The following is a 461,373-nucleotide window of genomic DNA, read 5'->3' as shown; positions in this document are numbered from 1 at the left end:
CGGCTGGCTGCGCGAAGTGTTTCTCAGCTATGCGGGCCAGGTGGAAAGCCGCTCAGAGCAGGAACTGAACCAGGCGCTGCGCAATTTTGAATACCAGGCGCACTGGCTGAATCTGCTGGCGCTGCTCGGCGAGCAGCTTGCCGTGCCGGAAGTCAAACTGGTGACCGCCACTCTCAGCACGCCGGCCATTCCGGTCGACCTGATCCTTGACGTCGGCAATACCCATACCTGCGGCGTGCTGATCGAAGATCATGGCGACGCCAACGATGGCCTGCGCCAGACGGCGGAATTACAGGTGCGTTCGCTCAGCGAACCGCAGTATCTGAACGACCCGCTGTTCACCAGCCGCCTTGAGTTTTCAGAAGCCCGCTTCGGCAAACAGCACTTCTCCGTCGAAAGCGGACGCGACGATGCGTTTGTCTGGCCGTCGATTGTGCGGGTCGGCGATGAGGCGCGTAAGCTGGCGATGCAGCGCAGCGGAACCGACGGCAATAGCGGCATCTCCAGTCCGCGCCGCTATCTGTGGGATGAGACGCCAGCGCTGCACGACTGGCGTTTCAGCCAGATCAACAGTAAAACCCAGCGCGAACCGCTTGCCACCGCCTTTCCGCTGATGAACCTGATGAATGACGATGGACAGCCGCTGTACGCGCTGCCGCAGGATGAGCGTCTGCCGGTGTTTTCACCGCAGTACAGCCGCAGCACCCTGATGACCCACATGCTCTGCGAGATACTGGCTCAGGCGCTGGGGCAGATTAACAGCGTGGCGACCCGTTTACGGCTTGGCTTCCCGGCGTCGCCGCGACAGTTACGTTCGCTGATCCTCACGCTTCCCTCGGCGATGCCGAAACAGGAGCGGGAAATCTTCCGCCTGCGGATGTTTGAAGCCATCGCGCTGGTCTGGAAAGCGATGGGCTGGCACCCGCAGGATGAGGATTTCAGCACCCGCAAACAGCGGGAAAAAAGCGTGGTCCCGGTGCCGGAAATTCAGATGGAGTGGGACGAAGCCAGCTGTGGACAGCTGGTATGGCTGTATAACGAAGCGATCTCCCATTATGCCGGACGCAGCGAGGCGTTTTTTAATGCGCTGGCGCGTCCGGATCGCCTGCCGGAAGCGGGTGAAAACAAAGGTCGCGCGCTGCGCGTGGCCTCGATTGACATCGGCGGCGGCACCACCGACATGGCCGTGGTTCACTATCAACTGGACGACGGCGTCGGCGCTAATGTCAAAATTACCCCGCATCTACTGTTCCGCGAAGGGTTTAAAGTCGCGGGCGATGACATGCTGCTGGATGTGATCCAGAAATGTATTCTGCCTGCCCTGCAAACCCGCCTGCAGCAGGCCGGGGTGACGGACGCCGCCGCCCTGCTCGCCACGCTGTTCGGCGACTCCGGGCGAATCGATACCCAGGCGGTATTACGCCAGCAAACGGCGTTACAGCTCTTTATGCCGCTCGGTCATGCGGTACTGTCGGCGTGGGAAAAGAGCGACGTTAACGATCCGCTGGCAGGACTGCACGCCACCTTTGGCGATCTGCTGCCCCATCGCCCGACGCGCAACGTACTGAATTACGTCCAGCAGGCGATCGATCACGCCCTGCCGTCAGGCTCGCCCGCGTTCGATCTGTTTAGCGTCCCGCTGCAGGTCCAGTTCAGCCAGCTGCAGGAGGCGATGCTGGCCGGGCAGTTTACCCTGACCTCCCCGCTGCATGCGGTGTGCGAGGCCATTTCACACTACTGCTGCGACGTGCTGCTGGTCACCGGCAGACCGGCCTGTATTCCGGCGGTGCAGGCGCTGATCCGCCATCTGCAGCCGGTGCCGGTTAACCGGATGGTGTGGATGGACAATTACCGCGTGCATGAGTGGTATCCGTTCAGCCAGCAGGGACGGATTGGCAATCCGAAATCCACCGCCGCGGTGGGCGCGATGCTGTGCAGCCTGGCGCTGGATCTTCGCCTGCCGCGCTTTAACTTCAAAGCGGCCGATATTGGCGCCTACTCCACCGTTCGCTATCTCGGCGTACTCGACAACACGGTTAACACCCTGCGGGAAGAAAACGTCTGGTACCAGGATATCGATCTGGACAAGCCTGCCGAGAAGCTCGACGTCCGGGCGCACTTTCCGCTGCGCGGCAATGTCACTCTCGGTTTCCGCCAGCTGGCGAACAGCCGCTGGCCCGCCACGCCGCTGTATACGCTGAGTATTAATTCCGCCGACCTGGCCAAAACCATCGCTGGCGACGGCGTACTGAACGTACGACTGCAACTGCGCGGCGGCAGTAAAGAGAGCGGACCGGAAGCGTTTGTACTGAGCGACGCCTGGCTACAGGATGGCACCCCCGTCGCGCCGGATGCCCTGACCCTGAAATTAAATACGCTGGCTGACCGCCGACACAGCGGCAGTCATTACTGGATAGACAGCGGGAGCGTGTACCTGAAATGAGCAAGACGTTAAACACCACTCAGGCCGCCATCGCGTGGGTGAACCGCACCCGCCAGTATGCCGTCACGCTGGATGACGACGCGGACGCGCTGTTAACCCGCCTGCACGCCGCCGCGGCAACGGAATCCGCTCTCGATGCGGCGCAGCGCTCCAGCGCCACGATCGGTCTGTATGGCTATTCGCAGGCGGCTAAAGCGCATCTGCTCGCCGCGCTCTGCGGCGGCGAAAACGGCAAAATAACCGTTAATACGCCGGGGCGCAGTTTCGACTATTTCACCCATCTTAATCCCGGACACGCCGCCGCCAATATGGCGCTGCGCTTTACGCGTCGACAAAGCTGTCCCGATGACGACTGGCCGCTGCGTCTGCGCCTGCTTTCGGAAGCCGAACTGGCGCAGATTTTTATCGCCAGGGCCTGCGCGCAGCCAGATTACCGACAGACCGATAAAGCGATTATCACCTCCCGGCTTGAAAAGTGGCAGTCATTGCGCCAGCTGCATCCGGTCGCGGGCGTGACGGCGCAGGAGGTGGCGACGGTAGCCCGCTTCTGGCAGCGTCAGGTGCCTTCAGCGAAGCAGCAGATTGATGATGCGCTCTGGCATCAGTTCGTTCTGCTGTTGCCAATGGTCGATCTCACTACCCGCGCCAGCATCTGGTCGCTGCTGTGGGGAGAACAACCTGAACTGACGCAGCAGTGGCTGAGGCTGGCGCATATCCTGCAACAGATCGGTCATGCCGAAGAAGTCGCTGCGCCGCTCAGCCTGCTAGTCGATCGGTTCGGTTTGCCGGGCGAGAGCTTTTTGTCACAGGAGGCATTCAGCGCGCCACAAGCGCAAAGCGACGTGGTGGTGCACCCCATCGCTGGCGATCGGTTGCAGAACGCCGTGAGCCTGACGCAGGATGCGCTCGCGCTGCTCGCCCGTGAACTGGTGCTGAGCGTTGAGGATGGCGTGCTGGAGGATGTTGACCTGCTGGATATTCCCGTGGCGCCATTAGAGCCTGTTCAACCATTATGGCACTCCCGGCTCGGCTGGCTGCTTGAGCATTATCGCCAGCAGCTACAGCCTGACGTGCTGTTGATTTGTAACGCCACTGCCGCGCGCAGGCAAACCACCGCGACCGCCAGAACGTTGCTTCACTGGGTAAGCGACACCCAGCCTGCACTTGAAACCGCGCTGCCGGGGGTGGTGTGGGCGATTACGCCCCAGGATGCGCGTTTTACGATGCAGCAGAATCTGGACGAAGCCGTACAGCAGCTGATGGGGAAACCCGGACAGCGCTGGGGCACGTTGCAGGCGCTGGATAAAAACAGTCTGCAACGGCTGATCGAGTGGCTGGCGCAGGCCACCTCCTCGCCGCAGCGTCAGGCGCGTTTTCAGGCGCTGCGCAGCCAGCATCGACGCCAGCTTCGTGATTTACTGACCGCGCAGCCGGACGACGCCCCCGGCGCTGAAACGACGATCCGCCATCTGCAACAACAGGCGGCTTATCATGGCGATCTGCTGAATGGCCTGCTGCCCGACGTCCAGCAGTTTGAAGCCCTGCTCCGCGTGCAGCAGCCGCGCGAGGAACCGGTCAGCGGGTTGTTCAACGAGGCGATAGATCTGTTTGCCGGGACGCAGGATGCCCCGCAGCAAACGGAAAGCAAAGAGATCGGCTATCAGGCGCACAGAATGTGGCTCAACCATCTTCGCCAGTGGAGTCGCGATGACAGCCACGCCGGGCGCACAGGACTGACGCCCGCCACGCTCCGCGCCGTCGCGGATATTCTGATTGTCACCAGCTATCGGCTGGGACTCCCGCGCCAGCTACAGCAGATTATGCAACGCGACGAGGACTGCGGCGCGCAACTGCACGCCTGTATCGCCAACTTTATCGCCTGGCTTGGGTACGCGGAGGTGGCGGAAGCCGATCGCCCCGCCAGCCGAATCGCAAAGGGCGCGGCGATTTTCAGCGCCGAGCCGCGTCAGCCGATGGCGCGTCTGACACAGCTGGAAGAACAACCGGTGCACGCCGTCAGCCGCTATGTCTATGACTGGCTGGTCGCGTTATATACCCGCGCGAATGAAAATAAGGGCTATCGGCATCCGCAGGATGTCACCCGGGCGGACAGAGAGGCACTGGCGGCATTACTGATTGATGTCTGATTGCGCTTAAAACAGCGAAAACAGCAGCGCGACCGGCAGGCTCATCGGCCAGGTCGCGCCCACCAGAAAAGCGCTGAGAAAGCGGATGCGTTTTTTATCTCGCGAGAGAAACCAGGTGATGATAAACGCGACAGAAGCCATTACGGCATAAAAAACCAACATTTTTTGATACAGCGACATATGACGGGGCATCCGGCCAGAGGAATAAAACGCGCGCAATATGCTCTTTTTTTTGACGCAAATCAAGTTTTATCGCTATTGCAGAGGAACATTTCCCCTTTCATCACCCGCTTACGTTTAACCCCATCTTTGTTTTATTGCGGAATAGGCAAACCCGGTCTATACAAAAAGAGGCAATAACTTAAGGTGGCAAAAATGAATGTTTCCAGTAGAACCGTAGTCCTGATAAATCTCTTTGCTGCTGTCGGCCTTTTTGCTCTTATCTCATTGAGATTTGGCTGGTTTATTTAATTTTGAGTGCTTGCGGCGCAGACTGGCAGAGAGAACGTTTCTCTCTGCCATCGACTGCCGATCTTTTCACGAGCCGCCGTAGTGGTAAATGATCCTTAATGTTTAACCATTACGTGGCGGATAACGGTGTAATCCTCCAGCCCATAAAGTGACATATCCTTACCGTAACCCGACAGCTTTTGACCGCCGTGCGGCATTTCGCTTACCAGCATGAAATGGGTATTTACCCACGTGCAGCCGTATTGCAGTCTGGCGCTGATCCGGTGCGCGCGTCCGACATCCTGTGTCCACACCGATGACGCCAGCCCGTATTGCGAATCATTAGCCCACTCCAGTACCTGCGCTTCATCCTCAAACGGCGTCACGCTGACCACCGGGCCGAAGACTTCGCGCTGCACGATGGCATCCTCCTGTTTTGCCCCTGCCAGCAGCGTTGGCGCAAAATAGTAGCCCGGACCGTCAACTTTATGGCCGCCGGTCACCACGCTGATATGCTCAAGCGCCGCCGCCTCGGCAACCGCCTTCGCAACCCTTTCAAGATGCGCCTGCGAACTCAGCGGCCCCAGTTCAGTGGCTTCATCGTTCGGAGAGCCTGCTTTCAGGCTGGCGACCGCTGCGCCAAGCTTTTCAACCAGCGTGTCGTAAATGCCTTTTTGCGCGTAAATTCGGCAGGCGGCAGTGCAGTCCTGTCCGGCGTTATAGAATCCGAAGGTGCGTACCCCTTCCACAACGGCGTCAATATCGGCATCGTCAAACACAATCACCGGCGCTTTACCGCCCAGCTCCATATGCATACGCTTCACGGATGGCGCGGTGTGGCTAATAATATGCTCTCCGGTGGCAATCGAGCCGGTTAATGACACCATGCGGACTTTTTTATGTCCGGTCAGCGGATCGCCGACCGTTTTGCCTCTGCCGAACAGGATGTTGAGCACGCCCGGCGGGAAAATATCTTTCGCCAGCTCGCCCAGCTTCAGCGCCGTCAGTGGAGTAATTTCAGAAGGCTTAAGCACCACGCAGTTACCGGCGGCCAGCGCGGGCGCCAGCTTCCAGGCCGCCATCATCAGAGGATAGTTCCTGGGGGCGATCGAAGCGACCACCCCGACCGGGTCGCGGCGGATCATCGAGGTATGTCCTTCCAGATACTCTCCCGCCGCCAGGCCATTCAGACAGCGGGCAGCGCCGGCGAAAAAGCGGAACACATCGACAATCGCCGGGATCTCATCATTGAGCGCGCAGTGCAACGGTTTGCCGCAGTTGCGGGATTCCAGCGCGGCAAACGCCTGCGCATTCTGCTCTATCGCCTCCGCCAGTTTAAGCAGCATTTCACTGCGTGCTTTCGGTGTGGTTCGTCCCCATTCGTGAAACGCCCGGTCGGCGGCACAGACGGCGGCGTCCACCTGAGCCGCAGACGCTTCGGCAATTTCCAGCAGCACCTCGCCGGTCGCCGGGTTATAGACCGGCTGCTTTTCACCTTCGCCGCTGACCAGCTCGCCGTTAATCAGTAATCGTTGTTGCATAGCAATTTCCCGTATCTTGGTTTATTTACCGTTTCCGGCGACGCTGTCGCCTTCACGCGTTAGCCACCAGGCCCCTAAAATTGGCAGGGTTGTCACCAGCATCACCAGCAGCGCCACGACGTTCGTCACCGGCACGTCACGGGGACGGCCTAACTGGTTGAGCAACCACAGCGGCAGCGTCCGTTCATGACCTGCCGTAAACGTCGTCACGATGATCTCATCGAACGACAGCGCAAACGCCAGCATCCCACCGGCCAGCAGCGCCGATCCCAGATTGGGCAGCACCACATAGCGGAAGGTTTGCCAGCCGTTCGCGCCGAGATCCATCGAAGCCTCCACTAAGCTCCAGGCGGTACGCCGGAAGCGGGCAATGACGTTGTTAAACACCACCACCACGCAAAAGGTCGCGTGGCCGACCACGATGGTTAAAAATCCCGGCTCCAGCCCCACGCTTTTAAAGGCGGTAAGGAGCGCCAGCCCGGTGACAATGCCCGGTAAGGCAATCGGCAACAGCAGCAGCAGCGAGATGGCGTTTTTACCGAAGAAATCCCGCCGCCAGAGCGCCGCCGCGGCCAGCGTGCCGAGTACCAGCGCGATAGCCGTCGATAAAGCAGCGATTTTTAGTGACAACGTCACAGCTTCCAGAATATCGCTGCGCTGAGCGGCCACGCTGAACCAGCGCAGGGTCAGCCCCTGCGGCGGAAAGCTGAAGGCGGCCTCTTCGGTGTTAAACGCATAGGCGGCGATAATCAGGATGGGGAAATGCAGGAAAACTACCCCGCCCCATGCCGCCAGCCGGAGTAAAAACGGTGCGCGTTCAGAGTGCATTGAACGCTCCCAGGCGCTTCACGAACGCCAGATAAAGGGCTATCAGTACGATGGGAACCAGCGTGAACGCCGCCGCCATCGGCATATTGCCGATCGCCCCCTGCTGGGAGTAGACCATATTGCCGATAAAATAGCCCGGCGGCCCCACAAGCTGAGGGACGATAAAATCGCCCAGCGTCAGCGAAAAGGTAAAGATGGAACCGGCGGCGATCCCCGGAACGGCGAGCGGCAGCACCACATAGCGGAAGGTCTGCCGGGGTCGGGCGCCCAGGTCGGCGGAAGCCTGCAACAGTGACGGCGGCAGACGCTCCAGCGCCGCCTGTACCGGCAGGATCATAAACGGCAGCCAGATATAGACAAACACCAGAAAGCGCCCGATACCCGAGGTGGAAAGCGTGTTCCCGCCCACGCCAGGTAGCGACAGCAAGCTGAGCAATAGCGGTTCCAGCCCGAGATGGCTTAAAAACCACTGCGCCACGCCATCCTTCGCCAGCAGCAGCGTCCAGGCATAGGCTTTGACGATATAACTCGCCCACATCGGCAGCATCACCGCGATGTAGAAAAACGCTTTCAGCTTGCCGTGGGTATAGCGTGCCATATACCACGCCATCGGAAACGCCAGGATCGCGCAGGCGACCGTGACCGCCAGCGCCATTGTCAATGTGCGCAGAATAATGTCGTAGTTGGCCGGATTAAACAGCGCGCGCAGGTTAGCTAGCGTCAGATCCGGCGTGACCGACATGGTGAAGTCGTCAAAGGTGTAAAAGCCTTGCCACAGCAACGTCAACAGGGAGCCGAAGTAGACGATGCCAAACCACATCAGCGGGCCAAGCAACAGCAAAAACAGCCCCAGGCCGGAATGACGCCAGAAAAAGGCGGAGAGCTTATGCCAGCTGCCCGGCTGCGCAGGCGGAGAAAGAACGTTCATCGCCATTCACCTCTCCTCCGCCAGCGGCACCATTACCTCGCGCGGCCACGACGCCATCACCGGTTGGCCGGGGGACAGCGTCGCCGACAGCGCTTCGCCTGACTGGTTAGCCTGGCTGACCAGCAACCTTTCGCCGCCGGACAGTTTCAGTTCGAAACGGGTCGCCGCTCCCTGATACTGCACTGCCTGAATAATCCCCTGCGCCTGTATCTCGCCGGGAACGTTCAGCCGGATATGCTCAGGCCGCAGCGAATAGCTGCCCGTCATTCCGCACAGCCGGTCGGACATTGCCGGATCGAAGACGTTAGAAGTGCCGACGAAGCCCGCGACAAACGGGGTGCGCGGGCGTAAATAGAGCGCGTGCGGTGAATCGACCTGCTCAATGCGGCCGTTATTAAAGACCGCCACCCGATCGGACATCGACAGCGCCTCGCCCTGATCGTGCGTGACGAATATAAAGGTGATACCTAGCGACTGCTGAAGCTTTTTCAGCTCCAGTTGCATCTGCTCGCGCAGCTTGAGATCGAGCGCGCCGAGCGGTTCGTCGAGCAGCAGTACGCGCGGCTCATTGACCAGCGCTCGGGCAATCGCCACCCGCTGGCGCTGCCCGCCGGAGAGCTGGGACGGCTTACGCCCATGCACAAACCCCAGCGCGACTTTTTCCAGCGCCTCGCGGGCCTTCGCATGGCGCTGTTTCTTATCCATGCCTTTGACCATCAGGCCGTAAGCCACATTGTCGAGAATCGACATATGCGGGAACAGCGCATAGTCCTGAAAAACGGTGTTTACATCCCGTTCCCAGGGCGGCAGATCGCGCGCCTGGCGGCCAAACAGCGTGATGGAACCGCCGGAGAGCTGTTCGAATCCGGCGATCAGGCGCAGACAGGTGGTTTTACCTGAGCCGGAAGGACCGAGCATCGAGAAAAACTCCCCGTCTTTTATCGCCATATTAACGCCATCAACTGCCCGCACGTCGCCGTACAGGCGGGAAACGTTGTCGAACTCCACTGCGTACGTCATAAATCACCCCAGTGAATCAACGACCACCCATAATGGCGATGTAATCCTTCGTCCAGCGGCTGTATGGGACATATTTTCCGCCTTCGGCGATCGGCGTTTTCCAGAAGGCAATTTTATCAAAGTTGCCGTAGCCGTTCGTTTCGCACCCTTTTTCGCCGAGCAGCGTGCTGGCCTTGCAGCCCTCCGCCACCACCGGCAGCGATCCAAACCATGCCGCGACATCGCCCTGCACTTTCGGCGTCAGCGACCAGTTCATCCACTTATAGGCGCACACAGGATGTTTAGCCTCACTGTGCAGCATGGTGGTATCCGCCCAGCCGGTGACGCCTTCTTTCGGAAACACGGTGGCGACAGGCTGCCCTTCGCTTTTCAGCGCATTCGCCTGATAGGGCCAGGCGCTGGAGGCAACCACCCCTTCGTTTTTGAAATCGCTCATTTGCACGGTGGTGTCATGCCAGTAGCGGTGGATCAGGCTGTGCTGATCGCGCAGCACTTTCAGCACCGCCTGATACTGCTCTTCGGTAAGCTGATACGGATCGTCAATGCCCAGCTGCGGCTGGGTGGCTTTGACAAACAGCGCGGCGTCGGCAATATAGATCGGCCCGTCATAAGCCTGCACCCGGCCCTTATTGCTTTTACCGTCCGGCAGAGTCTGCTCGACGAACACCACCTGCCAGCTGTCCGGCGGCGTCGGGAACGTTTTGCTGTTGTACATCAGCAGGTTGGGTCCCCACTGATACGGCGTACCGTACACTTTGCCGTTAACGTTAAACCACTCGCCTTTCGCCACGCGCGGATCGATGCTCTGCCAGTTGGCGATAAGCGCGGTATTAATCGGCTGGACGCGTTTGCCCATAATCAGGCGCAGCGAGGCATCGCCAGAGGCCGTCACCAGATCGTAACCGCCCTTCGCCATCAGGCTGACCATCTCATCGGAGGTGGCGGCGGTTTTAACATTCACCGCGCAACCGGTCTCTTTTTCAAACTGCGTCACCCAGTCATATTGCTTATCGGTCTGCCCGCGTTCGATATAACCGGGCCAGGCGATAATATCGAGGCGACCTTCCGGTTTATCTGACGCTGTGGGCGGTTCGGCGGCATGGGCGGCTATCAGCGTCATACTGAGCGCGCACAGGCTGCTGCGGGCAAATGTCTTGCTCATAAGGTGTTACTCCTGTCGCAAAATATTGAGCGGCAGCCGTGCCGTAAATATATGTCCTTTCCTGAGAATAGTCGGCGCGCCGAAAGCGCACCTCTCAGGCTGTGGAAATTTAATCAGGATGTGACATAACGCGCATTACGCCGCAGGCCATCCTCGCGACCACGCATCTTCTGGAGTATAGACAAGGAGTTAGGCGACGAAAGGCAAAAAAGAAGGCTATTGTTATTTCCTATGATGACTCGCCAGAAATAACGTCGCAGATAAACAGAACATATTTTAAAAATAAGAACGCGCCGTTCTTAAATAATGAATAACGCGTCGCGGTTATTTCAGCCGCTGGCGAATAAGCTGCCCAAGCTGTTTCACCGCCTCCTCTTCACGCTCCCCCCAACTCCATGCGGTATTAAAGCGGAAGAAGTGTTTCCAGGTATCCGAGGTCGAGAACATTTTCCCCGGCGCAATGCTGATGTGATGCGCCAGCGCCTCCGCGGTCAACGCGCTGGCATCCATCGACGGCGGCAGCTCCAGCCAGAGAAAATAGCCGCTGTTGTTATGATGAATTTTGACTTCCGCAGGCAGGTGACGCAGCAGCGTTTGCCAGGCCTGCTGTTTACGCTCGGCAAGCTGGCGGCGCAGGCGACGAAGATGCGCGTCATAGCGGCGGGTTGCGAGATAATCCACCAGCGCCAGCTGCATCGGGGAACTGGTGGAGAGCGTACTCATCAACTGCAAACGCTGGATGAGCCGGGCATGGTGACCCGCCGCCACCCAGCCGATGCGAAAGCCCGGCACCAGACACTTCGAGAACGACGAACAGTGCAGGATCTTATCCTGCCGATCCCACGCTTTCGCCGGTAACGGTTTCTCGCGGCCAAAATAGAGCTCGCTGTAGACGTCATCTTCAATCAGCATCACATTATGCCTGGCAAGGATCGCCACCAGACGCGCTTTTTTCTGCGCACTCAGCGTAAAACCGAGTGGATTCTGGCTGTTGGTCATCAGCCAGCACGCTTTCACCGGGTACTCCTGTAGCGCCTGCTCCAGCGCCGTCAGATCGATTCCTTCTTTAACGTCGGTCGGCACCGACAGCGCTTTTAAGCGCAGACGTTCCAGCGCCTGCAGAGCGCCATAAAAACAGGGATTCTCCACGATCACCCAGTCGCCCGGCTCCGTCACCGCCTGCAAACTGAGGTTCAGCGCTTCCAGCGCCCCGGCGGTAATCACAATATCATCCGGCGAAACGGTGATCCCTTGCAGGGCATAGCGTCGGGCAATGGCGTGACGCAGTTGCGCATTGCCGGGCGGCAGATTTTCAATGACGCTCATGGCGGTCGCGGTTTTGCTCACCTGCGCCAGCGAACGGTTTAACTGTTGCAGGGGAAAGAGACGCGGATCGGGGAACGCCGAGGCAAAAGGCATTACCGACGCATCCCGGCTGGCCTGCAACATCTCAAAAATGTAGGTGTTGATATCCACCGCTTCATCACGGATCACCTGCGCAGGCTGCACGCCCGGCTGACCAACCGGGCGCGGCGCGACGTAATAACCGGACTGCGGACGCGCAATAATTCGCCCCTGGCTTTCCAGCAGCTGGTAGGCGTGCCCGACGGTCATAAAGCTCATCCCGCTGCTGGCGACCTGTTCACGCAGCGACGGAAGCTTGTCGCCGGGCTGCCAGACGCCAGAAGCAATCTGCTCAGCGATTTGTTCGGCCAGACGCTGATATTTTTTCACTGTTATTCTCCGGAAGCATCGCAGATGGCCCGCGCAGTGTATAACAGTGAGAAGAATATTCAACGTTTGGCAAACTGTTATGGCAATGCGGCTTACTTTATCGTCAACGACAGCTCTTTGCCCAGCGCTCTGGCCGCAGCCTGCACGGCATCGATTTTTGTCGCATGGCGTAAATCAAACAAACGGGTAATTTCCTGCTTCGGCCTGCCGATTCGCTTCGCCAGCTCCAGTTGGCTGATTCTGGCCTCAAGAAAGGCGTTTAATAAAAGCACCTTTGAGGCCACGCTGAGAGGAATTTCAACATAGTCATCTGTTTTACCTACCGGCGACGGCAACGGGATGGGGTCGTTATCTTCGAAATAAAATTCGAAAGCGCTAATCAGCGCCTCCTGCGCCGCCTCGAGTGTTTGATGACGGGTTTCACCCTGGGTGAGCGCTTCCGGAATATCAGGAAACGAAACCACATAGCCGCCTTCGGCGGCAGGAATAAGATTAACGGGATAACGCATAATTTGGGGTACACCTCTCATCTGATCCATCTCCTGTCAGCGATGATTAATTCAGGCCCAGCTGCTTAAGAATGGCTTTACGCAATTGCTTACTTTTTCTCTGCCCGATTAATAGCAAATAATTCTTTCTTTACAGAGGTCAAATGGGCAAATCAGGAATGTCGCTTCCAGAATTTCTGTCGCCTGAATACTGACAAATTCTTTGCGTTAATTTGAATTGTTGAATAATAACCAGAAGAAATTATTGGCATCATGGCCGCAGACAGCATTCCGTTGAGGGCAGGATGGTGATAAAAGCAATATCCGCAATGTTAGTGATTGGCGCGCTCTTTTCCGGCCAGACTCTGGCAGGCCATAAGGGACATCTGTATTTGTGGATTAAAACGGCGGATCAGCAGTTACGTCATGAAGCAGACAGCGATGAACTGCGCGCGGTGGCGGAAGAGTCTGCCGAAAGCCTGCGCGATCACCACTTCTGGCAAAAGTCACGCAGGCCGGAGATCCACTTTCGTTAAGCGTTATTACGCTTCGGCAGCGTTTTCATCAGCTCTTCCGGAGTGACAGAGCCCACAATGCTGCCGGGCAGCGGCATTTTGAGAATATGGTTTTTAATCCTGCCGATAACGTGCATCTCGCACGGACGACAGTCAAATTTCAGCGTCAGCACCTCATCGCCATTGACCAGCTGCATCGGCGTCGCTTTCCAGCTTTTGATGTTTCCTTTCGCCTGTTTCGGACACAGATTAAAGGCAAAGCGCAGGCAATGTTTGGTGATCATCACCGGCACGTCGCCCTTCTCCTCATGCGCTTCATAAGCAGCATCAATCAGCTGTACGCCATAGCGCTGATAAAATTCGCGCGCCTTATGGTTGTAGACATTCGCCAGGAAGCTGAGATGGGTCTGCGGATAAACCGGCGCCGGTTCAGCGACCGGCTTGCGCGCGCCGCGCTGATAGCTGGCAAGCCGCGCGTCATCGAGCATCTCAACCGCTTCCCGACGAAACGCATTGAGCTGGCTATTTGGCACAAACGGCGCGCCGGGCAGGTTAATCTGTATCTCACGAGGGTAGTAGAGCGTCTGACCGAGCTTCGCCAGCCCGTCTTGCAGATTACTCAGCGCTTTTTCGCCGTTATTGGCTTCCTCAAACTGTCCCTCCAGCGTATGGGTGACGCTAACCCCCTCCTCGCTGATTAACGTCAGGATCAGCTGTTCCTGCCAGCCGCCGAGTTCGATATCCACCGCCACCCGTCGTTCGCTTGAGGTTTTGCTGAGCGCCTGCTGCCAGTTGTGATCGAGATTGCGGTTCAGCGGATGGTGCGGACGCACTTTACGCAGGTCGGGCGGCATCTCATTTGGCCAGACGCGATAGCGGTTCTGTCCGGTTTTTTCAACGGTGTTGGCGCGAAAACCGACCACATCGCGTTTAATCAGCACGTTCAGGCCATCGCCGTTCGCCAGCGGCTCGCTGACCTCCACATCAAGATAATCTTTCGCGACGGTCAGCACTTCGCCAACCGGTAAGCCAATAAACTTCGGCGAATCAAAAGCGCCAATATCGCCCTTGCGGGCATTGACAAAGTAGTCGGTACTGCCGCGATGGAAGGTCTTGTCGGTAGAAGGAATAAAGAAATGTTCCGTACGCCCCGCAGAAGCGCGCGCCAGGTCGCCGCGTTCCTCAATGATGGCGTCCAGCATCTGGCGATAGTGCGCGGTGATGTTCTTCACGTAGCTCATGTCTTTGTAACGACCTTCAATCTTAAAGGAACGAACGCCGGCATCAATCAATGCGCCGAGGTTCGCGGTCTGGTCGTTATCTTTCATCGACAAGAGATGCTTTTCATAGGACACCACCCGCCCCCGATCGTCCTTCAGGGTATAGGGCAAACGACACGCCTGCGAACAGTCGCCGCGGTTGGCGCTGCGCCCGGTCTGGGCATGGGAGATATAGCACTGACCGGAATAGGCCACGCACAGCGCCCCATGAATGAAAAATTCAATTGTGGCGTCGGTCGCCTGATAAATGGCGCGGATCTGTTCAAGATTCAGTTCGCGCGCCAGCACGATCTGGCTGAAGCCAACGTCAGAGAGAAATTTGGCTTTTTCAACGCTGCGGATATCGCACTGGGTGCTGGCGTGCAGCTCAATGGGCGGAATATCCAGCTCCAGAATGCCCATATCCTGAACGATCAGCGCATCAACGCCGGTCTGATAGAGATCGGTAATCAGACGCCGGGCCGGTTCCAGTTCATCATCGTGCAGAATAGTATTCAGCGTAATGAACACTTTCGCGCCGTAGCGATGGGCAAAAGGCACCAGTCCGGCAATATCTTTCAGGCTGTTACTGGCGTTATGTCGCGCGCCAAATCCGGGGCCGCCAATGTAGACGGCGTCAGCGCCGTGTAAAATGGCTTCGCGGGCGATAGCGGTATCGCGTGCCGGGCTTAACAATTCAAGGCGATGTGGAGGCTGGCGCATAGCGTTGTTCTTATCCAGTAGCAGCAAAATGGCGGCTATTGTAGTCAGAAGCGCGGCATTGCGAAATAGTTTTCCCGCTTAACTGCGCGGGTAATGAATTAATGAATGGAAGTGGACGGGTTGCCCGCTGCTGTTGCGGTAAGCGTGCGGTTCATCGCCCGCAAAGCGGACGCCTTCTCCGGCGTGTATGCTGCGCCATTGCGCATTAATACGCATCTCCAGTTCGCCGTAGATCACCACCACATGTTCGATAACGCCCGCTTCGTGCGGCGTTGATTCACTGAGCGCGCCCGGCGCCAGCAGGATGGAAAAATGATCGAAGCAAAGTTCCGGGTCCCACGGAAACAGCGGCGTCACCACCATCGCCTGCTGCTGTGGGTCGAAGGTCGGCAAACGCGTCGATTCCGGTGGCGCAATAAACGTCGAAAACGGAACATTCAGTCCGGTGGCAATTTTCCACAGCGTCGCTACCGTCGGGCTGGATTCGTTACGCTCGATCTGGCCCAGCATCGCTTTTGAAACTCCGGTCGCTTCCGCCAGTCGGGACAGGCTCCAGCCACGCTGGCTGCGCAGCGTTTTCAGCGTGGTTGCCAGATAGTGGGTCAGATTGTCCATAACGATATCTCCTTGCAAAATGTCAGCTTACCACTTGTACGTTATAACGCTCAAATGCTAGATTAAATGACCGTTATAACGCACAGGAGTGCTCATGCGCGCGATTTCTCTTCCCGTACCTTCGCTACTGGCGGGGTTTGTCGCCGTCCTTGTCGGCTACGCCAGCTCTGCGGCCATTATCTGGCAGGCCGCGCTGGCGGCTGGCGCCAGCACCGTTCAGATCGCGGGCTGGATGACGGCACTCGGTTTAGCGATGGGGGCCAGTACGCTGATCCTGACGTTATACTATCGCGCTCCGGTACTGACCGCCTGGTCGACGCCCGGCGCGGCGCTGCTGGTCACCGGCCTGGAGGGACTGACGCTACCGGAAGCCATCGGCGTATTTATTATCGCGAACGCCCTGATCGTTTTGAGCGGCATAACCGGACTGTTCGCACGGATGATGAAGCTCATTCCGCCATCGCTGGCCGCCGCGATGCTGGCAGGCATCCTGTTGCGCTTCGGGCTCCAGGCTTTTGCCGATCTGGAGGGGAATGTCGTCCTCTGTGGCAGTATGCTGCTGGCCTGGCTGCTGCTGAAAATAACGGCGCCGCGTTATGCGGTCGTTGCCGCGCTGATAACTGGCGCGACTGTGGCGCCGATAAAAGGTGACGTTGTCACGCATTCGCTGGCGCTGTCTCCTGTTTTACCCACGTTTATTGCGCCCCACTTCTCGCTGGCGCACGCGCTGGGTATTGCGGTGCCGCTGTTTCTGGTGACGATGGCTTCCCAGAACGCGCCGGGGGTGGCGACGCTGAAAGCCAGCGGCTACGATCTGCCCGTCTCACCGCTGATTGTCGTTACCGGCCTGCTCGCCCTGCTGTTCTCTCCGTTTGGCGTCTATTCCGTCTGCATAGCCGCCATCACCGCAGCCATTTGCCAAAGCCCGGAGGCGCATCCCGATGCCTCAAAACGCTGGCTGGCCGCCGCCTCAGCCGGCGGGTTTTATCTGTTAGCGGGGATTTTTGGCAGTTCAATTACCGGGATGATGGCGGCGCTGCCGGTCAGCGGCGTACAGATGCTGGCCGGGTTAGCGCTGTTGGGCACCCTTTCCGGCAGTCTGTATCAGGCGTTGCATAATGACGCGGAACGTGACGCCGCTATCATTACTTTTCTGGTCACCGCCAGCGGCCTTACGCTCTGCGGTATCGGCCCGGCGTTCTGGGGACTGGTGGCGGGCGGGATCTGCTTTTGCGGTTTACATATCGCGCGCCGCGCGTAGCTGCGACGGCGTTTTTCCGGTCGCCTGCCTGAAGCGATTGCTGAAATGGCTCGGGGAGCTGAATCCGCAGACCAGCGCAATTTCGGTGAGCGGGCGCTGTGAATGACAGACCAGCTGCTTCGCCAGCGCCATTCGCCGCTGCATCACGTACTGATGCGGCGCTATCTTCATCGACTGGCGAAACATGCGGGCGAAATGAAATTCGCTGAGCGCCGCCTCGCGCGCCAGATCCGCCAGGGTCATCGACTCCGCCAGATGAGCGTCAATCCAGGCCAGCACGTTGCGCAGCGTGACCGGCGCAAGCCCGCCGGTGACCGTGGGTAAACGCCACTGAACGTTGCTGTAGTGCTGAATCAGATGGGTCATTAACAGCGACGAGGCGGCGCTGAGCGTCAGGTGATTGGCGGGCTGCTGCCAGTCATTACCGAGAAAAAACTGCCGGTAGACGGCGGTTATCCCTGGATCGTTGCCAAACAGCCGTTCATCGAGGGTAAAGCGATAGGGGCTTTTATCCCACACCTTCTCCCCAACTTCACGCAGGTGCGCATCGGTGCAGTACAGATGCACAAACGACAGGTCGTCGCGAATATCCCAGGTGGACTCACTCTCTTTCGGCATCAGGCAGAAGCGGTCCGGGCCGCCGCCGTTTTCCCAGCCGGTGGTTGTTTTGTGATAACTCTCGTAGCCGTCCGCGATATACAGGCTGAGGGTGTGATGATCGCAATACTGGGTGATGGTATCGCGCTTGTTTGACCATGCCGCCAGCTGGACGCCAGAGTGCAGCGCCACCGACTCATGCAGCACGGCGTTGTGTTTGCGCAGATTTTCAAAGGCATCATAGGTCTGAGTCATACCGATCTGTCTGGATCATTAAGCCGATCCTCAGTCTATCGCAGCTCGCGGCGGTTACGACGCCCGCTGATAAAAAAAGCGCAAGAATTTGCAAGTGCGACGCAAGGCGATGAAAGCGCATGGCGTGAAAACTTGCGACAGTCAGGCATCGTTTGCGAAGAGGTAACCGTAATGAATGCTGTGTTGTATTGCCTGGTGGTCGCGATCTGGGGCACGACGTGGATTGCTATTTATCTGCAACAGGGGCCGGTGTCCGCGCCGGTTTCTGTTTTCTGGCGCTTCGCGGTGGCGAGCGCGCTGATGATGTTGATTATGCGGCTACGCGGCAGGCTGCACCGGATGTCGTCGCGCGACCACCTGTTCTGTCTGATGCAGGGCGCCTGCGTTTTCTGCTTCAACTTCTGGTGTTTTTACACCGCCGCGGCCTGGATTAACACCGGTCTGGAATCGGTGATTTTTTCGATGGCGGTGCTGTTTAACGCGGTGAACAGCTTTATCTTCTTCGGCCAGAAGCCGCCTGTCCGCTTTTATGCTGCTGCGGCGCTCGGGCTGACGGGTATTGTCACCCTGTTCTGGCACGACCTGGTCAGTAGCGGTTTTAGCCGTGAACTGCTGTTGGGCATTAGCCTCAGCGCGTTGGGCACCTTCGGCTTTTCACTGGGCAATATGATCAGCCTGCGTCATCAAAAGCACGGACTGGAAGTGATGACCACCAACAGTTGGGCAATGCTGTACGGTACGCTGCTGATTGCCATGATTGCGCTGCTACGCGGCGACAGTTTTATCCCACAGTGGAGCTTCAGCTATCTTGCCGCGCTGCTGTATCTGGCGATCTTTGGCTCGGTAATTGCCTTTGGCGCCTATTTCACGCTGGCAGGACGTATTGGTGCGGGCAATGCCGCCTACAGCACCCTGCTTTCCCGCTGGTCGCGCTGTCGATTTCAACGGTCTGGGAGGGCTACGTCTGGCAGATGAATGCCGTCGCCGGACTGCTGCTGATCCTGCTGGGCAATCTGGTGATGTTCGCCAGAGCGCCTGCGCGGCTGCGTCGGCGGCTGGCGTAAAAAAAGCGCCACCTGACGGCGGCGCGAAATATCACGTTGAAATGCCTGAACAATAGCCGCAGTTATTTCTGCCGGACTTCAAACATGGTGACATCTGTCGCCATGTTATCAATGACCTGTTTCAGGTTATCGAACGCCATCGGCGTATTCTGGTTGCTCAGATCTTTACCTTCACCCTGGCGAACGACTTTCACTACCGGCTTGTTGGTCTTCGCGTCGATTAATTCGCCTTCAAAGTAGAGATGGGTATCCATTGTGCGATGACCGGTCGCCATTTGCGTACCCGCCACTAACAGCGCCACCGGAACGACTTCATAAAATTGCAACCCCTCTTTGCTGGCGTCAACCCCGGTGATTGCGCCGCGGAAAATCAGGCTGCGCGGACCCGGTGTGGTCACCAGCGGCTTACGCTGGGCAATAGCGCCTTTCAGTTTGGTGTTAGTGTAGTTCAGTACCTGGTCGAGCACCTTCTGGCCGATCTGAGTGTTCGGTTTGGGAACCGGATAGTAGGTCACAGGATTCCAGACAACGCTGTCATAGTTATCCGCATTGTAGTCAGGATCCACCCAACGCAGCACCGGCTGCCCTGACGCGGACGTTGTTTCTTTAAGACTGGAGTAGTCTTTAAGAAACCTGAGTATTTGTCAGGCTGCGTGATTTTCGACGCACAGCCGGTTAAGGCCAGTAACCCTGCAAGCACAGCAACGTTGAAAAAAGTACGAGTACGCATGAAACGATCCCTTAAAAAGTGCAGATATGCACGTGGAATAATAGCAAAGCGCAATCATTAGGGTTGCACTAAAAATGGTAAGCAAACCACATTTTACCCGTTGCTTTTTAACTTAAATTTCGCTGTGCGTTAAAAGGGTTGCCAGCCAATGGCTTTACGCCGTTTTGCGGGCTAACAGCGTGGCGAAACGCAGTTTGATGCGGTTGCCGTCAGCGTCTGTGCGATGCAGTTCGCCGACATCTTCGTTATATTTCAGCAGTTCCCAACCGGCGTAGTAACGGCGCAACTCCCCTTCTTTGAAGGCAAACGGAAAGCCGACGGTGCAGGGAAAATCGGCAGTATCCATCGCCGCGACAATCAGGTTATAACCGCCGGGCCTGGTGCAGCGCTGCATATTGTCGATCAGACCCGGAATGGTGTTGGCCTCAAGGAACATCAGCACCACAGTGGAGAGGATAAAATCGTACTCGCCCTCAAAGCGCAGCGCGTTAAGATCCACAACCTTCGTTTGCAGGTTCTCCAGTCCTTCCGCCGCTTTAATGCGCTCAACGTTGGCGATGCTCATCGGGTTTTTATCCCAGGCCGTCACCTCAAAGCCATTCGCCGCCAGATATAAACTGTTGCGGCCATTGCCGCAGCCTAAATCCAGCGTTTTGCCCGGCTTAATCACCCGGACCGCTTCCAGCACTTCTGAATGCGTGCGGGTTAAATCGTATTTTTCAGTGAAATAGTTTTCATCACGAAGGGTCATGTTTACTCCTCAGATTTCAGTAAAGCCGCGCGTGCTGTGCGGATGAGCAATTTCCCCTGCACCAGCAGAACAAAGGTGCGTACCAGCAGTAACGCAATAATAATATTGGTAAAGATAAACAATGGCACGGCAAGTGCGTGGAAAAAACCCGACCCGCTGGCGTGTCCAAGGTGTAGCCCCGTTGTCGCCAGCGCCGACACGCCGAACGAGAAGCTCCAGAACGAGGCGTTGAAAGGCTGTGAGAGATACCACGGCATCAGACGCAGCATAAACAGCAGTTGCAGCAGGCCGTAGCCAAACAGCATTTTCGCCAGCGTATCGCCTTCGCCGCCGTTGACGCTAAGCCAGGCGCTACAGGCTACCAGCGCCGGGGCCAACTGTATGCCGAGCGACGTTCTCATCGCCGCAGGTAATTCTCCGGCGCTGCGCAGGCGTTGCAGGATGACCGGCTCAAGGCTCAGCCAGGAAAAGACGCCCGCGCCCAGAAAAACCAGTCCGGCATCAGCGTAGCCCAGCGCGCCGCAGGCCATCGCGCTGATAAAGTTATTGGCCACGGTCGGCAGATAAAGACCGGGCGTGGTGGCCTCCTGCGGATGTGCGCCGCGCCACAGTCCCGCCGTCTGCCAGGCCGCATAGGTCAGTTGGATCACCACGCCGACGCCGAACAGCGCCATCGCCAGCGGTCGGCACCAGGGAACAAAGCCAATCGCTACCAGCATGGTGGTGGCCGGAAACAGGCTGACGAAACTGCTCATGATCGGATGGCGAACTTCCGCCAGTACGCTGTGCGGGAAGCGCAGCAGACGGCTGAAAAACGCCAGCGTCAGCAATCCCCAGATAACCATCGCGAGGATCACCAGACCATCGCCGACCCAGTGGCTTACGGGCCAGATCTGGCTGGCATAGCGCCAGGCAAAACCCATTCCAATCGTTCCCAGCACCATGCCGAAGTAGCCGGCAGGCAGGTTCAGGACATCATCGCTTCTTTTGCCATTACTCATTTTGTTTATTTTTTAAAGTATATTTGAAATGCATTTTATGAAATTTCATCTCTTTTAGCCAGCGGCGCAGAATTTGCTACGGTTATAGTAAACCAATAAAACGGAATGCCCCCATGCCTAAATACCGACTCAGCGACGCGCAACGCGCCTTCAGCTATCAGGATAATGGCACCAAAAAAAACGTTTTGCTCCGCCAGATTATTGCGCTCACAGACTTCAGTGATGTGAAGGCCGGTGACGTCGGCGGCTGGGTTGATGATGAAAGCGTACTGGCGCAGGAGGGCGACTGCTGGATTTACGATCAAAACTCGCTGGCCTTCGGCGGGACGGTCATCGCCGGTAATGCCCGCCTCACCCAACCGTGTCTTATCCGTGACCAGGTACAGATTGGCGATAACGTCTGGATTGACCAAGCTGAACTCAGCCACGGCGTCAGATTAAGTGACAACGTCACCGTACAGCATTCTGTTATCTGCGGCGAGTGTCGCATTTATGGCGATGCGCGCATTCTGCAACACAGTGAAATTATCGCGGCGCGCGGACTCACCGTGGAGCGTGACCAGCTGCTGCAAATTTATGACCGCGCGACGATCTCTCATTCACGCATTGCTCACCAGGCGCAAATTTACGGCGACGCCATTGTCACTCACGCCTTCATTGAGCACCGGGCTGAAGTGTTTGATTTCGCCATCATTGAGGGTAACAGCGAAAATAACGTCTGGATTTGTGACTGCGCGAAAGTCTATGGCCAGGCGCGGGTGAGCGCCGGAATGGAAGAAGATGCGATCCCCACCCTGCGCTACAGCTCGCAGGTGGCGGAACAGGCGACGGTGGAAGGCAACTGCGTCCTGAAACACCATGTGCTGGTTGGTGGGCGCGCCGTGCTGCGCGGCGGACCGATTTTACTCGACGATAATATTCTGATTGAGGGCGAGGCGCGTATTGTCGGTGAAGTGCTGATTGAAAATCACGTTGATATCTGCGGCCAGACCAGCGTAGAGGCCGCCCCCGGCGACGCCATTCACCTGCGCGGACCAAAAGTGTTCAACGGCGACCAGCACATCACTCGCACGCCGTTAGTCGGTTCGCTCTGAGGGCGTCGCAATAATCCGCGCGTAGAGGTTGACGTCGTCATAGCGGCCATTAAGAAATTCGGCTTCTTTCAGACAGCCTTCGAGCACAAAACCGTTGCGTTGCGCGACCTGATTACTGGCATGATTATCCACCCGGCATTTGATGACAAAGCGCCGTACTTCCCCACGTGCTGCGTAGTGATGAATCAGCCCCTGCAGCGCGCGCGACATGATGCCCTGCCCCTGATGCGACTCGTCCAGCCAGTAGCCGATATACGCCGCTTTGTTCAGCGGTTCAATCTGATTAAAGGACAAAACGCCCGCCAGCGCGTCATCGACAAAAATCATATACATTTTGGCGTAACCGCGCTGATGCAGCAGCATATTGCTCTGCACGCTTTTTCGCGTGTCCTCTTCAGAGTGGACAAACTGCGGCCAGTTTAAGGACTGCTGGAGCCAGATGCTGTTTTTACGCACCAGCTGATGCAACGGCGTGACGTGGCTTTCATTTACTGCCCGTAATTCCAGTCCGTCGCTTACCGTGATAATTTCCGCCATCTCCGCACCCTGTGATTGCATTACCTTTCGAGTACTCTGTGTAACAGAGTTTTTATTGCTTTTGCAAATGGTTACTTTGAAAACAAGAAGGGCCTCCCGGACAGGGGAAGCCCTTTTTTACCCATTCGCAGCCACGGTTACTGGCCTTCGTTGACGCTCTCTTTTTGCAATATTTTGAGCATATCGTCTTTTAACTGGAGTTTCTGTTTTTTCAGGCGAACGATATCGAGACTGTATCCCCGACCATCGGCACCTTCCAGCCTGGCAATTTCGTGATCAAGGTTATTGTGTTTTTCAAAAAGGGACAGAAAGCGAGGGTTCTCGGTTTTCAGTCGGGAAATCAGATCTCTGTATTCTGGAAACATACGCTCTCCCTGTTAGTGTTAAACCACGTGTATAAGAAATACACATCTTCAGCTTACTCATTTGCCTTAGGGAAAAATGCGAACAGGATCGTGTTTAGTTCGTGTACAGATATTTCGGGCTGGCTGGTGGACGCCCCCGCTGCGCAAAGGGCGTCCCGGCGATTAACGCATGACGCGATCGTCGACGTAATTGCGCTTATCCGGCGCGGGCGGGAAGTATTGATACAGCCAGGTTTCACTGATCGCATCCCCTTGACAGCGCAGGAACATGCGCATATCCACCGGGTCCGTGGAACCGGAGGTTGGATACCAGTCAAACTGAATGCGATAACCGTCGAACGGTTCGACATAGAGAATTTCAATCTGCTTCGCTTCGCCGCTGGAAAGCGTGATAACCGGCTCGATGCCTTTCGGCGCGGCCGCTTTAAGATCGCCGCCGACAAAATCGATAGCAAAACGACGCGCCCATTTTTGCGGATAGTGCTCGCCCGGCGCCCAGCCTTCCGGGAAACCGCCCATGCCGGTACGGGTCGCCATCACTCGCGCCAGCGGCGAACGAACCGGCGGCTGCGCGCTCCAGTACAAACGGTATTTGTACTCACGCTCCTCTCCCGCTCTGATGGCCTTTTCCGGCTGCCAGAAGCAGACCACGTTATCCAGCGTTTCGCCGGTCGTCGGGATCTCCATCAGGGCGATGGCGCCTTTCCCCCATTTGTTGCGCGGTTCCACCCACAGGCTGGGGCGCTTGTTATACCAGCCCATCACGTCCTGATAATGGCTGAAGTCGCGGTCCAGCTGAAGCAGGCCGAAGCCTTTCGGATTGTTATCAATGTAGGCGTTAAACTGCAGTTTCTGTGGATTGTTCAGCGAACGGCAGATCCATTCGCCGTTGCCGCGCCACATCGCCAGCCGGTCGGAGTCGTGGATCTGCGGATGGATGGTGTCGCACATGCGGCGTTCGTTATTACCGCAGCTGAACATGCTGGTCATCGGCGCAATGCCCAACTGTTTAATGTCTTTGCGGGCGTACAGACGGTTTTCGACGTCCATGACCACCTGGCTCTTTTCGCAGTGAATCACGAATTTATAGGCGCCGGTGATGCTGGGGCTATCCAGCAGCGCGTAAACGGTAAAGGTGGTGGCGCCCGGTTTTACCGTATCGAACCAGAAGGCGGTAAAGTCCGGAAACTCTTCCTGCGTGTCGGTGTAGGTATCAATCGCCAGACCACGGGCGGATAAACCGTACTGATAGGTATCGTCCACCGCGCGGAAATAGCTGGCGCCGAGGAATGACACCACATCGCGACGCGCCAGCTCAGGGGCTTTAAAGATGCGGAAACCGGCAAATCCGAGATCGGTTTGCCCTTCCAGTTGCTGAGTGTCGACACCGGCGTCGTTATATTTAAACAGCTCCGGGCGGAAGTGGATTTCACGCGCCATCTGGCTGGCGGAATCAACGGAGAACATGCGCACGCGGCGACGGAACCCCATCCCGACGTGGAAAAACTGGGCGTCCAGCTGGCGACCCTCAACGTTGTTCCACAGCGACTGCGCGGCGTCATACTGAATGCTGTTGTAAGCCTGCGGCGTCAGGTTCGCCAGCGTCTCCGGCAGCGCACGAGGCGCGCCGCCCCACGGTTTCTGCGCGAGATCGCGCGCCATTGATTGCAGTACAGAAAAATCAAACCGGACGGTTTTCCCGTCGGCGATATCCGACTCCGCGGCATACGCGGCGCGGGTGAAAAGTGAAGCGATACCGCTGGTGCCGCACACGGCGGCCATTGCCATTGAACCTTTAATAAATCGTCTGCGATTCATACCTGAAAATCAGTCCTTCCGGTCTCGTGAATGATCCCGCGCTGGAGCTCGACAGCAGCAAGAGGGTGCATAATTCTGACCGCTCACTCTAGACAAATTTCATTAATAATCCAATTGTTGGCCGCTGATTATCTGCACAAAACCGAAAATATTTTGTGTCGATCGGAACAGACTGATTCCGGTGTAAACTTCCGTCGGTTCGCTTCAGGTTTTGCAAAATTAATCCAGACTGACATGCTGCGTCATCACCCGTTTAAACAGCGCCAGCCGCGCGCGCATAAACCGGTTTTCCACTTTAAACCCTGCCCGCTTGTTCAGGCCAATACGCAACAGACGATCGCGCCCTTTGATACAGGCAGGCCAGCGCGTCGGGCCGTGGAGGATAGCGCAGGCGCGGCTGGCGTGACGGGCAAAGTTAACCCAGTAGTCGGCAACGTGGGCGGCGAAGGCCAAATCGTTTTCGTTGACGTAATTGCGCGCAGGTTCGGCGAGCGTCAGGGTGTCGAAGACATACGGAATCTCATTGCCGTGCCATGCGCCGTTGGCATAGGTGGCGTGTTCGGCTTCGGCCACGTAATCAAACCAGTAGCGCCAGCAGGGTTCGCCCACCCGCTGCTGCGCCTGCATCACGACGTAACCCAGCGCGGTAAAGGCCATATCGCGACAGACCTGGCGACCCAGCTCCTCGTCCCCTTTTACGCCGGGATAGAGCAGCTTAATCAGCCCCAGACCGAAACGCCGCTCGCGCCGCAGCTTCTGGATTTGTTCAGCCAGATCGACACCGAAAACGGCCATCACGCTTGCTTCGTCGCTGTTGGAACCGATCAGCACCGGCATCGGATGCTGCCTGGCGGCGAAAAAGACCTCCAGCATCGGTTCCGGTAACACCGCGTCGCCGGAGATGGGCGTCGGCGCGATTTTAAACGGCGCGCCCAGCGGCCAGAACGCCTCGGGCGGGATGGCGCGCAATTGTTCAGCCGTGGCGTTTTGTAAACCGAAGTGTTCCGCCAGCGCAACGCCGTTTTCAAGGGCGATTTCGCGCGGCGTATCCGGCAGCGTATAACCACTCTGCACGATAGCTTTGTGAAACAGCCCTTTACCTTTCGGCGACGCCAGCAGCGAGAGCACGCTGCGCGCGCCTGCGGATTCGCCGAACAGCGTCACGTTCTGCGGGTCGCCGCCAAACGCGGCAATATTTTCCCGCACCCAGCGCAGAGCGGCGATTTGATCAAGCAGAGCGAAGTTATTAACGCATTCGTCTTCTTCCCCCTCCAGCGCCGGATGGGCAAAAAAGCCAAGATGACCAAGACGATAATTGACGGTGACCACCACCACGTTACGCTTCGCCAGCGCAAGGCCGTCGTAGGGCGGCAGGCTACCGGCGCCGATGGTGTAACCGCCGCCGTGCAGCCAGACCATGACCGGCAGCGGTGTGGAGCGCCCGGCGGGGGACCAGACGTTGAGATACAGGCAGTCTTCCGAAAAAGCGCCGGGATCGCCGCCGCCCAGCTCTTTACAGTATTCAATATCCTGCCAACTGGCGGCGGAAAAGGAATCGGCCTGACGAATTCCGGACCACGGCGCGACCGGCTGCGGCGAACGCCAGCGGCGCTCTCCCGTCGGCGGCGCGGCATAAGGAATACCGCGCCAGATATGGATGTTTTCCTCTACAACGCCCATCCGTTTGCCCTGGGCGGTGTGAATCAGGGGAGTGCCGGGATTGACCATGTCCATGTTTATCCGTTAATTGCAAATCCCTACAGCATACCTTGATTAAAGCAGGCCGCAACGCCGTTTGCTACGCTCCTCCGCCTCCTGATACAGGGTAAATTCATCCAGCACCGGGCATCCGAGCGCCTGCTCAAACGCCTCGCGGCTGGCGTTACCGTGGCTGCGCGACTGGGTTTCATTGCCCAGATTGGACTGGAAAATCCCCGCCGCGCTGACGGGCAGAAAATCCTCGTAGATGATGGGCTGCGCAACTACCCACCCGCGCTCAATGTACGGCTGCGGATCGTCGCCCGGATGGATCGCCGTCCGGTGCGCCTCGCCCGTCGGCGTCAGCCGGTAGCGGAACCAGGCCAGCCCCTGCTGGCGCAGCAGGAATTCGCTGTCGGGGAAGTCTTTAAAAACCTCCTGCAAATGCAGCTGATGCATCAGATTGTCTTTCCCGGTGCCCGCCCGCTGCAACAATTCGTCATACAGCTGGCGCCCTTTTAGCGTCAGCGCCACGCCCCGCTGTTCAATCTCGCCGAAGCGCGCGCTGTGGGTGCCCTGCATTTCTCCGGCAAAGAGCACTGGCTCCTCCAGCGCTTTGAAGCTGGTCTGACGCAGCAGAATCGGCACGTCGCGGCGCGGCGGCCCCTCAATCAGAATTTTGGGTTCGATACCGCGCTCCGGCATCATCGCCTGCACCCGATCGATATCCAGCGTGCGCGGCGTGAGATGATTAATATGACAGCCGGGGAAACAGACTACGTCGGCTATCAGGCGGTGTTCATTGTGCAGCGCCTGATAAGTTTGTTCATCAACGGTGGCGTGGCGATGCCAGCGGAACGTCTCCAGCGCCTGGGCAACAAACTCCTGCGCCTGGGCGGCAGTGAAGCCCCCCTGCTCATCCCAGACGTCGAGTAGCTCCCGACAGCGCGGAGTGAATATATCGCGCCGGGCAAGGATCTCTGCGGCGCGCTGGCGCAGCGCCGGGTTTTCAATCAGTTCCGGGCGAAGCAATGAGGTGAACACCCGGAAAGGATTTCGCGACAGCGAAGCGTCGTCGACGGGACGAAACGCGGTTGAATGCACCGGCACCCCCGCCTGGGAAAGATCGTAATAGCTGACCGGCAACATCCCCATAATCGCAAACATCCGTCGCAGCGTGGCCAGTTCCTCTGGCGTGCCAACGCGGATTGCGCCGTGGCGCTCGAGGTTAAGCCGCGCCAGCTCATCCGCATTGACCAGCTTTTCATGCAGTGTGGGGTTGTTTTCCAGCACCGCCAGATTCACGTCAGCGACAAGCTCGAGCAGCGTGCCGTATTGCGGAACTTCCTGCTGGTACATTGCTGACATTGCCTGCGAAAAGTGTTCCCGAATCTCATCTGCCGTGATGGTGTTCGCCATAATGTCATTGTCTCCAGTGAATGTTACCTGGAGTGTAGGAAAGGCCGCTCGTTCCGGGGGGAAGAATTTACAAATTGTGATCGAACCGAAAATCACTCTGACAGGCCCCTGTGCGCAACTATAGCGATTGGTTATGAAATAATCGGCATAAATTCACTTTTAATTAACATTGTATTTACACAAACTCCTTCAGGCGACAGAAAAATAATAATTCTCTTACCTGTACCGGAGTTCATTATGCATAAGCACACGCCTGCTCGCGAGGTCATCCATCGCGACTATAACAGCCACCCGCCGGCTTTCGCCCCGGGGTACAAAACCAGCGTCCTGCGCTCACCGCGCAATGCCCTGATCTCTTTGCAAAACTCATTATCAGAAATAACCGGACCGGTGTTCAGCAGCGACGATCTCGGGCCGCTGGATAATGACCTGATCATGAATTACGCCAAAGACGGCCTGCCGATCGGTGAGCGCATCATTGTCCACGGCTATGTGCGCGACGGCTTTGGTCGTCCGATGAAAAATACGCTGGTCGAAGTCTGGCAGGCGAACGCGGGTGGCCGCTATCGCCATAAAAAAGATCAATACCTGGCGCCTATCGATCCCAACTTTGGCGGTTGCGGACGTGTGTTGACCGATGAGAACGGCTACTATTTTTTCCGCACCATCAAGCCCGGTCCCTACCCGTGGCGCAATCAGGCCAGCGACTGGCGGCCCTCGCATATCCATTTTTCGCTGTCAGGCGATGCCTTCGCTCAGCGACTGATCACCCAGATGTATTTTGAAGGCGATCCGCTGATTAAGCAGTGCCCTATCGTCAAGACCATCAATAACGACGACGCCATTCGCACGCTGATCGCCGAACTGGATACCCATGCCGCCATACCGCTGGACTGCCTGGCGTATCGCTTCGATCTGGTGCTGCGCGGACAACGCGCTACCTTATTTGAAAACCGCACTCAGGGGGCCGCACGATGAAAGACTATCTGCAGGAAACCGCTTCACAAACCGCGGGACCGTATGTGCATATCGGCCTTGCGCCGGATGCCGCAGGCTTCCACATTTTTGAGAAAAATTTCAGCTCCACGCTGACCAACAGCCACACCGAAGGTGAACGGATCGTGATTGAAGGTCGGGTCATTGACGGTTCCGGCACCCCGGTTCGCGACGTGCTGCTGGAGATCTGGCAGGCCAATGCCCACGGTCGCTATAACCATCCGGCGGACCGGCAGGAAGAGAAGAAGCTGGATGCGGATTTTCGCGGCTGGGGACGCACCTGTTCAGACTTCGACACGGGCGTGTGGCGTTTCGAAACCATCAAACCGGGATGCGTCGTCGGGCGCGACGGCAGAGTGATGGCGCCGCACGTTAACCTGTGGATTGTCGCCCGGGGAATCAATATCGGCCTTAACACCCGCCTCTATTTTGCCGATGAGCAGGAGGCTAACCAGCGCGACCCGGTGCTGAACCTGATCGAGTGGGAAGTCCGTCGTCAGACGCTGTTTGCCCGGCGCGAACAGCGTGGCGACGAAACGGTCTATCTCTTCGATATTCATCTGCAAGGGGAAAAAGAAACGGTCTTTTTTGACCTCTGAGCAAGGCGGGCTGAGGCTTCAGCCCTCGTTCATTCGCAGACTTCGCGGGCTGAATTGCGCTGCCCGCACGATGGACTCTCCCTCGATTGATCGAGAAAGTGCTGTTACTTAAATGAGTTAAATGTTAATTATATTTTGCAATCAAGTTATCAAAAACAAATAACATTACTTGTCACCGGCACGACTCTGTTTTTAACATCGCTTATGGAAAAAAATAGTCTGTTCAGTCAGCGCATTCGGTTGCGCCACCTTCATACTTTTGTCGCTGTCGCTCAGCAAGGAACCCTGGGGCGCGCAGCCGAAACCCTTAACCTCAGCCAGCCAGCGCTCTCCAAGACGCTGAATGAGCTGGAGCAGCTAACCGGTACGCGTCTTTTTGAACGCGGACGGCTTGGCGCGCAACTGACTCTCCCCGGCGAACAGTTTCTGACCCATGCGGTAAAGGTGCTGGATGCGCTGAATAACGCCGGTCAGGCGCTGAACCGCAAAGAGGGCCTCAGTAATGATGTGGTAAGAATCGGCGCGCTACCTACCGCCGCGCTCGGTATTCTTCCCGCGGTCATCGGCCAGTTTCATCAGCAGCAAAAAGAGACGACGCTACAGGTTGCCACCATGAATAACACCATGCTGCTGGCGGGGCTGAAGTCTGCGGAGATTGATATTGGCATAGGACGAATGTCTGACCCGGAGCTGATGAGCGGCCTGAACTATGAGCTGTTGTTTCTGGAATCATTAAAGCTGGTCGTTCGCCCCGGACACCCTTTGCTGCAGGAAAACGTCACCCTCAGTCGGGTGATGGAGTGGCCGGTCGTGGTGTCGCCAAAAGGGACCGTGCCCCGACAGAATGCCGAGGCGTTGCTACAGAGCCAGAGCTGCAAATTGCCCGCGGGCTGTATTGAAACACTTTCCGCGTCGCTGTCTCGTCAGCTCACCGTAGATTATGACTACGTCTGGTTTGTGCCGTCCGGCGCGGTAAAAGAGGATTTACGCCAGGCGACGCTGGTGTCGCTGCCCGTCCCCACCCAGGGCGCAGGCGAACCCATCGGCATTCTGACCCGCGTGGATGCGTCACTCTCTGTCGGCGCGCAAACGTTGATTGCCGCCATCCGCAAATCCATGCCGTTATAAAATGCAGGTTTGCATACAGGCCGGATAAGGCATTACATGCCGCCATCCGGCAAAATCGCCGGATGACGCAATCTGATTACTTTCAGAAGGTTTCCCAGCTATCGCCGCTGACGGCTACCGGCTTTACTTCAGGCTGTCGCGCCGTACGCTTCGCGGCGCTGCCGCCCTGCAAACGAAACGCGCCGACGGCCTCGGTCAGTCTCGCGGCCTGCTCTTCCAGCGATGCGGCGGCGGCTGACGCTTCCTGTACCAGCGAGGCGTTCTGCTGGGTCACTTTATCCATCTCGGATATGGCCTGGCTTACCTGTACAATGCCGCGACTCTGCTCATCCGAGGCCGCAGCGATTTCCAGCATAATATCGGTCACCCGTTTTACCGCATCGACAATATCGGTCATGGTGTTACCGGCTGCCACCACTTCGCCAGACCCCTGATCGATAAGGCGTACGGATTCGCTGATCAAACCTTCAATCTCTTTCGCCGCCTGGGCGCTGCGACTGGCCAGCGTGCGAACTTCGCTGGCGACCACGGCGAAGCCGCGTCCCTGCTCGCCTGCGCGCGCGGCTTCAACCGCGGCGTTCAGCGCCAGGATATTGGTCTGGAAAGCGATGCTGTTAATCACCGCCGTGATTTCAGAGATCTTCTTCGAACTGGCGGAAATATTGCCCATCGTCTGCACCACGCCGGAAACCATCTGCCCGCCGCGGCTGGCTTTGCCGGAGGCATCTTCCGCCAGTTTGCTGGCGTGATGCGCGTTATCGGCGTTCTGTTTCACCGTCGCGGTTAACTCTTCCATGCTGGCCGCCGTCTGTTCGATTGCCGCGGCCTGCTCTTCGGTACGGGAAGAGAGATCGGTGTTGCCAGCGGAAATTTCGCTGGTGCCGCGGTAAATCTCTTCCGCGCCCTGGCGCACGCTTCCTACGGTTTTCACCAGCGAATGCTGCATCTGTTGCAGATGGCGGCTCAGACGGCCAATCTCGCTGCGCCCGGTCGGCTCATCCGGCATGGTGAGGTCGCCTGCGGCGATTTGCTCAATGCGCAGGGCAGCGTGTTGCAGCGGACGAATAACGATGCGACGTATCACCATAAAGGTCATCAGCGTTAGCAGCAGAGCCAGTCCAAAGGCGCCGGTCATGAACATCATCCCCAGTTGTGTACGCTGATGCGCCTGTTCGCTTAGCTGGTTAGCGCGCGCCATGCGAATCTGAATGGCCTTCAGCAGCACGCTGTTGTAGCCGTTATCCAGTAGCCTGGCCTGCTCGCTTTCATGATTAATGATGGCCTCAAACATGCCGTTTTGGGCGTATTTCAGCATCGGCTGCAGGCCGGCAAGGTACGCTTTGTAACGCTGCTGCAGCTCGGCATCCAGCGCCTCATCAGCGGGCGTTTTTACCGCCCGCGCCATGTAGGCATTGAATCCCTCTTCGGATTGCTTCATACGCTTTTCCGCTGCGGCAATATTTGCTTTTACATCATTCATTTCCGCAATGCGGCTGGCGGCGCCCGCGTGGATCATATTGATTCGGGCAGTACGCAGATGGTTAGAACTATTCGATAACCCCATACGTATCTGGATTTCATCGGTGACGTCGCGCTGATCGCGATCGGCCTGCATAAGAAAATAGCCCGCCAGACCGGCGCTCAGTGCAAACAGCAAAAGGATGCCACCGAGAATGGAGAAAAACAGCGGAACCAGCCTGATATGATGCAAAAAGCCCAGCTTAGCTGGCGCCTGCATCGATGATGTGTTGTCCATGACCGTCGACTCTCTTATTGGATTTATGCGTATTCACGCCCGTGAGATAGTCATCGGCATAACGGGCGTTTTACTTACCGCTAAAAGCGCCGCCTTCATCACATTTTGACAACATTTAAGTTAAGGAAAGAAAAGCGCCAGCGGGATCGCCGCTGGCGGAGGGATCAGTTATCGCCGAAATGGATAACGGTGCGAATGGATTTCCCCTCATGCATCAGGTCAAACGCTTCGTTAATTTGTTCAAGCGGCAGACGATGGGTAATAAACGGGTCCAGTTGGATCTTACCGGTCATGGCCTCTTCCACCATCCCCGGCAGCTGGCTACGCCCTTTTACGCCGCCGAAAGCTGAACCACGCCAGACGCGGCCCGTCACCAGCTGGAACGGACGGGTCTTAATTTCCTGTCCCGCACCGGCCACGCCGATGATGATGCTCTCACCCCAGCCTTTATGGCAGCACTCCAGCGCGGCGCGCATGACGTTGACGTTACCGATACATTCGAAGCTAAAATCGACGCCCCCATCGGTCAGCTCAACAATCACATCCTGAATAGGCTTGTCGTGATCCTGCGGATTGATGAAATCCGTCGCGCCCATTTCGCCCGCCAGTTTAAACTTCTCCGGGTTGGTATCAACGGCGATGATACGTCCCGCCTTCGCCTGCACCGCTCCCTGGATTACCGCAAGGCCAATGCCGCCAAGTCCAAACACCGCAACCGTATCACCTTCTTTTACCTTCGCCGTGTTATGCACTGCGCCGATACCGGTAGTCACGCCGCAGCCCAGCAGGCAAACTTTATCCAGCGGCGCTTGCGGATTAACCTTCGCCAGAGAGATTTCGGCGCAAACGGTGTATTCGCTGAAGGTACTGGTGCCCATGTAGTGATAAACGGGTTCGCCGTTATAGGAAAAACGGGTGGTGCCATCCGGCATCAGACCTTTACCCTGAGTGGCGCGTACCGCCTGGCAGAGGTTGGTTTTGCCGGATTTACAGAATTTGCACTCGCCGCACTCGGCGGTATACAGCGGGATAACGTGATCGCCAGGCTGCAGGCTGGTGACGCCTTCGCCGACTTCAACCACGACGCCGCCGCCTTCATGTCCCAGCACCGCCGGAAATACCCCTTCCGGATCGTCGCCAGAGAGCGTAAAGGCATCGGTATGACACACGCCGGTATGGGTGATTTTGACCAGAACTTCGCCTTTTTTTGGCGGAGCGACGTCAATTTCAACAATTTTGAGCGGCTGGCCGGGGCCAAACGCAACTGCTGCACGTGATTTCATATCTCTCTTCCCTTTTATTGCGAGGTGATGGGGTTATTGTAGATAAGCGCGAAGAAGATGGCCGATTTCAGGGCCTCAACCTGCCCCCGGATACGCCGGACGCGGGTCAGTATACATTTTTCATCTTCGGGTGAATGTGGTATTACCCTCTACCGGAAACGCCGGAGGATATGCTATCAATTTTAATAACTCATTGTAAAAATAATATTTTTATTAAATTGATTAGAGCCGGGTCCGAACAACGTTAACCTCAAAGCTACTGTTCTGCTCGGGGCGGAAAACGATGAACCTTTGACTCCCCGCCTTAAAGGTTTTTGACAAGACAAGGCAGTTATCATAACGAGCCAGAACATAATACCCACTATTTTTATGAATAATCATTTCATATTCTTTTTTGAGTTGCGGTTTGTAATAGCCGGTCAGGAATGAAAAAAACCAAAAATACGCCACAAAAAAAGCCATGATCAGCTCAAGGTTATGCTTTCTGACAATGGGCTGTTGTGAAAAATAGAACACAGAAAAAAGATGCCCATAAAACCTTATTGCAACCGTAACGATCAAAGCAATCATCGCCGACAAAAGCAAAAGACGGGTCTGGAAGTGCTGTTTTAATATAGAAAACTCAATAATTATTGGTGCAAACAATAATAGAACCGCGAGATAAAGACGAAGTATATTTAAATCCTGCATTGTATTTTTTCTTTTTATTGCAAAGAAGAATGCCAGACCGATGCCCCAGCCAAAAAGGAATCCCCCCATCACCATAACCGCATAAAACAAACTCCTGGCAACATCATCCACTCCCGCACTGACCATCCACCAGGGGAAACCGTAGTAAAATGAAATGCCCCATCCGTAAAAATATGCGCTTCCCCACCCAAGACAACCCATATAGGCAATCAGTACAGAAGAGTTTTTCAAAAGCGAATGACTATTCATATCCATCCCTCTGTGAAAACGCTATTTTTACCACACATTAAACATCCATAATGATAAAAAAATAAAACAATCAACTTATTTCATTGCAAAATAAATGCTGTTTAATTTAAGTTAATCAATACGCTACGTCATATCTAATTGATGAATAATAGACTGTTAATTTTCAGGAGGATAATTATGCAGAGATCGTTAACCAGCATGGTTATGTGCGCTGCGGTTTTGATGATACCTGTTGCTCAGGCAGACAGCATAGCATTATCACTGGCTAATGATGATGCTGGTTTTTTTCAACCAGCACTGAATAAAATTTATAGTCATAAAGATGAAGTTCGCGATGATTATACTCAGGGGCTGTTCCTGGGTTACAGTCATGACGTCACAGATTCAAGTCAACTCTCGCTTCATGCCGCGCAAGATATTTACTCACCTTCAGGCGCTAATAAAAGGGGGGCAACAGCCGTAACGGGAGACAGAGCCTTTAGCGCATATCTGCACACAGGGGTTGAATGGAACTCTGTAGCCAATAACTGGGTTCGCTATCGCCTGGGTACTGACTTCGGAGTAATAGGGCCAGATGCAGGCGGCCAAAAGGTCCAGAATAAAGCCCATGAGATTATTCATGCTGAAAAGTATCAGGCATGGGATGATCAAATCGAAAACCGCTACGGCTACACGGTTAAAGGTACGCTTTCTTTCACATCCTAATGTGGATGTACTGGGAACAAATGTCGGTATTTATCCAGAAATATCTGCTGTGAGTGGAAATCTGTTCGAGTACATTGGATACGGTGCAACGGTTGCCATTGGGAATGATAAAATTTTTAATTCAGATAATGGATTTGGTCTGCTTGCAACTCGGGGATTAATCCACACGTCGAAGAAAGATGGTTTACTGTACAAAATCTTTGCCGGAATGGAACGACGTGAAGTCGATCGCAACTATACCTTGCAGGGTAAAACGTTGCAGACTAATAAGGAAACCGTCTCGATGAACCACACCGTCGATGAGTATCGTATCGGTGCTACCTTAGGTTACTCTCCTGTTGCCTTCACCTTGTCTCTTAACCGGGTATCGCCTGAGTTTAAAACAGGTAAAGATTATTCCTTCGTTAACGGCTCCGTGACGTTCATCTTCTGATTGTCACATCTGATTTAAAATAATTTGCAGCTGGACTGCCACGACGAAGTGGTGTCCAGCACATTGTGCATCCCACTAAATTGCACATTTAAACAATCGTTCTTAACAATAATTGCTAAAGAATTCGATAAATAAAGGTTCAAGCCAGCCAATAATATTAAAAATCATCCATCATGATTAAATAAACCAACATAGCCACCCCCAGGCAGCCTGTGTTAATCAATGCTATTGCAAGTATAAATACCTGTTGTATTGTTAATTTTACAGATGAAAGGTAGCGTAACACTTTATTTAACATACCGATGGTTTCCCTGAAATGCACTCAAAGTCCCTGCAAGCATCATGCTGGCGTCAGCAACAGACACTCTTTTTAAGTTATGGAACTTTTAAATTAGTACACCCTAAAAACCAGAGTCAATAGAAAAACACTAACAATAAAATTAAGTATTATTTAATTATCTAATAAGAGCATAAAAATAGATTATTGATAATTTATATGGCAAAGCATGAAAACAGACTTTTCCCCCTCAGACAGGGCCCACATTATCTCCCGCCGCAACCGGATGCGTGGAGAGCAATCCCCGCGCATCCGACTACTTGCGTCCTTCATTTAACGCTTACGCGGCATCATGCGCAGCAGCGTATTGTCTTTCCAGAAATAATGGTGCAACAAGGCTGCCGCCGCGTGTAAGGCAATGACAAAATAACCGAGATTGGCCAGCGTGATGTGCCAGGACTTCAGCGTATGCACAAGTCCGACGTTTGCTTCAGCGGCATGCGGCATTACTATGCCAAACGCTATCCACGGGTTGCCGCGGTTGTACATCATCACCAGGCCAATCACCGGCAGCGCAATAAATAACAGATAAATCACCAGATGCCCGAGATGCGCCAGGCCGGTCATCATCGGCTTAGGCTTCGGTACAATCGGCGGCGCCGGAAACTTCAGACGAACAACCAGCCGCGCCAGCATCAGCGCCAGTACGCCGATCCCGCATGACACATGGATCATATTAATCGCCGGACGATAGCTACGCGGGAATAGTCCCCTGAACTCCATCGCACAATAGGCCACAATCACCAGCAGAAACACCAACCAGTGAATGCTAATCTGCAGGCCCGAATACTTATTGCCCATAACTTTTCCTGATTAACAACGCTAAAACGCCAACATAGCGGGCTTTTGTTAAAAATTCATTAACTTTTGTTCATCAGTTTTCAGGGGGTTAGGTTTTGGGAGAGCGACGGTCATTGCTCACTCAGCCAGAGTGGACTATGCCTGGAAAGGAAAAATAAAACGCACTGCAACATCCTGACAGGAGTAAACCATGAGTAAAATTGGCATTAACGGTTTTGGTCGTATTGGTCGTCTGGTCCTGCGTCGTTTACTGGAAGTCAAAAGCGACGTCGATGTCGTCGCGATTAACGATCTTACCTCGCCGAAGATCCTCGCTTATTTGCTGAAGCATGATTCCAACTACGGTCCCTTCCCGTGGAGCGTCGACTTTACCGAAGATGCGCTTATTGTCGACGGCAAAGAGATCGCCGTGTACGCGGAAAAAGAGGCCAGAAATATTCCGTGGAAAGCCAAAGGGGCGGAAATCATTATTGAATGCACCGGCTTCTACACCTCGCAAGAGAAATCACAGGCGCATATCGATGCGGGGGCGAAAAAAGTGTTGATCTCCGCTCCGGCGGGCAAAATGAAAACCATCGTGTTTAACGTCAACGATGACACCCTTGACGCCAGCGACGTGATTGTCTCGGTAGCGTCCTGCACCACCAACTGCCTGGCGCCGATGGCGAAAGCGCTGCACGACAGCTTTGGTATTCAGGCAGGCACCATGACGACCATTCACGCCTACACCGGCACACAGTCTCTGATCGACGGCCCGCGCGGCAAGGATCTGCGGGCCTCGCGGGCGGCAGCGGAAAATATCATCCCGCATACCACCGGCGCGGCAAAAGCCATTGGTCTGGTGATCCCGGAACTCAGCGGCAAACTGAAAGGCCACGCCCAGCGCGTACCGGTGAAAACCGGCTCCGTCACTGAACTGGTCTCGATTCTGAATAAAAAAGTCACGGCCGAAGAGGTAAATAACGCGCTGAAGCAGGCCACCCGTGACAATGAATCTTTTGGTTATACCGACGAAGATATTGTCTCATCTGACGTTATCGGCTCTCACTTCGGCTCTGTGTTTGACGCCACGCAAACGGAAATCACTGAGGTCGGCGATCTGCAGCTGGTGAAAACCGTAGCCTGGTATGACAACGAGTACGGATTCGTCACCCAGCTCGTCCGGACGCTGGAAAAATTGGTTAAGCTTTAACTCTGCGGCGAGGATGAAAACAGGCCGGGCGAGCGCCGTCGCTACCCGGCCATTTTTTATGATTGCAGATAAACCACCTGCGTTTGCAGATACTCATTCAGGCCATGCTTACCGTCCGCCCCGCCGATGCCCGACTTACGCCAGCCCGCGTGGAAGCCCTGCATCGCTTCGAAGTTTTCGCGGTTGATGTAGGTCTCGCCAAACTTCAGCCCCTTGATCGCTTTCATGGCCACGTTAAGGTTCTGCGTGTAGATGGATGACGTCAGACCGTAGTCACTGTCGTTTGCCATCGCAATCGCCTCCTCCAGCGTGTCAAAGGCCACCACCGGCAGCACCGGGCCAAAGGTTTCTTCGTGCATAATCGCCATCTCCTGGCGGACATCCAGCAGCAGCGTCGGCGGGTAAAAATAGCCTTTCCCCTCTGCCGCTTTACCACCGAGCGCCACTCTGGCCCCCTCCTGTACCGCCCGCGCGACCTTCTGCTCAACGCGCTCCAGCGCTGCGGCGTTGATCAGCGGCCCCATCGCGATATCGCTGCGCTCCGCCGGATTACCGAATTCCACCGCTTTCATCGCTTCGCCAAGACGGTTCACAAAGCGATCGTAAATCCCTTTTTGCACGTATACGCGTTCGGCGCAGTTACAGACCTGTCCGCTGTTGATAACGCGGGAATCCACGATGGCTTTTACCGCCAGTTCGAGATCCGCATCATCCATGACAATGGCCGGCGCTTTGCCGCCCAGCTCCAGGCACACTTTGGTGATGTTTTTCGCCGCGGTAGCCATAATTTTTTCCCCCGCCGCCACGCTACCGGTCATGCTGACCATAGCGACTTTGGGGTTCCCCGCCAGCTCCTGGCCGACCGTCTCGCCGCGCCCGAGCACCAGGTTAAACACGCCGCGCGGTAAACCGATCTCATCGACGATTTTGGCAAAGGCAATGGCGTTATTCGGCGTGAATTCACTCGGCTTAATAACGATGGTATTGCCGGTCAGCAGTGCGGGCGCAAGTTTGCGGGCAATCAGGAAGAACGGGAAGTTCCACGGCAGGATGCCGGTAGTCACCCCCAGCGCGCGCTTAAACAGCAGAATGTTTTCACCGGGACGGTCGCTTTGCAGAATTTCGCCTTCGTAGCGGCGCGCCCATTCCGCCATATAGTCCATGTAATCGGCGGTAAATGAAACTTCGACCTCGGCCAGCTGCTGAATTTTGCCGCCCTCGGCAACGATTAACGCGCTGATTTCGCTGGCGCGTTCACGGATACCGGCAGCGATTTTGCGTAGCCACCCGGCCCGCTCGATTGCCGGCAGCGCTTCCCAGCCCGTCTGCGCGCGCTCTGCGGCCTCAATCGCCTTACGCGCATCCTCGGCGCGACCATCGGGAATACGGGATATCACCTCTTCGGTGGCCGGATTGATAACGTCAATCCAGTTCTCTCCGTGCCAGGTCACAAACTGTCCGTCGATATACATAGGATGTTGTACGGGTACTGACATGCGCTGCTCCTGTGACTGAAATGTTTTTAACAGGTGAAAATATTGTTAATTAAAAACAATCATATCGCAGGCAGCCCAACCCGGCTTGTAATTCTGTGAACTACTTCATAAAAGACCCGCAGCGAAGGCAGAGAACAGGTTTTTCCAGCAATGAGGTTTTGCCCGTTTGGGGAAAAAGCGCGCCAAACGGGCAGCGTTGATCATAACGAGCGATGGTTAATAACGGCATTCAGCGCGGCATCCTGTTGCAGTATCCGCCACGCGGCGTCCACTTCAGGGGGGAAATCCACATGCACAATGAAGTCGCGCCCGCAGGGGCCATACCCCGTTTCATCATTACGCAAACGCGGGATCTCACCCGCGACTAACGCCAGGTAGCGCTCAAGGCTCCACACCCCTTCTCCCGCATTCTCCAGCGCAGGTCCCTCTTCCTGCTGGCGCAGGCGCGGCGTGAAGCCGGGATGGCTCAGCCAGCGCGGGGCATCCGGGTCGTCACGAGTGACTCTTCGGAAAGTCGCCACGGTACGCCGTTGCATTGTCGGGTCCTGCACCACAATCGCCGTGTTAATCGGCTCCGCGGCCCCGGCGATGATTTTCGCGCTGAAGCGGGCATTCTCACCGCAGTTAGTCGAGTGCTCATCCAGCCAGATTTTATCCGCCGGAATCTGCCAGAACTGGCGAGCGATATCGCCGAGAATAGAAGCTTCAGCCCGCCCGGTGGTGCGAATGGTGTTATAGCGCGGGTGTTGCGCGATGGCGGCATACAGAAAGGTTGTCGAATGACCAATCCCACCGCTAATAAGCAGCGGGATGCGCTGTTCATGGGCTATCCGGCAGGCGGCGTCGATTGTCGGGATCACCGCATTGCCCGCCAGCACGACACAGTCAGCGGGATAAGCCGTCTCGCCGTGAAAATCATCCTGCGCCAGCCACTGCCCCACGGTGTTAATCGCCTCAACGGAGGCGTCAGAAAGTTTCAGGAAAGGTTGCATTGTTTGGCTCCTCCTCTTTTCCCAGCAGAGTACCGCACCAGCGCGAGATAAGTAGTGGATCTCTCTGAAAGGAAGACGATTCATATTTCGGCGCTTTTTTGTCATGTTTATGAAATAACCAGAAACGTCTAAAAAGTGGCCGGTTGCACCTGGGTATTATCCTGTTTTTAAGGGGTTTAATAAATCATTGACGTCATAAATTCTGTTTAAACAGAAAATTCGCCTGCCTTACGGCGCTCTTTTTCCTTTTTCTTTCTTGCGTGCCCCTTGTCAAATGTTACCAAAATACCTAGCCTGCTTAACAATTTCACAATTTATTAACTTTGCGGGTTGCACCTTTTTTTTGCTGTCGGGTGAAACCTTTTATGCTCTCTGGCCGAGGTTCTGAATCCTATGACAACCCATGAAAGTAGCGCCGTGATCCTGAAAAAAAATAAAAAGGTCCTCGTCGCCAGCCTGACCGGCAGTGCGATCGAGTGGTTCGATTACTTCCTGTACGGCACCGCCGCCGCCCTGGTTTTCAACAAAATTTTCTTTCCAATGGTCGACCCGGTTATCGGGCTTATCCTCTCGTATCTCTCTTTTTCTCTGACCTTTTTTATTCGCCCTATCGGCGGCGTGATTTTTGCTCACATTGGCGATCGGATTGGCCGGAAAAAAACGCTGGTATTAACCCTCTCGCTGATGGGCGGCGCGACGGTGATGATTGGCCTGCTGCCAACCTACGAGATGATCGGCATCTGGGCTCCGGTTTTGCTGATCCTGATGCGTATTATTCAGGGAATGGGCATTGGCGGCGAATGGGGCGGCGCGCTGCTGCTGGCCTATGAATACGCGCCGGAAAAACGTAAGGGCTTTTTTGGTAGCATTCCGCAGGCCGGAGTGACGATTGGTATGCTGATGGCGACCTTTATCGTGTCGCTGATGACGCTGTTCAGCGAAGAAGATTTTCTGTCATGGGGGTGGCGCATCCCGTTCCTGCTCAGTTCAGTACTGGTGCTACTGGGACTGTGGATCCGCCGCGATATTGACGAAACGCCCGATTTTCAGAAGGTGAAGCAGTCGGGTCAGGTCGCGAAAGCGCCGCTGCGCGATACGTTAACCCATCACTGGCGGGAAGTCCTGATCGCTGCCGGACTCAAAGTGGTCGAAACCGCGCCATTCTATATTTTCTCGACCTTTGTGGTCAGTTATGCCACCACCACCCTGACCTACCAGAAGTCGCAGGCGCTGGAGGCCGTCACCATCGGCGCGCTGGTGGCGACGGTGATGATCCCGCTGATGGGTCTGCTGTCCGATAAAGTGGGCCGCAAACGCATGTATGCCGTCAGTGTCTGCCTGCTCGGGCTATTTATCGTACCGTGGTTTCTGCTGCTCAATACCGGCACCACATGGGGAATTATGCTGGCGACAGTGGTGATGTTCGGTCTGCTGTGGGCCCCCGTCACGGCGGTACTGGGAACGCTCTGTTCGGAGATTTTCAGCGCCAACGTTCGCTACACCGGGATAACCCTGGGCTACCAGATTGGCGCGGCGCTGGCGGGCGGCACCGCTCCGCTGATAGCAACGGGTCTGCTGGCGAAATATGACGGCGACTGGGTGCCGGTCGCCGGGTATCTGATCGTCACCGTCGTTATCTCCCTGATCGCCATCTTCTTTGCGAGCCGCGTAAAGCGCGTCCCTGCCGTTAACGCGCAGCCAAACGAACTGTAAGTTTCAGTGCAAACCCACGAGCGCCGCCACTGCTTGCGCAGGTGAATTCCCCGGCGCCGTGGGTTTACTCCCTATACGATCGGCGGACCGCTACGCCAGCCTGGCAGTTAACCGCGGCATTTTACCAGGGTAAACGCGTCGTGACCGATATATCCCCCGCCATCATATATTCCCAGCTGTTGTTAGGCCTGAATACGTGACCGACAATCCCCTGATCGGTGGCGTCAGAAAGAGAGGCATATTTGGTCGGCGGCAGGTCAACGTCAGCCGGCTTCGTGCCCTGGTAAACCAGTTCAATGATCACTGCATGTCTCGCTGCCAGAATTTTCGCTGATGATTCAGCCAGTAACAGCGGATTTTCACTCTCTTCGACAGCTTTCAGCACAATACTTCCCAGCTGCGGCGCATACCAGAAAAAGGTCTGATTATAGCCAGCCAACGTACACTCTTTGACCTGACAGGTAAGTCCGCGCAGTGACGGATTTTGCGATACAGGGTGACTTTTCGTCCATTTCGTTACGCGCTGTATGACAAAGGCGTCATACTCCCCGGCGGCGACGGTAATTTTTTCCAGCCCGATCACCTTGCTGGTCGATTTTCCCTGGTAATGGTAGCGCCATGGCAGTTCGCCTTTCATCTCCACCGGCATTTCCCACTCATCTTTCCAGATTTTCCCCAGGGTGAGGGGAAAAAGCAGGTTTCTGACCTCTCCTAGCCGATCCGGATTCACTACCGATTGGGTGGAGAGCTGAACATTCACCTTTTGATCCGGTAAGTTATAGACAGCGACATCTTTATCGACGCTTTCTAACATCAGCGGCAGAAAATGATCTTTGCCGCCATAGCTGTACAGTGACATAACATCTGGCGTTAACGCTGGAGCGCTATGCGCGATCGCTTCATTTGCGAGTATAGGTTCACCGTTGTCATTCCAGCGAATATACTCTGCCCCCACGTTATAGTCGCTTATTAACTCAGATTGCTCATTGTATTCAAAAAAGTAGATATTTTTGATCTGCTCCGTGCTCCGGCTATCCGCCCCCGTAAAAAATATTGTGCGATACCCGTTACTCACCAACTTCCCTTGCTTAAAATATTGCATTGAAACAATGCGGCCTTTTCGCGTTATTGTTGAAAGACCGTCCAGTTTGCCGTCTTTATAATTATGTGCAATAGTTTCACCATCGAGTTCGAAAATATGCAATCCCTGTTGGCGACCGTCTTCATCAATATTATCACGCTTTATTAAATGACCGTCAGCGTCAAAGAATTCATGCAGTTTCATACGGTTATAATGAGAAAAGATGTGGCGTTCCAGAACCTGCTGATCTGCCCCATATGTTATTACAGATGCAGGTTCATGCTGATAATCAGCCACTTTTTGGGTTAGCAGATGGTTTTGTGCATCAAAACGCTCCGTGTAACCCCATAACGCCCCTTCCTTTTTAATATGATAATTTTTAATAATATTTTTCAGTTGACTATCTTCACCATACTCTTCGGAAATTTCATAATCAATGCCCTTGATTATTTTATGGTAGGTGTTTTTTTTAAGTTTATTATTCTTGTCATAATGGTTTGTTCCGATCACCTCGTCATTTTTGTCTCTCACAAACACTAACGAGGAACCATCAGAATTTATGATTTTGTCATCCACCGACTCGTATGCGCTGACGTAGTGATAAATCCTTGCTAACCGTTCAGTATATTTACCATCATATTCAGAATAAGCATATTCGTAAACGGCTCCATTTACCTTTCCGCTGTCGTCAAAATTTTTAACGACCTTAACCCTGCGTCCACTATCGTAATCGATAAATTCGCCGCGCAAATTTTTGGCTGCAAAGAGAAAATCCGCATGCAGATCAACAAGGTGGCCGGACGAAACGCGCGCGCCGTTTTTTCTTGTCAACGTAAACTTCCATCTCCCCCCTGACTCCTCTTTCACCGTCTCCATTTTATACCAGGCTGCTTCTGAATCGTTACTTAACTTCATGTCTTTATCCAGATACAACATTTCAGCCAGCGAGAAATGACTGAACAATAATGAGCACAACAACATCCTTTTAAACATAAATTTTTCCTTTATTCTGCTCTTGTAAATTATTATTCAGACCATGCGGATAGCGAAAAACTATCTTACCACAACTGCTTAACGGGTATTGCTGCCGGGGACATTTTAAAAAATGCCCCCGGGGCAAAAGCCTGGGAGACGTGGTCGGTTAACGTAAAGAGAAAAATTAACTGCTAATTTGCTCCATCGCCTGTAAAATACGCTTATCCGAAATCGGATACGGCGTACCAAGCTGCTGAGCAAAGTAGCTGACCCGCAGCTCCTCGATCATCCAGCGGATCTCTTTAACATCCTCATCTTCACGGCGCGCAGGCGGCAGCTTATTGATCCACTGCTGCCACGCCTGCTGCACGCTTTCGACTTTCAGCATCTGTGCGCGGTCGCGGTGCGGATCGACGGCCAGTTTCTCAAGGCGTTTTTCAATTGCCTGCAGGTAACGCAGCGTGTCGCCGAGACGTTTAAAACCGTTGCCGGTCACAAACCCCCGATACACCAGTCCGCCCATCTGCGCTTTAATATCCGACAGTCCCAGCGCCATGGTCATATCCACCCGCCCCTTCAGACGCTTGTTGATATTGAAGACGGCGGTGAGGATCTGCTCAACCTGCTTCGCAATATCCACCACCGTATCGTTCAGCTCAGCGCGCACCTTCTCATGCAGCGCCGCGAAGCCCTCTTCCGTCCAGACCGGGCCGCCGTTGGCGTCAATCAGTTTGTCGACGCCGCAGGAGATACAGTCGTCAATCAGCTCCAGCACCTTACCGTACGGGTTAAAGTACAGCCCCAGCTTGGCTTTGTTCGGCAACTTCTCATGCAGATACTTGATTGGCGATGGAATGTTCAGCAACAGCAAACGGCGTAAGCCCGACCACATCGCCTGCTGCTGCTCCAGCGGATTATCAAACAGTTTGATCGCCACGCTGTCGCGTTCATCCACCAGCGCGGGCCAGGCTTTCACCTTATAGTTGCCGCGTTTTTGCTCGTAGCTTTCCGGCAGTTGTCCAAAGCTCCAGATATGCAGCCCGCTCTGTTCGATGCCATCATCCGCCACTGCGGAGAGCGTTTCCTGCACTTTCCCCTTCAGCGCCTCTTTCAGCTCAGTTAATGAACGTCCTTCCTGTAGTTTCCTGTTCTTCTCGTCAACGATACGGAACGTCACTTTCAGGTGATCGGGCACCTGTTCCAAGTGCCAGTCTTCACGGTCCACCGTCACGCCGGTCATCCGGCGCAGTTCGCGCTCCAGCGCATCCAGCAGCGTTAGCTCAAGCGGCGTAACGCGGCCTAAAAACGCTTCGGCGTAGTTGGGCGCGGGCACAAAGTTGCGGCGCACCGGTTTTGGCAGCGACTTGATCAACGCGATCACCAGTTCCCGACGAAGTCCGGGTATCTGCCATTCAAAGCCGCTCTCGTCCACCTGGTTCAGCAACGGCAGCGGAATATGCACGGTCACCCCGTCGGCGTCCGCGCCCGGCTCAAACTGGTAGCTCAGGCGCAGCTTCAGGCTGCCCTGATGCCAGAAGTTGGGGTAATCCAGCTTGCTGATTTTTTCCGCGCCCTCTTTGATCAGCATACTTTTTTCAAAGTTGAGCAGATCCGGCGTCTCGCGGCTGACCTTCTTCCACCAGCTGTCGAAATGGCGCGCGGAGATGACGTCATGGCTGATACGCTGGTCGTAAAACTCAAACAGCGTCTCGTCATCCACCAGAATGTCGCGACGGCGTGATTTATGCTCCAGTTCTTCAACTTCAGCGCGCAGCTTCAGGTTTTCACGGAAGAAGGCATGACGGGTCTGCCAGTCCCCCTCCACCAGCGCATGGCGGATAAACAGCTCGCGACACAGCGCCGGGTCGATCTGGCTGTAATTGACCTTTCGCGCGGCGACAATCGGCAGACCGTAAAGCGTCACTTTCTCGGTCGCCATGACCGCGCCCTGCGCTCGCTCCCAGTGCGGTTCACTGTAAGAGCGCTTAATCAGGTGCTGAGCAACCGGCTCCACCCATTCCGGATCGATTCGCGCGGCAATCCGCCCCCACAGACGGCTGGTTTCCACCAGTTCTGCGACCATCGTCCATTTTGGTGGCTTTTTAAATAAACCGGAACCGGGAAAGATAGAGAAACGGGCGTTGCGCGCGCCGGTATATTCCTGCTTATCGGCGTCTTTCATCCCGATATGCGACAGTAGACCGGTCAGTAACGCGATATGAATTTCGCGATACTCCGCGGGTTCGCTGTTTACCGGAATACCCAGTTCTTTCACCACCTGACGCAGCTGGGTGTAGATATCCTGCCACTCGCGCACGCGCAGATAGTTGAGGTAATCCGTACGGCACAGGCGGCGGAACGCGTTCGAAGAGAGCGCTTTTTGCTGCTCGCCAAGGTAATTCCACAGGTTCACAAAGGCGAGGAAATCGGACTCTTTATCATGGAAGCGGCGATGCTTCTCATCCGAGGCCTGCTGCTTGTCCATCGGGCGCTCGCGCGGGTCCTGAATGGAGAGCGCGGAGGTGACGATCATCGCCTCACGCACGCAGCCATGCTTTTGCGCTTCCAGCACCATACGCGCCAGCCGCGGATCGACCGGCAGTTGTGAAAGCTGGCGGCCCAGCGGCGTCAGCTTATATGCGCTGGCCTGTTCATCGGTGGTAATGGCGCCCAGTTCTTCCAGCAGCCGCACGCCGTCCTGGATGTTGCGTTTATCCGGCGCTTCAACAAACGGAAACGCGGCGATATCGCCCAGCCCCAGCGCGGTCATCTGCAAAATGACGGAGGCCAGGTTGGTACGCAAAATTTCCGGATCGGTAAATTCCGGGCGCGACAGGAAATCATCTTCAGAATAGAGACGAATGCAGATACCTTCGGAGACGCGGCCACAGCGTCCTTTACGCTGGTTCGCCGAGGCCTGCGACACCGGCTCAATCGGCAGACGCTGCACTTTGGTGCGGTAGCTGTAACGGCTGATTCGCGCGGTGCCGGGGTCAATCACGTACTTGATGCCCGGTACGGTCAGCGAGGTTTCCGCGACGTTGGTCGCCAGCACGATGCGTCGCCCGCTGTGCGACTGGAACACCCGGTTCTGTTCACTATTGGAAAGGCGGGCATACAGCGGCAGCACTTCGGTATGGCGCAGATTGAGCTTGTTGAGCGCATCGGCGGTGTCGCGAATTTCACGCTCGCCGCTCATAAAGATCAGGATATCGCCGGGACTTTCCTGCCCCAGTTCTTCCACCGCATCGAAAATGGCCTGTAATTGATCGCGCTCGGTGTCATCCGCCTCTTCGACAATCGGGCGATAGCGCACTTCCACCGGATAGGTGCGGCCAGACACTTCGATAATCGGCGCATTGTTAAAGTGGCGCGAAAAACGCTGCGGATCGATAGTTGCCGAGGTGATGATGATTTTCAGATCCGGGCGACGCGGCAGTAGCTCTTTCAGGTAGCCAAGCAGAAAATCGATGTTCAGGCTGCGCTCGTGCGCCTCATCGATAATGATGGTGTCGTACTGCATCAGCAGGCGATCCTGCTGGATTTCCGCCAGCAGAATACCGTCGGTCATCAGCTTGACCATCGTATTGTCGCTGACGCGATCGCTGAAACGAACTTTATAGCCAATGCAGCCGCCCGGCTCCGTTTGCAGCTCTTCAGCAATACGGTTAGCCACCGTACGGGCCGCCAGACGACGCGGCTGGGTGTGGCCGATCAGCCCTTTTACCCCACGCCCCAGCTCCATACAGATTTTCGGCAACTGGGTCGTTTTCCCCGATCCGGTTTCCCCGGCGACGATCACCACCTGGTGATCGCGAACGGCTTCAAGAATCGCCTGTTTCTTCTGGCTGACGGGAAGGTTTTCCGGATAAGCGATCGCAGGCCGCGCCGCTTCGCGTAGCAAGACCTTGCCTGCTGCCTGTTCAATCTCTTTCGCCATCTCCTGGTAAATGGCCTGTTGTGCATCAGGATTTTTAACCTTTTTCACGCCGTGGAGGCGGCGGGAGAAGCGCTGCCGATCGCGCAGCATTAAGGTATCAAGCTGCTGCTGGAGGGCATGAAAGGTTAATTTTCGTTGTTCTGTCATAGCATTAGACGGCAGCGTTCTGCCCGGTTAAATCTCTTCAAAATGATCGGTATAGAGTACCACATCAGCGCATCTTGTGTGTTGTTCAATAAATTCGAACATAGGCTTCGATATATTGCGCTTTCTCTGTGGCAGGATTGTGAATAAAGTGTCAACAAGCAACGGGGCGAAGCCCATTCAAACATCTATACCCTGAATAGTTCGGATTGCAGGAAAGCCAGGGCGCATGCAACTCAAAGTATGATGGGTAATAAGGAAAAACTTATGAGCAAGGTATTAGTTCTCAAATCCAGTATTCTGGCAGGGTACTCTCAGTCTGGTCAGCTGTCTGATTATTTTGTTGAACAGTGGCGTGAAAAGCACTCCGCTGATGAAATTACCGTTCGTGACCTGGCTGCGAATCCGGTTCCGGTTCTGGACGGCGAACTGGTCGGCGCTCTGCGCCCGAGCGATGCGCCGCTGACGCCGCGTCAGCAGGAAGCGCTGGCGCTGTCTGATGAACTGATTGCAGAACTGAAAGCGCACGACATCATTGTTATTGCGGCGCCGATGTACAATTTCAACATCCCGACCCAGCTGAAAAACTATTTTGACCTGATTGCCCGCGCGGGCGTCACCTTCCGCTACACCGAGAAAGGGCCGGAAGGTCTGGTCACCGGCAAACGCGCGGTGGTTCTCTCCAGCCGCGGCGGCATTCATAAAGATACGCCGACCGATCTGATCGCGCCGTATTTAAAGATCTTCCTCGGCTTTATCGGCATCACCGACGTGAACTTTGTGTTTGCTGAAGGGATTGCCTACGGTCCGGAAGTGGCCTCCAAAGCGCAGTCCGACGCGAAAGCCGCTATCGACAGCGTGGTTGCCGCGTAAGCGCTTCTCCTCCCGCGACGGCGGGAGGATTTACTTGTTCTGATAAATCAAATACCCCACCACGCCCTGACTCTCTCCATCGCTGGGATGGTTCACGCCATCGGTGACCTCGACAGGTGAAAAGTCGAACGGCGACACGTTTTCGATGCAGGCAACGTTTACCCCATACTGGTCCGGGTCTGAACGGCGCTGATGAAAAGTATAAATTCCGCATACCGAACAAAAATAGTGTTTCGCCTTTCCGGTATTGAAACGGTATTCAGCCAGTTTATCGCTGCCGGAGACTATCTCTATCCCGTCGAGCGGCGCAGAAACCACCACTGCGCCGCGCATCCGACAAAATGAGCAATTGCAGCGCCGGACGGTATTAAAACCGTCGCTGAGCTGAACGGTAAATGACACCGCGCCGCAGTGGCATCTGGCAAAAAGTTTTTCAGTCATCATCGGCCTGCGCCATCGGCTTTCGTTACTGGAAAAGAGAGTATAGAAACGAATCCTGCCGCGGAGCAGAAAAGTTTTTCAGATACGGCAGGCGCTTCATCTGACGTACAGCAAAACCAGCCAGCTTCCCCACAGAATGACCAGCCAGTAGAGCGTACGGCGACACTGTTTCAGCGCTCCCTCCTGACGTTCGGTAAAGGCCAGGTCATGCAGTCTGTCTCGCTGCCAGATAAAGGCCAGCGCTTTACCTGCCCGAGCGTTATTGTCGGCAGCGATCAGGGAAAAATAGCCAGCGTCCAGCCAGAGCCGCCAGCAGCTAAACCAGACGATACCGCTCAGCAGCGTAATCATTACGCGGAGAATGCCCGGCGAGGCGACAAACAGGCACCATGCCAGCGGCGGCAGGGTAAAAAGTAAAAAGAAACGCCAGCTGTTGAGGGTGCGGATCAGTAAATCCGAGCGCAACGCCTCCTCATCAGTGACGTTGTCACTTATCGGTTCCATCTTTTTAATAACTCCAGATGATCTGCGCTAAAGACAACCTGCGGTCGCGCCTGGCGCACCTTCGCCACGGCATGTTCAACGGTTAGTTGCGGGTCGCGTTGCAACAGCCAGGCGGCCGCGACCAGCGCGCTGCGTGAAAGCCCAAGCGCGCAATGAATAAATACGCTGCCGTGCGCCGCGCGCAATTTTTCCACTTCATCGACCGCCGCGCGCAGTGTCGCCTCGTCAGGATTAACCAGATCCAGCATCGGAACACAACGGTAAGGCATATGCCGCAGGGTACCGGCACGTGGAAACTCGCAGGTTAAATCCACAACCGCTCCCTGCCGGGGACGCTGACGCGGCCAGCATCCGAGGCAGACGCCAGCCTCCAGCGGGCTGGCCGGACTCAACCGACGCGTATAGAGACGCATGGAAAGCCACATCCCCGCCCGCCAGGGCAACAGTAGCCACCCTGCGGCAAGGGACAGTCGCCCCGCTTCATCTTTTTGCAGCGCCCCGACGCCAGTGACGCCGTAAGCCAGCGCCACCATCAATAGCGACAGCGCGGGCCACCACAGCCAGCCAACAAAATAAGCCGCCGTCAGGCATACCAGTGCGCCGCACAGGTAGCGGCGGGCCAGCGTCTTACGCTTTCCCACCGCTCTGCGCCAGCGCCATTGGCCCTTTTCCGGAACGAGCCAGTCGATGACCATCCCCACCGCAAGCCCGCTAATCACGTCCACAAAATGGTGCTGCCAAGTGGTCAGTACCGACACCGCGATCAGGAGAAACCATGCCGTATTGAGCTTCTGCCACATGCCGGTCAGATGGCGATTAAAATGCCGCCACAGCAGCCAGCACAGGATAATGTGCAGCGATGGCGCCTGATTATACGGCAGATCGAACTGTTCAAGCTGACTGAACAACCACCCCGCCGGACCGCTGACTTCAGGTCTGGAGAAGCTGAATTGCAGCGGGAATAACAAAAACCCGACGCAGGCAATCAGCGAAGCGAGCACAAGCTGGCAGACCAGCCGTCGCTGCTCCTTTAGCGTGGTGCAGACAAACAGCGACAGCCCATACAGCAAATCCAGGCTCCAGTAGGGAACGATCGTCAGCGGCACAAACGGGATATGTTGCTCCCAGGCAAAAACCAGGCTGCCGATGCCTTCCCGCCCGGCAGTAAACTGGTTCACCTGACCATAGGTGAAAAAGAAAAACGGCGCGAGCAACAGCAGCCAGCCGAATCCCTGGCGGTATAACCTGGTCCGGGTTGTCATGATCTGCGACGCACCGCCATAGAAACGGTAAAAATACCCCACTCGTCAATCAACTGTGCGCATTTATCAAACCCGGCCTCCCGCACCAGCGCATCCATTTCGCCCTGCGTACGGACGCGCATGACCCACGCCTTACCGTCTTTATGGCTGGTGAGCGACCAGGCGATGGTTTTTAGCTGCGGATGCCAGGGCTGCCCGGTATAGATAAGAATCCCCCCTGGCGCGATAGCGTCGGCGAGCCCCGCAAGGGAGTTACGCACCAGCGCATTTTCCGGGAACAGTTCATACAGACCGGAAACAATACCCAGCGTCGGACGAAGCGACAGCGCGGCCAGCTCTTCGCGATTAAACGCGTCGCCACGCTCAAAGCGCGCCTTTTCCGCCATGCCGCACACGGCGATCATCTCCTCGCCTTTCGCCACATTGAGTTCGCTGTAGTCGCGCAGCAGGATCTCATCCACCGCCGGTTCGTCTTTCAGCGCGTCAAGCACATAGCGCCCATGCCCGGCGGCAATATCCACCACGCGCACCGCCTGCCCCTGCGCAACCAGTTCGCTGACGGCCCGCCGGATTAACGTTTCGAGGTGGATTTTTCGCTGGCGAATCCCTTTCCAGCCGACGCTGCTCAGGTAGTTTTTGTCGATCAGACGCCCCAGCGCGCTGCTCCCCTGCGGCTGATTGCGATAAACATAATCCAGCGTACTGCCTGAATCGAAGCCGGTGTCGAACCCCAGGCGCACGCCCGCAGACTGCGTCCCGAGCAGTTTCATGCCGAAGCGCAGGCTACGATACGCCATATCATCCAGCGAATACGGCGCGGGTCCGCCGTTTAATATCCGCCAGCTATCCGCCCCCGGACTCCAACGATCTTCGTTGCTGTAATCAAAACGCTGCGGCGCAGTGGCGTAAAGGGTATCGATAAACGTCCGCATTTTATCAAACGCCAGCTGCCTCTCTTTTTCACCCAGGGTATCGTGGTAAAAGCCCGGCAAGATATGCAGCTCTTTGCGAGAAGAGCGCAGCCTGTGGTAGAAGTCGAGTTGCGGCTGGCGGTGGACAACGTAATCTTCGCCGGAAACCAGCATCAGCACCGGCAGCGTAATCGCGCTGGCATCGCTGACAATCCGTTCGGAGGCTTTGTAGAGATCGAGAAGAATGTTAACGGCAATTGGCCGGGTAATCAGCGGGTCCTGATTGAAACTCGCCACCCGCCCGGGATCGTGCGTTAAATACTTCCCCTTCACATAGGAATTGACAAAAAACAGGCCGCGCAGTCGATGCAGTAGCGCCAGCCCCTGGCGGGCAAACGGTACGTACAGCTTCACCCTGAAGGCAGGCGACGCCAGCACCAGACCGCGAACAGGCGGAGCATAGTCATGCGCCCAGACCGCCGCAAGGACAGCGCCGACGCTTTGTCCCACCACAACCACATCCTCCAGCGCCGCCTGGCTGTCCGTGGCGGCAAAACGAACGAATTCATCGACATCCTGTACCGAACGGGCAAGCGACGGACTGTAGCCCCGTTGACCGGGCGAATGCCCGTGTCCGCGCGCATCCCAGGCGTAAAACGTGGTATCTGGTATCGCCAGCTCATCAACGATATGTTGCAGACGCCCCGAATGTTCATGCCCGCGATGAAACAAAACAATCACTTTTGGCGCGGCGCCTGGCGTTGTTGCCGGCCAGCGTCGATAAAATAAAGTCGCCCCGTCACTGGTCAAAAATTGTTGTTCTTCTGGCGTACGTCCGTTAATCATCAATATGACTTCCTGTTCCATGTGGTGAAAGCGCCAGCAGCTGGCGCCTGAGGTTATCCATAAAAATCTTCTTGTCGGGATGAAAACGCAGCGCTTCTCCGATATTGACATCAATAAACAGAGGTAGCGGTATACGGTTACCCTTCGCCATCACCCGTTCAGTCCCCGTTAACCAGACGGGAATAATCGGCACCTCCGGCAGGTTTTGCGATAAGTGCCACAATCCGGATTTCAGCGGGGCCAGCTCTCCCGGCTCGCCGCGCGTGCCTTCAGGAAAAAGAATCAGGGTTTTCCCGGCGCGTAACGCCTGTTCGCAGAGCGCCAGCGGATTAGCCGCCCCGCCTTTACGCATCACCGGGATAATGTTCAGGATATTGAGCGCAAACCAGGCCAGCCATTTATTGCGCAGAAAATAATCGGCGGCGGCAACCGGATGCACCGTCGCCTGACGGCGTAAGGTAAACAATGAGAGCAGCGCAAAGACATCCATATGGCTGTTGTGGTTCGCCACGATAATTGCCGGACCGTTTTCCGGCAGTCGTTGCCGATGCCGGACCCGCAGACCGAGCCATAGCCAGATAACGGGCCAGACAATGCACAGCGTGAACAAAGTACGAAGAAGGCGCGTCATGGCGATCAATAGTAAAAGTAACGGATGAAATGGAAGAAGACCGGCGCGGTGAAAATCAGAGAGTCCAGCCTGTCGAGGATGCCACCGTGACCCGGCAACAGGGTTCCGCTGTCTTTGACGCCAATATCGCGCTTGATAGCCGACATCACCACGTCACCACAAAACCCGGTGATGCCGATAATGGCGCCAGCGCATAGCGCCACCGGCCAGCTCATCGGCGTCAGCAACGGCCCGGACAGCCCGGCAACCAGCGCCGTTGTCGCCACGCCGCCCAGCAGTCCCGCCAGCGTTTTATTTGGGCTCACCTTTGGCGTCACCCTGATGCGGCCTAATGATTTCCCCCACAGGTATTGCGCAATATCGTTAAACTCCGTCAGCCCCACCAGGAACAGCACCAGCAATGCGCCCGTCTGTTTACCGTCGGCGGGTAAGACCAGCAGAAAGGCAACATGACTGAAGGCAAAAACGGTGGTCATCAGGCTCCAGTGCAACTGGGAAGCGGTGCGTAAAAAGCCCTGCGTATCGCCGACCAGCACCATCCGCGCGGGTAAGAATAAAAAAGCGTAGACCGGAATAAATACAGCAAACATGCCGTACCAGCCTGTGCCGATAAACCAGTAATTAACGGGAATGGCAATAAACATCCACAGCAGCGGCATCCGGTCCGCCTGTCGGGAGGGTGCCAGCGTCAAAAACTCTTTCAGCGCCAGAAAACTGACCAGCGCGAAAAAGGTTAACGCCAGCCACGCCGGACTCAAGATCGCCAGGGAAAACAGCACCACAATAATCCACCAGGTGCGGATACGCAGGCGTAACTCTTGCCAGTCTTTTTGCGGTCGTAACGCTATCAGCAGCGCCGTCACGGCAGTTGCCGCTATCAGCAGGGCAAACACAACCGCCAGTGATTTCTCCAGCAGCATCATTTGGCCTCCTCAGCGCCCAGCACGCTGCGACAGCGGTTTATGCTGGTCCAGAGCAGAAGGATGATGGCGATACTCCACACGGCGTTATTCCACGTCGCCAGCTGCGGCCAGATTGACAAAACCAGCCCCCACGCGCCGAATACCAGCGCCCGGTCGCTTTTGCCTAATGGCCCGGCGTAACTGCGCACCCCATTGATGGTTTGCGCCAGCATCCCATCCAGCGCATTGAGCGCCATTCGCACAAAGAGGACGACGGGCAGGAGGATCAGCAGTTCCGGACGAGGAAAAAACAGCAGCACGCCGCCCGTCAGAAAAGAGATACCGATAGCGGCAAGCGTAATATGATTAGCGGTGACGCGATGTTTGTGCAACCAGAACATGAGGGGGCGCAGAAGCGCCTGAAAAGCGGGCTTAATCCGATAGAGAGTCATTATCAATCCCTGATAATTAATACAGCCTGTAATAATGCCTCACTTTAAACGCCCTGTGCGTCAGCTCACACTCCCTCAGACAATATTTCGGAATTTACCACCTATTTCTTTAGCCACTTACCGTTGATACCCTGTACATACTCACCCGGTTTTGCGCGCCCGACGAGCTTTTGCCCGGCCAGTTTCGCCACTTCATCCACCGGAATATTGTGGCTTTTCGCCAGCTGTTGATAGCTGGCGTTGCGCGCGGCGTTGATTTCGCTTACCAGCGCCCGGGTTTCAGCATCCTGTTTCAGCGCCACCAGATAGCCATTGAGTGTTTCCCCGACTCGCCCCTGCGTCCTGGCTTCACTTAGCGTCAACGCCAGCGCATTTCCGCCCATCAGGCTCAGCATCAGCGTTGCCAAAATTAACGTTCTTTTCATTATCGCCTCAGAACAGGTCGCTGCGGGATTTAAGCAGGTTTTCCACATCTTTATCGACCTTGATATGGATTTCATGCTCAATTTTCACGTTCATATTGATGGTGATTGGCTCTTTTGGCGCAGCGACTTCAATACGCGGCGTGCAGCCTGTAATTAGCCACAGCGGGAGCATCCCCAGCAGGACTGTCGTGATTTTCATTGGTTTTCCTCACATTCCTTATTTGCCGGACAAGTGGGCATCGGCAGCGCCGCATTCTGTTCCAGCCATGCCTGGAGATTGTCGCCAAAGCGCAGGCTGCGCCACAGCGCGAACACGTTTTCTTCGTGGGTGTAGTTGAGATTGACCGTACCGACTTTTCCCTCCACCCGACTGTTGCCAGTGATTGCCGCCTGCATGGTTAACACGCCAAGATTATCCAGATTGATCCTGGTCCACGAATGGGCAATCTCCATATAGCGCAACCAGTTAATTGCCGCACCGGCAGCCATATGATCTCTCACCACCGCATCGGCGGTGTCTTTATCGATGCGCAGAGTCATGGGGCCGGGATTGGTGAGCCAGCCGTCTTTGATAATCCATTTCTCATTATTCAGCCACAGCGGCAGCGCGCCGCTAATCGGACCGGACAAGGCAAACTGTTTCGGATTGACCGCGCTTATCAGTTCGCTGGATGAGATATTTTCCACCCGGATCAGGGCCGGATCGCGCTGCGGCATGCGCAGCTGTTGCATTCTGACCTTTCCGCCTAAAACGTTAACGTTGACGTCGGTCAGCAACAGCGGGTTATCCTCGCGCCAGGGATAGCCGCCCTGCAGATCGGCGGTGATACCGGTTGCCGTCACCTGATTGACAACTTCGGCAATGCGCAACGTCACCGGCCCGCGCGTCCCCAGTTGCCACGTCCCCGCCGCAAAACGGAACGGCAGGACAAAATCGACGCCATTAATCTGATTATCCGGCATCCATGCACTGCCGCCTTTCAGCACACCGTGACCACCTGCTTCAAATCCCTGCCCGGCCGCGGCGGAAAAGGCCACCTGCGAATACAGCTGGCCGTCGCGTAAATTCATTTTCCAGTCAGGCGGCACCAGCGGCTGGAACACGGTGAGCGATTGTTTCGGCCACCAGGCCTGTCCGCGTAACCGCACGCCGTCCCAGCGCCCGTTAACCCATACCGGCCCTATCGCCCCGGCATGAAGATCGCCTTTGAACTGAAAAAAAGTTGGATCGCGACCGTCAACGCTGAATTTCAGGGTCGATGGCGGTAACACGCTGCCGCCGGAAAAGCGGGTTTCTTCCGCGTCAAGAGAGAGCGCGCCGCTGAAGCGAGGCCGTGTCTCATCGCGCACCCACTGCACGGGTTTATCAAGTACCAGTCGGGGAGAAGTTACCGTCATGACGCCGTACTGCAACTGATTAAAGCCCGTGGACAGGTCCGTCAGGGTAATCACCTTATCGTGCCATTCGCCTTTTCCTGCCACGTCCCAACGGGCATCCATCGGCGTAAAGCTGCCCTTCCCCCAGTAACGCCACTGCCAGCGCCCGGCGTCTGGCAGAAAGTCGTTTGCCAGCCCGTCGAGATGGAGAACAAAGTCTCCCATCTGGTTCTCATGGGCGCGCAGGATCGCCTGTAAGCGTCCGTCCACGCCGCGCCGGGTGACCGTCACGCCCGCCAGCGGCCAGCGGATTTCATCAATATCCAGTGAGTCAATCACCCGCCCGCGCGAACGCAGCAGCGCGCCGGGTTCAAAGGCCAGTAACGGATCGGCAAGGCTGCCGCGCAGCTGTGCGGGCAGCTTCGCATAGAAAATCAGATCGTTCTGCTTCGCTTCGCCGGTTAACTGCAAGGGCATGGCGCTGTTATCCATACTCAGCCTGCCAGGCCCGAACGTCAGCACCGCATTTCCCTTCCCGGCGTCCCCCTGGGTTAAGACGTTCAACCGCCCGCTAATCGTCGCTTTATCGATGCCCTCCTGCCAGTCGGCGACGCTAACCCCCAGCCGACCACTGAGCGGAAAACCAGCATAAGGCCATGTCCAGCGACCATCGCTGATCGTCAGCTTTTGCTGGCTGATAATCCACGGTAAATCGAGAAGCGGTTCGGCGTTGTCCCGCGCCATGACGATCAGCTGTCCTGCGTTTTCACGCCACTCCAGCTCCGCATCCACCAGCGAGGGTTCCTGCGGCAACGTCAGCGTCGCAACGGCACGCCCGTTCACCGGCAGCCCATCCGGCACCAGCGGCAGGGTAAATTCGCCAGCCAGGCGGATCGGCGGCTGCCCGTCAAATGCCTGAACCTCCAGCTCGTCGATGGTGAGCATCTGCCTTTGTATGCGCCCCTGAATGTTTATCTTTTCCCCCTGATAGCGCAACTGCTGTGCGGCTGGCGTTAGCGAGAGATTCAGCTTCCCTTGCCATACCTGCCACGGAGAAAGCACTACGGTATCGATATTAATCCAGGCATTGGGCAGTAAGGACTGCCATTCGGCAAGGGTTCGGGGCGCCGCGGGGGATTGTTCAGTCCGGGGAAGTTTTGCAAGGCAGGCGGAATCCAGTTCGAGGGTGCCGATATCCAGCTGCCAGCGGCTGGGATGGGTTAACGTCGCCTGCCTGACGCGCGCCAGCTGGCATTCATCAGCCAGATATTTCATCTCCGGAATATGTAGCCCCTGGCGCGTCAGGCGCGGGCTTTCATCAAAAGCGATGCGCGTCCCAACCGGAAGCCAGATACCGGCAAGCGTCGGCAGCCACAGCCCCAGCGTCATCACCAGGGTCAACGGTATGAGAACAATCAGCAATACAAGCGCCAGGAAGGCTTTATATTTACCCTTCATGGGCAATTAATGTCCTGATTTTGCGAAAATTAAGCCAGTCTGGCCGCTATTGTGTCATGTTTGCCAAAACATGCCCAGCTTAAGGATAGATCGCCTGAAAACAGACACAACATCCGCCGCTATCTTTTAAATTAAAAAAAACAGACGGATTACATCCTTTTACGGGAAAAACATCGCTGGCAATGAACATCTATACTTTCAGCATCAGGCGGCTGGAGAATTATCATGTGTGGACGCTTTACCCAGGCACAAACCCGTGAAGACTATCTGAGTTATATAGTCAGAGAAGCTGAACGTGATATCGCTTACGACCCGGCGCCAATAAGCCGGTACAACGTGGCGCCCGGGACGAAAGTTTTATTGCTAAGCGAACGCGATGAGCAGTTACATCTGGATCCGGTGTTCTGGGGATACGCGCCAGGATGGTGGGACAAACCGCCGCTGATTAACGCGCGCGTTGAAACAGCAGCCAGCAGCCGGATGTTTAAACCGCTCTGGCAGCATGGGCGCGCTATCTGTTTTGCGGACGGCTGGTTCGAATGGAAAAAGGAAAAAGATAAAAAACAGCCCTACTTCATCCATCGCGCTGACGGTCAGCCAATATTCATGGCCGCCATCGGCAGTACTCCGTTCGAGCGCGGAGATGATGCCGAGGGATTTTTGATTGTGACAGCGGCGGCCGATAGGGGGCTGGTCGATATTCATGACCGCAGGCCGCTGGTTCTGTCGCCGGAAGCGGCGCGGGAATGGATGAGGCAGGACATCGGCGGGAAAGAGGCTGAAGAGATAGCCGCCAGCGGCGCAGTGCCCGCCGACAAGTTTATCTGGCACGCGGTCACGCGCGCCGTGGGAAACGTAAAAAATCAGGGTCCGGCGTTAATTGAACCCGTCTGATGATGCACAGGAGACGGGAACACAGGGGTACTATTTTCTTTCATCAACACCGTTAAGAAATTAATCGCTAATAACCCCCCCTCCAGCAGATCCCGAACAACGCTTTCCCTTGGCGACCGGATGCCTGTCAAAGATTTACCAGCCAAATTTTTTGCCGCAAGAATCTTCTGATAAGACACATAAAAATCCAAAGGCCAACGGCAATTTCAGGAACAATTCATCATGAAAACGAAAAAACCTCTCCCATTCCACCCTAAGATGGCCATGATATAAATCAGATTAAGAATGTTCTGATCAAGGGGAAATACCTTTAGAAAATCACTGCCATCTCCGAACATTCACTGCCACTCTTTCTGCTACTGTTAGTATGCAAACACGCATCCCGTGTTTCAATTATGTTAAATAACACTCATTATGCCCAGACAAATAGCCATTAAGGCAAAATCACCAGATCAACCAAATCAGAACATAATGATTACATAAAATAAATATGATCGAGCACTGTGAGGGCGAACGATCAACTTTTAATACCGTTCTTTGTAACTACGCCTGGACACAATTGGCAATATTCTTATTTGGAGGTATTGAGTTTGTAACATCAACACTTTAAAATCCAATCGATGTTAATGGAGCGTGTACAGGATGTATATCAATATGAAATTTATTTCTGAAGTTTCTGCATTAATGCTATTGAGTTGGTCTACCTCGGCATCAACATTATATTTCAATTCAAGCGAAATAGTTGAAGACGGGACATGGGATTGGGAAAACAAAGGATATGTTATAGGCGGTGGAGAGGGTAATAACGGTAAGCTTATTTTAAAAGGTTCATCAAGTTACAACCATTTTTTTAATGTTGGGATGAATGGAGGGAACGGCTCGTTAACAATCTCGGAATACGCGAAAAACCTGAACGCCAACACTTCCTTTTCGGTTGGTACAGTTAGCAGCGATAATATATCAGTTAATAACACTATCGGTACGTTAAATATTAAAGGTTCAGATACAGGTGCAATAACCTCGCTTGATCTGAATGTTGGTAGCAGCGGGCTTTATGACTGGAATACAAAACGTAGCAGTCAAGTTACAGGTACATTGAATATTGTTGACGGCGCGATACTCAATGTCGGCGAACCCGTAAACTACTCCAAAAATAAAGCTTATGTCGGGGCGGGCAACACAAGCAACACCGGTATAATAAATGTATCCGGAGCGGGGAGCGAGCTGAATCTAATCAGTAATGCGCCATATCTCGGTGACCTCGCCGAGAATGGAACGCTGTATCTTGGTTATATTGGAAAAGGCATCCTTAATATAACGGATAGCGGAACATTTTCGGCAGGACAAATAAGCGCATCAACAACGCTTGCCAATAAGGATTCTTTTTCAGCTCTGGAAACGCCCTCTGCCATAATCAACGTTTCTGGCCCGGGAAGCCGACTCATCGTCAGAAGCATGATGTCTCTTGCGGCTGACGCCATTATTTCTCTACAGGCCATTGACGTCAGGTTAACGCAGAAAGGCGCTGGCAATGCGGTTCTCAATATTGATGATTATGCAGACGTAATATTTGAAGGCAAGGCGAATACTGATGAAGATGGCTTTGAAAATCTGGTCTCGGGACTTTTCATGGCCAGTAACGCGGCAACATCTGCAATTGTTAATCTTAATAAAAACGGTTACATGACCATATCAAACAGTAATCTGTCACCTGATGAAGACGCTATTATTGCAGGAGAGGGTTATTATGAATTTAATCTCAATGGCGGTACCCTGCGTGTTAATGATTGCAAATATTGCGACAATAAACTTACCACTAAAGTCAATATGAACGTGCTTTCGGAGTCAGTTCTTGAAGCAGATGAACATAAGGAAATGTATCTTAACGGCTCATTAACGGGTCAGGGGGGGATAGTTAAATCAGGAGAGGGGCTGGTTGCATTAGCCGGAAGTAATAATTATTCCGGCGGAACCCGGGTTGAAGGCGGAGAACTACGTTCCGATAGTAATAACGCATTCGTCAATAAAACATCCTATATCGTCAATTCCGGCAGGCTCAACCTTAACAACCACGATTTAATCATGTCGCATCTTTCTGGCGATGGCGGTATCGTTGATGTCACTGCGGCCAGCCTTAACATCGATCAAAACGCTGACAGCCTCTATGCAGGTTCATTTGCAGGAACCGGGCAGATCGAAAAAAATGGCCATTCGACGTTATACCTCAGCGGTAACAGTAAAGGTTACAAAGGTGACTTCTCTGTCACCGGTGGGAGCGTAGACTCTTCTGATGCTTTAGGCGGAAATATTTTCATCAATGATGGAACTATTTTATCTGCGGAAGGCTATCTGGGAAAAACGACGGTAAAGAAAGGTGGAACCCTCAGAGTTGGCAGCTATTTTTCTGAAAAAACAACGCCATCTCAACTCGTTGTCGATACCAGCCTTAGCAATGCGGGAAAAATATTTATCGCAAAAAATGGCCATATAACAAAAGAGTCCGTTGGTAACGAGCTACTGGTGAGGGGGAATTATGTCGGTAATGATGGGCATATCCATTTCAATACCGTGCTCGGTGATGATTCCTCTCTCACTGACCGAATGAAAATCACGGGAAACTCTTCAGGAACGACCTATGTGCATGTGAATAACGTAGGTGGCACTGGGGATTATACCGTTAAGGGAATTGAACTCGTTAGTGTTGACGGCCTGTCCGACGGTATATTCCGTCAAAAAGAGCGTATTGTCGGTGGCGCTTATGATTACTATTTAACCAGGGGTAAAGGCGCCGATTATAAAAACTGGTACCTTGTAAATACGAAACCCGATCCAGAACCTGGTCCTGAACCCTCCCCTGTTCAGCCACCAGTACCCACTCCCGTTCCCACCCCGGAGCCGGATACGAAGCCAGCATTCCGGCCTGAAGGAAGTGAATACGCAGCAAACCTGCAGGCCGCAAATACCTTATTTGTACACCGGTTACATGACCGCCTGGGAGAAACGCATTATGTTGACGCGCTGACGGGTGAAGAGAAAGTTACCAGCATGTGGTTACGAAATGTCGGCGGACACACCCGATTTAAAGACAGCAGCGGCCAACTGAAAACACAGGCGAACCGCTACGTTCTGCAACTGGGCGGCGACATCGCGCAGTGGAGCAGCAATGGTGAAAATCGCTTCCATTTAGGGGTCATGGGGGGTTATGGCAATCAGAAAAGCAATACGCGAAGCGGCTACAGCGGTTACCGAGCCGACGGGAGCGTAGCGGGTTATAGCGTTGGCCTCTACGGAACCTGGCTCGAGGATAATAACGAGAAAACCGGCGGTTATCTTGATACATGGATGCTCTATAGCTGGTTTAATAACGCCGTAAGCGGCCAGTCGCTTTCCTCTGAAAACTATAAGTCGAAAGGCGTAACTGCGTCTGTTGAAGCAGGTTATACCTGGAAGACGGGTGAGAAAAATAAGCGGGAAAGCTATTACATCCAGCCTGTAGCGCAACTGACATGGATGGGGGTTAACGCTGACGATCATCGGGAATCGAACGGAACGCTCGTACGCAGCCGCGGGGAGGGAAATATTCAGTCCCGCCTTGGCCTGAGAGCCTTTATTAAAGGGCACAGTCTGGTTGATGAAGGTAAAAATCGGTTATTTGAACCCTTTGTGGAAGTTAACTGGCTGCATAACACAAAAACGTTTACCACACTGATGAATGGTACAGAAGTGAAACAGGCCGGGGCCCGAAACCTGGGTGAACTGAAGGCCGGCGTTGAAAGCCAGCTTACACCCAATGTGAATCTGTGGGGCAATGTCGCGCAGCAGATTGGCGACAGAGGGTATAGCGATACGCAAGCCATACTGGGTGTGAAGTACCTCTTCTGACGAAGGGTTACGGGATATCCCCTTCTTATCCGTGTTACCAGGTCGCGATAAGGCGGTCATGGTGAAAGGAAAACGGTCATTAATAATGGCCGTTTTTTTATGGTCTGTCCCCAACAGGATTGTTACGCGGAGCAATCTTGTTTTTTCTGCATATGTTAAGAACCTGCATCTTTATGTCCCCTGCCCCAGACCACACTTTCTTGTAAAAATCATGTAAAATCAATTCCATGCGCAAATCAGCAAGAGATGCTCTAAAATTATTGTTAACAGTCATGACTTTCAATATTTTTATATTTTGTAAAATATTTTTAATTGCTTAAGCGTGATTCAACATCACTGGAGAAAGTCTTATGAAACTCGCCGTCTACAGCACCAAACAGTACGACAAGAAGTACCTGCAACAGGTCAACGAGGCTTTTGGCTTTGATCTTGAATTCTTTGACTTTTTACTCACCGAAAAGACCGCCAAAACCGCGCATGGCTGCGAAGCCGTCTGTATCTTTGTTAATGATGACGGCAGCCGCCCGGTACTGGAAGAGCTAAAAAAACAGGGCGTGCGGTATATCGCCCTGCGCTGCGCCGGGTTTAATAATGTCGATCTTGAGGCCGCGAAAGAACTGGAATTACAGGTCGTTCGCGTCCCTGCCTATTCGCCGGAAGCCGTAGCGGAACATGCCGTCGGGATGATGATGACGCTGAACCGCCGTATTCACCGCGCATATCAACGTACCCGTGATGCTAACTTCTCGTTGGAAGGCCTGACCGGCTTTACGATGCACGGCAAAACCGCAGGCATTATTGGCACCGGTAAGATTGGTATCGCGGCCCTGCGCATTCTGAAAGGGTTTGGTATGCGTCTGCTGGCGTTCGATCCGTATCCCAGCGCTGCGGCCCTCGATCTGGGCGTGGAGTATGTCGATCTCACCACGCTGTTTGCGGAATCCGATGTAATTTCACTGCACTGCCCGTTAACGCCGGAAAACTATCACCTGTTGAACCACGCCGCGTTCGATCAGATGAAAAACGGCGTGATGGTGATTAACACCAGCCGCGGGGCGTTAATCGACTCGCAGGCCGCCATTGACGCGCTGAAAAATCAGAAAATTGGTTCGCTGGGTATGGATGTTTATGAGAACGAGCGCGACCTGTTCTTTGAAGACAAGTCCAACGACGTCATTCAGGATGATGTGTTCCGTCGCCTCTCCGCCTGCCACAACGTCCTGTTTACCGGGCATCAGGCCTTCCTGACCGCAGAAGCGCTTACCAGCATTTCTGAAACCACTTTGCAAAATTTGCAGCAGTTAGCCAACGGCGAAAGCTGTCCAAACGCCCTGTTTTAACCTGTATCCCCTCCTGCCGCAGGAGGGGATTTCAGATTTTCCCCAAAGCCATCTCCGGTAAGATCGTTATCCTGATGCGGAGAAAAGGATTCAGAGAGTAAATATGAAGAACGTTGTCGCGCTGGCTGCGCTGAGCCTGCTGATGGCAGGTTGTGTAAGTAATGGGAAGATATCTGTCAGCCGTGAGCAGTTGCAGCATCACCGCTTCGTGCTGGAAAGCGTGGATGGTAAAGCCATTGCCACTACGGCAAATCCGCCCGAGCTCAGCTTCGGCGAGAAGATGACCCTTTCAGGCAAAATGTGCAATCGCTTTCACGGCCAGGCTACGCTGTCTGATGGCGCACTAAAGGTAAAAGAGCTGGCAATGACGCGCATGATGTGCGCCAGTCCGCAGCTGGCTGAACTGGATAACACGCTGAGTACCATGCTCAGACAAGGCGCGCAGGTTGATCTGACCGCAAACCAGCTGACCCTGGCGACAGCCGAACATACGCTGAGCTACAGGCTGGCTGACTTAGTACAGTAACGGGCGCTTAATAGCTGCCGCAACGTCCCGCGGCGAGTGATTGCTCGCTGCAACGTTTGCCGTTAGGAAGCGCGCACATGCCAATTGCAGAACCGTCTAATTGCCGGGCGACAGAGAGCGAACCGCCTATCATCGCGCAGTTGGCTTCACCGGAGCTGGACATCGCCGCCCGTAACCCTGGCGCGACATGCGCTGCCGTCGCCTGCTGAACCGGCTCATTATCACTGCTGCACGCCGACAATAATAACGCGGCACATCCTACCCAAAACGCTGCGCGCATTTTACTCCCCTTCTGATTTAAGCTAAACGAAACGCCCTAATAATAGGCATGCGAATCGATTGCGTCGAGGGCTAAAGCGCGCATTTATGCGCCACGGCCACATTTACTTGCCTTTTCCCACTCTGTTTTGATTCACATCACGCGCCGATCCGCCGGGCGGTGACGTAGCGCGCCTGCCAGTAATTGCTTGAAAGTTGTGACAACGTCACCCCCTGCGAACTTGAAGCATGAATAAACGCATCATTACCGATATAGACGCCTACGTGATGCACGCCGGGCTTGGTTTCAAAAAAGACCAGGTCGCCGACACTCAGCGCATCGCGTGGGATCCGTTGTCCCATGCGACGCTGTTCCAGTGCCGTCCGTGGTAAATGCTTATGAATCACCGAGGCGATAATTCTGCGGGTAAACGCCGAGCAGTCGATCCCCCTGTGACTGTCCCCTCCCCACCGGTAATTCGTACCACGCCACGCCGCGAATTCGTTCATAATACGGCGCTTCAGCTGCGTCCTGTTGCCCTGAGCAGGCGCAGGAGCATAGCGCATATCAGAAGAAGAAAATGACGTAATGGTATCGCGTCCCCACTCCAGTGCCTGAATTTTGACAAAAGCAAACGACGACGATGAGGCCGAAATAAAGAAAATAAACAAAATTAAACGCATCATAACTTAATTAAAACAGGTAATTACATTATCACTTCCAGACTTTTGCGCGCACCAAAGAGATTTATCTTTAACGATAGATTAAAAAAATGTTCTTCGCATGTATCTGCGAATTAATATTGTTATTGAAATGACTAAGTTGAAAATAACAGGATGCAAACTGTCCTGCTGTGGATGCAGTGTAGGGAGGAAGGTGGCACAGCCCAACTGAAATAGTCTTATTAAGGCGACTTAGTTGTATAAGATAGATTGAAGCTGTTCATTTTATTATCTATTTCCGCAAAACAGGCAACCTTCCATTTCTGGACCTTAACAATATTTATTGTCCTCCCTCTGTTAATCCCGGGTTAATAACGGGCCGATTCTTTATATTTTCGTTAAATGGCAATACGCGTTTTCCCGCGCTTACGACAAATCCGCAGGCACGTGTACGTTAACGAAATATTAATATATCGCTTCTGTTTCGCGATCCTTGTGTCAATTTGTGCACTCGAAAGCCGCATAACTTCAAGGGAATACAGGAAAGTCCTATACTGAAGGAATAACTATCAGGGCGCTAAGTGGTTTCCTGCGTCCCTCATTTTGCGCAATGTAAGGGTGTTCTATGATTACAACTGACGGTAATGGCGCAGTCGCCTCGGTGGCGTTCCGCACCAGTGAAGTTATCGCCATCTACCCCATTACGCCCAGTTCTACGATGGCCGAGCAGGCTGATGCCTGGTCCGGCAACGGGCTTAAAAACGTCTGGGGTGATACCCCTCGCGTTGTTGAAATGCAGTCAGAGGGCGGCGCAATCGCAGCCGTACACGGCGCGTTACAAACCGGCGCGCTTTCCACCTCCTTTACCTCTTCCCAGGGGCTTCTGCTGATGATCCCGACGCTGTACAAACTGGCGGGACAATTAACCCCCTTTGTACTGCACGTCGCCGCACGTACCGTCGCTACGCACGCGCTGTCCATTTTTGGCGACCATTCCGACGTAATGGCGGTACGCCAGACCGGCTGCGCCATGCTGAGCGCGGCCAGCGTTCAGGAAGCCCAGGACTTTGCGCTGATTTCGCAAATGGCGACGCTGAAAAGCCGGGTGCCTTTTATTCACTTTTTCGATGGGTTCCGTACCTCGCACGAAATAAACAAGATCGTACCGCTGGCGGACGATACCATCCTGAACCTGATGCCGCAGGCAGAGATTGACGCGCACCGCGCCAGGGCGCTGAATCCGGAGCATCCGGTGATTCGCGGCACGTCGGCGAACCCCGACACCTATTTCCAGTCCCGCGAAGCGACAAACCCGTGGTACAACGCCGTTTACCAGCATGTTGAACAGGCGATGAACGACTTCGCTGCAGCAACCGGCCGTCAGTATCAGCCATTCGAATATTACGGCCACCCGCAGGCGGAACGGGTAATTATCCTGATGGGTTCCGCCATCGGCACCTGCGAAGAGGTGGTTGACGAACTGCTGACCCACAGTGAGAAAGTGGGCGTGCTGAAAGTTCGTCTCTTCCGCCCCTTCTCCGCTAAGCATCTGCTGCAGGCCCTGCCGGAAACGGCGCGCTCCGTCGCCGTGCTCGACCGCACCAAAGAGCCGGGCGCGCAGGCGGAACCCTTATACCTTGACGTAATGACCGCGCTGGCGGAGGCGTTTAACGGCGGCGAGCGCGAAACGCTGCCGCGCGTCATCGGTGGTCGCTATGGCCTGTCATCGAAAGAGTTTGGCCCGGAATGTGTGCTGGCCGTCTTTAATGAGCTGAGCAGCGACAAGCCGAAATCCCGGTTTACGGTCGGGATCTATGATGATGTGACCAACCTGTCGCTAGCGCTGCCGGAAAACTCCCTGCCTGCAACGGCGAAACTGGAGGCGCTGTTTTACGGCCTGGGCAGCGACGGGAGCGTCTCGGCGACCAAGAACAACATCAAAATCATCGGCAACTCCACGCCCTGGTACGCGCAGGGTTATTTTGTCTACGACTCGAAGAAAGCTGGCGGTCTGACGGTGTCCCACTTACGGGTGAGCGAACAACCTGTCCGTTCCGCTTATCTTATCTCCCGGGCGGATTTTGTCGGCTGCCACCAGCTGCAGTTTATCGATAAATATCAGATGGCGGAACGCCTCAAGCCCGGCGGGATTTTTCTGCTCAACACGCCGTACAGCGCAGACGAAGTCTGGGCGCGTCTGCCGCAGGAAGTCCAGGCGGTACTGAACCAGAAGAAAGCGCGTTTTTACGCGATCAATGCGGCTAAAATCGCCCGCGAATGCGGACTGGCGGCGCGTATCAACACCGTCATGCAAATGGCCTTCTTCCATCTCACGCAAATCCTGCCTGGCGACAGCGCGTTGGCCGAGCTTCAGGGCGCCATCGCCAAAAGCTACAGCAGCAAAGGTCAGGATCTGGTGGAGCGTAACTGGCAGGCGCTGGCGCTGGCGCGCGAATCCGTCGCCGAAGTGCCGTTACAACCGGTGAATCCGCACAGCGCCAACCGTCCGCCGGTGGTTTCCGACGCCGCGCCTGACTTCGTCAAAACCGTTACCGCCGCCATGCTGGCAGGTCTTGGCGATGCGCTGCCGGTTTCCGCCCTTCCCCCTGACGGCACCTGGCCGCTGGGCACCACGCGCTGGGAAAAACGCAACATCGCCGAAGAAATTCCGATCTGGAAAGAGGAACTGTGCACCCAGTGTAACCATTGCGTGGCCGCCTGCCCGCACTCAGCGATTCGCGCGAAGGTGGTTTCACCGCAGGATATGGAAAACGCCCCTGCCACCCTGCATTCGCTGGATGTAAAATCACGCGATATGCGCGGACAAAAATACATGCTGCAGGTGGCGCCGGAAGACTGCACCGGCTGTAACCTGTGCGTGGAAGTTTGCCCGGCGAAAGATCGCCAGAACCCGGAAATCAAGGCCATCAATATGATGTCGCGCCTTGAACACGTCGAAGAAGAAAAAGTGAATTATGACTTCTTCCTCGATCTGCCGGAAATTGACCGCAGTAAGCTGGAGCGCATTGATATCCGCACCTCGCAGCTGATTACGCCGCTGTTTGAGTATTCCGGCGCCTGTTCCGGCTGCGGCGAAACGCCGTACATTAAGTTACTGACCCAGCTATATGGCGACCGTATGCTGATTGCCAACGCGACCGGCTGCTCCTCCATTTATGGCGGCAACCTGCCCTCCACGCCGTATACCACCGATGCGCACGGTCGCGGTCCGGCCTGGGCCAACTCGCTCTTTGAAGATAACGCCGAGTTCGGTCTCGGCTTCCGTCTCAGCGTCGACCAGCATCGCGTTCGCGTGCTGCGTCTGCTGACGCAGTTTGCCGATAAGATCCCGGCGGATCTGTATGAAGCGTTACATGCGCAGGCAACGCCGGAAGCGCGTCGCGAGCAGGTGGCGGCGCTGCGCCAACAGCTGAAAGAGGTCGACGGCGCGCAGGAGCTGCTGACCGACGCCGATGCGCTGGTGGAAAAATCAATCTGGCTGATTGGCGGCGACGGCTGGGCCTACGACATTGGCTTCGGCGGCCTGGATCACGTGCTCAGTCTGACCGAGAACGTCAATATCCTGGTGCTGGATACGCAGTGCTACTCCAACACCGGCGGACAGGCTTCAAAAGCGACGCCGCTGGGCGCCGTGACGAAGTTTGGCGAGCACGGCAAGCGCAAAGCGCGCAAAGATCTCGGCGTCAGCATGATGATGTATGGTCACGTTTACGTCGCACAGATCTCCCTCGGCGCGCAGCTTAACCAGACCGTGAAAGCGATTCAGGAAGCGGAAGCCTATCCGGGTCCGTCGCTAATCATCGCCTATAGCCCGTGCGAAGAACACGGTTACGATCTGGCGCTGAGTCACGATCAGATGCGTCAGCTGACGGCAACCGGCTTCTGGCCGCTGTATCGCTTTGATCCGCGTCGGGCGGAAGAAGGTAAATTACCGCTGGCGCTGGATTCCCGTCCGCCGTCAGATGCGCTGGCGGAAACGCTGCTGAATGAGCAACGCTTCCGCCGTCTGAACGCCCAGCAGCCGGACGTCGCGGAGCAATTATGGAGAGACGCCGCCGCAGATCTGCAAAAACGCTATGATTTCCTGGCGCAGCTGGCGGGAAAAGCGGAAACACCCCGTAGCGAATAACCGCTATGAGTCGATCAGGTAAAAAAAAGCCCGAACATTCGTTCGGGCTTGTCATTATGATTGTTGGCAAATCAGTACGCTTCGCAATGGGCCAACAAAAAGCAAACATTGACAATAAAGGCATATAACCTGCGCAGAATATCCTAATATAGTTATTTTGTATAATTTTTATTTTATATATTTCCCAGCAAATACATTCACGGTAATTATCACTATTTCCGCAGAATCATTTAATTAACGTTTTACTTAATACGTAACAATTCATATTTATCTCTTTACGGAACTTCTCCTTTAGCATGCTTTTGCTCCCCTAAGAGGGAGACACAGGTAAATAAAAAACTAAAGGATTATTTCGATGAAAAGAAAAGTACTGGCCCTTGTTATCCCTGCACTGTTAGCCGCTGGCGCAGCGCATGCCGCTGAAGTCTATAATAAAGACGGCAACAAATTAGATCTCTATGGCAAAGTAGACGGTCTGCATTATTTTTCAGACAATACTAACGCTGACGGCGATCAGTCCTACGCACGTATCGGCTTTAAAGGTGAAACCCAAATTAACGACCAGCTGACCGGCTTTGGTCAGTGGGAATATAACGTTCAGGCCAACACCACTGAAGGCGAAGGCGCTAACTCCTGGACCCGTCTGGCTTTCGCAGGCCTGAAATTCGGCGACTACGGTTCATTCGACTATGGTCGTAACTACGGCGTTCTGTACGACGTGGAAGGCTGGACCGATATGCTGCCGGAATTCGGCGGCGACTCCTACACCCAGGCCGATAACTTTATGACCGGTCGTGCGAACGGTGTGGCAACTTACCGTAATGCTGATTTCTTCGGTCTGGTTAACGGTCTGAATTTTGCGCTGCAGTACCAGGGCAATAACGAAAGCGCTAACTGCAACGAAGACGGTTACTGCTCTCAGGAAGGCACCAATAATGGCCGCGATGTTCGTCATCAGAACGGCGACGGCTTCGGTATCTCCACGACGTATGACTTCGGCATGGGCTTCAGCGCCGGCGCTGCTTATACCTCCTCCGACCGTACCAATGAACAGGTTACTGCGGGCGATAAAGTCGCTGGCGGTGAAAACGCTGACGCCTGGACCGCAGGCCTGAAATATGACGCCAACAATATCTACCTGGCGACCATGTATTCTGAAACCCGCAATATGACCCCGTATGGCGATGATGGCGTGGCGAACAAAACGCAGAACTTTGAAGTGACTGCCCAGTACCAGTTCGACTTCGGCCTGCGTCCGGCAATCTCTTTCCTGATGTCTAAAGGTAAAGATCTGAGCGGCCAGGGTAATGACACCAGCAAAGATCTGGTTAAATACGCTGACGTTGGCGCAACCTACTACTTCAATAAAAATATGTCCACCTACGTTGATTATAAAATCAACCTGCTGGACGAGGACGACAACTTCTACGCAAGCAACAGCATCAACACTGATGATGTTGTCGCGCTGGGTCTGGTTTACCAGTTCTAAGTTGTTCAGCCCGCCGGCAACGGCGGGCTATCTTTTTCCTGCCGCTCTTCACCTTATATCGCCCGCTGCTAATAATGCGCCCTTCTGTTCAGATAAATACTAAATCAGTAATCTCAAAATGTGACCGTCATCATTATACGCAACAAGCGATAAGGCGTTACACTTTATATGGATATTAAAACAGGAGGTTTTATGAGCAGAACGATTCTTGTCCCCATTGATATTTCCGACTCAGAATTAACTCAACGCGTTATTACCCATGTCGACGCAGAAGCCAAAATAGATGACGCACAGGTTCATTTTCTGACCGTTATTCCGTCGCTGCCCTATTACGCTTCCCTCGGTCTGGCCTATTCCGCAGAACTGCCCGCCATGGAAGATCTGAAAGCCGAAGCCAAATCGCAACTGGAAACGATAATCAACAAGTTCGCTATTCCCTCTGACCGGGTGCATGTCCACGTCGCCGAAGGCTCGCCAAAAGACAAAATTCTGGAAATGGCGAAAAAATTACCGGCCGATATGGTAATTATCGCCTCGCACCGTCCGGATATTACCACCTACCTGCTCGGTTCTAACGCCGCAGCCGTTGTACGCCACGCTGAATGCTCGGTGCTGGTCGTTCGTTAAGCTTTTCAGCCCGCACCCTGCAGCGGGCTTTTCCTTTCCCTTCGGGCGCTGCGTTTTGCCTTTTAAATGTGCTGACATTTTTCTCGCTAATCCGTGCCATACGTACCATACGTACCATACGTACCATCCGTGCCATACGTACCATACGTACCATACGTACCATACGTACCATACCTGCCACAGTTTTTTCGATCAGACAGCGTTGCCGGTTTTATTAGCGCGACGCACTCCTCTCTGATGCCACATAATGAATTGAGCCACTATTAAATTTAGCAGAATCAAGAAATTAGCAAGAAAGAGCAGTACAATATTAATAAACTGGATGCAAAAATGCAACCTCTGGATTTTAAATGATTTTCTTTATATTTCATATAAGATATGACCTCGCAACTACTCCAATAAGCTACAATAAACTACATTTTTATGCCCAAATTTTGCCCCTTTTGAACCGTTTTGCCCCATTCTTCTCTGCCTCAATCTGAACTAGCCTGTGACTTGATTCATTCAAAAAGTTAACCTAATTTGTCTGCCGCTTGAATCAATAAGTAAGTCGATATGATGCAGGTGAAATAATGAGCATTCTGAATCCGTGCATGACATGTGGAGCATGTTGTGCTTTTTTTCGAGTATCATTTTATTGGGCCAAAGCCGATGATGCTGGCGGTACCATTCCCGCCAGGCTCACTTACTACCGTAAAATTTGGTTTTTCGCCTTTACATACAAGGTTGCACGATTTTCCATCATCAACTCCGTTAAAATGCAAGAGTAGTAGCCTTGTGTCGCTGCAAAGACGCGTCAGCGCTGATTGTGTTTGTCCACATCCCCGAATGTAAAGATATAAGGTGCTCCATGATAGAGTTGGATCTGATTTGCATCCTGTAAATTATCGTCGATAGCCAACCCGGGAAAATCATGTTGCTGGATAAATCCATATTCTATGTTAGACACAGCGGAATACTCTGTGAAATCAGGACTCGCCTCATATCGATCACTGATCATACCCAGCCTTTCGAAGAAAGTCCTCTCATTATCTTCATGTCGCATGGCCGCCTGTCGAAGGGCATTCAGGTTACGTCCCCTAAGATGAGCTTCACGATCTGGCTCTGCATATCCTATGAAGTCGGGGACAGTCCATCCCAGCTCTTGAGCGACACGACGTGCGAGAATCTCCGTGGGTCCTAGCTCTATATTACTATCTCCAGACGGATCGCTAGCTCCAGTCACATGATGAATAATCTCGTGAATCAGCCCTTCCTGCCACGATGGCATCTCATAAGAGTCAGTATCTGGCGCAACACTAAAACTGACATAAGGCTCTTCGTTATCGTTTTCTCCTGCCTCGCAAATGGGTAAAATTGGTTCTTGCCCGACATCGTATTCATATAATTCGGTACAGGTTAGTGATTGAATATCATCAACTTTGACGGGGGATTCTCCGTTGAGCTCGTATTCGTTTCTGTATTTAATGCAACCAATGTGTACCTCCTTATTATGAATGCCATAGCTTACGGCATCACGAAAGGTTTGTGATCGGCTCAAAGCATCAAGTATAGTGTTACCAATCATATCGACCGTATGCTGATCTATGAGCTTGCTACGGCTGTCACGAACGGCGCGAATGACATTTTCATATAGGTTGCCTAAATCTTCCGCGGAAAGTGGTATTCGCTTGCCTATATCCAATACGTAATCAGCATAGGCATTGTCCGAACGATTAGGAGCAACGGCAGCAGAGTATCCTGCTGGGGCGAAAAAGTTGAAGCTGGGCTGGAGTGAGGGAATTTTCATGTTGATACCTAATACCATGCTAATCATTTATTACAACAGAATAAACTATGTAAAAACCATTTACCATGAACTGCCTGTATACTGACTTGTGTTCATAATAATATTTGGATGTTTAAACTCAATAAAGTCATAAAAATGATTGTAATCATGTAATTGAGTAAAATCAAAATATTTCTTTATCCCTTTACCTAAACCATCATAATATGGATGAGCATCTACTCTTCTGTGCATAAAAGACAATCCCTCAAGTAGAGCAGGATAATAGGCGTTTTTTCATCAATGACCTTTAACTCATATTCCTTTCCTGCAAAAAGAAGCCGTTTGACCGGATGAATTCTGCAATATATTAGCGGAGTTATGGTAAATGGTCCTTATCGATGAAAGCATTCGTCATCCTGTTTATCCATGTTTTCTTTACAATTATTACTTAATGGGGAATCGCAAGGAAAAGCCCTGTCTGCTAACTCTTTAAGCATTATATTGGCATACTCAACCACAAAGCCTCCAGCCGTTTTGCCCTCTTTATCCAAAGATATGTTAAGGCATGAACAACTTTATGTATAAATTATACGAGATGTTCTGTTGCCCACCTTTACTTTCCTAACAAACATCAGCCTGACATGACAACAAAAACCGGAGGTGTATTCCGGCTTTTGTGAACCTGTCGGCTATTTCATCCCGCCAATATTTTCCCATGTTCCGTCAGTTCGCCAGATTTGCAGGGGCCTCACCACGCATTGTATCTGCCTTTTATCCGCATCCAGTTTCACCACCTGCGTGATTACCATATCCAGCTCCGGAATAATGCCATGCTCGTCTGACTCCAGAATGTTTGCCGGGCTTGGTCGCAGTTGTGCTGTATGTGGCTGCCCGTTTTCACGGTCATTTTACAAATTACCGACAGCCAATATTATTTCAGAGAAAAATATTTTAACTATTTTTTATAACGAAGTTACCCTTGGCATTGTCATAAACACATTTATCAGAACTTACAATCATTGATGCCTTTATTGGCTCTCGTGTCAGTGGGTGAACTCCACCGTCACGGACCAAACGAGAAAAAGAACTCGAATCAAATAAGGTACAAACCGAAGAATCTCCCGAATTTTTAACAAATACCCCTTTTTCTGGAGTTTCTAATGTAACTGGACACCGCATCTCCTCTTCCGGGCATTGAAGCTTCTCCTGGCTAACACTAAAGGTACATTCTGATATTCTTGTCTGTAATGATGAGGGTGCATTTTCTTGTTGCTGTAGTATTCCTCTTACGCCAGAATGCGCCATTAACAATTCCCTCATAATATCGGCAGACGAACCAGGAAACAGGATATCCCCAATCATAACCCCACGTCCGACACCGAAAAAAACAACATCATTTGGTTCATAAGAAATGTCAACTATCTCACCAACTATTCGGATTCCTCCAAGCTGTCTTGGTGTTGTTTGATGACGTAATTCTGCTGTCTCATTCAATAATGAGCTAGCTGGCGTATTAGATAGTCCTACAGGCTGCATTGTTTACTCTCCATATAAATATTATCGCCGCTTCTTCTTAACAAACATCAACCTGACATGACAACAAAAACCGGAGATGTGAACTGCCCCCCAAAAGTTGGACACTCAACGAAGTAAGGTGGACTGACCCCGCCCCGGTAGACGATCCTGCCCTATAGTTGGACTGACCCCGCCCCGGTAGACGATCCTGCCCTATAGTTTGAGCATAGGAGGAGCGTATGGGCACACCACGATTTACACCTGAATTTAAGGAAGAAGCCGTCCGTCAGATAACGGAACGCGGTTATTCCGTCGCCGAAGTATCTGACCGTCTGGGCGTCTCTGCACACAGCCTCTACAAGTGGCTACGGGCTATCAAACCTGATAACAGCGAGCAGCATGCCCGGGATTTACTGGAAGCGAAAAGCGAGATCCTGAAACTCCGGGCGCAGCTAAAACGCACCGAAGAAGAACGGGATATCCTGAAAAAGGCCGCGCGGTACTTTGCAAGGGAGCCCGACTGAAGTACCGCTTTATCAATGAGCACCGCACTGTATGGGGTGTGATGACGATGTGTCGGGTACTGAATGTCGCCCGGGCCGGGTTCTATGCGTGGCTGCATAACCCTGTCTCGGCGCGTGATAAAGATAACCAGCGCCTGCTGATACTTATCCGCGACTCATATTCCCTGAGCGGAGGCGTATACGGTTACCGGCGGGTTCATGGCGATCTGAACGAAATCGGGGAAACCTGCGGTAAAAACCGGGTGGGTCGGATCATGCAACTGAACCGGATTAAAGCCGTGCGCGGCTATAAAGCGCCACGTCGTATCGCTGGCAGGCCTTCAATCGTTGCTCCTAATCGCGTGCAGCGGCAGTTCACCGTTGTCCGGGCCAACCAGGTCTGGGTCACCGATATTACTTATATCCGCACCTGGCAGGGCTGGCTGTATCTGGCGGTGGTTATCGATCTCTTTGCCCGTAATGTGGTCGGCTGGTCGATGAAACCCACTCTCTCGCGCGAACTGGCGCTCGACGCGCTGATGATGGCGGTCTGGCGCCGAAAACCGGACGGCGAGGTCATCGTACATAGCGATCAAGGTAGTCAGTACGGCAGTGACGACTGGCAGCGCTTCTGCCGGGCCAATCACCTGGCACCGAGCATGAGCCGGCGTGGCAACTGCTGGGATAATGCGGTGGCCGAATCGTTCTTCAGTTCACTGAAAAAAGAACGCATCAGGAAGAGAATATACAAAACCCGGGCTCTGGCCCGGGCGGATATCTTCGATTACATTGAAGTGTTCTACAACCGGGCCCGGCGCCACAGCCACCTCGGCGGCGTCAGTCCGGAGGCCTTTGAACAGGCCTCGTCGTGAGGACAGAATTTGTCTACAGGCGTGGGGTCAGTCCACACTGTTTGTCAGTGGGAACGGCTGTATGATGAAGGGGGTTCCGAAACCCTTACTGACAGCCGACGCAGGAAAAAAATGATGCCAGAACGCCCTGAAAATCACTCAGTCCCTCTTTTGCAGGCACTCCTGACCCGGATGAACGAGAGGAGCCTGAACAACTGCGTGCTGAAGTGACATATCTAAAAAAGCTGCAGGCTTTACTCAGGGAAAGAAGCACGTCAAAACGCGGGATAAAACGCAGGTCGTGAATGAGTTAAGGCCGGAGTTCCCTCTTGTACGCCTGTTAAAAGCGGCAGGGCTGGCGAGAAGCACATTCTACTGGCAACTGGCCAGCGGTAAAAAACCAGACCAATATGCCGGTGATAAGAGGCAGATTTTAACGCTGTTCCATAAACACAAAGGACGGTATGAATACAGGCGGATCACGCTGGCGAGCCGCCGGGAAGGAAGCTTACTGAACCATAAAACGGTTCAGAGATTAATGAAGGAGTCAGATTTAACCTGCTGTATCAGAAGGAAGAAATATAACTCTTACAGAGGCCGGTACGGGAAAGCTGCGGGTAATGTACTGAATCGGCAGTTCAGAGCGGATAAGCCCAACCAGAAGTGGGTAACAGATGTCACGGAATTTAAAATCAACGGAGAAAAACGGTATCTGTCTCCGGCTCTCGATCTGTATAACGGAGAAATTGTTGAGCGTTCCGGAGTTCGCATTCACACTGCCACTGATATCCGCATTTTTAGCGGTCAGCTTTCCGTCTAATGTCAGGGAAAATGCCGGAGGATTGCCACCGCTGATAATGGTGGGAGCAATAAGGGACTTAATCAGCGCCTCATTGATAAACGTCTGTCCGCCCTGTGTGACCAGAACCGGTGTGGTGTTACCGTTCGCCGGATTAATGAATGCCACACGATCTGCAGCAAGAAGCACCTGACTCTGCATGCCGTCCGGGGTATTCTCAGTACCGGCACCGATTACCGCGAGGTGTTGAGATCCGGGGTAACAAAATCTGCATCTGGTTTATGTTCAGAGGGAAAAGATGCAGGGAATCACTTTATGGATGGGAAATCACCCCCGCAAATATCAAAAAGGCAGGAAACCTGAGAGCACTTATTACTCACGAAATAAGTACAGGAGAATTTGAATACCACCGTCGATTCCCGAATTCACGCAACGGTGCAAAACTGGTGACAACTAAAAACATTAAGACTTTTAAAAAACTTTGTAAAATATGGTCTGAAATAAAAGAGACTGAGCTAACTGACAATACAATGCGTAAAACCCGGTCACAAATCCGAATTTTGAAAATCATTATTTCAGCAAGCACTCCGATTAATAGTATAAGATATAGCGACATAATGAGTTACAGGAATGAATTATTACATGGGGAAACAATGTATCATAATAATCCCAGAAGTAATAAAAAGGGACGCACTGTACGCACAGTAGATAATTATATCTCCCTGCTCTGTTCTTTGCTCAGATTCGCGTATCACTCCGGCTTTATCAAAGGTAAGCCGTTTGAAGGGGTAAAAAACTGCAGCGAGACAAAACAAAGCCGGATCCTCTTTCGAGGCATGAGTTTGACGCACTTATGCTAAGTGAAACAGGACAAAGTCAGAATTTATGGAAATTTACTATTTACTCCGGGCTGAGACATGGAGAACTGGCCGCACTGGCGTGGGAGGATGTGGATCTGGAGAAAGGAATTGTGTGTGTCAGAAGAAACCTGAATATTCTTGGTACGTTTGGTCCGCCCAAAACGAATGCAGGGGTAAGGACCGTCACCCTGTTGAAGCCTGCGCTCGAGGCGCTTAGAGCGCAACGGAAACTCACAGCACTGCAACCCAGGACGGCAATAACCTTCCACCACAGAGAATACGGGAAAACCGAGGTGCAGAAACTGCACTTTGTTTTCATGCCGAGAATGCGCAAAGGGGAACAAAAGCCCTACTACTCTTTGAGTAGCATTGGTGCAAGATGGAACGCAGCCGTAAAACGTGCTGGTATTCGTCGGCGTAATCCGTACCATACGCGGCATACTTTGCCTGCTGGATGTTATCAGCCGGAGCTAACCCGTCATTTATAGCCAGTCAGATGGGGCATGATAACGCGCAAATGGTTTATGAATTTATGGAAGATGGATCGAGGAACTTAATGGCGAGCAGATTGCAATGCTTAATGCCCGGCTGTCACTTTAACTTTTGCCCCAATTTTGCCCCTTTTGGTATCAGAGATACAAAACAATGATTGAAAATCAACAAGTTACAAAGAAAGAGCAGTACAATATCAACAAATTACAGAAACGTCTGCGTCGTAACGTGGGCGAAGCCATTGCCGATTTTAATATGATCGAAGACGGCGATCGCATTATGGTCTGTCTCTCCGGCGGTAAAGACAGCTATACCATGCTGGAGATTTTGCGCAATTTGCAGCAAAGCGCGCCGATTCGCTTTTCGCTGGTGGCGGTCAATCTCGATCAAAAGCAACCCGGCTTCCCGGAACACATCCTGCCGGAATACCTTGAGCAGCTTGGCGTCGAATATAAGATTGTCGAAGAAAATACCTACGGGATTGTGAAAGAGAAAATCCCGGAAGGGAAAACCACCTGCTCGCTGTGTTCGCGCCTGCGTCGCGGCATTCTGTATCGCACTGCAACCGAGCTGGGCGCAACCAAAATTGCGCTGGGCCATCATCGCGACGACATCCTGCAAACCCTGTTCCTCAATATGTTCTACGGCGGGAAAATGAAGGGGATGCCGCCGAAGCTGATGAGCGACGACGGTAAACACATCGTCATTCGCCCCCTGGCCTACTGCCGCGAAAAAGATATTGAGCGATTTGCCGAAGCCAAAGCGTTCCCGATTATTCCCTGCAACCTGTGCGGATCGCAGCCGAATCTGCAACGCCAGGTGATTGCCGATATGCTGCGCGACTGGGATAAACGCTATCCGGGTCGTATTGAAACCATGTTCAGCGCCATGCAGAACGTGGTGCCGTCGCACCTGAGCGATATCAATCTGTTTGATTTTAAAGGCATCAGGCATGGCGCTGAAGTTGTCGACGGCGGCGATCTGGCGTTCGATCGCCAGGAGATCCCGTTGCAACCGGCTGGCTGGCAGCCGGAAGATGATGAAAATCAGCTTGATGAGCTTCGCCTGAACGTCGTTGAGGTAAAGTAAGCGCCATCTGGCGCTTCTGTCCTGCCGGACGGCGCCCCCCTTATTTCAGCAGACGCACCCGGCAGGCTTTGCCTTTAATCTTACCGTTTTGCAGCTGTTTCCAGGCGTGATGCGCCACCGACTGGCGCACCGCAACATACACATGCGCCGGATGCACGGTAATTTTACCGATGTCGGCGCCATCCAGCCCCATATCGCCGGTCAGAGCGCCTAGCACGTCTCCCGGCCGCATTTTGGCTTTTTTCCCGCCGTCGATGCAAAGCGTCATCATTTCCGCCTCCAGAGGCTTGATCGCCATATTTGTCGGTGCGTCACACCAGTTCAGCGTCAGTTGCAGCATTTCGGCCAGAATATTCGCCCGCTGCGCTTCCGCTGGCGCGCAGAAGCTGATTGCCAGACCGCGATTACCGGCGCGCGCCGTACGTCCGATCCGGTGAACGTGTACTTCCGGATCCCACGCCAGCTCGAAATTCACCACCAGCTCCAGCGCTTTGATATCAAGGCCGCGCGCGGCGACGTCGGTCGCCACCAGCACGCGCGCACTGCCGTTAGCAAAACGCACCAGCGTCATATCACGCTCGCGTTGTTCCAGATCGCCGTGCAGCGCCAGCGCGCTTTGTCCTGACGCATTCAGTGCGTCACATACCGCCTGGCAATCTTTTTTGGTGTTACAGAACACCACGCAGGATGCAGGCTGATGCAGGCTGAGCAACGTTTGCAGCCGTGGGATCTTGCCCTGCGTGGATGTTTCAAAGAATTGTTGTTCAATTGCCGGCAGCGCATCCACGGCGTCAATTTCTATGGTAACGGGGTCGCGCTGAACGCGGGCGCTTATCGCCGCAATCGCCTCCGGCCAGGTCGCAGAAAACAGCAGCGTCTGGCGTGAGGCTGGCGCAAAGCGTATCACCTCATCAATAGCATCGCTGAATCCCATATCCAGCATCCGGTCCGCTTCGTCCATTACCAGCGTCGTAAGCCCTTCCAGGGAGACGGTGCCTTTTTGCAGGTGATCGAGTAAGCGTCCCGGCGTCGCTACAATAATATGCGGCGCATGTTGCAGGGAGTCACGTTGAGCGCCGAAAGGCTGCCCGCCGCACAACGTCAGGATCTTTGTGTTCGGCATTGAACGCGCCAGACGACGCAGCTCACCGGCCACCTGATCGGCCAGTTCGCGCGTCGGGCAAAGCACCAGCGACTGGGTTTTAAACAATGCGGCATCAATGTGCTGTAACAGCCCAAGCCCAAAAGCGGCGGTCTTACCGCTGCCGGTTTTTGCCTGGACCCTGACATCCTGCCCCGCCAGAATCGCCGGGAGCGCAGCGGCCTGCACGGGCGTCATTGATAAATATCCCAGCTCACGAAGATTAGCGAGCTGGGCGGCGGGCAGAACGTTCAGGATAGAAAAAGCGGTCACAATTTAATCTCGCGGTAAACGACTCACAGTCAGCAAGCGCGTATCCTCGCAGATCTGCGCCGCTGATGCGACAATTTAATCGGTTCTTCATTCGGCGGCGGGTCCGGCATTGGCTGCGGACTAGGCACCGGATCGGGAACCGGTACCGGATCAACAGGAACGGGATCGGAAAAACGGATGTCCGGCTGAAGTGGGGAAACAGAATGGGTCATTTTTGCCTCCGCTATATCAATGGCTACCCTTTCAGGGTAGTCGCTGATACGACCTGACAGGCAAAAAAAAGCCGACTTATTTAAGTCGGCGTCGTACGAATCAATTGTGCTATGCAGTAATTCAAAAAAGGAAGTAAGACAATATGGAGCGCAACGCCCATCGCTTGACGTTGCATTCACCTGCGAGAGTGATATTGCCGCGAACAGGCGTGACGTTTATTGACTTCGCTCAATTTAAAAGCCCTTTTTAACAGAGGAAAGGTCTTAAAAGGTCCATTTTTACAACCATTTACTACGATGCAACCATAAAGTAACACCACCAATCAGAACCACTAACAGAATACAGAATAGCGAAAAGCCAAAACGCCATTCTCCGCCCGGTATGCCGCCAAGATTGACGCCAAACAGCCCGGTGAGGAAGGTGCTGGGCAGAAACACCATCGCCATCAAAGACATGGTATAGGTACGCCGGGCAAGCGATTCCTGCATGACCTGCGCAATTTCATCAGCCATTACGCCGGTACGCGCGATGCAGGCGTCGATTTCGTCCAGCCCTCTCCCCAGCCGGTCGGCAATATCCTGCATTCTGCGCCGCTGGTCGTCGCTCATCCAGGAGAGACGCTCGCTGGACAATCGCGCGTAGACATCCCGCTGAGGCGCCATATAACGTCGCATCACAATCAACTGCTTACGCAGCAGCGCCAGAAATCCGCGCGGCGGAATTTGCTGATCGAGCAGATTATCTTCGAGATCGATGATTTTATCATGGAGCTGTTCGATAAATTCACTGGCGTGATCGGTCAGCGCATCGCAGACATCTACCAGCCAGCCGCCGCAGTCGGCGGGGCCGGTTCCCTCCTGCAGATCGCTGACCACATCGTCAAGCGCCAGCACTTTACGCTGACGGGTGGAAACAATCAGCCGTTCATCCATATACAAGCGCATCGCCACCAGCTGATCGGGACGCTCATCGGTACTGCCATTGATGCAGCGCAGGGTGATCAACGTCCCTTCCCCCATCCGACTGACGCGCGGACGAAGGCTTTCGCCCGCCAGCGCGTCCCGCACGTTATTCGGCAGCAGCGGCGTCGTCGCCAGCCATTGCGCGCTGTCCGGGTGGGTATAATTCAAATGCAGCCAGCACGGATGCGCTTTGTCGATTACATCGTCATCTTCGAGCGGCCTGACGCCGCCTTTGCCATCCAGCAACCAGGCGAACACCGCATCCGGCACACTGACTTCCGACCCTTTTATGGCTTCCATTTCGTCTCCCGTACCTCGCGCTTTTGTGGTTAGTCTAGCCGCCGATCCGGCTTAAGCAACTGCTTATTGTCCCATTACGCTGATAATGCTCATAAAAAGCCGGCGAATAATCACGTTACGAGCGGGCGGCCAGCTGAATCCCTGCTAGAGTTAAATTTTGCGCGTTTCAGGCTTATTGCCGCAACCACCAGCCATCCTGCTTTGCTCTTTTACGCGCATGAACGCAAGTTATCGAATAAAAACAGGATTAATGATGATTGCACACAACCTTAACGCTCTGGACTTGCTGTCTGTTCCTGTCTGGATCGTTTCTCCGCAAAGCGGGGAAATGATTTTTGCCAACGCCGTTGCCAGAGAGCTAATGCAGGAAAATACCTTCAGTCAGTTACGCGAAGGGATCTTCTCTACCCATGCGCAACGGCAGTTACCTGATTACATTGAGGATTTACGCAGTCGTCAGGATATTGTGGAGATACTGACGGTGACGCGCCTCAACGCCCACAGCGCGCTTACCTGCCGACTGTCGCTGCAACAGTTGCCCGAAGCGGGGGACGTGATACTTTTCGAAGGATTTGACACACCGGCGGCGCAGAGGCTGAAAGCAAGCCGTTCTGCCGCCTATCAGCGAAAAAAGCAGGGTTTCTATGCACGCTTTTTCCTCACCAACTCTGCGCCGATGCTGCTGATCGACCCCGCGCGCGATGGACTGATTGTGGATGCGAATCTGGCGGCGCTCAGCTTCTATGGCTATAGCCTGGAGGCGATGTGTCAGAAACATACGTGGCAAATAAATATGCTGGGCCGGCAGATATTACCCGTTATGCATGAAATTGCCCGGCTGCCGGGCGGCCATAAGCCCTTATATTTTGTCCACCGAATGGCCGACGGCTCTGCCCGTCACGTACAGACCTATACGGGCCCCATCGAAATCTACGGCGATCGGCTCATGTTGTGCATCATTCATGACATCACCGAGCAAAAACGTCTGGAACAGGCGCTTGCGCAGGCGGCTGCGCGCGATGCGCTCACCGGCCTGCTCAACCGACGACAGTTTTATCAGCTGATCGAGACGCATGATTATAGCCTGCTGCTGATCGATACCGACCGCTTCAGGAGCATTAACGATATGTACGGTCATTTAACCGGCGATGAAGTGCTCTGCGCGCTGGCGCGCAATCTTGAAACGCACGCGCGACAAGGCGACCATGTTTTTCGCTGGGGCGGCGAGGAGTTTATTCTGCTTTTGCCGCACACCTCGCTGGAGGCAGCGCTTCAGCTTGCGGAAGCCATTCGCGTATCGGTGTCCAGACTCACTCTCCCCGGCCTGCCGCGTTTTACGGTAAGCATTGGCGTCGCCCGACATGAGCCTGAAGAAAGCGTCGATGAACTGTTCAGACGCGTGGAGGCCGCGTTGTGTCGGGCCAAACAGGAAGGCCGCAACCGGGTTCTGGCGGCCTGAATACGAGCCATTTCCGGCGACACGTCGCGTCGCCGGTGGCTGTCGGGCTACCTGCCTTCAGCGTCGCGCTCGTCAAAGACCTGTTGCGCCAGATGCAGCGTCGCATTCGCTGCGGGCAAACCGCAGTACAGCGCGGAGTGCATAATCAGTTCCTTCAGCTCCTCGCGCGTTACGCCGTTGTTGAACGCCGCATTGAGATGCATTTTCAGCTCCGCTTCCCGGTTCAGGGCAATCAGCATCGCGATGGTGATCATACTGCGCGTATGCCTGCCCAGACCGGGACGGCTCCAGATATCGCCCCAGGCATAGCGGGTAATGAAATCCTGAAAATCGGTATTGAGCGGCGTCAGATTCTGTACCGTGCGATCGACATGCGCATCGCCCAGCACGCTGCGCCGTACCATCATTCCCTGCTCATAACGTTGTTCATCCTGCATGCTGTTCTCCCAGAAATGATAATAACGCCGCGTTTACCGCCTCCGGCGCTTCAATAGTGGATAAATGCGATGCGTTTACGGTAAGCATTGACGACCCGGCAATGCGCTGATGCATAAACTGCGCATCGGCAACGGTGGTGACCGGATCCTCTTTGCCGGCAATCAGCAATACCGGCAGCCGGATGCTGGCGATCTCAGCGCGCAGATCGGCGGTTGCTAACGCATCACAGCAGGCGGCATAGCCTTCCGCGGACGTTTCAGCCAGTTGCTGACACAGCGCGGCCACCGTCTCCGGCGAAGATCGACGAAATGCCGGGCTAAACCAGCGTTCAGGCGCGCTGGCGGCAATGGCGCGCATCCCTTCTGCGCGCACAGTTTGCGCGCGGGCGCGCCAGCCAGCTTCATCGCCAATACGCGCGGCGCTGTTTATCACCGCCACGCTCAGCATACGCTGAGGATGATGACAGGCCAGCCACAGGCCAGTAAGCCCGCCCATTGAGATCCCGCAAAAATGCGCCGCCGCAATATCAAGATGGTCCAGCAGCGCAATCACATCCCGTCCCAGCTGCGCGAGATCGACCTGGCCGCTTTTACGCGTGACGCCATGCCCGTGAGTGTCATAGCGAAGCACGCGGTAGCGGGCCGTCAGGGAAGCCATCTGCGGCTCCCACATCGCCAGCGTCGTCCCTAACGAACCGGACAACACCACAACCTGCGCATTGTCCGGCCCTTCAATCTGATAATTCAGTTGCATATTGTCGCGCCTTATAGCGTGTCAGCACACGCTGAATAAAGTGTTCCGCACTGCCGATCGCCCCGGCCGGATCGAGCAGCGAAGTCAGTTGTGATTCATCAAAATGCGCCGTTACCTGCGGCTCCTGCAACAGGAGCGATAAGAGTGAGCGCTGGCTTGTCGCCGCCTGATGACAGAGGTTTTCGATCAGATGATGCGCCTGCTGTTTGCCGGTAAACGTCGCCAGCGCCAGGGTGACGGATTCCGCCATCAGCAGACCATTGGTGATCGCCAGATTTTCGCGCATCTTTTGCGCAAAAACCTGCATATCCTGCACCAGCCGCTGCGTCTCCTGCATCACATGACCAACCAGCATCATAATTTCCGGCAGAACCTCCCATTCCGCCTGCCAGCCGCCCAGCGCGCGCTCGTGCTGCTGTAACTGGCAGTTATACAGCGTCGCCATCAGTCCCGGCGTCCGCTGCATGGCGGTGAGGATCGCGGCGCAACTGACCGGATTACGTTTGTGCGGCATCGTCGACGATCCGCCCCGGCCCGCCGCAACGGGCTCGCTGACCTCCGCCACCTCGGTTTGCATCAGCAACGCGAAGTCCTGAGCGAATTTGCCCAACGTCGCGCCGACACCGGCATACCAGGCGCCGACCTCCAGCAGCCGATCGCGCTGGGTATGCCAGGGCGTATCCGGTAGCGTCAGATCCAGCTCCTGCGCCAGCCGCTCCGCGACCGGCAGGGCATCCTGTTTCAGCGAGGCCAGCGTACCCGCCGCGCCGCCAAACTGCAGCACCAGCGACCGCGGCAGCAATTGCTCTAACCGCGATTCCCAGCGCAGCAGGGCATCAAGCGTACCGGCCAGCTTTAGTCCCCAGGTGACCGGCAGCGCCTGCTGCATCCATGTGCGCCCCGGCATTACCGTATGCTGATAGCGCAATGCCTGACGGGCAAAACTGTCAATCACCAGCCTTAACTGCGTCTGCGTGTCGCTGAGCGCGGCGCGCAGTTGCAGCACCAGCCCGGTATCAATGGCATCCTGACTGGTCGCTCCCCAGTGTACGTAACCCGCGGCAGCGGGATCTTCCGCCCTGACCAACGCGGTTAACTGCCTGACCATAGGGATCGCCAGATTGCCCGCCGCCTGCGCCGACTCCGCTAACGCGACCATATCAAAACGCCCGGCGCGACAGGCGCGGGAAATTGGCGCAACGGCGGAAGCGGGAATTACGCCGCAGGCAGCCTGCGCACGGGCCAGTGCGGCCTCAAAATCAAGCATTCCCTGCAGCCGCTGGTAGTCTGAAAATTCTGCCGTCAACGCCGTTCCGCGCATCAACGGGGTTAGCAAACTCATTCCTGCTCCTTACACTCGTTCTATAATCAGCGCGATCCCCTGGCCGACGCCGATACACATGGTACAGAGTCCATAGCGCCCGCCGGTACGCTGAAGCTGATACGCCGCCGCCATTGCCAGACGTCCGCCGGAAGCGCCCAGCGGATGCCCCAGCGCAATCGCCCCGCCGTTTGGATTCACCTGCGCCGCATCGTCGGGTAACCCTAAATCGCGCATCACCGCCAGCGCCTGGGCGGCAAACGCCTCATTAAGCTCAATCACATCCATCTGCGCAAGGGACAGCCCCGTCTGCGCCAGCACCTTACGCACCGCCGGCGCCGGACCAAAGCCCATAATACGCGGCGCTACGCCTGCCGTCGCCACGCCGACAATCCGCGCCAGCGGCTGTAAATCTTGCTGCGCCATCGCCCCTTCGCTGGCAATCAGCAGCGCGCAGGCGCCATCATTGACCCCTGAAGCATTCCCCGCCGTCACCGTACCGTCCGGACGTACCACGCCCTTCAGCGCCGCCAAAGCTTCGGCTGAAGTCGCCCGTGGGTGTTCGTCTGTTAACAGCACCCGCGGCTCGCCCTTCCGTTGTGACACCGTCACCGAAATCAATTCCTGACTAAACAGCCCCTGCTCCTGAGCGGCAGCTGTGCGCTGTTGGCTGCGTAACGCGAAAGCATCCTGATCGGCGCGGCTGATGGCAAATTCATTAGCGACGTTTTCCGCCGTTTCCGGCATCGAGTCAACGCCGTAACGCGCTTTCATCTGCGCATTAATAAAGCGCCAGCCAATGGTGGTATCTTCCATTTTCATGCTGCGGCTGTATGCACTTTCCGCCTTGCCCATCACAAACGGCGCGCGCGACATGCTCTCCACGCCGCCTGCAATCATCAGCTGCGTTTCACCGCTTTTGATCGCCCGCGCGGCGATACCTATCGCATCCAGACTGGAACCGCAAAGGCGGTTTACCGTACTGCCCGGCACGCTTTGCGGCAAACCCGCCAGCAGCAGCGCCATGCGCGCAACGTTGCGGTTATCTTCTCCCGCCTGATTGGCGCAGCCGTAGATCACATCGTCTATTGCCGCCGGGTCTAATCCGGGATGGCGCTCAAGCAGGGCTTTTAAGGGAATGGCGGCCAGATCGTCAGCCCTGACGCCTGCCAGCATGCCGCCAAAACGACCAAACGGAGTGCGCACTGCATCACAGATAAATGCCTGATTCATCATAGTTCCTTACGCGCTTTGCGCCAGTTGTTCAAACCGCAGCGTGACCGGCGTCAGCCGTTGCAGCTCCTCAAAAGAGATGCCGTTGAAGATCTCCCGCACCACCGGCCCTTTTTCGGTGATATCAATAACGGCCAGATCGGTATAGATACGGCTCACGCAGCCAATGCCGGTTAACGGATAGCTGCACTGCCCGACCAGCTTGCATTCACCGTCGCGGGTCAGGTAATCCATCATGACAAACACCTGGCGCGCGCCTATCGCCAGGTCCATTGCGCCGCCGACGGCGGGTATCGCGTCCGGCGCGCCGGTGCTCCAGTTCGCCAGATCGCCGGTGGCTGAAACCTGATACGCCCCCAGCACGCAGATATCCAGGTGGCCGCCGCGCATCATGGCGAACGAGTCGCCGTGGTGAAAATAGCAACCGCCTTTTAGCAGGGTCACATACTCTTTCCCGGCGTTAATAAGCTCCGGATCTTCAGCTCCCTCCGCCGGTTTCAGCCCCATGCCCAGCAGACCGTTTTCGCTGTGCAGGAAGATCTCTTTTTCCGCCGGCAGGTAGTTGGCGATACGGGTCGGTAAGCCGATACCGAGGTTCACGTACGCGCCTTCGGGAATATCCTGCGCGACGCGTCTGGCCATTTCATCTCGGGTCAGTTTCTTCATTATTTTCTCCTCAGGCGCTCAGCGCGGCGTCCGCCACGTTTTCCAGCGAAAAGACGCGTTGCACGAAAATCCCTGGCGTAACGATGTGTTCAGGATCAAGCTCTCCCAGCGGGACCAGCCGGTTCACTTCCACAACGGTGGTCGCTGCGGCGGTGGCCATAATCGGTCCGAAATTACGCGCGGCCTTGCGGTACACCAGGTTACCCCAGCGATCCGCAAGATGGGCTTTAATCAGGGCAAAATCCGCTTTGATGGGGTATTCAAGCACATAATGCTTCCCGTCAATGCAGCGGGTTTCTTTGCCTTCCGCCAGCGGCGTTCCAAAGCCCGTAGGGGTGTAGATCGCGCCCAGCCCGGCCCCTGCCGCTTGGATACGCGCCGCCAGATTGCCCTGCGGCACCAGCTCCAGCTCCACTTCGCCGCGCCGGTACAGATCATCAAAAATCTGTGAATCGACCTGACGCGGAAACGAGCAGATCATTTTGCGCACGCGTTTCGCCTTCAGCAGCGCCGCGAGGCCGACTTCGCCGTTGCCCGCATTGTTATTGATGATGGTGAGATCGCGGGCGTCCTGCGCAATCAGCGCCTCTATCAGCCAGGTGGGCTGCCCCGCCGTACCAAATCCCCCAATCATGATGGTGGCGCCATCCGGAATCCCGGCGATGGCTTCCTCCAGCGAAGGCACACTCTTGTCAATCATCTGCTCGCTCCTTGTGGTGCGTATTTCGCACATTTTTGCGTTGTTCGCACAAAATGTGACCCACTTAACGAAGCCAGGCAAGGGCGATAATCGAAATATGGTGCGATAATCGAACATCAATTATATTTGTGCGCAGAATGTGATCGCTGGCGGACAATGAGGAAAAAACGGTGGAAAAACATCCTGACGATCGTCTGAACAACGAGGCCGACCCGTTCAAGGGCGACCCTAATTTTATGGCTTCACTGGCGCGGGGACTGGAAGTGATTCAGGCCTTCACGCCGCAGCGGCGGGTGTTGTCGATCTCGCAGATTAGCCAAAAAACCGGTATTCCCCGCGCCGCGGTGAGACGCTGTCTGTATACGTTGAGTAAGCTAGGCTTTGTGTATGCGCAAGACGGCAAAAACTTTGAGTTACGTCCGCGGATCCTCGCGCTGGGGCATGCCTATCTCGCCTCCACCCCGCTGGCGCGCGCTACCCAGCCGGTACTGAAGCACCTGAGTGAAATGCTGAATGAATCCTGCTCTATCGCCACGCTCGACGGCGACGATATTTTATATATCGCCCGCGCCTCCAGCTCGCGCATCATGACTATCGATCTGGATATCGGCAGTCGTCTGCCCGCCTGGTCCACATCGATGGGGCGCGTGTTATTAAGCCATCTGTCTGAGGATAAACTGAACGATATGCTGGGCAGGATCACGATGATTCGCTACACCTCGCAGACCGTAAGTTCTGTGGCGGCGCTGCGCGCGGAGCTGAAAAAGGTGCGCCAGCAGGGCTATGCGTTAAACGATCAGGAGCTGGAGATGGGGCTGCGCTCAATTGCCGTTCCGCTGGCAAACGCGCAGGGCCAGGTGCAGGCGGCGCTGAACGTCGGCGTCCATGCCGGACAGGTTACCGCGGAAGAGCTGCGCACCCGCGTCCTGCCGGAGCTGCAAAAAGCCGCGCAGGAACTGTCGCTGTTGCTGGATTAACGGCTGCGTTTGGCGTGGCGCTCCCAGTTTTCCTGTTTCGCCTGCGCGCTTTTTCGCAACGCCACGTAGCACGCTCCACTGCCGCCATGCTGCGGCAGCGCCGTACAGTATGCCTGTACGTCGTCAAATTCGGTCAGCCAGCGCGCCAGATAGCTGCGCACAATATTGGCGTGCGAGCGATCTTCCCGCCCTTTGCCATGAATAATCAGCACGTTGCGCAGGCCATCCTGAAGTGACTGCATGATAAAACTGAACAGCTGCTTACGGCACTCCTCCACCGGCTGGCGCAACAGATTGAGGCTGGCCTGCTGGCTGTATTTACCCGTCCGCAACTTGTCGAGCACGCCCACTTGCAGCCCTTCGCGACGAAATTCCAGCGGCCGGGACAGCGGCACCACGTCCAGAAAGCCGGTGGTAAGAAAGTTATCAAGCTGAAGCGTATCGATACGCTGCGGTTTACGCGCATTCCGTACCGGCTGCCAGTGAACGTCGGTGCATCGTTTGAGAGGCCGGACATCCTCCATGGCGTCAAGGAACAGCGCTTTGTCGTCAAGGTTCATGTTACCTCCTCCCGTATTAAGCCAGCCTTTATCATAACCGCCCCCCGGCATACCGACAACGGTTTACAGATGTTTCCAGTAAACGCTCCTGCATCTGCGGTTTTACTCACGTATACAGGAATGCCAACGGGAACAATAAGGGAGATACGGTGTGTTTACGTAATGCCTGGCTGTCATCGACTGACTCTTTTTTATCCCAAATCAGGGGTATAGCAACCCGACAAGCCGCCGTGATAGATTGTTGTCGCCCGATCCGCTGTCTCTATAAAGGATAACGATGCTCACACTACTGGAAGATAAAATTGCGACCCCGCTCGGGCCGCTCTGGGTCATTTGCGATGAACAGTTTCGTCTGCGCGCCGTCGAGTGGGAACAGCACAGCGACCGGATGGAACAGTTGCTGGATATTCACTATCGCGCGGAAGGCTACATCCGCGTGGCGGCCAAAAATCCGGGCGGGCTGAGCGACAAGCTCAACGATTACTTTTCCGGCAATATTCAGGTTATCGATACGCTGCCGACCGCCACTGGCGGCACGCCATTTCAGCGTGAAGTCTGGCAGATGTTACGTTCTATTCCCTGTGGTCAGGTTATGCATTATGGTCAGATGGCCGAACAGTTGGGGCGACCAGGCGCGGCGCGCGCGGTTGGCGCAGCCAACGGTTCGAACCCGATCAGCATCGTAGTGCCCTGCCATCGCGTTATCGGGCGTAACGGCACGATGACCGGTTACGCAGGCGGCGTACAGCGAAAAGAGTGGCTATTGCGCCATGAAGGCTATCTGCTGCTCTAGAATCCAGGCAATTCGTGCCTTCTTACTCACACTTTTACGTAAAGTCCCCTTATTAAAATTGTGACTTTTCAGACAGATAGAAATAATTTATTCGCACTTTCCGGAATTATCCGCTATTGCTGTTCGCTCAGACTTACGTGCCCACTAAAAAGATGTTAAAATTGACTAATATCAATTACGGCTTGAGCAGACCTATGATCCCGGAAAAGCGAATTATACGGCGCATTCAGTCTGGCGGTTGTGCTATCCATTGCCAGGATTGCAGCATCAGCCAGCTTTGCATCCCGTTCACACTTAACGAGCATGAGCTTGATCAGCTTGATAATATCATCGAGCGTAAAAAGCCGATCCAGAAAGGGCAAACCCTGTTTAAAGCGGGTGACGAGCTGAAATCGCTCTATGCCATTCGTTCCGGCACCATCAAGAGCTACACTATTACCGAACAAGGCGATGAGCAGATCACCGGTTTCCATCTTGCTGGCGACCTGGTTGGCTTCGACGCCATCGGCAGCGGTCATCATCCGAGCTTTGCGCAGGCGCTGGAAACCTCAATGGTCTGCGAAATCCCGTTTGAAACGCTGGACGATCTGTCAGGTAAAATGCCGAATCTGCGTCAGCAGATGATGCGTCTGATGAGCGGCGAGATCAAAGGCGATCAGGATATGATCCTGTTGCTCTCCAAAAAGAACGCGGAAGAACGCCTGGCGGCGTTTATCTATAACCTGTCCCGTCGTTTTGCCCAGCGCGGCTTTTCCCCGCGTGAATTCCGCCTCACTATGACGCGCGGCGATATCGGCAACTATCTCGGTCTGACCGTCGAAACCATCAGCCGTCTGCTGGGACGTTTCCAGAAAAGCGGGATGCTGGCGGTAAAAGGCAAGTACATCACTATTGAAAACAGCGATGCGCTGGCGCTGCTCGCCGGTCATACGCGCAACGTCGCTTAATCTTTCCGCAATGCCTTCAGAAACCCTTCTGTCATATCTCTAAATTTTCCTGATTTATTGATCTGACAGAAGATTCTTTCCTGTTTCAATTTACATTATTGGGTTACTCTTTTAATTACAAACTGCGATGACAGTTGTAAGGAGACCCTGTATGGCTATGTATCAAAACATGCTGGTGGTTGTCGATCCGAATCAGGACGATCAACCTGCGTTACGGCGTGCGGTTTATTTGCATCAACGGATTGGTGGCAAAATTAAAGCCTTCCTGCCGATCTACGACTTTTCCTATGAGATGACGACCCTGCTGTCGCCGGATGAGCGCACGGCAATGCGACAGGGGGTGATCAGTCAGCGGACGGCGTGGATACGCGAACAAGCTAAATACTATCTTGAAGCAGGCGTTCCGATTGAAATCAAGGTGGTCTGGCACAACCGCCCCTTTGAAGCCATCATCCAGGAAGTCATCAGCGGCGGGCACGATCTGGTGCTGAAAATGGCGCACCAGCACGATAAGCTGGAAGCGGTGATCTTCACCCCTACCGACTGGCATTTACTACGTAAATGTCCGAGCCCGGTGTGGATGGTTAAAGATCAGCCCTGGCCCGAAGGCGGTAAAGCGCTGGTGGCGGTTAATCTGGCCAGCGAAGAGCCTTATCATAATGCGCTCAATGAAAAACTGGTCAAAGAGACGCTGCAACTTGCGGAGCAGGTCAACCACACCGAAGTCCATCTGGTCGGCGCCTATCCCGTTACGCCAATCAATATCGCCATTGAACTGCCGGAATTCGATCCCAGCGTTTACAACGATGCGATTCGCGGTCAGCACCTGCTGGCGATGAAAGCGCTGCGTCAGAAATTCAGCATCGACGAAAAAGTTACCCACGTTGAAAAAGGCTTGCCTGAGGAAGTCATCCCCGATTTAGCCGAACATTTGCAGGCAGGGATTGTCGTACTGGGCACTATCGGGCGCACCGGCATTTCCGCCGCTTTCCTGGGGAATACGGCTGAACAGGTTATCGATCATTTACGCTGCGACCTGCTGGTTATTAAACCCGATCAGTTCCAGACGCCGGTCGAAATAGACGACGAAGACGATTAACGCTGTCGTAAAAGAGATAAGGCCCGAATCATCGGGCCTTATCTTTTAGTGTTTATCATCTCCGCCGAGAAAATAGATCCCCAACGGTATCGCCAGCAGCACGGTGAAAACCAGGCTGTAGACACAAATCATTGAGGACTGAATGGCATACATCGATGCCGTCCAGTCAGACAGCGGAATATTGTACTGCTCAATCACGCCGCCGATCGTCGCGCGCGTTACCACGGTCGCGGCGATGATGAATACGCCAAGCAGGCACAACAGAAACTTTTTGCCCTTTGCTGACCTAAGCTTTGTCATGATCATAAATGTGTCCTTTTACTGCTGTATGCTTTTTACTTATGCATAACAATATCATGACAATACGCCGATGTCTGCCGACAAACCTGCATTAAACTCAATGCTTCACAATATACATTGTCCGGCTATAAGCGACATCTTCCGGGTTAGTAATAGGATACCCTTTCAGCCAGGGTTTAATCAGTCGGCCATTGGTATATTGATAAATTGGCGCGATCGGCGCCTGTTCCGCGAGGATTTTCTCTGCCGCATTATAATCTGCGTTACGCGCCTCAACGGTATTCTCCGTCGTCGCCTGGGCGAGCACTTTATCATACGCCGGGTTGTTAAAACGGGAGATATTGCCAGAATGGGTCGACGTCAGCAGCGACAGAAAAGTTGACGGCTCGTTGTAATCCCCTACCCATGAAGCGCGGATCACATCAAAGTTTCCGGTGTTGCGGCTGTCGATATAGGTTTTCCACTCCTGGTTTTGCAGTTTTACATCCACGCCCAGGTTTTTCTTCCACATAGAAGCCACCGCAATGGCGATCTTCTGGTGGTTTTCTGAGGTGTTGTACAAAAGCGTCAGCTTCAGCGGCTTCTGCGGACCGTAGCCTGCCGCACGAAGCAGCGTTTTCGCCTGCGCGTTCAGCTCTTCCTGACTCATCTGCTCAAAAGGAGACGGATCCGGCGTGAAGCCCGCCGTGACATCCGGCGTAAAACGCCAGGCCGGTTTTTCGCCGGTTCCCAGCACCTTTTCAGCCATAATCCGCCGGTCAATGGTCATGCTCAGCGCCAGACGCACGCGGGAATCCGCCGTCGGCCCTTTCTGCGTATTAAACGCGTAATAATAGGTTCCCAGTTGCGGCGGCGTGTAGACCTGGCCGGGAATGTCTTTCAGCAGTTTCTGGTACAGATTTTTCGGGAAAGATTCAGTGATATCGATATCGCCAGCCAGATAGCGTTTCGTCGCAGCGGACTCCTGATTGATCGGCAGGAAGGTCACTTTTTGCAGAATCGTCTTCGCGCTGTCCCAGTAATGGGTATTCGGCACCACGACCAGCTTTTCATTCACCACGCGATCGTTTAAAACGTAGGCGCCGTTACCCGTCAGTTTCCCGGGTCTGGTCCAGTCTTTACCGCTTTCCACATTGGCTTTTTGCACCGGGTAAAAGGCAAAATTCGCGGTCAGATTCGCAAACCACGGCAGCGGTTTGTCCAGCTGCACTTTCAGGGTGCGGGCGTCCGGCGCGCTGACGCCAAGCTTGTCCGGCGTCGCTTTGCCATCGATAATTGCCTGCGCGTTATTAATCCCCGCCAGCGCGGCGAACCACGCAAAGGGAGAGAGCGTTTTCGGGTCAACCAGCCGCTGCCAGCTGTAAACAAAATCCTGCGCGGTTACCGGCGTGCCGTCCGACCAGCGGGCATTATCACGCAGGGTAAACGTCCAGATGCGATTGTCGTTACTTTTCCACTGGGTAGCGACGCCGGGAACGATCTCCCCTTTTTCGTTCTGATTTACCAGCCCTTCGTAAAGATCGCGAATAACCTGGATTTCCGGTAGTCCGACCGCTTTAGCCGGGTCAAGCGTTGCCGGCTCATCTTTAATATGACGAACCAGCTCCTGCTTCTCTGCCAGTACCGTGCCTTTGGGAACCTCCGCAGCATATGACAGAGAAATGCTGCTCACCAACAGCGCACAACAGGTGACTGAAACAGAGTGCTTCATAAGATTCCCTCAAAACGGCTTATCAATGATGGCGTAATTATTTGTTTCGCCTTATAGAAATGCAAATAACTTCCGGCAAAAAATTGATGCGACAACGAAAAACACGAACACGTGAAAACGATTTGATTATCGGCGAATTTTGCACAACACTGCGAAACATCACTTCAGCATTCAGAGACGCCTATGACCGTTACCCGCCCTCGTGCCGAACGTGGCGCATTTCCGCCCGGAACTGAACATTATGGTCGCTCCCTGCTAGGCGCGCCGCTGATCTGGTTTCCGGCGCCCGCCGCCGATCGCGAAAGCGGTCTGATTATCGCAGGAACGCACGGCGACGAGAATTCATCCGTAGTTACGCTTTCCTGCGCGCTGCGCACGCTTACGCCGTCGCTGCGCTGCCATCATGCGATCCTCGCGGTCAATCCGGATGGCTGTCAGTTAGGGCTTCGCGCCAACGCCAATGGCGTCGATCTTAACCGTAATTTTCCCGCCGCAAACTGGAAGGCCGGAGAGACGGTGTATCGCTGGAACAGCGCCGCCGCAGAACGCGACGTCGTACTGTTGACGGGAGACCGTCCCGGTTCGGAACCTGAAACCCAGGCGTTGTGCCAGCTTATTCACCGTATTCACCCCGCATGGGTAGTCTCTTTTCACGATCCGCTGGCCTGTATTGAAGATCCCGCCAGCAGCGAGCTGGGGGATTGGCTGGCGCAGGCGTTTGCGCTGCCCCTGGTGACCAGCGTCGGTTATGAAACGCCCGGATCTTTCGGCAGCTGGTGCGCGGATCTGGGTTTGCACTGCATCACGGCCGAATTTCCGCCGATCTCCTCTGACGAAGCCAGCGAAAAATATTTGCAGGCGATGTCCAGCCTGCTGCGCTGGCATCCTACAGATGCAATTGCCCGGTCGTAAAACGTAGCGCAGGCTCCACGTCGACCGCCAGCCACGTGGGGCCATCGAGATCCGCATACGTCACCTGCGGAGTGAGCGGCAGCGCGGCGGCGATCGCCCGCGACGTGCACAGCATACAGCCCAGCATCAGCGCAAAACCCTGCGCCTGCGCTTCTGTCGCCAGCGCCAGCGCCTCGGTCAGGCCACCGGTTTTATCGAGCTTAATATTGATCATTTCATAACGTCCGCGCAGCGCCTTCAGGCTGCTGCGGGTATGGCAGCTCTCATCGGCGCAGATCGGTAACGGATGAATAAAATTCTCCAGCGCGACATCATCCTGGGCGGGCAGCGGCTGTTCCAGCATCGCCACGCCGAGATCGGCTAACAGCTGGCAACGCGCCGCTAAGCCTTCCGCGCGCCAGGACTCATTGGCATCAACGATAAGCGTCGCCTCCGGCGCCGCCGAACGAATCGCCACTATCCGCTCGCTGATAAGCCGGTCGTCCAGCTTTACCTTTAGCAGTCGCGCTCCGGCCTCCCATAGCGCCGCGGCGCTGGCAGCCATCTGTTCCGGCGTGCCTATCACCACGGTTTGCGCGGTAGTGACAGAAGCGTTCAGCGTCACGCCGGTATATTCCGCCAGCGTTTGCTGCTGCTGGCGGGCGCTCAGATCCCACAGCGCGCAGTCGACGGCGTTACGCGCAGCGCCAGCGGGAAGGAGTTGCTGCAGCTGCTGGCGGGTCAGCCCCTTCTCCAGCTGTGGGACGATACTCATAATCTGCGCCAGCACCGATGCGTCGCTTTCACCATAGCGCGGATAGGGAGTGCATTCGCCACTCCCTTTCACCCCGTCTTCTTCCAGTTCAACCACCACCACGCGCGCTTCGCTGCGACTGCCACGGGCAATCACAAAGGGAGTATGTAACGGCCAGGCTTCTTCGTATACCTTCACAGATCTCATCTTCTCTCCTCAAGCAATAACGTGGTCGTTTGTGCGTTACGCAGAAATAGCGTTTGCCGTGTGATTAAGTGTTGGCATAAACTAGCCGTGAAGTTAACTATATGTAAACAGGAAGATAACCATGTCACAAACCGTTCATTTCCAGGGCAACCCGGTTGCAGTCGCCAACGCCATTCCTCAGGCAGGTAGCAAGGCGCAGCCTTTTACCCTCGTGGCAAAAGATCTGTCTGACGTCGCGCTCAGCCAGTTCGCTGGCAAACGTAAAGTGCTGAACATTTTTCCAAGCATTGATACCGGCGTATGCGCAGCATCGGTACGTAAATTTAATCAACTGGCCACCGAACTGGAAAACACCGTGGTGCTGTGCGTTTCCGCGGATCTGCCGTTCGCGCAGTCCCGTTTCTGCGGCGCGGAAGGTCTGAGCAATGTGATTACGCTTTCCACCCTGCGTAACGCTGAGTTCCTGAAGAATTATGGCGTGGAAATCACCGAAGGCCCCCTGAAAGGCCTCGCCGCACGCGCCGTTGTGGTGATTGATGAAAACGACAACGTCATTTTCAGTCAGCTGGTTGATGAAATTACCACCGAACCCGATTATGCTGCGGCGCTGGACGTGCTGAAAGCGTAACCGACAACCCTCAATACATTTTTGCCGGATGGCGGCTGACGCCTTATCCGGCCTACGGTCCGAATCATTTCTCTGTGGCACATCGCCGGATGGCGGCTAGCGCCTTATCCGGCCTACAGGCTACCTACGCATTAGCCCGTAGGCCTGATAAGCGTAGCGCCATCAGGCATTCCAGACCAGATTCCCCTTCCCTTATTCTTCGCCTCTCTTCTGGCTCAGCCCATATTCACGCAGCTTGTTGGCAATCGCGGTGTGCGAGACGCCAAGCCGTTTTGCCAGTTTACGCGTGCTGGGATAACTACGATAAAGCTGCGTTAACACCGAACGTTCGAAGCGGCTGGTAATTTCATCCAGTGACCCTTCCATCGCATCTTCCCCTGGCGCCGCAGCCGAGGCGTCGTAATCAGGCAGTAAAATATCCTGCGGGCGCAGCTCGTAGCCATCAAGCTGCGTCAGCGCCCGGTAGATGGCGTTTTTCAGCTGCCGGACGTTGCCAGGCCAGCCGTAGCGGGTGAGCACCGTACTCAAATCAGCGGACAGTTTTGGTCGCGGTACGCCCTGCTCGTCGGCAAAGCGCGCCACGAACAGCTCGGTCAGCGGCATGATATCCTGCGGGCAGTCGCGCAGCGGCGGCAGATTCAGGGTCAGTACGTTAAGCCGGTAATAGAGGTCTTCGCGGAACAGGCCTTTTTGCACCAGTTCGACCAGATTCTTCTGGGTCGCGCAGATAACGCGCACATCCACATGCACTTCATGATCCTCTCCCACGCGGCGGAACGTACCGTCGTTCAGAAAACGCAGCAGCTTGGTCTGCATGCGCGGCGACATTTCGCCGATTTCATCCAACAGCACTGAACCGCCGTTCGCCTGCTCGAAAAAGCCTTTCTTGCCTTCCGGCGCATGGCCAAACAGTTCGCTTTCAACCGCATCTTCCGGTATGGAGGCGCAGTTGAGCGCCAGATAGGGCTTACCCGCGCGCGGGCTGGCCTGGTGACAGGCATGAGCGAACAAATCTTTGCCGGTGCCGGTATCGCCGGTGATTAGCAGCGGCGCGCTCAGCATCGCCAGCTTGCGCGCCTGCTCGACGACGTGCTTCATCTTCGCGCTGACCGCGACAATCTGGCTGAAAGCGCTCACGTCCTGCGTGGTCAGATTCTGCAGCTGGCGACCCATACGAATCGTTGAACGCAGCATCACCACCGCGCCGGTCAGCATCTGCTGCTCGTTTTCCCCTTGCAGATAGACCGGGGTAATTTCCATCAGGAAATTCTGTCCGTTAATCACCACATGCTCGTTATGCGACGTCTGCGGGTTGCCCTCCAGCCAGCGCTGAAAGTTAAAACCGTTGATCAGCTGCGCGGCGGTATGACTGCGCATCCGCTCAGGATTGAGCGTAAATAATTGACAGCTCGCCGGGTTCGCCATCTCGATTTTGCTTTTCAAATCCAGCGATAAAACAGGTTCCGGCATTGCCTCAAGCAGCGCGCTCAGCGCCAGATGCTCACGTTCAGAGGGCATCCACGGCACAGTGCGCACGTCCGTGACGCCCGAAATGCGGCGAATTTCCGCCATCAGGCTGCTGAAGCTGGTGAACTCCAGTTCGGCAAAATTAAGGTAAATCCGCCCAATCGGATCGATCTCAATACCGCGTAAATCAATGCTGCGCAGCACCAACAGGTCGAGTAATTCACGGGTAAGACCAAGACGATCTTCACAAAAGACTTCCAGACGCATGGGGAGAACCTTCACCTGAATAAAAAAACGATAGATATGATGATAAGCTATGAATGGAATAGCAGGAAGGATTCTGTCAACAAATATTGACAGCGTGCTGGAAAAACAGGCGTTTCGGCGTAAAGCTACGCGTTCAACGCCGGTACAGTCAGGATTTGTCGCGGGCGGCGGCGTTTTTCTGCAAGGTTTCTTTCAGCTGGCCTGTCAGCTGACGACGAAAATCGCCCAGCCGCGGTTTGTCGCCGTCGATCCACGGCAGCGGGCGGCAAAGCTCCATCGCCTTAATGCCCAGGCGCGCCGTTAACAGCCCAGCGCCGATACCCTGCGCGGCGCGGGTCGATAAGCGCGCGGCAAGGTCCTGCGAGATCCAGTCCATCCCCACCTCTCTTACCAGTTCGCTGGCACCGGCAAAGGCGATATTCAGCAACACCAGACGGAACAGGCGCAGGCGGCTGTAGTAGCCCAGTTCAATACCGTACAGGGCGGCGATACGGTTAATCAGACGCAGGTTGCGCCAGGCGATAAACGCCATATCCACCAGCGCCAGCGGGCTGACGGCGATCATTAACGTCGACTCCGCCGCCGAGCGGCTGATTTCACGCCTGGCCTGCGCATCCAGCACCGGCTGCACCAGATGAGCATACAGGCTGACAATTTCCCGATCGTTCTGCGTTTCATGTATTGAGGCATACCAGCGTTGCAGCGCCGGATGCGACTGATCAATTCCCGCCTGCCGCGCCAGTTTTTCACAGAAGGCGCGCGCCTTGCCGGTCCCGTGACTGTGCAGCAGCTCCCGCGCTTCATCGCGCTCATGGGCCCGCTGACGTAAGCGCCACAGACGCCGCCATTCCGTCACCACCGATCCGACGCCAGCGCCGATAATCAGCGCCCCGGCGGCACAGCCCCCCAGCGCCACCCAGTCCTGGGTTTGCCAGGCATTCATCGTCCATTGGACGCCCTGACCCACCACGCTTGCGCCAAACAGCGCCAGTCCGCCCAGTACCATTTTGCGCCACAGGCTGCGTTTGGGCCGCAATGCCGCGTCAATAACGGCTTCAGCCTGCCCTTCTTCTGCCGGTTCATCCACATTTACCGGCGCGAAGCTTTGCGCCTGGCTTTCGCTGAACGTCTGCTGCGCCTTAAACGTCGGGATCTGCTCGACCTCAAGCGGACCGGTGAAATCAATACGCGGTTTTAACGGTTCGCTCATCGCAATTTATCTCCTATTAAAAACTCCAGCGCGGCATCCAGACGGATATGCGGCAACGGCTGATCGACATCCATTTTTTGCGGGCGAAACGCCTCAAACTGGAAGCCCTGACTCTCCCAGAATGCCTGCCCCGGCAGACGTGAAGGGACTTCGCCGGGATAGACGGTCAGCGGCGCGCCGTCGCTCAGCCGATGCCCGCGCAGCGCCGGGATCTTTTCACCGTTCAGGTCAATCAGCCCGCCGGTGGTAGCCTGCACGGAGGCCAGCCCCAGACAGTCCATACTGATCCCCTCAAACGCCGCGTTCTGCCAGGCATCCTGAACTAACTGCTGTAACAGCGAAACCATGTTGGCGTGTTGGTCGATAGTGACATGATCGGCCTTCGTGGCGGCAAACAGCAGTTTGTCGATCACCGGCGAAAACAGCCTGCGGAACAGCGTGCGCTGTCCGTAGTGAAAACTTTGCATCAGCTGAGTCAGCGCCAGGCGCATATCGTTGAACGCCTGCGGCCCGCTGTTCAGCGGTTGCAGGCAGTCCACCAGCACGATCTGGCGATCGAAACGCAAAAAATGGTTTTTATAAAATCCTTTTACCACTTTTTCGCAGTAATAGTTGAAGCGTTCGCGCAGCATCCCGGCGTTGGTCTGCTTACCCGCCTGCGCCAGTTTTGCTTCTCCCCAGGCGTCGACGTCCGGCCACGGGAAAAACTGCAGCGCCGGAGCGCCGGCCATATCGCCGGGCAGGACAAAGCGTCCTGGCTGGATAAAATGCAGCCCCTGCTGTTTGCACTGATGCAGATAATCGGTCCATGCGGCGGCGATCTCCGCCAGCCGGTTTTCATCGGCAGACGCCAGCGGGTCTAATCCTTCACACAGCTGCCGCCATGTTGCCGACCACCCGGCACGTTGCCCCTGTAACAGACCGGTCATTTGCCGCGACCAGCTCAGGTAATCCTGCGCCAGCATCGGCAGGTCGAGCAGCCATTCCCCGGGATAATCGACAATTTCCAGATACAGAGTGGCGCTGTCCTTGAAATGACGCAGCAGGGAATCTTTGGATTTGTAGCGCAGCGCGAGACGCATTTCGCTTACGCCGCGGGTCGGCGTCGGCCAGTTCGGCGGATCGCCATACAGCTGGGCCAGCCCTTCATCATAGGTAAAGCGCGGAATACCAAAGTCACGCTGCGGTACGCGTTTTACCCCAGACAGACGTTCTTCACGCACGGCGCTCAGCAGCGGTAAACGCGCTCCGGCGTGAATATTCAGCAGCTGATTAACCATCGCGGTAATAAACGCCGTTTTCCCGCTCCGGCTCAGTCCGGTGACGGCCAGGCGTAAATGCCTGTCCACGCCGCGATTGACCAGCGCGTTGAGTTCATTGGTGAGTCTCTTCATCGCCATCCCGTTATGCCTGAAGGCCAGCAAAAATTATAACGTATAGGTTATAAGATGGGGACAGGCTGTTGATTATCAAGCGGGTATGGAGGTGTCGGCCTGACCTGTACGCAAGCAAGTTAATCAACAATAAAGAGCTTTGCGCCTGTACTTGTTCTTGACTGATGTCGCTCGGCGTTATCGCCAACCTGGTAACTCATTCCCGACTTCAGGACAAATTCACGTCCATCTTCCAGCACGGTTTGTAACTCGCCTTCCATGCAAAAAAGGATATGTCCTTTTTGACACCAATGGTCCGCCAGGTAGCCAGGAGTATACTCAACCATACGTACACGGATTTGGCTGGGCTTGTTACCAAAGAACTGTGTGCGCCAGTAAGCAATGCCAGTTTCTCCCGGATGCTCGGTCCTTTCGACTTCATTCCAGTTCGTTGTGCCAAAAGCAAACGTATCCATCTTCATTCTGTTGACCTCTGCGTGAATATGAGTTCTGACGTTCAATTTTGAACGCCTCACAAATTTTTAACATCATATATTCATTTGAGCCAGAGAATAGTCATTGATTAACGATTATTGCAGCCATGCGTACCGGTAAATGTAAACTCATATCCGGTCTGGGGGATCCGAATCAGGCTTGAACTGAAATCTGGCCCCGTTCAACATGCCTTTAGCCAGGCGCGGATACAATTATTCTCAAATGGTTATAAAGGTGGCGCTTTCACCCGGGGTTGTTTTTATTTTCCTGATAGCCGTTCCCTTAACTCTTCTGTTGTTATTACGGAAGCAAAATCAGCGGCCAGAAGCGCGAGCGTAATGTCCAGGATGGTTTTTGCCCCTGGTTCGCCGCCGTTAAGTGCAAAACTAATAACAGCATCCTGAATCACCGTCATGTTAAGACCTGCGTCAGCTCCGGCTCTGACCGTCGACGTGACGCAAAATCCGGCAACGGCGCCAATAACAATACACGTTGAGATCTGATGTTTTTTTAAATACGTTAATAATCCGGTTGAGCTGAATGCAGATGAGGTATTTTTTACAAATACAGGCTCGCCGTGTTTTTCTTCAAATCCTGTTACAGGCTGAGAAAAGGGGGAACTGTGGTGCAATAACGATCCTTCCTCAGTGGAGTGATGCCGTATGTGTATCACCGGGCGCATGCTGTTTCTGAAGATTTCCAGAATGTCACGCATGTTATCTGTCGCGTTAAGAGGGAACGTTTCCACCCCCTGATTCATCCTGTCGGTCACATAATTTTGCATATCAACAACCAGTAATGCAGTAGCCATTAGCTCTCCTGAAGACTATAAAGTATAAAAAATAATTCCCGCCGGGAATTTATCTCATTGTTAATTGCTCTGTCGTTCTTATCCAACCTGTTTCTGCACGTAATCCACGTAAAGCAGCCTGCCCGAAAGACTGATAGTGTTCAAGCCCTCCTCCAGATACTGCCCTGTATACCGTACAAAACATGAACGTTATGGCAGAAATTAAGGCGTAAGAGATGATATTCAGGTGAAAGAACTCTCAGCCGCGATAATGGGCTAGTGCACACCAGAAACCCTCTTGCTTAAAGTATTAATTCTGACATTTAAATCTATTATAAGCATTCTTTTCAGTATTAATTGCCTGATGCTGCGACATTCCACTGCATGATTAACTGTAGAAATATTCACTCCCCATTTATAACATATCTTCCTGCTCCAACTGTCAGCTAACAGAAATAGTTCGGTTGATCACACATTTCTCAATCTTCAGAAATAAACCTGTCCGGAATAAGATATTTCTACGGATTATCCCCCCATGGAGTGAAAAAAATAACACAATAAAAATCAAAGGATTAACAACTCTTGCCAACACAACAGATCTGTTGTTAATATTTATTTAGCGAATATAATATTTATCAGGAATGGAATCAGCAGTGAAAAGCTGAAATCTCCGCGCACAGGAAAAGGAAGACATATGCCACTGACGTTAATTCCAGCTATTTAGCTCAATCACCCCGCCTGTTATCGACTCTGATGGAGATCCGGTCCCCGAATCTCCAGGGTAGCCCTACGCCGTCAATCGGCTTATATGGAGCATTACTGAAAAGGATCGTCTATGAAAATTACTGCATTCAGAAAGTTCAGCGAAACACAGCGTGTATTTGGCCTGGGTATCTGCTGTCTTGGTCTTGCCGTCTATCCCGGCTATGCGCAGGCAGCAACAATTGGCAGCCAGACCGGTGTTCTGATTGAAGTCAGCGACGGAGACCACATCATTGCCGATACCGCTGATTACGGCTTTTTTGGCGTAAAGACCGATGCGGGCCAGCAGGCTACCGTCAGGCTCGGCAGCGGGGTCACCGTCACCGCGGACGATCCTGACAATAGCGCCAGAGGCGTTATGGTTCAGGGAGCAGACAGTGTTCTGACCGCCGATCGGCTGACAATAAACGTCAGTGGCAAGAACGCCAAAGGGCTCTGGCTCTCCTCAGACACCATTCAGGCCGATCTTGGCGCAGGAAGCGTTATTACTGCATCGGCTTCAGACGGTTCGGCAGAAGGCGTTATTGTCGAAAATGGCTCTGCCCTGACGGCTGACCAACTGACGGTAGAGGTGACCGGCGACAACAACAACAAGGGACTGAATATCAGTGATTATGGTAGCCGCGCTGACCTTGGGAGCGGGAGTGTTATCAGCACCAACGGCATTAACAGCACCGGCATTTTCGTCGCGGGCCTCAACGGTAACGCCGCCTTGGGAGCGGCACAACTGACCGCCACTGAACTTTCCATAAAGGCTGAAGGGTACGGCGCTTACGGGATAAACATTCAGAAGGATGCCGTGGTCGATATCGGCACGGGCAGCGTCATCACCGCAGCAGGCAAATACGCCATGGGGATCTGGAACTTAGGGCAGTTCAGCGCTGACGGTCTGACGATTGATGTGCAGGGAGACAACGCTAACGGCATCGAAGTGCGGAGCGGCAGCGCAACGGTGGGCGCAGACAGTCATATCAGTTCAGCGACAGGAAACGCACTGGTCGCATCCGATTCAGACGCCACAATAATTTTCAGAGGTTCAGACAGCGCACGCAATACGCTCTTTTCTGGCGGCTCCGCTGCTTCGGCCCAGACGCCGGAATCTTCCATCACACTCTCTGACACGGACATCACGGTTGATCGCGGTGGTAACCTAGCGCTGGGATTATGGGCGATGAATGGCGGGACCATCAGCGGGGAAAATCTGAGCGTGACCGGCGCTGCGGGTACGGTGGGTCTGTATGTCATGACCAGAGGCCATATCGACCTGACAGGCGATCTCTCTGTCTCGATGGCCTCAGCGGACGAGATAGCCTTTTACTCCGCGCATTATGAAGGCTATGCCCCGGGCAGCATCAGTGCGACAGGAAAAATGCTGATTGCCGGCAGCGTATATGCCCGTGGAGGGGAAATCGATATCGCTATGGCCCCCGGTTCGTTATGGACCGGGAAAGCCTTAAGCGATAACGTCAACGGCGGCTACCTGAATATCTCACTGAATGACAGCGTCTGGAATATCTCCGGCAGTTCAAATCTGGATAACCTCTCCCTGACCGGCTCGACGGTGGACTTCGCCAGCATGGCCAGCGATCCCGATGTTTTCAGTACGCTCACCGTCGCCAGCCTGAGCGGCAACGGGTCGTTCGTGATGCGTACAGACCTGGTCGGAGACGGTAACGGCGTTAACAATGGCGGCGATTTACTCAGGGTGACCGGCAGCAGTGCGGGAAGCCATCTGCTGACCTTCAAAAACCAGGGGAGTATGGCCACGACCGGCAATGAGGTGCTCACCGTGGTCGAAACCGCTGATGGCGGCGCATCATTTACCGCGGCTTCTGATATTGAACTGGGTGGATACCTGTACCGCGTGCGGCAGAACGGAACGGACTGGGAACTCTATTCTTCCGCACAGGCTCCCGATCCTGTACCGACTCCGGAGCCAGCGTCGATACCAGAACCAGCACCAACGCCGGTCCCTGCCCCCGCGCATGGCAGGCCGCAGCTGACCAGTGCAGCGGATGCCGGTGGAAACTATCTCAACGTGGGCTATGTGCTCAGCTATGTGGAAACCAGCACTCTGATGCAGCGGATGGGCGATCTGCGCCAGCAGGGCGGCCAGGGTGATATGTGGATCAGAGGCTACGGCGGTAAGGCGGACAGCTTTGCCGGTGGCAGTCTGGACGGGTTCAGCATGAACTACAGCGGGTTCCAGATCGGCGCGGATAAACGCGTGTCTGAAGACCTGCCGCTGTCAGTCGGTCTGTTTTTAGGTACCACCCGCGCCTCACCTGATTACCGGGGCGGTGATGGCTCCGTACGCTCAGACTATGCGGGGCTGTATGCCAGCTGGATTGCGGCAAATGGCTTCTACAGCGATCTGGTGCTCAAAGGCAGCCGGCAGAAAAACAGTTTTACGGTCCGCGACAGCCAGAATAACCGGGTGTCCGGCAATGGCAACTCGTCAGGCGTCAGCGTCTCGCTGGAAGCGGGACAGCGGTTTGCCCTGCCGGTGACAACAGCCGGTTTTTACGCCGAGCCTCAGCTGCAGTTCACCTGGAACCACCAGAACTCCACCGGAATGCGGGCCAGCAACGGGCTTGACACTGATCTGGGCAGCTACGAATCCCTTCTGGGACGGGCCAGCCTTCTGCTAGGGTATGAGAAGGAGACGGGCAACAGTCGGGTGAACGTCTACCTGAAAACGGGCGCCATCCGGGAATTTGCAGGCGACACATCGTTCACCCTCAATGGCTCGCGGGAGAGTCACAGCTTCAGGGGCAACGGCTGGAACAACGGGCTGGGCGTCAGCGCGCAGTTTAACAATGCTCACACGCTGTACCTGGAGGTCGACAGTACATCGGGGGAGACGTTTAACCAGCGTCAGGTAAATGCCGGATATCGCTTCAGCTTCTGATGGCGTGAAGCGCTGACTCTCCCCTCCTGTTCTAACCCGGTAGGCGATTGCCGGGTTTTTTAATACAGGGTCAGGCAACCAGGCGCCTAGACTTCAATCCCCTTCTGCTTCAGCTCTTTTCTGATTATCCGTTTAATCCATGCGGATACTGATGCGTCACCATCCATAGACAATGCTTTTTGGATGCCTGCTTCCAGTTCTGGCTCGACACGTAACGCAATTTGTTTATTTCCTTTCTTTTTGAATTCTACCGTTGACATGTGTCAGACACCTGCATTACATTGATAATCGTAAGACAAGTGTAAGTCAATTGTCATACAGAAACAACGAAACCCGGCAGTGCGCGAACACATACCGGGTTTCTCACCACAACATTATACGAGGTAATGCTATGGCTGATGCTAATAGTACCACTAACGCCTGCTCTGCGTCTTTTTCTCTTCCACCGGAAGCCAATCTGCTTCACTTTCCGCTGGCCGACGCCTTCCGCCATCTTGACTGCAGTCTGCTCACCGCCGAAGAAAATCTGGCGATCTCTTTTGGCTGCGAAGAAACGCTGGCCGGGCTTTACCATACGCTGAATTTTATCGGCGAAAGTCTGGTCACAATGGTGTGTGACAGGCGCGAACGTTTTGCCCCTGAGAGCGTATGCCAGTTGGGTCACAGCCTGATGAACATCAGCCAGCTGATCCCCGCGCTGGCGCTTCTCGAAGCCAAAGCCGATCGGCAGCTTTTTGCCGCGCCGCAAAACATTATCGCGTAGCGATGAATTATTTATGAGCGCCGTCTGGCGCTCTTTCGTACAATAGCGGCGTTTTTATATACGGCTCATTTTATGAATCTCAACCGGTTTTGCTATTTACTGCTGGCCTGCGCAGCGCCCGGCAGCGTTTTTACACCGCATCCCTTTGTTATATGGCTCCTGCTCGCCAGCCTCCTGACGCTGGTAATTTACGGCGTCGACAAACTGGCCGCGCGTAAAGCCTGGCGCAGAGTGCCGGAGTCCACGTTACTGACGTTCGGGCTTCTGGGCGGGTGGCCCGGCGCGATTGCAGGTCAGCAACTCTTTCGCCATAAAACGCAAAAGCAGCCCTTCAGAAGGTACTTTTTCGCCAGCGTGCTGCTGAACCTCCTGGCAATGACGGCGATTTATCTGTACTGCCCCTGGCCCCTTTTCTGAACGGCATTTACGCGCGAATGAATCTTCCGGCGCAGGCCGAGTATTCTATACTTTCAATGATTTTTTCCCTTAATCACAGGAGAACACCATGCTGGAACTTCGCCCTGATTGCGAATGCTGCGCTCGCGATCTGCCGCCAGAATCAACAGAGGCCTGGATCTGCTCGTTCGAATGTACTTTTTGCATTGATTGCGTAACGCAAACCCTTAACGGCCATTGCCCGAACTGCGGCGGTGAGCTGGTGCGGCGTCCGGTACGCCCCAAAGCCGCCCTGCAAAGATATCCGGCATCGACGGTGCGTCGCCATAAACTACAGACAAACGTTAACGCTTAGCCTTCGCTTTTTGGTCAGGTTGTTGATTATTCAATGTGTTCTGTTGTCAACGCCAGCCTAACTCCATAAGATGGGTGCCATTAACTCTCTGAAGGAGTTCCTGGATTATGTCCCCCACTATTTATGATATCGCTCGCGTGGCGGGCGTGTCGAAGTCGACGGTTTCGCGGGTGCTGAATAAGCAAACCAATATTTCACCCGAAGCGCGTGAGAAAGTGCTGCGCGCCATCGACGAATTACAGTATCAGCCCAACAAACTGGCGCGCGCCCTGACCTCCTCCGGCTTCGACGCCATTATGGTTATCTCCACCCGTTCCACCAAAACTACCGCCGGAAACCCCTTCTTCTCTGAAGTGCTGCACGCCATTACCGCCAAAGCGGAAGAAGAAGGTTTCGACGTGATCCTGCAAACGTCGCGCAGCAGTGAGGACGATTTACAGAAGTGTGAAAGCAAAATTAAGCAGAAGATGATTAAGGGCATTATTATGCTCAGCTCCCCTGCGGATGAATCCTTTTTTGCCCGGCTGGATAACTATGATATTCCGGTGGTGGTTATCGGCAAAGTGGAAGGTCAGTATGATCACGTTTATTCCGTCGATACCGATAATTACCGCGACAGCATTGCGCTTACTGATGCCTTAATTGACAGCGGTCACCGGCATATTGCCTGCCTGCACGCGCCGCTGGATTATCACGTTTCCGTCGATCGGGTGAATGGCTATAAAACCAGCCTCAGCGCACATCAGCTGACTATTCGCGACAAATGGATTATCGACGGCGGCTATACCCATGAAAGCGCGCTGTCCGCGGCAAGAGCATTACTGAGCGAGCGCACATTGCCGGATGCCGTCTTTGCTACGGACAGTCTGAAGCTGATGAGCCTATATCGCGCGGCGGCGGAGCTGAATATTGCGATTCCGCAACAGCTTGCCGTGGTGGGCTACAGTAATGAGATGCTGTCGTTTATTCTGACACCGCCGCCAGGCGGCATTGATGTGCCGACGCAGGAGCTGGGCGAAAAAAGCTGCGATCTGTTATTTCAGTTAATACGCGGAAAAAAAGAGCTGGAAAATATCATCGTCAGTACGCAGATGAGTTTTGCCGGGTCAATTTAATGTGTCTTGTCCAGTCAATTTAATGCCTGATGGCGCTTCGCTTATCAGGCCTACAGCACTTCGCTTATCTGGCGCGCAGTATAATGGAAATAACGGGGCACTATTATGCCCCGCCACCGTTAAAAGGCGTAATTCACGCCGACGCCCGCATAATGGAATTTATCGCTGTCGCCTTCATCGTGATCCTGCCATTCGAAGGCGTATTCCAGAGTCATAGATAAGCCATTCTGGAAGTCATAGGCGTAGAGCATTCCCAGACGGTTAAAATCATGACCTTCGCGCGCGATATCATCCTGCCAGTCCCAGTTGCTCCAGCGATCCAGGCCGATGCGGGTATAAGGCGTCAGCGTGGTATTGCCCAGCGCAATGGGCAAATAGGCGCGAATTTCCTGCGTCGAGAACTCGCCGTTATTACGCGATGAATCAAGGTTAAAACCGCGTTCGAGGTAATAATTGGTCACCACGGAGAAGGTGTCGTTAATACTCCACGTAAAGCCCGTCTCGGTCTCGACGCGGCTGTCCGCATAGCCGGTGGTCGACAGGTCATTGACGAACTGATACATCGACAGCCAGCCGCCGAAGCGGACATCGTCGCTGATTTTAATATCCCAGTCCGGCTGTACTTTCCAGCGCTGCATATTCGCGGTGTCTTTACCAGGCTCATTAACGTAGTGATAGCCATAATTACGAAAACCGCCGGTCAGACCAATGCTCACCGCGTCGCTTTCAAGGAACTGGTAGCGCACTTCCAGCTCCGGACGGTCAAACCAGCTGCCACGGGTGCCCGCGCTATAATCCACCGGCCCTTCCTGATAATACGTCAGCGAGATTTTCCACGGTCCGTTGGCGGCGTTGAAATAAATGGAAGGCTCTGCCAGCCCGTCCATATCTTCGCCCTGACCCTCCACGTTTTCTATTTCGTACATCGCGCCAACGTTAAAATGCCAGTCATTATTTTCAGCAGCCTGCGCGCAGGCCATTCCCGCGCACATCAGCAGCGCAGTAGAGGACAATAAGGTTTTCATTGTTATTCCTTGTTAAAGTACCAGTAAATAAAATGTGCTAAAGCCCGGGGAAACAGGTTCCCCGTTTTTTATTAAATCGAGTCTTCGCTTTCGGCATCAAAGAAATGGCATTTCGCCATATCAAAATGAATGGTGATATTATCTCCTGCGTAATAATCATTAACCGCACCGGCACGGACCACCAGCTCGTGCCCCCCGATGGTGGTGTACAGCATAAATTCCGCGCCGGTCAGCTCCGCGACGCTTATTTTTGCCGCCACGCTATTCTCTTGTTGTGATTCAGGATGTATGTCTTCCGGGCGGATGCCCATAATGACGGCTTTATGCTCGTATCCCTGCGCATTTAAAGCCTGTAATTTGTCCTGCGGAATGGTTAATTTCAGGGTTTCCGTCACGAACTAATTGCCGACGATCGCGCCGCGAATAAAATTCATGGCCGGAGAGCCAATAAATCCGGCGACGAACATATTTGCCGGATGGTTATAAACCTGCTTCGGCGCGCCAACCTGCTGCACGATGCCATCTTTCATAATGACGATTCGCGTCGCCATGGTCATCGCTTCGGTTTGATCGTGCGTGACGTAAATCATGGTGGTGTTCAGCTTCTGGTGCAGCTTGCTGATTTCCGCCCGCATCTGTACGCGCAGTTTGGCGTCGAGATTCGACAGGGGTTCATCCATCAAAAACACCCCGGCTTCCCGGACGATGGCGCGTCCTAACGCCACGCGCTGACGCTGTCCGCCGGAGAGCGCGCCGGGCTTACGCTTCAGATAGTCACGTAAACCGAGGATCTGCGCCGCCCAGTTAACGCGCTCATCAATAATCGCGGCGTCAATTTTCTGCATTTTCAGGCCGAAGGCCATGTTGTCGTAAACCGTCATATGCGGGTAAAGCGCATAGTTCTGAAAGACCATCGCAATATTGCGCGACTTCGCCGGAACGTCGTTCACCCGTTTACCGTCGATCAGCAGATCCCCGCCGCTGATCTCTTCCAGCCCGGCAATCATGCGCAGCGTGGTCGATTTACCGCAGCCCGACGGACCAACAAAAACAATGAACTCCTTGTCAGCTATCTCAAGATTAAAGTCCTTCACCACGTGAACATGGTTGTCGTAAATTTTCTGAATATGTTGCAACGAGAGCTGTGCCATAGTGATCCCTTTACTTGTCGTGTTGCCAGAAAGCCGATAAGCACGGCCACGTCAGAAATTCCGTTGCCGGAAGCAGTAAATCCGCCCCCGTTAAGCCCGTTCCGATGCCCACCGAACGCATACCGCTGGCGTTGATCGCCTCAATCCCCGCCTGCGCGTCCTCTATGCCGATACAGGCCTGCGGCGGTACGCCCAGCCCCTGACAGGCGGCGAGAAAAATCGCCGGGTCCGGTTTGGATCGCGCGACCTGCCCGGCATCGGCGCAGTAATCAAAAAAGCGCTCAAGCTCCAGCGCCTGTAAAATGGCCGGGGCATTCAGCGAGACGGACGCCAGGCCAGTCGCAATGCGGTTCGCGCGCAAATCACACAGCAATTCCCGGATGCCCGGCAGCACCGAATCCGCGGTTAAATCGCGCAGCGAATTGACGTACAGCGCATTCTTGCGCGCGGCCAGCGCGTCGCGCTCCTGCTCGCTGAACGCCGCCTCTTTGCCGCCGTGGCGCAAAATGCGCGCCAGCGATTCACCGCGACTGATCCCCTTCAGGCTGTGATTGAACGCTTCATCAATCTCAATCCCCACTTCTGCGGCAATCTGTCGCCAGGCAAGAAAATGCAGATGCGCGGTGTCGGTAATGACGCCGTCAAGGTCAAAGACAATAGCCTGCAGTTTCATTCACCCTCCCTGCATGTGGTAGCGGTCCCATTAACAGACAAAATAAAGTTACCCTCGCCGCAGACGGTCTGCATTGTGCCGTTCAGGCAGAGTGTGACCGGCCGGGAGCTGGCAATACGCACCTGCTGATGGCTCAATGAAATTTGCATTTCGCTGCCCTGCCAGCGCAGCGGAAAGGTCAGCTGTCGCCATGCTTCCGGTAGCGCAGGATTCAGATGCAGAATCCCCTCCCGCACGCTTAATCCGCCGAATCCCTGGATCGCCCCCAGCCAGATAGCGCCCGTCGCCGCTGCGTGAATGCCGTCGTCGCTGCTGTGCGGGTCGTCGCCGAGATCGATTAGCGTCCCTTCCCGCCAGAAGCGATAGCCCTGCCCGGCGTCGCCGCAGCGCGCCGCGACGATGCCGTGAATCGATTTACTCAGTGAGGAATCATGAATAGTGCGCGGTTCATAAAACCGCAGATTCGCCAGACATTCCGCGGCTGAAAAACGCTCCGGCAGCATATAGGTCAGCATCACCACGTCGGCCTGTTTAAGGATCTGCATCTCGTTGACCTCTGCCCGTGAGTAGTCGAGCAGAATCGTCTGCTTACCCGCCTTCGCCTTATAGGCGCTGAGATCGATGACGGGTTTAGTGAGGAAGGTATCATCCTGCGGCACAACGCCTTCCTCATCGGCCTGCGGTAGCCAGAGGTGTGCAAGAAAATGCGCCGCGCGGTGGAAAAACGCCTCGTCTGTACAGCCAAAACGACGGGCAAAATCCAGCGCCTGCGCGACGTTGTAATGCGCCATTGAGTTAGTGAAGGCGTTGTTATTGACATGCTCGGTGTATTCATCCGGTCCAATCACATCATGAATTTCCAGCCGCCCGTTCACTTCGGTAGCGCGGCTGATCCAGAAACGCGCCGTCTCCAGCAACAGGGCCAGCCCTTCGCGGGCCATAAACTGTTCATCCTTCGTCGCCTGCCAGTAAGCGACCACCGCCCAGGCGATATCGGCGACCAGATGATGCTCAGCCTGCGCGGAAGCCACTTTCTGACGCAGCCCGGTGCGAATGTTGATCGCCGCAAACTCCGGAGTCTCTTCTTCCCCGCTGCGGGCGCTCTCCCAGGGAAACAGCGCGCCGTGCCAGCCATTGCGCCGCGCTTTTTCACGCGCAGCCGGCAGATTGTGCCAGCGATAGCGTAACAAACTGCGGGCGATGGACGGTTCGGTAAACAAGTGGAACGGCAGCAAAAAGACTTCGGTATCCCAGAAAACGTGCCCTTTGTAGCCTTCGCCGGTCATGCCCTTCGCGCCAATGCTGCTGCGCTCATCGTGCGCAGGCGTCATGATACGCAGATGATAGAGGGCAAAATCCAGCGCGCGCTGATCGGCATCATCACTGCTGTCGACCGCCACCCGGCAACGCTGCCACCAGTCGCGCCAGTTGGCCGCAGATTGCGCCAGTAATGCGTCGTACCCCTGCGTCGCGCAGCGTTCCAGCTCGCGCTGTCCCTGCCTGGCCCAGGTTTCCAGCGACGTCTCTCTGCCGCATGTCCATTCGATCCAGCTCAGTTTTTCCAGCGTCAGACGCTGGCCCTGCTGTACCTGAGCGGTGCTGTGCTGCATCAGGCGCCGCTCTTTGGCGGTAAAACAGGGCGTGACTTCGCCCTGTACGCGACACCAGGTTGAAATGGCGATATCGCTGCGTCCGTCCTGGGTGGTGTAGATCCCTTGCAGCAGGTGCTGACCAAAAACGCGCACCTGCGTTTCATCCAGATGCTGACGGCCATGGTTGGTTAGCGTGGCGTCGATGCCGGTTGAAAGCGAAATGGTCGCCTCTGCGTCCAGCGGGGTGATCGACAGCGTCATCGCCAGCAGCGGCAGTTGCGTCACCGACGCGAAACGACGGCTTTCGATGGCGAAACGGGCGCCGCCCGGCGCGCGCCACACCAGCGTGCGCTTCAGTTCACCGCTGTTGAAATCCAGCTCACGCCGCCAGCTTTCGACGACGCCGCTGAGCAGAGTAAACATCTCCCCGTTCAGCTCAATGTCTGTGCCAATCACATCCGGCAGGTTCACCAGCTCATTGATCTCTTCTTTACCGGCCCGGTGATACAGCCCGGCAAGATACATGCCGCGCGTCTGCCGGGCGTAAGCTTCTTCATGACTGGCGCGGCAGCCCAGATAACCGTTGCCTGTCGCCAGTAACGAGGCGTATTTGTTCAGGCTGTGCGGGCAAAAGCCCGGATCGGATAACTTCACTGGCTCACTCATAGTTCAACACAGCTTCCTGTTTCGGCGGATTGATACAGCGCGGCAACCAGTTGCTGGATAATAAAGCCCTGTTCGGCGTCGGCAATGGCGACCGGTTCCCCCTGAACGTGATCGACGAAAGCCTCCATGCTGCGATAATGGCGCTTATCGTCCGCGCGATCGTGCTGCAAAAGGACCTCCAGCCTGCCGTGCTTGTCGGTATAGACCTGCGCCGGAAACAGCGTGGCGCCGGCTTTGTCGCCGCAAAAATTGACGTTCATAATGGATTGTTCGGGAATATTCAGCGCAAAAGCGGTTTCGAGACGCAGAATGCTGCCGTTATGAAATTCAATGGTGCCGAACAGCGAATCTTCCACGGTATAGCTCCTGGGATCCCATGAGCCAAACTGACCGCTGTTTTTCCGGGTGCCAATCTTCTGGAAGCTGTGGGCGGTCACCCTCTTCACCAGCGGAAATCCCAGCACGTACATCGCCGCATCCAGCATATGCACGCCTATATCGATCAGCGGCCCGCCGCCCTGGAGCGCTTTATTAGTAAAAACGCCCCAGCCGGGTATCCCGCAGCGGCGCAGCGCCCTGGCATTGGTCACGTAAATCTCTCCGAGAACGCCCTCCGTCACCTGTTCACGTAACAGCTGGGTATCCAGCGCGAAACGATGGTGGAAGTCATAGGCCAGCACCTTCCCCACCCGCCGCGCGGTGTTGCACATCTCCAGCGCCTGCTCCGGGGTCATGGCGGGCGGTTTTTCACACATCACGTGACATCCCGCCTGAAGCGCCATCATTGTGTGCTCATAGTGAAAACGGTTTGGCGAACAGATGCTGACGATATCCGGCTTAACGCTTTCCAGCATCCGTTGCGGATCGTCCCAGACCTGTGCATGTCCATATTTATCCGCCAGCCCCTGGGCCTGAGTCAGGCAGCTGTCGCAGACAGCCACCAGCCGCAGATCCTCGCGGGTGCAGTAGTACGAAGCATGAACCTTATCCGCCACCTGTCCCGCGCCGATAATGGCCACACGCAGCGGGGCCTTTGTCATTATACGTCTCACGGAAACCTCTTAGCAGGCGCGCAGCCAGGCCAAAGACTGACGGTAGGCTTCCGGCAGGTTTTCCGCCCGGACGCGTCCTTCATACACCACATAGCCCTGATAGTTATCCGCGCGCAGCTGATCGAATAGCGTCTTAAAGTTCAGGCTGCCGGTGCCCGGCTGATAGCGGTGGTTGTCGGCAATATGCACATGTCCCAGCAGATCGCGGTTGTCATGCAGCGCCTGCGCCATGTCGTCTTCTTCAATATTCATGTGATAGAAGTCGCCAATAATCCGCACATGCTTCAGGTCGTTTTCCACAATGTAACGACGCGCATCCGCCAGGGTGTTGATCATATGATCCTGATAGCGGTTGAGCGGCTCCAGATACACCACCGTGCCGGTGCGCTCCGCGACATTATCGAGATAGCGCAGCGAATCGCTGACCGCTTTGCGGTCGCCTTCCAGGCTGCGCGGCGAGGTCATCGGCGGCAGGCGGAAGGTGAACATTCCCCACGCGGCCGGAACGACAATCCCCTGCCCGCCCACCTCGGCCAGCGCCTCCAGAATGCGTTCAATCTGCTTTAAGCCGTTCAGGCGGCGCTCTTCGATAAAATCGCCGATCCAGCCGTCGTAGCCGCCGCAGGCGGTAGTGACCGGCAGTCCGGTTTCCTGGATAGCGGCTTTGACTTCGTCGAGATTGTCGACCAGCAGCTTGCCGTCTATCTCAAAACCATCGAAACCCATCGCTTTGATATAGCGAAATTTTTCCAGAATATTTTGCGGAAAAAATGCCTGATTCTGTGTGCCGATTTTCATCTGTTGTCTTCCTTTACAATTAGAACGTGACGCCCATTTTGATGCTCTTTTCCGGATGCCTGTCGACATACTGCATATAGCTTTCCGGGCTGTCGGCGAAGGTGACTACCGGGTCGATGAGATCTTCACAGTTCAGATAACCGTTCATCAGAAGCTCCCAGCAGGTTTCTTCGATACGTTTACGGCTCCAGCGCGGATAGTCCGGATTGGGTTCGCTGCAGGCGCGTGAAAAGACGATTCTGGCGTTGTTGAAGTGCGCTTCGCGACCAAGGTTAAACCCTTCGGCAAACGGCTTCGCAAAGGCAACATAGGAAAGGGTGCCGCCATAGGCCAGACCGCGCAGCGCGGACTGTAGCGCATCGGTATGGCCGCTGGTTTCGATGATGACGTCGGCGCCCTGCTTGCCGGTCAGTTTCTTGATCTCAAATCCAACGTCCGTCCCGATGGGGTTAAGGCAGAAATCAGCGCCGTGGCGACGGGCGATATCGCAACGATGGGCGATCGGATCCACGCCAATCACCACCGACGCGCCCGCTTTTTTCGCCAGCTGTACCGCAATCTGACCAATGGCGCCAAGACCGACAATCACCACAAAATCGCCGACGCGCACGTTGGCGTCGCGCACGCCGCTCATCGCGAACTGCGCCGGGTCGTAGCAGACGGCGTTTTTCCAGGAACTGCCCGCTGGCATTTTGCGCAGCTTATAGTTATTAACGGCATTAACGATCACCGTCTCGGACAGCGGGCCGTAGCCGCAGACGCTGTCGCCGACCGCATAATCGGTGACGCTGCCGCCGCATTCGATAATGTCGCCGACAATCATATTGCCCAGCTGGAACTTACCGAACTCAATGCCGCGCGGCGCGCCCGCCGGGCGCGGCATAAACATCTGCCACTCGGCGTTAAAATCTTCATCAATAAACGGGCTGGCGGCACGGAAATCGACCACCTCTGTGCCGTGTTTCGGCGCACCGAAGCGCACGCGTATGCGCACTTCATGGGCCTCAATGGCGCGATCTTCATACTCCACCAACGCCGCGACCCGCGGCGCCGTTGCGACTAACTTTTTCATTTACAACTCCTTGTTAAACTTCCCGCCTCAGCCCTTCACGCCGCCAGCGGTCAAACCACTCTTAATAAAACGTTCGGAAAGCGCATACATAATGACGACAGGTAATGCCGTCACCAGCGACGCCGCCATCATCCGGCCCCAGACGTAATCAGGCGTGCTGAACAGGGTGTTCAGCCCGACTGGCAGCGTAAAGTTGCTGGCGCTGGAGAGGAAAATGGAGGCAAACAGATAGTCATTCCACGCCACCATAAAGCAGTAAACGAAGACCGAGACCAGCCCCGACATCGCCAGCGGCACGGTAATGCGAAAGATAATTTGCAGACGGTTCAGCCCATCCATCATCGCCGCCTCCTCGATCTCATCCGGGATGGTGTCGAAGTAGCTTTTCAGCATGAAGATGGCGGTCGGCAGCGTCTGGGTCACCATCGTGACGATCAGCGCCATCTCCGTATCGTAAATGCCCAACGCGGTGGTGATTTTGAACAGCGGCACCACCAGCAGAATGCCCGAGAACATATACACGGTGTAAAAACTGGCGTTGATGGTCATTCGCCCTTTAAAGCGCAGGCGCGACAGCGCGTATGCTCCCAGGGTGCCAAGGAAGACGGCCACCACCGACGAGGCCACCGACACCACCAGGCTGTTGCGGAAATAATCGACAAACGGAAAAATCAGCGGATTAAAAATGTCGATATAGTGCTCCAGCGTCCACTGCTGCGGCAGCAGCGTGGGATGCAGCGAAATGGCCTCCTTCGCGCTCTTGAACGAGGTCATCAGCATCACGAAAAAGGGAAACAGCGTGATGACCAGAAAAACGATAAGCCCGCAGTAAAAAGCCACGCGTTCGAGTTTGCGTTTATTTGTTGCCATTGAGGTTCACCCGTTTTCTGGTCAGCAAAATGACGGCGAAAATAATGATGAAAAGCACGACGGAAATGGCCGCAGCCTTCCCTAAGTCATTAAAGGCAAAAGCCGTTTTGTAGAGATAGACGCCGAGAATATCGACTTTGGTGGTCAGCAGATAAACGTCGGCGAACATATAGAACATCCAGATCGTGCGCAGGGTCACCACCGTCGCCAGCACCGGCATAATCGCCGGCAGCGTGACGATGCGAAAACGCTGCCAGGCGTTAGCGCCGTCCATTTCCGCCGCTTCATACAGCGATTTATCGATGGTCTGCAAAATCGCCAGAAACGAGATAAACGCGTACGGGAAGTAGCGCCAGATGGCGAACAGCACCACCAGCACAAAGCTGCTGCCCGGATTGTCGAACCACAGCGGCGCCCGATCGTAGAGTTGCAGCAGATCCACGCCGAGGTAGTTCACAATGCCGTAGCCGTTGTTGAACATGTACTTCCAGGCAAATACCAGCGAGATAGACGGCGTGACGTAGGAGAGGATCACCAGTGAACGCGCCGTTTTACGCAGACGAAACTCGCGGTTAAAGAACATCGCCACGCCCAGCCCGAGCACGGTGCTGCCCGCCACCACCAGCGCGGTGTACCATATCGTCATCCACAGCGAATGCCAGAACCCCGGATCGGAAAGAATGCGAACGTAATTGCTCAGCCCCACAAAGGTGGCCTCAATGCGTGGATTGAGCGGCAGGCGCAGGAAACTGATTTCGATATTCGATATCATTGGCCAGGCCACAAGGCCGCCCAACAGCAACAGGCTGGGCGCCAGCAGCAACAGCGCAAACGGCATATCGGATCGACCAGAAAATACGCGGGTCATAACTGCGTTCCTCATCCCCGTTAACGCTGCTGGATCAGGTCGTCCAGTTTCTTCTGGCTTTCCTGAAGCGTTGAGGAGAGGTCGGCTTTGCCTACCGTCACGTTATGCACCATTGTGCTCACCACCCCGGAGCCGGTCACGTCGCCCATACGGGTGAAGTTTTTATCCCCTACCGCGCCGAAAACCTGAATATTCGGCAGTTCAGCAATCAGCTGCGCAGGCAGCTCGCCGAGCGCTTTAATCACGTCGTTGTCCTGCCAGATTTTTGTTCCGACGACGGCTTTATTGACCGGCAGCGCCGCGCCCGGCGACATCATTACCCAGTCGGCGATGTTGTCGGCCTGCTCCATAAAGGCGACAAATTTTTCTGCGGCTTCGGTTTCTTCCGTTTTCTGGCCGTTGGTAATGGTCAGCGAGGTCAACATGCCGTACACCGCCGACGTTTTCTCCGTTGGCACCACAAAGCCGATATTCTGCGGATTACCCTCTTTGATAATCGCCGGGAGTATATAAGTGGAGTAGATCGCCATCGGCGCGGTGCCGTTCATGAACGCGTCTTTCACCTCCATGATGTCATTGGAGCCCGGCATGGTGTTTGCCGCCAGCTCGCGGTAATAGCTCAGCGAACGGGCCATTTCCGGGGTGTTCAACGTAATCTGCCCCTGCGCGTCAAACACGTTGGCTTTGTTGGATAAAGCAAACTGCGAGAAGGACTGCTCAGTCAGCACGCTTTCCGCGGTCGGCAAGGCGATACCATATTTTTTATGCGCCGGATCGTTTAGCGTTCGCGCTGCGGTCAGCAGTTCCTGCCAGTTCCGCGGCTCGCTCAGACCGGCATTGGCCAGCACATCCTTGCGATACCAGATACCGCCGATCCAGGCGCTGACCGGTACGCCGGTCCAGGCGCTGCCGTCTTCGGTGCGCACAATACGCAGTACGCCGTCATAAAAGACGTTTTCACCCACGGACTGGATCACGTTCTTCACCGCATCGCGATCAATCAGCTGCTCTTTGTCCATCACTTTTGCATAGTCATGGCTGGTTTCGATCACTTCAGGCAGCGATCCGCTCCTCGCCAGGGTAATCACTTTAGTGTTATAGGCATCCTCTTCCACCGGCACCTGCTTAACGGTAATGCCCGGATTCGCTTTTTCAAAACGTGTAATCAGCGAAGAAATAACCGCCTGGCGCTCCTGTTCAACCGAGGAGTGCATAAATTCAATTGATACGTGGGCGGATTTATCCTCCTTGCAGCCTGAAACTAAGGCGCAGGAAACCAGTGCTGATAACAGCACCATTTTTGTTTTAATCATCAGATGTTCCTTTTTATTTTTTAATCCACATAACCTGCCAGGGTTGCAGCGTTAATGTTTCACCGGAAACATTATCTTCACTAATCAAATCCGTTCCGCAAAGCGTTACTGTATTAACTGTCTGACGGCGATCGCTGAAATTAAAGAAAGCGGTAATTAGCTCGTCTTCGTCTGCCCTGCGAATAATTCTCAACACCGCAGGCGTAATACTGTTTATCGTAAAGCCACTTTCCGGGTGAAACGCTTTAGTCTTTCGGCGAATCATTACCAGCCGGGATAATGTCTGGTATACGCGATGGCGAAGAGATCCGTCATTCATTAGCTCAGACTCAATCGATTGCAGCGAATATTTTTTGCGATTAATCGCACGGTTATAGCCCAGTTCCGCCACCCCTTCATTGTCATTTCGTGACCCCAGAATACTCTGGATATAAATCGCCGGAATACCCGGAAAGGTCAGCAGTAAGGCATGCGCGAGCATAAATTTCGCCAGCCGCTCGTCGTCGCTGCTGTCACCCGAACTGAGCGCATCCATATAAGTGACATTAATTTCATAGGGGCTACGACTGCCGTCCGGGTTATTTTTCCAGTTAACCAGCGCGCCCTCTTTTTGCAGCCCGGCAACCAGCGATAAAATATCCTCTTCCGCTAACAGACCGCGTAGCGGATTAAGACCAATGCCGTCGTGAGAAGCAAGAAAGTTAAACCAGGTGGTCTTCGGCGAAGGCAGCTTAAGCGACTGCGCCCACTGGCACAGCACGCGCGTATCCTGACGATGCACCGCATGCAGCACCAGCGGCGGCAGGGAGAACTGATACACCATGTGGGCTTCGTCGTAGCCATTTCCCAGATAGGAGATGTTGTCCTGATGCGGAACGTTGGTTTCGGTGATGATTGCCGTACCCGGCGCCACGTCGTCAGCAATGGCGCGGAACAGCTTGATCAGCTGATGGGTCTTTTCCAGATGGATACAGCGGGTCCCCGGCGTTTTCCACATAAAGCCGACCGCGTCGAGACGCACATAGTCAGCGCCCCGTTCAAGGTAGGTCAACAGTACGTCGACCATCGCCAGCAGCACGTCGGGGTTGGCGTAATTCAGGTCTATTTGATCTGCGCTGAAGGTTGTCCATAAATGGCGCACTGAATTATCCTGCAGCGTAAACGGCGTCAGCAAAGGTAACGCGCGCGGACGCGTTACCGCGCTTAAATCGGTCTGCGGGTCCATTTCAATAAAGAAATTTTCATAGCCGGGCGTCTGCTGTAAATAGTGATTAAACCATTCACTCTGCGCCGACATATGATTGCAGACAAAATCAAACATTAAATGGCAGGATTGATTCAGGGTTTTAATATCATTCCAGTCGCCCGTTTCACTGGCGACCTGATAGTAATCTATTACGGAAAATCCATCGTCGGACGACCACGGATAAAAAGGTAAAAGATGAACGTGAGAAAATACCGACCGTAGCCACTGAGACCAGAAGCGATTAAAGGTTGGCAGCGGTTTTTCTTTCTCACTGTGAAATTGATCGGCATAAGTAATAAGCACCACATCGCTTTCATCCCAGTGTGGCTTACGTGTTCCACTAATAGTATTACGCGTTCTTTTAACGCGTTCTTCTAACATTTCCTGATGCCGCGCGGTCCATGTATCGCCATAAACATGGCGGAGGCAGTCCTGAATTTTTTGCTTCACTTTACTTTTCCGTGGTAGCGGTCCCATGAAGCAAGAGACTACTCCCGGTAAAATTAGCTGTCAATGCAGCAACGGTTTTTTTAGCGTGGAAATAAAACGGTTACGGCAGCCCAAAAAGCGTATTTGTGAGCTGCCGCAAATAAATGGCTGGATTGTAATTTAATTGTTACGGACCGGGCGGCCCGTAATTGACGTCATTATTTTCCGGAATAGCGTTTCGATATTTTAGCGGCCATCCGACTTAATAAGGGTTCGAGGGCCAGCGCCAGCAACATTTTCAGCGGACGTCTGGCGACAGACTTCACTGCCCACCCTGCGACGCCCGCCGGGCCGTAACGCAGCGCGGTCAGAAGTACCAGCTTACCTGCTATTTTCATACCGGGCTTCACCTTCTGCCCGGCGCGTTGCCAGCGATTATTCATCAAAACGTTTCTCCTCAGTTACAGCTGACGAAAACGGCTGCGTAAGGTAAAGGTATCGGAGGTGACATAGCGCTCCATTTCACGTAAGCGCTTCTCCCCCGCTGCCAGCTCTTGATCGACCGCATCCAGTAGCTCGCCGCTCGTCGGCTGACCATCGCCTGCCGCCAGGTTATCCGGCATCGGGTCGAGTGCAAAAGACAGAATGATGTAAGCGACAAGCGTAAAAAACGCCAGCCCGAAAAAGATCGACAGGACGACTAATATCCGTACCAGTTTAGTCGGCACGTTCAGGTACTGCGCGATACCGGCGCATACTCCCCGCAACATGCCCTGCTGCGGAATGCGCCACAATTTTTTATTCAGATTGATACCACCCATCAGCGGTCCCTCCAGTGCGGATGCTCTGCATCAAGAATATCTTCCAGCGCCTTAATACGCTCGCGCATACGCTGCGCCTCGTCGCTCAGCTGAGCTAAACGCTGCTGCTCGTTTTGCGAAAGTTCGCCACGGCCGGAACGGTTGCTGTAATGCAGCCACAACCAAATCGGCAGCACGAACAGCACGAAAATGGTTAACGGAATGGCCAGAAATAGCGCGCTCATGTGTACTCCTTACAGGTGATGAACGGCGGCGCATTCAGACGCCGCCAGATCTTATTATTGCTTGTCTTGCTGCATTTTGGCTTTCAGTTGTGCCAGCTGCTCGCTGATTTCATCATCCGCTTTCAGGTCGGCAAACTGCTGATCCAGCGTTTTCTGTTTGCCAAAGCCGTGGCTTTCCGCCTCTGCTTCCATTTGATCGATGCGACGCTCAAATGATTCGAAACGCGCCATCGCCTCATCGATTTTGCCGCTGTCGAGCTGACGGCGCACGTCGCGGGACGAACTTGCCGCCTGGTGGCGCAGCATCAGCGCCTGCTGACGAGCGCGGGTTTCGCTGAGTTTATTCTCCAGCTCGCCAATCTCTTTCTTCATCCGCGTCAGCGTATCTTCCACCAGCGTCACTTCCTGCTCCAGCGTGACGATCAGGTCGGTCAGCTTCTGTTTTTCGATCAGTGCGGAGCGGGCCAGATCCTCTTTATCTTTACGCAGCGCCAGTTCGGCTTTTTCCTGCCACTCAGCCTGCTGAGCGGTGGCCTGCTCAATGCGGCGCGTAAGCTGTTTCTTTTCCGCCAGCGCACGGGCGGAGTTGGAACGTACTTCAACCAGCGTATCTTCCATTTCCTGAATCATCAGGCGAACCAGCTTCTGCGGATCTTCCGCTTTCTCAAGCAGCGCGTTGATGTTGGCGTTCACGATATCGGCAAAACGAGAAAAAATACCCATAATTCAATCCTCACAATTATTAGATGTCGGGCGGTGCCCTGCTGATTATCTAATACAATCTGCGTGCCAACTTTTTAAGCCTTTGTTTTATAACTTTATGTACAGATTTACCTCAGCCTGAAAACAGAGTAAAGTGGTGAAACAGACCAACATTTGGCGAAATTCATCATGGCGGAATACAAAGATAACCTTTTAGGCGAAGCCAATAGCTTTCTGGAAGTGCTGGAGCAGGTATCCCGCCTCGCGCCGCTGGACAAGCCGGTACTGATCATCGGTGAACGGGGGACCGGGAAAGAGCTTATCGCCAATCGCCTGCATTATCTCTCCTCTCGCTGGCAGGGGCCTTTCATCTCCCTTAACTGTGCCGCGCTGAACGAAAACCTGCTCGACAGCGAGCTGTTTGGTCATGAAGCCGGCGCGTTTACCGGCGCGCAAAAGCGCCATCCCGGTCGTTTCGAGCGCGCCGACGGCGGGACGCTGTTTCTTGATGAACTGGCGACGGCGCCGATGCTGGTGCAGGAAAAACTGCTGCGGGTGATTGAATATGGCGAACTGGAGCGGGTCGGCGGCAGCCAGCCTTTGCAGGTTAACGTGCGGCTGGTCTGCGCCACCAACGCCGATCTTCCGGCGCTGGTGAAGGAAGGCGCTTTTCGCGCCGACCTGCTGGACCGGCTGGCGTTTGATGTGGTGCTGCTGCCGCCGCTGCGTGAGCGGCAGAGTGACATCATGCTGATGGCGGATCACTTTGCCATTCAGATGTGCCGGGAAATGGGTCTGCCTTTATTCCCGGGATTCACCGACCGCGCCAGAGAAACGCTGCTGAATTACGCATGGCCCGGCAATATCCGCGAGTTAAAGAACGTGGTTGAGCGCTCGGTATACCGTCATGGCACCAGCGATACGCCGCTTGATGAGATTGTGATCGATCCGTTTAAGCGTGAGGCGCCAGCGATAACGGCACAGGCCGACGTCGCCGCTTCAGGTCCCGCCCTGCCCCTTGATTTGCGCGAATTTCAACAGCAGCAGGAAAAGACGCTCCTGCAAACGAGCCTGCAGCAGGCGAAATTTAACCAGAAGCGGGCCGCGGAACTGCTCGGGCTTACCTATCATCAGCTGCGCGCCTTGCTTAAAAAACATCAGATTTAGCGATTACTGCCACCTGATCGCGCATATTTACGTCAGTTGCCCGTCGTGATTTTTACCTGGCGGGCCGAAGTGCGATACACTTTGCAAATCGAATCTAAAAACCTTAAAAATTATGCGCCTGGTTTTATCGTCTCTGATCGTGATGGCTGGACTTCTGAGTGGTCAGGCTGCTGCTGCGCCTGAATCCACGCCGACCACAGATATCCGCAACAGCGGTTTTGTCTATTGCGTCAGCGGGCAGGTCAATACCTTCAATCCGCAGAAAGCAAGCAGCGGCCTGATCGTCGACACGCTTGCCGCGCAGCTGTATGACCGGCTGCTGGATGTCGATCCCTATACCTATCGGCTGGTGCCGGAGCTGGCGGCAAGCTGGGAAGTGCTGGATAACGGCGCGACCTATCGTTTCCACCTGCGCCGCGACGTCGCCTTTCAAAAAACGCCCTGGTTTACGCCAACCCGCAAGCTGAATGCGGATGATGTGGTCTTTACCTTCCAGCGCATTTTTGATCGCGGGCATCCCTGGCATAACGTCAACGGCGGCAACTTTCCTTATTTCGACAGCCTGCAGTTTGCCGATAACGTGCAAAGCGTGCGTAAACTCGATAATCACACCGTCGAGTTTCGCCTCTCGCAGCCGGACGCCTCCTTCTTATGGCACCTGGCGACCCACTATGCGTCGGTGATGTCCGCGGAATACGCGGCGCAGCTTGCCGGAGTGGATCGTCAGGAACAGCTCGACAGACAGCCGGTAGGAACCGGGCCGTTTCAGCTGTCTGAATACCGGGCCGGGCAGTACATTCGCCTGCAACGGCACGATAAATTCTGGCGCGGCACGCCGCTGATGCCGCAGGTGGTCGTGGATTTAGGCTCCGGCGGCACCGGGCGCTTATCGAAACTATTGACCGGGGAATGCGATGTCCTTGCCTGGCCCGCCGCCAGTCAGTTGACCATCCTGCGCGACGATCCGCGCCTGCGCCTGACCCTGCGTCCCGGCATGAACATCGCCTATCTGGCGTTCAATACCGATAAGCCGCCGCTCAATAACCCCGCGGTACGCCATGCGCTGGCGCTGGCCATTAATAATCAGCGGCTGATGCAGTCGATCTATTACGGCACAGCGGAAACGGCGGCCTCAATTTTACCGCGCGCCTCATGGGCCTATGACAGCGAGGCCAAAATTACTGAATACAATCCGGCCAAATCGCGCGAGCAGTTAAAGGCGCTGGGGCTGGAGAATCTGACGCTGCAACTGTGGGTGCCAACCAGTTCACAGGCCTGGAACCCCAGCCCGTTGAAAACGGCTGAACTGATTCAGGCGGATATGGCGCAGGTGGGGGTGAAGGTGGTGATTGTGCCGGTGGAAGGACGTTTTCAGGAGGCGCGGCTGATGGATATGAATCACGATCTGACCCTATCCGGCTGGGCGACCGACAGTAACGATCCGGACAGTTTTTTCCGTCCTCTGCTGAGCTGCGCCGCCATTCATTCGCAGACCAATTTTGCCCACTGGTGTAACCCGGCGTTTGATCGCGTGTTGCGTAAGGCCCTCTCTTCACAGCAGCTTTCCGCGCGCATCGACGCCTACGGCGAGGCGCAGAATATTCTCGCCGACGAGCTGCCGATCCTGCCGCTCGCCTCTTCATTGCGCCTGCAGGCGTACCGTTACGATATTAAGGGGCTGGTGCTCAGCCCGTTTGGCAACGCTTCCTTCGCCGGCGTGTCGCGCGAAGCTATTGAAGAGGTGAAACAACCATGATTATCTTCACCTTGCGCCGCCTGCTGCTGCTGATGGTCACCCTTTTCTTCCTGACCTTTATCGGCTTTAGCCTGAGCTATTTCACGCCGCACGCGCCGCTTCAGGGCGCATCGCTGTGGAACGCGTGGGTCTTCTGGTTTGGCGGCCTGCTTCACTGGGACTTCGGCGTCTCCAGCATTAACGGTCAGCTCATCTCCGAGCAGCTTAAAGAGGTCTTTCCCGCCACGATGGAGCTGTGTACTCTCGCCTTTGGTTTTGCGCTGATGGTGGGGATCCCGGTCGGTATGCTGGCGGGCATCACCCGCAACAAATGGCAGGATCGTTTAATCAGCGCCCTCGCCCTGCTCGGCTTCTCGATTCCCGTCTTCTGGCTGGCGCTGCTGCTGACGCTGTTCTTTTCCCTGACGCTCGGCTGGCTGCCGGTATCGGGTCGCTTCGATCTGCTATACGAAGTGAAACCCGTCACCGGGCTGGCGATCGTTGACGCCTGGCTCTCTGACTCTCCCTGGCGCGATGAGATGGTGATGAGCGCGCTGCGACATATGGTGCTGCCGGTGCTGACGCTCGCGGTCGCACCGACCACGGAAGTGATCCGCCTGATGCGCATCAGCACCATTGATGTGTTTGACCAGAACTATATCAAGGCGGCGGCGACGCGCGGCCTCTCCAGGTTCACCATTCTGCGCCGCCACGTCCTGCATAACGCGCTGCCGCCGGTTATCCCGCGCCTTGGGCTACAGTTTTCAACCATGCTGACCCTGGCGATGATTACCGAGATGGTCTTTAGCTGGCCGGGGCTTGGCCGCTGGTTAATCAACGCCATTCGCCAGCAGGACTATGCAGCGATTTCGGCGGGGGTGATGGTGATCGGATCGCTGGTCATTATTGTTAACGTAATTTCCGATATTCTGGGTGCTATGGCTAACCCTCTGAAACATAAGGAATGGTATGCCTTACGATAGCGTTTATAGCGAAAAGCGCCCACCGGGAACGCTGCGCACCGCGTGGCGCAAATTTTACAGCGATACCCCGGCAATGATCGGCCTGTATGGCTGCGCCGGGCTGGCGCTGCTGTGTCTGTTCGGCGGCTGGTTCGCGCCCTATGGCATCGATCAGCAGTTCCTCGGCTACCAGCTACTGCCGCCCTCCTGGTCGCGCTATGGCGAAGTCTCGTTCTTTCTCGGCACAGACGATCTCGGGCGTGACGTGCTCAGCCGTCTGCTCAGCGGCGCGGCCCCGACGGTGGGCGGCGCGTTTATCGTCACGGTCGCGGCGACGCTTTGCGGCCTGCTGCTGGGCGTGGTGGCCGGCGCTACCCACGGCCTGCGCTCGGCGGTGCTGAACCATATTCTTGATACGCTGCTGTCGATTCCTTCGCTGCTGCTGGCCATCATCGTGGTGGCCTTCGCAGGGCCGCATCTGGGCCATGCGATGTTTGCCGTCTGGCTGGCGCTGCTGCCGAGAATGGTGCGCTCAGTTTACAGCATGGTGCATGACGAACTGGAAAAAGAGTACGTTATCGCCGCGCGGCTTGACGGCGCAACCACGCTGAATATCCTCTGGTTTGCCGTGCTGCCCAATATTACCGCCGGGCTGGTCACGGAGATCACCCGCGCGCTGTCGATGGCGATTCTGGATATTGCGGCGCTCGGCTTTCTCGATCTCGGCGCGCAGCTTCCTTCGCCGGAATGGGGCGCAATGCTTGGCGACGCGCTGGAGTTGATTTACGTCGCGCCGTGGACGGTGATGCTGCCCGGCGCCGCTATTATGATTAGCGTGCTGCTGGTCAATCTGCTTGGCGACGGCGTGCGTCGCGCCATCATTGCGGGGGTGGAATAATGCCGTTACTCGATATCCGCAATTTGACCATTGAATTTAAAACCGGCGACGAGTGGGTGAAAGCCGTCGACCGCGTCAGCATGACCTTAAGCGAGGGGGAAATTCGCGGGCTGGTGGGCGAATCCGGCTCCGGCAAAAGCCTGATCGCGAAAGCCATCTGCGGCGTGGCGAAAGATAACTGGCGCGTCACCGCCGATCGCATGCGCTTTGACGACATTGACCTGCTGCGCCTCTCCCCGCGCGAACGCCGCAAGCTGGTGGGGCATAACGTGTCGATGATTTTCCAGGAGCCGCAGTCGTGTCTTGACCCGTCGGAACGTGTCGGGCGGCAGTTAATGCAAAACATCCCCGCCTGGACCTACAAGGGCCGTTGGTGGCAGCGTTTCGGCTGGCGCAAGCGCCGGGCCATTGAACTGCTGCACCGCGTGGGGATTAAAGATCATAAAGATGCGATGCGCAGCTTCCCGTATGAGTTGACCGACGGCGAATGTCAAAAGGTGATGATCGCCATTGCGCTGGCAAACCAGCCGCGCCTGCTGATCGCCGATGAGCCGACGAACGCGATGGAACCGACCACCCAGGCGCAAATTTTCCGCCTGCTGACGCGTTTAAACCAGAACAGCAATACCACCATTTTGCTGATCAGCCACGACCTGCAAATGCTCAGCCAGTGGGCGGATAAAATTAACGTGCTGTACTGTGGGCAAACGGTTGAAACCGCGCCGAGCAGAGAGCTGGTGACCATGCCGCACCATCCGTACACGCAGGCGCTGATCCGCGCGATCCCTGACTTTGGCAGTGCCATGCCGCATAAAAGTCGTCTGAATACCTTGCCGGGGGCCATCCCTCTGCTGGAGCAATTACCGATAGGCTGCCGTCTGGGGCCGCGCTGCCCGTATGCGCAACGAGAATGCATTGAGACGCCACGTCTGACCGGACCGAAAAACCATCTTTTCGCCTGTCATTTCCCGCTGAACATGGAGAGAGAGTGAGATGGTCGAAACCTTACTCGAAGTGCGTAATCTGAGTAAAACCTTCCGCTATCGCACCGGCTGGTTTCGACGTCAGACCGTGGAGGCGGTGAAGCCGTTGAGCTTTACCCTGCGTGAGCGCCAGACGCTGGCGATCATTGGCGAGAACGGCTCCGGTAAGTCGACGCTGGCGAAAATGCTGGCCGGAATGGTCGAACCGAGCGGCGGCGAACTGCTGATTGACGATCATCCGCTGAACTTTGGCGATTACTCCTTTCGCAGCCAGCGCATCCGGATGATTTTTCAGGACCCGTCGACATCGCTCAACCCGCGCCAGCGTATCTCGCAAATTCTCGATTTCCCGCTGCGTCTGAATACTGATCTGGAGCCGGAGCAGCGCCGTAAGCAGATTATTGACACCATGCGTATGGTTGGCCTGCTGCCCGATCACGTCAGCTACTATCCGCACATGCTGGCGCCGGGGCAGAAGCAGCGTCTCGGTCTGGCGCGGGCGCTGATTTTACGCCCGAAGGTCATCATTGCCGATGAGGCGCTGGCTTCGCTCGATATGTCGATGCGCTCGCAGTTAATTAACCTGATGCTGGAATTGCAGGAGAAACAGGGTATCTCTTATATTTACGTCACCCAGCACCTTGGCATGATGAAACACATCAGCGATCAGGTTTTAGTTATGCATCAGGGCGAGGTGGTGGAGCGCGGCAGTACCGCCGACGTTCTGGCCTCGCCGCTGCATGAACTGACGAAGCGTTTAATCGCCGGTCACTTTGGCGAGGCGCTAACCGCCGATGCGTGGCGAAAAGATCGCTAAACGACTTCAGGCAGTGGTCGGATTAACTCTCCCGGCGTCTCGTGTTAGAATCGCCGCGTTTTAACGACGCCGGGCCCCGATAGCGGCCCGGCGCCACAACAATAACATAAGGATTTAAGCTATGGGTTTTCTTTCCGGTAAGCGTATTCTGGTAACCGGTCTTGCCAGCAAACTGTCCATCGCCTGGGGGATCGCTCAGGCGATGCACCGCGAAGGCGCTGAACTGGCGTTCACCTACCAGAACGACAAACTGAAAGGCCGCGTGGAAGAATTTGCTGCCCAACTGGGTTCCAGCATCGTTCTGCAGTGCGATGTGGCGGAAGATGAAAGCATCGAAACGATGTTCGCTGAACTGAGCAAAGCCTGGCCGAAATTTGACGGCTTCGTGCACTCTATCGGCTTCGCGCCTGGCGACCAGCTGGACGGCGACTACGTGAACGCGGTTACCCGCGAAGGCTTTAAAATTGCCCACGACATCAGCTCCTACAGCTTTGTGGCAATGGCGAAAGCATGCCGCGCCATGCTGAATCCGGGTTCTGCCCTGCTGACCCTCTCCTATCTGGGCGCAGAGCGCGCTATCCCGAACTACAACGTGATGGGGCTGGCGAAAGCGTCTCTGGAAGCCAACGTCCGCTATATGGCGAACGCAATGGGTCCGGAAGGGGTGCGCGTGAACGCCATTTCCGCCGGTCCAATCCGTACCCTGGCCGCATCCGGCATTAAAGATTTCCGTAAAATGCTGGCGCACTGCGAAGCCGTTACCCCGATTCGCCGTACCGTTACCATAGAAGACGTGGGTAACTCCGCGGCGTTCCTGTGCTCCGATCTCTCCGGCGGTATTTCCGGCGAAGTGGTTCATGTGGACGGCGGCTTCAGCATCGCTGCGATGAACGAACTGGAACTGAAATAATCCTCAGCGTTCCTCCCCGGGCGGCGCGATGCCGCCCTGCTTTTCCCCCTTTCTGCCGCAATATGCCTTTTTGCTATTTATTATCACGCAACAATCTTTTGTCCCTCCCCCCGCTTACGCCAGGATAAAGCAGCGAAAACGATCCGGCGTGATTCGACCACGACGTGTCCGGGTCGCCACATACAGACCAAGGAACGCCCATGGAACAACGCCGATTCAACGGCAAAGGCCAGTGGTATCATGAAACCCAGTCCAGCAGTTGGCCGCAGGAGGTTTTGCCGCTGGTGCCGGAAGCCGCTCACGTTGACGATCGATTCCTGCTTGATTTAACCCTCCCCGATGAGACGCTGCGGCCTTTTCAGGCGTGGCTACAGCCCGCCCGGCAGCTGGCGGATGAGCTGTTCCCTGACCACGTCCCGCTCAGCCGCCTGCACACCTTTAGCGCCTATGAGCGCATGAGCACCGCGCTGACCGTCGCGCAGGTCTGCGGCGTACAGCGTCTGTGCAACCATTATGCCGCCCGGCTGACGCCGCTTCCCGGTCCGGACTCATCGCGGGAAAGCAATCACCGGCTGGCGCAAATAACCCAGTATGCCCGTCAGCTTGCCAGCTCGCCGTCGGTGATTGACGCCCGCGCCCGTCAGCAGCTGGCTGACGTCGGGCTGTCCAGCTGGGATATCACCCTGTTTAACCAGATTATCGGCTTTGTCGGCTTTCAGGCGCGGGTGGTGGCGATTTTTCAGGCACTGACCGGCCAGTCCGTACGCTGGATGCCGGGCCTGAATGCCCAGACCTTCGCCGACGAATCGCTGTTTCAGACGGCTGGGGTCGGCTGGTATCCGGCGCATGAGCCGTCTGAACAACGCTATGCCAGCGCGGAACAGCGTGAATGCCTTTCCCGTTTTCAGTCGTTTACGGAGTTACAGTCGCTTGCGCCAAATCTGATTCATCAGCCAACGCTGCTTGCGCTACTGGCCGCGCTGCTGAAAAGCACGCTGCGCGGCCACTCCGATGAGCACCAGTTCGCCGCCCTGATGACCGCGCGGATAAACGGCAGCGTAAGCTGTTTTAATGAGCAGGCGACGCAGCGCGGCCTTACGCCGGAAATCGTTGATACGCTGCGACAACACGAACGTGAAATTGAACGCTGGGAGCGACATCATCCGGTTGAGCGTCCCTTGTCACAGGCGATACAATTGCTGACGCGCGCGCCGGACCGTTTTAGCGCCGCACAGCTCGCCCCGCTCATTGAGCGAAGCGCGTCCATGATTCAGGCGATCAATCTGCTGGGCTGGTGCGGCCTGTGCGGCTGGCTGAACCGTCTGAAAATCGCGCTGGGTGAGACACGTTAACCTCGCCAATGGCATAAAGAGCGCTTGCCGCATCAGGTAGTTTCGCGTAAAACTGTCAGCCGCTCTTTTGGCCACGAAAATAGACAAATATGTTTCAGGATAACCCGCTGCTAGCGCAGCTTAAACAGCAACTGCATTCCCAGACGCCGCGAGCTGAAGGGGTGGTAAAAGCCACGGAAAAAGGCTTTGGCTTCCTGGAAGTCGATGCGCAGAAAAGTTACTTCATCCCGCCGCCGCAAATGAAAAAAGTGATGCATGGCGACCGGGTTATCGCAGTGATCCATACCGACAAAGACCGCGAGTCAGCGGAGCCGGAAGAACTGGTAGAGCCGTTCCTGACCCGCTTCGTGGGGAGAGTTCAGGGCAAAAACGATCGCCTGTCTGTAGTGCCGGATCATCCGCTGCTTAAAGACGCCATTCTCTGCCGCGCCGCGCGCGGCGTCACGCATGAATTTAAAGAAGGCGACTGGGCCGTCGCGGAAATGCGCCGTCATCCGCTGAAAGGCGACCGCTCCTTCTACGCCGAATTAACGCAATTTATTACCTTCGGCGACGATCACTTTGTTCCGTGGTGGGTAACGCTGGCGCGGCACAATCTGGAAAAAGAGGCGCCGGACGGCGTGGCGAGCGAAATGCTGGACGAAGGTCTGGCGCGTCAGGATCTGACCGCGCTCAATTTTGTCACCATTGACAGCGCCAGCACCGAAGATATGGATGATGCGCTGTACGCCGAAGAGCTGGCCGACGGCAGACTGCAACTGACCGTCGCCATTGCCGACCCGACCGCGTGGATCGCGGAAGGCAGCAAACTGGATAAGACGGCGAAACTTCGCGCGTTCACCAACTACCTGCCGGGATTCAACATCCCGATGCTGCCACGCGAACTGTCGGACGACCTGTGCTCGCTGCGTCCGCATGAAGTGCGCCCGGTGCTCGCCTGCCGCATGACGCTTGCCGAAGATGGCGCCATTGAGGATGATATCGTTTTCTTTGCCGCCACGATTGAGTCAAAAGCTAAACTGGCTTACGACAATGTCTCTGACTGGCTGGAAAATAGCGGAGACTGGCAGCCGGCAAGCGAAGATATCGCCCGCCAGATCCGCCTGCTGCAACGCATTTGCCTGAGCCGCGGCGAGTGGCGTCATGCCCATGCGCTGGTCTTTAAAGATCGTCCGGACTACCGCTTCATTCTTGGTGAAAAAGGTGAAGTGCTGGATATCGTCGCTGAGCCGCGCCGCATTGCCAACCGTATCGTTGAAGAGGCGATGATCGCCGCCAATATCTGCGCCGCACGCGTCCTGCGCGATAAGCTGGGCTTTGGTATCTACAACGTCCATACCGGTTTTGATCCGGCGAACACGGAAGCGCTGGCGGCGCTGCTGAAAAACCATGACGTGCATGTCGACCCGCAGGAAGTACTGACGCTGGAAGGCTTCTGTAAACTGCGCCGCGAACTGGACGCACAGCCCTCCGGCTTCCTTGACAGTCGCATTCGCCGCTTCCAGTCCTTTGCTGAAATCAGCACTGAACCGGGCCCGCACTTTGGCCTCGGTCTGGAAGCTTACGCCACCTGGACTTCGCCGATTCGTAAGTACGGCGATATGATCAACCATCGCCTGCTGAAAGCGGTGATTAAAGGTGAAAATATCGCACGTCCGCAGGACGACGTGACCACTCAGATGGCAGAGCGTCGCCGCCTGAACCGCATGGCGGAACGCGACGTCGGTGACTGGCTGTATGCCCGCTTCCTGAAGGATAAAGCCGGTACCGATACCCGTTTCGCCGCTGAAATCATTGATATCAGCCGCGGCGGAATGCGCGTGCGCCTGGTGGATAACGGCGCGGTCGCCTTTATTCCGGCGCCGTTCCTGCACGCCGTTCGCGACGAACTGGTTTGCAGCCAGGAAAGCGGCACCGTGCAGATTAAAGGTGAAACGGTGTATAAAGTGACGGACGTCATTGATGTCACCATCGCCGAAGTGCGGATGGAAACCCGCAGCGTTATCGCCCGTCCGGTTGCCTGACGCCCACACGCCAACGGCCTTTCCTGCACGGGAAGGCCGTTTTCTTTCGCATCCTGTCTTTTTTCTCCCACGCTACTCATTCTGACCAGCGGATATATTTTCTTTTTTCGCTGGGCTTTTCGCCAGTTGTGAATTACAAATAAATATATAAGCAAAACAAGATGTTCTGCTGCTCTTAACCCTATATTTATCGCGGCTAACCTCGCCATGAGGAAGATCTGCGCTGTGGATGGGATGGTGTCTGTCATGAATGATATTCGGCGAAACGCGACGTTATATAGTGAGATGGGTACGCAAAGCCTTTTCTGGCGATTGTCAGATGAGACTGACGACCTGTGGCTCTCCGTGAGCGAAACCGCGGAACGCGTTGAAACAATTACCCTTTCGCCGGAGCAAGCTGAACGCATTCGTGAAATGACGGTCATTACCTCCAGCCTGATGTTGATCCTGCCGGTCGACGGCAGCGAACTGCCGGTACACCTGGTGGGACGTAAAACCGGCCATCACGCGTGGGCGGGCAGCGCCAGCGCCTGGCATGACACCCCTTCCGTCGCGCGCGATCTGATGAAAGGACTGGCGTTTGCCGAGCAGGTGGTTTCAGAAGCCAATTCGGCGATCGTGATCCTCGACAGCCACGGCAACATCCAGCGCTTTAACCGTCTGTGTGAAGAGTACACCGGACTTAAAGAGCAGGAGGTGATTGGCCAGAGCGTATTCAGGCTATTTATGAGCAAGCGGGAAGCCGCGGCTTCACGGCGCAATATCAGCGGCTTCTTTCGCAACGGCAGCGCTTATGAGATTGAACGCTGGGTAAAGACGCGTAAAGGGCAGCGCCTGTTTCTGTTTCGCAATAAATTCGTCCACAGCGGCAGCGGTAAGAATGAAATTTACCTTATCTGCTCCGGTATTGATATCACCGAGGAGCGGCGCGCCCAGGAGCGCCTGCGCGTGCTGGCGAATACGGACACCATCACCGGTTTGCCAAACCGCAACGCCATCCATGAGCTGATTAATGAGGCCATTGCCAATGCCAGTGGCGGTCAGGTGGGCATTGTTTATCTCGATCTCGACAACTTCAAAAAGGTCAACGACGCCTACGGACATATGTTTGGCGACCAGCTTTTACAGGCGGTGTCATTAGCGCTGCTGAGCTGTCTGGAAGAGAACCAGATCCTCGCGCGGCTGGGGGGCGACGAATTTATCGTGCTCGCCAGCCATACGTCGCAAAGTTCCCTTGAAGCCGTCGCCTCACGCATACTGACCCGTCTGCGTCAGCCTTTTCGCATTGGCCTGCCGGAAGTGTATACCGGCTGTTCGGTGGGCATCGCAATGGCCCCCCAGCACGGGGAGGATAGTCACAGCCTGATCCGCAATGCCGATACGGCAATGTACACGGCGAAAGAAGGCGGACGGGGGCAGTTTTGCGTCTTCTCGCCGGAAATGAATGAACGGGTATTCGAATACCTGTGGCTGGACACGCATCTGCGCAAAGCGCTGGAAAACGACCAGCTGCTGATTCACTATCAGCCCAAAGTCACCTGGCGGGGCGAAGTCCGTAGCCTCGAAGCGCTGGTGCGCTGGCAGTCGCCGGAACGGGGCCTTATCGCGCCCGGAGAGTTTATCTCCTACGCTGAGGAGTCAGGGCTCATCGTGCCGCTTGGGCGCTGGGTGCTCCTCGACGTGGTGCGCCAGGTGGCGAAGTGGCGCGATAAGGGGATCAATCTGCGGGTGGCGGTCAATATCTCTGCCCGCCAGCTTGCGGATCAGACGATCTTCACCGACCTGAAGCAGGTGCTGCATGAGCTGAATTTTGAATACTGCCCTATTGATGTGGAGCTGACCGAAAGCTGTCTGATTGAAAACGAATCTCTCGCCCTGTCCGTGATCCAGCAATTCAGTCAGCTTGGCGCGCAGGTGCATCTCGACGATTTCGGCACCGGTTATTCTTCTCTTTCGCAGCTGACGCGCTTTCCCATTGATGCCATCAAACTGGATCAGATCTTTGTCAGGGATATTCATAAAAAATCGGTCTCCCAATCGATGGTGCGCGCTATCGTCGCCGTGGCGCAGGCGCTGAATCTTCAGGTCATTGCCGAAGGAGTGGAAAGCGTCAAAGAGGATGCGTTCCTGACCAAAAACGGCGTTAACGAAAGGCAGGGCTTTCTATTTGCTAAGCCGATGCCTGCTGCCGTCTTTGAACGCTGGTATAAGCGTCATCTCAATAAAAAAATGCGTCAGGCCGGCGCGTAACCGATAAAAAGGAAACGGAAAATTGCGCTTTTCACTGCATTCATGTCCCTGTGTAATAACAGAAATTGTCAGAAACCCAATCGCTCTTGGCGAAGCTGAATTTTCCCTTCTCTTTTGCCGACATTTTTTGCATCATTAAATTAATTCTACATCCAACGAAGGATCCCCCATGTCTGATATTGACGCCAAACGGGTTGCTGAAAGAATTGATACAGTGCTGGATATCCTGGTGGCCGGTGATTACCACTCCGCCATCCATAATCTTGAAATTCTGAAGGCGGAGCTGCTGAGCCAGGCGCCGGAGGATTCCGCATCATCAACGCCCCGTCCCAAAGCCCCGTGGGAAATCTGATGTTTCGCGCGTGTCCTGGCATTCTGCCTGCGCAGAGGGCCAGCGCCGTATGTGTTTAATCCCCGGTATGCTACGACTTTAAAAACGAAAATTATGAATTCCCGACAACAATCCATTTTGCAGATGGTGATTGATAAAGGCCAGATGAGCGTCTCAGAGCTGGCAAAAATCACCGGCGTTTCTGAAGTAACCATTCGCCAGGATTTGAACACCCTGGAAAAGCAAAGCTTTCTGCGTCGCGCTCACGGTTTTGCCGTTTCGCTGGACAGCGAAGATGTCGAAACCCGTATGATGACCAACTATACCCTCAAGCGCCAGCTGGCGGAGTATGCGGCGTCGCTGGTAAGCCCCGGCGAGACCGTCTTTATCGAAAACGGTAGCAGCAATGCCCTGCTGGCGAGAACCCTGGCCGGGCTGAAGGATGTCACGATCATCACGGTAAGTTGCTATATCGCACATTTGCTGAAAGAAACGCCGTGCGAAGTCATTCTGCCTGGCGGCATCTACCAGAAGAAAAGCGAAAGTATGGTCGGGCCGCTTACCCGTCAGTTCATTCAGCAGGTGCACTTCAGTAAAGCCTTTATTGGCATCGACGGCTGGCAGAGCGGGACCGGTTTTACCGGGCGCGATATGATGCGCGCCGATGTGGTCAATGCGGTGCTGGAAAAAGGCACTGAAGCTATTGTGTTGACGGACAGCTCTAAGTTCGGCGTCGTTCATCCCTACACGTTGGGTCCGATGGAAAGATTCAGCCGCGTTATCACCGATGCGAAAATCAACGGCAGCGATCGGCTGCAAATGGAACGCAATGGCCTGACCGTCGATATTGTCGATGCCGCTTAAGGGCGAGCGCAAATGATTTGCCCTGCCGATCGTTTGCGCTTGAGAGGATTCTTACTCCTGAATTAAGACTATTTACCTGTTGTTAACAGGCGAAGGTTGTAAAATTAATATTAGCGATATAACAGGAAGTGACTATCACCTGCGTGATATTACCCTGCGCACTAAAGTTTCACGAACATTCTCTTATTACTGGATATTTTAACTATAGTTAAAGAGAGCTGCCATTCGTGAATCGTTAATTCAGGAGAAAGTATTATGTTTGTAACGAGCAAAAAAATGACCGCTGCCGTACTGGCAATTACTCTGGCAATGTCTCTGAGCGCATGCTCTAACTGGTCCAAACGTGACCGCAACACCGCCATTGGCGCGGGCGCAGGCGCTCTGGGCGGCGCAGTCCTGACGGACGGCAGCACCCTGGGTACCCTGGGCGGCGCCGCAGTCGGTGGCGTTATCGGCCATCAGGTAGGTAAATAATCGTAAAGCCTCTGCGATTGACCGGCTCGATATATAATACGTTTTATTCTTTTCTGGTCTGCACTACACCAAAGTAAACCATGAATATAAAAGCCACGACATCAGGTCGTGGCTTTTCATTATCCAGGTTAGCCTGGGCTGATTACCCGCCGGCCAGTTTCACTTTCATCCCTTTTGCTTCCAGCAGCGTTTTAATTAAGTCTCGTTTATCGCCCTGGATTTCAATCACGCCATCTTTAACGGCGCCGCCGCAGCCACATTTCTTTTTGAGTTCTGCCGCCAGTTTGCCCAGTTCGCTATCGTCGAGCTCGACGCCAGTGATAAGGCAGACGCCTTTTCCTTTTCGTCCGCTGGTCTGACGCTGAATGCGGACAATCCCGTCCCCTTTGGCACGAACCGGCGTCGCTTTAGGTTCCTCGATACGTCCGCTATCGGTCGAGTAAACCAGACGGCTGTTTGAATCGTTCATTTACTCCCCCGCCTTAAGTGAGGCGTTTATCGCCTGTAATGCCTGCGACGGGTTGTCCGCCCGGGTAACGGGACGGCCAATGACCATATAATCCACGCCAGCCGCCAGCGCCTGCTCCGGGGTCATGATGCGACGCTGATCACCAGCATCGCTGCCCTGCGGACGAATTCCCGGCGTGACAAGTTTGAAATCACGACCAAACGCCTGCTTAAAACGCACCGCTTCCTGCGCCGAACAGACCACCCCATCCAGACCACATTTTTGCGTCAGCGCCGCCAGGCGTTCGGCATGTTGCGCGGGTGACGACGTCACGCCCAGATCGGCAAGGTCGCTCGCTTCCATACTGGTTAAGACCGTCACCGCAATCAGTAACGGCGCATCTTTACCAAACGGCAACAGCGCTTCACGGGCGGCAGTCATCATTCTCGCCCCGCCCGACGCATGGACGTTTACCATCCAGACGCCAAGATCCGCCGCCGCGGCAACCGCATGGGCGGTTGTGTTCGGGATATCATGAAATTTCAGGTCCAGAAAGATCTCAAAGCCACGCTGCTGAAGCTCGCGTACCAGCTGCGGTCCAAACAGCGTAAACATCTCTTTGCCCACTTTCAGCCGACAATCGCGCGGGTCGATGCGGTCAACAAACGCCAGCGCTTTATCACGGTCATTATAATCAAGGGCAACAACCACGGGAGAAGAAGTAACAGCGCGGGGAGAAGATGGAGCAGTAACCGTCATAACCAGACCTTTTGCCAGCAAATGGATAAACGGCCAGCATTCTACCTGTGAGACGCAGAAATTAACAGACGCCATTTTTCAACTGCTAAGCTTTGCGGCTGCGTGGTCGCAGTAATCGGTAATAAATACTCAATAGGATGTTGTAACTAAAATAAGCGCTTTTTAAAAATTACAGGCCGTCAAGCCCGCGAATAGGCTTGATTGTCGACCATGCGCGGCAAGACGGGCAATGCCAGTACAGGGTATAGGCGGTAAATCCGCACTTTGAGCAACGGTAGCGCGGTTTGCTGCGTACCTGCTCGCCCACCATGTCGCGCAGCACCATCAGACTCTCTTTCGCCCGCCCCTCTTCCGCCTCGTTGAGATGGTAGTCCATCAGCTTATGGAACACGCGCATCGTTGGATGGCGCTGAAGCTGGCGCGTAATATAGACCTGCGCGGTATCGTGTCCCTCGCGGGCTTCCAGAATATCGGCGAGCATGAGTTCGGCGGCGGCGCCGGTATTCTCTTCTACCGCGCGGCGCAGAAACTCCACCCACTCTTCGTTTTTACCCAACTGCTGATAGCAGGTTTGCAACATCTCCAGCGTTTCGCTGACCAGCTCTTTATCCTGGGAAATCACCCGCTGAAGCGACTCGACCGCTTTCGCATAGTCGCCCTTCGCCATCCAGACGCGCCCCATCATAATCGATACCCTGGCGCTGTTCTTGTCCGCCGCGGCGCCTTTTTTCAGCAGCGTCATCGCGCGATCGAGATCGTCGCCGGCCATTTGCTGCAATGCCAGTTCGCAGTAGAAGTGCGCAATCTCGACGCGCTGCTTCTCTTTGCCTAGCTTGACCAGCCGCTCTGCGACCTCTATCGCCTTCTGCCAGTCGCTGGTGGCCTGATAAATTTGCAGCAGCTGCTGCAGCGCGCCGACGCGAAAATCCGTTTCGTCGGTAAGCTGGTTGAACATATCTTCCGCCCGGTCATACAGTCCGGCGGCCATATAGTCGCGACCAAGCTGTTGCACGGCAAGCAGACGCTGCTCATAGGTGAGAGACGCGCTTTCCATCAGGGTCTGGTGGATGCGAATTGCGCGATCGACTTCACCACGCGAGCGGAACAAATTTCCGAGCGTAAGATGGGCCTCAACGGTGCCGGTATCCTCTTTTAACATGTCGAGGAACAGATCCACCGCCTTATCCTGTTGGTTGCTCAGGAGGAAGTTAACCCCGGCGACGTAATCGCGCGACAGGCGGTTAGCCTCATCCTGTTTTGTTTGTTGCGCACTTCTGCGGCCCATATACCAGCCGTAAGCGGCCGCCACAGGCAACAGCAGAAACAACAGCTCCAGCATAAACCGTTATTCCCTGACGACCGGCGTAGTACCCGGCGTTACCACAACGTCAGCGGCAGGCGTTAGCTGGTTTTCCAGTCGTTTGATTTTACGTTCAGCGCGCGCCAGAGAAACACGAACCCGCAGCCAGAACAGGCCGCAGACCAACCAGCCAATGGCGAAACCCGCGGCAAACAAAACGGCCAGCAAGGTAGAGATGCGATACTCCCCCTGCGCCAGCAGATAATTAAATGTAACCTGCTGATCGTTTTGCGCTCCCAACGTTACCGAGATAACAAAAATCGCCAACACCAGTAAGAAAATGAGTAAATATTTCACATTACTTCCCGTTATGTGGTTTAAGCGGATAAATCGTGTGCAACTTATCGCATTTAGCCCTTTAAATTACCATTTTCACGGCGAGTGCGAAATGGAAAAGCGTTCGGCCTTCCTGTGATTTAAGGGCTAAATACGCAAATTCAACCGGCATCAGCTTTCTGATTCGCGCTGCGCGATCTCCTGTTGCTCTTCCGGCGGCGGCGTAAGCGGGCCGCAGATCCGCTGGGCAAGCCATGTTGCCAGGGTCACCAGCGCCCATGAAATCAGCGTTGCGACCAGCAGATCGCGCGGCCAGTGCATACCCAGCAGCAGACGGCTGCCCATCACGCCCGTCGCCCAGACCAGTAAGATCGCGATGGTCAGAGTTCGCCTGCGCGGCCATAACAGCCCCACGGCTAACAGCGCCCAGCTGGCGGCAAACATGGTATGGCCGGAAGGAAATGCGAAGCCGGTCTCTTTTTGCCAGTGCTGGCGCAGAAACTCCGGAATATCCTGCTCGGTAGAAAGTTGCTCTCTGACCAGGTCGCCACGCGCCTTACGTTTTAAAGTGTAGAACTCATCCACCGGAATATGGTGCGTTTTTTCCAGCCAGATAACAAAAGGACGCGGTTCCTGCGCATGCGCTTTCACCCAAGACTTCACCCCCTGCCCGACCAGGATCGCGGCGGCCAGGATAGTAAAGAGCATCAGCGCCGCTTTAAGACGAAAACGTAAACACCAGAAAAACCATGCGCAGAGGAGCACATGGGTGATGATTCCCCAGGGTTGCGTCACCGTTTCGGTTATCCAGTACATTGTTTTCAGCCACCAGTTGTCTTGACCTGGCTGCCAGCGCCACCCGGAGACCCACACGGCAACAGGCATAATCAGCAGTAATCCCGCACCCGTTGCGGTACGTTTTGCAATCGACAGCATGAACACCTCTTTTACCGATAAGTCCCACAATCATAACTGAAAAACCGCCCGCCCGGTAAAATTGACAGATTTGTGCCATTCCCCGAGCGATAGCATGGCAGCAATTAGGTGAACGCCGTCGCCTTATGGCAAAATAAGGCGATAAGCCAACAGGCGACGGCACAACATCGCGTGCCGGTATTATCTGGAGAAACACATGCAGCTTAAACGAGTGGCAGAAGCCAAACTGCCAACCCCATGGGGCGATTTCCTGATGGTGGGTTTTGAAGAACTGGCAACCGGACACGATCACGTCGCGTTAGTGTATGGTGATATTTCAGGCCAGACGCCGGTTCTGGCGCGTGTCCATTCAGAATGTCTGACGGGCGACGCTCTGTTCAGTCTGCGCTGCGACTGTGGTTTTCAGCTGGAAGCCGCGCTGGCGCACATTGCGGAAGAAGGACGCGGGATCCTGCTATATCACCGTCAGGAGGGGCGAAACATTGGCCTGCTGAATAAAATTCGCGCCTATGCGTTGCAGGATCAGGGCTATGACACGGTGGAAGCCAACCATCAGTTAGGCTTTGCCGCCGATGAGCGCGATTTCACCCTTTGCGCGGATATGTTCAAACTGCTGGGCGTTGATGAGGTCCGCCTGCTGACCAATAACCCCAAAAAAGTGGAAATTCTCACCGAAGCGGGAATTAATATCGTTGAGCGCGTGCCGCTGATCGTCGGGCGCAATCCCAACAATGAGCACTATCTGGACACCAAAGCCGCTAAAATGGGCCATCTGCTGGGTAAAGAGAACTGAGCCGCCGCCCGGCAAATTAAAAAGCCTGCATGGAAATATGCAGGCTTTTTATTTACTTACGTCAGCATATTACGAATCACATAATGCAGGATGCCGTCGTTCCTGTAGTAGGTTAGCTCGGTTGACGTATCAATACGGCAGCGGCATGGCACCACCTCCTGACTGCCGTCGGCTCGGGTTAGAGTGACCGGCACCGTCGCGCCGGGCGTCAGGTTGGCGAGATCGGCAATATCGATCCTCTCTTCCCCGTTCAGGCCCAGCGTTTTCCGCGTCACGCCCTGCGGGAACTCCAGCGGCAGAATGCCCATCCCGATCAGGTTTGAGCGGTGGATACGTTCGAACGACTCAGCAATAACCACGCGGATGCCTAACAGGCGCGGGCCTTTTGCCGCCCAGTCGCGGCTGGAGCCTGAGCCATATTCTTTCCCCGCTATCACCGCCAGCGGCGTATTCTCCTTCTGATACCGCATCGCCGCATCATAGATAGAGATCACCTCTGTTCCCGGCAGATGGCGCGTCATTCCCCCTTCCACGCCGGGCACCATTTCATTGCGGATACGGATATTGGCAAACGTCCCGCGCATCATCACCTCATGGTTTCCGCGCCGGGAGCCATAGGAGTTGAAGTCTTTGCGTTCAACGCCGTGACTTTGCAGGTAGCGCCCCGCCGGACTGTCCGCTTTAATGCTGCCCGCAGGCGAAATATGGTCGGTGGTGACGGAATCCCCTAACATCGCCAGAATGCGCGCGCCGTGGATATCGGTAACCGGCGCCGGTTCCGCCAGCATTTCATCAAAGAACGGCGACAGGCGGATATAGGTTGAATCGTCCTGCCAGCCGTAGGTGTCAGAACGCGCGACATTGATCGCCTTCCACTCATCCGTACCTTCAAATACTTCCGCATACTCTTTGCGGAACATTTCAGATGACACCAGCTCCACCGCGCGGGCAATTTCCTGCGCCGACGGCCAGATGTCCTTCAGATAAACCGGATCGCCTTTCCTGTCGTGCCCCAGCGGGTCAGTCGCCAGGTTGATGTTCATATTGCCCGCCAGCGCATAGGCCACCACCAGCGGCGGCGAGGCCAGCCAGTTGGTTTTTACCAGCGGGTGAATGCGTCCCTCAAAGTTGCGGTTGCCAGACAGCACCGCCCCGACGGTCAAATCGCCTTTTTTAATTGCCGTTTCGATGGGCTCCGGCAGCGGACCCGAGTTACCGATACAGGTCGTGCAGCCGTAACCGACCAGGTTAAAGCCCAGCTCGTCGAGATACGGCGTCAGCTTCGCTTTGGCCAGATAATCGGAAACCACTTTTGATCCCGGCGCCAGCGACGCTTTTACCCACGGCTGCCGTTTCAGCCCCAGCGTAACCGCCTTTTTCGCCAGCAAGCCTGCGGCCATCAGCACGCTCGGGTTAGAAGTGTTGGTACAGGAGGTGATCGCAGAAATCACTACCGCGCCGTCCGGCAGCTGATAGCGCTGGCCGTTCATCACATACTCCACCGGCTGCCGGTCTTTTTGCGCGTGATTCAGCTCCAGCTCATTGCTGGCGGCAAATGCTTTTGGCACATCGCCGAGGGCGACGCGATCCTGCGGGCGTTTCGGCCCGGCGAGGCTTGCCTCAACGTCGTTCATGTCCAGCGCCAGCGTACTGCTGAAAACAGGCTCGTCGCCTGAGTTACGCCACATCCCCTGCGCTTTGGCATACTTCTCAACCAGATCCACCTGATCTTCAGGACGACCGCTCAGGCGCAGGTACTCAAGCGTGACGGCATCGATCGGGAAGAAGCCGCAGGTGGCGCCATACTCCGGCGCCATATTAGCGATAGTCGCGCGATCGGCCAGCGGTAAAGAATCAAGGCCGTCGCCATAAAATTCGACAAATTTACCCACCACGCCATGCTTACGCAGCATCTGGGTGACGGTTAACACCAGGTCAGTAGCGGTAATGCCTTCACGCAGTTTACCGGTCAGCTTAAAGCCGACCACATCCGGGATCAGCATAGAGACCGGCTGTCCGAGCATCGCGGCTTCCGCTTCAATGCCGCCGACGCCCCAGCCCAGCACGCCCAGACCGTTAATCATGGTGGTGTGGGAGTCGGTTCCGACCAGCGTATCCGGATAAGCGATCCACTCCCCGTTTTGCAGCTCGCTCCAGACAGCCTTACCGAGATACTCCAGGTTGACCTGGTGGCAAATCCCGGTGCCCGGCGGCACGACGCTAAAGCGGCTAAAGGCCTGCTGCCCCCACTTGAGGAACAGATAGCGTTCGTGGTTACGTTCCATTTCGAGGAGCACGTTCTCTTCGAAGGCATCATCATCGCCAAAATGATCGACGGTGACCGAGTGGTCGATAACCAGATCGACGGGCGACAGCGGATTGACCTTTGCAGTATCGCCCCCGAGGCGCTTAACCGCTTCGCGCATGGCCGCGAGATCGACGACTGCCGGCACGCCGGTAAAATCCTGCATCAGTACGCGCGCCGGACGATACGCGATCTCCCGGTCGGCATGGGCGTTTTTCAGCCAGCCTGCCAGCGCCTGAATATCTTCTTCGGTAACGGAATCGCCATCCTGCCAGCGCAGCAGGTTTTCCAGCAATACTTTGAGTGACTTGGGCAGACGGGAAATATCGCCCAGCGATTTTGCAGCCAGAGGCAGACTGTAATAGTGGTAGGTTTTGTCTTTAGCCTGCAACGTGTCCTTACTGGCTTCTCGTAGGGTTGACGACATAGCTCCTCCTTAATGACAGGGTTGCGATGCCCTGATCTCCTCAGGGTGAATATTAAAGATAACACAAACAAGCTGTAACGTTTTGATAACAACCCAAATTGATAAAAGAGGAAAAACCTTGCAGAAAAGACGCAGGAAAGAAAAACAAAACCTCGCCGTAGCGAGGTCTGGTAAGAGCAGAAGCAACTGACGATGTTTCGCTGAGCAGACGGAGCGGGGTTTGCGCCGTCATCCGACAGAACGAGGATATTACCTGGCGATAACCCAGATAAGTTCAGCCCAGAAGAGCAGCGAAAGTGAGAACGCCCCCATCCACGACCAGTATTTCATATTTGCAGTAATCATAGGCTACACCGACTTTTTGTTTAATACCTGTGTTGAACAGTCTCAACGTTTTATTGCTGTGGTGTATCAGTAAAGCGATCGCGCGTATAAAAATGCGCGCAAAGAGGGGTGTCGATTATTGTTTCTTTTTATCTTCTTCGCTGAAGGAATCAATAAATGCCTGCTGCTGACGGGTCAGTTTCCAGCTATCAGGCACCGTCTCACGCACGCTTTTTGTTTTTCGCACGCTGTCATGAGACTGACATGTAGGTAACGAAACCCGCTGCTGTGGGTGAACAGCCATTTTTACCCCCAAACATTCCACGCCACCAGCGCCACGATCAGCCAGAACAGCGCGGAACCCAGAAATACCGCCAGCCATGCTTTGCGTTTAAGCTCAGGGTCGCGACGCGGTTCCTGGTTTTCAGACGGCATTGCTGACCTCATACAATCGACTTCACTTAGCATTTCAGCACCAAACAATCGGTACAATTAATCATCAGATGAGACAAATCCTAATGAAATTCTAGTCAAAAATCCAGCGAATTTACGAATCGTCGGCAGTGAATAATTCAATCTTTTGATCAAAAATAAATAATGAGAAAACGGCATTTGCGGGACGGCTATTCAGACGCTACTTTACGGCGGATTCACCCTGATTGCAGTAGGGTTAATTTTATTGGGAAGTCTGGCTAACGAAAAATTGTGACTTAATTAAAACTTCCGGTTTCTTACAGGGGATAAAGATACCGGAAGCTATATTGGTATGAATTACTTTTCAGGTAATTTTATATCTTTAAACATCGCTTCAATTTCTTCATTTGATCGCAATGCCACCGCGGTATCGACCACGTCGCGCGTCAGATGCGGCGCAAAACGCTGAATGAAATCATACATGTAACTACGCAGGAACGTGCTGCGGCGAAAACCGATTTTGGTGGTACTATGGCTAAAGACGTCATGGGCATCAACGCGCACCAGATCGGGATCGGATAGCGGATCCACCGCCATGCTGGCAATCACACCTACCCCCAGCCCCAGACGGACATAGGTTTTAATCACGTCGGCGTCGGTGGCGGTAAAGACGATCCGCGGCGTCAGCCCGGCACGGTTAAAGGCGGTGTCCAGCTCAGAACGACCGGTAAAGCCGAAGGTATAGGTCACCAGCGGATACTGGGCTAATTCTTCAATCGAAACGGCGCTTTTCTTCGCCAGCGGATGTTCCGGCGTCACCACAATAGAGCGGTTCCAGTGGTAGCACGGCAGCATCACCAGATCGTCATACAGATGCAGCGCCTCGGTAGCGATAGCGAAATCGGCATTGCCTTTGGATACGGCTTCGGCAATCTGCGTGGGCGATCCCTGATGCATATGCAAGGAAACGCGGGGATAGCGTTCAATAAAGCCTTTTATCACCCCGGGAAGCGCGTAGCGCGCCTGGGTATGGGTTGTGGCGATATACAGCGAGCCCTTATCCGGCCAGGTGTGTTCACCGGCCACCGACTTGATGGCGTCCACTTTCGACAGGACTTCACGGGCAATACGGATAATCTCCTGCCCCGCTGGCGTCACCTGGGTCAGATGCTTACCGCTGCGGGCAAAAATCTGTACGCCAAGCTCATCTTCCAGCATACGCACCTGTTTACTGATGCCGGGTTGAGAGGTGTATAGTCCTTCAGCGGTTGAGGAGACATTGAGGTTATGGTTCACCACCTCAACGATATAGCGTAGCTGCTGTAATTTCATATTAAACCATCCAGATTAGCGCCATCAGGTCATCGTTTATACGCAGGCGGCGACGCGCTGCTAATACGATTTAATAATAAAAAAGTCGTTAACTATAACCACTATATCACTTATATCGGTTGTGTATAGATAAGGAGAAAAATTAATAAGGCAGGAATAAAAACAGAGCCGCGACTGCGGCTCTGAATAAGGGGATTTATTGTGCCGGAGGGCGGCTGTAGCTTATCCGCCCTGGTATAATGGCCCGGTAAGCGCCAGCGGGTCGTTAACCCGTTGGCGGCAGGAAGCGTCCTGAAAAGCGTTACTTCTTCCCTTCGACCCACTTACCGTCGACGTAAAACGCAGACCAGCCGGTCGCTTTCCCGTCTTTTTCCGCAGCAACATACTGCTGTTTGGTCTTACGGCTGAACCGCACCAGCGTTTTGTTGCCTTCCGGATCCTGCTGCGGCGCGTCGGCCAGATAGCGCAGTTTTTCCGGCAGGCGATCGCGGAAGCGATATAACTCTTCCACCAGCGGCGCGCGCGTTTCGCGGGATTTCGGGAAGGTGTTGGCGGCGAGGAAAACGCCAGCCGCACCGTCACGTAGCACAAAATAAGCATCCGATTTTTCGCACGGCAGCTCTGGCAGCGGAACCGGATCTTCTTTCGGCGGCGCAACTTCGCCATTGCGCAGAATCTTACGCGTGTTCTTACACTCGTCGTTGGTGCACGCCATGTACTTACCAAAACGTCCCATCTTCAGGTGCATCTCGGAACCGCATTTTTCGCATTCCACGATCGGCCCGTCATAGCCCTTAATGCGGAATTCGCCTTCTTCAATCTCGTAGCCGTCGCAGGTCGGATTGTTACCGCAGACGTGCAGCTTGCGCTTCGGATCGATCAGGTAGCTGTCCATCGCCGTGCCGCATTTCTTACAGCGGCGCTTCGCGCGCAGGGCGTTAGTCTCTGCGTCGTCGCCTTCCAGCACGTTGAGAACTTCGTTTTCCGGCACCAGGTTGATGGTGGTTTTGCAGCGCTCTTTCGGCGACAGCGCATAGCCGGAGCAGCCGAGGAACACGCCGGTGCTGGCGGTACGAATCCCCATTTTGCGACCGCAGGTCGGACAGTCGATGCTGGTTAACACCATCTGGTTCGGGCGCATTCCGCCCTCTTCCGGATCCTGCTCAGCCTTGTCTAACTGCTGGGTAAAATCGCTGAAGAAGTTGTCGAGCACCGCTTTCCATTCCGCTTCGTGGTTGGCGACCTGATCGAGGCTGTCTTCCATCTGGGCGGTAAAATCGTAGTTCATCAGCTCGCGGAAGTTCTCTTCCAGCCTGTCGGTGACGATTTCACCCATTTTCTCGGCGTAGAAGCGGCGGTTTTCCACCCGCACATAGCCGCGATCCTGAATGGTGGAAATGATCGACGCGTAGGTCGAAGGACGACCAATGCCGCGTTTTTCCAGCTCTTTGACCAGCGAGGCTTCGCTAAAACGCGCCGGCGGTTTGGTGAAGTGCTGCGCCGGAATCAGTTCGACAAGCGTCAGCGCATCGCCTTTGTTCACCGCTGGCAGCGTACGATCTTCGTCGCCTTTACGCAGCGCAGGCATCACTTTCGTCCAGCCGTCGAAGCGCAGAATACGGCCACGCGCTTTCAGGCGGAAATCGCCGGCGCCCACGGTCAGCGTGGTGGAGTCGTACTGGGCTGGCGTCATCTGACAGGCGACAAACTGGCGCCAGATCAGCTGATACAGCTTCTGCGCATCGGCTTCCATATCCTTCAGCGTTTCCGCCAACACGGTGACGTCAGAAGGACGAATCGCTTCGTGCGCTTCCTGCGAGTTTTCTTTGCTGGCGTACTGGTTCGGGCTGTCCGGCAGATATTTTTTGCCGAAGCTGTCGCTGATATAACCGCGAACCATGTTGACCGCATCCTGACTCAGGTTAGTGGAGTCGGTACGCATGTAGGTGATGTAGCCCGCTTCATACAAGCGCTGCGCCATCATCATGGTTTTCTTCACCCCGAAGCCCAGACGCGTGCTCGCCGCCTGTTGCAGCGTGGAGGTGATAAACGGCGCGCCAGGCTTGCTGCTGGTGGGTTTATCTTCACGCTCAAGAACCGTGTAACGCGCTTTCTCCAGCAGGCTGACTGCCGCCTGAGTCTGCTCGCGGTTAACCGGCCGGAACGGTTTGTCGTTCTGGTGGGTCACCTGCAACGGCAGCGCGTCCCCGGAAGGCGTAGTGGTATTAGCGTCGATCTCCCAGAACTCTTCCGGAACAAACGCTTTAATCTCGCGTTCGCGTTCGACCACCAGACGCACCGCGACCGACTGCACGCGACCAGCGGACAGGCCGCGGGCGATTTTTTTCCACAGCAGCGGAGATACCATGTAGCCCACCACGCGGTCCATAAAGCGGCGCGCCTGCTGGGCATTTACCCGGTCGATATTCAGTTCGCCCGGCTTCTCAAACGCCTGGCGAATCGCATTTTTGGTAATTTCGTTAAACACCACGCGGCTGTAGCGCGCGTCATCCCCGCCGATCACTTCCCGCAGGTGCCAGGCAATGGCTTCCCCTTCGCGGTCAAGGTCGGTTGCGAGATAGATGTGGTCGGCTTTTTCAGCCAGTTGTTTCAGTTCAGAGACGACCTTCTCTTTACCGGGCAGCACTTCGTAATGTGCGTCCCAGTTATGCCACGGGTCGACGCCCATACGGTTGACGAGCGCGCCACGTTCATCCTTTTTAGGCTTCTTAGCCGTTTTGGTGGAGGTAGAGTCGGCGCTCTTTTTAGCTGCTGAGCCACTGGTCGGCAAATCACGGATATGACCGACGCTGGACTTAACCACGTAGTCGCTACCCAGATACTTGTTGATCGTTTTGGCTTTTGCCGGGGACTCAACGATGACAAGAGCTTTACCCATATTCACCTTTACCTAATTTGATTCTTCCAGGAATGCGTCGCACGTTGATTCACCTTCCACCGGCGACGAGACATGCATATGGTCTCTGCGTCTGCGGATATCAACCCCTTGTTCTGACTCTGTGTACTAAATAGTCAGGTGACTGAGTTAACAGGTTTTTTCGCACACAAGCGCTATAGCACGACGGAATTTCGGTCGAATGTCAAGCAATTCTGTTGCCAGATTGACGAAAGCGTCACACTGTACCTGATAAAATTCGTTACGCAACTTTATTAGCATGCAAAACTAAAACTTGCCAGTAAGCGAAGGTTGACATGCCCCTGTCGGCGATGAGGGAATATTTGCCCATTAGCGACGCCCGGCGTAGACTAATGTTCTTGTTTAAGGAGTAAAAAATGCAAAAAGAGACGCAACCTATCGATCGCGAAACGCTGTTAAAAGAGGCGAACAAAATCATTCGTGAGCATGAGGACACGCTGGCGGGAATTGAAGCCACCGGCGTTACGCAGCGCAATGGCGTGCTGGTCTTCAGCGGTGATTACTTTTTAGACGAACAGGGTCTGCCAACGGCGAAAAGCACCGCCGTATTTAATATGTTTAAACATCTGGCGCATGTGCTTTCCGAAAAGTATCACCTGATTGATTAACGCAGGCGGTGTAGTGCCGGATGGCGCCGTGAGCTGCGCTTATCCGGCCTGTCGCGTTTACATCAAAGGTTTTTGTCCCCGCTGCCACCAGCGCAACAGTAAGCGATCGGCGCTTTCCGCCGCGCTGCCGGTGAAGCGGTCCATCAGCTTCTTACGCTGTAAGTAGCGCACATTCAGCACTTCGCGTCCGTCCATCAGGTTCAGGATCACCTCGTCGCTGGTGTTAATTTCATCAATCAGCCCCTTCTCCAGCGCCTGTTGACCATACCAGTGCTCGCCGGTAGCGACCACTTCAATATCCAGCTTCGGGCGCATACGATGGACAAACGCTTTAAACAGCTGGTGAGTTTCGTTTAAATCCTCGCGGAATTTCTGTCGCCCTTCCTCGGTGTTCTCGCCCAGCAGGGTGAGCGTGCGTTTGTACTGACCAGCGGTATGCAGCTCAATATCAATGTCCTTTCCCTTCAGAAAACGGTTGAAGTTGGGGATCTGCGCGACCACGCCGATCGAACCGATAATCGCAAACGGCGCTGAGACGATTTTATCCGCCACGCAGGCCATCATATAGCCGCCGCTCGCCGCCACCTTATCGACGGCAACCGTCAGCGGGATATTTTTATCGCGCAGGCGCTGCAGCTGCGAGGCAGCCAGGCCATAGCCATGCACCACGCCGCCGGGGCTTTCCAGGCGCACCACCACCTGATCCTGCGGTTTTACCACCGCCAGCACCGCGGTGACCTCTTCACGCAATGCGTTGACCTCATGGGCGTCCATACTGCCTTTGAAATCCAGCACCCAGACGCGCGGGGTGTCCGTTGCGCTGTTTTCCGCCTGTCTGGCCTTCGCTTTTGCCGCTTTCGCCTCCAGCCTGCGCTTTTTCTTTTGCGCTTTGTGCCAGAGTTTCTGCTGATGGCTGTCGAGCAGCGAGGTCGCCAGCTCCTCTTTCATCTCTTTATATTGTTCGCTGAGGTTAGTCACCCGCAGTTCGCCACGCTGTCGTTTACGCTGGGCGGCGTTCACGATGATGACGGCTATGGCGGCGATAGCCACGACAACGGTGACGATTTTGGCTAAAAACAGCCCGTATTCAGACAACAATTCCACAAGACCCACCTTGGTTAACAACTTAGCCTGCGCTCAGTGTACAACAGGCGTCAGGCAACGTCTCGCGGGATATCGCGGCGTAGAAAAGTATGACAAAACGTTCATTTCAGGCCGTTATCGCCCTTCGCCGATTGAATTCTCGCGGCGATTCAGGCATAAACCCCAAAAGTCAACGAGAAGCAGAGCGGCCACGCATGTCGCCGGGGAGTAGCCATGCATTATCAACCGAAACACGATCTTCTTCAGGGACGCATTATCCTGGTCACCGGAGCCAGCGATGGCATAGGCCGCGAAGCCGCCCTGACCTACGCCCGCTTCGGCGCAAGCGTCATTTTGCTCGGACGCAACGATGAGAAGCTGCGCCGCGTCGCCGAAACGATGAGTACGGAAACGGGCAGACAGCCGCAGTGGTTCACGCTCGATCTGCTCACCTGCACCGCCGACGACTGCCGACAGCTGGCGGAGCGCATCAGCGAACACTATCCCCGTCTCGACGGCGTGTTGCACAATGCCGGTCTGCTGGGCGACATCCGCCCGATGAGCGAGCAGGATCCGCAGGTCTGGCAACAGGTGATGCAGGTCAACGTTAACGCCACCTTTATGCTCACCCAGGCGCTGCTTCCTTTATTACTGAAGTCAGATTGCGGATCGCTGGTCTTTACCTCTTCCAGCGTAGGCCGACAGGGGCGCGCCAACTGGGGCGCGTATGCCGTCTCCAAATTCGCCACCGAAGGCATGATGCAGGTGCTGGCCGATGAGTACCAGAACCATCCCCTGCGCGTTAACTGTATTAATCCGGGCGGAACCCGCACCGGTATGCGCGCCAGCGCCTTCCCGACGGAAGATCCGCATAAGCTCAAAACCCCTGCCGATATTATGCCGCTGTACCTGTGGCTGATGGGCGACGACAGCCGACGTAAAACCGGCATGACTTTCGACGCCCAGCCGGGCCGTAAACCAGGAATCGCCCAATGAGTGAAGAACGTTATCAACAGCGCCAGCAGCGGGTTAAAGAGCGGGTCGACGCCCGCGTGGCCGAAGCGCAGGACGAACGCGGCATTATCATCGTTTTTACCGGCAACGGTAAGGGGAAAACCACCGCGGCCTTCGGCACCGCCACCCGCGCCGTCGGACACGGTAAAAAAGTCGGCGTGGTGCAGTTTATTAAGGGAACCTGGCCGAACGGCGAACGCAATCTGCTGGAGCCGCACGGCGTGGAATTTCAGGTCATGGCGACCGGCTTCACCTGGGAGACGCAAAACCGCGAGTCCGATACCGCAGCCTGTATGGCGGTGTGGGAGCACGGCAAACGAATGCTGGCCGATCCGCAGCTGGATATGGTCATCCTCGATGAGCTGACCTATATGGTGGCCTACGACTATTTACCGCTGGAAGAGGTGCTTAACGCGCTTAACCGCCGTCCGCCTCAGCAGACGGTGATTATCACCGGTCGCGGCTGTCATCGGGATATTCTTGAACTGGCCGATACCGTCAGCGAACTGCGTCCGGTTAAACATGCCTTCGAAGCGGGCGTAAAAGCCCAGATGGGAATTGATTATTAACACTCTCTGCCCGATGGCGGCATAATCGCTTCAACGGAGTGTAGGCCTGATAAGCACAGCGCCATCAGGCACAAAGCCGGATGCAGGCCCGATAAGCACAGCGCCATCAGGCACAAAGAGGCGCAACTAACCGTTGTTGTTACGTCCACCGGAACGGCGGCCGCCGCTCATCTGGCTATGACGCTTCACCGCACGGCGGATCTGATTCGCCTTCATCCGACGACGATCTTTCTCCACCGCCACTTTCGAGGTGGTTTCCGGCGGCAGCTCCACCAGCTCACGCAGGTAGTTGGTTTTAGCCAGATCCAGCTCCGTCCAGCCGCCGCGCGGCAGGCCTTTCGGCAGCGGGATGTCGCCGTAGCGAACGCGGATCAGGCGGCTTACCTGGACGCCCACCGCTTCCCACAGACGGCGCACTTCACGGTTGCGCCCTTCCGTCAGGGTGACGTTATACCACTGGTTAATGCCTTCACCGCCGCTGAACTTGATGGTTCTGAACGCCGCCGGACCATCTTCCAGCTGCACGCCGCGGCTCAGGTCGCGGATTTTCGCATCATCCACCTGACCAAACACGCGCACCGCATATTCACGTTCCACTTCGCGGCTCGGGTGCATCAGGCGGTTAGCCAGTTCGCCATCGGTGGTAAACAGCAGCAGCCCGCAGGTATTGACGTCCAGACGACCCACGGCAATCCAGCGCGCGCCGCGCAGCTTAGGCAGGCGATCGAACACCGTCGGACGCCCTTCCGGGTCGTTACGCGTGCACAGCTCGCCTTCCGGCTTATAGTACGCAAGCACGCGACAAATTTGTTCCGCAGATTCTTTTACCGAAATCAGATGCCCGTCGATACGGATCTTCAGGCCCGGCGTCACTTCAACACGGTCGCCGAGCCTGGCGATTTTGCCGTCAACGCTGACGCGGCCTGCTTCGATAATGGATTCGATTTCACGGCGCGAACCGTGGCCGGCGCGCGCCAGCACTTTTTGTAACTTTTCGCTCATAGAGCTTCCTTCAGGTGTCGCCTTCACAGGCGTCGAACAGGAGAATCAACGGCGCTTTACAGCGCCATTTTAAGGCCGCGTAGTATAGCGGGTTGCGTCCTTATAAGAAAGGTTTAACGTCGCCCACGCCTTCGCGCAGCACTACCGGCGAATCATCGGTTAAATCAATAACCGTCGTCGGCTGCTGGCCGAGGTAGCCGCCGTGGATAATCAGGTCCACCTGTTTTTCCAGCCGATCTTTAATCTCCTCCGGATCGGACTCGGTAAACTCGCTGCCCGGCAGCATCAGCGAGGTTGAAAGCATCGGCTCGCCGAGCGCCGCCAGCAGCTCAAGCGCGATCGGATTTGACGGCACGCGCAGGCCGATAGTTTTACGCTTCTCCTGCAACAAACGGCGCGGCACCTCTTTCGTGCCTTTCAGGATAAAAGTGTAGTTGCCCGGCGTGTTGTTTTTGATCAGACGAAACGCCACGTTGTCAACAAACGAATAGGTTGACAGATCGGACAAATCGCGACACATCAGGGTGAAATTATGCCCGTCCGGCAGCTGGCGAATACGACAAATGCGCTCCATCGCCCCTTTGTCTTCAATTTTGCAACCGAGCGCATAGCCGGAGTCGGTTGGATAGACAATCACTCCGCCTTTACGCACGATCTCAACGGCCTGATTTATCAGTCGCTGCTGCGGGTTATCAGGATGGATATAAAAAAACTGACTCATACTTCCCTCACTGTGGTGTTCTGCGGCTGTTCCCAGAGCTGCCAGACGCCTTCGACGCCTGCCGGTAGCCAGAGCTTACGTCCCAGCTCTATCCATGGGCATGGCTGATGAAAATCAGATCCCTGCGATGCCCATAGCTGATGCTGGCGGGCAAGCGCCGCCAGCTGCGTTCGCTCATTGGGGGATTGCTGGCACTGCGCGACTTCCATCGCGTCGCCGTGAAGTTCGGCAAAATGCGCCACCAGTCTTTTCAGCCACTTAGCGCTAAGGTTATACCGTCCCGGATGGGCAAGCACCGCCTTACCGCCGGAATGATGAATGACATCAATAGCTTGTTCTATTGTACACCACTGCGGCGGAACGTAACCGGTTTTCCCGCGCGCAAGATACTTTTTAAATATATCAGCCATCGTTGCTGCTTTGCCGCACTCCACCAGGTAGCGGGCGAAATGGCCACGGGTCACCGCGCCGCCGTCGGCAAGACGCAGCGCCCCTTCCCACGCGCCCGGAATATGCGCTTTTTCCAGCCGTTCAGCGATAAGCTTCGCCCGATGCTGACGGCGTTCGCTCTGCTGCGCCAGAAAGGCGCGCAGCGCCGGATGCGCGATATCGATGTTCAGACCCACAATATGGATCTCATGATTCTCCCAGACCGTAGAGATCTCCACGCCAGGGATCAGGGTCAGCGGCAGAGCGGAACGTGAAATTTCTTCGCTTGCCGCCGGGATCGCGGCCGTGGTGTCATGGTCGGTGATCGCCAGCGTGCCGACGCGCATCTCAGCAGCCCGGTGAACCAGCGCTTCTGGCGTCAGCGTTCCGTCAGAGGCGGTTGTGTGGCTGTGCAGGTCATAAATCACTGCGTAATTCGTGTCGCTCAAGGCGAGCTCCCGTGTCAAAAAATGGACTTGCCTGCGCATCATAACGGTTCCGGCAAATTTACTGAAATCAGGTGTTGACAATAACCCATCGAACTAGTTAACTAGTACGAAAGTTCACAAGCAAAAAGGGTATCAAAATGAAAGCAACATTCGTTCTGCACGGTTGGTGGCGCACTTCCTGATCTCGGGCAGTGTATTGTGCATGCTTACCGCACCTGGATACCCGGCCCGCCTGCAAGCGGGCTTTTTTTTGAGCAAAATTAACGAGAACAACAATGCAGACATCAAAACCGACACTCGAACTGATTAGCTGCGATGCCGCCTACCGTGAGAACCCGACGGCATTGTTTCATCAGGTTTGCGGCGATCGCCCGGCGACGCTACTGCTGGAATCGGCTGATATAGACAGCAAAGACGATCTGAAAAGCCTGCTGCTGGTCGACAGCGCGCTGCGGATTACCGCGCTGGGCGACACGGTCACCCTGACGGCGCTGTCCGCCAACGGCGCCGCGCTGCTGACGCTTATGGATGCGGCGCTGCCTGCGGGCGTGGAGAATGAACGGCTGCCGGACGGACGCGTACTGCGTTTTCCGGCGGTCAGCGCGCTGTTAGATGAAGACGCGCGCCTGTGCTCGCTTTCGGTGTTCGACGCCTTCCGCATTTTGCAGCAGCTGGTCGTCGTACCGGCGCATGAGCGCGAAGCGATGTTTTTCGGCGGCCTTTTTGCTTACGATCTGGTGGCCGGTTTTGAAGATTTGCCGCAGCTTGATGCGGGCAACCGCTGCCCGGACTACTGCTTCTACCTGGCAGAAACCCTGATGGTGATCGACCATCAGGCGAAAAGTACCCGCATTCAGGCCAGCCTGTTTACCCGTGAAGAGACGGAGAAGGCGCGCCTCACCGCGCGGCTGGCGTACCTCAGCCAGCAACTGGACCAGCCTGCGCCGCCGCTGCCGGTGGTGTCGGTGCCGGAGATGCGCTGCGAATGCAACCAGAGCGATGACGAATTTGGCGCGGTGGTGCGTAAAATGCAGAAGGCGATTCGCGCCGGGGAAATTTTTCAGGTTGTCCCCTCCCGCCGCTTCTCGCTGCCCTGCCCGTCGCCGCTCGCCGCTTATTACGTGCTGAAGAAAAGCAATCCCAGCCCGTACATGTTCTTTATGCAGGATAACGACTTCACCCTGTTCGGCGCCTCGCCGGAAAGCTCCCTGAAGTATGACGCCGCCAGCCGCCAGATTGAAATCTACCCCATCGCCGGAACCCGACCGCGCGGACGCCGCGCCGACGGCACGCTGGATCGCGATCTCGACAGCCGTATTGAGCTTGAAATGCGCACCGATCATAAAGAGCTTTCCGAACACCTGATGCTGGTCGACCTGGCGCGTAACGATCTTGCCCGCATCTGTACGCCCGGCAGTCGCTACGTGGCCGACCTTACTAAAGTCGATCGCTATTCATGGGTGATGCACCTGGTTTCCCGTGTGGTCGGCGAATTACGTCACGATCTCGACGCGCTGCACGCTTACCGCGCCTGCATGAACATGGGCACCCTGAGCGGCGCGCCAAAAGTCCGGGCCATGCAGCTGATAGCCGAAGCGGAAGGACGACGTCGCGGCAGCTACGGCGGTGCGGTGGGCTACTTTACCGCCCACGGCGATCTGGATACCTGCATTGTGATTCGCTCGGCGCTGGTGGAAGACGGCATCGCCACCGTGCAGGCGGGAGCCGGTATTGTGCTGGACTCCGTTCCCCAGTCCGAAGCTGACGAAACCCGTAATAAAGCGCGCGCGGTGCTGCGTGCGATCGCCACCGCACACCACGCACAGGAGACGTTCTGATGGCTGATATTCTGCTGCTCGATAACATCGACTCATTTACTTATAACCTGGCGGATCAGCTGCGTACCAATGGCCATAACGTGGTGATTTACCGTAACCATATTCCGGCTCAGACGCTGATCGACCGTCTCGCCACCATGAAAAATCCGGTACTGATGCTCTCCCCGGGCCCCGGCGCGCCGAGCGAAGCGGGCTGTATGCCGGAGCTGCTGACGCGGCTGCGCGGCAAACTGCCGATTATCGGGATTTGCCTCGGCCATCAGGCCATCGTGGAAGCCTACGGCGGCTATGTGGGCCAGGCCGGTGAAATTCTTCACGGTAAAGCGTCGAGCATTGAGCATGACGGCCAGGCGATGTTTGCCGGTCTGGCGAATCCGTTACCGGTGGCGCGCTATCACTCGCTGGTAGGCAGCAACATTCCGGCCGGACTGACCATCAACGCCCATTTTGACGGTATGGTGATGGCGGTTCGTCACGATGCCGATCGCGTCTGTGGCTTTCAGTTCCACCCGGAATCGATTCTGACCACCCAGGGCGCGCGGTTGCTTGAGCAGACCCTGGCCTGGGCGCAGCAGAAGCTGGAGCCGACCAACATCCTGCAGCCGATTCTGGAAAAATTATACCAGGCGCAGACCCTGACTCAGCAGGAAAGCCACCAGCTGTTTTCGGCGGTGGTGCGCGGTGAGCTGAAGCCGGAGCAGCTGGCGGCGGCGCTGGTCAGCATGAAGATTCGCGGCGAGCATCCGCTGGAGATTGCCGGCGCGGCCACCGCCCTGCTGGAGAATGCCGCGCCGTTTCCGCGACCTGATTACGCGTTCGCCGATATCGTCGGCACCGGCGGCGACGGCAGCAACAGCATTAATATTTCCACCGCCAGCGCCTTTGTCGCCGCGGCGTGCGGCCTGAAAGTGGCGAAACACGGCAACCGCAGCGTCTCCAGCAAATCCGGCTCGTCGGATCTGCTGGCCGCCTTCGGCATCAACCTGGATATGAATGCCGAAAAATCGCGTCAGGCGCTGGACGAACTGGGCGTGTGCTTCCTGTTTGCGCCGAAATACCACACCGGGTTCCGCCATGCGATGCCGGTTCGCCAGCAGTTGAAAACCCGCACCCTGTTTAACGTGCTCGGCCCGCTGATTAACCCGGCGCATCCGCCGCTGGCGCTGATTGGCGTTTACAGCCCGGAGCTGGTGCTGCCGATTGCCGAAACGCTGCGCGTGCTGGGCTACCAGCGCGCGGCGGTCGTACACAGCGGCGGTATGGATGAAGTTTCCCTGCATGCGCCGACCGTGGTGGCGGAACTGCACGACGGCGAAATTAAGAGCTATCAGCTCAGCGCAGAGGACTTCGGCCTGACGCCTTATCATCAGGAACAGCTGGCAGGCGGCACGCCGGAAGAAAACCGTGACATTCTGACGCGCTTGCTACAAGGTAAAGGCGAAGCCGCCCATGAGGCTGCCGTTGCCGCGAACGTCGCAATGCTGATGCGACTGCATGGTAAAGAAGATCTCAGGGCTAATGCGCAAACCGTACTTGAGGTACTGCGCAGTGGTTCCGCTTATGACCGAGTCACCGCTCTGGCGGCAAGAGGGTAAATGATGCAAACCGTTTTAGCGAAAATCGTCGCAGACAAGGCGATTTGGGTGGAAGCCCGCAAACAGCAGCAACCGCTGGCCAGTTTTCAGAATGATGTTCAGCCCAGCTCGCGTCATTTTTACGACGCGCTACAGGGCGCGCGCACGGCCTTTATTCTGGAGTGCAAAAAAGCGTCGCCGTCGAAAGGCGTCATTCGCGATGACTTCGATCCGGCGCGAATCGCCAGCATTTATAAACACTACGCCTCGGCCATTTCCGTTCTCACCGACGAGAAATATTTTCAGGGCAGCTTTGATTTCCTGCCGATTGTCAGCCAGATCGCGCCGCAGCCGATTCTGTGTAAGGACTTTATTATCGATCCTTATCAGATCTATCTTGCGCGCTACTATCAGGCGGACGCCTGCCTGCTGATGCTGTCGGTGCTGGATGATGAGCAGTATCGTCAGCTTGCCGCCGTCGCTCACAGCCTGGGGATGGGCGTGCTGACGGAGGTGAGCAATGAAGAAGAACTCGCGCGCGCCATTGCGCTTGAGGCGAAAGTTGTCGGCATTAATAACCGCGACCTGCGCGATCTCTCCATCGACTTAAACCGCACCCGCCAGCTTGCGCCGAAACTCGGCCCGGGCGTGACGGTCATCAGCGAATCCGGAATCAACACCTACGGCCAGGTGCGTGAACTGAGCCACTTCGCCAACGGCTTCCTGATTGGCTCGGCGCTGATGGCCTACGACGATCTTAACGCCGCCGTGCGTCGCGTACTGCTGGGCGAAAACAAGGTCTGCGGCCTGACGCGCCCGGAAGATGCGCAGGCGGCCAGTGAGTCCGGCGCCATCTACGGTGGGCTGATTTTTGTCCCCGGTTCGCCCCGCTTCGTCAGCGATGAGCAGGCGCTGCGGGTAAAAGCGGCGGCACCCTTGCAGTATGTCGGCGTGTTCCGCAACAGCGATATCGCAGACATTTGCGACAAAGTCACCCGGCTGGGGCTGAACGCCGTTCAACTGCATGGTAATGAAGATCAGGGCTATGTGGATGCGCTTCGCGCCGCGCTGCCTGAACAGGTGCAGATCTGGAAGGCGCTGAGCGTTGGCGATACGCTGCCAGCCCGTGATTACCAGTTCGTGGATAAATACGTGCTCGACAACGGCCAGGGCGGCAGCGGCCAGCGTTTCGACTGGTCACTGCTACAGGGACAGGCGCTCGATAACGTCCTGCTGGCAGGCGGCCTTGGCGCAGATAACTGCGTTGAGGCCGCGAAAACCGGCTGCGCCGGTCTTGATTTCAACTCAGGTGTAGAGTCGCAGCCGGGCATCAAAGATGCACGCCTTCTGGCATCGGTATTTCAGACCCTGCGCGCATATTAAGGAAAAGGACATGACAACATTACTCAATCCCTATTTTGGTGAATTTGGCGGCATGTACGTGCCGCAGATCCTGATGCCCGCGCTGCGCCAGCTGGAAGAAGCGTTTGTCAGCGCGCAGAAAGATCCGCAGTTTCAGGCGCAGTTCAGCGACCTGCTGAAAAACTACGCCGGTCGCCCTACCGCCCTGACTAAATGTCAGAACATCACCGCCGGCACCCGCACCACGCTGTATCTGAAGCGTGAAGATTTGCTGCACGGCGGCGCGCATAAAACCAACCAGGTGTTAGGTCAGGCGCTGCTGGCGAAACGAATGGGCAAAACCGAGATTATCGCTGAAACCGGCGCCGGCCAGCACGGGGTCGCCTCGGCGCTGGCCAGCGCCCTGCTCGGCCTGAAATGCCGTATCTATATGGGGGCGAAGGACGTCGAACGCCAATCGCCGAACGTGTTTCGTATGCGGCTGATGGGCGCCGAGGTCATTCCGGTGCACAGCGGCTCGGCGACGCTGAAAGATGCCTGTAACGAGGCGCTGCGCGACTGGTCGGGCAGCTATGAAAACGCGCACTACATGCTTGGCACCGCCGCGGGGCCGCACCCCTTCCCGACGATTGTGCGCGAATTCCAGCGGATGATTGGCGAAGAGACCAAAGCGCAAATCCTTGAAAAAGAAGGTCGCCTGCCGGATGCGGTGATCGCCTGCGTCGGCGGCGGCTCCAACGCTATCGGCATGTTTGCCGACTTCATCGACGAAACCAGCGTCGGATTGATCGGCGTTGAGCCCGGCGGTCACGGGATTGAAACCGGCGAACACGGCGCGCCGTTGAAGCATGGCCGCGTCGGAATTTACTTCGGCATGAAAGCGCCGATGATGCAGACCGAAGAGGGGCAGATTGAAGAATCTTATTCGATCTCCGCAGGGCTCGATTTCCCGTCTGTCGGCCCGCAGCACGCCTGGCTGAACAGCACTGGCCGCGCCGATTACGTGTCGATTACCGACGATGAAGCGCTGGAGGCGTTCAAGACGCTTTGCCGCAATGAAGGGATCATTCCGGCGCTGGAATCAGCGCATGCGCTGGCCCACGCGCTGAAAATGATGCGTGAGAACCCGGAAAAAGAGCAGCTATTGGTGGTCAATCTTTCCGGTCGCGGCGATAAAGACATCTTTACGGTACACGATATTCTGAAAGCGCGAGGGGAAATCTGATGGAACGCTACGAAACGCTGTTTGCACAACTCAACGATCGCAAGGAAGGCGCCTTTGTCCCTTTCGTCACGCTCGGCGATCCTGGCGTTGAGCAGTCGCTGAAAATTATCGATGCCCTGATTGAAGCGGGCGCCGACGCGCTGGAGCTGGGGATCCCCTTCTCCGATCCGCTTGCTGACGGCCCGACCATCCAGAGCGCCACCCTGCGCGCCTTTGCCGCTGGCGTGACGCCCACGCGCTGCTTTGAAATGCTGGCGGCCATTCGCGCGAAACACCCGACCATTCCCATTGGCCTGCTGATGTACGCCAATCTGGTGTTCAGTAAGGGTATCGATGACTTTTACGCCCAGTGCGCAAAAGTCGGCGTCGATTCGGTCCTCGTCGCCGACGTGCCGGTTGAGGAGTCTGCGCCCTTCCGTCAGGCCGCGCTGCGCCACAATATCGCCCCTATCTTCATCTGTCCGCCGAATGCGGATGACGACCTGCTGCGCCAGATTGCCTCTTATGGCCGCGCTTATACCTATCTGCTGTCGCGTGCAGGGGTTACCGGTGCGGAGAACCGCGCGGCGCTGCCGCTGCATCATCTGGTCGAAAAGCTGACGGAGTACCATGCGGCGCCCTCGCTGCAGGGCTTTGGCATCTCTGCGCCGGAACAGGTATCTGCCGCAATTGAAGCCGGTGCGGCGGGCGCTATCTCCGGCTCGGCAATCGTGAAGATCATCGAACGCAATGTCGATAATCCGCAGCAGATGCTGGACGAATTAAAAGCCTTCGTCAGCAGTATGAAAGCCGCCACCCGTCGTTAGCGCCCACAGACCGCCAGACACGCTGGCGGTCTTCTCCTGACTAACGCTACTCATCACCTTCAATGGGATAACCCGCCCGTCTAATCGCCTCGCGGCAATAGCTCACCCCAGCGGCATAGCCCGCTTCGATTTCACAGACCGGGCTGGATGAACAAGCGGGCAAACGGATAGCCTCGCGGTTATCCGTAAGCGAAAGATACTCTCTCAGCAGTAGCAACCAGAACTGCGAATCTGCCGTTTGCGGCTGCGCTTCCAGCCAGGCCAGTTTTTGTCTGATACGCTGCGGGGTAATGCGCTCATTCATAACTTTTTCATCCATCTGTACCAATGAGGTAATGTTAGCCTGGCGTTCCCGCTCTGCTGCGCCGTTTTTTGGTCCTGGCGTAAGGTCAAAAAAACTGTGTGAACGACCGATTCCATCATCGTCTAATTTGAGGTTTTCTCATTCGCCAGGATAAATCCCAAACAAACGGCTTTCCGCCGCCACCTTTCGTCAAGAAAAGTCACTTTATGTATATTTATGTCAACGTAATTACAATCATTAACATAACCTCACATTATAGTAATGTATGTTATTAATAACATAGTTAACTAAATGCGGTTAAGTGGCTAATTTTAAACGCGCAAAATAATAATATATTCCGTTTGCCAGAAATTTATTTTGCGGAATAACGTTGGCGCCCCAGTAATTTGACTATCTGCCGATAGCGACTAATTTTAGAAGGGTAGCGATAACGCTCACAAATTAACATTTACAGTTATTAACGAAGCAGGAGAAATAACATGACCGAACATCGTGGTGGTTCAGGAAATTTCGCCGAAGATCGTGAAAAAGCATCAGAAGCAGGCCGTAAAGGCGGACAGCAGAGCGGCGGTAATTTTAAAAATGACCCGCAACGTGCCTCTGAAGCAGGTAAAAAAGGTGGCCAAAACAGCCACGGCGGAAATAAATCCGATAAATCATGATTTAACAGTCTACATATAAACATGATTTCTCGAAGCATGCTGCGAGTCCCGGGACTCGCAGTATTAATCTCAGGAGAATACCAATGAATATTAAAACTGTTGAAGATCTTTTTATCCATCTGCTTTCAGACACCTACAGCGCAGAAAAACAATTAACTCGCGCTCTGTCCAAATTAGCCAGAGCCGCATCCAATGAACAATTAAGCCAGGCGTTTCAGGCGCACCTTGAGGAAACTCAGGGGCAAATTGAGCGTATCGACCAGGTGGTGGAAGCCGAGGCCGGAGTTAAAGTGAAGCGCATGAAGTGTGTTGCCATGGAAGGGCTGATTGAAGAAGCCAACGAAGTCATTGAGAGCACTGAAAAAAATGAAGTGCGCGATGCGGCGCTTATTGCAGCGGCGCAGAAGGTCGAACACTACGAAATCGCCAGCTATGGCACGCTCGTCACCCTGGCAGAGCAGTTAGGTTATAGCAAAGCAGCTAAATTGCTTGGACAGACGCTGGAAGAAGAAAAAGCCACTGATTTAAAACTTACCGATTTAGCGGTGGGTAATGTAAATAAAAAAGCGGGGAATAAAGCCTGACGCTCCTTTATTTATCAAATTACACATTACGTTACCTGAAATCTATTTTTACAGAGGACATACCCAATGAATGCTATTGAACATTATCACGACTGGCTTCGTGACGCCCATGCCATGGAAAAACAAGCCGAATCAATGCTCGAATCAATGGCCAGCCGAATTGATAATTATCCGGATCTTCGCGCACGAATTGAACAACATATCAGTGAAACCAAACATCAAATTACTATTCTGGAAGGTATTCTTGACCAGAATAATATTTCCCGCTCGGTGATTAAAGATTCCATGAGTAAAATGGCGGCGCTGGGACAATCTATCGGCGGTATGTTTCCTTCTGATGAAATCGTCAAAGGGTCAATTAGCAGCTACGTTTTTGAACAATTTGAAATTGCCTGCTACACCTCCCTGCTTGCCGCTGCGCAAAAAGCAGGTGATACCGCAGCGATCCCGGCCATTGAATCTATTCTGAATGAAGAGAAACAGATGGCTGAATGGTTAATTAACCATATACCGCAGACCACAGAACAATTCTTACTGCGCTCGGAAGCCGATGGCGTAGAAGCCAAAAAATAACAATTGCATCAGGAGGCACAATGTTTCGACACGTTAAACAACTTCAATATACGGTGCGGGTCAGTGAGCCTAATCCGGGTTTAGCCAATCTTTTGCTGGAGCAATTCGGCGGTCCGCAGGGCGAACTGGCCGCAGCCTGCCGTTATTTCACCCAGGGGCTGGGCGATGATGATGTCGGTCGCAAAGAGATGTTAATGGATATCGCCACCGAGGAGCTTAGCCACCTTGAAATTATCGGCTCTCTGGTCGGTATGCTGAATAAAGGCGCGAAAGGCGCGCTGGCTGAAGGAACGGAAAACGAAGCAGAACTGTATCGTTCCCTTACCGCCAACGGCAACGACAGCCATATCACTTCCCTGCTCTACGGCGGTGGACCGGCGTTAACCAACTCTGCCGGCGTCCCGTGGACCGCAGCCTATGTCGATACGATTGGCGAAGTCACCGCCGATCTGCGCTCGAACATCGCCGCCGAAGCGCGGGCTAAAATTATCTATGAGCGCCTGATTAACGTCACCGACGACCCTGGCGTTAAAGATGCGCTGGCCTTTTTGATGACCCGCGAAGCGGCTCACCAGCTGTCGTTTGAAAAAGCGCTTTACTCGATCCGCAATAACTTCCCGCCGGGTAAACTGCCGCCTGTCGAGCAATACACTAACGTGTATTACAACATGTCTCAGGGCGACGATCCGCGCGGTAGCTGGAACAGCGATGAGCACTTTGAATACGTTGCCGACCCGATGCCAGCCGTTGACGGCGGCGATGGTCTGGCGACCGTGAAGCTGAATAAAGAGCAACAGGCGTTGCTGAAAGCGATGGCGGAAAGAACGAAATCCGATCCGTCGGCAGATCCTCTGACCGGGGCTGAACTCGGCGAAGGTGAGCCGAAGAAGAAGAAGTAATAGCGTGAAAATATAATACCGTGTGTGTCATGTCCTTTTTGACCCCGTAAATACGGGGTCTTTTTTCAGCTAACTCAGAAGCGATAGCCCGCAGAGAACATAAAGACCCACGGGTCAAGACGAATATCATCGTGCTGTTTGACGCCACCGAGTTTATAGTCCGCCGTCGTATCGATATCCATATACCAGACTGACATGTTGATCAGCCAGTCGCGGTTAATCAGATAATCCATACCAACCTGCCCCGCCGCACCCCATGAGTCTTTAAGACTGAGATCGGAAACGCCGTTTTTTTTGCCGTTTTCATTGACGTCATTATCAAAGAAAGTTGTGTAGTTAACCCCTACCCCCACATAAGGACGCAGTTTGCTGCTGGAGTCGCCAAAGTACCATTGCGCCATCAGCGTTGGCGGTAGATGGTGAACGGTGGCAATATCACCGGTCATTTTGGTGCCGACCTTATGGCGGAACGGCGTCGCCGCCAGTAATTCAACGCCGATGTTATCGGTCGCCATATAGGTGAAGGTCAGGCCCAGCTGGGTATTATTGCTGACGTTAAAACCGCCCAGATGACCTAAGGTGCCGTCCGCCCCTTCGGTCGGCCTTACCGTCGCCGAACCTGCACGAACAAAGAACTCACCGGTTTCATGCGCGTAAACGCTGCCTGAGAGAAGTGTACTTACTGCCAACGCCGCCACTGTTAATTTTTTCATATCCGCTCCATCGTTATGGTTATAACTGCGTGACGAATATACCTACATTGGAGTAATAAGTGATCAAACCTGGATCACATTAAGTGGAGTAATTTAACATTTATTGATCCAGATTAATTTAGAAGTAGCATTCAAAATCCTGGTTTTTATCATTCAAATCAATTTTGCAATATTTTCGCAAAGTGAATATCTTTCCACCAATCATCAACACCGAAACCTTCTGCGGTTTTCTTGCTTTACAAAGATATGCTTTTCCATACAACCGTTGTTGCTGCCACTGCGCCGCTATCCAGGGTACAATTGCCCGCTTAATAACACCTGCAGAACTCAAGGAGAGTGCATGTCAATCACGGCGAAGTCCGTTTACCGTGACACCGGAAATTTTTTCCGTAATCAATTTTTAACCATCCTGCTGATCTCGCTGCTGTGCGCGTTTATCACGGTGGTATTAGGGCATGCCTTCTCACCCAGCGACGCGCAGATCGCGCAGTTGAGTGAAGGCGATCATCTTGCAGGAAGCGCCGGTTTATTCGAGCTGGTACAGAATATGACGCCTGAGCAGCAGCAGATCCTGCTGCGCGCCTCGGCGGCGTCAACCTTCTCCGGACTTATCGGCAACGCGGTGCTGGCAGGCGGCGTATTGCTGATGATTCAGCTGATCTCGGCAGGCCATCGCGTCAGCGCGCTCCGCGCCATCGGCGCCAGCGCCCCGGTTCTGCCAAAGCTGTTTATCCTGATTTTACTGACCACCCTGCTGGTGCAGCTGGGAATTATGCTGGTCGTGGTGCCCGGCATCCTGCTGGCGATACTGCTGGCGCTGGCGCCGGTAATGCTGGTTCAGGATAAGATGGGCATCTTTGCCGCCATGCGCAACAGTATGCGTCTGGCATGGGCGAACATGCGGCTGGTTGCCCCAGCGGTGATCGGCTGGCTGCTGGCAAAAACGCTGCTTTTGCTGTTTGCGTCGAGCTTTGCCGCATTCGACCCTAACGTTGGCGCGGTGATAGCCAATACGTTGAGCAATCTCATCTCAGCCGTATTGCTGATCTACGTGTTCCGTCTGTATATGTTGATTCGCCAATAACCCTACAGGCGTCACCCGACGCCTTTGATTATGGAATCGAAGAATGAAGCAGTTTCTTGATTTTTTACCGCTGGTTGTCTTTTTTGTATTTTACAAAGTTTATGACATCTATGCGGCCACGTCCGCGCTGATTGTCGCCACGGCCATCGTGCTGATCTACAGCTGGGTCCGCTATCGCAAAGTTGAGAAGATGGCGCTGATTACCTTTGTTCTGGTGGCGGTATTTGGCGGACTGACCCTCTTTTTCCATAACGATGAGTTTATTAAGTGGAAGGTCACGGTCATTTACGGCCTGTTTGCCAGCGCTCTGCTTATCAGCCAGTGGGTAATGAAAAAACCGCTGATCCAGCGCATGCTCGGCAAAGAGCTGAGCTTACCCCAGTCGGTGTGGTCGAAACTCAATCTGGCGTGGGCCATCTTCTTTATTCTCTGCGGCCTTGCCAACATCTATATCGCCTTCTGGCTGCCGCAGAATATCTGGGTGAACTTCAAAGTATTTGGTCTGACCGCCCTGACGCTGATCTTTACCCTGCTGAGCGGTATCTATATTTATCGCCATATGCCGCAGGAAGATAAATCCTGATCCTGCTGAAACCAGGCCTTCGCGCCTGGTTTTCTTTTCTTCATTTTCCCTTTGCTATCAATCCATAAATTGGATGAATCATGAAGATATTGTGGAGATTGCCTTCCTGATATTGTAATGAGAATGCTTATCATTGATATTCCGTATCGCTTTTTAACAAAAGGGATGTCCGTGATGAACACGATAACAAAAATAGATCCGCGCCCTCTGGCGCTCCTGATTGCCGCAGCATTAAGTGGAAATGCTCTCGCCGCGGATGAGATAATACAAGATGGCGAAACGATGGTCGTTCATGCCACCGCGGAAGAGGCGCTAAAGCAACAGCCCGGCGTTTCGATTATCACCGCCAAAGATATTGAAAAATCCCCTCCCGTTAACGACCTCTCCGACATTATCCGCACCATGCCCGGCGTGAACCTGACGGGCAACAGCGCCAGCGGCAGCCGTGGCAATAACCGCCAGATTGACATTCGCGGCATGGGGCCGGAAAACACCCTTATCCTGATTGACGGCGTACCGGTAACCTCCAGAAACTCAGTGCGTTACAGCTGGCGCGGCGAACGTGATACCCGCGGCGATACAAACTGGGTTCCGGCTGAAATGGTCGAACGCATCGAAGTGCTGCGCGGCCCGGCGGCGGCGCGCTACGGCTCCGGCGCGGCGGGCGGCGTGGTCAATATCATTACCAAACAGCCGACTAACGACTGGCACGGCTCCCTCTCCCTGTATACCAATCAGCCCGAAAACAGCAAAGAAGGCGCCACCAGACGCGCTAACGTTAACCTGAGCGGACCGCTGATCGACGACGTGCTGACCATGCGTCTGTACGGCAATATCAACAAAACCGACGCCGATGCGGCGGACATCAATACCCAACAAAACGGCTCTTACGCCGCAGGCCGTGAAGGGGTACGCAATAAGGACATTAACGCCCTGCTTTCCTGGAAACTCAACCCGCAGCAGTTTATCGATTTCGACTACAGCTACAGCCGCCAGGGCAATATTTACGCGGGCGATACCCAGTACAGCAACAGTAATGTCAGTCCCAACGGCCTGGTCAATACGCTATACGGCGCGGAAACCAACCGGATGTACCGCCAGTCATGGGGCTTAACCCATAACGGCGTCTGGGACTGGGGACAGTCCAGATTCGGCGTCTATTACGAAAAAACGAATAATACCCGGATGCAGGAAGGCTCCACCGGGAAAGTGGAAGGGATGATCAATAATACTGACTATTCCACCAGCCGCCTGGAGTCTTATCGCTCTTCAGGCGAACTGAATATCCCGCTTTTCTGGCTGGTTGATCAGACGCTGACGATTGGCGCGGAATGGAACCGCGACGAATTGAATGACCCGTCGTCAATGCAGGCCACCAGCGCCTCCGGCGTACAGATTGGCAATGTCTCCGGCGACGCCTCCGGGCGTAGCACCAAAAACAGCGCCACCCTGACCGGCATTTATCTTGAAGACAATATCGAAGCGCGTCCGGGCACCGATATTATTCCGGGCATTCGCTTCGACTATCATAACGATTTCGGCAACAACTGGAGTCCGAGCCTCAACCTGTCGCAGGAGCTGGGGGAGATGTTCAAACTGAAGGCCGGGATTGCGCGTAATGCCGATCAGTTAAGGATCGGTTGACCGATCCTTAATCTGCGGCACTATAACGGCTTCCACAACAGGGAGCCGTTTTCTTATGCCACTTCTCAATGACCTGCTCGATTTCAGCGACCATCCGCTGATGCCGCCCCCTTCTGCACAACTGTTTGCTCAGCATCTTCCCGTCGAATGGATACAACACTGCCTGACTCTTTCTGCACATGCGACCGTTCGCCGCCGTCGTTTACCTGGCGACATGGTTATCTGGATGGTCGTGGCTATGGCCTTCTTCCGTAATGAGTCGATTACCGATGTGGTTCGTCGTCTGAACCTGAGCGCGGATGGTGAAGCGGGGATGAACCTGCTGGCCCGCAGCGCTGTCACCCAGGCGCGTCAGCGCGTGGGTGCTGCACCGGTGGAATGGCTTTTCCGCCAGACCGCGCAGACATGGGGAACTGAGCGTTACCAGAAAGATGACTGGCATGGCCTGCAACTTTTTGCCATCGATGGCGCACAGTTCAGGACACCTGATGAACCTGAGCTGCGTGAACATTATGGCTCTGCCAACACATCCACTGAGCGGCAAAGCGCATACCCGGTAATGCGTCTGGTGGCTTTAATGAACCTGGGTAGTCACATTCTGCTGGATGCCGCGACCGCGCCTTACCGACGGAGCGAAACCCTGCTGGCCCACTCAATGCTCGTCACCATTCCGGATAACTCCATTACGCTGTTTGACAAGCTGTTCTACAGCGCAGACCTGTTGCTGTCGCTGAACCGGCAGGGTTGTAACCGCCACTGGCTGCTGCCCGCCTGGAAGAATATCGCAGCAGAAACGGAAGAAAGTTACGGTCCCGGAGACCGGCTTCTGAAACTGAAAGTGTCACCACAGGCAAGGAAAAAGAATCCTTCGCTGCCGGAATACTGGTATGCGCGGGCGGTAACTTATGAACTGAACGGAGTGGAAAAAACGGTCCTGACGTCACTTCAGGCAGACCGTTATAAGGCCAGAGAGGTGGCAGAGCTTTATCACTCAAGATGGGAAATCGAAGTCGGGTTCAGAAACCTGAAAAGCAGCCTGCTGAATAACGCTCTGGTACTGAGAAGCCGGAAGGTTGAGTTGCTGGAACAGGAGGTGTGGGGCATGTTGCTGGCTTATAATCTGATACGGCGTGAGGCAACAAAAGCAACGGAGAAACACAAAAAAGCGGCGTCGGAAATCAGCTTTAAGTTCGCGTTCCAGTTTATCGCCACAGAAATGATAGTGCTGGGAAATACGGTGTCACCGGGGACCATCCCGAAACGGCTGGAGCATCTGCGGGGGGCTCTGGAAGCGGTGTTCATAACAAAACGCCCCCGACCATCAAGGCCGAGGGCGGTTAAGATATCAAAAACCCGTTATCCGGTGAAACGCAATGCCGCACCGCTTAAGTGAACGGCATTAGGGATTGCGCGGGCTTTTAAAGCGCCTAACCTGTATCAGTCCAGCGAAGGATACCTGCTCTCCACGCGCGGCAACGGCTGTCCGAACAACATACCCAACGGCAGCAGCTGTTATCTGCTGGGTAACCCGGACCTGAAGCCGGAAATCAGCGTTAATAAAGAGATCGGTCTGGAGTTTAACTACGAAGGCTGGGATGCAGGCATTACCTGGTTCCGTAACGACTATAAAAACAAGATCGTTTCCGGCACCGACATCCTCGGCTACGCGTCCAATGGCAATAATATTCTGCGTTGGGAAAACGGCGGCAAAGCCGTGGTTGAAGGTCTGGAAGGTAACGTAGTGATCCCGCTCCTGCCGGACACCTTAAGCTGGCGCACCAACGCCACCTATATGATCAAATCAGAGAATAAAGATACCGGAAATCCGCTGTCGGTCATTCCTAAATATACCATCAACACCATGCTGGACTGGCAGGTGAATAATAAGCTCTCCACCAACGTTCACTGGACCCAGTATGGCCGCCAGAAACCGCGTAAATACGCCGAAATACGTAAAGAAAACAATGCAATGTCAGATAAAGAGATTGGTTCCTACGCGATAGTCGGCATCGGCGCTAACTATCAGCTGAATAAAAATCTGCGGCTGAATGCCGGTATCAGCAACCTGTTTGATAAAGAGATCTATCGTGAAAACGATGGCGCATCGACCTATAACGAACCGGGACGCGCTTATTACGCTGGCGTAACCCTGTCATTCTGACCCCTGCAACGCCCGCCTCGCGGGCGTCTCCCCTCTGTTATCCATACGCATTTCATAGTAGCATCGCGGCTGACATTTTTTCTCTACACTCGGTTCTGGCATGACAACAACGAATAATGCTCCTCAGGGCGAACTGGTTTTGCGCACGCTGGCAATGCCTGCGGATACCAATGCAAATGGCGATATTTTTGGCGGCTGGCTGATGTCGCAAATGGATATTGGCGGCGCCATTCAGGCAAAAGAGATTGCCCACGGCCGTGTGGTCACCGTCCGCGTCGAGGGGATGAGCTTCCTGCGTCCGGTGGCGGTAGGCGATGTGGTGTGCTGCTACGCGCGCTGCGTAAAGCGCGGCACCACCTCAGTGAGCATTAATATTGAAGTATGGGTCAAAAAAGTGGCTTCAGAGCCAATTGGCCAACGCTACAAGGCGACCGAAGCGCTGTTTATCTATGTGGCGGTCGATGCGGACGGTAAACCTCGCCCGCTGCCGCCGCAGAGCTGACGGCAGGCAAACGCGTCGCCTCTGCGATGTCAGAGGGCGGCGCACCGCCCTGTCCCTTCTCACTTACTCAATCTGCGTCGCGCCGTTGAGGCGGAAGACAATATTCACCACCAGCCCGCTCCCCGGTTTACCCGCTTCGTAACGCCATCTGCGCATCGCATTTTTCACTTCGCGCTCAAACATGTTGGCAGGCTGCGCGGAGAGGATCTGCACATTATCCACCCGTCCGTCTGCGGTAACGTCAAATTTCACTTTCACCCGCCCTTCAATACGTAGCGCCTGGGCACGCGCCGGATACTGCGGCTGGTTACGGCTCAGAGCGCGCGGCCCCGCTGGCACGCTCACAGCGGGCTTGCTCGTGGCGGGCGCGGTACTGGTGGTCGGACGTGCGGGCGCGTTATTGTCAAACAACGATGCCGGACGCGATTCTGCCGGTTTGATCTCCCGCTTCGGCTGCTCCTCAACCTTCTTCACCGGCTTCGGTTTTGGTTTGGGTTTTGGCTTCGGCTTAGGTTTCGGCTTTTCAATCACCACCGGCGCCTCTTTCGGCGGTTCGGGAACCGGTTCAGGCTCCACTTCCGGTTCTGGTTCAACGACCGGCTGCGGCGGTGGCTGCACTGCCTGTGGCGGTTCCAGATCCGCAGGCGATACCATTGTCACCGAGATAGGCTGCGCAGGCGCTGGCAGTTCAATAACCTGATGTACCGAGGTGTATAAAAGTCCCGCAACCAGCGCGCCATGAATCGCTACGGAGAACAAGGTCGGCCAGGGGAAGCGACGAGGTAAATCAAGGGTCATTGAAGTCATAATCGTTTCAGTTGAAAAACCAGAGCTTAATTTTAAATGCAAATAGCAATCATATTCAATAAGCCATCATGGACTGCGGCACCTAAAAGACAAATTTATCTGAAAAAAACCGCGTCAACGCAACGGCCTTAACAAAGCTGCCATCATTGCGTTGCACTCAGGCGACCTTTCAAATACCGTATTTACATAGTTAATCATCCTGTATACCGAGCAGGATTTTCTCTGATTAAGGAGCCCTACCCGTGCTTTATGTCATCTATGCTCAGGATTATGCTGATTCACTCGAAAAACGCCTCTCCGTCCGTCCTGCACATCTGGCGCGGCTGCAACTGCTGCATGATGAAGGCCGCCTGCTGACCGCCGGCCCAATGCCTGCCGTTGACAGTAACGATCCGGGCGCCGCAGGCTTTACCGGTTCGACGGTCATTGCGGAGTTTGACTCGCTGGAAGAGGCGAAAAAGTGGGCGGAAGAGGACCCGTACGTCGCCGCCGGGGTGTATGAGCAGGTGTCAGTCAAACCCTATAAAAAGACGTTTTAAACGAAAATTCATTGGGCACCGCAGGCGGTGCCCTTTTTGCTCAGACGCTGTGAATCGCGAACAGCAGCGAATTACGCTGACGGTTCAGGAGACACTTTCTGATTGAGTGGATGCGCATATTCCGACGCGACTGCCCTTCAAGCCAACGCGCTTTCCGGCGGCTGGCCTGACGCAGCATACGCCAGCGTCCCACTTCCGTTCTACTACGCTTCATGATACTTACTCTTACCGTGCAAGAGCCTGCATTATACCCCTCGTCGACGGACAGACCAGCGCTTTTCCCGCGTTTTTATTTGCCAGATGAATCCTGACGCGTAAACTCATAACAATGCGCTTTCAAAAGGATTTTTAAACTATGACAACCTTCTACACGGTAGTGAGTTGGCTGGTCATTCTGGGCTATTGGCTGCTCATTGCCGGTGTAACATTACGCATTTTAATGAAACGTCGCGCGGTTCCCTCCGCTATGGCCTGGCTGTTGATTATTTATATCCTGCCGTTAGTCGGGATCATCGCTTACCTTTCCGTTGGTGAACTTCATTTAGGCAAACGTCGCGCTGAACGGGCGCGCGCCATGTGGCCGTCAACCGCCAAGTGGCTTAACGATCTGAAAGCCTGCAAACATATCTTTGCCGAAGAAAACAGCAGCGTCGCCTCATCGCTGTTCAAACTCTGCGAGCGACGTCAGGGCATTGCGGGGGTGAAAGGTAACCAGCTACAGCTGCTGACCGACTCCGATGACGTGATGCAGGCGCTGATCCGCGATATCCAGCTGGCGCGACATAACATCGAGATGGTGTTTTATATCTGGCAGCCCGGTGGGATGGCGGATCAGGTCGCCGAGTCGCTGATGGCCGCCGCGCGTCGGGGTGTGCATTGCCGACTGATGCTTGATTCTGCGGGCAGCGTCGCCTTCTTTCGCAGCCTCTGGGCGGCGATGATGCGCAATGCCGGCGTTGAAGTGGTCGAAGCGTTAAAAGTGAATGTGTTCCGCGTGTTTCTGCGCCGGATGGACCTGCGCCAGCACCGGAAAATGGTGATGATCGATAACTATATCGCGTATACCGGCAGCATGAACATGGTCGATCCGCGCTATTTCAAGCAGGATGCGGGCGTCGGTCAGTGGGTCGACCTGATGGCGCGAATGGAAGGTCCGGTTGCTACCGCGATGGGGATTGTCTATTCATGCGACTGGGAGATTGAAACCGGTAAACGCATCCTGCCGCCACCGCCGGACGCCAATATTATGCCGTTTGAGCAGGCCAGCGGGCATACGATTCATACCATCGCCTCCGGTCCCGGTTTCCCGGAAGATTTAATACATCAGGCGCTGCTGACCGCCGCCTATTCGGCGCGCGAATATTTAATCATGACGACGCCCTACTTCGTGCCCAGCGACGATCTGCTGCACGCCATCTGTACTGCGGCACAGCGCGGCGTGGACGTCAGCATCATCCTGCCGCGTAAAAACGACTCGCTGCTGGTTGACTGGGCCAGCCGGGCCTTCTTCACGGAACTGCTGGCGGCGGGAGTGAAAATCTACCAGTTCGAAGGCGGCCTGCTGCATACCAAAAGCGTGCTGGTCGATGGCGAACTCAGCCTGGTCGGTACGGTTAACCTTGATATGCGCAGCCTGTGGCTGAACTTCGAGATCACGCTGGTGATTGACGACGTCGGCTTCGGCGGCGACCTGGCGGCGGTGCAGGATGATTATATTTCTCGCTCCCGCCTGCTTGATGCGCGCCTGTGGTTAAAACGCCCGCTCTGGCAGCGGATCACCGAGCGACTGTTTTACTTCTTTAGCCCATTGCTGTAAAACGTGCCCAAGAGAGAGTAAACAGGTAGTCACTATGGATATGGATCTGAACAATCGCCTGACTGAAGACGAAACGCTTGAGCAGGCTTACGATATTTTTCTCGAACTGGCGGCCGATAATCTCGACCCGGCAGATATTATTCTGTTCAATTTACAGTTCGAAGAACGCGGTGGTGCGGAATTGTTTGATCCGTTCGAAGACTGGCAGGAACACGTCGATTACGATCTGAATCCTGACTTTTTTGCCGAAGTGGTCATTGGTCTTGCCGACACGGAAGATGGCGAAATTAACGATATCTTTGCCCGCGTACTGCTGTGCCGCGAAAAAGATCACAAGCTGTGCCATATTCTCTGGCGCGAATAGCCCTCCGTGCCGGATAGCGCCCTGCGCTATTCGGGCAATTTACTTCCGCAATGATTGCAATACCGGGCGCTGTGCTCATGCTGGCTTTGCCGGCACGTCGGGCATTGGCGCTAATAACCACGCTGATTAAGGCAAACAGCGCGCAAAGCCCTTCAAAGCGACGCCCCGAACGGCTATTCAGATCAAACAGGTTGTGATAAATACGGCGGCGAACGGAAGAATAAGAAAGTGACACGGTAACCTCACGAAAAAAGGGCTGACTTCCCGTCAGCCCTTGCGATTATAACGGGTCTACTTTGAGGCAGGAAACGGCATGGCGGAAACTGCCCTCAAGCACCGGCCGCGTTTGCGCGCATTCCGGTCCGGCTATCGGACAGCGGGTGCGAAATACGCAGCCTGAAGGCGGATTGATGGGCGACGGCAACTCCCCTTCCAGAAGCTGAATGGTCTTATTCTTTTCCAGATCGGGATCGGGGATTGGCACCGCAGACATCAGCGCTTTGGTGTAGGGATGTAGCGGGTTATGATACACCTCGTCATAGGTGCCCAGCTCCACCGCGTGCCCCAGATACATCACCAGCACGCGGTCGGAGATATGTTTCACCACCGCCAGATCATGGGCGATGAAGATCAGCGACAGCCCCATCTCCCGCTGGATTTGCCGCAACAGGTTGACCACTTGCGCCTGGATAGAGACGTCCAGCGCCGAAACCGGCTCATCGCAAATGATAAGCTTCGGCTCAAGAATCAGCGCCCGGGCAATGCCGATGCGCTGACACTGGCCGCCGGAGAACTCATGCGGATAACGGTTAATCAGATTCGGCAACAGGCCCACCTTCAGCATCATCGCTTTTACCCGATCGCGCACTTCCTGGCGCGACAGCTTTGGATGATAGGTCCGCAGCGGCTCTGCGATAATGTCGCCGATGGTCATCCGCGGGTTCAGCGAGGCCAGCGGATCCTGGAAAATCATCTGAATGTCGCTGCGGACTTCGCGCCACTGTTCCGGACTCATTCCCAGCAAATCTTTGCCCAGCCACGCGACGCGCCCGGCGGTCGCCCTGACCAGTCCGATGATCGCCCTGGCGAAGGTCGATTTGCCGCAGCCGGACTCGCCAACCACCCCCAGCGTTTCCCCTTCATACAGACGCAGCGTCACGCCATCGACCGCCTTCAGCGTTTTTGAGGGCTGCCAGAACCACTGCCTGCCATCTTTGATATCGAAATGCACCTTCAGATCGGCAATTTCAAGGAGGACTTTACGTTTCTCATCTACAGCATTCATACCAGATCCTCCACCGGTTTAAAGCAGGCGCGCAGCCGCCCCGGACTGAACTCCTCCAGCGGCGGCGTGCTGCTGCATACCTCCATCGCCCAGGGACAGCGCGGCTGAAACGGGCAGCCTTGCGGTAAACGCAGCAGGTTCGGCGGGTTACCCGGAATAGTCAGCATCTCTTCCCCTTCGGCATCGAGGCGCGGCACCGCGCCCAGCAGACCAATCGAATAGGGATGAACCGGGCGATAAAAGACATCGCGTGCGTTACCGTACTCCATCGTCCGCCCCGCATACATCACCAGAACTTTGTCGCAAATCCCCGCGACGACGCCAAGATCGTGAGTAATCATAATGATGGCGGTATTAAATTCCCGCTTCAGCTCGTTGAGCAAGGTCATGATTTGCGCCTGCACGGTCACGTCCAGCGCTGTCGTCGGTTCATCGGCAATCAGCAGTTTTGGCCGACACAGCAGCGCCATCGCAATCATCACGCGCTGACGCATCCCGCCGGAAAATTCATGCGGGAACATTTTCATACGCTTGCGCGCTTCAGGCATTTTGACCGCATCAAGCATACGCACGGACTCCTCGAACGCCTCGGCCTTGCTCATGCCTTTATGCAGGATCAGCACCTCCATCAGCTGCTCGCCAACGCGCATATACGGGTTCAGCGACGTCATCGGGTCCTGGAAAATCATCGACATTTGCTCGGCGCGTAGCCTGTTCAGTTCGCGCTCCGGCAAATTGAGGATTTCGCGGCCGTTAAAGACCGCCGAACCGCCGGTCCGGCCATTTGCCGCCAACAGCCCCATCAGCGCAAAGGCGGTCTGCGATTTGCCTGAACCGGACTCACCGACAATGCCTAAGGTTTCCCCGGCACGCAGCGTAAAGTTCAGGTCGTTGACGGTGGTGACATCGCCATCCGGGGTACTGAAGGTCACGCGAAGATCTTTTACATCCAGCAGTGCGTTAGCCCTTTGCTGCGCCAGCGGCGCGGCTGCGGTTTCAATTACGCTCATGGCTGCACTCCTTAACGGTCTTTCGGGTCGAGGGCATCACGCAGGCCGTCGCCAATAAAGTTAAAACAGAACAGGGTCACCACCAGGAACCCCGCCGGGAACAGCAAAAGCCACGGCGACACCTCCATGGAGTTCGCGCCATCGCTCAGTAACGCCCCCCAGCTGCTCAGCGGTTCCTGAGTCCCGAGGCCAAGGAAGCTCAGGAAGGACTCAAACAGGATCATGCTGGGCACCAGCAACGAAGCGTAAACCACCACCACGCCCAGCACGTTAGGCACGATATGGCGAGTAACAATACTGGCGGTGGAGACGCCGCCGACCTGCGCCGCTTCGATAAACTCTTTCCGCTTCAGGCTTAACGTCTGCCCGCGTACGATACGCGCCATATCCAGCCAGGAGACCATGCCGATGGCGACAAAGATCAGCAGGATGTTTTGCCCGAAAAAGGTCACCAGCAGAATGACGAAAAACATAAACGGGAACGAGTTGAGGATCTCCAGCAGGCGCATCATCACCGAGTCGATTTTGCCGCCCAGGTAGCCCGACAGCGAGCCATACAACGTCCCGACCACCACCGCGACCAGCGCCGCGGCGATCCCAACCATCAGCGAAATCCGCCCGCCAATCGCCACGCGCACCAGCAGGTCGCGTCCGGACGAGTCGGTGCCAAAATAGTGCCCTGATTCGACGTCCGGCGCGCTGGACATCATCCCCCAGTCGGTATCGAAATAGGTAAACTGCGACAGCATCGGCGCCAGCGTCACAAACAGGGCAATTATCGCCAGCACAATCAGACTGGCGACCGCCGCGCGGTTATGCATAAAACGGCGCCGGGCGTCCTGCCACAGGCTGCGCCCTTCGACCTCCAGCTTGTCACTGAAATTTTCCAGCGCCTCGCTGTTTTTCTTACTTAACATCATCGCGAGCTCCAGTATCAGTAACGAATTTTCGGGTCGATTACGGCATACAGCACATCAACGATCGCGTTGAAAACGATAGTCAATGTCCCGACCAGAATCGTCAGGCTCAGCACCAGCGAGTAATCGCGGTTCAGCGCGCCGTTGACAAACAGCTGCCCGATGCCGGGCAGGCCATAAATCGTTTCAATGACCATTGAACCGGTGATAATCCCGACAAATGCCGGTCCCATATACGAAAGCACCGGCAGCAGCGCGGGCTTCAGCGCGTGGCGAAAGATGATCCGCCGCATCGGCAGCCCCTTCGCCCGCGCGGTGCGGATGAAATTGGAGTGCAGCACTTCGATCATCGAACCGCGGGTAATACGGGCGATGCTGGCGATATAGGCCAGCGATAAGGCGACCATTGGCAGGATCATAAATTTCAGCGCCCCGCCGTTCCAGCCGCCGCCGGGCAGCCATTGCAGAGTGATGGCGAATATCATCACCAGCAGAGGGGCGACCACGAAGCTGGGTATCACCACTCCGGTCATCGCTATCCCCATCACCGTATAATCCCAGCGCGTATTTTGCTTCAGCGCGGCAATCACTCCGGCGCTTACGCCGAGGATCACCGCCAGCAGGAAGGCGGCCGCACCCAGCTTCGCAGAAACCGGAAAGCTCGAGGCCACCAGGTCGTTAACGGTGTAATCTTTGTACTTAAAAGAGGGCCCGAAATCGCCGTGCGCCAGCTGCTTCAGATAGCTGAAGTACTGAGTCATGATCGGGTCGTTCAGATGGTATTTCGCTTCGATATTCGCCAGCACCTCTGGCGGTAACGCGCGTTCGCCGGTGAAAGGACTTCCCGGCGCCAGACGCATCATAAAAAACGAAATGGTAATAAGAATAAACAGCGTCGGAATCGCTTCCAGACAGCGGCGTAAAATAAATTTCAACATTGCCCGTACCTTCTGGCGTGTGCCTTTATGCCTCACCACGCAGTGCGTCTGACGCGAGGTGTGGCTAATCGACGAAAAAAAGACACTGCGGGGCAACGCACGCTGCCCCGCTCTTTGCCATTAATGCTTGATAATATACAAGTTCTTAACGTAGATATTATCCATCGGATCCTTACCGGTGTAACCGCCAACCCACGGTTTCACCAGACGGGCATTCACGTAGTAATACACCGGCACGATCGCCGAATCTTTATCAAGCTGCTGCTCAGCTTTAGCGTACAGCTCGGATCGCTGCGCCTCATCTTTCGCCTTTAAGGTATCAGCAATAATGCCGTCAAATGTCGGGCTCTTATAGAACGTCGTATTGTTTGAACTGTCGGACAGCACCATGTTCAGGAACGAAGTCGGTTCGTTATAATCTGCGCACCATGCCGCGCGGGCGACATCAAAGTTCCCCTGATGGCGCGTATCCAGGAAGGTTTTCCACTCCTGGTTCTCCAGCTTCACGTTGACGCCTAAATTTTTCTTCCAGATTGAGGAAGCCGCAATGGCCAGCTTCTTGTGCAGATCGGAGGTGTTGTACAGCAGGTTGAAGGTCAGCGGCTTATCTGCGGTGTAACCGGCCTCGGCCAGCAGTTTTTTCGCCTCTTCATTGCGCTTTTCCTGCGTCCAGCCAAACCATTCCGGCTCGACCAGTTTCGCCCCGTCGGTGTAAGGCGGGGTAAAGCTATAGGCCGGCAGGTCGCCCTGATTTTTCACTTTATTGACGATGATGTCGCGATCCAGCGCGAGCTTCAGCGCGGTACGCACGCGCACATCGTTAAACGGCGCTTTCTGGTTATTAATTTCGTAATAATAGGTGCAGAGATAAGGGTCGACGTGAACCTCATCCGGGATCTCTTTCTTCAGCTTCTGGAACAGTTCAATCGGCATGTTGTTATAGGTCATGTCGATTTCGCCGCTACGGTAGCGGTTAACGTCGGTCACTTCGGAGGAGATCGGCAGATAGGTCACATGGTTAATCACGGTTTTCGCGTTATCCCAGTACTGAGGGTTACGCTCAAGGACGATACGTTCGTTAACCACCCAGTCTTTCAGCTTATAGGCGCCGTTGCTGATGATATTGGCAGGCTGCGTCCATTTATCGCCGAATTTTTCAACCACTGCTTTCGGTACTGGCGAAACGGATGGATGCACCAGCAGTTTATAGAAATAGGGAACCGGCTCGCTCAGCGTCACTTCAAAGGTATGGTCGTCGACGGCTTTCACGCCCAGTTCGGTGACCGGCTTTTTACCGGCCACAATATCGTCAATATTGACGATATGGCCATATTGCAGATAGCTGGCATACGGCGAGGCGGTATTCGGATTAGCCAGACGCTGCCAGCTGTAGACAAAATCCTGCGCGGTAACGGGGGAACCGTCGGACCATTTTGCGTCTTTACGCAGATGGAAAGTCCAGACCTTAAAATCGTTGTTTTCCCATTTTTCCGCGACGCCCGGAGACGGCTTACCCTCCACGTCACTGACTAATAATCCTTCAAATAGATCGCGGCTGACGTTTGATTCCGGCACCCCTTCAATTTTATGCGGGTCGAGGGATTGCACTTCCGAGCCGTTATTACGCACCAGCGTCTGCTTTTCCGCCAGCTGAACGCCTGCGGGAACATCCGCTGCCATTGCCGCATTACCGGCGATTAACGCTGAGAAAATGCCTGCGGCGACTAAACTTTTTTTCGTGGTGGTCATTGTGTTTGTACTCCCTCATTATAATTACTGGTTCGATTACCAGCCTGTTAATCCTGTTAAGGATCCCTGCACAGCGCCGGAGGGACTGCTGTCAGGTGCTGTTACTGCCTGCTATCACCGACTTTATTTATTACGACGATTCGTTCGATCGCCTTACGTCGATTCTTCGCACGCCTCCCCTGTCAGAGACGCGCCAATATGGGTTACGCGGCCAGGTTGATATTCATTCTCAATAACGAGCAATCTGCTGCGAAACATTGTCCTGGAAAGTAACAAATGCCATTCTTATCTGCCAATACAATTTACAGATTTGTTAAGCAATTCTCTTTTAGCGAAAAAAAATGCCCCTGCGGACGATGCCTGAAAACGCGACGTTTTCTCTAACCCTTTATTATTCATAAGATTAATGGATATCAGCCCTGCAGCGCGCGCCGGGCGGCACCGGACGATTCAGATTACACAAAAAATTAACAATTGATTATTAATTAGCACATTCCTCTGAGAGATTATTGAAATAACTAATATCATTTCAATAATCTGGCTTCAAGTCCCGGATTATGATGTGAACAAATTAACATGCAGAAGGGGAAACAGAGGGAGGAGAAAAATTTAACTTACTGATAAAAAAATAGAATTAAGCCACGCACCTCTGCGGAATTTTCTTTCGCTGAGTGGCAACGCGCTTAAAACGTAAAAATATTGACAACGCGCAAAATAAAACGGAGCGCTAAGGCTCCGCTTTTGTTTCATATGAAAGGGGTTAACTTAACAGGCCGGGAAATATCGCTTTAATGCCGGTCACGATAAATTCAATACCTAACGCCATCAGCAATAGCCCCATGATACGGGTAATAACGTTAATCCCCGTCTGCCCGAGAACACGAACCAGCCACGGCGCCATGCGAAACAGCCCCCAACAACAGAGGGCAAAAAGCGCAATGGCGATAAAAAAGCCGACCAGATACATCAGGCTGTGATAGCGGGTTCCCCAGACGATAGTCGAACTGATCGCCCCCGGCCCGGCCATTAACGGCAGTGCCAGCGGTACCACGCCAACGCTTTCACGTATCGCTGTCTCTGACTTCTCCTGTTTGTTCTGTTTATCTTCGCCGAGCTTGCCGCTGATCATCGACATGGCGATAGTCACCACCAGGATGCCGCCGGCAATTCTGAACGAATCGATTGAAATGCCGAACAGCTGGAGTATGCCGTCGCCCAGAAACAACGAGGTCCATAAAATAATGGCCACGGAGAGGTTAGCGGTAAGGTTAGTTTTATTGCGCGCCGCCGCCGTCTGGTAACTGGTGAGACTGATAAAGACGGGAATAATCCCGACCGGGTTAACTAACGCAAATAACCCTATGAAAAACTTAAAATAAACAGGAAAGTCAAACAGCGTTTGAATCACGGTTAGCTCCGCAGCGTTAGCCGGATAAAGTTGATCGATAATTAACGGGTAAAACCGTGCTGAAGATACGCCTTTTCACAGTATTTTTCACCTGCTTAACGCAAAATCATCCTCTTCTCAGGCTGTTATCAATATGTTTTAATTATGCTAATTTACACCTCATTCACCACTACAATTATTCAACACTTAACGTTTCGCGCTAAAATGGCTTGCTGAAAGGTGTCAGCTTTGCGGAATTTTGATCTGGATCACGCAATCAGTACTCAGAAGTGAGTAATCTTGCTTACGCCACCTGGAAGTAACACGTCAGAGTTAACTGGCATAAATGTATAAGCTCTTTTAGTAAATCAGAGCGAACGGGACGTTAAGTAACCTTTTGATTTTTCGGCTGTTATACAAACTTTCGCCCTCTGTCTATACTCACGTATCGAGCAGATGATTTACTAAAAAAGTTTAACATTATCAGGAGAGCATTATGGCTGTTACTAATGTCGCTGAACTTAACGCACTCGTCGAGCGCGTAAAAAAAGCCCAGCGTGAATATGCCAGTTTCACTCAAGAACAGGTCGATAAAATCTTCCGCGCCGCTGCTCTGGCCGCTGCAGATGCCCGCATCCCCCTCGCTAAGATGGCCGTTGCCGAATCCGGCATGGGTATCGTTGAAGATAAAGTGATCAAAAACCACTTTGCTTCCGAATACATCTATAACGCTTATAAAGATGAAAAGACCTGCGGCGTGCTGTCCGAGGACGACACCTTCGGGACCATCACTATTGCTGAACCGATCGGTATCATCTGCGGTATCGTTCCGACCACTAACCCGACCTCCACGGCTATCTTCAAATCGCTGATCAGCCTGAAGACCCGTAACGCCATCATCTTCTCTCCGCACCCACGTGCTAAAGACGCCACCAACAAAGCGGCTGACATCGTACTGCAGGCGGCTATCGCTGCCGGCGCGCCGAAAGATCTGATTGGCTGGATCGATCAACCGTCCGTTGAGCTCTCCAACGCCCTGATGCATCACCCGGATATCAACCTGATCCTCGCGACAGGCGGTCCGGGCATGGTGAAAGCAGCCTACAGCTCCGGTAAACCGGCGATTGGCGTGGGCGCAGGCAACACCCCGGTGGTTATCGACGAAACTGCCGATATCAAGCGTGCCGTCGCGTCCGTACTGATGTCCAAAACCTTCGATAACGGCGTTATCTGCGCATCTGAACAGTCCGTTGTGGTAGTGGATTCCGTATACGACGCCGTTCGCGAACGTTTCGCCAGCCACGGCGGCTACCTGCTGCAGGGCAGCGAGCTGAAAGCCGTTCAGGACGTTATCCTGAAAAATGGCGCGCTGAACGCCGCTATCGTGGGTCAGCCGGCGTATAAAATCGCTGAACTGGCGGGCTTCTCCGTGCCGGAAAACACCAAAATCCTGATTGGCGAAGTCACCGTTGTTGATGACAGCGAGCCGTTTGCTCACGAAAAACTCTCCCCGACGCTGGCGATGTACCGCGCGAAAGATTTCGAGGACGCGGTCGGCAAAGCAGAGAAGCTGGTGGCGATGGGCGGTATCGGCCATACCTCCTGCCTGTACACCGACCAGGACAACCAGCCGGAGCGCGTCGCTTACTTCGGTCAGATGATGAAAACCGCGCGTATCCTGATCAACACCCCGGCTTCCCAGGGCGGTATCGGTGACCTCTACAACTTCAAGCTGGCCCCTTCCCTGACGCTGGGTTGCGGCTCCTGGGGCGGTAACTCCATCTCTGAAAACGTCGGTCCGAAGCACCTGATCAACAAGAAAACCGTTGCTAAGCGAGCTGAAAACATGTTGTGGCACAAACTTCCGAAATCCATCTACTTCCGCCGCGGCTCCCTGCCTGTCGCGCTGGACGAAGTGATTACCGACGGCCACAAACGTGCGCTCATTGTGACCGACCGTTTCCTGTTCAACAACGGTTACGCTGACCAGATCACCTCCGTGCTGAAAGCGGCCGGCGTTGAAACTGAAGTGTTCTTTGAAGTGGAAGCCGACCCGACCCTTTCCGTGGTGCGTAAGGGCGCTGAGCTGGCAAACTCCTTCAAACCGGACGTGATCATCGCGCTGGGCGGCGGTTCCCCGATGGACGCCGCGAAAATCATGTGGGTGATGTACGAACATCCGGAAACCCACTTCGAGGAGCTGGCGCTGCGCTTTATGGATATCCGTAAGCGTATCTACAAGTTCCCGAAAATGGGCGTGAAAGCGAAGATGATCGCCGTCACCACCACCTCCGGCACCGGCTCCGAAGTCACGCCGTTTGCGGTGGTCACCGACGATGCGACCGGGCAGAAATACCCGCTGGCAGACTATGCGCTGACGCCGGATATGGCGATTGTTGACGCCAACCTCGTGATGGACATGCCGAAGTCGCTGTGTGCGTTCGGTGGTCTGGATGCGGTCACCCACGCGCTGGAAGCCTACGTTTCCGTACTGGCCTCCGAGTTCTCTGACGGCCAGGCGCTGCAGGCGCTGAAACTGCTGAAAGAAAATCTGCCGGCCTCCTACAACGAAGGGGCGAAAAACCCGGTAGCCCGTGAGCGCGTGCACAGCGCCGCCACCATCGCCGGTATCGCGTTTGCCAACGCCTTCCTCGGCGTCTGCCACTCGATGGCGCACAAGCTGGGCTCGCAGTTCCACATTCCGCACGGCCTGGCGAACGCCCTGCTGATCAGCAACGTGATCCGCTACAACGCCAACGACAACCCGACCAAGCAGACGGCATTCAGCCAGTACGACCGTCCGCAGGCGCGCCGTCGCTACGCGGAGATTGCCGACCATCTGGGTCTGAGCGCGCCGGGCGACCGCACCGCAGCGAAGATTGAGAAGCTGCTGGCGTGGCTGGAAAGCCTGAAAGCGGAGCTGGGTATTCCGAAGTCCATCCGTGAAGCAGGCGTGCAGGAAGCGGACTTCCTGGCCCACGTTGACAAGCTGTCTGAAGATGCTTTCGATGACCAGTGCACCGGCGCCAACCCGCGCTACCCGCTGATCTCCGAGCTGAAGCAGATCCTGCTGGATACTTACTACGGACGTGAATACAGCGAAGGCGCTGCTGCGAAAAATGAAGCAGTGGTTGCGCCTAAGGCAGAGAAAAAAGCGAAAAAATCCGCTTAATCTCAATCTCCTGCTGTAAACGCATAACAAAAGCGGCCTCCTGAGAGGCCGCTTTTTTGTATCTGAGCGTGTCTGCCGCCGCCGGAACAGGCCGGAGAGAAGATTTTAAGCCACTCTCCGGCGATCCTCAGCAGGATCGATCGTGACGATGACGTTCCTGTATCGCCGTCAGAGATCCCTCCTCCAGCGCTTCCTTATAATGCTTACGGCATACCGAAACGTAGCGCTCGTTGCCGCCTATAACCACCTGTTCGCCTTCGTTATAGGGTCTGCCTGACTGGTCGAGACGCAGTACCATACTCGCTTTACGTCCGCAGAAGCAGATGGTTTTTAATTCAACCAGCTTATCTGACCAGGCCAGCAGATACTGGCTACCGACAAACAGCTCTCCGCGAAAGTCGGTGCGCAAACCGTAGCACAGCACCGGTATATCCAGTTGATCAACAACCTCAGATAATTCATAGACCTGTTGGCGGGTTAAAAACTGACATTCGTCCACCAGCACGCAGTGTATTGGCTGGGCCGCGTTATCGGCGGCGATCTCAGCATACAAAGATGAATCCTGGTTAAATAATTTGGCGGGTGATGACAGTCCTATACGTGAACTCACTTTTCCCGCGCCGTAGCGGTCATCTATTTCCGCCGTATATACGACGGTGCGCATCCCGCGCTCCTGATAATTGTAAGAAGATTGCAGTAAGGCGGTCGACTTACCTGCATTCATTGCTGAGTAGTAGAAATATAGCTGCGCCATCGGCCACAGACCCTCACCAAGGTGAAATAAAGACGGGACGGAGTGTACCATAATTTCTGCCGCCGACTGCGCCTGGTTCAACGCCAGCGCGCTTTATGCCTCGCGCCGACTTCCCCATCGGGTAACGTCTCTAACAGCAATGAAAGGGAAAAATCAATTAACAACTGTGCAAACAATGCGCGACTAATCTCATTTTTTGCGAAGTCTGTTCTGCCATATTCATCAACAAGGCTTATCGACGCAGGCAAAATGGAAACCCTGTACTTATTGTTACTGTTGTTCATAACTCTTCCGATGTAATAGACCATACCGTCCGGGGAATCTAATACAAAAGGTTGAAAACACTACCAGGAGGGAGATATTTACCCCTGAGAAATGTGAGCTGAATCAGGAAGTTTAAGGGGGATAAAAGGAGTAACCGTTCTACCAATAAGCCCTTTTCTGTGCGTTCCTTCAAGAAAAATTTAAGTTCGGATATTTATTGGCGCTAAAAAATAAAGCGCAATTTTGAATTCCTTACATTGCTGGCTATTGCACATCTGAATTTAACGCTCTATTATTAGCTCAACAAACCACCCCAATATAAGTTTGAGATTACTACAATGAGCGAAGCACTTAAAATTCTGAACAACATCCGTACTCTTCGTGCGCAGGCAAGAGAATGCACCCTTGAAACGCTGGAAGAAATGCTGGAAAAATTAGAAGTTGTTGTTAACGAGCGTCGTGAAGAAGAAAGCGCGGCAGCGGCTGAAGTTGAAGAACGCACTCGTAAACTGCAACAATATCGTGAAATGCTGATTGCTGACGGTATTGATCCGAATGAACTGCTGAATAGCATGGCAGCGGTTAAATCTGGCACCAAAGCTAAACGCGCAGCACGTCCGGCTAAATATAGCTACGTTGATGAAAACGGCGAAACGAAAACCTGGACTGGCCAGGGTCGTACACCGGCTGTAATCAAAAAAGCAATGGAAGAGCAAGGTAAACAGCTGGAAGATTTCCTGATCAAGGAATAATCAGCAAACAGCCTGCAAGAAATCCCGCCTCGCGCGGGATTTTTTTGCCCCACCTCCGTTACGGCCGCTGAAGAGTAAAATGAGGGGTAAAAAAATCGGCGCCGTAAGACGGCGCCGATTCATCGTAATAATTATAACGTCTTGTTACCGTTTAATACCCACTTCTTCTTCGAGCCAGGCCTTAAATTCTGTGCCGAGGGTATTATGTCGAATGCCATATTCTACAAATGCCTGCATGTAGCCTAATTTATTACCGCAGTCATGGCTTTTGCCTTTCATATGATAGGCTTCGACGGTTTCCTTTTCGATCAGCATGTCGATCGCGTCGGTAAGCTGAATCTCATCGCCAGCTCCTGGAGGGGTTTTCGCCAGCAGCGCCCAGATATCAGCGCCGAGGACGTAACGTCCGACAATGGCCAGATTAGACGGCGCGACGTCCGCTTTCGGCTTCTCGACCACGCCAACCATCGGCACGCTTTCGCCCGGCGCTAATTCAACGCCTTTACAGTCAACTACGCCGTAAGCGGTAACATCGTCTACCGGTTCAACCATAATCTGGCTGTGTCCGGTTTCATCAAAACGACGAATCATTTCCGCAAGGTTATCCTGGGATAAATCTGATTCATACTCATCGAGAATAACGTCCGGCAAAATAACCGCGACAGGTTCATTGCCTACCACAGGATGCGCGCACAATACTGCGTGGCCCAGACCTTTCGCCAGCCCCTGGCGCACCTGCATAATAGTGACGTGCGGCGGACAAATAGACTGTACTTCTTCGAGCAGCTGGCGCTTAACGCGTTTTTCAAGCATCGCTTCCAGTTCAAAGCTGGTATCAAAATGGTTTTCGATAGAATTCTTCGAGGAGTGCGTCACCAGCACAATTTCAGTGATGCCCGCAGCAATACATTCGTTAACCACATACTGAATTAATGGCTTATCAACCAGTGGCAACATCTCTTTCGGGATAGCTTTTGTTGCCGGCAACATCCTGGTTCCTAATCCCGCTACCGGGATAACGGCTTTTTTGACTTTCGAGTTAATGGCAGCCATTTAAATTCTCCTGGACTGTTCATGTATTGAACGTGTTCATCAATCTGTACCGCATCAAGTATATCAGGACTGTTACAAGCCTCAGGTCTGAAAAGGATGCGTGTGCGGATAATTAAGACTAATACGTATAAAACTGGCGCAGATAGTAACACCACCTAAGGAAGGCGGGTAAAGCAAATTGTCTCCGCCTTGCCAATTGCTCATTCCGCAGACAACATAAGACGTAACCGTCCGCCTGCGCCCCAAATTTGACATTGCCACGATTCGCAGCGCTGACTAATTTGGTTGAGATAAGTATTACCTAACGTCCCCAGCGGAACGCCATTACTGATTTGGACATTATGCGACCCGGTATTTAATGTTACGTTAAGTCCGGCAGAAACCAGAATCAGATTGTTAACCCCATTATGATAATAGCCTACCAGCAGAGGAAACTGTCCGGGTAAATTTGCCTGGCGAAGAAGGTGGTTGACCTGTTTCAATACGGCGCCCAGTTCCGGCAACCGCTGATTCTGATGAGCGAGCTGCTCCTGGAGCAGACCGTTAAATAACGCCCGCAGCAATAATGCCGCCAGCACGCCATTGTCCCCTGCCCGCGTGACGTCGAGACAATAAAACGCCAGATCGTTTTCAGACAGCGGAGCAATATCCAGAACCAGCCCCGGTTTATCCGCCGAGACCAGCTGCCGGTAATTAATCCGACAGCGGGAAATGACCTGTTGAACCGGCGGCTGAAGCTCCTGAAGCAATTTTCTGGCCGCCGCCGGGTTGCCCACCATCGCATCCCAGTCGCGGAACAGCCGTTCCTCTTCCTCGACCCGTGAATTGAACATGTTCGGATACAGACAGGCAAACACGGTTTCCCGCAGGCGATTGAGATCTTTTACCGGCTTTAGCAGGACGTCATCCACCCCCAGCCGTAATGCTTTGGCGATGTCCGCCATATTATCTGTCGCCGAGATAACCAGAATCGGCGTCTGGTCACCACGATTGCGTAAATTTTCTACCAGTTTGAGACCGTTCATTCGCGGCATAGCAAGATCGCAGATCATCAGATCGGGGGTAAAATCGTCAAAGCGCGCCAGCGCATCTACCCCATCAGTTGCCAGTGCCGTTGTCGCTCCCAAAGAGGAAAACCAGGAATCCAGAAGCGAGCGAAATACCGGCTCATCCTCAACAATAAGAATCTGTTTCCCGAGCAATGGCTGCGTCATGTTCTCTCCCCTGACTGGCTTTAATCAATAGTGGCATGGGATTGCCGTACCTGCCTGTCAGAATTTGCTTAAGTGTAGATAAAAAGGCACGTCAAACGTCTGCACGCACCAGAGGTAAAAGTTCGTCCATCTTTTTTTCAACCGCAAGCTGCCCTGCTTCAATAGCGGCATGGGCACGATGAAAATCCAGCGTAGATATTTGCGGACAGAACGGTTGTATCAGTATGTCAGGCGGATCGCCGGCCATACGATTACGCTTAAGTCGATTTTCCAGCACCTGGATGGATGTCGTCATGATTTCCATTGCCGTCGGCGCGGAGACAACGCGACGGGCAGTAATATTACCCAGCCGCTCTTTTAACCGCACGCGCCACGATCCCCCTTCACTCTCGTTCTCTGCACTTTCACCTTGTATCGTGGGCGAAAGCAAATCCTGCTGCATAAGATGGGCGTCGTGTTGCAGATCGACGGCAATGACAATATCCGCCCCCATCGCGCGGGTAAGCGAAATGGGAACCGGATTGACCACGCCGCCGTCAACCAGCCAGTAGCCATTATGCGCGACCGGAGACATCAGACCAGGAATACTACAGGATGCGCGCACCGCGAGGTGCAGATCGCCTTCCGTAAACCATAATTCGCGTCCGGTGCTAAGATTAGTGGCCACGGTTGCAAAACGACGGGAACATTGTTCAATGTTTTCCACCGGCATGATGTGGCGGTACTGGTTGAATACGCGTTCGCCGCGCAACAATCCGCCCCTTCGCCATGAGAGATCCATCAGGCGCAAAACATCCCAGTAGCTGAATGAACAGACCCACTCTTCAAGCGCTGGCAGTTTATTACAGGCGTACGCCGCGCCGACTAACGAACCGATTGAACACCCTGCGACGATGTCAATATCAATACCCATCTGCTTCAGGGCCTTGATGACACCAATATGCGACCAGCCTCGCGCTGCACCAGAACCCAGCGCCAGACCTATTTTCATTTTTCTCATTGACCTACAAACTTCCCCTGGATTACGAGCGTAGCAACAACTCCATTGCTCAGTTAACATAGCGCTACCCGGACTTTTTTATTCGCCGTTTTTTTATCAGGGAGATTATTCGTGACTCAGCTTTGTCCCTGTGGTAGTGCTGTCGAGTATAGCCTATGTTGCCATCGATATGTGTCTGGCGAGCAAGTTGCACCCGATCCGTCACACCTCATGCGTTCTCGTTACTGCGCTTTTGTGATGAAAGACGCAGATTATCTTATCAGAACCTGGCACCCGGCCTGCCAGGCCGCGGCATTTCGCGATGACATCGTCGCCGGATTCGCCAGTACCGAATGGCTCGGCTTAACGCTATTTGAACACATCAGGTCCGAAGATGACAAAACTGGTTATGTCAGCTTTGTCGCCCGTTATCGCGAACACGGCAAAACGGGTGCTATCATTGAACGCTCACGTTTTATAAAAGAAAACGGTGAGTGGTACTATATTGACGGCACACGCCCGCAGTTTGGTCGAAACGATGCCTGTCCGTGCGGGTCAGGCAAAAAATTCAAAAAGTGCTGCGGTCAGTAACGGCTGACAGTACCCTTTATGCAAACATTCTCAACAGGATTACCGCTGCAAATGCATTCATTACAACGAAAAGTGCTGCGTACTATTTGCCCGGACCAGAAGGGCCTTATCGCGCGTATTACCAATATTTGCTATAAGCACGAACTGAATATTGTGCAGAATAATGAGTTCGTAGACCACCGCACCGGGCGTTTTTTTATGCGCACCGAGCTGGAGGGGATCTTCAACGACGCCACGCTGTTAGCCGATCTGGACAGCGCCTTACCGGAAGGTTCCATCCGCGAACTCAATCCGGCCGGGCGTCGTCGCGTGGTGATTCTGGTGACCAAAGAAGCGCACTGCCTGGGCGATCTGCTGATGAAGGCCAATTACGGAGGTCTGGATGTGGACATTTGCGCGGTCATCGGCAACCACGAAACCCTGCGTTCTCTGGTGGAACGTTTTGAGATCCCCTTTGAACTGGTCAGCCATGAAGGATTAACCCGCGAAGAGCACGACAGGCAGATGGCGGAAGCGATTGAGGCGCACCAGCCGGACTACGTGGTGTTGGCGAAATATATGCGGGTGCTGACCCCGGAATTTGTCGCGCGTTTCCCGAACAAAATCATTAATATTCACCATTCGTTCTTACCGGCCTTTATCGGCGCGCGTCCGTATCATCAGGCCTATGAGCGCGGCGTGAAGATCATCGGCGCGACCGCGCACTACGTTAACGATAATCTGGACGAAGGGCCAATCATCATGCAGGACGTGATTCATGTCGATCACACCTATACCGCAGAAGATATGATGCGCGCCGGGCGCGACGTTGAAAAGAACGTTCTGAGCCGCGCGTTGTATCAGGTGCTGGCCCAGCGCGTGTTTGTTTACGGCAACCGGACGATTATTCTTTAATCGCCTGAGAAATGCGTTGGTTAGCTTTCCAGCTTCATGGGTAAAAATCAGGCAACCAGTTAATTTTTCTCACCGGAATGCTTTACAGCGGCGCGTCATTTGATATGATGCGCCCCGCTTCCCGAAAGGAAGCAGGCCAGTAATAGCATTACCCCGTGGTGGGGTTCCCGAGCGGCCAAAGGGAGCAGACTGTAAATCTGCCGTCATCGACTTCGAAGGTTCGAATCCTTCCCCCACCACCATTATTCACTACAGCAATGTAGTTACACCGACAGGCAATGTTGATTTTTTCACTTGTCGGGAAGGGTGAGAACCTTCGATTAAGGTTCGACTCGAGCGAAAGCGAGAGAACGTTGCCAACGGCAACGGCCCGAAGGGTGAGGAGCGAAGCGACGAATAATCCTTCCCCCACCACCATCATCACGTTGTACCTCAAAATTTATCTACCCCGTGGTGGGGTTCCCGAGCGGCCAAAGGGAGCAGACTGTAAATCTGCCGTCACAGACTTCGAAGGTTCGAATCCTTCCCCCACCACCATTCTTTTATATAGTCACTTAACTTAAATCTTTCTCTTTAGTCTCGTTCAGCCACTGAGGGGAAGGATGAGAAGCTTCGACCAAGGTTCGATTCGAGCGCAGCGAGAAAGCGTTGCCGCAGGCAACGACCCGAAGGGCGAGGCGCAACGCGCCGAGTAATCCTTCCCCCACCACCATTCTTAGTCAAAATCATTCTCTTTAGTCTCGTTGAGCCTCTGATGGGGAAGGATGAGAAGCTTCGACCAATGCCTGATGGCGCTACGCTTATCAGGCCTACAGACCGCACGCAGAGCGCCATCAACCAGACTACACGTAGGTCGGATAAGGCGCTGCCGCCATCCGACAAATTTTACCGCCTGATGGCGCTACGCTTATCAGGCCTACAGCCCCCTCAGAGCCATCAGCCGGGCCACACGTAGGTCGGATAAGGCGCAGCCGCCATCCGACAAATTTACCGCCTGATGGCGCTACGCTTATCAGGCCTACAGGCCGCACGCAGGTAGCCATCCGACACTAACACTACAAACAAAAAACCCTGCCGGAGCAGGGTTAGCGTTTTGCAAATGCGAAATCAGTGACGCGCGCGCACCAGCTGGTATTTACGCGTCAGATACTCTACCGGCGCGCTCCAGATATGTACCAGACGCGAGAACGGGAACAGCAGGAACAGCGTCATTCCGAGCACCAGGTGCAGGCGGAAAATAAACGCCACGCCGTCCAGGTGCGCCGATGCGCCGCCGTGGAAGGTCACGACCGACTGCGCCCAGCCGACCAGCTTCATCATCTCGCTGCCGTCCATATGCTGGGCGGAGAACGGGATAGTCAGCAGCCCCAGCGCGCACTGAATCACCAGCAGCGAGAGGATTAGTATATCCGCACCGGTGGTGGTTGCGCGTACGCGCGGGCTGAACAAACGGCGCTTCAGCAGCAATACGCCGCCAACCAGAGTCATCAGGCCAGCTGCGCCGCCGCCGATCATCGCCATCTTCTGCTTAACGTCAATAGGCAGCCAGGCTTCATACATCCAGTGCGGCGTCAGCATCCCGAGGAAATGGCCGGCAAAGATCCCCAGAATCCCGAAGTGGAACAGGTTCGAGGCCATATTCATCCCCTTGCGATCCAGCATCTGGCTGGATGCCGCGCGCCACGTGTACTGACCGTAGTCATAACGCAGCCAGCTACCAATCAGAAAGACCGACCCGGCGATGTACGGGTAGATATCAAAGAAGAACATATTCAGGAAGTGCATTATTGCTGTCCTCCGGTGGTGATATTCAGATACTGCGGCGCCACGGCGCCGGCAAAACGACGCTGGTGAGCAGCGATTTCAGAATCATTGCAGCCCCGATCGGCAAAGAATTTCACCTGCTCCTCTTCCCAGACCGCATCAAGCGCCTGCGGCGTGTCGTCGCGCGCTTCATCCGCTATTTTTTCAGCGACTTTGTCACTGTCGATAGTGGTGTTCGCCAGCTTCAGCAGCAGATCGAACAGCACCGCATAACGGCTTTCGCGCTGTTGCAGACGCGCGCTCAGCAGCGCCAGAATCGGCGCGATATCCTGTAAACCGCCCAGCGCCTCGCGTTTCGGCAACTGCGCCAGGTACTCCAGATAGAGCGGCAGATGATCCGGCAGCTCGCGGCTGTCAAGCTGGAGCCCGTGCTGCTCATACTGCGCCATCAGATCAACCATTGCCTGGCCGCGATCGCGGGATTCGCCGTGAACGTGTTCGAACAGCAGCAGCGAGGTCGCCCGGCCACGGTCAAACAGTTCGCTATAGCGGGCCTGAACATCCAGCATATCCTGCGCGGTCAGATCGCGCAGGAAGACGCTGAGCCGGTGCGCATCCTCTTTATCAAGGTTTTCTGCTGACGCGAGCGCCTCATAGAGTTCCTGCTGATGCTGCCACAGGGCAGCATCCGGGTACTCAAGCAGACGCGAAACAATGACGAGTTCGATCATTGGTGCGACTCCGTTTTACTGGTCACATCGACGGCGTCAATGCGGCGACTGTTGAACAGGTTGAACTTGCTGTCAGAACCGTGGCAGCCGTCGCCGAAGGTAAAGCCACAGCCGCTTTTCTCCGGGAACGCGTCACGCGCCAGTTCACGATGGCTGCTCGGCACCACGAAACGATCTTCGTAGTTGGCGATCGCCAGATAGCGGTACATCTCCTGGGCCTGCGCTTCACTCAGCCCCACCTCTTCCAGCGCGCGGGTATCGACTTTACCGTCAACGGTTTCCGCGCGTTTGTAGTGACGCATCGCCAACATACGCTTCAGCGCCAGCAGCACCGGCTGGGTATCGCCCGCCGTCAGCAGGTTCGCCAGATACTGAACCGGAATACGCAGGCTTTCCACGTCCGGCAGAATACCGTTGCTGCCCAGCTCACCGGCGTCAGCGGCAGACTGAATCGGCGACAGCGGCGGCACGTACCAGACCATTGGCAGGGTACGGTATTCCGGATGCAGCGGCAGCGCCAGCTTCCAGTCCATCGCCATTTTGTACACCGGCGACTGCTGCGCGGCGTCAATCACGCTCTGCGGCACGCCGTCTTTCAGCGCCTGCTCGATCACCGCCGGATCGTTCGGATCGAGGAACACGTCCAGCTGACGCTGATACAGGTCTTTCTCATTTTCCGTGCTGGCGGCATTTTCAATCGCGTCCGCGTCGTACAGCAGTACGCCGAGGTAGCGAATACGGCCGACACAGGTTTCGGAGCAGACGGTCGGCTGACCGGCCTCGATACGCGGATAGCAGAAGATGCACTTCTCCGATTTACCGCTCTTCCAGTTGAAGTAGATCTTCTTGTACGGACAGCCGGTGATGCACATCCGCCAGCCGCGGCACTTGTCCTGGTCGATCAGCACAATGCCGTCTTCTTCGCGCTTGTAGATCGCGCCGCTCGGACAGGTCGCCACGCACGCCGGGTTCAGGCAGTGCTCGCACAGACGCGGCAGATACATCATGAAGGTGTTTTCGAACTGACCGTACATCGCCTTCTGCATGTTCTCAAAGTTCTGATCTTTGGCGCGTTTTTCGAATTCACCACCGAGAATCTCTTCCCAGTTCGGGCCGCTGGTGATCTTGTCCATACGCTTGCCGGTGATCAGCGAGCGCGGACGGGCGATCGGCTGGTGTTTGCTTTCCGGCGCGTTGTGCAGGTTCTGGTAGTCGTAGTCAAACGGCTCATAATAATCATCAATGCCCGGCAGATGCGGGTTAGCGAAGATTTTACCGAGCAGCATCACGCGGCTGCCCATGCGCGGCTGCAGCTTGCCGTTGATTTTACGTATCCAGCCGCCCTTCCACTTCTCCTGGTTTTCCCAGTCGTTCGGGAAACCGACGCCCGGCTTGCTTTCCACGTTATTGAACCAGGCGTACTCCATGCCTTCACGGCTGGTCCAGACGTTTTTACAGGTCACTGAACAGGTGTGGCAGCCGATGCACTTATCGAGATTCAGCACCATGCCGACTTGTGAACGAATTTTCATTTTACGCTCTCCTGTACCTGGTCATTGTCTTCGCCATCCAACCAGTGAATGTTCTTCATCTTACGAACCACCACAAACTCATCGCGGTTAGAACCGACGGTGCCATAGTAGTTAAAGCCGTAGGCCAGTTGCGCATAGCCGCCGATCATATGGGTCGGTTTCGGCGTAATACGGGTGACCGAGTTATGGATCCCGCCGCGCTGTTGGGTAATTTCCGATCCCGGCAGGTTCACGATACGTTCCTGCGCGTGGTACATCATGGTCATCCCGGCCGGTACGCGCTGGCTCACCACCGCGCGGGCGGTCAGCGCGCCGTTGCTGTTAAACACTTCGATCCAGTCGTTATCTTCAATGCCCAGCTCTTTGGCGTCGGTTTCACTCATCCAGACAATCGGACCGCCGCGCGACAGGGTCAGCATCAGCAGGTTGTCGCTGTAAGTGGAGTGGATACCCCACTTCTGGTGCGGCGTCAGGAAGTTGAGCGCTTTTTCCGGGTTGCCGTTGGACTTCTCGCCGATGACCGCTTTTACCGAACGGGTGTCGATAGGCGGACGGTAAACCAGCAGGCTTTCGCCAAAGTCGCGCATCCACTGGTGATCCTGATACAGCGACTGACGGCCCGAGAGCGTACGCCACGGGATCAGTTCATGAACGTTGGTGTAGCCAGCGTTATAAGAGACATGCTCGTCTTCAAGGCCTGACCAGGTCGGGCTGGAGATGATCTTACGCGGCTGCGCCTGGATATCGCGGAAGCGGATCTTCTCCTCTTCTTTATTACGCGCCAGATGGGTATGGTCGCGACCGGTAAACTCGCTGAGCGCCGCCCAGGCTTTCACCGCCACCTGGCCGTTGGTTTCCGGCGCTAACGTCAGGATCATCTCCGCCGCGTCAATGGCGGTATTAAGCATCGGCTGGCCTTTCGCCGGGCCGTCGGCCTTGGTGTAATTGAGCTTACGCAGCAGATCCATTTCGCTCTGGGTATTCCAGGCGATGCCTTTACCGCCGTTGCCGATTTTCTCCATCAGCGGGCCGATAGAAGTAAAACGCTCGTACATCGCCGGATAGTCACGCTCTACGGTCATGATGTGCGGCGCGGTAACGCCAGGGATCAGATCGCATTCGCCTTTTTTCCAGTCTTTCACATCCAGCGGCTGCGCCAGTTCGGCGGCGGAGTCGTGCTGGATCGGCAGCGTGACGACGTCCGTTTCCTGGCCGAGATGGCCGACGCACACCTCAGAGAATTTCTTCGCGATGCCTTTGTAGATTTCCCAGTCGCTTTTCGACTCCCAGGCCGGGTCGACGGCGGCGGAAAGCGGATGAATAAACGGATGCATATCCGAGGTATTCATATCGTCTTTCTCATACCAGGTGGCGGTCGGCAGCACGATATCAGAGTACAGGCAGGTGCTCGACAGACGGAAGTCCAGCGTCACCACCAGATCCAGCTTGCCGTCAAGACCGTTATCCCGCCATTCCACCTCTTCCGGCTTCACGCCGCCCTGCTGACCGAGATCTTTACCCTGAATACCGTGTTCGGTGCCCAGCAGATACTTCAGCATGTACTCATGGCCTTTACCGGAAGAACCCAGCAGGTTGGAGCGCCAGATAAACAGGTTACGCGGATGGTTTTTACCGTTTTCCGGCTGCTCCGCCGCAAAGCGCAGAGAACCCTCTTTCAACGCTTTAACGGTGTAGTCGACCGGCGTCATGCCCGCTTTTTTCGCTTTTTCAGCGAGGGTCAGCGGGTTGGTGCCTAACTGCGGTGCCGACGGCAGCCAGCCCATGCGTTCAGCGCGCACGTTGAAGTCGATCAGATGACCGCTGTAGCGGGATTTGTCCGCCAGCGGCGACAGCAGCTCCTGGGCGGTGACCGTCTCATAACGCCACTGGCTGGAGTGGTTGTAGAAGTAAGAGGTGCTGTTCATATGACGCGCCGGACGCTGCCAGTCAAGGGCGAACGCCAGCGGCTGCCAGCCGGTCTGCGGACGCAGTTTTTCCTGACCGACGTAGTGCGCCCAGCCGCCGCCGCTCTGCCCGATACAGCCGCAGAACACCAGCATGTTGATCAGGCCGCGGTAGTTCATATCAAGGTGATACCAGTGGTTCAGACCGGCGCCAACGATGATCATGGATCGTCCGTGGGTTTTATCAGCGTTATCGGCAAATTCACGGGCGATACGCACGATCTGCGCGCGCGGTACGCCGGTGATCTGCTCGGCCCACGCCGGGGTATACGCTTTAATGTCGTCATAGCTGGTTGCGCAGTTGGCGTCGTTCAGGCCACGCTCCAGACCATAGTTGGCCATCGTCAGGTCGTAAACGGTGGTCACCAGCGCCGAAGAACCGTCCGCCAGCTGCAGGCGTTTGGCCGGCAGTTTGTGCAGCAGGACGTTTTCCAGTTCGACTTTATTAAAGTGCTCAGTGCCTTCACCGCCGAAGTACGGGAAGCCGACTTCAGCTATCTCGTCCTGGCTGCCCAGCAGGCTCAGTTGCAGCTCGGTCTCCTCGCCGGATGTCCCGTCACGCTGTTCGAGGTTCCATTTGCCCTTCTCGCCCCAACGGAAGCCGATAGAACCGTTCGGCGCCACCATGTCGCCGTTGCTGTTCATGGCGACGGTTTTCCACTGCGGGTTATTTTCCTGTCCCAGCGCATCAACGAGATCGGCGGCGCGCAGCATACGGCCTGCGGCGTAGTAGCCGTCACGCTCTTCCAGCATCACCAGCATCGGCATGTCGGTATAACGACGCACATAGTCGGTAAAGTACTGGCTCGGGTTGTCGAGATGGAACTCGCGCAGCATAACGTGGCCCATCGCCAGCGCCATTGCCGCATCGGTGCCCTGCTTCGGCGCCAGCCACAGATCGCACAGCTTGGCGATTTCAGCGTAGTCCGGGGTAACCGCAACGGTTTTGGTGCCTTTGTAGCGCACTTCGGTGAAGAAGTGGGCATCCGGAGTACGGGTCTGCGGCACGTTGGAGCCCCAGGCGATAATGTAGCTGGAGTTGTACCAGTCGGCAGACTCCGGCACGTCGGTCTGCTCGCCCCAGGTTTGCGGGGAGGCTGGTGGCAGGTCGCAGTACCAGTCGTAGAAGCTCAGGCAGGTACCGCCAATCAGCGACAGATAGCGCGCGCCGGAGGCGTAAGAGACCATCGACATCGCCGGGATAGGCGAAAAGCCCGCGACGCGGTCCGGACCGTAGGTTTTGATGGTATAGACGTTAGAGGCGGCAATCAGCTCGTTCACTTCCTGCCAGGAGGAGCGGACAAAACCGCCGCGGCCACGCGCCTGCTTAAAGCTTTTCGCTTTGTCGGCGTCTTCGATAATGGAAGCCCAGGCGTCAACCGGATCGCTGTGCAGTTTCTTCGCATCGCGCCACATCTTCATCAGGCGTTTACGCATCAGCGGGTATTTCAGTCGGTTAGCGCTGTAGAGATACCAGGAGTAGCTCGCGCCGCGCGGGCAGCCGCGCGGTTCGTGATTAGGCATGTCGGGGCGGGTACGCGGGTAGTCGGTCTGCTGGGTTTCCCAGGTCACCAGACCGTTTTTGACGTAGATTTTCCAGCTGCAGGAGCCGGTGCAGTTTACGCCGTGCGTTGAGCGCACAACTTTATCATGCTGCCAGCGCTGGCGATATCCATCCTCCCAGTCCCGGTTGGTTTCGAGAAGCTGGCCGTGCCCATCGGCAAAGGTTTCGCCCTTCTGCTTGAAGTAGCGAAACCGGTCCAGGAATTTACTCATCGGTTCTCTCCTGTTGGAGCCTGACGGCTCTCTGATAAATCGACATTGCTTGACTGGCAGCGAAGGTAACGCGCTGAAAGGGCATGGGAATTGATAACGATCAAGGCAGACCGGGATGAAAACAGGGGGAGAATTTTGTTATACCCCTTTGGGGTAATTCAATAAATCCATATAACCTTCTGTTTTTATTATTGTTATTTTAACACGCGCATTCCATAAATGTTAAATTTCATCGAAGTGGGTATTAAGGGGTATGCCCCTCTGGCTGACCCCAATTACCCCAGTGCTGGCGTCTGGCGAGGCCGTCAGTAATTATCAGTATGTTGTAACTAATTGCGGGATAAAAAAAGCGCGGTCTGATACCGCGCAAAGGATAATCAACAACATTGATACCGTGATAATTCGGCGTGCAGCCAACGCGCAGCCTGAATTATGGCGGGTAGTTTTTATTTTTTGGAATGCCGTCCATATACCAGCCAGGTGATAACCACGCAGGCGACATAGAAGATCAGGAATAATTTCATCGCGCCCACCGGCGAACCGGTTAAGGCCAGCGAGGTGCCGAACGCTTTCGGGATAAAGAAGCCGCCGATCGCGCCAATCGCCGAGATAAAGCCCAGCGCTGCCGCGGTATCGGTGGCCGCTTCGCGCATGGCTTTCTCTTCGGAACCGCCTTCCGCCTTCACGCGATCCATCGTCAGCTTACGGAAGATCACCGAAATCATCTGGAAAGTGGAGCCGCTGCCCAGCCCGGCGGTCATAAACAGCGCCAGGAACACCGCAAAGAAGGCGATAAAGCTGCCGCCTGCACCGTTAACTGGCAGGGTCAGGAACAGCAGACCGCTGAAAATCGCCATCAGCACGAAATTCACCAGCGTGACGCGCGTTCCGCCCAGACGGTCGGAGATCGCCCCGCCCGCCGAGCGCGCCAGCGCGCCCACGAAGGGACCAAAGAAGGCGTAATGCAGGATCTGCACCTCCGGAAACTGGGTTTTAGAGAGCATCGCGAAACCGGCGGAGAAGCCGATGAACGAGCCAAACGTCGCCAGGTACAGCAGGCTCATAATCCACAGATGTCCGCGTTTCAGTACCGGAAGCTGCTCTTTTAACGATGCTTTAGAGGTAGCCAGTTCGTTCATGCCAAACCAAGCTGCGAGGGTAAAGATGGCAAGGAACGGCACCCAGATCCACGCCGCGTTCGCCAGATAGAGCTGAGAACCATCCGGTTGCTCAACGCCGTGGCTGCCGAATACCGCAAAGATGGACAGCGAAACCGCCAGCGGCGCAACCAGCTGCATTACGCTAACGCCCATATTGCCCAGACCGCCGTTCAGTCCCAGCGCGCCGCCCTGCTTCTGCTTCGGAAAGAAGAAGCTGATGTTCGCCATACTGGAGGCGAAGTTAGCCCCGGCAAAGCCGCACAGCAGTGATATCAGGATAAAGGTGCTGAACGGGGTGGAGGTATCCTGCACCGCGAAGCCTAACCAGACGCACGGCACAATCAGGATCCCGGTGCTGAACGCGGTCCAGCGGCGACCACCGAACAGCGGCACCATAAAGGAGTAAGGCACGCGCAACAACGCGCCCGAAACCGACGGCAGCGCCGTCAGCATAAACAGCTGATCGGTGGTGAAATTAAAGCCGACCTTCGGCAGATTAACCGCCACTGCGCTGAACAACATCCAGACGCAAAACGCCAGCAGCAGACAGGGGACGGAAATCCACAGGTTGCGGCTGGCGATGCGATGACCACGTTGCGCCCAGAATGCCGGATCTTCCGGTTTCCATTCGGTAATTAATGCGCCGGAGGCCCTTTCGGGGATGGATGAGTGACTCATAGACACCTCTGATACTCGATTCGATGCCTGCCACCTTAGGGTTTACAGCGCGAGAAAAGTTGATACAAATCAAAGGAAAAGCCGTCATTATACGTGCCAAAAAATGATGATCATCCTAAGTGAGTAGCGAGAATCGGCAAAAATTACGTGGTTTTTCACGGCCCTGACCGCCCCTACTCCTCTCTTTCCAGAATCACCCCTGTTAGCGGCAATTAAGGGGTAACTCGTTATAGGTATGGGTATACTCCAGGTGATAGCCGAGAATAACGCCCCTGCCTGCCGTATCGTCATTCATTAAGGTTCCCGCCCCGTCGTCGGCAACCTGAAGGAAGAAGGTTTTATGCTAAAACGTTGTCTCTCCCCGCTCACGCTGGTCAACCAGGTGGCGCTTATCGTGATGCTCTCCACCGCCATTGGCGTGGCGGGCATGGCCGTCTCCGGCTGGCTGGTGCAGGGGGTACAGGGTAGCGCGCACGCGATTAACAAAGCGGGTTCGCTGCGAATGCAGAGCTATCGTCTGCTGGCCGCCGTGCCGTTGCAGAACAGCGACCAGACGCTGCTGGATGAGATGACGCGCACGGCGTTCAGTCCGGAACTCACCCGCGCCGCGCAGCGCGACGGCCAGCAGGCGCAGCTTAAAGCGTTGCAGGACTACTGGCGCAGCGAGCTGATGCCGGGTCTGCAGAACGCCACAGCCCGCGATGCCGTGGCGGCGGATGTGGGACGTTTCGTTACCGGGCTGGATAATCTGGTGTCGGCGTTTGATCACACCACCGAAATGCGCATTGAGCGCGTGGTGATGGTGCACCGGATGATGGCGATCTTTATGGCGCTGCTGCTGGTGTTTACCATCATCTGGCTGCGCGCGCGTCTGCTACAACCGTGGAAACAGCTGCTGTCAATCGCCCGCGCCGTCAGCCAGCGCGACTTTAGCCAACGCGCCCATATCAGCGGACGCAATGAAATGGCGATGCTGGGCGACGCGCTGAACAACATGTCTGACGAACTGGCGGAAAGCTACTCGGTGCTGGAACAGCGGGTAAAAGAGAAAACCGCCGGACTGGAGCAGAAAAACCAGATCCTGTCGTTTCTCTGGCAGGCCAACCGCCGTCTGCACTCGCAGGCGCCCCTTTGCGAGCGTCTGTCACCAGTACTCAACGGTTTGCAAAATTTGACGCTGCTGCATGATATCGAACTGCGGGTCTATGACCAGGAAGATGAAGATAATCATCAGGAATTTACCTGTCAGTCCGACATCAGCTGCGACGACAAAGGCTGTCATTTATGTCCGCGCGGCGCGTTGCCGGACATTGACGGCGGCATGACCCTGAAGTGGCGCCTGACCGATACCCACACCCAGTACGGCATCCTGCTGGCGACCCTGCCGTCAGGACGGCATCTGAGCCACGATCAGCAGCAGCTGGTGGATACGTTAGTTGAGCAACTCACCGCAACGCTGGCGCTGGATCGCCATCAGGAGCGCCAGCAGCAGTTGATTGTCATGGAAGAGCGTGCCACCATTGCGCGCGAACTGCATGATTCTATTGCCCAATCGCTCTCCTGTATGAAGATGCAGGTCAGTTGCCTGCAGATGCAGGGCGACACGTTGCCGGAAAGCAGCCGCGAGCTGCTCAGCCAGATCCGCAACGAACTGAACGCCTCGTGGGCGCAGCTGCGCGAACTGTTAACCACCTTCCGGTTACAGCTGACCGAGCCCGGCCTGCGCCCCGCGCTGGAGGCCAGCTGTCAGGAATACAGCGCCCGCTTCGGTTTTCCGGTGAAGCTGGATTACCAGCTGCCGCCGCGCCTCGTCCCGTCGCATCAGGCGATCCACCTGCTGCAAATCGCCCGCGAAGCGTTAAGCAATGCGCTGAAACACTCCCGGGCCGACGAAGTGGTGGTCACCGTGGCGCTCAAAGGCAGGCAGGTCAGATTAACCGTACAGGACAACGGCTGCGGCGTTCCTGAAAACGCCGAACGCAGTAATCACTACGGCATGATCATCATGCGCGACCGGGCGCAGAGCCTGCGCGGTGATTGCCGGGTACGCCGTCGCGAGACGGGGGGAACGGAAGTCGCTGTCACATTTATTCCCGAAAAATACTTCACAGAAGTTCAAGGAGATACCCATGAATAATCCGGAACAGGCAACCATCCTGCTCATCGACGATCATCCGATGCTGCGGACCGGCGTCAAACAGCTTGTCAGCATGGCGGCGGACATTACCGTGGTCGGCGAAGCCAGTAACGGCGAACAGGGTATTGAACTGGCGGAATCGCTTGACCCGGATCTGATCCTGCTGGATCTGAATATGCCAGGCATGAACGGACTGGAAACCCTCGACAAGCTGCGCGAAAAGGCGCTGTCAGGGCGGATTGTGGTGTTCAGCGTCTCAAACCATGAAGAAGACGTCGTGACGGCGCTGAAACGCGGCGCGGACGGCTATCTGCTGAAAGATATGGAGCCGGAAGATCTGCTGAAATCTCTCCAGCAGGCCGCCGCTGGCGAGATGGTGCTCAGCGAGGCGTTAACCCCGGTGCTGGCCGCCAGCCTGCGCGCCAACCGCGCCACCTCCGACCGCGACGTGACGCAGCTGACCCCGCGCGAACGCGATATTCTGAAGCTCATCGCTCAGGGGCTGCCGAATAAAATGATCGCCCGCCGTCTGGATATCACCGAAAGCACGGTAAAAGTACACGTCAAACATATGCTGAAGAAGATGAAGCTGAAATCACGCGTCGAAGCGGCGGTCTGGGTGCATCAGGAACGTATCTTCTGATTACTCCTCCGACAGCAATCGCCAGCGCGGATCGTCGTCCGACATCGCCATAAACGGCTCCGTCAGCGCAAGCGTGATCTCATTGGAAGAGACACGCTGCCCTTTCTCATCCTCCACTACCACCGACAGCCGCCAGCGGTGGATTGCCCCTTCGCTGCTGTCCCACGTCGGCATGATGATCGTCCAGCCGTCAATACTGTCAGCATTCGCCCCTGCGGTCAGGCTCAGCGCCTGCGTATCGCCCTGCCAGCTCACATGGCGTATCCCGTGCAGGCTGCGCACCTGAAGCTTTAACGGCACCGTTTCGCCCGGCTGCAGATCCCACGGCGGCGTCGCCAGAAATACGCTCAGGGTTTTCCGCTGCCGGTACTCGATCACCGGCAGGCTGTTACGCTGCGGACTGTCATAACGGCTGCCGCGCAGCGATTTACTCTCCGCCACTTCACTTGCCGCCAGCTGTTTTTTCAGCGGTACGCCGAAGCGGTAGTTAAGGTTCAGGCCGAGGTTGTTCTGGCTGACGCCGCTCTCGCCCTGCTTATGCTGGGCGGTCACGGTTACCAGCGGCACCGGCGTGTAGTTCAGCCCGAGACTTACCGCCAGCGGATTGTGGTAGCCCTTGCCGGAATCGAACAGATCGACGCTGTCGCCAAAGTACTGTTCGACGCTGACGCGGGTGTCGAGATGCTGATAGAACGGCATGCGCATCTGCGCGCTGACGTCGTAGCCGCGCGCCATCCGCTGCTCCTGAGTGGCGGAGCGTTCATGCCAGGAGGCGAACGGCTGGTAATAGTTGGCGGACAGGCGCAGATATTCGCCCCACGCCTCGGCGCCCAGCCCGGCGCGCTGGAGATCCTCATCAAGCAGGTTATCGTAGAAGGTGTTGTAACCCAGCAGCCAGCCATCGCGCGCCCAGCGCTGACCGATACCCACATTGCTCACCAGTCCGTCCTCCTGGCGGGTAAGCCCCAGCTGACTCCAGGTGAGATAGCGCAGGTTATCCTGCCACGGGATAAACCAGCTTCCCCGACTGCCGTTGAACTTGCCCTGATTGTCGACCTGCACATTGACGCTGGCGTTTCCCCAGGGCGACAGCCAGGACTCCAGATGCTGATTAACCTGCGCGCTCAGCGCATCGCGCACCTGGTCGAAAGCAAACTGTTTCGCCTGTTCGCCGGTATCCAGACCGTTGTCAGTCATGCTGGCTTCGCCAAACGCCTTTACCATCTCCGCAAATTGTTTCTCGCCCTCATGCGACTCCGGCATCATACCGAGATCCGGCAGGCCGTCCTGGTTATTATCGAACGGATTCGCCGCCTGCTGAACAAATGAGGATTGCGCGCAGGCGCAACCGCCCGCCAGCAGCAGGAACAGAGAGAAAAGCGTGGAGTGCGGAACAAAACGGCTCAAATCAGCGGCGGCTTCTTACGTCAGTCTGTAAAGGTATTCCAGCAAAAGCCTACCCGATTTATCACCGTTTTGCAGGCTTTCTCACACTTTCAGGAATATCCTTAATTCCTGCAGGGAAGCGTCTGATTCAGCAGCGCCTGCAGTTCCGGAATGCAGGAACCGCAGTTGGTGCCGCAGCGTAACGTCTTGCCCAGCGCAGAAACGGAATCGCAGCCGCCGGCAATCGCCTGCGCAATGGCCTTTTCGCCAACGCTAAAACAGCTACAGACAATAGCGCCGGGATCGGCGCGCTCACTTCCCGCCTTTCCGCGCAGCAGCGCCTGACGCCCCTGCGCGCTTTCCGGCGGCGCGCGAAACGCCTGGATGATCAGCGCCTCGTCAACCTCAGGCCGCGCGGCCCCTGACCACAGCCCCAGCATCAGCTCTCCGTTATGCCAGGCCAGCAGATGCAGACTCTGCGGCGTCGCGGCGCGCTGCACCTGCCAGCCTTCGGCGATGCAGTGGTTTTCCAGCCAGTCGGCGGGCAGCCGATCGGCAGCCAGGACGTACCGCTGCCCGCACGGCGCGGCCTTTCGCCAGCCGTGAACAAAGGGCGGCAGCGACAGCGCCTCGCGGCTGAACAATTCGCCCTGCCAGCGCGGCTGCCACGGCGTAATCCGTACCGCCGTCTGCTTGCTTTCCGGCTGTCCCGAATGCGGATCGCACACCGCCGCCACCAGCGCATTGACGCGTCCCTGGCGGGCAAAGCGATCGTTCCAGTGCATTGGCGCGAACGCGCTGCCCGGACGCTGTCCCGGCAGGATCGCCACCCTCGCCACCATTACCCCGCGCACCGAGTGGATCCGGCACAGCCCGCCATCCGTTAACTGAAGCCGCTCCGCGTCACCGGGGGCAAGTTCGACCGTCGGCTCGCTGATGTGCTGCATCAGGCGCGGCACGTTGCCGGTGCGGGTCATGGTATGCCACTGATCGCGGATGCGTCCGCTATTCAGCACCAGCGGATAAAGCGCATCGCACTGCGCTTTCATGCCCTGCGGCGCCACCGGCGCCATCCGCAGACGCCGCCACCTCTGCGGCGCGTCGGGCGTGCGGCTGAGCGGCCAGCGCACCGGCGTCATGGCCTGCCACTGTTCCCGACTGAGATCAGCCAGCGCGCTGATATCAAACGCCCGCTCGCCGTTGTTCTCAAAGCCGGAAAGCGCGGCGTGTTCACGAAACACCGCCCATGCGTCCGGCCAGTCAAAGGCTGCGGCAAAGCCCAGTCGTTTCGCCATTTGCGCGATGATCCACCAGTCGGCGCGCGCCTCCCCCGGCGCGGGCAAAAATGCCCGCTGGCGTGAAATCCGGCGCTCGGAGTTCGTCACCGTCCCCTCCTTCTCTCCCCACGCCAGCGCCGGAAAGCGAATATGCGCAAAGCGGCTGGTATCGGTGCTGGCGACGACCTCAGAGACGATCACCAGCGGACACGCCGCCAGCGCCTGGCTCACCGCGTGGCTGTCCGGAAGCGAAACGGCAGGATTGGTGCCCATAATCCACACCGCTTTGACCTCGCCTGCGGCGATGGCCGCGAACAGATCCACCGCCATCAGCCCGGGGGTTTGCGCCAGCCGTTCTGTGCCCCAGAAGCGGGCAACGCGCGATAAATCGTCAGGCTCAAAGTTCATATGCGCGGCAAGCTGGGTCGCCAGACCGCCCACTTCCCGCCCTCCCATCGCATTTGGCTGTCCGGTCAGCGAAAACGGGCCGCAGCCCGCGCGGTCGAACTTACCGCTGGCGAGATGCGCGTTAATGATGGCACTGCACTTATCGCTACCGCTGGCCGACTGGTTAATTCCCATACAGTAGAGAGTGATGGCGGTCGGCGCGCTGATAAACCAGTCATAAAAGGCGGTAACGGCCTGCGGCTCCAGTCCGCAAAACTGCGCCACGCGCGCCGGTGACCACGCTTCGGCCAGCGCCAAAGCCTCTGGCGCACCGGCAAAATCGCTCTTCGTCAGGCCGCTCTGATGAATGGCGTTCAGCAGGCCGACAAACAGCCCGGCGTCGCTCCCCGGCGCCAGGGGAAGATGCAGATCGGCGATGTCGCAGGTCGCCGTGCGCCGCGGGTCGATCACCACCACCCGCATTGCCGGACGGACCGCTTTCGCCTGCGCCAGACGCTGATACAGCACCGGATGGGTCCAGGCGGCGTTCGATCCGACCAGTATCACCAGATCGCTCTGCTCAACGTCTTCATAGCTGCACGGCACCACATCTTCGCCAAACGCCCGCTTATAGCCGGTAACCGCCGACGACATGCAAAGCCGGGAGTTGGTATCGATATTGGCCGCGCCGATAAAGCCCTTCATCAGCTTATTGGCGGCGTAATAATCCTCGGTTAACAGCTGCCCGGAGGCGTAGAACGCCACCGCGTTCGGCCCGTGGTGGTCGATAATCGTCTTCAGCCGCTGGCCCGCGGTTTCCAGCGCCTGCCGCCAGCTTACCCTTTCGCCGTCCACCTGCGGATGCAGCAGCCTGCCGGTCAGCGCGGTGGTTTCCGCCAGCGCCGCGCCTTTGACGCACAGACGTCCCGCGTTTGCCGGATGTTGCGGGTCGCCCTTTATGGTAATCCCCTTTTCGCTCACCCCGGCAATGACGCCGCAGCCGACGCCGCAGTAGGGGCAGGTTGTTCGCGTTTCGCTCATGACGCCTCCGCGCGCAGCAGCAGCGCCTGGTTGCCCACCCAGACGGTCCCCCCTTCCACTTTCACCGGCCAGGCGCGCACCAGCGGTTCGCCGCTCTCACACTGGCGGCCATCGCGCAGGCGGATACGCTGTTTGTACAGCGGTGAAATGACGATCGGCTCGCCGCCCGCATCACCCACCATGCCGCGCGCCAGCACGCTGGCCTCGCTGCCCGGCTCGCAGTTATCCAGCGCGTAGACGGTTTTGCCGAAGCGAAACAGCGCAATCTGCCGCTCCCCCAGCCGCGCGCCGACGCCCATCTGGTCCGGGATCTCCTCCACGCCGCACACCGCCTGCCACGGTTTTGTCGTTTCCGGCTGCGCCGGATCGTTAATGCTGGCGCGGAACAACGCCAGCTGCTGCGGATCGTTCAGCGTGGTCTGCCATTCGCACTGATAGCTTGCCACAACGCGCGCCATCTCCTGCTCCAGCTCTTCAGCAATGCCCAGGCTGTCCTCCACGATCACCTCGCGCAGATAGTCGATGCCGCCTTCCAGATTCTCCATCCAGCTGCTGGTGCGCTGTAAGCGATCGGCGGTACGGATGTAGAACATCAGAAAGCGGTCGATGGTGCGAATCAGCGTTTCGCTGTCGAGGTCGCTGGCGAACAGATCGGCGTGACGCGGCTTCATGCCGCCGTTACCGCACAGGTACAGGTTCCAGCCCTTGTCGGTGGCGATCGCTCCGACGTCTTTGCTCTGCGCTTCGGCGCATTCGCGGGTGCAGCCGGAGACCGCCATTTTGATTTTATGCGGCGCGCGCAGCCCCTTGTAGCGGTTCTCCAGCGTAATCGCCAGCCGGGTCGAATCCTGTACGCCATAGCGACACCAGGTAGAGCCAACGCAGGATTTCACCGTGCGCAGCGACTTGCCGTAGGCGTGCCCGGTTTCGAACCCGGCGGCGATCAGATCGCGCCAGATATCCGGCAGTTGCTCGAGCCGCGCGCCGAAAAGATCGATACGCTGGCCGCCGGTAATTTTGCTGTACAAGCGGTAGCGTCGGGCAATCTCGCCGATGGCGATCAGCCCCTCCGCCGTTACTTCCCCCGCCGCCATTCGCGGCACCACCGAATAGCTACCGTCTTTCTGGATATTGGCGAAGAAGCGGTCGTTGGTGTCCTGCAATGGCCTGTGCGCAGGCTTCAGCAGATAGTCGTTCCAGCAGGAGGCCAGCACCGAACCGACCAGCGGCTTGCAGATTTCACAGCCGTGCCCCTGACCGTAGCGGCTAATTAACTGCTCAAAAGTATGAATACGGTTCACCCGCACCAGGTGATAAATCTCCTGGCGTGAGTACGGGAAATGCTCGCAGATATCTTTTTTGACCACCACGCCCTGCACGGCAAGCTGCTGCTCCATCACCTGCCTGACCAGCGCGCTACAGCCGCCGCAGCCGGTGGCCGCTCTGGTGCACTGTTTTATCGCGCCAATGTCGGTTGCGCCAGCGCTGACCGCCTGGCAGATATCCGCTTTGCTGACGTTATGGCAGGAGCAGATCTGCGCGCTGTCGGGCAGCGCCGCCACGCCGAGGGCTTTTGGCGCGCTGGCGGAAAGGGCCGGTAAAATCAGCGCTTCCGGCCTGGCGGGAAGCGCCATACCGTTGAGCATCATTTGCAAAAGCGTGGCGTAGTCGCCTGCGTCGCCCACCAGCACGCCGCCGAGCAGCGCTTTACCGTCGTCGCTGACCACGATTTTTTTGTAGACCTGCGCCGGTCCATCGCTCCACTGGTAGCTTTTTGCGCCGGGCGTGCGTCCCTGAGCGTCGCCAAACGAAGCCACGTCGACGCCCAGAAGCTTCAGTTTGGTGCTCATGTCCGCGCCGCTGAAGGCCGCCTCTTCCTGGGCCAGTATGCTGGCTGCGACCCGCGCCATCTGATAGCCCGGCGCCACCAGACCAAAAATGCGCCCTTCCCACAACGCGCACTCGCCAATGGCGAAAATGGCCTCGTCCGGGGTCAGGCAGCGACCGTCGATGCAGATACCGCCGCGCTCACCTGTCTGCAAACCGGCGCCGCGCGCCAGCGCGTCCTGCGGGCGAATTCCGGCGGAAAAGACCACCATATCCGTATCCAGATGACAGCCGTCGGCAAAATGCAGCCGCAGGCCATCATCGGTGGTTTCAATCTCCGTGGTGGCTTTTCCGGTGTGAACGCCAACGCCCAGCGCTTCAATTTTCTCGCGTAGCATCGCCGCACCGGCGCTGTCCAGCTGTACCGCCATCAGATTAGGGGCAAATTCCACAACGTGCGTTTCCAGCCCGAGCTGACGCAGGGCATTTGCCGCCTCCAGCCCCAGCAGCCCGCCGCCGATCACCACCCCGCGGCGGGCGGTTCCGGCCTTTGCCGCGATGGCGTCCAGATCGTCCAGCGTGCGGTAAACGAAGCAGGCTGGCGCATCGTTACCCTTTACCGGCGGCACAAACGGATATGAGCCGGTTACCAGCACCAGTTTATCCCAGTGGGTTTCATGGCCGCTGGCGGTGCGGATCACCCGCGCCTCGCGATCGATGGCGCTGACGCGCTGTGACAGGCGCAGCTCGATGCCGTGGCGAACGAAAAAGTCGTCCTGCGCTAACGACAGCGACTGCGCGCTGCGTCCGGCAAAGTATTCCGACAGATGCACCCGGTCATAGGCGGCATAACGCTCCTCGCCAAATACCACAATGTGATACTGCTCATGCAGATTACGGCTTACGCACTGCTCAAGGAAATGGTGGCCTACCATTCCGTGTCCCACAACGGCCAGCGTCGGTTTAGTCATCGTCATTGGTCCTGTAACGGAAGTTGGTGTGTCAAAGTGGTCGAAAAGCCAGTCGGGATTTGCCGCCGCGCCGCTCGCCAGTAGCCCGGTGAACGACGCGGCGCTGCGACAGTCGCCCATCAGCAGCACGCCGCGCAGTCGACCGTCGCGGATCAGCAGACGGCGGTAGTGGCCGCTCAGCGGGTCAGTGCAGGTATGCACCTCATCGCCCGGCGCGGCGTCCACCTCGCCCGCGCTGAACAGTTCAATGCCGGTGACCTTCAGGCGGATTCCGCTCTCCTGCCAGTGAAAGTCGTCCTGCGGCTGACCGAGCAGCCGGGCGGCGAGCGCTGCGGCCTGGGCCAGACACGGCGCAACCAGCCCCCAGGTCTGGCCGTCGATTTCACAACATTCGCCGACGGCGCTGACGCCTGCGATAGCGGTACGCAGTTGGCCATCAACGACGATGCCGCGCCGACACGGTATCCCGCTCGCCTGCGCCAGACGGACATTCGGCTGTACGCCCGTGGCGATCACCACCCGCTGCGCGGCAATCTGCCGACCGTCAAGGAGCGTAACGCTGCGCTCGCCGATCCGGCTGATGCCGGAAGAGAGCAGATAATCGATGCCGCGGGCGCTAAGCTCCGCCTGCAACAGCGCGCTGGCCTGACAGTCGAGCTGTTGTTCCATCAGGCGGTCCGCGCGGTGGACAAGAGTGACGTTGTCACCTGTGCGGCGCAGCGCCGCCGCGGCCTCCACGCCCAGCACCCCGCCGCCGAGCACCAGCGCAGGCCCGCTTGCCTGCCGGATTTTTTGCACATCCCGCAGCGTGCGAAACGCCGTGACATGAGCCTGGCCTGCGCCGTCAATCGGCGGAATAAACGGCACGGATCCGGTGGCGAACACCAGCTCGTCCCAGCCCAGCGCGCGCCGATCGGTGGTCAGCGTTCTGGCGGCGGTATCGACCGCAGTGACCGTTTCTCCGCTCAGCACGGTGATGCCGCGCTCGCTGTACCACTGCGGCGGATGCAGCACCGTTTGGGCAAACGGCTTTTCTCCGCCGAGCACCGGGGAGAGCTGAATGCGGTTATACGCAGGGTGCGGCTCATCGCCTATCAGCGTGATGCGCAGTTGCTGTTGGCCGCTGGCCGTCAGCGCCTCGACCAGACGGGTCGCCGCCATGCCGTTGCCAATAATGACCACTCGCCTCATCTCCCTCTCCTTACGCGGCCTTCGGCTGCTTTTCGTAAAGGAAATGGAGTACCCGCTGGCGCAGACTGTGGTAGCGGCTGTCATCCGCCAGCTGAACGCGGTTGCGCGGGCGCGGCAGGTTGACGGTTAAGATTTCGCCGACCGTCGCCGCCGGGCCGTTGGTCATCATCAGTACGCGGTCAGAAAGCAGTACCGCTTCGTCAACGTCATGGGTGATCAGCACAATGGTGGTGTTCAGCGCCTGCTGGATATGCATCACCGTGTCCTGCAAATGGGCGCGGGTCAGCGCATCCAGCGCGCCGAACGGTTCATCCATCAGCAATACTTTTGGCTTTATCGCCAGCGCCCTCGCGATACCGACACGCTGCTTCATACCGCCGGACACCTCGCCCGGATGTTTATGCATGGCGTGCCCCATCTGCACCCGCTCGAGATTATGTTCGATCCAGTCGCGGCGCTCGCCCTTGCTCATGGTGCGGCGAAAGACCTGATCCACCGCCAGCGCGACGTTGTCGAAGCAGGTCAGCCACGGCAGCAGCGAATGATTCTGAAACACCACCGCCCGCTCCGGCCCCGGCCCGGCGATTTCGCGGTTATCGCAAATCAGACCGCCTTCGCTCGGCATGGCAATACCGGCGATGAGGTTCAGCAGGCTCGATTTGCCGCAGCCGGAATGACCGATCAGGCTCACCGTCTCCCCTTCATGGATATCAAACGAGACGTTTTGCAGCGCCAGAAACTCGCCGCTGGCGGTGGAAAAACGCTGGCTGACCGCCTGTACCTGAATTAATGGTTTCATCGTGCCCCCTTATTTGTCCTGCCAGCTAAAGCGTCGCGCCGCCAGCATCAGCCCCTGCTCAAGCAGCAGGCCAACTACGCCGATAATGACGATGGCGATGAGAATGTTTTCAACGTTAAGATTGTTCCACTCATTCCAGATCCAGAAGCCGATGCCCAGGCCGCCGGTCAGCATCTCCGCCGCCACGATCACCAGCCAGGCGATGCCGACGGAGAGGCGAATGCCGGTGAGAATGGCGGGCAGGACGGCGGGAAACAGAATGCGGCGCATCACCGTCCATTCAGAGAGTTGCAGCACACGGGCGACGTTGAGATAGTCAGCCGGAATGCGTCTTACCCCTTCGGCGGTGTTGATCACCATCGGCCAGATCGAGCAGATAAAGATGGTCCAGCTGGAGGCCGGTTCCGCCTTCTGAAACAGCAGCAGGCCGATAGGCAGCCACGCCAGCGGACTGACCGGACGCAACAGCGCGATAAGCGGTGAAAACATGCGCGAGAAAAAGGTGAAGCGTCCGGTCAGAAAGCCCAGCGGAATGCCGACCAGCGCCGCCAGCCCAAACCCCGTCGCCACCCGCTGCAACGAAGCCAGCACGTTCCAGCCAATCCCCATATCGTTCGGCCCGCCGTTATAAAACGGATCGGCAAACAGGGTCAGCGCAGAATCGAGCGTGCTGAGCGGCGTGGGAAACCCCTTGCTGTTGATCGCCGCCAGCTGCCAGCAGAGTACCAACAGCCCCATTCCCAGCGCCGCCGGAACCGCGCGCTGTACGGCATAATGTAGCCAGCCGGTCAGCGGCGCATGGCGTTTTCTCAGCCTCGCCGGCGGCAGGGTAATCACTTCTCCCACGGCAGGCGCTGCCGCTTTTGCTTGCGTATTTTGCTGCATATCAGACTCCCATACGGTGAAGAGTGAAACTGTTGGCGTAGGCTTCCGGATCGCGACCGTCCCAGACGGAACCATCGATCAGAGTGCTGCTGCGCAGCAGGCCCGACGGCGGCGTGATGCCGCCAACGGCGGTCGCGGCATCACGCCAGATATCGGTGCGGTTTATCCGCGCGGCGATGGCGGCATAGTCAGGCGCCTCGTTGAGCAATCCCCAGCGGCGAAACTGGGTCAGAAACCACATGCCGTCGGAGTGCCAGGGAAAGCTCACTTCGCCGTCGCGAAAGAAGCGCATCGGATGGGCGTCCTGCCAGCGTCGTCCCGCGCCGTTGTCGTATTCGCCCAGCATGCGCCCGGTCAGATACTGCTCTTTGGTGTTCAGCCACGCCCGGCGGGAGAGAATCTGCGCCGTTTCGCGCCTGTTCGCTTCCGACGCGTCGATCCAGCGTGAAGCGTCCAGCACCGCGCTGACCAGCGCCCGCGCGGTATGCGGGTTCTGGTCAACCCACGCACGCCGCGTACCGAGCACTTTCTCCGGATGATCGGGCCAGATCGCCTGCGAAGTGGTGGCGGTAAACCCGATCCGGTCGTTGATCGCCCGCGCATTCCACGGCTCGCCGACGCAGAAACCGCTCATGTTGCCAATCCGCATGTTCATCACCATCTGCGGCGGCGGCACCACCACGGTGCGGATATCGCTGAAAGGATGGATTTCCGCGCTGGCAAGCCAGTAGTAGAGCCACATCGCATGGGTACCGGTCGGAAAGGTATGAGCGAAGGTCAACGCGCCCGGCGCTTCTCCGGCAATCTTCTTTTTCAGCGCCGGGGCATCGGTAATGCCCTGCGCCTGCAGCTCCGCTGAAAGCGTAATCGCCTGCCCGTTCTGATTGAGGGTCATCAGGTTCGCCATCGGCTGCGGCTTACTGGCAATGCCCAGCTCAAGGCCGTACAGCAGGCCGTACAGGATATGCGCGGCGTCCAGTTCGCCGGACAGCAGCTTGTCGCGCACCGCGGCCCAACTGGCCTCTTTCGTCGGCACGATGGTGATGCCGTATTTTTTATCAAACCCTTTCAGCGCGGCGATAATCACCGGCGCGCAGTCGGTGAGCGGAATAAACCCCACCCTGACCGTCGACTGCTCCGGTTTATCCGACCCTGCCGCCCGCACTGAAGCCAGCCCGCCCGGCAGCAGACAGGACGCGCCGAGAACAGCGCCAGCCTGCAGCAGTCGTCGGCGCGTTAACCAAACCGTGTTGTCATCCATACCCGCTCCCCGTTGCAAAAAAAAGCGCCCGGCAATGCCGAAGCATTGCAGGACGCCTTTATCCCAACGCGCGCAGACCGCCGTTGGCCTGCCGCTAAATTCTTTAAGAGGAGAAATGCAATTGAGATGCCAGGTTGCAAAGGGCGAAATACGGGCGACGCAGGCCGCATGAGAGCAGGTTTTGCACCGCGAACAAGCAAACGTTGCCCATTCGCTGTGCAGCCTGCTCAGCGCGACGTTTGCATCAGCGATTTCACGGTCAACAGCGCCCGGGCGATATCGACCATCCGCTGATTTTTATCCATCGCCATTTTGCGCAGCGTCTGCCAGGCCTGCTCCTCGCTCAGCTGCTGGTGATTCATCAGCACGCTTTTCGCTTTATCGATCGCTTTGCGCTCCTCAAGCGAAGCCTGCAACGACGCCAGCTCTCCGCCGAGCTGTTCCAGCTGCCGCGCCTGCTGGCGGACCACCAGCAGCAGCTGTTTATCCCGACGCAGCGAGAAGGTGTCATCGGCGGCGTCGTTCAGCCAGCTTTCCAGCGGCAGCGCGCTCTCCGGCTGGCTCAGCCGACGCTCCACCGCGCTTACCAGTTCGCCGATGAGCATCTCCTCAATACTGCGAAGCTGCTCCAGCCGCCGGGTCTGGAGCGTAAACCAGCGTAACGCGCTTGCGCCATTATCCGCTCCGGGCTGGCGGGTGCAGGCCTGACGGCGAAGCTGCTCTATCGCCCCTTCCGCCTCGCCGTTCTGGCGAAAGCAGTGAACCAGCGCCGGAGACGCCAGTGACAGAAAGGTGTCAAAGCAGAGCTGCTGTCCGTCGATACGATCCACCAGTTGCTGGCGCATTTCATCCGTGAATTCGCCGCGGGTAAAGCCTATCGCCCCCAACGCCCGCTCCTGTCCTGTCAGCTCCTTGCCCTGCATAAAGCTGTACAGCGCGACCAGCCCTCCGGCAATATGCGGATGATCGATGCTGTCGTTAAGCTCCGGAACGATACTCAGCAGATGCCGCAGCAGCCTGCTGTACTGCTGCATGGCCTGCTGCGCGTCGAGAAGGCGTCCGCTGACGCTCTCGCGCAGCGCCGGTAATTGCTCCAGACACCAGACAGCGCCCGCAATGCGGTGGCACAGCGCGCTGTTGGCGGTCGGCTGAAACGCCTGTAACAGCGCCTGAAACTGGTGATGTTCTTCGTCCACCAGCGCCCGGCTGGCGCGAATTTCCGCGGCGTACAGCGTACCTTGCGAACATAACCAGATGTTGGAAGCGCCGCGTTCGCACTGTAGCATATGCGCCAGATGGCTAATGCGCGACACCAGTTCGCCGGAATGCGCCAGCTGCCGAAGCTGGGTATTTTCAAGCTCGCGCGCGTAGCGGAACCATTGCGTTGCGGCTGGCGTTTCCACGTTTGTCATCATCTCTGCTCTCCCCGGGTGACAGATTTACCTCAGGAATAAGCAATATCCATGCCCCACAGACCACAGGAGTCAAAATGCAAAAGATAGTGATCGTCGCCAACGGTGCGGCATACGGTAGCGAGTCGTTATTCAACAGCCTGCGTCTTGCCATCGCCCTGCGTGAGCAGACGGGCGATCTCGACCTGCGGCTGTTTCTGATGTCTGATGCCGTAACGGCAGGATTGCGCGGCCAGAAGCCTGCGGAAGGGTACAATATTCAGCAAATGCTGGAGATCCTCACCGCCCAGAACGTGCCGGTGAAGTTGTGTAAAACCTGCACCGACGGGCGCGGGATCACCGATCTGCCGCTGATAGACGGCGTGGCGGTGGGCACGCTGGTGGAACTGGCGCAATGGACGCTGGCCGCAGACAAAGTGCTGACCTTCTGATCCCCTGTCAGCCTGGCTTGCTGAAATTACCGATTATTTCCGAATTTAATCGCATACGGGCGCCTGTTTAACCAAAGTAAGTGCGCCCGATCACGCTTTTTCCCGCGATTTTGTCACTATTGTTGAATCGTTATGCCATTTTTTGATCAAAATCAGCATCCGGAGGCTAACTCTTTGGTGTTATCTCATGGGTAAATTGTGAACAACATCACGCAGTATTTCCGTATGGGAGTACGTTGTTTTCCGGCAATGGGGTGAAAAATGGCACGAGTAAAAGCAAGTTTGAAGTTATTTGGCGGAGACACTGTGGTAGTACGCTGCTCTGAGCGTTGCCACATCCATCTGATGAGTGAAAATAAACGCCTGAAAGAGACGCAGACCGATATTCTGAGCGTGCAGGATCGTGATAACGCCTGGTTGACCGTACCCTATACCGGCGTGTGGAACGTGCTGATCGACAGCCACAGCCAGTCGCTGGAACACTCCATTAGCTATATCGCCGCCTGACACTATCAGGCCCGGTAGCGCTCGCGCTGCCGGGCTGTCAGCTTCTCATCGCCCTACGCAAAGCCAGGCCGCAGCACGCCTTCAGGCGGCGTTTCGCCTAACAATCCCCGCACATTAGCCACCAGCTCGTTCAGGCATTCATCCTGCATCCCCAGCTTTTGCAGCTCCTGTTCAAGCGAGAACAGATACTGGGCGTTGGTGCCGAGCGGCCCGCTGGCGGCGGCGATCAGCGGCGCGACAACCTGCGCGCGGGTATCGGACTCATACAGCGGATGACGCGGGTCCATAATAAATACCAGCGCGCTGACCGTACGGCCATCGTCCAGCGCCAGCTGGCACCAGGTGGGCAGATAGCAGCCGGTGATCATTTCGCGTTTCCACAGCAGCGTCAGCTCCTGCTCAAGCGAGGCATCCGGCAGACGATACGCCACCCCGGTGGTGCGCCCGCCCTCTTTCAGTGCAAGCATCCGCCCGGGCTGACAGGCGGTGCCGCGTCCGGCGGTGAGCTTCAGGCAGAACGCCCGATGCCAGCCGGGCAGCGTGCCGGTACACGACTCCTCAAACTCTAACGCCGGGTTCCACATCAACGATCCGTAGCCGAAGATCCACACCGGTCCGTCGTCCGGTCGGCAGGCCAGCGTCGCCGCAAGGGACGCCGCACGTTGCTCTGCTGACCATAAAAGTGATTCTTCAATAGCGCCAAATGCCGTTTTGCAATCGGCATTCATCAAGAAATCACGCGTTAACACCTTACACCTCCGCCACTGCATACGTCCCTGCGGCAACTTTTGACGCCTTCCGGGCTTTTTAACTGCTCATTTTGAAACCAACAGCTGGACAATATGCAATTCACGGGCCGCTTGCAAGGCGGCAGCGGGCTCAGGCAGCACGATTCGCCAACGCATTCACTGGCGCAATAGATTTAAGTCTTACGATTGAGAGGGTTATGATTTTTTATGCCACTTATCGTCATCGCCCTTCTGATAATCATTTTTCACCGCCGCCCACGCCACCTTATGCGCGGTCTCTTCGCGGCTGGCGTCATCGCGGCGATCCTCTTTGTCCTTGTACTGATCCCAGGCGCTGTTAAATGCCTCCTTATAAATCTCCTGGGCATGGGCAGGTAAAACATTGCGGACATTATCCGGCAGATCTTTGGTGGCTTTATAAGGCATGGTCGACTCCTCTTTGGGTTAAATCTTAAGTGTGGTCAACGATGTTTTATTCCGCCACTTTTCAGGTGTTTTTTAATAAATACTGTCATTTAACCATTTGTAATTAAAATAAACTCTGCACAAGATTACCCCTTTCTGGCCTTTGAAATTGAAAATAAAGAAACCCCGTAAAATTACGTAAAAAAGCATCGGATAACGCGCGTTTTCTGCTATTTTTTATAATCTTTATTACATTTATAACAACAGTCTGCCTGCAGAAATGGAGATCGTTAATGACACATGCACAAGAGGCGGTGAAAACCCGCCACAAGGAGTCGTCGCTTATTTTCCCGGCGCTGGCGCTGGTAGTGCTGTTCCTCTGGGGAAGCAGCCAGTCGCTACCAGCGGTTATCGGGATTAATATTCTTGCCCTGATTGGCATTTTAAGCAGCGCGTTTAGCGTGGTTCGCCATGCCGATGTGTTAGCGCACCGCCTCGGCGAACCCTATGGCTCGCTGATTCTGAGTCTGTCGGTGGTCATTCTTGAGGTCAGCCTGATTTCCGCCTTAATGGCGACAGGCGACGCCGCGCCGACGCTGATGCGCGATACGCTCTATTCCATCATCATGATTGTCACCGGCGGCCTGGTCGGTTTCTCACTGTTACTGGGCGGGCGTAAATTCGCCACCCAGTATATGAATCTGTACGGGATTAAACAGTATCTGATTGCCCTGTTCCCGCTGGCGATTATTGTGCTGGTCTTTCCGATGGCGCTGCCGGGCGCCAATTTCAGCACCGGACAGGCATTGCTGGTCGCGCTTATCTCCGCCGCCATGTACGGCGTGTTCCTGCTGATCCAGACCAAAACGCACCAGAGCCTGTTTGTCTATGAGCATGAAGATGACAGCGACGACGACGATCCGCACCACGGCAAGCCGTCGGCGCATGGCAACGTCTGGCATGCGGCGTGGCTGATTATCCATCTGATTGCGGTGATTGCGGTCACCAAAATGAACGCCAATCCGCTGGAGACGCTGCTGACGGAGCTGAATGCCCCGGTGGCCTTTACCGGCTTCCTTGTGGCTCTGCTGATCCTCTCCCCGGAAGGGCTTGGCGCGCTGAAAGCGGTGCTGAACAATCAGGTGCAGCGGGCAATGAATCTGTTCTTCGGTTCGGTGCTGGCGACCATTTCCCTGACGGTGCCCGTGGTGACGCTGATTGCATGGGCGACGGGAAATGAGCTGGTGTTTGGTTTAGACGCCCCGGAAATGGTGGTGATGGTGGCCTCGTTAATGCTGTGCCAGCTCTCCTTCTCTACCGGGCGCACCAACGTGCTGAACGGCGCGGCGCATCTGGCGCTGTTTGCCGCCTATCTGATGACGATTTTCGCCTGACAGTAAAAGGCCGGACGGCGGCGTAAACGCCACCTCCGGCCCGAATATCAGCGTTATCCGCCAGGTCCGCCAAGCGCGTCTTACCCGGCCTGCGCAACCTTACCTTAGTTCTCGGTATCCAGCTCGTCGAAGCTTTTCACCAAATCATCAATCGCCTTCATCTGCACCAGGAACTGCTCCAGCTTCGCCAGCGGCAGCGCGGACGGACCGTCGCATTTCGCATTGGCCGGATCCGGATGCGCTTCAATAAACAGACCGGCCAGACCAACCGCCATACCGGCGCGCGCCAGCTCCGTCACCTGACCGCGACGACCGCCGCTTGCTGCGCCAAACGGGTCACGGCACTGCAGCGAGTGGGTGACGTCGAAAATAACCGGGCTGTTGCCGGAGACTTTTTTCATCACGCTGAAGCCGAGCATATCCACGACCAGGTTGTCATAACCGAAGTTAGCGCCACGATCGCAGAGGATAACCTTTTCGTTGCCGCCTTCGCGGAATTTGTCGACGATATTGCCCATCTGGCCGGGGCTGATGAACTGCGGTTTTTTCACGTTGATAACCGCGTCGGTTTTCGCCATCGCTTCCACCAGATCGGTCTGACGGGCCAGGAACGCCGGTAACTGAATCACATCCACGACGTCAGCAACAGGCTGCGCCTGGCTGGCTTCATGCACGTCGGTGATCACTTTAACGCCAAAGGTCTGCTTCAGCTCCTGGAAGATTTTCATCCCTTCTTCCAGACCTGGTCCACGGTAAGAGTGAATAGAAGAGCGGTTGGCTTTATCGAAAGAGGCTTTGAACACGTAAGGGATACCCAGCTTCTGGGTAACGGTTACGTAGTGCTCACAAATGCGCATCGCCAGGTCGCGGGATTCCAGCACATTCATACCACCGAACAGCACGAACGGCAGATCGTTTGCCACCCTGATATCGCCAATGTTAACCACTTTTTGTTTCATAGGATCGCCTTAATGGTGAGTAAAATGTCTGTCAATTAATGCAGGACAATGTGCTTGTGCGAGATGTTATTAATCTGCGCACGAATCATTTCGCTGATCGGGTCTTCTGGACACTGCTCAACGAAATAGCTTAAATCGCTCAGCGCCACGTGCTCGCACTCCAGCTGGGCATAAATCAGCCCGCGGTCGCGGATTTCATACGGATCTTCCGGATTAAACTGTAACAGCGCTTCGCTGGCGCGCAGGGCCAGTTCCATCTGCTGCTCTTCCATTAAGGAAGATTTCAGCGTATCGAGCAGCTTGCGAATCACTTCGGCGTTATCGGCTTCGTCGAGATCTTCATTAAATAACTCGGCAACCGGACTGATATTACCTTTCAGCCACACCTCAAGGGTATGTTCGTTCAGCGTTTCGCCGTTAAACGGGTTAATCAGCCACATCTCCCCGTCCAGCGACTCAATGCGCAGAATCAGCTGCGTCGGAAAAATCACCGGCACCAGCGGCAGAGACAAACGGTTGGCGATCCACATCAGGATAGCCCCTAACGAAACCGCGCTGCCCTGACGGTTCTTCAGCACCTGATCAAGCCATAACGCATCGGATAAACGGTACACGCCGCGACTGTCGGTAAACCCCCACTCGCCGTAAAAAAGCGCCAGCAATTTTTCCAGTTGCTCATCCTGAGACAGGAGCTGGCTAATTTCTTCTTGCGCCAGGCTGACCAGACGTTCCAGCTCGTCGTAGACAGTTTGCGAGGGAAAATCCAAGCGGATGGTTTCCGATGCCAGGATCATCCCGTCGCACAATGGCGCTTTATTAAATTCGAAATCAGCTAACGATCTCATGACTTACCCCAGTAACGATATTTTTGTGGTGGCGAGTTTAATGATGATGTACAGCACCACCAACGCCAGCGGAAACGCGATCAACCGCGCCTGCCGACTGCGCGCCCGACGATAGTCAAGCGCGATAAAACCCAAAACGATGTAGATGATAACGCCAAACAGCTTCTCAGTCAGCCATGCCCCCTGTCCGGTGAATGGCAGGATGTGCGTTTTAGCGATTAAACCAATACCACTGAGCAACAGCACGGTGTCGATAACCGGCGGAATCACCCGCGTCCAGCGCGCGTCGGCAAGCGGAGAGCCGCTTTCCCGCCACCCGAAGCGCAACACAAAAAGGCTGACCGACAGCGCGATGCTGGTAAGGTGAACGGCGAGCAACAGCGTAACGCTTAACATGCTGTCCAGCGCCCGAGCGTGATCCGCTCGTTGTCGCCGTAATCACGACAGGTCGCCACCGCCTGGTAACCCGCGCGGCTGAACGCCTCCCGCACCGCGGCCCCCTGTTGCCAGCCATGCTCCAGCAGCAGAAAGCCGCCGGCGCTCAGAAAGTCGCGCGCCTGGGCGATAATCTGCACGATGTCGGCCATGCCATGATCGCCCGCGACCAGCGCCGACAGCGGTTCGAAACGCACATCGCCCTCGGCCAGATGCGGGTCCTGTTCGTCGATATAGGGCGGGTTGCTGACGATCATGTCGAACTGCTCTCCCTTCACCGCGCTGAACCAGTCGCTTTGCAGGATTCGCACGTTGCCGATGGCCAGATGGGCGGCATTACGCTGCGCCAGCGCCACGGCGTCCGGCATCCGGTCTACCGCAGTTATGACGCAGTCAGGGCGTTCCGTCGCCAGCGCCAGCGCAATCGCTCCGGTGCCGGTGCCTAAATCGAGGATCCGGCACGGCGAAGCGGGCAGCCGCGCCAGCGCCTGCTCAACCAGACATTCGGTATCGGGGCGCGGGATCAGCGTGGCGGGCGAGACAAACAGCGGCAGCGACCAGAATTCGCGCACGCCAGTCAGATGGGCAATCGGCTCGCCGCGCCTGCGCCGCGCCAGCAGCGTTGCCAGCTGCTGTTGCTGGGTGTCGGTTAACGCCGTTTCGCCAAAGGCCAGAATCCAGGTGCGCGTTTTGCCGGTGACGAACTCAAGCAGGATCTCGGCGTCGCGGCGCGGGCTGTCGCTCTCCTGAAGCTGGCTTATCGCCTCACGCAACCAGTGCTGAAATTCCATTATTCCTGCTCGGAAAGCGCCGCCAGCTGGTCGGCCTGGTATTCCTGCACCACAGGCTCGATCAGCATGTCCAGTTTGCCTTCCATCACTTCATCCAGACGATACAGCGTCAGGTTGATGCGGTGATCGGTCACCCGCCCCTGTGGGAAGTTATAGGTGCGGTTGCGATCGCTGCGATCGCCGCTGCCTAACAGGTTGCGGCGGGTCGACGCCTCTTCCTGCTGGCGTTTCGCCACTTCCGCCGCGCGAATACGCGCGCCGAGCACCGACAATGCCTTAGCTTTGTTTTTATGCTGCGAACGTTCGTCCTGACACTCCACCACAATGCCGGTCGGCAGGTGGGTGATGCGAATCGCCGAGTCGGTGGTGTTAACGTGCTGACCGCCTGCGCCGGAGGAGCGATAGGTATCGATACGCAGATCGGCAGGGTTGATATCCGGCAGTTCCGCTTCCGGCAGCTCCGGCATCACCGCGACGGTACAGGCGGAAGTATGGATTCGCCCCTGCGACTCCGTGGCCGGAACGCGCTGTACGCGATGGCCGCCGGATTCAAATTTCAGTCGGCCATAAACGCCGTCACCGCTAATTTTAGCGATAATCTCTTTGTAACCGCCGTGTTCGCCTTCATTCATGCTCATGATCTCTACCCGCCAGCGGCGGGTTTCGGCGTAACGGCTGTACATGCGGAACAGATCGCCGGCAAACAGCGCCGCTTCGTCGCCGCCGGTCCCGGCGCGCACTTCGAGAAACGCATTGCGCTCATCGTCCGGATCTTTCGGCAGCAGCAGAAGCTGAAGCTGCTGTTCCAGCTGTTCGCTTTTTTCTTTCGCGTCGCGCAGTTCGTCCTGCGCCATTTCGCGCATTTCAGGATCGTCGAGCATCATTTGCGCCGTTTCGATATCGTCCTGAACCTGTCGCCAGTCCGTAAAACAGCGGGAAACATCGCTTAATTGCGCATACTCGCGCGACAGCGCGCGGAAACGCTCCTGGTCTGCGATGGTTTCCGCATCACCGAGCAGCGCCTGAACTTCCTCATGGCGTTCATGCAGGGCTTCCAGTTTGGCAACGATAGAAGGCTTCATAGGCGTAAATGCACCTTGTAAAAAAGAGGGGTGTGCTGCTACTCCAGCCCGAGGCTGTCGCGCAGAATATTCAGGCGTTCGTCATCCCCGTCACGGGCGGCCTGCTGTAGAGATTTGGTTGGCGCGTGGATCAGGCGGTTGGTCAGTTTCCACGCCAGATCCTGCATAATCGTCTGCGGATCGCCGCCCTGCTCCAGCGCAGCCAGCGCTTTGGCGGTCAGTTCGTCGCGCACCTGTTCAGACTGGCTGCGGTATTCGCGAATAGTCTCGCTGGCGCCCTGAGCGCGCAGCCAGGCCATGAATTCGCTGGTTTCCTGCGCCACGATGGTTTCCGCTTCCACCGCCGCCGCTTTACGCTGCGCCAGGTTATGCGAAATGATGCTTTGCAGATCGTCAACGCTGTAGAGATAGGCGTTCGCCAGCTTACCGACCTCCGGCTCAACGTCGCGGGGAACCGCGATGTCCACCAACAGCATCGGCTGATTACGTCGGCTTTTCAGCGCGCGTTCCACCATCCCCTTGCCGATAATGGGCAGCGGGCTGGCGGTGGAGCTGATAATAATATCGGCTTCCCGCAGACGGGCGTCGATGTCGCTCAGCGCGATGACCTCGGCGCCGACCTCATCAGCCAGCACCTGCGCCCGTTCACGGGTGCGGTTAGCGATGATCATCCTCTGCACTTTGTGCTCGCGCAGATGACGCGCCACCAGCTCAATGGTTTCTCCCGCGCCGACCAGCAGGACGGTCACGGCGGAGAGCGATTCGAAGATTTGCCGCGCCAGAGTACAGGCGGCGAAGGCGACGGAAACGGCGCTGGCGCCGATGTCGGTTTCGGTACGCACCCGTTTGGCGACGGAGAAGGATTTCTGGAACATGCGTTCCAGCGCGCTGGCGTTAAGGTGGCCTTTTTGCGAATCAGCAAACGCTTTTTTCACCTGGCCAAGAATTTGCGGCTCGCCGAGAACCAGCGAGTCAAGGCCGCTGGCGACGCGCATCAGGTGGCTGACGGCATCGTTGTCCTGGTGCCAGTAGAGGCTGCTGCGCAGATCGTCTTCGTTCAGATTATGGAAATCACATAACCAGCGAATCAGCGCCTCCTGCAGATTGTCCTGCTCTTCAACGCTGAGATACAGCTCCGTACGGTTACAGGTCGACAACACCACCCCGCCCTGCACCATCGGCTGCGCCAGCAGGCTGTCCAGCGCCCGATCGAGCGTGTCCGGCGAAAACGTTACGCGTTCTCGCAACGATACAGGTGCCGTTTTGTGGTTAATACCGAGCGCTAAAAGGGTCATGTCTGCGGGAGTAGTACCAGCGTTGATATGGTTAGTCTGCTCGCATCATACAGGATGCGCGTAATCAATAAAAGAGAGGGTCCCCTTTTGGAGTAATAGCTTAGCGCTTAAAATAAGATAACGTGAACGTAGACGATGTACCCACCCGGCGCTAGCATTAACAATTATTATTGCAACGTATCACAAGGATTCGTCATCACTATGACCCTGCCTGATTTTCGCCTGATTCGCCTGCTGCCGCTGGCAAGCCTGATTCTGACCGCCTGTACGATCAATGCGCCGAAAGGTCCGGGCAAAAGCCCTGATTCCCCGCAGTGGCGCCAGCATCAGCAGGAGGTGCGTAACTTAAACCAGTACCAGACGCGCGGCGCATTTGCCTTTATCTCCGACGAGCAGAAAGTGTATGCCCGCTTCTTCTGGCAACAAACCGGCCAAGACCGCTACCGCCTACTGCTGACCAACCCGCTCGGCAGTACCGAGCTGGAACTGAACGCGCAGCCCGGAAACGTTCTGCTGGTGGATAATAAAGGCCAGCGTTATACCGCCGACGATGCTGAAGAGATGCTGGCAAAGCTGACCGGGATGCCGATTCCGCTTAACAGCCTGCGCCAGTGGATCCTCGGCCTGCCGGGCGACGCCACCGACTACAAGCTGGACGATCGCTATCGCCTCAGCGAAGTGAATTACCGCCAGGACGGGAAAAACTGGAAAGTGGTCTACAGCGCTTATGACAGCAAAAGCCGGCCCGAGATGCCCGCCAATATGGAACTGTCGAACGGCGAGCAGCGCATCAAGCTGAAAATGGATAACTGGATCGTAAAATGATGACCTGGTGGCCATCTCCGGCAAAACTGAATCTGTTTTTATATATCACCGGGCAGCGTGCCGATGGCTATCACACGCTGCAAACCCTGTTTCAGTTCCTCGACTACGGCGATACCCTCGGTATCGAACCGCGCGATGACGGTGGTATCCGCCTGTTGACGCCGGTAGAGGGCGTGGCGCATGAGGATAACCTGATCGTTCGCGCCGCCCGTTTACTGATGAAAAACGCCGCGGCCAGCGGTCGTCTGCCCGCAGGCAGCGGCGCGGATATTCGTATCGACAAACGCCTGCCGATGGGCGGCGGTCTCGGCGGCGGCTCGTCTAACGCCGCGACGACGCTTGTCGCGCTGAACCATCTCTGGGGCTGCGGTCTTTCTCTTGATGAGCTGGCGGAAATGGGTATTCAGCTTGGCGCAGACGTGCCGGTGTTTGTCCATGGACAGGCGGCGTTTGCCGAAGGGGTTGGTGAAATCCTGACGCCCGTTAATCCGCCTGAGAAGTGGTATCTTGTCGCCCACCCTGGCGTGAGTATTGCCACCCCTCTCATCTTCCAGGACCCGCAACTGCCGCGCAACACACCGCAAAGGTCAATAGAAACGTTATTAAAGTGTGAATTCAGCAATGATTGCGAGGTTATCGCAAGAAAACGTTTTCGCGAGGTTGATGCGGCGCTTTCCTGGCTGTTAGAATACGCGCCGTCGCGCCTGACTGGTACAGGAGCCTGTGTCTTTGCTGAATTCGATACAGAGTCTGCTGCCCGCCAGGTGCTGGAGCAAGCCCCGGAATGGCTCAACGGCTTCGTGGCGAAAGGCGTCAACCTCTCCCCGCTGCACAGAGCGTTACTCTGAATCATTCGGGTTTCAGGAAGATGGCGAAATGATGCGCCAGGAGCATACATCCCGTATGCGCCTGGCGTGAGGCATTGAAGCCAGCGTACATGAAACATGAATGATGGCGAGTAAGCCGGGCAAGCTGAGTTTCGGTGACAACGTCACCCTGTTCCAGACGTTGCATCGCGCTCTTTAAATACACCGCATGGAGAGAATCCTGCCTGGCCCGCACAGTTTTCGGCAGATTCTTTCCACCAATGGACGCATGCCTGAGGTTCTTCTCGTGCCTGATATGAAGCTTTTTGCTGGTAACGCCACCCCGGAACTAGCACAACGTATTGCCAACCGCCTGTACACTTCTCTCGGCGACGCCGCTGTAGGTCGCTTTAGCGACGGCGAAGTCAGCGTACAAATCAACGAAAATGTACGCGGTGGTGATATTTTCATCATCCAGTCCACTTGTGCCCCCACTAACGACAACCTGATGGAATTGGTCGTTATGGTTGATGCCCTGCGCCGTGCTTCCGCAGGCCGTATCACCGCCGTTATCCCTTACTTTGGCTATGCGCGCCAGGACCGTCGTGTACGTTCCGCTCGTGTGCCGATTACGGCAAAAGTTGTTGCGGACTTCCTGTCCAGCGTCGGCGTTGACCGCGTACTGACCGTAGACCTGCATGCTGAGCAGATCCAGGGCTTCTTTGACGTGCCGGTTGATAACGTATTCGGTAGCCCGATTCTGTTAGAAGATATGCTGCAGCTGAACCTGGATAACCCGATCGTGGTTTCTCCGGACATCGGTGGCGTCGTGCGTGCCCGCGCTATCGCTAAGCTGCTGAACGACACCGATATGGCGATCATCGACAAGCGTCGTCCGCGCGCTAACGTTTCTCAGGTGATGCACATCATCGGCGACGTAGCCGGCCGTGACTGCGTGCTGGTTGACGATATGATCGACACCGGCGGTACGCTGTGCAAAGCGGCGGAAGCGCTGAAAGAACGTGGCGCGAAGCGCGTATTCGCTTACGCAACGCACCCGATCTTCTCCGGCAATGCGGCAAATAACCTGCGTAACTCGGTGATTGATGAAGTCGTGGTCTGCGATACTATTCCGCTGACTGACGAAATCAAAGCGCTGCCGAACGTACGCACGTTAACCCTGTCGGGTATGCTGGCCGAAGCGATTCGCCGTATCAGCAACGAAGAATCGATTTCTGCGATGTTCGAACACTAATCGAACCCGCCGCAAAAACCCGCTGCGGCGGGTTTTTTTGCTGATAAATCGCTCCGTGCTGTCCGGACCTTTTCGCAGACCAGCTCCGGTTGCGGGCCTGATAAGCGAAGCGCGTTTGCCGGATGGCGGCGTAAACGCCTTATCCGGCCTACAGAGAGATATTATCGCCAGGCGTGTTAACGACGTTAGCGCCTTATCCGGCCTTCAGAGAGGTATTATAGCGAGGAGCGATAAACGAAACGCCAACAGACACTGCGACCGGATCTGTAATCCAGGAACACCCGCTACGGCGGTTTTTTTATGTTTAACCACCATTTGTATGACTTATGCCTCCTTCACCTGCCATTTAGTTGACAGATGATGCGCTCATGGATGAAACATTATTGTGAACAGAATTTTTTCCTCACATGTGATGCCTTTCCGCGCCCTCATCGACGCTTGTTGGAAAGAAAAATATACCGCCTCGCGTTTTACCCGCGACCTGATTGCCGGGATAACGGTCGGTATCATCGCCATTCCTCTCGCCATGGCGCTGGCTATCGGCAGCGGCGTGGCGCCGCAGTACGGGCTTTATACCTCGGCGATCGCCGGGATCGTAATTGCCTTAACCGGCGGTTCGCGCTTCAGCGTTTCCGGCCCTACCGCCGCCTTTGTGGTGATCCTCTATCCGGTTTCGCAACAGTTTGGGCTGGCAGGCCTGCTGGTGGCGACCCTGATGTCGGGAATTTTCCTGATCCTCTTTGGCCTGGCCCGCTTTGGTCGCCTGATCGAATATATTCCGGTTTCCGTGACCTTAGGTTTCACCTCCGGGATTGGTATCACTATCGGCACCATGCAAATCAAAGATTTTCTTGGTTTGCAGATAGCGCATATGCCTGAGCACTACCTGCAAAAAGTGGGCGCGCTGTTTATGGCGCTGCCGACGGTGAACCCGGGCGATGCCGCTATCGGTATCGTGACGCTGGGCACCCTGATTTTCTGGCCGCGTCTGGGTATTCGCCTGCCGGGCCATCTTCCGGCGTTGCTGCTGGGCTGCGCGGTGATGGGTGTGGTCAATCTGCTCGGCGGCAATGTCGCGACCATCGGCTCGCAGTTTCACTATGTGCTGGCCGATGGATCGCAGGGTAACGGCATTCCGCAGCTGTTGCCCCAGCTGGTGCTGCCGTGGAATCTGCCGGATTCCAACTTTACCCTGAGCTGGGACTCCCTGCGCGCCCTGCTTCCGGCGGCCTTCTCCATGGCGATGCTCGGCGCGATTGAGTCGCTGCTGTGCGCCGTGGTGCTTGACGGCATGACCGGCACCAAGCATAAAGCCAACAGCGAGTTGATTGGTCAGGGTCTGGGCAATATTGTCGCCCCGTTCTTTGGCGGCATTACCGCCACCGCCGCCATCGCGCGATCTGCGGCCAACGTTCGCGCCGGCGCGACCTCGCCGGTCTCCGCGGTGATCCACGCGATTCTGGTTATCCTCGCCCTGCTGGTGCTGGCGCCGCTGCTCTCCTGGCTGCCGCTGTCGGCTATGGCCGCGCTGCTACTGATGGTCGCCTGGAACATGAGCGAAGCGCATAAGGTGGTGGATCTGCTGCGCCACGCGCCGAAAGACGACATTATTGTGATGCTGATGTGCATGTCGCTGACGGTGCTGTTTGATATGGTCATCGCCATCAGCGTCGGGATTGTGCTCGCCTCCCTGCTGTTTATGCGGCGGATCGCGCGTATGACGCGCCTGGCGGCGGTTAACGTCGAAGTACCGGACGATGTGCTGGTCCTGCGGGTGATTGGTCCGCTGTTTTTCGCAGCGGCGGAAGGTCTGTTCAGCGATCTGGAATCACGTATCGCGGGAAAACGCATTGTGGTGCTGAAGTGGGATGCGGTGCCGGTACTGGATGCCGGAGGACTGGATGCATTCCAGCGCTTTGTTAAACGCCTGCCGGAAGGATGCGAACTGCGGGTCAGCAACGTCGAATTTCAACCGCTGCGCACCATGGCGCGGGCCGGTATTAAACCGGTACCGGGCCGCCTCGCCTTCTTTGCCAACCGGGATGCGGCGCTGGCCGATCTGTCATAACAACGCCTGAGCCCGGAGGCGTTCGCGCTTACCGGGCCTGCCACGGGCGCTCCGCTTAGCTGTGACGGCGGTTGTCGTTGCGACGGCAGCGTTTGTCGTAGTGGCGAACCCACCAGTAGCGGTCGCAGACCTGCTCATGTCCCCCGACGCGGGCGCCTGCCAGCCACAAAATAGCCCCGACGAAAATACTGAGCACTGCGCCATGTGCGAAAAATTGTGGCAGGTTAAATTGCGGCAGCTGGTTTAAAATGGAGTACCCAACGCCAACAACCATCACCACTAACCCCAACCCCATTAGCACATTACCGAGTAACGAAGCGTTTTTGCGTTTCATATGTCACCTCCGGAACTTTATGGGTTGTTTCAGGGAATCCCCCTAATCCTTATGGGTAAAGTATAGACACCAGGCGACTTGTGGAGTGCGGGTCCGATCACAAATACAACGGGATGTTCAACAAATCTTTACAAATAAGCCCCTGAACTGCATGAAATTATAATAATCAACATTTGCAATTATTATAGTTTCACATAAATTCCGTTCCTTTTTGTCAAGCGGCAGCGCAGACAGTAAACTACGCCCCGGATACAGACCCATTCAGGATAAAAAACGTGACGATTAAATTGATTGTCGGCCTGGCGAACCCCGGCGCGGAATATGCAGCGACACGACATAACGCTGGCGCATGGTACGTCGATTTACTGGCTGAACGGCTGCGCGCCCCCCTGCGCGAAGAGGCGAAATTCTTCGGTTATACCTCAAGAGTCACGCTGGCAGGAGAAGATGTCCGTTTACTGGTTCCCACCACCTTTATGAACCTGAGCGGCAAAGCGGTCGGCGCAATGGCAAGTTTTTATCGCATTAACCCCGATGAAATTCTGGTCGCGCATGATGAACTGGATCTGCCGCCAGGGGTGGCGAAATTTAAACTGGGCGGCGGACATGGCGGTCACAACGGACTGAAAGATATCATCAGCAAGCTCGGCAATAACCCGAACTTTCACCGCTTACGGGTCGGAATCGGTCATCCCGGCGATAAAAACAAAGTTGTCGGCTTTGTGTTAGGGAAACCGCCCGTCTCTGAACAGAAGTTAATTGACGAAGCAATTGACGAAGCGGCGCGCTGTACTGAAGTCTGGTTTAGGGATGGCCTGGCGAAAGCCACCAGCCGTTTGCATACCTTCAAAGCACAATAAGCAGCGATCTGCGGCATTTTTGCCGTGCGCCGTGTATAATAGGCGAAGTTATTTCCATTTCTGCAATCTGTTTTATGCAACAGGTTGATTATTAAGATATTAAGGTGATTTAAATCATGGGATTCAAATGCGGTATCGTTGGTTTGCCCAACGTCGGGAAATCCACCCTGTTCAACGCGCTGACCAAAGCCGGTATTGAAGCGGCCAACTTCCCGTTCTGTACGATCGAACCCAATACCGGCGTCGTCCCGATGCCGGATCCGCGTCTGGAGCAGCTGGCTGAGATCGTCAAACCGCAGCGTATTCTCCCTACTACAATGGAATTCGTGGATATCGCCGGTCTGGTAAAAGGCGCGTCCAAAGGCGAAGGTCTGGGTAACCAGTTCCTGACCAACATTCGTGAAACCGAAGCGATCGGCCACGTTGTACGCTGCTTCGAGAATGACAATATTATTCACGTCGCTGGCAAAGTGAACCCGGCGGAAGATATCGACGTCATTAACACCGAGCTGGCGCTGGCGGATCTCGACACCTGCGAGCGCGCGATCCATCGCGTGCAGAAGAAAGCGAAAGGCGGCGATAAAGATGCCAAAGCCGAGCTGGCCGCGCTGGAAAAATGTCTGCCGCACCTTGCCGAAGCGGGAATGCTGCGTTCGCTGGATCTGACGGATGAAGATAAAGCGGCGATCCGCTATCTGAGCTTCCTGACCCTGAAACCGACCATGTACATCGCCAACGTTAACGAAGATGGTTTCGAAAATAACCCGTATCTGGACCAGGTGCGTGAAATCGCCGCCAAAGAAGGCTCGGTGGTCGTGCCGGTCTGTGCTGCGGTTGAAGCCGACATCGCCGAGCTGGACGACGAAGAGCGCGACGAATTTATGCAGGAGCTGGGTCTGGAAGAACCAGGCCTGAACCGCGTGATTCGCGCCGGGTACAGTCTGCTTAACCTGCAAACCTATTTCACCGCTGGCGTAAAAGAAGTTCGTGCGTGGACCATTCCGGTTGGCGCGACGGCGCCGCAGGCGGCGGGTAAAATCCATACCGATTTTGAAAAAGGCTTTATTCGCGCCCAGACCATCGCCTTCGAAGATTTTATTACCTATAAAGGCGAGCAAGGCGCGAAAGAAGCCGGAAAAATGCGGGCGGAAGGCAAGGACTACATCGTTAAAGATGGCGATGTGATGAACTTTCTGTTTAACGTCTGATTTAATCTGTTGTTCCGAACGGTTAAACCGTTTCAGAGAATAATAAGTTGACTTAAAATCCACGCATTTGCGTGGATTTCTTGTTTACATTTAGATTAAATTATCTAAATCCTGACTTAAATGATTACCTTTGAATATTTCAATACCTTTTATGCGTATTGAGTTTATCCATAAATCCGCCATCCATGTTCCAATACCATAAAAATGTATGGCGCAGTCTCTCATTAAGCGATGTTCGTTTTCAATTGTGGTTGGCATCAATGCACTGTCATCTGTATTTATACAGACAGATAAAGGTCCTGTGCGCAATCCAAAGCGATTAAATTTCCCACCAGGTTTAATCCATTGGGAGTCAGGAGGATTCCAACGGAATAATGGGTGCTCATGATATTTCTCCAGTCTGCCAATATAAATATTTGAGGTTGGACAAGCTTCTATGACTAAACCCAACCTACTATATTTTTCGATTAAGAAATCCTGGATAGCTTCATACAATAATAATTCCCCTTTGGATAAAATATCTTCATTTTCATTAAAGGTCATTGAAAAATTTTGCGCTGTATCGGGCGCACAATTTACTGAAATTATTCTGTTAAAAACATCATTTTCTGCCAGACCGCTATTTAAATAACGTTCCCAAATTTTTCTGGCCTTAGCTGTAGTCTCATCTGTACTGACTAAAATATGTTGGTCAGGCACCCATTCATTGATATTTGCTGGATCAGATATGATTGACTTATAATCCGGCCAGTTACGGCGGAGCAGCCATGCTTTAAAGAGTAAATCTGGCGTATAAGTTTCACTATATAATTGATGAGACCAATAATGGATCTTATCCCTTAATTCATGCATTACTGGTATATGCTCGACAATATGTTGAGAAAGTAATACTGCCTGATGATATGCCCAAACCAAATTATCAAGATGTTGTCCAACCGTCAGGTATGCTCGCTTTTGGCGATTCGCCCATAGTTTTATATCTACTCCCAGAGCTAATCCATGCCCTATACGATCGCCTTCTCCTAACATACAAAATTCAACGGCTTCATCCATAGCCCGAAGGCCACTGAGTATATGACAATAATCCTCACCAGCATGTACAGTAATAAAAGGGCGCTGTAGCCTTTTAAAGTTCACCCCCTCCCCTTTAAATTTAGCAGCACGCAGTACCCGGAGAACCGGGGCAAATACCTCTATTTGTAGCTCGTTTTCATTTCCAGCAACATCATAGCCACGAACTAATTTTCTAATGTCTATGCTTCGATCTTCATCAGTAGATAAATTTTTATATTCTATCGACTGCAAAGTAAGCGATGTTAAAAAACGGCCAAAATAATCACACTGAGAACGTAACCGTTCGCGACACTCGGTTAGCAATTTATCATATGTTGATTTTTTGTCAGGAAAGGAACGTGTAAAATGAACAACAATATGTCCTTGTTCGGGTACGCCCTTGCGTGCTTGGGTACAATAAAAATCGAAAAGTTGCCTGGCATATATATCAGGCATTACGCCGCTACCCAGTACAAAATCAGGAGAGACACGATATTCTCTGGAAATACCAGCAGAAGAATCATAATGAACTCGGTTGTTTGTATCAGCTGGCTTTGTTATTCGACGATAGTTGAAGCCGAAAAAATCAATAAATTGTCCCAATCCAACCGCAGATACAACCATATAGTTTCTTAGAATATTGCTGATTCGGATCAGGTTAGCCAGCGCATTCGCATAATCTTCAGATTCTGTACCTAACATTATTCCGCAAGTATACAGTAACCAACGTTGATGTGAGTGATATTTCTGCTGGGCGGCTTCATAAAGCACTCTTTGCTGCAAGGTGACAACATCATATAGCGAAGCTACCTCTAAAAAATAATATTTATCCTCATCCGCAAGCACCGTTTCGACCGCATCCTTCAGACATGTGAAATCTACCTCGGATCTTTTTCCTTGTTGAAATGAATTATATACATTTTTAAGTAAGCAAGAGCTATAAGCGGACAGCCAGCGGGGAAGATCATTTTTATCCAGAAGACCACTTTCAAAGAGGGTGTATTCCTGCCGATAGGGCCATTTTATCCCTTTTTTAACCTTATAATTTCCATCTATAAAGTTCAGCATTGAAATTGAACTATAACCATGACCATTAAGATGGACATGATTATCAGCAAAGGAAATGTCCCCTCTGCCTTTTGGAAAGGCAAATGGACATTGATGTTCTGTCAGCAAAGAAATAAGCTCACTATCACATACAACATTTTGTTTAATCAATTGTTGGTATGCATAGGCAATAATCCATGCGGGATCTATCACGGAACAGATCATCAGCCAGGGTTCAAGTCGCTCACGCCTGACCTCAAAACAATTGCCGCGCCATGTGAGGAAATATGCTGACAAACTATCAAGCATCGATAAGCAATTTTCATTACCAGTTTCTATCTGCCACATTAAGGCATTATTTTGCACATCCTCTTTCCGAATACGGCCGCCAAAATAGAATTGATAGTCTTGTGCCGCCTGTACCAGTATATATCCATTTTTTTCTTTTTTGCGTTCACCGCTACTTTTCTGGCCTAAGTGGTCTCGCAATTGTGCATAAAAAATTCGGTCTGATGCCAGACAAAGGGTAGGAATGAGCCAATAAGGATCCTGATTAAACATACTCAGACCTCCTCATAACCTTCCAGCGCCTGCTGAAGCCCGCGAAAGAGCCGACCCTCGTAGCTCTGTCCGTCAATTTTCGCTTTAATAGACTTGCTTTCTTTCATCCATGAAAAAAGGATGATTGCTTCATTAAGACGTGAAGTTGCCCATTCCCTAACGTCTGCTGTCCTGATATTATCATGATTTGAAGTTTGCCAATAATATTGTTTTATCAATTCGAAGTTGATACCATTTTCAAAAAATGAATTAAAATCTGATGATAAATTTTCCTGGGCCGTATTTTGCGAATTTATTTTACCTATTGGGTAACATGTCCTGGTTGTTAATTTAAATAATGGGCTATGCCAAATTTCAAATAACAGATCTGCGATATCGCCCTCACTCTCTTTGACTATCGTTAAGCCATTATCCTCTTTCACGGATAAAATCCCGGACATATTCCTGGATAATGTTTTATCATACCTATTAAACTCTGATAAATTACGTACTCTGGCAGGAGCTGCGCCTGTTGCCACATTGGTATTGACAACTACCCCTTCTCTGATGAAAGTAAAGATAGCATTAATAAACATATACTCAAATCGCTTAGCCAGATCTGACAAATGTTCATCTCTAAATTTAACTCTGTCCTGCACGTTTTTTCTCAGTACATTGATCTGTGAAAATACCTTATTAAAAACGCACGTCATTAAGGGTATTAAATTTTTATTTTTGAAGGCTCGCAATTTATTACTGGTTGCCCAGATATATATATCTTCCACCAGTTCATTAATGCTATCGTCCAGTTTTTGCGAAAAATCAGGTTCACTGCCATCGTCATTTTCTTCATCAACAACCTTTGTAGGGTTCATTGAAAATATTGAGTAGAATGGTACTTTTTTGAAAATATTACCAAATAAAGATTTAAACTTATCTTTTTCATAAAATTCTTGTGGAAGATTTTCAGTTTTCGCTAATACTGACCAGAACATTATTTCAAAAGCTCTGCCAAAAAATATATGACATCGTCTGTTCTGCTGCTGGCTGTAATAATCAGAATGGGTATAGATCGCTATAAGCGCAGAATTATCATTTTTTTCTGCTACCGTCTTAGTGACATACATAGGCTCCATAATGAGTTCCAGCGCAGGCATACTTCTTAAAATAAAATCTTTCCTTTGTTCGGAAAATACGGTATTAAGGATACCTGAATTTGTTTCGGGGGCATTGAGCTCTTTCCGACGTTGGGACTGCTGTTTATAAAAATCCTTTTCTGCCCAGGGATATTTTCCTTTTTGCAGTAAAGGATTAAAAGCAATAAGATTTGACAGATTTAAATCTTCTACTGCTTTCGCATTCTTAATAAACAGATAAGATTCAACATTGGTTAATGCTAATCCATCGCGACGTTCTTCCGCCCAGACAGCGAAGCGTTGCCATAAATCAGTTCCCGAATCATCTTCCTTACTAAGAGTAGACGGAGGTAAAGAACGGATTAGTTGCGTAACTTCACGTGCGCTTCTCGGCTGCGGCCAATTTGTGCTTCGTTCTTGCCCATTACAAAGAAAGTAGAATTTTTGTTGTACAAGTTTGATAAATTCAGAATAGCTTGTATGTTGTTTATTTTCATCTTCATTAGAATGTATATAAAGATATGGCAACAACTCATCTATCGGTTGGAGGGGTATCTTCACATGGCTGGGGAATACTTTAGTAATATATGCTTCTGATAATCTTTCTGCTATCTCGCTGCCTTCTTTAGCATAATTAGAGTTTGCTTTACGATTTAATAATTCCTCAAATTTACTTTTGGCAATGAACCGATAAAGATCATTATCCCCACTAACTAATGGTAGAACTAATGGACATGACAACAGGCAGCGAATATCGTCCAGAACACCAAAAGCGTTATCTATTTTCATATCAACATCATCAATCGGCAAAACCAGCGCATCGCAATCCAGTAACTCAACGCTTGAAATCAAGAACTGATGGAAATATTTTTCAAGGTGGATTCCAGAACGATATTTTTGAATACGATCAATGCCCCTATATTCATCATAATCTTTTGATTTACCTAATGCACCGGACAACGTCTTAAGCGAATTAATAAAATTATCTTTGATATTCTGCGCAATATCAGGTTGCTTCATCCGCTTTTCTACCGTAGCATATATTGAAGCGATAATGACTTCAGAAAAACGGTCATCAATATTCAATAGCGTCGGGTCAATCACATCAATAAAATATAGCTTAGGGCGTTTTAGATCTTTATTATAATGTTTTTGCCAGCTAAATCTGGCATTTCTCATGAAAACAGTTTTCCCCGCCCCCCGCGCGCCACTGATAAAGATTGCATGGTGATAACTACTCAATGTCTTATAATGTGGATGCGTACTACGGGAATTATTTTCTTTATATCGTCTTGCTTCCTCCCCCATCACCTCGAGAAACGAAAGTAGCTTTTTATTGGCCTGTTGCTGCCACAACTCATTATCTTGCTCATCAATGCTATCAGTACAAAAATCATCCTTATATTCTGGGAAATCAAGATTTAACACTATTTCACTAGTCATAATTCTCTCATAATATCTTAATGAAAATCAATTCTCCCCTCACTCTTTTCCTTAAATAGTAAGTAGAGAGGTGAATCGTAAGCTGCGCACGTATATCGATTTAAGTCTATTGCATATAGATAACATATAAACTCCTGTTTATAAAGGGATAACGATCACTAAAATGAGAGATGGGCATCATATCAATCACAACCTAACCTGTCGGGAAAGGATCCAGAAATGACATGTAACGCAAAGATCTGCAGGAACGTTAACCTGACAATTTTTGAAAACATTTCGCATCAGGATTTTGTGCATAAATCCTCAAAAAATTTAACACTCAATCTCATTCCCAGTTTCCAAAAATCCACGCAGGCGCGTGGATTTTTTTTGCTGCATAGCCAGTAAAAATCGCATCAGTTCACAGTTCGTGCGTAATCTGAATTTATGCAGTAACGCCTGTCGATGGGCCAGCACCGTTTTTTGCGCAATATTCATCTGCTCGCCAACCTGGCGGGATGATAATCCGGCTAACAGCAGCTCTAACATACGCCCCTGCCGTTCGCTGAACATTCGGTGGGTGCACCCCGCACAATCCTGTTCCCCTCTGACGGGCTCTTCATTTTGTTTTCGTAACCAGTGATATTTTATTACGCTGCTTATTTCCGCAACCGTCGCGTCTTGCGGGATGAGAACGATCTGCTTCAGGCAATCGGGAAGCGCGCTCCGTGCCGGCATGTGTTCAGTTTCAACAATACCGACCATAAGTTTCGGCGCAACGTTTAACAATTCCGGATGGCACAGGTACATTTCTCCGGGACGCAGCACGGTAATAATAATCTGCGCGTCTGATATATTTTCTGCCTGATAATCAGCAAAGGTTAACGTCCGCTGCTGACACGTATTGTGAAGGAAATTCGTGAGCAGCGCGATCAGCCCCATTTTATAGTAGGTATCGTCACTGCGGATAACAATATTCATTTATGCTTCCTGCATAAGGGTTACTGATAAATCATGGAAACCGTGACCACCGAATTAATGGTTCCCGGCATAACTTGCCCCTGCTGGCTATATATTCTGGCGCGCAGTTTCCACGTGTATTGCTGACCGGTAATATCCCCCGCCAGCAATGTTCCATCTCCCAGCGGCTGGCCCTCGCTGCTCTGCAACTGTATGGCGACCGGCGTTGCGCTACCGACGTTTTTATACATATCACGTGGATTATCATCATCCGGCGCGCCGTTAAACACGATCGTTACGCGGGTCGTCCCTGGCGGACATTTCTCCACGCTGAGATCAAATGCCACCCAGGGCGTGGCTGAACCCGATGTGTACAGCGAAGAGGCCGTGACAGAATGTCCGGCTGTTAAATCCACCGTTTTCGCCACGCTGTCGCTGCGCACCTGACAAGGCGCGGCTTTCACATTTCCCGTCACGTTAAGCATAACCGGATCGCCCACGCCCCATGCCGGAACTGAAAACAGCGCTATTGCCGCCAGACAGTGCCTGCCTCGCATTGTTATCCTCTGCTATTGATAAGTAATATTCAGCGTCGCCGTCGCATCGGCGCGTCCCGGTTTTACAATCGCCTTCGTCTGGTAATAGCGTGCCGTCAGCGGAAACATCTCCTGTCCCCCGGCTGAACGTTTCAGAACAATGCGGTTATTCACCTGTAACGGAATACCGTTATAAATAAACTGGATCCCTACGCCATCAGCGATACCGGGATTTCCCTGTCCGTTGAGCGCCAGCACGCCGGGTTCGGCAATCGCATCCGGGTTTTGCGTTCCCACCAGTTCGACATTAATGTTGGCTGCGGGATCGCAGTTCAGTCCCAGATGTTGCGTATCGCTATAGGCCGGAATAAAACCGGGACGTTCGGAAAATTCGCTGGCATTAATATCCCCAAGATTAAAGTTAATGACCTGGCTGGTGAGCGAACAGGCCAGTACCGAAACCTGGTTATTCCCCCCCAAAGAAATGCGCATAAATTCGTTTTCTGGCGAGTCATACCAGCCGGTGGCGACTAATCCTGGCGTTAACAGGCCGGGCGTTATTTCCCCGGTTTTGTAAAGGATAACGTCATAATTGCCAACGTAATACAACGTTTTAATATTCGCGCCACGAGAGGGCAATATAAAATTTCCCGCATCAACTGACACTTTTATGCCTACTCCCGCAAGATTAGTATTATAAACCCCACTGATGGCTGCAGGCGTCGCTGATAAGTAATTAAAGGTGTATCCGCCCTGACAATTGACGACGCCTGTCGGAGAAAAAGCCGTTAATTCGATGAAGCCTGAGGCTCTGACACGGGCTATCTCGGCCCCTGGCGGCGTATCCCGCTGCACCAGCACATTGCCCAGCGAGACGCTCTGAAATAAGGGCGATGTTATTCCGCACTCGTCGGCCAGGCACATTCGGGCGAATGCCAGCAGTAAAACGCCCAATAAAAAATAAATTTTCCGCACGCTTTTATTCCCGATGTTCTGAGTGGTTGTATTAGCGGCAAAGACGAGCGTCAGTGATAATATCGCCACTTCCGACCGCCGCTTTAAACGAATATTCCACGGTGCAGCGCTGCTGCGGGTCATCCCCCCAGGCGACATCAAGTTCGCCCTGCGGCTGCATACCGCTCAGATAAACCTGACCGTCATCGCCAACAATAAAGCCGGGTCCCTGAGCGCCTTGAACGACGACCCTGGCGCCGAACGGCACGGGACGCCCGTTGTCGCGATGCAAAGTCAGCAACAGGCGCAATCCCACGCTGGCGACAAACTCTGCGCGTACCACCGCCCCGCGGGTCGGCACTACGTTTTTATTGGTCAATTCCAGTTCAACGTTGGCCGGAACGGATAACGTATCCAGTCCGATATCATTGTTACGGTACGGCGAAACGTTGCCGGCAACCGTGTAACCGCGAAAATCAGTTTTGACGCCGCGCTGATTTTTCACCCCAACGCCGTTCGCACCCGGCGCTTTAATCAGAACATTGGTTTCCCCCAGCGGCTGGGAGAGCGTGACGCCGTCAGCATGCGCCAGCAGCGCGCCCGCCAGCGCATAGTTCAGCCGTTGCATATTGCTGTCGTAGCTATAGCCGCTGCTGACCTGGGCATAGGTTCCTTTATAGTCAGCGTTGAGACTGCCGGTATAGCCCACGCCGTCGCTGCCGTATCCCTGTTGCAGGTTCCAGTTAAGCGCATTATCCGCCAGGGCCATACCGCTCAGACCTGCGCTGTGCGTTGTCCCGGCATTGCGACCGCCGTTAAGACTGTAGTGCGCCCAACTGTTTGCCATGAAGCCCTCCAGCGGAACGCTGACGTTAAAGGCTATCTGCTGATCTTTTTCGTAACGGTTGTCTGTACCGGAAAGGCTATTTTTACTCTGCGTCCAGCTAATACCGTAACTTACCCCGTTCCAGGCATTGTTATAGCTGACACTCCACGATTGCATGGGGTTTTCTCTGTTCCAGTACTCTTCCCGTACAGCGCTGAGCGAAAGCGCGCCGCGCCCCTGGCCGAGAGACTGGCTGACGTTCGCCTCCATCCGGTTACGTCGCTTCTGCGCAGGCGTATTACTGCCGCCCCGGGTAGTAAACACTTCTTCCATCGCGTAAAAGTCACGGGTCGAGTAGCGATACCCGGCAATGGCAAAATGCGTTCCGGTCAGTACGCTGTTCTTACTGTAACGAATACGCCAGGATTGCCCCTGCGCCTTCGCCGCGTTTCGCGGCTGCGACCAGGAGCGGGTCAGGTCGGTAGAGAGCGCCCCGACGACGCCAAAATTCTTGCCTGCGCCAGCCGCCACTGCGCGATAGTCATCGGCCGCCTGAAGCCCGCCGTACACGGTAACGGCCGCCGGCAGCCCGTAAATCGTCGTTCCCTGCGCAAACCCGCTCTGCGCCACCCGGCTGTCGTAGGAACGGTAGCGTCCGGCAGTTAAGGCATATTTGACGCGCCCTTCACGCTGGAGCACCGGTAAGGATGCAAACGGCACCGTAAAGTGCTGTTCGCCGCCGTCGGCTTCTTTCAGGGTGACATCTAAATCGCCTGCGCCGCCGGTCGGGTACAGATCGCTGATTTCGAATGCTCCTGGCGCCACGTAGCTCTGATAAATCTGATAGCCGTTTTGCCGAATGATCACCTGCGCATGGCTTCGCGCGATCCCCCGCACCACCGGTGCGTAGCCTTTCAGCGAATCCGGCAGCATTTCGTCATCAGAGGCAAGCTGCGCGCCGCGAAACGGAATGCTGTCAAAGATATCTGCGGGCGAGGCGCTGTCGCCCAGCACCAGCTGCGCTTTAAGCGGCACAATATTGCGCTGAAGATAGGTATAAACCGTATCCCAGTTGTCATTTCCCTGACTGTCGCGGTTCCAGGTCGTATAGTTTCGCAACCGCCACGGGCCGACATTGATCCCAGGACGCAGGCTGGCGTACTGACTGTTACTTGTTACGCCATCCGCGTTTGTCCGGCTACGATCCCCACTGAAGCTGTAATTAAGCATCACGGCGCTAATCCCCTCATCCCACAATTCGGGGGCGACATAGCCGCGCGCCTGCGCGGATAAGGCGGCCTGCGGAATAGTGAGCAGCAGTTTCTGCGCGCTAAATAACAGCTCGCTGGAGGCCTGAGGAATGGCGGCCAGGTCCGCGCACTTTCCCTTCGCCATAAGCCCAGGGTAGGACGCGGTTTTTACGCCATAACGCTGTAACAGCGCTTCAGAGAGACACGGCTCAAGATCCCCCTCTTCCCCCGGGAAAAAGGCTATCTCACGCGTATCCACATTCGCCCCGTTGAGAATAATATCGACGCGATAAGTTCCCTGCGCCTGTTGTCCCGTTTCAAAAGCAGAGAGATCGATATTATCCGCAGCGGTTGGGTTATTCTCCAGCAGCGCCGGATTAAAATAGTCACGCCCTCTCGCCTCATTCAGCAGGCTGGTAATCATCACGGATAAAAAAACGCCAGTGGGGCCGGGGGCGGAATAAACAGAAATTTTGCTATCATCATAGAACTCTTTCCCGGCCAGCGAATATAACTAAATGGCGCTCCGGTGCGCGTCGCTAATTCCGCCGTAATCATTAATTATTTTGAACGTCACATTACCGCCCGTTACCCCATCCGGCAGGGCAAATCGGGCAGAGCTTCCCGGCGCCACAAATGTCACCTCTTCGACCCGTTTACCGGCCACGGTGATCTCATTAAAATTAATAAAGTATGGCGAAGGATTAGTGACCTGAATAAATTTGCCGACAGACTTCCAGCTTAATTTATCCGCCTGCGCCAGAGGGTTCGACTGACCGAGCGCGGCCGGACGATAAATCAGTTTTATTCGCGTTTTGATCGCTATTTGCAGGGTATTATCTCTGCGCTCCGTTGAGGGAATCGATTTAATATTCAGCCAGAACAGCGACTCTTTATCTTCCGGCAGATTACCGGCGCGGACAATGCGCATGACGTTTATCTGCCCTTTATCTAAACGATAAAGCGGCGGTGTAATAATAAAAGGCGCTTTTCCGGCACTCGCGTCCTGCATTTCAATCCACGACTGAATTAAATAGGGGATCGTATCGGGATTGGTTACGCTCAGAGAGGCCTCTTTTTTATCTCCGGCATAAATAACGCGCGTGCCGCCAACAGAGACGCCAGCCTGCGCTGTCGCCATGCTCATGGCGCAAACCATCAACGACGCGATGCAAACAACGAATAAACGCATAATCAACCTCTGAAGGGCCGAATGACGGCCCTGAATACATGCTGGCATATCAGTTATAGTTAACGGTGAAGTTAGCGACAGCGTTAGCTGGTCCTGCCATTACCGGAACGCGGGTCGCGACATAAGCGGCGTAAAAATCCAGGTTATTATCCATCGTGCTGGATACGACGTACGTGTAGCCGTTCACCTGGTTGAGATCGAGGTTGGTTTTATCCGCCGTCTTGAGCCGAATCGCCACGCCATCCGCTGCTGCCGGATCCGGCATAATCGCCAGCAACGTGCTGTCGGAAGCGTCGTTCGCACCATCAAATTTTACTCTGGCGGTACTCACACTGGCCGGGCAATTAATCAGCCTCAGGGTAAATTTTGTCGTCGACGCCTCATCACCCGCAGCGGCAAATGCGGTCTTATAGACGTTGCCCATATCAACCACCAGCGTGTTGTTGGCGCCAATATCCACCGTACAGGCGGTATCGAGGATTTGCCCGACAAAATTCACCGTACCGTCATAGGCCATGACGTTTGTTGCCGTAAAAAGCGCCGTCACGGATAATGCCAGGGCTATACTGTTCTTTTTCATGATTGCTATCCTTAACTTTTGTTTATTTATAATGTGCTGCCACTGCCGGGGTGAATTAATCCTTATGACAGGGTTAATTCACTATCTCTATGAAAATGATAAATTATTAATCACATACGTTACCGGGAATACTGACCGTCCCGTTTTTCTGCCGTCGTAAAAACGGGCTTGAAATTGATTGTTGTATTCCCTGGTGACAATTTTGATATAGCTACATATATTCGCTCAAGTGATTTTTTGGTGTAATTTTACACTTTGATCCGCATTCCATTCCTTTTCATCCAACCGCATAATTGTTAAATCAATAAACACCTTATGTCCTTTTAGCGCAGCAATTAATGCGAGAGGCGACCTATGCCCGGAAAAAATTTATCCTTTGATTCAAATGACTACAAAACGTTTCCGGTTAAACCCGTTAAACATATTGAAAAAATGATTGAAAGACTCATTCCACATGCCAACGTATATGAAACAAAAAACAGACAAATAATTAACTATAAAAACAATCATTCTCATCAATGTCTCATTCTTCTGAAAGGCACCATTGCTATCTTCAGAACGCGGGACGGCTTTATGTTTAATTCGGAAGTCGCGCCGTTTATTTTTGGCCTGAGTAACCAGCTTTGCGATTCCAGTTATCTGTTTATGCGCAGTGAAGAGTGTTCGCAGGTAGCGGTGCTGTCACTGGCTAAGGTGAATGACATTATCGCCAGAGAAAATCTCTGGGAGAGCATGGCGGCGCTGCTGGTCTACACCGCCGGGCGGGTTTACGATCACTGCACCCGCATTTCGGCACCCAGTTCATACGACATTATTCGCTCTCAACTGTATGAGTTAATGAGAGAATCCAATGAATTTCGTCATAGCATTACCGCGGCTAACTATATTCAGAGCCGGACCTTTTTATCACGCAGCAGCATCATGAAAATCCTTGCCGACCTCAAAAAAGGCGGCTATATCATGACGGAACGCGGAGTGCTTAAACAAATCCAGCAAAACATTCCGCTGAAGTATTAGCCATACGCTATGCTCGACATTAGCGCGTTCAGATAACGACCGGACAGCCCTCCCATGCCGCAGCTATCGCAGTTAAATCTTCTCAAACAGCCTTCGCCCTATGCGCCCGGCTTGCTTAATCAGTTAACGCTGGAGCAGGAGTTCCGCCGTTATCCCAAAGGCAGTCGGTTCATCTTTATCTGCGCCGGAGAGCCGTGCTGCCAGTTTATCCGCAGCGGCGTGGTGAACATTGAAAACAGAGAAAATCATCTGGCGTTAGGCATCGCCTCGGCGCCGGTTGCGTTAGGCTTCACCAGCGCGTTGTCGGAGAGATTATTACTGCGGGCCCTGGGGGAGTGCGAAGTCGCGACGGTGCCGCTGGCGACGGTAATGGCCCGTATCGCAGAAAAGCAGCTCTGGGAGATCATGGCAAAGCATATGATCATTGTGATGAATAAACTGTTCATTCAGAATGAGATGGCTACTGCGCCATCCGCTTATGACATCCTCTGCTTCCAGCTCCAGGCGTTAAATCAGGAGTCAGATTCGATTCGACATAATATTGCCGCCTATCAGTACATTCTTGACAGAACGCACCTGTCGCGCAGCAGTATAATGAAAATGCTCTCCGCGCTGAAGAAAGGCGGTTATATCAAACTGCACCAGGGCAAGCTTATCGCCATTCATCATTTGCCTTCGCGCTTTTAATGTTCCTTCCCCGGGAGCAAAACGAACGTCTCATAAGCAGTAAGGAAGCGTCATCGCGACGGACAGGTCATAAATACAGAAGTCGCGACGGCACAGAGTATTTATTTTTTAATTGATTGCTTATCTTCTGCGCGCCGCCGGAATCTCCCGGTGAGGCGATTATTCTTATTAAATTCTGCGAAATAGCGTTATCCGGCAGGCCGCGAAAATGTCTGTAACTTCGCAAAATACGATCTCAGCGACGCGACGAGCGTAATCGTGAACTACGATTTTCTGATGTCAGATGCCGTTTTATGCGGTACGCACTAAGGAGATTATTCAATGCCTACCCCTGCTGTTCGCCATTCCGGCTCTCTGTCCTGGGCCGTTAAGCTGGCGCTGACCGGCACCCTGCTTACCTTCGCCTCGCAGTCAGCCAACGCTGAAGCGCCCCTGACCAACCCGCCGCAGCCGCCCGATATTTTGCTCGGCCCGCTGTTTAACGACGTGCAGAACGCCAGACTGTTTCCCGACCAGAAAACCTTTGCCGATGCCGTGCCGAACAGCGATCCGCGAACCATCCTCGCCGACTACCGGATGCAAAAGAATCAGTCCAGTTTTGATTTACGCCACTTTGTGAACGTCAACTTCACCCTGCCAAAAGAGGGAGAGAAGTATGTACCGCCAAAAGGGCAGTCGCTGCGTGAACATATTGATGGGCTATGGCCGGTTTTAACCCGCTCTGCCGACAGCGCGGGCAAGTGGGATTCGCTGCTGCCGCTGCCGGAACCCTACGTGGTGCCCGGCGGACGCTTCCGTGAGGTCTATTACTGGGATAGCTACTTCACTATGCTGGGGCTGGCCGAAAGCAACCAGTGGGACAAAATCGCCGATATGGTGGCCAACTTCGGCTGGGAAATCGACTCCTTTGGTCATATCCCCAACGGTAACCGCACCTACTATCTGAGCCGCTCCCAGCCGCCCTTCTTCTCTCTGATGGTGGAACTGCTGGCGCAACATGAAGGCGACGAGACGCTGAAAAAATATCTGCCGCAGCTGCAAAAAGAGTATGCCTACTGGATGGAGGGCGCTGAAACGTTGCAGACAGGCCAGCAGAACAAACGGGTCGTGAAGCTGGACGACGGCAGCGTACTTAACCGCTACTGGGATGAGCGCGACACGCCGCGTCCGGAATCATGGGTTGAGGATATCGCGACGGCGAAAAGCAATCCGGACCGTCCGGCGGCTGAGATATATCGCGACTTGCGATCCGCTGCGGCCTCCGGTTGGGATTTCAGCTCGCGCTGGATGGATGATCCGCAGCAGCTCGGGACGATTCGCACCACCAGCATCGTGCCGGTGGATCTGAATGCGTTGCTCTATAAGATGGAGAAAATTCTCGCCCGCGCCAGCAAAGTCGCCGGTGATGACGCAAACGCGACCCGCTATGACAGGTTAGCCAACGAGCGTCAGCAGGCCATTGAGCGTTATCTGTGGAATGATAAAGAAGGCTGGTACGCCGACTACGATCTTAAGAGCAAACAGGTGCGCAATCAGCTGACCGCAGCCGCCCTGTTCCCGCTGTACGTGAACGCCGCGGCAAAAGATCGCGCCGCTAAAATGGCCGCCGCCACCGAGTCGCATCTGCTCCAGCCAGGCGGTCTTGCCACCACCTCGGTGAAAAGCGGTCAGCAGTGGGATGCGCCGAACGGCTGGGCGCCGCTACAGTGGGTCGCCACCGAAGGATTACAGAACTACGGGCAGGATAAGGTGGCGATGGAGGTCACCTGGCGCTTCCTGACCAACGTCCAGCATACCTACGATCGCGAACAAAAGCTGGTGGAAAAATATGACGTCAGTAGCACCGGCACCGGGGGCGGCGGCGGTGAGTATCCGCTGCAGGACGGTTTCGGCTGGAGCAACGGCGTGACGTTGAAAATGCTCGATCTGATCTGCCCGCAGGAGAAGCCGTGTGACAGCGTTCCGGCCACGCGTCCGACTGCCAGTCAGACCACCGCACAACCGGCGTCAAAACAAGCAACGCCGTAATCTCTGCGACAACCGGCCAGGCTATCCAGGCCGGTATCTCCATCCAGGTCAGAAGCTGTAGCTGGCGCCAACCTGAACGGTGCGGTCGCGGCCAATCCAGCAGTTGGTGCTGTCATAACAGCTGAACGTCTCTTTATTGGTAATGTTTTGCGCGCTGGCCTTTAACGTCACGCCGTTGAGCGCTGGTAGTAATTCGCCGGCACGCCAGGTCATCGCCAGATCGTATTGCGTCGTTCCGCCCAGCCTGCCGCCCTTATTATCCGGCGAGATCTCCATCGGCCCGCTATAGCGCGCCCCGGCCCCCAGCGTCAGGCCGCGCAGCGCGGTGCTGTCGAAGGTATAATCCCCCCACAGATTAAAGGCATTCTCCGGCACCTGGGTCGGGCGTTTGCCTTCATAAGTTTCATCTTCGGTATTAATCGCGTGGGTCCAGGCGTAGTTAGCGATAAGCGTCACGTTGTCGGCAGGACGGCTGATAACCGAGAGTTCCGCGCCTTTCGACTCGATCTCCCCGGTCTGACGGTAATCCCAGGTCGGCGTCGCCGAGAGCACATTTTTCTGTCGGATGTTAAACAGCGAGGCGGTGAAGGTGGTGGCGTAGTCGGCAAGCAGGTATTTCACCCCGCCCTCCACCTGCTTGCTGGTGGTGGGCTTCACGTCCTTCGCAGTGAGGGAGCCCTGGGGCGATATAGGCTTAAAGCCTTCGGCGTAGCTGATAAACGGCGACAGTCCGTTTTCAAAGGCGTACAGCGCGCCGAGGCGTTTAGTGACCCGGTCCTGCGAAATCCATGTTTTTTCACCGTCACGCATCGCATCGGTGGTGGTTGAGCAGTAATCATCATAGCGGATGCTGGCAAGCAGATTGAATCCGCCGAAGGCCATTTGATCCTGCAAATAGTAGCCATTCTGCTGATAAGAAAGACGGTTCTTTTGCGCGGTATACAGCCCCAGATCATCCGTATGAATCTGATGATAATCGGGGTCGCGCATATTGATGCCCGGCGTGACGCTGGCGTAACGATAATAAAAGTGGCTGTCGAGCTTCTGCCAGTCGAAGCCGGCCAGCAGATGATGCTGCCACTCGCCGAACCGCAGCGTTTTACTGAGCTGGTTGTCGACGTTGACGCTCTTCAGATCTTCATCGGTGGTGTAGGCAAAGCGGTCCAGCATCCAGTTCGGATTAGCGCCGTTGCCGGTGGAATAAACGCTGCGCTGATGGCTGTCCACATCGAAATAACGCGCCTGCTGGCTGAATGCCCAGCCGCTGTCAAACGCATGTTCGAAATGGTAGCCCACCATCCACTGACGCTGGCTGAATCCGCTCCACTTATCACCGGCGTAATCACGGCGGCCAGCGTAGCCGGAACGCAGCCAGGCGATGGGCAGCGGATTTGACGGCGTCAGGGACGGCGTGTTTTGCGCCAGCGCATCCAGCGTCAGGCGAGTTTTGCCGTCCGGCTGCCAGCTGACGGACGGTGCCAGCAGATAATCCTCGTAGCGGGTGGTGTGCGGCTGATCGTCCCCTGCCGTCGCCTTCCCCAGCAGCCGATAATTCCAGTCGCTGTCGCTGATTTTTCCCGTTGAGTCCAGATAGCCCTCCTGCAGATTGCGCGTACCGGTATTAAAACCGATCTCCGTTCTTTGCTCCGCCTGCGGCTTTTTGCCCTGAATATTCACCAGACCGCCCGGCGAACCGTTGCCATACAGCACCGACGCGGGGCCTTTAAGAATATCCACGCTCTCCACCAGTAGCGGGTCGATGCGCGCTTTAGTGTTGCCAGTGACGTTATAGGGCAACTGTAAGCCGTTGTAATACTCCTGATCGACAGAGAAGCCGCGAATTTTATACTCGCTCATATACGAGGTATTGCCGCGCATTTCCGTTGCCACGCCTGGCGCATAGCGCAGGATCTCGTTTAATGAACCAGCATGACGCAGGGCGATTTCCTTGTTACCAATGGTATTTATCACCTGCGGCGTTTTGCTTTCGGGCACGGCGGATTTCGTCGCGCTGTTGGTCCAGGCTGGCAGCAGGCTCTCCTGCCCGGTCGCCGAAACCACAATGGTCGATTCGTCAGCCTCGGCCGCATACGACGGAGCCGCCAGCGCCAGAGAGATACAGCCGGAGAGTGCGCAAACCTGCAAGCGTGAAGGTGTTATCATGATGAGAATAATTATATTATGCAATAGGAACGCTAATTATTCTCATTTTTATTAACAAAGCAAGATGGCACGAACGGCCAGTGAAAGATAAAGAAACGGCCCCCGCAGGAGCCGCTTTGTTAATCGCGCCGCAGCAGGCGGAAAACCCCCAGCACCACAATCGCGCCGACCACCGCGACCAGAAAACTGTGCAGGTTAAAACCGCTGATGCTGCCGCCAATACCAAACATGGTCGCCAGCCATCCCCCCACCACTGCGCCAACGATGCCGAGAATACAGGTCAGTATAAACCCCCCGCCGTCACGACCCGGCATCAGCAGTTTGGCGATAATACCGGCAATCAGACCGAAAATGATCCAGGCAATGATTCCCATGTTCAGGCCCTCGTATCAGTGAAAATCCACACGCAACGCCTTCTTGCGCCTGTAAGCTAAGTATAGGCAAGTCGTTGATCTGTGCTGCCTGCGCCCGCCTTAATTCGCAAACGCGGTGAAAAAATCACTGTTTACCTTAAGTTCCGCCGCCGGATGCCGATAACCAGCCGATAGTCCGTCAGACATCCGGGAGTTATTCCGCGTGAGCCATTATCATCAGCAGTTCCTGAAACAACATCCGCTTGCCGTCCTCGGCGTGCTTCGTGATTTACACCGCGAGCAGGTGCCGTTACGCCTTGCCTGGTCCGGCGGACAATTTATCAGCAAAATCCTCGCCGTCTCCGCTGAAAGACTGGTGATGGATTTCGGCAGCCAGCAGCAGGATAACCGCGCCGTACAGCAGGCGCGGCAGATAACCATTACCGCTGAAACCCAGGGCGCAAAAGTGGAGTTTACCGTTGAGCAGTTGCAGCGCGACGACTATCAGCAGTTGCCTGCGTTTATTACGCCGCTGCCGTCTGCGCTGTGGTTCGTTCAGCGACGGGAGTATTTTCGCATCTCCGCGCCGTTGCATCCCCCCTATTGTTGCGTGGCGACACTACCGGATAACAGTACGCTGCGTTTTCGCCTGTACGATCTCTCGCTGGGCGGCATGGGCGCGTTAATGGAAGGCGCAACACCTGAAGGGCTGACGGAAGGGATGCGTTTTTCGCAGATTGCGCTGGAGATGGGGAAATGGGGGCAGTTCCACGTTGACGCGCAGCTCATTGCGATCACGGAACGCAAAGTGATAGGCGGGAAAAATGAAACGGTCTCCACTCCCCGCCTGAGCTTTCGTTTTCTGAACGTCAGCCCGGCGGTGGAGCGGGAATTACAGCGGATTATCTTTTCCCTGGAGCGCGAAGCGCGGGAAAAAGCCAGCAGAGTGCGCGATTAATCACATTGCATCCAGCGCGCGCTGTAGCTTCCAGATATAGCGCGGCGCCTGAGGCGACGGATGATTATCCACTACGTGCTCGAAAAATTCGTCCGCATCCAGGTCATTAATTTTATCGATCGCTTTTTTCCGATCCGCGGAGAAGGTGCGCAACAACGCGCCCGCGCCGTTGGCATAAGAGACAACCAGCGCATACTGCATCACATCCGGATCTTCGATCCCGGCAAGCGGCCCGTTTTCCAGAATACTCAGATAGGCGGCGCCCATTGAGATGTTACGCTCCGGGTTTTTCAGTTCGCTGGTGGTCGGCTCGCCGCTCCAGCCCATACGGCGGTAAACATCGCGCCCGGAGGTGGACGCCTTGAGCTGCATCAGCCCGACGGCGTTAGATTTGCTTACCACACTGGGATTGCCGCCGGATTCAATGGCGATAATCGCGGTAATCAGCTTTGGGCTGACGCCCCAGGCTGCGCCAGCTTTTTCACTGATCGGCATCCACTGCATTGCCCGTTTTACCGGGACTTCCGGATTCCACGGCGGATTTTTATAATCCGGTTTTGAACTACAGCCCGCAAGCAGCACAATCAAAAAAGCAAACCATCTCAATTTCACGTCATCTGTCCTTATCGCCGTCGCGTCGCGCGTTTTTTCGGCTTCAATAACACGGTGTCGTCCGGATAAGCAAAGCGCTTTCCGGCAAAACGTTCTACTATAAGCGGCATGATATACATTTGGTTTCTGTTGTAGCAAGGAATTGCCATGTCCCGGTTTCACTTAATCGCCCCGTCGGGCTACTGCATCAATCAGCGCGCGGCGCTGCTGGGTATCCAGCGCCTGACAGAGGCGGGCCATCAGGTAGACAATACGGCAGTTGTCGGCAGGCGCTGTCAGCGCTTTGCCGGTACGCAAGCGGAACGTCTCGCCGATATTAATGGCCTTGTCGATCTCACCTCAGCCGCTACGATCGTCATGCCGGTGCGCGGCGGCTACGGCGCAAGCAGGCTGCTGGCGCAGATTGACTGGCCGGGGCTCATTGCCCGCCAGCAGTACGATCCGCTGCTGATCTGCGGCCACAGCGACTTTACGGCTATCCAGTGCGGTCTGCTGGCGCTCGGCGGAGTCATTACCTTCAGCGGCCCGATGCTGGCCGGAAATTTTGGCGCGCCGGAGCTCAACCGCTTTACGGAAGATAACTTCTGGCGGGCATTACGCAACGCTCAGTATACCCTTGAGTGGCAGGGCGAAGGCCCGGCCTGTCATACCGAAGGGACGCTGTGGGGCGGCAACCTGGCGATGCTCATCTCCCTTATCGGCACGCCGTGGCTGCCGGACATCACTGACGGCATTCTGGTGCTGGAAGACATTAACGAGCACCCTTTCCGCGTTGAGCGGATGCTGTTACAGCTGCTGGATGCGGGGATTTTAAACCGCCAGAACGCTATTGTCCTCGGCAGCTTCAGCGGCAGCGCGCCGAACGATTATGACGCTGGTTACGATCTTGACGCGGTGTACGCTTTTTTACGCGAACGGCTGACGGTGCCGCTGATAACCGGGCTCGATTTTGGTCATGAACAGCGCACCGTAACGCTGCCGCTCGGCGCGCGGGCGGTACTGCAAAACGGTCCACACGGCGCGCAGCTCACGCTTAGCGGTCATCCGGTGCTGAAATCCTGAAAAAAGCACCGGCAGAGCCTAAGTAATCCGCGGCAACGGTCGTTATTATGTTAGGCTTATTTAATAACAAAAGCATAACTGAGGGGAATACGACCGTTGGACGCCACTGCAATAATTAGCCTTTTTATCCTGGGGTCCGTCCTCGTTACCAGCAGCATCTTACTCAGTTCATTTTCATCACGTCTCGGTATTCCCATCCTGGTGATCTTCCTCGCGATTGGTATGCTTGCGGGCGTTGATGGCGTCGGCGGCATTCCGTTCGATAACTATCCTTTCGCCTGGATGGTCAGCAACCTTGCGCTGGCGATTATCCTGCTCGATGGCGGGATGCGTACGCAGGCAAGCTCTTTTCGCGTCGCCCTCGGTCCGGCGCTGTCGCTGGCCACCGTCGGCGTGCTGATCACCTCCGGCTTAACCGGCATGATGGCGGCCTGGCTGTTTAATCTCGATCTGATGGAAGGCTTACTGATTGGGGCGATTGTCGGCTCCACGGACGCCGCGGCGGTCTTTTCGCTGCTCGGCGGTAAAGGACTGAACGAACGCGTGGGCTCAACGCTGGAAATCGAATCCGGCAGTAACGATCCGATGGCGGTGTTCCTGACCATTACGCTGATTGAGATGATCCAGAAACATCAGACCGGCCTCGACTGGATGTTCGCGGTTCATATCGTGCAGCAATTTGGGCTGGGCATCGTGCTGGGCTTAGGCGGCGGCTATCTGCTTCAGCAGATGATTAACCGCATCTCTCTGCCCGGCGGGCTTTATCCGCTGCTGGCCCTGAGCGGCGGGATCCTGATTTTCGCCCTCACCACCGCGCTCGACGGCAGCGGCATCCTGGCGGTGTATCTGTGCGGCTTTCTGCTCGGCAACCGCCCGATTCGCAACCGTTACGCGATCCTGCAAAACTTCGACGGCCTGGCCTGGCTGGCGCAAATCGCCATGTTCCTGGTGCTGGGGCTGCTGGTGACACCATCCGACCTGCTGCCGATTGTCGTTCCGGCGCTGATTCTGTCGGCGTGGATGATTTTTTTCGCCCGGCCGGTTTCCGTTTTTGCCGGGCTGCTGCCCTTCCGCGGCTTTAACCTGCGCGAGCGGGTATTTATCAGCTGGGTCGGGCTGCGCGGCGCCGTCCCGATCATTCTGGCCGTCTTTCCGATGATGGCCGGGCTGGAAAACGCACGCCTGTTCTTTAACGTCGCCTTCTTCGTGGTGCTGATTTCACTGCTGTTTCAGGGCACTTCACTCTCGTGGGCGGCGAAAAAGGCGAAGGTAGTGGTTCCGCCGGTCGGCTGGCCGGTGTCGCGCGTGGGTCTGGATATTCACCCGGATAACCCGTGGGAGCAGTTCGTCTATCAGCTCAGCGCCGATAAATGGTGCGTGGGCGCTCAACTTCGCGATCTGCATATGCCGGAGGAGACGCGTATTGCCGCGCTGTTCCGCGATAACGTACTGTGCCACCCTACCGGCAGCACCCGTCTGCGCGAAGGCGACGTGCTGTGCGTGATTGGCCGCGAGCGCGATCTTCCGGCGCTCGGTAAGCTGTTCAGCCAGTCGCCGCCGGTGGCGCTGGACCAGCGCTTCTTTGGCGACTTTATCCTCGAAGCCAGCGCGAAATTTGCCGATGTGGCGTTAATCTACGGTCTTGAAGAGGGCGCCGACTATCGCGACAAGCAGCAGACGCTCGGTGAAATCGTCCAGCAGCTGTTAGGCGCCGCGCCGGTGGTCGGCGACCAGGTGGAGTTTGCCGGCATGATCTGGACGGTGGCCGAAAAAGAAGATAACGCGGTGCGTAAAGTCGGGGTACGCGTGGCGGGAGAAGATGACGAGGAATAACGCCCGAATTGCCGGATAAGGCGCATCGCGCCATCCGGCAATAAAGGAAAAGTTACGCCGTCACTACCGGCACGCGCAGCGCCAGCGCGCACATCAGCTCATAGCCAACCGTACCCGCGGCGGCGGCCACGTCGTCGATTTTGATCTCTTTGCCCCACAGCTCAACCGGCGTACCGATACCCGCCTGCGGACACGGCGTCAGGTCCACCGCCAGCATATCCATCGACACCGTCCCGACCGTCATCGTCCGCACGCCATCGACCAGCACCGGCGTCCCCGTCGGCGCATGGCGCGGATAGCCATCGGCATAGCCTGCCGCGACGATGCCGATTCGCTGTTCACCCTGCGCAGTAAAGCGTTCGCCGTAGCCGACGCGATCGCCCGCTTGCAGCGTCTGCACGCCGATGATCTCGCTGTTCAGAGTCATTACCGGCTTCAGCCCAGTATTGGCAATATCGCGCCACTGGCCGGAAGGAGAAGCGCCGTAGAGGATGATGCCTGGCCGCACCCAGTCGCCATGCGCTTCAGGATGCCACAGGGTGGCCGCCGAATTGGCCAGCGAACGGCGACATTCCAGCCCTTCCGTCGCCAGCCCAATGCGCGCCATTGCCTTACCGATGCCGCCAGGATGCTCCGCCGTCGCAAAGTGCGACATCAGGGTCATTTCCCCAACGTTGGGCATCGCCCGCAGCTGCTGCCAGACGGTCTGCAACCGCTCCGGCAAAAAGCCAAGACGGTTCATGCCGCTGTTCACTTTTACATAGATATCCAGCGGCGCGTTCAGCTTCGCATTCTGGATCGCTTTAAGCTGCCAGTTGCTGTGTACGCAGGTCGTCAGACGCCAGGTATCGTACACCGCCAGATCTTCCGCGTGGAAAAAACCTTCCAGCATCAAAATCGGCCCCTTCCAGCCGCGTTCACGCAGGGTGATCGCTTCTTCCAGGTTCAGCAACGCAAAGCCGTCGGTGCCGCCGAGGGCGTTCCAGATCCGGTCAATACCGTGGCCGTAGGCGTTGGCCTTCACCACCGACCAGACGCGGGCATCCGGCGCGGCCTGGCGAACAATATTCAGATTTTGTTTCAACGCCTGCAGATCAAGGCTGGCCTGTATAGGGCGGGTCATCTCGCGTCCTTCTTAGTTATGTGCGCCGTGCAGTTGACCGGGGCGCGCAGGCGTAAAACCGCTGGTATAGCGCGCCACGCTCAGATCTTCATACGGAATAGCCGGCGTGCGTCCGGACAGAATATCGCTCAACAGCTGGCCTGAACCACAGGCCATCGTCCATCCCAGCGTCCCGTGACCGGTGTTCAGCAGCAGATTTTTATAACGCGTGCGTCCTACTATCGGCGTGCCGTCCGGCGTCATTGGCCGTAACCCGGTCCAGAAAGTGGACTGCTCAATGCGCCCGCCGCGCGGGTAGAGGTCGCGCACCACCATCTCCAGCGTTTCACGACGCGGCTGGAGCAGTTCGGTATTAAACCCGACGATCTCCGCCATACCGCCGACGCGAATACGCTGATCAAAGCGGGTAATGGCGATTTTGTATGTCTCATCAAGAATTGTCGACACCGGCGCGCCGTCCTCTTCGGCGATCGGAATGGTCAGGGAGTAGCCTTTCAGCGGATAGACCGGAATGTCGACAATCCCTTTCAGCATCGCCGTGGAATAAGAGCCGAAAGCCATCACGTAGGCGTCGGCTTTAACAATTTCATCGCCGCACTTCACGCCGTAGATACGCTCGCCTTCGCAGAGCAGCTTATCCACCGAGGTGTTGAAACGAAACGTGACGCCAGCCCGTTCGGCCATTTGCGCCAGCCGCTGGGTAAAAAGCTGGCAGTCGCCGGTTTCGTCATTCGGCAGACGCAGGCCGCCGGTCAGCTTATGCGCCACTTCCGCCAGCGCCGGTTCCACTTCCGCCAGGCGGCCTGACTCCAGCAGCTGATACGGCACCCCGGCGTCTTCAAGCACCGCAATATCGCGGGTCGCGTTCTCATACTGCTGTTCGGTTCTGAACAGCTGCAACGTTCCACCCTGCCGCCCTTCGTACTGAATGCCGGTTGAGGCGCGCAGCGCTTTCAGGCAGTCGCGGCTGTATTCCGCCAGGCGTACCATTCGCCCTTTGTTCTCCATATAATGGCTGGTGTCGCAGTTGCGCAGCATTTGCCACATCCATTTTAATTGGAATGGCGTGCCGTCAAGACGCACCGCCAGCGGCGCATGACGCTCGAACATCCACTTGATCGCCTTCAGGGGCACGCCCGGCGCCGCCCAGGGCGCGGCATAGCCCGGCGAGATCTGCCCTGCATTCGCCGCGCTGGTTTCCAGCGCCGGACCGGGCTCACGATCGATAACGGTAACCTCATGTCCAGCCTGACTTAAATACCAGGCGCTGGTCACTCCAACGACGCCACTTCCCAGTATGACAACGCGCATAGCCACTCCGTTAACAGTAAAAGAACAATCATCTAATTACATCTTGATAACTCAGTTGAAAATATTATTCAACATAAGGCTTTTTTATGGTGACCTCGCTCACAGATAGCCGATTGGGCCGCGAGATGGCTGCTCTGGAATCTCCTGCTATGGCGCCTGTTTATCCAGCATAAAATATCGCCGGTACGGGTTTTTATGGCCTGATTAGCAGGCAAAATCGCCAACAAAAAATGTCTTCGCGACCACGGTTTTTAACAGGGTGTTCTATGCTTGAAAAGAGGCGTTCCACCCAGAGAGCGCCGCCAACAATGAGGGTGCGCGAATGGCTACGATCGATTCCATGAACAAGGACGCCACACGGTTAAGCGATGGACCCGACTGGACCTTTGACCTGCTGGATGTCTATCTGGCGGAAATAGACCGCGTGGCGAAACTCTACCGGCTGGAGACTTACCCGCACCAGATTGAGGTTATCACCTCAGAACAGATGATGGACGCCTACTCCAGCGTCGGGATGCCAATCAACTATACGCACTGGTCATTTGGCAAAAAGTTTATTGAGACTGAGCGCCTGTATAAGCACGGACAGCAGGGGCTGGCCTATGAGATCGTCATTAACTCCAACCCCTGCATCGCCTATCTGATGGAGGAGAACACCATTACCATGCAGGCGCTGGTGATGGCGCATGCCTGCTACGGGCACAACTCGTTCTTCAAAAACAACTATCTGTTCCGTAGCTGGACGGACGCCAGCTCCATCGTCGACTACCTGATTTTTGCGCGCAACTACATCACGCAGTGCGAGGAGCGCTACGGCGTGGTTGAGGTGGAGAAGCTGCTGGACTCCTGCCACGCGCTGATGAACTACGGCGTTGACCGCTATAAGCGTCCGCAAAAAATCTCCTTACAGGAGGAGAAAGCGCGGCAGAAAAGCCGCGAAGAGTATCTGCAAAGCCAGGTGAATATGCTGTGGCGCACGCTGCCGAAAAAAGAAGAAGAGAAGACGGTGGCCGAAGCGCGGCGCTACCCCTCCGAACCTCAGGAGAATCTGCTCTATTTCATGGAGAAAAATGCGCCGCTGCTGGAGCCATGGCAGCGGGAGATCCTGCGCATCGTGCGTAAAGTGAGCCAGTATTTTTACCCACAAAAGCAGACTCAGGTGATGAACGAAGGCTGGGCCACCTTCTGGCACTACACCATTTTGAATCACCTGTACGACGAAGGAAAAGTCACCGAGCGCTTTATGCTGGAATTTTTACACAGCCACACCAACGTGGTGTTCCAGCCGCCCTATAACAGCCCGTGGTACAGCGGCATTAACCCCTATGCGCTGGGCTTTGCCATGTTCCAGGACATTAAGCGCATTTGTCAGTCGCCAACGGAAGAGGATCGCTATTGGTTTCCTGATATCGCCGGTTCCGACTGGCTGGAGACGCTGCATTTCGCCATGCGTGACTTCAAGGACGAAAGTTTCATCAGCCAGTTCCTGTCGCCGAAGGTCATGCGCGATTTCCGCTTCTTCACGGTGCTCGATGATGACCGGCATAACTATCTGGAAATTTCGGCAATTCATAACGAAGACGGCTATCGCGAAATTCGCAACCGTCTCTCCTCGCAATACAACCTGAGCAATCTGGAGCCGAATATTCAGGTGTGGAATGTGGATTTACGCGGCGACCGCTCGCTTACCCTGCGCTATATTCCGCATAACCGCGCCCCGCTGGATAAAGGCCGCAAAGAGGTGCTGAAGCACGTGCACCGGCTGTGGGGATTTGATGTCATGCTGGAACAGCAGAATGAGGATGGCAGCGTGGAGCTGCTGGAGCGCTGCCCGCCGCGCGGAAACAGCTTGTAAAAACCGTCAGTTGTTCTTTTTGCCGGATGGCGGCGCAGGCGCCCTATCCGGCCTGCAGAAGGGCGCTTCCAGCGCCTGATAAGCGAAATACTATCAGGCGCAAACCTCTCCGCGGAGAGGTTTTTCTTTTAACGACCCTGAATGGCGAGATCGCCCGGCAGGTTTTTCTGCATCCGGTGCCAGATCTCACCGCTGTCGTGACCGTAGCGACGCACCGTTTCATACACCTGATCGTGCGCGCCCTGTAAACAGAGCTGCGACAGCTTGTGATAAAAGCCCAGCGCCAGGCTGCGCGCTTCCGGATTGGCGAAATAGTGACGACCGATGCGGGTATACAGCCCCTTCATGCCGTTGAGGATCAGCCCGTAAATCGGGTTGCCGGAGGCAAACGCCAGCCCGCGGAAAATGTTGTAGTCGAGTTCCGCAAAGGCGTCGGCGTGATCGGCGACTTCCTGCGCCGTCGCCAGCACCTCCTGCGCCCTGTCAGGATGCTGACGAAACGCGGTGCGAATAAAAATGGTGGAGATGTTGGTACGCACCGACAGCAGATTATCGATGAGCTGCGGAACGCTTTCATGATCGAGACGGGCCAGCGTTTCGAGAATGTTCAGCCCGGACGTTTCCCAGAAGTTATTCACTTTCGTGGGCTTGCCGTGCTGAATGGTCAGCCAGCCGTCCCTCGCCAGACGCTGAAGCACTTCGCGCAGAGTGGTACGCGTCACGCCGATCAGTTCGGAGAGTTCACGTTCAGCAGGCAAAATAGTGCCGGGCGGGAAGCGGTTATTCCAGATACTTTCAATGATGTACTCTTCCGCGAAACCCGCCGGGCTCTGCGCCTTAATGACCATAGTGAGATTTCCATTACACAGCAAAACATAGTTACACTCATCATACCAGACGGGTTTCAAGCCCGATAGCGCAGGCAATAAAGAAAAAGTGGATCAAGGCTTCATTTTGCGGATAACGCCGTGCCCGCTTGATAGGGTTAAGGGCTTGCCTGCTTTACGCCAGGCCGCTAAGCTTTGCGGTTACGTATAAAAACACTATGTCATATAATCAGGTAAGGAAAACCGCATGGAGATCTCCTGGGGTCGCGCACTCTGGCGCAACTTTTTAGGCCAGTCACCGGACTGGTACAAACTCGCACTACTGATATTTCTGATTGTTAACCCGCTCATTTTCCTGATAAACCCGTTTATTGCCGGCTGGCTGCTGGTTGCCGAGTTTATCTTCACCCTGGCGATGGCCCTGAAGTGCTACCCGCTGCTGCCGGGCGGGCTGCTGGCGATTGAAGCGGTAATGATCGGCATGACCAGCCCCGCTCATGTCCGTGAGGAGATCGCGGCGAACCTGGAAGTACTGCTGCTGCTGATGTTTATGGTGGCCGGCATCTATTTTATGAAGCAACTGCTGCTGTTTATTTTTACCCGCCTGCTGCTCAGCATCCGCTCCAAAGCCGTGCTCTCGCTCGCCTTCTGCGTCGCCGCCGCGTTCCTTTCCGCCTTCCTCGACGCGCTTACCGTGGTGGCGGTGGTGATTAGCGTCGCCGTTGGCTTTTACGGCATTTATCATCGCGTGGCCTCCTCGCGCGGCGAAGATAGCGACATTCTTGACGACAGCCATATCGAGCAGCACTCCAGAACGGTGCTCGAGCAGTTCCGCGGCTTTTTACGCAGCCTGATGATGCACGCAGGCGTGGGAACCGCGCTCGGCGGCGTGATGACCATGGTCGGCGAACCGCAGAACCTGATTATTGCTAAAGCGGCGGGCTGGCACTTCGGCGACTTTTTCCTGCGGATGTCGCCGGTCACCGTGCCGGTGCTGATTTGCGGTCTGCTCACCTGCCTGCTGGTCGAAAAAATGCGCTGGTTTGGCTATGGCGAAACCCTGCCGGAAAAAGTGCGTGAAGTGCTGCAAAAGTTTGACGACCAGAGCCGCCAGCAGCGTACCCGTCAGGACAAGCTCAAACTGGTAGTACAGGCGATTATCGGCGTCTGGCTGGTTATCGCCCTGGCGCTGCATCTGGCCGAAGTGGGCCTGATTGGCCTGTCGGTGATTATTCTGGCCACCTCGCTGACCGGGGTGACCGATGAGCACGCGATTGGTAAAGCCTTCACCGAATCCCTGCCTTTCACCGCCTTGCTGACGGTCTTTTTCTCAGTTGTCGCCGTGATCATCGACCAGCATCTCTTCTCGCCAATTATCCAGTATGTTTTGCAGGCATCGGAACACGCGCAGCTGACGCTGTTTTATCTGTTTAACGGCCTGCTCTCTTCCATTTCGGACAACGTTTTCGTCGGAACGATTTATATCAACGAAGCCAAAGCGGCAATGGAGAGCGGCGCGATTTCGCTTCAGCAGTACGAACTGTTGGCGGTCGCGATCAATACCGGCACCAACCTGCCGTCGGTAGCCACGCCGAACGGTCAGGCGGCCTTTTTGTTCCTGTTGACCTCAGCGCTCGCGCCGCTGATTCGCCTCTCCTATGGCCGGATGGTCTGGATGGCACTGCCTTACACCATCGTGTTGACGCTGGTGGGTCTGCTGTGCGTCGAATTTACCCTTACCCCCCTCACCGAATGGATGACCCAGACCGGCTGGTTAGCCACACTTTCATAACAACTTACCGGGCATTTCACTGCCCGGTTTATCTTTTTGCATGATATTTATCCAATTACACGATTTTTGAGTTTCTCCACGTGGCGCGATTATCGAATTGGTTTACACTGCCGTCTCTACGCAAGCTGCAGGGATATTTTTTATGTTGCGATATTTGAACCAGTGCTCACGGGGTCGCGGCGCATGGTTATTGATGGCGTTTACCGCCTTAGCGCTCGAAATGGTGGCGTTGTGGTTTCAGCATGTCATGATGCTTAAGCCTTGCGTGCTGTGCATCTATGAGCGCTGCGCGCTGTTTGGCGTACTCGGCGCCGGGCTGGTGGGCGCCATCGCGCCGAAAACGCCGCTGCGCTATGTTGCGCTGGTTATCTGGATTTACAGCGCGTGGCGTGGAATACAGCTGGCCTGGGAACACACCCAGATCCAACTTCATCCGTCGCCGTTTATGACCTGTGATTTCATGGCCCGCTTCCCGAGCTGGCTGCCGCTGGATAAGTGGCTGCCGCAGGTGTTTGTCGCCTCCGGCGACTGTGCGGAACGCCAGTGGTCATTTTTAACGCTGGAGATGCCGCAGTGGCTGCTGGGAATTTTCGTCGCCTACCTGGTCGTTGCGGTGCTGGTGCTGATCGCGCAGCCGTTAAAACCCAAACGACGCGATCTGTTTGGTCGCTAAGTGAAGACGCTCCCGCCCGGGGGCGTTTTTTTATTCTGAAGTCGTTGCCAGCGCCGCTTTATAAGATGTATATTAAATGCATCTTATAAAGCCCACCGAGGAGATGTTATATGTCCCACCTGCGCATCCCGGCACACTGGAAAATCAAACGTTCCACCCCTTTCTTTACCAAAGAGAACGTCCCCGCTGCCCTGCTCTCCCACCATAACACCGCCGCCGGCGTTTTCGGTCAGCTGTGCGTGATGGAAGGTACAGTAACCTATTACGGTTTCGCCAATGAAGAGGCCAAAGAGCCTGAAGTCAAAGTGGTCATTAATGCCGGACAGTTCGCCACCAGCCCGCCGCAGTACTGGCACCGCGTGGAACTCAGCGACGACGCCCGCTTCAATATCAACTTCTGGGTCGAAGAGGATCACCAGGGCGATCGGATGTATCAGGCGAAAAAAGCATAACGCCTGAAATTAGCGTGGGCGGCTCAGTCCGCCCATGACGGCTTGTTGAGGATATGATCCTGCCAGTCGCGCACTTCAGACTCTTTCACCGCAATATGGCGTACCGAAATACGCTCGCCGTGCATTGCCGCTTTCGATCCCGTCAGCAGAGGATGCCACGCCGGTAGACCCTTGCCCTCGGCCAGCAGACGATACGCACAGGTCGCCGGTAGCCATTCGAAGGTCGGCAGGTTATCACGCGTCAGCTTGATACAGTCAGGTTCGTACTCGAAGCGGCGCTCATAGTTGCGGCACTGGCAGGTTTTGATATTCAGCTGGCGGCAGGCGACGTTGGTAAAATAGATTTCGTCGGTATCTTCATCCATCAGCTTGTGCAGACAGCACTGACCACAGCCGTCACAAAGCGACTCCCATTCGGCATCGGTCATTTCATCCAGGGTCTTACTTTGCCAGAAAGGTAAATCGCTCATCAGGGTATCCGCCATTGCTGTAAAGCTGCACCTTATAACCAGTCTGGCACGCTGATGCAAGTTTTGCCGCCCGAAAAGGCGGCAAGCAACGGTTACAGAACGCGGGTGGTCAAAGAGTGGCCGTTAAAGGTCACTTCCAGCTCGTCGCCGCTGGCAAGCGCTCCGACGCCTTCCGGCGTGCCGGTCAGCACCACATCCCCGGCCTTCAGAGTAAAGAATTTACTCATATAGGCAATCAGCGGCACGATTTTATGGATCATATCCGCCGTCGTTCCCTGCTGGCGAATCTCGCCGTTTACCGCCAGGCTCAGCGGCGTATCCTGCGGATCGCCGTTAAATTCCGCCACCGGAATGAAGCCGGAGAGCGGGCAGGAGTTATCGAAGCCTTTCGCTTTCTCCCAGGGTTGCCCGGCCTTTTTCATTTTGCCCTGAATATCACGCAGCGTCAGATCGAGCGCCACGCCGTAGCCGGCAATGGCTTTACGCACGTGCTCTTCGCTGGCCTGGCGTAGCGTGGCGCCAATCAGGACCGCCAGTTCCACCTCATGATGCACCGACCCCATATCCGCCGGGATCGCCAGCGGCTGGCGTAAATCGCACAGCGCCGTCTCGGGCTTGATAAACAGTACCGGCTCTTCCGGCGTCGCGCTGCCCATCTCCTGAATATGCTTCGCGTAGTTGCTGCCCACGCAAACCACTTTGCTTACCGGGTAGTCAAGCAGCGCGCCCTGCCAGTTGTGATGTTGATACATTTGTTGTTCCCCTAATCTGTCATCCTGATATGTGGAATGGCACCGACAGGCTTCAGGCCGGATACCGCTTATTTTTCCGCGTCGGCAACGTTCCGCGCTGCGGCTGAAAGGTGTTGTTTCAATAGATCTTCCGGCGGCGGCGGCAGCTGTAAATAATAACCCTGTTCGGTTAAGGCCTGTTTTACTTTTTCCAGATCGGCATTAACTAACTTCTTACGACCGTCCAGCGGCAATATCATCGCCAGTTTTGGCTGGCCAAAACCTTTCATCAGCTCTTCCGGAACGCGGGAGAAATCGTCTTTTTTTTCGACATATAAATAGGTCTGGTCACGTTTAGTACTTCTGTAGATCACACAAAACATACTTTTTACTCTGAATTAAACGGTTGGCGACTTGCCTCAATATAATAGTGACTATAACATGCCTTCTGGACTTCGGAATATCACTCCCGGACCGGGATGATAAATAGCAAATTGAGTAAGGCCAGGATGTCAAACACGCCCATCGAACTTAAAGGCAGTAGCTTCACCTTATCAGTGGTTCATTTGCATGAAGCCGAACCCGAGGTTATTCGTCAGGCGTTAGAAGACAAAATCGCTCAGGCTCCCGCTTTTTTAAAACATGCTCCCGTGGTGGTAAACGTCAGCGGTCTTAATACGCCGGTCAACTGGCCAGTGCTGCAGGAGGTTATCTCCTCTGTGGGACTGCGCATTATCGGCGTCAGCGGCTGTAAAGATGCGCAGCTGAAAGCTGAAATTGACAGGCTGGGCCTTCCTTTACTCACTGAGGGTAAAGAGAAAGCGGCGCGTTCTGCGCCCCCGGAGCCCGCCGTAGCGGCGCAAAACGCTAATAGCGTCACAAAAACGCGATTTATTGATGTACCGGTTCGTTCCGGTCAGCGCATTTATGCTCCACAATGTGATCTGATTGTTACAAGTCACGTCAGCGCTGGCGCAGAGCTTATCGCTGATGGCAATATTCATGTGTATGGCATGATGAGAGGCCGGGCGCTGGCAGGCGCCAGCGGCGATCGGGAAGCGCAAATTTTTTGTACCCATCTGACGGCGGAACTGGTGTCTATCGCAGGTGTTTACTGGCTGAGTGATAAAATCCCGGCAGAATTTTATGGCAAAGCGGCGCGCCTGCAGCTGGCAGACAACGCTTTGACAGTTCAACCGTTGAATTGATCCCTTTTTAACAAGGAATTTCTATGGCACGCATTATTGTAGTTACATCGGGTAAAGGGGGCGTTGGCAAAACCACCTCCAGCGCGGCCATCGCTACTGGTTTGGCCCAGAAGGGAAAGAAAACCGTCGTTATTGATTTTGATATCGGCCTGCGTAACCTCGATCTCATCATGGGATGTGAACGCCGGGTCGTTTACGATTTCGTCAACGTCATTCAGGGCGATGCGACGCTGAATCAGGCGTTAATCAAGGACAAACGCACTGAAAACCTTTTTATTCTTCCTGCCTCGCAGACGCGCGATAAAGACGCATTAACCCGTGATGGCGTCGCGAAGGTGCTCGACGATCTGAAAGCGATGGATTTTGAATTTATCGTCTGCGACTCGCCTGCCGGTATCGAAACCGGCGCGCTGATGGCGCTCTATTTCGCCGATGAAGCGATTATCACCACTAACCCGGAAGTCTCTTCGGTGCGTGACTCTGACCGCATCCTGGGCATCCTGGCGTCGAAATCCCGTCGTGCCGAAAACGGTGAAGAGCCGATCAAAGAACATCTGCTGCTGACGCGCTACAATCCGGGTCGGGTGAATAAAGGCGATATGCTCAGCATGGAAGACGTGCTGGAGATCCTGCGTATTAAGCTCGTCGGGGTTATCCCGGAAGATCAGTCAGTACTGCGCGCCTCTAACCAGGGCGAACCGGTCATTCTTGACAGCGCCGCCGATGCGGGTAAAGCGTATGCCGACACGGTCGATCGTCTGCTGGGAGAAGAACGTCCTTTCCGCTTCATTGAAGAAGAGAAGAAAGGTTTCCTCAAACGCCTGTTCGGAGGATAAGTTATGGCATTACTGGATTTTTTTCTCTCGCGGAAAAAGAGCACAGCCAACATCGCCAAAGAGCGGTTGCAGATTATTGTCGCCGAGCGTCGTCGTAGCGACGCCGAGCCGCATTATTTACCGCAGTTGCGTAAAGATATTCTTGAGGTCATTTGTAAATATGTACAAATCGATCCGGAAATGGTCACCGTTCAGCTTGAGCAAAAAGACGGCGATATTTCTATTCTTGAACTTAACGTAACATTGCCAGAAGCGGAAGAATCGAAATAACATTTCGGTTCAGATAATTCCTGGTTAAAAAAAGGCAGAGGATTCTGCCTTTTTTATTTGTACTAAAAATCTGAATACAGCCAGAAACAAAGAAATAATATTGGTTATATATACAGTATTTTTAGCCGTTATTTCACGGAAAAAACCGGATAGCGTTCGGCAAAATAGCGGCGAAGAAACTCAACGGTAATTCGTACTTTCGCCGAGGCGGCCAGCCGGGAAACATAAACCGCCCAGATATTGGCTGGCTGGTAATACTCAGGCAGAAGATGCACCAGATGCCCGCTGGCGATATTGTCGCAGACGTCCCACCACGAGCGTAGCGCTATCCCCTGCCCATCCAGGCACCACTGATGCACTATTTCACCATGATTTGACGACAGCGCCCCGGTCACCTTAATGGCATGTTGACCCTCCTTGCTTTGCAGCTGCCAGACGCCAAAGGGGTGGTCGCGTTCCTTAATGACCAGGCAGGGATAAGCGGACAGCTCGTTCAACTGCTTCGGCGTCCCATAGCGGGCTAAAAAAGCGGGCGAGGCGCAAAGAATACGGTAGTTGGTGCCCAGTTTACGGGCGATCAGATTTGGCGCGATATCGTCACCGATGCGAATATCCAGATCGACGCCCTCATTCGCCAGATCCACCAGCCGGTCTGCAACATCGAAGCGCAGCTCCAGCTGCGGATACTGTTTCGCCAGCGCCGACAGCGCCGGGGCCACCACGCGCCGCCCGAAGCCAAAGCTGCTGATAATACGCAGCATCCCCTGCGGCACCTGACGCGCAGCGGAAAGCTCGTCCAGCATCTGATCCACGTCGCAGAGAATACGCTGCGCCCACGCGTAAATGCGCTCTCCCTCTTCGGTAATGCTCACCCGCCGGGTGGTGCGGTGCAGCAACGTCACGTTAAGGCTCTGCTCCAGCAGCGCGATGCGTTTACTGACAAAGGCGGGCGATACGCCCATCTCCTGCGCCACGGCGGCAAATCCCGCGCGTCGCGCCACCAGCATAAAGATGCGCAGGTCGTTTAACAGCGGCAGATTATTCATGATCTGTGTTTTATGTTTCACCAGATAGCGTGATTAATTACCGTTCAGTCAATTATAGGATAGAGCGGATGTCAATTTCCTGGACCGATAAGTGAGAGCTGAGATGAACAAAACCTTTCGTATTGCCGCCATCCCCGGTGACGGCATTGGTAAAGAGGTGCTGCCGGAGGGTATGCGGGTGTTGCAGGCGGCCTGCGAGCGCTGGGGCGTGGCGCTGAGTTTTGAGACGTTTACGTGGGCCAGCTGCGAGTATTATCTGCAACACGGTCAGATGATGCCGGATGACTGGCACGAGCAGCTCAGCGCCTTTGACGCCATCTACTTCGGCGCTGTCGGCTGGCCGGAGACGGTACCGGACCACGTTTCGCTATGGGGATCGCTGCTGAAATTCCGCCGCGAATTCGATCAGTACGTGAATCTGCGCCCCGTGCGTCTGTTTCCCGGCGTGCCCTGTCCGCTGACAGGAAAACAGCCCGGCGACATCGATTTTTACGTGGTGCGGGAAAATACCGAAGGCGAATACTCCTCGCTCGGCGGGCGCGTGAATCCGGGGACGGAGCATGAGCTGGTGATTCAGGAGTCGGTATTTACCCGTCGCGGCGTGGATCGTATTTTGCGCTTTGCGTTTGAGCTGGCGCAGAGCCGTCCGCGCAAAACGCTGACGTCAGCAACCAAATCCAACGGGCTGGCGATCAGTATGCCCTTCTGGGACGAGCGGGTGGAGGCGATGGCGCACCACTATCCTGATATTCGCTGGGACAAACAGCATATCGATATTCTCTGCGCCCGCTTTGTCATGCAGCCGGAGCGTTTCGACGTGGTGGTCGCTTCGAATCTGTTTGGCGATATCCTGTCGGATCTCGGTCCGGCCTGCACCGGCACCATCGGGCTTGCCCCTTCCGCCAACCTCAATCCGCAGCGCGCATTCCCCTCGCTGTTCGAACCGGTCCACGGCTCAGCACCGGATATTTACGGTCAGAACATCGCCAACCCGATTGCCACCATCTGGGCAGGCGCGATGATGCTCGACTTCCTCGGCAATGGCGATGCGCGCTATACCGCCGCCCATGACGGCATACTGGCGGCGATTGAGCAAGTCATCGCCAGCGGGCCGAAAACGCCGGACCTGAAGGGCAACGCCTCCACGCAGCAGGTCGGCGAGGCGATTTGCGCGCAGATACGCGCATCGCGCTGAAGCCGCCGCTTATCCCTCGCGCGGATACTCCGCCAGCAGCGCGCGGATCTTCGCGGCCATCAGTTCGCCGCGCCAGCCGGAAATCAGCTCCGGCTCGGCACTCTGCGGTCGTAGCCGCCAGTGCCAGTTAAGCAACTGATTAATCTGGCGGCGCGACGCCAGCAGTTCCGCGCTGAGCTGATGTTCCGCGCTCACTTCTGCAATTAATGACTTAATGGCCTTAAACGCTTTGCGATAGCCCGGCATATCAATCAGGTTGAGCAGCGGCTCCGGCAGCGCGTCGTCCGGTAGCGCCTGCGCTCTGGCGACCAGCGCGAGCAGCGTCTTGCCGTGGAAGCGAATTTCGCTACCGGAAAGACCGAGGCTGTCGAGTTCGCCAAGGCTGCCGGGCATATAACGCGCCACCGACCACAGATGTTCTTCGCGTACCACGAAATTGACCGCGAGATCGCGCTCGCGCGCTTTGCGCAGGCGCCAGTCGGCCAACAGCTGCAGGCAGGCAAGCTGACGGGTCCGTAGCTGCCAGGCGTTACCAATGTCGCGCCAGGCCTCTTCCGGCGCCAGAATCTCCTGGCGGCGTTGTTGCATCAGACGGCATTCGTCCAGCGCCGCGGGCAGCCAGCCTGCGGCCTCCGTTTCCGCCATCAGCTTCCCGGCAATCGGCAGCAGATACCACACGTCCGCCGCCGCATATTCGCACTGACGTTCGGTCAGCGGACGCGCCAGCCAGTCGGTGCGCGACTCGCTCTTGTCGAGCGCCACGCCGGTATACTCTTCCACCATCGAGGCGAAGCCCCATGACAGCGGACGCCCGCAGAAAGCCGCCAGAATCTGCGTGTCGATTAGCGGCTGCGGCAGTTCGCCAAAGGCATTGAGAAACACTTCCAGATCTTCACTGCCTGCGTGCAGGTACTTGGTGATAGCGGTATCGCGCAGAATCGCCTTCAGCGGCGACCAGTCGCTGATACCATGCGGGTCAATCAGCGCCACGCGTTCGCCGTCAAACAACTGGATAAGCCCCAGCTGCGGATAATAGGTGCGGGTACGAACAAATTCGGTATCCAGGGCGATGGCAGGAAACGCGCGGACCGCTTCGCAGAGGGTCGCCAGCGCGTCATCAGTGGTGATCATTTGGTAATTCAAATCGTTTTCTCTTTGGTTTACGCCAAAAAAAACGCCGGATTGCCCGGCGTCTGACGTGTTGCTTAACGCTCAGCCCTTATTGTCTACTTTGCTGCGGGCTTCGTCACGCAATTCCCGACGTAAAATTTTGCCGACGTTTGATTTTGGCAGTTCGTCGCGGAACTCCACCAACTTAGGCACCTTATAACCGGTCAGGTGGCGGCGGCAGAAGGTGACCAGCGCCTCATCGGTCAGCGTCGCGTCTTTTTTCACCACGAAGATCTTCACCGCTTCGCCGCTGCTGCCGGACGGAACGCCGACGGCGGCCACCTCCAGCACGCCCGGATGCTGCATCACCACATCTTCAATCTCATTCGGATAGACGTTGAAGCCAGATACCAGAATCATATCTTTTTTACGATCGACAATGCGCAGGAAGCCTTCGTCGTCCATCACCGCGATATCGCCGGTGTGCAGCCAGCCGTCCTTAATGATCTCGTCGGTAGCGTCCGGGCGCTGCCAGTAGCCGAGCATCACCTGAGGACCTTTAATGCACAGTTCGCCGGGCTGATCCGGCGGCACTTCGTTGTCGTCATCGTCCACCAGTTTCGCTTCCGTGGACGGCACCGGCAGGCCAATGCTGCCGCTATGATAATCAATATCATGCGGATTAACGCTGACCAGCGGCGCGCACTCCGTCAGGCCGTAGCCTTCCAGCAAATATTGCCCGGTGAGTTTTACCCAGCGCTCCGCCACCGCCTGCTGCACCGGCATCCCGCCGCCGGCGGAAAGATGCAGGGCAGAGAAATCCAGCTGCTGAAACTCTTTATTGTTAAGCAGGGCGTTAAACAGGGTATTGACCCCGGTCATGGCGGTAAACGGGTATTTCGCCAGCTCTTTCACCAGCCCCGGAATGTCGCGCGGGTTGGTGATCAGCAGGTTCTGTCCGCCCAGTTCGATAAACAGCAGGCAGTTCATGGTCAGCGCGAAAATGTGATACAGCGGCAGCGCGGTGACCACCAGCTCCTTGCCCGGATGCAGCAGCGGCCCGTAGGTGGCTTTCACCTGCTCGAGGTTGGCCAGCATATTACGGTGCGTAAGCATCGCCCCTTTCGCCACGCCGGTAGTACCGCCGGTATATTGTAAAAACGCCAGGTCTTCAGACACCACTTCCGGCTTCACGTACTGCATACGGTAGCCAGCATGCAGCGCGCTGCGAAAGGAGATGGCATCCGGCAGGTGATACTTCGGCACCAGCCGTTTGATGTATTTGACGACAAAGTTCACCAGCGTCCCTTTCGCCGTCGACAGCTGGTCGCCCATGCGGGTCAGGATAACGTGCTGAACCTGGGTTTTCTCAACCACTTTTTCCAGAGTATGGGCGAAGTTGGAAACGATGACGATCGCCGCCGCGCCGCTGTCGTTAAGCTGATGCTCCAGTTCGCGCGGGGTATACAGCGGGTTAACGTTCACCACGATCATCCCGGCGCGCAGAATGCCAAACAGCGCCACAGGATACTGCAACAGGTTCGGCATCATCAGCGCGACGCGGTCGCCCTTTTTCAGCCCCAGCCCTTCCTGCAGCCAGGCGGCAAAGGCGCGGCTGCGCTCTTCAAGCTTGCGGAAGGTCATCACCTCCCCCATATTGACGAACGCTGGCTGGTCAGCGTAGCGCGCGACAGCATGTTCAAACAGTTCCACCAGGGATTGATAACGGTCAGGATTGATCTCCGCAGGCACATCCGCGGGATAACGGTTTAACCAAACCTTCTTCACTGCATCACCTCTAAAATGAGTGTTCGTCGTCATCTCAACCCCAGATAATAAACAAGCCGTTAACATAATATTAACTCAGCGTACCAGTTTATTAATTACTCAACGAAAAGGTTGCGAAGCGCGTCACTATTTATTTTTGTTATGTCATTAATAACGCAGAAACAGCGGACCAGCCGCTGTTTCTTTTTCTGATAATACAAAGGGTTACTCTGTGACTATCGTCTGAACCTGCGCGGGACCGGGGTTGTACCAGCCCCATCCGCCATAGCCATACGGCCAGCCTCGTCCACCATAAAACCACGGGTCGATCGGCTGCGGCGGCATGACGACCTGTTGGGCGATGCGCCAGCGTTTATAGCCCGTCGCCTCCATCGTCAGGAAAGTGTACGGCGTGTTGCCGACTTTTCCCGCCACGCTGCCGGTAATCGGTCCGACAACCGTCACCAGCTGTCCGCGAAAATCGACCGGATCAAGGAATCCGTTAACGCTGGCGTAGATCCGCCCACGCGAAGGTTCGCCGAGGATCGGGCGAGCGCCGCTGTCCAGAGGCACGGTGGCAATTTCCAGCCGGGTTTTACCCTGCTGATTCTGTATATCCACTACTTTGCCGCCAAAACGCGCCTCCTGGCCAACGTACAGCTGCGGGGCGTTCATCACCCGCACCAGATCCTCCTGCGGCGTGGGGCTGGAACCTTTAATGGCATCCGGAACGGTGACGCACCCGCTCAGCATCAGCGCAATCGCTCCCGCCAGCAGACCTTTAACGATATATTTTTGAACCGCCATACTGCGACTCCTTTTCTCAGCGCACTGGCCCGGATTTTCACTGTCTTTTTCGGGCCATACATACTACTGAGATTCATTCTTTGCCGGGAAGTTTCTTCCAGGCCACGTTGTTACGCAAATAAACCGGTTCGGCATGTTCAACAGCGACCGTTTTTCCCGCCGCCAGCATCTGGCAGGCGAACGGCAGCATATCTTCCGCCGCAGGTAGCAGCACTTCGCCGTCATGCAGCGTCAGGCCGCTCGCTTTACCGAGATCGGGCCAGGCCGGCCAGCCGGTTCCCACGGTAGCCCATTCACCGGAAAGCTGTTGCAGACGCGCTTCAACCTGCTCTGGCTTCAGGACGGCTTCGGTTTCTTCTCCGTGCCAGACGCCGTTTTCATCGCGCTGGTACTCGGCCCAGTAAACTTCGCCCATCCGCGCGTCAATAGCGGCCAGCACGCGGGTAGCGCCGCTTTTGCGCCAGGCGCCCTGCGCCATCGTCGCCAGCGTGGAGACGCCGATCATCGGCAGCTCAGCGCCTAACGCCAGCCCCTGCGCAATGCCGATACCAATACGCACGCCGGTAAAGCTTCCCGGCCCGCGACCGTAGGCCAGCGCATCAAGCGCCGTCAGGGAAAGGGCGTTGTCAGTCAGAATATCCTGCACCATCGGCAGAATGCGTTGCGTATGTTCGCGCGGACAAAGTTCAAAATGAGCAGAGAGAGTACCGTCATTCCACAGAGCGACAGAACAGGCTTCTGTGGCGGTATCGATAGCCAGGATTCGCATGGGTCTTCGTGCTTAGATCAATAAAATGGCCCGCATCTTACCATACTCCTTAACAAATTACTCCGTTGAAGGAATGGCGAGAAAACGCACGGCGCGGGCGATATCGCGGGTACGCGGCGCAGGCGGCAGGCTGGCGAGAAAGGTAGCGCCGTACGGACGCATCACCAGACGGTTGTCGCAAATCACCAGCACGCCGCGGTCGTCGCCGTCGCGGATCAGCCGCCCCACGCCCTGTTTGAGGGTAATCACCGCATCGGGCAACTGCACTTCGTCAAATGGATCACCGCCGCGTAACCGGCAGTCTTCCATTCGCGCCTTCAGCAGCGGATCGTCCGGCGAGGTAAACGGCAGCTTGTCGATAATCACCAGCGAAAGCGTGTCGCCGCGCACGTCCACCCCCTCCCAGAAGCTGCTGGTCGCCACCAGCAGCGCGTTACCGGCGCTGACAAACTGCTGCAACAGCTGGCTCTTACTGGTTTCGCCCTGCAACAGCACCGGCAGCGTCATGGTGGCGCGAAACTGCTCCGCCAGCTCGCGCATCATCGCATGCGAGGTACAGAGCATAAAACAGCGCCCGTTATTGGCTTCGATGATCGGTCTTAACATTGCCGCCAGCTGGCGCGCGGCTCCCGGCTGGTTGGTCTGCGGCAGGTTGCGCGGCACGCACAGCAGCGCCTGACGGCTGTAATCAAACGGGCTTGGCAGCAGCATCGACTCCGCCTGCTCGATACCCAGCCGCGCCGTGAAATGGCGCAGATCGTCATTTACCGACAGCGTGGCGGAGGTAAAAATCCAGCTCCCCGGCTTCTGCGCCATCACCTCTTTGAACTTATCCGCCACGGTCAGCGGAGTCAGCGCGAGGGTAAAGTTGCGCGAGGTGCACTCGTACCAGTAGCTGTACCCCGGCTGATTGATCTCTTTCAGCCGCTTCAGGCGCGCGCGATACAGCGTGGCGCGTTCAAAGGCGGCGTCGAGCAGCGCCGAGCGGCCAAGCGACAGCTTCGCCACGTCGTAGCAGAGTTCCAGGGTATCATCGAGCAACAGAAAGGCGCGCTGCACCCGCTGGTCAGCCAGCAGTTCGCGCAAATTGCCGCGGTAGCCCGGTTCGCCCAGCTGCAGACGAAAGTCCTGCGCGCTTTGCGCCAGCCGGTCGGCGCATTTCTGTAACTGCTGGGTATCTCTCAGCTCGGTGCGATACGCGATGGTGATATCTTTCGCCAGATCCATCAGCTGTCGGCTGGAGAGCGACTGGCCGAAATACTGGCTGGCGATATCCGGAAGCTGATGGGCTTCATCGAAAATCATCACCTCCGCCTGCGGGATCAGCTCGCCAAAGCCATTCTCTTTCACCACCATGTCGGCCAGAAACAGATGATGGTTGACCACCACCACGTCGGCATCCATCGCCTTTTTGCGCGCCTTCACCACAAAGCAGTCTTTATACAGCGGGCAGTCGCTGCCGAGGCAGTTATCGTTGGTGCTGGTGACCAGCGGCCAGGCCTGGGAATCTTCAGCCACGCTGACGCAGGTGCTGATATCGCCATCCTCGGTCTGATTCGACCAGGAGCGCAGCAGGATCACATCGCTTAAGGTCTGCACCGGCAGGTCGCCGCCCGCCAGCGCCTGCTGCTCAAGGCGTTCCAGGCAGAGATAGTTCGAACGGCCCTTCAGCAGCGCCAGCTTACCACTGTAGTTCAGCGCCTTCGCCACCGTAGGCAGGTCGCGGCTGTAGAGCTGATCCTGGAGCGCCTTCGAGCCCGTCGAGATAATGACTTTTTTGTCGGCGCGCAGCGCGGGCGCGAGATAGGCATAAGTTTTGCCCGTTCCCGTTCCGGCTTCAACCACCAGAGGTTGCGATTTTTTAATCGCCTGGGTGACGGCGATGGCCATCTGCCGCTGTGGTTCACGCGGTTTAAAACCCGGTATCGCTTTAGCCAGTTGACCGTCTGGTGAAAAATCGTCCGTCACACTACCCCCTGTTAATTTGAACAGGGATTATGTCAGGCCAGCGACGCTTACGCCAGTTGAAGAGATGACGGCGGGCCGACATTGTGGCAGTCTTGCCACTTCAGGTAGTTCGTTAAAAAGGAAAAATTTATGACTATTATTCGTGTCGATGCGGAAGATCGTTGGTCCGATGTGGTGATCCATAATAATACGCTGTACTACACCGGCGTACCGGAAAATCTCGACGCCGATGCGTTTGAACAGACCGCCAACACGCTGGCGCAAATTGACGCCGCGCTGGCGAAACAGGGCAGCAACAAATCGCGCATTCTTGACGCCACTATCTTCCTCGCCGATAAAGGCGATTTCGCGGCGATGAATAAAGCGTGGGACGCCTGGGTGGTAGCCGGACACGCGCCGGTACGCTGTACGGTGCAGGCCGGATTAATGAATCCGAAATATAAGGTTGAGATTAAGATTATCGCCGCGCTCTGAGTCGGCGCTACTCATCTTCATCGTCAAAACGCGCCACAATCCGTTCGCCGGTATGGGTGGCGCGCAGTTCTTCCGCCACCAGCGCAATGGCCTGTCCACTGCTCATGCCCTGCGACATCAGTTGCTGAATACGCTCGACCGCTTTCTGTTGCTGTTCATGGCTGAGAGAAGGTAAACCTGCAAACATCGTAAACTCCTGCTAAATTGTCTGCGCTAATTATTTCATGCTACCCGGCACATAGCCAGTACAGTCAGGATCAATGAAGACGTTATCTCCCGCTACTCTTACGCTCCCCTGGCGTGCGGACGCCGCTGACTTTTATTTTGCGCCGTTGAGCGCGCAGCCGTGGGCGATGCTGCTGCATTCCGGCCACGCGGATCATCCGCACAACCGCTTCGACATTGTGGTCGCCGACCCGCTCACAACGCTGACCACTCACGGCGAAGTGACGTGCATCGTGGATGCTAACGGCTGCCAGCGCAGCCACGACGATCCGCTGGCGCTACTGCAAACGGCGCTGACGTCCTTATCTGTCCAGCCGCCGTACAGCGCCGATCTGCCGTTTCAGGGCGGCGCGCTGGGCTTGTTCGGTTACGATCTCGGTCGTCGCTTTGAAACGCTACCCGCCGCCGCGCAGCAGGATATCACCGTTGCCGACATGGCGGTCGGCATTTATGACTGGGCGCTGATCGTCGACCACCAGCGACAGCGCGTGACCCTGCTCAGCCACGCTGACGTCCGGGCGCGATTCGACTGGCTGCAAAGCCAACGGCCACCGGAGCGCGCGCCGTTCCGGCTGACTTCCGGCTGGCGGTCGAATATGAGCCGTGAGCAGTACGGTGAGAAATTCCGCCGGGTACAGGATTATCTGCACAGCGGCGACTGTTATCAGGTGAATCTGGCGCAGCGTTTTCAGGCGACTTACCAGGGCGACGAATGGCTGGCCTTCGAACGGCTGAATCAGGCCAACCGCGCGCCGTTCAGCGCTTTTTTACGCCTTGAGGAAGGCGCGATACTGAGCCTGTCGCCGGAGCGGTTTATCCGGGTTGACCACGGCGAGATCCAGACCCGACCGATTAAAGGCACGCTGCCGCGCCTGCCGGACCCGCAGGCCGATCGCCGACAGGCGGAGAAACTGGCGCGCTCAACCAAAGATCGCGCTGAAAATCTGATGATTGTCGATCTGATGCGCAACGACGTGGGCCGCGTGGCGGTGCCGGGATCGGTACGGGTGCCGGAGCTGTTCATCGTCGAGCCTTTCCCGGCAGTGCATCATCTGGTCAGCACCATTACCGCGCGCCTTCCCGAAACGCGCCATGCCAGCGACCTGCTTCGCGCCGCGTTTCCAGGGGGGTCCATTACCGGCGCGCCGAAGGTCCGCGCAATGGAGATTATTGATGAACTGGAGCCGCAGCGGCGCAACGCATGGTGCGGCAGCATTGGCTACCTGAGCCTGTGCGGCAATATGGATACCAGCATTACCATCCGCACGCTTACGGCGGTGAACGGGCAGATTTACTGTTCCGCCGGTGGCGGCATCGTCGCGGACAGTGAAGAACAGGCCGAATATCAGGAAACTTTTGATAAAGTAAACCGTATCCTGCAACAACTGGAGAGCTAAAACGTGGATATCACTAGTCTGACGCTGGATGATTTTTTATCACGCTTCCAGCTTTTGCGCCCGCAGATCAATCGCGCGTCGCTCAACCAGCGCCAGGCCGCCGTGCTTATTCCCGTCGTTCGCCGCCCGGAACCCGGCCTGCTGCTGACGCAGCGTTCGGTACATCTGCGCAAACATGCCGGACAGGTGGCCTTTCCCGGCGGCGCGGTAGACAGCACCGATGCGTCGCTTATCGCTGCCGCGCTGCGCGAGGCGCAGGAAGAGGTGGCCATTCCGCCGGATGTCGTCGAGGTGATCGGCGTTCTGCCGCCGGTCGACAGCGTTACCGGATTCCAGGTGACGCCGGTGGTCGGCGTTATCCCGCCCAACCTGCCATATCGCGCCAGTGAAGACGAAGTGTCCGCGGTATTTGAAATGCCGCTGGCGCAGGCGCTGCATTTAGGACGCTACCATCCGTTAGACGTTTACCGCCGCGGCGATTCCCACCGCGTGTGGCTGTCGTGGTATGAGCATTATTTCGTCTGGGGGATGACCGCGGGGATCATTCGCGAACTGGCGTTGCAGATAGGCATGAAGCCGTAACGTTTTGCCGGATGGCGGCTACGCCTTATCCGGCCTACGGTCCTGCTTCTTTTGTAGGCCCGGTAAGCGTCAACGTCACCGGGCGCGTTGCCGGATGGCGGCTACGCCTTATCCGGCCTACAGACCTGCTTCTTTTGTAGGCCCGGTAAGCATCAGCGACACCGGGCGCGTTGCCGGATGGCGGCTACGCCTTATCCGGCCTACAGACCTGCTTCTTTTGTAGGCCCGGTAAGCGTCAGCACCGCCGGGCGCGTTGCCGGATGGCGGCTACGCCTTATCCGGCCTACGGTCCTGCTTCTTTTGTAGGCCCGGTAAGCGTCAGCGCCACCGGGCACGTTTCCGGATGGCGGCTGCGCCGCCGGGATATCTGGCCTGTAAACGGCGTCAAGCTATACTTATCTTTACGCGCATAAAATATAACCTGAAACCCCCGTCACAACATTAGTAAAAACGCGGTTACCCATTAGTTTAATTCATGTGAATAGTTAAGCCGTACTCCGCGTTCCCTCTTACACTATGCGCAGTTATAACATCGTTACTGGAAACCTCCGGTAACCCTGTGAGGAGTCATATCGTGATTAGTCTATTCGACATGTTTAAGGTGGGGATTGGTCCCTCATCTTCCCATACCGTAGGGCCTATGAAGGCGGGTAAACAGTTCGTCGATGACCTGGTCGAAAAAGGATTACTGGATAGCGTTACCCGTGTCGCCGTTGACGTGTATGGCTCACTGTCGCTGACGGGTAAAGGTCACCACACCGATATCGCCATTATTATGGGTCTGGCGGGCAACGAACCTGCCACCGTGGATATAGACAGCATCCCCGGCTTTATCCGCGATGTGCAAACGCGCGGTCGCCTGCTGCTGGCCCAGGGGAGCCATGAAGTCGATTTTCCGTCCAGCGACGGTATGCGTTTTCACAACGGCAACCTGCCGCTGCATGAAAACGGGATGCAGATCCATGCGTACAGCGGCGATACCGCCGTTTACAGCAAAACCTATTACTCCATCGGCGGCGGCTTTATCGTTGATGAAGAACATTTCGGCCAGGATGCGGCCAGTGACGTCAGCGTGCCCTATCCGTTTAAATCCGCAACCGAGCTGTTGGGCTTTTGCAGCAGCACCGGTCTGTCACTTTCCGGCCTCGCCATGCAGAACGAACTGGCGCTGCACAGCAAAAAAGAGGTCGAAGAGTATTTCGGTCACGTCTGGCAGACCATGCAGGCCTGTATCGATCGCGGAATGAATACCGAAGGCGTATTGCCGGGGCCGCTGCGCGTGCCGCGTCGCGCCTCCGCGCTGCGCCGGATGCTGGTTTCCAGCGACAAGCTGTCCAGCGATCCGATGAACGTAATTGACTGGGTGAATATGTTTGCCCTGGCGGTAAACGAAGAGAACGCCGCCGGCGGACGGGTGGTAACGGCGCCGACCAACGGCGCGTGCGGCATCGTGCCTGCGGTGCTGGCCTACTACGATCACTTTATTGAATCCGTCAGCCCGGACATTTACACCCGCTACTTCCTGGCGGCCGGTGCGATTGGCGCGCTGTATAAGATGAACGCGTCAATTTCGGGCGCGGAAGTGGGCTGTCAGGGTGAAGTCGGCGTGGCCTGTTCGATGGCCGCCGCCGGGCTTGCAGAGCTGCTGGGCGCCAGCCCGGAGCAGGTGTGCGTTGCTGCGGAAATCGGCATGGAGCATAACCTGGGGCTGACCTGCGACCCGGTCGCCGGTCAGGTTCAGGTACCGTGTATCGAGCGTAACGCCATTGCCTCGGTTAAAGCGATTAACGCCGCGCGCATGGCGATGCGCCGCACCAGCGCGCCGCGCGTCTCGCTGGATAAAGTCATCGAAACGATGTACGAAACCGGTAAGGACATGAACGCCAAGTATCGCGAAACCTCCCGCGGTGGCCTGGCGATTAAAGTACAGTGTGATTAATTCCATCGCTCTGTTCCGTTAGCTATTTTCGCCCGTCTGTGACGGATGGGCGAAATTATTTATCCTGCCTCGTCGCTACGCATTTTCCCCACTACACTTGCTCTGTTACGGTCGGCTTTTGTGGCTGACGGTTCTCGGGTGGCCTGCATGCAGACAGCACAACGGATCATAAAAAAATATCGCCGCCGGCGCTTTATCCTCTGTACGCTGTGCGCGCTGATTACGCTCGTCGTGACCCTCAGCGTCCGATTTATTTCGGAGCGCAATTTAAATCATCAGCGCACCGCGACGTTCGCTTCCCATGCGGTGGCGTCGCTTGAGGCGATATTGCACCCGCTGCAGCAGGGGCGCGATGCGCTGCTGCCCTTGATTGGCCTTCCCTGCGCAATGGCGCATCTGCCGTTGCGTAAACAGGCCGCCCGGCTGCAGACGGTGCGCTCCATCGCGCTTGTCCAGGACGGCGTGCTGTACTGTTCCAGCATTTTCGGCTATCGCGATGTCCCGATACGCCAGCTGCTGCCCGATCTTCCTGTTGCAGACGCGCGGCTGCTGCTTGCCACCGATCCGGTACTGTTAAAAGGCACTCCGATCCTGGTCCAGTGGTATCCCTCCTCGCCTGACGGTAAAGACGGTCTGCTGGAAGTGGTAAATATCGACCTGTTGATAACGCTGCTGCTGGAGCCACGCAGACCGCAAATCACCAGCGCCAGTCTGACGGTCGGCAGTCGCCATTTGCTTTACGGTCAGGGCGTCGTCGATACCCTGCCTGCGGCGCAAGGCGATGAGCGGTATCAGCTCCCTTCGCAACACTTTCCCTTCAGCATCAGCGTCAGCGGTCCCGGCGCGGAGGAGCTGGCGTTCAGAACCTTGCCCTCCCAGCTACCGCTGGCCCTGATGCTGAGCCTGCTGGTGGGCTATCTCGCCTGGCTGGCGACGGCAAACCGGGTGAGCTTTTCATGGGAAATTAACCTCGCCATCGCCCAGCGGGAATTCGAACTGTTTTGTCAGCCGCTGCTCGACGCGCGAACGCAGCAGTGTACCGGCGTCGAGATCCTCCTGCGCTGGAATAACCCCCGTCAGGGCTGGATCTCGCCTGACGTCTTTATCCCCATCGCCGAAGAGCACCACCTTATTGCGCCGCTGACCCGCTATGTTCTGGCGGAAACCCTGCGACAGCGGCATTTTTTCCCGCTGAGCAGCCAGTTTCATATCGGCATTAACGTCGCCGCCAGCCATTTCCGCCGGGGCGAACTGCTGCACGACCTCCGCCAATACTGGTTCAGCGCACAGCCTGTTCAGCAGCTGGTGATTGAACTGACCGAACGCGATGCCCTGCGCGACGTCGATTATCACATTGTGCGTGAGATGCAAAACCAGCATATCAGGCTGGCGATCGATGATTTCGGAACGGGTAACAGCTCGCTGTCGTGGCTGGAAAAGCTGCGTCCGGACGTGCTGAAAATTGATAAATCCTTTACCAATGCGATTGGCACCGACGCGGTCAACTCAACGGTAACCGACATTATTATCGCGCTGGGGCAGCGTCTGAATATTGAGCTGGTGGCGGAAGGGGTGGAAACCCCGGCGCAGGCGCACTATTTGCGTCAGCACGGGGTGAGTTTATTGCAGGGATATTTGTATGCGAAACCCATGCCGCTGCGTGATTTTCCGCAGTGGCTGGCGGGCAGTCAGCCGCCAACCGCAAGGCATAACGGACAAGTCGCGCCCGCTATGCCTGTGCGTTAGAGAGATTACTCTTCTTCGTCGTGGGCAGGCTGCTCTTTAACAATTCGCACCAGATCCACCCGGTAGTCGTTGGCTTCAACGATAGTGATGCTGAGCGGGGCAACCTCAATCGCTTCGCCGACGTGCGGGATGTGCCCTTTCGCGGCAATCACCAGACCTGCGACCGTCGCAATGTCTTCGTCATCATCGACCAGGTTATCAACCGCCAGCGCCTGCTGCAACGCGTGCAGATCGGTGCCGCCTTTCACTAACCAGCCGTCGCCGTCCGGGGTAATTTCCGGCGTTTCGTCGGCGTCCGGGAACTCGCCGGCAATCGCTTCAAGGACATCCAGCGGCGTGACCAGCCCCTGCACCACGCCAAACTCGTTGGTGACGATGACAAAGCTGCCGCGAGCACGGCGCAGAACGCCCAGCAGGTTAATCGGATCCAGCGTTTCCGGAACCACAATGGCCGGAGAAGCCGAGGCAATCGCCGCGACGTCAACGCCCTCTTCCAGCGCCACCAGCAGCTCCTTCGCCCGTACGATACCGATCACTTCATCCAGTTCGCCACGGCACACCGGGAACAGGCTGTGCGGCGAGGAGAGCAGCTGCGCGCGGATTTCGTCCACGCTCAGGTTGGCATCCACCCAGCTGATTTCGCCACGCGGGGTCATAATGCCGCGCAGCGAGCGCTGGGCCAGCGTCAGCACGCCGTTAATCATGTAGCGCTCTTCTTCAGCGAACGCGCCTTCCGGCACTGGCACCGTTGCCAGGCTGTCTGATTCGTGCTGAACCGCCGCCTGACGTTTGCCGCCCATCAGACGCAGAATGGCGTCAGCGGTACGGGCACGCAGCGGCAGCGTCGACTGTTGGCGGATAAAGTTGCGACGCGCAATCTGGTTAAACAGTTCGATAACGATCGAGAAACCAATCGCCGCATACAGATAGCCTTTCGGTATATGAAAGCCAAAGCCTTCCGCAACGAGGCTTAAACCGATCATCAGCAGGAAGCTCAGACAGAGCACCACCACCGTCGGATGCTGGTTCACAAAACGCGTCAGCGGTTTCGACGCCAGCAGCATCACCGCCATTGCAATCACCACCGCCGCCATCATGACCGGCAGATCGTTCACCATCCCGACGGCGGTAATGACCGCGTCAAGAGAGAAGACGGCGTCGAGTACGACGATCTGCATGACCACGACCCAGAAGCTGGCATAGCCTTTGCCATGCCCGGCATCGTGCTGGCGGTTTTCGAGCCGTTCATGCAGTTCGGTAGTGGCCTTGAACAGCAGGAATAGTCCCCCCAGCAGCATAATCAGGTCGCGGCCGGAAAAAGTGAAATCCATCACTGAAAACAGCGGTTTGGTCAGGGTGACCATCCATGAGATCACGGACAGCAGCGCCAGACGCATAATCAGCGCCAGCGATAAACCAATCAGACGCGCTTTGTCGCGCTGCTTTGGCGGCAGCTTATCCGCCAGAATGGCGATAAAGACCAGGTTATCGATACCCAGAACAATTTCAAGGACGACAAGCGTAAGCAAACCCGCCCAGATGGAGGGGTCCATTAAAAATTCCATGACAAGCTCCTGCTTAAGGAATGGTTAACAGGCGATACAGCAATATGCAGACGAAAGGCGTGACATGAAATGCCAGAGTGGCAGGCGCGTTGAGGCCTGAAAGTGAAATGACATCGGTGACGATCCATACAGCGGGCTGTTGCCCTATACTCCTGATAAGTTAAACAGAAGGTAAACATAACAGAGGAACTGCATTTTTGGCAAAGATTTACCTTCCTTTGCAAACAATTGTAACTGGCATATTTCACGCTCCGAATTTTCTTATCAGGGAAAGCTAAATTACGGATCTTCATCACATAAAATATTTTTTTCGATATCTAAAATAATTCACGAAATTCATCGCTTTTTCATTGTAACCCTTATCTGAATCGATTCGATTGCGGACGACGATTCAAATACATCTCGTTAAATGATGTGTTAACGATAATAAAGGAGGTAGCAAGTGACCATTGCTATTGTGATAGGCACACATGGTTGGGCTGCAGAGCAGTTACTTAAAACGGCAGAGATGTTGTTAGGCGAGCAGGAGAACGTCGGCTGGATCGATTTCGTACCCGGCGAAAACGCCGAAACGCTGATCGAAAAGTACAACGCTCAGTTAGCAAAACTCGATACCAGTAAAGGCGTGCTGTTCCTCGTCGATACCTGGGGCGGCAGCCCGTTTAACGCTGCCAGCCGTATTGTTGTCGACAAAGAGCATTATGAAGTTATCGCTGGCGTCAATATCCCGATGCTGGTGGAAACCTTCATGGCGCGCGACGACAACCCGGAGTTTGACGAACTGGTGCAGCTTGCCGTCGAAACCGGTCGCGAAGGCGTGAAAGCGCTGAAGGCCAAACCGGTCGAAACCGCGGCGCCAGCCCCTGTTGCCGCCGCGCCCAAAGCCGCCGCCCCGGCAAAACCGATGGGTCCGAACGATTACATGGTGATCGGCCTCGCGCGCATCGATGACCGTTTAATCCACGGCCAGGTGGCGACCCGCTGGACCAAAGAAACTAACGTCACCCGCATTATCGTCGTCAGCGATGAAGTTGCCGCCGATACCGTGCGTAAAACGCTGTTAACTCAGGTCGCGCCGCCCGGCGTCACGGCTCACGTGGTTGACGTCGCCAAGATGATCCGCGTGTACAACAACCCGAAATACGCCGGCGAGCGGGTAATGCTGCTGTTCACTAACCCGACCGACGTCGAGCGTATTGTCGAAGGCGGCGTAAAGATCACCTCCGTAAACATTGGCGGGATGGCTTTCCGTCAGGGCAAAACTCAGGTGAACAACGCCATCTCCGTCGATGCGAAAGATATTGAAGCCTTCAATAAACTCAACGCGCGCGGTATTGAGCTTGAAGCGCGGAAGGTTTCAACCGATCCGAAACTGAAAATGATGGATTTGATCGCCAAAGTGGGCAAGTAACCACCGGCATTTAATTAGCTTTCACACTTAAGTCTGTATAGCAATAGGAGAAGTACAATGGAGATTACCACTCTTCAGATTGTGCTGGTGTTCATCGTCGCATGTATCGCAGGTATGGAGTCGGTACTTGATGAATTTCAGTTCCACCGCCCACTGGTGGCCTGTACGCTGATTGGCGCCGTACTCGGGGATATGAAAACCGGTATTATCATCGGTGGTACCCTGGAAATGATCGCCCTGGGCTGGATGAACATTGGCGCCGCCGTCGCACCCGATGCCGCGCTGGCATCCATTATCTCTACCGTTCTGGTTATCGCCGGGCATCAGAGCATCGGCGCCGGTATCGCCCTGGCGATTCCACTGGCCGCTGCGGGCCAGGTTCTGACCATTATCGTTCGTACCATCACCGTCGCCTTCCAGCACGCGGCGGATAAGGCGGCGGAAAACGGCAACCTGACGGCGCTCTCCTGGCTGCACGTCTCTTCCCTGTTCCTGCAGGCGATGCGTATCGCGATTCCGGCAGTTATCGTCGCCATCTCCGTTGGCACCAGCGAAGTTCAGAGCATGCTGAACGCGATTCCGGAAGTGGTAACGGGCGGCCTGAACATCGCCGGCGGCATGATCGTCGTGGTCGGTTACGCGATGGTCATCAACATGATGCGCGCAGGCTATCTGATGCCGTTCTTCTACCTCGGCTTCGTCACGGCGGCGTTTACTAACTTCAACCTGGTCGCTCTGGGTGTGATTGGCGCGGTTATGGCCATCCTCTACATTCAGCTGAGCCCGAAATACAACCGTGTGGCAGGTGCGCCAGCGCAGGCTGCGGGTAACAACGATCTCGATAACGAACTGGACTAACAGGTGACCGAAATGGTTGATATGACTAAAACTACCACTGAGAAAAAACTCACTCAGAGTGATATTCGTGGCGTGTTCATTCGTTCTAACCTGTTTCAGGGTTCATGGAACTTCGAACGTATGCAGGCGCTGGGTTTCTGCTTCTCCATGGTGCCGGCGATCCGCCGTCTCTATCCGGAGAATAACGATGCGCGTAAGCAGGCGATTAAACGTCACCTGGAATTCTTCAACACCCATCCCTACGTTGCAGCGCCGGTTCTCGGCGTTACCCTGGCGATGGAAGAACAGCGCGCTAATGGCGCAGAGATCGATGATGGTGCGATTAATGGTATCAAAGTCGGTCTGATGGGCCCGCTGGCAGGCGTTGGCGATCCGATTTTCTGGGGGACCGTGCGTCCGGTATTCGCCGCGCTGGGCGCCGGGATCGCCATGAGCGGTAGCCTGCTCGGTCCGCTGCTGTTCTTTATCCTGTTTAACCTGGTGCGTCTGGCGACCCGTTATTACGGCGTGGCTTATGGCTATCGCAAAGGCGTCGATATCGTTAAAGATATGGGCGGCGGCTTCCTGCAAAAACTGACTGAGGGGGCGTCCATCCTCGGCCTGTTTGTGATGGGGGCGTTGGTGAACAAGTGGACGCACGTCAATATCCCGCTGGTGGTTTCGACTATCACCGGCCAGGACGGACAGACGCGCGTCACCACCGTACAGACCATTCTCGACCAGCTGATGCCGGGTCTGGTGCCGCTGCTGTTGACCTTTGCCTGTATGTGGCTGCTGCGTAAGAAAGTTAACCCGCTGTGGATCATCGTTGGCTTCTTCGTCATCGGTATCGCGGGCTACGCCGTCGGCCTGCTGGGCCAGTAAGACTGTTGTACACAACCGGGGCCTGTACGGCCCCGTTTTTTATGTTTCAGGAGGAGAGATGTCGATCACGGACCTGGTGCTGGTTCTTTTTATTGCCGCGTTACTGGCGTACGCCATCTACGATCAGTTCATCATGCCCCGCCGCAACGGCCCGACGCTTCTTGCCATCCCCCTGCTGCGCCGCAGCCGCGTGGACAGCGTTATTTTTATCGGCTTAATCGCCATTCTTATCTACAACAACGTGACCAGCCAGGGCGCGTTAATCACTACCTGGTTATTATCGGCGCTGGCGCTGATGGGCTTTTATATTTTCTGGATCCGCACACCGAAAATCATCTTTAAACAACGAGGATTTTTCTTCGCCAATGTGTGGATAGAATATAACCGTATTAAAGAGATGAATTTATCGGAAGATGGCGTTCTGGTGATGCAATTAGAACAACGCCGTCTGCTGATTCGTGTGCGAAATATCGACGATCTCGAAAAAATATATAAACTTCTCATTTCCTCTCAATGAGTTAACCAGATAGCCTGCGCACTGTTTTTTTGCTATCAGCGTAATATCAAACATAGCAAGGGCTATATTGTTGCGACAAAAATGTTATTTATTTTAACGTTTTATTAAAAGTTAAAATTAAATGAAAATCATTTTCAATTAGGCGACAATAATATTTTCTCCACAGTTGTTTTATATTCTCAAAATATGTTAAGGTTGCGCCGTCATTTGGGGAGTAGCCGATTTCCGGACTGCGGAAATGTACGTGTCAACATACTCGTTGCAAAACGTGGCGCGTACGGACTAACAATCAGGTTAGTCAGGCGAGACCATAGGCACATCAACTGCTATGCAGGCTGCTGAAAATTTATTGCGGCCAGCATGTTTACTGGGGGCAGTGGTGTGTTTTATGGAAACCCCGGTCAGGACGCTGTCATGAATATCACCGCCACAATCATTCTCGCTTTCGGCATGTCGATGGATGCTTTCGCCGTTTCAATCGGCAAAGGCGCCGCGCTGCATAAACCCAAATTTTCTGAAGCCCTGCGCACCGGCCTCATCTTTGGCTCCGTCGAAACCCTGACGCCGTTGATCGGCTGGGGGCTGGGGATGCTGGCAAGTCAGGTGGTGCTGGAGTGGAACCACTGGATCGCCTTCGTGCTGCTGGTATTCTTAGGGGCGCGCATGATGATCGAAGGTTTCCGCGGCGCTGACGATGTCGATGAAGAACCGCCACGCCGCCACGGTTTCTGGCTGCTGGTCACTACGGCGATCGCCACCAGCCTTGATGCCATGGCTGTTGGTATCGGCCTGGCCTTCCTGCAGGTGAATATTATCGCCACCGCGCTGGCTATCGGTTGCGCGACGCTGATTATGTCGACGCTGGGCATGATGATTGGCCGCTTTATCGGCCCGCTGCTTGGCAAGCGGGCTGAAATTCTCGGCGGCCTTGTACTGCTCGCTCTTGGCGTCCAGATCCTCTGGGCGCACTTTTACGGTTAATCGGCGCGCTGCCAGATATGCAGATGAAAATCCGTCTGGCAGTCAAACCTCTCCCGCTCCGCCAGTTGCTCCCATACCTGCGGTTTCGCTCGCCACGCGAATGGCGTCATCTGTAATAAAGCGACCGCTTCCGCACCGCTCAGGCGCATGGGATAGGCAATGGAAAGCTGCTCTTGCAGGGTGAAGCCTTCCAGCTGTTCGTTACCCGTCGCATGAAGCCGCACCTCATCATAAATCAGCCCTTTCAGCTCCAGTAAATGACGCGGCCCAGGGGTTGCGGTAATGACCACCCCGCCGGGTTTTATTACCCGCGCCAGCTCTGCCGCCTTGCAGGGGGCGTAGATTCGTACAACCGCGTCCTGACTGGCATCGGCAAACGGCAATCGATGGCTGGAGGCCACGCAGAACGTTACCTGCGGATAGCGTTTTGCCGCAGCTTTTATCGCCACCCTTGCCACATCAAGGCCAAAGGTGGTCGCTGCGGGCAGCGCGTCGGCGAACGCGTGGGTGTAGTACCCTTCCCCACAGCCAATATCGAGTAGTGAGGATGCCGACGCGCCCGGATGCGCGGTAAGCTTGTCCACGATGGCGTCACGCAGCGGCTGATAGTGTCCGGCATCGAGAAAGGCGCGCCGCGCCTGCATCATCTCCGCGCTGTCGCCCGGATCGCGCGAACGTTTATGCTGCACCGGCAGCAGATTAACGTATCCCTCTTTCGCCACATCAAACTGATGCCGCTGTGGGCAAATTAAGCTGTTATCCACCCGGGCAAGGGGCTGGTGGCAAAGCGGACAGGCAAACGACATAACGACTCCGGCAAACAACGAAAGGCCGCAAGTGTAGCGCGATTTACGCCACGGGAGAATCTTTCACAGCGTGTGCGCAAACGCTTTATGGCTGTCCATGACCAGCAGATGGCTGGAGTCAGGGGGCATTCCATCGGGTTTGACATTTTCCAGCCGCAGCACATCCCCCATAATCTGACTGAACACCGGAGCTGATACTGCGCCGCCGTAGTATGAACCGTTTTGCGGATTGTTAATCACCACCACCAGCGCAAACTGCGGATTGCTGGCCGGCGCGACGCCTGCGGTATAAGCCACATATTTATCCACGTATTTTCCGTCGTCGCCAATCTTCTTGGCAGTGCCGGTTTTCACCGCCACGCGATAGCCCCGCACCGCCGCTTTCGTCCCGCCGCCGCCCGGCAGCGCCACGCTTTCCATCATATGTTCCACCTGGCGGACTAGCGCTTCCGGCATCACCCGTTTCCCGATCACCGGCGGATCGATGCGGGTAATAGAGAGGGGGCGATAGATACCAAAGCTGCCAATGGTGGCGTACACGTGCGCCAGCTGCAGCGGCGTGACCATCAGACCGTAGCCAAAAGCAAACGTGGCGCGATCCAGATCGCTCCAGTAGCGGCGCTGCGGCATCAGTCCCCGGCTTTCACCGGTGAGCCCCAGCCCGGTCGGCTGGCCGAAGCCAAAGTTCTTATAAGTGTCAATAAGCCGCTGGACGGGCATTGCCAGCGACAGATGCGAGACGCCGGTGTCGCTCGATTTTTGTAATATGCCGGTCAGGGTCAGCTCGGGGTAAAAACCGACGTCGCGAATACGGTGTCCGTCAAGGATAAAGGGATGGGTGTCAATGACGCTGTCCGGCTGCACAATGCCTTGCTGCAGCGCAGTCATAATCACCAGCGGCTTCACCGTGGAACCAGGCTCAAAAGTATCGCTGATAGCGCGATTGCGAAAATCATCCAGCACCGCGCCGTCACGGTTGTTGGGATTAAAGTCAGGATAGTTCGCCATCGCCAGCACCTCCCCCGTGGCAATACTCACCAGTATTGCGGCTCCCGATTCTGCCTTATTCCAGGTGACGGCATTATCCAGCGCATCTTCCGTGACGGTTTGCAGCCGCTCGTCAATGCTGAGCTGTAAATTGTGCGCCGGCACCGGACTGACTTCGGTAATGTTTTCAATAACGTGACCAAATTTATCTTTCCGTACCAGACGCGACCCCGGCTTGCCCATCAGCTGCGCATTAAAGCTTTTCTCGATGCCTTCGATGCCCTGCCCGTCAATATTGGTGAAGCCGATCAGATTGGCGGCGACATGGCCTGCCGGATAAAAGCGACGCGACTCTTCGCGCAGGTTAATACCGGGAAGATTGAGTTGGTCGATCCACTGCGCCTGCTGCGGTGAAACCTGCCGCGCCAGATAAAGAAAGCGACCCGTTGGCGCATGGTTAACGCGTTCCGCCAGCGTACTGAGCGATAAATGCAGCGTATCAGCCAGCGCCTGCCAGCGTGCGTCATAGCCGACGCCGCCTTTACTCAGCAAGGTTTTCGGATCGGCCCAGACGGCATCCACCGGCACGCTGACGGCCAGCGGATGCCCTTCCCTGTCGACGATCATCCCGCGTGGCGACGCGGTGGTCACCTCACGCAGTGAGCGCATGTCCTGCTGCCTGACCAGCTTATCGGGGGAAATCAGCTGCAGCCACGCCACCCGGCCCAGCAATAATCCAAGACTCAGCAATATCGCCACACAAAGCAGCGCAAAACGCACAGGGGTAAAACTCCTGGCCGCGCCGTCACTTTTCTTTTTCACCGTTACTCCCGCTTCGCTTTTCTGGTCAGGTGGATGATTTAACGGGAAGTTCCGCCGGAAAGCGGTGAGAACAATGCTAATAACGGTGTGGCTTTGCAACAAATCACTAACGGAGGAAGGTTTTGTAATATTTTGAAGGAATCTGAATTAAAAAGCCCCGCATCTGCGAGGCTTTAAATCTGAGATTGCTGCGCCTGAGCGCATCAAATGAGAGGTGTCGATCAGATAGCGGTTACGTTAACAGCAGCCGGGCCTTTCTGGCCGTCCTGAATTTCGAACTCAACGTTCTGGCCTTCAGCCAGGGTTTTGAAGCCGTTACCCTGGATTGCAGAGAAGTGTACAAACACGTCTTTGCTGCCGTCTGCAGGAGTGATAAAGCCAAAACCTTTAGACTCGTTGAACCACTTAACTTGACCTTTAATCTTTGCCATTTGCAAAATTCCTTAGAATGTTTTCTTCGCCCGCAGGCATAACTTAGATAAAACTGAGACATTACTGCTTGAGGCACTAATATAAGGTTCGGCAGAGAAGCGGTATTCAACGACAACGTGTTTACTCAGGACTTCTTTACTGAAAATGCCACACATAAACAGAACTGTACCTCGTTTAACCCAAAACGTGTTATCACATACAACGTTAATTATGGCAAGCCATTTTTAAACGTGTCTCGATCCGTCGCACAAATCTCGCAAGTCGATAACAAGCGACTGCACAGTTATGCGTCAACATTGATACCGAATGAGTCTCGCGGCGTTTCGGCAACTACGCCGGAACGGTTGCGCAACAAGGACTTCATAACCATAGACCAGGATTTTCAGAACCGCCAGCTTCTCCCGGCTACCTTTTGTCCGCCTGCGTCGTTTGCACAAATTTTGCTTTGTTATGCATAAATTGTCTTAACGCAAAAAAGGGATAGTTGCATATTCAACATACATTTTATCCCGTCGCGATTACCCTCAATCTTATGCACTAATTTAATGAAGGAATGATGACAATGCACAAAAAAAGGGAGAGAAACGTTTCGCTAAAAATAAAACAATGACGCTTACAATAAAAACGAAGATCGTTTTATTTACCCGTCGGGAAATATAATTTCACGGCCCGGGCCGTTAACGCTTTCATTGTTCGATGAAATTATCTCATGCGCGAAGCGGGAAGGACATGCACTGATTATGTGCATCATGTCGGAACAGGAAGGAGCGACCCGCAAGACGCGGCGTCGCTCACTTCCCGCTGAAGGGCTTAACGCTCTGCGACCAGACGGATGATGTCATCATCCGTTTTGCCGCCGTTTGCCGTCGCGGGCGCCTCAGCCGGTTTCGCCGGCTCATTCGCCTCACACAGACGGCGCAGCAACGCGTTTTGCCTTTTCTGCTGTTCGAGCAATGCTTCAAGCAACTCAATCTGCTCGTTGGCGCGCGAACTGGCGCGGTTAACAAAGAACCACAGCGCCAGCCCCACAACAAGTACCACCATTGATACTATCAAAGACGCAAAATTCAGTATGCCAGCATTTACAACTTCGTTCATTTCACCACCTCAAAGTAGACGGCGCATTCTACCACTGCTACAGAGGAAGGAAATCAACGGATGCCGAAATGGCATCACCAGGGGATAAATTTATTGATGGCGCAAATTCCGCTGAAAAATTGTACATCCTGATCGCACATAAGGTTGACCACCTGAGCCCACAGCAGCAGACATACAGGTACAACAACCATGACCAGAATTATCCATCGAAACTTTTTCACTCCGCTCTCCGCATCAACCTCTTAGGCTGCCAGCTTACCATTCCTATCTTAAACCGGGGCTAACTGTAGCGAGATTGTATCTTTTTAGGAATCATTCACTTGTTTCAAGAAATGTAAACGCTAAGCTCAGCGTAGCAGAGAAGAAAAAGAGGTTGTAATGCGTATAATTATTCGCGCCGTCGTGGTGCTTGCGCTGGTCTGGATTGGGTTATTGCTGAGCGGTTATGGCATACTGATTGGCAGCATGGTGAATGCGGCAGGGCTTGGACTTCAGTGCAAATACCTCACCGCCCGCGGGACTGCGACCGCACAATATGTCCATTCTGATAGCGGAATCATCGGCCTGACGGACTGCCCGTTACTGCGTAAAAGCACGGTTGTCGTCGATAAGGGCTAAGCGCCAGGATATTGAGCATAAAAAAACCAGCCTGCAATCGGGCTGGTTTTTTACAATCTGGCGTCGATCAGAACGGATAATCGTTATAACCCATCTGCTCAGAAATCTTACGCGCTGCAGTATGCAGCATGGCGACATATTCGTGCAGACGCTCTTCAGAAAAACGCAGCGTCGGGAACGAGATACTCAGACCCGCGATCACCACGCCGAAACGGTCGAATACCGGCACGCCGATACAGCGCAGACCTTCTTCCTGTTCTTCGTTATCTTCGCCGTACCCCTGCTCGCGCACTTTATCAAGCAGCGGCAGCAGCTCTTCCGTCGTAGTGATGGTGCGTCCGGTGCTGCGCTTATACTCAACGCCGTCCAGGATCTGTTTGACTTCATCCCGGTCACGCCAGGCCAGCAACACCTTACCAATGGCCGTGCTGTACAGCGGGTTGCGGCGACCGATGCGCGAGTACATGCGCAAATTATACATGGAATCAATTTTATGGATGTAGACAATGCTGTCCTCGTCCAGCGCCCCGAGGTGAACCGTTTCTTTGGTCAGGCGAGAAAGCTCGCGCATCTGGATATCCGCGCTACGGATAAGATCGACATTTTGCAACGCGCGTGCGCCCAGTTCAAACAGCTTCAGGGTCAGGGAATATTTCTCTGACTCCCCTTCCTGCGCCACATAGCCCAGGGTTTTCATGGTCTGCAAAAAGCGATAAACGGTGCTTTTTGACATCATGACGCGCTGAGACAGTTCGGTAATCCCTATTTCACGCTCCTCTCCCAGAGCCTGCAAAATGCCAAAAACTTTTAGCACGGAAGATACAGAATCAGGCTGTTTATCCAGATCTGCGTTAGCCATCTATCACCTCATTACGAGTGTTTTATAAAATTCAGAACGAGTTTTTATTATAATTTCACGCTCCGGCGCCCGCAATCCATCTTTGCTTACTTCGTTACAAATCTGCGACATAACGCCTGAATATCAGTGCTAAAATCGTTACCTTGATCATATTCCTCACAAATAACATCACTTATATGAATATAACTCAGGCCGACGGCCTGCCGCTGCCCCAACGATACGGCGCAATTTTAACCATCGTCATCGGGATCTCAATGGCCGTGCTTGACGGCGCGATTGCCAACGTGGCGCTTCCCACCATCGCGACCGATTTGCAGGCCACCGCCGCCAGCTCGATCTGGGTGGTCAACGCCTATCAGATCGCCATTGTCGTCTCGCTGCTCTCCCTTTCGTTTCTCGGCGATATGTTTGGCTATCGCCGCATTTATAAGTGCGGCCTGGTAGTATTTGTCCTGGCCTCGCTTTGCTGCGCGCTGTCCGACTCGCTGCAAATGCTGACGATGGCCCGCGTGGCGCAGGGTTTCGGCGGCGCGGCGCTGATGAGCGTTAACACCGCGCTTATTCGCCTGATTTATCCGCAGCGCCATCTTGGCCGCGGTATGGGCATTAACTCTTTTATCGTCGCCGTCTCATCCGCCGCCGGACCAACGATTGCCGCTGCCATCCTCTCCATTTCATCCTGGAAATGGCTGTTCCTGATTAACGTCCCGCTGGGTATCATCGCCCTGCTGCTGGCAATACGTTTTTTACCCCCTAACGCTTCAAGGGGGAGCAAGCCACGCTTCGATCTGCCGAGCGCAGTGATGAACGCGCTGACGTTTGGCCTGTTGATCTCGGCGCTCAGCGGTTTTGCGCAGGGACAATCGCTGATCCTGATCGGCGCCGAACTGGCCGGACTGCTGGTGGTAGGCTTTTTCTTTATCCGCCGACAGCTTGCCTTACCGGTGCCACTATTGCCTGTCGACCTGCTGCGTATTCCGCTCTTTTCGCTGTCTATTTGTACCTCAATCTGCTCTTTCTGCGCGCAGATGCTGGCAATGGTATCTCTTCCCTTCTATCTGCAAACCGTCCTCGGACGCAGCGAGGTTGAAACCGGGCTGCTGTTGACCCCCTGGCCGCTGGCGACGATGGTGATGGCGCCGCTGGCCGGCTATCTGATTAAGCGCGTTCATGCCGGATTACTCGGCGCGCTGGGTATGGTGGTGATGGCTGGCGGCCTTTTTGCTCTCGTCATGCTGCCCGCCGCCCCAGCCGATCTGAATATCATCTGGCCGATGATCCTCTGCGGCGCGGGCTTTGGTCTGTTCCAGTCGCCCAACAACCACACCATCATTACTTCCGCCCCACGCGAACGCAGCGGCGGAGCGAGCGGTATGCTGGGCACCGCCCGGCTGTTGGGACAAAGTACGGGAGCGGCGCTGGTTGCCCTCATGCTCAACCATTTCGGCGATAGCGGCACCCACGTTTCTCTGCTGGCCGCCGCTATACTGGCGTCCGTTGCGGCGATAGTCAGCGGCTTACGGATTACGCAACCACGCGCGCAGGCGTAAAAAAAGCGCGTCCGTAGACGCGCTTTCAGAGTTACCGTTTTGCCGGATGGCGAAGCGAGCGTCTTATCCAGCCAGTGATAACCGTCGCTTACTTCAGATATTCCCCGCTGCGCAGCGCTTCAATACGTTTATCCAGCGGCGGGTGCGTCATAAACAGCTCGCTAATCGATTTACCTTTACCGTTGATGCAGAAAGCCATCATGTTGGAGGCTTCCTGCGGCTCGTAGCTGGTTTTCAGACGCTGCAGCGCGGCAATCATCTTTTCACGCCCCACCAGTTTCGCGGAGCCTGCATCGGCGTGGAATTCACGGTGACGCGAGAACCACATGGTAATAATGCTCGCCAGAATGCCGAAGACCAGTTCCAGCACCATCGCGACCGCAAAGTAAATCATCGGGTTGCCGTTGCTGCCTTCGCCTTCATCGCGGTTACCGCCCAGAAAACCGGCGGCAATCTGCGCCAGAATACGCGAAATAAAGATAACGAAGGTGTTCACAACGCCCTGAATCAGCGTCATGGTGACCATGTCGCCATTGGCGATATGGCTGATTTCGTGCGCGATTACGGCTTCTGCTTCATCCGGGCTCATATTCTGTAACAGCCCGGTGCTGACCGCGACCAGCGAGGCATCACGGCGCGCGCCGGTGGCAAACGCGTTAATGTCCGGCGCGTGATAGATAGCAACCTGCGGCATAGCGATACCGGCCTGACGCGCCTGCATGGCGACAGTATTCATCAGCCAGCGTTCTCTTTCGTTGCGCGGTTGCTCAATGACTTCACCACCGACGGAACGTAACGCCATCCATTTAGACATCAGCAGGGAGATGAAGGAGCCGCCAAAACCAAACAGCAGCGCCATGATCATCAGGCCCTGAACGCTGCTCGACTGGATCCCGGTCAGACTCAGCACCAGCCCGAACACGACCATCACCGCCAGGTTCGTCAGCAGGAAGAGCGCGATTCGCATCATAATTTTCTTTTAACCTCAACTTAACAAAACGCACTATGCGATTACCCACATCGTATGGGTAGTGTGGCTATTTTCAAGCATCAGCGGGCTGTAAGTCACCAGAAAGACACAACTTTACATTTTGTTGCGTCTGGCTGACGTGTTTATGCGCTTGTTAAAAAAACAGGCACAATTTCTTGTGCCTGTGCGGTTATTTTGTCGGAGCGGGCTGTTCCGCGGGCTTCTCTTTTTCGAGATGCGCCAGATCCAGCGCGATTTTCACCGTTTCATCAAGATACGGATCCGGCTCCTGATAATCTTTTGGCAGATCGTCGAGTTTGCTGAGCGGCGGTTTTCCTTCACGCTTAAAGCGATCGTTGATACGCGCCAGGCGCATCGCATCATCTTCGTTATTCTCTTTTTCACGCTGCGCGAAATTGAGCGAGACTATGTTGCGCTTGTCCTTCATCGCATTGAAGCGGGCAATATCCTTAAGGATATACTGGAACTCAGGATCGCTGGCAATACGCGCATTGTGCGCTTTCAGCAGTTCAGGACCGAACGGCCTGAGATCGTCCGATTTCACGTAGGTTGCCGCATCAATGCTATCCCACGGCAGCGCGTTGTCTTCGAACTTCTCACCGGTTTCCGTCTCTTCATTCCCGGTCGGCATGATGATATCCGGCGTAACCCCTTTACGCTGGGTACTGCCGCCGTTTACCCGGTAGAACTTCTGAATCGTGTACTGCACCGATCCCAGCGCAGGCCACTCCGGACGCAGCATCTGATCGTAAATACGGTTCAGAGAGCGGTATTGCTGTACCGTCCCTTTACCGAAAGTGGGTTCGCCCACAATCAGCGCCCGTCCGTAATCCTGCATTGCCGCCGCGAAGATTTCCGAAGCCGATGCGCTGAAGCGATCGACCAGCACCACCAGCGGACCTTTGTAGTAAACAACGCCGTCGGTATCGCTGTCTTCGCGCACTTTGCCGTTATTGTCGCGCACCTGAACGACCGGACCCGCAGGGATAAACAGGCCGGAAAGCGAAACCGCCTCGGTCAGCGCGCCGCCGCCGTTGGTGCGCAGATCGATAACGATGCTGCTGACGTTCTGTTTTTCCAGCTTCTGCAACTGGACTTTGACATCTTCCGTCAGACCGACATAGAAGCCCGGAATATCCAGCACGCCGACCTTCTCTTTACCCACCGTCTTCACGGACATTTTAACCGCCCGATCTTCAAGGCGAATGCGCTCGCGCGTCAGGGTAACGATACGGGTTTTGGTTCCCTTGCCGGCAGGCAGAATTTCCAGACGAACCTTGCTGCCTTTCGGCCCTTTAATCAGGGCGACAACGTCATCCAGGCGCCAGCCAATCACATCGACCATGCCCTTGCCCGCTTGCCCCACGCCGACAATGCGATCGCCAACGCTAATCGCCTTGCTTTTCGCCGCCGGGCCGCCCGCGACCATCGAATTAATGACCGTATAGTCTTCATCCATCTGTAATACCGCGCCGATACCTTCGAGAGAGAGGCTCATTTCGGTATTAAACTGCTCGGTATTGCGTGGCGAGAGGTAGTTGGTATGCGGATCGATTTCACGGGCAAACGCCGTCATCGCCAGAGAAAAGACGTCTTCGCTGTTGGTCTGCGTCAGGCGGCGAATGGCGGATTTATAGCGGCGCGTCAGCGTCTCGCGAATTTCTTTATCAGTTTTGCCGGTCAGCTTCAGGCTTAATTCGTCGAATTTTACCTTTCCGTCCCACAGCGCGTTCAGTTCGGCCTCATTTTTCGGCCAGGGCGCTTTGCTGCGGTCCAGATTAAAGTTGTCGTTGCCGGTAAAGTCCATCGGACGTTCCAGCACCTTCAGCGCATACTGGTAGCGCTCGAAACGGCGCTTCTGCGCCAGATTGTAGAGATCGTAAAAGACGTCAAGCTTTCCCGTGCGTAGCTCATCGCCGATGTCGCCTTTTTTCTTCGCGAACTGCGCCACATCTTCAGCCAGCAGAACGTTGTGGCTGTAGTCGAGCAAATTCAGGTAACGATCGAAAATTTTGGCGGAAAAGTCCGCATCGAGATCGAACTGACGGTAGTGCGAGCGCGTAAAACGCGACGTTATACGTTCGCTCACGGTCGCATGTTGCGTTTCTTCCTTAAGGAGCGGAATTTGATCGGCACGCGTAATGTCGTCTACAGCGAAGGTCTGGCCTGCTATCGCAAGCAGGCCAGCTAACGCGGTAAGCCTAAAAAATCTGTTCATGCCAGGCCTGGCCTCCGTTTCAGAACACCAGGTGTTCTGCGCGTACAATCAAAGACATACCCGAATTCAGCTGTACACGGACGCCATCTTTGGTGATTTCTAATACGGTGGCATCCATCGCATCGTTGCCTGCTTTCACCTTCAGAGACTGCCCTACGCTCAGAACGGAAATGTCCGATACCGGCGTCAGTTTCTCCTCACGAGGCGCACGCGGAGCTTTAGCTGCCGGTTTTTCAGTACGCGGTTTACGTTCGGTCACGTCTTTACGGCGCGGCGCCGGACGCGGCTTACGCTCGCGACGCGGGGCGTCTGCGGTTTCGCCTGCGGCAGCGGCAGCTTCGCGTTTTTTCGCTTGCTGTTCGGCACGCTGCGCCTGAACGCGGGCTTTCGCCTCTTCCAGCTGCTTACGCGCGTGTTCAACGTGCTGCTCATCCAGCTCACCGCAAGGATTGCCGTCGAGATCCACACGCGTCGCGCCCGGCTTAACGCCGTAAAGGTAGCGCCAGCTGGAGGTATAAAGACGCAAAGCGGAACGGAGTTGCGTTTTGCTGAGGTTCATTTCGCCCCCAATACGCTCTACCAGATCCTGAAAAATGCCAATTTTCAGCGGGCGCGCTTCACCTTCCGCGCTAAAACACTGCGGAAAACGTTCGGCCAGAAACGCGATAACTTCTTTACTGCTATTCAACTTAGGTTGATTTTCCATGAAATTTCCTGATTACAACGGACGTAGCCAACAAGCCGCAGGCATGAACAGGCGTCATTATAATGACGCCATCAGTAATTGCTACGTTATCCGTTGATTATCCTGCGACGCTCGCAAAGAATTTTTTGTAATCCGACGCTGCAAGCACGGTTTCAAGCAGAACGACAAGCTGGCGAAGCCCCGCTTCATCTTCTGCGGTGAAGCGGCCAAACGCCGTACTGTCGATGTCAAGCACGCCGATAAGCTGTTGATTTACCGTAATCGGCAGCACGATTTCGGCGTTACTGGCGGCATCGCAGGCGATGTGCCCGTCGAAGGCGTGAACGTCATCAATACGCTGCACCTGGTTTTGCGCGATCGCCGTGCCGCAAACGCCACGCCCGACCGGGATACGCACGCAGGCGATTTTGCCCTGAAACGGACCTAATACCAGCGTGTCGTTTTCGAGCAGATAAAAACCGGCCCAGTTCACTTCCGCAAGTCTTTCGTACAAGAGCGCGCTGGTATTCGCCAGCGTCGCCAGGAAACTGCTTTCCCCTGCCATTAGGGCCTGAAAATCGCGGTGCAGATCCGCGTAAAGCTCTGTTTTGTTCATTATATAATCACTTAGTTGTCTTACCTAAACTGCCAGCCTATTAAAATAAGCATTAAATGCGTTATTGCTCAAGATCATTCCCGTCATGAGTTAAGATTACATAAATCTAACATTTTGAAACACGATACATGGCTCTTAAGACGCAACGGATTACGCCAACAAAAAAAATAGCGATCTGGTCCATTAGCGAAGCGCTTCCGCGTGCTCACTATCAGCGTTGCCCTCAGTGCGATATGCTGTTTAGCCTGCCGAAAATGCGCTCGCACCAGAGCGCTTACTGTCCGCGCTGCCAGGCGAAAATTCGCGACGGCCGCGACTGGTCGCTGACCCGGCTGGCGGCGATGGCGGTCACCATGCTGCTGCTGATGCCTTTTGCCTGGGGCGAGCCGCTGCTGCGCATCTTTCTGCTGGGGATCCGCATAGACGCCAACGTGATGCAGGGGATCTGGCAGATGACCAGCCAGGGCGATCCCATAACCGCAGCGATGGTGTTTTTTGGCGTCGTCGGCGCGCCGTTAATTCTGGTGACCTCCATCGCTTATCTGTGGTTTGGTAATATCCTCGGGATGAATTTACGCCCTGTCCTGCTGATGCTGGAAAGGCTGAAAGAGTGGGTGATGCTGGATATCTATCTGGTCGGCATCGGCGTCGCCTCGATTAAGGTTCAGGATTACGCTTATTTACAGCCCGGCGTCGGACTTTTCGCCTTCATCGCGCTGGTGCTGCTGAGCGTTCTGACCCTCTCGCATCTTAACGTCGAGCAGCTCTGGGAAAGGTTTTATCCGCAGCGTCCGGCAAACCGGGCGGATGAAAAACTGCGCGTCTGTCTCGGCTGCCATTTTACCGGCTATCCTGATCCGCGGGGCCGCTGCCCGCGCTGTCATATCCCGCTTCGCGAACGCCGAAATCAGAGTCTGCAAAAATGCTGGGCGGCGCTGCTGGCGTCGATCGTTTTCCTGTTGCCTGCTAACCTTTTGCCTATCTCAGTGATTTATATCAACGGCGGACGTCAGGAAGACACGATTATGTCCGGCATTATGTCGCTGGCAAGCAGCAATATCGCCGTCGCCGCTATCGTCTTTATTGCCAGTATTCTGGTGCCGTTCACCAAAGTGATCGTCATGTTTACTCTGCTTCTCAGCATTCATTTCAAATGCGAGCAGGGGCTGCGTACGCGTATACAGCTGTTGCGACTGGTCACCTGGATTGGCCGCTGGTCGATGCTGGATCTGTTTGTGATTGCGTTAACCATGTCGCTGATAAACCGCGACCAGATACTTGCTTTTACGATGGGACCGGCTGCGTTTTATTTCGGCGCAGCGGTAATTTTGACTATTCTTGCTGTGGAATGGCTGGACAGCCGATTACTTTGGGATGCACATGAGTCAGGAAACGCCCGCTTCGCAGACTGAAGCGCAAATTAAAACGAAACGCCGTATCTCGCCTTTCTGGCTACTGCCGCTCATCGCTCTGATGATTGCGGGCTGGCTGATATGGAACAGCTATGAAGATCGGGGCAATACCGTCACCATCGACTTCCAGTCGGCAGACGGTATCGTGCCAGGCCGAACGCCCGTGCGTTATCAGGGCGTTGAGGTGGGCACCGTCCAGGACGTCAGTCTGAGTAAAGATCTGCGCAAAATTGAAGTGCGGGTCAGCATTAAGTCGGATATGAAAGACGCTCTGCGTGCGGAGACACAGTTCTGGCTGGTGACGCCGAAAGCCTCTCTGGCGGGCGTTTCAGGACTGGATGCGCTGGTCGGCGGCAACTATATCGGCATGATGCCCGGCAAAGGGGAAGAGCAGGATCACTTCGTCGCTCTGGATACCCAGCCGAAATATCGACTTGATAACGGCGATTTAATGATTCATCTGAACGCCCCGGATCTTGGCTCGCTGAACAGCGGTTCGCTGGTCTACTTCCGCAAAATCCCGGTGGGTAAAGTCTACGACTACAGCATCAACCCGAACAAAGAGAGGGTCACCATTGACGTGCTGATCGATCGTCGCTTTACCAGTCTGGTGAAAAAAGGCAGTCGCTTCTGGAACGTATCCGGCGTTGACGCCAACGTCAGCCTGAGCGGCGCGAAGGTGAAGCTGGAAAGCCTTGCCGCGCTGGTCAACGGCGCGATAGCCTTCGACTCGCCTCAGGAATCGAAAGCGGCGGAGCAGGACGATACCTTTGGTCTGTATGAGGATTTAGCGCACAGCCAGCGCGGGGTGATCGTTAAGCTTCAGCTACCCAGCGGCGAGGGGCTGAAAGCGGACTCCACGCCGCTGATGTACCAGGGGCTGGAAGTGGGCGAACTGACCAAACTGAATTTACAGCCCGGCGGCAAAGTGACCGGCGAAATGACCGTCGACCCCAGCGTGGTGACATTACTGCGGGAAAATACGCGTATTGAGCTGCGTAGCCCCAGGCTCTCCCTGAGCGACGCCAACGTCAGCGCTCTGCTGACCGGAAAAACCTTTGAGCTGGTGCCAGGCGACGGCGAGCCGCGCAACGAATTTATGGTGGTTCCTGGCGAAAAAGCGCTGCTGCATGAACCAAACGTGCTGACGTTCACCCTCACCGCGCCGGAAAGCTACGGCATCGACGCGGGTCAGCCGCTGATTCTCCACGGCGTACAGGTGGGACAGGTCATCGACCGCAAACTCACCAGCAAAGGGGTGACCTTTAACGTGGCTGTCGATCCGCAGCATCGCGATCTGGTCAAGGGCGACAGCAAGTTTGTGGTGAACAGCCGGGTGGATGTGAAGGTCGGGCTGGACGGCGTGGAGTTCCTTGGCGCCAGCGCCAGTGAGTGGATCAACGGCGGTATTCGCATTCTCCCCGGCAGCAAAGGCGAAATGAAAACCAGCTATCCGCTGTATGCCAACCTGGAAAAAGCGGTAGAAAATAGCCTCAGCGATCTGCCCACCACCACCCTGACGCTCAGCGCGGAAACGCTGCCGGACGTACAGGCGGGTTCAGTTGTGCTGTACCGTAAATTTGAGGTTGGCGAAGTGATCACCGTGCGCCCGCGCGCCAACGCATTTGATATCGAGCTGCACATCAAGCCGGAATATCGTCACCTGCTGACCAGCAACAGCGTATTCTGGGCGGAAGGCGGCGCGAAAGTCCAGCTCAACGGCAGCGGCCTGACCGTTCAGGCCTCCCCCCTGTCGCGCGCACTGAAAGGCGCTATCAGCTTCGATAATCTGAGCGGCGCGAGCGCCAGCCAGCGTAATGGCGATAAGCGCATTCTGTACGCTTCCGAAACCGCCGCCCGCGCCGTCGGCGGCCAGATCACGCTGCACGCCTTCGATGCCGGAAAACTGGCGGAGGGGATGCCGATTCGCTATCTCGGTATTGATATCGGGCAGATCCAGACGCTGGAACTGATTACCTCACGCAACGAAGTACAGGCGAAAGCGGTGCTTTATCCGGAATATGTGAAAACCTTTGCCCGCGCCGGCACCCGTTTTTCCGTGATCACGCCGCAAATTTCCGCCGCCGGGGTGGAGCATCTCGATACTATCCTGCAACCGTATATCAACGTCGAGCCGGGCCGGGGAGAGTCGCGCCGCAACTTTGAGTTGCAGGAGGCCACCATCACCGATTCGCGTTACCTCGACGGCCTGAGCATCGTGGTGGAAGCGCCGGAAGCCGGTTCGCTGGCGATCGGCACACCGGTGCTGTTCCGCGGAATTGAGGTTGGCACGGTAACCGGGATGACGCTCGGCTCGCTCTCTGACCGGGTGATGATCGCCCTGCGCATCAGCCAGCGCTACCAGCATCTGGTACGCAATAACTCGATGTTCTGGCTGGCTTCCGGCTACAGTCTGGACTTTGGTCTGACCGGCGGCGTGGTGAAAACCGGCACCTTCAACCAGTTTATTCGCGGCGGCATTGCCTTTGCCACCCCACCGGGAACACCGCTGGCGCCGAAAGCGCAGGCGGGCAAACACTTCCTGTTGCAGGAAAGCGAACCGAAAGAGTGGCGCGAGTGGGGAACCGCTCTGCCGCGCTAACCCCTGTGCTCCGACGTACTCGCGCCGGAGCCTTTATGCTACACTGCGCGCCTGTTTTACTGTCGGTGGTGCCCCCTGGTGACTCAACACGCTGTTTATCTTCCTGAAGCCTTTCTCTCGCAAATGCGCGAGGCGATGCCTGCGAACCTCTCTTTCGACGATTTTCTCGCAGCCTGCCAGCGCCCGCTGCGCCGGAGTATCCGCGTGAATACGCTTAAAATTTCGGTCGCGGATTTTCTCGCCCTCACTGCCTCGTATGGCTGGTCGCTGACGCCTGTTCCGTGGTGTGCGGAAGGGTTCTGGATCGCGCGTGAAGATGAAGAGACGCTGCCGCTGGGCAGTACCGCCGAGCATCTGAGTGGCCTGTTTTATATTCAGGAAGCCAGCTCGATGCTGCCGGTCGCCGCGCTGTTTGCCGACGGTAATGCGCCGGAACGCGTAATGGACGTGGCGGCTGCGCCAGGTTCAAAAACGACGCAAATTGCCGCGCGTATGGGCAATCGCGGCGCAATTCTGGCTAATGAATACTCCGCCAGCCGGGTGAAGGTTCTCCATGCCAATATCAGCCGCTGCGGGATCGGCAACGTCGCCCTCACCCATTTTGATGGTCGCGTATTTGGCGCGGCGCTGCCGGAGATGTTTGACGCGATCCTGCTCGATGCCCCCTGCTCGGGAGAAGGCGTGGTGCGTAAAGATCCGAACGCGCTGAAAAACTGGTCCGTGGAGAGCAATCAGGAGATAGCCGCCACCCAGCGGGAACTGATCGACAGCGCCTTTCACGCGCTGCGCCCGGGCGGCGTGCTGGTCTATTCCACCTGTACGCTTAATCGTGAGGAAAATGAATCCGTCGTGCACTGGCTGAAAGAAACCTATCCGGATGCGGTGGAATTTATGCCGCTGGGCGATCTTTTTGCGCAGGCGTCGCTGGCGCAGACGGCGGAGGGATTCCTGCACGTTTTCCCGCAGATTTATGATTGTGAAGGCTTCTTCGTTGCGCGACTGCGTAAAACGGCTTCGCTGCCCCCCCTGCCCGCGCCGAAGTATAAGGTCGGCACTTTTCCTTTCACTCCGGTCAACGCTCGCGAGGCGGCAAAGATTACCGGGGCGGCCAACGCTGTCGGCCTTCGCTGGGAAGACAACCTGCGCCTCTGGCAGCGGGATAAAGAACTCTGGCTGTTCCCCACGGCGATTGAAGCGCTGATCGGAAAAGTCCGCTTCTCGCGTATTGGCATCAGGCTTGCGGAGACTCATAACAAAGGTTTCCGCTGGCAGCACGAAGCGGTCATTGCTCTCGCTGACGTGAGTCACCATAACGCCTTAGAGCTGACGCATCAGGAAGCCGAGGAGTGGTATCGCGGGCGCGACATCTGGCCGCAGAGTATGCCCGCCGCCGACGAGGTGCTGGTCACCTGTCAACATCAGCCGACGGGACTTGCCCGGCGTATCGGTTCGCGGCTGAAAAACAGCTACCCGCGGGAACTGGTCCGCGACGGTAAACTGTTTGCCGGTAAGCAGTGAGGTAAAGAAATTTAGGCATTTTTTGACTGGCGCTTTTGCCTGCATTGGCTACGCTGAAAAATGGGCGACTAAACTGGTCGTACCACAAACAGCCTATCAACGGAGAGCACGATGATGAAAACCAGTGTACGCATTGGCACCTTTGAAATCGATGATGCCGAGTTACATGGCGAGTCGCCGGGAGACCGAACGTTAACCATCCCGTGTAAATCTGACCCGGATTTATGTATGCAACTCGATGCCTGGGATGATGAAACCAGCATCCCCGCTATCCTCAACGGAGAACATTCGGTGCTGTACCGCAACCATTACGATCAACAGACTGATGCCTGGATCATGCGTCTTGCCTGATCCAAAAAGAACCCGTCGGCGCGGCGGGTTATTTATTTCAAGTTTCCCCCTTCCGACAATTCCTCCTACACTATTGATACGGCTGTACAAATAGAGGATGGAATGTTCGCTCTGGTCTTGTTTGTATGTTATCTGGATGGCGGCTGCGAAGATATCGTCGTGGACGTTTACGATACGGAACAACAATGCATGTATTCGATGGACGATCAGCGGATTCGCCAGGGCGGCTGTTTTCCGGTGGAAGACTTTATCGATGGTTTCTGGATGCCCGCGCAACAGTACAGCGATTTTTAATTATTGTTGCTGCGCCCGCCATCGATTTTCCGATAAACATTCTCCGGCTGTTTCATAAGCGCAGTGTCCTCAGTCACGACCTAACAAAAATTTAACAATAGCAGCAAAAAACGCTGGACGTTTATGGGCAGGAATGGGTATGGTTTAACCAGGACGCGGAGCGTGGAGGCTGTTTGCCTCAGGAGAGTCGTTCTGGGTTCGACAGATAAAAAGAGACCGAATACGATTCCTGTATTCGGTCCAGGGAAATGGCTCTTGGGAGAGAGCCGTGCGCTAAAAGTTGGCATTAATGCAGGCTAAGTCGCCTTGCCTTATAAGAATAGATGACGACGCCAGGTTTTCCAGTCCGTGACGAAAGTGACTGGAAAAAAAGGCCATTTGTCATTTGCTGAAAAGTAAAAAACCGCAACGTCATCCTGGCGATGGTTGCGGTTTTTTATTGTAAATCATGTAGATACTTTTGGCAGTTAACAGAGTTTTTCTGCGCGTTCGATAAAGGGCGCGAGACTCATTTTCTCCCCCGGCTTCGCCGGATCGTCAATCTGAATCACGCTGATGGGCTGCGCGTTAGTTTTCCCGCTTGCCACTTGTTCCTGCGCCACGTCGTTTAGCGGGTACTGAACCAGAGTGCTGGGGTTAATCACGTACAGCGCCTTTCCCGGCCGGCACGTCAGCATCACTTCTTCACGGTTAAAAGCCCACTTGTCTTTACCGATTTCAAAGCGGCTTACCGTAATAACCTGCGGTGCCGCCAGCGCTGCGCCAGAAGCCGTCAGCAGCAGCAATGAAAGAATCACTTTTTTCATGAATTTAGCCTGTCCTTCAGAACGGTTCCAGCGTCGCGAGCAGACTGATAATCGCCAGCACAACGGCGCCCATTCCCCATTCGATTTTCGTCATCCAGATAAAATACTGATTTATGCGGCGGCTACTCTGCCGCATTCGTGGTACCAGAACATACCGATTCGCCAGCGCGATTGCCACCATTAGCATGACAAGTGCGCTCTTTAATAACAGCAGCTGCCCCCAGCCGGTAAGCCAGGGGGCGGAAATTCCCTGAATGAGCAGCACATTGGCGATACCGGTCAGCAACACGCCCGCCACCGCGATATGCCCATAGCGCGAGAAGCGCATCATGGCGGCAGTCGCCGGTTGGCGCCAGCGCCCTTTCGCCAGTCGCATACAGTAAATCACCGGCAACAGCCCGCCAAACCAGGCCGCCGCGCAGAGCAGATGCAGGGCGTGATTGATGCGCTGTAGCACGCCCATAACCCCCGTATGCAGCGTGGCATGTCCGACGCCCGCTAACAGAATAAACTGCGCGACGGTCAGAATGAGCAGCAGACGCGATAAGGCACGCGGTACGACCAGCGTGGCCGCCAGCATCACCAGCGCCAGCACAATCTGCCAGAGCCAGACGCCGCCGAAACGGGTCTGTAATACGGCCAGCCAGATCGGGGCTGAGAATACATCCTGCCAGCCGGAGCCCATTAATCCGCCCTGTACGGCCAGCATGATTGTCGCGCTGATAAAACTTGCGGTAGCGGCAATTTGCTGCAGACGTAAAAAACGACGGTTCATCAGACGGCGCAGCGTGTACGGCGCCAGCCACGCGCCGTACAGCGCGCAGCCAAATACCAGCATCAGCGCGGAAAAATGGATGAAGCGTAGCGTGACCCAGCTCAGCGTCAACATGGTTACTTCACGCTAAAGGTGTACTGCCCTTTGGTTTTATGGCCATCCACGGACACCACGTGCCAGTCCACCGTATAGGCGCCAGGCTTGAGCGCTTCGTCAAGCGGAACGATCAGCTGCGTATGATCCTGTTCGTTGCGCTTTGCCGGTCGGGTTTTAATCCCCTCCTGTTTCGGGCCGGTAATCGTCGCACCGCTGAATCCCGGTTCGATACCTTCAGAAAAGTTCAGCGTCAGCGCCTGCGGCGCGGCGGTAACGGCTGCATTTGCCGCCGGATACTGATGGGTAAGATGCGCATGGGCCCAGACGACGGGAGTCGTCAGCATGGTTATCAGAAAAAAAAGCGAATTTCGTCGTGTGCGAGCAGGGGTAACCATATCAACTATTCCTTTTTGTTATGTCGTGGTTTAAAAGGATAACCTCCTGGATTGTTTGAGTCGAGAAACAACATTGCGGCTTGCCATTACCGCGGACTCTTAGTAACTTTTGCGCGCATCACAAAAGGAGCAGCCCATGCAAAAAAATCTCGCGCAACTCGAACAAACCGAGATGGATAAAGTTAACGTTGACCTGGCGGCTGCCGGGGTGGCGTTTAAAGAGCGCTACAACATGCCCGTCGTTGCCGAAGCGGTGGAGCGTGAACAGCCGGAACACCTGCGCGCCTGGTTTCGCGAGCGCCTGATTGCCCATCGCCTGAACTCAGTCAACCTTTCGCGTTTACCTTATGAACCGAAAGTTAAATAATGCTTTGATATAAAATTACATTTCCTTACATATTGCCTGTTACAGTATAAGCAAATTCTTAAACCACTATTGATGGTCGTTTACAGGCACTATGAAAAGGAAATCATTATGTCGCTCTGGAAAATAGCAGCCGCGCAGTACGAACCACTGAAATTATCGTTCCGCGAGCATGTCGCACATCATCTCGAGTTTATTAAAGCGGCAGCCCAGCACAACTGCGATCTGCTGGTATTTCCCGCCCTTTCGTTATCAGGCTATTCAGAGGCCCATAAGCCGTTACCCGCGCCGCCCGATAGCAGCCTGCTCCAGCCGCTTGCCACGGCGGCCACTAAGCATCGCATGACCATCATCGCCGGTCTGCCGGTCGAGCATAAAAATCGCTTTGTCAGAGGTATCGCCGTTTTTTCTCCGGGTAGCACCGTCCCGCGCACCTACCCTCACAGCCTCGGCGCCTGTCTGTGCAACGATCTGAAGACCATCAGCGTGCTGGATCAAAAGCCGAAAGGCATCGATATGGATCCCGACTTTTCGCTTTTCACCACCAGCCAAAGCGTTGGCGAACCCGAGCTGTTAAGTTCCGCTTCATGTCTGCAGCACTTCTCGCACCGCTTTTCAATCCCCGTACTGATGGCTAACGCACGCGGCAGCAGCGCGCTATGGGATGAAAGCGGACAGCTGATTGTCCGCGCCGACCGCGGTTCGCTGTTATTAACCGGACAACGAACGCCGCAGGGTTGGCAAGGCGATATCATTCCATTACGCTAGTCTTTTTCGGTCTGGAGTTTTTATGCTGCGCATCATCGATACAGAGACCTGCGGCCTGCAGGGAGGAATTGTTGAGATCGCCTCAGTAGACGTGGTTGACGGCAAAATCGTCAACCCGATGAGCCATCTGGTGCGTCCCGACCGGCCTATCTCGCCGCAGGCGATGGCGATACATCGCATTACCGAAGCGATGGTGGCAGATAAGCCGTGGATTGAAGATATCATTCCGCACTATTACGGCAGTGAATGGTATGTGGCGCACAACGCGAGTTTCGACAGTCGTGTGCTGCCGGAGATGCCCGGCGAATGGATTTGCACCATGAAGCTGTCGCGCCGGCTGTGGCCGGGCATCAAATACAGCAACATGGCGCTGTATAAATCCCGTAAGCTGAATGTGCAAACGCCTGCCGGACTGCATCATCACCGCGCGTTATACGACTGCTATATTACGGCGGCGCTGCTCATTGATATTATGAACACGTCGGGCTGGACGCCGGAGCAAATGGTGGAGATCACCGGACGCCCGGCGCTGCTTACCACATTCAGCTTCGGCACATACCGTGGCAAAGCGGTTTCAGAAGTCGCAAAGCGCGATCCCGGCTATCTGCGCTGGTTATTTAATAACCTTGACAGCATGAGCCCGGAGCTGCGGTTAACGCTGAAGCACTACCTGGAAAATGCCTGAGGTTCCCCCTGCCCCGGCAGCGTCCCCTGCGCCAGGCCAATCAGGAAAGCGAACTCCAGCGCCACCCCTTCGTAAGATTTAAAGCGGCCTGATTTACCGCCGTGACCGGAATCCATGTCGGTACATAGCAGCAGCAGATGGTCATCGGTTTTCAGTTCGCGCAGTTTCGCCACCCATTTCGCCGGTTCCCAGTATTGCACTTGCGAATCGTGCAGCCCGGTGGTGACCAGCATATGAGGATAAGCCTGCGCGGTGACGTTATCGTAAGGGCTGTAGCTCTTCATGTAGGCGTAATATTGCGGATCTTCCGGATTCCCCCACTCCTCAAACTCTCCTGTGGTCAGAGGGATGGATTCATCAAGCATGGTGGTCACTACATCGACAAACGGAACCTGCGCAATCACGCCGTGAAAAAGATCCGGGCGTTCATTGATGGCCACGCCCATCAGCATCCCGCCGGCGCTGCCACCCATCGCGTAACAGAGTGACGGTGCGCCGTAGCCCTGGGCGATCAGCGCATCGCAGGCATCGAGATAATCATTAAAGGTATTGCGCTTTTTCAAAAATTTGCCGTCTTCATACCACTGCTGGCCCAGTTCGCCGCCGCCGCGCACGTGGACGATGGCGTAGACGAAGCCGCGATCCAGCAGGCTTAACCGGCTGCTGCTGAAATCAGCGTCGATACAGGAACCGTAGGAGCCATAGCCGTACACCAGCAGCGGATTCTGCCCTTTACGAAAATACTTGCGGTGATAGACCAGCGATACCGGCACCTCGACGCCGTCGCGGGCGGTGATCCACACGTGCTCGCTGCGGTAGTCCGCGGCGTCAAAGCCGGGCACCTCCGTCTGCTTGATAACCCGGCGCTCACCGGTGTCCATATCCAGCTCGAACAGCGTGTCAGGCGTGGTCATTGACGAATAGCCATAGCGCAGGCGCGACGTTTCCGGTTCCGGATTATAAGCAAGCCAGGTGACATAAGCCGGATCGTCAAAAGCGATGCCGATCACTTCACGGGTTTTCCGGTTGATTTGCCGCAGGCTGGTCAATCCGCGCTGCCGCTCTTCCACCACCAGCCAGTCGGTAAAAAGCGTAAAGCCTTCCAGCATTATTGTCTCACGCGGCGCGATCAGCGTTTCCCACTGTTTTTCGTCACGTACGCGAGTGCGGTACAGGCCGAAGTTTTTACCGTCGCGATTGGAACGCAGGTAAAACTTATGCTGATAGTGATCCAGGCTGTACTCATGATCCTTGCGCCGCGCTAAAAAAACAAACGGTTCGGCGTAGGCCAGTTCCGCATCCAGCAGTAGCACTTCGCTGGTGGTCGCGCTGCCGAGATGGATCACGATGTAATGTTGAGAGGTGGTTTTATGCAGGCTGACGTAGAAGGTATCGTCTTTCTCTTCATAGACCAGCTCATCATGGGCCGACGGGGTGCCGACGGTGTGACGCCAGACCTGATAAGGCAACAGCGTCGTGGTATGTTTGCGTACGTAGTAAAAGGTCAGTGAATCATTCGCCCAGACGAACTCGGGAGCAACGTTGTCCAGCATCTCCGGATACCAGTTGCCGCTCTCAAGATTGCGAAAACGGATGCCATACTGGCGGCGGGACAGAAAATCTTCCGCAATCGCCATAATGGTGTTATCCGGGGTGATCGCCAGCCCGCCAAGAGTATAAAATTCGCTGTGCGCCGCCCGTTTGTTGCCGTCTAATAACGTTTCCCATTCATCCCACTCTTCGTTCAGCGCCGACTGACGCTGATAAATGGCGTACTCGCAGCCGGGCTCATAAACGTGGCGGTAACGATAGCCGTTCTTCACATATGGCGCGGAGACTTCGCGGGGCGGGATACGATCGATAATCTCCTTCAGCACGCGATCCTGTAACGCCTGCTGGGTGGACATAATCCGGTGCCCGTAACTGTTTTCCTGGTTCAGGTAGTCAAGCACTTCAGGCTGCGAACGGGTATCGTCGCGCAGCCAGTAATAATTATCAATGCGTGTATCGCCATGAACCGTCATGGCGTAGGGAATACGATTGGCTTTCGGCAGCATGTCACTGTTCTTTCGTGATTATACATCTTCTAAGGGTGGCAAAACTCACGAATGATGCAAGCGAAACATGCTGCATCCGGAGTATTAGCCGGGTAACGCCAGCTTCTGCTGTTTCAGATCCTGCTCAATGCCGTCGCGGACATCCTGCGGGATCTTCAGCGCGTCGCCGAGCGCGTTGAGGTAGCTACGCTCCATAAAGTGGTCGATATCAATCGCCGCGCAGCTCAGGAAATAGACTTCCAGCGCTTCCTCTTCATTGCGGATGCCCTGCGCCAGACGCTGGGGATCGAGCGGCTGTTCAATCGCCTTTTCAATAAGCGCCCGCCCTTGCTGTTCCACCCCTGCGTCACGCAGTTGTTGTTCGATAGCCGCACGCTCTTTCGCGTCGATATGACCGTCGCTTTTCGCTGCGAATACCAGCGCGAGAATCAGACGCTCGGTGCGCACATCCAGCGGCGAGCTTTGTTCGCCAAACTGCGGTTCATCCTGATGCGCGGCTCGGATTTTATCTTTGTACTTATTCCATAAAACGGTGCCGGCAACCGCCCCGCCGCCCATCAGCAGCGCGCTGGTGCCATATTTGCTGAGTAATTTCCGAGATGATTTATTGGCGACCAGTAAGCCTGCCAGACCGCCGAGCGCGCCGGGAACCAGCAGTTTACTGAGTCCTTGCTCGCCGGAGGATAAAGAGGACGATCCGCTCTGCCCGAGCAACGATTGTAATTGATTAAGCCAGTTAGCCATTTTTGCCCCTCAAGTACTGACAATGAATTGTCAAAGCGTACCCGAGGGGATGTCAGGAAATGTCTTTCCCGGCAAAAGATGCGCAAATTATAGCGTTACTGCGGCAGGTATTCCGCCGTACCCGCTTTGCAATCTACATTGACTGTATAATGGATATCGGCGCTTTTACCGCGCACGGTGAGCGGCACTCGCCACTTACCGTCCTGGCCGGTAATCTCTTTTGGGTTAACCCACGCCACGGGGTCGGCCTGCCCGACATGTTTCTGATCATCGGGCCAGCGCGCGATGCGGTTTTGCTGGTAGTCTCGTTTCACGCTTGCCGCAATGCCGTCGGCATCCAGCCCTTCGCAGCGGGGGAAGGTTACCGTTTTACTGCCCGTTTCTGCCGCATACGCCGACAGGGTGGCGGAAAGCAGCAGCAGACTCAGCAGGGCTCCTGTTTTGTTCATCTTTTTCTCCTTCGCACAATGACTCAGGAAAAAGCATGGTACAAAACGACAGGAGCGCAAGTCAGGCTCAGGCGGCCCGGCTGTCGTCCTGCTCAGACTCAACCGCCTGCGGCGACGGCAGTTTGCCGGTTTTGAGGATGACGCTCAGAACATCTTTCTGCTCCGCCAGCCACAGAGAGAGCGCCTCGCGCTGCTCGTCTTCCAGCGTTAACGGCGACTGTTCAAGCCAGGTATCAAGCAGATCCGCCGTGTCCAGCATCTTGTCATACGCATCGGCTTCCTTTTTGCTGGTAAATGACATTTTTTCCACACCCTCACGAATGACTACGTATTTAACTTCAACCGCCATTTTGCAGCCTCTCAATATTACTGTAATTATGTACAGTATATTCTATTTCCCTCCTGAAATCAAGCTGGTAATAAAGACAGACGCAAACGTTTTCGTATATACTGCGGGCAAATTTATCGGGGGATATTTTTATGACGTTATTAGGCACTGCGCTGCGTCCGGCGGCCACTCGGGTGATGTTATTGGGTTCCGGAGAACTGGGAAAAGAGTTGGCGATCGAGTGCCAGCGACTTGGCGTTGAAGTCATTGCCGTCGATCGCTATGCCGATGCGCCAGCGATGCATGTGGCGCACCGTTCTCACACGATCAATATGCTGGATGGCGACGCGCTTCGCCGGGTAGTCGAGCTGGAAAAACCGCACTTTATCGTGCCGGAAATTGAAGCCATCGCCACGGAGATGCTGGTAACGCTGGAACAGGAGGGAGTGAACGTGGTTCCCTGTGCTCGTGCGACGCAGCTGACGATGAACCGCGAGGGCATTCGCCGTCTGGCGGCGGAGGAGCTGAAATTACCCACTTCCACCTTCCGTTTTGCCGATAGTGAAAGCAGCTTCCGTCAGGCCGTGGATGAAATTGGCTATCCGTGCATTGTTAAGCCGGTGATGAGTTCTTCAGGCAAAGGGCAAAGCTTTATTCGTTCAGCCGAACAGCTGGCGCAGGCGTGGGACTATGCGCAGCAAGGCGGTCGCGCGGGCGCCGGGCGGGTGATCGTCGAAGGCGTGGTGGACTTTGATTTCGAAATTACGCTGCTCACCGTCAGCGCCGTCGATGGCGTTCATTTCTGCGCGCCGGTAGGCCATCGCCAGCAGGATGGCGACTACCGTGAATCCTGGCAGCCACAGCAGATGAGCGAGCTGGCGCTGGCGCGCGCGCAGGAAATCGCGCGTAAAGTCGTTCTGGCGTTAGGCGGTTATGGCCTGTTTGGCGTAGAGCTGTTCGTTTGCGGCGATGAGGTTATTTTTAGCGAAGTCTCCCCTCGCCCGCACGACACCGGCATGGTGACGCTGATTTCTCAGGATCTGTCGGAGTTCGCCCTTCACGTGCGCGCCTTTCTCGGCCTGCCCGTCGGCGGCATTCGCCAGTATGGCCCGGCCGCATCGGCGGTGATCCTGCCGCAACTGACCAGCCGGAACGTGACGTTCGATAACGTTCAGGCCGCCGTTGGCGCGGGTTTACAGCTACGTTTGTTCGGCAAGCCGGACATTGACGGCAGCCGTCGGTTGGGCGTCACGCTCGCGACCGGAGGAAGCGTTGAAGAGGCGGTAATGAGAGCGAAAGAGGCCGCCAGCCAGGTGAGAGTAAAAGGCTAACGCTGTTGCCCGCTGGCCTGCGAACGGCGTCGTCAGGCCAGCGGGCGCTTAACGGTTTACTGCTTCGCGCCTTCTACCGCTTCGCGCGCCAGTTTGGTGATGCGATCGTAGTCGCCCGCTTCCAGCGCATCCGCCGGAACCAGCCAGGAACCGCCGATGCACAGTACGCTTTTCAGTGCCAGGTAGTCGCGGTAGTTCGCCGGGGAGATACCGCCGGTCGGACAGAAACGCACCTGAGAGAACGGACCCGCAATCGCCTGCAGCGCTTTGGTGCCGCCGTTGGCTTCCGCCGGGAAGAATTTAAACTCTTTCAGACCATAGTCCATACCCAGCATCAGTTCAGAAACGGTACTGATACCCGGGATCAGCGGGATAGAGCCTTCGGTTGCGGCTTTCAACAGCGGCTCGGTCAGGCCCGGGCTGATGGCGAACTGCGCGCCTGCAGCGGTCACTTCGGCCAGCTGCTGCGGATTCAGTACGGTACCAGCGCCCACAATCGCTTCCGGCACCTCTTTGGCGATAGCGCGAATAGCATCCATCGCGCAGGCAGTACGCAACGTGACTTCCAGTACGCGCACGCCGCCGGCAACCAGCGCTTTTGCCATCGGCACAGCGTGTTCCAGTTTATTTACCACAATTACCGGAACAACCGGGCCGGTGGTCAGGATTGCTTCTGCACTTGTTTTCCAGTTTTTCATCAGAGTTTTTCTCTCGCCTGATTACAAAATGAGTCTTAAAAAGTGATACAGGTTGCGCCCTGCTCCGCGCCGGAGAGCTTCTCGCGCAGCGCGCTGAACATCTCACGTCCCGTTCCGATACGCGATGCGCTCAGATCCGGAATATGAGGCTGGCGGGCGGCAAGTTCCGCGTCATCAACCAGCAGCGTTAATTCCCCTGTCTGTCCGTTCACCCGAATAATGTCGCCATCGCGCACTTTCGCCAGCAGGCCGCCGTCATAAGCTTCCGGGGTAACATGGATAGCTGATGGCACTTTACCTGAAGCGCCCGAAAGTCGTCCATCGGTAACGAGCGCGATTTTGAAACGACGGTCCAATAATACACCAAGTGGCGGCATGAGTTTATGTAATTCTGGCATTCCGTTCGCTTTTGGTCCCTGATGGCGCACAACAACCACGCAATCTTTGTCCAGCAGACCCGCTTCGAAGGCTGGCAGAACGTCATGCTGGCTTTCGAATACCACCGCTGGCGCTTCGATAACCTGATTCTCCACCGGCACCGCTGAGGTTTTCATTACCGCGCGGCCAAGATTGCCGCTCAGTACCTTCGTTCCGCCGTGATGGGAAAAGGGCTTGTCGCATGAGGCGATGACCTCGCTGTCCAGCGATGCCTGCGCGCCGTCGCGCCAGTCAAGCTCGCCATTGTTCAGCCACGGCTCCAGGGTGTAGCGCTGCAGGCCGAAGCCCGCTACGGTATTGACATCTTCATGCAGCAGACCGGCGTTCAGCAGTTCGCGCATCAGCACCGGGACGCCACCGGCAGCCTGGAAGTGATTGATATCCGCCGGGCCGTTGGGGTAGAGACGCGCCATTAACGGTACAACGTCGGAAAGGTCGGAGAAATCATCCCAGTTGATCTGGATACCGGCCGCGCGCGCCATCGCCACCAGGTGCATAGTGTGGTTCGTCGAACCGCCGGTCGCCAGCAGCGCGACAATCCCGTTGACCACCACTTTTTCGTCGATCATTTTGCCCATCGGCATCCATTGGTTGCCGTTTCCGGTCAGACGCGTTACCTGACGCGCCGCCGCCACGGTCAGCGCTTCGCGCAGCGGCGCATCCGGATGAACAAATGAGGAACCAGGAAGCTGCATCCCCATAAATTCGATCACCATCTGATTGGTGTTCGCAGTGCCGTAGAAGGTGCAGGTACCCGGCGCATGGTAGGAGGCCGCTTCGGACTCAAGCAGCGCCATTCGATCAACCTTCCCTTCCGCGTAGAGCTGACGAATGCGGACTTTTTCTTTATTTGGCAGGCCGCTTGCCATCGGTCCGGAAGGGATAAAAATGGCGGGAAGATGGCCAAACGACAGCGCCGCCATCACCAGCCCCGGGACAATTTTGTCGCACACGCCGAGGAACAGCGCGCCGTCAAACATATTGTGCGACAGTCCTACCGCCGCGGACATAGCGATCACTTCGCGGCTCAACAGCGAAAGCTCCATGCCGTCCTGCCCCTGGGTTACGCCGTCGCACATTGCCGGAACGCCGCCTGCAACCTGGCCGACCGCATTCACCGAGTGCAGCGCCTGGCGAATAATGTCCGGGTAACGTTCATAAGGCTGATGCGCCGAGAGCATATCGTTATAGGAGGTCACGATCGCAATATTGTTACGCAACATGCTTTTCAAAGAGGCTTTATCTTCGGGCTGGCAGGCAGCGAAACCGTGCGCCAGGTTGCCGCAAGCCAGCTGCGAACGGTGAACAGTCGAGGATTTCGCCTGTTCAATACGGGCGAGGTAGGCAGTACGGGTTTTCTGCGAACGTTCAATAATGCGCTGTGTTACGCGTAACATTTTCGGATTCATAAAAGCTCCTGAAATTTATTTGTCAGAGCGGCGCGTTTACCAACAGACGTTATCCAGGTAAAAAAACAGGACAATCGCCTTTATGCGATAGCTCAGGGGCAAAATCGTTTCAGGCAGTGTAATAAAAAAAGCCCCGCGGGTGAATCCACGCGGGGCCTGAAAGTGCAAAAATTATCCTACAATCTGTGTTAGATCATGTTACCGGTAAAATAAGCCTTAAGTGTCAGCGCCGTTTTACTCAAACTCGTTCCATGAACGGCCATCGCGGGTGATCATCGCCACCGAGGCGACAGGGCCCCAGGTGCCTGCCTGATAAGGCTTCGGAGCATCGTTGTCCATCGCCCAGGCTTCGGTAATGGAGTCAACCCATTTCCACGCCTCTTCCACCTCGTCGCGGCGCACAAACAGCGCCTGAATACCGCGCATGGTTTCCAGCAGCAAACGCTCGTAGGCATCCGCAAGGTGCGTCTGGTTAAAGGTTTCCGAGTAGCTCAGATCGAGCTTGGTGGTTTGCAGATTATGTTTGTGATCCAGTCCAGGCACTTTATTAAGCACCTGGATATCCACCCCTTCGTCCGGCTGCAGACGGATTGTCAGTTTGTTCTGCGGCAAGTCCTGCCAGGACTCTTTAAACAGGTTCAGCTCCGGGGTTTTGAAATACACCACCACTTCCGAGCACTTGGTCGGCAAACGCTTACCGGTACGCAGGTAGAACGGCACGCCCGCCCAGCGCCAGTTGTCGATATCCACGCGGATCGCCACGAAGGTTTCGGTATTGCTGCTCTTGTTGGCGCCCTCTTCCTCCAGATAGCCCGGCACCTTTTTGCCCTGGGCAAAGCCGGCGGTATACTGACCGCGAACCGTTTTTTCACGCACGTTAGAGCGATCGATGCGGCGCAGGGACTTCAGCACCTTCACTTTCTCATCGCGGATGCTGTCCGCGCTCAGATCGGATGGCGGAGACATGGCGATCATGCACAGGATTTGCAGCAGGTGGTTCTGAATCATGTCGCGCATCTGGCCCGCCTGGTCGAAATAGCCCCAGCGCCCTTCAATACCCACCTCTTCCGCTACGGTGATTTCCACATGATCAATCGTGCGGTTATCCCAGTTGTTAACGAACAGCGAATTGGCAAACCGCAGCGCCAGCAGATTCAGCACCGTCTCTTTACCCAGATAGTGGTCAATACGGTAAACCTGGCTCTCTTCGAAATATTCGCCAACCTGATCGTTAATTTCACGCGAGGTGGCGAGCGAGGTTCCCAGCGGTTTCTCCATCACCACCCGCGCCGGTCTGGCGTTCAGTTTCGCTTCGCCAAGCCCTTTGCAAATCGCGCCAAAGGTGCTTGGCGGCATGGCAAAGTAGTTAATGGTGGTGCGGTTTTTCTGGTCCAGCATATCGCCCAGACGGGTGAACGCCGCGGTGTCGTTAACGTCCAGATTGCAGAAATCCAGACGACCGCTCAGGGTATCCCACAGGCCTTCATCGATTTTCTCTTTCATGAAGGTTTCGAGGGCTTCACGGACCACTTTGGTATAGGCTTCTTTATCCCAGTCAGCGCGTCCGACCCCGATGATGCGGGTTTCCGGGTTAATCTGACCGGCTTTTTCCAGCTGATACAGGGAAGGCAGCAATTTACGACGCGCAAGGTCGCCTTTCGCGCCGAAAATGACCAGGTCACAGGCCTGGGCTGTTTGCGTTACCGCCATGTCATTCTCCTTAGTTAGCTATCCTGGTGCGTTGCCAGGCATTACTTGTAATTTTATTACAGTGCACTGTACTGCTTTTACGTGAATCCGGAAACCGGAAACGCTTAACCTGCCGTGCTGTTGCGCAGATCTGCGGCGATGATAAGGCGTCTGGCGGCGCGAACGGGCGGTCATTTTTTGCCAGCATCGCGTCAGCACAAAATAAGATGCTGATCATGTTATGAAAAAAAACAACAACTCTTGTGATCTTTTTCCCCCTTTCTGCGGTCAGCAGGGGTACTATCTGTCAAAATTGCCGTTCGATTTCTTGCGTCACTGAAATCGTCATATCCTTGAGTCTACATCATGAATATGCTGGAAAAAATCCAGTCACAGCTGGAGCATTTAAGCAAATCTGAACGTAAAGTCGCGGACGTTATCCTCGCCTCGCCGGAACGGGCGATCCATTGCAGTATCGCCACGCTTGCCCAGGAAGCCAACGTCAGCGAGCCAACCGTCAACCGCTTTTGTCGCAGTATGGAGACCCGCGGCTTTCCTGATTTTAAACTGCATCTCGCGCAAAGTCTGGCAAATGGCACCCCGTATGTTAATCGCAATGTGGATGAAGATGACAGCGTGGAGTCCTATACCGGAAAGATTTTCGAATCCGCGATGGCGACGCTTGACCACGTTCGCCAGTCGCTGGACAAGACGGCGGTCAACCGCGCGGTGGATCTGCTGACCCAGGCGAAGAAAATCGCCTTTTTCGGCCTCGGTTCCTCTGCCGCCGTCGCGCATGACGCGATGAACAAGTTTTTCCGCTTTAACGTGCCGGTTGTTTACTCCGACGATATCGTACTGCAACGGATGAGCTGTATGAACTGTAGCGACGATGACGTGGTGGTGCTGATATCCCACACCGGACGAACCAAAAGCCTGGTGGAGCTGGCGCAGCTGGCCCGGGAAAATGACGCGATGGTGATCGCCCTGACCTCAGCGGGGACGCCGCTCGCCCGCGAAGCCACCCTCGCCATCACCCTCGACGTACCGGAAGATACCGACATTTATATGCCCATGGTTTCTCGACTTGCGCAATTGACCGTGATAGATGTGCTGGCGACAGGTTTTACTTTGCGTCGCGGCGCAAAATTCAGAGATAACTTGAAGCGTGTCAAAGAAGCGCTCAAGGAATCGCGTTTTGATAAAGAGTTGCTCATCAAGAGCGATAACCGTTCACAGCAAGGATAAGTTTGACCTTTTTCGTCATCCGGTTTTGTTCGCTATGCTATGTAAAGGTTTTCAGAACGGCCGGATCAATATTCACGCAACACCAAGTTGTTTCAGTCAACGGAGTATTACATGTCCAGAAGGCTTCGCAGAACCAAAATCGTTACCACCTTAGGCCCGGCAACCGACCGCGATAACAATCTTGAGAAGATTATCGCCGCTGGCGCCAACGTGGTGCGTATGAATTTCTCTCACGGCTCGGCGGAAGATCATAAAATGCGCGCCGATAAAGTTCGGGAAATTGCTGCCAAACTGGGTCGCCATGTGGCGATTCTGGGTGACCTGCAGGGGCCCAAAATTCGCGTATCCACCTTCAAAGAGGGCAAAGTTTTCCTCAACGTCGGTGATAAATTCCTTTTAGACGCCAACCTCGGCAAGGGTGAAGGCGATAAAGAAAAAGTGGGTATCGATTACAAAGGCCTGCCGGCGGACGTCGTACCTGGCGATATCCTGCTGCTCGACGATGGTCGCGTGCAGCTAAAAGTGCTGGAAGTTCAGGGCATGAAAGTGTTCACCGAAGTGACCGTGGGCGGCCCGCTTTCCAACAATAAAGGTATCAATAAGCTGGGCGGCGGTCTTTCTGCTGAAGCCCTGACCGAGAAAGATAAAGCGGATATCGTCACCGCCGCGCTGATCGGCGTTGATTATCTGGCCGTCTCCTTCCCGCGCTGCGGCGAAGATCTGAACTACGCGCGTCGCCTGGCGCGCGACGCGGGCTGCGATGCGAAGATCGTCGCCAAAGTGGAACGCGCTGAAGCGGTATGCGATCAGAGCGCGATGGACGACATCATTCTCGCCTCCGACGTAGTGATGGTCGCCCGTGGCGATCTGGGCGTTGAGATCGGCGACCCGGAACTGGTCGGCATTCAGAAGGCGCTGATTCGTCGCGCCCGTCAGCTGAACCGCGCGGTGATTACCGCAACCCAGATGATGGAGTCGATGATCACCAACCCAATGCCGACTCGCGCGGAAGTAATGGACGTGGCTAACGCCGTCCTGGATGGCACCGATGCGGTGATGCTTTCTGCCGAAACCGCGGCCGGTCAGTACCCGGCAGAAACCGTTGCCGCGATGGCGCGTGTTTGCCTGGGCGCGGAAAAAATCCCGAGTATTAACGTCTCCAAACACCGTCTGGACGTGCAGTTCGATAATGTGGAAGAAGCGATTGCGATGTCCGCGATGTACGCGGCAAACCATCTGAAGGGCGTGACTGCGATTATCACCATGACCGAATCCGGTCGTACCGCGCTGATGACCTCGCGTATCAGTTCCGGTCTGCCGATCTTCGCCATGTCCCGTCATGAGCGCACGCTGAACCTGACCTCCCTGTATCGCGGCGTAACGCCTGTTCACTTCGACAGCGCGGCTGACGGCGTGGTGGCGGCGAGCGAAGCGGTCAATCTGCTGCGCGACAAGGGCTATCTGGTGTCCGGCGATCTGGTGATTGTGACCCAGGGCGACGTGATGAGCACCATCGGTTCAACCAACACCACCCGTATTCTGACCGTAGAGTAACAGGGGGTGACGGCCTGAAGGCGCTTCGCTTATCAGGCCGATAATTTTCGTCTTCCGGATCACAACGCTGCCCTCCGGCGATGAACAAAAAAGCCTCTCTTGCGAGTAATGCCGTTCACTTAAGCGGTGCGGCATTGCGTTTCACCGGATAACGGGTTTTTGATATCTTAACCGCCCTCGGCCTTGATGGTCGGGGGCGTTTTGTTATGAACACCGCTTCCAGAGCCCCCCGCAGATGCTCCAGCCGTTTCGGGATGGTCCCCGGTGACACCGTATTTCCCAGCACTATCATTTCTGTGGCGATAAACTGGAACGCGAACTTAAAGCTGATTTCCGACGCCGCTTTTTTGTGTTTCTCCGTTGCTTTTGTTGCCTCACGCCGTATCAGATTATAAGCCAGCAACATGCCCCACACCTCCTGTTCCAGCAACTCAACCTTCCGGCTTCTCAGTACCAGAGCGTTATTCAGCAGGCTGCTTTTCAGGTTTCTGAACCCGACTTCGATTTCCCATCTTGAGTGATAAAGCTCTGCCACCTCTCTGGCCTTATAACGGTCTGCCTGAAGTGACGTCAGGACCGTTTTTTCCACTCCGTTCAGTTCATAAGTTACCGCCCGCGCATACCAGTATTCCGGCAGCGAAGGATTCTTTTTCCTTGCCTGTGGTGACACTTTCAGTTTCAGAAGCCGGTCTCCGGGACCGTAACTTTCTTCCGTTTCTGCTGCGATATTCTTCCAGGCGGGCAGCAGCCAGTGGCGGTTACAACCCTGCCGGTTCAGCGACAGCAACAGGTCTGCGCTGTAGAACAGCTTGTCAAACAGCGTAATGGAGTTATCCGGAATGGTGACGAGCATTGAGTGGGCCAGCAGGGTTTCGCTCCGTCGGTAAGGCGCGGTCGCGGCATCCAGCAGAATGTGACTACCCAGGTTCATTAAAGCCACCAGACGCATTACCGGGTATGCGCTTTGCCGCTCAGTGGATGTGTTGGCAGAGCCATAATGTTCACGCAGCTCAGGTTCATCAGGTGTCCTGAACTGTGCGCCATCGATGGCAAAAAGTTGCAGACCATGCCAGTCATCTTTCTGGTAACGCTCAGTTCCCCATGTCTGCGCGGTCTGGCGGAAAAGCCATTCCACCGGTGCAGCACCCACGCGCTGACGCGCCTGGGTGACAGCGCTGCGGGCCAGCAGGTTCATCCCCGCTTCACCATCCGCGCTCAGGTTCAGACGACGAACCACATCGGTAATCGACTCATTACGGAAGAAGGCCATAGCCACGACCATCCAGATAACCATGTCGCCAGGTAAACGACGGCGGCGAACGGTCGCATGTGCAGAAAGAGTCAGGCAGTGTTGTATCCATTCGACGGGAAGATGCTGAGCAAACAGTTGTGCAGAAGGGGGCGGCATCAGCGGATGGTCGCTGAAATCGAGCAGGTCATTGAGAAGTGGCATAAGAAAACGGCTCCCTGTTGTGGAAGCCGTTATAGTGCCGCAGATTAAGGATCGGTCAACCGATCCTTAACTGATCGGCATTACTCTTGCGAGAGGCTTTTTTTTATTTGATGGGATAGAGATCCTTGCGCTTATACGGCTGAATTTCACCCGGCTTGCGCGTTTTCAGCAGCTTCAGGATCCAGGTGTATTGTTCCGGTTGCGGGCCGACAAAAATCTCCACTTCTTCGTTCATCCGCCGGGCGATGGTATTGTCATCGGCGGTCAGCAGATCGTCCATTGGCGGGCGAACCAGAATGGTTAGGCGGTGGGTTTTGCCGTTATAGACCGGGAACAGCGGGATGACGCGGGCGCGGCAGACTTTCATCAGGCGGCCTATCGCCGGCAGCGTCGCTTTATAGGTGGCGAAGAAATCGACGAACTCACTGTGCTCCGGGCCGTGATCCTGATCGGGCAGATAGTAGCCCCAGTATCCCTGGCGTACCGACTGGATAAATGGCTTGATGCCGTCGTTACGCGCGTGCAGTCGTCCGCCAAACCGGCGGCGCACGGTATTCCAGACATAATCAAACACCGGGTTCCCCTGGTTATGGAACATTGCCGCCATTTTCTGCCCCTGTGAGGCCATCAGCATCGCCGGAATATCCACGCCCCAGCCGTGCGGCACCAGAAAAATCACTTTTTCGTCATTACGCCGCATCTCTTCGACGATCTCCAGCCCCTGCCAGTCGACGCGTGACTGAATCTTTTCGGGTCCGCGCATCGCCAGTTCCGCCATCATCGCCATCGCCTGCGGCGCGGTAGCGAACATTTCATCAACGATGGCTTCACGTTCGGCTTCGCTGCGTTCAGGGAAGCACAACGATAAATTTATCAGCGCGCGACGGCGCGAGCTTTTCCCCATGCGCCCGGCAAAGCGGCCCAGTTTTGCCAGCAGCGGATCGCGAAAAGAGGCTGGCGTTAAAGCGATACCGGCCATCGCCGCGACGCCCAGCCAGGCGCCCCAGTGGCGGGGATGACGAAAGGATTTTTCAAACTCAGGGATGTACTCAATATTATTCTTTTTGGTTTCCATGCTCTTCCAGGGCCTGATGACGCGAAAGTAAATCTGTTGATAGTGTAGCGGCGCACCCAGCCGCGTACAAAACAAAAAAGCCGGCACGCCACTGCGTACCGGCTTTTCCGGACGGTTTATTAATCAAATCGCAGCTGCGGCACAACCTGCTTAACCTGCGCCAGATAATCCGCCCGATCCTTACCGGTCAGACCTTCGGTGCGCGGCAGTTTCGCCGTCAGCGGGTTAACCGCCTGCTGGTTAATCCATACTTCATAATGCAGATGCGGACCTGTGGAACGTCCGGTATTACCGGAGAGCGCAATACGGTCGCCGCGTTTAACCTTCTGCCCCGGTTTCACCAGCAGCTTGCGCAGGTGCATATAACGGGTGGTATAGGTACGACCATGACGCACCGCCACATAGTAGCCTGCCGCGCCGCTGCGCTTCGCGACCACCACTTCGCCATCGCCAACGGAAAGTACCGGCGTTCCCTGCGGCATGGCGAAGTCAACGCCACGGTGAGGCGCAACGCGGCCCGTTACCGGGTTAGTACGACGCGGATTGAAGTTAGAGGAGACGCGGAACTGTTTGGCGGTCGGGAAACGCAGGAAGCCTTTCGCCAGCCCGGTTCCGTTACGATCGTAAAATTTACCGTCTTCGGCGCGGATCGCATAATAGTCCTTGCCTCCGGAGCGCAGGCGCACGCCAAGCAGCTGGCTCTGCTCGCGCTTACCGTCCAGCATCTCACGCGACATCAGCACCGCGAACTCATCACCTTTTTTCAGCTTACGGAAGTCCATCTGCCACTGCATCGCTTTGATTACCGCGCTGATTTCAGCGCTGGTCAGCCCGGCATTTTTAGCGCTGGCGACAAAGCTGCCGCCGACCGTGCCTTTCAGCAGGCTGTTAACCCAGTCACCCTGCTGCGTTTCAGCGGTCATTTTAAAAGCGTTTGCCGCCGTGCGGTCATAGGTCCGCGTCTCCCGACGCGACATTTCCCAGGTCAGACGCTGTAAATCGCCGTCCGCAGTCAGCGTCCAGGAGAGCTGTTGACCAATCTTCAGGTTACGCAGTTCTTTATCCGAAGCGGCGAGCTGGGCGATATCGCTCATATCAATGCCGTACTGATTAAGAATACTGCTCAGCGTATCGCCGGTAGAGACAACGTATTCATGGACGCCTGCTTCACCCGCGATTTTATCGTCCAGTTCGTCCTGAGGAATGGCTTCATCCTCCTGCGCCGCCTGGTCGATAGGCTCGCTGGCCTCGGGGAGCAGAGAACGAATTTCGCTTTTTTCCAGTTCGATGGTTTTAACGATGGGGGCGGAATCAGGGTGGTAAACATAAGGCCGCCATACTGCGACGGCCAGGGTAAGAACGGTAAGCGACCCCAGCATAACGCGATGGGGTCTTGGCAGATTATTAAATGCCAGGGCGACAGAGCGGGCTATCTGTTGCACGTAATCACTTCCTCATTAATCTCCTTTCAGGCAGCTCGCATACTGGTTCGCTAATTGGTTCAAGAACGCGGAATAGCTCGTTTTACCCAGTTTGATATTGGTCCCGAGGGGATCCAACGTTCCCATTCGAACGGATGTCCCTCTCGCAACGGCTTCAACGACCGCTGGCCTGAACTGTGGCTCAGCAAAAACGCAAGTGGCTTTTTGCTCAACCAACTGTGTTCTTATTTCATGTAAACGCTGCGCACCAGGTTGTATCTCAGGGTTTACGGTAAAGTGACCCAACGACGTGAGTCCGTAGTGTTTTTCATAATAGCCGTAGGCGTCATGAAAAACGAAATAACCTTTCCCTTTGAGCGGTGCGAGCTCGTTACCGACCTGTTTATCGGTTGCGGCTAAGTGTGCCTCAAAATCCTTCAGGTTGGCGTCAAGTTTGGCTCGACTTTGCGGCATAAGTTCCACTAATTTTTGATGGATTGCAACCGCTGTAAGCCGCGCTATCTCTGGAGAAAGCCAAAGATGCATGTTGTAATCACCGTGATGGTGATGTGCGTCACCTTTTTCCGCGTGAGCATGGTCGTGATCGTGTTCATCCTCATCATCGTCAGCGCCTTTTATGAGCAACGGTTTCACCGCATCCAGTTCCGCAATGGTGACCAGCCTGGCATCCGCAATCTTGCTCGCGGGCTTTTCCATAAACGCTTCCATTTCCGGCCCGATCCAGACGACTAAGTCCGCGCCCTGTAAGCGTTTTACATCAGATGGACGCAGAGAATAATCATGCTCGGAGGCCCCGTCCGGCAGGAGAACCTGCGTCTCTGTCACCCCGTCGGCGATGGCTGAAGCGATAAAGCCAACGGGTTTGAGCGATGCCACCACGGCAGCGTTAGCGGCCTGGGTTGCGCCCCCCCAAAGGGCGGCGGATAATGCAGCGAAAAGAAGCGTATTTTTATGTAACATAATGCGACCAATCATCGTGACCCATGTGAGAAATGTGATATTATAACATTCCACGACATCTGCAAGACTAAAATTGACATGACGAGTTTAGTTTCACTGGAAAACGTCTCGGTCTCCTTCAGCCAGCGCCGCGTCCTCTCTGACGTGTCGCTCGAACTCAGACCCGGCAAAATTTTAACGCTCCTGGGGCCTAACGGCGCCGGAAAATCGACCCTAGTTCGGGTGGTACTGGGCCTGATAGCGCCAGATGAAGGGGTGATCAAGCGCAGCGGCAAGCTGCGTATTGGCTACGTTCCGCAAAAATTGTATCTCGACACCACCCTGCCGCTGACGGTAAGCCGTTTTTTACGCCTGCGTCCCGCGACCCGTAAAGCGGATATCCTCCCTGCCCTCAAGCGCGTCCATGCAGGCCACCTTATTGACGCGCCGATGCAAAAACTCTCCGGCGGCGAAACTCAGCGCGTGCTGCTGGCGCGGGCGCTGCTCAACCAGCCGCAGCTTCTGGTGCTTGATGAACCGACGCAGGGGGTGGACGTCAACGGTCAGGTAGCGTTATACGATCTGATTGACCAGCTGCGTCGCGAGCTGGATTGCGCCGTGCTGATGGTGTCTCACGATCTGCATCTGGTGATGGCGAAAACCGATGAGGTGCTGTGTCTCAATCACCATATCTGCTGTTCTGGCACCCCTGAAATCGTTTCCATGCATCCGGAGTTCATCTCTATGTTCGGCCCCCGTGGGGCGCAGCAGTTGGGGATTTATCGCCATCATCATAACCATCGCCACGACTTACAGGGGCGGATTGTATTGCGCCGGGGAAATGTCACTCATGATTGAATTATTACTGCCTGGCTGGCTGGCCGGGATCATGCTGGCCTGCGCGGCTGGCCCGTTAGGTTCCTTTGTTGTCTGGCGCCGGATGTCTTATTTCGGCGATACCCTGGCCCACGCGTCGCTGCTTGGCGTTGCCTTCGGGCTTCTGCTGGACGTTAATCCTTTTTACGCGGTCATTGCGGTCACGCTGATGCTAGCGGCGGGTCTGGTGTGGCTGGAAAAACGCCCTCACCTCGCCATCGACACCCTGCTAGGCATTATGGCGCACAGCGTGCTGTCGCTGGGTCTGGTGGTGGTGAGCCTGATGTCGAACATCCGCGTCGATCTGATGGCCTACCTGTTCGGCGACCTGCTTGCGGTGACGCCACAGGATCTGATTGCCATCGCCCTCGGCGTGATGGTGGTGCTGGCGATTATCTTCTGGCAATGGCGTAACCTGCTGTCGATGACCATAAGCCCGGACCTGGCGTTTGTCGACGGCGTGAAGCTACAGCGCGTTAAGCTGATGCTGATGCTGGTGACGGCGCTAACGATAGGCGTGGCGATGAAATTTGTGGGGGCGCTGATTATTACATCATTACTGATCATTCCTGCCGCAACGGCACGTCGTTTCGCACGGACACCGGAGCAGATGGCGGGAATTGCGGTCGGGATTGGGATGATAGCCGTTACCGGCGGGCTAACCTTCTCGGCGTTCTATGACACACCGGCAGGTCCATCCGTCGTGCTTTGCGCTGCGCTGCTGTTTATTTTCAGTATGTTGAAAAAACAACCGAATGCCTGAATGAGCGATTACCACCACCCCTGGGGGTTGCGCTTCGCTTTATATGCTGTGTCAACTCATGGAGGGACTTACACTCGCAGGAGTGCGTCCATGCCGGGTGCGCACGTAAATAAGCACCGATGACATCACCGGTGCTTATTTTATTACCTGGTACAAGCGGCTAAATACAATTTGGCGCCCTGGACGTTTTTACCGCCTTCAATATCAAGACACTTGAGAACGCCATCGGAATCATATTTTTTCAGCTGCCCGTTAATATAGTCCCAATTACTCTCAACTGGATTATATTCGCGTATAAAAATTTTACCGTCTAATGGCGCGTAACCATAATCCGGATACGCATCCAGTCGCAGCGCCCCATTCATAGAGAAAGTGACCTCACGAATATTCTGCATAGCTGGATCAGAACCACATACTTCCATCGTCGCCTGCTGGAAAGCAACGCCAGTCATACATAATGTTTGTCCGTTGCTGGTATTTTGCAGTCGTTCATTTACCATTTTCCATGTCTGGGACCCGGAAATAGCGGCATTCGCTACGCCAGACATAGCGGCTATAGTCAGAGCGGCAATAGACAGAACTGTCATTGATTTCATTTTGTTACTCCTCATATATTGGTGTAATCGATTTATAGCATGGGTATATCGCTATAAATTCATCACAAATGAGCGAGTTATCTAAAATGATATGGATGATAAATCTGATGAGGTAAATAATCGTTCAGCGTCGCAGGCGGAATTTATTTATCCCGCCTGCTCATCATTACGGCATATCCGGCGGCGTGATGCCGAAATGATTCCACGCACGGACTGTCGCCATACGTCCGCGCGGGGTACGTTGTAGAAAACCTTGCTGAATCAGATACGGTTCCAGCACATCCTCAATGGTTTCGCGCTCTTCGCCAATCGCCGCCGCCAGGTTATCCAGCCCAACCGGGCCGCCAAAGAATTTATCAATGACCGCCAGCAGCAGCTTGCGGTCCATATAATCAAAGCCTTCGGCGTCGACGTTCAGCATATCCAGCGCCTGCGCGGCGATCTCCGCTGAAATGGTGCCGTCATGCTTCACTTCGGCAAAATCGCGCACGCGTCTGAGCAGGCGGTTGGCGATACGCGGCGTACCGCGCGCGCGTCGCGCTACCTCCAGCGCCCCGTCTTCGCTCATCTCCAGCCCCATAAAGCGGGCGCTGCGGCCGACGATATGCTGAAGGTCCGGCACCTGATAAAACTCAAGGCGCTGCACAATGCCAAAACGATCGCGCAGCGGCGAGGTTAATGAGCCCGCGCGGGTGGTCGCGCCAATCAGCGTAAACGGCGGCAGATCGATTTTAATCGAGCGCGCCGCAGGACCTTCGCCAATCATAATATCCAGCTGATAATCCTCCATCGCCGGATAGAGCACCTCTTCGACGACCGGTGACAGGCGATGGATCTCGTCAATAAACAGCACGTCATGCGGCTCAAGGTTGGTGAGCATCGCCGCCAGATCCCCCGCCTTCTCCAGCACCGGGCCGGAAGTGGTGCGCAGGTTAACGCCCATCTCGTTGGCGACAATATTAGCGAGCGTCGTTTTGCCAAGCCCCGGCGGCCCAAAAATCAGCAGGTGATCGAGGGCGTCGCCGCGCAGCTTTGCCGCCTGGATGAAAATCTCCATCTGGGAACGTACCTGCGGCTGACCAATATACTCATCGAGTAGCTTCGGGCGAATGGCGCGATCGGCGACCTCTTCCGCGATGGTGGCGCCTGCCGAAATCAGGCGATCTGCTTCTATCATCCTTTACCTCATAACGCGGCGCGCAGAGCTTCGCGGATCAGTGTTTCACTGCTGGCGTCCGGACGGGCGACTTTGCTCACCATCCGGCTGGCTTCCTGAGGTTTATAGCCCAGCGCCACCAGCGCCGCAACCGCTTCCTGCTCGCCATCTTCCACCGCCGGGCTGGCGGGCGAAGTCAGCACCAGATCGGCCGCCGGAGTGAACAGATCGCCGTGCAGCCCCTTGAAGCGGTCCTTCATTTCGACAATCAGGCGTTCGGCGGTTTTTTTACCGATGCCCGGCAGTTTGACCAGCGCGGCGGGATCTTCGCGCTCCACGGCGTTAACAAACTGCTGCGCCGACATCCCGGAAAGGATCGCCAGCGCCAGCTTAGGGCCCACGCCGTTGGTTTTGATTAACTCTTTGAACAGCGTGCGCTCCTGCTTATTATTAAAGCCGTACAGCAGCTGCGCATCTTCACGCACCACGAAATGGGTGAAGACAATCGCTTCTTTACCGGACTCCGGAAGCTCATAAAAACAGGTCATCGGCATATGTACTTCATAGCCGACGCCGCCCGCCTCAAGTAACACCAGCGGGGGTTGTTTTTCCAGAATAATGCCTCTGAGTCTGCCTATCACGTTACGCTCCTGCGTTGGGGCTACAAACTAAAGCTGTATCATAAAAAAAGGCTGGATAGATATCCAGCCTCATTTGTCATTATCGCAAACGGCCTCGCGCAAGATTGAGGCGCGACTCGCTCATTTGCATCGCATTCTGGCTGACGTGGCAGTGCGTGATGGCGATCGCCAGCGCATCCGCCGCATCCGCCTGCGGGTTAGCCGGAAGTTTCAGCAAGGTGCGCACCATATGTTGCACCTGGCTTTTTTCCGCGCTGCCGATGCCCACCACGGTCTGCTTCACCTGACGCGCCGCGTACTCAAATACCGGTAGCGACTGGTTGACCGCCGCGACAATCGCCACGCCGCGCGCCTGCCCCAGCTTAAGCGCAGAATCCGCATTTTTCGCCATAAACACCTGCTCAATGGCAAAGTAGTCCGGCTGGAACTGGGTGATGATTTCCGTCACGCCGGCATAAATCAGCTTCAGGCGCGACGGGAGATCGTCCACTTTGGTGCGAATGCAACCGCTGCCGAGATAGGTCAGCTGGCGGCCAACCTGGCGAATCACGCCATAACCGGTAACGCGGGAGCCGGGGTCTATACCCAGAATGATGGACATCACGCGCCTCCGGTTGTAACGGGATTAAGCCGCATCATTCTAAGGTAGCAGCGACCTCATCAGAGATTTCACCGTTATGGTAAACTTCCTGCACGTCGTCACAGTCTTCCAGCATATCAATCAGGCGCAGCAGCTTCGGCGCGGTTTCCGCATCCATGTCCGCTTTGGTTGACGGAATCATTGATACTTCTGCGCTGTCGGCTTTCAGACCCGCCGCTTCCAGCGCGTCGCGCACTTTGCCCATATCTTCCCAGGCGGTATAGACGTCGATTGCGCCGTCATCATAGGTCACAACGTCTTCCGCACCGGCTTCCAGCGCCGCTTCCATGATGGTGTCTTCATCGCCCTGCTCGAAAGAGATCACGCCTTTCTTGCTGAACAGGTAGGCCACGGAGCCGTCGGTGCCCAGGTTGCCGCCGCATTTGCTGAACGCATGGCGCACTTCCGCTACGGTACGGTTACGGTTGTCAGACAGACATTCCACCATGATAGCCGTGCCGCCAGGACCGTAACCTTCATAGATGATGGTTTCCATGTTGGCGTCATCATCGCCGCCCACGCCGCGAGCGATGGCGCGGTTCAGGGTGTCACGGGTCATGTTGTTGGCCAGGGCTTTATCAATAGCCGCACGCAGACGCGGGTTTGCGTCCGGATCGCCGCCGCCCAGTTTGGCCGCCGTCACCAGTTCACGAATGATTTTGGTGAAGATTTTACCGCGCTTAGCGTCCTGCGCCGCTTTACGATGTCTGGTATTGGCCCATTTACTATGACCTGCCATAAATATTTCCTCAAAAAACACGCCTTCTCAGGCGATATTAATTACAAATTCTTCAATCGCCTGCCGGTTGCTCCACGACTTGGTAAGCGCCGCCGCCGCGGGCGCATCAAGCCACTGGTAGGCAAGGTGTTCAGTGAACACAATCTGCCGTTCGTGCGGCAACGCAAGGCAGAACCAGGATTCTGTATTGCGCGCCACCCCCGGCGCATAGCGATGACGTAAATGTGAAAAAATCTCAAACTCCACCGTGCGCTGACAGTCGATTAAGGTCAGTTGCTCAGCGGCAACGTCAATGGCGACCTCTTCCTTTACTTCACGCATGGCGGCTTGCGACGCGGTTTCCCCCGCTTCCAGACTGCCGGTGACCGACTGCCAGAAGTCGGGGTCATCGCGTCGCTGCAACATCAGCACTTTCCCGGTGTCTTTTGCATAAATGACGACCAACACCGAGACAGGCTGTTTGTATGCCATATCAGTTTTTCTCTGCCTTTTTCACCACCTCGATACCCAGTTCAGCCAGCGCTGCCGGGTTAGCGAAGCTCGGCGCTTCGGTCATCAGACACGCCGCCGCGGTGGTTTTCGGGAAGGCGATAACGTCACGGATATTATCGGTGCCGGTCAGCAGCATGGTCAAACGATCCAGACCGAACGCCAGACCCGCATGCGGCGGCGTACCGTATTTCAGCGCATCCAGCAGGAAGCCGAACTTCTCGCGCTGCTCCTGCTCGTTAATGCCCAGAATGCCGAACACGGTCTGCTGCATATCGCCGTTGTGGATACGCACGGAACCGCCGCCCACTTCGTAGCCGTTAATCACCATATCGTACGCGTTCGCCACCGCCTCTTCCGGCGCCGCCTTCAGCTCTGCGGCGGTCATCTCTTTCGGCGAAGTGAACGGGTGGTGCATCGCGGTCAGGCCGCCTTCGCCGTCGTCTTCAAACATCGGGAAGTCGATAACCCACAGCGGCGCCCATTTGGATTCGTCAGTCAGGTTAAGGTCTTTACCCAGCTTCAGACGCAGCGCGCCCAGCGCATCGGCAACCACTTTCTTGTTGTCCGCGCCGAAGAAAATCATATCGCCGTCCTGGGCGCCGGTACGTTGCAGAATCGCCTCGACAATCTCAGCGTTCAGGAATTTGGCCACCGGGCTGGTGATGCCTTCGATGCCTTTCGCCCGCTCGGTGACTTTGATGTAAGCCAGACCTTTCGCGCCATAAATCTTGATGAAGTTGCCGTAGTCGTCGATCTGCTTGCGGCTTAAAGAGGCGCCGCCAGGCACGCGCAGCGCCGCCACACGACCTTTCGGATCGTTCGCCGGGCCGGAGAATACCGCGAATTCGACCGATTTCAGCAGGTCGGCAACGTCCACCAGCTCCATCGGGTTGCGCAGATCCGGTTTGTCGGAACCGTAGCGACGCTCCGCTTCGGCGAAGGTCATGATCGGGAAATCGCCCAGATCCACGCCCTTCACTTCCAGCCACAGGTTGCGCACCAGCGCTTCCATCACTTCACGCACCTGTTCGGCGGTCATGAAGGAGGTTTCCACATCGATCTGGGTAAATTCCGGCTGGCGGTCAGCGCGCAGGTCTTCGTCACGGAAGCATTTCACAATCTGATAATAGCGGTCGAAACCGGACATCATCAGCAGCTGTTTGAACAGCTGCGGCGACTGCGGCAGCGCGTAGAACTTGCCTTTATGCACGCGCGACGGCACCAGATAGTCGCGCGCCCCTTCCGGCGTCGCTTTGGTCAGCATAGGGGTTTCGATATCAAGGAAACCGTGATCGTCCATAAAGCGACGCACCAGGCTTGTGATCTTCGCGCGGGTTTTCAGGCGCTGCGCCATCTCCGGACGACGCAGGTCCAGATAGCGATACTTCAGACGCGCTTCTTCGGTGTTGACATGGTTGGAGTCAAGCGGCAGTGATTCCGCGCGGTTGATGATGGTCAGATCGGAGGCCAGCACTTCGATTTCGCCGGTCGCCATCTCGCTGTTGATGTTTTTCTCGTCACGCGCACGCACGGTGCCCGTCACCTGAATGCAGAACTCATTACGCAGTTCAGAGGCCAGCTTTAACGCGTCCGCACGATCCGGATCGAAAAATACCTGCACGATACCTTCGCGATCGCGCATATCGATAAAGATCAGGCTGCCAAGATCACGACGACGGTTGACCCAACCACACAGAGTCACCTGCTGCCCCACGTGGGACTGACGAAGCTGTCCGCAATATTCTGTACGCATGAGATATCCCTTAATAAGCCGCAGGCGGTTTGTCGCAGCTTTAACTGTATGTCACAACTGGATGAAAAAAGGCGGCTATTATACTGGAAATTCCGCCGCACGATAAGTCCGCTACAGACTGTACGCGTGTTTCGTACGCGGGTATTGCGTATTCTCACAAAAAATAACAAAAATTGTCGACCGTGACACAGTGAAACGCGATTAAGGTGTAACGGAATTTTGATTATTGACGGGAGAAATTATGTTGCAACTGAACGCGAAAACGACGGCCCTGGTGGTGATTGACCTGCAGGAAGGTATTTTACCTTTCGCCGGCGGTCCGCATTCCGCCAGCGACGTGGTGGCGCGCGCGGCGCGTCTGGCGGCGAAATTCCGCGCCAGCGGCTCGCCGGTAGTCATGGTGCGCGTCGGCTGGTCCGCTGATTACGCCGAAGCGCTGAAGCAGCCCGTCGACGCCCAGGCACCCGCCCAGGCGCTGCCGGATAACTGGTGGCACTATCCGCAGGCGCTGGGGAAAGCGGAAAGCGATCTGGAAGTCACCAAACGCCAGTGGGGCGCCTTCTACGGCACAGATCTGGAACTGCAGCTCCGCCGTCGCGGCATCGACACCATCGTTCTGTGCGGCATTTCCACCAACATTGGCGTGGAATCGACCGCCCGTAACGCCTGGGAGCTGGGATTCAGCCTGGTGATTGCCGAAGATGCTTGCAGCGCGGCCAGCGCCGAACAGCATCAGGGCAGCATGACTCATATCTTCCCGCGTATCGCCCGCGTGCGCAGCGTGGATGAGATCGTCAGCGCGTTATTATGATGTATATCGGCCTGCCGCAGTGGTCGCACCCGAAATGGGTGCGCCTTGGCATCACCGGACTGGAAGAGTATGCCCGCCACTTTAACTGCGTGAAACGGCTATTTGAAAAATCACTAAAGATCGCCCCAGAACATTCGCTTTCGTTATTATATTCAATAAATTAAAAAATAACATCATACATAATTCGGCAAAGTTCGTATGTGTCACAATGTCCCAACCATGCCCCAGAATGGCCCAAAACAGACATTTTTGTCCCATACATGCCCCAAAAAGCCTCCTTTTTTCTCTCTTGATACTGTTTTTTATACAGACCAAATAATGTCGCAGTAGGGATACCCGTTACCGGATACCCCCCGCACAGATCCCGGCGTGCGCTATTTACGCACCGGGATCCTGCCTTGAGGGTCTGGCGGTGAACCGCTCCACAGGCCATAGATGAAGAACCCGAACCTTCAGCAGCCATACGGCTGCCAGTCTGTTTGCTTTCGTCCATGTCGTATCATCCTGCGGGCTTCTGCGCCTCAGCGCATGTCGCCAGAGGTCTGTTACGTATTTCCTGAACTTCAGCATGGTGGGATAGTTGCCCAGGACTGAGTGGTAGTTCAGGTATCCCTGAACCATCCTCCTGAGCCATTTTCCCTGTTCGGGGATTGAGTAATGCCAGCGCTTTCGCAGTCCGTCCTTAAGGGCTTTCAGTGTCCCCGCCATCCGATCCCGACATGTCTTTCGTATCAGCATGACCTGCCGCTACGATCTTTCCCACTGATATGCGTGAACCCGAGGAAGTTGAACGTTTCCGGTTCACCTTTTCCCCTGCTGGCGCGGTTTTCGGCAGCGAAGCGGCCGAACTCCATCAGCCGGGTTTTCTTCGGGTGAACCGTGAGTCCGAACTCCCTCAGCCTGCGCTGCATGGCTATACGGAAGCGTTGGGCATCTATTCGCTTGTCGAACTCGATGACGATGTCATCGGCGTATTTGACCATCACCACATTGCCTGTGGCATGGCGACCTCGCCACTGATGCGCCCACAGATCGAAGACGTAGTAGAGGTAGATGTTTGCCAGCAGCGGCGAGATTACTGCACCCTGCGGTGTGCCTTCTTCCGATGACAGCCATTCCCCTTCCTCTGAGGTCCCGGCTGATGTCGGCATCCAGTACCCAGTTTACATAGGTGCATACCAGCCCTGTGGCCAGTGCGTCCAGCGCATCGTGCTGGCTTCGTCCGGATCTGAACCCGTATGAGAACTCCATAAAGTCATTTTCGTAGACTGCATTCAGGATCTTAACCAGCGCATACTGGTCGATTTTATCCTTCAGTGAGGCTATGCCGAGCGGGCGTTGTTTTCCATTCGATTTAGGGATGTAGTGACGCCCGCCGGACTGAGCCCTGTAACTGCCCTGATGAAGTCTCAGGTGCAGATCTGCTATGTTGACCTTCAGGTTTTCGGCGTAGTCCTTCTACCTGACGCCATCAACATAATAATCCATTTTGTTAATATATACTTACAAAATTGCATACAAGTGTTTTATTGTATGCCACAAAAAATGTATGCAAACTAGACAGGGAAATACATTTATATAATAAAGGAATAGTGGTTATGTTTGCAGCAAAGCCCGATAGCAGTCAAAGGACTATTTCTGGATTCTTCACTGCGGGGGCAAATGATGAATACGCAAATAACAAACCGTCAAGCATCATGGCGGATAGAATTAAGCTGGTAGTAAGAGATACACAAAGCGGTAGATATACAACAAACTGTAATACTCTGAAGGATGGATTGTATAGCCAGGCCCACATAGGAACTCAACCTTACCTGCCGGGTGCTGACTCGCCGTTAACTGTGAGGACATTCCTGCAAATTACGCTTTCTAACAATAATTACAAATCATTCGAACATTTGCAAACACGGGCAGAGAACTATTTGAGGCATCGCAACGCGGAAGACAAGCTCCTCCGTGCGACCGTTGAGGGACTAACTAATCCAGAATCTCCTGTATTTAAACAAACAGCATGGATGGGGCATCTGGAGCGTGGCCTTTGGAAAACGGAAGCACACTGGGATGGTAACGACCGTGAACAGCTAGGCAATGAGGCTCTTGGTTCAGAGGAGCCAAAACCCGGTTCGCCATTTTACGGCAGTCGTGGACTAAAATTATCCGACAGTGCCCGTTCTGCCTTCTCAATGATGCTGTTTGGTTCTGCAGGGCCATTCACAAAAGAGCAAGCAATCTCCGGTTTCGAGCTTGCTCAGACCGGTCAAGTGTTGGCAGGAAGGCTAAAGATTCAGGAACGAGTGAAATTCCGCGAAGACAATCGCGTTGATGCTCAGCGTAACGGAACACACTCCACCCGTACACAAACAGGTATGGATCTTTCTCATGATATCGGCACAATTATGCGTGATAAGGCTGGACTGCCAGTCATGAGCGGAACCTCCGGCTCCTCCTCTGATGCCGCTCTTGCAACACGTTATGCTGCTGAATATTTTGGTAAAACATGGGCTGCTCCCGGTTTGAACCAGTCTGAAGGATGCAAGGCCATCTCGGACCTGTCACATCACTATTTCCGTGCGGAAGGCTCCAGCCCTCCACAATCCATGGCAACCGGTATAAACAAGGTTCGTTGTGATGCAGGGATGGAAGAGAAACATGTAAATACACTGGATATATTTACACATAGTTATCCAGAAATTTATGCTGGGGTAGCATTGACGCTTGCCGGAGCACGTGGTAATGATGAGCAGGTGATGCATAATGTTACGCAAGAGACTGTGCGTCTCCTGCGCGAAGCTGAAACCAAAGACTGAACATGTTCTAGTGAAGAAGACTGTCCCAGGCAGCATATATTCTGCATTCCAGGCAGGCATGTTTGCCGGGTGACTCCGGTACAAGATTATGAAATTTTGGCACTGATTCTCCAAAAACATCCTGCCAACCCCATCGGCCTGTTGATGTAGCTAATCTGGTATTTAACAAAGGTATTAATGAATTTTACGGTCAATGCGAAAAAGTCGGGTTCTGATTTCGTACTGATTGCCGACGTTCCGGTGGAAGAGTCCGCCCCCTTTCGTCAGGCAGCGTTACGCCACAATATCGCACCTATCTTTATCTGCCCGCCAAATGTCAATGACGATTTACTACACCAGATTGCCTCTTATGGTCGCGGTTACACCTATTTGTTGTCTCGTGCTGGTGTAACCGGCGCGGAAAACCGCGCGGTGTTACCACTCAACGGAATTTATTTTCTGAAAGCTTCTCTTCTGAAAAAGCCCCCAACCCAACTGTCCTGCTTCTTCGAGTAAAAGTGGAGAGTATTTTTGTGATTCTGGTTGAGAGCCCTCAACTTTCAGTCGCTCGCCATTTAAATTGTGGAAAACGTGAGAAGCTCATGAAAAAAAATGGTCGCATGAAAGTCCACTAAGCTAATTCCTTGCCCTCAAGCATATTCAACTGCATTCAGATTACAGTGAAAATCGGAACCAGTTCCTCGGTAGTTTTCGGCATCCAATCTCTGTGTGTCATAACCCCTAATCTCGAGGAGATTAGATGTATTACTACTGTTTCTGATTTGAGTCGGGATATTAATTCAATACTTTCGTTGAGCATTTTAACAGGAATACCGCACAGAAATATTCGATTTTTATCTATTTAGAACGCTGAATGAAGTACGTGAAATCAAGGAAAATGGTTATCAGAGTATAACTGTGAACGTCCGCATGAATCGCTGAGCAATATGACTCCGGAGGAATACCGACAGCACCATTATTTGGCCGGGAACTAAAAAGTGCATGGAACTAAAACGGGTCTATTTACAAGTCCATGCGCTGGTGACGGCGAATCATCCGATGGTGCGCTTTATCGGTAGCGATAATATGGTGCAAAACCAGACTTTTTTGCCGACTGGCTGAAGAAATTGCCGCTGTGGGGCAGACCACCACGCCGTATCTCTTTTTGCATACCCCGACGCTGGAGCTGGTCGACACACTATGGGAATCATTGCGCGCCGCGCTGCCAGCGACAGGTTCCGCCCCTCCATCCCACAGCAATCTTCTCTTTTCTGAAATTGCCGCCTATCATAGTGAGTGCCATCTGCCATTGAAAAGGGAGTTTGTATGGTAAGCGCGCTATATGCCGTATTAGGTGCGTTGCTGTTAATCAAGTTTTCGTTTGATGTGGTTCGCCTGCGAATGCTGTATCGCGTTACCTATGGTGACGGCGGTTTCAGCGAGCTTCAGAGCGCAATTCGTGTTCATGGCAACGCGGTGGAATATATTCCCATTGCGATAGCGCTGCTGCTGTTTATGGAAATGAACGGCGCGGAAACCTGGATGATACATCTCTGCGGCATTCTGCTGCTTGCCGGTCGGCTGATGCATTATTACGGTTTCCATCACCGCCTGTTTCGCTGGCGTCGTTCCGGCATGAGCGCCACCTGGTGCGCGTTGTTGCTGATGGTGCTGGCGAACCTGTGGTATATGCCGTGGGAGTTGGTTTTCTCCCTGCATTAGCGCACAATACGCCACTTTCTTTTTCCCGGATTTTTACGTTATGTCTCACCGCGACACGCTTTTTTCCGCGCCTATCGCCAGCCTGGGCGACTGGACCTTTGATGAACGGGTAGCTGAAGTCTTCCCGGATATGATCCAGCGCTCTGTTCCCGGCTACTCCAATATCATTTCAATGATTGGCATGCTCGCCGAACGTTTTGTCCGGCCTGAAAGCCAGGTTTACGATCTGGGCTGTTCGCTGGGCACGGCGACGCTCTCCGTGCGGCGTAATATTCATCAGCAGAATTGCAAAATTATCGCAGTCGATAACTCCCCGGCGATGATTGAACGCTGCCGTCGTCATATCGACGCCTGGAAAGCGTCGACGCCCGTTGAGGTTGTGGAAGGCGATATCCGTGATATCGCCATCGAAAACGCCTCGATGGTGGTGCTGAATTTTACCCTGCAATTCCTTGCGCCCGCTGAGCGTCAGGCATTGCTGGATAAGATTTATCAGGGGCTGAATCCGGGCGGCGCGCTGGTGCTGTCGGAAAAATTCAGTTTCGAAGATGCGAAGGTCGGCGAGCTGCTGTTTAACATGCACCACGACTTCAAGCGCGCCAACGGCTACAGCGAACTGGAGATCAGCCAGAAGCGCAGTATGCTGGAAAACGTGATGCTGACCGATTCGGTCGAAACCCACAAAGCGCGTCTGCGCCAGGCGGGTTTTGAACACAGCGAACTGTGGTTCCAGTGCTTTAATTTTGGTTCGCTGGTGGCGCTGAAGGCTGAGGTTGCGGCATGATCGACTTTGGTAACTTTTATCAGCTGATTGCCAAAAACCACCTCTCCCACTGGCTGGAAACGCTGCCCGCACAAATTGCCGCCTGGCAGCGCGATCAGCACGGTCTGTTTAAGCAGTGGTCAAACGCGGTGGAGTTTCTGCCCGAGCTGACGCCACACAGGCTGGATCTGCTGCATAGCGTCACGGCGGAAAGCGAAGAGCCGTTAAGCCCCGGCCAGCTTAAACGCATCGATACCCTGTTGCGCAACCTGATGCCGTGGCGTAAAGGCCCGTTCTCGCTGTATGGGGTGAATATCGATACCGAATGGCGTTCAGACTGGAAATGGGATCGCGTGCTGCCGCATCTTTCCGATCTGAGCGGACGCACCATTCTCGACGTCGGCTGCGGTAGCGGCTATCACATGTGGCGGATGATTGGCGCAGGCGCGCGTCTGGCGGTCGGTATTGACCCGACGCAGCTGTTTTTGTGTCAGTTTGAGGCGGTACGTAAACTTCTGGGAAACGATCAGCGCGCCCATCTGCTGCCGCTGGGCATTGAACAACTGCCCGCGCTCAACGCGTTTGATACCGTTTTTTCGATGGGCGTGCTGTACCACCGCCGCTCGCCGCTGGAGCATCTCTGGCAGTTGAAAGACCAGTTAGTAAAAGACGGCGAGCTGGTGCTGGAAACGCTGGTGGTGGAAGGCGACGAACATACCGTACTGGTGCCGGGCGACCGCTATGCGCAGATGCGTAACGTTTATTTTATTCCGTCGGCGCTGGCGCTGAAAAACTGGTTAGAGAAGTGTGGTTTTGTCGACGTACGCATCGCTGACGTCTGCGTCACCACCTGCGAAGAACAGCGTCGCACTGAGTGGATGGTGACCGAATCGCTGGCCGACTTCCTCGACCCGAACGACAGCAGTAAAACCATTGAAGGCTACCCCGCACCATTGCGCGCGGTGCTGATTGCACGTAAGCCGTGATGATATGCCGGGGGCGCTGCGCCTGTCCGGCCTGCGTTTGCTGATGGTGCCTGTTCCAGACCTGATAAGGCGGAGCCGCCGTCAGGCAAAACGAATAAAAAAAGGCCCCTGTTGAATTGGCAGGGGCCTGGTACGAGCAAGCATCATATTGGGCGACATGATGCAACGGTAAAAATCATTTGGCCTGATGGCGAACAATGATTCCTTTCATTTCAGCGACTGCCGCACCGTCTACCGCATAGCGGGAATATTCATCCGCCTGTTTATCGGCTGACATTGACAACCCTGGATTGCGATAGCGCATCGGTGAGGGCATCAGAGTTCCGGCTGAGCTGTGTACTTCCCGTACCCCGGCATCGAGGAAACGCTGCAAATTTTCTGCACGAACCCCTGCTCCGGCCATAATGATTGGAGCATCAGGTTGGCGAATAAGTTCCAAAATAATTGATAAACCTTGCACGGCATCTGATTTTTGCCCCGAAGTCAGCACTCTGGCGATGCCCAGTTGGTGCAGATTCTTTAGCGCAATGAATGGATTAGCGCACATATCAAAGGCGCGATGAAACGTCACCGCCAGCGGCCCCGCCGCCTGCATAATTTGCCGCATCCGCGGCATATCGACGTTGCCGTCTTCGTCGAGCACCCCGATCACCAGCCCCGGAAACCCAAGTTCGCGCACCGCGCGCACATCCTCGAGCATCGCGGCAAATTCACCGTCGGAATAACAGAAATCGCCGCCGCGCGGACGAATGATCGGATGCACCGGAATCGTCACCTGCTGGCGTACCGACCGCAGCACGCCCGACGAAGGCGTTAACCCGCCCTCCTTCGGCGCGGCGCACAGTTCGATGCGATCCGCGCCGTTTTGCTGCGCGCTAAGCGCGCACTCCATGCTGTAACAACAGATTTCAAGTAATGCCATTTTTACTCCAGTCGTTCGCTTGCCACGATCTCTTCAATAGACCACGGGTGAAACTTGACGGTTACTTTGCCGTCAGTCACCGCCAGCGTCGGATTGGGCAGTCGTTCATGTTCGCCCTTCGGCGAGCTGGTTTTGACCACTATTCCCGGTTGACTCAGCCCATCATCGGCAAGCAGCGCCAGCGCGCGGGCATTGAGCGTAAACGGATCGCCCGGCAGGACAATTTCGATATGCTCCCAGCCTTCATGGGGATAGCGCTTTTCGCCCGGCCACGGCAGTTCGACAACATGAAATTTCCAGTGCGCGACGCAGACCGGCTCATGCAGCCTGAACAGGCAGATTGGCCGACCGTTGATGATATTTTCCGACAGCAGCTCGCCGCACTGTTCAAATCCGCGTCGCCAGCGTTCCGCGGTGGCATTCTGATGACAGCGCAGGGAGATGTGATCGGCCATCAGCGGCGCGATATCAAGACCGAGGCGAGTGGACAGTTCTGTGAACGCCAGAGTGAATCGCGGGAGATCTGCGGAAATATCCTGCAGTTCGTCGAGGGTTTGCCAGTTCGCCATAATCAAAGCTCTTAACGGTATTCAAAGCCGCTAATTTACTCTGTTGCCTCCTTACAACCAACCGCAGATTGCAGGAATTGCCGGTTGCGCGCTTATACACGTTTTTATCGCCTGTTTTCTGCGCGCGGTTCCGCCTGCGCAGTGCTGACGCACGGGGCCATTTGCAGTATACTCCCGCCCTTGATTCTTAAACTGCGGCGGTAAATTGAACCCGCTTCATTAACGTAAGGTATTCCGGTGAATATTCAGGCTCTTCTCTCAGAAAAAGTCAGTCAGGCCATGATTGCCGCAGGCGCGCCTGCGGATTGCGAACCCCAGGTTCGTCAGTCAGCAAAAGTACAGTTCGGCGACTATCAGGCTAACGGCATGATGGCGGTGGCGAAAAAACTGGGCATGGCGCCGCGACAGCTGGCAGAGCAGGTGCTGACTCATCTGGATCTGAACGGTATCGCCAGCAAGGTAGAAATCGCTGGTCCCGGATTTATCAATATTTTCCTCGATCCGGCATTCCTCGCAGAAAACGTTCAGCAGGCGCTGAACTCAGAGCGTCTCGGCGTGGCGATACCGGAAAAACAGACCGTGGTGGTCGACTACTCCGCGCCTAACGTGGCGAAAGAGATGCACGTCGGCCATCTGCGCTCCACCATCATCGGTGACGCCGCGGTGCGTACCCTTGAGTTTCTCGGCCACAACGTGATTCGCGCCAACCACGTCGGCGACTGGGGCACCCAGTTCGGGATGCTGATCGCATACCTGGAGAAACAGCAGCAGGAAAATGCCGGCGAGATGGCGCTGGCGGACCTTGAAGGATTCTACCGCGAGGCGAAAAAACACTACGACGAAGACGAAGCCTTCGCCGAGCGCGCGCGCAGTTACGTGGTGAAATTGCAGGGCGGCGATGAGTATTTCCTGCAAATGTGGCGCAAGCTGGTCGACATCACCATGTCGCAGAACCAGATCACCTATGACCGTCTGAACGTCACCCTGACCCGCGACGACGTGATGGGCGAAAGCCTGTATAACCCGATGCTGCCGGGCATCGTCGCCGATCTGAAAGCCAAGGGCCTGGCGGTCGAGAGCGAAGGCGCGACCGTGGTTTTCCTTGATGAGTATAAAAACAAGGAAGGCGAACCGATGGGCGTCATCATTCAGAAGAAAGACGGCGGCTATCTGTACACCACTACCGATATCGCCTGCGCCAAATACCGTTATGAAACGCTGCACGCCGACCGCGTGCTCTATTACATCGACTCCCGTCAGCATCAGCATCTGATGCAGGCATGGACTATCGTGCGTAAAGCCGGTTACGTGCCGGACTCTGTCCCGCTGGAACATCACATGTTCGGGATGATGCTGGGCAAAGACGGCAAGCCGTTCAAAACCCGCGCCGGCGGCACCGTCAAACTGGCGGATCTGTTGGATGAAGCGCTGGAGCGCGCGCGTCGTCTGGTGGCGGAGAAGAATCCGGATATGTCAGCCGACGAGCTGGAGAAGCTGGCGAACGCCGTGGGTATCGGCGCGGTGAAATATGCCGATCTGTCGAAAAACCGCACCACCGACTATATCTTTGACTGGGACAACATGCTGGCGTTTGAAGGCAACACCGCGCCGTACATGCAATATGCCTATACCCGCGTGCTGTCGGTGTTCCGTAAATCCGGCCTGGATGAAAGCGCGCTGGCCGCCGCGCCGGTTATTCTTCGCGAAGACCGCGAAGCGCAGTTAGCCGCTCGCCTGTTGCAGTTTGAAGAGACGCTGACCGTGGTCGCCCGTGAAGGAACACCGCACGTAATGTGCGCGTATCTGTACGACGTTGCGGGCCTGTTCTCCGGTTTCTACGAGCACTGCCCGATTCTCAGCGCGGAAAACGACGAAGTGCGCAACAGCCGCCTGAAGCTGGCGCTGCTGACGGCGAAAACCCTGAAGCTGGGTCTGGATACGCTGGGTATCGAAACCGTAGAGCGGATGTAATACCGCTGAGGTGCCTGATGGCGCTGCGCTTATCCGGCCTACTCCAGAAGGTATTTTATCTCTGGCCTGATGACGTTGCGTTTATCAGACCAACCAAACGGCTCCCGATCCAGGTCGGATGAGGCGTTTACGCCGCCATCCGGCAAAAAACCCGGCGTTTGCCGGGTTTTGTTTTGCAGCACAATCAAAAATATTTGCGCAGATACTCCGTCAGACACAGCATCGCCATCGCCTGGCCATACGGCATGGAGGTCAGCGGAATCTGGCGATAGAAGTCAAGATCGCTACCCATCCCGGTGCCGAACGAGGTTTGCAACAGCTCGCCTTCCGGGGAAATGTTCTTCACAATCCCGCGAATCGCTTTTTCCGCCACGTCGCCATATTCCGCGCCGACATAGCGTTTACGCACCGCTTTCAGAATACCGTAAGCAAAACCTGCGGTAGCGGAAGCCTCCAGGTACGACTGCGGATCGTCAAGCAGCGTATGCCAGAGTCCGCTCTCGTCCTGACATTTCGCCAGCGCGGCGATTTGCGCGTTCAGTACCTGCACCAGATAGCGGCGAACAGCATTGTTTTCCGGCAGATCCACCAGCTCAAGGAAATCCGGGATCACAATAGTCAGCCAGCTGTTGCCGCGCGCCCAGCGGGCGTTGGCAAAATTATGATGCCCGTCGTAATTCCAGCCGTGGAACCACAGGCCGGTTTCCCGGTCCATCAGGTTCTGCACGTGCAGCAGGAACTGATAGGTCGCCTCCTCCACATACTCCGGACGATTGAGCAGCTTGCCTGTCTTCGCCAGCGGTAAAACCGTCATCATCAGCGTATCGTCCCACATCTGCTGATGGTTCTCTTCCGCGAGGGTGATGTGCTGCATACCGCCGTAATCGGTGCGCGGCATCTCGTGCATCGCCCATTCCGCCCAGCTTTCCAGCCACGGCAGATACGTCGGATTGCGCGTCTCTTCATAGCGATATGCCAGCGTCAGAAACGGCGCCATCGTGTTGACGTTTTTAGTGGTCGCGCCTTCCGCAAAGCGATCGGAGAACCAGCTGTCGATGATATCGCGCACCGTCGTATCACCGGTCTGCTGATAGTACTGGTACATGCCATACAGGCCGACGCCGTGCGTCCACTCCCATCCTGCCCAACCTTTGGTGTCAATCACGCGCCCGTCATCCAGGCGCAACAGAAACTGACCAGTCTCATCCTTGATATTCACCAGATTGTTCGTCACCGTCTGAATCAGGGCTTTCAGCGCTTCACGGGAGATAAAACGCTCGGGCTGACGTAATAATGCGCTATGTTTGACGGGCCAAACTTTCATATTTCTAACCTCTGTTTAAAGTCGAATGCAATGGTGCAGCCTGCTTCAGCGAAGGCGCAGCAGGTTTATTACGATTCAGGTAACCAATGTTGTTGTTACCCCAAAGTGATTCATACGGCAGCCCCGACAGCATTTCGACGGTAGCGCGCGCCTGCGGCGTGATGCTTTCCGGCATCGCCCGGCCCGAGTCGCGCATTTTCGCCGTCTCTTCACGCAGCGTGCTGTGGGTCTGTAAATTCAGTTTGAAGCGCAGCGAGACAAGGAAACCGCAGGCCAGCACCAGCAGCGTACCGCAGCTGAGGATCAGCAGAATGGTGTGGCTGACCGCTTCCGGCTGCGAGCTCTGCCCGGAAACAAAGCCGGAGAGTTGCATCACAATCCCCACCAGCATCACGGCGCCAGCCTGCGAGGCTTTACGCGTCAGAGTCATAATCCCCGCGAAGATCCCTTCGCGGCGCTGACCGGTGATCACCTCATCGACATCGGCAATGTAGGTGTAGGTATTCCACGGTACGTAGTTAATGCCGCCGCGTCCCAGACCGGCAACCGCAGAAACCAGCAGCAGCAGAGAGTAAACATCGCTTAACCCGGCATAGTAGAGCACCGCATAGGAGAGCGAACTCAGGCCGAACAGCACGACCACCATCCGGTAAGACGGCGCTGGCCCAAAGCGGATGCACAGCGGGATCATGCCAATCACCGCAATGAACTGGAAGACAGACATCGTACCGAGCAGGTTCGAGGCCATAGACGCTTCCTGCATCAGCACGAACACCACGTAATAGGTAAAGACCGCGTTGAACACGTCCTGCGCGATATAGCCGCCGAGGTACATACCCAGATGCTGGCGGAAAATCTTGATACGCAGCGTTGAGCTTAACTCAATAAACAGACGGTTCATGCTCTGTCTGAAGGTCAGGCTTTTCTTCTCCTCTTCCGCCCGCAGCGCCGCTTCCGTCCACTCTTCGCGTGGCCGCTCCCAGGTAAAGAACCAGACGAAGGTCAGCATCAGAGCGCACAGCACCGAGAATACCAGGCTGGCGTAGAAGAAGGAGATCGGGTTATCTTTGCCGAAAGTGGTTAACAGAATCCCCGGCAGGAAAGAGGCGAGAATCGCCGACATTTGCGCCATTGAGATGCGCGCGCCGGAGAATTTGGTTTTCTGTTTGAAATCATCGGTCATCTCCGGCACCAGCGTCTCGTAGGGCACCAGGATCATGGTGTAGACGATGTCAAAAATCAGGTACGTCAGCAGATAATACCAGAACCCCATATCCCCCACCCACATCAGCGAGTAGCTGAATACGCACGGGATCCCCAGCAGGATAAAGAACTTACGACGACCAAAACGTTTACCGAGCCAGGTTGAACCGAAGTTATCGGTTAAAAAGCCCATCAGGGGACTTACCACCGCATCCAGTACCCTTGCGGCAGCAAAGATAAAGGTCGCCTCAATAGGCGAGAGGCCGCAAAAGGTCGTATAGAAATAGAGCAGCCAGGCTGCGGTGAGCGCCGTGGTGCCAGCGCCTAAAAAATCGCCTGAGCCGTAGGCTAAGTAGTTCGCCAATCCAATTTTACGTGTTTTCATTGCCGTTAACCCTGCAATCAGTTGGGGGGACCCCGACATACTGGCTGCGCCAGAGGGAGTACTTACACGGCTACAGTAAGAGCTAACAATACGGGATACCTTTTCGTTTTTGCCACCTCCGGGAGCGAAATGGCAAAAACGCAAAGAGATCGGCAACGCGTGTCACCGATTTATAAAACAGCGTTTCTATTGAATCAAAATAGGATGTCAAAAATGCGAGTCAGACGGCAAATTTCTCTGCCGCCTGATGAAGAGGTAAACCTTTAACGATAATTCACAATCACCTGATTGCGCTGAACTTTTAGTGCGGGGATCAGCCTGCCGCCGCCGGGGACTTCCCAGATAAAACGCAGCGGTTCGACGGCGGGCACGTTGCTGAACGCGGTAGTGGTTCCGCTCTGTCCGTCCAGCTCCACGCAGCGCGACTGCGAGCATAAACGCACCCTCAGCCCCGCGGGCGTCGGACCATTTAGCTCATAGCGCCAGGCGACCAGCGTCATTAATCCTGACACAGGCTGACCGGCGGAAAGCGGCGCAGACGACGCCGATTCCCCGCGATGATTGAGGGTGATGCCGATACTGCTGGCCTGCCAGGCCCCTTCCCCGGCAGCCTGCGCCGCCAGAGGGAATAACATCAGCCAGAGAAATTTGCGCACTATTTACCTCCGATGGTCGCCGTCATGCGAATGTTACGGTTGTCGGAAAGCTCCATATTCGACAACACAACCAGCTGCGGCAGGCTGCGACGCAGGAAGCGCGAGAGCAGCGGACGCAGCGCATGGTTAACCAGCAGCACCGGCGGCGCGCCGAGCATCTCCTGGCGGGACAGCGCCTCCTGGGTTTGCGCCAGCAGGCGATCGGCCAGCCCCGGCTCCAGTCCGCCTCCGCCCTGCAGCGCCTGCAACAGCAGGCGTTCAAGCGCGGTATCAAAGCCAATCACGCTGACTTCATCGCTCCCCGGGAACCATTGCTGGGTAATCGCGCGGCCCAGCGCGACGCGCACCACGGCGGTAAGCTCATGCGGATCGTTTTGCAGCGGCGCATGTTCGGCCAGCGTCTCGAGAATGGTGCGCATATCGCGGATCGGCACTTTTTCATCCAGCAGATTCTGCAACACCTTATGCAGCGTGGTCAGGGTGATCACGCCCGGCACCAGATCTTCGGTCAGCTTCGGCATCTCCTGCGCCACGCGGTCCAGCAACTGCTGCGCCTCCTGACGGCCAAACAGTTCGGCGGCGTACTTGCCGATCAAATGATTCAGGTGCGTGGCCACCACGGTACTGGCTTCCACCACCGTGAAGCCCTGTATCTGCGCCTGCTCTTTTAATGCGCTTTCAATCCAGATAGCGTCCAGGCCAAACGCCGGATCGACGGTTTTTTCACCCGGCAACGTTCCAGCCGCGGTGCCGGGGTTGATTGCCAGCCAGCGTCCCGGATAGGCGTCGCCGCTGCCGATTTCCACCCCTTTCATCAGGATGCGATAGTGCGCAGGCTGCAGATCCATATTGTCGCGGATGTGCACCACCGGCGGCAGGAAGCCCATATCCTGAGCGAATTTTTTACGGATACTGCGGATCCGCCCGAGCAGTTCGCCGTCCTGCTGGAAATCGACCATCGGGATCAGGCGGTAGCCCACCTCCATACCGAGGGAGTCTTCCAGCTGCACGTCGCTCCACGTCGCTTCCACCACCGGCGTATTTTCCGGCGCTTTGGCAGGCTGCGGCTCGGCAGGCGCCTGCTGCTGACGGCCACGAATCCACCAGGCCAGCCCCAGCAGGGCCGCGGTAAACAGCAGGAAGACGAGGTTCGGCATCCCCGGCACCAGCCCCAGCAGGCCGAGTACGCCGGCGCTCAGCAGCATCACGTTAGGGTTACTGAATAGCTGCCCCACCATCTGCTCGCCAACGTCCTGATCGGTGCTGACGCGGGTGACGATCACGCCCGCCGCGGTCGAAATGACCAGCGCCGGGATCTGCGCCACCAGGCCGTCGCCGATGGTCAGCAGGGTATAACTTTCCGCCGCATCGCCCATGCTCATACCATGTTGCAGCACGCCCACCAGCAGACCGCCGACCACGTTAATCACCATGATCAAAATCCCGGCAATGGCGTCACCGCGAACGAACTTACTCGCCCCGTCCATCGAACCGTAGAAATCCGCCTCCTGGGTCACTTCGGAGCGGCGCTTTTTCGCCTCATCTTCGCCAATAAGCCCGGCGTTGAGGTCGGCGTCAATCGCCATCTGCTTACCCGGCATCCCGTCCAGCACGAAGCGCGCCCCGACTTCAGCGATACGTCCGGCGCCTTTGGTGATAACCATAAAGTTGATGATCACCAGAATGATAAACACCACAATACCGATGGCGAAGTTGCCGCCCACCAGGAAGTGACCAAACGCCTCGACAACCTTTCCCGCCGCCGCCGCGCCGGAGTGTCCTTCCATCAGGATGATACGGGTTGAGGCGACGTTCAGCGCCAGGCGCAGTAAGGTGGTGAACAGCAGGATGGTCGGAAAGGCAGCGAACTCCAGCGTACGCTGGGTAAACATCGCCACCAACAGAACCATGATCGACAGCGCGATGTTAAAGGTAAACAGCAGGTCGAGGATGAACGCCGGTAATGGCAGCACCATCATCGACAGAATCAACAGGATGAGGATCGGCCCGGCAAGGATCTGCCATTGCGTGGTTTTCAGATTGTTGGGCAGGCGCAGCATCGCGACCAGATTAGCCATCGGTAGTCTTCTCGTTCATAAAATCCAGTGCTTCAGGCACCGGAAGATTTGCAGGTTGTGGTGGGCGTTCCCCGCCGGCAAGCCGCCAGCGCTTAAGCTGCAACACCCAGGCCAGGACCTCCGCCACCGCGGCGTACAGCTGCCCGGGAATTTGCTGACCAATTTCAGCATGGCGATAAAGCGCGCGCGCCAGCGGCGGCGCTTCCAGAGTGGGAATTTTGTTTTCCGCGCCAATCTCGCGAATGCGCAGCGCCACCAGTCCCGCCCCTTTGGCGACCACTTTTGGCGCGCTCATTTTGTTTTCGTCATACTGTAACGCCACCGAGTAGTGGGTAGGGTTAGTGACAATCACGTCAGCGTTGGGCACGTCGCTCATCATGCGCTGGCGCGCCGCCGCCCGCTGCATCTGGCGGATGCGCCCTTTCACATGCGGGTCGCCCTCGCTCTGTTTGAATTCATCGCGGATATCCTGACGCGACATGCGTAATTTTTTCAGGTGGCTGAAGATCTGGAAGATAACGTCAAAGCCGACCATCGGGATAACGCCCAGCACCACCAGCAGCGCGCACAGCCCGACGAGATCCAGCGCGTCGCCCATCGCCGTGATGGGCGATTCCGCCATCAGACGCATCATCTGCGGCCATTTATGCCACAGATACAGCGCCGTCACGCCGCCGACCAGCGTCGATTTCAGCACCGCTTTCAGCAACTCCGCCCCGGACTGCGCGGAGAACATACGCTTGATGCCGGGCAGCGGATTGAGTTTAGAAAATTTCGGTTGCAGCGATTTACCGCTAAAGATCAGCCCGCCGAGCAGCACCGGCGAGATCAGCGCCACCAGCACCACGCCGGTAATCAGCGGCAGCAGCGCGATCATCGCTTCTTTTATCAGCAGAATGATTTGCCCGAGGATCAGACTGGGATCGTTGACCATACTGTGGTCAAAGCGCAGCCCTGCCGACAGCATCGCAGAGAGCCGTCTGGCCAGCGACTCGCCGCCAATCCAGATAATACAAACGCCCACCAGCAAGATCAGCAGCGAGGTCAGCTCTCTGGAACGGGGGATCTGCCCTTCTTCCCGCGCTTTTTCAAGTCGGTGGGGTGTGGGGGCTTCTGTTTTGTCGTCGTTCTCTTCAGACACGCATCAGATCCTGGCTGGGCTTATGAGCCAGAATGATGCCAGAACCCCGTTTCGCCAATGGGCAGAGTAAACGGCAAAAAAGGTCGGGTTTATGCCGTTAATGAAAGAGAGAGAATATTTTACGTAGTGGAACTGTTTATCAGCTCCTTCCTTTATCTCATCTGGCAATAACCATCCCCGGAAAGACCCTGGTATGAGTTTACCGACGAAGAAAAAGAGAAAGCATGTGTCTGGCATCATCAATTTAAATTTCGGCATATTACTAATAGTTTGAGATTATTAACCAAATGAAATTACAGGCATTAACCTTACAACTTGCCCACTATTGATGATCCCTGTCAAAAATCAGTTGAATAAATTATCGTCTACTGTCCTGACTTATTTCGCCAATACCCGATTAAATTAAAGAACGGCAGAAGGAACTGACCATGAGCGGAAAACCGGCGGCCCGTCAGGGCGACATGACACAGTACGGCGGGCCGATAGTTCAGGGGTCAGCGGGCGTGTTTATCGGTGCCCCCACCGGCGTCGCCTGTTCGGTCTGTCCCGGCGGCATCACCTCCGGCTCGCCGGTTAACCCCCTGACAGGCGCCAAAGTGCTGCCCGGCGAAACGGACCTCGCCCTGCCCGGCCCGCTGCCGTTTGTCCTTTCCCGCACCTACAGCAGTTATCAGACGAAAACGCCTGCGCCTGTGGGTGTCTTCGGTCCCGGCTGGAAAGCCCCTGCTGATATCCGCCTGCAGCTTTCTGATGACGGACTTATCCTTAACGATAACGGCGGGCGCAGCATTCACTTTGAGCCGCTGTTCCCCGGTGAGACCGCCTTCAGCCGCAGTGAATCCCTGTGGCTGGCCCGCGGCGGCGTGCTGACGCTGCATGAAAGCAACCCGCTGCACCGCCTGTGGCAGACCCTGCCGGAGAAGATTCGCTCAGGCCCGCACGTTTACCTGGCCACGAACAGCGCGCAGGGGCCATGGTGGATTCTGGGCTGGCCTGAGCGGGTGCCGGAGGCGGATGAGGTCCTGCCCGCCCCGCTGCCGCCGTACCGGGTGCTGACCGGGCTGGCGGACCGCGCCGGGCGCACGCTCAGTTTTCACCGGGAGGCCGCCGGTGAATTCACCGGCTGCATCACCGCCGTGACCGACGGCGCAGGCCGCCGTTTCAGGCTGGTACTGACCACGCAGGCGCAGCGGGCGCAGGCGGCGCGTCAGCAGGCCATTACATCCGGAATAAAAGCCCCTGAATTTCCGCAGACGGTGCCGGTTTCCGGCTACGGCGCGGACAGCGGTATCCGCCTGGAGGCGGTGTGGCTGACGCATGACCCGCAATACCCGGACAACCTGCCCGCCGCGCCGCTGGCGCGTTATGAATACACCCCGCGCGGGGAGCTGGCGGCGGTGTATGACCGGGGCGGCGTCCGGGTGCGTCAGTTTGAATACGACCCGCAGCATCCGGGACGGATGTGCGCGCACCGGTACGCCGGACGCCCGCCGGTCACCTATCTTTACGACACCGCCCTTTACGACACCGCCGGCCGGGTGGTGGAGCAGCGTAACCCGGCGGGCCTGAGCTACCGCTACCGGTATGACAGGAACAGCGTCGTGATTACCGACAGCCTGAACCGCCGCGAAGTGCTGCACACGGAAGGCGAAGGCGGCCTGAAGCGGGTGGTGAAGAAGGCGCTGGCGGACGGCGGCTGTGTCCTCAGTGACCATGATAACGCGGGCCGCCTGCTGGCGCAGACTGACGCCACAGGGCGCAGGACAGAATACCGGATGAATGCCGGCTCCGGCCTGGTGACGGAAATTGTCACGCCTGACGGCCGGTCCGTGCGGTTCAGCTATAACGACCGGCACCAGCTCATCTCCTCCACCGGGGCGGACGGCCTGCGCAGCCGGCGGGAATATGACGACCGGGGACGGCTGACGGCAGGGACCTCCCGTCAGGGCGACACCACCCGCTGGTTTTATGATAATCCGGACAGTGAGCTGCCCTGCGCTGTGGAAGACGCCACCGGCAGCCGCAGGACGATGACCCGCAACCGTTACGGCCAGGTGCTGACCGTCACCGACTGTTCGGGATATGAAACCCGTTATGAGTATGACCGCTTCGGGCAGACCACAGCGGTTCACCATGAGGAAGGGCTGAGCGTTTACCAGGATTACGATAACCGGGGCAGACTCATCAGCCGGAAGGATATACAGGGCCGGGAGACGCGTTACGAATACAGCATCGCGGGCGACCTGACCGCCATCATTCATCCGGACGGCCGCCGCCATGAAACGCGTTATGACGCGGCGGGACAGCCGGTCAGCCTGAGCGCAGGCGGCCTGACGCGGCAGATAACATACGATGCTGCCGGGCGCGTCACCGCGCTGACGAATGAAAACGGCGCTGTCACCACGTTGACTACGACGTCATGGACCGGCTGACGGAAGAGTGCGGCTTTGACGGCCGGACACAGCGTTACGGATATGACCCCGGCGGACAGCCTGTCCGCAGCGAAGAGGGCTCCCTCATCACCCTCTGGCATTACGATGCCTCCGGTCGCCTGACGCACAGCACGGTGAACGGTGAGGAGGCTGAACGCCGGCTGTACGATGAGCGCGGCTGGCTGACGGAAATCAGCCACCTCAGCGACGGCCACCGGGTCGCCGTTCACTACGGCTATGATGATAAAGGCCGGATGCGCAGCGAGCGACAGACCGTCCACGCCCCGCAGACAAATGAACTGCTGTGGGAGCACGTCACGCAGCACGATTACCGGAACGGACTGGCGACCAGAACCACCCCTGACCACCTGCCGCCGGTGGAATGGCTGACCTACGGCAGCGGTTATCTGGCGGGGATGAAGCTCGGCGACACGCCGCTCACCGACTTCACCCGCGACCGCCTGCACCGGGAGACACTGCGCAGCTCCGGGGCATACGAACTGGCCAGCACGTACAGCGCAGGCGGGCAGCTGCAGCGCCACACGCTGAATATAACGGAACTGAACCGGGAATACGCCTGGAGCGACGGCGGAGAGCTGGTGAGTATCCGCGGTCCCCTGCAGCAGCGGCAGTACCGGTACGACGACGCGGGACGGCTGAATCAGGTATTCCTGACCGCCACAGAAACGACAGCAGACTGGCTGACCGACCCGGCGGGCAACCGCATTGCGGACCGGCAACAATACCCGGCGCTGCCCGCAACATGGCCGGATAACCGTATCACTGAGGACAGCCACTGGTTTTACCATCACGATGAACACGGCAGGCTGACGGAGAAGGACGAGCGGCGCATCCGCGACGGCGGCAGCCTCAGCCACCATTATCATTACGATACCCGGCACCGGCTGGTGCGTTATGTCCGCATGCAGCAGGGACAGACGCGGCTGGAAAGCCGCTACCTGTATGACCCTGTGGGCCGCCGCACAGGCAAACGGGTATGGCGAAGCCCGGGCGGGAAAGACCGCCCGTCCCTCAGCCACACGCCGGAGGTGACGTGGTACGGTTATGACGGCGACAGGCTGGTGACCACACAGACGGCAGACCGCCGTGTGCAGACGGTATACATGCCGGGCAGCTTCACGCCGCTGCTCAGGGCCGAAACGGAACTGGCGGAGCTGGAGAAGGCCGCCGCACACCGCACGCTGGCGCAGAAGCTCCAGCAGGAGGCGAACATGACGTTCGTGCCGGAGCTGGTAATGATGCTGGACGTGCTGGAGGGGGAGCTGCGGCGCGGAGAAGTCAGCGAGCCGAACCGGCAGTGGCTGGCGCAGTGCGGGCTGACGCCGGAGCAGATGAAGAACCAGACGGAGCCGGAGTACGTGCCGCGGCGTAAAATCCACCTGTACCACTGCGACCACCGGGGCCTGCCGCTGGCGCTGATACGCCGGGACGGAGGGACGGCCTGGCAGGCGGAATATGATGAATGGGGCAACGTGCTGCGGGAGGATAACCCGGAGGGGCTGGAGCAGCTCATCCGCCTGCCGGGGCAGCAGTACGATGAGGAGACAGGGCTGTACTATAACCGTCACCGGTATTATGACCCGCAGCAGGGACGGTATATCACCCAGGATCCGACTGGACTAAGGGGAGGATGGAACCCGTATACCTATCCGCTGAATCCGGTTACAGAGATTGATCCGTTGGGGCTGTTTGCATGGTTGGTAATTCCCGGTATTTGTGCTGCAGGAGGTTGTGAAGCCCTGGCAGTATTATTAGGTCTTGCTACATATACAGCAACACCAGCAGGGCAAGATGCTATGAAAAATACGTCAAATGCGATAAGTAGTAGTTTGAGTAATTGCAACGATAAAGCAGAAGAGTTGCAACAATGCTCACCTCCGTCCGGAACTATATGCTATTTTTATGATCAGGTGCCGCCAGCTAAACCTCATTACCCACATGCAGGAAGTCATTATCACCTTTTCAAAATGGGCGAAGCTCCTTACTGTAGGTGGAACAAATTCGGTTCAGAGGATATCGCTCCACCGGGGAGTATTCCATGTCCTTTTCCAAGAACAGGAGGAAGATGAAATGTTATATTACGTATGGGGAGTTTTTAACTACCCATTACCTGTTCCAAAGGGGGATAGCCTGCATAAAGCAAGTAAAAATGATTGTCATTTTTATCCGTTCAATCATAGCGGCAATATATTTACTATAGATTCAATGCTATGGCATGGAGGAAATGAGATTTTCAGTCCGGGATTAAAATGCATTGAAGAAGAGATTCTTCTTATAAAGAAAAAAAATTTAGTTAATTTGATGGCCATCACAACAAAAACAAACACTCCAACTATTGTTTTTAATAGTGAACTAGAAGCTATCCCTGAAGCTATAAATGACATTTTCCTTTCAACTTATATTAACATTGGCTTTGATATAGTAGATGCTATGGGGGTTAGTGGGTTAGTCAATATAGGATTTAATAATAATCAGACTACACATATCAAAAGTTTAAATATAAAAATAAATAAATTTGGCTTACTTGATGATTATAAACAAGCTGAAAAATTAAGTTACCTTCTGTCTTCATTCGCTCCTGAACATTGTTATTTTACTCCTGTAAACATATGGAAAGCTAATAAGTAGAATCGAATTGCTGCGGTAAGCCCGATCGGCAAAACGCTATCGGGCAACAGAAGCTTAAAAACCGAGGCTGTCCAGCAGATCGTCAACCTGATCCTGGCTGGCGACCACGCCCGCTTTGCTGGTATCGACCTGCGGGCCATTGAGCAGGCTATCGCTTTCACGTTTTGGCCGCGCGCCCTGCTCCGGAATGTTCTCCAACAGCACCATCAGCAGCTGGCGTTCGATCTCCTGAATCACATCCATCATGCGCTTGATCACCTGACCGGTCAGATCCTGGAAATCCTGCGCCATCATGATGTCGAGCAACTGCGCGTTGGTGAAACTGGTGTGCTCCGGCACGTCGCTGAGAAATTTACGCGTGTCGGTGACCAGCTCGCGGGCGTCAGCAAGCTCCATCGGGTTTTCAAACCATTCATCCCAGCGCTTGCTCAGCGCTTTGGCCCCTTTCTCCATCTCATCCTGATGCGGCTGCGATGCCTCAACGCTGTTCAGCGCGCGCTCGGCGGCCTGCGCGGTCATCTGCACCACATAGTCCAGACGATCGCGAGCATCCGGGATCGCTTCCGCCGCTTCGGCGATCGCCTGGTCCAGCCCCAGTTCACGCAGGCTGTCGCGCAGCATGCGGGTGAGGCTGCCAATGCGGGCGATGATATCCCCGGCAGCGTGCTCGTCTGTGGGTTTTACGGTAGGTTGCATCATTGTCTGCCCCTTACATGCCCAGTTTCTCAAAGATTTTGTTGAGCTTTTCTTCGAGCGTCGCGGCGGTGAACGGTTTCACCACGTAACCGCTGGCCCCGGCCTGCGCCGCCGCAATAATGTTCTCTTTCTTCGCTTCCGCCGTGACCATCAGCACCGGCATACTGGCCATCACGCTGTCGGCGCGAATGGTTTTCAGCAGTTCAAGACCGTCCATGTTCGGCATGTTCCAGTCGGAGATAACAAAACCAAAGCCGCCCGCCTGTAATTTATTCAGCGCGTCGACGCCGTCTTCGGCCTCTTCCACGTTGTTAAATCCCAGCTCTTTAAGCAGGTTACGCACGATGCGACGCATGGTGGAAAAGTCATCCACAACCAAAAACTTAAGCTCTTTATCCGCCATAAAAAATTACTCCTGATTCAAATACGTATTGCCTGTCCGGCACTGATTTTCGCCAGCATCTGCTGGCTTACCTGGCTGAGATCGACCACTTCGCTTACGCCACCCATATTGATGGCCTCGCGCGGCATGCCGAACACCACACAACTTGCTTCATTTTGCGCAATGGTCCAGGCGCCAGCCTGACGCATCGCTAACATACCGGCAGCGCCGTCGTTGCCCATTCCCGTCAGGATCACCCCAACGGCATTGCGCCCCGCATGAATCGCTACCGAATGAAACAGCACATCCACTGATGGCCGGTGCCGGTTAACCGGCGGCCCGTCATGAATTTTGATTTGATAGTTTGCCCCGCTGCGCGCCAGCTCCATGTGCTTATCGCCAGGAGCAATGTAAGCGTGCCCCGGCAGTACGCGCTCGCCGTGTTCAGCCTCTTTCACACCGATCTGACACAGTTTGTTCAGCCTTTCGGCGAAGGAACGGGTAAAGCCCGGCGGCATATGCTGGGTGATAATCACCGCCGGGCAGTTGAGCGGCAGCGGTTGCAGCACGTGACGAATCGCCTCGGTGCCGCCCGTCGAGGCGCCAATGGCGATCAGCTTTTCGGAACTCAGCAGCGACCCGGCTTTCAGGGTGGCGGGCGCGGCGACAGGCTTGTGCGCCGCAAGCCGCGCGCGCGACGCGGTACGCACCTTTTCGGCGATCGTTTCGCTGTAGGCCAGCATACCTTCGCGGATCCCCAGCTGCGGTTTGGTGACGAAATCAATCGCCCCCAGCTCCAGCGCCCGCAGAGTAATCTCTGAACCCTGGCCGGTCAGCGAAGAGACCATCACCACCGGCATCGGACGCAGGCGCATCAGTTTTTCGAGGAAATCGAGGCCGTCCATGCGCGGCATTTCAACATCGAGCGTCAGGACATCCGGGTTATATTTCTTGATTAAATCGCGGGCAACGAGCGGATCCGGAGCAGTCGCCACCATTTCCATATCGCTGTGGCTGTTTATAATTTCGGTCATGATCTGACGCATGAGCGCCGAATCATCTACCGACAACACCCTGATTTTACTCATGCTTTATCCTTACTCAGCGCATACACCGTCTGTCCGCGCAGGCTAAAATCGCGCACAAGGTTGCTAAAGTTCTCTGAATGCCCGGCAAACAGCAGGCCGTCAGGCTTCAGGAGAGGAACAAAACGACGCAGGATGTCCTGCTGCGTCGACTTATCAAAGTAGATCATCACGTTACGACAGAAAATGGCGTCGAACGGTCCCGGCACGTTGTACTGCTTATCAAGCAGATTAACCCCGGCGAACTCTACATGGCTCGCCAGCTCCTGGCGCACGCGCACCAGCCCTTCATGGGGACCGGTGCCGCGCATGAAGTAGCGCTGAAGCTGCTGCGGCGACAGGGTTTTCAGCTCGTCGTGGCGATAGATGCCGCTACGGGCTTTTTCCAGCACTTCGGTGTCGATATCGCTGGCGAACACCCGCCAGCGCCCCGGCGCGGTGCCGAGCGTATCGGCCAGCGTAATGGCGATGCTGTATGGCTCTTCGCCGGTAGAAGCCGCCGCGCTCCAGACCCGGTACTCGCCGTTACGCCGACGGGCATGTTCCGCCAGCACCGGAAAATGGTGGCCTTCGCGAAAAAAAGCGGTCAGGTTAGTGGTCAGGGCGTTGATAAATGCCTGCCATTCCGCGCTGCTCTGGTTCGCCTCCAGCATACTGAGATAGCGGCCAAAGTCGTCCAGCCCCAGGGTACGCAGACGGCGAACCAGACGGTTGTAAACCATATCCCGCTTATGGTCCGCCAGCACGATCCCTGCGCGCAGATAGATTAACTGACATATCCGACGAAAATGCGCGTCAGACAGCGCAAGGCGCTGTGTCATCTGTAACAATAATGACGTTTGCCCGCCGGGCAGAGATGATGTCATAGCGCCTTCTTTATCACATTCAGGATACAACTGGCGCCACCTGCGGTAGCGCCGATTCTTGGTGTGGTCTAACCCGTTCAGTCACAGTTAAAATGTTTCCCAGTGCGTATTGGGCTCTGTATTTACCGATGGCTTCTGCGCCGCGCGGGGCCCAGAAGCAACGGCGCGTTCTTCTCCGGCTTTTGCCGTCCGGGATCCGGCGGCAAGGCGGAATGCCGACACCGCTCGCGTTAAGCGGCTGGCCTGATCTTCCAGCGCGGCGGCAGCGGCAGCGGACTCCTGAACCAGCGAGGCGTTTTGTTGGGTGACGCGATCCATCTCCGCAACCGCCAGCGCCACCTGATCGATGCCACGACTCTGCTCATCGGACGCCGAGGCGATTTCTCCCATGATGTCGGTGACCCGCGTCACCGCATCGACGATGTCATGCATGGTGTCACCCGCGCTTTCAACCAGCGCCGAACCGGTATCCACCCGGGAGACAGAGTCATCGATCAGCGCTTTAATCTCTTTTGCCGCCTCGGCGCTGCGGCTGGCGAGATTACGCACCTCTCCGGCGACCACCGCAAAGCCGCGCCCCTGCTCACCGGCGCGCGCCGCTTCCACCGCCGCGTTCAGCGCCAGGATGTTGGTCTGGAAAGCGATCCCGTCAATAACGCTGGTGATGTCGGCAATTTTCTTCGAGCTGTCGGCGATGTCGTGCATCGTTTTGACGACGTTATCCACCACCTTGCCGCCGTGTTTGGCGGTTTCCGAGGCGCTCAGCGCCAGCTGCGACGCCTGACGGGCGTTGTCGGCGTTCTGTTTAACCGTTGCGGTCAGCTCTTCCATGCTGGCGGCGGTTTCCTCCAGCGCTGAAGCCTGCTGCTCGGTACGAGAGGAGAGATCGGTATTGCCCGCGGCAATCTCGCTGGTGCCGGCATAGATGGCATCAGAACCTTCGCGAACCTCCGCCACCGTCGCCACCAGCGAACGCTGCATGTGCGAAACGGTGCTTGCCAGTTCGCCAATCTCATTGCGCCCGGCTACGGTCAGGGTGTTGGTTAAATTGCCGCTGGCGATTTCACGAATATGGACAATCACGCGACCCAGTGGATTGAGCAGGATTTGACGAATGCCGTACCACGCCACCACCAGAATCGACGCCAGCACTACCGACAGGATGCCGAGCTGCCACTGGGCGAAACGATAATCGCGCGCGCTTTCGTCAAACTCGTGACGATAGAGTTTTTCACTGGCGGTGGCGTATTTGTCCAGTGTCTCGTCAAGCGCGTGTTGCATACTCTGCGTCGGCTGAGCGAAGTAAGCATCCATGTTGCCATTTTCCAGGAACTGCACCAGTTCCGCTAACGCCGTATAGTAGGTACGATATTTTTCATCGACATCTTTGCTGGCTTCCGCCATGTCAGGGTGCGGGGCAATCGCTTTGAAATTGTTGTAATGCGCCGCCGCCTGCGCGAGAGTCGCTTTCGCATTTGCCAGCAGCTCGGTTTTCGCACTGCTCTGCTGGTTCTCCACGTCCATCATCATGCGCGCGGAGGAGCGGCTGAGGTTAATACGCGTTTGCAGCATCAGATCCCATGTTGAGGTCAGTTCACTTTGCTGCTGGCGCAAACTATTGGAAACAATAAAACTGTCCTGATTCTGCTGTAACGATGAAAACAACAAACCACCGGATATAAGCTGTAGCAGTGCAAAAACTCCCAGCACCATCATCAGCATTGTGACCACGCGAATACGGTTAAACATAAGGCACCTTCCAGGAAACGAGTTATCAACGTTATCGGCACCCGGGATAAGAACTTTACGTTTGCGAAAGGGGAAATCGGCTCAGAAGGCGATATCCACCACTACCGTGTCGGTGTAGGTTCCCGCTGGCGGCGTTGTCTGAGCAGGCAAAACTCTGGCGGTGTAGTTATAAGTGCGCAGCAGACCGTCGCTGCTGGCGGATGATGACGCGCTGCTGGCCCAGCGTTCGCTGCCGACGCTGCCCCAACGATTGGTGGTGCTGGCTTTATAAATCTCGTAGCTCAGGCGATTACTGCCGCTCGCCATATTGCGCGCGCTACCGGCGGCGTAACTGCCGTTATTTATCCCCACCGTATAGCTACTGCCTTTGGTGCAGGTGATGGAAACCGCCTGCGAAACCGCCGGAAAATCTTTCGCCAGCGGCGCGCTGCCAAAATTGACGTTCGGCGCATTGATGGTAATGCAATCATTGGTGACCGTGAGATTGAGTTGCAGGCTCGACGCGACGGTGCCGGTTTGCGCAGTGCCGCACAGCCCCAGCGCCCCAATCTGACATACGTTATAAGCGACGTTGAAATTGAGCGTGACCTGATACGGTCCGGCGCTGACCTGCTGGCCGGTGCTGGTGCGAAAGTAAAGCGGCAACGTGAATCGCGATGATCCTAACAACGCCAGCAGCGAGCTGCCGCTCCAGGTATAACTGCCGCCAATCGCTATCTCGTTGTTGCTGGCGCAAGCGGACTGAGCGCACATGCGTACCGGAATCACATCGGTCACCGTGGCGTTATCGCTGCGCTTCAGGGTTGCCCGGTTGCTGGCGGAGACCGTCGCCCCGGTATAGGTAAGCGTGATCGTGTCGTTATTCAGCAGTCCCAGCACAACATCGCACTGCACGACTAAACTGGCGCTGGTGGACTGCTCCGTGCTGTTGACGGTAAACGATGAGACACTGCCAAACGCGCCGTTGGTGGTGCTCACCCGACAGGCCGCCCACGCCTCCGGCGCGGCAAACAATAACAGCAGGAGCAACAGCGCGCGGCAACTCATTGCATCCCCCCGCGGCAGACCAGCGGTCCGTAGGTTTGCAGCTTATGCTGAGGATTTGGCGTCAGAGTCAGGGTCGCCGTGCAGCGCTGTCCATCCGGCGCTATCACCTGCAGAGGGTTAACCTTGTTGAGATTTTCCAGCCAGACAATCCCCTCATACCCCACCACCGCCGACGTGCCGTTATCCCGCAGCACCTGGCTTGCCAGCGGAAGCGGCTGGCCGTGTTCATCATGGAGAATGACGCTCGCCACCCGCGTCTGTTCCATCGGAAAATCAACCAGAAAACCGCTCTGGCGGCGCAGGGCCACTTTGCGTTCAGTCTCCCGCAGACGGGTATCGGCGGGCAGCCTGAGGGTATCAATGCTGTAACGTGCGGGATAGTATGCAGAGACGCCGCTGATCAGCAGATAACCGTTGTCGTTTGTTGCGCCGACCGGCTGGTTTTCGTAGTTGACCGGCACGCCCGGCTGACCGTCGGTGCTCACCAGCACAAACGCATCATTGATCTTATTGGCGGCGAACAGCTGGTTTTCCATCAGCACCAGCGAGCCCAGCGCCTCGCCCCACCAGGTCATGGCGTTGTTTTCACCCCAGGTGCCGCCCTGTAACTCTACGTTATTGTTGCGCCATCCCAGCGTCGCCTGCTGATAGTTTCGCGCCTGAGTCTGCCGCGCCCAGGCCAGATTCCAGCTGAACCCGCCATCGGTCGGCATCGCGTGGTTGTAGTTAATACGCTGCGTCTGCCCGGCATCCGGCGTTTTCTCCATGGTGACTGCCGCGCTGTCCCGCTCGCCCAATGGGATCTGCACCGACATCGCCAGCGTCCACTCCCCCTGCTGGTTATCCCTGCTTGCCGCCAGATAGATACTGCTGCTGCGCCACAGGCTGCGGCTCCAGGAGAGATTCAGTAGCTCCGTCTTTTGCGCGTCGAAACTACGGATGCCAATCCACGCCGCGCCGATATTGCCGAAGCTGCCCATATTAAAGGTTAACGCATACTGATCGCTGCGCTGGCTTAATGAGGCCAGCGGCTGGTTGTCGTCGTCCACCAGCGCGCTCTGGTCATACAGCGCAAGATTGCCAAACCCACGCTCACGCCGGGAATGCTGCGTCGCCACGCTGAATGCGGCGGTACTGTACTGATATCCCCAGTTAAGCTGATTCCCCTGCCTGCCGCGCATCCGGCTTTCCGTCCAGGCGCCGTTTACGACTCCGAAACGCCCCAGCTTTACCAGCGCGCCCGCGCCGCCCAGCGCCAGCTCTTCGGCCCCTTCCCCATGCCCTTCAAGGGTCAGATAATCATTCACGCCGTAGCGATAGCTCGCGCTGCCCGCCGCCGGACCATAGTCAAAGTTATCGACCCCGTAATTTCGCCGCAGGCTGCCGAGGGTTACGGCGCCATCGCTGACGCCGGTTTTCAACAGATTGCTGGCGACATAGAACGGCAAAGTGGTACTCACCTGCCTGCCGAGCGCATCGCGGGTGACCAGCACCGCATCGCCCGCGCCGTTAATATAAGGAAGATTGGTCAGCGTGAACGGTCCGGGCTGTAGTTCAGTCGAACCGGCCCGATAACCGTTAATAAACAGATCGACGGCGGTTGGCACCGCCGCTTCGCCGGAAAATTCCGGTAGGGGCCAGGTAACCAAGTCCGGGCGTAAAGAGAAATCGCGCCCCCACGCTATCCCGCCGACGCGGACGCTGTTGCTCCAGCTCAGGGCATCGGTGATCACATCGCCCACCCGCCACTGGGTGGCATTTTCCTCACGGGTGGCGGTGAATACGGTATCGTAACGCACATAGCCATCCTGCCAGTCTTCGTCTCCCGCCAGATTCTGCCGCACATACCCCGTGGAGGAGAGCGCCCCCGCATCATTAAACAGGCGCAGCTCATGCCATACAGAGGCCTGGCTGTCGCCGTCTTGCGTGCTGCTGGTGTAAAAATCATAATTCAGCAGCGCTCCGCTGCCGTTTCGCGCCTCATGCGCCGGGGTTTCTCCGCCAAACGGCGTACCGCGTTCCGGCAACCAGTCGCGCGGTACGCTGAGCAGCAGACGCTGTCCGCTGCTGTCATAGCTGACGTTTACCTGCGGCAGACGTGAAACGTTCACCTCGCCCGCAGGAAGTTTGCCGGCAGGAAGCCCCGCATGCTGAAGGTCGGCGCTGGCGACATAGTAATCGCCCGCCCGCTGAATCACGGGGACCACCTGCTGCGTATCGTAATGGTTAACAATCAGCACCAGATGGAAAACCGCCTGCTGGTCGATAGCCCGTGCATCCGGCGGAGGCGGTAGCGCATCATCTCCTGACTCAGCGCGACAGACGCCGGTGGTGGTCAGAAAAGCCGTCATCAGCACGCCGCTCAGTTGGCGGGACCAGACAACCATTTGCCGTCCTGCGCGTTGATTGCCGCGGTAAGTTGGTCAGGACGGGTTGCCCCGGTGGGTAACGGCCAGCGACGAACGCTCCCGGGCAGAACATATCCCAGCAGGCCTTCGGCCATAGCGTGCTGCGCGCCGCCCTGACGGAGCGACACTTTACTCAGCCGGACATGTATATCGCCGTCGTTGCGCACCTCCAGCTGCGGTTGCCCTTCATTACGCACCACCCGCCAGCGCAGTTGCGAAGGATTGACCTGCGCATGATGTTCCTCCTGCGCCCAGGTCTTTACGCCCTCCCCGTAGACAAACAGCGGCAGCGAATAGCGCATCTGCACGTTAAGCCCCATTTGCGGTTTATTCTGGCTGCCTGGCTGGGGGATCTCATCGACGATGATCCGGTACGCCTGCTCCACCCCGTGGGGAACGGTGGACTGCTTGATCAGGCGAATCAGCTGCTTATTGCCTTTTTCAATGCGCACGATCGGCGGACTGGCCACCACATCCTGTTGCGAGGTGTAGCGTTCAAAACCGTTCTCCTGCTGCCAGCGAACGATGCGCACCTGCATCGTCGTTGGCGTAGTACCCTGATTCTGGATCCATAGCTCAGTGGCGTTACTGTCTGCCGCCAGCCAGGGATCGATCGGCCACAGCAAAATGGTCGCCGCGCCGTTTGCCCCCGATGATAAGAGCGCTGTCACAAAGCCTGACAACAGCCAGGATGCCCGCAAATTCATGTCACTTCTCCCTTCGCTACCATGACAAGGTCACGGTAAGCAGATCTGAATAATTGCCCGCCGGGCTGAAACCGGTTAAAAATGCGACGCCGAAAAGCGGTAGCGCAATGTTATTACTGTTGGTGTAGGTCACTGAAACCGGCTGATTAACGCCAATCTCGCTGTTTGCCGTCAGCGATGAGGTGCTGTAAAGTCGATAGCCGACCCGTTGCGTGCCGCCATCGCGCTGCATATTGCGCACCGAACCGTAGTATCGTCCGCCGTCCACCGTCATGCTCAGCGCCACCCCCGGCGTACAGGCCAGCGTCAGGGCGGCATTGGGCACAAACTGACTGCTGACCTGTCGGTTTTCCACGCCGCTGTAGCTACCGAAGTTCAGGCTACCCAGCGCAGCGCCGCTGCCGGTTGTCACCGAGCAGCCGGGCGTTATCGTGGCGCTGAGTTGAAAAGATTGCGTGGTAACGGCGGAAACTGGCGATACAACCGCAGCCAGCGCCGCCGGAAAAAGGCGCAGCCATCCCCCGCTTCCTCGCAGGAAGCGCGTCATCCAACGACTCATTTAAAAAGGCGTATCAGTAAATAACGCTGACGTTGACGGTATCGGTGTAGGTTCCTGGCACCACGGTGACGCTGTTGCCGCCGCCCTGAATCCGACCGTATAACGTATAGTTATCGACGCCAGCGGTGGTGGAGGCTTTCGGGAGAGGCGTATTGTTGGCGATCACGTTACTGAAACCGCTGTCGCTGTAAAGGCTGTACGCCACGCCCTGGGTGGTATTCGCCGCATTCACCAGGTAACGGGCCGGCGTGCCGGGCGTACCGACCACCGAGCCTGGCGCTGATGAATTGGTATTGCCGGTAACCTGGACGGTGTAGTCCGCAGTGGTGCACTGGATGCCGAAGCTGTTGCCCCCTGCGGCGCCGGTCAGTTGAGTCGTCAGTTCGGAAAAGGTGGCCGGATGGGTACCAAAATTCAGCGTACCGAAGTTGATGCCGCTCTGACTGGGTGAACCATTGATCAGGCAACCATTGGTTAACGTCAGCGTGACGCCGACCGTTCCGCTACTGGTCACCGCCAGAGCCGAAGGCAGCGGAAGCAGAAAAATGCCAGCCATACCCAGGAACCGAGAAATTGTTTTCATTACCCCATCTCCGAATCATCGTCACCTTTGACGAAAGCCAGTTCCGGCATGGCGAGAAAGTTCGCGCACGCTCAGAAAACGAAATGATAATCAGAAATTTAGCTTACGGCGGTGAAAACAACCACTGGCGCTACGTTTGTTGATACAGATGGGTGATTGACATAAAAACATCATATTTATCAATTTATTAATATTGATAACATTTGGTTTTCATATCCATTTCTGAGGATATATTCATTCTTATGCGATCCAGTTCACAAAATTCCCTCACTCAAAGCACAACAAAATGCATAAAGAATAAAAAATAGTTGTAACCCACAGCGGAATACTCCAGGTTAGGTAGTAAATGAATCAGTAAAAATTATTCACACGGTGAATTGTTTAACTGATAACAAATTATTAATTTCAGTCCGAGGAATATTCTGTGGCAAACGCAAATAAGCTCACGATACTTATCGTGATTTTCATGCTGGCTGGCATTGTGTCAGGCGCCGTTATTCATTCTTACACGTCTGCTGGCGTTATCAGCGCCTGGGCGGAGAACATCACCCTCCTTACCGATATTTTCCTGCGCCTGATAAAAATGGTCATCGCGCCGTTAGTGTTCAGTACCTTAACCGTCGGGATTATGCGTCTGGGCGAAACCAGCACTATCGGACGGGTCGGCGGCAAAGCGATGATCTGGTTTGTCAGCTCCTCCGTGCTGTCGATCCTCGTGGGCCTGCTGATCGTCACCCTTGAACAGCCCGGCAGCGGTCTGAATCTGGCGATTCCGCAAGAGGCGGTGGATACCGGCCTTGCCGTAGGCGGGATGAGCCTGAAGGGATTCCTGTCGCATACCATTCCCACCAGCATCGCCGGTGCGATGGCGAATAACGAAATTTTGCAGATCGTGGTGTTTTCACTGTTCTTTGGCATCGGCGGCGCGTCGCTGGGCGAGAAGTTCAACGCTCCGCTGGTCGCCGCGCTGGACGTGGTTTCGCACATTATGCTGAAAGTGACCGGTTACGTGATGTACGTCGCGCCGCTGGCGATTTTCGCCGCTATTTCTTCAGTGATCGCCACAGAAGGGCTGGGCATTTTGCTGAACTACGCCTCGTTTATCGGCGGCTATTACGTCGCGATTCTGTTGACCTGCCTGCTGTTACTGACGGCGGGCTATCTGGTGCTGAAAAAAGAGGTCTTTCGCCTGGTCAGTATGCTGAAAGATCCGGTACTGGTCGCTTTCACCACCAGCAGTTCCGAGGCCGCTTATCCGAAAACGCTGGAGCTACTGACCAGATTTGGCTGCTCGCGCAACATTGTCTCTTTCGTCCTGCCGATTGGTTATTCCTTTAATCTGGTCGGTTCGATGGTGTACTGCTCTTTTGCCTCAATGTTCATCGCCCAGGCGTATAACATTCATCTGTCGTTCACCGAAATAACCGTACTGATGCTCACGCTGATGCTGGCATCGAAAGGCATCGCCGGGGTTCCGCGTTCGGCGCTGGTAGTGCTGGCGGCCACCATCCCGAGTTTCCATATTCCGGTTGCGGGGATCCTGCTGCTGATGGGCATCGACCATTTCCTTGATATGGGGCGTTCCGCGATTAATGTGTTAGGGAACGGCATTGCCACCGCGATGCTGGCACAGGATGAGGGATTGCTGGCGGAAAGCGATAAAGAAGAGAGAATGCAGGAAGTACAAGCGTAACGCATTATTGTGCCGGATGGCGCGCCTACGAAGCAATATGAATCGCAGGCCGCGCCATCCGGCATGACGGTTACGCCATATGCGCCGCCGCCATATCCAGCAGCGCCATTTCGTCGCTGTTCAGCAGCTTTTCGATGTTCACCAGGATCAGCATACGTTCGCCCAGCGCGCCCAGCCCCGTCAGGTATTCGGTTGACAGCGTCACGGCAAATTCCGGCGCCGGACGGATCTGTTCAGCGGTCAGCGACAGCACATCGGAGACGCCGTCAACGACAATCCCCACGACCCGCTGTCCAAGATTCAGTACGATCACCACCGTGTTATCGTTATACTCTACGTCGCCCTCGCAAAACTTCACGCGCAGATCGACGATCGGTACAATCACGCCGCGCAGGTTCGTCACCCCTTTGATAAACGCGGGCGTATTGGCAATGCGCGTCACCTGATCGTAGCCGCGAATCTCCTGCACTTTCAGGATATCGATACCGTACTCTTCATCTCCCAGCGTAAACACCAGGAACTCCTGGCCTGACGGCTCGCCGGCCAGTTTGGTTACATTAGTCATACCGGTCATATTTTTCCTTCTCACTCAATCAGGCGGCGGTGATCGCCATACGTTGTTCGCGATTTAAACTTTGCAGGGCGGAGACATCCACAATCAGCGCGACGCTGCCATCGCCCAGAATCGTCGCCGCGGAGATACCCGGCACTTTACGGTAGTTGCTTTCCAGGTTCTTCACGACCACCTGGTGCTGGCCGATCAGTTGATCCACCAGCAGCGCGTAACGACGTCCCCCGCTTTGCAGGATCACCACGATGCCCTGGGTGGCTTCGGTTTTCGCCCCTGCAACGTCAAACACCTTCCACAGCTCCACCAGCGGCAGGTATTCGCCGCGCACCTCCAGTACGCGTTCGCCGCCCGCCAGCGGGTGCAGATCGTCTTCGCGCGGCTGCAGCGATTCCATGACCGCATTCAGCGGCAGGATAAAGACCTCATCAGCCACGCGCACCGACATGCCGTCGAGGATCGCCAGCGTCAGCGGCAGCAGAATACGGATCGTGGTGCCGGAACCCTGTTTTGACTGGATCTCCACGTGGCCGCCCATCTCCTGGATGTTTCTTTTCACCACGTCCATGCCCACGCCGCGCCCGGAAACGTCGGTTACCTGTTCGGCGGTAGAGAAGCCCGGTGCGAAAATCAGCATCCCGACTTCGTCATCGGTCATGTTGTCATTCACCGCCATCCCCTGAGCAACCGCTTTCGCCAGGATGCGTTCCCGGTTAAGGCCCGCGCCGTCGTCGGTGACTTCAATACAGATATTGCCGCCCTGATGTTCCGCCGAGAGGATCAGATTGCCCACCGGATTTTTCCCGGCTTCCAGACGTTTTTCCGGCAGTTCAATGCCATGATCGAGGCTGTTACGCACCAGATGGGTTAGCGGGTCGATAATGCGTTCAATCAGGCTCTTGTCGAGTTCAGTGGAGCTACCGACCAGCGTCAGTTCAACCTGCTTGCCAAGCTTACCGGCCAGGTCGCGCACCAGGCGCGGGAAGCGGCTGAACACATACTCCATCGGCATCATACGAATCGACATCACCGACTCCTGGAGATCGCGGGCGTTACGTTGTAACTGCCCCATGCTGGTAATGAGTTCGCCATGATTTACCGGGTCAAGTTCGTTAGAACGCTGCGCCAGCATCGACTGGGTAATCACCAGTTCACCAACCAGGTTGATCAGCTGATCGACCTTTTCCACCGCCACGCGGATGCTGGTCGATTCGCTAGGGCGCGCCGGTTTTTCCCGCTCCGCGCGTCCCGCCTGGCCTTCAGCGGCGGCGGGTTTCACCGCCGCAACCGCCTTCGCCGGTGGTGCAACGGTAACAGCCTGTTCGGGCGGCGCCTGTACCGCAGGCGCCGTCGCCGCGGCCACTTTTTCAAAGGCGATTTGATCTGCTTCAATCACAAAGCAGAGGACGGCAATGATGTCATCTTCGGCGATGTCGCCATCGAGCGTCGCGGCCAGGCTGTCGCTCCCCTTCACCACCTCAGTTAAGGTGGCAAGGTTGCCTAACTCTTCTTCCAGCAGATCGACTTCACTGGCTTTCAGGCGGGACAGCACGATGCGCAGTTTTTCTCCGGCAGCCGGCATCGCCTCCTCAAGCAGCGCGTTATCCACCACGCTCAGGCGGGCATTTGTCACCACCGCTGGCGCCGTTTCGCCTTTCGCTTCCAGCGCTAACTGGCGTAAAGCATTGCAGATATATTCGAAGCTGGCGGCATCCGGCTCCTGTGAGCTTTTGTAGGCATCGAGCTGTTCCTGCATGATATCCTTCGTTTCCAAAAACAGGTTGATAATGGCGGTATTGAGCTGCATCTCACCGCGACGCGCCTCATCAAGCAGGTTTTCCATCAGGTGGGTGGTTTCCTGCAGGATGGTGAAGCCAAAGGTTCCGGCACCGCCTTTGATCGAGTGCGCTGCGCGAAAAATGGCGTTCAGTTGCTCGGCATCCGGCGCTTCGGGCGCCAGATCGAGCAGGTGTTGCTCCATGTCAGCCAACAGCTCGTCAGCTTCATCAAAAAATGTCTGATAAAAATCGCTTATATCCATGCTCACGCTATCACCTCGGATTGGCTGGTGGCGATGTGGGAACGCTTACCTGCGGACTGGCCTCAGGCTGTTGTAATACACTTACCGGCTCGTTCTGGCTTTCAGCGTTTTCATGCAAAATGGACTGTTCAGCCTGCCTGTTCAGCACCAGCAGGCTGATACGCCGGTTGACGGCGTCCTCGGGCCCCCGATCGCTCAACCGCATCGTGGCGGCCATACCGACCACCCGTAATACCTTGCCGTCATCAAGACCGCCCTGCACCAGTTCGCGACGCGAGGCGTTGGCGCGATCGGCAGATAACTCCCAGTTGCTGTAGCCCTTCTCCCCGGAGGCGTAAGGGAAATCATCGGTATGGCCGGACAGGCTGATACGGTTTGGAATGCCGTTCAGCACCGGGGCGATCGCCCGCAGAATGTCGCGCATGTATGGTTCGACCTCGGCGCTGCCGGTTTTAAACATCGGCCGGTTCTGGCTGTCGATAATCTGGATACGCAGCCCTTCCTGCACCAGATCGATCTTCAGATGCGGGCGCAGCGCGCGCAGTTTGGGGTCGGATTCAATCAGCTGATCGAGATCGCCGCGCAGCTTGCTCAGTCGGCTTTGCTCCATCCGCTTTTTCAGTTCGTCGATGTTGGGCTGTTTGTGGACCTCCCCTTTCTGCTGGGTAAAGTCGTCGCCGCCGCCGGGGATCGGACTTTCGCTGTCAGAGAACCGATGGCCGCCCGTCACCGCCGTCGCCAGCGGCGTACGGAAATATTCGGCAATCTGGATCAACTCTTTAGGGCTGGAGATAGAAATCAGCCACATCACCAGGAAAAAGGCCATCATGGCGGTCATAAAGTCGGCGTAGGCAATTTTCCATGAGCCATGTGCGCCGCCACCATGACCTTTCGCTTTGCGCCGTTTGACGACGACGATTGGGTGGGACTGGTTCTTCATGATTCCTCGGTCGTCTGCGAGTTCGGGTTTCTGACGGCGCGAACGTGTTCTTCCAGCTCAATGAACGACGGACGTTCGCTGGAATAGAGCGTTTTACGGCCAAACTCGACGGCAATCGGCGGCGCATAGCCGTTCAGATTGGAGAGCAGCGTAACCTTGACGCACTGCATCATCTTGGTGGTTTCCGCGCTTTTCTGGCGCAACACAGTGGCAAGCGGCGAGATAAAGCCGTATGCCAGTAGGATGCCGAGGAAGGTGCCCACCATCGCGTGGGCGATAAGCGCCCCCAGCTCGGCCGCCGGTCTGTCGGCCGACGCCAGCGCATGCACCACCCCCATCACCGCGGCGACGATACCAAACGCAGGCAGCGAATCGCCCATCAGCGCAAGGCTGTTGGCCGGGACTTCCGCTTCGCTTTCGTGGGTTTCAATCTCTTCATCCATCAGGGCTTCGATTTCGAAGGTGTTCATATTGCCGCTGATAATCAGACGCAAATAGTCGACGATAAACTCCAGCATCACCGCGTCGGCCAGAATGCGCGGGTAGCTCGCGAAAATTTCACTCTCTTTCGGATTTTCAATATCACGTTCCAGCGAGAACATGCCCTGCTGTCGGGACTTTGCCATCAGGCGATAGAGCAGCGCCAGCAGATCCATATACATCGCTTTGGTGTATTTTGAACGGCGAAACAGCAACGGCAGCGCTTTCAGCGTACCCTTGATAGCCTTACCGTTGTTACCAACGATAAACGCCCCTATTCCCGCCCCTCCGATAATCACAAATTCAGCCGGTTGATAGAGTGCCCCAAGGTGCCCGCCGGTCATCATATAACCGCCGAAAACTGTACCGATAACAACCAGGTAACCTAATAAGATAAGCACGACATCATCCTTTCGCTGTTGACTATGACAGGATGCGCAGTCGGAGAGTTAACGCGGCGGCAAGGCAAAAAAAAGCAGCGGTAATCGCTTACCGCTGCTGGAGTGTTTTGCCCACACCGTTCCGGTTAAACAGCCTGTTCGATCTGTTCATCCAGCAGTTGTGGAATAATATCGGCAGCATCCTGGGAAAGTTTACGTCTTTTTACCGCCCTGGAAGGCGGCTGGCATAAACTGCAGGCGAAACTGCCAGCCGGTTGATGGGCATGGGTAATAAAATTACCGCCGCAGCAGCTGCAGCCCGACAGCTGTAACAAACCACTCTCAACGAAACGAACCAGCGTCCAGGCGCGGGTTAACGCCAGCAGCGGTCCATCTTCGCCGTGCGGACACTGCTCAAGGTACAGTCGGTAGGCTTTAATGACCGCGTCCACCCCGCTGCACAGTCCGGTTTTGAGCAAAAACTGCCATGCGTTACAGAACATGGAGGCATGAATGTTTTGCTCCCAGGTCATAAACCAGTCCGTGGAAAACGGCAGCATCCCTTTCGGCGGCGGGCTGCCGCGGAGTTCTTTATACAATTTGATGAGGCGACCACGACTTAATTGCGTTTCGCTTTCCAGCATTTGCAAACGGGCGCCCAGGGTGATCAATTCCATCGCCAGCTGGATATCGCGAGCTTCCTGAACAATGCTTTTTTCACTCATCATCAGGCCCTTTTCTTACGCGTCGTTTCACCTGCCTGATCGACATCACTCAACAGACGCGTGGATAACATAATACTGGTATGAATTTGTTGGAGATCGTCCACCCGCGAATCCTGCGTTAATCGGGTGATGGTCTGGTGACTGTCAAAGCGGAAATGACACACTAACTGGTTCGTTTCCGCCAGTTTAACCATCTGCGGAAGGGTCAGGTTACCCAACGAGGTCGCCATCTCTTCGTTGATTCCGAGACGAAACATGGCGGACGCTTTGTCCTGAACGATCAGGCGCTGTGCAAGAAGTAAATATGACAAATTGATGTCATAAATGTGTTTCAGCAACTCGGATGTATGCATTATTCCCATCCAGAATAACCAACTTTATTTTTATGCGGTATAACCGCACCCCGTGATGTCGCCGGGAATTCCCGGTAAAAAATTTAAGTAGGACAATTAGTTAGGAAAAATCAGGCGCTGCATGTGAATGACCGCCTCCCTGTCGTTAAGACCAGCGTTTACACGTTCACATGTTTTCTTACAAATGCCTAAGATTTTTCCTAAATCGACGCAACTGTACTCGTCACTCCAGTGACATACAACAAAGCCACGCTGCGCAGTTGAAAAATATGTGATCTCACTCACACAAATCAACTTATTTATTCACTTTAATCCATCAGTTGAGCTTTTATTTTGGTGAATAAATAATCAATGAAACACCTTTTGCTTTCTGAGGTCATAAAAATAAGCTATCAACGGCGCGCAAAGAGATGCGTTACCGTCGGTAATATAACGAACAGAAAATAATCAAATCACATTGATTTTCCTAATGAATCCCAATTTTTTTTATTGTTTACAAACAACCAGTTAATAATAATCGATTTTTTATTGATACGCATCGCTTATGATTTGATTTAAATTAATATCATTTACCAATTGTTTAACTGCGAAAATTGCAAAGTGACAAATTTGATTTAAGTCGTGTATTTTCGTTAAACAGTTGGGTTTATCTTGCTGCATACTGTTAAGGGAATTTAATGAATAATTATGATTGCCTTCACATAATTGCCTTATTGAAGCATTGCAGTGAAAAGAGAATCGGAGTAATGCTGAAGTACTCCCTCATATCCTTGCAATAAGGAGCGAGTTATGAGTTATCACCATATTCTTGTGGCCGTTGCGGTCACGCCTGAAAGCCAGCAGCTTCTGGCAAAAGCGGTATCCATCGCCCGTCCTTTAAACGCCCGCATCAGCCTGATCACCCTTGCCGCCGATCCCGAAATGTACAATCAGTTCGCCGCGCCGATGCTGGAAGACCTGCGTATGGTGATGCATGAGGAAATACGTCAGTTTTTGCGCCAGCTGTGTCATGATGCCGGTTATCCGGTAGAGCAGACGTTCATCGCCAGCGGTGAATTAAGCGAACATATTCTGGACGTGTGCCGCAAACACGATGTGGATCTGGTGGTCTGCGGCAATCATAATCAGAGCTTCTTTTCGCGAGCGTCCTGCTCGGCGAAAAGTGTGGTCAGGTCAAGCCTGGTGGACGTCCTGTTAGTCCCGCTTGAGGGCGATTAATCGCCGGGAGATACCGATCAGGCCAGTTTAGGAAAGGTCGCCACTTTACTCTGCTGCAGGCTTTCTGCGCTGCGCGGCGCTATCTGCTTTAGATCGGCGATGAAGCGCTCCTGCCAGTGGTTAATGTCATTTTTGACAATCACCTCCAGCATTTCGGCATGCCGGGAAATACGCTCAGCCAGTGGCATAGTGAGCGCGCGATCCAGCGCCGCCGCCACTTCATCACGGTCATACGGGTTGACAATCAGCGCCGAGGTCAGCTCATTCGCCGCGCCGGCAAACTGCGACAGCACCAGCACGCCGGGATTAGCCGGATCCTGCGCCGCCACAAACTCCTTCGCCACCAAGTTCATCCCGTCACGTAGGGGTGTCACCAGCCCCACGTCCGAATAGCGGAACACCTTCATCAGCAGCTTGCGGTCAAAGTGCTGATTGAGGTAGAACAGCGGCGTCCAGCCCAGCTGGCCGTACTTGCCGTTGATGCGCCCCGCCTCGGTTTCAAGCTGATGGCGGATATCCTGATAGGCCTGCACGTCGCCGCGCGACGTCGGGGCAATCTGGGTATAGCGAATTTTGCCATGATGCTGCGGATATTTCTCCAGCAGCGCTTCATACGCCTGAAAACGCTCCGGCAGCCCTTTCGAGTAGTCCAGACGCTCCACGGAAAAGATATTCTTCAGATTCTTCAGTTCAGCTTTGAGCTGAGCCAGCTTCGGCGGCAGCGGTCCTGCGGCCTGCTGGGCGATTTCATCCGGTTCAATCCCGATGGGATAAACCTGGGTATGGAAATTTTTTCCCCATGCGCTATGGCTGAAGCGCTCCCTGGTCTGGATTCGCGTCAGGCTGGAGAGGCTGTCGAGGAAGGCCAGCCGATCGTTTTCGGTCTGAAAGCCCAGCAGATCGTAATCGCACAGCTGTTCCAGCAGTTCCTCTGAGCACGGCAACGCGTTGAAAATTTCCGGCGTCGGGAAAGGAATATGCAGGAAGAAGCCAATACGGTTGTTGACGCCGCGCTTGCGCAATTCGCTGGCGAAAGGCAGCAGGTGATAATCATGGATCCAGATAATGTCATCATCTTTCAGCAGCGGCAGTAATTTATCCGCCAGCAGCGCATTCACCCGCTGATAGCCTTCCCAGGCCGAACGCTGGAAATTCACCAGATCCAGACGATAATGGAACGCGGGCCATAACACGGCGTTGGAAAACTGATTGTAATATTCTTCGTGATCCTGCTCGTTCAGGTTAAACGACGCCCAGGTAATATTGCCGCGAGTGACCTTTTTTAACGGCTGATCCTCGTTACCCAGCTCGCCACTCCAACCGAACCATAAGCCCCCTGCCGCCTTAAGCGCGCCGAGTACCCCAACAGCCAGTCCACCTGCGCTGGTCTTGTTATCCGGGGGAGCAATTCGATTAGATACTACGACTAAACGACTCATAGCCATTTCTCCTGTCATTCGTGGTTTTTTCTTGTAGTTGTGTGTGAATAGATTCCAGCCTGCGCCAGACCTCCTGTACCCCGGCCAGCCGCCATTTTGCCTGCGTTTCGCCTTCGCCGACTTTCACTGAGATCCCGCCCGCTTTGTTCACCGCCATGAAACCTGCCTCATCGGTCAGATCGTCGCCCACAAAAATGGGCGTTCGTCCGGCAAACGGCGCTTCCTGCATAAACGCGGTTATCGCTTCGCCTTTATTGGTTCCCTTAGGTTTTATTTCGACCACGCATTTACCCTGCTGGAGGGAAAGCTGCGGCCAGGTTTGCGTGATGCGCAGGGCAAGCGTCTGTAGCACGGTTTCATACTCAGGCGCCTGCCGGTAGTGCAGCGCAAAAGCCATGCCTTTGGTTTCAAGCTCCGTCCCCGGAAGCGCCGCCAGCGCGTTATGCAACTGTACGCTGATTTCACGCTCAATGGCCTGTGGAAGATGCACAATATGTAGTTGACCATTGATATCACGGCGCTCAGCTCCATGAACCCCGGCCAGCGGAAAGCGAAACGGCTTCGCCAGCGCGTCAAGTTCAACCATCGAGCGCCCTGAAATCAATGCCAGCGCTCCGTTGTTACACTCGGCGAGACGATGAAGTATCTGAAGGATATTGGCGGGTACCACAACCTGGTCGGGATGCGGTTTTATCTCCGCAAGCGTCCCATCGAGATCAAAAAAGTAAGCATAGCGCGCGGTTAATTCTGGTATTACGGTTAACGGTTCTGCCACCCGGTTCTCCTCCTTTCCAATCGTTGCTGCTGCGCGCGGATCGCGCGGCATAAGCAAGGATAAGTATAGACAGTGTGACGCTGCTCGCTATTTGTCAGGGCTGTTGCCAGCTGGGTTGACGGCTGGCAACAGGGGGAAGTGAGAGGAAAAAATTGCCGGTTATTTCATCAAACGCTGCGTTTCGCTTTTTGCTTGTAACGGTCGAAGATCACTGCTGCCAGCAGGATTAAGCCGCGCACCACGTACTGAGCGAAAGGCGAAATATTGAGCAGGTTCATGGCGTTCTCCACGGTGCCTAAAATCAGCACCCCGGCCACCACATATGAGATTTTTCCGATGCCGCCTTTCAGGGAAACGCCGCCCAAAACGCAGGCTGAGATGACGATCAGCTCATAGCCGATGGAGGTCATTGGCTGACCGCTGGTCATACGCGATGCAAGAATAATCCCCGCCGCCGCCGAAACCAGACCGGAGAGCACAAAGATAATGATTTTGGTGCGCACCACCGGCACCCCTGCCAGCCGCGCCGCCTCTTCATTGCCGCCAATCGCCAGCGTGTTACGCCCGAAAGTGGTTTTATTGAGCAGTAAACCAAAGATGATAAGGCAGGCCACCGTAAGCCAGATGGGCGCCGGTAAGCCAAACCAGTTAGCGTAGCCGAGGGCAAAAAAGCGCTCATCTTCAATCCCTACCGCTTTACCATCGGAGATGATATAGGCCAGACCGCGAACGATCTGCATGGTGGCGAGAGTGGTAATCAGGGCGTTAATCTTCAGGCGCGCAATCACGAAGCCGTTGACCAGCCCGCACAGGACGCCAAGCAGCAGCCCCGCGCCGACGCCAATCCACAGGCTTTCGCTCATGTTGATCGCCACCGCCGTGGTGACCCCGGCGCAGGCAATCACCGAGGCGACGGAGAGGTCAAAATCCCCTGACGCCAGGCAGAACAGCATCCCGCAGGCCACCATACCCGACATGGAGATCGCCAGTCCCAGCCCCTTCATATTGATGAAGGTGGCGAAGTTCGGCACAAACAGGGCGCAGGCGAGGAACAGGACGGCAAACACCACCAGCATGCCATACTGATCCCAGATACGCCCGGGGTTAAACGGCGACTTTGGCGCGCCCGATCCGGAAGTAGTTACGGAAGACATCTTTCTCTCCTTTCTCAGGCGACAGCCTGGCTGACTTTAGGCATTGCGAGGCTCAGCGCCTGCCGCTCATCCGCCTGTTCGTGAAGTAGTTCCCCGGCGATTTCTCCTTCCCGCATGACGACGATGCGGTCGGCGACGCCGAGGACTTCCGGCAGATCGCTGGAGGCAAACAGCACGGCGACGCCGCGCGCGGCCAGGGCGTAAATAACGTTATAAATTTCGTGCTTCGCGCCGACGTCAATACCGCGCGTCGGTTCGTCGAGTAAAATCACCTTCATCTCTTCCGACAGCCAGCGACCAAGAATCGCCTTTTGCTGATTACCGCCGGAAAGGTTCATGATCAGCTGATCGGCGCCAGGCGTTTTGATGTTCAGAGAGCGAATATGATGATCGGCATTGCTCTCTTCCCAGCCGTTATTGATCAGGCAGCCGCCGAGCACGTGCCTGCGCCGCGCGCTGATATTGATGTTGTCACGCACAGAATGTACCGGAATGATCCCTTCAGCTTTGCGATCTTCCGGACAGAGCATCATCCCGGCGGCGATAGCGTTTGCAGGCTTGCGGATATCAATCGCTTTGCCATCGATGTAAACCTGCCCTTCTTCCCGCCAAACAGCCCTTTCATCAGTTCGCTGCGCCCGGCGCCCACCAGGCCGAACAGGCCGACGATTTCGCCGCTGCGCACCGTCAGGCTAACCGGCATGCGAACGCCATGTGCTTTAACGCCGTGCAGGCGCAACCGCTCGGCGCCGTACTGCCGCGGCTGCCAGCCATAAATATCGCCCAGGTCGCGGCCGACCATCGCCTGCACCAGCAGATCGTGGTTAACCTGCTGCATATCGGTGAAGGTTTTGACATAGCGGCCATCTTTAAAGACGGTGATCGCGTCGCTGAGGGCGAAAATCTCCTCCATACGGTGGGAAACGTAGAGGATCACGCGCCCCTCTTTGCGCAGTTCGCGGATCACGCGAAACAGATTGTCAATCTCTCTGGCCGAAAGCGAACTGGTCGGCTCATCAAAAGCGATAATTTTGGCGTTCCGCGCCAATGCCTTGGCGATTTCCACCATTTGCCATTGGCCAATGGAGAGATACTTCAGCGGGGTGTCCGGATCGATATCCATCCCCAGATGTTTAAGCTGTAATCCCGCCTCGTAATTGAGCAGCGTGCGATTAACTATGCCGCCTTTGTGCGGAAGCTGGCCGAGGTAGATATTCTCCGCCACGGTCATTTCCGGGACCAGATGCAGTTCCTGGTAAATTATCGCCACGCCGGCGTTTAATGCGGCAGTGGCGTCAGCAAAGGCGACCTCCTGACCGCGAATCGCCAGCGTGCCCGTGGTTGGCGCATAGTTACCGCTGAGAATTTTTAACAGGGTGGATTTCCCGGCGCCATTTTCCCCCATCAACGCATGTACCTGGCCGGCATAGCAGTCAAAACTGATATCGGTGAGCGCCTTAACGCCCGGAAAGGTTTTACCAATGCCGCGAAATGAGAGATACGGGGTAGAGTGCTGCATAACAACTCCTCGTTGACATCTTTTGCCTGATGGCGGCTGCGCCTTGTCCGGCCTGCAGATCCACGCCGGAAAGCTGGCCGGCGATCCCAGACCCGGCAAGCGTCAGCGCCACCGGGCAGTTTGCGACAATCGACGTTACTTACCGCCTAACCCTTTTTTCGCCAGTTCTTCTTTAAAGTTGTCGCGGGTAATCAGCACCACGTCGGTCACTTCGGTGAATTTCGGCGGCTCGATGTCTTTCGTCACCCAGTTGTAGAGCATTTCGCTGGACTTGTAGCCGTGTACGTCCGGGCTCGGCAGCAGGGAGCCATAGAAACCAGTGGCCTGCGCTTTCGACAGTTCGCTCACCGCATCAACGCCGTTAATGCCGATACCGATAACGTCCGGGGCTTTAAAACCCTGCCCTTCGGTCGCGCGCACGCCGCCGAGCACGGTGTTATCGTTCATGCCGACGATCAGCCAATGTTTCACTTCCGGGTGCTGAACCAGCATCGAGTTGGCGGCGTCAAATGCGCCGGGGATATCGTTGGATTTGGTCGGCACCTGATAAATCTGTTTCTCCGGGAAGCCAGCGGCTTTCAGGGCGTCCATCGAACCGCTGGTGCGGCGGCGGGCTGTATCCAGTTCATTGGCGGTAATCGCCATCACCGCGCTCTCTTTGATATCCCAGCCTCGTTTTTGCATCTCTTTGTACAGCTCCTGCCCCTGACGCTCGCCAATTTTGGTCGCCGCCATCATCACCAGCGGAACGCTGTCCATCGGCTTGCCTTTGGCGTTAACAAACTGGTCATCCACAGCAATAACCTTCATGTCATAACCGCGCGCTTTCGCGACAATCGCTGAGCCGAGTTTGGGATCCGGCGTACAGATAACGAAGCCTTTTGCGCCGCTGGCCGCCAGGCTGTCGATGGCATTAAGCGTTTTCTCACCGTCCGGCACGGCAATTTTAATCACCTCAAAGCCCAGATCTTTCCCGGCCTTATCGGCAAATTTCCATTCTGTCTGGAACCACGGCTCCTCCGGCTGTTTGACGAGGAATCCCAGCTTCATGGTTTCTGCAATAGCGGATTGTGACATAACGGCAGCCAGACCAATGGCCGCCAGCGCTTTAGTGAATTTGTGCATGGTTAACTCCAGCTTTAGCGTCATTTTATGTAGGGTAAAATCAAATGATTCTTTGTAATTCAGACGTAAAACAAGGCATTACCCGTTATTTATTCGGTCAATGCCAGTTCTGGAATAGTTGTAGCGGGAAAATGATTCTCCATAGGAGAGCGGCATCACACCGCAGAATTACAGTAATTGCGTACATAAATTCAGCGGAAATTGACATAAGAAAGGCAGGTATTGTCAGACAAATTAAACGCGCTGTAGCACATTAATCCATAAGATCAGCCAACGAATCCTTGTCCCCGGACGCTCATTAACCGGGGACAAGCGCATTACCATGAATAATAAATATGTTCGGCGTGATCGCGCACGGGCGCGCTATCGCCGAGCAAACGGGCCGACAGCGTCAGGGCAAAATCAAAAATATGCCCAAGTCCTTTTCCACTGAGCAGATTTGCATCCTCAACGACCGGCGCGTCGACATACACGCCATCGGTCACCGTTTCATAGAGCTCGCCCGAACAGACATAGCGACGGCCTTTTAATAACCCGTTACCTCCCAGCACGCGCGCCGCCGCGGAGCACACGGGGCAGATCCATTTTCCCGCGGCGTCATGGCGGGAGATAAAATCAATCACCTGCGGATTCGCCGCCAGTTTGACGCTCCCCTGGGGACCGCCCGGCAGCACGATCGCGTCATACAGGGTATCGAGACGTCCAGCCAGGGTCTGATCGGCGACCATCGGGATGTCGTGGTAGCTCACGACCGCACGGGACTCGGCGCAGGCCAGCGTTTCGACGCCGATATGCAAACGGCGTAAAATATCAATAGTGACAATCGCTTCCGCTTCTTCAAAACCGGGTGCCAGTAAGACAGCAACCTTTTTCATTCCTGTTACCTCGTTCAACAATGCCAGCCGGACCGAAATGACGAAGTGATCACTCGGTTAAATTAAATGAGAACTGGCGAAAATGATCTGGCGCAAAAATCAACAACCGCTAATTTCTGCCTGAACAACCCCTGCTGATAATTACGTGATTGAAAAAATAATTATCAATAATCCGATCCTAACACGTCAGCCCAGCGTCATTTTGTGATCTGAAACACTATTTCAAAAACAAAAAGTCATTTAAAAACATTAAAAAACATAATGATAGAAAATCAATGCTAATGATTATTTTTTTCGCCTGAAGAATATATTTCAGACTAATGTGTAAATGTTCATAAACTTTTTTAGCTAAGGATTTTCTTATTTAAATTTCCTGGCTATGCTTATTTTATGTGGCGCTTAAGCCAGCTTCAGGAACACACCGACGCGGCAGAATCACTTTATTCTGTCGCCAGTAACATGTGCAGATTCACTTTGCACATTCCCTCATTCAGGTAAGTAATAAGGATATTGATATGGCTGTTGTTGGAATCGTTCACAAACTCAATACTCAGATGAATCTTGAGTTTTACGCCTCCAATCTCTATCTCCATCTGAGCGAATGGTGCTCAGAGCATAGTCTGACGGGCACCGCGACTTTTCTTCGCGCGCAGGCTCAGAGTAACGTCACGCATATGATGCGCATGTTCAATTACATGAAGAACGCCGGGGCCAATCCCGTGGTGAAAGCTATCGACGTGCCGGGAGATGATTTGCATTCGCTGGAAGAACTGTTTCAGAGAACGCTGGATGAGTACCAGCAGCGCGCCAGCACGCTTTCACGACTGGCCGAAGAAGCGCAGGCGCTGAATGATGCTTCGACGCTGACTTTCCTCCACGATCTGGAAAAAGAGCAGCAGCAGGACGGGCTGTTACTGCAAACCATCCTGGATGAGGTGCGTAGCGCTAAACGCGCGGGGCTGTGCGCGGCGCAAACCGCTCAGCATCTGCTTAACGTCGTCAATTATCAGCAGCACTAATCCCTTCCCCCTGTCACTGGCCTGCATTTCGCTTTCCGGCAGGCCAGTGGCGAACTACCTTCCTGCCTGCCGCCCCATTTCTGGCGGATCGCAAAAAAGCATTTCAAAATTTAAAACATCGGTTTATTTTAATGAGCTTCGCCCTGAGGCGTAAATTTCAGCTCAATCAGCGCAATCGCTTTCTGGATAGCACGCAGCGTGACGGGATCGGCTGCCGCAGGATGGGTGGAAAAATCGATATTCTTTAGCTGGCTGGACATTTTTTCGCGGACCTCGACCGGCGCGATCACATCAAGCACATCGAGGATCTGTTTGATAACCAGCTGGCAGGCGACAACATCGGAAACCAGTTCCTGATCGGCATTCATCGGTTGGGACATACTTTGCGCTCCTGAAAGAGTTGAAAGGTCGCCATAGTACCGATTACGCCGCAGAAACGGTAGCAATGTCTGACGCTCTGCGTAACAGATATAAAAAAACCTGCCGAAGCAGGTTTTTTTAATCAGAACATAGCGCCAGGCGGTACGTCTTTGAAAGTTTTGCAATAATTTTCGAACATACTCTTAAGGACTTTACGCAGTTTCATGGCACGACTCCAAAGGTGTTGTTATGCAGGTGTTATTTCCTATGTGCGTATAATATGACATCCATCACATAAATCAACTGTTTTGTGATGCCAATCACAATTTAAAATTAACATTTTGTTTTCATTCTGGTCTGTTTTATTGAAGAATCAACTATCTACACCATTATCAGTTCCAGTAAATTTTTATAATTTTTTTTGAATGGCAAGGACATGAAGCAAGAAAATTCAGGCGCAGAACGCAGACGGGGCATCTCTTCTGCCGCCCTGCTCGTTGCCGGCGCGTTCTTTATGGAATTTATCGACGGCACGGTGATCGCCACCGCCCTGCCGGATATGGCCAGCAGTTTCGGGGTCCAGGCGGTTGATCTGAATATTGGCATCAGCGCTTACCTGATAACCCTGGCGGTACTCATTCCCGCCAGCGGCTGGATAGCCGATCGCTTTGGCGCGCGCAAAGTCTTTACCCTCGCGCTCGCTATCTTTACCCTCGCGTCGGTGTTTTGCGGCCTTTCCACCACGCTTGAGAGTTTTCTGGCGATGCGCATTTTACAGGGCGTCGGCGGCGCGCTGATGGTTCCCGTCGGGCGCCTGGCAGTGCTGCGCACCACGCCAAAACATCAGCTTATTACCGCCATCGCCACCCTCACCTGGCCTGCGCTTGTCGCGCCGATTATCGGTCCGCCGTTAGGCGGATTTATCACCAGCTATGCGAACTGGCGCTGGATCTTCTTTATTAACGTCCCGCTGGGCCTGCTGGCGATCGCGCTGGCGCTGCGTTTTATTCCGGATATTAAAGATGACGAACGCCGCCCTTTCGATCTGCCGGGTTTTATCGCCACCGCCGTTGCAATGGTCAGCCTTGTTTATGCGATGGAGCTGCTGGGCGCACAGCATCCCAATGCAGGATTAACGATCGGGCTTATCGCGCTGGGCGCATTCAGCCTGGCGTTTTCGCTGCGCCATTTTCAGCGAACGCCCTTTCCGATGATTCGCCTGGACGCCATGCGGGTGCCGACCTTTCGCGTCACGATGTACGGTGGCTCGCTCTTTCGCGCCTCAATCAGCGCGGTACCGTTTTTACTGCCGCTGATGTTTCAGGTGGGATTTGGAATGAATGCTTTTCAGGCGGGTTCGCTGGTGCTGGCGGTATTTGTCGGCAATCTGACCATAAAGCCTGCCACAACGCCGCTGATCCGCTGGCTGGGGTTTAAAAAGCTACTGCTGATCAACGGCGCGCTGAACGTGCTGGCGCTGCTCGCCTGCGCGCTGATTACGCCCGACACGCCGGTGTGGCTGATATTACTGATTCTGTATCTGGGCGGCGTCTTCCGCTCCATTCAGTTTACGGGCATCAGCACCCTCGCCTTTGCTGACGTACCGCCAGCGCAGATGAGCTACGCCAATACCTTATTCAGTACCGCTACGCAGCTGGCCGTTGGGCTGGGGATTTCGCTGGGAGCGATTGGCATCCGGGCTGGCGCAACCGTGAGCGAATGGCTGGCGTTAAGCGCCATACCGGGCATTAGCTTTCGTCTGGCGTTTGTGGCGATCGCGATAATTTGCCTGATCGGCATGATAGATACGTTAAGGCTGGCGAAGGATGCGGGAAGCGCGGTGTCAGCAAGAAAAACTGCCGGATGACGCTGGGCCATCCGGCAGAGGTGTAACGTTTAGCCGAGAATTTCGCGAACGAACGCTTCGATCTCTTTGTCCTGGCAGTTTTCAAAGAAGCACTGCTGGAAGCGTGGGCCGGATACGGCGGTTTTTACCAGCTGCGGATCGATCGCACGCAGGGTGTCGAGGTAGTTTTCTTTTACCACTGCGGCTTTCACCTGGTTCAGAATGCCTGCGTTACGGACCTGCGGCTCTTTACGCTCCGGCGGATACCCTTCACCTTTACGGCCGGTGAACGCTTTCTCAAAGATAAAGCGGACGTTCAGCTCCGCGCCCCAGCCAAATCCTTTCGCAAACGGCAGCGACAGTGCGTTGCCGTTATTGATCTGCGCGAACAGGAAGGCGTCAGCCGGATCGATACAGTAGCCGCACACCACGCCGGGGTGGATGTTCAGCGACATCAGCGCCCCCTGACCGGTGCCGCAGCCGGTGACCACAAAGTCAACCGCTCTGGAGTTCAGCAGAATGCTGGCCATGATGCCCAGATGGATATAGGTCAGATGATGGTCGTTCTCATCGCTCATCCCGACGTTGAATACCGGAAAACCTTTTTCATCCGCAACGGCCTTCAGCTCGTTAAGAATGACGGCGTTTTTGCTCGCCTGGCTGTTTTCCATCATCAGTGCAATTTTCATTCTGTCTTCTCCTGAATACGATGCGGGTTAGCCCGCCCTGAATCAATGACGTTTGATGAACACTACTACTTCTCAAACACACTTTCAAATTTTGTGAAAAATGGTTTTAAAAAATTGAGTTGGCTTCACATTTTTGCACTGAGACGGCAGTCTGCCTCTGGTCGTGGTGATTAATGATTGCTGATTTATCCGCTATTCCGCCCATTGAAAAGCAGGCCCGTTGGTTAGGATAGCCTATCACCGAGCAATCAGAGCGATACCATGAAGAGTCTCATTATTGCCCTTTCACTGACGCTGCTTTCAGGCTGCACGATAACCAGGCAGGCTGAAGTGAGCGAAATCAGCGCGACGACAGGGGTTGTCCGTTTAAGCTACGGCCAGGCGATGCTGCAAAATGCCCGTACGGATGACTATACCGCGCACGGCACCGCAACGCGGGAGTGTCAGCAACTGGGCTATGCCAACGCCGTTCGTTTCGGCCAGCCGGTCAGCACCTGTAGCCTCTACGCTGGTTCATTGTGCCTGAACGAAAAAATAACCATCGCCTATCAGTGCCAGGGCATCGCAATGTCGCAAACGCTTCCCATTTATTATTAAAAATAAGGCCAGTATCTCACTGGCCTTACTGTTTTATAGCGCAAATGCGTTTTATTCCCATTCGTATTTTTAATAAATAATTTTATTATTTTACCTTTTGCAAATATTTAAATAACAAATTATAGTGGCGCCACATCATCTGTTTGACACCGACGGGGAGTACTATAACCATGCTGAAAAAAGAAATGATCGATAAACTTAATGAGCAAATGAATCTGGAGTTATATTCTTCCCTGCTCTATCAGCAGATGAGCGCCTGGTGCAGCTACCATAGCTTTGAAGGCGCCGCCGCCTTCCTGCGCCGCCACGCGCAGGAAGAGATGACGCATATGCAGCGCCTGTTTGATTATCTTACCGATACCGGCAGCTTGCCGCGCATTAATACCGTTTCTTCGCCTTTTGCGGAATATGCCTCACTGGATGAATTATTCCGCGCGACCTATGAACACGAACAGCTTATCACCCAACAAATTAATGAGCTGGCTCACGCCGCCATGATCAGCCAGGATTATCCTACCTTTAATTTCCTGCAATGGTACGTTGCCGAGCAGCATGAAGAAGAAAAATTATTTAAATCGGTCATTGATAAATTAACGCTGGCGGGTAAAAGCGGCGAAGGCCTCTATTTTATTGATAAAGAGCTTTCCACGCTCGATACGGCAAATTAAGTTCAGACGGTGAGGCGCTCCTCACCGTTTTTTTAATGGCGGCAAATCTTGCTTTCATGGGTTGAAAAACCGTCATCCCGGGCAATGAATTTGCCTTTTGCCGCCAGAAACGCCACCAGCTCCCCAGCCGTCATATCCGACGCCGAACAGGTGTGAAAACGCGCCTGCTCGCCGAAGCGCGCTTTGATCGCCGCTTCAAGGCTTGCCGACGAGTAATTCTCGCCAGATTCAATCATCATATTCAGTACTTCGTGACCGTGAATGGAACTCATACATCCTCCCAATAAAAGAAAGGCGTAGTCTGACAGGCAACCTCTTTATCTGCTTTGCGCTAAAGCAGGTTCGGTGCAATGGTGCGTGTAAAATTTAATTTACAACCCCTGTAACGGTGATTTGACGAAAATAACGTTATGCCTTACTCTGCGCCGCAGATCTCACCGTTGTTTATCTGCAGGACAGTGTAAAGCGTGAAAAATAGAACCCTGGGAAGTGTTTTCATCGTGGCTGGCACCACCATTGGCGCCGGGATGCTGGCGATGCCGCTGGCATCGGCTGGCGTCGGTTTTGGCATCACCTTTGCGTTACTGGCAGGACTGTGGGGGTTGATGTGCTATACCGCGCTGCTGCTGCTTGAGGTCTATCAGCACGTCCCGGCCGATACCGGGCTGGGATCTCTGGCGAAGCGCTATCTTGGCCGCTACGGCCAGTGGCTTACCGGTTTCAGTATGATGTTTCTGATGTATGCGCTAACCGCCGCCTATATCAGCGGCGCCGGCGAACTGCTGGCGGCCAGCCTCAGCGACTGGACCGGTCGGGCAATAACGCCTGCTGCGGGCGTTCTCCTGTTCACCCTGGTGGCCGGTGGCGTGGTCTGCGCGGGAACGTCACTGGTCGATTTGTGTAACCGTTTTTTGTTCAGCGCCAAAATTATCTTTCTGGTGCTGATGCTGACGCTGCTGATGCCGCATATTCACAGAGTTAACCTGTTAACCCTGCCGCTTGAGCAGGGGCTGGCGCTTTCCGCCATTCCTGTAATCTTCACCTCATTCGGCTTTCACGGCAGCGTACCGAGCATCGTCAGCTATATGGGCGGCAATATTCGCAAGCTGCGCTGGGTATTTATCACCGGCAGCGCCATTCCGTTAATTGCCTATATTTTCTGGCAGCTGGCGACGCTGGGAAGCATCGCTTCCCCGGTCTTTACCGGCCTGCTGGCAGAGCACGCAGGCCTGAACGGGCTGCTACAGGCACTGCGTGAAGTGGTCGCTTCCGCGCACGTCGAACTGGCGGTGCATCTTTTCGCCGATCTGGCGCTGGCAACCTCTTTCCTCGGCGTGGCGCTTGGGCTGTTTGACTATCTGGCGGATCTGTTTCAGCGTCGTAATACGCCGACCGGACGGCTACAGACCGGGGCGATTACCTTTCTGCCACCGCTGGCGTTCGCCCTTTTCTATCCGCGCGGTTTTGTGATGGCGCTTGGCTATGCCGGTGTGGCGCTGGCGGTGCTGGCGCTTATTATTCCTTCGCTGCTGGCATGGCGGAGCCGCAAACAGAACCCGCAGGCTGCCTACCGCGTGCCGGGCGGACGTCCTGCGCTGGCGCTGGTATTTCTCTGCGGGATCGCCGTCATTGGCGTGCAGTTCAGTATTGCCGCTGGCTTGCTGCCTGAAGTGGGGTAATGGATAAAAGGAGTGAAGGCCCGACTGGCAGAGCGCCATCAGGCCATAAAAATCAGTGCAGGCAGCACTGCTTATATTTTTTACCACTGCCGCAGGGACAGGGATCGTTGCGTCCTGGCTTAGCCTGCGCCTTTACCGGCGCCTGCACTGGCGTCTCTTGCGGATGCGCCATCCAGTAGGCGTGCAGGTCCAGCGCCGCCAGACGAATAGCATCCACGCTCTCTTCAAACGCTTCCGGCGTCAGTTTCTCAACCGCCTCAAAGTTCTCTTCGGTGCCATGCAGCGCGATGGCGTCCAGGGCAGGCTTCAGGGTATCGGGTAAAGCGGACCAGTCCGACAGCGCGACCCCGCGCATGTAACCGAAGCACCACTCTTCGACGATAGTGACCTCATGCCCATCGACTTCCCGCAGGCCGAACAACGGCTCGAACTGCTCGGGAAATTCATCGAGGCGATCCGCAGTATCCCCCATATGCTGGAAAACGAGATTCATAAAGTGCGTCATCTCTTTTTCTGGGGACCAGCGTGGAACATATTGCGCACCGCCCCATATGGCGACCAGCCACTCCTCTGGCTCAATTTCCCGCGGCGAGCTGAGAACGGCGGTTAACAGTCCGTCCAGCTCCGCGACATCCAGAATGGCATGTTCAGTGTTGTATTTTGTCAGCACGTCGTCCAGCCACTCCAGTTCACTTTCGTTTAACGGTCCCGTTTTCATCATACTTTTCCTCGCTGCTATTTTGTTTGTTTATCTTACAGGCTGGAAGGAGCGGCGAATACCTCTTGTTTGCCGTTGCGCTCACAAATCGCATCAGCGACGTTAAGGCTGTTTTTGAGTTATAAAAAATAGAAAACTACTACATAGAGCAATTTTTACCCGCATCAATAAATTAGTATTATTTAATAATTGCAAAACTCAATAATAACCAGGAAACAATAATAGGAATGCATCTATATCCAAAAAATGTAATATAATGTAAATAAAAACATCATACAAATCACATAAATTATTAAAAATCAACACTTTCTCCGTAACCATTAAAAAAGTGATCATTTTCAATAGGTTATGAACTATTAGTATTTTCCACTAGGCTAGATCTGGCTTTAAGATTTGTATTATTTTTTTACGCAGCTCTGGATTGAAGGTGAGTATGGAATGGACTGTGTTTGATACCGTTGTCAGCCCGACGACGGGGATGTGTTTCTCATGTATTTGCGGTTTGAGAAATTTGAAATTGACCCTCTGGTATCAGGCAGATATATTTTTGACCGCAGGTTGTATCATTGAGCCGTTTAATGATGGGGTATTAATAAACAAAAAACCCTACCCAATCACAGTCTATAATGTCACGCGTTACAATAAAGAATTGTGGAACGCAATGAAAACAAAAAGCTTATGCCCCGGTAATAATGAACATCACGGTAAATATTGTGACCAGGCGCACCTCTGTATCATTGCCGTCTGCCCTTATGGGCTGATTAAGCTAAAGAACGTCTGACAAAGACAGCTGTTCAGAATTGATCGTTAGCAGTTAATTTATAAAAGCAGCAACGATGAAGCGGTAATAGCGAGCAATAAAAAAACCGGAGATGTGAACTGCCCCCCCAAAAGTTGGACACTCAACGAAGTAAGGTGCAGTTTTTTATGAGCAAGTATTCTCTCAGTTTTAAACTTGAGGTCGTGCAGCACTATCTTTCCGGGCAGGAAGGACAGGAAGCGACAGCAAAGCGTTTTGGTATCGACCACAGTGCCGTTCGTAAATGGACTGCTGCCTGGAAGCTTCATGGTCAAGCCAGGCTGACAACCCGGCATTTCACCTGTTCTCCTGCCTTTTCCACTGTTTGTCAGTGGGAACGGCTGTATGATGAAGGGGGTTCCGAAGCCCTTACTGACAGCCGACGCAGGAAAAAAATGATGCCAGAACGCCCTGAAAATCACTCAGTCCCTCTTTTGCAGGCACTCCTGACCCGGATGAACGAGAGGAGCCTGAACAACTGCGTGCTGAAGTGACATATCTAAAAAAGCTGCAGGCCTTACTCAGGGAAAGAAGCACGTCAAAACGCGGGATAAAACGCAGGTCGTGAATGAGTTAAGGCCGGAGTTCCCTCTTGTACGCCTGTTAAAAGCGGCAGGGCTGGCGAGAAGCACATTCTACTGGCAACTGGCCAGCGGTAAAAAACCAGACCAATATGCCGGTGATAAGAGGCAGATTTTAACGCTGTTCCATAAACACAAAGGACGGTATGAATACAGGCGGATCACGCTGGCGAGCCGCCGGGAAGGAAGCTTACTGAACCATAAAACGGTTCAGAGATTAATGAAGGAGTCAGATTTAACCTGCTGTATCAGAAGGAGGAAATATAACTCTTACAGAGGCCGGTACGGGAAAGCTGCGGGTAATGTACTGAATCGGCAGTTCAGAGCGGATAAGCCCAACCAGAAGTGGGTAACAGATGTCACGGAATTTAAAATCAACGGAGAAAAACGGTATCTGTCTCCGGCTCTGGATCTGTATAACGGAGAAATAGTTGCATATCAGATGGCGTCCCGTCCTCTGCTGCCGATGGAGGATGATATGCTGTCGAAAGCGATATCGGTACTGGGCAAGGACGAATATCCGCCATTGCACTCAGATCAGAGCTGGCAGTACCAGATGGCGCATTATCAGAAGCGGCAAAAGGAGGGGGGACTGAAACAGAGCATGTCCAGAAAGGGAAACTGTCACGACAGTGCAGTAATGGAAAGCTTCTTCGGTACGCTGAAGTCTGAATGCTTTTACCTGTCGGACCATAAAAATATCAGCGAGTTGCGCATGGCTATCGATGATTACATCCACTATTACAACCATGAAAGAATAAAACAGAAACTGAAAGGCCTGAGTCCGGTAGAGTACCGGACTCAGGCCCTGATAGCCGCTTAATATAAACCGCCCAACATTATGGGGTCACTTCAGAAGGGTGGTTTCACGATACTGCTTATTGCTTTGATTATTCTGTCATTCCCAATGGTACCCGGAGCGGGACTTGAACCCGCACAGCGCGAACGCCGAGGGATTTTAAATCCCTTGTGTCTACCGATTCCACCATCCGGGCTCGGGAAGAAAGTGGAGGCGCGTTCCGGAGTCGAACCGGACTAGACGGATTTGCAATCCGCTACATAACCGCTTTGCTAACGCGCCGTAATACTTTGTTTTACAACCGACATCCGCAGCTGCCGATGTCTTTAATCTGGAGCGGGAAACGAGACTCGAACTCGCGACCCCGACCTTGGCAAGGTCGTGCTCTACCAACTGAGCTATTCCCGCATAATCAAGTAAGTTGTTAATCACTTGATTTTACTATCGTCTGGCAATCAGTGCCGCCGTTCGATGCGTTGCATTCTACTTACCTGACGCAATGAGTCAACGATATTTTTCGCCACTTTCGTTCGTTTGCTGAAATTTGCGGCGAAACGATCACTGATCAAGCAAATCCCCGCGCGCAGCGTTGAGATACTGGAACATGGACCACAGCGTCAGTACCGCAGCGACGAAGAACAGGACAATACCCGCATACTCCACCCAGACGTTGGGTCGCCACAGCAGCCACGCCAGCGCCGCCATTTGCGAGGTGGTTTTCACTTTGCCGATCCATGAAACCGCCACGCTGCTGCGCTTACCCAGTTCCGCCATCCACTCGCGTAAAGCCGAAATAATAATCTCGCGCGCAATCATCGTTGCCGCAGGAAGGGTCACCCACCAGCTGTGGTAATGTTCTGTTACCAGCACCATCGCGATAGCGACCAGCACTTTATCGGCCACCGGGTCGAGAAAGGCGCCGAACCGCGTGCTCTGGTTCCAGCGACGCGCCAGAAAGCCGTCAAACCAGTCGGTGACGGCGGCAACCACGAAGATTAACGCGGTGACAAAAGGCGCCCAGCTAAATGGCAGATAAAACACCACGACAAAGAAGGGGATCAGGATGACGCGAAACAGCGTTAGCAACGTTGGAATATTAAATTGCATAGTGACGGGTAACTATCTGTTGTCAGAGAAATTCCCCCTATGTTGCTACAGAGGCCTCAATGTTTCAACGACCAGAAGATCTTTTCTGCCAGACCTTGCGAAATACCTGGCACTTTTGCAATTTCTTCAACGCTGGCGTTACGTAATCCTTGCAAACCGCCCATATATTTCAACAACATCTGGCGGCGCTTTGGTCCGACCCCTTCAATGGTTTCCAGGGTGCTGGTGTTTTTCACCTTCGCCCGTTTTTTGCGATGGCCGCCAATGGCGTGATCGTGCGACTCATCGCGGATATGCTGGATGACATGCAGCGCGGGTGAATCCGGCGGCAGGCTGAACCCCTCTCCTTCCGGCTCGAAGAACAGCGTCTCCAGTCCGGCCTTACGATCGGCGCCCTTCGCCACGCCCAGCAGCAGCGGATGGCTTTTATCCCAACTGACGTCCAGTTCGGCAAAAACGGCCTTCGCCTGCCCCAGCTGTCCTTTCCCGCCGTCGATCAGGATCACATCGGGGATCTTGCTCTCTTCAATAGCCTTACCATAGCGGCGGCGTAGCACCTGATTCATCGCCGCATAGTCATCACCCGGCGTAATGCCGGTGATATTGTAGCGACGGTATTCCGCGCGCAGCGGCCCATTCGCATCAAACACCACGCAGGAGGCCACCGTCTGCTCGCCCATCGTATGGCTGATGTCGAAACACTCCATGCGCTTAATCGCCGGCAGGTTCAGCACCGTTGCCAGCGCGCTGAGGCGCTGAGCGATGGTTGACTGCTGCGAAAGTTTGGTGGTCAATGCTGTGGCGGCGTTGGTTCGCGCCAGCTTCAGGTAGCGCGCGCGATCGCCGCGTGGTTTGGTCTGGATATGAATGCGCCGCCCCGCCAGCTCCGATAACGAGTCGGAAAGCAGCGTTTTATCGCTCAGGTTGAAGTCCAGCAGGATCTCGCCCGGCAGAGTGCGCATCTGGCTACCCTGCAGGTAGAACTGGCCGACGAACGTCTCCACCACCTCGCCCAGTTCTGTTCCGCCGGGCACTTTCGGGAAATAGCTGCGGCTACCTAATACTTTCCCCTGGCGGATAAACAGCACGTGTACGCAGGCCATGCCCGCGTCGAAAGAGACGCCGATCACATCCAGATCGTCCCCGGAGTTGGAAACAAACTGTTTCTCCGTGACACGGCGAACGGCCTGAATCTGATCGCGGATACGCGCGGCTTCTTCAAACGCCAGCTGCTGGCTGGCCTTTTCCATCCGCGCGATCAGCTGCGTTAATACCTGATCGTCTTTGCCGGATAGAAACAGGCGCACATATTCCACCTGCTGCGCATACTCTTCTTCGCTCACCAGCCCTTCAACGCAGGGGCCGAGACAGCGGCCAATCTGATACTGCAGGCAGGGACGCGAGCGGTTGCGATAGACGCTGTTTTCACACTGGCGGATGGGAAAAATTTTTTGCAGCAGCGCCAGCGTTTCGCGTACCGCGTAGCCGTTCGGGAAAGGACCAAAATATTCGCCTTTGGCGTGCTTTGCCCCACGGTGCGTCGCCAGGCGCGGATGGGTATCGCCGCTGAGAAAGATAAAGGGATAGGATTTGTCGTCACGCAGCAGCACGTTGTAACGCGGCTGATACAGCTTGATGTAGTTGTGCTCAAGCAGTAACGCTTCCGTTTCGGTATGCGTGACCGTGACATCTATCTGATGAATGAGGGCAACCAGCGCTTCCGTTTTACGCGAAGCCAGATTGCTGCGGAAATAGCTGGAAAGCCGTTTCTTGAGGTCTTTCGCTTTGCCCACATAAATGACCGTACCGCCAGCATCGTACATACGATAAACGCCGGGCTGGCTGGTAACGGTTTTTAAAAACGCTTTGGCATCAAACTGAACGCTCACTGGCTTGTTAACGTCTCCGCATTACACAGGCCATGGCGAATTGCCAGGTGAGTCAGCTCAACATCACCATGAATGTTTAATTTACTGAACATACGATAGCGATAGCTGTTCACCGTTTTAGGACTAAGATTCAGCTGTTCCGAAATCTCGTTAACCTTCTGACCTTTGGTGATCATCAGCATAATCTGCAACTCGCGTTCAGACAAACTGGCAAAAGGCGTTTCGGTTTTTTCCGGCTCAATCTGGCTCAGCGCCATTTGTTGAGCGATGTCTGAAGCTATGTATCGCTGTCCGGTATAAACTGAACGAATTGCACTAACCATTTCCTGAGGCGCTGCGCCTTTACTCAGGTATCCTGCCGCGCCAGCCTGCATGACTTTCGCGGGTAAAGGGTTTTCGGTATGAACGGTTAACATGATCACTTTAATATCAGCGGTGGAGCGCGCAATTTTGCGCGTGGCTTCAAGCCCGCCGATACCCGGCATGTTCATGTCCATCAACACAACATCGACGGCGTTGGCGCGACACCACTTCACGGCATCCTCACCGCAGTTCGCTTCACCGACAACTTTAATACCCTTTATATCTTCAAGAATGCGTCGTATCCCTGCGCGCACCAGTTCGTGGTCATCAACAAGAAGAACGTTGATCAAAGGAATTTCTCCAGAATAGGGATAACGCTACTGATAGTTAGACATCACTATATTAGCGGGTTTTAACTCAACTTTGAAACGTAAAAAACGTGCGGCAATAGATTTTTCTCTCGTTTCTGGAAATTAGATTGTACGCATTGTGGAAACGCCATCAGCAAGCAGGCGTTCTGAGGCGCTATTTCCGGCTGGAGGTTTCATAATGGTGTCTGAAAAAGCGGCTTGCTTAGGGAAATGCTAAATAGACAAACTACTTTGTAACAATAATTAACGAGTAAAAAACTAAGAATAAACAACAGACGAGGAAAATATCTGACTATTCCACCAGGTTTTATTTCGCCCGGCGGAGATGCCCCGCTGATCAAAAAACAACCACTGCTATTTTTAGCTCAGCTTATGGTATACTCCGCGGCCTTAACATTTGCCGTCGCAGATTTTTACTGAACCATAACGAGGAAAATAAATGAGTACGCCTGATTTTTCCACTGCCGAGAATAATCAAGAACTGGCTAACGAAGTCACCTGCCTGAAAGCGCTGTTAACGCTGATGCTACAGGCAATGGGCCAGGCCGATGCGGGCCGCGTGATGCTAAAAATGGAAAAACAGATCGCGCTGGTCGAAGATGAAGCGCAGGCCGCAGTATTTTCCAGCACCGTTAAACAAATTAAACAAGCTTATCGTCAGTAAAACAAAGCCGGCTGAGAGCAGCGCTTTCAGTCGGTTTATCGTCTGGCGCACGGAACCTCCGCCTTTTCAGATTAACCCGGTTGCAGCGGCATAGCAGGCAACCTGCGTCTTGTTAGGGGCATTGAATTTCTTCTGCATATTCTTCTGATGAAAATTAACGGTGTTTTCTGATATCGACAGGATCATCGCAATTTCATAAGAGGTCTTCCCTTCCGCGGTCCACTTCAGAATCTCCTTTTCCCGCTTACTGAAGCGCATCTCTGGCGCCATCACCATTTCATCTTCCAGTCGGGAAAGCGCCGCCAGACTCTCCCGAACCAGCAGTTGCAGCCTCAGCTCCACTTCGTCGTCGTCAATAGGGTTACTCCGCAGACTCGCGCGCACGACGGAAAGAAAGCCCAGCGCCCGGTTCGGCAACATGACGCACTGCGTTACGCCTTTGCGTAAACCATGCGCGCGCGCTGCGTCCCACAATGTCTGCGCATCGTTGAATAAGTCGTCGCTCCACGGCAAATGTCCCTGGATGAAATTTTCCGGCTTCAGCACCGGATCGATAGCGGAATAATTTTCTGCCTGATACCGGGAAACCCACGCCTCGGGATAGGAGGTCTGGAAGGATATTCTGGGACGGGTAAACGGAACCGGATGTCTGACATACAGCGCGTAATAATCAAATTCCAGCAATTGCGCCTGACGTTGTAATTCACTGTAAACATCTTTTGCGCTTGCCATTTCCTGAAAGCGTAAGAGCATCGACCGCCGCCAGGTAAAAAAATCTGTCGCCTGCATACTGAGTTATCGCGCCTTTGAGAGTGATAATCATTTTTTATGTGCAAATCAAGCTAACACATAATGAGAGGTTTATTAATAAAATATCGGTTAACAGGCAAATTACTTGAGCGCTGTTTTAATAAACCTGGCGCCGACGGGAAGCAGAGGAAATAGTCATGCAGGCTAAGTTAATCGTTATGCAAAAAGCTCGCCCGCATCGTGATAATATCGGGCGAGCCGGGCTTATTTACTGCAACAGAAATTTCTCAAGGAACTGGCGCGTTCTCGGCTGCTGCGGAGTAGCAAATAACGTTTTCGCCGGCCCCTGCTCGACAATGCGTCCCTGATCCATGAATATCGCCCGATCCGCGACATCGCGGGCAAAGCTCATTTCATGGGTCACAATCACCATAGTGCGTTTTTCCTGCGCCAGCTGGCGAATGGCGTTCAGCACCTCGCCGACAAGCTCAGGATCCAGCGCTGAGGTGGGTTCATCAAACAAGATCACCTCCGGTCGCATCGCCAGCGCGCGGGCAATGGCCACGCGCTGCTGCTGCCCACCGGAGAGCCGTCGCGGATAGCTGGTCTCTTTTCCGGCCAGCCCGACCTTCGCCAGCAGTTCGCGGGCCAGCGCCGTCGCATCTTCTTTGGCTTCGCCTTTAACGATCACCGGCCCTTCAATAATGTTTTCCAGCACCGTGCGGTGCGGAAACAGATTGAAGTTCTGGAATACAAAGCCGACGTGCTGGCGCAGCTGGCGGATAAGCGTTTTCTGTTGACCCAGCGAACGGGCGGTATCAATGGTGATATCGCCGACTTTTATCGTTCCCGCTTCGGGCTGCTCCAGCAGATTAATACTGCGCAGCAGCGTCGTTTTTCCTGAACCGCTGGGGCCGATTATCGCCACCACTTCGCCGGTCTGAACCTCCAGATCGATACCGTGCAGCACCGTCTGCCCGTGGAATTTTTTGACCAGGTTTTTCACTTCGATAGCGCTCATTTCGGCTCTCTCTCCTGGCGGTTAAGTTGATTTTCGAAGTAGTTCTGTAGTGAAGACAGCACGGTCGCCATCACCCAGTAGATCAGCGATGCCGCCAGATACATGGTAAACACCTCCAGCGTGCGTGAGGTAATAAGCTGCGCCTGACGGAACAGCTCTGGCACCTGAATGGTCGCCGCCAGCGAGGTATCTTTTACCAGGCTGATAAAGCTGTTGCTGAGCGGCGGCAGCGCCACCCGCGCGGCCTGCGGCAAAATCGCCCGGCGCATCGTTTGCCACGGCGTCATACCGATACTCGCCGCCGCTTCCCACTGCCCTTTATCAATGGAGGAGATCGCCGCGCGCAGCGTTTCCGCCGCGTAGGCCGCGGTATTCAGCGACAGGCCAATCATCGCCGCCGGGACTGGGTCCAGCTCAATGCCAAACTGCGGCAGGCCGTAGTAAATCATGAACAGCTGGGCAATCAGCGGCGTACCGCGAAAAATCGAAATGTAAAAGCGCGCCAGCCAGCGAAGCGGCAGCAGCGGCGACAGGCGCATCAGCGCGAGGACAAACCCCAGCAGCAGGCCGAAAAACATCCCGCCAATACTTAACTGCAGGGTGAAGACCGCCCCTTTAAGCAGATACGGCAGGGAATCAATAACCAGTTGGATACTTTCTTGCATGAGCTTATCCGGTAATTACACGTGAGGATGGTAGGCAAACAGCGCAGGCGCGCCGCCAGTATGGATAAAGAGCACCGGACCTTCGTCTTTGAAGCGCTTCTGGCTGATGCCGTCGATCAGACCCGCCATCGCTTTACCGGTATAGACCGGATCGAGAAGAATGCCTTCCAGACGCGCCAGCAGTTTTACCGCTTCCATCCCCTCTTCATTCGGCGTGCCGTAGCCGGGCGCAAAATAGTCGTCCCAGAGCAGAATATCGGCCGAGGCGGTCAGCTCCAGCTCACCGGCAATGGCCTGTTGTAACGCCACAACCTTCGGTTTTTGTTCGGCGACGCTGCGCGACACCGTGACGCCAATCAGTTCGACCTCCGGCATCAGCTCTTCAAGTCCTACCGCCAGACCGGCGTGCGTACCGGCGCTGCCGGAAGCGACCACCACGGAGGAGAGCGAAACCGTTCCTTCGCACTGCTGAACGATTTCCAGCGCGCTTTCAACGTATCCCAGCGCCCCCAGCGCACTGGAACCGCCCACCGGAATAACGTAGGGACGAAATCCCTGCGCTTCGATCCGGGTCGCCAGCGCCTGTAGTTGTACATCGGGATCGGTTAACGCATCGCACATCTCTATTTGCACGTTAAACAGATCCAGCAGCAGCCGGTTACCGTTACTCAGGTAGTTTTCCGCGCTGGTGCCGATGGGGTTTTCCAGTAGCGCGACGCAGTGCAGGCCAAGCTTTGCCGCCACCGCAGCGGTCTGGCGCACGTGGTTGGACTGAATCGCGCCCGCGGTGATGAGCGTATCCGCCCCTTCACGCAGCGCGTCCGCGGCCAAAAATTCCAGCTTGCGCAGTTTATTGCCGCCCATCGCCATCGGCGTGACGTCGTCGCGCTTGATGAAAATATCGCGACCAAGATAATCAGAAAATCGCGGGAGGTATTCAAGGGGTGTTGGCGCGCCGATAAATTCCAGGCGTGGGAAGCGCGTTAAGTTGTGTAGTGGCATAAAGCCTCCGGTTCTTGTTGTTGTGTTGTTTTTTTATTATGCACATTCAGATGGATAAATGAAAAAAGGCGCTGATTAAAGCGCCTTTTTATATTACTACGCTGATTATTTCGTTACATCAGCGCCAAACCATTTTTCAGAAAGCGCCTTCAACGAACCGTCTTTTTGCATGTCGGCGATAGCGGCATCTACGGCTTTCAGCAGGTCTTCATTGCCTTTACGCACCGCGACGCCCGCTTCCTGACGGGAGAACGCTTCGCCGGTGACCGCGAGGGTATCTTTGGTTTTCTTCACCAGATCCAGCGCTGCCAGGCGATCCACCAGGATCGCATCAATGCGCCCTACGCGCAGATCCTGATATTTGGTCGGGTCATCGTCATAGGTCCGAATATCGACGCCCTGAACGTTCTGGCGCAGCCACTCTTCGTAGTTGGTACCCAGACCTACGCCAACTTTCTTATCCTTCAGGTCGGCGGCGGTTTCGATGGTCCCTTCATTGCCTTTTTTCACCAGCGCCTGAATGCCGGACACCGTATACGGGGTAGAGAAATCGTACTTTTTCTTGCGCTCGTCAGAGATAGTGACCTGATTGATCACCACATCAATGCGCTTTGAGTCCAGCGAGGCCAGCATACCGTCCCATTTGGTCGGTTTCAGGCTCGCCTTGACGCCCAGATGCTTCGCCAGCTCCTCGGCAAATTCCACTTCAAAACCGGTTAATTTGCCGTCATCGCCCTGAAAGCTGAACGGCGGATAGGTGCCTTCCAGCCCTACCAGCAGAGTGCCGCGATCTTTAACTTTTTTCAGCAGACCTTCATCCGCAAAGGTTTTTGCGCTCATTCCCGCAACCAGCGCAACAGCCATTACGCTCATCAGCGCCTGACGACCCAGAAGTGCTAATTTCATATTTACCCCGAATGTTTTTATGAACGATCGTAGTGTAGAGCGAATCCTGGCTACGCCATATTCCACTCTGCTACATCTTATTCATTTTTAATATATATCAGAAGTCGCTCTGCTGGAGGATTTCTGTATCTGTCGGGCAGGGGCCTGCGCTTTGTACTGCTCATACTTGCGCAGCGCAATGCGATAGTTGTTGGTGCTGGTTTCCGGTAGCCACGGCGCAAGGTTCTCATCCAGAAAACCTTCCTGTAGCAGGTCATGCGAAATATTGTGTTCGCTGAGGTGATTGCCGAGGCGGCGCAGGCGGACAACGTACTCGCGCACGGTTCCGTGGCTCATTTCGGTCTGTTCAAACAGGAACTGTTTAAAGCCGATAATATCAAAATAATCGCTTTGAGCTTTGCAATGCAGATCGCCGCAGAAGCGGCAGAGCGCCACCCACTCTTTCTGCTCCTGCTGCCAGGCGGCCTCATCCATTAAGGTGTCCAGTCGGGAAATAGCGATTTTATTAACGATCTGCCCTCTGCGCACCAGCGTAATGCGGTCGAGCAGCTTGTGGCAATGAGCGCAATGTGTCTGGCTGTGTTTAAAATCTTTCAGGTAGCGGCTTAATGGCCGTCTTTTAGATTGCTGCACCGTCATGAGAACTCCTGGTAGTCAGTACGTTGTGCGGCATTTTTCGGCGGCCATATGGCTCGCTATAACTTACCCAGCTTAGTGCGTAACCGCTTGATGGCCTGACTGTGCAACTGGCTGACCCGCGACTCCCCGACTTCCAGCACTGCGCCAATCTCTTTGAGATTAAGCTCTTCCTGGTAATAGAGCGTAAGCACCAGCTGTTCACGTTCGGGAAGCGCCTCTATGGCATCCATTACGCGCTGGCGCAAATTGCTCTCGAGGAGCTGCTGTAACGGGTTTTCCTGCTGATGCTCTTCCGTTACCAGTTCGATGCTATCGCCATGCTCTTCCCGCCACTCATCATAGGAAAAGAGCTGGCTGTTGTTGGTATCAAGCAACATCTGACGATATTCTTCGACAGGAATGCCCAGACGCTCGGCCACTTCCGTTTCCGTCGCGTTACGGCCTAATTCCTGCTCCAGTTGCCCCATCGCCTGCGCGACTTCGCGGGCGTTGCGCCGGACGCTACGCGGCACCCAGTCGCGGCTGCGTAGTTCATCCAGCATCGCGCCACGAATACGCTGCACTGCGTAAGTGGTAAATGCCGTTCCTTGCAGAGCGTCATATCGGTCAACTGCATTCAATAACCCGATGCCGCCCGCCTGTAGCAGATCGTCCAGTTCCACGCTCGCGGGCAAACGCACCTGCAGGCGCAACGCTTCGTGACGCACCAGCGGTACATAACGCTGCCACAGCGAGTGTTTATCCATTACACCTTCAGCGGTATACAGTGAATTCACGATAAACAGCCCTGCGTTAAATGAGTTATCGGCATGATTATCCGTTTCTGCAGAGCGTTCTATCGGGGGAATAAGGCCATAAAAGAAGGGTTATTTTACTTATGTAGCGACAGAGGCTGGCTGGCGGTAAAAAACGCTGTTGGCGTTCAGGCGGTTAGCGGTGCGGGTGCACGCCAGTGCACCCAACGCGCGATTACGCCAGCAGATGAATCATCGACAGATCGTCACCGGTGCGCGCCGTCTCGATATGCTGGTGAAAGTGCTTCGCCACATCACGGTTGTGCTGGCTACGGGAGTGAAAGCTATAGACGATGTTGGTCACATCCTCCCATTCCAGACGTCCACGCTCGCTGGCGCTGGCGGCGATAAGTAATTTTATAAATGCGTATTCCGCGACAATTATATATAGCGCGCGCAGAGGCTCGACCTCCGGCTGATTCGGGAAATTATTTTCCCATATTTTATACAGGATAAAATTGCGCAGCGCATAAGCGCCGTGTTGCTCATCTTCCCGCAGGCGTTTATCCAGCGCTGTCTCCGCTTCGCTGATGCGTTGCCCTATATCAGCGCCCTCTTCCGCCGTTAACAGGCGCAATAGGCACTGGATATAGTAATCGAGCACATTGCTTCCGCGGCTGGGCGCCAGTGAGAGGAAGTAATCCTGCATCTGTAACACCAGCGAGACTTTTACGCTGTTATCCGACTGAACACCTTCCAGTTCCCGCGCTGTCTCGCCGGACTGTAGCTGCGCTATCAGCGTCACGTAAACCTGCTCCAGCTCCGCCAGGGCGTGGTCATCAATAGCGAAAAATTTCTGCGCGACCATCATAAATTTGATCAGCGCATAGAGCGCCGCTTCAGGGCGAACCTCAGCGTGGTTGATAATGCTCAGGCAAAACAGATTCAGCAGCTTCTGGCCGGGCTGAAAGACCGGGGCGGTATTGAGCTTTGGCTGGATCACCGTTTTATCATTGATGACCATCGCATCGGGATCGTTAAGGACACGTGCGGCCACTTCCGGGCAGGAAAGGCTGAGAGAGTGTCTGACTTCATGTTTATAGGTGTGAAATCTGCGCGGAAAGAGTGAACAGGTCTGGCTCAACGCTTTCGGTCCCAGCGTTTTATGCACCATGCATAAACGCTCTTCATCCAGATAAGGGCAGTTTCCCAGCGCTGACGGCAGACTAATCTCTCCCCACTGATTCACTCCTTTTTTCAGCAGAATGATATTTTTCCGGGCGATTTTACGGATTGTCTCATTTTGACTGGAGACATATTTTTTGACCGTCGCTTTATCCAGGCTAATTTTCCATCCTTTGCAGCAGTGATCCCGACAGGCGGATCCGCTACAGGAAAAGGTGGTGACAAAATGGGGTTCGGTGACGGTGATTTCTTTCATTGCCCAGGCTCCGTAATTAAAAAAGGCAGCTTTCGCTGCCTTGATTATGTATGACGTCCTGCTGAGTTAATCGACTGATTAACGCAGTAAAGACAGTACCCATGCTAGTAAATATCTACTTAATACATTGATTTTTATGTGTTAAATAAAATCGTTGCCTACATATTGCCTCACTTCGACAGTAAGCCCGCAACGTTGCGGGCTTTGCCTTATGCTTCGATCACCGTTTTGAGCCGTTGTGTTGCTACATCAAAATAATGATCACTGGTTTCTATACCAATAAATTTGCGTCCTGCTTTCAGTGCTGCAACACCCGTTGTTCCCGATCCCATAAAAGGATCAAGGACTGTTCCACCACTATTCGCAGTCCTGACCAGTTCTGCCATAAGTTCTTCTGGTTTTCCGGTCGGGTGCATTTTCTTTGATGGGATAACCGGGAACGTCATGCAGCCGTCGAACGGTCCCGAAGGCGATTTATCTAAATGGCCTTTACTGCCCCAGACGATGTATTCGCACTGATGCCGGAAATACCCCGTATGGGGTGTTCGTGACCCCCTTCCTTTGTTCCACGCAATGATGCCGCGCCATGTAAAGCCACTGGCCTGAAACGCATCGGTTAAAGCTGGTAATTGTCGCCAGTCAGTAAATACCAGGGCATAACCGCCCGGCCTGACTGCGCGGTGTGCCTGTGCCATCCATAATTGTGTCCAGTAAGCCCACGAACGGGCGTCCATGTTTTCACCCGCGAACCCATCAAAACGGTGAAGGTTCTCGCCGTTCAGATATTTTGCATGGCTGCCCTGGTTGGTGCGTCCGGCCTTGTGTGTCGCACCCGAACTGTAAGGCGGGTCAGTGATTAAGGCATCAATGCTTTCTGGCTCAATCAGCGGCAATATTTCCAGCGCATTCCCACGACAGAGCGTGGCATTGTCAGTCTGATAAACCTTAGTGTGTTCCGGTGTATGTGCTGGTTGGTGCTGGATTGCGATCCCCACGGTCATAACTCCTCATGTGTGTGGGGTGCTCGATGGCTCTCGTTATCTGGTTAAGTGTTTTGCAGCGCGGACATTTTATTTCAATGTAGTGAAATGAGGCGCGGGCAAGTAGTTTGTTGCAATTTTTGCATCGTACATTTTGCGTCATTTGCGGCACCTCTTGTGTGGTTACTGCTGCCGATATGATAACAAATCGATCGCTTTTATCGATCGGATTTATTGCATCGATCTGTTATGCCTATTACTTATGAATGGTGTTACCCTCATTTATGAGGGCAACAAAAAGAAAACCCGCAGTTTTTACGCTGCGGGTTTGTCATTCTGATTCGCCCACTAGGCATTAGCCATATTTGCGGGCAAAGTCTTCATCAGAGGTGCATAGATAGATAAAAAACTCAATAAATGCCACGATTGCCGGAATGAATGTCCAGCAAAAAATAAGGTAAAGGAATCCTTGCCCCACTTTACCTAAATAAAATTTGTGTGCACCAAGACCACCTAAAAAGAAAGCCAGTAGTGCTGCTGTCATTCTGCTTTTTGAACTTGCTGTTCTTTGAGGTGCTCCACAATTGGGGCAGGATGTGGCATCTTTATGTATTTCCTTGCCGCATCCGCGACAAAATACCATTTCACTCATAAAGAGTTCCTTTCAAATTTAAATAAGCGTTAAGCCCACCACTCTTACTGGTGGGCCTCAATTTAAATTTGGGTGCCACTTCGACCATACCCTGGCAACCGATTGACGGGGGATTGCTCCCCCGTCGCGGTTTCCTTACTGCTTACACTGTAAGAACGCCGCAAACTCCGCTCCCCAAAAGCTCATCCGTATTTCACACAGCGAACCGTGCAGCATCCAGATGATGAGGATTACCGTCACGCAGAACGTGATGGCCGTAAGCGATTTTTGCGACATAGCGCTTGCTCCTTTGTTGGAGAGGCGCTAACCTATCACTTGCTTAAGGTAGATATGTTAGGGCCTCGGTTAAACAGAAATGTTTTCCGGGGCCTTTCCACATCTGGCCTTCGGGTATTCCCTCCGACCATCAGCCGAAAGGCACCCGCACGTAATCTATCGCTTTTTTGTTACTCCGGCAATTCTGCCTGTTAATTCTGAGGTAAAGGCAAACTCATCTGATTGTTTCCCCTGTGTGAAGCTGGCAGCTCATGCCACGGAATACCTTCTGATGAGTGAACGCCGGAGGCGTGTTTCGATGTGAATTTATGGAAAGCTTCCAGTGTTGAGAAGCATACGCCGCATTCCAGATTGTTACACTGGTAATACTTTTGCCGCACGGTGTTTGAATCATTTTCCGGACGACTGGTGCGGATACGGGCAGATGCGCCACAAAGCGGACAACGGAACATAGCGACCTCCCTTAACGTGGTGCTGCCGCTATTCTAAGTTGCTCACTCTGTTTCTGCTATCCATTCCGGGATTTTTGCTTCAAGCTCAAGCTGCGTGGTAAAGCCACTGTTATCAATAGAGTGCTCCGCTTTTGCAATAATCCAGTCCTGATTATCAATCTCGCTTTTAAATCCTGTTACCGTGCCATGCATTTCGGGGTAGAGTTCTGCACGTCCACGCGCCAGCGTGATGGAAAATGATGCGGCTCCGCGTTGTAGCTGCTGCCACTTTGCCGCCGCTGCGCGTCTTGCTGCCTGCTCGTTCTGATAAGTCTTGCGTAACACAAACACATTGCCTTCCGCGCCTTCCATATAATCACCTTCACGGCTGCTGCTTTTCTCCTTTTTCGGTTTGCGGCGTTTCACGCTGACTTTTTTCTTTTTCCCGTAATTAAGATCAAGCCAGTAGGCGCGTACCCCCGTATACGCCTCGCGGTCAGCAATGCGGAACTGATGGCGATCGCCGCTGCTGCGTGTAATGGCGAACGAGGGCAACGGCTGGCCCTGTGCGTTCACGCCACCACCTGGCATGATGAATAACAGATTGCCGCTTTTTACCGTGGTGATTGCGCCCAGCATTTCGCTGATTTGTGGTTTCAGACCGTATCGATGAGCGATGGCGGATACCGCGCGCTCAACGGTCACATCATGCCAGGACACCTCACGTTTAACGTTAAATTCATCCCGAAAATCTGCGCTTCTGGCTGAAACCGTCAGCCTGTCCGGCGGTCCTTCGTGAGCGATTTCATCAACAATGTAAGTGCCTTTTTCTGTCAGCGGTTCTCCTTTCCAGCCAATGAGAACCGTCAGGCGCGCGCCCCGTGGCGGTAGCTGCAACTGACCATCCGCATCATCCATCGTGATGGTGAGCTGGTCCGCCTCAAATCCCCGGTTGTCGGTCAGTGACAGGCTCATCAGGCGCTCTGCCACGCCTGACAGCGTTTTACCCTCCGCGAGAATATCAAAATCCGGCATTTTCACGGGGTCTGTGCCCTGACTGAGCAATTGCATGGTGGTGTCGGTCATCTGTTCCCTCCCTGTGCGGCATGGTCGCATGTGCGTGCGGAGGGGGTTACTGCTTTTTGTTGTCGCCGGGTCGGGAGAACGGCGCAGGGGTGAGATTACGCGCGTGGTAGGTGATGATTGTTGCTGAATCATTTAACGGATACAAGGGGCTGAAGCTATGAGTGAAACTCGTTTTCATGGTGCCCGTGTTACGGAAAATACCGACCTGGTAACAGCGATTAACGATGTTGATTCCAGCGTTATCGGTATCGTGGCAACGGCGGATGATGCGGACGCGGAGCTGTTCCCGCTGAACAAGCCCACACTGCTGACCCGCGTCAATGACGTGCTGGGAAAATGCGGAACAACGGGGACGCTTTATCGTGCGCTTAAGGCCATCGCAGACCAGGTGAGCACAAAGGTGATCGTCGTTCGCGTGGCTGAACACAAAGAAGAAGACGGAAAGACGCAGGATCAACTGGTTATCGGTGGTTCTGAGGATGACGGCAGCTATACGGGGATGTATGCGCTGCTTGTTGCAGAGCAGGATGAAAGCATCGGATACCGTCCGCGTATTCTGGCCGCGCCGGAGCTGGACACGGAGGCGGTAACAAAATCCCTGTGCGTGATTGCGGGTAAACTGCGCGCGTTTGTGTATGCCACATGTCATGGTTGTAACACGATGGCTGAGGCGATTACCTACCGCCAGAAATTCAACGAACGTGAGGTGATGCTCTTATGGCCTGACTTCATCGCCTACAACCCGAAAAGTGGCAAAAACGAAACGTTCCCCGCGCCTGCTTATGCGTGCGGCCTTCGTGCGTACATTGACCATGAGCAGGGCTGGCACAAATCGCTGTCCAACGTTCCGGTTAAAAATGTGCTGGGAATGTCCAGGCATGTGTTCTGGTCGTTGCAGGCCGAAGACAGTGATGCCAACAGCCTCAATAACAAAGAAATCACGACCATTATTCGTCGCAACGGGCTCCGCTTCTGGGGCAACCGCACACCGGAAACGAACGCCTACATCTTTGAGGTGTATACCCGAACCGCACAGGTGCTGGCTGATTCAATTGCGGAAGCGCAGTTTGAAACCATCGACAGTCCACTGACGCCTGCGAACGTGAAGGATGTTATCAGTGCCATCAGGGCAAAACTGGATTCGCTGGTTACTGCCGGGAAACTGATTGGTGCGGAGTGCTGGTATGACGTGGTGGATAACGGCACCACGAATTTACGTCAGGGACGTGTGCGTATTCGCTACAAATATACGCCCGTTCCGCCACTGGAAGACATGGAGCTTTACCAGACGTTTACTGATGAATTCTTTGGTCCCGCATTTGCGGTGCTGGGAGGTGCCTGATGGCTGTACCAAAACATCTTCGCTTTTTTACGTTGTTTGTGGATGGTGAAAACGAAGTGGGTAAAGTGACATCCGTCACGCCGCCCAAACTGACGCGCAAAACCGACAGCTATCGTGGTGGTGGCATGATGGGGGCGGTAAGTATTGATCTCGGTCTGGACGACTCCGCGCTTGATGCGAGTTTTGTTATGGGGGGAGCTGTTCGTGCGCTGTTCCTTAAATATGGCGGCACGATTGACGGCACGCTGCTGCGTTTTGCGGGTGAATACTACACCGATGCAGAAAGCGATCTGTATGAAATCGAGATGCGCGGGCGTGTGACGGAAATTGATATGGGGGAAGCCAAACAGGGCGAAGCCACATCACACACTTACGCTGTCAAAAACACCTACTACAAGCTGAGCGTTAACGATCGCCCGCTGTGGGAAATCGACCTGTTGAACCACATCTACCGGAAGGACGGCAAGGACATTGTGCCTGACCGTATCCGTTCCGCGCTTGGGCTTGGCTGATAAGTAATATGCAGGCGGCGCAGTGCGTCGCCTCTGACTGAAAAGGAGACAACTGATGAAAGACATCGATACTGAAACCCGGAATAACACCGTGGCGGATGATGTGACGGCAGGTGAGGATATGGCTGTCGAACGTGGCGTAAAACTGACCCGACCAATTGAGCGTGGTGGCGAAAAAATCACGTATGTGGAGATCACCGGGGCTATTGAGCAGGCTGGATCCCTGCGTGGTCTGTCGCTGTCTGATGTGCTGAATCTGAAAGCGGATACCATGTTCACGCTGTTGCCTCGCGTGACCTCGCCACGACTGGATGAAGTGATGATTAAAAAAATGTCGTCACGCGATTTTATTCAGTTGTGCGCTGTGGCTGTAAATTTTATGAGCGAGCCAGACTCTGGCGCGAAGAGCGTGCAGGAGACGGCAGCGTAATCACCCTGGTGTGCTTTGAGCACATCGAAGATCTGGTGGCGGATATTGCCGCTATTTTTAACTGGTCGCCCGCCGAAATCTTCATGATGACGCCCGGCGAAGTGGTTAGCTGGCGCGAGCGGGCGGCACTTCGCAGCGGGAATGCAGATAATGAAGACTCTTGATATCCGGGTCGCTTTCAGCGCCGTTGACAGGCTGACCCGGCCTGCCGAAAACGCCCGCCGCCTGATGGGGCAGTTTGGTGACTCCATCCAGCGAACTCAGGGGGCGATCAAAAATCTCGAGCGTCAGGCGCGTTCATTTGAGCGCGCCCGTGACGCTGTCAGTAAAGCGGATGCTGGCATATTGAAAGCACGACGCCAGCTTAACGCCCTTAATCAGTTACAACGCACGGGTACAGTGCTCAGCGAAAAACAACAAAAGCTGATGCAGCAGTTAAGCACCCGGCTTGAACGCCTGAATGAATCGCGCACACGGGAAATTCAGAAAATGCGGGAACTTGGCGGAGAGCTGAAACGCCACGGCATTTCCCTGACAGGCAGCGATAACACCATCCAGCAGGCCATCAGACGCACCGAACAGTATAACAACCAGCTTGAACGCGAACGGCAGGCGCTTGCGCGTGTAACGCGGGCGCGTGAGCGGTATTCGCGCGCGCAGGAAACAGCGGGAAAACTGAAAACAGGTGGTGCGCTGGCAATTGGTGCGGCAGCGGCGGGCGGCTATGCTGCCGGGCGTTTTTTGCAGCCTGCGATCGGGTTCGGCAAAGAGATGTCCCGCGTTCAGGCACTGACGCGAATCGACCAGAACAGCCCGCAGTTTAAGGCGATGCGTGAGCAGGCGTTAAAACTTGGCTCTGAAACGCAGTTCACCGCAGGCGATGCCGCCAGTGGACAGGCATTTCTTGCAATGGCTGGCTTCACTCCGCAGGCCATTCAGGCTGCGCTTCCCGGCGTGCTGAGCATGGCAACGGCTGGCGGTATGGATCTCGGCGAGACGGCAGATATTGGCTCAAATATCCTGACGCAGTTCGGCCTTTCTGCTGACCAGATGGACCGGGTCGGTGACACACTCACCGCAGCGTTTACCCGTACCAACACTGACCTTCGCGCACTGGGCGAAACCATGAAATATGCAGGTCCGGTGGCGGGCAAGCTGGGAATATCGCTGGAGCAGGCCGCAGCGATGGCGGGCGTGCTGGCGAATATGGGTATCAGGGGAAGTGATGCCGGGACGGCAATGCGTGCCAGCCTGGCTCGTCTGGCATCACCGCCAAAGGCGGCAGCAGAGGCGCTGAAAGAGCTGGGCGTGTCTGTCTCGGATGCCGGGGGCAAAATGCGCCCGATGGAGGATGTGCTGGCCGACCTTTATAAAGCCACCCGCAAATACGGGGAAGTTGACCGGGTATCGTTCTTTAAGGACATTGCCGGAGAAGAGGCTTTCACATCGTTTATGGCGCTCGTTGATGCAGCGGGTGACGGTTCCTTACCCAAACTGAGAAAAGAACTTGAAGGCGCGCGCGGTGAGGCTGAACGCACAGCAAAGGTTATGGCCAACAACCTTGACGGCGATCTGAAATCACTCGGCAGTGCATGGGAAGGGGTGCGCATCCGCATTGCAGATCTGATTGACGGTCCGCTGCGTTCTGTCACGCAGTGGCTCACGCGGGTGGTATCAAGGGTGACGGCGCTGGCGCAGGCCCATCCGGCACTGACGCGCCAGCTACTGATAGCAGGCGGTGCGTTGCTGGCAATGACTGCAACGGTTGGCTCGTTGTCGCTGGCTATTGGTGTGCTTGCTGGTCCGCTGGCAAAACTGCGTCTTGGTTTTTCTCTCCTGACCGGATCAATGAATGCTGTCATGGTCCTGCCAGCGCTGTGGGGAATGGTGACGGGTTCCGTTTCTTTACTGGGAGGCGCTATCGGGGCGCTGTTCAGTCCGGTTGGTCTTATCGTGGCTGCGCTTGCCGGAGCTGCCGTTCTTATCTGGAAATACTGGGATCCCATCAGGGCATTTTTTGCCGGGGTGTTCAGCGGGATTATGGAAAGGCTGACCCCGCTGCGCGAAACCTTTGAACGGTTTGGTCCTGTTTTTGACGCAGTCGGAAGCGGGATCAGCCAGGTGTTTAACTGGTTTAAATCGCTGCTGTCACCGATGGAGTCCAGCAAGGAAACGCTGGATAAATGTACCAGTGCTGGCGAGATATTCGGTAACGTTCTTGGCGGTGCGTTACAGCTTGTTCTGACACCTGCAAAAATGCTACTGGATACGCTGGCGTGGATACTTGAAAAACTTGGCGTCCTTCCGGATGAAGCGGAAAAGGCGCGCAAGAAAATCGAAGACGCACAGCGTGCGGCCATTCTTCAGGACAAGGTTGCCTTGCTTCAGGGGGACCTGGCGAAAATCAATCCGCCGAAGCCTGTGGAAAATGGCAATGGCACCGGAGGTGATAAACCCAAAGACAACAAACCGCTCACAGACAGCAATACCGGGACGCTACGCAGACTCAGCAAAATTGCTGATAACACAGGTAAGCTGGTTGATGAGACGAAAAAACGCATTGGCCCCGGCGATATTGTCTTTAAGAACCTGCCCCGCGCACTGGCTGTTCGTGGGGAGTGGCAGGAGCGGAAGATTGCGCAGGTCAGTAAGCCTGCCCCCGCAATTAATATCACACCCGTGGTCCCGGCTCCGCTGCCTCCGGCGCTGGTCCCTGTTGTTGCGGCCAGCTCCCGCCCGGTGGCGGAGGCCATACGATCGCCAGTGGCATCAGTTCCTGCAGCTTCCCGTAATCGGGAGCCGGTTGCCTCCGGATTTGGCGGTGAAATTCATGTTCATCTGCATAACGTTGTTACGCAGAATCCCCGCGAACTTGCGAAACTGGTCGGTGAAATGGTCAGGGCAGAAATGGAACGGCGCGCCCGTGCCGGGCGTGGCAGTTTTTACGATAAAGATTGAGGAGTCATGGCCATGATGATGATCTACGGCATGTTTGTTTTTGAGCTGCGCACGCTGCCGCATCAGCAGTTACAGCAAAACAAAAGCTGGCGGCATGTGAAAAATGAACGCGTTAACCGTTCAGCAAGCTGGCAGTATATCGGTGCAGGAGATGATCGCATCGTTCTTTCTGGTGTGCTTTATCCTGAAATTACAGGTGGCGAAGTATCGCTGTCGCTGCTGACCACGCAGGCGTATACAGGACGACCCTGGCCTCTGATTGATGGCGTCGGGCAGATTTACGGCATGTATGTGCTGACTGAAACGAATACGACCCGTTCCGAGTTTGATCGCTACGGTAAGGCGAAAAAGATAGAATTTTCACTGACCCTTGAACGCTGTGATGAGGATTTGCGGGAGCGCCTGCAATCCTCATCGTTCAGTGATATGCTATCCGGCTTCAAAGATAAGGTGACATCATCTCTTAACAGCGCGGCCAGTTCAGTTAAAGGGCTGTTCTGATTTAACACAAAAACCGCTAATGGTCAGATTAGCGGTTTTCATTTTCCTGAGTCTGCCCGGTTGTTTCTTCAGTCTGTATATCGCCTACAGGGTGATAACGATAAATCGTCGATGTGCCAATGCCGTAAATTATTGCCAGTTGTTTTCTGTCGTGCCCGTTTTTGATTAGCCTTGCTATTTGCTCATGCTGTTCTTTTGTCAGCTTCGGTCGACGTCCGCCTGTGCGCCCCCTTGCGCGCGCTGCCGCCAGCCCGGCCAGTGTACGTTCAACAATTAATTCACGTTCCATTTCAGCCAGGGCACCCATCACGTGGAAGAAAAAACGCCCCATTGGAGAAGATGTGTCTATGCTGTCGGTCAGACTGCGAAAATTAATCCCTCGCTCCCGTAGTTCCCCGACGAGAGAAATCAGATGTTTCATGCTTCGCCCGAGGCGATCCAGTTTCCAGACAACCAGCGTGTCACCTTTTTGAAGGCGCTTTAAAGCGCGTTTTAATCCCGGTCGGTCTGTCTTTGTCCCGCTTAATTTATCTTCAAATATTTGTTCACATCCTGCACAAACAAGAGCGTTTCGTTGCAGGTCTGTATTCTGGTCATTTGTTGATACCCTTACATAGCCAATCAGCACACTGAATCTCCCGTCCAAAAGCGCAAATCATGCCATGCAGGCCAGAAACGGCCATTATTTAAAACCTCTGTTTTTTGTTTTCACTGGTTAGTCCACCCCGCAGCAGGTCTGCTTTGCGGCGGACGCGTTCAGTGGTTTCATTGATTCTTTGTGCGTGCTCTGCGTCACGGATGGCGCGCAGCATGTCAGAAAGCACGGTAACGGGGGGTTTCATGGTGTTCTGGTCCTGCTGAAGTGTGGATGCCAGGCGTGCTGCGGCTTCAGGGTCTGATGCCCCCAGCTGTTCCAGATAACTGGCGACCGGGTTATGGCGGATCTCCGTGCTGCTTACGCCGTGATTACGGCTCAGGCGTTGCCAGAGCTGCGTGATTCGGCTGTCCGGGCGGGTATCCGGTTTGCGTACAATTTCAAATCCCTGCGGTGCAATGATGCTGCCGTCAACGTACAGACTGCCGCCCCGTAACAGGTGCTGCATCTGTTGTTCACCGATATGCAGGCCGAGAGATTCAGCAGACTCCCGCCATTCTTTAGCGAGTAATTCGTGGTTATCAGGCAAAGGCCGCTGCTGTTTGCGGCTCTGTGTCCAGCTCTGCATTTCATCACTGCTGTTTTTTGCCTGTTTGTCACGCAGCGAACGCATCAGCGCCCGGCGTTCGTGCCGTTTCAGTGAGCGCATCCATTCGTTCACTTCAACGCCGTCAGGGAGCTGCGGCCACGGTGCTGGCCGTTCTTCCGGCTGTTCTGTCCCGTTGTTGTCCGTTTCCTGTACACGGGGACAGTTATTGCCACGAGTCCGAGTCCGAGTCCGAGTCCAAGGGGCGGCAGGGTCGCCCTGAAGGTCAAAACCATTTTCGCGGGCGCTGTCTTCCGCTTCCGGTTTGCGTCTTACCAGCTTCCAGTTATCCGGATGCGTGCACACACGGGAGGATTCCCCGATGAGTGGTGACCAGATCCCGTAAATCTGTACGCTCTGTTCGCCGTAATCGTTCAGCTCATCGGCGAGGTCGTAGGCGGTGCGAATCAGGTAGTCCTTGCGTGGAACAAGTACGCCGCCCTGTTTCTCTATGTAGGTGGCAAAACATCCGGCATCAGCGGCAGCGAGTACCGCATCCATTGCGTCATCCTTCAGCCGTTGCGGGCCTTCCGGGTTGCGTGCCATCTGGCTGGCAAGGCGGCGGAGTTCACGCCACACCTGACGGGAGGGGATGCCAAAGAACTGGAACTGGCGGACCCGGTGAAGGCGCGCCCAGCCGATGGCGCGCTCCACGCTCTCGGCCATTGATTTTCCGGTTTCGTGGTCAACGCGTGGTTTGCCCGTTTTCGGGTCGATGCCATCCACGGCGCGGCTGTCCAGGTTCTTTCCGATGTAGGTGGCGATGTAGCTGGTTGGCGTGCCTTTTGAGCCGTCTACATACTCCGCCTTAAAGCGCGGAGTAATATCATCGCCCAGCTCGTGACGATCTTCCTGAATGGCAATATCGCGGGTGTGGGACACAATGGTGTCGATTTCTTCCGGATGGGCAAAGACCATCATATGCCAGTGTACGGTGCCGTCATGGTGAGGCTCCACCGTGCGGATGCCATACCAGCGCAGGCCGTCGCGGTTCAGTTTTTTGCGGACCGCCGCAAAAAACGTGTTAACCAGGTAATCGCTGGAGTCGCGCATGGTGGCCCCGTTCCATTTGGGGTTCGGATGACCGTTCTCCGTTGTTGCGTGGTATTTTGACGGGCAGGTGACAGTCAGAAACACCGCTTTGTCGCCACGGGCTTCGGCCAGAAGTTCCAGCCCCTTCATGGTGGCCATCATTTCTGCCTTACGGTGAACCGGGTTACTTACTCCCGCGTAATACACCGTCTCGAGATCAATCGTGAACCCGTCTTCATTTTCCAGCATGAAACTTTTCAGGAAATCGCGTGTTTTCTCGCGCTGTGCGCGAAACTCGCTTAACGCATCCTGGCTCAGATAGGGCGATGTTTTTCTGGAAACCAGACAGGCGGCGCGGAGTTGTTCTTCTCTCCACTCGCAACGTAACAGCCACAGTTTGCGTTTCCACCATTCCGCACAGGTCAGGCGAAGGATTGCGCCCGGCAGCAGCTCCGTGTCTGGTTCGTTCCTCCGGTCTTTGTCTGTTGTCAGTGCGTCATAATGCGGCGGTATGGTGTGCAGATGTAACGCCATGCGGGCCAGCATCTGATATGCCTTCAGCGTCACCTCCATGGTCAGCTCGCCATCTCTGGCACCAAGGCCATCGCAGAGTTTTTCGAAGGTGCTGCTGAACATCGCCGCCGTCATGGTGGCCAGCGTCTGTATCTGGTGCTTGTTGAGCTGCGGCAAGTAAAGCAAATCGTCCAGGCGTTCGCGTCCGGCAAGGGAGCGATAACCCGGTGTCAGCCAGCGGTGGTCGGTGCGGTCCAGACGTTCGAATATTTTGCGCAGGGTTCCGCGCGCGTAGCGTTCAGCCTGCCAGCTCTTTTTGCCTTTCCGGCGATCAGCTTCCTGTTTTTTGCGCAGGAAGGAGAGGTGGCGAATAAGCGGATCGCGCAGATAGGACGGCAGCAGGCGCAGCGAGGCCATGGCTTCATCCACCGCGCCGCGTGCCTGTTTTCTGGCGTCTCCTGCCAGTGTGATGGTTTTGTCCTGTTTTTCCTGTGCGTCCAGGCTTTTATTAATCAGGTTGCCCAGTGGCGTGGCGGAGAACGCCGCATCAGCCATTTCCTGGCGGCGCTCGTTCTCTGCCCGGTAGGCATCCAGCCAGGAGGAAAGCGCGGATTCAGGTGCGGGGGTCCCCGTTCCTTCACGCCCTACTGCGTGGCGCGGTTGTTGCCAGTCCCTGATGAACTCTGTCGTCATAGTGATTTACTTCGTCATGCCATTCAGGGTGTCGCGGCAGACGGCAGCCAGCCGCTGAATTTCCAGCACGGTGTCTTCTGTGTCGGCATGGCGATGTGTGATGCGGATGCTGTCGGCAATCACATCGACGATTGCAGAGGATGGGCGCTGGTAAATGCCAATAACGGACGGGGTGCCACCTTCAATGCGGTAAAGCCTGTAATTTCCCTCGTGGCTGTCAATCATGTAGCGACCATCAATAACAATCTTTCCGTCAGCGAGCTGCGGTACAGGCAGGGATTTCAGGTACATGTCATAACGTTCACGCACGCGAACGGCAAGATCACGCTCTGTGTTGAGCAGGTATTCAAGAAAGTCGTTGGCGAGAATCATGCTGCGTTTCTCCTGGTCACAGGTGTGTGACGTGTTCATGTTGTTGTGAGTGGATGAGTTGTCCGCATTCCGGAGTAACGTGGTATCCATCCAGAACAGGGCGACATAGCCCAGTTCTTTAAGCTCTTTGCGGGCGGCGTGTTGTGACACAGCGGTAACAGCGATAAAGCATTCTCCTGCCTGTAAGTTGTCGCGATGCAATCCGCTGAAGATATAGATGTTTTTATGTGTCATGGTCTTATCTCCGTGACAGGGATGTGCGAAGGCCTCCCGCCGCAAGGTGCAGGAAAGGCCCGGAACAGGAATTAACGGAGTTTGTTTTGCTGCTGGATGAGCTGCTGAAGCTCGTACAAATCATCCGCCAGATAGCTAAAAACAGAGGCGGAATAAGTGTTTGATAGCGCATGACTGCGCTCATGCAGCATATTGATGTGCATGATTTGCGCGACGCGTGATGCGCGGAAAAGTCTACGGTTGATTTCAGTCTGGATGTGACGACGCTCCGCGATAGCGCGGTGCTGTTTGCGGTTTGCCATGGCGTGGCCTCTCTGTTAGTCAGTTTTGAAAACTCACCATCCAGAGGTTCCAAGCTCGGGGTGGTGAGACGCACAGGGTTGGAACTACCGGCTAACAGAGGACCCGGCCCAGCTGATGCTGGCCCTGTACGCCCCACCATAATTCGTGTGCGAAAAAGACGTGGCGATACGGTACGCACAAAAAAACCGCTGGCGCGGTTGTGCGCTCTGTTAGTCTGCGGGGTTCCAATCCCGGCACCCGTTTTATGAGGTGCAGCGGAAATGTAACCTGACTGATTGCGGCATGGCAAGCGGTTTTTTTGTGAGAACGGCATACTAAAAAAATCCTGATACTGCTCCGGCCAGCGATTTTCACTGGCCGGGTTTAATTACTTCACCGGAACAAACGGAACAGCGGTGTTGCTGGTCATGTATTGCGGCAGCGTGCCGTTCCATTTGTTGATTGCTTCCAGCTCCATAACGCCGGGATTCTGGCGCAGAGCTTCACCGCGTAAACGAATGGCGTCGGCTTCAGCCTGGGCTTTTGTGCGAATGGCATCAGCCTGTCCGGCAGCTTCTGCGCGCAACATGTTGGCTTCTGCTTCGCGTTGCTTGACTTCCTGTTCGCGTTGCAGGGTTTTCTGGTTTGCCGTGACTTTGGCGTTAATGCTGTCGATAACGGTTGGCGGATATTCCGGTTTACCGACATAAGAGAGGCTCATGACCTGAATACCGATGGGGGTCATCTCTTCCTGAATATCTTTAAGTGCTGAATCCAGCAGTTCAGACTTACCACCGTCGATAAACTTATCGGTGGTCATTTTGCTGGCCAGTCGGTTGAGTGCATCGGCGATCTTCTGGCGCAGGTCAGTGTCGGTAATGTCGTCCACGCCTTTGCGGTAGGTCTGAAACACCGTGGTAACTTTGGATGGATCAACTTTGTAGGCCACGCCGATGTGATAGCCGATGGTTGTGCCGTCACTCATCTGGAAGTTGAACGGCTCATCGTAAGTCTTCATTTGTTTGAAGGTCGGGAAGATGTAAACCTCTGTATTCCAGCCTGTCCAGTAGCGGCCAACGCCAACTACTTCGCCGACGCCTTTGTCGTCGCCCAGTTTGTTGACTTTGATGCCCACATTACCTGGCTCAACGCGATCGCAACCAACCAGCAGGATGGCGGCAAAAAGCGGGAGAATCTGAAAGAGTTTGAATTTCTTCATTGTTTGATTTCCTTGATGTACTTACTGAAAAGGCGAACAACGCCTGCCGGGTACAGCATGGCAATGAAAATGCCCAGCAATACCAGGAAGGAGCTGTCTGATGAAATCATTCGGGGGAGTAGTCCTGCATACAGAATGAGAGAGACGAGGACGCATACCAGCGCCCACATGTATGCGCGAAACCAGGTCTTTTTGTTCATATCGCGGTCCTTTACTGGTTAAGGAAAAAATCGAAAACGTTGTCGATGCGTTGCAGCAGCTCCTGCTGCATTGCTTCCGGCGTTTCTGATTCACCTGGTGACTCCAGCGTCGCGCAAAAATCCTTGATTTCATGATGGAGCGTCAGACGAATGGCAGGAGCCATGGTTCTGGCGTGCTCCAGCTCATCCAGCAGTGCCAGCACGGCAGATGGCGAGAGCATTGCGCGAAACGCCAGTAATTTTTGATGCGTTGCCATTCGTTGCAGGTCAGTTGCCAGTTCGCGTAGTTCCTGGTGGTTGATGGTGCTCATGCTCTGGCTTCCTTCAGTAGCTGGTTAAACATGTGAGTAAGTGGGTTGCCACACCCGAACGGCATCGGGTTTACCTGGTAAGAGAACCGACCGCCTGTTTTGCGCACTTCTCTGATGACTAAGCCGTCACGCCAGAGTCGGCGCAACTCAGCATTAATGGCTGTGGTTGGGGTATTCAGCGCGGCGGCGATTTCTCCACCGCTACAACCCGGATTGGCTGTGATGTAGCCCAGAATGGTCATCTGCGTGACTCCTGTACCTGTCGGATAAGGTTCACCTGCACCACGTTGGTGGCGCAGAAGTAAGTGTCGTCAGTGAGATAAATGTGATGCGCGTCAGGTTGCGAACGGTGACGGTCGAGCGTTTTAATCAGCCGTTCGTCAACTTCGTATTCACGCCCTCTGGATGTGAAACGAATGACGGAAAAACGCTTAATTGCCATTGCGCCCCCTTTGTCCAGTAACCCTATGCGTTAAATACGGTGCGCTGTGCGTCATCAATGAATGCGACTTGAGAGCGCTCTATCAGGCAGAGATTTGTCAGAATTTCTGATTCCCTTATGGGGTGAGGAGTGATCAGGTATTTATCCTGTAATCCGACGATAATGGTGTATTGCTGTGGCTCCGAGCCAATTGTGTAAATAAGGCGTCCGGTGTTAGACAAATCCAGTCCGGTGACTGGTTGTGTTCTGAGAACCGCCAGTTCAGCATCCTGTTTTGCGATAATTTCGGCTGCTTCTGCCGTGACTCTTGCGACTATCAGTGTGTGGGTTGCGACGTCCATATGTGCATTTGCCACGGCTTTTTTCGCTACTTCGTTTTCTGTCTTTGAAATTTCTTTCAGTGCTCTGATGATACCTTCTTCTTTTGCGTGCATTTTTGTATCTCCGTTATTTGCGTGTGCGAATACCTCCGTTAATACGGATGGTTTTCACGTTTTCTTATTTAATTTGATGTTTTATTTGTATCGTTATTCACCAGTGAAAAAGCGTTCAATCTTTTTTACTGAATGAATAATTCGCATAATCCCAATGGCGCAGGCCACCGAAATAATCAGAACAAGCCATGAGATAAATATGCTCATGCGATATTCCCCAGCTTATACGGTTCAATATGTTCCCCGCATTCTGCGGCACAGATCAGCTCGGAAAGTTCGTTAAGTGCATCCAGATCATCAGCGTAAAAAGCCACGTCATACAGACTCCGGATTGCCCTGGTCAATGAGTCACGGGCTGCACGTTCAGCATGAGCGCCTGATGCACTTAAGCGAAAATAAAAACGCTCAAGTGCTTTGTTAATGAGAGTTTTATATTCTTTGCCCATCGCAACGCCCTTTAATCTGCTTTCTGAATTTCAGCTTCTGAATCCATACAAATAATTTCGATATAGGGTTCATCGCCATTAACCTGACGTGCCTTTTCAGCTTCGCTAATGATTTCTCGTACGGTCTGGTACGGAAGTTCCACAAGCAGTCGCGTGCCGTTCAGATAAACGTAAGTGGCTTCGTTGGCTCCGTTTTTACCCGCCGGAGCCACTCCATCAATAGCGGATGCGCGTAATAACAGTTCACCGCGAAAATTAATAAAACGGATAAATACACCTTGTGCGTGGTCTTTGCTCATAAAGCACCCGTTATAAATCAGCCTGTTTAATAAAACTTTGCCCCCGAAGCAGACGATCAACCGTGCGTAGTGCTTCGTATAATGTGAAATCCTGCCCGAACTGATTGTCGCCGCTGCTTAGTGCAAAAATGCGGTTTCCGGTAAACGGATTGTGTGGGCATTTGTGGACCACGATTCCAGCTTTCTCAATCAGCCAGGTATGCTCGCCGATTTGTTTTACTGGGTAGCCATCCGGCGTTGCGTGTGTTTCGCTCAGGCTGTAGCGAGAGCTGCTACGTGATGCGCTGGTAGCGAAACGGTTAGCATGACGTTCCGCCCCGTTGCGGAATCGCTGCTGTGAAGAATTGCGCTGTTGCTTCATATCAAAAACCCCGTACCGATTTACTTCCCCGGCATAACGCCCATTTTCAAAGTAATTGCGTCGAAATCCCGAGTTATGGGGCTCGCCATTTTGCTGTTGCTTATTCATTTTTCGTGCCTCTACTCAATGAGCCAAATAACAAACGCTATAAGAATCGCGCCAATAGTGGTCGGAAAAAGACCTCTGGTATAGGCGGCGAGGTAATGAACGTTGAGAACAATATATCGCTCTAGTTCCCTGTCTCTCATGTGCAATAATTCTCCGTTTGGGGCTATTGGCGGCTTATATCCGCTTATAGCGGTGATGTGTATTGGTAGAAACTTCCACCCTTTAGGAGAATGTTATGGTAGAGACTTCCACCCAGTCAAGAGGGATAGGGGAAAAAATCCGCATGATTAGAGATGCTGAAGGTCTTAGCAGACAGCAATTCTTTGAATTGACGGGGATTCCTGCGGGGACGCAAAAGTATTATGAAACTGGACGGGTTGAAAAAATAGGTAGTGATATTTTGCTAAAGATCACGCTTCATTCTCAATTTTCTAAATATGCCCTGTGGCTTATGACCGACAATATTGCGCCAGAATCAGGGCAGATTGCCCCGCCTCTCTCCCCTGATGGGCACGAAAATGCAGTAATGTCGCGCCGCTCCGTCCGCAAAACTGGTTAACGTTACATTTTGATTTTATTGACTGGTTAGAGACGGTTTCATTGGCGTCAACCGGAGGGCTTCGCTATGACGATTAAGAAGCTCGAAGGGGGGCAATATCAGGTGGATATTTACCCGCGTGGGCGTGAAGGCAAGCGCATACGCAGACGTTTCAAGAAAAAACAGGAAGCTATTCTGTTTGAGCGGTATGTGATGGCTAACGTCGAGAAAAAAGAATGGCTCGGCGCAAGCACTGATCGCCGTACACTTGGGGAGTTGCTGGAAATCTGGTGGCTGTTGCATGGTCAGACCCTGGAGAACGGTGCAATCGAAAGACAACAACTGGAAAAGACAATCAGGGCGCTTGGTAATCCTGCCGTTAACCGACTTGATAAGCGTGAAATTGCCAGGCATCGCGGTGAACGGCTTACAGATGGTATTAGCGCATCAACCATTAACCGTGATGTTTATCGTTTGTCCGGTATGTTTACCGCATTGAGTAAGCTTGGAGAATTTCGCGTTGAAAATCCCTGTCATGGTTTGCAGCCGTTACGGGAGGCGCAGCCACCGATGACTTACCTTACAAAACAGGAAATCGCCCGATTGCTGGAATTTCTGGAAGGTGACAATCGCCGGGTAGCATTGCTGTGTCTCAGTACCGGGGCGCGGTGGAATGAGGGAAGCACGCTGCGGGCGGAGCAGGTCAATCATGGACGTGTGACCTTTCTGAAAACGAAGAACGGCAAAAAAAGGACGGTGCCGATTTCGGAAGCTCTGGAGCGGGAGATCAAAACCTGCGAGACGGGGCCGTTGTTTGATGTGAATTATGCTCAGTTTCGTGAGCAATTACGGCGTGTAAAACCTGATTTACCGCGGGGGCAGTCAACGCATGTGCTTCGCCACACGTTCGCCAGTTGGTTCATGATGAACGGAGGAAACATTATTGCGCTTCAGCAAATTATGGGTCATGCCAGCATTAAACAGACGATGGTTTATGCGCATCTTGCACCGGATTTTCTCCAGCACGCGATTACGTTAAATCCGCTTGGTGGAGGTCTGGGGATTTGACTACGCGTTGCCTACGCTAATTGAATCAATGGCACTTAATAGCGGCTTATATCGTCATTTTGTGTCGTTGATTTTAAAGATGTTTTTTCTAAGTTGTTGATAGTTCTGCACCTCGCGTCATGCGGGGTGCGACAGTACGTTTTGCGGAACCTGGTTAGCCTGCGCCAGAACAGAGGTACCCGCCTGCTGCAGGATCTGCGCGCGAGACATGTTGGAGACTTCGGTCGCGTAGTCGGAGTCTTCGATACGGCTACGAGCGGAAGACAGGTTGTTTACGGTGTTGCCCAGGTTGGTGATAGCAGATTCGAAACGGTTCTGAACCGCACCCAGTTGGCTACGGAAAGCATCAACTGTTTTCAATGCGTCATCAATTTTTGCGAGTGGGTCAACGTTAGCAGACATAGTAACTACAGCATCCTCTGTAACCTTACCATCCCGGCCAAAAACAGCAGTTTTGAACGTTGCGTTTCCGTCATTATCAAGGGTTTGAACCGCATACTGGTCTTTGCCGTCAGCACCTTTGTACTTGACTAAAGATTGATTATCTGCCAGCCCACTATTAATCGTCACCTCTTTTGAGAAAGAAGTAACATCAGTAAGTTTAGTTGTATCTTTAGTCGTTTCGGCTGTACTGGAATCAAATGTGATTTCACCCGTATCACTATCTACAGTCGCGTCATAGTATTTACTGTTAGCTGAATCGAATACTATATAGTTACCGGCTTTATCCTGTTTCAACTCAAGGTTAGCGGTTAATGGGGTTGTGTTGCCGTCTTTGAAATCTGCAATTTTTACGTCAAAATCAGCTTTAACTTTTGTGCCATCTTTAACTGTAGTAGCTACGCCTTTGCTAACATCTAACTTATCCAGACCCAATTCAGTTTTATCAATCTTTTTCAGATCAATTGTGATAGTTTCACCATCATTTGCACCCACCTGAATAGTTAACTGACCATCCTGACTTAAAACTTTTTTACCGTTAAAGTCAGTCTGTTCCGCCACACGGTTGATTTCGTTCAGACGCTGATCAATTTCGTCCTGGATAGATTTTAAATCAGAATCAGAGTTAGAACCGTTCGCCGCCTGTACGGACAGTTCACGTACACGCTGCAGATTGTTGTTAATCTCATTCAGCGCGCCTTCTGTGGTTTGCGCGATAGAAATACCGTCGTTGGCGTTACGGGAAGCCTGAGTCAGACCTTTAATGTTAGAAGTGAAGCGGTTAGCAATTGCCTGACCAGCAGCATCATCTTTTGCGCTGTTGATACGCAGACCGGAGGAGAGACGTTCGATAGCAGAGCCCAGTGCGGACTGAGATTTATTCAGGTTGTTCTGGGTCAACAGCGACAGGCTGTTTGTATTAATGACTTGTGCCATGATATTTTCCTTATCAATCACTACTTGATGTTATTGGGCTGTTGCCCAAATCATGTATCGGCACCTTTAATTCGAACTTTAGAAGATTTTTTGTTTTATCCGCTTTTTTCTTAGCCCGAGAAATAACCACTTTAATGACCATTATTCTGCGTATTATCCGGGCAAATTTATTATTAAACTTTGCCCGCAGATTGCCGATAACAACCAGCACAATTGTTTGCAATCACAAGGAAACAGACATGGCTTCATTTACTTCGCTGGGCGTAGGCTCAGGTTTACCGTTGGATACATTGCTAAACAACCTGACTATCGCTGAGAAAAAACGCTTAAATCCGATTACCCAGCAACAGACCGACAATACTGCTCGTCTGACGGCGTATGGCACCCTGAAAAGCGCGCTGGAGAAATTCCAGACCGCCAACGCCGCGCTGAATAAAGCGGAACTGTTTCGCAGTAGTAATGCGACCAGCAGCAGTGATGATCTGAAAGTCAGCACCGAGGCTGGCGCTGCGCCGGGCATTTATACCATCAGCGTGACGCAGCTGGCTCAGGCGCAGTCGTTGAGTACGAAAAGCGTCGCGTCAAACAAAGAGGCTCTCGGCGACGGTTCGGCAACGCGTACTATCATCATCGATCAGCCGGGCCGCGATGAACCGCTGGAAATTAAACTGGGCAGCGATCAAACCTCTCTCGACGATATCAGTAAAGCGATTAACGATGCGGACAGCGGCATCTCCGCCAGCGTCGTGAAGATGAATGACAACGAGTATCGCCTGGTGCTGACCGCGGAAGAAGGTGAAGGCAGTGAAATGACCATCTCCGTTGACGGCGACAGTAAACTGAACGATCTGTTGTCCTATGACAGCACGACCGACAGCGGAAATATGAGTGAACTGGTGAAGGCGCAAAACGCCAAACTCACCATGAACGGCATCGATATTGAGCGTCAGAGCAATAAAATAACCGATGCGCCGCAGGGCGTAACGCTTGAGCTGACCAAAGAAGTAAAAGACGTTCGCGTCACCGTGACCAAGAGCAATGAAAAAGCCACCGAGGCGATCAAAGGCTGGGTGGACGCCTATAACTCGCTTATCGATACCTTTAACACTCTGACCAAATATAAAGCGGTCGATGCCGGTGCGGAAAGTCAGGACGAAGACAACGGCGCGCTGGTCGGCGATAGCGTGGTACGTACGATTCAGACCGGCATTCGCGCGCAATTTGCCAATAGCGGCAGCGAAGGCATCTTTAAGACCCTGAATGAAATCGGTATCAAGCAGGACGGTAAAACCGGCAAATTGTCGATTGATGATAGCAAGCTGAAAAAAGCGCTGGACGATAACACCGCCTCGGTGCGCGAACTGCTGGTCGGCGACGGTAAAGAAACCGGCATCACCACCAAAATCGCCAGCCAGGTAAAAGACTACCTGTCCGACGACGGCATTATCGACAACGCGCAGGACAGCATTAACGCGACGCTGAAAAAGCTTACCAAACAGTACTTAGCGGTAAGCAGCAGCATTGACGATACGATCGCCCGCTACACCGCCCAGTTTACGCAGCTGGATACCATGATGAGCAAACTGAATAACACCAGTACGTATCTGACCCAGCAGTTTACGGCGATGAATAATTCCTGATAACACGAGGTAAATATGTATAGCGCGAGCGGTACCAAAGCGTATGCGCAGATTGGCGTGGAAAGCGCCGTAATGAGCGCCAGCCCCCATCAGCTGATAGAGATGTTATTTGACGGCGCTTATAGCGCCTTAGTACGCGCGCGTTTGTTTATGCAACAGGGTGAAACCGTCGCTAAAGGCGAAGCCATCAGCAAGGCCATTAACATTATCGATAATGGCCTGAAGGCGGGACTGGATCTGGAAAAAGGCGGCGAACTGGCCGCCAATCTCGCCGATCTGTACGACTATATGGTCCGCCGCCTGCTACAGGCGAATTTGCGTAATGACGTTCAGGCCATAGAAGAAGTGGAAGGGTTACTCAGCAACATTGCGGATGCCTGGAAACAGATTTCTCCAAAAGCATCTTCCCAGGAGTCTCGTTAATGATCTCAGCCGTGGAGTTTATCAACCATTGGCAGCGTATTGCGCTGCTGAGTCAGTCGCTACTGGAGCTAGCACAGCGGGGTGAATGGGACCTTTTACTGGAACAGGAAGTCACCTATCTGCAAAGCATTGAAGCGGTCATGGAAGAGCAAACTCCAACGAGCATTACGCGAAGTATTCAGGATCGGGTAGCGGGTTACATAAAGCAAACGCTGGATAATGAGCAGGTTCTTAAAAGCCTGTTACAACAGCGGCTGGATGAGCTGAGCAGTTTGATCGGCCAGTCAACCCGCCAGAAAACGCTGAATAATGCCTATGGTCGCCTCTCCGGTATGCTGCTGGTCCCCGACGCCCCTAGCGCGCTACAATAATTCCCGCCACGTTTAAAAAAATCTTCCATACTCCAGAAGTTGCCATTTGATTTCTGGAGCACGGAAGATGAAAAATCCCACTTTATTGCAGTTCTTCCACTGGTATTACCCCGACGGCGGCAGGCTCTGGCAGGAAGTTGCCGAGCGCGCGGACGGGCTCAATGATATCGGTATTAATATGGTCTGGCTGCCTCCGGCGTGTAAAGGCGCATCGGGCGGCTATTCTGTCGGCTACGACTGCTATGACCTATTTGATCTGGGCGAATTTGATCAAAAAGGATCGGTCGCCACCAAATATGGCGACAAACAACAGCTGCTGGCGGCGATCGACTCGCTGAAACGAAACCAGATTGCAGTGCTGCTCGACGTGGTGGTAAACCACAAAATGGGCGCCGACGAAAAAGAAGCGATTCGCATCCAGCGGGTCAACGAAGACGATCGTAATCAGATTGATGACCACATCATCGACTGCGAAGGCTGGACGCGCTACACCTTCCCTGCCCGCGCCGGGAAATATTCGCAGTTTATCTGGGATTACAAATGTTTCAGCGGTATCGACCACATTGAAAACCCCACCGAGGACGGCATCTTTAAAATCGTCAACGACTATACCGGCGAAGGCTGGAACGATCAGGTCGACGATGAGATGGGCAACTTTGACTACCTGATGGGCGAAAATATCGATTTCCGCAACCGCGCCGTGACGGAGGAGATCAAATACTGGGCCCGCTGGGTGATGGATCAAACCCACTGCGACGGCTTCCGTCTTGATGCGGTAAAGCACATTCCGGCCTGGTTTTACAGGGAGTGGATAGAACACGTGCAGGAGGTCGCGCCAGAGCCGCTGTTTATCGTCGCGGAATACTGGTCGCATGATGTCGATACGCTGCAAAACTACATTAATCAGGTAGAAGGGAAAACGATGCTGTTTGACGCCCCTCTGCAGATGAAGTTTCATGAGGCCTCCCGCCAGGGGCGCGAGTACGATATGCGGCAGATCTTCAGCGGTACGCTGGTGGAGGCCGATCCGTTTCATGCGGTAACGCTGGTCGCCAACCACGATACCCAGCCGCTGCAGGCGCTGGAAGCGCCGGTTGAGCCTTGGTTTAAACCGCTGGCCTACGCGCTGATCCTGCTGCGGGAAAACGGCGTGCCCTCCGTATTCTATCCCGATCTCTACGGCGCGCACTATGAAGATACCGGCGACGATGGCGGCACCTATCCCATCGACATGCCGGTGATTGAGCAGCTTGACCAGCTTATTCTCGCCCGTCAGCGTTTCGCTCACGGCGTTCAGACGCTCTATTTTGACCATCCCAACTGCATCGCCTTCAGCCGCAGCGGCACAGAAGACGATCCCGGCTGCGTGGTGGTGCTTTCCAACGGCGATGATGGCGAAAAGACCCTTGCGCTTGGCGCAAACTACGGCAATAAAACCTGGCGCGACTATCTCGGCAACCGTGATGAGCGCGTGGTCACTGACGAGAACGGCGAAGCGACATTTTACTGCAACGGCGGCAGCGTCAGCGTATGGGTAATTGAAGAGGCAATATAGTCACAGCCCCGACAGCCATTGCTGTCGGGACGTTTGTTTAAGGCAACGGCGACGGCAGCGGAGATTTTTCCAGCGCGGCGGCGCATTCAGCGGTCGGACGATCCACGCGTTGCAGGGTCATTCCGTCATATTCCAGGGTATTCCCTTCCCGCTCGATGGCGTAAAGCTCACGCTTTACCGTGACGTTGGTTAAATCGCCAGAAAGCGTGTTCAGCTTGCCCGGCAGCGCAATGACCCGCTGCCACTGGCGGCAGTCCAGGGTATCGCCCTCTTTAGTGACCACCAGGCTGCCGATGGCTTCGGGACTGACCAGGCTGCTCTGCGGCCCCCGGGTCTGCCAGTAGCCTTCCAGTCCGGCTGGCGCGGGTGTTTTCACCACGCTGTTGTAATTTTCCACCTCGGCGCACCCAGCTAACAGCAGTAATGCCCCAACGATTGCTAATTTTTTCATCATTCATCCTGCATGCGAAGAAAAGAGGATTGTGGCATTAAAGCCCTGATGCCGCCAGACTTTCCCGCTGCCAGCCGATTTTTGATCCAGTCGGTGTTACCGCTTAATAGTACCAGGTAAAAAACCCGTTGTGGTGTACTATCCGCACTCTTGTTTCACCCCTTCTGAGTTCAGAGGAAAAAACATATGTCATGGCAACAGTTCAAACAGGCCTGGTTAATTAAATTCTGGGCGCCTATCCCTGCGGTCATCGCGGCGGGCATTCTCTCTACTTACTATTTTGGCATCACCGGCACCTTCTGGGCCGTCACCGGCGAATTTACTCGCTGGGGCGGAGAAATCCTGCAGCTGTTTGGCGTTCACGCCGAAGAGTGGGGCTACTACAAGCTCATTCATCTGGAAGGCACCCCGCTTACCCGTATCGACGGAATGATGATCCTCGGCATGTTCGGCGGCTGCTTTGCCGCCGCGCTGTGGGCCAACAACGTCAAACTGCGTATGCCGCGCAGCCGGGTGCGCATCATGCAGGCCGTGATCGGCGGGATGATCGCCGGTTTCGGCGCCCGTCTGGCGATGGGCTGTAACCTGGCGGCCTTTTTCACCGGCATTCCGCAATTTTCTCTTCACGCCTGGTTTTTTGCCCTCGCCACCGCCATCGGCTCGTGGTTCGGCGCGCGCTTTACGCTGCTGCCGGTCTTCCGCATTCCGGTCAAAATGCAAAAAGTCTCCGCCGCATCGCCGCTGACCCAGAAGCCAGATCAGGCGCGCCGCCGCTTCCGTCTGGGGATGCTGGTGTTTGCCGGCATGATCGGCTGGGCGCTGTTGACGGCGATGAACCAGCCGAAGCTGGGGCTGGCGATGCTGTTTGGCGTCGGCTTTGGCCTGCTGATTGAACGCGCGCAAATCTGCTTTACCTCCGCCTTTCGCGATCTGTGGATCACCGGGCGTACCCAGATGGCGAAGGCGATCATCTTCGGGATGGCGGTAAGCGCCATCGGCATCTTCAGCTACGTGCAGCTCGGCGTCGAGGCGAAGATCATGTGGGCCGGTCCGAACGCCGTTATCGGCGGCCTGCTGTTCGGCTTCGGCATCGTGCTGGCGGGCGGTTGTGAAACCGGCTGGATGTACCGCGCGGTGGAAGGCCAAGTTCACTACTGGTGGGTAGGCCTGGGCAACGTCATCGGCTCGACGATTCTGGCCTATTACTGGGACGACTTCGCTCCGACGCTTGCCACCCATTGGGATAAAATCAATCTGCTGAACGCCTTTGGCCCGCTCGGCGGCCTGTTGGTCACTTATCTGCTGCTGTTTACCGCGCTGATGCTGATCATCGGCTGGGAAAAACGTTTCTTCCGTCGCGCCGGGCTGACCCTCGCTAAGGAATCCGCATGAAAAATATCGTTCCTGATTACCGCCTTGATATGGTCGGCGAACCCTGCCCCTACCCTGCCGTCGCCACGCTGGAGGCAATGCCACAGCTTCAAAAAGGGGAAATTCTGGAAGTGGTAAGCGACTGTCCGCAGTCAATCAATAATATTCCGCTGGACGCGCGTAATCACGGCTATACGGTGCTGGATATTCAGCAGGATGGGCCAACGATTCGCTATTTAATTCAGAAATAATGGCTGGCCGGATGGTATAAAGCCATCCGGTACTCTCATCTTATCCATCGCACGCTATTGCGGCCACATTAATCGTGGCTTTATTTCTCATTAACTTAAACAAAAGCCAAACAACACTACCTTGCATAATTGACTAACAGGAGCGGGTATAAAAATAATTGCCTGATAATTAAACCTGACAAAATGGAGTCATCACTATGCGTATAAAACTTCTGGGAATCATGCTGACCGCCCCCGTTGCGTTCAGTTGTCTGGCGTCTGGCGAATCCGGTTTGTTTACCCCTGAAAAGCTTAGCGCCGATATTAGTCTGGGGACGCTGAGCGGGAAAACAAAAGAACGCGTTTACGAGCCAGAAGAAGGCGGCAGAAAAGTCAGTCAACTTGACTGGAAATACAATAATGCCGCAATAATTAAAGGGGCAATTAACTGGGATCTGATGCCCTGGCTCTCTGTCGGCGCGGCAGGCTGGAGCACAATCGCCGGTCGCGGGGCCAATATGGTTGATAAGGACTGGCTGGACGCCAGCAACGCCGGAACATGGACCGATGAAAGCCGACATCCCAATACCCGCCTCAACTACGCCAATGAATTTGACCTGAATATGAAAGGCTGGATTTTAAACCAGCCAGACTATCAATTTGGCCTGATGGCAGGCTACCAGCAAAGTCGCTATAGCTTTAACGCCACGGGAGGCACTTATATTTACAGTGAAGATGGCGGTTTCAGAAATGAAAATGGCTCATTCCCCGATGGCGAAAGAGGAATAGGCTACAAACAGCGCTATAAAATGCCTTATATCGGACTTACCGGAAACTATCGTTACGATAGCATTGAAGTTGGCGGCGCCTTTAAATACAGCGGCTGGGTACGGGCATCGGATAATGATGAACATTACGCTCGCGGGATCACCTTCCGCAGTAAAGTTAAAGACCAAAATTACTATTCTGTTAGCGCGAATGCGGGTTATTTTATTACCCCCGACGCAAAAGTATATCTTGAAGGCGTATGGAGTCGCGTAACCAATAAAAAAGGGGACTCAACGCTTTACGATCGTAACGATAATACTTCCGATCGCGCTAAAAACGTTGCCGGCATTGAAAACTACAGCTTTATGGCCACTGTCGGCCTGAAATATACCTTCTGAGCACTTTCGTCGGGCTGTCAGGCCCGACGTAAAACAGCAGGACGTCTTATGCGGAAAACCAAACAGCCGTAATGCGGATCGCTACTCCTGGGCTGCGTTACACGAACATCACGATAATGCCGTGTTCATCAGAACGTCGTGCAGCTCATTCCACCACCGATTGTCGGCGTGCAGTTAGTCGTAACAGGCCGGTTAGCTGCATCAATAGCGGCTTGCTGAGCTTGTTGCTGTTGAATCGTCTGATTAGCTTCATTCAGACCCACCTGCATCGCCCCCATGTCGCGAGCCGCATAACATGCGTCCCGATCGCCATCGTCACACATTGCAGCAACCTGACCTACCGTTTTGAACGCATAGCGGCTATGCCACATAGAGCGCGTATCGCTGGTACAACCTGCTAAAAAAGTGACGGCTACAATCATCATCAATATTTTCATTTATTGTTACTCTGGCATTTGGATTTATCTGAAATCAGCGGCCATGAAAAATAGCCGCAATGCATGCCAGTTATTATGATGCAGCGCATACTTTTTATTGATTAGATCAGAACACCTACACCTGCATGCTCATCACTTCCTGATACGCCGCTACCAGCTTGTTGCGCACCTGGATGCCCATCTGCATAGAAACCGAAGCTTTTTGCATATCGGTCATCACATCGTTAAGCGCGATGCCCGGCTCGCCAAGCGTGAATTTCTCTGCCTGTACGCGCGCGTCGGTCTGCCGGTCGCTGATGCGGTCCAGCGCCGCGTGGAGCTGACCGGCAAAACTCACGGTCGGCTGCGGCAACGTCTCCTGTGCGCGGGCGCCCATCGCCGTGGCCTGCAGCTGGCTGATGACCCCTTCAATCCCCTGTATTGCTGACATGATAATCCTCTGGATGGTTTTTTACACAGCAGAGAGTACCAGCTTGTCAATAAGATAAAGGCGTTAATTAGCGATAAAAAACGACGGTTTTTGGCGCATAGAAAAAAACGAAACCGCAAATAATGTGACCGTCAATTTTTCGATTTTGCTGACCCGGGAGTGAGTCTTGTTCCACTTTGCCATTAAAGCCGCCTATGAACAGTCACGAGGTGCGAGATGAACGCGACTGCATCGGCTGCAACCCAACTTAAACCTCTCGAGTGGCTTAATCGCCTGCGCGCGAACCCTAAAATCCCGCTGATTATCGCCGGCTCGGCGGCCGTCGCGATTATCGTGGCGATGGTGCTGTGGGCGAAATCGCCGGACTACCGCACCTTATTCAGCAATCTGTCCGATCAGGACGGCGGCGCCATCGTCACTCAGTTGACCCAGATGAATATCCCCTACCGCTTTACGGAAGGCAGCGGCGCGATTGAAGTCCCGGCGGATAAAGTCCATGAACTGCGCCTGCGTCTGGCGCAGCAAGGGCTGCCGAAGGGCGGCGCGGTCGGCTTTGAACTGCTGGATCAGGAGAAGTTCGGCATCAGCCAGTTCAGCGAGCAGGTCAACTACCAGCGCGCGCTGGAAGGCGAGCTGGCGCGCACCATCGAAACGCTCGGCCCGGTCAGACGCGCGCGCGTGCATCTCGCCATGCCGAAGCCGTCGCTGTTTGTCCGTGAGCAAAAATCCCCTTCCGCCTCGGTCACCATCAATCTGGAACCGGGTCGGGCGCTGGATGAAGGACAGATCAGCGCGGTCGTGCATCTGGTTTCAAGCGCGGTCGCCGGCCTGCCGCCGGGCAACGTGACGCTGGTCGATCAGAGCGGGCGTCTGCTTACGCAGTCAAATACCAGCAGCCGCGACCTTAATGATGCCCAGCTGAAATACGCCAGCGATGTGGAAAACCGCATTCAGCGCCGCATTGAATCTATCCTGTCGCCGATTGTCGGCAACGGCAACGTCCATGCGCAGGTTACCGCGCAGCTGGATTTCGCCAATAAAGAACAGACGGAAGAGCAGTACCGCCCGAACGGCGATGCCTCCCAGGCGGCGCTCCGCTCGCGTCAGGTGAATGAAAGCGAGCAGATCGGCTCCGGTCTGCCGGGCGGCGTGCCGGGCGCCCTCTCCAACCAGCCTGCGCCAGCCAATGCCGCGCCGATTACCACGCCGCCGGCGAATCAGCAAAATGCGCAGAATGGTCAGAACGCGCAGCAGACCTCCACTAACAACGCTGTTGGTCCGCGCAATACCCAGCGTAACGAAACCAGCAACTACGAAGTCGACCGGACGATTCGCCATACCAAAATGAACGTTGGCGATATCCAGCGCCTCTCCGTTGCGGTGGTAGTCAATTACAAAACGCCGTCGGACGGTAAGCCGCTGCCGCTGACTGCCGATCAGATGAAGCAGATTGAGAATCTGACCCGTGAGGCGATGGGCTTCTCTGATAAGCGTGGCGATACCCTCAACGTGGTCAACTCACCGTTCAGCGCCACGGACGAGAACGCAGGCGAAGTGCCGTTCTGGAAGCAGCAGTTCTTTATTGAGCAACTGTTCTCCGCCGGACGCTGGCTGCTGGTGCTGCTGGTAGGGTGGCTGCTGTGGCGTAAAGCGGTGCGTCCGCAGCTGCAGCGCCGCGCTGAAGAGGCGAAAGCCGCCCGTGAGCGTGAACAGCTGCGTCAGGAAACCAAAGAGGCCGTGGAAGTCCGGCTCAGTAAAGATGAACAGACTCAGCAGCAGCGGGCGAATCAGCGCCTGGGCGCAGAAGTGCTGAGTCAGCGTATTCGCGAAATGTCAGATAACGATCCGCGCGTTGTGGCGCTGGTCATTCGCCAGTGGATGAGTAACGATCATGAGTAACGCCCTTACCGGTACCGATAAAAGCGTCATCCTGCTGATGACCATTGGCGAAGATCGTGCGGCGGAGGTGTTCAAACACCTCTCCCAGCGCGAAGTGCAAACCCTGAGCGCGGCGATGGCGAACGTCCGTCAAATCTCAAACCAGCAGCTTACCGACGTGCTGGCGGAGTTTGAGCAGGAAGCCGAACAGTTTGCCGCGCTCAATATTAACGCCAACGAATATCTGCGCTCCGTACTGGTGAAAGCGCTGGGCGAAGAGCGCGCCGCCAGCCTGCTGGAAGATATTCTCGAAACCCGCGATACCGCCAGCGGCATCGAAACGCTCAACTTTATGGAGCCGCAAACCGCCGCCGACCTTATTCGCGACGAACATCCGCAGATTATCGCCACCATTCTGGTGCACCTCAAACGCGGACAGGCGGCGGATATTCTGGCGCTGTTCGATGAACGTCTGCGTCATGACGTGATGCTGCGTATCGCCACCTTCGGCGGCGTACAGCCTGCCGCGCTGGCAGAGCTGACCGAAGTGCTCAACGGCCTCCTCGACGGCCAGAACCTCAAGCGCAGCAAAATGGGCGGCGTAAGAACGGCGGCGGAAATTATCAACCTGATGAAAACGCAGCAGGAAGAGGCGGTTATCTCCGCGGTGCGCGAATTCGACGGCGAGCTGGCGCAGAAGATCATCGACGAAATGTTCCTGTTCGAAAACCTGGTGGATGTCGACGATCGCAGCATCCAGCGCCTGTTGCAGGAAGTGGATTCCGAATCGCTGCTGATTGCCCTCAAAGGCGCAGAGCAGCCGCTGCGCGAGAAATTCCTGCGCAATATGTCCCAGCGTGCCGCCGATATTCTGCGCGACGACCTGGCCAACCGCGGTCCGGTGCGTCTGTCTCAGGTGGAGAACGAACAGAAAGCAATTCTGCTTATTGTGCGTCGTCTGGCGGAAACCGGCGAGATGGTGATTGGCAGCGGCGAGGACACCTATGTCTGATGAACTGTCGTGGAAAATCTGGACGCCGGACGATCTCGCCCCGCCACAGGCGGAGTTCACGCCGATGGAGCACAGCGACGATCCGCTGCCGGAAGAGGACGGCGAACCGGCACTGAACCCGGAACAACTGCTTGAGCAACAGCTGACGCAGCTGAAAATCGAAGCCCATGAACAGGGGTATAACGCGGGACTGGCGGAAGGACGCAAGGCCGGTCAGGAGCAGGGCTATCAGGAGGGACTGGCGCAAGGACTCGAACAGGGTCAGGCCCAGGCGCGAAGCCAGCAGGCGCCGATTCATGCGCGGATGCAACAGCTGGTCAGCGAGTTTCAGAATACGCTGGATGCGCTGGACAGCGTTATCGCCTCGCGCCTGATGCAGATGGCGCTGGAAGCCGCGCGTCAGGTCATTGGTCAGACGCCCGCCGTCGATAATTCGGCCCTGATTAAGCAAATTCAGCAGCTGCTGCAACAGGAGCCGTTGTTCAGCGGCAAGCCGCAGCTTCGCGTACATCCCGACGATTTACAGCGCGTGGAAGAGATGCTTGGCGCCACCCTCAGCCTGCACGGCTGGCGTCTGCGCGGCGATCCAACGCTGCATCACGGCGGCTGTAAGGTTTCCGCCGATGAGGGCGATCTGGACGCCAGCGTCGCCACTCGCTGGCAAGAACTCTGCCGCCTCGCGGCGCCAGGAGTCGTCTGATGACTTCGCGCCTCACCCGCTGGCTGAATACGCTGGATCATTTTGAAGCCAGAATGGCGCTGCTTCCGGCGGTTCGCCGTTACGGACGGCTGACCCGCGCCACCGGTCTGGTGCTGGAGGCGACCGGGCTGCAGCTGCCGCTCGGCGCGACCTGCGTGATTGAGCGCCTGGAAGGTAATGAAACCCGCGAAGTGGAAAGCGAAGTCGTCGGCTTCAACGGCCAGCGCCTGTTTCTGATGCCGCTGGAAGAGGTCGAAGGCATTCTGCCCGGCGCGCGCGTTTACGCCAAAAACATCGCCAGCGAAGGTCTGCATAGCGGTAAACAACTGCCGCTCGGTCCGGCGCTGTTAGGCCGCGTGCTGGACGGCAGCGGCAAGCCGCTTGACGGCCTGCCCTCCCCCGACACCACCGAAACCGGCGCGCTGATCACCCAGCCGTTTAACCCGCTCCAGCGCACGCCGATTGAGCATGTGCTGGATACCGGCGTGCGGCCCATCAACGCCCTGCTGACCGTCGGTCGCGGCCAGCGTATGGGGCTGTTCGCCGGTTCCGGCGTCGGCAAAAGCGTCCTGCTCGGCATGATGGCGCGTTATACCCGCGCCGACGTGATTGTCGTCGGGCTGATCGGCGAACGTGGCCGCGAAGTGAAAGATTTTATCGAAAATATTCTCGGCGCGGACGGACGCGCGCGTTCGGTAGTGATTGCCGCCCCGGCGGACGTTTCGCCACTGCTGCGCATGCAGGGCGCCGCCTATGCCACCCGCATCGCAGAGGATTTCCGCGATCGCGGCCAGCACGTGCTGCTGATTATGGACTCCCTCACCCGTTATGCGATGGCCCAGCGTGAAATTGCGCTGGCGATCGGCGAACCGCCCGCCACCAAAGGCTATCCGCCTTCGGTATTCGCCAAACTGCCGGCGCTGGTAGAGCGTGCGGGCAACGGCATCCACGGCGGCGGCTCAATCACCGCGTTCTATACGGTCCTGACCGAAGGCGACGACCAGCAGGACCCGATTGCCGACTCGGCGCGGGCGATCCTCGACGGTCATATCGTGCTGTCGCGGCGGCTGGCGGAAGCCGGACACTACCCGGCTATCGATATTGAAGCCTCGATCAGCCGTGCGATGACGGCGCTGATTAGCGAACAGCACTACGCGAAAGTGCGCCAGTTTAAACAACTGCTGTCGAGTTTTCAGCGTAACCGCGATCTGGTCAGCGTTGGCGCCTATGCCAAAGGCAGCGATCCGATGCTTGATAAAGCTATCGCCCTCTGGCCGCAGCTGGAGGCGTTTCTTCAGCAAGGTATTTTTGAACGGGCTGACTGGGAGGATTCCCTGCAGGCTCTGGATCTGATTTTCCCGGCGGGGTGATAAAGCAGGAGGGTAACGATCATGGCAGAACATGGCGCACTGGCAACGCTCAAAGATCTCGCCGAAAAAGAGGTGGACGACGCCGCTCTGCTGTTGGGGGAAATGCGCCGCGGTTTTCAGCAGGCGGAGGAACAGCTCAGGATGCTGATTGAATATCAGAATGAGTATCGCAGCAATCTGAACAACGACATGAGCCAGGGGATCGCCAGCAATCGCTGGATTAATTATCAGCAGTTTATTCAGACCCTGGAAAAAGCGATTGAACAGCATCGTCAGCAGTTAACCCAGTGGACGCATAAAGTCGACGTGGCGTTGAACAGCTGGCGGGAGAAAAAGCAACGGCTCCAGGCATGGCAGACGTTACAGGACCGACAGAACGCGGCGGCGCTGCTGGCCGAAAACCGCCTGGATCAGAAAAAAATGGATGAATTTGCGCAGCGCGCCGCAATGAGGAAACCCGAATGATCACCTTGCCCCAACTGGCCACTACAGAGACAGACCTGACTTCCGGCCTGCCGCCCGGGAAAGCGGCAGACACCGCCGAAAATTTTCTGACCTTATTGGCAGGCGCGCTCGGCGCAGACAGCACGCCGGGTAAAGACGCGCCGCTGACGCTGGCCGATCTGCAGGCTGCCGGCGATAAGCTGGAAAAGGGTCTGCTGTCGCAGGAAGGTGAAACGTCGCTGGCGGCAAAACTTGCCGATATGCTCGCCGCCAAGGAGCAGCAGGCTGAGATGGCGCAAAAAGCGCCTGGCGATGCGCAGTCCCTGCTTTCCGCGCTTACGCCCGCGCAGAAAAACAGTGCCCTCGCCGCCCTGAGCCAGTCGGCTAACAAAGACGATGATAAGGCAGCGCTGAGCGATGAAGATCTCGCCAGCCTGAGCGCCCTGTTTGCCATGCTACCGGGTCAGCCGCAATTAACCCCGCCGCCTGCCTCGCAGAATGCAGAGGTTGGCGCCTCGCTGAACGCAGACGCCCGGTCGCTCGCCCGGGACACCACTCTCTTCGCCAGTGACGATCTGAAAAAAGACAAAGCGGAAACGTCCCCGCAGGGCGTAGCGGCGGAGAACGCGAAGAATCTGACCGCTTCCCCGCTCGTCGTCCCGGCGGCCAGCGCAACGCCTGAAGCCGCCGCTGCGCCAGTTGCCCCCGCTCTGGTGATGACCAGCGCCGCACAGCACTCACCGCAGCCCGCCACTACCGCGCCGGTGCTGAGCGCGCCGCTCGGCAGCCATGAGTGGCAGCAATCGCTCAGCCAGCACATTACGCTGTTCACCCGACAGGGACAGCAAAGCGCGGAGCTGCGCCTGCATCCGGAAGAACTCGGCCAGGTGCATATCTCGCTCAGGCTGGATGATAACCAGGCGCAGTTACAGATGGTGTCGGCGCACAGCCACGTTCGCGCCGCGCTGGAAGCCGCCCTGCCGGTCCTGCGCACGCAGCTGGCGGAAAGCGGCATTCAGCTGGGGCAAAGCAATATCAGCAGCGAAAGTTTTGCCGGTCAACAGCACTCCTCTTCTCAGCAACAGCACGCGTCGCGCACGCCGGGACAGGCGTTGCTGTCAGGTGATGATGACGGCGAACTGGCGGCCCCGGCCACGCTTCAGTCCGCCGCTCGCGGTATCGGCGCCGTCGATATCTTCGCCTAACGCCAGAGGTAGCACGATTATCCGCGTCTTTTCCACGCTTTGCCGTGGTCAGGACACGGGATAATCAGCCCATAAGCTGTACCGAAACAGGAAGCCCGTATCAGATGACCGATTCCGCAATTAACAAAAAGAGCAAACGCTCTGTTTGGCTCCCACTGCTGGTAATCATTACCCTCGCCGCCTGCGCTACCGCAGGCTATAGCTACTGGCGTATGCAGCAACAGCCGACGGCTGCGGCCCAGGAAGCGCCGCCACCGCCGCCCGCGCCGGTGTTTTTCGCCCTTGATACCTTTACCGTCAATCTGGGCGATGCGGATCGCGTTCTGTATATCGGCATTACGCTGCGCCTGAAAGACGAGGCGACGCGCGCGCGTCTGAATGAGTATCTGCCGGAAGTGCGCAGCCGCCTGCTGCTGCTGTTCTCCCGTCAGGATGCAGCGGTCCTGGCGACCGAAGACGGTAAGCAGCAGCTGATCGCCGCCATTAAAGAGACGCTTTCCCCGCCGCTCGTCGCCGGACAACCGAAGCAGGTCGTGACCGACGTGCTGTATACAGCTTTTATTCTGCGGTAACGACATGGGCGACAGTATTCTCTCTCAGGCTGAAATCGATGCGCTGCTGAACGGCGACAGCGAGACGAAAGACGAACCAACGGCGGGCATCGCGGGCGAAAGCGATATTCGTCCCTATGACCCGAATACCCAGCGTCGCGTGGTGCGCGAGCGCCTTCAGGCGCTGGAGATCATCAATGAGCGCTTCGCGCGCCAGTTCCGTATGGGGCTGTTTAACCTGCTGCGCCGCAGCCCGGATATCACCGTCGGCGCGATCCGCATTCAGCCGTACCATGAATTTGCGCGTAACCTGCCGGTGCCGACCAACCTCAACCTGATCCATCTGAAGCCGCTGCGCGGTACGGGTCTGGTGGTGTTCTCGCCGAGCCTGGTATTTATCGCCGTCGATAACCTGTTCGGCGGCGACGGTCGTTTTCCGACAAAGGTCGAAGGCCGTGAGTTCACCCATACCGAACAGCGGGTGATCAACCGGATGCTGAAGCTGGCGCTGGAGGGTTACAGCGACGCCTGGAAGGCGATTAACCCGCTGGAAGTGGAGTACGTGCGTTCTGAGATGCAGGTGAAATTCACCAACATTACCACCTCGCCGAACGATATCGTGGTGAATACGCCTTTCCACGTTGAAATCGGCAACCTGACCGGCGAGTTCAATATCTGCCTGCCGTTCAGCATGATCGAACCGCTGCGCGAAATGCTGGTTAACCCGCCGCTGGAAAACTCACGCCATGAGGATCAGAACTGGCGCGACAATCTGGTGCGCCAGGTCCAGCACTCCGAACTGGAGCTGGTAGCGAATTTTGCCGATATTCCGCTGCGTCTTTCGCAGATTTTGAAACTGCAACCCGGCGATGTGCTGCCGATTGAAAAACCAGACCGCATTATTGCTCATGTGGACGGTGTGCCGGTACTGACCAGCCAATACGGCACGGTAAACGGTCAGTACGCGCTACGCGTGGAACATTTGATTAACCCGATTTTGAATTCGCTGAATGAGGAACAGCCCAAATGAGTGACATGAATAATCCGTCTGATGAGAACACTGGCGCATTGGACGATCTGTGGGCTGACGCGTTAAACGAGCAAAAAACAACCCCGGCGAAGAGCGCCGCCGATGCGGTATTCCAGCAGCTTGGCGGTGGCGACGTCAGCGGCACGCTACAGGATATCGATCTGATTATGGATATCCCGGTCAAACTGACCGTGGAATTAGGCCGCACGCGCATGACCATCAAAGAGCTGCTGCGCCTGACGCAGGGCTCCGTGGTGGCGCTGGACGGACTGGCGGGCGAACCGCTGGATATTCTGATCAATGGCTATCTGATCGCGCAGGGTGAAGTGGTGGTGGTCGCCGATAAGTACGGCGTACGCATTACCGACATTATTACGCCGTCTGAGCGTATGCGTCGTCTGAGCCGTTAAGCATGAAAACCCAGACCACCGTTCAACAGCCTTCCGCCATTCCGGGCTCGCCGCTGATGCAGGTCAGCGGTGCGCTGGCGGGAATTATCATCTTAATCCTGGCGGCGGGCTGGCTGATTAAATGTCTGGGTTTTGCGCCAAAAAGCGGCAGCGCGCGCGGACTGAAAGTCTCCGCCAGTACCTCGCTGGGCCCCCGTGAGCGGGTGGTGATTGTCGACGTTGAGGACGCCCGGCTGGTGCTCGGCGTCACCGCCTCACAGATCGCCGTCCTGCATACCCTGCCGCCAAATCCTGCTGCGCCAGCAGAAACGCCGCCTGCGCCCGCTAATTTTCAGGCCATGCTGGCGAATTTATTAAAGCGTTCCGGGAGATCCTGATGCGCCGTTTGTTATCCCTTACGCTGAGCGGCTTATGGCTTTTCAGCCCCGTTGCGCTGGCGCAGCTTCCGGGTCTGGTGGCCCAGCCGCTGCCCGGCGGCGGCCAGAGCTGGTCGCTCCCCGTTCAGACGCTGGTATTTATCACCTCGCTGACCTTTATCCCGGCAATCTTACTGATGATGACCAGCTTTACCCGCATCATCATCGTCTTTGGGCTGCTGCGTAACGCGCTTGGCACTCCCTCCGCGCCACCAAACCAGGTGCTGCTCGGGCTGGCGCTGTTCCTGACCTTTTTCATCATGTCGCCGGTGATCGACAAAATTTACGTTGAGGCTTATCAGCCGTTCAGCGAAGAAAAAATCTCGATGCAGGAGGCGCTGGATAAAGGGGCGCAGCCGCTGCGCGAATTTATGCTGCGCCAGACCCGCGAAGCCGACCTGGCGCTGTTTGCCCGTCTGGCGAACAGCGGCCCGTTACAGGGGCCGGAGGCGGTTCCCATGCGTATTCTGCTTCCCGCCTATGTCACCAGCGAGCTGAAAACCGCCTTTCAGATCGGCTTTACCATCTTTATCCCTTTCCTGATCATCGACCTGGTGATCGCCAGCGTGCTGATGGCGCTGGGGATGATGATGGTGCCGCCGGCGACCATCGCCCTGCCGTTTAAGCTGATGCTGTTTGTGCTGGTGGACGGCTGGCAGCTGCTGGTCGGTTCGCTTGCGCAAAGTTTTTACAGTTAGAGGCAAAAAATGACACCTGAATCGGTCATGATGATAGGTACTGAGGCGATGAAAGTGGCCCTCTCCCTTGCCGCCCCGCTGCTGCTGGTCGCGCTGGTGACAGGGTTGACTATCAGCATTTTGCAGGCCGCCACGCAAATCAACGAAATGACGCTGTCGTTTATCCCGAAAATTGTGGCGGTGTTTACCGCCATTATTATTGCCGGCCCGTGGATGCTCAATCTGCTGCTCGACTACGTGCGAACGTTGTTCACCAACCTGCCATATATCATTGGTTAAGTCGATGCCATGCTGCAGGTAACCAGCGATCAGTGGCTCCAGTGGCTAAGTCTCTATTTCTGGCCGCTGCTGCGGGTACTGGCGCTGATCTCCACCGCCCCCATTCTCAGCGAACGCGTCATCCCCAAACGGGTGAAGCTGGGGCTGGGCATTATCATTACCGTGGTCATCGCTCCCGCGCTGCCGCCGCACAACGTGCCGGTGTTCTCTTTCAACGCGCTGTGGCTGGCCATGCAGCAAATTCTGATCGGCATCGCGCTGGGCTTTACCATGCAGTTCACTTTTGCGGCGGTGCGAACCGCCGGGGAAATTATTGGTCTGCAGATGGGGCTTTCGTTCGCCACCTTTGTCGATCCGGGCAGCCGTCTGAACATGCCGGTGCTGGCGCGCATCATTGATATGCTGGCGATGCTGCTGTTCCTGACCTTTAACGGCCATTTGTGGCTGATTTCGCTGCTGGTCTATACCTTTCATACTTTGCCCATCGGCGGCGATCCGGTGAACAGCAACGCGTTTCTGGCGCTGGCCAGCGCGGGCAGTCTGATTTTTCTGAATGGATTAATGCTGGCGCTACCGGTGATCACTATGCTTTTAACGCTCAATCTGGCGCTGGGATTACTAAATCGAATGGCGCCGCAACTATCAATATTTGTTATCGGTTTTCCGCTAACCCTCACCGTCGGCATGACGCTTATCGCGGCATTAATGCCGTTGATTGCGCCTTTCTGTGAACATCTATTTAGCGAAATTTTCAACTTGTTAGCTGATATTGTTAGTGAATTACCGGCGATAAATAAACCCTAATATTTATCCGATTATACTAAGGATTATCCTAATTTAGCATACGGAAAACATCTGCCAGCATATCGTTGCCCTCTCCTATTTGTTTTTACGTCACTCACATAACGCAACATTTACTTTACTTTAAGACAATTCCAGGCAAATTATACGTAACTTTACGGGATAGTAAGTCCGCCTGAAAATCGCAAAAGCGTCTCATTGGGTGAAAAGTCCTGTTCCGTAAAGTAGTGATGAGTTTTTCGGGTAAGGGGAATTATCGTTACGCATTGAGTGAGGGTATGCCATGTCAACGATTATTATGGATTTATGCAGTTACACCCGGCTAGGTTTAACCGGGTATCTGGTCAGCAGAGGGGTGAAGAAAAGGGAAATCAACGACATCGAGACCGTTGAGGAACTCGATATCGCTTGTCAAACGCACCGGCCTTCTGTGGTGTTTATTAATGAGGACTGTTTTATCCATGACCCAAACGACAGTCAACATATAAAGCAAATCATTAATCAGCATCCCAATACGTTATTTATTGTTTTTATGGCAATTGCCAACGTTCATTTTGACGAATACTTATTGGTCAGAAAAAAACTGTTGATCAGTTCTAAATCAATAAAACCACAATCACTGGACGATCTGCTTGGCGATATTCTGAAAAAAGAGGCCAATACGGCCAGCATAATAAATTTACCGACGCTCTCTTTAAGCCGAACGGAATCCAGCATGTTACGCATGTGGATGGAAGGCCAGGGTACGATTCAAATTTCGGATCAAATGAACATCAAAGCGAAAACGGTGTCATCCCACAAGGGAAATATAAAACGCAAGATCAAGACGCATAACAAACAGGTTATCTATCATGTCGTCAGGCTGGCGGATAATGTAACCAACGGCATATTTGTTAACATGCGCTGATCCGTCCCGACTGGTGGAGCGCCCACCAGCCGGGATGATACGGCGTCGCAACCCTACTCCGCTTTTTCCACGAAGATACCGTCCTGGTGCCCCGATTCGTTAAAGAACCAGATGCCGAGCGGGTAGTCTTCCAGCGAAACCAGGTACATTGTGCCTTCGTTAAACTCTTCTACTGCCAGTACCACGCCCGGGCGACGAGGACCGCCGTCCGTTTTGACTGTAACCCGATCATTTACCTTCATCTTTTTCCTCCTGTGGCTTTTGCCAGTGTAGAACAAAAATCGCCTGCTGACAGCGTGCGCAAGGCGCGACTGCGGGTTTTCTCAACGGTCTATACTTAGGCTGTCATCAGGCTATGTGAGAGGGAAAGATGAAAACCGCAAAAGAGTACAGCGATACCGCAAAACGTGAAGTCAGCGTCGACGTTGACGCGCTACTGGCTGCTATCAATGAAATTAGCGAAAGCGAGGTTCATCGTAGCGGAAGCGATCCGGAAAAAGTCAGCGTCGATGGACGTGAATATCATACCTGGCATGAACTGGCGGAAGCGTTTGAACTGGATATCCATGATTTTAGCGTAACGGAAATTAACCGCTAAACGCTGGCGAATGGCGAAAAAAATCCCGACCCTGACGGGTCGGGATTAAACTTGCTGATGCAAGAAGCACTTGAAAATTCATTACACCAGGAAATCTGATGTGCGGTAAACCTTATCTGCAATTTTTTTGCATGACAAGCAAATATTTTTTCGATGAATGATTAATCCTACTAATGGTTATCGCAGACGCCGCCACAGGCCTGACGGGAGCGGGATCGTTTCCACTCACACTTTCGCGGTTTTAGGATTTTTCTTGCATAAGGCCGTACTTTTCTATGGGGAACAGAAATGCTTTCACTCGACGATCCGGTGCTGATTTTTACCGATCTGGATGGCACCTTGCTGGACAGCCATACCTATGACTGGCAGCCTGCCGCCGGGTGGCTCGCTCGCCTGCGCGAGAAAAATATTCCCGTCATCCTGTGCAGCAGTAAAACCGCCGCTGAAATGGCGTTCATTCAAAAATCGCTGGGTCTGCAGGGGTTGCCGATGATCGCGGAAAACGGCGCGGTCACTGAACCGGATAGCCGCTGGCAGGCGGACCCCGCTTTCCCGCGCCTCTCCTCCGACGCCACGCACGGCGAGATCCGCGTGACGCTCAATAAGCTACGCGAGCACGCGCACTATAAATTCACGACCTTTGACGATGTCGATGAGGCCACCATCGGCGAATGGACCGGTCTGCCATACGCTCAGGCCAGCTTAGCGCGCCTGCAGGAAGCCTCCGCCACCCTGATCTGGCGTGACAGTGATGAGCGCATGGCGGAATTTTCCCGGCAGCTTGCGGCTCAGGGGTTACAGTTTGTCGAAGGGGCGCGCTTCTGGCACGTGCTGGCGACGAGCGCCGGGAAAGAGCGGGCGGCAAACTGGCTGATTGACCAGTATCAGCGCCAGTGGGGAACCCGGCCGATCTGCATCGGCCTTGGCGATGGCCCTAACGACGCGCCTCTGCTTGCGGCAATGGATTATGCGGTTATCGTTAAGGGGCTGAGCCGTGAAGGCGTCGTTTTACCCCCTGAGGCCGCGCCGCAGGTTTACCGTACGCAACATGAAGGGCCGGAAGGCTGGCGCGAAGCGCTGACGCATCTGTTCGACGTCTCTTAACCGCGGTCCGTTATGCAAACCCGGTTGCGTCCCATCTGTTTCGCCAGATAGAGCCGACGATCGGCCAGCGACTGTAGCTGTTCAAAATCGTAATCATCGTTTTCCTGCGCGCTGCTGACGCCCAGCGATGCGCTGATCCGCAGCGTCGTGCTTTTCGCCACCAGCAACTCTTTTTCATTGAGCCGCTGACGGATCCGTTCAGCAATCGCCTCTGCCTGCGCCAGCGTCGTCGCCGGCAGCACTACGCAGAACTCCTCTCCCCCGACGCGCCCGGCAACGTCGTCCGCCCGCAGCGTACCGCTGATTAAACTCGCGGCATGGGTCAGTACCCGATCGCCCGCCTGATGACCAAAGCGATCGTTAATACTTTTGAAATGGTCGAGATCGATTTGAATGACCGAGAACGGCTGTTTTTGCGCCTGGCAACGCTGCGCCAGATGGCGGGCTTTTCCAAACAGCGCGCCGCGGTTGTACAGCCGGGTCAGCGTATCGTGCCAGGCCTGCCACTGCAGCGAACTTTGCATCTCGAACATATTGCTGACCATATGGCGGATAACCACCCACGAAATGATAAGCATGGCGGTGAACAGGGTCCACAGCATCACCAGAGCGATACTGATGCTGCCAAAGTCCCCCTGTACGCCTTCGCTCAGGGTATGGATGCGAACCAGAACGCCGTCAAAATGGTCCAGCCGCTGCCAGCTAATATAGCGGCTTCCCATGCGCAGGCCGCCTTCCGTGTCGTGCTCGATGTCATGCGCCAGCATCGCCAGTTCGCGCGCGTCAAAGGTATTGGCGTTGCGCAGTTCCGGCGTTGAGGCCGCCAGCATCCTCAGTCTGCTGTCGTAAAGCTGATATTCGCCCTCGACGTCTTTATCGATGGCCTCCTCCATAAACCGTTCCACCCCGGCAAGAGGAATACTCATCGCCAGCACGCCGTGCCAGTAATGGTTGCTGTCCAGCGGTACGCTGACGGTAACCAGCTGCTCGTCATGGCTCAACTGCGGCGAAGGGGTCGTAAACCAGCGCACGGCGCGCGTGCGGTTCTGCCGCTGGGACTGCTCATTAAACCAGGGCTGAATAACGTAATCGTAATAGCGGGAGGCTATTTCTCCGGCAAGCGGCGTGGAGCGGGTGGAGACATAAAAACCGGCCCGTGAAACATACATCGCCTCGTGCGCCATGGAGCTTTGGGTCGGGGCCAGCCGCAGCAAATAGCCCACTTCCAGCGCGGCGGTCAGCTCATTGCTCAGCGCTTCGCCGTCGCGGGAGAGAAAATGACTCTGGTTGACAAACGCGTCAGATACCCCGTTCAGCGGTAGCGTCCGGCGCTTGTCCAGCTCAAGCTGCCACCCCTGCGTAACTCGCAACTCTGCGAAACGGCTAACGGCATCTTTAAGGGCGGAAAAATTCAGCGGCGTGATCAGCGCTTCGTGCATCCCGTTACGCAGAAAAAGGAGCTTATCGATATTAAACTGCAGCTGTTTGTCCAGCCCGCTGGCGACGTTTTCCAGATGATTGCGCTGGCTGGCGATATAGGCCTCTTCCAGTACGACAACTTCCCGCCAGGTCAGGAGGGTGGAAAAGATCATGACAATTAAAAAACAGAGATTAACGACGTGGCCTGGACCATATCGACGCGCCAGCTTTTTCAGCCAGCCCCAGTTTTCCGTCGTTGTTTCGTGCGGCACCTGACCGCTCCCTACTCGCTATTGCTTTTCTAATCCTGGCATAACGCAGTACCTTATGTATCGCCGCCGCAACGCTTTTTGGCTTAATAAAACGCCCGACGTCTGCCGGGCGCTCTATTATCGGGCCTCATCACGCGAACGCTTTGCGTCGCCGGGCACGAGCTCGTACTCATGGAAAGCTTCCCGCTTAACGCCATAACCGTCATACCACCGGCATTCCACCATACCGCTGGAATAACCGGTAACAATCATGCGCGGCCCGCCTTCTTTCACGGTAACTTCCTCACTGACCAAAAAGACCATACCTGCCTCCTGTATCACGAGAAACGTTTTCACCTTAGACGAGGATGGCGACTTTTGCCTGGTGCAAAGCGAATATTTAGTGCGCCACGCCGCGTACTTTCGCTACCGCCTTCACCAGCGCAACCACGATAGCGCCAATGATAAAGCCCAGCACCAGGTTCAGCAGCGTTGGCAACACCAGCGCAATCGCGGCGCTTTGCTGCGCGGCGAAGTGTTCAATAGCATGATGCAGCGGCGCAATACCGTGCACCACGATCCCGCCGCCGACCAGGAACATCGCCAGCGTACCGATCACCGACAGCGATTTCATCAGCCACGGCGCGATCGCCAGCAGCCCTTTACCCAGCGTTTGCGCCAGCACATTAGCTTTGTCCGCCAGCCAGTAGCCCATATCATCCAGCTTAACGATAATGCCGACCAGCCCATAAACGCCGATAGTCACCAGTACCGCAATTCCGGATAACACCAGCACCTGATTGAGCAACGGCGCTTCGGCGACAATCCCGAGCGTGATCGCCACAATCTCAGCCGACAGAATAAAATCGGTACGTACCGCACCTTTGATTTTGTCTTTTTCAAACGCGACGGGATCCTGCGCCGCCAGCGCTTCCAGACGCTTCCTGCGTTCAGCCGGATCTTCTTTGTGCTTACGCGACTCAAGGGTGTGCAACACTTTCTCTACGCCTTCAAAGCACAGAAAAGCGCCGCCGATCATCAGTAAAGGGGTAATGGCCCAGGGGATAAAAGCGCTGATCAGCAACGCCAGCGGCACCAGAATCACCTTATTCAATAGCGAGCCTTTCGCCACGTTCCAGACCACCGGCAGTTCGCGGTTCGCTCTTACGCCCGTGACCTGCTGAGCGTTAAGCGACAGGTCGTCCCCCAGCACGCCGGCGGTTTTCCTGGCGGCCAGCTTTCCCATTACGGAAATGTCATCCAGCAGCGTGGCGATATCGTCGAGTAACGTCAGTAAACTACTTCCTGCCAAAATAAGTCCCTCAATTTTCCTTTAGTAAAGGAGTAAGTATGGAGTAAAACGCGCAAGCCGGAAACTGGTGTTATTAGTCAACATTTTTTTAACAGAAGGCGGGCATTATATCTCTCGCCAGCTCGATAATTTTAGCGTTTACTATACTGCTCGTTAATATTTCGGACGTAAGTGATTATGCGTTTTCGGCAGTTATTACCGCTTTTCAGCGCGCTGTTCGCGCTGTATATCATCTGGGGTTCCACCTATTTCGTTATCCGCATCGGCGTGGAAAGCTGGCCGCCGCTGATGATGGCCGGCGTGCGTTTTCTCGCGGCGGGCATTTTGCTGCTCTCCTTTCTGCTTCTGCGCGGGCATCGGCTCCCGCCGCTGCGTCCGCTGCTTAACGCGGCACTGATTGGCATTCTGCTGCTGGCGGTCGGTAACGGTCTGGTCACCGTCGCGGAACATCAGAATGTCCCCTCCGGCATCGCCGCCGTGGTGGTGGCGACCGTCCCGCTGTTTACGCTGTGCTTCAGCCATTTCTTTGGCATCAAAACGCGTAAGCTGGAGTGGGCGGGCATTGCGATTGGGCTGGCGGGAATCATCATGCTGAACAGCGGCGGCAACTTAAGCGGTAATCCGTGGGGCGCCATTTTAATCCTGATCGGCTCCATCAGCTGGGCTTTTGGCTCGGTCTACGGTTCACGCATTACGCTGCCGACGGGGATGATGGCGGGCGCGATTGAAATGCTTGCCGCCGGTCTGCTGCTGATGTGCGCTTCGCTGTTAAGCGGGGAAAAATTGACCGCCCTGCCCTCGCTGTCCGGTTTTCTGGCGGTTGGATATCTGACTGTTTTTGGCTCCATCATCGCCATTAACGCCTATATGTATTTGATCCGCAACGTCAGCCCCGCGCTGGCGACCAGCTATGCCTATGTGAACCCGGTGGTCGCGGTATTACTGGGGACAGGGCTCGGCGGTGAACGGCTGGCGCCGATAGAATGGCTGGCGCTCGGCGTGATCGTTTTTGCGGTCGTGCTGGTGACGCTGGGGAAATATCTGTTTCCGGCCCGAACGGTGGTCACAGCGCAGGAAAGCGAGAAAACGCTACAGTAGGTGCATGCCCTGCGTGTCGATCTGCGCGGAGACGCCGCCCCCGCAGATCCACTCTTCCAGACGTTCCGTCAGCGCCGCGTCGCTGAGCTTTTCCCGCCCGCGCAGGGCGCACTCCCAGACAATCATTACCCGCCAGCCGAGTGTCTGCAAGCGCGCAATATCGCGGTGGTCGCGCTCGACGTTTTTGCCGATTTTCTGAAGCCAGAATTCGGTCCGCGTCGCCGGAACTTTGAACAAATAACAGTGGTGGTGATGCCAGAAGCAGCCGTGAGTAAAAATCACGCAGCGATAGTCATCAATAACGAAATCAGGGCGGCCGGGAAGCGATGCGTCCTGCACGAGGAAGTTTATCCCCTGTTCCGTCAGCAAACCGGCCAGCCGCTTTTCGATAGCGGTGTCGCGGGTGGCGATGGCCCGCATATTTTTACTGCGCGTCGCCTTATCGTGAACGTCCGCCACAGGCGCTCTCTTGCTGGCGCAGCGCGACAGCCTGTTTTATTTTTTCTTCCAGCAGGCTCGCCACTGCGGCGAACACCGGCACGACCACCGAGTTGCCAAACTGGCGGTAGGCCTGGGTGTCGGAGACCGGAATACGGAACTGGTACTCCTGCGGCGATTCAAAGCCCATCAGCCGCGCGCATTCGCGCGGCGTTAAGCGGCGCGGTCGGTGCTGCTGATTGTCCGGGTCGTCGAAGTTTTTTTCGCCTCTGGCGAAATCCCAGCCGCGATCGATCAAAATTTCCGCGCCGTCTTTGTAATAGCGCGCGGACAGGGTTCGCGTGACGCTGTTTGGGTCAGACGGACTGACCATACCGTAGCCAAAGCCGTTTCCTTTCGCCTGGTGCTTTTTCGCATAACGGTAGAGATATTTCCACAGGACCGGCGTCAGTACATATTTAGCCTCGACGACCGGTTCAAGCAGTTCAGCAAGCGTTGTGCGCCGCTGCGGGTAGCGCGTACTGATGTCGCGCAGGGTAAAGTCGCCTTTCAGATTAAGATCGCGGCGAAAACCGACCAGGACGATACGTTCACGGTGCTGCGGCAGGAAGTATTTTCCATCAATAATTTTCGGGTCGTCGGGTCCGTTATCATCGGTATCCGCCACGTCATAGCCCAGCTCATCCAGGGTCTGCATGATGATGCGGAAGGTTTTCCCTCCATCGTGACTCTTCAGGTTTTTAACGTTTTCAAGAACAAAGATCGGCGGACGACACGCGTCAATGATGCGCACAACGTCAAAGAACAGCGTTCCCTGCGTATCGCAGGCGAAGCCGTGGGCCCGCCCCAGCGCGTTTTTCTTCGACACGCCAGCCAGCGAAAACGGCTGGCAGGGAAAGCCCGCCAGCAGCACGTCATGCTGCGGTACGTGCTGGCGAATATGTTCCGCAGCCTGCCGATCGCTTATCCCCTCGCGATGGCTCAGGGTGATATCACGAATATCCTCATTAAAGCGGTGGCTGGCCGGGTCACAATAATAGTTGGCTTTATAGGTGCGCACCGCATGTTTATTCCACTCGCTGGTGAACACGCACTGGCCGCCAATCGCTTCAAACCCGCGGCGAATCCCGCCGATGCCGGCAAATAGATCGATAAAACGGAAGGCGTAGTGAGGATGATGAACAGGCGGCGTGGGAAGCAGAGTGCGCAGATGCGCCGCTTCGCGCTCGCTTAGCCGGTGCCAGAGCGATGCATTCGCCACCGTGCGTTTTAAAATGGCCGGACTCCAGTGGTTCTCGCCAACCCCGTTTAGCTGCGCCACCAGCGTTTTAACATCATAAATTTCTGATAATTTCGCCAGCATCGCCTGAAGGGATTCCGCGCTGTGATCCGTCACGGGGCTCGACGAACCTGCTAATGAAAGAGTTTGCTGCATATCTTTAACCGGCCAAAAAAGAGTGTTGTCAGGTTAACATAAAATTGGCGTTACGAGTGGCTGAGGTTGAATACGTCCATCACCGCGCGATCGATATTTTCATAGTCGCCCTGCAGCTCTGCGCTGAGTTTTGCCATGTAAGTCACCAGAAATTGAGCGTTGCTGCGCGCCAGCTCCCTCCCCCGTCCGGTTTGCATGGTTTCCGGCAAGGTCAGCAGCTTCGTGCGGAAATGATCGAGCGCATACTGTTTATCGTTAAGCGCCCGCCGTTCGGCGAAGGGATCTTCGGCGTCGAAAAGCGCTGCGCCCATTGCGCCCGAGACGGCAAAGACCCGCGCCAGGCCAATCGCGCCCAGCGCTTCAAGCCTGTCGGCATCCTGAACGATTTTCGCCTCCAGGGTGACGGGGGCAATCCCGGCGCTGAAACTGTGGGCCTCGATAGCATGACAGACGGCGGCTAACCGCGATGGCGGAAATTGCGGAAAATCGCAGAGGAGAACACGCCGGGCTTCGGCGGCAGCGAGCACCGATGAACGGTGCCGCTCAGGGTGATTTTTAGCCAGGCTGACAATGTCATGAAAGTAACAGGCCGTCAGTATGACGAGTTCATCCACCGCCAGCCCCTGGCTGAGCTGTCGCGATGTCGCCCAAACGCGACGAAAATGAAAAATGTCGTGCGCGGTGTCCTGCTGATGGTAATGGCGCAGTAGCCACTCCTCAAATTGCGACTGCCAGTACTGAAGATCCACATTGCCTCCGGTGCATTCAGGATCGCTACAGTAGCAATTTTCAGCAGTCACTTCACCTCGACGGACGGCGCGGACGCGTATACCAGGCGATACCGCCCAGCATCAGCCCCACAACGCCTAAAACCATAAATCCGAGCAAAGCGCCTAACCATTTGCCGCTGTCTGCACCCGGCGCGCTTTCAAGCCCCGCGATTAACACGGACTCAACGTGGCTTACCACCCACACATAACGAATCATCGCCCAGGCGAAATAGGCGCAAAAAGCGTAAAAAACCCACAGTGCCAGTTTGCCGCCCAGGCTGCGTGTCGCTTTTTCTTCCATCCGGTAATAAAACTCCATTTTTGTGATGTGAATCAGAAAAAATTGCTGCTTTCAATTTGTGAGTATAGTCACGATTCAGCCATGCGTGAGGTCGTCTGCCACTGCGACTCATTTAAATTGAAAATATATTGATCTCGCTCAGGTTGTCGTGAAGGGTGATAAAAACGGCTTGCTGCGCCAGTATTTAAGAGTTTCCTTAGCTTATTTATTGATAAATTATTACTGGTGCAAATAACAAAAAGGCATTCGTACAAATTTGCGTTTCTTCTGTTAATCATGTCATTATACTTTGGTTATTAGCCTTACATTATTGAGATACCCCTTTACTTTTATTACCGGCATCTGTGCCGGTTTTTTTTACCTCAGTTCCCCTATCAATCACTCACCGTTCAGACAACCCACCACAAACAAATAACAACATGAATTTATTACATAAAGACCATGAATGAATTGAAATTATTTTATATCACCGGAATTATAATAAATCATACTGAAACAATTTGAAATCTTTTAAATATATTTGTTACACGTTACTTTTAAAATAAAATGAACTCTTTGGAATAGTATCCAAATGTGCTCTTCCTGAAAGCAGCACTTATTCATCAAAACTATTATCATAAGGGAATACATAATGAAAAGAAAAGTACTGGCAATGCTTGTCCCGGTATTACTTGTTGCTGGCGCAGCAAATGCGGCAGAAATTTATAATAAAGACGGCAATAAACTTGACCTGTATGGCAAAGTTGTTGGCCTGCACTACTTCTCTGACGATACCAGCAATGACGGCGACATGTCCTATGCGCGTCTGGGCTTCAAAGGCGAAACGCAGATTAGCAATATGTTAACTGGCTACGGTCAGTGGGAATATAACCTCCAGGCGAACACAACTGAAGGTGAAGGCGCCAACTCCTGGACTCGTCTGGGCTTCGCGGGGCTGGGCTTCGGTCAAAACGGCACACTGGATTATGGTCGTAACTACGGCGTGGTTTACGACATTGAAGCGTGGACCGATATGCTGCCGGAATTCGGCGGCGATACCTGGGCGCAGACCGACGTTTATATGACGGGCCGTACCAATGGCGTCGCGACCTACCGTAACAATGGTTTCTATGGTCTGGTTGATGGCCTGAACTTCGCGCTGCAATACCAGGGCAACAATGAAAAGGCAGGGTCAGGCGAAGGGACTGGCAACGGCGACGATCGTAAACTCGCTCGCGAGAACGGCGACGGTTTTGGTATGTCCACCTCTTACGACTTTGACTTTGGCCTGAGTCTGGGCGCGGCTTACTCTAACTCCGACCGTTCAGACAACCAGGTCACCAGAGGCTATGGCGATCGCAGCAAGGCAAACAAATTTGCTGGCGGTGAAACCGCTGAAGCCTGGACCCTTGGCGCGAAATATGACGCCAACGATATCTACCTGGCGGCGATGTATGCGGAAACCCGTAATATGACCTATTACGGCAAAGCTGATGGTGAGCAAGGTGGTATCGCTAACAAAACGCAGAACTTTGAAGTTGTCGCGCAGTATCAGTTCGACTTCGGCCTGCGTCCATCCGTCGCTTACCTGCAGTCAAAGGGTAAAGATTTAGGCGGTTGGGATCACGACAGCCGCGGCAACCCGCGTTACACCGACAAAGATCTGGTGAAATACGTTGACGTGGGTATGACTTACTACTTCAACAAAAACATGTCCACCTACGTTGATTACAAAATCAACCTGCTGGACGAAGACGATGGCTTCTACGTTGACAACGGCATCGCAACCGACGACATCGTTGCAGTGGGCTTAGTGTACCAGTTCTAATCCCGCCACCATCTTAAGCCCGCTGCCCATTCAGCGGGCTTTTTTTTGCCTGCGAAGGCTCTCGTCGATACTTTCCGCAAATCCCCCTGAGCACCGAAGGCCTTCAGAAATCTGTTTGCAGCCAGTGCAGTTCAATCGTTTTGTCATCTGAGAGACGAAATTAGATAATTTGTTGTTAAGAGTGTGAACCAGAGAAGATAAAAGTGGATGCCCGGCAAGGAGCAACATGATAAAAATGGCAGCGACAGGGACAAGAAAAGAGAGTGCTATCCAGGGAAAAATCGAAAACCCGCGTTGAATTTTTTGATTTTAAAGGATGACTGGCGGAGAGAGGGTCTAAATTTTTAGTGTTCGACAATGCCCACCTGAGTTCTATTTTTCCTTTAAAAACAAAATATTGTCATTATTTTTTTGTTCGGTAGCGTGTTGCTACTGTGCAAACAATCGGCTATTTTATGCAGTACCGTATGTATGGCGGGTTGTATGACAGGATTTTGCTATGCCAAAGAAGGCCAAGGAACTCTCAGGACTTACCGTTTCAAGATTAAAAAATGAAGGTATGTATGCCGTCGGAGGTGTTGATGGTTTGTATCTCCGAATCAGAGGTCAGTCCCGCGCATGGATCCTTTGTGTTGCTATGGGAACCAGAATCAACAGACTTGGTAGAACAGTTCCCCGGCGTTTGAATATGGGCCTTGGTCCCTATCCTGAAGTCTCCTTAACCGAAGCGCGTGATAAAGCGCGTGAGCTACGTAAACAAATCCGTAACGGTATTAATCCCCTTCAGGAAAAGCACGAGCAAAAAGCTCGGCAGGAAATACAGGCCCGGAAGAAAAAGACCTTTGCCGAATGTTGTGAAGAAGTGCTGGAAGTCAAAGATAGTGAGATGAAGAACAAAAAACATCTCGCTCAATGGCGTTCCACGTTGGAAACCTATGCCTACCCTTTCATTGGCAAAAAGGCAGTAAGTGAAATCACCAAAGTGGATCTTCTGGCAATACTGGAACCTATCTGGTTAACCAAGAACGAAACCGCCAGCCGTCTTCGTGGACGCATTGAAACGGTGATTGATTACGCCAAAGCTAAAGAATATTTTGAAGGTGATAACCCTGCCGCATGGAAAGGTATGCTGAAACCTCTCCTGCCTCAGCCGAGCAAAGTTCAGATCCCCAAACACCATGCCGCCCTCCCCTATAATCAAATCGGCACCTTTATGAAAGAGCTGCGCGAACGAACCGGCATTACACCTCGTGCGCTTGAGTTTGCCATTCTGACCGCAGCCCGTTCTGGTGAAATTCGTGGCGCAGAGTGGGATGAAATGGATCTTGAAGGTAAAACATGGACGATACCCGCCAGTCGCATGAAAGCAGCAAAAGAGCATCGAGTTCCTTTGTCTGATGCTGCCGTTGCTCTGTTAAAAGATTTACCCCGCTTTAAAGGCAACAACTTTGTGTTCCCTGCCCCACGTAAAGGACAACTTTCTGATACTGCTTTGCTGGCAGTGTTAAAACGAATGGGATATACCGACTTAACGCAACATGGATTCAGATCGACATTTCGTGATTGGGCTGGTGAAACGACCAACTATCCGCGTGAGGTTATTGAACATGCGTTAGCTCACCAGTTGGCAGATAAGGCCGAAGCAGCGTATCAACGTGGGACGTTATGGCCTAAGCGGGTGGCGCTGATGGATGATTGGTCGGGGTATTGTATAACTAATACTTAAGACAGCATCAACAACATATTTGGTAAATGGACTTAGTATCCATAATAATTTCATGGCTTCTATGCACTGGCCTGTAGAGCTTCACATGAACTATAAGGAAAGCAACAGTGTCCAAGCAGCATTCCCCAACAAGGCTACACATTTTGATTAGCGCCGTCTTAAGGCCAGAAAAGCACAGATGGCTTGCCTCTCTTCTTTAACTCATTAATATAAGGAGTTTATCAAGGACTGAACGGGGAACTTATGTCATCCAATAATAGCAATAGTGGTTCAACACTTTCTGTATTAAGTTTTGTAGATGGATTATGGGATTTAGCCAAAGTAGCAAAATTAATTTATTTTACCTTATGCTTTGATGTCCTTTTCTTTTACCTAAAAGGAATTGGTCTGTTTGGCATAAAGCTGGGTAGTGAATTCGATCTGTCAATTGCAGATCTGGCAGGAATGATTATTGCCTTGGGCATTTTCTCATCCATCATACTAGAAGTAATAACACTATTTTTTAATTTGCTATTAATACAAATAAAGTATAGTAAACCACTACGATATAAAGATGAGATATCCTACCAAAAATCCTCGACAGAAGTATATATGTATGAACTACGAGATGATGCCTTAGACAATGGCGACGATATGTCATTTAAATTATATAATGAAGAAAAAAGCAAAAGAGACAAAAGCCGTAGGGAAGAAAGATTAACTGAGATAGTTTCCTTCGGAACTATTTTTGTTTTCGCTTTAGAATGGTATTTATCTTTATCAGACGGTTCCAGTAAAATGTTTATTGATTGGTTGTGGGTGCAATCAAACCACAGAGATCCAACCACGCCGCATTATTTTATTGGCCTGTTAGTTTCGTTAGCATTACTGTTGTGTGCAACAGCAGTTTGCTGGCCGACAGATCATGAACGTAAAATATATTACCCGAAGCTTGCGAAAAAATTGAGGGCAAAAGAAGATGAAAGAAAGAAGAAATTTAATAACTTGTAATTTATAAAGGGCCTTTCGGCCCATTCTTTAAATACAAAAATTCATTTTCAGCAGTTAGTATTACTGACATGCATATAATCTTCTGTAATTACTATAACAGTGATCATTCTTACCTCCACTACAACGTAGTTCATCATATTGAGCTATTAATGTTTAACAAAAAATTCTATTACAGTTAGCATTTTGTATTCGATATCTAAAGTCTCTATAGACTATAATACTTAGTTATTGTTCCTGACTATGGCTGGAAGATTTTTTTTCATCTGCTGTTGAACACGATAAAACCATTAAGAAAAGACATCCATATTTCCTTAAAAAGTTAGCTCCCAAATTGGGAGAGCTAAAGAGATATAAACGATGAAGATAAATAAACAACCCTATTCAATGATATTATGTTAATTATTCCGACGAGTGGATTACATTAGAAAAGGCAAAGACTTCTCTTTGCCTTTCTGGAGATTTAAAAACAACATTTGTTATCACTACTATCATTATTACTCCCTTATGAGATATTAATCATATCTGATGCAAAAGTAATAATGACGTTTACAACATAAAAATTAACATTTACTGGTCGAACAGAACGCATGAGTTAAAAGGAAAAAATAGTATTAACAAAAAGATTATTTAGCGTTCTGTTCTTTTATATAGATAGCAGATATTAATTATATATCAACCCCTGTCATGAAATTTATTTAATATTTTTATTTCTGTCTTCCATCCATTTGAGCAAGAAACCATCTCCCTGCTTTTATATATTTTATCCGTTCAATATCATTCAGCTCAGATGCTGAAAGTAAAATACCCATAACAAGTTCCTTATCCACCTGTTCGACAGCACAATTCATAGTCTTAGCTACTTCCGCCCCAAGGATAATCTTGAGCCTTGTTTCAACTTTCTTTTGTTCTGATTTCTCCATTGACTTAAGACGGTTAAGTTCAAGTTGCGCAAATGCCACCTTTTGCTTTAATGTTTTTTCTGTTCTTGATCTTTTATTTTCATTATCCATAATTATTACCTCTGTTGTTTATACATATTTAATTATCACAAAGATGAATAACGTCAAATTTATAAAATGTTTTAGCATTAAGTGGAATGTCCATTTTAATACACCCTACAACCTATAGAATCTCTGGAAGATTGAGTTAAACTTCGCAGATATAAAAGCATTGCATAAGAAAACGGTTATAGTTAAAATGGCAATTTTTATTTATCAGGAAGATTTATAATGACGGACGCATCCATAAAGCTAAATAAAAGTTTAA

General features: G+C 54.9%; 430 protein-coding genes, 5 tRNA genes, 2 other RNA genes, 28 pseudogenes and 1 other annotated feature (1 of these 466 running past the window's edge). Of the genes and pseudogenes, 192 read left to right on the top strand and 273 right to left on the bottom strand.

Going from position 1 to position 461,373, the window contains the following annotated elements; translation table 11 throughout:
• Both K7R23_RS18515 and K7R23_RS18510 read left to right on the top strand, forming a co-directional pair.
• A protein-coding gene (locus tag K7R23_RS18515; RefSeq protein WP_012905844.1) for a virulence factor SrfB crosses the window boundary here: on the top strand, window positions 1-2,443 show its 3' portion. Its footprint begins 539 nt before the window's first position; the window shows 2,443 of its 2,982 coding nt (coding positions 540-2,982); its start codon lies off the left edge, out of view; its stop codon occupies window positions 2,441-2,443.
• Window positions 2,440-4,590 (top strand): virulence factor SrfC family protein, encoded by a 2,151-nt coding sequence (locus tag K7R23_RS18510; RefSeq protein WP_012905845.1) that lies wholly within the window; start codon window positions 2,440-2,442, stop codon window positions 4,588-4,590. Before K7R23_RS18515 ends, K7R23_RS18510 begins: the two co-directional genes overlap by 4 nt.
• A gap of 6 nt (window positions 4,591-4,596) precedes the next feature.
• Here the strand turns inward: K7R23_RS18510 and K7R23_RS18505 are convergent, their stop codons facing one another.
• Window positions 4,597-4,770, bottom strand: coding sequence for a GhoT/OrtT family toxin (locus K7R23_RS18505; protein ID WP_042623149.1), 174 nt, complete (start codon window positions 4,768-4,770; stop codon window positions 4,597-4,599).
• Between the two features lie 195 nt (window positions 4,771-4,965).
• Between K7R23_RS18505 and yncL the strand changes: the two genes are divergently transcribed.
• A complete protein-coding gene (yncL, locus tag K7R23_RS18500) occupies window positions 4,966-5,061 on the top strand; it encodes a stress response membrane protein YncL (protein ID WP_071820580.1) in 96 nt (31 codons plus the stop codon).
• 95 nt (window positions 5,062-5,156) lie between these two features.
• Here yncL and patD read toward each other — a convergent pair whose 3' ends face one another.
• The 7 genes from patD to K7R23_RS18465 all read right to left on the bottom strand — a co-directional run bounded on the left by patD (window position 5,157) and on the right by K7R23_RS18465 (window position 12,762).
• Window positions 5,157-6,581: an aminobutyraldehyde dehydrogenase gene (patD, locus tag K7R23_RS18495; RefSeq protein WP_012905847.1), complete on the bottom strand. Its 1,425-nt coding sequence runs from the start codon at window positions 6,579-6,581 to the stop codon at window positions 5,157-5,159.
• Between the two features lie 21 nt (window positions 6,582-6,602).
• Window positions 6,603-7,409 (bottom strand): ABC transporter permease, encoded by an 807-nt coding sequence (locus tag K7R23_RS18490; RefSeq protein ID WP_012905848.1) that lies wholly within the window; start codon window positions 7,407-7,409, stop codon window positions 6,603-6,605.
• Window positions 7,399-8,343 carry an ABC transporter permease gene (locus K7R23_RS18485; RefSeq protein WP_012905849.1) on the bottom strand — a complete coding sequence of 315 codons (945 nt, stop codon included), beginning with the start codon at window positions 8,341-8,343 and terminating at the stop codon, window positions 7,399-7,401. Before K7R23_RS18485 ends, K7R23_RS18490 begins: the two co-directional genes overlap by 11 nt.
• The gene (locus K7R23_RS18480; RefSeq protein WP_012905850.1) at window positions 8,344-9,357 is read right to left on the bottom strand and encodes an ABC transporter ATP-binding protein; all 1,014 of its coding nucleotides are present in this window, start codon (window positions 9,355-9,357) and stop codon (window positions 8,344-8,346) included.
• Between the two features lie 16 nt (window positions 9,358-9,373).
• Entirely contained in the window at window positions 9,374-10,519 is a 1,146-nt protein-coding gene (gene ydcS, locus K7R23_RS18475; protein ID WP_012905851.1) for a putative ABC transporter substrate-binding protein YdcS, read from the bottom strand.
• Window positions 10,520-10,843: 324 nt separating this feature from the next.
• Entirely contained in the window at window positions 10,844-12,253 is a 1,410-nt protein-coding gene (locus K7R23_RS18470; protein WP_012905852.1) for an aminotransferase-like domain-containing protein, read from the bottom strand.
• A gap of 92 nt (window positions 12,254-12,345) precedes the next feature.
• A complete protein-coding gene (locus K7R23_RS18465; protein ID WP_024132666.1) occupies window positions 12,346-12,762 on the bottom strand; it encodes a type II toxin-antitoxin system HicB family antitoxin in 417 nt (138 codons plus the stop codon).
• A 284-nt stretch (window positions 12,763-13,046) separates the two neighbouring features.
• Here K7R23_RS18465 and K7R23_RS18460 point away from each other — a divergent pair, with 284 nt between their 5' ends.
• Window positions 13,047-13,277 carry a DUF2554 family protein gene (locus K7R23_RS18460; protein ID WP_012905854.1) on the top strand — a complete coding sequence of 77 codons (231 nt, stop codon included), beginning with the start codon at window positions 13,047-13,049 and terminating at the stop codon, window positions 13,275-13,277.
• Here the strand turns inward: K7R23_RS18460 and K7R23_RS18455 are convergent.
• Window positions 13,274-15,238, bottom strand: coding sequence for a peptidase U32 family protein (locus tag K7R23_RS18455; protein ID WP_024132667.1), 1,965 nt, complete (start codon window positions 15,236-15,238; stop codon window positions 13,274-13,276). The genes K7R23_RS18460 and K7R23_RS18455 overlap by 4 nt on opposite strands.
• Before the next feature lie 78 nt (window positions 15,239-15,316).
• Window positions 15,317-15,853, bottom strand: coding sequence for a helix-turn-helix domain-containing protein (locus K7R23_RS18450; protein WP_012905856.1), 537 nt, complete (start codon window positions 15,851-15,853; stop codon window positions 15,317-15,319).
• Window positions 15,854-15,947: 94 nt separating this feature from the next.
• On the opposite strand from K7R23_RS18450, the gene K7R23_RS18445 reads away from it, so the two are divergent.
• Window positions 15,948-17,114 carry a benzoate/H(+) symporter BenE family transporter gene (locus tag K7R23_RS18445; protein ID WP_012905857.1) on the top strand — a complete coding sequence of 389 codons (1,167 nt, stop codon included), beginning with the start codon at window positions 15,948-15,950 and terminating at the stop codon, window positions 17,112-17,114.
• Here K7R23_RS18445 and K7R23_RS18440 read toward each other — a convergent pair.
• Window positions 17,091-17,966 (bottom strand): helix-turn-helix domain-containing protein, encoded by an 876-nt coding sequence (locus K7R23_RS18440; RefSeq protein WP_012905858.1) that lies wholly within the window; start codon window positions 17,964-17,966, stop codon window positions 17,091-17,093. The two genes, K7R23_RS18445 and K7R23_RS18440, sit on opposite strands and share 24 nt — an antisense overlap.
• A gap of 171 nt (window positions 17,967-18,137) precedes the next feature.
• Between K7R23_RS18440 and K7R23_RS18435 the strand changes: the two are divergent.
• A pseudogene (locus tag K7R23_RS18435) lies at window positions 18,138-19,030 on the top strand (DMT family transporter).
• 62 nt (window positions 19,031-19,092) lie between these two features.
• On the opposite strand, the pseudogene K7R23_RS18430 reads toward K7R23_RS18435, so the two are convergent.
• The 3 genes and pseudogenes from K7R23_RS18430 to tehA all read right to left on the bottom strand — a co-directional run bounded on the left by K7R23_RS18430 (window position 19,093) and on the right by tehA (window position 21,512).
• Window positions 19,093-19,760, bottom strand: a pseudogene (locus K7R23_RS18430) (DUF3313 domain-containing protein).
• A 154-nt stretch (window positions 19,761-19,914) separates the two neighbouring features.
• Window positions 19,915-20,511: a tellurite resistance methyltransferase TehB gene (tehB, locus tag K7R23_RS18425; protein WP_012905861.1), complete on the bottom strand. Its 597-nt coding sequence runs from the start codon at window positions 20,509-20,511 to the stop codon at window positions 19,915-19,917.
• A 2-nt stretch (window positions 20,512-20,513) separates the two neighbouring features.
• A complete protein-coding gene (gene tehA / locus K7R23_RS18420; protein ID WP_012905862.1) occupies window positions 20,514-21,512 on the bottom strand; it encodes a dicarboxylate transporter/tellurite-resistance protein TehA in 999 nt (332 codons plus the stop codon).
• A 113-nt stretch (window positions 21,513-21,625) separates the two neighbouring features.
• Between tehA and ydcK the strand changes: the two genes are divergently transcribed.
• Window positions 21,626-22,606 carry a YdcK family protein gene (gene ydcK, locus K7R23_RS18415; protein ID WP_012905863.1) on the top strand — a complete coding sequence of 327 codons (981 nt, stop codon included), beginning with the start codon at window positions 21,626-21,628 and terminating at the stop codon, window positions 22,604-22,606.
• Here ydcK and rimL read toward each other — a convergent pair.
• The 5 genes from rimL to hglS form a co-directional block, all read right to left on the bottom strand.
• Window positions 22,589-23,143 carry a 50S ribosomal protein L7/L12-serine acetyltransferase gene (gene rimL, locus K7R23_RS18410; protein WP_024132668.1) on the bottom strand — a complete coding sequence of 185 codons (555 nt, stop codon included), beginning with the start codon at window positions 23,141-23,143 and terminating at the stop codon, window positions 22,589-22,591. The two genes, ydcK and rimL, sit on opposite strands and share 18 nt — an antisense overlap.
• Window positions 23,144-23,280: 137 nt before the next feature.
• On the bottom strand, window positions 23,281-23,508 hold the full coding sequence (locus K7R23_RS18405) for an HP1242/YdcH family protein (protein ID WP_012905865.1): 228 nt from the start codon (window positions 23,506-23,508) through the stop codon (window positions 23,281-23,283).
• 162 nt (window positions 23,509-23,670) lie between these two features.
• Window positions 23,671-25,326, bottom strand: coding sequence for a glucan biosynthesis protein D (locus K7R23_RS18400; RefSeq protein ID WP_024132669.1), 1,656 nt, complete (start codon window positions 25,324-25,326; stop codon window positions 23,671-23,673).
• A gap of 219 nt (window positions 25,327-25,545) precedes the next feature.
• Complete coding sequence (locus K7R23_RS18395; protein WP_012905867.1) at window positions 25,546-27,054, bottom strand: carboxylesterase/lipase family protein; 1,509 nt, start codon at window positions 27,052-27,054, stop codon at window positions 25,546-25,548.
• Window positions 27,055-27,099: 45 nt separating this feature from the next.
• Window positions 27,100-28,443: a 2-oxoadipate dioxygenase/decarboxylase HglS gene (gene hglS, locus K7R23_RS18390; protein WP_012905868.1), complete on the bottom strand. Its 1,344-nt coding sequence runs from the start codon at window positions 28,441-28,443 to the stop codon at window positions 27,100-27,102.
• Window positions 28,444-28,680: 237 nt separating this feature from the next.
• Here hglS and pcaH point away from each other — a divergent pair, with 237 nt between their 5' ends.
• The 3 genes from pcaH (at window position 28,681) to K7R23_RS18375 (ending at window position 31,166) form a co-directional block, all read left to right on the top strand.
• On the top strand, window positions 28,681-29,421 hold the full coding sequence (gene pcaH / locus K7R23_RS18385; RefSeq protein WP_012905869.1) for a protocatechuate 3,4-dioxygenase subunit beta: 741 nt from the start codon (window positions 28,681-28,683) through the stop codon (window positions 29,419-29,421).
• The gene (gene pcaG / locus K7R23_RS18380; protein WP_012905870.1) at window positions 29,418-30,038 is read left to right on the top strand and encodes a protocatechuate 3,4-dioxygenase subunit alpha; all 621 of its coding nucleotides are present in this window, start codon (window positions 29,418-29,420) and stop codon (window positions 30,036-30,038) included. The genes pcaH and pcaG overlap by 4 nt, the downstream gene beginning before the upstream one ends.
• Before the next feature lie 204 nt (window positions 30,039-30,242).
• Complete coding sequence (locus K7R23_RS18375; RefSeq protein WP_012905871.1) at window positions 30,243-31,166, top strand: LysR substrate-binding domain-containing protein; 924 nt, start codon at window positions 30,243-30,245, stop codon at window positions 31,164-31,166.
• A gap of 82 nt (window positions 31,167-31,248) precedes the next feature.
• Here K7R23_RS18375 and K7R23_RS18370 read toward each other — a convergent pair whose 3' ends face one another.
• The 4 genes and pseudogenes from K7R23_RS18370 to K7R23_RS18355 all read right to left on the bottom strand — a co-directional run bounded on the left by K7R23_RS18370 (window position 31,249) and on the right by K7R23_RS18355 (window position 35,144).
• Window positions 31,249-32,922 carry a methyl-accepting chemotaxis protein gene (locus tag K7R23_RS18370; protein ID WP_012905872.1) on the bottom strand — a complete coding sequence of 558 codons (1,674 nt, stop codon included), beginning with the start codon at window positions 32,920-32,922 and terminating at the stop codon, window positions 31,249-31,251.
• A 164-nt stretch (window positions 32,923-33,086) separates the two neighbouring features.
• Window positions 33,087-34,205 carry an S-(hydroxymethyl)glutathione dehydrogenase/class III alcohol dehydrogenase gene (locus K7R23_RS18365; protein WP_012905873.1) on the bottom strand — a complete coding sequence of 373 codons (1,119 nt, stop codon included), beginning with the start codon at window positions 34,203-34,205 and terminating at the stop codon, window positions 33,087-33,089.
• A gap of 56 nt (window positions 34,206-34,261) precedes the next feature.
• Window positions 34,262-34,348, bottom strand: a pseudogene (locus K7R23_RS18360) (metal/formaldehyde-sensitive transcriptional repressor); the annotation flags it as partial.
• 79 nt (window positions 34,349-34,427) lie between these two features.
• The gene (locus tag K7R23_RS18355; protein ID WP_012905874.1) at window positions 34,428-35,144 is read right to left on the bottom strand and encodes a hypothetical protein; all 717 of its coding nucleotides are present in this window, start codon (window positions 35,142-35,144) and stop codon (window positions 34,428-34,430) included.
• Window positions 35,145-35,321: 177 nt separating this feature from the next.
• On the opposite strand from K7R23_RS18355, the pseudogene K7R23_RS18350 reads away from it, so the two are divergent.
• A pseudogene (locus K7R23_RS18350) lies at window positions 35,322-36,282 on the top strand (lipid A deacylase LpxR family protein).
• A 610-nt stretch (window positions 36,283-36,892) separates the two neighbouring features.
• On the opposite strand, the gene cybB reads toward K7R23_RS18350, so the two are convergent.
• Window positions 36,893-37,420, bottom strand: coding sequence for a cytochrome b561 (cybB, locus tag K7R23_RS18345; protein WP_012905875.1), 528 nt, complete (start codon window positions 37,418-37,420; stop codon window positions 36,893-36,895).
• A 190-nt stretch (window positions 37,421-37,610) separates the two neighbouring features.
• Here cybB and gap point away from each other — a divergent pair, with 190 nt between their 5' ends.
• Window positions 37,611-38,612 (top strand): type I glyceraldehyde-3-phosphate dehydrogenase, encoded by a 1,002-nt coding sequence (gene gap, locus K7R23_RS18340; protein ID WP_012905876.1) that lies wholly within the window; start codon window positions 37,611-37,613, stop codon window positions 38,610-38,612.
• A gap of 56 nt (window positions 38,613-38,668) precedes the next feature.
• Here the strand turns inward: gap and aldA are convergent, their stop codons facing one another.
• Window positions 38,669-40,108, bottom strand: coding sequence for an aldehyde dehydrogenase (gene aldA, locus K7R23_RS18335; RefSeq protein ID WP_012905877.1), 1,440 nt, complete (start codon window positions 40,106-40,108; stop codon window positions 38,669-38,671).
• Window positions 40,109-40,308: 200 nt separating this feature from the next.
• Window positions 40,309-41,100: a YdcF family protein gene (locus K7R23_RS18330; RefSeq protein ID WP_012905878.1), complete on the bottom strand. Its 792-nt coding sequence runs from the start codon at window positions 41,098-41,100 to the stop codon at window positions 40,309-40,311.
• A gap of 393 nt (window positions 41,101-41,493) precedes the next feature.
• On the opposite strand from K7R23_RS18330, the gene K7R23_RS18325 reads away from it, so the two are divergent.
• Entirely contained in the window at window positions 41,494-42,813 is a 1,320-nt protein-coding gene (locus K7R23_RS18325; RefSeq protein ID WP_012905879.1) for an MFS transporter, read from the top strand.
• A 121-nt stretch (window positions 42,814-42,934) separates the two neighbouring features.
• Here K7R23_RS18325 and K7R23_RS18320 read toward each other — a convergent pair whose 3' ends face one another.
• Together K7R23_RS18320 and hrpA are read right to left on the bottom strand one after the other, a co-directional pair.
• Window positions 42,935-44,887 carry a hypothetical protein gene (locus K7R23_RS18320; RefSeq protein ID WP_012905880.1) on the bottom strand — a complete coding sequence of 651 codons (1,953 nt, stop codon included), beginning with the start codon at window positions 44,885-44,887 and terminating at the stop codon, window positions 42,935-42,937.
• A gap of 166 nt (window positions 44,888-45,053) precedes the next feature.
• Window positions 45,054-48,956 (bottom strand): ATP-dependent RNA helicase HrpA, encoded by a 3,903-nt coding sequence (gene hrpA, locus K7R23_RS18315; RefSeq protein ID WP_024132671.1) that lies wholly within the window; start codon window positions 48,954-48,956, stop codon window positions 45,054-45,056.
• A gap of 264 nt (window positions 48,957-49,220) precedes the next feature.
• Between hrpA and azoR the strand changes: the two genes are divergently transcribed.
• On the top strand, window positions 49,221-49,826 hold the full coding sequence (gene azoR, locus K7R23_RS18310) for an FMN-dependent NADH-azoreductase (RefSeq protein WP_012905882.1): 606 nt from the start codon (window positions 49,221-49,223) through the stop codon (window positions 49,824-49,826).
• Here the strand turns inward: azoR and K7R23_RS18305 are convergent.
• The 10 genes and pseudogenes from K7R23_RS18305 to K7R23_RS18260 form a co-directional block, all read right to left on the bottom strand.
• A pseudogene (locus K7R23_RS18305) lies at window positions 49,801-50,270 on the bottom strand (GFA family protein). The gene azoR and the pseudogene K7R23_RS18305 sit on opposite strands and share 26 nt — an antisense overlap.
• A gap of 93 nt (window positions 50,271-50,363) precedes the next feature.
• The gene (locus K7R23_RS18300) at window positions 50,364-50,771 is read right to left on the bottom strand and encodes a hypothetical protein (protein ID WP_012905884.1); all 408 of its coding nucleotides are present in this window, start codon (window positions 50,769-50,771) and stop codon (window positions 50,364-50,366) included.
• On the bottom strand, window positions 50,759-52,036 hold the full coding sequence (locus tag K7R23_RS18295; protein WP_042623258.1) for a phosphatase PAP2/dual specificity phosphatase family protein: 1,278 nt from the start codon (window positions 52,034-52,036) through the stop codon (window positions 50,759-50,761). The genes K7R23_RS18300 and K7R23_RS18295 overlap by 13 nt, the downstream gene beginning before the upstream one ends.
• On the bottom strand, window positions 52,030-53,790 hold the full coding sequence (locus tag K7R23_RS18290; RefSeq protein WP_012905886.1) for a bifunctional alpha/beta hydrolase/class I SAM-dependent methyltransferase: 1,761 nt from the start codon (window positions 53,788-53,790) through the stop codon (window positions 52,030-52,032). The genes K7R23_RS18295 and K7R23_RS18290 overlap by 7 nt, the downstream gene beginning before the upstream one ends.
• Window positions 53,783-54,421 carry a lysophospholipid acyltransferase family protein gene (locus K7R23_RS18285; RefSeq protein WP_012905887.1) on the bottom strand — a complete coding sequence of 213 codons (639 nt, stop codon included), beginning with the start codon at window positions 54,419-54,421 and terminating at the stop codon, window positions 53,783-53,785. The genes K7R23_RS18290 and K7R23_RS18285 overlap by 8 nt, the downstream gene beginning before the upstream one ends.
• A 5-nt stretch (window positions 54,422-54,426) precedes the next feature.
• Window positions 54,427-55,344: a phosphatidate cytidylyltransferase gene (locus K7R23_RS18280; protein ID WP_012905888.1), complete on the bottom strand. Its 918-nt coding sequence runs from the start codon at window positions 55,342-55,344 to the stop codon at window positions 54,427-54,429.
• On the bottom strand, window positions 55,341-55,775 hold the full coding sequence (locus tag K7R23_RS18275) for a CDP-alcohol phosphatidyltransferase (protein ID WP_012905889.1): 435 nt from the start codon (window positions 55,773-55,775) through the stop codon (window positions 55,341-55,343). Before K7R23_RS18275 ends, K7R23_RS18280 begins: the two co-directional genes overlap by 4 nt.
• A gap of 101 nt (window positions 55,776-55,876) precedes the next feature.
• Window positions 55,877-56,200 (bottom strand): YdbL family probable chaperone protein, encoded by a 324-nt coding sequence (locus K7R23_RS18270; protein WP_012905890.1) that lies wholly within the window; start codon window positions 56,198-56,200, stop codon window positions 55,877-55,879.
• A gap of 7 nt (window positions 56,201-56,207) precedes the next feature.
• Window positions 56,208-56,372, bottom strand: a complete 165-nt coding sequence (locus K7R23_RS18265) for a YnbE family lipoprotein (protein ID WP_374952015.1) — start codon at window positions 56,370-56,372, stop codon at window positions 56,208-56,210.
• A 23-nt stretch (window positions 56,373-56,395) separates the two neighbouring features.
• The gene (locus K7R23_RS18260; protein ID WP_012905891.1) at window positions 56,396-59,035 is read right to left on the bottom strand and encodes a YdbH family protein; all 2,640 of its coding nucleotides are present in this window, start codon (window positions 59,033-59,035) and stop codon (window positions 56,396-56,398) included.
• 225 nt (window positions 59,036-59,260) lie between these two features.
• Between K7R23_RS18260 and K7R23_RS18255 the strand changes: the two genes are divergently transcribed.
• The 4 genes from K7R23_RS18255 to hslJ all read left to right on the top strand — a co-directional run bounded on the left by K7R23_RS18255 (window position 59,261) and on the right by hslJ (window position 65,677).
• Window positions 59,261-59,929: an SOS response-associated peptidase gene (locus K7R23_RS18255; RefSeq protein ID WP_012905892.1), complete on the top strand. Its 669-nt coding sequence runs from the start codon at window positions 59,261-59,263 to the stop codon at window positions 59,927-59,929.
• Window positions 59,930-60,583: 654 nt separating this feature from the next.
• Window positions 60,584-63,811 carry an autotransporter outer membrane beta-barrel domain-containing protein gene (locus K7R23_RS18250; protein WP_042623019.1) on the top strand — a complete coding sequence of 1,076 codons (3,228 nt, stop codon included), beginning with the start codon at window positions 60,584-60,586 and terminating at the stop codon, window positions 63,809-63,811.
• Between the two features lie 350 nt (window positions 63,812-64,161).
• Complete coding sequence (locus K7R23_RS18245) at window positions 64,162-65,151, top strand: 2-hydroxyacid dehydrogenase (protein ID WP_012905894.1); 990 nt, start codon at window positions 64,162-64,164, stop codon at window positions 65,149-65,151.
• 103 nt (window positions 65,152-65,254) lie between these two features.
• The gene (gene hslJ / locus K7R23_RS18240) at window positions 65,255-65,677 is read left to right on the top strand and encodes a heat shock protein HslJ (RefSeq protein ID WP_012905895.1); all 423 of its coding nucleotides are present in this window, start codon (window positions 65,255-65,257) and stop codon (window positions 65,675-65,677) included.
• 7 nt (window positions 65,678-65,684) lie between these two features.
• Here hslJ and K7R23_RS18235 read toward each other — a convergent pair whose 3' ends face one another.
• A complete protein-coding gene (locus K7R23_RS18235; protein ID WP_024132676.1) occupies window positions 65,685-65,957 on the bottom strand; it encodes a putative hemolysin in 273 nt (90 codons plus the stop codon).
• A gap of 137 nt (window positions 65,958-66,094) precedes the next feature.
• On the bottom strand, window positions 66,095-66,622 hold the full coding sequence (locus tag K7R23_RS18230; RefSeq protein ID WP_049794248.1) for an NlpC/P60 family protein: 528 nt from the start codon (window positions 66,620-66,622) through the stop codon (window positions 66,095-66,097).
• Between the two features lie 601 nt (window positions 66,623-67,223).
• On the opposite strand from K7R23_RS18230, the gene nifJ reads away from it, so the two are divergent.
• From nifJ to K7R23_RS18210, 4 genes and pseudogenes are all read left to right on the top strand, one after another.
• Window positions 67,224-70,748 carry a pyruvate:ferredoxin (flavodoxin) oxidoreductase gene (gene nifJ / locus K7R23_RS18225; RefSeq protein WP_012905898.1) on the top strand — a complete coding sequence of 1,175 codons (3,525 nt, stop codon included), beginning with the start codon at window positions 67,224-67,226 and terminating at the stop codon, window positions 70,746-70,748.
• A 355-nt stretch (window positions 70,749-71,103) separates the two neighbouring features.
• Window positions 71,104-72,237 (top strand): porin OmpC, encoded by a 1,134-nt coding sequence (gene ompC / locus K7R23_RS18220; protein WP_012905899.1) that lies wholly within the window; start codon window positions 71,104-71,106, stop codon window positions 72,235-72,237.
• A 192-nt stretch (window positions 72,238-72,429) separates the two neighbouring features.
• Complete coding sequence (gene uspF, locus K7R23_RS18215; protein WP_012905900.1) at window positions 72,430-72,864, top strand: universal stress protein UspF; 435 nt, start codon at window positions 72,430-72,432, stop codon at window positions 72,862-72,864.
• Window positions 72,865-73,436: 572 nt separating this feature from the next.
• Window positions 73,437-73,550: pseudogene (locus K7R23_RS18210) on the top strand (YkgJ family cysteine cluster protein); the annotation flags it as partial.
• 110 nt (window positions 73,551-73,660) lie between these two features.
• Here the strand turns inward: K7R23_RS18210 and nleC are convergent.
• The 4 genes and pseudogenes from nleC to K7R23_RS18190 form a co-directional block, all read right to left on the bottom strand.
• Complete coding sequence (gene nleC / locus K7R23_RS18205) at window positions 73,661-74,680, bottom strand: type III secretion system effector zinc metalloprotease NleC (RefSeq protein WP_148222082.1); 1,020 nt, start codon at window positions 74,678-74,680, stop codon at window positions 73,661-73,663.
• 33 nt (window positions 74,681-74,713) lie between these two features.
• A pseudogene (locus tag K7R23_RS18200) lies at window positions 74,714-74,914 on the bottom strand (non-LEE encoded effector protein NleB); the annotation flags it as partial.
• 407 nt (window positions 74,915-75,321) lie between these two features.
• On the bottom strand, window positions 75,322-75,504 hold the full coding sequence (locus K7R23_RS18195) for a phage tail fiber C-terminal domain-containing protein (protein ID WP_024132678.1): 183 nt from the start codon (window positions 75,502-75,504) through the stop codon (window positions 75,322-75,324).
• Between the two features lie 79 nt (window positions 75,505-75,583).
• On the bottom strand, window positions 75,584-76,168 hold the full coding sequence (locus K7R23_RS18190) for a T3SS effector NleG family protein (protein WP_012905902.1): 585 nt from the start codon (window positions 76,166-76,168) through the stop codon (window positions 75,584-75,586).
• Window positions 76,169-76,386: 218 nt separating this feature from the next.
• Here K7R23_RS18190 and K7R23_RS18185 point away from each other — a divergent pair.
• Both K7R23_RS18185 and K7R23_RS18180 read left to right on the top strand, forming a co-directional pair.
• Window positions 76,387-77,522 (top strand): IS3 family transposase gene (locus tag K7R23_RS18185; RefSeq protein ID WP_217968131.1). Its coding sequence is split into 2 segments (ribosomal slippage): window positions 76,387-76,633 and window positions 76,633-77,522, totalling 1,137 coding nucleotides; the frame shifts between segments, so codons are not numbered across the junction.
• A gap of 36 nt (window positions 77,523-77,558) precedes the next feature.
• Window positions 77,559-78,252, top strand: a pseudogene (locus tag K7R23_RS18180) (IS3 family transposase); the annotation flags it as partial.
• Here the strand turns inward: K7R23_RS18180 and K7R23_RS18175 are convergent.
• Window positions 78,232-78,540: pseudogene (locus tag K7R23_RS18175) on the bottom strand (phage tail tip fiber protein); the annotation flags it as partial. The pseudogenes K7R23_RS18180 and K7R23_RS18175 sit on opposite strands and share 21 nt — an antisense overlap.
• A 41-nt stretch (window positions 78,541-78,581) precedes the next feature.
• Between K7R23_RS18175 and K7R23_RS18170 the strand changes: the two are divergent.
• Window positions 78,582-79,760 (top strand): annotated as a pseudogene (locus tag K7R23_RS18170) (tyrosine-type recombinase/integrase).
• A gap of 45 nt (window positions 79,761-79,805) precedes the next feature.
• On the top strand, window positions 79,806-80,741 hold the full coding sequence (gene ttcA, locus K7R23_RS18165) for a tRNA 2-thiocytidine(32) synthetase TtcA (protein WP_012905904.1): 936 nt from the start codon (window positions 79,806-79,808) through the stop codon (window positions 80,739-80,741).
• A 40-nt stretch (window positions 80,742-80,781) separates the two neighbouring features.
• Here the strand turns inward: ttcA and dbpA are convergent, their stop codons facing one another.
• From dbpA to zntB, 3 genes are all read right to left on the bottom strand, one after another.
• A complete protein-coding gene (gene dbpA, locus K7R23_RS18160) occupies window positions 80,782-82,155 on the bottom strand; it encodes an ATP-dependent RNA helicase DbpA (RefSeq protein WP_012905905.1) in 1,374 nt (457 codons plus the stop codon).
• A gap of 29 nt (window positions 82,156-82,184) precedes the next feature.
• Window positions 82,185-82,367 carry a proline-rich small protein YnaL gene (ynaL, locus tag K7R23_RS25805; RefSeq protein ID WP_024132681.1) on the bottom strand — a complete coding sequence of 61 codons (183 nt, stop codon included), beginning with the start codon at window positions 82,365-82,367 and terminating at the stop codon, window positions 82,185-82,187.
• A 279-nt stretch (window positions 82,368-82,646) separates the two neighbouring features.
• The gene (gene zntB / locus K7R23_RS18155; protein ID WP_012905906.1) at window positions 82,647-83,630 is read right to left on the bottom strand and encodes a zinc transporter ZntB; all 984 of its coding nucleotides are present in this window, start codon (window positions 83,628-83,630) and stop codon (window positions 82,647-82,649) included.
• Between the two features lie 253 nt (window positions 83,631-83,883).
• Between zntB and K7R23_RS18150 the strand changes: the two genes are divergently transcribed.
• A complete protein-coding gene (locus K7R23_RS18150; protein ID WP_012905907.1) occupies window positions 83,884-85,089 on the top strand; it encodes a GGDEF domain-containing protein in 1,206 nt (401 codons plus the stop codon).
• 47 nt (window positions 85,090-85,136) lie between these two features.
• Here K7R23_RS18150 and pcaC read toward each other — a convergent pair whose 3' ends face one another.
• The 6 genes from pcaC to K7R23_RS18120 are packed head-to-tail and all read right to left on the bottom strand — an operon-like array spanning window position 85,137 to window position 90,200.
• Entirely contained in the window at window positions 85,137-85,526 is a 390-nt protein-coding gene (gene pcaC, locus K7R23_RS18145) for a 4-carboxymuconolactone decarboxylase (protein WP_012905908.1), read from the bottom strand.
• Window positions 85,516-86,280, bottom strand: a complete 765-nt coding sequence (pcaD, locus tag K7R23_RS18140) for a 3-oxoadipate enol-lactonase (protein WP_012905909.1) — start codon at window positions 86,278-86,280, stop codon at window positions 85,516-85,518. The genes pcaC and pcaD overlap by 11 nt, the downstream gene beginning before the upstream one ends.
• Window positions 86,258-87,622, bottom strand: a complete 1,365-nt coding sequence (locus tag K7R23_RS18135; protein WP_012905910.1) for a 3-carboxy-cis,cis-muconate cycloisomerase — start codon at window positions 87,620-87,622, stop codon at window positions 86,258-86,260. The genes pcaD and K7R23_RS18135 overlap by 23 nt, the downstream gene beginning before the upstream one ends.
• A gap of 9 nt (window positions 87,623-87,631) precedes the next feature.
• Window positions 87,632-88,834, bottom strand: coding sequence for a 3-oxoadipyl-CoA thiolase (gene pcaF / locus K7R23_RS18130; protein ID WP_012905911.1), 1,203 nt, complete (start codon window positions 88,832-88,834; stop codon window positions 87,632-87,634).
• Between the two features lie 9 nt (window positions 88,835-88,843).
• Window positions 88,844-89,500 (bottom strand): 3-oxoacid CoA-transferase subunit B, encoded by a 657-nt coding sequence (locus K7R23_RS18125; protein WP_012905912.1) that lies wholly within the window; start codon window positions 89,498-89,500, stop codon window positions 88,844-88,846.
• 10 nt (window positions 89,501-89,510) lie between these two features.
• The gene (locus tag K7R23_RS18120; protein ID WP_024132682.1) at window positions 89,511-90,200 is read right to left on the bottom strand and encodes a 3-oxoacid CoA-transferase subunit A; all 690 of its coding nucleotides are present in this window, start codon (window positions 90,198-90,200) and stop codon (window positions 89,511-89,513) included.
• Between the two features lie 170 nt (window positions 90,201-90,370).
• Between K7R23_RS18120 and K7R23_RS18115 the strand changes: the two genes are divergently transcribed.
• Window positions 90,371-91,177 carry an IclR family transcriptional regulator domain-containing protein gene (locus tag K7R23_RS18115; RefSeq protein WP_012905914.1) on the top strand — a complete coding sequence of 269 codons (807 nt, stop codon included), beginning with the start codon at window positions 90,371-90,373 and terminating at the stop codon, window positions 91,175-91,177.
• Here the strand turns inward: K7R23_RS18115 and smrA are convergent.
• Window positions 91,174-91,737 carry a DNA endonuclease SmrA gene (gene smrA / locus K7R23_RS18110; protein ID WP_012905915.1) on the bottom strand — a complete coding sequence of 188 codons (564 nt, stop codon included), beginning with the start codon at window positions 91,735-91,737 and terminating at the stop codon, window positions 91,174-91,176. The genes K7R23_RS18115 and smrA overlap by 4 nt on opposite strands.
• Before the next feature lie 277 nt (window positions 91,738-92,014).
• On the opposite strand from smrA, the gene ogt reads away from it, so the two are divergent.
• From ogt to uspE, 3 genes are all read left to right on the top strand, one after another.
• Entirely contained in the window at window positions 92,015-92,530 is a 516-nt protein-coding gene (ogt, locus tag K7R23_RS18105; protein ID WP_012905916.1) for a methylated-DNA--[protein]-cysteine S-methyltransferase, read from the top strand.
• Between the two features lie 194 nt (window positions 92,531-92,724).
• Window positions 92,725-93,477 carry a fumarate/nitrate reduction transcriptional regulator Fnr gene (gene fnr, locus K7R23_RS18100; RefSeq protein ID WP_012905917.1) on the top strand — a complete coding sequence of 251 codons (753 nt, stop codon included), beginning with the start codon at window positions 92,725-92,727 and terminating at the stop codon, window positions 93,475-93,477.
• Window positions 93,478-93,628: 151 nt separating this feature from the next.
• The gene (gene uspE, locus K7R23_RS18095; protein WP_012905918.1) at window positions 93,629-94,576 is read left to right on the top strand and encodes a universal stress protein UspE; all 948 of its coding nucleotides are present in this window, start codon (window positions 93,629-93,631) and stop codon (window positions 94,574-94,576) included.
• A 45-nt stretch (window positions 94,577-94,621) separates the two neighbouring features.
• On the opposite strand, the gene K7R23_RS18090 is transcribed toward uspE, so the two are convergent.
• Window positions 94,622-94,882 (bottom strand): DUF2534 family protein, encoded by a 261-nt coding sequence (locus tag K7R23_RS18090; protein ID WP_012905919.1) that lies wholly within the window; start codon window positions 94,880-94,882, stop codon window positions 94,622-94,624.
• Window positions 94,883-94,973: 91 nt separating this feature from the next.
• A complete protein-coding gene (gene mppA / locus K7R23_RS18085) occupies window positions 94,974-96,587 on the bottom strand; it encodes a murein tripeptide ABC transporter substrate-binding protein MppA (protein ID WP_012905920.1) in 1,614 nt (537 codons plus the stop codon).
• A gap of 183 nt (window positions 96,588-96,770) precedes the next feature.
• Here mppA and mpaA point away from each other — a divergent pair, with 183 nt between their 5' ends.
• Entirely contained in the window at window positions 96,771-97,499 is a 729-nt protein-coding gene (mpaA, locus tag K7R23_RS18080; RefSeq protein WP_012905921.1) for a murein tripeptide amidase MpaA, read from the top strand.
• Here the strand turns inward: mpaA and ycjG are convergent.
• On the bottom strand, window positions 97,474-98,439 hold the full coding sequence (ycjG, locus tag K7R23_RS18075; protein ID WP_012905922.1) for an L-Ala-D/L-Glu epimerase: 966 nt from the start codon (window positions 98,437-98,439) through the stop codon (window positions 97,474-97,476). The genes mpaA and ycjG overlap by 26 nt on opposite strands.
• A gap of 121 nt (window positions 98,440-98,560) precedes the next feature.
• Between ycjG and tpx the strand changes: the two genes are divergently transcribed.
• On the top strand, window positions 98,561-99,067 hold the full coding sequence (gene tpx / locus K7R23_RS18070) for a thiol peroxidase (RefSeq protein ID WP_012905923.1): 507 nt from the start codon (window positions 98,561-98,563) through the stop codon (window positions 99,065-99,067).
• A gap of 192 nt (window positions 99,068-99,259) precedes the next feature.
• Here the strand turns inward: tpx and tyrR are convergent, their stop codons facing one another.
• From tyrR to K7R23_RS18045, 5 genes are all read right to left on the bottom strand, one after another.
• A complete protein-coding gene (gene tyrR, locus K7R23_RS18065; protein ID WP_012905924.1) occupies window positions 99,260-100,801 on the bottom strand; it encodes a transcriptional regulator TyrR in 1,542 nt (513 codons plus the stop codon).
• Window positions 100,802-100,949: 148 nt separating this feature from the next.
• Entirely contained in the window at window positions 100,950-102,011 is a 1,062-nt protein-coding gene (locus tag K7R23_RS18060; RefSeq protein ID WP_012905925.1) for a YcjF family protein, read from the bottom strand.
• On the bottom strand, window positions 102,008-103,405 hold the full coding sequence (locus K7R23_RS18055; RefSeq protein WP_012905926.1) for a YcjX family GTP-binding protein: 1,398 nt from the start codon (window positions 103,403-103,405) through the stop codon (window positions 102,008-102,010). Before K7R23_RS18055 ends, K7R23_RS18060 begins: the two co-directional genes overlap by 4 nt.
• A gap of 119 nt (window positions 103,406-103,524) precedes the next feature.
• Window positions 103,525-103,866 carry a DHCW motif cupin fold protein gene (locus tag K7R23_RS18050; RefSeq protein ID WP_012905927.1) on the bottom strand — a complete coding sequence of 114 codons (342 nt, stop codon included), beginning with the start codon at window positions 103,864-103,866 and terminating at the stop codon, window positions 103,525-103,527.
• A gap of 272 nt (window positions 103,867-104,138) precedes the next feature.
• A complete protein-coding gene (locus K7R23_RS18045; RefSeq protein ID WP_012905928.1) occupies window positions 104,139-104,690 on the bottom strand; it encodes an isochorismatase family protein in 552 nt (183 codons plus the stop codon).
• A gap of 814 nt (window positions 104,691-105,504) precedes the next feature.
• Here K7R23_RS18045 and K7R23_RS18040 point away from each other — a divergent pair.
• Entirely contained in the window at window positions 105,505-108,342 is a 2,838-nt protein-coding gene (locus tag K7R23_RS18040) for an autotransporter outer membrane beta-barrel domain-containing protein (RefSeq protein ID WP_012905929.1), read from the top strand.
• 86 nt (window positions 108,343-108,428) lie between these two features.
• Here the strand turns inward: K7R23_RS18040 and K7R23_RS18035 are convergent, their stop codons facing one another.
• The gene (locus tag K7R23_RS18035; protein WP_012905930.1) at window positions 108,429-108,602 is read right to left on the bottom strand and encodes a hypothetical protein; all 174 of its coding nucleotides are present in this window, start codon (window positions 108,600-108,602) and stop codon (window positions 108,429-108,431) included.
• 131 nt (window positions 108,603-108,733) lie between these two features.
• Here K7R23_RS18035 and K7R23_RS18030 point away from each other — a divergent pair, with 131 nt between their 5' ends.
• From K7R23_RS18030 to K7R23_RS18015, 4 genes are all read left to right on the top strand, one after another.
• The gene (locus tag K7R23_RS18030) at window positions 108,734-109,105 is read left to right on the top strand and encodes a hypothetical protein (RefSeq protein WP_012905931.1); all 372 of its coding nucleotides are present in this window, start codon (window positions 108,734-108,736) and stop codon (window positions 109,103-109,105) included.
• Window positions 109,106-109,177: 72 nt separating this feature from the next.
• Window positions 109,178-109,522: a DUF1294 domain-containing protein gene (locus tag K7R23_RS18025; RefSeq protein WP_012905932.1), complete on the top strand. Its 345-nt coding sequence runs from the start codon at window positions 109,178-109,180 to the stop codon at window positions 109,520-109,522.
• Between the two features lie 88 nt (window positions 109,523-109,610).
• Complete coding sequence (locus K7R23_RS18020; protein ID WP_012905933.1) at window positions 109,611-109,856, top strand: DUF1272 domain-containing protein; 246 nt, start codon at window positions 109,611-109,613, stop codon at window positions 109,854-109,856.
• Window positions 109,857-109,963: 107 nt separating this feature from the next.
• Window positions 109,964-110,971, top strand: coding sequence for a LacI family DNA-binding transcriptional regulator (locus tag K7R23_RS18015; RefSeq protein WP_012905934.1), 1,008 nt, complete (start codon window positions 109,964-109,966; stop codon window positions 110,969-110,971).
• 119 nt (window positions 110,972-111,090) lie between these two features.
• Here the strand turns inward: K7R23_RS18015 and K7R23_RS18010 are convergent, their stop codons facing one another.
• The 15 genes and pseudogenes from K7R23_RS18010 to pspA form a co-directional block, all read right to left on the bottom strand.
• A complete protein-coding gene (locus K7R23_RS18010; protein WP_012905935.1) occupies window positions 111,091-111,996 on the bottom strand; it encodes an OmpG family monomeric porin in 906 nt (301 codons plus the stop codon).
• Window positions 111,997-112,067: 71 nt separating this feature from the next.
• A pseudogene (locus K7R23_RS18005) lies at window positions 112,068-113,147 on the bottom strand (ABC transporter ATP-binding protein).
• Window positions 113,148-113,157: 10 nt separating this feature from the next.
• Window positions 113,158-113,820: a beta-phosphoglucomutase gene (pgmB, locus tag K7R23_RS18000; protein ID WP_012905936.1), complete on the bottom strand. Its 663-nt coding sequence runs from the start codon at window positions 113,818-113,820 to the stop codon at window positions 113,158-113,160.
• The gene (locus K7R23_RS17995) at window positions 113,817-116,078 is read right to left on the bottom strand and encodes a glycoside hydrolase family 65 protein (RefSeq protein ID WP_012905937.1); all 2,262 of its coding nucleotides are present in this window, start codon (window positions 116,076-116,078) and stop codon (window positions 113,817-113,819) included. Before K7R23_RS17995 ends, pgmB begins: the two co-directional genes overlap by 4 nt.
• Entirely contained in the window at window positions 116,075-117,118 is a 1,044-nt protein-coding gene (locus tag K7R23_RS17990) for a D-glucoside 3-dehydrogenase (RefSeq protein ID WP_012905938.1), read from the bottom strand. Before K7R23_RS17990 ends, K7R23_RS17995 begins: the two co-directional genes overlap by 4 nt.
• A 21-nt stretch (window positions 117,119-117,139) precedes the next feature.
• On the bottom strand, window positions 117,140-117,928 hold the full coding sequence (locus K7R23_RS17985; protein WP_012905939.1) for a 3-dehydro-D-guloside 4-epimerase: 789 nt from the start codon (window positions 117,926-117,928) through the stop codon (window positions 117,140-117,142).
• A 19-nt stretch (window positions 117,929-117,947) separates the two neighbouring features.
• Complete coding sequence (locus tag K7R23_RS17980; RefSeq protein ID WP_012905940.1) at window positions 117,948-119,000, bottom strand: D-guloside 3-dehydrogenase; 1,053 nt, start codon at window positions 118,998-119,000, stop codon at window positions 117,948-117,950.
• 27 nt (window positions 119,001-119,027) lie between these two features.
• Complete coding sequence (locus K7R23_RS17975) at window positions 119,028-119,870, bottom strand: carbohydrate ABC transporter permease (protein ID WP_012905941.1); 843 nt, start codon at window positions 119,868-119,870, stop codon at window positions 119,028-119,030.
• Window positions 119,857-120,738 carry a carbohydrate ABC transporter permease gene (locus K7R23_RS17970; RefSeq protein ID WP_012905942.1) on the bottom strand — a complete coding sequence of 294 codons (882 nt, stop codon included), beginning with the start codon at window positions 120,736-120,738 and terminating at the stop codon, window positions 119,857-119,859. The genes K7R23_RS17975 and K7R23_RS17970 overlap by 14 nt, the downstream gene beginning before the upstream one ends.
• A 20-nt stretch (window positions 120,739-120,758) precedes the next feature.
• Window positions 120,759-122,051, bottom strand: coding sequence for an ABC transporter substrate-binding protein (locus K7R23_RS17965; RefSeq protein WP_012905943.1), 1,293 nt, complete (start codon window positions 122,049-122,051; stop codon window positions 120,759-120,761).
• Between the two features lie 13 nt (window positions 122,052-122,064).
• Complete coding sequence (locus K7R23_RS17960; RefSeq protein ID WP_042623271.1) at window positions 122,065-123,747, bottom strand: alpha-amylase family glycosyl hydrolase; 1,683 nt, start codon at window positions 123,745-123,747, stop codon at window positions 122,065-122,067.
• Between the two features lie 197 nt (window positions 123,748-123,944).
• Complete coding sequence (gene pspD, locus K7R23_RS17955; protein WP_024132684.1) at window positions 123,945-124,169, bottom strand: phage shock protein PspD; 225 nt, start codon at window positions 124,167-124,169, stop codon at window positions 123,945-123,947.
• A gap of 18 nt (window positions 124,170-124,187) precedes the next feature.
• Window positions 124,188-124,547 (bottom strand): envelope stress response membrane protein PspC, encoded by a 360-nt coding sequence (gene pspC, locus K7R23_RS17950; protein ID WP_012905946.1) that lies wholly within the window; start codon window positions 124,545-124,547, stop codon window positions 124,188-124,190.
• Window positions 124,547-124,771 (bottom strand): envelope stress response membrane protein PspB, encoded by a 225-nt coding sequence (gene pspB / locus K7R23_RS17945; RefSeq protein WP_012905947.1) that lies wholly within the window; start codon window positions 124,769-124,771, stop codon window positions 124,547-124,549. The genes pspC and pspB overlap by 1 nt, the downstream gene beginning before the upstream one ends.
• A 54-nt stretch (window positions 124,772-124,825) precedes the next feature.
• Window positions 124,826-125,494, bottom strand: coding sequence for a phage shock protein PspA (pspA, locus tag K7R23_RS17940; RefSeq protein ID WP_012905948.1), 669 nt, complete (start codon window positions 125,492-125,494; stop codon window positions 124,826-124,828).
• Window positions 125,495-125,662: 168 nt separating this feature from the next.
• On the opposite strand from pspA, the gene pspF reads away from it, so the two are divergent.
• The 13 genes from pspF (at window position 125,663) to osmB (ending at window position 140,240) form a co-directional block, all read left to right on the top strand.
• The gene (gene pspF / locus K7R23_RS17935) at window positions 125,663-126,640 is read left to right on the top strand and encodes a phage shock protein operon transcriptional activator (protein ID WP_012905949.1); all 978 of its coding nucleotides are present in this window, start codon (window positions 125,663-125,665) and stop codon (window positions 126,638-126,640) included.
• A 112-nt stretch (window positions 126,641-126,752) separates the two neighbouring features.
• Window positions 126,753-128,396, top strand: coding sequence for an ABC transporter substrate-binding protein SapA (gene sapA, locus K7R23_RS17930; protein WP_012905950.1), 1,644 nt, complete (start codon window positions 126,753-126,755; stop codon window positions 128,394-128,396).
• Entirely contained in the window at window positions 128,393-129,358 is a 966-nt protein-coding gene (gene sapB / locus K7R23_RS17925) for a peptide ABC transporter permease SapB (protein ID WP_012905951.1), read from the top strand. Before sapA ends, sapB begins: the two co-directional genes overlap by 4 nt.
• Window positions 129,345-130,235, top strand: coding sequence for a peptide ABC transporter permease SapC (gene sapC, locus K7R23_RS17920; protein ID WP_012905952.1), 891 nt, complete (start codon window positions 129,345-129,347; stop codon window positions 130,233-130,235). The genes sapB and sapC overlap by 14 nt, the downstream gene beginning before the upstream one ends.
• Window positions 130,235-131,227 (top strand): peptide ABC transporter ATP-binding protein SapD, encoded by a 993-nt coding sequence (gene sapD / locus K7R23_RS17915; RefSeq protein ID WP_012905953.1) that lies wholly within the window; start codon window positions 130,235-130,237, stop codon window positions 131,225-131,227. The genes sapC and sapD overlap by 1 nt, the downstream gene beginning before the upstream one ends.
• Before the next feature lies 1 nt (window position 131,228).
• The gene (gene sapF / locus K7R23_RS17910; RefSeq protein WP_012905954.1) at window positions 131,229-132,035 is read left to right on the top strand and encodes a peptide ABC transporter ATP-binding protein SapF; all 807 of its coding nucleotides are present in this window, start codon (window positions 131,229-131,231) and stop codon (window positions 132,033-132,035) included.
• A gap of 121 nt (window positions 132,036-132,156) precedes the next feature.
• Window positions 132,157-132,945 carry an enoyl-ACP reductase FabI gene (gene fabI / locus K7R23_RS17905; RefSeq protein WP_012905955.1) on the top strand — a complete coding sequence of 263 codons (789 nt, stop codon included), beginning with the start codon at window positions 132,157-132,159 and terminating at the stop codon, window positions 132,943-132,945.
• A 200-nt stretch (window positions 132,946-133,145) separates the two neighbouring features.
• Window positions 133,146-134,297, top strand: coding sequence for a carboxymuconolactone decarboxylase family protein (locus tag K7R23_RS17900; RefSeq protein ID WP_012905956.1), 1,152 nt, complete (start codon window positions 133,146-133,148; stop codon window positions 134,295-134,297).
• An 89-nt stretch (window positions 134,298-134,386) separates the two neighbouring features.
• Complete coding sequence (locus K7R23_RS17895; RefSeq protein WP_012905957.1) at window positions 134,387-136,321, top strand: exoribonuclease II; 1,935 nt, start codon at window positions 134,387-134,389, stop codon at window positions 136,319-136,321.
• A gap of 246 nt (window positions 136,322-136,567) precedes the next feature.
• Window positions 136,568-138,571, top strand: coding sequence for a cyclic di-GMP phosphodiesterase (pdeR, locus tag K7R23_RS17890; protein ID WP_012905958.1), 2,004 nt, complete (start codon window positions 136,568-136,570; stop codon window positions 138,569-138,571).
• Window positions 138,572-138,740: 169 nt separating this feature from the next.
• Window positions 138,741-138,923, top strand: coding sequence for a YciZ family protein (locus K7R23_RS17885; protein WP_024132686.1), 183 nt, complete (start codon window positions 138,741-138,743; stop codon window positions 138,921-138,923).
• A gap of 93 nt (window positions 138,924-139,016) precedes the next feature.
• A complete protein-coding gene (gene yciT, locus K7R23_RS17880; RefSeq protein WP_012905960.1) occupies window positions 139,017-139,766 on the top strand; it encodes a DNA-binding transcriptional regulator YciT in 750 nt (249 codons plus the stop codon).
• 255 nt (window positions 139,767-140,021) lie between these two features.
• Window positions 140,022-140,240: an osmotically-inducible lipoprotein OsmB gene (gene osmB, locus K7R23_RS17875; protein WP_000498253.1), complete on the top strand. Its 219-nt coding sequence runs from the start codon at window positions 140,022-140,024 to the stop codon at window positions 140,238-140,240.
• A gap of 142 nt (window positions 140,241-140,382) precedes the next feature.
• Here osmB and yciH read toward each other — a convergent pair whose 3' ends face one another.
• From yciH to pgpB, 5 genes are all read right to left on the bottom strand, one after another.
• The gene (yciH, locus tag K7R23_RS17870; protein WP_012905961.1) at window positions 140,383-140,709 is read right to left on the bottom strand and encodes a stress response translation initiation inhibitor YciH; all 327 of its coding nucleotides are present in this window, start codon (window positions 140,707-140,709) and stop codon (window positions 140,383-140,385) included.
• Window positions 140,710-141,447 carry an orotidine-5'-phosphate decarboxylase gene (gene pyrF / locus K7R23_RS17865; RefSeq protein WP_012905962.1) on the bottom strand — a complete coding sequence of 246 codons (738 nt, stop codon included), beginning with the start codon at window positions 141,445-141,447 and terminating at the stop codon, window positions 140,710-140,712.
• 169 nt (window positions 141,448-141,616) lie between these two features.
• Window positions 141,617-142,786 carry a lipopolysaccharide assembly protein LapB gene (gene lapB, locus K7R23_RS17860; protein ID WP_012905963.1) on the bottom strand — a complete coding sequence of 390 codons (1,170 nt, stop codon included), beginning with the start codon at window positions 142,784-142,786 and terminating at the stop codon, window positions 141,617-141,619.
• Window positions 142,787-142,792: 6 nt separating this feature from the next.
• Window positions 142,793-143,104, bottom strand: coding sequence for a lipopolysaccharide assembly protein LapA (gene lapA, locus K7R23_RS17855; protein WP_012905964.1), 312 nt, complete (start codon window positions 143,102-143,104; stop codon window positions 142,793-142,795).
• A 150-nt stretch (window positions 143,105-143,254) separates the two neighbouring features.
• Complete coding sequence (gene pgpB, locus K7R23_RS17850; RefSeq protein WP_012905965.1) at window positions 143,255-144,019, bottom strand: phosphatidylglycerophosphatase B; 765 nt, start codon at window positions 144,017-144,019, stop codon at window positions 143,255-143,257.
• 196 nt (window positions 144,020-144,215) lie between these two features.
• Here pgpB and ribA point away from each other — a divergent pair, with 196 nt between their 5' ends.
• Window positions 144,216-144,812 carry a GTP cyclohydrolase II gene (gene ribA, locus K7R23_RS17845; protein WP_012905966.1) on the top strand — a complete coding sequence of 199 codons (597 nt, stop codon included), beginning with the start codon at window positions 144,216-144,218 and terminating at the stop codon, window positions 144,810-144,812.
• A gap of 56 nt (window positions 144,813-144,868) precedes the next feature.
• On the opposite strand, the gene acnA is transcribed toward ribA, so the two are convergent.
• The 5 genes from acnA to topA all read right to left on the bottom strand — a co-directional run bounded on the left by acnA (window position 144,869) and on the right by topA (window position 152,513).
• Window positions 144,869-147,544, bottom strand: a complete 2,676-nt coding sequence (acnA, locus tag K7R23_RS17840) for an aconitate hydratase AcnA (RefSeq protein WP_012905967.1) — start codon at window positions 147,542-147,544, stop codon at window positions 144,869-144,871.
• A gap of 249 nt (window positions 147,545-147,793) precedes the next feature.
• Window positions 147,794-147,889, bottom strand: coding sequence for a small membrane protein YmiC (ymiC, locus tag K7R23_RS17835; protein ID WP_148222083.1), 96 nt, complete (start codon window positions 147,887-147,889; stop codon window positions 147,794-147,796).
• A 285-nt stretch (window positions 147,890-148,174) separates the two neighbouring features.
• A complete protein-coding gene (locus K7R23_RS17830) occupies window positions 148,175-148,336 on the bottom strand; it encodes a YmiA family putative membrane protein (RefSeq protein WP_012905970.1) in 162 nt (53 codons plus the stop codon).
• 303 nt (window positions 148,337-148,639) lie between these two features.
• Window positions 148,640-149,614 (bottom strand): HTH-type transcriptional regulator CysB, encoded by a 975-nt coding sequence (cysB, locus tag K7R23_RS17825; RefSeq protein WP_012905971.1) that lies wholly within the window; start codon window positions 149,612-149,614, stop codon window positions 148,640-148,642.
• Window positions 149,615-149,915: 301 nt separating this feature from the next.
• Window positions 149,916-152,513 carry a type I DNA topoisomerase gene (topA, locus tag K7R23_RS17820; RefSeq protein ID WP_012905972.1) on the bottom strand — a complete coding sequence of 866 codons (2,598 nt, stop codon included), beginning with the start codon at window positions 152,511-152,513 and terminating at the stop codon, window positions 149,916-149,918.
• A 395-nt stretch (window positions 152,514-152,908) separates the two neighbouring features.
• On the opposite strand from topA, the gene K7R23_RS17815 reads away from it, so the two are divergent.
• Window positions 152,909-153,160, top strand: a complete 252-nt coding sequence (locus tag K7R23_RS17815; protein ID WP_012905974.1) for a YciN family protein — start codon at window positions 152,909-152,911, stop codon at window positions 153,158-153,160.
• Between the two features lie 57 nt (window positions 153,161-153,217).
• Here the strand turns inward: K7R23_RS17815 and sohB are convergent, their stop codons facing one another.
• A complete protein-coding gene (gene sohB / locus K7R23_RS17810; protein ID WP_012905975.1) occupies window positions 153,218-154,264 on the bottom strand; it encodes a protease SohB in 1,047 nt (348 codons plus the stop codon).
• Window positions 154,265-154,477: 213 nt separating this feature from the next.
• On the opposite strand from sohB, the gene K7R23_RS17805 reads away from it, so the two are divergent.
• Window positions 154,478-155,239, top strand: a complete 762-nt coding sequence (locus tag K7R23_RS17805) for a YciK family oxidoreductase (protein WP_012905976.1) — start codon at window positions 154,478-154,480, stop codon at window positions 155,237-155,239.
• Window positions 155,236-155,826, top strand: a complete 591-nt coding sequence (gene cobO, locus K7R23_RS17800; RefSeq protein ID WP_012905977.1) for a cob(I)yrinic acid a,c-diamide adenosyltransferase — start codon at window positions 155,236-155,238, stop codon at window positions 155,824-155,826. The genes K7R23_RS17805 and cobO overlap by 4 nt, the downstream gene beginning before the upstream one ends.
• A gap of 126 nt (window positions 155,827-155,952) precedes the next feature.
• On the opposite strand, the gene rluB is transcribed toward cobO, so the two are convergent.
• The 3 genes from rluB to rnm form a co-directional block, all read right to left on the bottom strand.
• Entirely contained in the window at window positions 155,953-156,828 is an 876-nt protein-coding gene (rluB, locus tag K7R23_RS17795; protein ID WP_012905978.1) for a 23S rRNA pseudouridine(2605) synthase RluB, read from the bottom strand.
• A 100-nt stretch (window positions 156,829-156,928) separates the two neighbouring features.
• Window positions 156,929-157,549, bottom strand: coding sequence for an L-threonylcarbamoyladenylate synthase (locus K7R23_RS17790; protein WP_012905979.1), 621 nt, complete (start codon window positions 157,547-157,549; stop codon window positions 156,929-156,931).
• Window positions 157,546-158,427 carry an RNase RNM gene (gene rnm, locus K7R23_RS17785; protein WP_012905980.1) on the bottom strand — a complete coding sequence of 294 codons (882 nt, stop codon included), beginning with the start codon at window positions 158,425-158,427 and terminating at the stop codon, window positions 157,546-157,548. Before rnm ends, K7R23_RS17790 begins: the two co-directional genes overlap by 4 nt.
• Window positions 158,428-158,564: 137 nt before the next feature.
• Here rnm and trpL point away from each other — a divergent pair, with 137 nt between their 5' ends.
• From trpL to trpA, 6 genes are all read left to right on the top strand, one after another.
• On the top strand, window positions 158,565-158,609 hold the full coding sequence (gene trpL, locus K7R23_RS17780) for a trp operon leader peptide (RefSeq protein ID WP_012905981.1): 45 nt from the start codon (window positions 158,565-158,567) through the stop codon (window positions 158,607-158,609).
• Window positions 158,586-158,679 (top strand) — a sequence feature (Trp leader region). Its footprint overlaps the gene before it by 24 nt.
• 23 nt (window positions 158,680-158,702) lie before the next feature.
• Window positions 158,703-160,265, top strand: coding sequence for an anthranilate synthase component I (trpE, locus tag K7R23_RS17775; protein WP_012905982.1), 1,563 nt, complete (start codon window positions 158,703-158,705; stop codon window positions 160,263-160,265).
• The gene (trpD, locus tag K7R23_RS17770) at window positions 160,265-161,860 is read left to right on the top strand and encodes a bifunctional anthranilate synthase glutamate amidotransferase component TrpG/anthranilate phosphoribosyltransferase TrpD (protein ID WP_012905983.1); all 1,596 of its coding nucleotides are present in this window, start codon (window positions 160,265-160,267) and stop codon (window positions 161,858-161,860) included. Before trpE ends, trpD begins: the two co-directional genes overlap by 1 nt.
• A gap of 3 nt (window positions 161,861-161,863) precedes the next feature.
• A complete protein-coding gene (gene trpCF / locus K7R23_RS17765; RefSeq protein ID WP_012905984.1) occupies window positions 161,864-163,222 on the top strand; it encodes a bifunctional indole-3-glycerol-phosphate synthase TrpC/phosphoribosylanthranilate isomerase TrpF in 1,359 nt (452 codons plus the stop codon).
• 10 nt (window positions 163,223-163,232) lie between these two features.
• Window positions 163,233-164,426 (top strand): tryptophan synthase subunit beta, encoded by a 1,194-nt coding sequence (gene trpB, locus K7R23_RS17760; RefSeq protein WP_012905985.1) that lies wholly within the window; start codon window positions 163,233-163,235, stop codon window positions 164,424-164,426.
• A complete protein-coding gene (gene trpA, locus K7R23_RS17755; protein ID WP_012905986.1) occupies window positions 164,426-165,232 on the top strand; it encodes a tryptophan synthase subunit alpha in 807 nt (268 codons plus the stop codon). The genes trpB and trpA overlap by 1 nt, the downstream gene beginning before the upstream one ends.
• 46 nt (window positions 165,233-165,278) lie before the next feature.
• Here the strand turns inward: trpA and K7R23_RS17750 are convergent, their stop codons facing one another.
• Window positions 165,279-165,551 (bottom strand): hypothetical protein, encoded by a 273-nt coding sequence (locus K7R23_RS17750; protein WP_012905987.1) that lies wholly within the window; start codon window positions 165,549-165,551, stop codon window positions 165,279-165,281.
• A 464-nt stretch (window positions 165,552-166,015) separates the two neighbouring features.
• Between K7R23_RS17750 and K7R23_RS17745 the strand changes: the two genes are divergently transcribed.
• The 4 genes from K7R23_RS17745 to K7R23_RS17730 all read left to right on the top strand — a co-directional run bounded on the left by K7R23_RS17745 (window position 166,016) and on the right by K7R23_RS17730 (window position 168,254).
• Window positions 166,016-166,198: a con-10 family general stress protein gene (locus K7R23_RS17745; protein WP_024132689.1), complete on the top strand. Its 183-nt coding sequence runs from the start codon at window positions 166,016-166,018 to the stop codon at window positions 166,196-166,198.
• A gap of 83 nt (window positions 166,199-166,281) precedes the next feature.
• Window positions 166,282-166,782, top strand: a complete 501-nt coding sequence (locus K7R23_RS17740; RefSeq protein WP_012905989.1) for a YciE/YciF ferroxidase family protein — start codon at window positions 166,282-166,284, stop codon at window positions 166,780-166,782.
• 66 nt (window positions 166,783-166,848) lie between these two features.
• A complete protein-coding gene (locus K7R23_RS17735; protein WP_012905990.1) occupies window positions 166,849-167,355 on the top strand; it encodes a ferritin-like domain-containing protein in 507 nt (168 codons plus the stop codon).
• A 20-nt stretch (window positions 167,356-167,375) separates the two neighbouring features.
• A complete protein-coding gene (locus tag K7R23_RS17730; protein WP_012905991.1) occupies window positions 167,376-168,254 on the top strand; it encodes a manganese catalase family protein in 879 nt (292 codons plus the stop codon).
• A 74-nt stretch (window positions 168,255-168,328) separates the two neighbouring features.
• Here the strand turns inward: K7R23_RS17730 and ompW are convergent, their stop codons facing one another.
• Entirely contained in the window at window positions 168,329-168,967 is a 639-nt protein-coding gene (gene ompW / locus K7R23_RS17725) for an outer membrane protein OmpW (RefSeq protein ID WP_012905992.1), read from the bottom strand.
• A gap of 234 nt (window positions 168,968-169,201) precedes the next feature.
• Here ompW and K7R23_RS17720 point away from each other — a divergent pair.
• The 7 genes and pseudogenes from K7R23_RS17720 to yciA all read left to right on the top strand — a co-directional run.
• Window positions 169,202-169,279 (top strand): annotated as a pseudogene (locus K7R23_RS17720) (YkgJ family cysteine cluster protein); the annotation flags it as partial.
• Between the two features lie 28 nt (window positions 169,280-169,307).
• On the top strand, window positions 169,308-170,051 hold the full coding sequence (locus K7R23_RS17715) for a YciC family protein (RefSeq protein WP_012905993.1): 744 nt from the start codon (window positions 169,308-169,310) through the stop codon (window positions 170,049-170,051).
• Between the two features lie 43 nt (window positions 170,052-170,094).
• The gene (locus K7R23_RS17710) at window positions 170,095-170,634 is read left to right on the top strand and encodes a septation protein A (RefSeq protein ID WP_012905994.1); all 540 of its coding nucleotides are present in this window, start codon (window positions 170,095-170,097) and stop codon (window positions 170,632-170,634) included.
• Window positions 170,635-170,808: 174 nt separating this feature from the next.
• Window positions 170,809-172,251 (top strand): annotated as a pseudogene (locus tag K7R23_RS17705) (FepA family TonB-dependent siderophore receptor); the annotation flags it as partial.
• Window positions 172,252-172,333: 82 nt separating this feature from the next.
• Entirely contained in the window at window positions 172,334-173,671 is a 1,338-nt protein-coding gene (locus tag K7R23_RS17700; protein ID WP_012904641.1) for an IS4-like element ISCro3 family transposase, read from the top strand.
• A 9-nt stretch (window positions 173,672-173,680) separates the two neighbouring features.
• Window positions 173,681-174,439 (top strand): annotated as a pseudogene (locus K7R23_RS17695) (TonB-dependent receptor domain-containing protein); the annotation flags it as partial.
• A 100-nt stretch (window positions 174,440-174,539) separates the two neighbouring features.
• Entirely contained in the window at window positions 174,540-174,941 is a 402-nt protein-coding gene (yciA, locus tag K7R23_RS17690) for an acyl-CoA thioester hydrolase YciA (RefSeq protein ID WP_024132691.1), read from the top strand.
• A 63-nt stretch (window positions 174,942-175,004) separates the two neighbouring features.
• On the opposite strand, the gene tonB is transcribed toward yciA, so the two are convergent.
• Entirely contained in the window at window positions 175,005-175,739 is a 735-nt protein-coding gene (tonB, locus tag K7R23_RS17685; protein ID WP_024132692.1) for a TonB system transport protein TonB, read from the bottom strand.
• Between the two features lie 251 nt (window positions 175,740-175,990).
• Between tonB and K7R23_RS17680 the strand changes: the two genes are divergently transcribed.
• Complete coding sequence (locus K7R23_RS17680) at window positions 175,991-176,287, top strand: YciI family protein (RefSeq protein ID WP_012905997.1); 297 nt, start codon at window positions 175,991-175,993, stop codon at window positions 176,285-176,287.
• 40 nt (window positions 176,288-176,327) lie between these two features.
• On the opposite strand, the gene K7R23_RS17675 is transcribed toward K7R23_RS17680, so the two are convergent.
• Window positions 176,328-176,501: a YciY family protein gene (locus K7R23_RS17675; protein WP_012905998.1), complete on the bottom strand. Its 174-nt coding sequence runs from the start codon at window positions 176,499-176,501 to the stop codon at window positions 176,328-176,330.
• A gap of 141 nt (window positions 176,502-176,642) precedes the next feature.
• Between K7R23_RS17675 and cls the strand changes: the two genes are divergently transcribed.
• Both cls and K7R23_RS17665 read left to right on the top strand, forming a co-directional pair.
• Window positions 176,643-178,103, top strand: a complete 1,461-nt coding sequence (gene cls, locus K7R23_RS17670) for a cardiolipin synthase (RefSeq protein WP_012905999.1) — start codon at window positions 176,643-176,645, stop codon at window positions 178,101-178,103.
• Window positions 178,104-178,137: 34 nt separating this feature from the next.
• Window positions 178,138-178,467 (top strand): HI1450 family dsDNA-mimic protein, encoded by a 330-nt coding sequence (locus K7R23_RS17665; protein ID WP_012906000.1) that lies wholly within the window; start codon window positions 178,138-178,140, stop codon window positions 178,465-178,467.
• Between the two features lie 112 nt (window positions 178,468-178,579).
• Here K7R23_RS17665 and K7R23_RS17660 read toward each other — a convergent pair.
• The 7 genes and pseudogenes from K7R23_RS17660 to K7R23_RS17630 form a co-directional block, all read right to left on the bottom strand.
• A pseudogene (locus K7R23_RS17660) lies at window positions 178,580-178,702 on the bottom strand (transporter); the annotation flags it as partial.
• A 45-nt stretch (window positions 178,703-178,747) separates the two neighbouring features.
• Window positions 178,748-179,752, bottom strand: a complete 1,005-nt coding sequence (gene oppF / locus K7R23_RS17655) for a murein tripeptide/oligopeptide ABC transporter ATP binding protein OppF (RefSeq protein ID WP_012906001.1) — start codon at window positions 179,750-179,752, stop codon at window positions 178,748-178,750.
• Window positions 179,749-180,762 carry an ABC transporter ATP-binding protein gene (gene oppD, locus K7R23_RS17650; RefSeq protein WP_012906002.1) on the bottom strand — a complete coding sequence of 338 codons (1,014 nt, stop codon included), beginning with the start codon at window positions 180,760-180,762 and terminating at the stop codon, window positions 179,749-179,751. The genes oppF and oppD overlap by 4 nt, the downstream gene beginning before the upstream one ends.
• Window positions 180,763-180,773: 11 nt before the next feature.
• Complete coding sequence (gene oppC / locus K7R23_RS17645; protein ID WP_012906003.1) at window positions 180,774-181,682, bottom strand: oligopeptide ABC transporter permease OppC; 909 nt, start codon at window positions 181,680-181,682, stop codon at window positions 180,774-180,776.
• A 14-nt stretch (window positions 181,683-181,696) separates the two neighbouring features.
• Complete coding sequence (oppB, locus tag K7R23_RS17640) at window positions 181,697-182,617, bottom strand: oligopeptide ABC transporter permease OppB (RefSeq protein WP_012906004.1); 921 nt, start codon at window positions 182,615-182,617, stop codon at window positions 181,697-181,699.
• 120 nt (window positions 182,618-182,737) lie between these two features.
• Complete coding sequence (gene oppA / locus K7R23_RS17635; protein WP_012906005.1) at window positions 182,738-184,366, bottom strand: oligopeptide ABC transporter substrate-binding protein OppA; 1,629 nt, start codon at window positions 184,364-184,366, stop codon at window positions 182,738-182,740.
• A gap of 760 nt (window positions 184,367-185,126) precedes the next feature.
• The gene (locus K7R23_RS17630; protein ID WP_012906007.1) at window positions 185,127-185,774 is read right to left on the bottom strand and encodes a YchE family NAAT transporter; all 648 of its coding nucleotides are present in this window, start codon (window positions 185,772-185,774) and stop codon (window positions 185,127-185,129) included.
• Between the two features lie 475 nt (window positions 185,775-186,249).
• Between K7R23_RS17630 and adhE the strand changes: the two genes are divergently transcribed.
• Window positions 186,250-188,925 carry a bifunctional acetaldehyde-CoA/alcohol dehydrogenase gene (adhE, locus tag K7R23_RS17625; protein ID WP_012906008.1) on the top strand — a complete coding sequence of 892 codons (2,676 nt, stop codon included), beginning with the start codon at window positions 186,250-186,252 and terminating at the stop codon, window positions 188,923-188,925.
• A gap of 127 nt (window positions 188,926-189,052) precedes the next feature.
• Here adhE and tdk read toward each other — a convergent pair whose 3' ends face one another.
• Window positions 189,053-189,679, bottom strand: a complete 627-nt coding sequence (gene tdk / locus K7R23_RS17620) for a thymidine kinase (protein WP_012906009.1) — start codon at window positions 189,677-189,679, stop codon at window positions 189,053-189,055.
• 77 nt (window positions 189,680-189,756) lie between these two features.
• Window positions 189,757-189,963, bottom strand: a complete 207-nt coding sequence (locus tag K7R23_RS17615; RefSeq protein WP_148222084.1) for a hypothetical protein — start codon at window positions 189,961-189,963, stop codon at window positions 189,757-189,759.
• A gap of 318 nt (window positions 189,964-190,281) precedes the next feature.
• On the opposite strand from K7R23_RS17615, the gene hns reads away from it, so the two are divergent.
• Window positions 190,282-190,695 (top strand): histone-like nucleoid-structuring protein H-NS, encoded by a 414-nt coding sequence (gene hns / locus K7R23_RS17610; protein WP_012906011.1) that lies wholly within the window; start codon window positions 190,282-190,284, stop codon window positions 190,693-190,695.
• 144 nt (window positions 190,696-190,839) lie between these two features.
• Here the strand turns inward: hns and galU are convergent, their stop codons facing one another.
• From galU to rssA, 3 genes are all read right to left on the bottom strand, one after another.
• The gene (galU, locus tag K7R23_RS17605) at window positions 190,840-191,748 is read right to left on the bottom strand and encodes a UTP--glucose-1-phosphate uridylyltransferase GalU (RefSeq protein WP_012906012.1); all 909 of its coding nucleotides are present in this window, start codon (window positions 191,746-191,748) and stop codon (window positions 190,840-190,842) included.
• Window positions 191,749-191,948: 200 nt separating this feature from the next.
• Window positions 191,949-192,962 carry a two-component system response regulator RssB gene (gene rssB / locus K7R23_RS17600; RefSeq protein WP_012906013.1) on the bottom strand — a complete coding sequence of 338 codons (1,014 nt, stop codon included), beginning with the start codon at window positions 192,960-192,962 and terminating at the stop codon, window positions 191,949-191,951.
• A gap of 91 nt (window positions 192,963-193,053) precedes the next feature.
• Entirely contained in the window at window positions 193,054-193,962 is a 909-nt protein-coding gene (rssA, locus tag K7R23_RS17595) for a patatin-like phospholipase RssA (RefSeq protein WP_024132693.1), read from the bottom strand.
• A 111-nt stretch (window positions 193,963-194,073) separates the two neighbouring features.
• Here rssA and K7R23_RS17590 point away from each other — a divergent pair, with 111 nt between their 5' ends.
• From K7R23_RS17590 to K7R23_RS17565, 6 genes are all read left to right on the top strand, one after another.
• On the top strand, window positions 194,074-194,532 hold the full coding sequence (locus K7R23_RS17590; RefSeq protein ID WP_012906015.1) for a YchJ family protein: 459 nt from the start codon (window positions 194,074-194,076) through the stop codon (window positions 194,530-194,532).
• Between the two features lie 51 nt (window positions 194,533-194,583).
• The gene (gene purU, locus K7R23_RS17585) at window positions 194,584-195,426 is read left to right on the top strand and encodes a formyltetrahydrofolate deformylase (RefSeq protein WP_012906016.1); all 843 of its coding nucleotides are present in this window, start codon (window positions 194,584-194,586) and stop codon (window positions 195,424-195,426) included.
• Between the two features lie 157 nt (window positions 195,427-195,583).
• Window positions 195,584-195,668, top strand: a tRNA-Tyr gene (locus K7R23_RS17580).
• Between the two features lie 43 nt (window positions 195,669-195,711).
• Window positions 195,712-195,843: non-coding RNA, RtT sRNA (locus K7R23_RS17575), on the top strand.
• Window positions 195,844-195,878: 35 nt separating this feature from the next.
• Window positions 195,879-195,963 (top strand) — tRNA-Tyr (locus K7R23_RS17570).
• Window positions 195,964-196,007: 44 nt separating this feature from the next.
• A non-coding RNA gene (locus tag K7R23_RS17565) (RtT sRNA) lies at window positions 196,008-196,138 on the top strand.
• A gap of 395 nt (window positions 196,139-196,533) precedes the next feature.
• Here K7R23_RS17565 and narI read toward each other — a convergent pair.
• The 5 genes from narI to K7R23_RS17540 all read right to left on the bottom strand — a co-directional run bounded on the left by narI (window position 196,534) and on the right by K7R23_RS17540 (window position 205,031).
• The gene (gene narI / locus K7R23_RS17560) at window positions 196,534-197,211 is read right to left on the bottom strand and encodes a respiratory nitrate reductase subunit gamma (protein WP_012906017.1); all 678 of its coding nucleotides are present in this window, start codon (window positions 197,209-197,211) and stop codon (window positions 196,534-196,536) included.
• A complete protein-coding gene (gene narJ, locus K7R23_RS17555) occupies window positions 197,211-197,921 on the bottom strand; it encodes a nitrate reductase molybdenum cofactor assembly chaperone (protein WP_012906018.1) in 711 nt (236 codons plus the stop codon). The genes narI and narJ overlap by 1 nt, the downstream gene beginning before the upstream one ends.
• The gene (gene narH, locus K7R23_RS17550) at window positions 197,918-199,453 is read right to left on the bottom strand and encodes a nitrate reductase subunit beta (protein ID WP_012906019.1); all 1,536 of its coding nucleotides are present in this window, start codon (window positions 199,451-199,453) and stop codon (window positions 197,918-197,920) included. Before narH ends, narJ begins: the two co-directional genes overlap by 4 nt.
• Window positions 199,450-203,193, bottom strand: a complete 3,744-nt coding sequence (locus K7R23_RS17545; RefSeq protein ID WP_012906020.1) for a nitrate reductase subunit alpha — start codon at window positions 203,191-203,193, stop codon at window positions 199,450-199,452. The genes narH and K7R23_RS17545 overlap by 4 nt, the downstream gene beginning before the upstream one ends.
• Before the next feature lie 446 nt (window positions 203,194-203,639).
• On the bottom strand, window positions 203,640-205,031 hold the full coding sequence (locus tag K7R23_RS17540) for a NarK family nitrate/nitrite MFS transporter (RefSeq protein ID WP_012906021.1): 1,392 nt from the start codon (window positions 205,029-205,031) through the stop codon (window positions 203,640-203,642).
• A gap of 340 nt (window positions 205,032-205,371) precedes the next feature.
• Here K7R23_RS17540 and narX point away from each other — a divergent pair, with 340 nt between their 5' ends.
• Both narX and narL read left to right on the top strand, forming a co-directional pair.
• Window positions 205,372-207,168, top strand: a complete 1,797-nt coding sequence (gene narX, locus K7R23_RS17535; RefSeq protein ID WP_012906022.1) for a nitrate/nitrite two-component system sensor histidine kinase NarX — start codon at window positions 205,372-205,374, stop codon at window positions 207,166-207,168.
• Window positions 207,161-207,811 (top strand): two-component system response regulator NarL, encoded by a 651-nt coding sequence (gene narL, locus K7R23_RS17530; protein WP_012906023.1) that lies wholly within the window; start codon window positions 207,161-207,163, stop codon window positions 207,809-207,811. Before narX ends, narL begins: the two co-directional genes overlap by 8 nt.
• Here the strand turns inward: narL and K7R23_RS17525 are convergent, their stop codons facing one another.
• From K7R23_RS17525 to nasR, 7 genes are all read right to left on the bottom strand, one after another.
• Window positions 207,812-209,218: a YchO/YchP family invasin gene (locus K7R23_RS17525; protein WP_024132695.1), complete on the bottom strand. Its 1,407-nt coding sequence runs from the start codon at window positions 209,216-209,218 to the stop codon at window positions 207,812-207,814. It lies immediately after the preceding gene.
• Between the two features lie 101 nt (window positions 209,219-209,319).
• On the bottom strand, window positions 209,320-211,902 hold the full coding sequence (locus tag K7R23_RS17520; protein WP_012906025.1) for a nitrate reductase: 2,583 nt from the start codon (window positions 211,900-211,902) through the stop codon (window positions 209,320-209,322).
• Window positions 211,899-215,891, bottom strand: a complete 3,993-nt coding sequence (gene nirB / locus K7R23_RS17515) for a nitrite reductase large subunit NirB (RefSeq protein WP_012906026.1) — start codon at window positions 215,889-215,891, stop codon at window positions 211,899-211,901. The genes K7R23_RS17520 and nirB overlap by 4 nt, the downstream gene beginning before the upstream one ends.
• A gap of 10 nt (window positions 215,892-215,901) precedes the next feature.
• The gene (locus K7R23_RS17510) at window positions 215,902-216,690 is read right to left on the bottom strand and encodes an ABC transporter ATP-binding protein (protein ID WP_012906027.1); all 789 of its coding nucleotides are present in this window, start codon (window positions 216,688-216,690) and stop codon (window positions 215,902-215,904) included.
• Window positions 216,691-216,699: 9 nt separating this feature from the next.
• Window positions 216,700-217,575, bottom strand: a complete 876-nt coding sequence (gene ntrB / locus K7R23_RS17505; RefSeq protein WP_012906028.1) for a nitrate ABC transporter permease — start codon at window positions 217,573-217,575, stop codon at window positions 216,700-216,702.
• A gap of 1 nt (window position 217,576) precedes the next feature.
• Window positions 217,577-218,836: a CmpA/NrtA family ABC transporter substrate-binding protein gene (locus K7R23_RS17500; protein WP_012906029.1), complete on the bottom strand. Its 1,260-nt coding sequence runs from the start codon at window positions 218,834-218,836 to the stop codon at window positions 217,577-217,579.
• Window positions 218,837-219,063: 227 nt separating this feature from the next.
• Window positions 219,064-220,251, bottom strand: coding sequence for a nitrate regulatory protein NasR (nasR, locus tag K7R23_RS17495; protein WP_012906030.1), 1,188 nt, complete (start codon window positions 220,249-220,251; stop codon window positions 219,064-219,066).
• A 74-nt stretch (window positions 220,252-220,325) separates the two neighbouring features.
• Here nasR and K7R23_RS17490 point away from each other — a divergent pair, with 74 nt between their 5' ends.
• Both K7R23_RS17490 and K7R23_RS17485 read left to right on the top strand, forming a co-directional pair.
• A complete protein-coding gene (locus K7R23_RS17490; RefSeq protein ID WP_012906031.1) occupies window positions 220,326-220,679 on the top strand; it encodes a DsrE/DsrF/TusD sulfur relay family protein in 354 nt (117 codons plus the stop codon).
• A 261-nt stretch (window positions 220,680-220,940) separates the two neighbouring features.
• Entirely contained in the window at window positions 220,941-221,186 is a 246-nt protein-coding gene (locus tag K7R23_RS17485; RefSeq protein WP_012906032.1) for a DUF1883 domain-containing protein, read from the top strand.
• A gap of 53 nt (window positions 221,187-221,239) precedes the next feature.
• Here the strand turns inward: K7R23_RS17485 and K7R23_RS17480 are convergent, their stop codons facing one another.
• Window positions 221,240-221,935 (bottom strand): gamma-glutamylcyclotransferase, encoded by a 696-nt coding sequence (locus tag K7R23_RS17480; protein WP_042623144.1) that lies wholly within the window; start codon window positions 221,933-221,935, stop codon window positions 221,240-221,242.
• A gap of 195 nt (window positions 221,936-222,130) precedes the next feature.
• On the bottom strand, window positions 222,131-222,361 hold the full coding sequence (gene chaB / locus K7R23_RS17475; RefSeq protein WP_012906034.1) for a putative cation transport regulator ChaB: 231 nt from the start codon (window positions 222,359-222,361) through the stop codon (window positions 222,131-222,133).
• Between the two features lie 272 nt (window positions 222,362-222,633).
• Between chaB and chaA the strand changes: the two genes are divergently transcribed.
• A complete protein-coding gene (chaA, locus tag K7R23_RS17470; protein ID WP_012906035.1) occupies window positions 222,634-223,734 on the top strand; it encodes a sodium-potassium/proton antiporter ChaA in 1,101 nt (366 codons plus the stop codon).
• Between the two features lie 104 nt (window positions 223,735-223,838).
• On the opposite strand, the gene kdsA is transcribed toward chaA, so the two are convergent.
• The 6 genes from kdsA to hemA are packed head-to-tail and all read right to left on the bottom strand — an operon-like array spanning window position 223,839 to window position 229,141.
• Window positions 223,839-224,693 carry a 3-deoxy-8-phosphooctulonate synthase gene (kdsA, locus tag K7R23_RS17465; protein ID WP_012906036.1) on the bottom strand — a complete coding sequence of 285 codons (855 nt, stop codon included), beginning with the start codon at window positions 224,691-224,693 and terminating at the stop codon, window positions 223,839-223,841.
• 35 nt (window positions 224,694-224,728) lie between these two features.
• On the bottom strand, window positions 224,729-225,538 hold the full coding sequence (gene sirB1 / locus K7R23_RS17460) for an invasion regulator SirB1 (RefSeq protein ID WP_012906037.1): 810 nt from the start codon (window positions 225,536-225,538) through the stop codon (window positions 224,729-224,731).
• A 3-nt stretch (window positions 225,539-225,541) separates the two neighbouring features.
• Complete coding sequence (gene sirB2, locus K7R23_RS17455; protein ID WP_012906038.1) at window positions 225,542-225,934, bottom strand: invasion regulator SirB2; 393 nt, start codon at window positions 225,932-225,934, stop codon at window positions 225,542-225,544.
• Complete coding sequence (prmC, locus tag K7R23_RS17450; RefSeq protein WP_012906039.1) at window positions 225,928-226,764, bottom strand: peptide chain release factor N(5)-glutamine methyltransferase; 837 nt, start codon at window positions 226,762-226,764, stop codon at window positions 225,928-225,930. Before prmC ends, sirB2 begins: the two co-directional genes overlap by 7 nt.
• Window positions 226,764-227,846, bottom strand: coding sequence for a peptide chain release factor 1 (gene prfA / locus K7R23_RS17445; RefSeq protein WP_012906040.1), 1,083 nt, complete (start codon window positions 227,844-227,846; stop codon window positions 226,764-226,766). Before prfA ends, prmC begins: the two co-directional genes overlap by 1 nt.
• Window positions 227,847-227,884: 38 nt before the next feature.
• On the bottom strand, window positions 227,885-229,141 hold the full coding sequence (gene hemA / locus K7R23_RS17440) for a glutamyl-tRNA reductase (protein ID WP_012906041.1): 1,257 nt from the start codon (window positions 229,139-229,141) through the stop codon (window positions 227,885-227,887).
• A gap of 201 nt (window positions 229,142-229,342) precedes the next feature.
• Here hemA and lolB point away from each other — a divergent pair, with 201 nt between their 5' ends.
• The 4 genes from lolB to dauA all read left to right on the top strand — a co-directional run bounded on the left by lolB (window position 229,343) and on the right by dauA (window position 234,095).
• Window positions 229,343-229,966 (top strand): lipoprotein insertase outer membrane protein LolB, encoded by a 624-nt coding sequence (gene lolB / locus K7R23_RS17435; RefSeq protein WP_012906042.1) that lies wholly within the window; start codon window positions 229,343-229,345, stop codon window positions 229,964-229,966.
• Window positions 229,963-230,814, top strand: coding sequence for a 4-(cytidine 5'-diphospho)-2-C-methyl-D-erythritol kinase (gene ispE / locus K7R23_RS17430; RefSeq protein WP_012906043.1), 852 nt, complete (start codon window positions 229,963-229,965; stop codon window positions 230,812-230,814). Before lolB ends, ispE begins: the two co-directional genes overlap by 4 nt.
• Window positions 230,815-231,079: 265 nt before the next feature.
• Window positions 231,080-232,027 carry a ribose-phosphate diphosphokinase gene (gene prs / locus K7R23_RS17425; RefSeq protein ID WP_001518537.1) on the top strand — a complete coding sequence of 316 codons (948 nt, stop codon included), beginning with the start codon at window positions 231,080-231,082 and terminating at the stop codon, window positions 232,025-232,027.
• A gap of 385 nt (window positions 232,028-232,412) precedes the next feature.
• Window positions 232,413-234,095: a C4-dicarboxylic acid transporter DauA gene (gene dauA / locus K7R23_RS17420; protein WP_012906044.1), complete on the top strand. Its 1,683-nt coding sequence runs from the start codon at window positions 232,413-232,415 to the stop codon at window positions 234,093-234,095.
• Window positions 234,096-234,150: 55 nt separating this feature from the next.
• On the opposite strand, the gene ychH is transcribed toward dauA, so the two are convergent.
• Window positions 234,151-234,429 carry a stress-induced protein YchH gene (ychH, locus tag K7R23_RS17415; RefSeq protein ID WP_012906045.1) on the bottom strand — a complete coding sequence of 93 codons (279 nt, stop codon included), beginning with the start codon at window positions 234,427-234,429 and terminating at the stop codon, window positions 234,151-234,153.
• 275 nt (window positions 234,430-234,704) lie between these two features.
• Between ychH and pth the strand changes: the two genes are divergently transcribed.
• Both pth and ychF read left to right on the top strand, forming a co-directional pair.
• Entirely contained in the window at window positions 234,705-235,289 is a 585-nt protein-coding gene (pth, locus tag K7R23_RS17410) for an aminoacyl-tRNA hydrolase (RefSeq protein WP_012906046.1), read from the top strand.
• A 116-nt stretch (window positions 235,290-235,405) separates the two neighbouring features.
• On the top strand, window positions 235,406-236,497 hold the full coding sequence (gene ychF, locus K7R23_RS17405; RefSeq protein ID WP_012906047.1) for a redox-regulated ATPase YchF: 1,092 nt from the start codon (window positions 235,406-235,408) through the stop codon (window positions 236,495-236,497).
• Between the two features lie 90 nt (window positions 236,498-236,587).
• Here the strand turns inward: ychF and rdrB are convergent, their stop codons facing one another.
• The 8 genes from rdrB to K7R23_RS17365 form a co-directional block, all read right to left on the bottom strand.
• Window positions 236,588-239,158: an antiviral RADAR system adenosine deaminase RdrB gene (gene rdrB, locus K7R23_RS17400; RefSeq protein WP_012906048.1), complete on the bottom strand. Its 2,571-nt coding sequence runs from the start codon at window positions 239,156-239,158 to the stop codon at window positions 236,588-236,590.
• Between the two features lie 2 nt (window positions 239,159-239,160).
• Window positions 239,161-241,716 (bottom strand): antiviral RADAR system adenosine triphosphatase RdrA, encoded by a 2,556-nt coding sequence (gene rdrA, locus K7R23_RS17395; protein ID WP_012906049.1) that lies wholly within the window; start codon window positions 241,714-241,716, stop codon window positions 239,161-239,163.
• Between the two features lie 312 nt (window positions 241,717-242,028).
• On the bottom strand, window positions 242,029-242,676 hold the full coding sequence (locus K7R23_RS17390; protein ID WP_012906050.1) for a LuxR C-terminal-related transcriptional regulator: 648 nt from the start codon (window positions 242,674-242,676) through the stop codon (window positions 242,029-242,031).
• Window positions 242,677-242,696: 20 nt separating this feature from the next.
• Window positions 242,697-243,212 (bottom strand): fimbrial protein, encoded by a 516-nt coding sequence (locus K7R23_RS17385; RefSeq protein WP_012906051.1) that lies wholly within the window; start codon window positions 243,210-243,212, stop codon window positions 242,697-242,699.
• A gap of 12 nt (window positions 243,213-243,224) precedes the next feature.
• Window positions 243,225-243,830, bottom strand: a complete 606-nt coding sequence (locus K7R23_RS17380; protein WP_231851607.1) for a fimbrial protein — start codon at window positions 243,828-243,830, stop codon at window positions 243,225-243,227.
• Between the two features lie 367 nt (window positions 243,831-244,197).
• Entirely contained in the window at window positions 244,198-246,645 is a 2,448-nt protein-coding gene (locus K7R23_RS17375) for a fimbria/pilus outer membrane usher protein (protein ID WP_012906053.1), read from the bottom strand.
• 90 nt (window positions 246,646-246,735) lie between these two features.
• Window positions 246,736-247,413, bottom strand: coding sequence for a fimbrial biogenesis chaperone (locus K7R23_RS17370; protein ID WP_012906054.1), 678 nt, complete (start codon window positions 247,411-247,413; stop codon window positions 246,736-246,738).
• 49 nt (window positions 247,414-247,462) lie between these two features.
• The gene (locus K7R23_RS17365; RefSeq protein WP_012906055.1) at window positions 247,463-247,993 is read right to left on the bottom strand and encodes a fimbrial protein; all 531 of its coding nucleotides are present in this window, start codon (window positions 247,991-247,993) and stop codon (window positions 247,463-247,465) included.
• Between the two features lie 354 nt (window positions 247,994-248,347).
• On the opposite strand from K7R23_RS17365, the gene K7R23_RS17360 reads away from it, so the two are divergent.
• The 3 genes from K7R23_RS17360 (at window position 248,348) to K7R23_RS17350 (ending at window position 251,725) form a co-directional block, all read left to right on the top strand.
• Entirely contained in the window at window positions 248,348-249,010 is a 663-nt protein-coding gene (locus tag K7R23_RS17360; protein ID WP_012906056.1) for a winged helix-turn-helix transcriptional regulator, read from the top strand.
• 54 nt (window positions 249,011-249,064) lie between these two features.
• Window positions 249,065-249,697, top strand: a complete 633-nt coding sequence (locus tag K7R23_RS17355) for a winged helix-turn-helix transcriptional regulator (RefSeq protein WP_012906057.1) — start codon at window positions 249,065-249,067, stop codon at window positions 249,695-249,697.
• A gap of 321 nt (window positions 249,698-250,018) precedes the next feature.
• Window positions 250,019-251,725 carry an alpha,alpha-trehalase gene (locus K7R23_RS17350; protein ID WP_012906058.1) on the top strand — a complete coding sequence of 569 codons (1,707 nt, stop codon included), beginning with the start codon at window positions 250,019-250,021 and terminating at the stop codon, window positions 251,723-251,725.
• 48 nt (window positions 251,726-251,773) lie between these two features.
• Here the strand turns inward: K7R23_RS17350 and K7R23_RS17345 are convergent, their stop codons facing one another.
• Both K7R23_RS17345 and K7R23_RS17340 read right to left on the bottom strand, forming a co-directional pair.
• Window positions 251,774-253,888, bottom strand: a complete 2,115-nt coding sequence (locus tag K7R23_RS17345) for a TonB-dependent siderophore receptor (protein ID WP_012906059.1) — start codon at window positions 253,886-253,888, stop codon at window positions 251,774-251,776.
• Between the two features lie 119 nt (window positions 253,889-254,007).
• The gene (locus K7R23_RS17340) at window positions 254,008-254,262 is read right to left on the bottom strand and encodes a GlsB/YeaQ/YmgE family stress response membrane protein (RefSeq protein WP_012906060.1); all 255 of its coding nucleotides are present in this window, start codon (window positions 254,260-254,262) and stop codon (window positions 254,008-254,010) included.
• Between the two features lie 202 nt (window positions 254,263-254,464).
• On the opposite strand from K7R23_RS17340, the gene ycgR reads away from it, so the two are divergent.
• The gene (gene ycgR, locus K7R23_RS17335) at window positions 254,465-255,199 is read left to right on the top strand and encodes a flagellar brake protein YcgR (RefSeq protein ID WP_012906061.1); all 735 of its coding nucleotides are present in this window, start codon (window positions 254,465-254,467) and stop codon (window positions 255,197-255,199) included.
• On the opposite strand, the gene emtA is transcribed toward ycgR, so the two are convergent.
• Window positions 255,200-255,811: a membrane-bound lytic murein transglycosylase EmtA gene (gene emtA / locus K7R23_RS17330; RefSeq protein WP_012906062.1), complete on the bottom strand. Its 612-nt coding sequence runs from the start codon at window positions 255,809-255,811 to the stop codon at window positions 255,200-255,202.
• A gap of 147 nt (window positions 255,812-255,958) precedes the next feature.
• Between emtA and ldcA the strand changes: the two genes are divergently transcribed.
• Together ldcA and K7R23_RS17320 are read left to right on the top strand one after the other, a co-directional pair.
• Entirely contained in the window at window positions 255,959-256,873 is a 915-nt protein-coding gene (gene ldcA / locus K7R23_RS17325) for a muramoyltetrapeptide carboxypeptidase (RefSeq protein ID WP_012906063.1), read from the top strand.
• Between the two features lie 96 nt (window positions 256,874-256,969).
• Window positions 256,970-258,685, top strand: a pseudogene (locus K7R23_RS17320) (potassium/proton antiporter); the annotation flags it as partial.
• Here the strand turns inward: K7R23_RS17320 and K7R23_RS25990 are convergent.
• The 3 genes and pseudogenes from K7R23_RS25990 to K7R23_RS17310 form a co-directional block, all read right to left on the bottom strand.
• A pseudogene (locus K7R23_RS25990) lies at window positions 258,641-258,748 on the bottom strand (hypothetical protein); the annotation flags it as partial. The pseudogenes K7R23_RS17320 and K7R23_RS25990 overlap by 45 nt on opposite strands.
• Window positions 258,749-258,758: 10 nt before the next feature.
• Window positions 258,759-259,829 carry a catabolic alanine racemase DadX gene (dadX, locus tag K7R23_RS17315; RefSeq protein WP_012906065.1) on the bottom strand — a complete coding sequence of 357 codons (1,071 nt, stop codon included), beginning with the start codon at window positions 259,827-259,829 and terminating at the stop codon, window positions 258,759-258,761.
• 12 nt (window positions 259,830-259,841) lie between these two features.
• The gene (locus tag K7R23_RS17310; RefSeq protein WP_012906066.1) at window positions 259,842-261,140 is read right to left on the bottom strand and encodes a D-amino acid dehydrogenase; all 1,299 of its coding nucleotides are present in this window, start codon (window positions 261,138-261,140) and stop codon (window positions 259,842-259,844) included.
• A gap of 322 nt (window positions 261,141-261,462) precedes the next feature.
• On the opposite strand from K7R23_RS17310, the gene K7R23_RS17305 reads away from it, so the two are divergent.
• A complete protein-coding gene (locus K7R23_RS17305) occupies window positions 261,463-262,995 on the top strand; it encodes a SpoVR family protein (RefSeq protein WP_012906067.1) in 1,533 nt (510 codons plus the stop codon).
• 128 nt (window positions 262,996-263,123) lie between these two features.
• Here K7R23_RS17305 and fadR read toward each other — a convergent pair whose 3' ends face one another.
• Window positions 263,124-263,843, bottom strand: a complete 720-nt coding sequence (gene fadR / locus K7R23_RS17300) for a fatty acid metabolism transcriptional regulator FadR (RefSeq protein ID WP_012906068.1) — start codon at window positions 263,841-263,843, stop codon at window positions 263,124-263,126.
• A gap of 226 nt (window positions 263,844-264,069) precedes the next feature.
• On the opposite strand from fadR, the gene nhaB reads away from it, so the two are divergent.
• The 3 genes from nhaB (at window position 264,070) to K7R23_RS17285 (ending at window position 266,739) form a co-directional block, all read left to right on the top strand.
• Window positions 264,070-265,614, top strand: coding sequence for a Na(+)/H(+) antiporter NhaB (gene nhaB / locus K7R23_RS17295; RefSeq protein ID WP_012906069.1), 1,545 nt, complete (start codon window positions 264,070-264,072; stop codon window positions 265,612-265,614).
• A gap of 142 nt (window positions 265,615-265,756) precedes the next feature.
• Complete coding sequence (gene dsbB / locus K7R23_RS17290) at window positions 265,757-266,287, top strand: disulfide bond formation protein DsbB (protein WP_012906070.1); 531 nt, start codon at window positions 265,757-265,759, stop codon at window positions 266,285-266,287.
• Window positions 266,288-266,397: 110 nt separating this feature from the next.
• On the top strand, window positions 266,398-266,739 hold the full coding sequence (locus K7R23_RS17285) for a TehB family protein (RefSeq protein WP_012906071.1): 342 nt from the start codon (window positions 266,398-266,400) through the stop codon (window positions 266,737-266,739).
• 23 nt (window positions 266,740-266,762) lie between these two features.
• On the opposite strand, the gene K7R23_RS17280 is transcribed toward K7R23_RS17285, so the two are convergent.
• The 3 genes from K7R23_RS17280 to K7R23_RS17270 all read right to left on the bottom strand — a co-directional run bounded on the left by K7R23_RS17280 (window position 266,763) and on the right by K7R23_RS17270 (window position 268,323).
• On the bottom strand, window positions 266,763-267,209 hold the full coding sequence (locus K7R23_RS17280; protein WP_012906072.1) for a YcgN family cysteine cluster protein: 447 nt from the start codon (window positions 267,207-267,209) through the stop codon (window positions 266,763-266,765).
• Between the two features lie 92 nt (window positions 267,210-267,301).
• Window positions 267,302-267,961 (bottom strand): fumarylacetoacetate hydrolase family protein, encoded by a 660-nt coding sequence (locus tag K7R23_RS17275; RefSeq protein WP_012906073.1) that lies wholly within the window; start codon window positions 267,959-267,961, stop codon window positions 267,302-267,304.
• 68 nt (window positions 267,962-268,029) lie between these two features.
• Complete coding sequence (locus K7R23_RS17270) at window positions 268,030-268,323, bottom strand: YcgL domain-containing protein (RefSeq protein WP_012906074.1); 294 nt, start codon at window positions 268,321-268,323, stop codon at window positions 268,030-268,032.
• Window positions 268,324-268,449: 126 nt separating this feature from the next.
• On the opposite strand from K7R23_RS17270, the gene minC reads away from it, so the two are divergent.
• The 3 genes from minC to minE are packed head-to-tail and all read left to right on the top strand — an operon-like array spanning window position 268,450 to window position 270,254.
• Window positions 268,450-269,148, top strand: a complete 699-nt coding sequence (gene minC / locus K7R23_RS17265) for a septum site-determining protein MinC (RefSeq protein WP_012906075.1) — start codon at window positions 268,450-268,452, stop codon at window positions 269,146-269,148.
• Between the two features lie 23 nt (window positions 269,149-269,171).
• On the top strand, window positions 269,172-269,984 hold the full coding sequence (gene minD, locus K7R23_RS17260; RefSeq protein ID WP_012906076.1) for a septum site-determining protein MinD: 813 nt from the start codon (window positions 269,172-269,174) through the stop codon (window positions 269,982-269,984).
• A 3-nt stretch (window positions 269,985-269,987) separates the two neighbouring features.
• Window positions 269,988-270,254: a cell division topological specificity factor MinE gene (gene minE, locus K7R23_RS17255; RefSeq protein ID WP_001185666.1), complete on the top strand. Its 267-nt coding sequence runs from the start codon at window positions 269,988-269,990 to the stop codon at window positions 270,252-270,254.
• A 128-nt stretch (window positions 270,255-270,382) separates the two neighbouring features.
• On the opposite strand, the gene K7R23_RS17250 is transcribed toward minE, so the two are convergent.
• Window positions 270,383-271,300: a LysR substrate-binding domain-containing protein gene (locus K7R23_RS17250; protein WP_012906077.1), complete on the bottom strand. Its 918-nt coding sequence runs from the start codon at window positions 271,298-271,300 to the stop codon at window positions 270,383-270,385.
• 103 nt (window positions 271,301-271,403) lie between these two features.
• On the opposite strand from K7R23_RS17250, the gene K7R23_RS17245 reads away from it, so the two are divergent.
• Complete coding sequence (locus tag K7R23_RS17245; RefSeq protein WP_012906078.1) at window positions 271,404-272,495, top strand: tartrate dehydrogenase; 1,092 nt, start codon at window positions 271,404-271,406, stop codon at window positions 272,493-272,495.
• Between the two features lie 9 nt (window positions 272,496-272,504).
• On the opposite strand, the gene rnd is transcribed toward K7R23_RS17245, so the two are convergent.
• From rnd to K7R23_RS17220, 5 genes are all read right to left on the bottom strand, one after another.
• Window positions 272,505-273,638 carry a ribonuclease D gene (rnd, locus tag K7R23_RS17240; RefSeq protein WP_012906079.1) on the bottom strand — a complete coding sequence of 378 codons (1,134 nt, stop codon included), beginning with the start codon at window positions 273,636-273,638 and terminating at the stop codon, window positions 272,505-272,507.
• Between the two features lie 69 nt (window positions 273,639-273,707).
• A complete protein-coding gene (gene fadD / locus K7R23_RS17235; protein ID WP_012906080.1) occupies window positions 273,708-275,393 on the bottom strand; it encodes a long-chain-fatty-acid--CoA ligase FadD in 1,686 nt (561 codons plus the stop codon).
• A gap of 204 nt (window positions 275,394-275,597) precedes the next feature.
• Window positions 275,598-276,179: a Slp/YeaY family lipoprotein gene (locus K7R23_RS17230; protein WP_012906081.1), complete on the bottom strand. Its 582-nt coding sequence runs from the start codon at window positions 276,177-276,179 to the stop codon at window positions 275,598-275,600.
• 73 nt (window positions 276,180-276,252) lie between these two features.
• Window positions 276,253-276,948, bottom strand: coding sequence for a tRNA (adenosine(37)-N6)-threonylcarbamoyltransferase complex dimerization subunit type 1 TsaB (tsaB, locus tag K7R23_RS17225; RefSeq protein ID WP_012906082.1), 696 nt, complete (start codon window positions 276,946-276,948; stop codon window positions 276,253-276,255).
• Between the two features lie 57 nt (window positions 276,949-277,005).
• A complete protein-coding gene (locus tag K7R23_RS17220) occupies window positions 277,006-278,916 on the bottom strand; it encodes a DNA repair helicase YoaA (RefSeq protein ID WP_012906083.1) in 1,911 nt (636 codons plus the stop codon).
• A gap of 129 nt (window positions 278,917-279,045) precedes the next feature.
• Here K7R23_RS17220 and K7R23_RS17215 point away from each other — a divergent pair, with 129 nt between their 5' ends.
• Window positions 279,046-279,390: a RidA family protein gene (locus K7R23_RS17215; RefSeq protein ID WP_012906084.1), complete on the top strand. Its 345-nt coding sequence runs from the start codon at window positions 279,046-279,048 to the stop codon at window positions 279,388-279,390.
• Between the two features lie 7 nt (window positions 279,391-279,397).
• Here the strand turns inward: K7R23_RS17215 and K7R23_RS17210 are convergent, their stop codons facing one another.
• Window positions 279,398-279,577: a YoaH family protein gene (locus K7R23_RS17210; protein ID WP_012906085.1), complete on the bottom strand. Its 180-nt coding sequence runs from the start codon at window positions 279,575-279,577 to the stop codon at window positions 279,398-279,400.
• 73 nt (window positions 279,578-279,650) lie between these two features.
• On the opposite strand from K7R23_RS17210, the gene pabB reads away from it, so the two are divergent.
• From pabB to K7R23_RS17190, 4 genes are all read left to right on the top strand, one after another.
• Complete coding sequence (pabB, locus tag K7R23_RS17205) at window positions 279,651-281,012, top strand: aminodeoxychorismate synthase component 1 (protein ID WP_012906086.1); 1,362 nt, start codon at window positions 279,651-279,653, stop codon at window positions 281,010-281,012.
• Between the two features lie 3 nt (window positions 281,013-281,015).
• Window positions 281,016-281,594, top strand: coding sequence for a CoA pyrophosphatase (locus K7R23_RS17200; RefSeq protein WP_012906087.1), 579 nt, complete (start codon window positions 281,016-281,018; stop codon window positions 281,592-281,594).
• A 574-nt stretch (window positions 281,595-282,168) separates the two neighbouring features.
• The gene (gene sdaA, locus K7R23_RS17195; protein WP_012906088.1) at window positions 282,169-283,533 is read left to right on the top strand and encodes an L-serine ammonia-lyase; all 1,365 of its coding nucleotides are present in this window, start codon (window positions 282,169-282,171) and stop codon (window positions 283,531-283,533) included.
• A 147-nt stretch (window positions 283,534-283,680) separates the two neighbouring features.
• The gene (locus tag K7R23_RS17190; protein ID WP_012906089.1) at window positions 283,681-285,279 is read left to right on the top strand and encodes an EAL domain-containing protein; all 1,599 of its coding nucleotides are present in this window, start codon (window positions 283,681-283,683) and stop codon (window positions 285,277-285,279) included.
• 5 nt (window positions 285,280-285,284) lie between these two features.
• Here the strand turns inward: K7R23_RS17190 and yoaE are convergent, their stop codons facing one another.
• Both yoaE and K7R23_RS25985 read right to left on the bottom strand, forming a co-directional pair.
• Window positions 285,285-286,844: a CNNM family cation transport protein YoaE gene (gene yoaE, locus K7R23_RS17185; protein ID WP_012906090.1), complete on the bottom strand. Its 1,560-nt coding sequence runs from the start codon at window positions 286,842-286,844 to the stop codon at window positions 285,285-285,287.
• Window positions 286,832-286,972 (bottom strand): protein YoaL, encoded by a 141-nt coding sequence (locus K7R23_RS25985; RefSeq protein ID WP_420830984.1) that lies wholly within the window; start codon window positions 286,970-286,972, stop codon window positions 286,832-286,834. The genes yoaE and K7R23_RS25985 overlap by 13 nt, the downstream gene beginning before the upstream one ends.
• A gap of 314 nt (window positions 286,973-287,286) precedes the next feature.
• On the opposite strand from K7R23_RS25985, the gene manX reads away from it, so the two are divergent.
• The 5 genes from manX (at window position 287,287) to mntP (ending at window position 291,475) form a co-directional block, all read left to right on the top strand.
• Window positions 287,287-288,255, top strand: a complete 969-nt coding sequence (manX, locus tag K7R23_RS17180; RefSeq protein ID WP_012906091.1) for a PTS mannose transporter subunit IIAB — start codon at window positions 287,287-287,289, stop codon at window positions 288,253-288,255.
• A gap of 57 nt (window positions 288,256-288,312) precedes the next feature.
• Entirely contained in the window at window positions 288,313-289,113 is an 801-nt protein-coding gene (gene manY / locus K7R23_RS17175; protein ID WP_012906092.1) for a PTS mannose transporter subunit IIC, read from the top strand.
• A gap of 12 nt (window positions 289,114-289,125) precedes the next feature.
• Complete coding sequence (locus K7R23_RS17170) at window positions 289,126-289,977, top strand: PTS mannose transporter subunit IID (protein ID WP_024132703.1); 852 nt, start codon at window positions 289,126-289,128, stop codon at window positions 289,975-289,977.
• Window positions 289,978-290,035: 58 nt separating this feature from the next.
• Complete coding sequence (locus tag K7R23_RS17165; RefSeq protein ID WP_012906094.1) at window positions 290,036-290,494, top strand: DUF986 family protein; 459 nt, start codon at window positions 290,036-290,038, stop codon at window positions 290,492-290,494.
• 414 nt (window positions 290,495-290,908) lie between these two features.
• Window positions 290,909-291,475 (top strand): manganese efflux pump MntP, encoded by a 567-nt coding sequence (gene mntP, locus K7R23_RS17160; protein WP_012906095.1) that lies wholly within the window; start codon window positions 290,909-290,911, stop codon window positions 291,473-291,475.
• Here the strand turns inward: mntP and rlmA are convergent.
• The 6 genes from rlmA to mgrB form a co-directional block, all read right to left on the bottom strand.
• Window positions 291,472-292,281 carry a 23S rRNA (guanine(745)-N(1))-methyltransferase gene (rlmA, locus tag K7R23_RS17155; protein ID WP_012906096.1) on the bottom strand — a complete coding sequence of 270 codons (810 nt, stop codon included), beginning with the start codon at window positions 292,279-292,281 and terminating at the stop codon, window positions 291,472-291,474. The genes mntP and rlmA overlap by 4 nt on opposite strands.
• A gap of 63 nt (window positions 292,282-292,344) precedes the next feature.
• Window positions 292,345-294,090, bottom strand: a complete 1,746-nt coding sequence (gene ftsI, locus K7R23_RS17150; protein WP_012906097.1) for a peptidoglycan glycosyltransferase FtsI — start codon at window positions 294,088-294,090, stop codon at window positions 292,345-292,347.
• A gap of 221 nt (window positions 294,091-294,311) precedes the next feature.
• Window positions 294,312-294,521: a transcription antiterminator/RNA stability regulator CspE gene (gene cspE, locus K7R23_RS17145; RefSeq protein ID WP_001062678.1), complete on the bottom strand. Its 210-nt coding sequence runs from the start codon at window positions 294,519-294,521 to the stop codon at window positions 294,312-294,314.
• Between the two features lie 12 nt (window positions 294,522-294,533).
• The gene (locus tag K7R23_RS17140; protein WP_042623298.1) at window positions 294,534-294,677 is read right to left on the bottom strand and encodes a DUF2627 domain-containing protein; all 144 of its coding nucleotides are present in this window, start codon (window positions 294,675-294,677) and stop codon (window positions 294,534-294,536) included.
• 655 nt (window positions 294,678-295,332) lie between these two features.
• Entirely contained in the window at window positions 295,333-295,620 is a 288-nt protein-coding gene (locus tag K7R23_RS17135; RefSeq protein ID WP_012906100.1) for a YebO family protein, read from the bottom strand.
• Window positions 295,621-295,694: 74 nt separating this feature from the next.
• Window positions 295,695-295,841, bottom strand: coding sequence for a PhoP/PhoQ regulatory lipoprotein MgrB (gene mgrB, locus K7R23_RS17130; protein ID WP_012906101.1), 147 nt, complete (start codon window positions 295,839-295,841; stop codon window positions 295,695-295,697).
• Window positions 295,842-295,998: 157 nt separating this feature from the next.
• Here mgrB and K7R23_RS17125 point away from each other — a divergent pair, with 157 nt between their 5' ends.
• Window positions 295,999-296,238 (top strand): YobH family protein, encoded by a 240-nt coding sequence (locus K7R23_RS17125; RefSeq protein ID WP_012906102.1) that lies wholly within the window; start codon window positions 295,999-296,001, stop codon window positions 296,236-296,238.
• Window positions 296,239-296,305: 67 nt separating this feature from the next.
• Here K7R23_RS17125 and kdgR read toward each other — a convergent pair whose 3' ends face one another.
• Window positions 296,306-297,097 carry a DNA-binding transcriptional regulator KdgR gene (kdgR, locus tag K7R23_RS17120; protein ID WP_012906103.1) on the bottom strand — a complete coding sequence of 264 codons (792 nt, stop codon included), beginning with the start codon at window positions 297,095-297,097 and terminating at the stop codon, window positions 296,306-296,308.
• Between the two features lie 176 nt (window positions 297,098-297,273).
• On the opposite strand from kdgR, the gene K7R23_RS17115 reads away from it, so the two are divergent.
• Window positions 297,274-298,647: an MFS transporter gene (locus K7R23_RS17115; protein WP_012906104.1), complete on the top strand. Its 1,374-nt coding sequence runs from the start codon at window positions 297,274-297,276 to the stop codon at window positions 298,645-298,647.
• 88 nt (window positions 298,648-298,735) lie between these two features.
• On the opposite strand, the gene htpX is transcribed toward K7R23_RS17115, so the two are convergent.
• The 4 genes from htpX to K7R23_RS17095 form a co-directional block, all read right to left on the bottom strand.
• Window positions 298,736-299,617 (bottom strand): protease HtpX, encoded by an 882-nt coding sequence (gene htpX, locus K7R23_RS17110; protein WP_012906105.1) that lies wholly within the window; start codon window positions 299,615-299,617, stop codon window positions 298,736-298,738.
• A 190-nt stretch (window positions 299,618-299,807) separates the two neighbouring features.
• A complete protein-coding gene (prc, locus tag K7R23_RS17105; protein WP_012906106.1) occupies window positions 299,808-301,856 on the bottom strand; it encodes a carboxy terminal-processing peptidase in 2,049 nt (682 codons plus the stop codon).
• Between the two features lie 19 nt (window positions 301,857-301,875).
• On the bottom strand, window positions 301,876-302,562 hold the full coding sequence (gene proQ, locus K7R23_RS17100) for an RNA chaperone ProQ (protein WP_012906107.1): 687 nt from the start codon (window positions 302,560-302,562) through the stop codon (window positions 301,876-301,878).
• A gap of 97 nt (window positions 302,563-302,659) precedes the next feature.
• Window positions 302,660-303,157 carry a GAF domain-containing protein gene (locus K7R23_RS17095; RefSeq protein ID WP_024132704.1) on the bottom strand — a complete coding sequence of 166 codons (498 nt, stop codon included), beginning with the start codon at window positions 303,155-303,157 and terminating at the stop codon, window positions 302,660-302,662.
• A gap of 128 nt (window positions 303,158-303,285) precedes the next feature.
• On the opposite strand from K7R23_RS17095, the gene yebS reads away from it, so the two are divergent.
• From yebS to K7R23_RS17070, 5 genes are all read left to right on the top strand, one after another.
• Window positions 303,286-304,569 carry a membrane integrity lipid transport subunit YebS gene (yebS, locus tag K7R23_RS17090; RefSeq protein WP_012906109.1) on the top strand — a complete coding sequence of 428 codons (1,284 nt, stop codon included), beginning with the start codon at window positions 303,286-303,288 and terminating at the stop codon, window positions 304,567-304,569.
• Window positions 304,538-307,171: a PqiB family protein gene (locus tag K7R23_RS17085; RefSeq protein WP_012906110.1), complete on the top strand. Its 2,634-nt coding sequence runs from the start codon at window positions 304,538-304,540 to the stop codon at window positions 307,169-307,171. The genes yebS and K7R23_RS17085 overlap by 32 nt, the downstream gene beginning before the upstream one ends.
• Window positions 307,172-307,249: 78 nt before the next feature.
• Window positions 307,250-308,689: a 16S rRNA (cytosine(1407)-C(5))-methyltransferase RsmF gene (gene rsmF / locus K7R23_RS17080; RefSeq protein ID WP_012906111.1), complete on the top strand. Its 1,440-nt coding sequence runs from the start codon at window positions 307,250-307,252 to the stop codon at window positions 308,687-308,689.
• A 114-nt stretch (window positions 308,690-308,803) separates the two neighbouring features.
• Complete coding sequence (locus K7R23_RS17075) at window positions 308,804-309,040, top strand: YebV family protein (protein ID WP_024132705.1); 237 nt, start codon at window positions 308,804-308,806, stop codon at window positions 309,038-309,040.
• 102 nt (window positions 309,041-309,142) lie between these two features.
• A complete protein-coding gene (locus K7R23_RS17070) occupies window positions 309,143-309,334 on the top strand; it encodes a YdfD/YebW family protein (RefSeq protein ID WP_012906113.1) in 192 nt (63 codons plus the stop codon).
• Window positions 309,335-309,801: 467 nt separating this feature from the next.
• Here K7R23_RS17070 and K7R23_RS17065 read toward each other — a convergent pair whose 3' ends face one another.
• Genes K7R23_RS17065 through yobA form a run of 3 tightly spaced genes read right to left on the bottom strand, consistent with a single transcriptional unit; the run spans window position 309,802 to window position 311,406 of the window.
• Window positions 309,802-310,140, bottom strand: coding sequence for a YebY family protein (locus tag K7R23_RS17065; protein ID WP_012906114.1), 339 nt, complete (start codon window positions 310,138-310,140; stop codon window positions 309,802-309,804).
• Between the two features lie 16 nt (window positions 310,141-310,156).
• Window positions 310,157-311,029: a copper homeostasis membrane protein CopD gene (copD, locus tag K7R23_RS17060; RefSeq protein WP_012906115.1), complete on the bottom strand. Its 873-nt coding sequence runs from the start codon at window positions 311,027-311,029 to the stop codon at window positions 310,157-310,159.
• Window positions 311,030-311,031: 2 nt separating this feature from the next.
• The gene (yobA, locus tag K7R23_RS17055) at window positions 311,032-311,406 is read right to left on the bottom strand and encodes a CopC domain-containing protein YobA (protein WP_012906116.1); all 375 of its coding nucleotides are present in this window, start codon (window positions 311,404-311,406) and stop codon (window positions 311,032-311,034) included.
• Between the two features lie 136 nt (window positions 311,407-311,542).
• Between yobA and K7R23_RS17050 the strand changes: the two genes are divergently transcribed.
• From K7R23_RS17050 to exoX, 3 genes are all read left to right on the top strand, one after another.
• Window positions 311,543-311,773: a DNA polymerase III subunit theta gene (locus tag K7R23_RS17050; protein WP_024132706.1), complete on the top strand. Its 231-nt coding sequence runs from the start codon at window positions 311,543-311,545 to the stop codon at window positions 311,771-311,773.
• A gap of 108 nt (window positions 311,774-311,881) precedes the next feature.
• Entirely contained in the window at window positions 311,882-312,538 is a 657-nt protein-coding gene (locus K7R23_RS17045) for a carbon-nitrogen hydrolase family protein (protein WP_024132707.1), read from the top strand.
• Window positions 312,539-312,560: 22 nt separating this feature from the next.
• Window positions 312,561-313,223 carry an exodeoxyribonuclease X gene (exoX, locus tag K7R23_RS17040; RefSeq protein ID WP_012906119.1) on the top strand — a complete coding sequence of 221 codons (663 nt, stop codon included), beginning with the start codon at window positions 312,561-312,563 and terminating at the stop codon, window positions 313,221-313,223.
• Here exoX and ptrB read toward each other — a convergent pair.
• From ptrB to yebG, 4 genes are all read right to left on the bottom strand, one after another.
• Window positions 313,205-315,280 (bottom strand): oligopeptidase B, encoded by a 2,076-nt coding sequence (gene ptrB / locus K7R23_RS17035; RefSeq protein ID WP_012906120.1) that lies wholly within the window; start codon window positions 315,278-315,280, stop codon window positions 313,205-313,207. The genes exoX and ptrB overlap by 19 nt on opposite strands.
• Window positions 315,281-315,364: 84 nt before the next feature.
• Window positions 315,365-316,024, bottom strand: a complete 660-nt coding sequence (locus tag K7R23_RS17030) for a tellurite resistance TerB family protein (protein ID WP_012906121.1) — start codon at window positions 316,022-316,024, stop codon at window positions 315,365-315,367.
• 95 nt (window positions 316,025-316,119) lie between these two features.
• On the bottom strand, window positions 316,120-316,473 hold the full coding sequence (yebF, locus tag K7R23_RS17025) for a protein YebF (protein ID WP_012906122.1): 354 nt from the start codon (window positions 316,471-316,473) through the stop codon (window positions 316,120-316,122).
• A 67-nt stretch (window positions 316,474-316,540) separates the two neighbouring features.
• Window positions 316,541-316,822 carry a DNA damage-inducible protein YebG gene (gene yebG, locus K7R23_RS17020; protein ID WP_024132708.1) on the bottom strand — a complete coding sequence of 94 codons (282 nt, stop codon included), beginning with the start codon at window positions 316,820-316,822 and terminating at the stop codon, window positions 316,541-316,543.
• Window positions 316,823-316,953: 131 nt separating this feature from the next.
• On the opposite strand from yebG, the gene purT reads away from it, so the two are divergent.
• Complete coding sequence (gene purT / locus K7R23_RS17015; protein WP_012906124.1) at window positions 316,954-318,132, top strand: formate-dependent phosphoribosylglycinamide formyltransferase; 1,179 nt, start codon at window positions 316,954-316,956, stop codon at window positions 318,130-318,132.
• 56 nt (window positions 318,133-318,188) lie between these two features.
• Here the strand turns inward: purT and kdgA are convergent, their stop codons facing one another.
• The 3 genes from kdgA to zwf all read right to left on the bottom strand — a co-directional run bounded on the left by kdgA (window position 318,189) and on the right by zwf (window position 322,387).
• Complete coding sequence (kdgA, locus tag K7R23_RS17010; protein WP_012906125.1) at window positions 318,189-318,830, bottom strand: bifunctional 4-hydroxy-2-oxoglutarate aldolase/2-dehydro-3-deoxy-phosphogluconate aldolase; 642 nt, start codon at window positions 318,828-318,830, stop codon at window positions 318,189-318,191.
• Window positions 318,831-318,865: 35 nt separating this feature from the next.
• Entirely contained in the window at window positions 318,866-320,677 is a 1,812-nt protein-coding gene (edd, locus tag K7R23_RS17005) for a phosphogluconate dehydratase (RefSeq protein WP_012906126.1), read from the bottom strand.
• A gap of 234 nt (window positions 320,678-320,911) precedes the next feature.
• Window positions 320,912-322,387, bottom strand: a complete 1,476-nt coding sequence (gene zwf / locus K7R23_RS17000; RefSeq protein ID WP_012906127.1) for a glucose-6-phosphate dehydrogenase — start codon at window positions 322,385-322,387, stop codon at window positions 320,912-320,914.
• 345 nt (window positions 322,388-322,732) lie between these two features.
• Between zwf and K7R23_RS16995 the strand changes: the two genes are divergently transcribed.
• Together K7R23_RS16995 and pyk are read left to right on the top strand one after the other, a co-directional pair.
• A complete protein-coding gene (locus K7R23_RS16995) occupies window positions 322,733-323,614 on the top strand; it encodes a MurR/RpiR family transcriptional regulator (protein WP_012906128.1) in 882 nt (293 codons plus the stop codon).
• Between the two features lie 111 nt (window positions 323,615-323,725).
• On the top strand, window positions 323,726-325,168 hold the full coding sequence (gene pyk / locus K7R23_RS16990; RefSeq protein ID WP_012906129.1) for a pyruvate kinase: 1,443 nt from the start codon (window positions 323,726-323,728) through the stop codon (window positions 325,166-325,168).
• Window positions 325,169-325,283: 115 nt separating this feature from the next.
• Here pyk and K7R23_RS16985 read toward each other — a convergent pair whose 3' ends face one another.
• From K7R23_RS16985 to znuA, 4 genes are all read right to left on the bottom strand, one after another.
• Window positions 325,284-326,621: an IS4-like element ISCro3 family transposase gene (locus tag K7R23_RS16985; protein ID WP_012904641.1), complete on the bottom strand. Its 1,338-nt coding sequence runs from the start codon at window positions 326,619-326,621 to the stop codon at window positions 325,284-325,286.
• Window positions 326,622-326,724: 103 nt separating this feature from the next.
• Window positions 326,725-327,696, bottom strand: a complete 972-nt coding sequence (gene lpxM / locus K7R23_RS16980) for a lauroyl-Kdo(2)-lipid IV(A) myristoyltransferase (RefSeq protein ID WP_012906130.1) — start codon at window positions 327,694-327,696, stop codon at window positions 326,725-326,727.
• 119 nt (window positions 327,697-327,815) lie between these two features.
• A complete protein-coding gene (mepM, locus tag K7R23_RS16975; protein WP_012906131.1) occupies window positions 327,816-329,138 on the bottom strand; it encodes a murein DD-endopeptidase MepM in 1,323 nt (440 codons plus the stop codon).
• A gap of 15 nt (window positions 329,139-329,153) precedes the next feature.
• Window positions 329,154-330,098, bottom strand: coding sequence for a zinc ABC transporter substrate-binding protein ZnuA (gene znuA, locus K7R23_RS16970; protein ID WP_012906132.1), 945 nt, complete (start codon window positions 330,096-330,098; stop codon window positions 329,154-329,156).
• A 78-nt stretch (window positions 330,099-330,176) separates the two neighbouring features.
• Here znuA and znuC point away from each other — a divergent pair, with 78 nt between their 5' ends.
• Window positions 330,177-330,935, top strand: coding sequence for a zinc ABC transporter ATP-binding protein ZnuC (znuC, locus tag K7R23_RS16965; protein ID WP_012906133.1), 759 nt, complete (start codon window positions 330,177-330,179; stop codon window positions 330,933-330,935).
• On the top strand, window positions 330,928-331,716 hold the full coding sequence (gene znuB, locus K7R23_RS16960) for a zinc ABC transporter permease subunit ZnuB (RefSeq protein ID WP_012906134.1): 789 nt from the start codon (window positions 330,928-330,930) through the stop codon (window positions 331,714-331,716). The genes znuC and znuB overlap by 8 nt, the downstream gene beginning before the upstream one ends.
• Window positions 331,717-331,859: 143 nt before the next feature.
• Here the strand turns inward: znuB and K7R23_RS16955 are convergent, their stop codons facing one another.
• The 7 genes from K7R23_RS16955 to aspS form a co-directional block, all read right to left on the bottom strand.
• Entirely contained in the window at window positions 331,860-332,312 is a 453-nt protein-coding gene (locus K7R23_RS16955; RefSeq protein ID WP_012906135.1) for a hypothetical protein, read from the bottom strand.
• Between the two features lie 166 nt (window positions 332,313-332,478).
• Entirely contained in the window at window positions 332,479-333,489 is a 1,011-nt protein-coding gene (gene ruvB / locus K7R23_RS16950; protein ID WP_012906136.1) for a Holliday junction branch migration DNA helicase RuvB, read from the bottom strand.
• Between the two features lie 8 nt (window positions 333,490-333,497).
• Window positions 333,498-334,109, bottom strand: coding sequence for a Holliday junction branch migration protein RuvA (gene ruvA, locus K7R23_RS16945; RefSeq protein WP_012906137.1), 612 nt, complete (start codon window positions 334,107-334,109; stop codon window positions 333,498-333,500).
• A gap of 79 nt (window positions 334,110-334,188) precedes the next feature.
• Window positions 334,189-334,710 (bottom strand): crossover junction endodeoxyribonuclease RuvC, encoded by a 522-nt coding sequence (gene ruvC / locus K7R23_RS16940; protein WP_024132709.1) that lies wholly within the window; start codon window positions 334,708-334,710, stop codon window positions 334,189-334,191.
• Window positions 334,711-334,744: 34 nt separating this feature from the next.
• A complete protein-coding gene (locus K7R23_RS16935) occupies window positions 334,745-335,488 on the bottom strand; it encodes a YebC/PmpR family DNA-binding transcriptional regulator (protein ID WP_012906139.1) in 744 nt (247 codons plus the stop codon).
• Window positions 335,489-335,515: 27 nt separating this feature from the next.
• Window positions 335,516-335,959 carry a dihydroneopterin triphosphate diphosphatase gene (gene nudB, locus K7R23_RS16930; protein ID WP_012906140.1) on the bottom strand — a complete coding sequence of 148 codons (444 nt, stop codon included), beginning with the start codon at window positions 335,957-335,959 and terminating at the stop codon, window positions 335,516-335,518.
• Window position 335,960: 1 nt separating this feature from the next.
• Window positions 335,961-337,733: an aspartate--tRNA ligase gene (aspS, locus tag K7R23_RS16925; RefSeq protein WP_012906141.1), complete on the bottom strand. Its 1,773-nt coding sequence runs from the start codon at window positions 337,731-337,733 to the stop codon at window positions 335,961-335,963.
• 241 nt (window positions 337,734-337,974) lie between these two features.
• Between aspS and K7R23_RS16920 the strand changes: the two genes are divergently transcribed.
• Window positions 337,975-338,544, top strand: a complete 570-nt coding sequence (locus K7R23_RS16920; RefSeq protein ID WP_024132711.1) for a hydrolase — start codon at window positions 337,975-337,977, stop codon at window positions 338,542-338,544.
• A pseudogene (locus K7R23_RS16915) lies at window positions 338,541-338,639 on the top strand (DUF72 domain-containing protein); the annotation flags it as partial. The gene K7R23_RS16920 and the pseudogene K7R23_RS16915, both read left to right, overlap by 4 nt.
• Window positions 338,640-338,704: 65 nt before the next feature.
• On the opposite strand, the gene K7R23_RS16910 reads toward K7R23_RS16915, so the two are convergent.
• Both K7R23_RS16910 and K7R23_RS16905 read right to left on the bottom strand, forming a co-directional pair.
• A complete protein-coding gene (locus tag K7R23_RS16910) occupies window positions 338,705-339,037 on the bottom strand; it encodes a hypothetical protein (RefSeq protein ID WP_162467717.1) in 333 nt (110 codons plus the stop codon).
• A pseudogene (locus K7R23_RS16905) lies at window positions 338,923-339,999 on the bottom strand (reverse transcriptase domain-containing protein); the annotation flags it as partial. The pseudogene K7R23_RS16905 and the gene K7R23_RS16910, both read right to left, overlap by 115 nt.
• A gap of 143 nt (window positions 340,000-340,142) precedes the next feature.
• On the opposite strand from K7R23_RS16905, the gene K7R23_RS16900 reads away from it, so the two are divergent.
• A complete protein-coding gene (locus K7R23_RS16900; RefSeq protein ID WP_012906143.1) occupies window positions 340,143-341,351 on the top strand; it encodes a hypothetical protein in 1,209 nt (402 codons plus the stop codon).
• 177 nt (window positions 341,352-341,528) lie between these two features.
• Window positions 341,529-341,759 (top strand): annotated as a pseudogene (locus tag K7R23_RS25800) (tryptophan synthase subunit alpha); the annotation flags it as partial.
• A gap of 19 nt (window positions 341,760-341,778) precedes the next feature.
• Here K7R23_RS25800 and K7R23_RS16890 read toward each other — a convergent pair.
• A pseudogene (locus tag K7R23_RS16890) lies at window positions 341,779-342,141 on the bottom strand (type III secretion system effector protein); the annotation flags it as partial.
• Here K7R23_RS16890 and K7R23_RS16885 point away from each other — a divergent pair.
• The 5 genes and pseudogenes from K7R23_RS16885 to cmoB all read left to right on the top strand — a co-directional run.
• A pseudogene (locus tag K7R23_RS16885) lies at window positions 342,133-342,342 on the top strand (integrase core domain-containing protein); the annotation flags it as partial. The pseudogenes K7R23_RS16890 and K7R23_RS16885 overlap by 9 nt on opposite strands.
• A 14-nt stretch (window positions 342,343-342,356) precedes the next feature.
• Window positions 342,357-342,605: pseudogene (locus tag K7R23_RS16880) on the top strand (DUF72 domain-containing protein); the annotation flags it as partial.
• A gap of 51 nt (window positions 342,606-342,656) precedes the next feature.
• The gene (locus K7R23_RS16875; protein ID WP_012906146.1) at window positions 342,657-343,052 is read left to right on the top strand and encodes an MAPEG family protein; all 396 of its coding nucleotides are present in this window, start codon (window positions 342,657-342,659) and stop codon (window positions 343,050-343,052) included.
• Between the two features lie 40 nt (window positions 343,053-343,092).
• Window positions 343,093-343,836, top strand: a complete 744-nt coding sequence (gene cmoA / locus K7R23_RS16870; protein WP_012906147.1) for a carboxy-S-adenosyl-L-methionine synthase CmoA — start codon at window positions 343,093-343,095, stop codon at window positions 343,834-343,836.
• A complete protein-coding gene (gene cmoB / locus K7R23_RS16865; protein WP_012906148.1) occupies window positions 343,833-344,801 on the top strand; it encodes a tRNA 5-methoxyuridine(34)/uridine 5-oxyacetic acid(34) synthase CmoB in 969 nt (322 codons plus the stop codon). Before cmoA ends, cmoB begins: the two co-directional genes overlap by 4 nt.
• Window positions 344,802-344,976: 175 nt before the next feature.
• Here the strand turns inward: cmoB and cutC are convergent, their stop codons facing one another.
• Window positions 344,977-345,723 (bottom strand): copper homeostasis protein CutC, encoded by a 747-nt coding sequence (gene cutC, locus K7R23_RS16860; protein WP_012906149.1) that lies wholly within the window; start codon window positions 345,721-345,723, stop codon window positions 344,977-344,979.
• A gap of 2 nt (window positions 345,724-345,725) precedes the next feature.
• Entirely contained in the window at window positions 345,726-346,292 is a 567-nt protein-coding gene (locus K7R23_RS16855) for a VOC family protein (RefSeq protein ID WP_012906150.1), read from the bottom strand.
• A 237-nt stretch (window positions 346,293-346,529) separates the two neighbouring features.
• On the opposite strand from K7R23_RS16855, the gene argS reads away from it, so the two are divergent.
• Window positions 346,530-348,263 carry an arginine--tRNA ligase gene (gene argS, locus K7R23_RS16850; protein WP_012906151.1) on the top strand — a complete coding sequence of 578 codons (1,734 nt, stop codon included), beginning with the start codon at window positions 346,530-346,532 and terminating at the stop codon, window positions 348,261-348,263.
• A gap of 184 nt (window positions 348,264-348,447) precedes the next feature.
• Here argS and bglB read toward each other — a convergent pair whose 3' ends face one another.
• The 5 genes from bglB to flhB all read right to left on the bottom strand — a co-directional run bounded on the left by bglB (window position 348,448) and on the right by flhB (window position 355,050).
• A complete protein-coding gene (bglB, locus tag K7R23_RS16845; protein ID WP_012906152.1) occupies window positions 348,448-349,587 on the bottom strand; it encodes a beta-galactosidase BglB in 1,140 nt (379 codons plus the stop codon).
• Window positions 349,588-349,591: 4 nt separating this feature from the next.
• On the bottom strand, window positions 349,592-351,175 hold the full coding sequence (locus K7R23_RS16840) for an MFS transporter (protein ID WP_012906153.1): 1,584 nt from the start codon (window positions 351,173-351,175) through the stop codon (window positions 349,592-349,594).
• A gap of 263 nt (window positions 351,176-351,438) precedes the next feature.
• Complete coding sequence (flhE, locus tag K7R23_RS16835; RefSeq protein WP_012906154.1) at window positions 351,439-351,831, bottom strand: flagellar protein FlhE; 393 nt, start codon at window positions 351,829-351,831, stop codon at window positions 351,439-351,441.
• Entirely contained in the window at window positions 351,831-353,909 is a 2,079-nt protein-coding gene (gene flhA, locus K7R23_RS16830; protein ID WP_012906155.1) for a flagellar biosynthesis protein FlhA, read from the bottom strand. The genes flhE and flhA overlap by 1 nt, the downstream gene beginning before the upstream one ends.
• On the bottom strand, window positions 353,902-355,050 hold the full coding sequence (gene flhB / locus K7R23_RS16825) for a flagellar biosynthesis protein FlhB (RefSeq protein WP_012906156.1): 1,149 nt from the start codon (window positions 355,048-355,050) through the stop codon (window positions 353,902-353,904). Before flhB ends, flhA begins: the two co-directional genes overlap by 8 nt.
• 428 nt (window positions 355,051-355,478) lie before the next feature.
• Here flhB and K7R23_RS16820 point away from each other — a divergent pair.
• A pseudogene (locus K7R23_RS16820) lies at window positions 355,479-359,572 on the top strand (RHS element core protein).
• Window position 359,573: 1 nt separating this feature from the next.
• Complete coding sequence (locus K7R23_RS16815; protein ID WP_024132712.1) at window positions 359,574-360,131, top strand: hypothetical protein; 558 nt, start codon at window positions 359,574-359,576, stop codon at window positions 360,129-360,131.
• Between the two features lie 54 nt (window positions 360,132-360,185).
• On the opposite strand, the gene cheZ is transcribed toward K7R23_RS16815, so the two are convergent.
• The 10 genes from cheZ to K7R23_RS16765 form a co-directional block, all read right to left on the bottom strand.
• A complete protein-coding gene (cheZ, locus tag K7R23_RS16810) occupies window positions 360,186-360,830 on the bottom strand; it encodes a protein phosphatase CheZ (protein WP_012906158.1) in 645 nt (214 codons plus the stop codon).
• 10 nt (window positions 360,831-360,840) lie between these two features.
• Window positions 360,841-361,230 carry a chemotaxis response regulator CheY gene (gene cheY, locus K7R23_RS16805; RefSeq protein WP_012906159.1) on the bottom strand — a complete coding sequence of 130 codons (390 nt, stop codon included), beginning with the start codon at window positions 361,228-361,230 and terminating at the stop codon, window positions 360,841-360,843.
• Window positions 361,231-361,247: 17 nt separating this feature from the next.
• A complete protein-coding gene (locus tag K7R23_RS16800; protein ID WP_012906160.1) occupies window positions 361,248-362,297 on the bottom strand; it encodes a protein-glutamate methylesterase/protein-glutamine glutaminase in 1,050 nt (349 codons plus the stop codon).
• A complete protein-coding gene (gene cheR / locus K7R23_RS16795) occupies window positions 362,294-363,160 on the bottom strand; it encodes a protein-glutamate O-methyltransferase CheR (RefSeq protein WP_012906161.1) in 867 nt (288 codons plus the stop codon). Before cheR ends, K7R23_RS16800 begins: the two co-directional genes overlap by 4 nt.
• An 87-nt stretch (window positions 363,161-363,247) precedes the next feature.
• On the bottom strand, window positions 363,248-364,909 hold the full coding sequence (gene tar, locus K7R23_RS16790; protein WP_012906162.1) for a methyl-accepting chemotaxis protein II: 1,662 nt from the start codon (window positions 364,907-364,909) through the stop codon (window positions 363,248-363,250).
• 81 nt (window positions 364,910-364,990) lie between these two features.
• Window positions 364,991-365,956: a Csu type fimbrial protein gene (locus K7R23_RS16785; protein ID WP_012906163.1), complete on the bottom strand. Its 966-nt coding sequence runs from the start codon at window positions 365,954-365,956 to the stop codon at window positions 364,991-364,993.
• The gene (locus K7R23_RS16780; RefSeq protein ID WP_012906164.1) at window positions 365,953-368,343 is read right to left on the bottom strand and encodes a fimbria/pilus outer membrane usher protein; all 2,391 of its coding nucleotides are present in this window, start codon (window positions 368,341-368,343) and stop codon (window positions 365,953-365,955) included. Before K7R23_RS16780 ends, K7R23_RS16785 begins: the two co-directional genes overlap by 4 nt.
• On the bottom strand, window positions 368,319-369,071 hold the full coding sequence (locus K7R23_RS16775) for a fimbrial biogenesis chaperone (protein ID WP_012906165.1): 753 nt from the start codon (window positions 369,069-369,071) through the stop codon (window positions 368,319-368,321). The genes K7R23_RS16780 and K7R23_RS16775 overlap by 25 nt, the downstream gene beginning before the upstream one ends.
• A 16-nt stretch (window positions 369,072-369,087) precedes the next feature.
• On the bottom strand, window positions 369,088-369,618 hold the full coding sequence (locus K7R23_RS16770; RefSeq protein WP_012906166.1) for a Csu type fimbrial protein: 531 nt from the start codon (window positions 369,616-369,618) through the stop codon (window positions 369,088-369,090).
• Window positions 369,619-369,643: 25 nt separating this feature from the next.
• Window positions 369,644-370,213 carry a Csu type fimbrial protein gene (locus tag K7R23_RS16765; RefSeq protein WP_012906167.1) on the bottom strand — a complete coding sequence of 190 codons (570 nt, stop codon included), beginning with the start codon at window positions 370,211-370,213 and terminating at the stop codon, window positions 369,644-369,646.
• Window positions 370,214-370,637: 424 nt separating this feature from the next.
• On the opposite strand from K7R23_RS16765, the gene K7R23_RS16760 reads away from it, so the two are divergent.
• Window positions 370,638-371,906 (top strand): dicarboxylate/amino acid:cation symporter, encoded by a 1,269-nt coding sequence (locus K7R23_RS16760; RefSeq protein WP_012906168.1) that lies wholly within the window; start codon window positions 370,638-370,640, stop codon window positions 371,904-371,906.
• Between the two features lie 70 nt (window positions 371,907-371,976).
• On the opposite strand, the gene cheW is transcribed toward K7R23_RS16760, so the two are convergent.
• The 6 genes from cheW to flhD form a co-directional block, all read right to left on the bottom strand.
• Complete coding sequence (cheW, locus tag K7R23_RS16755; RefSeq protein WP_012906169.1) at window positions 371,977-372,480, bottom strand: chemotaxis protein CheW; 504 nt, start codon at window positions 372,478-372,480, stop codon at window positions 371,977-371,979.
• A gap of 19 nt (window positions 372,481-372,499) precedes the next feature.
• On the bottom strand, window positions 372,500-374,521 hold the full coding sequence (gene cheA / locus K7R23_RS16750) for a chemotaxis protein CheA (protein ID WP_012906170.1): 2,022 nt from the start codon (window positions 374,519-374,521) through the stop codon (window positions 372,500-372,502).
• 4 nt (window positions 374,522-374,525) lie between these two features.
• Complete coding sequence (motB, locus tag K7R23_RS16745; protein ID WP_012906171.1) at window positions 374,526-375,455, bottom strand: flagellar motor protein MotB; 930 nt, start codon at window positions 375,453-375,455, stop codon at window positions 374,526-374,528.
• Window positions 375,452-376,336, bottom strand: coding sequence for a flagellar motor stator protein MotA (gene motA, locus K7R23_RS16740; RefSeq protein ID WP_012906172.1), 885 nt, complete (start codon window positions 376,334-376,336; stop codon window positions 375,452-375,454). Before motA ends, motB begins: the two co-directional genes overlap by 4 nt.
• Before the next feature lie 125 nt (window positions 376,337-376,461).
• Window positions 376,462-377,046: a flagellar transcriptional regulator FlhC gene (flhC, locus tag K7R23_RS16735; protein ID WP_081442307.1), complete on the bottom strand. Its 585-nt coding sequence runs from the start codon at window positions 377,044-377,046 to the stop codon at window positions 376,462-376,464.
• Complete coding sequence (flhD, locus tag K7R23_RS16730; RefSeq protein WP_024132713.1) at window positions 377,043-377,393, bottom strand: flagellar transcriptional regulator FlhD; 351 nt, start codon at window positions 377,391-377,393, stop codon at window positions 377,043-377,045. Before flhD ends, flhC begins: the two co-directional genes overlap by 4 nt.
• 789 nt (window positions 377,394-378,182) lie before the next feature.
• Here flhD and uspC point away from each other — a divergent pair.
• Window positions 378,183-378,611, top strand: a complete 429-nt coding sequence (uspC, locus tag K7R23_RS16725; protein ID WP_012906176.1) for a universal stress protein UspC — start codon at window positions 378,183-378,185, stop codon at window positions 378,609-378,611.
• Between the two features lie 17 nt (window positions 378,612-378,628).
• Here uspC and otsA read toward each other — a convergent pair whose 3' ends face one another.
• The 6 genes and pseudogenes from otsA to K7R23_RS16695 form a co-directional block, all read right to left on the bottom strand.
• Window positions 378,629-380,050: an alpha,alpha-trehalose-phosphate synthase gene (gene otsA, locus K7R23_RS16720; protein WP_012906177.1), complete on the bottom strand. Its 1,422-nt coding sequence runs from the start codon at window positions 380,048-380,050 to the stop codon at window positions 378,629-378,631.
• Window positions 380,025-380,825: a trehalose-phosphatase gene (otsB, locus tag K7R23_RS16715; protein ID WP_012906178.1), complete on the bottom strand. Its 801-nt coding sequence runs from the start codon at window positions 380,823-380,825 to the stop codon at window positions 380,025-380,027. Before otsB ends, otsA begins: the two co-directional genes overlap by 26 nt.
• Before the next feature lie 167 nt (window positions 380,826-380,992).
• Window positions 380,993-381,979, bottom strand: a complete 987-nt coding sequence (gene araH, locus K7R23_RS16710) for an arabinose ABC transporter permease AraH (protein ID WP_012906179.1) — start codon at window positions 381,977-381,979, stop codon at window positions 380,993-380,995.
• 14 nt (window positions 381,980-381,993) lie between these two features.
• A pseudogene (gene araG / locus K7R23_RS16705) lies at window positions 381,994-383,498 on the bottom strand (L-arabinose ABC transporter ATP-binding protein AraG).
• Window positions 383,499-383,633: 135 nt separating this feature from the next.
• On the bottom strand, window positions 383,634-384,623 hold the full coding sequence (araF, locus tag K7R23_RS16700) for an arabinose ABC transporter substrate-binding protein AraF (protein WP_012906180.1): 990 nt from the start codon (window positions 384,621-384,623) through the stop codon (window positions 383,634-383,636).
• Between the two features lie 317 nt (window positions 384,624-384,940).
• The gene (locus K7R23_RS16695) at window positions 384,941-385,498 is read right to left on the bottom strand and encodes a DJ-1/PfpI family protein (RefSeq protein ID WP_012906181.1); all 558 of its coding nucleotides are present in this window, start codon (window positions 385,496-385,498) and stop codon (window positions 384,941-384,943) included.
• A gap of 515 nt (window positions 385,499-386,013) precedes the next feature.
• Between K7R23_RS16695 and K7R23_RS16690 the strand changes: the two genes are divergently transcribed.
• Entirely contained in the window at window positions 386,014-386,517 is a 504-nt protein-coding gene (locus tag K7R23_RS16690) for a non-heme ferritin-like protein (protein ID WP_012906182.1), read from the top strand.
• A gap of 128 nt (window positions 386,518-386,645) precedes the next feature.
• On the opposite strand, the gene K7R23_RS16685 is transcribed toward K7R23_RS16690, so the two are convergent.
• Window positions 386,646-386,897, bottom strand: coding sequence for a DUF2766 family protein (locus K7R23_RS16685; RefSeq protein ID WP_012906183.1), 252 nt, complete (start codon window positions 386,895-386,897; stop codon window positions 386,646-386,648).
• Window positions 386,898-387,019: 122 nt separating this feature from the next.
• Window positions 387,020-387,103 carry a stress response protein AzuC gene (gene azuC / locus K7R23_RS16680; protein ID WP_148222135.1) on the bottom strand — a complete coding sequence of 28 codons (84 nt, stop codon included), beginning with the start codon at window positions 387,101-387,103 and terminating at the stop codon, window positions 387,020-387,022.
• Between the two features lie 210 nt (window positions 387,104-387,313).
• Here azuC and K7R23_RS16675 point away from each other — a divergent pair, with 210 nt between their 5' ends.
• Window positions 387,314-388,744: an MFS transporter gene (locus K7R23_RS16675; protein ID WP_012906184.1), complete on the top strand. Its 1,431-nt coding sequence runs from the start codon at window positions 387,314-387,316 to the stop codon at window positions 388,742-388,744.
• A gap of 29 nt (window positions 388,745-388,773) precedes the next feature.
• Here K7R23_RS16675 and K7R23_RS16670 read toward each other — a convergent pair whose 3' ends face one another.
• Window positions 388,774-389,412: an RpiB/LacA/LacB family sugar-phosphate isomerase gene (locus K7R23_RS16670; RefSeq protein ID WP_012906185.1), complete on the bottom strand. Its 639-nt coding sequence runs from the start codon at window positions 389,410-389,412 to the stop codon at window positions 388,774-388,776.
• A 261-nt stretch (window positions 389,413-389,673) separates the two neighbouring features.
• Here K7R23_RS16670 and K7R23_RS16665 point away from each other — a divergent pair, with 261 nt between their 5' ends.
• On the top strand, window positions 389,674-390,009 hold the full coding sequence (locus tag K7R23_RS16665) for a YecR-like family lipoprotein (protein ID WP_012906186.1): 336 nt from the start codon (window positions 389,674-389,676) through the stop codon (window positions 390,007-390,009).
• A gap of 170 nt (window positions 390,010-390,179) precedes the next feature.
• Complete coding sequence (ftnA, locus tag K7R23_RS16660) at window positions 390,180-390,677, top strand: non-heme ferritin (RefSeq protein WP_012906187.1); 498 nt, start codon at window positions 390,180-390,182, stop codon at window positions 390,675-390,677.
• Between the two features lie 32 nt (window positions 390,678-390,709).
• Here the strand turns inward: ftnA and K7R23_RS16655 are convergent, their stop codons facing one another.
• Window positions 390,710-390,949 (bottom strand): YecH family metal-binding protein, encoded by a 240-nt coding sequence (locus tag K7R23_RS16655; protein ID WP_024132714.1) that lies wholly within the window; start codon window positions 390,947-390,949, stop codon window positions 390,710-390,712.
• A 195-nt stretch (window positions 390,950-391,144) separates the two neighbouring features.
• Here K7R23_RS16655 and tyrP point away from each other — a divergent pair, with 195 nt between their 5' ends.
• Window positions 391,145-392,356, top strand: a complete 1,212-nt coding sequence (tyrP, locus tag K7R23_RS16650) for a tyrosine transporter TyrP (protein WP_012906189.1) — start codon at window positions 391,145-391,147, stop codon at window positions 392,354-392,356.
• Between the two features lie 52 nt (window positions 392,357-392,408).
• Here the strand turns inward: tyrP and K7R23_RS16645 are convergent, their stop codons facing one another.
• Complete coding sequence (locus tag K7R23_RS16645) at window positions 392,409-393,074, bottom strand: YecA/YgfB family protein (RefSeq protein WP_012906190.1); 666 nt, start codon at window positions 393,072-393,074, stop codon at window positions 392,409-392,411.
• A gap of 433 nt (window positions 393,075-393,507) precedes the next feature.
• Between K7R23_RS16645 and K7R23_RS16640 the strand changes: the two genes are divergently transcribed.
• Window positions 393,508-393,855: an anti-adapter protein IraM gene (locus K7R23_RS16640; protein ID WP_024132715.1), complete on the top strand. Its 348-nt coding sequence runs from the start codon at window positions 393,508-393,510 to the stop codon at window positions 393,853-393,855.
• Between the two features lie 146 nt (window positions 393,856-394,001).
• Window positions 394,002-395,277: pseudogene (locus tag K7R23_RS16635) on the top strand (IS3 family transposase).
• An 85-nt stretch (window positions 395,278-395,362) separates the two neighbouring features.
• On the opposite strand, the gene K7R23_RS16630 reads toward K7R23_RS16635, so the two are convergent.
• The 6 genes from K7R23_RS16630 to uvrY form a co-directional block, all read right to left on the bottom strand.
• Window positions 395,363-395,449, bottom strand: a tRNA-Leu gene (locus tag K7R23_RS16630).
• A 12-nt stretch (window positions 395,450-395,461) separates the two neighbouring features.
• Window positions 395,462-395,535 (bottom strand) — tRNA-Cys (locus K7R23_RS16625).
• A 50-nt stretch (window positions 395,536-395,585) separates the two neighbouring features.
• Window positions 395,586-395,661, bottom strand: a tRNA-Gly gene (locus tag K7R23_RS16620).
• Between the two features lie 150 nt (window positions 395,662-395,811).
• On the bottom strand, window positions 395,812-396,360 hold the full coding sequence (gene pgsA / locus K7R23_RS16615; protein WP_012906194.1) for a CDP-diacylglycerol--glycerol-3-phosphate 3-phosphatidyltransferase: 549 nt from the start codon (window positions 396,358-396,360) through the stop codon (window positions 395,812-395,814).
• 56 nt (window positions 396,361-396,416) lie between these two features.
• Window positions 396,417-398,249, bottom strand: a complete 1,833-nt coding sequence (gene uvrC, locus K7R23_RS16610; protein WP_012906195.1) for an excinuclease ABC subunit UvrC — start codon at window positions 398,247-398,249, stop codon at window positions 396,417-396,419.
• Window positions 398,246-398,902, bottom strand: coding sequence for a UvrY/SirA/GacA family response regulator transcription factor (gene uvrY, locus K7R23_RS16605; RefSeq protein ID WP_012906196.1), 657 nt, complete (start codon window positions 398,900-398,902; stop codon window positions 398,246-398,248). The genes uvrC and uvrY overlap by 4 nt, the downstream gene beginning before the upstream one ends.
• Before the next feature lie 357 nt (window positions 398,903-399,259).
• Here uvrY and K7R23_RS16600 point away from each other — a divergent pair.
• Together K7R23_RS16600 and K7R23_RS16595 are read left to right on the top strand one after the other, a co-directional pair.
• A pseudogene (locus tag K7R23_RS16600) lies at window positions 399,260-399,343 on the top strand (hypothetical protein); the annotation flags it as partial.
• A gap of 19 nt (window positions 399,344-399,362) precedes the next feature.
• Window positions 399,363-399,587, top strand: coding sequence for a DUF2594 family protein (locus tag K7R23_RS16595; protein WP_012906197.1), 225 nt, complete (start codon window positions 399,363-399,365; stop codon window positions 399,585-399,587).
• 66 nt (window positions 399,588-399,653) lie between these two features.
• Here K7R23_RS16595 and sdiA read toward each other — a convergent pair whose 3' ends face one another.
• The 14 genes from sdiA to K7R23_RS26055 all read right to left on the bottom strand — a co-directional run bounded on the left by sdiA (window position 399,654) and on the right by K7R23_RS26055 (window position 409,675).
• Complete coding sequence (gene sdiA / locus K7R23_RS16590; protein WP_012906198.1) at window positions 399,654-400,376, bottom strand: quorum-sensing transcriptional regulator SdiA; 723 nt, start codon at window positions 400,374-400,376, stop codon at window positions 399,654-399,656.
• 229 nt (window positions 400,377-400,605) lie between these two features.
• Window positions 400,606-401,358 (bottom strand): L-cystine ABC transporter ATP-binding protein TcyN, encoded by a 753-nt coding sequence (gene tcyN / locus K7R23_RS16585; RefSeq protein WP_012906199.1) that lies wholly within the window; start codon window positions 401,356-401,358, stop codon window positions 400,606-400,608.
• On the bottom strand, window positions 401,355-402,023 hold the full coding sequence (gene tcyL, locus K7R23_RS16580) for a cystine ABC transporter permease (protein WP_012906200.1): 669 nt from the start codon (window positions 402,021-402,023) through the stop codon (window positions 401,355-401,357). The genes tcyN and tcyL overlap by 4 nt, the downstream gene beginning before the upstream one ends.
• Before the next feature lie 15 nt (window positions 402,024-402,038).
• The gene (gene dcyD / locus K7R23_RS16575; RefSeq protein WP_012906201.1) at window positions 402,039-403,025 is read right to left on the bottom strand and encodes a D-cysteine desulfhydrase; all 987 of its coding nucleotides are present in this window, start codon (window positions 403,023-403,025) and stop codon (window positions 402,039-402,041) included.
• 105 nt (window positions 403,026-403,130) lie between these two features.
• Entirely contained in the window at window positions 403,131-403,931 is an 801-nt protein-coding gene (tcyJ, locus tag K7R23_RS16570) for a cystine ABC transporter substrate-binding protein (protein WP_012906202.1), read from the bottom strand.
• 87 nt (window positions 403,932-404,018) lie between these two features.
• Window positions 404,019-404,570 carry a flagella biosynthesis regulatory protein FliZ gene (gene fliZ, locus K7R23_RS16565; RefSeq protein ID WP_012906203.1) on the bottom strand — a complete coding sequence of 184 codons (552 nt, stop codon included), beginning with the start codon at window positions 404,568-404,570 and terminating at the stop codon, window positions 404,019-404,021.
• 56 nt (window positions 404,571-404,626) lie between these two features.
• Window positions 404,627-405,346 (bottom strand): RNA polymerase sigma factor FliA, encoded by a 720-nt coding sequence (gene fliA, locus K7R23_RS16560; RefSeq protein ID WP_012906204.1) that lies wholly within the window; start codon window positions 405,344-405,346, stop codon window positions 404,627-404,629.
• A gap of 193 nt (window positions 405,347-405,539) precedes the next feature.
• Window positions 405,540-406,745 carry a flagellin lysine-N-methylase gene (gene fliB / locus K7R23_RS16555; RefSeq protein WP_012906205.1) on the bottom strand — a complete coding sequence of 402 codons (1,206 nt, stop codon included), beginning with the start codon at window positions 406,743-406,745 and terminating at the stop codon, window positions 405,540-405,542.
• Window positions 406,746-406,954: 209 nt separating this feature from the next.
• Window positions 406,955-407,746: a DNA-methyltransferase gene (locus K7R23_RS16550; protein ID WP_024132716.1), complete on the bottom strand. Its 792-nt coding sequence runs from the start codon at window positions 407,744-407,746 to the stop codon at window positions 406,955-406,957.
• A complete protein-coding gene (locus K7R23_RS16545; protein ID WP_001353016.1) occupies window positions 407,691-407,888 on the bottom strand; it encodes a Com family DNA-binding transcriptional regulator in 198 nt (65 codons plus the stop codon). Before K7R23_RS16545 ends, K7R23_RS16550 begins: the two co-directional genes overlap by 56 nt.
• A gap of 192 nt (window positions 407,889-408,080) precedes the next feature.
• Entirely contained in the window at window positions 408,081-408,377 is a 297-nt protein-coding gene (locus K7R23_RS16540) for a TM2 domain-containing protein (RefSeq protein ID WP_001519189.1), read from the bottom strand.
• 135 nt (window positions 408,378-408,512) lie between these two features.
• Window positions 408,513-408,653: a Hok/Gef family protein gene (locus K7R23_RS16535; RefSeq protein WP_000078920.1), complete on the bottom strand. Its 141-nt coding sequence runs from the start codon at window positions 408,651-408,653 to the stop codon at window positions 408,513-408,515.
• 191 nt (window positions 408,654-408,844) lie between these two features.
• Complete coding sequence (locus K7R23_RS16530) at window positions 408,845-409,105, bottom strand: Ogr/Delta-like zinc finger protein (protein ID WP_000488107.1); 261 nt, start codon at window positions 409,103-409,105, stop codon at window positions 408,845-408,847.
• A gap of 42 nt (window positions 409,106-409,147) precedes the next feature.
• Window positions 409,148-409,675 carry a contractile injection system protein, VgrG/Pvc8 family gene (locus K7R23_RS26055; RefSeq protein ID WP_231851620.1) on the bottom strand — a complete coding sequence of 176 codons (528 nt, stop codon included), beginning with the start codon at window positions 409,673-409,675 and terminating at the stop codon, window positions 409,148-409,150.
• A gap of 146 nt (window positions 409,676-409,821) precedes the next feature.
• On the opposite strand from K7R23_RS26055, the pseudogene K7R23_RS16520 reads away from it, so the two are divergent.
• From K7R23_RS16520 to K7R23_RS16490, 7 genes and pseudogenes are all read left to right on the top strand, one after another.
• Window positions 409,822-409,914 (top strand): annotated as a pseudogene (locus K7R23_RS16520) (hypothetical protein); the annotation flags it as partial.
• Between the two features lie 413 nt (window positions 409,915-410,327).
• Window positions 410,328-411,512 carry a phage tail sheath subtilisin-like domain-containing protein gene (locus K7R23_RS16515; protein ID WP_012906208.1) on the top strand — a complete coding sequence of 395 codons (1,185 nt, stop codon included), beginning with the start codon at window positions 410,328-410,330 and terminating at the stop codon, window positions 411,510-411,512.
• Window positions 411,512-412,024 carry a phage major tail tube protein gene (locus tag K7R23_RS16510; protein WP_000290462.1) on the top strand — a complete coding sequence of 171 codons (513 nt, stop codon included), beginning with the start codon at window positions 411,512-411,514 and terminating at the stop codon, window positions 412,022-412,024. The genes K7R23_RS16515 and K7R23_RS16510 overlap by 1 nt, the downstream gene beginning before the upstream one ends.
• 55 nt (window positions 412,025-412,079) lie before the next feature.
• Window positions 412,080-412,454, top strand: a complete 375-nt coding sequence (locus K7R23_RS16505; protein ID WP_000651572.1) for a tail protein — start codon at window positions 412,080-412,082, stop codon at window positions 412,452-412,454.
• Between the two features lie 8 nt (window positions 412,455-412,462).
• Window positions 412,463-412,618 (top strand): GpE family phage tail protein, encoded by a 156-nt coding sequence (locus K7R23_RS16500; RefSeq protein WP_000333503.1) that lies wholly within the window; start codon window positions 412,463-412,465, stop codon window positions 412,616-412,618.
• The gene (locus K7R23_RS16495) at window positions 412,605-415,412 is read left to right on the top strand and encodes a phage tail tape measure protein (RefSeq protein WP_012906209.1); all 2,808 of its coding nucleotides are present in this window, start codon (window positions 412,605-412,607) and stop codon (window positions 415,410-415,412) included. Before K7R23_RS16500 ends, K7R23_RS16495 begins: the two co-directional genes overlap by 14 nt.
• A 12-nt stretch (window positions 415,413-415,424) precedes the next feature.
• On the top strand, window positions 415,425-415,913 hold the full coding sequence (locus K7R23_RS16490; RefSeq protein ID WP_000979945.1) for a phage tail protein: 489 nt from the start codon (window positions 415,425-415,427) through the stop codon (window positions 415,911-415,913).
• Window positions 415,914-415,941: 28 nt separating this feature from the next.
• On the opposite strand, the gene K7R23_RS16485 is transcribed toward K7R23_RS16490, so the two are convergent.
• The 14 genes from K7R23_RS16485 to K7R23_RS16420 form a co-directional block, all read right to left on the bottom strand.
• Window positions 415,942-416,541, bottom strand: coding sequence for a recombinase family protein (locus K7R23_RS16485; RefSeq protein WP_000905061.1), 600 nt, complete (start codon window positions 416,539-416,541; stop codon window positions 415,942-415,944).
• 58 nt (window positions 416,542-416,599) lie between these two features.
• Entirely contained in the window at window positions 416,600-419,392 is a 2,793-nt protein-coding gene (locus tag K7R23_RS16480) for a replication endonuclease (RefSeq protein ID WP_012906210.1), read from the bottom strand.
• Between the two features lie 6 nt (window positions 419,393-419,398).
• Window positions 419,399-419,764 carry a hypothetical protein gene (locus tag K7R23_RS16475; RefSeq protein WP_012906211.1) on the bottom strand — a complete coding sequence of 122 codons (366 nt, stop codon included), beginning with the start codon at window positions 419,762-419,764 and terminating at the stop codon, window positions 419,399-419,401.
• A gap of 305 nt (window positions 419,765-420,069) precedes the next feature.
• Window positions 420,070-420,300: a derepression protein gene (locus tag K7R23_RS16470; protein WP_024132718.1), complete on the bottom strand. Its 231-nt coding sequence runs from the start codon at window positions 420,298-420,300 to the stop codon at window positions 420,070-420,072.
• A gap of 368 nt (window positions 420,301-420,668) precedes the next feature.
• On the bottom strand, window positions 420,669-421,499 hold the full coding sequence (locus tag K7R23_RS16465) for an SPFH domain-containing protein (RefSeq protein WP_001561001.1): 831 nt from the start codon (window positions 421,497-421,499) through the stop codon (window positions 420,669-420,671).
• Complete coding sequence (locus K7R23_RS16460) at window positions 421,496-421,699, bottom strand: hypothetical protein (RefSeq protein ID WP_001036813.1); 204 nt, start codon at window positions 421,697-421,699, stop codon at window positions 421,496-421,498. The genes K7R23_RS16465 and K7R23_RS16460 overlap by 4 nt, the downstream gene beginning before the upstream one ends.
• An 11-nt stretch (window positions 421,700-421,710) precedes the next feature.
• Entirely contained in the window at window positions 421,711-422,010 is a 300-nt protein-coding gene (locus tag K7R23_RS16455) for an ead/Ea22-like family protein (RefSeq protein WP_000104288.1), read from the bottom strand.
• Window positions 422,007-422,252, bottom strand: coding sequence for a winged helix-turn-helix domain-containing protein (locus K7R23_RS16450; RefSeq protein ID WP_012906213.1), 246 nt, complete (start codon window positions 422,250-422,252; stop codon window positions 422,007-422,009). Before K7R23_RS16450 ends, K7R23_RS16455 begins: the two co-directional genes overlap by 4 nt.
• Entirely contained in the window at window positions 422,249-422,452 is a 204-nt protein-coding gene (locus K7R23_RS16445; RefSeq protein ID WP_000985718.1) for a hypothetical protein, read from the bottom strand. Before K7R23_RS16445 ends, K7R23_RS16450 begins: the two co-directional genes overlap by 4 nt.
• A 23-nt stretch (window positions 422,453-422,475) precedes the next feature.
• Window positions 422,476-422,886, bottom strand: coding sequence for a hypothetical protein (locus K7R23_RS16440; protein WP_012906214.1), 411 nt, complete (start codon window positions 422,884-422,886; stop codon window positions 422,476-422,478).
• Between the two features lie 93 nt (window positions 422,887-422,979).
• Window positions 422,980-423,093, bottom strand: coding sequence for a hypothetical protein (locus tag K7R23_RS16435; protein ID WP_000021656.1), 114 nt, complete (start codon window positions 423,091-423,093; stop codon window positions 422,980-422,982).
• Entirely contained in the window at window positions 423,090-423,332 is a 243-nt protein-coding gene (locus K7R23_RS16430; RefSeq protein WP_000514277.1) for a DUF4754 family protein, read from the bottom strand. The genes K7R23_RS16435 and K7R23_RS16430 overlap by 4 nt, the downstream gene beginning before the upstream one ends.
• Before the next feature lie 11 nt (window positions 423,333-423,343).
• Window positions 423,344-423,631: a hypothetical protein gene (locus K7R23_RS16425; RefSeq protein ID WP_012906215.1), complete on the bottom strand. Its 288-nt coding sequence runs from the start codon at window positions 423,629-423,631 to the stop codon at window positions 423,344-423,346.
• Between the two features lie 10 nt (window positions 423,632-423,641).
• Window positions 423,642-423,992: a DUF4761 family protein gene (locus tag K7R23_RS16420; RefSeq protein ID WP_012906216.1), complete on the bottom strand. Its 351-nt coding sequence runs from the start codon at window positions 423,990-423,992 to the stop codon at window positions 423,642-423,644.
• A 343-nt stretch (window positions 423,993-424,335) separates the two neighbouring features.
• Here K7R23_RS16420 and K7R23_RS16415 point away from each other — a divergent pair, with 343 nt between their 5' ends.
• Together K7R23_RS16415 and K7R23_RS16410 are read left to right on the top strand one after the other, a co-directional pair.
• Window positions 424,336-424,659: a helix-turn-helix domain-containing protein gene (locus tag K7R23_RS16415; RefSeq protein WP_012906218.1), complete on the top strand. Its 324-nt coding sequence runs from the start codon at window positions 424,336-424,338 to the stop codon at window positions 424,657-424,659.
• A gap of 66 nt (window positions 424,660-424,725) precedes the next feature.
• The gene (locus K7R23_RS16410; RefSeq protein WP_012906219.1) at window positions 424,726-425,706 is read left to right on the top strand and encodes a phage integrase; all 981 of its coding nucleotides are present in this window, start codon (window positions 424,726-424,728) and stop codon (window positions 425,704-425,706) included.
• Window positions 425,707-425,823: 117 nt separating this feature from the next.
• On the opposite strand, the gene K7R23_RS16405 is transcribed toward K7R23_RS16410, so the two are convergent.
• The gene (locus tag K7R23_RS16405; RefSeq protein ID WP_024132721.1) at window positions 425,824-427,083 is read right to left on the bottom strand and encodes a flagellin FliC; all 1,260 of its coding nucleotides are present in this window, start codon (window positions 427,081-427,083) and stop codon (window positions 425,824-425,826) included.
• Window positions 427,084-427,322: 239 nt separating this feature from the next.
• Between K7R23_RS16405 and fliD the strand changes: the two genes are divergently transcribed.
• The 4 genes from fliD (at window position 427,323) to amyA (ending at window position 431,072) form a co-directional block, all read left to right on the top strand.
• The gene (fliD, locus tag K7R23_RS16400; protein ID WP_012906220.1) at window positions 427,323-428,723 is read left to right on the top strand and encodes a flagellar filament capping protein FliD; all 1,401 of its coding nucleotides are present in this window, start codon (window positions 427,323-427,325) and stop codon (window positions 428,721-428,723) included.
• 15 nt (window positions 428,724-428,738) lie between these two features.
• Complete coding sequence (fliS, locus tag K7R23_RS16395) at window positions 428,739-429,146, top strand: flagellar export chaperone FliS (protein ID WP_012906221.1); 408 nt, start codon at window positions 428,739-428,741, stop codon at window positions 429,144-429,146.
• A complete protein-coding gene (gene fliT / locus K7R23_RS16390) occupies window positions 429,146-429,517 on the top strand; it encodes a flagella biosynthesis regulatory protein FliT (RefSeq protein WP_012906222.1) in 372 nt (123 codons plus the stop codon). Before fliS ends, fliT begins: the two co-directional genes overlap by 1 nt.
• Before the next feature lie 67 nt (window positions 429,518-429,584).
• Window positions 429,585-431,072, top strand: a complete 1,488-nt coding sequence (amyA, locus tag K7R23_RS16385; RefSeq protein WP_012906223.1) for an alpha-amylase — start codon at window positions 429,585-429,587, stop codon at window positions 431,070-431,072.
• Window positions 431,073-431,109: 37 nt separating this feature from the next.
• On the opposite strand, the gene yedD is transcribed toward amyA, so the two are convergent.
• Complete coding sequence (gene yedD / locus K7R23_RS16380; protein WP_012906224.1) at window positions 431,110-431,523, bottom strand: lipoprotein YedD; 414 nt, start codon at window positions 431,521-431,523, stop codon at window positions 431,110-431,112.
• 186 nt (window positions 431,524-431,709) lie between these two features.
• Between yedD and yedE the strand changes: the two genes are divergently transcribed.
• The 3 genes from yedE to K7R23_RS16365 all read left to right on the top strand — a co-directional run bounded on the left by yedE (window position 431,710) and on the right by K7R23_RS16365 (window position 434,290).
• Window positions 431,710-432,915: a selenium metabolism membrane protein YedE/FdhT gene (yedE, locus tag K7R23_RS16375; protein WP_012906225.1), complete on the top strand. Its 1,206-nt coding sequence runs from the start codon at window positions 431,710-431,712 to the stop codon at window positions 432,913-432,915.
• Window positions 432,912-433,145, top strand: a complete 234-nt coding sequence (gene yedF / locus K7R23_RS16370) for a sulfurtransferase-like selenium metabolism protein YedF (protein WP_012906226.1) — start codon at window positions 432,912-432,914, stop codon at window positions 433,143-433,145. Before yedE ends, yedF begins: the two co-directional genes overlap by 4 nt.
• 197 nt (window positions 433,146-433,342) lie before the next feature.
• Complete coding sequence (locus tag K7R23_RS16365; protein WP_012906227.1) at window positions 433,343-434,290, top strand: omptin family outer membrane protease; 948 nt, start codon at window positions 433,343-433,345, stop codon at window positions 434,288-434,290.
• 128 nt (window positions 434,291-434,418) lie between these two features.
• Here the strand turns inward: K7R23_RS16365 and K7R23_RS16360 are convergent, their stop codons facing one another.
• Together K7R23_RS16360 and fliE are read right to left on the bottom strand one after the other, a co-directional pair.
• Window positions 434,419-434,727: a hypothetical protein gene (locus K7R23_RS16360; RefSeq protein ID WP_012906228.1), complete on the bottom strand. Its 309-nt coding sequence runs from the start codon at window positions 434,725-434,727 to the stop codon at window positions 434,419-434,421.
• Window positions 434,728-434,842: 115 nt separating this feature from the next.
• Complete coding sequence (fliE, locus tag K7R23_RS16355) at window positions 434,843-435,157, bottom strand: flagellar hook-basal body complex protein FliE (RefSeq protein ID WP_012906229.1); 315 nt, start codon at window positions 435,155-435,157, stop codon at window positions 434,843-434,845.
• 216 nt (window positions 435,158-435,373) lie between these two features.
• Here fliE and fliF point away from each other — a divergent pair, with 216 nt between their 5' ends.
• The 14 genes from fliF (at window position 435,374) to rcsA (ending at window position 446,858) form a co-directional block, all read left to right on the top strand.
• Window positions 435,374-437,056, top strand: coding sequence for a flagellar basal-body MS-ring/collar protein FliF (gene fliF, locus K7R23_RS16350; protein WP_012906230.1), 1,683 nt, complete (start codon window positions 435,374-435,376; stop codon window positions 437,054-437,056).
• Window positions 437,049-438,047, top strand: coding sequence for a flagellar motor switch protein FliG (gene fliG / locus K7R23_RS16345; RefSeq protein ID WP_012906231.1), 999 nt, complete (start codon window positions 437,049-437,051; stop codon window positions 438,045-438,047). Before fliF ends, fliG begins: the two co-directional genes overlap by 8 nt.
• Window positions 438,040-438,747: a flagellar assembly protein FliH gene (fliH, locus tag K7R23_RS16340; protein WP_012906232.1), complete on the top strand. Its 708-nt coding sequence runs from the start codon at window positions 438,040-438,042 to the stop codon at window positions 438,745-438,747. Before fliG ends, fliH begins: the two co-directional genes overlap by 8 nt.
• Complete coding sequence (gene fliI, locus K7R23_RS16335; RefSeq protein ID WP_012906233.1) at window positions 438,747-440,117, top strand: flagellar protein export ATPase FliI; 1,371 nt, start codon at window positions 438,747-438,749, stop codon at window positions 440,115-440,117. Before fliH ends, fliI begins: the two co-directional genes overlap by 1 nt.
• Before the next feature lie 21 nt (window positions 440,118-440,138).
• The gene (fliJ, locus tag K7R23_RS16330; protein ID WP_012906234.1) at window positions 440,139-440,582 is read left to right on the top strand and encodes a flagellar export protein FliJ; all 444 of its coding nucleotides are present in this window, start codon (window positions 440,139-440,141) and stop codon (window positions 440,580-440,582) included.
• Entirely contained in the window at window positions 440,579-441,766 is a 1,188-nt protein-coding gene (fliK, locus tag K7R23_RS16325; protein ID WP_012906235.1) for a flagellar hook length control protein FliK, read from the top strand. Before fliJ ends, fliK begins: the two co-directional genes overlap by 4 nt.
• Before the next feature lie 104 nt (window positions 441,767-441,870).
• On the top strand, window positions 441,871-442,338 hold the full coding sequence (gene fliL / locus K7R23_RS16320; protein ID WP_012906236.1) for a flagellar basal body-associated protein FliL: 468 nt from the start codon (window positions 441,871-441,873) through the stop codon (window positions 442,336-442,338).
• A 4-nt stretch (window positions 442,339-442,342) separates the two neighbouring features.
• Window positions 442,343-443,347, top strand: coding sequence for a flagellar motor switch protein FliM (gene fliM, locus K7R23_RS16315; RefSeq protein WP_012906237.1), 1,005 nt, complete (start codon window positions 442,343-442,345; stop codon window positions 443,345-443,347).
• Window positions 443,344-443,757 (top strand): flagellar motor switch protein FliN, encoded by a 414-nt coding sequence (fliN, locus tag K7R23_RS16310; RefSeq protein ID WP_012906238.1) that lies wholly within the window; start codon window positions 443,344-443,346, stop codon window positions 443,755-443,757. The genes fliM and fliN overlap by 4 nt, the downstream gene beginning before the upstream one ends.
• A 2-nt stretch (window positions 443,758-443,759) precedes the next feature.
• Window positions 443,760-444,134 (top strand): flagellar biosynthetic protein FliO, encoded by a 375-nt coding sequence (fliO, locus tag K7R23_RS16305; RefSeq protein ID WP_012906239.1) that lies wholly within the window; start codon window positions 443,760-443,762, stop codon window positions 444,132-444,134.
• Complete coding sequence (fliP, locus tag K7R23_RS16300; protein ID WP_012906240.1) at window positions 444,134-444,871, top strand: flagellar type III secretion system pore protein FliP; 738 nt, start codon at window positions 444,134-444,136, stop codon at window positions 444,869-444,871. Before fliO ends, fliP begins: the two co-directional genes overlap by 1 nt.
• A gap of 9 nt (window positions 444,872-444,880) precedes the next feature.
• A complete protein-coding gene (gene fliQ, locus K7R23_RS16295; protein WP_012906241.1) occupies window positions 444,881-445,150 on the top strand; it encodes a flagellar biosynthesis protein FliQ in 270 nt (89 codons plus the stop codon).
• 9 nt (window positions 445,151-445,159) lie between these two features.
• Window positions 445,160-445,954, top strand: a complete 795-nt coding sequence (gene fliR, locus K7R23_RS16290) for a flagellar biosynthetic protein FliR (protein WP_012906242.1) — start codon at window positions 445,160-445,162, stop codon at window positions 445,952-445,954.
• Window positions 445,955-446,234: 280 nt separating this feature from the next.
• A complete protein-coding gene (gene rcsA / locus K7R23_RS16285) occupies window positions 446,235-446,858 on the top strand; it encodes a transcriptional regulator RcsA (RefSeq protein ID WP_012906243.1) in 624 nt (207 codons plus the stop codon).
• Between the two features lie 53 nt (window positions 446,859-446,911).
• On the opposite strand, the gene dsrB is transcribed toward rcsA, so the two are convergent.
• Window positions 446,912-447,100 carry a protein DsrB gene (gene dsrB, locus K7R23_RS16280; protein ID WP_024132722.1) on the bottom strand — a complete coding sequence of 63 codons (189 nt, stop codon included), beginning with the start codon at window positions 447,098-447,100 and terminating at the stop codon, window positions 446,912-446,914.
• A gap of 128 nt (window positions 447,101-447,228) precedes the next feature.
• Between dsrB and yodD the strand changes: the two genes are divergently transcribed.
• On the top strand, window positions 447,229-447,456 hold the full coding sequence (gene yodD / locus K7R23_RS16275) for a YodD family peroxide/acid resistance protein (protein WP_012906245.1): 228 nt from the start codon (window positions 447,229-447,231) through the stop codon (window positions 447,454-447,456).
• 288 nt (window positions 447,457-447,744) lie between these two features.
• Complete coding sequence (locus K7R23_RS16270; RefSeq protein WP_012906246.1) at window positions 447,745-448,560, top strand: mannosyl-3-phosphoglycerate phosphatase-related protein; 816 nt, start codon at window positions 447,745-447,747, stop codon at window positions 448,558-448,560.
• Here K7R23_RS16270 and dgcQ read toward each other — a convergent pair.
• The 3 genes from dgcQ to K7R23_RS16255 form a co-directional block, all read right to left on the bottom strand.
• On the bottom strand, window positions 448,557-450,251 hold the full coding sequence (gene dgcQ, locus K7R23_RS16265; protein ID WP_012906247.1) for a cellulose biosynthesis regulator diguanylate cyclase DgcQ: 1,695 nt from the start codon (window positions 450,249-450,251) through the stop codon (window positions 448,557-448,559). The two genes, K7R23_RS16270 and dgcQ, sit on opposite strands and share 4 nt — an antisense overlap.
• 117 nt (window positions 450,252-450,368) lie before the next feature.
• The gene (locus K7R23_RS16260) at window positions 450,369-450,554 is read right to left on the bottom strand and encodes a YodC family protein (RefSeq protein WP_024132723.1); all 186 of its coding nucleotides are present in this window, start codon (window positions 450,552-450,554) and stop codon (window positions 450,369-450,371) included.
• Window positions 450,555-450,630: 76 nt separating this feature from the next.
• Entirely contained in the window at window positions 450,631-451,542 is a 912-nt protein-coding gene (locus K7R23_RS16255) for a DUF808 domain-containing protein (protein ID WP_024132724.1), read from the bottom strand.
• Between the two features lie 177 nt (window positions 451,543-451,719).
• On the opposite strand from K7R23_RS16255, the gene yedA reads away from it, so the two are divergent.
• Window positions 451,720-452,640, top strand: a complete 921-nt coding sequence (yedA, locus tag K7R23_RS16250) for a drug/metabolite exporter YedA (protein ID WP_012906250.1) — start codon at window positions 451,720-451,722, stop codon at window positions 452,638-452,640.
• Here the strand turns inward: yedA and K7R23_RS16245 are convergent.
• The 4 genes from K7R23_RS16245 to drpB are packed head-to-tail and all read right to left on the bottom strand — an operon-like array spanning window position 452,632 to window position 455,584.
• A complete protein-coding gene (locus tag K7R23_RS16245; protein WP_012906251.1) occupies window positions 452,632-453,099 on the bottom strand; it encodes a very short patch repair endonuclease in 468 nt (155 codons plus the stop codon). The genes yedA and K7R23_RS16245 overlap by 9 nt on opposite strands.
• Window positions 453,080-454,513, bottom strand: coding sequence for a DNA cytosine methyltransferase (locus K7R23_RS16240; RefSeq protein WP_012906252.1), 1,434 nt, complete (start codon window positions 454,511-454,513; stop codon window positions 453,080-453,082). The genes K7R23_RS16245 and K7R23_RS16240 overlap by 20 nt, the downstream gene beginning before the upstream one ends.
• Before the next feature lie 50 nt (window positions 454,514-454,563).
• The gene (locus tag K7R23_RS16235; RefSeq protein WP_012906253.1) at window positions 454,564-455,262 is read right to left on the bottom strand and encodes a phosphohydrolase; all 699 of its coding nucleotides are present in this window, start codon (window positions 455,260-455,262) and stop codon (window positions 454,564-454,566) included.
• 52 nt (window positions 455,263-455,314) lie between these two features.
• Window positions 455,315-455,584, bottom strand: a complete 270-nt coding sequence (gene drpB / locus K7R23_RS16230; protein WP_042623228.1) for a cell division protein DrpB — start codon at window positions 455,582-455,584, stop codon at window positions 455,315-455,317.
• Window positions 455,585-456,215: 631 nt separating this feature from the next.
• Between drpB and ompC (K7R23_RS16225) the strand changes: the two genes are divergently transcribed.
• The 3 genes from ompC (K7R23_RS16225) to K7R23_RS16215 all read left to right on the top strand — a co-directional run bounded on the left by ompC (K7R23_RS16225) (window position 456,216) and on the right by K7R23_RS16215 (window position 460,107).
• The gene (ompC, locus tag K7R23_RS16225; protein WP_012906255.1) at window positions 456,216-457,391 is read left to right on the top strand and encodes a porin OmpC; all 1,176 of its coding nucleotides are present in this window, start codon (window positions 456,216-456,218) and stop codon (window positions 457,389-457,391) included.
• Between the two features lie 499 nt (window positions 457,392-457,890).
• Window positions 457,891-459,117: a tyrosine-type recombinase/integrase gene (locus K7R23_RS16220; protein ID WP_012906256.1), complete on the top strand. Its 1,227-nt coding sequence runs from the start codon at window positions 457,891-457,893 to the stop codon at window positions 459,115-459,117.
• 243 nt (window positions 459,118-459,360) lie between these two features.
• Window positions 459,361-460,107: a hypothetical protein gene (locus K7R23_RS16215; protein ID WP_012906257.1), complete on the top strand. Its 747-nt coding sequence runs from the start codon at window positions 459,361-459,363 to the stop codon at window positions 460,105-460,107.
• A gap of 704 nt (window positions 460,108-460,811) precedes the next feature.
• Here K7R23_RS16215 and K7R23_RS16210 read toward each other — a convergent pair.
• On the bottom strand, window positions 460,812-461,117 hold the full coding sequence (locus K7R23_RS16210; RefSeq protein WP_012906258.1) for a conjugal transfer protein TraD: 306 nt from the start codon (window positions 461,115-461,117) through the stop codon (window positions 460,812-460,814).
• Window positions 461,118-461,373: the final 256 nt, after the last annotated feature.

The organism is Citrobacter rodentium NBRC 105723 = DSM 16636 (genome assembly GCF_021278985.1).
GTDB classification, from domain to species: Bacteria; Pseudomonadota; Gammaproteobacteria; order Enterobacterales; family Enterobacteriaceae; genus Citrobacter_A; species Citrobacter_A rodentium.
Note: the sequence above shows the minus strand (reverse complement) of the source record. Positions and strands in the feature narration are given on the sequence as shown.

Coding starts and splice junctions, on each gene's coding strand:
- K7R23_RS18510 (WP_012905845.1), top strand. CDS start 2,440: ATGAGCAAGACGTTAAACACCACTCAGGCCGCCATCGCGTGGGTGAAC.
- K7R23_RS18505 (WP_042623149.1), bottom strand. CDS start 4,770: ATGTCGCTGTATCAAAAAATGTTGGTTTTTTATGCCGTAATGGCTTCT.
- yncL (WP_071820580.1), top strand. CDS start 4,966: ATGAATGTTTCCAGTAGAACCGTAGTCCTGATAAATCTCTTTGCTGCT.
- patD (WP_012905847.1), bottom strand. CDS start 6,581: ATGCAACAACGATTACTGATTAACGGCGAGCTGGTCAGCGGCGAAGGT.
- K7R23_RS18490 (WP_012905848.1), bottom strand. CDS start 7,409: ATGCACTCTGAACGCGCACCGTTTTTACTCCGGCTGGCGGCATGGGGC.
- K7R23_RS18485 (WP_012905849.1), bottom strand. CDS start 8,343: ATGGCGATGAACGTTCTTTCTCCGCCTGCGCAGCCGGGCAGCTGGCAT.
- K7R23_RS18480 (WP_012905850.1), bottom strand. CDS start 9,357: ATGACGTACGCAGTGGAGTTCGACAACGTTTCCCGCCTGTACGGCGAC.
- ydcS (WP_012905851.1), bottom strand. CDS start 10,519: ATGAGCAAGACATTTGCCCGCAGCAGCCTGTGCGCGCTCAGTATGACG.
- K7R23_RS18465 (WP_024132666.1), bottom strand. CDS start 12,762: ATGCGTTATCCCGTTAATCTTATTCCTGCCGCCGAAGGCGGCTATGTG.
- K7R23_RS18460 (WP_012905854.1), top strand. CDS start 13,047: ATGGTGATAAAAGCAATATCCGCAATGTTAGTGATTGGCGCGCTCTTT.
- K7R23_RS18455 (WP_024132667.1), bottom strand. CDS start 15,238: ATGCGCCAGCCTCCACATCGCCTTGAATTGTTAAGCCCGGCACGCGAT.
- K7R23_RS18450 (WP_012905856.1), bottom strand. CDS start 15,853: ATGGACAATCTGACCCACTATCTGGCAACCACGCTGAAAACGCTGCGC.
- K7R23_RS18445 (WP_012905857.1), top strand. CDS start 15,948: ATGCGCGCGATTTCTCTTCCCGTACCTTCGCTACTGGCGGGGTTTGTC.
- K7R23_RS18440 (WP_012905858.1), bottom strand. CDS start 17,966: ATGACTCAGACCTATGATGCCTTTGAAAATCTGCGCAAACACAACGCC.
- tehB (WP_012905861.1), bottom strand. CDS start 20,511: ATGACCCTTCGTGATGAAAACTATTTCACTGAAAAATACGATTTAACC.
- tehA (WP_012905862.1), bottom strand. CDS start 21,512: ATGAGTAATGGCAAAAGAAGCGATGATGTCCTGAACCTGCCTGCCGGC.
- ydcK (WP_012905863.1), top strand. CDS start 21,626: ATGCCTAAATACCGACTCAGCGACGCGCAACGCGCCTTCAGCTATCAG.
- rimL (WP_024132668.1), bottom strand. CDS start 23,143: ATGGCGGAAATTATCACGGTAAGCGACGGACTGGAATTACGGGCAGTA.
- K7R23_RS18405 (WP_012905865.1), bottom strand. CDS start 23,508: ATGTTTCCAGAATACAGAGATCTGATTTCCCGACTGAAAACCGAGAAC.
- K7R23_RS18400 (WP_024132669.1), bottom strand. CDS start 25,326: ATGAATCGCAGACGATTTATTAAAGGTTCAATGGCAATGGCCGCCGTG.
- K7R23_RS18395 (WP_012905867.1), bottom strand. CDS start 27,054: ATGGTCAATCCCGGCACTCCCCTGATTCACACCGCCCAGGGCAAACGG.
- hglS (WP_012905868.1), bottom strand. CDS start 28,443: ATGGCGAACACCATCACGGCAGATGAGATTCGGGAACACTTTTCGCAG.
- pcaH (WP_012905869.1), top strand. CDS start 28,681: ATGCATAAGCACACGCCTGCTCGCGAGGTCATCCATCGCGACTATAAC.
- pcaG (WP_012905870.1), top strand. CDS start 29,418: ATGAAAGACTATCTGCAGGAAACCGCTTCACAAACCGCGGGACCGTAT.
- K7R23_RS18375 (WP_012905871.1), top strand. CDS start 30,243: ATGGAAAAAAATAGTCTGTTCAGTCAGCGCATTCGGTTGCGCCACCTT.
- K7R23_RS18370 (WP_012905872.1), bottom strand. CDS start 32,922: ATGGACAACACATCATCGATGCAGGCGCCAGCTAAGCTGGGCTTTTTG.
- K7R23_RS18365 (WP_012905873.1), bottom strand. CDS start 34,205: ATGAAATCACGTGCAGCAGTTGCGTTTGGCCCCGGCCAGCCGCTCAAA.
- K7R23_RS18355 (WP_012905874.1), bottom strand. CDS start 35,144: ATGAATAGTCATTCGCTTTTGAAAAACTCTTCTGTACTGATTGCCTAT.
- cybB (WP_012905875.1), bottom strand. CDS start 37,420: ATGGGCAATAAGTATTCGGGCCTGCAGATTAGCATTCACTGGTTGGTG.
- gap (WP_012905876.1), top strand. CDS start 37,611: ATGAGTAAAATTGGCATTAACGGTTTTGGTCGTATTGGTCGTCTGGTC.
- aldA (WP_012905877.1), bottom strand. CDS start 40,108: ATGTCAGTACCCGTACAACATCCTATGTATATCGACGGACAGTTTGTG.
- K7R23_RS18330 (WP_012905878.1), bottom strand. CDS start 41,100: ATGCAACCTTTCCTGAAACTTTCTGACGCCTCCGTTGAGGCGATTAAC.
- K7R23_RS18325 (WP_012905879.1), top strand. CDS start 41,494: ATGACAACCCATGAAAGTAGCGCCGTGATCCTGAAAAAAAATAAAAAG.
- K7R23_RS18320 (WP_012905880.1), bottom strand. CDS start 44,887: ATGTTTAAAAGGATGTTGTTGTGCTCATTATTGTTCAGTCATTTCTCG.
- hrpA (WP_024132671.1), bottom strand. CDS start 48,956: ATGACAGAACAACGAAAATTAACCTTTCATGCCCTCCAGCAGCAGCTT.
- azoR (WP_012905882.1), top strand. CDS start 49,221: ATGAGCAAGGTATTAGTTCTCAAATCCAGTATTCTGGCAGGGTACTCT.
- K7R23_RS18300 (WP_012905884.1), bottom strand. CDS start 50,771: ATGGAACCGATAAGTGACAACGTCACTGATGAGGAGGCGTTGCGCTCG.
- K7R23_RS18290 (WP_012905886.1), bottom strand. CDS start 53,790: ATGATTAACGGACGTACGCCAGAAGAACAACAATTTTTGACCAGTGAC.
- K7R23_RS18285 (WP_012905887.1), bottom strand. CDS start 54,421: ATGACGCGCCTTCTTCGTACTTTGTTCACGCTGTGCATTGTCTGGCCC.
- K7R23_RS18280 (WP_012905888.1), bottom strand. CDS start 55,344: ATGATGCTGCTGGAGAAATCACTGGCGGTTGTGTTTGCCCTGCTGATA.
- K7R23_RS18275 (WP_012905889.1), bottom strand. CDS start 55,775: ATGACTCTCTATCGGATTAAGCCCGCTTTTCAGGCGCTTCTGCGCCCC.
- K7R23_RS18270 (WP_012905890.1), bottom strand. CDS start 56,200: ATGAAAAGAACGTTAATTTTGGCAACGCTGATGCTGAGCCTGATGGGC.
- K7R23_RS18265 (WP_374952015.1), bottom strand. CDS start 56,372: ATGCTCCCGCTGTGGCTAATTACAGGCTGCACGCCGCGTATTGAAGTC.
- K7R23_RS18260 (WP_012905891.1), bottom strand. CDS start 59,035: ATGAAGGGTAAATATAAAGCCTTCCTGGCGCTTGTATTGCTGATTGTT.
- K7R23_RS18255 (WP_012905892.1), top strand. CDS start 59,261: ATGTGTGGACGCTTTACCCAGGCACAAACCCGTGAAGACTATCTGAGT.
- K7R23_RS18250 (WP_042623019.1), top strand. CDS start 60,584: ATGAAATTTATTTCTGAAGTTTCTGCATTAATGCTATTGAGTTGGTCT.
- K7R23_RS18245 (WP_012905894.1), top strand. CDS start 64,162: ATGAAACTCGCCGTCTACAGCACCAAACAGTACGACAAGAAGTACCTG.
- hslJ (WP_012905895.1), top strand. CDS start 65,255: ATGAAGAACGTTGTCGCGCTGGCTGCGCTGAGCCTGCTGATGGCAGGT.
- K7R23_RS18235 (WP_024132676.1), bottom strand. CDS start 65,957: ATGCGCGCAGCGTTTTGGGTAGGATGTGCCGCGTTATTATTGTCGGCG.
- K7R23_RS18230 (WP_049794248.1), bottom strand. CDS start 66,622: ATGATGCGTTTAATTTTGTTTATTTTCTTTATTTCGGCCTCATCGTCG.
- nifJ (WP_012905898.1), top strand. CDS start 67,224: ATGATTACAACTGACGGTAATGGCGCAGTCGCCTCGGTGGCGTTCCGC.
- ompC (WP_012905899.1), top strand. CDS start 71,104: ATGAAAAGAAAAGTACTGGCCCTTGTTATCCCTGCACTGTTAGCCGCT.
- uspF (WP_012905900.1), top strand. CDS start 72,430: ATGAGCAGAACGATTCTTGTCCCCATTGATATTTCCGACTCAGAATTA.
- nleC (WP_148222082.1), bottom strand. CDS start 74,680: ATGATTAGCATGGTATTAGGTATCAACATGAAAATTCCCTCACTCCAG.
- K7R23_RS18190 (WP_012905902.1), bottom strand. CDS start 76,168: ATGCAGCCTGTAGGACTATCTAATACGCCAGCTAGCTCATTATTGAAT.
- ttcA (WP_012905904.1), top strand. CDS start 79,806: ATGATTGAAAATCAACAAGTTACAAAGAAAGAGCAGTACAATATCAAC.
- ynaL (WP_024132681.1), bottom strand. CDS start 82,367: ATGACCCATTCTGTTTCCCCACTTCAGCCGGACATCCGTTTTTCCGAT.
- zntB (WP_012905906.1), bottom strand. CDS start 83,630: ATGGAAGCCATAAAAGGGTCGGAAGTCAGTGTGCCGGATGCGGTGTTC.
- K7R23_RS18150 (WP_012905907.1), top strand. CDS start 83,884: ATGATTGCACACAACCTTAACGCTCTGGACTTGCTGTCTGTTCCTGTC.
- pcaC (WP_012905908.1), bottom strand. CDS start 85,526: ATGCAGGATGAACAACGTTATGAGCAGGGAATGATGGTACGGCGCAGC.
- pcaD (WP_012905909.1), bottom strand. CDS start 86,280: ATGCAACTGAATTATCAGATTGAAGGGCCGGACAATGCGCAGGTTGTG.
- K7R23_RS18135 (WP_012905910.1), bottom strand. CDS start 87,622: ATGAGTTTGCTAACCCCGTTGATGCGCGGAACGGCGTTGACGGCAGAA.
- pcaF (WP_012905911.1), bottom strand. CDS start 88,834: ATGAATCAGGCATTTATCTGTGATGCAGTGCGCACTCCGTTTGGTCGT.
- K7R23_RS18125 (WP_012905912.1), bottom strand. CDS start 89,500: ATGAAGAAACTGACCCGAGATGAAATGGCCAGACGCGTCGCGCAGGAT.
- K7R23_RS18120 (WP_024132682.1), bottom strand. CDS start 90,200: ATGATTGACAAGAGTGTGCCTTCGCTGGAGGAAGCCATCGCCGGGATT.
- smrA (WP_012905915.1), bottom strand. CDS start 91,737: ATGAACCTTGACGACAAAGCGCTGTTCCTTGACGCCATGGAGGATGTC.
- ogt (WP_012905916.1), top strand. CDS start 92,015: ATGCTCACACTACTGGAAGATAAAATTGCGACCCCGCTCGGGCCGCTC.
- fnr (WP_012905917.1), top strand. CDS start 92,725: ATGATCCCGGAAAAGCGAATTATACGGCGCATTCAGTCTGGCGGTTGT.
- uspE (WP_012905918.1), top strand. CDS start 93,629: ATGGCTATGTATCAAAACATGCTGGTGGTTGTCGATCCGAATCAGGAC.
- K7R23_RS18090 (WP_012905919.1), bottom strand. CDS start 94,882: ATGATCATGACAAAGCTTAGGTCAGCAAAGGGCAAAAAGTTTCTGTTG.
- mppA (WP_012905920.1), bottom strand. CDS start 96,587: ATGAAGCACTCTGTTTCAGTCACCTGTTGTGCGCTGTTGGTGAGCAGC.
- mpaA (WP_012905921.1), top strand. CDS start 96,771: ATGACCGTTACCCGCCCTCGTGCCGAACGTGGCGCATTTCCGCCCGGA.
- ycjG (WP_012905922.1), bottom strand. CDS start 98,439: ATGAGATCTGTGAAGGTATACGAAGAAGCCTGGCCGTTACATACTCCC.
- tpx (WP_012905923.1), top strand. CDS start 98,561: ATGTCACAAACCGTTCATTTCCAGGGCAACCCGGTTGCAGTCGCCAAC.
- tyrR (WP_012905924.1), bottom strand. CDS start 100,801: ATGCGTCTGGAAGTCTTTTGTGAAGATCGTCTTGGTCTTACCCGTGAA.
- K7R23_RS18060 (WP_012905925.1), bottom strand. CDS start 102,011: ATGAGCGAACCGTTAAAACCGCGTATTGATTTCACCGGTCCGCTTGAG.
- K7R23_RS18055 (WP_012905926.1), bottom strand. CDS start 103,405: ATGAAGAGACTCACCAATGAACTCAACGCGCTGGTCAATCGCGGCGTG.
- K7R23_RS18050 (WP_012905927.1), bottom strand. CDS start 103,866: ATGAAGATGGATACGTTTGCTTTTGGCACAACGAACTGGAATGAAGTC.
- K7R23_RS18045 (WP_012905928.1), bottom strand. CDS start 104,690: ATGGCTACTGCATTACTGGTTGTTGATATGCAAAATTATGTGACCGAC.
- K7R23_RS18040 (WP_012905929.1), top strand. CDS start 105,505: ATGAAAATTACTGCATTCAGAAAGTTCAGCGAAACACAGCGTGTATTT.
- K7R23_RS18035 (WP_012905930.1), bottom strand. CDS start 108,602: ATGTCAACGGTAGAATTCAAAAAGAAAGGAAATAAACAAATTGCGTTA.
- K7R23_RS18030 (WP_012905931.1), top strand. CDS start 108,734: ATGGCTGATGCTAATAGTACCACTAACGCCTGCTCTGCGTCTTTTTCT.
- K7R23_RS18025 (WP_012905932.1), top strand. CDS start 109,178: ATGAATCTCAACCGGTTTTGCTATTTACTGCTGGCCTGCGCAGCGCCC.
- K7R23_RS18020 (WP_012905933.1), top strand. CDS start 109,611: ATGCTGGAACTTCGCCCTGATTGCGAATGCTGCGCTCGCGATCTGCCG.
- K7R23_RS18015 (WP_012905934.1), top strand. CDS start 109,964: ATGTCCCCCACTATTTATGATATCGCTCGCGTGGCGGGCGTGTCGAAG.
- K7R23_RS18010 (WP_012905935.1), bottom strand. CDS start 111,996: ATGAAAACCTTATTGTCCTCTACTGCGCTGCTGATGTGCGCGGGAATG.
- pgmB (WP_012905936.1), bottom strand. CDS start 113,820: ATGAAACTGCAGGCTATTGTCTTTGACCTTGACGGCGTCATTACCGAC.
- K7R23_RS17995 (WP_012905937.1), bottom strand. CDS start 116,078: ATGAGTGAGCCAGTGAAGTTATCCGATCCGGGCTTTTGCCCGCACAGC.
- K7R23_RS17990 (WP_012905938.1), bottom strand. CDS start 117,118: ATGACAAAGGCCCCGCTGCGTGTGGCCATTATCGGCGCGGGACAGGTG.
- K7R23_RS17985 (WP_012905939.1), bottom strand. CDS start 117,928: ATGAAAATCGGCACACAGAATCAGGCATTTTTTCCGCAAAATATTCTG.
- K7R23_RS17980 (WP_012905940.1), bottom strand. CDS start 119,000: ATGAAAAAGTTAGTCGCAACGGCGCCGCGGGTCGCGGCGTTGGTGGAG.
- K7R23_RS17975 (WP_012905941.1), bottom strand. CDS start 119,870: ATGGCAACAAATAAACGCAAACTCGAACGCGTGGCTTTTTACTGCGGG.
- K7R23_RS17970 (WP_012905942.1), bottom strand. CDS start 120,738: ATGACCCGCGTATTTTCTGGTCGATCCGATATGCCGTTTGCGCTGTTG.
- K7R23_RS17965 (WP_012905943.1), bottom strand. CDS start 122,051: ATGATTAAAACAAAAATGGTGCTGTTATCAGCACTGGTTTCCTGCGCC.
- pspD (WP_024132684.1), bottom strand. CDS start 124,169: ATGAATAATCGCTGGCAACGCGCCGGGCAGAAGGTGAAGCCCGGTATG.
- pspC (WP_012905946.1), bottom strand. CDS start 124,547: ATGGGTGGTATCAATCTGAATAAAAAATTGTGGCGCATTCCGCAGCAG.
- pspB (WP_012905947.1), bottom strand. CDS start 124,771: ATGAGCGCGCTATTTCTGGCCATTCCGTTAACCATTTTCGTGCTGTTC.
- pspA (WP_012905948.1), bottom strand. CDS start 125,494: ATGGGTATTTTTTCTCGTTTTGCCGATATCGTGAACGCCAACATCAAC.
- pspF (WP_012905949.1), top strand. CDS start 125,663: ATGGCGGAATACAAAGATAACCTTTTAGGCGAAGCCAATAGCTTTCTG.
- sapA (WP_012905950.1), top strand. CDS start 126,753: ATGCGCCTGGTTTTATCGTCTCTGATCGTGATGGCTGGACTTCTGAGT.
- sapB (WP_012905951.1), top strand. CDS start 128,393: ATGATTATCTTCACCTTGCGCCGCCTGCTGCTGCTGATGGTCACCCTT.
- sapC (WP_012905952.1), top strand. CDS start 129,345: ATGCCTTACGATAGCGTTTATAGCGAAAAGCGCCCACCGGGAACGCTG.
- sapD (WP_012905953.1), top strand. CDS start 130,235: ATGCCGTTACTCGATATCCGCAATTTGACCATTGAATTTAAAACCGGC.
- sapF (WP_012905954.1), top strand. CDS start 131,229: ATGGTCGAAACCTTACTCGAAGTGCGTAATCTGAGTAAAACCTTCCGC.
- fabI (WP_012905955.1), top strand. CDS start 132,157: ATGGGTTTTCTTTCCGGTAAGCGTATTCTGGTAACCGGTCTTGCCAGC.
- K7R23_RS17900 (WP_012905956.1), top strand. CDS start 133,146: ATGGAACAACGCCGATTCAACGGCAAAGGCCAGTGGTATCATGAAACC.
- K7R23_RS17895 (WP_012905957.1), top strand. CDS start 134,387: ATGTTTCAGGATAACCCGCTGCTAGCGCAGCTTAAACAGCAACTGCAT.
- pdeR (WP_012905958.1), top strand. CDS start 136,568: ATGAATGATATTCGGCGAAACGCGACGTTATATAGTGAGATGGGTACG.
- K7R23_RS17885 (WP_024132686.1), top strand. CDS start 138,741: ATGTCTGATATTGACGCCAAACGGGTTGCTGAAAGAATTGATACAGTG.
- yciT (WP_012905960.1), top strand. CDS start 139,017: ATGAATTCCCGACAACAATCCATTTTGCAGATGGTGATTGATAAAGGC.
- osmB (WP_000498253.1), top strand. CDS start 140,022: ATGTTTGTAACGAGCAAAAAAATGACCGCTGCCGTACTGGCAATTACT.
- yciH (WP_012905961.1), bottom strand. CDS start 140,709: ATGAACGATTCAAACAGCCGTCTGGTTTACTCGACCGATAGCGGACGT.
- pyrF (WP_012905962.1), bottom strand. CDS start 141,447: ATGACGGTTACTGCTCCATCTTCTCCCCGCGCTGTTACTTCTTCTCCC.
- lapB (WP_012905963.1), bottom strand. CDS start 142,786: ATGCTGGAGCTGTTGTTTCTGCTGTTGCCTGTGGCGGCCGCTTACGGC.
- pgpB (WP_012905965.1), bottom strand. CDS start 144,019: ATGCTGTCGATTGCAAAACGTACCGCAACGGGTGCGGGATTACTGCTG.
- ribA (WP_012905966.1), top strand. CDS start 144,216: ATGCAGCTTAAACGAGTGGCAGAAGCCAAACTGCCAACCCCATGGGGC.
- acnA (WP_012905967.1), bottom strand. CDS start 147,544: ATGTCGTCAACCCTACGAGAAGCCAGTAAGGACACGTTGCAGGCTAAA.
- ymiC (WP_148222083.1), bottom strand. CDS start 147,889: ATGATTACTGCAAATATGAAATACTGGTCGTGGATGGGGGCGTTCTCA.
- K7R23_RS17830 (WP_012905970.1), bottom strand. CDS start 148,336: ATGCTAAGTGAAGTCGATTGTATGAGGTCAGCAATGCCGTCTGAAAAC.
- cysB (WP_012905971.1), bottom strand. CDS start 149,614: ATGAAATTACAGCAGCTACGCTATATCGTTGAGGTGGTGAACCATAAC.
- topA (WP_012905972.1), bottom strand. CDS start 152,513: ATGGGTAAAGCTCTTGTCATCGTTGAGTCCCCGGCAAAAGCCAAAACG.
- K7R23_RS17815 (WP_012905974.1), top strand. CDS start 152,909: ATGCAAAAAGAGACGCAACCTATCGATCGCGAAACGCTGTTAAAAGAG.
- K7R23_RS17805 (WP_012905976.1), top strand. CDS start 154,478: ATGCATTATCAACCGAAACACGATCTTCTTCAGGGACGCATTATCCTG.
- cobO (WP_012905977.1), top strand. CDS start 155,236: ATGAGTGAAGAACGTTATCAACAGCGCCAGCAGCGGGTTAAAGAGCGG.
- rluB (WP_012905978.1), bottom strand. CDS start 156,828: ATGAGCGAAAAGTTACAAAAAGTGCTGGCGCGCGCCGGCCACGGTTCG.
- K7R23_RS17790 (WP_012905979.1), bottom strand. CDS start 157,549: ATGAGTCAGTTTTTTTATATCCATCCTGATAACCCGCAGCAGCGACTG.
- trpE (WP_012905982.1), top strand. CDS start 158,703: ATGCAGACATCAAAACCGACACTCGAACTGATTAGCTGCGATGCCGCC.
- trpD (WP_012905983.1), top strand. CDS start 160,265: ATGGCTGATATTCTGCTGCTCGATAACATCGACTCATTTACTTATAAC.
- trpCF (WP_012905984.1), top strand. CDS start 161,864: ATGCAAACCGTTTTAGCGAAAATCGTCGCAGACAAGGCGATTTGGGTG.
- trpB (WP_012905985.1), top strand. CDS start 163,233: ATGACAACATTACTCAATCCCTATTTTGGTGAATTTGGCGGCATGTAC.
- trpA (WP_012905986.1), top strand. CDS start 164,426: ATGGAACGCTACGAAACGCTGTTTGCACAACTCAACGATCGCAAGGAA.
- K7R23_RS17750 (WP_012905987.1), bottom strand. CDS start 165,551: ATGGATGAAAAAGTTATGAATGAGCGCATTACCCCGCAGCGTATCAGA.
- K7R23_RS17745 (WP_024132689.1), top strand. CDS start 166,016: ATGACCGAACATCGTGGTGGTTCAGGAAATTTCGCCGAAGATCGTGAA.
- K7R23_RS17740 (WP_012905989.1), top strand. CDS start 166,282: ATGAATATTAAAACTGTTGAAGATCTTTTTATCCATCTGCTTTCAGAC.
- K7R23_RS17735 (WP_012905990.1), top strand. CDS start 166,849: ATGAATGCTATTGAACATTATCACGACTGGCTTCGTGACGCCCATGCC.
- K7R23_RS17730 (WP_012905991.1), top strand. CDS start 167,376: ATGTTTCGACACGTTAAACAACTTCAATATACGGTGCGGGTCAGTGAG.
- ompW (WP_012905992.1), bottom strand. CDS start 168,967: ATGAAAAAATTAACAGTGGCGGCGTTGGCAGTAAGTACACTTCTCTCA.
- K7R23_RS17715 (WP_012905993.1), top strand. CDS start 169,308: ATGTCAATCACGGCGAAGTCCGTTTACCGTGACACCGGAAATTTTTTC.
- K7R23_RS17710 (WP_012905994.1), top strand. CDS start 170,095: ATGAAGCAGTTTCTTGATTTTTTACCGCTGGTTGTCTTTTTTGTATTT.
- K7R23_RS17700 (WP_012904641.1), top strand. CDS start 172,334: ATGCCACTTCTCAATGACCTGCTCGATTTCAGCGACCATCCGCTGATG.
- yciA (WP_024132691.1), top strand. CDS start 174,540: ATGACAACAACGAATAATGCTCCTCAGGGCGAACTGGTTTTGCGCACG.
- tonB (WP_024132692.1), bottom strand. CDS start 175,739: ATGACCCTTGATTTACCTCGTCGCTTCCCCTGGCCGACCTTGTTCTCC.
- K7R23_RS17675 (WP_012905998.1), bottom strand. CDS start 176,501: ATGAAGCGTAGTAGAACGGAAGTGGGACGCTGGCGTATGCTGCGTCAG.
- cls (WP_012905999.1), top strand. CDS start 176,643: ATGACAACCTTCTACACGGTAGTGAGTTGGCTGGTCATTCTGGGCTAT.
- K7R23_RS17665 (WP_012906000.1), top strand. CDS start 178,138: ATGGATATGGATCTGAACAATCGCCTGACTGAAGACGAAACGCTTGAG.
- oppF (WP_012906001.1), bottom strand. CDS start 179,752: ATGAATGCTGTAGATGAGAAACGTAAAGTCCTCCTTGAAATTGCCGAT.
- oppD (WP_012906002.1), bottom strand. CDS start 180,762: ATGAGCGTAATTGAAACCGCAGCCGCGCCGCTGGCGCAGCAAAGGGCT.
- oppC (WP_012906003.1), bottom strand. CDS start 181,682: ATGATGTTAAGTAAGAAAAACAGCGAGGCGCTGGAAAATTTCAGTGAC.
- oppB (WP_012906004.1), bottom strand. CDS start 182,617: ATGTTGAAATTTATTTTACGCCGCTGTCTGGAAGCGATTCCGACGCTG.
- oppA (WP_012906005.1), bottom strand. CDS start 184,366: ATGACCACCACGAAAAAAAGTTTAGTCGCCGCAGGCATTTTCTCAGCG.
- adhE (WP_012906008.1), top strand. CDS start 186,250: ATGGCTGTTACTAATGTCGCTGAACTTAACGCACTCGTCGAGCGCGTA.
- tdk (WP_012906009.1), bottom strand. CDS start 189,679: ATGGCGCAGCTATATTTCTACTACTCAGCAATGAATGCAGGTAAGTCG.
- K7R23_RS17615 (WP_148222084.1), bottom strand. CDS start 189,963: ATGAACAACAGTAACAATAAGTACAGGGTTTCCATTTTGCCTGCGTCG.
- hns (WP_012906011.1), top strand. CDS start 190,282: ATGAGCGAAGCACTTAAAATTCTGAACAACATCCGTACTCTTCGTGCG.
- galU (WP_012906012.1), bottom strand. CDS start 191,748: ATGGCTGCCATTAACTCGAAAGTCAAAAAAGCCGTTATCCCGGTAGCG.
- rssB (WP_012906013.1), bottom strand. CDS start 192,962: ATGACGCAGCCATTGCTCGGGAAACAGATTCTTATTGTTGAGGATGAG.
- rssA (WP_024132693.1), bottom strand. CDS start 193,962: ATGAGAAAAATGAAAATAGGTCTGGCGCTGGGTTCTGGTGCAGCGCGA.
- purU (WP_012906016.1), top strand. CDS start 194,584: ATGCATTCATTACAACGAAAAGTGCTGCGTACTATTTGCCCGGACCAG.
- narI (WP_012906017.1), bottom strand. CDS start 197,211: ATGCACTTCCTGAATATGTTCTTCTTTGATATCTACCCGTACATCGCC.
- narJ (WP_012906018.1), bottom strand. CDS start 197,921: ATGATCGAACTCGTCATTGTTTCGCGTCTGCTTGAGTACCCGGATGCT.
- narH (WP_012906019.1), bottom strand. CDS start 199,453: ATGAAAATTCGTTCACAAGTCGGCATGGTGCTGAATCTCGATAAGTGC.
- K7R23_RS17545 (WP_012906020.1), bottom strand. CDS start 203,193: ATGAGTAAATTCCTGGACCGGTTTCGCTACTTCAAGCAGAAGGGCGAA.
- K7R23_RS17540 (WP_012906021.1), bottom strand. CDS start 205,031: ATGAGTCACTCATCCATCCCCGAAAGGGCCTCCGGCGCATTAATTACC.
- narX (WP_012906022.1), top strand. CDS start 205,372: ATGCTAAAACGTTGTCTCTCCCCGCTCACGCTGGTCAACCAGGTGGCG.
- narL (WP_012906023.1), top strand. CDS start 207,161: ATGAATAATCCGGAACAGGCAACCATCCTGCTCATCGACGATCATCCG.
- K7R23_RS17520 (WP_012906025.1), bottom strand. CDS start 211,902: ATGAGCGAAACGCGAACAACCTGCCCCTACTGCGGCGTCGGCTGCGGC.
- nirB (WP_012906026.1), bottom strand. CDS start 215,891: ATGAGGCGAGTGGTCATTATTGGCAACGGCATGGCGGCGACCCGTCTG.
- K7R23_RS17510 (WP_012906027.1), bottom strand. CDS start 216,690: ATGAAACCATTAATTCAGGTACAGGCGGTCAGCCAGCGTTTTTCCACC.
- ntrB (WP_012906028.1), bottom strand. CDS start 217,575: ATGCAGCAAAATACGCAAGCAAAAGCGGCAGCGCCTGCCGTGGGAGAA.
- K7R23_RS17500 (WP_012906029.1), bottom strand. CDS start 218,836: ATGGATGACAACACGGTTTGGTTAACGCGCCGACGACTGCTGCAGGCT.
- nasR (WP_012906030.1), bottom strand. CDS start 220,251: ATGATGACAAACGTGGAAACGCCAGCCGCAACGCAATGGTTCCGCTAC.
- K7R23_RS17490 (WP_012906031.1), top strand. CDS start 220,326: ATGCAAAAGATAGTGATCGTCGCCAACGGTGCGGCATACGGTAGCGAG.
- K7R23_RS17485 (WP_012906032.1), top strand. CDS start 220,941: ATGGCACGAGTAAAAGCAAGTTTGAAGTTATTTGGCGGAGACACTGTG.
- chaB (WP_012906034.1), bottom strand. CDS start 222,361: ATGCCTTATAAAGCCACCAAAGATCTGCCGGATAATGTCCGCAATGTT.
- chaA (WP_012906035.1), top strand. CDS start 222,634: ATGACACATGCACAAGAGGCGGTGAAAACCCGCCACAAGGAGTCGTCG.
- kdsA (WP_012906036.1), bottom strand. CDS start 224,693: ATGAAACAAAAAGTGGTTAACATTGGCGATATCAGGGTGGCAAACGAT.
- sirB1 (WP_012906037.1), bottom strand. CDS start 225,538: ATGAGATCGTTAGCTGATTTCGAATTTAATAAAGCGCCATTGTGCGAC.
- sirB2 (WP_012906038.1), bottom strand. CDS start 225,934: ATGTTAAGCGTTACGCTGTTGCTCGCCGTTCACCTTACCAGCATCGCG.
- prmC (WP_012906039.1), bottom strand. CDS start 226,764: ATGGAATTTCAGCACTGGTTGCGTGAGGCGATAAGCCAGCTTCAGGAG.
- prfA (WP_012906040.1), bottom strand. CDS start 227,846: ATGAAGCCTTCTATCGTTGCCAAACTGGAAGCCCTGCATGAACGCCAT.
- hemA (WP_012906041.1), bottom strand. CDS start 229,141: ATGACCCTTTTAGCGCTCGGTATTAACCACAAAACGGCACCTGTATCG.
- lolB (WP_012906042.1), top strand. CDS start 229,343: ATGACCCTGCCTGATTTTCGCCTGATTCGCCTGCTGCCGCTGGCAAGC.
- ispE (WP_012906043.1), top strand. CDS start 229,963: ATGATGACCTGGTGGCCATCTCCGGCAAAACTGAATCTGTTTTTATAT.
- ychH (WP_012906045.1), bottom strand. CDS start 234,429: ATGAAACGCAAAAACGCTTCGTTACTCGGTAATGTGCTAATGGGGTTG.
- ychF (WP_012906047.1), top strand. CDS start 235,406: ATGGGATTCAAATGCGGTATCGTTGGTTTGCCCAACGTCGGGAAATCC.
- rdrB (WP_012906048.1), bottom strand. CDS start 239,158: ATGTTTAATCAGGATCCTTATTGGCTCATTCCTACCCTTTGTCTGGCA.
- rdrA (WP_012906049.1), bottom strand. CDS start 241,716: ATGACTAGTGAAATAGTGTTAAATCTTGATTTCCCAGAATATAAGGAT.
- K7R23_RS17390 (WP_012906050.1), bottom strand. CDS start 242,676: ATGAATATTGTTATCCGCAGTGACGATACCTACTATAAAATGGGGCTG.
- K7R23_RS17385 (WP_012906051.1), bottom strand. CDS start 243,212: ATGCGAGGCAGGCACTGTCTGGCGGCAATAGCGCTGTTTTCAGTTCCG.
- K7R23_RS17375 (WP_012906053.1), bottom strand. CDS start 246,645: ATGATTACCAGCCTGCTGAATGAGGCGAGAGGGCGTGACTATTTTAAT.
- K7R23_RS17370 (WP_012906054.1), bottom strand. CDS start 247,413: ATGCGTTTATTCGTTGTTTGCATCGCGTCGTTGATGGTTTGCGCCATG.
- K7R23_RS17365 (WP_012906055.1), bottom strand. CDS start 247,993: ATGAAAAAGAACAGTATAGCCCTGGCATTATCCGTGACGGCGCTTTTT.
- K7R23_RS17360 (WP_012906056.1), top strand. CDS start 248,348: ATGCCCGGAAAAAATTTATCCTTTGATTCAAATGACTACAAAACGTTT.
- K7R23_RS17355 (WP_012906057.1), top strand. CDS start 249,065: ATGCCGCAGCTATCGCAGTTAAATCTTCTCAAACAGCCTTCGCCCTAT.
- K7R23_RS17350 (WP_012906058.1), top strand. CDS start 250,019: ATGCCTACCCCTGCTGTTCGCCATTCCGGCTCTCTGTCCTGGGCCGTT.
- K7R23_RS17345 (WP_012906059.1), bottom strand. CDS start 253,888: ATGATAACACCTTCACGCTTGCAGGTTTGCGCACTCTCCGGCTGTATC.
- K7R23_RS17340 (WP_012906060.1), bottom strand. CDS start 254,262: ATGGGAATCATTGCCTGGATCATTTTCGGTCTGATTGCCGGTATTATC.
- ldcA (WP_012906063.1), top strand. CDS start 255,959: ATGTCCCGGTTTCACTTAATCGCCCCGTCGGGCTACTGCATCAATCAG.
- dadX (WP_012906065.1), bottom strand. CDS start 259,829: ATGACCCGCCCTATACAGGCCAGCCTTGATCTGCAGGCGTTGAAACAA.
- K7R23_RS17310 (WP_012906066.1), bottom strand. CDS start 261,140: ATGCGCGTTGTCATACTGGGAAGTGGCGTCGTTGGAGTGACCAGCGCC.
- K7R23_RS17305 (WP_012906067.1), top strand. CDS start 261,463: ATGGCTACGATCGATTCCATGAACAAGGACGCCACACGGTTAAGCGAT.
- fadR (WP_012906068.1), bottom strand. CDS start 263,843: ATGGTCATTAAGGCGCAGAGCCCGGCGGGTTTCGCGGAAGAGTACATC.
- nhaB (WP_012906069.1), top strand. CDS start 264,070: ATGGAGATCTCCTGGGGTCGCGCACTCTGGCGCAACTTTTTAGGCCAG.
- dsbB (WP_012906070.1), top strand. CDS start 265,757: ATGTTGCGATATTTGAACCAGTGCTCACGGGGTCGCGGCGCATGGTTA.
- K7R23_RS17285 (WP_012906071.1), top strand. CDS start 266,398: ATGTCCCACCTGCGCATCCCGGCACACTGGAAAATCAAACGTTCCACC.
- K7R23_RS17280 (WP_012906072.1), bottom strand. CDS start 267,209: ATGAGCGATTTACCTTTCTGGCAAAGTAAGACCCTGGATGAAATGACC.
- K7R23_RS17275 (WP_012906073.1), bottom strand. CDS start 267,961: ATGTATCAACATCACAACTGGCAGGGCGCGCTGCTTGACTACCCGGTA.
- K7R23_RS17270 (WP_012906074.1), bottom strand. CDS start 268,323: ATGTTTTGTGTGATCTACAGAAGTACTAAACGTGACCAGACCTATTTA.
- minC (WP_012906075.1), top strand. CDS start 268,450: ATGTCAAACACGCCCATCGAACTTAAAGGCAGTAGCTTCACCTTATCA.
- minD (WP_012906076.1), top strand. CDS start 269,172: ATGGCACGCATTATTGTAGTTACATCGGGTAAAGGGGGCGTTGGCAAA.
- minE (WP_001185666.1), top strand. CDS start 269,988: ATGGCATTACTGGATTTTTTTCTCTCGCGGAAAAAGAGCACAGCCAAC.
- K7R23_RS17250 (WP_012906077.1), bottom strand. CDS start 271,300: ATGAATAATCTGCCGCTGTTAAACGACCTGCGCATCTTTATGCTGGTG.
- K7R23_RS17245 (WP_012906078.1), top strand. CDS start 271,404: ATGAACAAAACCTTTCGTATTGCCGCCATCCCCGGTGACGGCATTGGT.
- K7R23_RS17230 (WP_012906081.1), bottom strand. CDS start 276,179: ATGGCGGTTCAAAAATATATCGTTAAAGGTCTGCTGGCGGGAGCGATT.
- tsaB (WP_012906082.1), bottom strand. CDS start 276,948: ATGCGAATCCTGGCTATCGATACCGCCACAGAAGCCTGTTCTGTCGCT.
- K7R23_RS17215 (WP_012906084.1), top strand. CDS start 279,046: ATGACTATTATTCGTGTCGATGCGGAAGATCGTTGGTCCGATGTGGTG.
- K7R23_RS17210 (WP_012906085.1), bottom strand. CDS start 279,577: ATGTTTGCAGGTTTACCTTCTCTCAGCCATGAACAGCAACAGAAAGCG.
- pabB (WP_012906086.1), top strand. CDS start 279,651: ATGAAGACGTTATCTCCCGCTACTCTTACGCTCCCCTGGCGTGCGGAC.
- K7R23_RS17190 (WP_012906089.1), top strand. CDS start 283,681: ATGCAGACAGCACAACGGATCATAAAAAAATATCGCCGCCGGCGCTTT.
- yoaE (WP_012906090.1), bottom strand. CDS start 286,844: ATGGAATTTTTAATGGACCCCTCCATCTGGGCGGGTTTGCTTACGCTT.
- K7R23_RS25985 (WP_420830984.1), bottom strand. CDS start 286,972: ATGGATCGTCACCGATGTCATTTCACTTTCAGGCCTCAACGCGCCTGC.
- manY (WP_012906092.1), top strand. CDS start 288,313: ATGGAGATTACCACTCTTCAGATTGTGCTGGTGTTCATCGTCGCATGT.
- K7R23_RS17170 (WP_024132703.1), top strand. CDS start 289,126: ATGGTTGATATGACTAAAACTACCACTGAGAAAAAACTCACTCAGAGT.
- K7R23_RS17165 (WP_012906094.1), top strand. CDS start 290,036: ATGTCGATCACGGACCTGGTGCTGGTTCTTTTTATTGCCGCGTTACTG.
- mntP (WP_012906095.1), top strand. CDS start 290,909: ATGAATATCACCGCCACAATCATTCTCGCTTTCGGCATGTCGATGGAT.
- rlmA (WP_012906096.1), bottom strand. CDS start 292,281: ATGTCGTTTGCCTGTCCGCTTTGCCACCAGCCCCTTGCCCGGGTGGAT.
- cspE (WP_001062678.1), bottom strand. CDS start 294,521: ATGGCAAAGATTAAAGGTCAAGTTAAGTGGTTCAACGAGTCTAAAGGT.
- K7R23_RS17140 (WP_042623298.1), bottom strand. CDS start 294,677: ATGTGTGGCATTTTCAGTAAAGAAGTCCTGAGTAAACACGTTGTCGTT.
- K7R23_RS17135 (WP_012906100.1), bottom strand. CDS start 295,620: ATGAACGAAGTTGTAAATGCTGGCATACTGAATTTTGCGTCTTTGATA.
- K7R23_RS17125 (WP_012906102.1), top strand. CDS start 295,999: ATGCGTATAATTATTCGCGCCGTCGTGGTGCTTGCGCTGGTCTGGATT.
- kdgR (WP_012906103.1), bottom strand. CDS start 297,097: ATGGCTAACGCAGATCTGGATAAACAGCCTGATTCTGTATCTTCCGTG.
- K7R23_RS17115 (WP_012906104.1), top strand. CDS start 297,274: ATGAATATAACTCAGGCCGACGGCCTGCCGCTGCCCCAACGATACGGC.
- htpX (WP_012906105.1), bottom strand. CDS start 299,617: ATGATGCGAATCGCGCTCTTCCTGCTGACGAACCTGGCGGTGATGGTC.
- prc (WP_012906106.1), bottom strand. CDS start 301,856: ATGAACAGATTTTTTAGGCTTACCGCGTTAGCTGGCCTGCTTGCGATA.
- proQ (WP_012906107.1), bottom strand. CDS start 302,562: ATGGAAAATCAACCTAAGTTGAATAGCAGTAAAGAAGTTATCGCGTTT.
- K7R23_RS17095 (WP_024132704.1), bottom strand. CDS start 303,157: ATGAACAAAACAGAGCTTTACGCGGATCTGCACCGCGATTTTCAGGCC.
- yebS (WP_012906109.1), top strand. CDS start 303,286: ATGGCTCTTAAGACGCAACGGATTACGCCAACAAAAAAAATAGCGATC.
- K7R23_RS17085 (WP_012906110.1), top strand. CDS start 304,538: ATGAGTCAGGAAACGCCCGCTTCGCAGACTGAAGCGCAAATTAAAACG.
- K7R23_RS17075 (WP_024132705.1), top strand. CDS start 308,804: ATGAAAACCAGTGTACGCATTGGCACCTTTGAAATCGATGATGCCGAG.
- K7R23_RS17070 (WP_012906113.1), top strand. CDS start 309,143: ATGTTCGCTCTGGTCTTGTTTGTATGTTATCTGGATGGCGGCTGCGAA.
- K7R23_RS17065 (WP_012906114.1), bottom strand. CDS start 310,140: ATGAAAAAAGTGATTCTTTCATTGCTGCTGCTGACGGCTTCTGGCGCA.
- copD (WP_012906115.1), bottom strand. CDS start 311,029: ATGTTGACGCTGAGCTGGGTCACGCTACGCTTCATCCATTTTTCCGCG.
- yobA (WP_012906116.1), bottom strand. CDS start 311,406: ATGGTTACCCCTGCTCGCACACGACGAAATTCGCTTTTTTTTCTGATA.
- K7R23_RS17050 (WP_024132706.1), top strand. CDS start 311,543: ATGCAAAAAAATCTCGCGCAACTCGAACAAACCGAGATGGATAAAGTT.
- K7R23_RS17045 (WP_024132707.1), top strand. CDS start 311,882: ATGTCGCTCTGGAAAATAGCAGCCGCGCAGTACGAACCACTGAAATTA.
- exoX (WP_012906119.1), top strand. CDS start 312,561: ATGCTGCGCATCATCGATACAGAGACCTGCGGCCTGCAGGGAGGAATT.
- ptrB (WP_012906120.1), bottom strand. CDS start 315,280: ATGCTGCCGAAAGCCAATCGTATTCCCTACGCCATGACGGTTCATGGC.
- K7R23_RS17030 (WP_012906121.1), bottom strand. CDS start 316,024: ATGGCTAACTGGCTTAATCAATTACAATCGTTGCTCGGGCAGAGCGGA.
- yebF (WP_012906122.1), bottom strand. CDS start 316,473: ATGAACAAAACAGGAGCCCTGCTGAGTCTGCTGCTGCTTTCCGCCACC.
- yebG (WP_024132708.1), bottom strand. CDS start 316,822: ATGGCGGTTGAAGTTAAATACGTAGTCATTCGTGAGGGTGTGGAAAAA.
- purT (WP_012906124.1), top strand. CDS start 316,954: ATGACGTTATTAGGCACTGCGCTGCGTCCGGCGGCCACTCGGGTGATG.
- kdgA (WP_012906125.1), bottom strand. CDS start 318,830: ATGAAAAACTGGAAAACAAGTGCAGAAGCAATCCTGACCACCGGCCCG.
- edd (WP_012906126.1), bottom strand. CDS start 320,677: ATGAATCCGAAAATGTTACGCGTAACACAGCGCATTATTGAACGTTCG.
- zwf (WP_012906127.1), bottom strand. CDS start 322,387: ATGGCGGTAACGCAAACAGCCCAGGCCTGTGACCTGGTCATTTTCGGC.
- K7R23_RS16995 (WP_012906128.1), top strand. CDS start 322,733: ATGAATATGCTGGAAAAAATCCAGTCACAGCTGGAGCATTTAAGCAAA.
- pyk (WP_012906129.1), top strand. CDS start 323,726: ATGTCCAGAAGGCTTCGCAGAACCAAAATCGTTACCACCTTAGGCCCG.
- K7R23_RS16985 (WP_012904641.1), bottom strand. CDS start 326,621: ATGCCACTTCTCAATGACCTGCTCGATTTCAGCGACCATCCGCTGATG.
- lpxM (WP_012906130.1), bottom strand. CDS start 327,696: ATGGAAACCAAAAAGAATAATATTGAGTACATCCCTGAGTTTGAAAAA.
- znuA (WP_012906132.1), bottom strand. CDS start 330,098: ATGTTACATAAAAATACGCTTCTTTTCGCTGCATTATCCGCCGCCCTT.
- znuC (WP_012906133.1), top strand. CDS start 330,177: ATGACGAGTTTAGTTTCACTGGAAAACGTCTCGGTCTCCTTCAGCCAG.
- znuB (WP_012906134.1), top strand. CDS start 330,928: ATGATTGAATTATTACTGCCTGGCTGGCTGGCCGGGATCATGCTGGCC.
- K7R23_RS16955 (WP_012906135.1), bottom strand. CDS start 332,312: ATGAAATCAATGACAGTTCTGTCTATTGCCGCTCTGACTATAGCCGCT.
- ruvB (WP_012906136.1), bottom strand. CDS start 333,489: ATGATAGAAGCAGATCGCCTGATTTCGGCAGGCGCCACCATCGCGGAA.
- ruvC (WP_024132709.1), bottom strand. CDS start 334,710: ATGTCCATCATTCTGGGTATAGACCCCGGCTCCCGCGTTACCGGTTAT.
- K7R23_RS16935 (WP_012906139.1), bottom strand. CDS start 335,488: ATGGCAGGTCATAGTAAATGGGCCAATACCAGACATCGTAAAGCGGCG.
- nudB (WP_012906140.1), bottom strand. CDS start 335,959: ATGGCATACAAACAGCCTGTCTCGGTGTTGGTCGTCATTTATGCAAAA.
- aspS (WP_012906141.1), bottom strand. CDS start 337,733: ATGCGTACAGAATATTGCGGACAGCTTCGTCAGTCCCACGTGGGGCAG.
- K7R23_RS16920 (WP_024132711.1), top strand. CDS start 337,975: ATGTTGCAACTGAACGCGAAAACGACGGCCCTGGTGGTGATTGACCTG.
- K7R23_RS16910 (WP_162467717.1), bottom strand. CDS start 339,037: ATGGACGAAAGCAAACAGACTGGCAGCCGTATGGCTGCTGAAGGTTCG.
- K7R23_RS16900 (WP_012906143.1), top strand. CDS start 340,143: ATGTTTGCAGCAAAGCCCGATAGCAGTCAAAGGACTATTTCTGGATTC.
- K7R23_RS16875 (WP_012906146.1), top strand. CDS start 342,657: ATGGTAAGCGCGCTATATGCCGTATTAGGTGCGTTGCTGTTAATCAAG.
- cmoA (WP_012906147.1), top strand. CDS start 343,093: ATGTCTCACCGCGACACGCTTTTTTCCGCGCCTATCGCCAGCCTGGGC.
- cmoB (WP_012906148.1), top strand. CDS start 343,833: ATGATCGACTTTGGTAACTTTTATCAGCTGATTGCCAAAAACCACCTC.
- cutC (WP_012906149.1), bottom strand. CDS start 345,723: ATGGCATTACTTGAAATCTGTTGTTACAGCATGGAGTGCGCGCTTAGC.
- K7R23_RS16855 (WP_012906150.1), bottom strand. CDS start 346,292: ATGGCGAACTGGCAAACCCTCGACGAACTGCAGGATATTTCCGCAGAT.
- bglB (WP_012906152.1), bottom strand. CDS start 349,587: ATGAAAGTTTGGCCCGTCAAACATAGCGCATTATTACGTCAGCCCGAG.
- K7R23_RS16840 (WP_012906153.1), bottom strand. CDS start 351,175: ATGAAAACACGTAAAATTGGATTGGCGAACTACTTAGCCTACGGCTCA.
- flhA (WP_012906155.1), bottom strand. CDS start 353,909: ATGGCTAATCTGGTCGCGATGCTGCGCCTGCCCAACAATCTGAAAACC.
- K7R23_RS16815 (WP_024132712.1), top strand. CDS start 359,574: ATGTTATATTACGTATGGGGAGTTTTTAACTACCCATTACCTGTTCCA.
- cheZ (WP_012906158.1), bottom strand. CDS start 360,830: ATGATGCAACCTACCGTAAAACCCACAGACGAGCACGCTGCCGGGGAT.
- cheY (WP_012906159.1), bottom strand. CDS start 361,230: ATGGCGGATAAAGAGCTTAAGTTTTTGGTTGTGGATGACTTTTCCACC.
- K7R23_RS16800 (WP_012906160.1), bottom strand. CDS start 362,297: ATGAGTAAAATCAGGGTGTTGTCGGTAGATGATTCGGCGCTCATGCGT.
- cheR (WP_012906161.1), bottom strand. CDS start 363,160: ATGACATCATCTCTGCCCGGCGGGCAAACGTCATTATTGTTACAGATG.
- tar (WP_012906162.1), bottom strand. CDS start 364,909: ATGTTTAACCGTATTCGCGTGGTCACAATGCTGATGATGGTGCTGGGA.
- K7R23_RS16785 (WP_012906163.1), bottom strand. CDS start 365,956: ATGAGTTGCCGCGCGCTGTTGCTCCTGCTGTTATTGTTTGCCGCGCCG.
- K7R23_RS16780 (WP_012906164.1), bottom strand. CDS start 368,343: ATGGTTGTCTGGTCCCGCCAACTGAGCGGCGTGCTGATGACGGCTTTT.
- K7R23_RS16775 (WP_012906165.1), bottom strand. CDS start 369,071: ATGAATTTGCGGGCATCCTGGCTGTTGTCAGGCTTTGTGACAGCGCTC.
- K7R23_RS16770 (WP_012906166.1), bottom strand. CDS start 369,618: ATGACGCGCTTCCTGCGAGGAAGCGGGGGATGGCTGCGCCTTTTTCCG.
- K7R23_RS16765 (WP_012906167.1), bottom strand. CDS start 370,213: ATGAAAACAATTTCTCGGTTCCTGGGTATGGCTGGCATTTTTCTGCTT.
- cheW (WP_012906169.1), bottom strand. CDS start 372,480: ATGACCGGTATGACTAATGTAACCAAACTGGCCGGCGAGCCGTCAGGC.
- motB (WP_012906171.1), bottom strand. CDS start 375,455: ATGAAGAACCAGTCCCACCCAATCGTCGTCGTCAAACGGCGCAAAGCG.
- flhD (WP_024132713.1), bottom strand. CDS start 377,393: ATGCATACATCCGAGTTGCTGAAACACATTTATGACATCAATTTGTCA.
- uspC (WP_012906176.1), top strand. CDS start 378,183: ATGAGTTATCACCATATTCTTGTGGCCGTTGCGGTCACGCCTGAAAGC.
- otsA (WP_012906177.1), bottom strand. CDS start 380,050: ATGAGTCGTTTAGTCGTAGTATCTAATCGAATTGCTCCCCCGGATAAC.
- araH (WP_012906179.1), bottom strand. CDS start 381,979: ATGTCTTCCGTAACTACTTCCGGATCGGGCGCGCCAAAGTCGCCGTTT.
- araF (WP_012906180.1), bottom strand. CDS start 384,623: ATGCACAAATTCACTAAAGCGCTGGCGGCCATTGGTCTGGCTGCCGTT.
- K7R23_RS16695 (WP_012906181.1), bottom strand. CDS start 385,498: ATGAAAAAGGTTGCTGTCTTACTGGCACCCGGTTTTGAAGAAGCGGAA.
- K7R23_RS16690 (WP_012906182.1), top strand. CDS start 386,014: ATGGCTGTTGTTGGAATCGTTCACAAACTCAATACTCAGATGAATCTT.
- K7R23_RS16685 (WP_012906183.1), bottom strand. CDS start 386,897: ATGTCCCAACCGATGAATGCCGATCAGGAACTGGTTTCCGATGTTGTC.
- azuC (WP_148222135.1), bottom strand. CDS start 387,103: ATGAAACTGCGTAAAGTCCTTAAGAGTATGTTCGAAAATTATTGCAAA.
- K7R23_RS16675 (WP_012906184.1), top strand. CDS start 387,314: ATGAAGCAAGAAAATTCAGGCGCAGAACGCAGACGGGGCATCTCTTCT.
- K7R23_RS16670 (WP_012906185.1), bottom strand. CDS start 389,412: ATGAAAATTGCACTGATGATGGAAAACAGCCAGGCGAGCAAAAACGCC.
- K7R23_RS16665 (WP_012906186.1), top strand. CDS start 389,674: ATGAAGAGTCTCATTATTGCCCTTTCACTGACGCTGCTTTCAGGCTGC.
- ftnA (WP_012906187.1), top strand. CDS start 390,180: ATGCTGAAAAAAGAAATGATCGATAAACTTAATGAGCAAATGAATCTG.
- K7R23_RS16655 (WP_024132714.1), bottom strand. CDS start 390,949: ATGAGTTCCATTCACGGTCACGAAGTACTGAATATGATGATTGAATCT.
- K7R23_RS16645 (WP_012906190.1), bottom strand. CDS start 393,074: ATGAAAACGGGACCGTTAAACGAAAGTGAACTGGAGTGGCTGGACGAC.
- K7R23_RS16640 (WP_024132715.1), top strand. CDS start 393,508: ATGGAATGGACTGTGTTTGATACCGTTGTCAGCCCGACGACGGGGATG.
- pgsA (WP_012906194.1), bottom strand. CDS start 396,360: ATGCAATTTAATATTCCAACGTTGCTAACGCTGTTTCGCGTCATCCTG.
- K7R23_RS16595 (WP_012906197.1), top strand. CDS start 399,363: ATGAGTACGCCTGATTTTTCCACTGCCGAGAATAATCAAGAACTGGCT.
- sdiA (WP_012906198.1), bottom strand. CDS start 400,376: ATGCAGGCGACAGATTTTTTTACCTGGCGGCGGTCGATGCTCTTACGC.
- tcyN (WP_012906199.1), bottom strand. CDS start 401,358: ATGAGCGCTATCGAAGTGAAAAACCTGGTCAAAAAATTCCACGGGCAG.
- tcyL (WP_012906200.1), bottom strand. CDS start 402,023: ATGCAAGAAAGTATCCAACTGGTTATTGATTCCCTGCCGTATCTGCTT.
- dcyD (WP_012906201.1), bottom strand. CDS start 403,025: ATGCCACTACACAACTTAACGCGCTTCCCACGCCTGGAATTTATCGGC.
- tcyJ (WP_012906202.1), bottom strand. CDS start 403,931: ATGAAATTAGCACTTCTGGGTCGTCAGGCGCTGATGAGCGTAATGGCT.
- fliZ (WP_012906203.1), bottom strand. CDS start 404,570: ATGACGGTGCAGCAATCTAAAAGACGGCCATTAAGCCGCTACCTGAAA.
- fliB (WP_012906205.1), bottom strand. CDS start 406,745: ATGAAAGAAATCACCGTCACCGAACCCCATTTTGTCACCACCTTTTCC.
- K7R23_RS16550 (WP_024132716.1), bottom strand. CDS start 407,746: ATGACCGTGGGGATCGCAATCCAGCACCAACCAGCACATACACCGGAA.
- K7R23_RS16545 (WP_001353016.1), bottom strand. CDS start 407,888: ATGACGCAAAATGTACGATGCAAAAATTGCAACAAACTACTTGCCCGC.
- K7R23_RS16540 (WP_001519189.1), bottom strand. CDS start 408,377: ATGAGTGAAATGGTATTTTGTCGCGGATGCGGCAAGGAAATACATAAA.
- K7R23_RS16535 (WP_000078920.1), bottom strand. CDS start 408,653: ATGTCGCAAAAATCGCTTACGGCCATCACGTTCTGCGTGACGGTAATC.
- K7R23_RS16530 (WP_000488107.1), bottom strand. CDS start 409,105: ATGTTCCGTTGTCCGCTTTGTGGCGCATCTGCCCGTATCCGCACCAGT.
- K7R23_RS26055 (WP_231851620.1), bottom strand. CDS start 409,675: ATGCCAGGTGGTGGCGTGAACGCACAGGGCCAGCCGTTGCCCTCGTTC.
- K7R23_RS16515 (WP_012906208.1), top strand. CDS start 410,328: ATGAGTGAAACTCGTTTTCATGGTGCCCGTGTTACGGAAAATACCGAC.
- K7R23_RS16510 (WP_000290462.1), top strand. CDS start 411,512: ATGGCTGTACCAAAACATCTTCGCTTTTTTACGTTGTTTGTGGATGGT.
- K7R23_RS16505 (WP_000651572.1), top strand. CDS start 412,080: ATGAAAGACATCGATACTGAAACCCGGAATAACACCGTGGCGGATGAT.
- K7R23_RS16495 (WP_012906209.1), top strand. CDS start 412,605: ATGAAGACTCTTGATATCCGGGTCGCTTTCAGCGCCGTTGACAGGCTG.
- K7R23_RS16490 (WP_000979945.1), top strand. CDS start 415,425: ATGATGATGATCTACGGCATGTTTGTTTTTGAGCTGCGCACGCTGCCG.
- K7R23_RS16480 (WP_012906210.1), bottom strand. CDS start 419,392: ATGACGACAGAGTTCATCAGGGACTGGCAACAACCGCGCCACGCAGTA.
- K7R23_RS16475 (WP_012906211.1), bottom strand. CDS start 419,764: ATGATTCTCGCCAACGACTTTCTTGAATACCTGCTCAACACAGAGCGT.
- K7R23_RS16470 (WP_024132718.1), bottom strand. CDS start 420,300: ATGGCAAACCGCAAACAGCACCGCGCTATCGCGGAGCGTCGTCACATC.
- K7R23_RS16465 (WP_001561001.1), bottom strand. CDS start 421,499: ATGAAGAAATTCAAACTCTTTCAGATTCTCCCGCTTTTTGCCGCCATC.
- K7R23_RS16460 (WP_001036813.1), bottom strand. CDS start 421,699: ATGAACAAAAAGACCTGGTTTCGCGCATACATGTGGGCGCTGGTATGC.
- K7R23_RS16455 (WP_000104288.1), bottom strand. CDS start 422,010: ATGAGCACCATCAACCACCAGGAACTACGCGAACTGGCAACTGACCTG.
- K7R23_RS16450 (WP_012906213.1), bottom strand. CDS start 422,252: ATGACCATTCTGGGCTACATCACAGCCAATCCGGGTTGTAGCGGTGGA.
- K7R23_RS16445 (WP_000985718.1), bottom strand. CDS start 422,452: ATGGCAATTAAGCGTTTTTCCGTCATTCGTTTCACATCCAGAGGGCGT.
- K7R23_RS16440 (WP_012906214.1), bottom strand. CDS start 422,886: ATGCACGCAAAAGAAGAAGGTATCATCAGAGCACTGAAAGAAATTTCA.
- K7R23_RS16435 (WP_000021656.1), bottom strand. CDS start 423,093: ATGAGCATATTTATCTCATGGCTTGTTCTGATTATTTCGGTGGCCTGC.
- K7R23_RS16430 (WP_000514277.1), bottom strand. CDS start 423,332: ATGGGCAAAGAATATAAAACTCTCATTAACAAAGCACTTGAGCGTTTT.
- K7R23_RS16425 (WP_012906215.1), bottom strand. CDS start 423,631: ATGAGCAAAGACCACGCACAAGGTGTATTTATCCGTTTTATTAATTTT.
- K7R23_RS16420 (WP_012906216.1), bottom strand. CDS start 423,992: ATGAAGCAACAGCGCAATTCTTCACAGCAGCGATTCCGCAACGGGGCG.
- K7R23_RS16415 (WP_012906218.1), top strand. CDS start 424,336: ATGGTAGAGACTTCCACCCAGTCAAGAGGGATAGGGGAAAAAATCCGC.
- K7R23_RS16410 (WP_012906219.1), top strand. CDS start 424,726: ATGACGATTAAGAAGCTCGAAGGGGGGCAATATCAGGTGGATATTTAC.
- K7R23_RS16405 (WP_024132721.1), bottom strand. CDS start 427,083: ATGGCACAAGTCATTAATACAAACAGCCTGTCGCTGTTGACCCAGAAC.
- fliD (WP_012906220.1), top strand. CDS start 427,323: ATGGCTTCATTTACTTCGCTGGGCGTAGGCTCAGGTTTACCGTTGGAT.
- fliS (WP_012906221.1), top strand. CDS start 428,739: ATGTATAGCGCGAGCGGTACCAAAGCGTATGCGCAGATTGGCGTGGAA.
- fliT (WP_012906222.1), top strand. CDS start 429,146: ATGATCTCAGCCGTGGAGTTTATCAACCATTGGCAGCGTATTGCGCTG.
- amyA (WP_012906223.1), top strand. CDS start 429,585: ATGAAAAATCCCACTTTATTGCAGTTCTTCCACTGGTATTACCCCGAC.
- yedD (WP_012906224.1), bottom strand. CDS start 431,523: ATGAAAAAATTAGCAATCGTTGGGGCATTACTGCTGTTAGCTGGGTGC.
- yedE (WP_012906225.1), top strand. CDS start 431,710: ATGTCATGGCAACAGTTCAAACAGGCCTGGTTAATTAAATTCTGGGCG.
- yedF (WP_012906226.1), top strand. CDS start 432,912: ATGAAAAATATCGTTCCTGATTACCGCCTTGATATGGTCGGCGAACCC.
- K7R23_RS16365 (WP_012906227.1), top strand. CDS start 433,343: ATGCGTATAAAACTTCTGGGAATCATGCTGACCGCCCCCGTTGCGTTC.
- K7R23_RS16360 (WP_012906228.1), bottom strand. CDS start 434,727: ATGAAAATATTGATGATGATTGTAGCCGTCACTTTTTTAGCAGGTTGT.
- fliE (WP_012906229.1), bottom strand. CDS start 435,157: ATGTCAGCAATACAGGGGATTGAAGGGGTCATCAGCCAGCTGCAGGCC.
- fliF (WP_012906230.1), top strand. CDS start 435,374: ATGAACGCGACTGCATCGGCTGCAACCCAACTTAAACCTCTCGAGTGG.
- fliG (WP_012906231.1), top strand. CDS start 437,049: ATGAGTAACGCCCTTACCGGTACCGATAAAAGCGTCATCCTGCTGATG.
- fliH (WP_012906232.1), top strand. CDS start 438,040: ATGTCTGATGAACTGTCGTGGAAAATCTGGACGCCGGACGATCTCGCC.
- fliI (WP_012906233.1), top strand. CDS start 438,747: ATGACTTCGCGCCTCACCCGCTGGCTGAATACGCTGGATCATTTTGAA.
- fliJ (WP_012906234.1), top strand. CDS start 440,139: ATGGCAGAACATGGCGCACTGGCAACGCTCAAAGATCTCGCCGAAAAA.
- fliK (WP_012906235.1), top strand. CDS start 440,579: ATGATCACCTTGCCCCAACTGGCCACTACAGAGACAGACCTGACTTCC.
- fliL (WP_012906236.1), top strand. CDS start 441,871: ATGACCGATTCCGCAATTAACAAAAAGAGCAAACGCTCTGTTTGGCTC.
- fliM (WP_012906237.1), top strand. CDS start 442,343: ATGGGCGACAGTATTCTCTCTCAGGCTGAAATCGATGCGCTGCTGAAC.
- fliN (WP_012906238.1), top strand. CDS start 443,344: ATGAGTGACATGAATAATCCGTCTGATGAGAACACTGGCGCATTGGAC.
- fliO (WP_012906239.1), top strand. CDS start 443,760: ATGAAAACCCAGACCACCGTTCAACAGCCTTCCGCCATTCCGGGCTCG.
- fliP (WP_012906240.1), top strand. CDS start 444,134: ATGCGCCGTTTGTTATCCCTTACGCTGAGCGGCTTATGGCTTTTCAGC.
- fliQ (WP_012906241.1), top strand. CDS start 444,881: ATGACACCTGAATCGGTCATGATGATAGGTACTGAGGCGATGAAAGTG.
- fliR (WP_012906242.1), top strand. CDS start 445,160: ATGCTGCAGGTAACCAGCGATCAGTGGCTCCAGTGGCTAAGTCTCTAT.
- rcsA (WP_012906243.1), top strand. CDS start 446,235: ATGTCAACGATTATTATGGATTTATGCAGTTACACCCGGCTAGGTTTA.
- dsrB (WP_024132722.1), bottom strand. CDS start 447,100: ATGAAGGTAAATGATCGGGTTACAGTCAAAACGGACGGCGGTCCTCGT.
- yodD (WP_012906245.1), top strand. CDS start 447,229: ATGAAAACCGCAAAAGAGTACAGCGATACCGCAAAACGTGAAGTCAGC.
- K7R23_RS16270 (WP_012906246.1), top strand. CDS start 447,745: ATGCTTTCACTCGACGATCCGGTGCTGATTTTTACCGATCTGGATGGC.
- K7R23_RS16260 (WP_024132723.1), bottom strand. CDS start 450,554: ATGGTCTTTTTGGTCAGTGAGGAAGTTACCGTGAAAGAAGGCGGGCCG.
- yedA (WP_012906250.1), top strand. CDS start 451,720: ATGCGTTTTCGGCAGTTATTACCGCTTTTCAGCGCGCTGTTCGCGCTG.
- K7R23_RS16240 (WP_012906252.1), bottom strand. CDS start 454,513: ATGCAGCAAACTCTTTCATTAGCAGGTTCGTCGAGCCCCGTGACGGAT.
- drpB (WP_042623228.1), bottom strand. CDS start 455,584: ATGGAAGAAAAAGCGACACGCAGCCTGGGCGGCAAACTGGCACTGTGG.
- ompC (WP_012906255.1), top strand. CDS start 456,216: ATGAAAAGAAAAGTACTGGCAATGCTTGTCCCGGTATTACTTGTTGCT.
- K7R23_RS16220 (WP_012906256.1), top strand. CDS start 457,891: ATGCCAAAGAAGGCCAAGGAACTCTCAGGACTTACCGTTTCAAGATTA.
- K7R23_RS16215 (WP_012906257.1), top strand. CDS start 459,361: ATGTCATCCAATAATAGCAATAGTGGTTCAACACTTTCTGTATTAAGT.
- K7R23_RS16210 (WP_012906258.1), bottom strand. CDS start 461,117: ATGGATAATGAAAATAAAAGATCAAGAACAGAAAAAACATTAAAGCAA.